Source organism: Paenibacillus sp. NRS-1760, assembly GCF_050467785.1.
Taxonomy (GTDB): domain Bacteria; phylum Bacillota; class Bacilli; order Paenibacillales; family Paenibacillaceae; genus Pristimantibacillus.
Genome location: NZ_JBITPK010000014.1, coordinates 57672 through 519044, shown reverse-complemented (window position 1 = coordinate 519044; position 461373 = coordinate 57672). Strand labels below are relative to the sequence as shown.

Below are 461373 nucleotides of genomic sequence, written 5' to 3'. Positions count from 1 at the left end.
GGTGAATAGGCAGTACAACCTGTGCTCGTTCGGATATTCGAATTTGCGGCTCCGGTACTCCTCGTGCTATCAGCTCATTCCTCTCCCGCAGCAGCACTTCAATATCAAGAGCTGTGCCTGGGCCAATGACGTTCGTAATCTCTGGATAAAAGACGCCAGACGGCAGCATATTCATCGCGAATTTACCGTAGCTGTTAATAATCGTATGCCCAGCATTGCTGCCTCCTTGATAACGTACGACAAATGAGGATTTGGCAGCTAACGCATCTGTCATTTTCCCCTTGCCTTCATCTCCCCAATTCGCTCCCACTATAGCGGTTACCGTCAATTCAATCGCCTCCTAATGTTGTTATTGCCCTTTAAGGTTTATTATAATGAATGATGTGACATTAAAATAATTGATATAACTAATAGTTCATATTAGGTGGGATTATAGCTATGATCGTAAACATGGAGTGGTATCGCGTCTTTTATTGGACGGCTAAGACAGGAAGCTTATCGCGCGCTGCAGAACAGCTTTATATTACACAGCCAGCCGTCACGCATACGATTAAGCAATTAGAGGCAAAGCTAGGCGGCCAGCTTTTTTTTCGTATGGCCAAGGGGGTCAAGCTTACGACTGAAGGCGAGGTCCTCTTTCGATATATCGAGCAAGCGTATAGCTTTATTGAGACAGGGGAAAAAATGCTCGCAGAAATGCACAACCTGCAAAGCGGTGAAATTAGTATCGGTGCGAGCGACACGTTATGCAAGCATTATTTGATGCCGTATTTGGAGCAGTTTCATACGGAATATCCAGAGATTCGCATTCGTGTGACGAATCGAACAACCCCTGAAACTATCCAGCTTCTAAAGGAAGGAAAAATTGATTTTGGCATCGTACATATGCCTGCTTCAGACAGTCAGCTAGACTTTCGGTTAAGCGTGCCCTTGCAGGATATACTCGTCGGTGGTCCTGCTTATTCATCTCTTGGTGATACCGCCATCGAGCTTGAGGATATTAGCAAGTACCCGTTATTGCTTCTAGAAAAAGGGGCGGGCACAAGAGAGTTCCTTGACGAGTATGCCGCAGCGCATGGTACAAAGCTCACGCCAGAGCTTGAGCTTGGCAGCATGGATCTGCTTGCAAAGTTCGCACGAAGTGGCTTTGGGCTGGCCTTCCTCGTTCGTAACTATGCTGCTGATGAGCTTGCTTCAGGCGAGCTCGTCGAAATTCCGCTGATCCCGCCCATCCCGGCACGCAGCATTGGTATCGCAACGCTTCGCGGTGTGCCACAATCCGCAGCATCCAAACGATTTTTGGAGCTGCTGCCTTAGCCGCTTGGCAAAAAACTAAATGCATAAAAAAAACGTCCTATTCTAAATAGGACGTTCTGGTTCTATATCTTTTTTTCTAGCTGGAATCGTAATCGAAATGGATGTGCCCATTCCTCTTTTGCTCACGATCCGCACGCCGTATTCCGCTCCAAAATGAAGCTTGATCCGCTCGTCCACATTCCGAACCCCGTAGCCCACATTCACTCTCTCAATAGGATCGGACATTTGGCGTAAAATCTCAGGATTAATGCCAACGCCGTCATCAATGACTTGGAAGGTTATTAAATCTCCCTCCATCTTGCCTACGATTCGAATGTTAATCTGTGCTCCATACCAAGCATGCTCAAGCGCATTTTCGATAAAGGGCTGTAAAATAAGCTTTACGGTCGTAAATCTTAAAATATCAGGATCAATGTCAAACCAGATTTGCATACCGTCTTCGAATTTCGTCTTCTGAATATTGATATATGCATTAATCTGCTCCAGCTCATTCCGAATCGGAATAACGGTTCTACCTTCATTCAGAGATAAGCGGTAAAATTTCGCTAAATCAAGCACCATTCGCTGCAGCTTATCTACCTGTCCAAACTTAGCCAATCTACTGATCGAAGACAATGTGTTATATAAGAAATGCGGATTGATTTGCGCTTGCAGCGATTCCAGCTCCGCTTCCTTTTTCTTCATATTTGTCATATAGACTTCTTGAATTAATCCGTCAATATTATGACCCATATCGTTTAAAGCGAAGGAAATGCGCGTAAATTCATCCTTCCCTTTAAAATGAATCTTTTTCTTAAAATTCCCTTCTTGAAAGGCATCCAGCACACGAACGATTTTGATAACCTTACGAGAATAAAAGCGAGAAATATACAAGCCAGCAAGTGAAAATACAACAAAGCAAGCCAAGCAAATTAAGAAGGTCCAAAGCTTTACCTTGTCAGTAGCCTTCTCCATAATATCGGTTGGAACGAGTGCGAGCAGCTTCCAATTCAGCTGTGGAATCTTTTCCTCTACGGCCCAATAGTTCGCCATTTCCGCTTCACTCAGCGATTCACCAATTTTAAAATGGGTATCACCGGAGGAGAACATAATTCTTCCATTCTCGTTGAGTGCAAAAATTTTCGTTCCTTTACCAATTTTCTCAGAATCAACGCTCTCGAGCAGATCGGTAAGTCTCAGGCTAATACGAACGAAACCAATTTCCTCAAGCGTAATGGGATCATTCATATTAACAAGTCTTCTGAGCAAGGAAATATGCCCGAATTTCGTATCCCCTTCGACCTGCTTCCACTGCATAGTCTCGCCATACCGCTCCACGGGGTAATCTATATACCATGCCCTGTCCTTAATTCTAGAAATATGGTACAAATCAAATAATGGACCCTCCGCGTTCAGCGGATCGGTATTATTATAATTGTGATAAATTTCCGGCAATGTATTGTTATGTAGATAGACTGCAAGGCGCATTTTATTGCTTGCTGCCTCCACCGTTGTTTGCATTTTTGGAAGGAGCTGCTTCGTCGTGGCTTCGTAGCTAACCCAGCCTTCTTCATAATGACGCAAATAGGATGCAAGATTACTGTCAAAATAAAGCATGCCGGATATACGTGACACATCCTCCATTTTGTACATAATATTGTCCTTCATCTGAGCCAGCGTACCAAGATTAATCTCGCGGGTTCGCTCTTGAATGGAGCTTGTAAAAATAACATTCGCTGCATAGCCAATTAGGATCACCGGCACCATGATAAACAAGCTGTAGGTGAGCATAATTTTAATCCCAAACGGAATATAACGATGCTCCTTCTTATGTTTGGTCATTTTCGTCTAAACTCCAACGGCGTCATACCGTACATTTCTTTAAATTGTTTGCTGAAATATGGCAAGTGACGATAGCCTACTTGATCTGCTATCTCATAAATTTTCATGTTTGTTGTTTTGAGCAGCTCGCACGATTTCTCCATGCGCAGCTGAATAAAATATTCGCTGAAGTTTTTACCTGTCTCCTCTTTAAAAATAAGGCCAAGGTAGTTCGGCGATAATGAAAATTGCTCCGCCAAATCACGTAATGTAATGTTATCATGTGTACGTTCTTTCATATAATCAATCATTTGTTTAATAAGCTTCCAATTTTTTTTGTGCTTGTTTGCCTGCAAAGTTTCGGATATTTCGTAAACCCTGCGTCTCAGCCACACATGAATATCGTTGATCGTCTCAAACTGCATAATGATATCGTAATTATTCAGCTCCATGCCAAGCAGCTGAAAGACATTTTCATTCGTTCTTTGCAAATAATTATCAAGCTTCATTACGATATAAAGCGCATAGTTGCGCAGCGTAAACTTTGACTTTAAGTTTTTGGCAACCTGAAATAAGTCATCCAGCTCATCATGAATGCGAACGAGCTCATAACCCGACATTGCAACAAACAATGCTTCCAGCTTCGCATCGAGATGCTTAACATCCTCTTTCTCTGCCGGCCTTACCTCACCGTGACCAATGACCTTTCCTTTTCCATAAAACATTTTCAAATCCAAAGCTTCAACTGCCTGACGATAGGAGGCCGAGAATTCGTTGATTGAATCACATAATTCACCAACGCCTGCGGTAATGGAGAAGGTATGCTGTTCGTTGACTCTATTAACGATCTTTAGTGGCAAAACATCTTTATCCGATTGCTCAATGAGAATCGCGACCCGGAATTTGCTAATTTTACAAATATGCGAAATGCCAAACTCCTTACAGATCGATACCACTTGCTGAATCTCATCCTGCTCTGCCCGCGTCTCATCGTTCAGTTTCCAAGACAAATCATCCACTTCAATTACGGCTACTAAGCCAGGATAGAAGAATCGATTCATCTCATATTCTTGACTTAATACCTCAATGGTTTTGTCATCGCTCGTTCCTTCAAGCAATTGCAGCATATATTCATTTTTTACGATCGGAACCATTTGGCCATATGTATTTTGCCGCTCTTGCTCATGGTCCAAGACATCTCGAACCTTAAGCAGAGAATCAATCAGCTCCTGATCATCCATCGGCTTTAAAACATAATTGACAGCATTAAGCGACAATGCCTGCTTAACATAGCTAAAATCTTGATATCCGCTTACGAAAATAATTTTAATATCCTTCGACATCTCGAGCGCGCGTCTAGCCAGCTCAAGCCCCGTCATATTAGGCATACGAACATCTGTTACAAGAATATCTATTTTTTCCGTATCCAGCACTTTACAAGCATCAAATCCGTTCATCACACCCGCTACGATTTCCATACCGAGATCTGTCCAAGGAATAAAGGCACGCATACCTTCCAAATCTAGCTTTTCGTCGTCCGCCAGCAATACTTTATACATGATGTTATCAGCTCCAATTAGGCAAAGGCTTTACGTACATCGAACATCTCATCGTTCTATTAAAACGAAAAAACTCGGGTACACTAAATAACTTAGTATACCCGTCGTTTTTAAGAAAAGCTATGGCTTATTCAGCTTTCATTTTTGCAAGGTTCGCTTGCCATTTTTCTGTTTTGAATGCCAGCAATTTATCATAACCAGCAGCTTGAGCATCTTTTTCGCCTTTATCAAGAACAGCTAGTACTTCAGCATCATTTTTCGCGAACAATGCTTTTGCTCTAACTTCTAGGAACAAGTCCTCAATACGTTGACGGATGATACCTTCTTCTGTATCCGGTTGTGGATCGATGTTAATGAATTCTGTTGCATTGGATTGCGTTTTCCACGTAATTTCACGTTGGTAACGAGTAGACCAGTTTTGTTGCTCAACTGGCAACGACTCTTCAAATTTAGCTTTTGTAGTATCTAGGAATACTGTGTTACCAACCCAGTTAAGGTTCGTTGTAATCGCTTGAAGCTTACCAAGACCGCCTGCATCAGAAGTGTATTTTTCTGTGAACTTCGGAGTTTCGCCGTCAGCTTCTACGCCATCCCAATAGATTCCTGGAGGTCCCCACATCAAAGCGCTTTGTCCTTCAGGACCAGTCAACCAGTCATAGAAAGCGAAGATTGCTTCTGGGTTTTTAGCGCTTTTCGTAATAACCGTTACGTTCCAGCCTAACATACCATACGTACCAGGGAATACTTTGTTTTTGTCAACGCCTTCTTTGTGAATCGGCCAGATCATGAAATATCCAGCTTCTGGATCGTTTTTCGTAAGCTCAGCATGTGCTTGCATTGCAATTTCAGTTGGGCTTGCTGATGCAAATACTGCTACACGGCCAGTCATTACTTTTTCAGTAATTTGGTCAACCGTTTGTGTCATTGCATCTTGCGTAATCAATTTTTCACGGAACAGCTTGGAAGTGTATTGCATTGCTTCACGGTACTCAGGGTCAAGGAAGATCGAAGTCAGCTTGTCGCCGTTAGGTACAGCACGCATACCTGGGAACTTCTGATCGTTTTCTTTGAATGCAGAGTACAATACGTCAAGTCCTTGTCCATCTTTTGCTAAATGCGGCTCGTAAGGAACAACATTCGGATATTTTTCTTTAACCAGCTTCAAGTAGCTGTACAGATCGTCTGTTGTTTCAAGCTTAGGTGAACCAAGCTCTGTGTAGATCTTTTTGTTTACAACATAACCAGAGTTGCCGTTAGGTTGTTTTGTATACCAGTTAGGGAATTGATAAAGCTTGCCATCTTCTGAACGAAGCATGTTGATGCCTTCATCGCCCAACCATTTTTTCAAGTTCGGATATTTATCAAGATAGTCGTCGAATGGAACAAGCAGATCAGCTGTGCGCAATTTCTCAACATCAACGCGCTCTAGCCAGATCGCATCAGGAAGCTCGCCAGTCGCGATCATCGTATTCAGCTTTTGTGGAGCCGCACCACCGGAGTGGATTGGTTTTACGTTTACTTTCTTTGTATCTCTAATCCAAGTACTCGTAATGTCGCCGCCCCATGCTGGCATAGTGTACCAGTCATAATGGCCATAAAGGGTGAAATCAAGCTGCTCCTTGCCAAGTTCATAAACCGATGCCGGCTTATTGCCGCTATTTTCCTCCGGCTTGCTTCCTGTTTCTCCGTTTTCTGTTTTACCGGAATTACCGCTACAGCCTGCCATTAAAGAAACGGCCATAAATGCAGAGACGATTGGGACGAGTAGTTTTCTTTTTTTCATCTGTTTATTATCCCCTTTCAAGCTCATTTTTATATGTTCAAAGCTTTCGCTCTAAACCACATGTCTTAAACTGCCTGCTACTCTTTCAATGATCCAACAAGAACACCTTTAACAAAATATTTCTGGACGAATGGATACACCATAATGATAGGAATCGTGGCAACCATCATCGTTGCCATAGACAACGATTTGCTCGTTACCGTTCTCATTTTGGCTAACTGCCCTTGCGCAGCAGAATCTAGCTGTGACATTTGATCCGATACGATATTAGAGTTCAAAATCTGCTTAAGCATCGTTTGTATAGGAAGCAGCTTCTCATTGGTGATGTAGATACTTGGACCAAACCAATCATTCCAATGAAAAACAGCCGTGAAAAGCGACAACGTTGCAATAACGGGACCAGAGAGCGGAACAACAATGCGGAAGAAGATACCCCAGTTGCCGCTTCCATCGATTTTCGCCGATTCCTCAAGCCCTGCAGGCAAGCCTTGGAAGAATGTTCGGAAGATGATCATGTTCCAAACGCTGACTAGTGTTGGAATAATGAATACCCAGAATGTATTCATGAGGTGAAGCTCACGAATGAGCAAGAAAGAAGGAATAAGTCCACCACTGAAGTACATCGTAATGATACACAAGATCATGTAAAACTTGCGGCCCATCAATTCTTTCTTCGAGAGGCCATAGGCGAATAATGCCGTTATAAATATGGATGCGATTGTACCGACAACCGTCCGACTGATCGAAACCAGAAACGCAGTTACCAATCGTTCATCCTTGAATACGATACCATAGTTTTCTAAAGTCCAATCACGCGGCCAAAAGGTTACGCCCCCCATGGAGGTGTCTATTCCGCTGTTGAAGGATATGACAAGTGCATTCCAGAATGGATAAAAGGTCATAAAAGCTAATAACGTTAGTAAGATGTAGATGGTCACCGTCATCACGCGGTCTCCAAAACTGAGCCTGATCACTGCATCATCCGCCTTTCCGGGCTAATTGTATAGTTTACCACAAGCTGCTGCCGGCCCTGCGTGCCAGAAAGTTCGCCATTGTCAAAAGTCCTACGCTGATAACGGCTTTGAACAATCCAACCGCTGTTGCGTATGAGTATCTAGAGCTTTGTATCCCGACTCGATAAACGTACGTATCGATAACATCTGACACGTCCCTGAGTACAGGGTTTACAGCAAGCAATAGAATGTCTTCGAAACCTGCATTGAGTAGATTACCAATCGCCAGAATCATGAAGATAAGGACAACTGGCATGATCGAAGGCAATGTGATCAAAAAGATTTGTTTGAATTTACTCGCACCATCCATAGATGCTGCTTCATACATGCTTGGATCAATACTTGCTATTGCTGCTAGATAGACGATGGAGCCAAATCCAATTTCCTTCCATACCCCAGTCGAAACGAGGATGGACCAGAATAATTCTGGAAGTGATAGAAAGTTGATCGGTTCATCGATAAAGTTCATTTTCTCAAGTACGATGTTAATGCTTCCATTGTCCGTGGACAGCATCGACATAATCAGCCCCGCAACGATTACCCATGACATAAAGTGAGGCAGGTAACTTACCGTTTGAACCAGCCGCTTAAACATTAGGTTTTTCACTTCGTTAAGCATAAGCGCCAGCAAAATCGGTGCCGGGAATCCAATGAAAAATTTCAACAAGCTGATAATAACCGTATTTCGCATGACCTTGAAAAACTCCGGGGAGCTGAAGAACATGTCAAAATGTTTTAATCCAACCCATTCGCTTGCCATAAAACCTTTGAAGATGCTGTAGTCTTGAAATGCCATCAATATACCGTACATTGGGATGTAACTAAACACGATGATTAGTAACAATGCCGGCAATACCATCATTTGAATGTCCCATTGTTTTGCGAAACGCAGAAACGCATTTTTAGTTTTAGGTTTTGGTTTTTTTAATAGTTCTTCATTAACCGATAGTTGCGCCACTACTCAATCCCCCTTGCTCTAGTTGTTCTACTAGTATTCTATCGCGATCATAAACGCACTAATAGCTATCTGAACAACTAAAAATGATACTTTTCAATCATTGGAGTAAGCGCAATCATTAATAAGTATAAAAAAAGCAGATCGAGAAATCGTCTCGATCTGCTTTACATTTTTTTTCATTTTGCATCGCGCCTTCCGTAGCTGGCAGCAAAATGTTTCATTTTTTTATAGGCTGAAGGATCAAGTTTTTTAAGGGGATGAAATTGCGGATGATTGGAATTCACCTCAAGAACCCATAACTGCTGCTTCTGATCATATGCAAAGTCGATGCCAAGCTCGTGCATACCCGATCGTTTTTTACTTAATGTCCGTGATATTCGCAGGGCCACCTTGCTTAGTCTGCTGATCCGCTTATCCGTTGCTTCAATAGAAAGTCCTTGCCTTTCTCCAAGTTTTTTCATCGAATAGATTGCTCCGCCTTGATAATAGTTCGTTACGATTTTATGGCGAGCTCCTACCTTTACCATTAAACCCGTACAAACCCACTTACCTTCCGGCTTCCGCTGAACCATCGCTCGAATATCGTAGGGACATCCATCCACGCGATCCAATGATATTCCTTTTTGAATAATGAGCTTACTCGATTTCATTTTCATTATTTGCGAATAAGCTTCGGAAACGGAATTATAAAAATTTTTTATTTGTTTTTTCTTAACGATTGAATAAAGCTCATAACCCGAATTCACCCGTTTCAGCTTAAATATGCCCAAACCGAGCGAGCCAATATCTGGCTTGACATAAACGGTGTCATGACGGTTTAGCATCATCTGCAAGTGCTCACGGCTGAATGATACCGTATTCGGTACATACCGCTTCAATTTTTTATTCGCACATAAGTATTTGCAGACCCGCAGTTTTCCTCTTATATTGCGACTTGCATACTTTTTCTTATACACAAAAGTTCACCTCAGCTTACTTTATGACAGGATGAACAAGTGCAACTGTACGAACGTTTATAGACAGCAAATATACTAAATCCATTTTTCTTCCAACGGATTGGAACATTTTTCATATGATACACGTTATAATGGAGTTAATATAAGCGAAAGGTGAGCAGCAGAATAAAAACTAGGAATGATAGGAATGGTTGTAACTTGAAAGAACTCGTTTAACCCAAATAGACCCATTAGACACAAAGCTTGAGGTCACATTATTATTTATAAGTGTTATAAATCATGAAAAGCGGGGCAATGAAATGAAAATTTTTCAAAAAGTAGGCAATGAAGCACTTTTATACCGTATTATTTTAGCAGCTGTTGTTGTGTTTTTCATTGCAATAGGAACATTCATAACGTTTCAGCAAGGCAGCGATATGTATTTAGGCAATTTCGAAGAATATAATAACGATGATGTAAAATATATACGAAGTGCCGAGACATTGCTTAATGAAGGTACATTTACTTATCACAAAGTAGAAGATTCGACTGTATTTATTATGCCTGCCCTTACGATGGTGTTGGCATTTTGTATGAAGATATTTGGATATTGGAACGGAATTACCGCATTCCGCATTCTTCAAGTTTTAATGATGGCAGGAACGATGATTCTTCTTTATCAAGTTTGTCGACGATTTTTCCATGAACGAATTGGTGTCATAGCAATCCTACTGTTCGCGCTATATGCACCTAACTATATGGCAGCAAATTTGATTTTAACGGAGGCCTTTGGGCAGTTATTTTTATGGCTGTTTATTTATACCGGAATTGTAGCTGTAGATAAAAAGAAGTTGAGTTGGTTCGCCATTGCAGCAGTATGTTTAAGTATCGGGATATATGCAAGGCCAAACTTTGCACTCCTTCCGGTCGTATTTTTAATCTACATGCTAGTTAGAGGATATAAAATAAAAGAGATTATTAAACCTGCGATTGTAGTATCTGCTGTAATATTAATTTGCATTTCCCCTTGGTGGATAAGAAATGCTATCGTATTTGATAAGTTTATTCCGCTCACGCTCTCGTCCGGCAATCCATCTGTATTAGGAGCTATGATCGATTGGAGATATCCTGCTGGTGCAGAAGAGAAATTCAAAGAGGATTTTACGCGGTTAGGCGAGGCGAAAGATGCCATCGAATCCAATGAAATTCAAGCTGAGCTTGCCAAAAAAATTAGAAATTATGGATTTGAAACGGATCGCAATCGTTATATTAAACATTACACCGTTGATCGGGTAGTCGATATGGTCAAAGTACCTTATTATTGGAAGCCCGTACTTCATATTTCGAAACCCATCGTGGGCGTTTACCACTACGTGCTGCTATTGCTCGGAGTAATTGGATTGCTCATGACCGTTATTTTTAAAAGCAAACGCAAAGAACTATCTATATTGATAATAACCATTTTATATTTCATATTTACTTCGCTGCCATTTATTACATTTGAACGATACGGTTACTTCATTATGGCGTTTATCACGATATATGCAGCCTATCTCATTCATGAGCTAGTTGAAGCTGTGCGTTCGAAGAAGAGAAGTTCTTTGAGACAACCAAACCATTAGAGGGAGGAACCAAACCTTTAGAGGCTTCTACCAAACCTTCAAAGGCTTATCCAAACCTTAAAGGATTACTACCAGACCTTCAAAGGCTTTTTCCGGACCTTCAAAGGACAAACACTTAAAGGATTACTACCAAACCTTCTAAAGCGTTTCGAACCCACCCAACCCCTCCCTTCCAAGGGAGGGCCCCAAGGGCTGCGCCCTCTGGACACCCGCAATTGGACTAACGTTAATGCTAACCATGCGCTCTTTTGCTGCGTTTGCGTTGGAACGCTTTCGTCCCTTTGGGACACGCTTTACTTTGGGTGCTAAACCCGCTGATTACTTGTTAACCAACCTTCAAGGGCGTTTCGAACCCACCCAAACCCTCCCTTCCAAGGGAGGGCCCCAAGGGCTGCGCCCTCTGGACACCCGCGATTGGACTAACGTTAATGCTAACCATGCGCTCGTTTGATCCATTTGTGTTGGAATGCTTTCGTCCCTTTGGGACACGCTTTACTTTGGGTGCATAATTCGCTGATTACTTCTATAAGGAACTGTATGATGCTTATTTTGCTGAAAACTACTTTGCTAAAGTTCTAACGAATCCTAGTGACGTTATCTCATGTTATTTGGGGTGATATGTGTTGCTTTTCCCGAAATAACGATTCTGGGGTTCGTTAGATTGTTAATCGAGTACGAAACGTTTCAATAAGAGCTGCTGGGTTCGTTAGAGTTGGCAATCGCGTCGCTCTGCCTAAACTTCATCCATAAAACACAGAAATACAGAAGGGGCTGTTCCTAGCGTAGATAAATCTACGTTTGGAACAGCCCCTGTTTATTCGTTGGATATGAGTGAGTGCTGCGTTTACTCGATTACTCTTTGACCGAACCCATTACCAGGCCTTTAACAAAAAACTTTTGGAGGAATGGATATACGATAAGTATCGGGAGAGCGCCGATGAAGATTTGGGCTGATTTTACTGTTTTTTGTGAGATTAGCGCTAAATCAGCTGGGTTCATGCTCATCGAGCTCATATCGCGCTGGATGATGACCGTTTGAAGGAATGTGGCCAGCGGATAACGCTTTGGATCTCCGATATAAAGCAAGCCGTCAAACCATGAATTCCAATGAAAGACCATGCTGAACAAAGCGAGCGTTGCAATGGCCGGTAAAGAAACGGGTAGATAGATGCTGAACAATGTACGGAAATGTCCTGCTCCATCAATAAGCGCTGCTTCCTCCAGCTCCTTGGGTACTCCGCGGAAAAAGTTGAGCATGAGGATGGTTAAGAAGACATTAACCGCTCCTGGAAGCACGAGCACCCAAAAGTTGTCCATAAGGCCAATCTTTTGAATGACCATATAAAACGGGACAAGTCCCCCATTAAAGAGCATCGTGAATACGAACAGCCATGCATAAATATTTCTCCCGCGGAATGCGGTGTTTTCTTTGGATAGCGGATAAGCAGCCAAGAAAGCTAACAATAAAGTCAACAGCGTACCGATTACCGTCCTCTGAACGGCGATCCACATCGAGTTTAGAAAGATTGGATTGCTTGTCGTTTTTCGGTAAGCATCCAACGTAAAATCGACCGGCCATAGACCGACGATATTGGCATCCGCTGCCGCCTTTGCACTTAGCGAAACGGCAAGCACATGTAGCAGCGGAATCACACATAGCAGGGCAAGAACGATCAATAGGATCGTATTAAACGTGTTGAAAACGCGATAGGATGGTGATTTATGATACATTCGGCAGGTCCTCCTTTGGCTAGCGTAAACGGCCATCGCGTCCTCAGACGGCTAACTCGTTTCGCGATCTTGCTTATATTTTTTAAAAAATTCTGTAATTGGCTAGTTTGTAAGCAAGGCGATAGGAGATAACGACTAAGACAAAGCTGATCACCGATTTAAACAATCCGATTGCCGTACCAAAGCCCATTTCGCCGCTTAAAATAGCTGTGCGGTATACAAACGTATCAATAATATCGCCCTTCGCGTAAACCAAGGAATTATAAAGGTTGAAAATTTGATCGAAGCCCGCATTCAGCACGTTTCCGAGCGCCAGTGTACCGACTACAATAGCAATCGGAATCATCGACGGAACCGTAATATGAAGCGTCTGCTTCCAGCGGCTTGCGCCATCCACCTCTGCCGCCTCATAAAGCGATGGGTTTACGTTGGCAAGCGCTGCAAGGAATACAACGGTACCAAAACCAAACTCTTTCCACACATCAGAGAGGATAACGGTGAAGCGGAACCAGTCGCCATCGCCTAGGAAGAAGATCGGCTCAATTCCGAATATTCCTATTAGGAGACGGTTCACCAGCCCGCCTTCCGTCGATAGAAGATCTGTAAGAATACCGCCCAAGATAACCCAAGATAAAAAATGCGGCAGATAGACTAACGTCTGTACAAAACGTTTGACAAGCTGTTTTCTAATTTCATTTAAAAGAATAGCGAATACGAATGGAGCAAATAGATTCAGTACCATTTTGAAAATAGCGATGATTAGCGTGTTCCAGATCACCTGCAAGCTGTCTTGCCTCTCGAACAAATAGCGGAACTGATCCAGTCCAACCCATTCCGAGCCTGTCAGGCCTAGCCATGGTTTATAATCCTGAAAAGCCATTACAAGTCCACCCATTGGCAAGTATGCGAAGATGATTAGAAAGACGAGGGATGGAAGCACCATAAGATGGAATGGCCATTGCTTTATGAGGTAATAAAACAGCGGTTTTCCTTTTGATTTGACAACAGATACCGAAATGTCATCTTGTTGAATTGTTTGCTGCTGAGACATGTTTTGTTCCTCCCGCTGGATGAAATGCAGAACGCAATCAGCCTTTCACGGCACGTATGCATCGCGTTCCTTATATAAAAATTATATCAGCGACGGAAAAATTGAAGTAGCTAACAAACCCAACATTCATGGCACAAATGCAACCACTTTTGCGATCCAACATGTGAATTTAGCTTGCTGCATAACACAAAAAAATGCGGCCCCTCAGGGACCGCATTTCGTCAAGCTTATTTCGTTAAACTAGCATACCACTCATTAACTTCTTTCGTCATATCGTCGCCGCCGGATGACTTCCAGCTTTTCACGAATTCATCGAAAGCTTCAGCCGGTTTAGCGCCATAAATGATTTCGTTAAACGTTTGAGCTTCAATTTTTTTCAAATAGTCCATGCGTGATTTCATTGTTTTGGTAGGAGGTCCTACAAACATATCTTTCTTGGAAATCGCATCTTGCTCCATAACGACAGTTGCCGCAAGTGCCGTTTCCGGTCCGTACTGTGCAACAACTTCCTTCTCGCGATAAGTTTTTGCTTCTTTACCTTCAGCTAGGTTAAGCAATGCTTTAAACTGTGCATCAGGCATACGCGCACCGTCGCGTACAATGAAATAACGTAGTGGAGCCGTAATGGCACCGCCTGGAACATCATCCAAGTACAGCGGTTTGCCGCTAGCATCAAGAGCGTAATCATAACCTTCAAAAGCGCCTAGCTCGAACGGGCTTCCTTCTTGCGGGTCAGCTAGGTTGTCGAATAGATAGTTCTCGTAAGTGAAGAAAGCTTCTGGATTTTTCATATCTTTATTGATCAGAATAACGCCATTTACAAAGGAAGTGCCGTGACGCATTGCTTTACCGTCTTCACCAGTTGGAATCGCATAAGGCTTCCATACTGCGCCTTCAGCATTTTTTGCTGTATCCAGCAGCGGCCAGCCGCTCATCCAGTAAGGTCCAGGGATAATGCCTGCTGTTCCAGCTACAGCTGGTTCAGACGTTTTATTCTCATCCCACAGTGCTGCTTCTTTCGGAATATAACCTTTGTCGCGCCATTCTTTAAGCTTAATTAGGCCTTGCTTCATTCCTGCGTTCGTAGAACCGTATTCCAAAGTTCCATCCGCTGCCACATTCCATTGTGCAGGAAGTGTGCCATATGCGCCAAATACCCATGATGGATCACCCATCCAAGTGTTCATCGACGTTTTAAAGCCAACGCTTAGTGGAACAACTTTTTCTGGCGACAATCCTTGTGGATTATTGTTTTTAAAAGCTTCCATTACCGTTTCCAGCTCAGCAATCGTTTTTGGAGCTTTCAAATTAAGCTTATCCATCCAGTCTTGACGAATCCAGAGCACATAGTCGTTGTTGTAAGCATAATCAAGTAAAGGGATACCGATTCGTTTTCCATCACGCATGTAAGCATTCCATACGCTGGTATCAAGATTCATTGCCGCTTTCCATTTCTCGCCGGCATATTTATCGAACAGCTCGCCTGCGTCTTGGAACATGCCGGAGTCAATTAGATCTTGTGCCAGCAGCTTGTCGCCAACGACAGCAACATCCGGCATTTTTTGCCCTGAAGACATCGCAAGGCGCATTTTTGTTGCAAATGCTCCATTTGTATCTGTCACAGACCAAAGGGAATCTACTTTAATACCAAGCGTATCGAGCGCCCATTTTGTTGCCACGTTGTTTTCAATCGTTTCTCCCTCACGGAAGGTTAGCGCAGGGTCGACTCCCCATACAGTGGAAATCGTAACCGGCGGATCGTATTTCTCTTTGTAAGGGTTTTCCTCATTGCCCGCGGTAGTGTTGTCGCTTGGCTTATTTGACGGCTCTGCCTTGTTGCCGCTGTTCGAGCAGCCAATGATGGCTGATACGATTAGAAGCATACAAAGCATGAACGTGAACCGTTTCTTTGTTTTCATATTCATTGTAATCCCCCTCATGATTATGTTCTACATGCTTAATTATAGGCTTAGGGGCAATTTCAGCCTATGACACAAAGCGAACATATCAGCACCTTTTACAACCACTTTACTGTTCGCGAAACTCCTGAGGTGTCATACCATAATATTTTTTGAACGTTTTGCTAAAATATTGCGGATTCTGATAACCAAGCTCACTCGTTATTTCATATATTTTTTTGTTCGTATTTTTCAGCAAATAAAGCGCCCGCTCCATCTTCATTCCGATGATCCATTCACTTAAGCTTTCTCCCGTTTCCGCTTTAAATACTTTCGAGAGATAGACCGGATGAAGAAACACGCGATCAGCAATCGTTTTTACAGTCGTATCTAAGCTAAGGTTGTTCGCAACAATTTCCTGCACCTGCTTAACGATAAAGCTTTTGGAGCTCTCCTCTTTCACTGAGAGCACGCTTTGCAGCTTATGCAATACACCAATTGACCAATCTTCCAGCCGATCAGGCGATAGTACAACCGTTTGATCCAAAATAAAATCAATACCCAGCTCATTGATTTGGGATACGTATTGGCCCTGTCTATGCGTAATATACATAAAAGCATTGGTAAGCGCTAAGTATACCTCGTATAGATGCTCTCTTGAGAATCTTGTATTTTTCAAATCGGCAAAAACATCTTTAATTTTCTGCTCTACCGCATCCCAGCGCTTCGACTCCAGCAAGGTTATCATCGTAGGCGGCTTATATAAGCTTTCCATCGATTTAACAAAAGTGTTGTCCTTGCCCGAGCGATCCTCCAAATAATGAATAGAGTGCTGTTCTTCATTTGCAATCATGAACATCGCCCCTAGACCTGAACGATACGCAGTCGTAATCGCACTTGGAAACTCGAACCAATCCGTAACGACAATGGAGATATCTCCTTTGAGATAGTTGCTCACATTTGTACGAAGCTTCTTGGTTGCTTCGGCAAGTATCGTTTTACGTAAATTGCGGCTTTCCACACTATATTCTGACTTCTCGCCTGCTTCCGTTTTAGGCTGCGCCATAATAAGCAAATATTCATGTGGCGCTTTGCAATGCCATACATGGAAATGCTGAGCAAACGACTCCTCCGCTATATTCCCTACGGCAAACTCCATAAGTGAGGAAGAGCTATAATCCAGATGCGAAAATTGTTTGCCCAGTTGGACGAGCATCATGACGGTTGGACGTTCTATCTCAAGAGAAATTTCGTATTGCGTCAGCTTCTCTTTAATCGTCTTTGGCGAAAGCTGTCTGCCTAATACCAAGTCGACCATAAAATTGGCGCGCAGCACCTTGAAATCAGATTTGCGATCATACAGCAGCTGCTGATATTTCTCAGCCTGTTCCCATTCATCCTTTAGCGCTTCGATTGCTCCCGATATCGTTTTCACAAATTCATCGTCATTTACCGGCTTTAATATATAATCAAATGCTTGAAGCTGAACGGCCTTTTTGGCGTATTGAAAATCAGAATGCCCTGTAAGCAAAATGCATTTGATATTAGGCCAGCGCTGGCTGATCTCTTGAACAAGCTCAAGCCCATTCATTTCCGGCATCGCAATATCGGTAACGACAATATCTATCGAGTTTTCTTCAAGAAGCTCCAACGCTTCAAAGGCAGATGTCGCTTGATACACGCTTTTCACGCCAATCGAAAGCCAGGGAATGGTCTTCTCCAAGCTTCCTGTAACATACGACTCATCATCAATCAATAAAATTTCAATCATTTGAAAACCCCTTTTTTTTATCTAGCTTGGTGACCAAGTAATCGTGACTTTTAGACCTCCAAGATTTGAGGATGAGAAGCTGACTCCTGCTGATCCGCGAAATCTTAAGTGCATGCGCTGATGAACATTCCATAGCCCGCAGCCCATTTGCTCATCCATTTGATTTTGCATTTTGTGCTGAAGAATAAGAATATCCTCCATGCTCATCCCCTTGCCGTCATCCTCTACGACAAGCCGTGCTCCTTCTTCATGCCACTCTCCCGTTATTTGAATAATAGATGCATCCGTCCATGCCTCAATACCATGAATAACTGCATTCTCAACGAGCGGCTGCAGCATCAGCGGCGGTATTTCAAGATGGCGCATATCCGCAGGCAAGCTGATCGAAAACTGCAGTCGCGGCATGCGCATTTTTTGAATTTCCAAATAGCTGGTCACAAAATTAATTTCCTCTGACATCGCAACAAGATCGCGTTCCTGCCTTGTCGTATAACGGTAATAGTTGGACAAATGATGCGACATGGCAACGACTGCTTCATTCTTTTCAAGCTTGGCCATACTCGAGATGAACGAGAAGCAATTATAGAAGAAATGCGGATTAATTTGTGATTGCAGCTGTTTTAAACGTGCTTCCCGCACATGAATTTTTTCCAAATATACCGTTTCGAACAGCTCTTGAATTTGAGCGACCATTAAGTTGAAGCGCGTATAAAGAAAACCAAACTCGCTCCTGCCGCGCGGCTTCATTCGAACCGAATAATCACCATTTTTCAGCTTCTGAAACCCAACGATGAGATGCTTAATAGGAACCTGTACCTGCGCATATAAAAGATAAGCAGCGATGCAGCATAACAGCAATAAGCCTGCCAAAGATACATAAAATAATTGATTAGTTTTTTGAATAGGCCGAATGATTTCGGAAATCGGAATATAATCGATCAAATGCCAACCAATCGTTTCTGACTTCACGATATTGACCAAATATTTTTCCCCGCCCAAATCAATCGTACGGCTTTCCAAGTCCTGAAGCGGCTTTTGCTTCAACAAATGGATCACGTTGTTCGTCAGTTCCTTATCTGCCGAGCGATTATAAATAACGCCGACGCCTTCCAAATAATAAAATGGCTCTCGGCGGCCATCGCTCTTGAACTTGTCCAGCATATCTTTAATGTTCGAGCTGTCGAACTGCACCTCAATGACCAGGTTCGAGCTGCTTGGGTCCAAGTAACTGGAATACGGTGTTACCGCATAACGCGAGAAAACAAATTCATTATTTTCAGCGGCCTTCACTTGCCAGCCAGGCTTTAATCTTTTTTTCAAATCGGCGTCATCATAAAGCACAACGTCATTATCCGAAATATCTCTATGGAGAATCGGTGAATAGATATGAAGGCTGCTTCGCCATTTCGATGAATTTTGCTGAATGGCCAGCTTCGTTTGAATTCGTTTGATCAAAGTAATCATGCCCAGACTCAGCTCCGGCATTTCCGTAAAAATATCGCGAAGCGACGAAATATCTGGGTCCTGTATCAATAAATCAGGCCAAAGGGCCATCGAATCGATGCTTGTATTGACTTGATTCTGAAAGAATAGGAGCTGATTCGTGTTCGACTTGTTAAGCTCCTCGCCAAGAATGTCGGTGCTGGTCTTATTAGAGTAGAAATAGAGCAGCATAATCGGAACCAGCATAATAATGATTAAAGCGACGATTTTAGTAAATAAATTAATTTTAGGCATATTGCTTTGCACCTCTGCTGGATGTCATTTGGGCTGCTGCTTAAAAATCATTTTCTTCCTCTTCACCATACGTGGACATTCCATTCAATTCAACCCGTAAAATCGAAATGTATGTTATGTTTTTACAACCACTTTATTGCACAACATTTCTATTCTTTCAAAAAAAGAACCGGATTATCGGTTTTTACTCCGACATCCCAGTTCTTTCGTTTACGTTAATTGTTATATTTGTACGCAAACATGGAGGGCAGCGCGTTTCCTTCAAAATCAAACAGCGTCGTGTTTATGCTGGGCTTATATACTCCTTAAATAGATTAGGTGCTAGCGAAATCGTTGTAATACCCGTATTGAAGATAATGGATTGCAGGTCCTCTTTGGCTAGATCGGCAATCTGTTTGCTTCAATATTGGCTACAATACCAGTAGCTCCCGCTGTCGGCAGCGCGTTAACCGTGATCGTGTGATCTTTATCGTTCATCGCTCCCTGCTTCAAATCCACCTTTACAACCTGCGTTGTTGGCGTAGGTTGTGGCGTCACTGGCGGAGCCGGCGTCGTTGGTGTTGGCTCTGGCTCAACCTCTTCTGCCAGAACTATCGTCACTCCCGATGTAGTCTGTTTATCGGTCACAACGATCCCAGCTGCTGTATTTGATTGATAACCTGCTTTGCTCGCTTCAATCGCATAACCTGTTCCTTGCGGCATATCTGATAAAGTGAATTCACCTGATGCATTGGTCACTGCCGCATATTTCACTCCGTTAACTACGGTTCTTACGACAGCATTCGCCAGCTTATTGCCCCTTCGCCTTTTACCTCACCGCTTCGCTCCGGTTCCTTCACCTAGGAATCCTAAGGCAACAGCATCAATTAATGCCCAGTTTACAGTATAGGCATCAGCGTAGAAGCCAATAGTAAGCTCTCCATGCTCTGAGGTGAGCTCGTATCTGCTGAATATGGTCCATTATCGTTCAGTTAACCGCACGCATTTGGTCGAGACGCTTACGTTCCTTCTCAGATAGTTCATTCATATTTTGAAAAGACCTGAATGTGGTATCGAATACGACATTGTTTGATTTTGAGGGTAAAGTATTGCCTGCTCATGATGCATACAAGCTGAATACTGAAGGATCTACCGTTAATTTTGAAGGAGCGACAGTCAAAGGTAACTGAAATATTGATTTGGCTGATAAAGTGAAAATGAGCGGTCAAGGTATAGTCGATATTAATGCCATTCAATCCGGAAATTCACAACAAGACGGACATACAAAAGATCAGATTATTTGAATGTTGCAGCAAACCCTGAAGCGACTTTCACGGTCAAATCCTTCGAGAATTTTCCTATGGAATGAAAAGAAGGAACGAAAGCAACCTATACGATGAATGGATCAATTACTTTACGAGGAATATCGAAGTCGTGACTTTTGAAACAGAAGCATTATATAGCGATCACTTAAATTAGAAGGTAAAACGGTAGTGACCTTGAATGATTTCAATATGAAAAATCCACATACCATCGTACTTGATACGGAGAATGATGTAACCGTTCAGTTCCAGCTCAATTTAAAGAATAGAATTTTGACTCCACGCCAGCTGTAATCACAGCTGTTTTTTTTGTGTGATTAAGTTTTCTCACTGGTTCGGCTCAATTTTCGATATTGAAGTGGTGAGATTCCAACCGTACATTTAAATATCCGTCCAAAATGAGTCAAGTTTTCAAATCCTACACGAGTAGCTATGTCTAATACAGATAATTTGGATTCCTGTAGAAGAGAACGAGCTTCTTTCATGCGAATGTTATTTAAGTACTCAATACATGTAAATCCAGTAACTTTCTTAAACGTTCGACTTAAATGAGAAGAACTTATACAAAAGCTTTGAGACAAATCAACTAATGATAAACGCTTATCATAGTTAAGATTAATAAACTCCAAAATCCGATAAATTTTGTTATTTGCTCGATTCGACTCAATCTGGTAGTCGTTTAAACCCATATCTACTTTTCGTTTGAGAAACAGTAGAAGTTCCGTCAATAAGATTTTTTGGTAATAATCATAACCAGGTAATTTATTCTTATCTTCCTGAATCATTTTATTAAAATGATTTTCAATAAAGCTTTGGTCATATCCCCCTAGTTTAATTGCATTGGAATGGGAATGAAAATAGGAGAAAAGATTGCATCCTTCGTTTTCAATAATAAAGGTACTAAGAAAGTCTTTTTTAAAAACTAAAGTTACTCTTTCGAAGGCAGCACCATTTAAATTAACCAGCTTGTGTAAGTCATTCATGTTGATAAACAATAAAACTCCACTCACAATTTGGTAGGTTCTATTTTCGATATAATAGTAAATTTGACCTGAGATTAAATAGATAATTTCATAGGCATCGTGATAATGAGCAGAGGATATGCTGGAGTGAGTTTTCTTCTCACGGCTAATGTAAAACGGTAGAGATTCATAAAAATTGATTGCCATAGACAACCACTCCCTTTTTCAGTTGAGAGTAATATTCGAGGGGAAATCAAGTTTTGAAAACATTACATTTAGATCTACTGTTCATAGTATAACATCTTTCTCATTTCAAAAAAGGTTGTGCAAAGAAAATAGCAGTATACGTAGAAAATTAACTTTTTACGGAAAATAGGAAGAGATTGTATGTTCTATACTGCGATATATTGCAAATGAGACTTTCAAATAAAAATGGAAAAGAGGTAATACGGATGAAAATTAAAATTTTTTTGAAAAGGAGATTACATTACGTCCTATCCGTTCTACTTGTTCTTGTTTTGATGCCATTCCATGCAATAGGAGCTGCAGTCGCATATGAACAACCAGTTGAGATGGGAATATCATCGCTTCCTGAAGTCATTGCGGAGTGGAACTTTACCAGCGCGGGATCACAAGGGATAATACCAGCATCGTCTGGTGTGAAACAACAAGTCTCTACCATTCAGGCAATTGGAGGTCCAACCTTCGAGGCACTTGTATCAACGGACAATAGTATTAAATATCAAGGCTGGAACAATGGTGCAAACACGAAATATTGGTTAGCTACACTATCTACGAAAGATTATGAGAACATTACTTTATCCTCTGAGCAAACGTCATCAGGGTCAGGCCCTCGTGATTTTAAAGTTCAAATGAGTACGGATAAACAATCATGGACGGATGTAACAGGTGGTGGGCTAACTTTAATAACGAGCAGTTTTAACTGTACAACATGTAAACTACAGGATACACCTTTTCAGGCAAGCAATCAGAATTTATTATATATCCGCTGGCTGGTTACTTCTACTCAAGCCACGAACCCAAGTAATCCAGCTGTTGGTGCTTTCGGTTCAAGCTTACTAAAAGGTGTAATTGTTAAAGGTACTCGGATCGATGTCGGTACTGAAACACCAACAAACGATGTAAACAGAACACCTGTAGAAAACGCTAGCGGTCAAACAGAAGATGCGCTCGTCTCAATTAAATTTAACAAAGGCATTAGCCTCAACACAGGATATAACCCAACAATTATCGATAACCAAGGAACGGCATTAAATGGCCTAACGACAGCTGTGACTAATGATACTTTGATCATTAATCATCCTAATTTTGTGAATGGAATGACCTATACCGTAACGGTTCCTAAGGAACTTGTGAAAGGCGTTGATGGTGTAGCCCTTACATCCAACATTACGTGGAACTTTTCAATTAGAAATAATGCTACCAATGAGCCAATTGCTCTAGCAGAATGGATATTTGCAAACGGAGGGACCAACGGTAGTTTTCCAGCTACGAGTGGTCTAAACAAATCAACATCCACATTTACAAACATAGGTGGCGTATTTGAAGCATACGATAGTGTCAATAAAGCGGTCAGCTATCAAGGCTGGAACGGCAGTGGAAGTAAATATTGGCTTGCAGCCGTTTCTACATTGGGTTATGAGAACATCACTTTATCATCCATACAAAACTCTTCAGGAACGGGACCACGCGATTTCAAAGTCCAGACGAGTACAAACAATCAGACATGGCAGGATGTACCAAATGCAAATCTAAAGATGGTAATCTCAAGTTTTGATTGTGGCGGTAATACATGCAAACTATTAAACGTTCCGATTCCAAATGCAGCAAATCAGAATATGTTGTACATTCGTTGGTTAGTAAGTTCAAATGTAAATACCAAAGGTGAAGTGGGTTCTATAGGCAGCTTTGGTTCCAGCAGAATTAAAGATATTCGCGTAAAGGGGAGTCTAATCTCAGGAACTAATCCAGGGACTCCAACCATAGATGAAGTTGTCCAACCTGTAAACGGTGCAGTAAATGTCCCAATTGGTAGTCCAGTTACTGTAAAATTCAATAAACCAATTAGCCTTGTTCAAGGGTACTCGGCAATAATTAAAGACAGTAGCAGCATCCCATTAAGCAACGTAACTTTTGAAATCACAAATAACAACACTCTAAAAATGAATCATCCCAACTTTGCAAGTGGTAAGACATATACAGTATCAGTACCTAAAGAACTTATCAAAGGACAAGATAATTTACCTCTGATTCGAGATGTATCTTGGAGTTTTACCGTTCAGAGTTCGACTACTACACCAGTTATTCCGAAGTTAATCAATATGACATTTAATGGAGATCCGAAAACAAGTGTTGCACTTGCCTGGTATACGGATGTAATGACGGACACGGTCGTTCAAGTGGTGCCAGCTTCTGCAGTACAGGGCGGTGTGTTCCCAGAGGTTGGTGCAACTACTTATCAAGGAAACTCGGAGAAAATTGAAACTTATGTGATCAAAGCAGACAGAACTACAAAGAAGAAAACAAATTATTACGCTCATAAAGCTATCGCAAACAACTTAACCCCAGGAACTGCTTACAAATATCGTGTAGGTAATGGATCTTCGAACAGCTGGAGTCAGATCGGCTCATTCACAACTGATACTTTAGCAAATCAACCCTATCATTTCATAGCAGGCTCAGATTCTCAAGCCTCTAGTCGATCCGGTTTTGAACCATGGGCAGATACTTTCAAGAAAGCGAAATTACAAATAGGCGATCCTAAATTTATTATTAACGCAGGTGATTTGGTAGACAATGGGGATTTGGAGGAGCAATGGCAATGGATGCTCGGTCTAGCACAGAATGAACTTACAACTGTGCCAATAGTTCCAGTGCTCGGAGGCCATGAAGTCGAGGATTATACTGGAGATGAGACCACACCAAACAATAACTTCTATAATCATTTTAACTTACCTAAACAGGTTATTACTGGTACTGACGATGGTTCTGTTTACTCTTTTGAATATGGAGATGCACTATATATCATATTTAATTCACAATATGAAGGAGGACTTAACAGTAACGGAACAGTGAAGTGGGTAGATCAACAATATTTGGATCAAGTGAAATGGATGAAAAATGTCGTTGCAAAAAGTGATAAGAAGTGGAAATTCGTTACATTCCACAAAGGTCCTTATGGAGCAGGAGATAATTCTGGACAATATGAAGACGAAAGGGTTCAATTTTACAAGAAACATCTTGTACCTGCCTTTGATGAGATGGGAATTGATATGGTGTTTGAAGCTCACGATCATATGTATATGAGATCTTTCCAAATGTATAATGATCTAGTTGTTCCACCATCACAAATTACAAAAGATAGTGAAGGAAATGCAATTAATCCTAAAGGCACAATCTATCTGATGTCGAATGCATTTGGAAATAAATTTTACACGAAGTATCCAGGTTATAATGATTATTTCGCAGCCAAAAATTTACAACCTAACAAAAAAATGTTCACCGATGTTTATGTATCCGATCAAGTGCTTAAATTTACAGCTTATACAGCAGCAGTAGCAGATGAAGGATCGGGCAATAATGGCGTAAAGGCATATGATAATTATGGGATTAGAAGAACAGATGTTAAGCCAACGGTCGTTACGAATGCTAGTGTTGTACGAAATGATACTAACGCCGTTATTTCATGGAGCCCTCCTGTAGGAAGTACAGAACCTGTTAGAGGTTTTAGAATCTATGAAAAAAATGACAAGGCGTCCAAACACTGGAGTGAGTATATCCCGGTAATAGCAGGTAGAACGCAGTACAGTTTTACTGTAAACAACGTGAATTCGACTACGAAATACGATTTTATCATTAAAGCAGTGGGTTCGAGATTAAATTCAGATCCTGTCGAGGTAAGCACAAATTAACGAAAGGCAAGGAAAGCTACGATGATTACTTCGAATCGAAATCATACTGATAAATAATTTCTCAAAAAATGGTCGATGGGAAGCATTAAAGCTTACTTTTAGTGAATAAGATTAACTGAGTCACTTTAATATTGAGTGGCTCTTTTTTTCTGTATTATTCATTGATCCAGCAGATGATCAAAAGCTGCCAAAGCAAACTACTATGGGCGAAAATGAGCGCCATGTGTGAAGCAAATTTCAAATAACTTTACTTCACAGAATACAGGTTCTATGAAGTGAAAAAAATAGACCGTAAAGACAACGGTCCTTGCATAACCAAGTATATATCGATGTAACAGAATGTTACAAATCAAATAAGATTCTCATTATTTCTTCATCACATTTTCGTTGCTTTATATCAGGAATATCTGATGTTCCTTCTCTATGTACAAGGTATAAATATACTTTTGTATCATCCAAAGCTTAGCGCCATTCGTCCAGTAATCGCTATAGTGGAAGGACAATTGAATTTGCAGACCTGCAGTTCTAGTGCGCTTCGCAAGCTTCAATATGTCCGATTGATCCATAATGCCTGCTGGGCGATAATAACTCCCGTCGCCGTGCCTTGCGATTCAACATAAGTAAGCTCTGAGACGTCGTCGCCCTTGCCTCTGAGGAACCCATATAACGGGCCAAAAATATAATTGGCACGCTGACCGCCGCTTTTTTTGCGACCATACTGTTAACGTGTAATAACCGTTCTCTAGTCCAGAAATCGTCTGTGAGCTTGTTACCTTATAATCTCGCTCAGAGGCAAGAGCCGATCTCCAGTGTTGGCCCTTCTGTTTGTATGCTCCAATTGCCAATCGCTACTCCAACAGGCTGCAGCTCAACTAACTCCTCTTTAACAAGTGTAATCAGATCGATGCCGAGCCATTTGTCTGCCGCTCGATCTGCGTAGAAACCGATCGTTACCTGATTGTTTTCAATAACGACACGCATGCTAATTTTTGTCCACGAGGATGAGCTGACCGGAATATTAACCTTCGCTTCCGATCTTCCCGATCTTACTCTACTCAAAATCTTCGCCCCTTCATTCCAGTTATTGATCCTTGTGTCATGTACAGCCTAAATAAGGCGCTGTCATTTTCTAAAAGAATTAATCGCTCTACTGAAGGTGCATCTATAACTTTAAAGCAAATGAATCTTTTTAGTAGCAACACAAATGCAATATTTAAGCAAGTTTCATAGCCAATTCGGCATCTTCCAACAAAAAAATCCCCCCTCGCTTCAGCGAAGGGGGATAACTGCTATTGACCTAATAGTATTTTTGCATAAGGTGAATCGATAGGCATCATAATAACTGGCTCGTTTTTCAACGTCGTTGCATAGCTCTCCAACGTCCGATAGAAATTGTAGAACTGCGGGTCGCTGCCGTATGCTTTATTATAAATCACGGCTGCTTCACGCTCGCCTTCAGCGACGATTTTTTTGGCATCAGCCTGCGCTTGCGCTAATAGTTCCGTAGCTGTACGATCCGCTTTGGAAGTAATCTTTCGCGACTCCTCATCACCTTCGGACAAGTAGCGTGCTGCGATCGATTGACGATCTGAAATCATCCGGTTGTAAACGCTTTGCTTGTTTTCTTCCGGCAAATCGGTACGTTTAATGCGAACATCGATAACTTCAATACCATAATTATCACGAGTCAACGCAGACACAACATCCTTCGTAATCTCATCGTTTATATTGCCGCGCGCTGTGTTCTCACTAATGATATTATCGTAGTTGACCTCTGAGAGCTTACGGCGAACAGAGTTGTACACGGCCTCATCGATCCGCTGTATACCGCCGCTGACCGACTGCACCGTTCTTAAAAACTGTGATGCATTTGTAATGCGCCATACCGTATAGTTGTCTACTACGATAGGCTTCTGATCCTTCGTTAGAATCGTCGTCGGCGTGCTTTCATATGTCATTTGATATTTCGGCAGCGTCGATACGTTCTCAATAAACGGAAGCTTAAATTTAAGGCCCGGCTCTGGCACAGCTCTCATCGCTTCACCAAATCGAAGCACAACCTTATATTCGCCTTCCTTCACGATATACATCGAGCCTGAGCCCAATATGACAACAATCAGTACAACTATAATTGTTAACCATTGGTTTCTTTTCATTGTGCGTCACCTCCTTGCGGAGCTTCTGTGACTGGCGGCGTTGTTGCCGGCGGAGTCGTCGTGCTGCCGCTACCGCTGCGCAGCAATTCATTTAGTGGCAAATAATTTACGGTATCGCTGTTCGAATTCGTAATAAAGATTTTCGCGTTCGGCAATATTTTTTCAAGCGTCTCCAGCACCAAACGACTTTGGGTAACATTCGGATTTTTTTTGTACTCGCCGAATATTGCATTAAACTTGGCAACGTCACCCTCGGCATTCAGAATCCGAGATTTCTTCTGTCCTTCGGCATTTTCAAGAAGCGCTTGCGCCTCGCCGCGCGCTTTCGGAATACGGTCATTCTCATACTTCGCAGCGTTATTAATTTTGGTATTTTTCTCCTCGCGTGCATTCGTTACCTCACGGAAGGCCTCAGCCACTTGACCGCTTGGCGGCTCGATATCCTGGAACTTGATATCAATGATTTGTATGCCGGTTTTGTACTTGGACTGCAGCTCAATCAGCTTCTCCCGAACCTTGTCTTGGATCACTGTCTTACCGTCAGTAATGGCGTAATCAAGCTTCTCCGAGCCGATTACTGCACGAATCGAGGAGCTTGCTGCATTTCGCAGAAACTGCTCCGCATCGGAAATATTGTATAAGTAATCATGAATGTTGCTTATCTTCCATTGTACAACTGCATCCGCGGAAACGATGTTTTCATCACCCGTGATCATCATCGCTTCTTCATCATTTGGAATGGCTTCTGAGCCCACTTGTCGATAACCGATATGAATCCGCTGTGTCAGCTCCGCTTTTACAATTTTGACATCTTGAATCGGATAAGGCCATTTAAAATGCAAACCTGCTGAAGTTTCATTCGAATACTTGCCAAAGGTTAAAATGGCTGCCCGTTCCTGCTCCTGTACTGTGTAAAAGGAGGTTGTTCCTAAATAAATGACAATAACTGCGGCGACGATACCGAATACGATTTTTTTAACCGTACTTGGCTTTAGCTCTGGCGGCCTTCGACCGCTCATACTGTGATTCTCGCCTAGGTTCTGATTTTGATCTGTAAAGCTCAAAGAAATCTCCCCTTCCAAGTATCTTTTATATGGCTATAGGGGATAATACGCGAAAACGATGAAAAAGTAACCGATTTTGTCATATTTTTCTTAGCTTTCGTATTAAATAGCTCGTTTCCTGCATTTTACTTGCTATTAATCCATTTTAGTCGCTATTGCGCCTGTACATAGAGCAGCAGCTTAGACTCCGATGGTGCCAGCTCAATGCGATGTCCATCACCCTCTGTCACGGCTTGCCCCTCCTGTCCACTCCACAAATCCCGAACGACTATCCCCTTAGAGGAATCTATGCCCATTCTTGCAAATGATGCGTGCAACAAGCTTTCCTTCTCTACTTCGAAATTAAAAGCAGCGACGTAAGTCCCTTCCTCTGCTCGCAACATGAACAGATTTTCACTTTTGTTCCCGCTGCTGCACTCAACCGGACGGAAGGTTACACCTCTTTTAGCTAACGCCATGATTTCTGGATTTGTCATCCATTCCTTGGCCCGCCGCGCTGCCTCCTCCATTCGGTAATCATCGCCGAGCAGAAGCGAGGTGCCCGCAATTACCGCACTGTTCAAACGGCTTCTCCCTTCATGCTCGCTAATCGCACGATGGTTGTCGCTTTTGTAGAGGACAACATGATCGGGGTCGTTGAAACGATACAAGCTATCGTTAATCCACCAGCCATACGTTAACGCGTTAAGCATATATTCGGTATCATTGATCGTTCCGAATGCATCGCAGGATACACGGCGGCTGTGTGCATAGCCATGCGGAAATAACGGAGCAATAGACAGATTAATTAAGAACGGTCTGCCAATTTTCTCAGGATTCAGTGTCTCACGTACACAAGCCATACCTTTGTTGTACGCCTGTATTCCTGTTCTTATATTCGAATCATAGAAAACGCCTTCCATTGCGCCATGCGTCAGAAAATCCAGCTTAACATAATCAAAGCCCTGCTCTACAAAGCTCTCCAGCCTTTTTCTAATTCGCTCCAGCGCGACTGGATGCGATGGATCTATTGCAAATGCGCCATCCAGCTTCGGCAGCGGCTGTCCAGCTGTATCCTTGATCAAAATCTCACGGTAAAGCACTGCCCCATCTGTTCCTTCAACCGGCGTATCCGGATCGTTGCCCCAGAAAGCGAATGGCGTATAATAAGTGCCCGGCTTTTGACCGTTCGCCTTTACCCGTCTTAGTGCGTCCTTTAGCTGCTCTTCCGATAAATTGTCCCAGAAGGAATCGAAGTTGACGTAAAGGCTTCCCTGATCGTCAGCAAAGCTGTTTTGCTGCAATTGTTTGGAGAAGAAATCAGATGTATACGTATACACATCATAATCAAGCTTGCCCATGACGGCTGACCAGCTGTTCCAGCCCATCGGTACGCCCCCTTCCCAAGGAAGTGCTGGTGTCAATACGGCATTCGCCTTGCCATACACTTCAAGCCCATCGCGGTAATCCGAGAACGCACCGACAAAAATCGTCGGAGAAACAATGCTTTTACCGCGAATTGTTCCGTGTGCAACTGTATCTCTCGTCTGCATATCAGCGGCTCCGCCATAAACGCGCAGCCTGCCCAGATCCTCAGGGAACGTCCCTTCCACAACTACGCCTGTTTTCCAAGTATCATGTGTGACTGATCCAATAACAAATCCGTTTCTGCTTTGTGCACGATAAATGGCGGTTGTCTCATAGCTGTGTACGCTGCAAGGAATAGCATGTGAGGCAAAACGAACCCATTTGTCATTATCGAATGGAATGAATAAGGCCCTGATTTCCTCGCTGGCACCTGCATCTGCCCCAAATTGTGCAATACTTCCATCATTTAAATATGCTGCTAGCGGCGTAATTTCATTCGTCTCCCATTCGAGCTCGCTTTCCACTTCAAGCTCCATCAACAAATAAGGCAGCTGCTCGTACATACGGAAATGCTGACGCATGAATGGCTTGCCAAGCTCTTCATGCTCAAAGCTCCAGTGCAGCCCTTTGCCAAATCCATCCTCAATGGCGTGGATAGACGTTTCATTAACAACATGTTTGCTGTAGAATGTCGAGCGCAGCTGTTCCAAACCATAACGTGCTTCGGCATAAATGCCAACCAGCGCCGCGCCGCTGCTCCACTTCAGCGATACATGCCCATCCGTCAAATGTACGGTTGCCTGAATGACTCCGTTATCAACAACATATTCCTCCATGCGCTGCTCCAGCTCGAATTGTCCCATCTTCATCTCTCATCCGCTCCTCTTTTATAATGGAAGAAGGCCGGCAGCGCCGGCCTCCATCATGCTTGCATTATGTTTATTTCCAAAGCTCAACACGATTTTTGTAATTGGCTGTATAAATAGCTTCAACCTTTGCATCTCCAGCAGCCTTCATGTCACTAAGCATTTTATCAAAAATGCTGTTTGCTTCTTCAGGAGACTTCGCCATAATCGCTTTCGTCAGCCCCTGCTTCACAATATCATTAACCTTCTGCTCATTCAGTGCTTCAGGCGTTCCTCCCTGAGGTCCAAGACCATCGAAGAGTACGGAGTCATACACCGAGTCAGACAAGTTTTTGAGTGCCATCTTATCGACAGCGCCACGTTCGAAGCGGCCCGCTAAGTCATAAGGTGTGCCGTCGGAACCATTGCCGTTTTTGATAAACCAAGTCCATTTGCGAATGCCAGATTCCTTTGTATAGGCATTCCAATCGTCTTTAAAGCTTTGCAGCACTTCTGGACGCGGCGTATGCTTGCCATCCTTCATATCCCAGTGCTGGCCTTCAATTCCCCACATCAGCAAATATTGTCCTTCTTCGCTCGCTAGGAAGTTCATAAACTTCATCGTGCGTTCCGGGTTTTTATTTTTCTTCGTAATCGTAATCGCATCCCAGCCAAGTGAGCTGCGTCCACCGTATGTCGTTTTTGCAGGATCTACACCATCTGCTACAACTTTGTAAGGGAACAGCTGTGATTCTTCACCACGATCCTTCTTCAGAATCGTGTTTGCTCCTCCAGCATCCCAATACGCGCCTGTTGAAGCAAATACAGAACCTGTCGCCAATTTTTGTTCCCAAGCTTGCTTTTTGTTAATCGCCCATTCCTTATCGATCAGGCCCGTGCTGTACAAATCATTCATGTACAAAATCATTTTGCGGTATTGCGGGTCTTTCACATCAAACTTCAGCTCACCATTCTCATCGTAGAAAGGCAGCATACCGAACATACCTTTGAAAGTCCCTAGTGTACCGCCAAAGTTTTCTCCATCCATCGATAGAGCGATTGTTTCTTTACCGTCCATCGTAGGATATTTCGCTTTAAAATCAAGCAATAGCTGCTTGAATTCAGTTTCCGTGAATGGCACTCCGCCTTCTGCTTTATCAGGAGCCAGCTCCTTCAAAATATCTTTACGCATATTGAAGCCAAATACGGGCTCATTCTCAAACCCATACCAGTTGGAAAGGTAATAGTTTTTACCGTCTTTATAGCGCGTTTTGTTAAGCACATCGCCATACATTTTTGCTACATCCGGGCCGTTTTTTTCAATCAAATCATTTAGTGGAATGATAGCACCCGACTCAATGTATTTGTTAACCAAATCACTGCTTCTCTCGAACATGATGAGATCCGGCAGATCATCACTTGCAAGCATCAGATTCAGCTTCTCCGCTGGATTGCCGGTTGGCTGCTGAATTTCTACTGTGATTCCTGTCCGCTTCGTAATTTCTGCCGCTACCGCGTTGCTGAATTTATCTCCCGTATTTTTATCGAAAAAGGTTATGGTCAGTGGTTCGTTAGACTTGTCATTTCCAGCGCTATTCTCGCCAGCACTCGAGTTGCCGTTTTCTTTAGCATTATTGGAGCCGCAAGCTGATAATACGGAAATGACAACGATCATGCTTAAAAATAATACGATCCATTTTTTAGTACGCATAGTATAAATCCCCCTCTTAAGTGATTCTATTATAGTACATTTTTATCCCTATTTAAGCGTGATCGGCATCACCTCCAACAAAGTTCCCGCTTTATTAGCTTTTTACTGCACCAAGGGTCATGCCTTTAACAAAATATTTTTGTAAAAATGGATAAACCATTAATATCGGAAGCGTTGCTACCATAGTTGCCGCCATCCGAATCGTATCCGGAGACACGGCCAGTCGTTTCGAAGCATCAGCGAGCTGCTGCGCATCGCCAACCATGGAGCTGGTTTGATACTGATTCAAGATTTTTACAAGCACGGCCTGAAGCGTCTTAAGATCAGAGTTATACGTGAACACGTAGGAATCGAACCAAGCGTTCCAGTGGCCAATAGCCGTAAACATGCCGATCGTCGCGAGCACTGGTGTCGTTAGCGGCAATATAATTTTGAAGAAAATTTGCATGTAATTAGCGCCGTCTATTTTGGCTGATTCATCCAGCTCCTGCGGAAGCTGCTGCATAAAGGTTCTTACAATAATCATATAAAAGACGTTCATCATACCCGGTAAAATAAACACCATAAAACTGTCAATGAGATGCAAGCTTTTGAGCACCATGTAATATGGAATGAGCCCGCCGCCAAAATACATCGTGAACACAAAATACAGTGACCAGAACCGATTTCCAACGAGCTCACGTTTACTTAGTGAATAGGAAAGCATACTAATGACAATAACCGCGAGTGGCGTTCCGATTAGCGTCCGCAGCACCGTAACTTTAATGGCCGTCCAAATCTCGCTATCGGATAAAATTTGCTTATAGCTGGCTAGGCTGAAATCTCTTGGCCACAAATACAGATTTCCTCGCAGCGTATCTTCAGCACTATTAAACGAAATGATAAATATGTTCCAGAAAGGATAAAAGGTTACGATAAAAACTGCGATGATGAATAAGTAGACGATCGACATAAACAGAAAATCATTTTTAAATTTTGCCATGAAGTGTTCTCCTTTTCTTGTTTGTCCTAGAACAACGACTGTTCATTCATTTTTTTGGCCATCTTATTGACGCTTAGTACAAGGATAAACGCGACGACCGATTTGAATAATCCAACAGCTGCTCCGTAAGAGAACATTCCGTTTTGCAAACCATATTTGTACGTGTACGTGTCAATAACTTCCGAATATTGGAGCACCGTATTATTTTGCATCAAAAATTGCTGATCAAAACCTGCATTCAATATTCCGCCTACCGCTAAAATGGCAAGAATGATAATGGTCGGTTTAATAGACGGCAGCGTGATGTGCAGCATTTGCTTTAATCGGCTTGCCCCGTCTACCTTCGCCACCTCGTACAGCTCCGGGTTAATAGCTGAGATAGCGGCCAAATACATAATGGCGTTAAAGCCCATGTCCTTCCATGTGTTGGAGAAAGCGATAATCCACCAGAACAGCGGACCATTTTGCATAAACTGAATCGGCTCATCGATAATTCCAAGCCCCGTCAACAAATTGTTGATGACACCGCTTGAAGAAAGTACCGTGATAATAATATTTGCAGCAATGACCCACGAAATAAAATGAGGCATGTAAGATACCGTTTGAAACGTCCGTTTGAACCAGCCATTGCGCATTTCATTAATCATTAAGGCAAGAATAATCGGCATTGGGAAACCGAATAACAGAGATAGAAAGCTTTGTGCCAGCGTATTGCGCATTACTCTGACGAAATCGCCATTCGTAAAGAAGTAGTTAAACCACTCCAGCCCTACAAACTCTGTTGTAAAAAACTGTCCAAAAAACGATCCTCCGCCTGGCGAGTAATTAATGAAAGCCATGTATAAGCCAAACATCGGAACGTATGAAAATATGAGTGTGACGATTAAAGCCGGAAGCATGAGCACAAATAACAGCCGCTGTTCCTTCAATCTGCCCCATATATTTGAATTTCCAATGCTGCGCTTCTTTTGGGGTGGAACAGATTTACTTGATTCCGCTTTCATTATGGATTCCATTTAATAACCTCCTGCCAATCTTGCGTTGCTTAGTGACTTCATTATAGGTCGGCCGCCCTGCCCATTCTATACAAGCATTTACCGATTTGTAACGCAAAACGACACACTTCCATATGCTCCATTGTTGAAATGCGGTATTGCAGATAAACTAAATAAACATTCAAAAACAGATACATGATAAAAGGTGGGAACAAGCATGTACAGCATTTTGATAGTGGATGATGAAGCCATCGAGCTCGAAACGATGGAGCATTATGTGCCATGGGACAAAATCGGCATTACGGTCGCGGGAACGGCGCGAAATGGCAAGGAAGCGCTTAGCAAGCTGGCTGAATTAAAGCCTGACATTATTTTGACAGATGTCCGCATGCCCATTATGGACGGGCTTGAATTCGGAAGAAGAGCAAAGCAAATCGATAAGAACGTAAAAATCATATTTTTGAGCGGACATAACGAGTTTCAGTATATTAAGGCAGCGCTGAACATTGAGGCGACTGGCTACTTGTTAAAACCGATAGATATGGAGGAGCTGATCGCGTTAATTGAGAAGGTTAAGAAAAAGTGCGAGGAGGAACAGTTATCAGATCAGGGCGGTGAATGGCTGCGTGAAAAATGGATGACCCGTATTATACGCGAGCCAAATGAAGAGAAGCGAAAGGATTGGATTCGGAAATGGGAGCTTAGCTCATCTGATTTCAGTGCAAGCAGGGAGTTTGCAGCCTTTTATGCAACGATAGATGCGCCGGCAGACTATCCGATTTCGGCGCAGCCAGCAAGCGAAGCCTCTCCCGATAGAGTGGAGCTATTGCGGACTATTGCCCGGCAGTACCTCGATTCCTTTATTGTTGTTGAAAGCGAGCCACATGCTTTATTCGTTCTCTTTCAATGGCGAAATGAGCAGAGAGCCGCACAATCTACAACGGATTTCTGGGAGAAGTTCCGAGAGGAGCTCTCGCTCTCCTTCGGCGCACAAATTACGATAGGATTGTCCGCGCCGCATGCCGGGTTTCATCTTATTTGGGATGCCTACTTGCAGGCGCGAGCTTGCAATGAGGAGAAGTTTTTCAAGCTCGGCGGAGCCGTCATAACGCCGGATGATTTATTGCCTACCAAACAAACGGATGATGATGGCGAGCAGCTTGCAGCTCGGCTTGCTTCCGCCTTGCAGTCAGGAGACGCCAAGCAGGTAACCATGCAGTTAGAAGCGCTCTTCTCAACGATTCGCGTAGAACGTATCCATCGAAATTTTACTATTCGAGCCATTATTAGGCTAATGGCTGCATTAGAGCAGCATTTCTCCATGCTGCTTGCAGGCTCGCTCAAGGACTTGCTGCTTGTGGACCATTGGAAGGAAATCTCGTCGATGAGCTCATCCTCACAGATTCAAGCTTATGTCATGCACTTCTGTGAAGAAATAAGAAAGGCTTTAAGCGAAAGAGATGTTGACCGCAATCAAGCCGTAGCCGACCAAATCGTTAAGCTTATTAGTGAACGGTATCATTTGCCGCTTACGGTCGAGGAGATTGCCAAGGAGGTCTACTTATCACCCAACTATATTCGAAGCATTTTTAAAGAAAAAATGGGTGAGACGATTCTTGATTATATAACGAAGGTTCGTATGAACCGGGCAGCTGACTTGTTAAAGGACAAATCCCTTAAGGTGCGTGAGGTCGCTCACAGCGTCGGGTATGAGAACGTCTCTTATTTTTGCTCCATCTTCCATAGGCACAAAGGCAGTACACCTAATGAGTTTCGGAAAATGTATCTATAGGCTGGAGTGAGAGCGCATGAAAAAGGTAACAGGCTGGCTGACGAGGCCTTTTAACAATTTGCGGCTAAGAGAAAAGCTGTTTGTCATGTTTTTACTCGGGGCCATTATTCCTTTAGTGTTTTTTGTTCTATATTCTTATCAGACGATTAAGAGCGAGCTTTCTGACCAAATGTACACGAACTCCGTTGCGTCTGTTGCTCAAATCAATTCAAATTTAGAAAATAAGCTGGATACGTACACAAAGCTTTCAGCAAATCTTTATTTAAACAATTCGCTGCGCGCTTACTTAACGAATAACTATACAGAGGAGCCATCTCTGTTTGTTGATGCCTATCAATACATTAATAACACTTTTTCGAATATGCTGACTACAAATCCAGATATTCATTCCATGTCTATTTATATTAATAACGATTCGCTACCAGCTGACGGCATTTACATTAAACGAATGGATGATGCGTTCAAACGGTCGACTACGTACCGCTCATTGCTTAACAGCTACGGAAATGTTCGGTTTGTAGCAACGCCCCCTGTTGTTGACCAGCCTTCCATGTTTACGCTGACACGCATGCTTAATATTAGCAATCTAGACAATGCCTATGGAATTTTGACCATCAACATTTTGGAATCGGATATTTTCCGTTTGATGGAGAAAGAGACTTCAGAGAAAACGATATTAATCGTTAATGATAGCGGCCTTATTATGTCCGCTAAGGACAAAAACATGTTGAATCGTCCGCTTAATCAATTTGTGAAGGAGAAATTTCCGAGCGCCAGAGAAGGAAGATTCGACAGCAGCTTTAATGGAGAGAAAATGCTAGTCGTCTACAATACGACCAAATTCGGTTGGAAAAGCATCTCGCTGGTCCCTTACAGCAGCTTCCTTACCAAGGCGAATAAAACAGCTAAGCGGATTTTAATTTTTGCATTAATCAGCTTTGGGCTTATGACGCTGTTCATCTACGCCACAGCCAGACAATTTACGAAACGCGTCGATTATTTAGTCGGCATGATCCGGCGCATCGAAAGAGAGGAGTTCGATCTCTTCGACATGAGGCCGCTTGGACGCGATGAAATTGGCCAAATCGGAAATGTGCTGCGGAAGATGGCTCAGCGGCTCAGCAATTTAATTTCCGACGTATACAAGAAAGAAATCGATAAGCGAGAAGCCGAGATGAATGTGCTGCAAGCGCAAATTAATCCACATTTTTTGTACAATACACTCGCCTCCATATCGTCGCTTGCCATTCGAAATTCAGATCAGCGAATGAACAAAATGGTTACAGATCTAGCAAAGTTTTACCGGATCTCGCTCAACAAAGGGAAAAACAAACTTTCAATCCATGAAGAAATTCAGCTTACCCGCTACTACGTTGCCATCCAGCAGGTAAGATTCGGCGAACTCATTCGCGTGCATTATCAAATCGAGGAATCCGTACTGCCCTGCCCAATCGTAAAGCTAACGCTGCAGCCATTCGTTGAAAACGCGATGAACCATGCCATTTGGGACGACACGCTCGGAATAAACATTATGATAAAAGCTTATCGCGATGGCCATGATATCATTCTCAAAGTTATCGATGATGGCATGGGCATGCATATGCGCGGCCACAGCGGAGAAGAGCTGCCGGTCAGCAGCGACAACTTGTCTGGTTATGGCATTCGCAACGTCGACAATCGAATTAAACTTTTGTACGGCGAATCCTATGGCGTCTCTATTTACAGCAGGCTCGGAATTGGTACAACGGTAACGATAAGAATTCCTGGACGTTAACATGCTAGACAATAAAAAATCCCTCAAGCACTATTGCTTGAGGGATTTTTCGATTTCACAGCCATAGCTGCTTAGTCATGAATCTTGCTGCTGGTTTATTTTACGGTGATTTTGTAAAGCTTCGATTGCGCGCCATTCAAGTCCACCTTAAGTTGACCTGCTGCCTGACTGGATGCATTCGTCCATAGGTCCGTAATTTTTACTTTGGAGGACGATGGAATGCCAACACGCGCAAAATCTACCGTTTTCGACACAGGGGCATTCGTATAGTTAAATACTGCAAGATAATAATCTTTCCCTTCTTGCATGATGAATGTATCCGCAGCCCCTGTACCTGTGTTGCCCTCGACAGGCTTGAACGCCTGACCTTTAAGTGCAACCTCATTCACTTGCTTGTTAGTGAGCAGCTTCTTCATCAATTCTTGTGCTGCCGGATTGCTGACATCGTCTGAGCTTAGAAATACAGTACCGGAAATTGCCGCTGAATTGACCCGAGACTGTGCAGCATCAAACGAACCGCCCTTCACAAGCGTCATATAATCTGGATCGGTATACGGATAGATCGTTCCGTTCTGCCACCAGCCATAGGTAAGATTGTTTAGCTGATATTCCGTACGGCTCAGTGAGCCGTCAATATCACATGAGATCCGTCTAGCGTGGGCGTATTGACTCGGAAATAAAGGAGCAATAGAGGCGCTGATGAACATTTTTCCGTCAAGCACCTTATTGATATGAGCCATGCCTTGATTGTAAGCCTGAATGCCTGTTTGGACATTAGGGTCATAATGTTTGCCCTCGAAGGAGCCATGGCTTAAGAAATCGATTTTAATATACTCATATCCGTAATCAAGAAACCGTTTGAAATAATATTCGATCCGCTGCTTAGAGCCGGGATGAGTCGGATCGATCGCGTAGGCGCCGTCTACTTTCGGCAGCGGGCTTCCGCTTTGATCCCGCAAAATAATATCTCCATACGTGTATTTCCCGTCTGTACCCTCTACGACCTGACTCATGTTATCGCCCCAATAAACAAAAGGGCCATAATAAATGCCGGCTTTTTGCCCGTTTTTGTTAATAACCTTAACTGCTTGCTTCAGCTGCTCCTCGGACAGATTATCCCAATAGGAGTCCAAATTAATATAAACATTGCCTTTGTTCGAGAAGGAATTTTTCTGCAAATTTTTCTTGAAGAAATCAGACACAGCGACTACTTTATCGTAGCTTAAATCACTTTCGTATGCGCCCCAGCTGTTCCAGCCCACAGGCACACCCTTTGGCACACCGTGCTTAAATGCAAGCGGCGGAGCAACTGCAGCGTTCGCTTGACCGAAGCTCTCAAGGCCCTGGCGGTAGTCGGAATAGTAACCAACGAGAATTTGCGGTGAAGTAATCGTCGTTCCCGTTACCTTTCCATGTGGAATCGTATCATGCGTCGAGGTAGGGGAAGAGAAACCGCCGTATACCTTGAGCTTGTTTAAACGATTATCAGAACCGCTCCAATAGATTCCTGTTTTCCATTTATCATGTGTGACTGAACCAATAACCAATCCATTTCGGCTAGTATTATCATAAATAGCTGTCAATTCTGAGCTGACATAATTATTGTTGTTCAGACTTGTATTTATCGTCCGCGCTTGATATCTAGACCACGCGTCATTATCGAACGGAGCCACCAGCACCTTATTATCCGAGTAGCTTCCAAAATCAATTCCACCCTTGGCATTAAGTACAAGAGGAGCCATATCATTTGTGCTGAGTGTGTCTTTCCCCGTAACTTGTTGACTAATTAGAAAATAAGGCAAACGCTCATAAATTTGATAAATTTGCTTCATCGTTGGCAGACCGGACTCACGATTCTCAATCGTTAACCGAATGCCTTTGCCATGACCGTCATTTATTTTTTCAACTTTTTTCATGGAGAACAAATGCTCAGCGTAGTTTTTGCTGTCGAGCTGCTTGTCCAATTGGATACTGCTGTACAACCCTTTGGCGATCGTCTTATTGTTCCATTCGAACGCTGAAAGTCCAGACTCCGTGTTATAAATGATTTTGTAGACGCCGTTTGTTAAAGTGACGCCTGACTTATGCTGCTCCACTTTAATCGAGCCAAATTTACTGGAATCGATTTGCTTGCCAATATTGCCGATCCCATCCACATCACCCGGATTTTCGCCTGGTGCCTGCGAGCTGATGATTTCGATTTTATCAATATCCGGCGACCATCCGCCATTATCGTCAAATAAAATAGTATTGCTGCCCGCTTGCAGCTGTACCTCAATACTGAACACGCCAACCGTATCCCAGTTCGCAGTCGCAGGCGGGGAATAGGTCTCTTTCTCGCTATTGTTCACACGAATGGAAAATGACCGAGGATCGCCGGAAATATAGCTCACCTTCAAGGTATAGATCCCCTCTGCTGGAGCAGCAACCTTCTGGAAAAGCAGCGTTGAGCCGCCCCAAATGTCGCCTACCTTATTTCCACCGGAGCATTCCGTCTCCGCTTTGCAGGAGCGTACGGCAGAATTGCCGGTTAGCTTATTGTCCTGCCCTTCCGCTTCATACACTTGTCCGCTTCCAGCAGGCGGCTCATTCGGATCTGTACCCGGACCTGCATTCAGCAATTTCAGCTCGATCTTGTCAATATCCGGCGCGTATCCGCCTTCATCATCGAAACGAATGACGTTCTCGCCTTGACGGAGCTCCAGCTGGATCTCGTAAGTCCCTCGCGTGCTCCAATCTGCCGTTTTCGGCAAATCATAATGATCGGTTCCGCCGCCGTTCACACTGACGGCTAACGATCTCGGATCGCCCGATATGTAATGCACCGTCATCGTATAGATCCCTTTAGTATCCACATTCACTGCGTTGAATTGCAAAGCAGAGCCGCCCCACAGACTGCCTACCAGCTTATTGCCTGAGCAGCCAACCGCAAGCTCACAGTCCTTAACCTCTGCTTTACCGCTAAGCTGATTAACGGCTGCCTCAGCCTCATAGGATTGGCTGTTTACAGCAGCACCCGGCGTCTGAGCCTCAGCAACTATCGTATTCGCACCGACCGCCGTTTGGAATAACACAAGCAATGCAAAAATAATGGACCAACCTTTCTTGAATTTAAAACTACTCAACATTATTTCCTCCTCTTACTCGTTTAATATAAAGCGCTTTCTTTTTAAGTTTAAGGGTGAATCTCATGTTGAACTATCCAAGAATATTATGATTCGTACTGCAAACCCACTGACTTTAGAAAAATATAATATCGGATATTTACGATTGCAAAAAAATATCCCAAAAGCAGAATACACTGCTCCTGAGACATTTTTTTGCAATCACTATATTTATTTGCTCGCTTTAAGCATTTCCCCAATGGCCCCAATGCTGCCAAGTGTATCGATTGCCCGTGTTGGAATGAACACTTTATTCGCAGCTCCCTGAGCGATATCGGATAATGCCTCGAGTGAGCGGTACGTCAGTACATTCTCATCTAGTCCTGCAGAGCGTATAAGCTCAATTCGATTTTTCTCAGCTTCAGCGATGGATTGAATGGCCTTCGCTTCACCAAGCGCTTCCAGCTCCTGCGCATGGCGTTGACCCTCCGCTTGACGGATTCTAGCTTCCTTATCGCCTTCAGCCTTCAATATTTTACTTTGCTTGTCGCCCTCTGCCCGCAAGATCATATCCTGCTTCGCCGCCTCAGCATCAAGCACCATTGCTCGTTTGCTTCGCTCCGCCTTCATTTGCTTATCCATTGCATCTTGGATGTCCGCTGGCGGCTGAATATCAATAACCTCTACGCGCTCGATGCGCACGCCCCACTTCTCTGTCGCTTCATCAAGGGCGATTCGAATGTCGGTCGATATTTTCTCACGGCCTGATAATGTTTCATCAAGCTCCATTTTACCAATAATTTGCCTCATTGTAGCTGTGCTTATATTTCGCACCCCGTATACATAATCAGATATGCCATATGTAGCCTGTTCTGGGCCGGTCACTTGATAAAAAATAATCGTATCGATTTTGACTTGTACGTTATCCTTCGTTATGACCGTTTGCGGCGGAACGTTCGCCTGCTGAATACGCAAATCATGATACGTTCGTACATGATCAATAATCGGAATTAGAATATTAACCCCCGGCGTAAGCAGCCGATTAAACTTCCCTAGACGCTCGACAACGCCTATCCTTTGCTGCGGTACGATTTTGATCGATAATGATACAAAAACGACAACGATAACCAATAAAATAATCGCAATAATATAACCCATATCTAGTTAGCCTCCCCATTTCTCAACTTGAAGCACTGCACTTCCGCGACTGACAACCCTAACTGTATCACCCTTCAATAACCGTTCATTCGATGCTGCACTCCACGTTTCATTTCCCACCTTGACGATACCGGGTACATCTGCCGCAATATCCTCAAGCACAATTCCTTGTTTGCCGACGAGCTCGTCCACGGCATCCTTAAAACCTTTTGAGGAATGGAAACGACGAGTAATTGGACCTGTGAAGATAGTCAAGATAAGGACAATGATACACCCAGCCACCAGCTCCACGACAAATGAGCCCGGCCAAAACCAATCAATGACGGCAGCGACTATAGCACCAATCGCAAGCCAAAGCAAATAAAATGTAAGCGTCAGCATTTCCACGACGATCAGTATGCCAGCGAGAATAAGCCATATCACCCACAATTCCATCCTTTCACCTCCCCTTCTTCATTAATGTATTCGTATATGACCAGCGTATGATAAGAAAACACTTGTCAAACCCCGCTTCACTATGTAGAATCAACAAGGGTCAAAAATAGACAACCTATTAAATTGAAGGAGCTTATTCTCATGAAAAAAGCAATTGGGGTTCATGAAAGACCGCCTGCCCTGCAAAGCGCACTGCTAAGCTTGCAGCATTTATTTGCTATGTTCGGCTCTACCGTGCTCGTACCGAATATTCTCGGTGTTGATCCGGCAATTTGTTTGCTTATGAACGGAATCGGAACACTTCTTTATCTCTGGATATGCAACAATAAGATTCCAGCATATCTCGGATCCAGCTTTGCATTTCTCGCTCCAGCAGGCGCCGTAATCGGCGATCAAGTGGGCGGAGGCAGCTATGCAGCCGCATTAGGCGGATTTATTATTTCAGGCGTTATCTTTACGATTGTCGCTCTCATCATTCAAGCAGCAGGCACCGGCTGGATCAATGTTGTATTTCCTCCAGCAGCGATGGGGGCAATCGTCGCGATTATAGGTTTAGAGCTCATTCCAGTTGCTGCTCGGATGGCAGGCTGGATTATTCCGACTGATGCCGATCCTGCCGTCGTATGGAGCCCGGATCCAAAGATCGTAATCCTATCTACCGTCACCCTTGCCGTAACGGTGCTAGGTTCCGTCTTATTCCGCGGATTCATGCGCATTATTCCGATTCTGATCGGTATTACTACAGGTTATGTACTCGCTCATTTCATGGGCTTCACTGATTTCAGCAAACTCGCTGAGAATAGCTTTGTTCAATTGCCGCATTTCACTTTCCCTGAGTTCCACTGGTCGGCGATTATTGCGATTGCACCTGCGTCGCTTGTCGTCATTGCCGAGCATATTGGGCATTTGGTTGTTACAGGCAATATCGTAGACAAAGATCTATCGAAGGACCCAGGTCTGCACCGCTCTATGCTGGGCAACGGTATTTCCACCATTCTATCAGGTTTTGTAGGCTCTACGCCGAACACGACCTATGGCGAAAATATTGGTGTGCTAGCGATCACAAAGGTTTACTCCACCTTTGTCATTGGCGGCGCGGCTGTCATTGCGATCGTCCTTTCCTTCTCTGGTAAATTCTCTGCACTTATTTCCGGAATTCCAACGCCAGTTATGGGCGGTGTATCCTTGCTGCTGTTCGGTGTTATTGCTGCTTCCGGCTTCCGGATGCTCGTTGAGTCCAAAGTGGATTACAGCAAACCGACCAACCTGTTTTTGACAACCGTCGTTCTTGTGACTGGACTTAGCGGCGTAAAGCTTACAATCGGGGACTTCTCGCTTACTGGGATGGCGCTTGCAACCGTAGTAGCTATTATACTTAGTCTATTGTTCAAAGTATTTGACGTACTTAAGCTATCCAACGACCACGAATCATCAGGTCACTAAACACGAAAGACGGGGCCTCCTAAGAGGCTCCTTTTTATTTATGGCTCTATTATTTTTCAGAAATTTATTTCTGCTAGAAACTCATTTCCACCAAAAATCCCCCAAGCTGCTCTTCGGATATCACTCTAATGCCGTTTCTTCTAAGCAGGGCGGTCGTAACCCCATTTCCAGTCCTCTTATTGCTTTTAAACTCTCCATTATAAATCATGGCGCTGCCGCAAGAAGGGCTGTATTCCTTAAGTACAATCACTTCCGCATTTACTTCCTTCGCTTTTTTGAGCGTAATGTGTGCACCTTCCACATACATCGCCGTTACGTCCCTGCCCGATTTCTCTACTACTCTAGCTGTACCGTTCAACACATCATCGCCGTCGCCGCCAACAATTTCGGCTGACTCTCTTGGAGTAGAGAAACCGCCCAGCAATTCAGGACATACAGCAACGGCTTTCTTTTGCTGCACCAATTGTTGAATGATTTCATTTACACTATGCGTAGCATTATATCTTACCTCATATCCAGCTAAACAAGAGCTTACTAGGATCATAAACTGCACCTCTTTAAGAAAAATCATGATGTTCATTCATCTATTACTTTTATTGTACCATAGAAGCTGAGCAAGCTAATCTTAAGGAATCGTTACGATCCGCAAAAAAGTGCCTGCTTGCTTCCTTAATAGCATCAAGGTACATTTAACTTCTCTAGCAGATGTAAAACAAGCGCATAAACAATGTGAGGGAAAACGAGGGCGAGGCAGAATATTGCTAGAGTTATTTACTATAAAATAAAATGACCAAAGAGCCCTAGGAGACATCCTTAGGCTCTCTTTTTTTTGGTGCGCCTAAATCCTTTGAAGCAAACCGCTGCCGCTCTACATAACATAGGAGAAAAGGAGTGAGTCCCCCATGCCCGACTACCGTATTATCATCGATCTTTCCGATCGTCAGCTCTATCTGCTGGACGGCGACGTCGTCACTCAAGCTTTTCCCGTTGGCATCGGCAAAATGGTAACTCAAACGCCTACAGGTGAATTTACGATTATTAATAAGCAGCCCAATCCCGGCGGACCGTTCGGCGCCTTTTGGATGGGGCTCTCGAAGCCGCATTATGGCATCCATGGCACAAACGATCCTTCTTCCATCGGACATATCGTCTCACACGGCTGCATCCGAATGTTTAACGATGATGTACTCGCCTTGTCCAAAATAGTGCCTATTGGCACGCGTGTTACCATTCGCCCTTAGCCTAGCAGCCAGCTTTAGCTTTCAGCTTCATCTTGCTTCATCGCTTCGTACTCCGTGAACGGGTCTGCAATATCGATGTAATACGCCTCCGTGTCACTAGCTCCCACATAGAGCTCCGCTCGGTTGTTAGCCTTGCGGACCAGTCCACCACTGAAGATTACATCAACTAAATTCGGGCGTTTAGCCGGGCCCTCAGGGAAGTCGTTTCTTGTTGCTATGATTTTGACCGGTGACTTCTCTCTCGTCCAAGGATTGAGAACAAATGACATCGCATGATAATGAAGATTGGACTCCTCATCCGTATAAGAGATGTGGCCTAATACGCCGAGATACCCATTTTTGAGCAAATGAATTTCATTTGCCCCTCCCCATTCATCCTTTAGAAATTGATCACGAAACAATGGAGCATTAATAATAGCTGTTTCCGACAACTCCTCAAAGGAATCAATGATGCTAAAGCCGATTACAGCTCTCGTGCCTTCAATCCCAAATGGTCTCGAAAAAATACCGATCTTCCCGTCAGATAATTGTGTTAAGCGAATATCCTTCATGTTCCAAGGGCCTGTTGCAGCATGTACAAGCTCATGCAAATTTTCTCCTCGGTAAAGCACGGTTTTCCAGCCTATGATCGACCTCGATGTTTCAGAGTCAAAATAAAGATGGACACCGCCGAAGATCCATTCGCCGTTAATTTTCGTAATAAAGGGATCCTGCAGCTGAAACTTAGGCAAATCCAGCTTCGGAGTCCAGATTCCATCTTTGCATGTAAAAAAGATAATCTCGGATTCCTCCGAATGGCGATCTTCCACACGGCCGGCAATATAAAGCTCCCCCTCATTCAAGAATGGAGCAGTAATATTGTAAACATCGCGGTCCCCAACGCCAGCAAAATAAAGCTTCGTGCCTTGTTTTTGAGCAGGCTCATATTCTAGCAGCAGCTCTTTGCATGTTTTCGTTATCCATTCGAGCTTCATCATGGGGTTCATTTGAATGTGAGCCTTTCTTAGGCGTATTCGTGCATTCCCTTATCCTTCAAAATTCTAACGATTTCCTTTACCTCTTGCGCCTTGTCTTTGGCACATATCAGCAGCGCATCCTTGGTATCCGCAATAATCAGACCATCAATTCCAATTGTAGTGATGAGCCGGTCATCGCCGTAGATGATGGAGTTCTGTGTGTCGATGCCTACGTAATTCGCTTTGACAATGTTTCCATGCTCATCTGGAGGAAATATCGCGCCAAGCGCATCCCAGCTTCCAATATCATTCCATCCAAAATCGCCTTCAATAACGACAACCTCGTCACTGCGTTCTAAAATCCCATAGTCGATTGAAATGTTTTGCAGCAAAGGATAAATCTCATTAATCATTTCCTCTTCGCGCTCCGTGCCCATATACGCAATTAAAGGGAGCATTGTTTTAAAGAGCCTCGGAAGAAACCTTTTAAAATTATCAATGATGCAGGAGGTTTTCCAAATAAACATACCGCTGTTCCACAAATAATGACCGGATTGAAGATAAGATTGCGCTTTTGCAAAATTAGGTTTTTCGACAAATTCGGCTACCTCATAAACGTGACAAGGCTCCTTAATGAAAGAGTCTTTCTTGCAAGAAATATAGCCATAGCCAGTTGAAGGAAAGGTAGGCTTGATGCCAATCGTAACAATCTTGTTTGTCTCCATAGCCACGATGCAAGCATCATTCAATGTTTTCTTAAAGTTATCCGATTCGGTAATATGATGATCGGATGGAAATACGACCATAAGAGAATCACCATGGTTTTTCTCAATAAATAAAGCTGCAAGGAGTATGCTCGCCGCCGTATTTTTGGCAACAGGCTCTACCAGAATGTTAACGTGCTGAACACTCTTATGCATGATTCTCTCGAGCAGCACCGCTTGGGTGCGATTCGTTACTACGATCGTGTTTTCCATCGGAATAACGCCGTTAAAGCGTTCAATCGTATCATTGAGCATAATGTCGGTGCCGCTTATATTGATCAGCTGCTTTGGCAGCTCCTGCCGGGATAAAGGCCAAAAACGTGTTCCGCCTCCGCCTGCGAGAATCGCAGCAAATTTATTCATGATGCATCACCTCATGAGCCATGCAGTATGAAACAATGTTTTCCGAGCCTTGATTTAAATTCAGGCCGCTTGCATGTATGCCATCATAACAGCCGCCGGTCTCTGCATCTATTAGCGATTCATGACGGGAGTTCCGCCCATGAAACCATTCATAGCATAAGGAAGCTTGCTCGCGATAGGCTTCCTTCCCTAACGTCTTGTATGCCTCTAAGCAGGCTAACAGCATCTCGCAAGCTTCTATCGGCTGCTCGTCATATAACGCTGCTTCTCCGCCTCTATCAAGCCAGCCATGACTGCCCACGGGTTTGAAATAACCTTCTTTTGCAAAAGTTATTGAGGCTAGAAAGTCCAAGCTTTCTTTAGCAGTTTGTCTGAATGCTTCTTTATGCGAAAAATGTGATGCTTTGAAAAGCGCCCAAGGCAGCATCGCATTGCCGTAAGCAATACGATCCTCAAACCACTGCCAGCCCTCTCCTTTATTGCTTTGATACTGCGTATGCAGCCTCATCGCTAATTCCTCAATTAACGAAACGATTTGAGCCTCTGGAAGAAAGGCTGGGTCATCGCTTTCCATATTCGGATATGGGAACTTATAACGGAGCGCGTTCTCCGTCTGCATCATTGAAGTTAAGCCGATAATTGCATAAGCCATCGCTCTTGGCGATCTCAAGCTCCGCACATGCGGCAGCGCCTGATTGATCATATATTTACATGTATTTTGCACATTATGCGGGACGGATGTCTCCGAAAGTGTAAATCCGAGCGCCCACAAACAGCGCCCCAGACAATCCTCAGAGCCTGTTTTTTCTATGAACAAACGGTTGTAGTCCATAAAGTTTCGAAAGCTGCCGTCTTCATTTTGAGCATGATGAATAAAGGCCAAATACGTATTTATAAGGTTCAAGGAATCCTTGTCCCTAATGCGCTTATTGAGCATAACTGCAGCAATCAAAGCCCTTGCATTATCATCGGAGGTATAACCTTTGGAACGGTCTGGAATGCCGAATTTAGTATGCTGGAAGATGCCTGTATCATCTGTTAATGAGCGTAAATAATTCATGGATAACGGCTTGATCATACTTACTCCCATTAAACCGCACTCCCTTTTAACACATAATGACGTGCCATCGTTTCACGGAAAAGTACCGCGTAAGATTTGGCGACTTCATTCCACATCATTGTACTGCCTAAAGCGAGCGTCTTGCTCTCCATCTCCGCTTTTAGATTCGGATCGTCCAATATCGTTACAATATGGTTTTCTAATGATGCGGAATTGTGGAAATCTGCGAGCAATCCTCTTCCGTCAGCCAGCATCTCAACAGCGTAGCGATATGGAGTCGAAATAATCACCCTACCGTAACCAATTCCGAATGCTAGCGTTCCACTTACAGCTTGATCCTTGCCAAGATAAGGCGTCATATAAATATCCGACAATACAAGAGATTGAACAACCTCCTCCTGCGTCAGATGCTTATCAACAAACGTAACATGATGCTGAAGGCCAAGCTTCTCTACTAGGTCTGTCAGCTTCTTTCTGTACACTTCTCCAACCTCTTGTTTCACAACAGGATGCGTTTTACCTAAAATCATATAAAGTGCTTCCGGATGCTTCTTCACTACGCCGCTCATGGCCTCTATGGCATATTCAATCCCTTTGCCTGGGCTTAAAAAACCGAATGTTGAAATGATTTGCCGATTCGTATACCCGAACCTTTCTTTAAGCTCATTTCTAGATTCGGTCGCAACGACCGGAACCCCATGATGGAACATCTCTATCTTTTCAAGCGCTATACCGTAAACCTCATGCAAATCATGTATTTTGGTATGGGCCATCGTAATGACCCTATAGCTTAGCTCCGCCAGCTGCTTCATAATTAAACGCTGCTTCTCGCTCGGTTCGGACAATACGGTATGAAAAATAACGATAAACGGGATTTTGAGCTTCGCTGCCAAATCCAAAACATATTCTCCGCTTTCCCCGCCGTAAATACCGAACTCATGCTGAATGACTAACATATCTATATTAGATTGATTAAGATCAATTGCTATTTTGCTATAATCTGTACGATTGTGCTGTCCAATCTGAGCCATCACCTGATTACTGTACGCATAGGACTTATTGTTGTTAACCGCAATCATGCGTGGTGCATTAAAATCTTGAATTTGTTCGATCTCATTCATCAGATCCTGAGAAAAAGTAGCTAATCCGCATTCTCTAGGCAAGCTCGTTCCCAAAAATGCTATATTCCGCTTGATTAAAACTTTTTTCAATGAAATCGCTCCCTTATTTTTAAAATATTTACAAATGAAAATAAAAAAAAGAAATAAAGATGTCTTTATTTCCGAGATTAAACGATATGCTTTTGGTTTTTAGCTATCCCAGTGTTACCACTTAACAGCTTTCAGTTGCTGCCTTTTCTTGCAATTCCGCTCCTATCTGCTGTTTAAACCTTAACACGACCATATTTTCTTGTCAATCGAACGGGATTTGTGCTGATTTGACAAGTAGAGAACTTGTGATAAAATTAACATATGACAAGAAAATATGGTCGTTAGCGGGCTGATTAGACATTCTATTGCTAATCAGTCTTTTTTATTGTCGGTTTGACAGTACCCCATTCGATTAGGAGGCAACAAATGATGAGCAATACTATCCAGTTAAACGAACGGGTCGATTTAAGCAAATCTAAGATTAATCTATTAAGAAAGCAAGGACAGGTACCAGCTATTGTATACGGCAAGGATGTCGGCAGCATTTCTGTTATCGTCGCTGAGAAAGAAATATTATCAGTCATAAAGCACAACCCGCGCGCTATTTTAAATGCAGCTATTCCGGAAAAAGGGAATAAGCCAGTATTAATTCAAAATATACAAAGAGATCCGCTAAGCAATAAAATTGTTCACGTTGATTTCTATCAATTGAATATGAATATGAGTTTAGATTCGAAAGTAACGATTCATTTCTCCGGAGAACCAGCAGGTGTCAAAGAAGGCGGAATGCTTCAAGTTGAGATGTACGAAGTAGAGGTTCGCTGCATGCCAGACAATCTGCTCAGCGCATTCGAGGTAGATATTAGCGGCCTTAAAATAGGAGATCATTTACTAGTGTCTGACCTCTCCTTCCATGAAGGTATCGAGGTTTTGTCCGATCCTGGTGCGATGTTAGTTAAAATCTCGCAAGCACAAGCCGAAGAAGAAGTTGCTTCCGCATAATCGTCATATAAATAATAAAGGGAACCCTATACAAAATGTACAGGGTTCCCTTTTATTTATCTGGATCTATATCTTTATCATCATGAACGACTACAATAAACTGTCCAGGACTTACATCAAAATATTTGCATAACCTCCATAACAGATCCCGCGGATATTGAACCATCTCATCCTTATACATCTTCCGAACAGAATCAAAATGATAGTCAATATCTTTGGCAAGCTGCCTTATCGATAGGTTTGGATCTTTAGCTCTCATGATTTCTTTTAAATTACTATGAACCCCCGGCATTTGTACACCCCCACTTCGATAAATATATAACGGTCAGAATATATAATCAACTATTCCAACCTCTAGTATTCCCACTTTTTAAATATGACGATAAGTAGAGCTTTTTTTTTGTTAGAACACACAAAAAAACGGCTCTATCTCTAGAGCCGTACGATTTATATACTTTGGTGCGGTAGACAGGATTTGAACCTGCACGTCCATTGGACACTACCCCCTCAAGATAGCGTGTCTGCCGTTCCACCACTACCGCACATTGTAAATTGTACGATCCTTCACTCACATCTTCTTACTCTAGAAAATGGTGAGCCATGAAGGACTCGAACCTTCGACACCCTGATTAAAAGTCAGGTGCTCTACCAACTGAGCTAATGGCTCTCGTGTGATTGCAACGAGCTCCATAGAGCTGGTACACTTTGAGGATTAATGGTGACCCGTAGGGGACTCGAACCCCTGTTACCTCCGTGAAAGGGAGGTGTCTTAACCACTTGACCAACGGGCCGTCTGGAACTAAGAGAACAAATATGCTTGAGACAACAAAAATGATTATATCAGCTTATCATCAGAAGTTCAAGCATTTTTTCTCAAGTTTTTAAAATATAATTTTAGCCTTACGATTCAATCGTTTCAGCCTTAAATACATTGTCTAACTTGTCTTCAGGCGTAAGTCTTTTCTTAAGCGGCACCTTAACGTCTCTTCCCAATTCTTTGAAGAAGGTTTCAACGTCACATTCGATTTTGTCCACAAATACGGACAATTTGCCTCTTTCGATAATCGCTTCATTGCCTTCTGCAGGTACAGTTACTTCGATTGAGTATTTTTTCATTAAGGTATTGCTGTACCGTGCGAAAATCTCAAGCAATTCCTCGTTGTTAAATTTGCTAATCGCTGCTTGTCCCTTGTTCGTAAAGTTTAAGTTTATTTTCATGTTTACAGCTCCTCATCTCTAATGATGCATCTGTTTTCACGGCTCGAGCAACTTATAACGAAAAAACCACTCTCTAGTCAGATTTATGATCTGAATATAAAGTGGCATCATCTATCAGAAAAGTGCATGCAAAATGACACCTTCTAAGTTCACCTATATACATCGGCAAAGAGTAAGTTATGGTGCGGTAGACAGGATTTGAACCTGCACGTCCATGGGACACTACCCCCTCAAGATAGCGTGTCTGCCGTTCCACCACTACCGCACATTTATAAGTCGAACGTTCATCGCTCTCATCTTCTTAATCAAGAAAATGGTGAGCCATGAAGGACTCGAACCTTCGACACCCTGATTAAAAGTCAGGTGCTCTACCAACTGAGCTAATGGCTCTCGCTGTAATTGTAAACGAGCTCCGAAGAGCTAGTACATTTTTTTGTGTGAATAATTGGTGACCCGTAGGGGACTCGAACCCCTGTTACCTCCGTGAAAGGGAGGTGTCTTAACCACTTGACCAACGGGCCATACAGAACACTTCAAATGAGATTTCCACGATGCTGCAACCACTGTGGCAAATAAAAAAGACCGGATGAACGGTCTTCCCGTTGCAAACACTTGTGAGAAAAATGTGGCGGAGAGAGAGGGATTCGAACCCTCGCACCACTTACGCAGTCTAACCCCTTAGCAGAGGGTCCCCTTGAGCCACTTGGGTATCTCTCCAAATCTGGCTCCCCGAACAGGACTCGAACCTGTGACAACTCGATTAACAGTCGAGTGCTCTACCAACTGAGCTATCAGGGAAAAGTAAAAGTGACAAGTAATAATATATCATGTACTACTTTGATTGTCAATCACTTTTAACACTAATTTTCCGCGACATTTTCCACAAGCGTATTTAGCCGGATCAATCTTCCTTTTGCGCAGATACTCCATCCCGCATTTGGTACAAATAAGCTTGTACCGAAATGGCTGCTGCTTACGCTGCGCGCGTTCAGGCAAGGACTGACAATAGCGTGAGCCGCCTACCTGAGCCAGCAGCTGTTTGAATTCAATATCGCGATGCTGGTACCCCCGCTTCAATATATGCAAGTGATAATGGCAAAGCTCATGCTTAATAATTTTCTCGGTTTCTTCATGCCCGAAAGCCGAAAGCTGATGAGGACTGATCTCAATATTATGGGACCTTGTGAAGTAGCGTCCTCCTGTTGCTTTAAGTCGGCTGTTGAATGTAGCTTGATGTAAAAACGGACGATTAAAAAAGGTTATCGAAATATGCTCAACCCATTGCTGAAGCGCCTCATTATTCATTCATTATTCTCCCCCAACTACTTGAATTTTAAAGCTGGCATAGGCTACACTGTCAAGTAGGAATTATTAAATGTGCAGAAAATTTACAGTATATCTACGGTAACAAACTAAAGGGGAGATCAATAATTATTATGGCAACTATGCGCTACGTCCTATTGAAACAAAATGACATCATCTTTTTCGTGGAAATGCCTGAATCGCACGCTTATCAGCTAAGCGCGCTTAACCTCCGGCTTCATAAAGAAATTGACAAGCTAACGGCAGAGCATGTTCCAGTATTGCCTTATGCTGTAGCTGAGTGCAACGATGTTGAGCTTCACGACAATTCCATTAATATCGTCTCGGGCCTGGATTACATCAACAGCCTTGAGAAGGATTTTGCCGGCGTTCAAGAGAAGTCCTATCCGCTTATTTCGCTTTTAACAGAAATTCGCGCTCTGCAAGCTCAGCTTGAACAGTGGTACGAAGAGTATGAAGAAGAACAGAGTATATAGGTAGGACCTGCACGGACACACGCCCTTCCCCATATTGTAGTATTACAACAAGTTAGGCCTGGGGAAGGAGAACGATAGGTATGCCACAGTGGCTGTGCAATCAAATGATGCGTGCATTTCAAAAGAAAGATCGCAGACAAATTAAGCTGCTTAATGACTGCTGGTATTTTTACCGCAACAAACAAGGTTCAAAGGAAGAAGGCACCGGAACCGAATTCACCGAATTTCAGTAATGAATCTCTGCCCAACCACATAACCGTATACGGCTGTTGCCATACTTTGAAGGGATTAGCTCGTTTAAACGGTGAATTAAAGCAGAATGCAATGGCGAACTCCTAATTACTTATCGTTAGAATAACAAAAGCGACCCCCATTTTCTAAGGGTCGCTTTTTTGTAATTGTTTAGTTATCGATAAATTAAAATTTGTTGAAAAATGTAACATCATCAACTGATAGACGAGTTGTTTCACGGCCTTCTACTGCTGCTTTGCCGATTGGAAGCATCAATGTCGGCAAATAACGATCCGAAATATTAAACAGTTCCATCACTTGATCACGGTTATATCCGCCCATAGGAACGGAATCATACCCTTTAGCACGAGCTGTCAGCATAAGCTGCATCGCCACTAGGCCTGTGTCAAATACAACGATTTCTTTCAAGCGCTCTGCTGGCAAAGCTGAGTACATTTTCGTAGAATTCGCAATAAAGTTGTTGCCCACTTCTTCAGTCATGAAACCTGCTTCAATCGCAGATCCATAAATTTTTTCGGACAACGTGTACATTTCCAAATCAGCTAGAACAATAACAATCGCTGATGCAGCAGCTACCTGCTTTTGGTTAAATGCGATGGGAAGTAGCTTTTGCTTCAGTTCAGGATCAGTTACAACGAGAAAACGCCAAGGCTGCATATTCGATGAAGATGGCGCTTTGATCGCAGTTGCAAGAATGTCTCTGATTTCTTCCTCAGAAATTACTGCACTGCTGTCGTATTCACGTACAGAACGACGGCTATTTAAAACATCAAAGAAAGTTGCATTCAATTGTTCATTCGTTTGAGTTTCTTGTGAATTGCTTTGAGTTGTTGTCATATGGTTCCCTCCAAAGGAAAATTTTTATCTGTGCAAGATTCTACTCAGTTAATCTCGCGAATATACTGTGCTTCGCAGGGCACAGTTAATGAAAGATGAACTGTATCATTTATATACACAGTATAGGTCGTGTCGATATTTTTGTCAATCGACTAACTTTAGTAAATTAAATTACTTTTTAAGAAGAATTAGGCAATGTTTTTTGAGCAAGCTGCGCAATTGTAAACTGCTGCAGTGTTTCGATCGTATTCTGTTCAATCTCATTTGCAATATCCATGAATGCTGATTTCATATTCAATCCAGCATCATGCAGGCTGATTGTATCCAGCATGCCGCTGCAGAGAGGTTCTCCTACTTTGAGAGCAATGTACACCTCAGCGAGCGATATCGCCTCTGGAGGGCGTTTCAGCCTATAACCTCCATCACGGCCTTCTCTTGTTTCAATTAATTGCCCAGCAGCCAGCTTAGCCAGCACTTTCCGCAATTGTGTTGCTTCCGAGTTCAAGCAGCCGGCAATAGCCGCACTTGGATAACATTCTGATTTGTGCGATAAAATAACGAGTGCCTGCAAAGCGAGTCCAAACCATTTTGAATGGGTCGATCCGCTTGCCTTTTCTGTCTTCATAGTCATCTCACTCCTTTTGTAGGGTAGTAGGCGATGCCCATGCACTTGTTAAATTATAAAGGGCTTGCCTCCTAACAGGCAAGCCCTTTATATATGGAAAGCGTTAGTTAGGCTTGCGCATCGTCAAGCTTACTCGGCCTTTTTTCGAATCAACACTAAGCACCCATACCGTAACCGTGTCACCGACAGATACAACATCCATCGGACGTTTAACGAATTTATCGCTGAGCTGTGAAATATGAACGAGCCCATCATTTTTGATGCCGATATCGACAAACGCACCAAAATCGATGACATTCCGCACTGTCCCGTGAAGTTCCATTCCTGGAGCCAGATCCTCGATATTGAGTACATCAGTATGGAAAATCGGAGGAGGAAGCTCTTCACGCGGGTCGCGACCCGGACGAAGCAAGCTATCCATGATGTCCCGCAAAGTAGGTACGCCCACGCCAAGCGTTGGCGCGATACGATCTACGTCTAGCTCCGCAAGCTTTGTTCTTAGCTCCTCTGAGCCTAACTGCTTAAGGCTAAGGCCCATCTCACTAAACAGCTTGTCTACAACCTCATAAGATTCCGGATGAATCGGCGTGCTGTCTAAAGGATTGACTGGTTCAGCAATTCTCAAGAAACCAATACATTGCTCATATGATTTTGCGCCAAGACGCGGTACCTTCTGCAGCTGGTTTCGTTTAATGAAGCGTCCGTTTTCGTCACGATATTTCACGATATTTTTAGCAATTGTAGCATTAATGCCCGCCACGTAGGATAACAAGGATGCTGATGCTGTGTTCACATCGACGCCAACATGGTTAACCGCTGATTCAACTACACCGCCAAGCGTCTCATCGAGGCGCTTCTGACTAACGTCATGCTGATATTGTCCAACTCCGATTGCTTTAGGCTCGATTTTAACGAGCTCTGCAAGCGGGTCTTGCAATCTGCGGGCAATCGACACTGCGCTGCGCTCTGCGACGTCTAGCGCCGGAAACTCCTCCTGAGCGAGCTTAGAGGCCGAATAAACGCTTGCGCCTGCTTCGTTGACAATTATGTACTTAAGCTCAGCACCGCCCGCTCCGGCCGCCTTGCGCTTGCCTATTAAGTCGGCAATAAATTGCTCCGTCTCACGTGAGGCTGTTCCATTGCCTATAACGATCAATTCTACTTTGTATTTATCAATTAAACCATTGATGAGCTTCTCAGCTTCAGCCACTTTGTTGTTCGGAGGAGTTGGATAAGATACCGCGACCTCCAGCAGCTTGCCAATATCATCAATGACTGCGAGTTTGCAACCGGTGCGGAAAGCCGGATCAACTCCGAGCACGATATTGCCGCGAACGGGCGGTTGAAGCAGCAGATTGCGCAAGTTTTCAGAGAAAATGGAAATGGCATGCTCCTCTGCCTTTTCTGTCAGCTCGCCACGAACCTCGCGCTCAATAGATGGTGAGATAAGACGCTTATACGAGTCTTCAATGACCGATACAAGCACATCGCGTACAGATTGCGCAGTTCCGTTTCTAAGCAGCTTTCTCTGGATATGCTCATGAATGCGTTCCGTAGGAACATCAAAGGCAACACGCAGCACATCCTCGCGTTCAGCACGATTAATCGCAAGAACACGATGTGGAGGAAGCTTTCGAACCGGCTCCTGATAGCTGTAATACATCTCGTATACCGTTTCCTCAGCAGCATTTTTTGCTTCTGTCTTGATTAGCGCTTGATCAAATGTAAATTTGCGAACCCAAGCACGAATAGATGCATCATCGGCAATATTTTCGGCAATGATGTCCGAAGCTCCATTTAAAGCATCCTGAGCAGTCGGTACACCTTTTTCCTCGTTCACATAACGAGCAGCTTCAACAAGCGGATCACCGCTGCGCGGCTGTGACCACAGCCATTCTGATAGCGGCTCCAGTCCTCTTTCCTTCGCGACGCTCGCACGAGTCTTCCGCTTTTGCCGATATGGCCGGTATAGATCTTCTATCTCTTGCAGCTTCACCGATTGGGTAATCGAAGCGCGCAGCTCTTCAGTCAGTTTGCCTTGCTCATCAATTAGACGAATAACCTCGCGTTTGCGCTCTTCCAGGTTCCGCATATATTGCAGCTTCTCTTCGATTGCTCTTAGATCATTTTCATCTAGCTCACCTGTCATCTCTTTGCGATAACGCGCGATAAATGGAATGGTGTTGCCCTCATCAAGCAAGCCTACTGCAGATTTCACTTTTGTTACCGGGATCGATAACTGTGCAGCTATTCCAGTAATGATTCGCTGACTTTCGGCAGCTTTCTGTTCCACTGTCAATTTCGATTTTCCCGCATTTTCTTCTACATCATCTGTAAAATGCTGTACCTTTGTATCCGCCAAACGTCATGCCCCTTCCTCATGCTTCATGCACCCGTATATGGGTTGTTCGCCATTTCAAAACCAATCGTCGTACGTCCGCCATGTCCTGGATATACAATGACTTCTGGGTTTAGTTTGTACAGCTTCAAGCGAATGGAGTCATATAAATCACGTTCACGTCCACCTGGCAGGTCCGTTCGGCCAACTGACATTTTGAATAGCACATCGCCTGAGAACAGATGGTTGCCGTGCAGGAAGCTTACGCTGCCGGGAGAATGCCCCGGTGTATGCATGACTCGGAAAGACAATCCAAGCAGCGATAAGGTTTGACCTTCCGCGAGCGCATATTCAGCGAGATCCGTTGAGAGCGGAGGCGTTACATCCTGCCATCTCATTGAACCATTTTTACGCGGATCCGTTAGCCAGTCTGCCTCCAAGTCATGTATGTACACAGGACAGTCAGCGAGCTTTCGCACTTCATCCACTCCGCCCATATGATCGAAATGAGCGTGAGTCAATAGAATTGCCTCCACCTTCACGCCTTTAAGACGCTCAATCAGCTTGCGTGGATTCATTCCTGGATCAATCACGATGCCGCGTTCCTGCGCCTCTTCACCATTTACCGTTGCAGGCTCCTTCACCGTGATGAGATAAGCATTCGTTTGCAGGGGACCTAATGTAAAAGTTTCAATCTTCATATTCTCACTCATATTCGTTTAAAATGACTCCAACAAAGTGCGGAGCTCTTTCACAATAACGGATTGATATCCAGTTCCTTCTCCATAACGACGGCCAATTTCCTGTCTTGTAATCGCCAGCTTCTCTTGATAGTCGGCTGCTTCACGGTCTGGATTTTCTTTTTTGAACGCAAGCATAGCTTCCTGAACATGAGTAGGACGCGGTCCCCACTTACCTAGCACTGCTCCGCCTGTATCCGCAACAATAACGACAGGTACAGAACGGCCGCCAAGTGTCAAAAATTGATCCATCGTGTCGAGATGCTCTTCCATAATGAGCACGTCAATCGGCACGCCGCTGTTCTCAAGCGCTTTGAATACAACAGGAATATTGCGTACAACATCGCCACACCAATCAGCCATCAGGATCAATACACGAAGATCATCACGATTGTTAAGCGAATCGAAATATTCCTTGTCGCTCTCATCAGTCCAAACGAACTTTTCCGACCAATCCAAAAACTGCTCTTTATTTTTGGTCATGCCGTCAATAAATTGTTGCGGGCTTATTCCTTTGCCCAGTTTATCTGCAATGCTTTTGCTCATATGAATCCCTCTTTCGTCTATTTAATGGTTGCTCATCAGAAAAAAATGCAAGGTTGACTGTTCTATTATACCGATTTGCGGCGTGAGCGTACAAATTTGAAAAGGACATAAATAATAAGGAGTGCAATTGCGATAAGAATAGCAGGCTGTACATAAGGCGCAGCTTTCTCATCGATTTTATCCCAGTTCTCACCAAGTGATTTGCCTAGATAAATAAACAATATAGACCATGGCAGAGATGCAAGTGCAGTCAGCAATGTAAATAATCCAAAATTCATTCTTGCCATACCGGCTGGAATTGAAATAACCTGTCTCATTACTGGGACAAAACGTGCAGTGAACACGATGCCTACGCCATACTTGTTAAACCAATTTTCAGAAATATCTACATGTTTTTGTTTGATCTTTATATATTTACCGTATTTCTCGACGATTGGCCGTCCGCCATATCTGCCAATCCAATATAAAATCCAGTTTTGTCCAATTGCACCTAACGTACCGAACAACACTGCCCCCCAGAAGGAAATATCCCCTTTGTATACGAGATAACCTCCAAAGCCGAGCACAATTTCACTTGGTATAACTTCAATCAATAGTCCGATCAAAATACCAAAGTACCCTAGACTCTCTACCCATTGCAATACATTGTCCAATACTTCATGAATAAAATCCATTCCTGTTCTCAATCCGCCTTCCTGCATAAAATATGGCTTTCGCTTGCTTTTGCTGCGCTGAAGCTATTCTAACATACGATACAGACAACCTTCCACTTTTGTCATGTGCTGACAAGCCCCTGCATAGACTAGCCTTAAATGATACGAATGGATGAGGTGAGCGTTTCATGTCAAAGGTCTTTATTGTAAGTAAACGACAAATTCAACTGTTTATTGTAGTTGCAGTCCTTATCGTTTTCACCGGCGTTTACTTAAGCTGGGACAGATCAAAAGAGGTAGATGGACAACCGTCAGAGCCGCGAATTTTCCAGATTGTTACGGTTGAATACAAGTCACAAACTGCTGACGGCAAAGAGCATGAAATGTATCGCTGGGATCCGGGTCAAATTGTTGTCCAAAAGAATGAACTAACTGAGCTGCATATTAGTGGTGTAAGTGGGGCAAGCCATCCCTTTGTCATTGAAGGTCTTGACATAAAGGGTGAAGTACTAAAAGGCAAAACGACGGTTGTACGATTCACTGCCAAAAAGGAGGGAACTTATCCTATTTTATGCTTGACCCATACTGATATGCGCCACGGCGGACCAATGGTTGGTTATATCACAGTAGATTAGCAGGCAAACAGCTGGAATGAGTGACCTCCTTCTCCCCGGGCGCATACATATGGGGTAGAGAGGAGTCGGTCTATAATGAAAGCTAACGCGCCAAAACATACAGCCGGCTTACCGACTGCGCGTAAAATTCGCAGAGCCTGCAGCAACGAGCTATACCGCACCGTGAAGCGTTTGAAAGTTTGGGTGTCCAAAGAGAAAATGGAGCAAGCAGAAAAACTTTATTTTAAAAAGGTTATTGTCAACCTGATCTGGGTTCACGAAAATAAAGACAATCGGAAGATCCAATGCGACTGGTGGGAAGAGAATGTCAGCGCTGAAATTGCCGAGTTATGGGAAGTCGATCGCAATCAGCTTTGTATCGCGTTTAGAGAAGCTTTTGGCGGTTAAGATGGTTATTGGATAAACAAAAAAGAGGCTTTCCCATATATTATTGGGATTGCCTCTTTTTCTGTGCAGCTGCTTGTTGCTTAGCTTGTAACGATTAACCTTCTTCCTTCAATCGGTCACAGGATACCGTCTTTGTGTTCACAGGATTGTTGCCGACCATAACTGTTGCCATCCCATTCGCCTCGTCGACATTTTCAATCCAGACCGAATCCTCATCCAGATGAACTTTAACTGTCTGTTCTGATTCGTATATTTGCTTCGCGCGTGCTACGTCCATACTGCTTACCCCTCCTTTTTTATAAATTCTTTGAACAATTGTTATCTGGATTCACGTTCCATCGTATCTGTTGTTGACTCGTCAATAAGGCCGTTTTGCAGCGTTACATTGCCGCCGCCCAATCCTTCATTAACCATCCTGTCGATATCCATAAAATAATCCTCTCGACCCTCATGCTTCGGATCTGCCGCCTCTTGTTTTTGCTCGTCGTTTGTATCAGTCATAGTTATACCCTCCCAATTGTTTTGGCGAATACGTATACCGTGTAGGCCTGATTTCGCATTCGCGGCGGTAATAACAAGGTTTATCCACCTTCGAAAAATATGCCCGAAAATGCAGTCAAGCATGCATCGTTCACAGCAGCGGCGATAACATGCGCAGTAATGCTTCTGCTGCCTTTTGTCGATTCGGGCGATTCATAAAGGTCTTTTTGTCCAATTCTCGGCTATGCTTCAAATCCTCCATAAAATCCGTTTCCAGCTTCTTAATCGTCCCTTCGTCAAATAGCACCGCGTTCAGCTCAAAATTACTTAGCAAGCTGCGCATATCTACATTTGCTGTTCCAACAGTGGCCAGCATATGATCTACAATCATCACCTTCGAATGAATAAATCCTTTCTCATAACGATAAACCTTCACTCCCGCATCCAGCATCTCTTGCATATAGGATAGCGTGGCAAGCAGGACGAGCTTGGAGTCCGCAATGCCCGGTATAATCAATCTCACATCTACCCCGCTGAGTGCAGCAGTTCTGAGGCCCATAAGCAGGCTGGAATCAGGGATAAAATAAGGTGACGTTATATATATCCTAGTCAAAGCCGCTGTTATCGCAGCAAACATGACCTCGTCAATCTTATGAGCATGCTGTCCCGGTTTACTTGAGACCATCAGCACCCTTTCATTTCCTAGGCAATGATGCGGCATCATATACGCTTTACCATCCAGCTCTTCTTTTGCCGCGAAAGCCCAGTCGTTCATGAACAGCTCCTGCAGGTAATATACGGAGTCCCCTTTTAAACGCAAATGGGTATCCCGCCAGAAGCCCAGCTTCGGGTCCTTGCCTAAGTATTCATCACCGATATTGATCCCACCGATAAAACCTACGATCCCATCTACTACAACGATTTTGCGATGATTGCGATAATTTAATTTTCTGTCAAAAAAGGCGATGCGCGGCGGTAAAAAGCAGCTTGTCCGTACTCCTGCAAGGTGAAGCTCTTCGATATACTTATCACCTAAATGCAGGCTTCCTATCCCATCATATACGACTCGTACCTGGACTCCTTCCCTCGCCTTACTCGTTAACACCTGCAAGAAACGTTTTCCAATTTCATCATCTCTAATCGTGTAATAATCCATATGTATATGATGGGTCGCTCGCCTCAGCTCTCTCAATATCTCCTCGTATGTATCAACACCGTTGTTCAGAACGAATGCTTCATTATTACCGGTAATCGGAAACGGAGCTAGGCCAGTGAGCATGGCAAACAATTTCTTTTGTGCCTCAACCTGCTCATTTTCCATATCCGCTGCCTCTGTAACCTGCTTGGATAATTGATTCGCATAGCGTATAGTCTCCTGCTTAAATCGTTCCAAACGCCTGCGTCTGACAAAGTCTTTCCCAAGCATAATATAGGCTATAAAACCTATGAACGGGAACATAAATGTAATGAGAAGCCATGCAGTCAACTGTGCTTGACGACGATGCTCCATCACAAAAACCGCAGCTAGCTGAATAATATATACGATTAATATTGCCGAGAGCCAAATGAACCCCATTGTCAAAATACACCTCATTTTCTCCTTACCGTACATAAGCTTACAAGTCCCTCTAGTTTGAACTCATGTTTACATACCTATTCTTATAAAATCTTATAACATGAAAAAAAGCCCGCCGATTATTGGTAATCGGACGAGCTTTAGAATTTAAAGTATTGCAGATTAATGATTAGTTCTGATGATTGGTTGATTGGATTATTGGATGATTGAATTATTGCTTCATTGTCACACCAGCATTATTATTTTCGATATGAGTAAGGATAAGGCGATGCATGCTAAGCCTTCTAGTTACAAACTGCGGCAAAAGGCGATAATTCATGCCCAGCTTATAGCCGATCAGCTTAGCTGCGGATTCAGCGATCAGCTTGGGAATCAAATACCATTTGCGGGTTCGATTGAGCTCATTCAGCTGCAGCTTAACAAGCTTTGAGCCTGCCTTGCCAACTGCGCTGTAAGGCGTGATCCATGTATTGCAGCGCATAGAAATTCCATTATCGAAGTAACGCTTGAATTGCTGCTTTATCGAATAGTCATGGGAATGGAACACTAGAGCCTCTGCGCAGTAAGCAACCTTGTAGCCAGTCAATATGCATTTGGCAGCCATAAACAAGTCCTCATTAAAGATGACAGGTTCCTGAAACCGTCCCATCGTCTCAAACGTCTCACGCCATATCGCTGAGCATACGTTGGAGCAAAAAAATGTTTTAATCCCAAGCTCTTCAATATCCTCATATGCTTTCAATTGCGACTGTGCCGGATAGTTATGCTCCCTTGCCAGTCGTTCCAGCACATTAGCTTCTGGTCTCGGCAGCTGCCTTGCATAGGCATACGCCACATTATTTCCAGATAAAAGTGGGCGAGTCAGCTCTTCTATGAGCTTATCGTTGCAAGGGAGGGCATCCTGCGTCATAAAAAGCAAAATATCGCCTCGCGCTTGCATCGCTGCAACGTTACGAGTGCCGCCGTGATCGAAGTCTCGGCGTTCAACGCGCATCACTTGGGCGCCAGCCTTGAGTGCTCGCTCCTGCGTCCCATCGTCCGAGCAGGAATCCATGATGATGATTTCATATGGAGGAAGCGACTGATGCTTCAATCGCTCTAATAGCTCTTCCAGCTCTGGCCCTGCATTTAATGTAGGAATAATAATCGATACTCGGCATGCTGAATCGCTGTTAGTAAGCATTTTTGTTAATCAAGCCCTTCAGTACCGTTTTGAAAATAATTTTGATATCAAAGAAAAAAGTCCAGTTTTCAATATAAAAAATATCAAACATAATACGGTCTTGTATGGAAGTGTCGCCTCTTAAGCCATTGGTTTGTGCCCAGCCTGTTATCCCAGGTCTAATCTGATGCTTAACCATATATTTTGGAATTTCCTCTTTGAACTGATTCACGAAATAGGGACGTTCTGGCCGCGGACCAACCACGCTCATATGGCCGAGCAGGACGTTGAAAAACTGCGGCAGCTCATCCAGACTCGTGCGACGAAGGAAGCTGCCAAACTTGGTGCGCCTTGGATCGTTCTCTACCGTCCACTGTGTATCTGATACTTTATCTGTTGATACACGCATCGAGCGGAATTTAAACATATGGAACGTTTTGCGATCGAGCCCCATCCGCTCCTGCTTAAACAATACGGGTCCAGGTGATGTCAGCTTAAGCCCTATGATAGCGAACAACATGATTGGAGACGTTATAACAATTGCTACTAATGAGAAGGCGATATCAAACCAGCGCTTTAATATCCGATTGCTCAGCTCATCGAGCGGAATATCCCTTACATTAATAAGCGGGATGCCCGCAAAATTATCAAAAAATGGCCTAGCCGGCAGTAGATCAAAGAAATCAGGAATGATTAGCGTCTTCACGCCCGTCCGTTCACACATTTCAATAATTTCCGCATACTTCGCATGCGCTTCAAGCGGCAGTGCAATGATGACCTCATCAATAGGCATCATATCCAGCTTTTGCTTCAAAGCGTCAAGCCTTCCAATAATCGGCTTCATATACTGATGCTCAGGCGCATGCTCATCTTGATAATCATCCAAAAAGCCGACTACCTCATAACCAAGATCCGGGTGCTGCTGCAGATTCGTATAGAAACTGCGTCCCACGGAACCCGCCCCAACGATAAGTACAAAACGTTTATTAAAGCCTTTGCGACGAAATGAAGCGAGGATCGATTTGACCCAATATCGGTATGACGCAATGGCGATAAAATTCATGAAAAAGAAAATGGCTAGAAATTCACGAGAGATATGTACTTCACGGGTGAAATATAACATGCCTAACAGACCAAGAAAACTAATGGTTTGAATCTGAAAAATCTTCCAAATGTCATAAGAGTATCTTTTTCGACGCTTAGGGGAATAAAACTGCAAATAAAAACCAATTAATACTGCCGAGAAAGAATAAACTGTTCCCCATAGCAAATAAGTAGAAAATGGTAGTGATTTAATATTAGGCAATATATTACTATAAAACTTTAACCAATACGCAAATAAAAATACAAGCAAAGCGCATATAAGATCTGCCATCATGTATAATTGCGTCAGAAACCGTTGGTTTTGTCGAAGCATTTTGCTTAGTTCACCTACGTTTCTTTAAAATTCGATCTAGTAACAGTTTATCAAAATCTTTAATATGTTTAAATACCTCAAAAGACATATATTACATAATATCAGAACTATCATAATAAGAATATAAAAAAGGGGGCCTTGGACAGTGTTTACTCCCTCGACCTCCCCGATATCATTAATTAATATTAACTATTTAAATAATGATTAAGTGCTTCTCTCCATGGTCGAAGCAGTTTTAAACCATTCATTCTTATACCGCTATGTTCCATAACCGAATAAGCTGGTCTTGGAGCTGGACGAGGAAATTCCTCTGTACTACAAGCAGTAACGATTGTTTTATGTCCGCTTTCTTCAAAAATTGCTTTTGCAAAATCAAACCACGAACAAACTCCAGTATTAGACGCATGATAAATTCCAAAATAATCGGTCTGTACCAATTCTATTAAGAATTCTGCTAAATCATACGTATAGGTTGGTGATCCAAGCTGATCCGAGACCACTTTAAGTTCACTTTTTTCTTCAGCCAGCTTTAACATGGTATTAACGAAGTTATTTCCAAACTTACCATAAACCCATGATGTACGCACAATATAATATCGATCATGTAATGTTTGTACTAGATGCTCGCCTGCTAATTTTGACTTACCATATACCGTCTTCGGATTGGTAATGTCATACTCGTGATAAGGGGTGACTCCAAACCCATCAAACACATAGTCTGTACTGATGTAGCAGAGCTTGGCACCTATCTCCCTAACAGCAATAGCAACATTACGTGTACCAACTGCATTTACTCGAAAAGCTTCATCTGATTCGGATTCAGCTTGATCCACTGCCGTATATGCGGCACAATGAATGACGATGTCTGGTCTGTGATGTGAGAATATTTTGCGGCAAGCTGATAAACTCTTAATATCTAGAATATCTCGACTAAGTCCAATAATATCGGCGGATACGTTCGACCACTGTGATAACTCTTTTCCAAGTTGCCCATTAGCACCCGTTACAACTATTTTTAGCCTAGACATTTATTCTTTCGCCTCCAAACGCTCCTTGTATTGAGTATCGTAGTATTGTTGATAGGAGCCTGATGTAATTTGTTCCATCCATTCTTTATTATTAAGGTACCAGTGAATTGTTTCCTTAATTCCGTTCTCATAGTTAAACTTTGGCTGCCAGCCTAGTTCATTGCGGATTTTATCCGCATCAATTGCATAACGAAGGTCATGACCTAAACGATCTTTTACAAATGTAATTAGTGATTCTGGTTTACCTAGTTCTGCGAGAATTGTACGAACAACCTCTAAGTTGTTGCGTTCATTTCGACCCCCGATGTTGTAAACTTCACCACTACGCCCTTTTTGAAGTACCAAATCGATAGCACTGCAGTGGTCTTCAACATATAGCCAGTCACGAACATTCAGTCCATTACCGTAAATAGGCAGGGGTTTGTCTTGTAGAGCGTTTTGAATCATCAAAGGAATAAGCTTCTCAGGGAATTGGTACGGACCATAATTGTTTGAACACCGGGTAATATTTACATTCATTCCAAATGTCTCATGATAAGCTCTTACAAGCAAATCTGCTCCTGCTTTACTTGCTGAGTATGGACTATTAGCTGCAAGAGGAGTCTCTTCCGTAAAGAGACCAGTCTCGCCCAATGTCCCATATACCTCATCTGTAGAGACTTGTACAAATTTATTAACATTATATTGCTTCGTAAGGTCAAGAAGAGTTTGAGTACCAAGTATATTGGTTCGTACAAATACATCTGGCTGCAATATACTCCGATCAACATGAGACTCCGCTGCAAAGTTAATAACTGCATCTATGCCAGACGCAAATAATGGCTCCAACTCTGTTCGTTCAGTAATATTTGCTTTGACAAATTTATAATTCGGAAGATTCTCTACTGAACGTAAGTTTTCTAGGTTGCCAGCATAAGTAAGTGCGTCAACATTAATGATCTCATAGCTTGGATAATTATTAAGCATATATAAAACAAAGTTGCTCCCAATAAAGCCGGCTCCGCCGGTAATGAGTAGTTTCACGAGTCTGACTCACCTTTCGTATACAAAATTAATTTCCGCTTCTGCAAGTAACGGGTGTTTCTTGTCTTTATCAGACAAAATCGGACTCGATATTGGCCAATCTATTGCTAGAGCTGGATCGTTCCAAGCAATACCGCGGTCATTTTCTGGTGAATATAATTCATCTACTTTATATTGCACTTCACAGTTTGTATCAAGTGTACAAAATCCATGGGCAAAACCTTTGGGAACAAGTAACTGCTTTTTATTTGCTGCACTAAGTGTGAAACCTTGCCACTGTCCAAAAGTAGGAGAGCCATGGCGAATATCAACTACAACATCATAAATTGAACCTGCAGTAACACGTAATAATTTTGTTTGTGCTCTCGGATTCAATTGGTAATGCAATCCACGAAGTACACCTACATCAACTGATAGTGAATGATTATCTTGGATAAATACACTTGTTATCCCATTTTCATTTGCAACCTTTTCATTATAGCTTTCCATAAAAAAGCCTCTGTGATCACCAAAAACTGCAGGCTCCAGGAGCTTTACGCCTGGTAGATTCGTATCTATTACCTTCATACGTCACCTACTTTTTATAATTTTAGTTTTCCAAACTCTTCACCAAAAGTCATTTCTTTCGCCAATTCATTAGCTTTTGCAAATGAGTCATGTGTACCTGCATCTGTCCACCAACCTGGTAATATATCAAATGATAATTGCATATCCTTAATATATGCATTATTAACATCAGTGATTTCCAATTCACCACGGCCTGAAGGTTTTAATTTTTTAACAATATCAAATACTTTGGAATCAAACATATAAATCCCAGTGACTGCATAATTGCTTTTTGGTTTCTTCGGTTTTTCTTCAATTGAAATAATATTATTACCTTGAAGCTCAGCCACACCATATCTCTGCGGGTCATGAACCTCTTGAATTATGATTCTAGCACCTTTACTCTGCTGTTTAAAACTACTAACGAATGGCGAAATACCATCTTCAAAGACATTATCACCAAGGATCACAACCATCTGATCACCGTTCACGAAGCTCTCTGCTAGGCCCAGTGCTTGCGCTATTCCACCTGCTTCATCTTGCACTTTATATGTAAAGTTCACCCCGAATTCATAACCACTACCAAGAAGGTTAACAACATCCCCCATATGATCCTTACCAGTAACGATTAATATATCAACTATATCCGCTTCTTTTAGTTTATGTATAGAATGAAAAATCATCGGATATTTACCTACAGGCAATAAATGTTTATTAGTTACTTTTGTAAGGGGAAATAATCTTGAACCCGTTCCCCCGGCTAAAATGATACCCTTCATCTTGTCACGTCCCAATTATGATTTATAAAACTTATTGATGCAGTCTACTACTTTCTCAACATCACTTTTCGATAAATTATAATACATTGGTAGCCTTAATAGCTTTTCGCTTTCCGTTGTTGTAAATCTATCTTCACCATTAAACCTTCCATATTTAATACCAGCTTCAGATGAATGTAATGGTACATAATGAAATACCGATTGGATGTCACATTCCTTCAGATAACTCATTAATCTTGTTCTCTCGTGAAGAGACTTACATTTTAAATAAAACATATGTGCATTATGAGCACACTCATCTGGAATATGAGGTAATTCAATAAACCCATCATTCTTGAGCTGAGACAATCCTAAATAATAGCTATTCCAAGTTTCTAATCGATTATTATTTATTGCCTCAGCATTCTCTAATTGCGCATATAAAAATGCTGCATTGATTTCACTAGGTAAGTAAGAGGAACCTATATCAACCCAAGAATACTTATCTACCTGACCTCTAAAAAACCTTGATCGATTTGTTCCTTTTTCACGAATAATTTCCGACCGCTCTATATATCCATTAAGATTCAATAGTAGAGCTCCGCCCTCACCACAATTATAATTTTTAGTTTCATGAAAACTATAGGCTCCTATATGACCTAAAGTCCCTAGATGCCTACCCTTGTACTGACTCATTACTCCTTGTGCAGCATCCTCAATTACTAATAGATTATACTTCAGAGCCAGTTCCATAATTTTATCCATTTCACAAGATACGCCTGCATAATGAACAGGTACAATTGCTTTTGTTTTTGAGGTAATCGCTTCCTCAATTAATGATTCATCTATATTCATCGTATCTGGACGAATATCCACGAAAACAATTTTGGCACCTCTCAATACAAATGCGTTTGCTGTAGAAACAAATGTATAAGAAGGCATTATAATTTCATCGCCTTCTTTAATGTTAGCTAAAATCGCTGCCATTTCTAGAGCATGCGTACACGATGTTGTTAATAATACTTTGAGAGTATCAAATCTGTTCTCCATCCACTGATTACTTAACTTAGTGTATTCACCATCTCCTGAAAGTTTTCCCCCTAAAATCGCCTTTTGAATATAAGTTTGTTCCTTACCAGTTATTGTAGGGATATTAAACAGTATCATTAATAATCTCTCTCCTTTTAATAACTACTGCTGGGCTTCCAATTGCTATAGAATATGGTGGAATATTTTTTGTTACGATAGAGCCAGCACCAACTACAGCCCCTTCACCAATAACTACACCAGGCAAGATAATAGTGTTCCCACCAACCCATACATTATTGTTAATTATGACAGAACCTGCTGTATCAGGAAGATTTAAATACCGATAATCATGAGAAGCCGAGAATATAATCACATTCGGTCCTAAAGCAATATTATTACCTAGAACAATTTCCGCATCTTTAATATAATAAGAACCGTATAATTGACAACCTCTATTAATCCACACATTATTACCGATTGAGATTTTCGTTGGGTATCTAAAATACGTCTTATAATCAATATTATTATTTGTACCAAAATTTTTAAATACTATCTTGAACATGAGTCCTCGAATAATTGGAGGTAGAACTTCTAATAAAATAAAAAACAAATTGAATAAATACGAATAGAGGCTGAACAAAAACCTTTTTATGTTCATATATTAAAAACAATCACTCCCGCAATAATTAATATTGTTGAAATCACTTTTATCTTGGTGTACTTTTCCTTCAGTATTAAATTGGAAAACACTAATGTACCAACATAATTTAGCGCTATAACTAAAGTTAAACTCTTAAATTCAATAAATTTCAGAAGGTAGACTGATAATAGTGTTGCAATAAAAAACAATAAATATCCAAATATTGTTTCGGGACTGATTCTTAAAAAAAATACTTTCTTACCTACTTTTGTAGCCCCAATTTTTAATAATATTTGAGCAAAACTATTAATCAAAACCAATATGAAAATGAGTGCTAATGTCATTTAGTCACACTCTTTAAGTTCAGAACTACTATCCCTATCATAATTATTATTACTCCTAAAATATTATTAGTAGTGATTTGTTCACCAAATATATAAAAGCTGAATATTAGAATAAAGACATTATTAAAAGCTGTTAATGGGTATGCTACTGATAGTTCAACTTTTCTGAGCGTTAATTGCCAAAATCCTGCTTGTAGGACTAAAAGAAATAAAGACAATAAGTAATAGATATTTAGCATTGTCCCTATGAAATTATTAGATTCCATTTCTAATGAAGCTATTTTTGAAAATATAAAAGAAACTGATTGAAAAAATATACTCAATATCAAAAATAAGTAATTAACCTTTGACTGCATGCTTCTCTTGCCTCCAGCCCCATATTAAATATGCGGATTCAGGACCAGCATGAAACAATAAATCTAGTATTGATACGTAATGATCAAAGGGAGGATGAAACTGTTCATACTCTGGGTAATCCTTATAATCCTTATAGACTAGTTCAATGCCCTCTACATGAAATCGAGATGGATCAATATAATCACTTGCCGCAGGTCCTGAGATATACTCTTTTGCCTCTGTTTTCTTCAAAATATCAATTAATTTATCCAATTTTTTCCCCGTACTAACAAACTCACGCGAGTCTTTAAACTCAGTAGTAATGCCTAAAAATTCCCTTGATATATATTTAATTAAATATTGATTTAATTCTGAGAGATTAGACCACTTCAGTTCTAAATATACGTATTCAAGAAATGGCTTATACAGTTTATAATAAGCTGCTTTTGAGTACAGAGCATTTAATGTTTTGAAGTGCTTGGCTAAAAGATTGGAATTTGACAAAACAACATCACATATCAATAAATCATTTGATGCATTTACAGGTATTGTTATCCACTGAGAGCCTGTAGACGATTTAATTTTGTTACGATTTCTCCAATCATTCTTAGTATATTGAACATCATCATAAAACACAAAAAGGTCAACATCGTTAATAATGTCAAAATAACCTTTCCATGGTATGTAGTTCGATTGAATTATTGCTACTTTTTTCATTCTGTACCTCCTTTCCTGTGATAAACTACCCCAGCTTTAACAAATGAGTTATCTGGAATATTGTTACCATTTACCACAACAGCCGAAGCACCTACAAAACAATGATCTCCTATATTAACAAAACCGCAAATATTAACCTGTGGAGATAAGAAACAATTCGAACCAATATTAGAATCATGGTTCACTATTACTCCAGGCCATATAAAAGTAACTTCTCCAACCTTTGTGTTATAGTCTAAAATTGCTCCTATGGATATTATCGTTCCATTACCAATAATAGACGATTTATGAATATTTGCTTTTGGATGAATTAATGAAATAACTTTATAACCACTCTCCACAACTCTTTCATAGACATCCCATCTTGTTTTCAAATCGGAGTATCCAATTGCAATAACAATATCATAGTCTTCTTTTTTAAAGGTCTCTTTCACTTTGTTAAAAGACCCTAGAATATTTTCACCTTGATCATTAAAATCATCTATAAAGCCGACAAAGCTATGACCACATTCAATTACAAGGTCTCTCACGTATTGCGCAAATTGTTGCGAACCATAAATTATCACATTGCTCATTAAAATTCTCCATCTTCATATTCGTATATTTTTTTTATTACAGTAATAGGTCTATCCTTAGTCTCAGTATAAATTTTCGAAATATAAATTCCTAAAGTCCCAATAGAAAATAAAATAATCCCACTTAGAAACCATACAGAAACCATTAAACTTGTCCAACCACTAATCATGGATATATTGAAAATTTTACGAACAATTAGAAAAAAAGCATATAGAAATGAAATTGAAGAGATCATTAATCCAGTCATCATAATAACCAATAAAGGTTTACTACTAAATGACGTTATTGCATCAGTCATTAACGCAATCTTCTTAAATGTATTATAAGAGGAGCTACCCTTGTAGTTTTTGTTTATCCTAATAGATTTTTGTTTAAAACCCGTCTTCTCAAATAATGCAGCTAAAAAAACATTTTTATCTTTGAAGCCCAATAAACTATCAACGTACCTTTTAGTCATTAATCGCACAGTACATATATTTTCAGAAATTTGAACATCAGATAAATAGTTGAATAACTTGTAGAACATCGCCCCTGCAATACGTCTATAGAAGGTTCCACTTCTATTTTCTTGAATTCCATACATTACATCATACACTTCTTCATTTTCTATCCATTCTTTATAAAATTGTGATAATAATTCAGGTTCCTCTTCTAAATCACAATCTATTAAAAAAACAATATTACCTGATACGTAAGATAGTCCTGTAAGAATAGCTTTATGATGTCCAAAATTCTTTGATAAATCTATAACTTTAACTGAAGTATCAATATTCTGAATTTTAGTAGCTATATCCAATGAATTATCCGGCGAGCCATCGTTAACCATAATAATTTCATGGGTTAGGTTCATAGACTTCAATGTATTTTTTATTCGAGTATAAAATTCCTCTAAATATTTCTCTGATTTGTAGAGTGTTGTCACAATTGAAACTTGCATATAATTCTTCCTTTCAGATAACGGATCTGTAGAAATTCTAGCAATACATCCAAATTCACATTATTACTCATTGTTCTTTTGTATCAATGAGTATTAGATCATACTTTTCTCCAGATAGGACCTGACCATTCTGATTACTGGTTTTCCTAAATTCATCTAAGAGTTTATAAATAGGGTCTTTACTTTCTTCAACTGTATTTGGCAATATAATATATTTAACTTTACTCCAAGTAATATATTCATTTAAACTTTTAAGATCAGAAAATATTTTTGAATTGCCTAAATAATCATTTCCAGAAGCATTAACAGTCTCCATCCCACACGCGAGCTGATTTAATAAATAATCGTCCCCATACCCTATACATCTATCCATGCTTCCTGTATTATTTAAGTATTTTTCAATTTCTGATAAACCGTGATATTCAAACATTTTATTTTTGATTTCTTTTGTATTATTGACATCCTTGTAAGTGAAGTTCACGGGAGACATACCATAACTCCATGATGGATGTGAAACAAACATTACTAATGTCTGGATAGGTATAAATAATAACAAGGAAATCAATAGCATCTTATTATATTGAACTAGTAAAGAATGCATGAACGTCAATAGACCTATCATTCCTAATATTAGAGGAACCATATAGGTATTACCGTCTCCTCCATTTGGAATAATGGTCGCATAATAGATACCAAGGAGACATATTGGAGAAACTAGAAACAGAAAATTGTTTTTTTCTATAGATTTAATTTTAAAACCGAAAATCAATATAAATAATCCCACTAATAAGAAACTCAAATTACCAATCCAAAGCATAATTACATGCCCAAATGGCTGAGGATCAAAGAACATGTGATACCAACGGGTTATGAAACTCCTTATTTCAAAAGAGGCCGCAAATTCACCTACATTTTTTAGAATATGTGGATATTTCCCTTCAAAACCCAGATGTGACCAAAGGTTACCTAGAGTTGGGTAGATTGGAAACCCTGTAATCTTATACGTTCTATAACAAACTCCTAAATATACCAACAATGATAAAACAAAAAGCACAAAAACTCTCAAATTAAAACCAACAATATTAATTAAATTATTATGTTTGAATTCTTTTTTATTAATAATTATATATAACGCTAAACCAAGAATTATAAATGGAACATACACTATACTAGTAGGCTTACCACCAAGTGACAAAACAAATGCTATGGTAGCAAACCACAAATACTCACTTTTTATATTTACGTTCGGTTTAGATGTTTCCAATATCCAATTCCAAATGTAATATACCCCAAGAACCAATAAAAAAGTAGAGGATATATCTGATTTTGCAGTAGAAGCCATGTTTGAAATAACTGGGGTACTTGCTATCAAACACGTATAAAACAAGGAGACTACTTTATTAGTTTTCATTTCTTTGAAAAAATAAATCATTAAATACATCAAAATGGATAATATCATCACATTTACAGATAGAATATACTTATAACTTCCTAAATTGCTCATTGGGAGCAAGAATAACTCGAATAACTTAGGATAAAAATGGACAAAGCTCAAAAAACCTAAATTGTCGAAAAAAGAATCCCCCCCAACTAGCACAGCTTCTGGCCTTAATCCATACCACACTGAATCAAATTCATTTGCTAAAAGTGTGTTTGATTTAGCGAATTGAATTAATATTAATAACAACAAAAATGACGCAGGTAACTTCTCATACTTCGTTAAGGTTTTGTATTTTTTGAAGATATGTACAACGAAAGGTGTATTAAATCCGTTAATAAAACTTATCAATACTAGAATTATTGTTACTATTCTTAAATCATTGATACCCCCAAAACCAAATAAAGAACTCACAATACTTACAAAACTCCATATCAATAAACCAACTAAGAAATAAGATAGATATTCTAAATTTCTTTCTTTCTTTTTAAATAAAAATGATATGCTAGATCTACCAATTGACATGATTGATTCAAAGTAAATTAAGCACAACATAGCAGATAACAAAACTCCGTGAATTTGCAGGAAAATTCCACAAACAATAATAATCAGTAGTGTAGACCATCTAGACTTAATAATAAAAATTATTACGCAAAAAATAATTGCAACAATAAATAATTCTAGCAATCCATTAATTGATTCGGGTTGTGCTAATTGCCATTTATAAACCTTATACAATATGTTCTTCAATGCGGAAAATTGAAATAAAACTGAGCATATTGAAATAATTATTAAGCAGAATATTAAACTTTTCTTTCTCAACTCTAACTTCAATTTCATAATGCCCTCCCGATCCCTATATCATCTAGTGAAATAGTAAGTTAATACTATTTCAGTTTTTTATCTCAATTTTACTTATTAAAGCGCTCAATAATCTTTGATCAACATCATTATCCGCAGGAATGTGTGCTGCATTAAACTCTATAGTCACTACAGTGCTATTACTCTTCGATTTTATCGGGAAATTTAAAAAGAAACCTTCACCTGCTATAAGATTACTCTCTCCAACCATCATATTATCTGAATATATGATAACCTTATTAACCTCAGTAAAGGACTCTGGTACAAATCCATTAATAATCAATACAGAATTAATAGAGGCGTCTAGCTCAACACTAGCCTTATTAGCAATCCATCGATAATTCTCATCTTTATTCTGCGGTAACCAACCATCATAAAAAATATTCTCACCCTTCAAATAAGGAAACTCAATTACATTCGGCTTCGAATTGAAATTTAAAAATAGCAGAACAAATATAATAAAATAAATAGAGAATTTCATCCAACTTATGTTAAGAAGATATTTAAGAAGAGTTTTAAAATCCTCATACATTTTTTTAATAGGTTTAGCAAAACTTTCAGTTTTGAAAGTTTCTCCTACAATCTTGAGCTTTTTCAATTTAAGAAAATTCTTCTCTATTATGAACCATGAAGCTATTGCAAATAAGATTGTCAACGGTGTTGCAATAAGAAAGTTTGCTAACAGGCTTGTCTTACCTCCATACCAATGAGTTATAGCCTGCTGAATAGGAAAGGCATATAAATATATACCATAAGAAAAATCACCGTACTTAGTTATTAATGCAACCTTGGTTTTTGGTAAATATGCAATATAAAGGATAATGTAAGTACCAAAGATAGCGAAAAGTGGCTTGAAGCCTCCATAAAATATTGAAATAAATAAAATAAATATTCCTATCATAACAAGTTTTTTATCTAAGTAAATTTTTTCTTTAAATAAACAGGCTAGAGTTCCCATAAGAAAAAACAATAATAATTCAACTAATGTCTTTATTTCTAATCCAAAAATATGCCCCGCGCCAGCTGGCGATATTTTCTCGTTAAACAAGTAATAATAAAAAAGTCCCGCAGTTACTAACAACACCAAGTACTTGTGTTTTAGTAACCCTAGAAATCCTAACGCACCTATTAGAAGATAACACAAAAATTCAAAAGGTATCGTCCACAATGACCCATTCACAGCGCCTTTATATGCGTTCTCCTCAAATACTCCTGGTAAATTCCACTGCATTGGGAAAAGAAATATAGCTTTTAAATATTGAAGTACACCATAATTAGAAATATATTCACTAACGGAGAAAGAAGTAACCATAGGTCCTAATATGAAAGCAGAAAATAACAATACTCCCAATAATCCCGGAAAAATTCTTAATACTCTATTTTTCAAGAAAGTAATTAAATTATTGGAATACAAAAAACTTTGTGTTATTAGCAAACCACTTATAATAAAAAATATAATTACAGCTAGATTTCCAAAAGTGGTTTGACCATTTGTAATGTGGTACAAAGGTTCCGCTTTTCCTGTTCCTGATAGAGGATAGGCATGAGAAAAGATAACTAGCAAAGCTGCTATCAATCTGATTAAATCAAAATAATTATCTCTTCCCTTTAGTAAATCATTCAAAGATTTAGTATTACTAATCCCATCTATTTCAATTGACTCTTTCATATTAACTCCCTATTTCAGATTATTTCTTTAACCGAACCACATCGTCTTCCTCCACATACTCCCCTGCTTGTACCTCAATTAGATGAAGATCGATTTTCCCTGGATTTTCCACGAAATGTTCATCACCCATTCTAATAAATGTTGATTCATTTGTACGAAGTAAAGACTGCTCACCATTTACGGTAATAAGTGCTGTTCCACTAACGACGATCCAGTGTTCATTCCGATGAAAGTGTTTTTGAATACTTAACTTCTGACCCGGCTTAACAATCACTTTTTTTATTTTGTAATTTTGGGACTTATCTAACACAGTGTGATTGCCCCACGGTCTATATGCTGTTACATGATTGTCGCTTAAATTAGATCTTCTACTCTTTAATTCTTCTACAATTTGTTTAACTTTCTGTGAAGAACCTTGTTTGGAGATCAATAATGCGTCCGCTGTGTCAACGATTACGAGATCATCTACATCTACTGTAGCAACCATCCGCTGGTTGGTGACGATTAAGTTTCGTGATGAATCGATACCAATATGCTGATCAGTAATTGTATTCCCTTCTTTATTTCTCGGAAGCTCTTCATAAAGCGCTTCAAAGCTTCCAAGGTCCGACCATGCGAAATCTGAGGCAACAACCTTCACAATGCTGCTCTTTTCCATCACAGCATAATCAATGCTGTCAGCAGGAATAGATTGCATGTCACTAGCATGTATTCTATAAATTTCATTATATTTATACGCCTTCTCAAATGCAGTAAGTGAAGCAGCGTAAATTTCAGGAGCATGCCTCTGCAATTCTTTCAGAAAAGCCCCCGCTTTAAACATAAAAATACCGCTGTTCCAATAAAAATTGCCTTGTTGTATGTACTTCTCAGCTAGCTTTTGATCTGGCTTTTCCTTAAAGGAAAGCACTGTGCTGCCATTTGCTTCAATATAACCATAACCTGTCTCAGGATAGCCTGGCGTAACGCCAAAAGTAACAAGACTTCCCTCTTCTGCCAACAGCTTTGCTTTTTGTAAACAGGAGTGATATTGTTCATTATTTTTAACGATATGATCAGAAGGTGTAATAAGTAACAATTCTTCTTCATCGACTGATAAGCTCGCAAGAGCTATAGCTGGAGCTGTGTTTCTCCCTATTGGTTCAAGTAAGAACTTAGCTTCTTTCATTTGAAGCTCATCTAAGTGATCTAGAGCTAAGAAATATTGCTCTTCATTCGAAACAATTAATGTATGATCGCAAATTGAATGATTACGTTCTACTGTCATTTGAAATAATGAACGATTAGACATAAATTTATTAAATTGTTTTGGGTAAAGCGTTCTAGAAACGGGCCATAATCTGGTTCCGTTTCCTCCGCACAAAACTACATTTATCATTAGGAATTCTCCTGATTTGTAATGTCTAAAGATAAAATTTCCTTTGCAGCTTCTACCGTGAAATATTTATCAACATAATTTACTGATGCCACGGAATTTGCATCCCATATGGCAGCATCGTTATATAGCCTGATAACAGCATCGGAGAACTCTTGCTCTTGATCTTTGACAGTTAAAACACCATCGACCTCCTGCAAGCCTTCAGCTCCTATCGAGGTTGTTATAACAGGGACCTGATAATACATTGCTTCAACAACTTTCCCTTTGACTCCAGCACCATAACGCAACGGAACAACAACAATTCTAGAAGTAGCATAATATTTTTCTAATTCATTATCTGTAACATATCCTGTAATAATAATATTTTCGGATTGCTTTTGGAGCAGGTCATCAGGAGGATTGGAGCCTACGATATACAACTTAATATCAGGGATCTTTATCTTAATAAGAGGTAGGATATGATCAATGAACCACACAATACCATCATAATTGGGCTTATGATTAAATCCTCCAACAAAAAGCAGATCTTTTCGAATAGCAAACCCAGGAACAAGATTATTAGTAGAATATAAGCAGTCATAAGGAAATAAAGGAATATTCCGAATCGGTTTATCCGAAATTTGCTCCTGAAGCACTTTTTGTTCATAGGAACCTACAACATGAATAACATCTACGGAATGAAATAATTTAAACTCTACTTCTTTCCATTCCATAGATGATTTTAAAAGGCTAGGATTTTTTGTTATTTCGTAATTCCGCATTTCACGAAGATAATGAAGATCGTGACCGAAATAAATAATTTTAGCCTTTGTATGCATTTTAAAGATATCAATATACTTAATTGATATATGAGGTCGATTCAAATAAACATAATCAATGTATTTTCCATTTGTTTTAATCCATTGGTTAATATTTTTCGCGTACCAATTTCCATATATGACTTCTATGCCAATCTGCTGAAGCTCACTCGTATAGGGTTCATGTCTATAAAAATTGTCACCAATAAATATTACATGGTAACCCATTGAAACCATAAGCTTCATATACAAATTAGTGCAGCGGCCTCCCGCATCCTTATCATAATGAGGAACATAATGATCGACTACTACAATTGTCTTTTTGTATCTTGATCTGTCACGGGCTAAAAACACATGCTCTGCATTTGGAAATTGATTTTTCTCCAAATCTGCCTTCCACTTTTGAAGAAACTTTTCTTTGTTAGTAACCTGATAACTTTTTATGCCACTACCTGTATCAGTACCGTGAGAAATACCTTCAAAATGAACAATTACTGACTTAGGCTGCAACATAACTTTATAACCTAGACTTCTTATTGCGAAAGCCAAATCTGTGTCCTCAAAGTATGCAGGAATATATTGTTCATCAAACCCGCCAAGTTTAAGCCATAAATCATGTCTAACCAAAATAGCCGCACCAGAGATATAGTCGACCTCTTTCACATAACTATATTCCGATTTATCTGGATCATCTAATCTTCCGAAATTCCAGCCGCTAGCATCATTCCAAATGATTCCCCCTGCTTCTTGCTGTCTGCCATCTGGATAAATAAGTTTCGACCCCACCATGCCAATGGTATCGTCTGATTCAATTAATCTCAGTAAATAATCTAACCACTGATCTTGAACATTTGTATCATTATTTAGAAAGAAGATATACTTCCCTTTTGCATGTTTTGCAGCATTATTGCAGTTCAGTAGGAAACCGCGATTAACGCCATCCCGAATTACAGTAATATTTTTAATATAGGTCTCTATGTTAATAGTCTCATCTGAAGACATATCATCTGCAATTATGATTTCGTATGATAATCCTTTTGTGTTCTCTAATATAGATGCCAAGCAGGCGTAAGTATAACTAAACTGATTGTAAACTGGAATAATAATTGATACCTCTGGATCTGCTTGAAAATCAAATTCCAGTTTTGAATACTCAGAGTTATTAAACAACTGAATTGGCATTTGTGGTTCACTCGAAATTTGATGCCTATTCATAAAGCTATCAATCCGATGCTCAACTAGACTAGCATCTTCTGAACTTAAGTAATATTTCAGCTTCTTTAAATTTGATTTATTTAAATTATTAATTAACAATTTGGGATTTCTTAAAAACCTCGAAAAAAGTTTTACAGCCAATCTAGCTTTACTATTAGTGGGTATAACTGAGTCCCGAGTTTTATAATATGTTTTTAATAATCGCCAACCACTTGATTTATAAATGTTTTCTAATTCTCGTTCTTGAATAAGCAGTTGTTGGATATGTCCCTCCTTATTAAGAATAGTTTGATTTTTCTCAGTTATGAATAGTTCCAATGCCTTGATTTGGTCTATTTGCTCATCTATTGTTTTCTCAAGTCTTTCGGTTCTTGAACGTATATTTCCAAGTAAAACAAAGCTTTCTTCTAATTCACTATTTTTATGCTCAATATCTTGCTTCAGTTGTAAATTAATATTCTCAAGTTCAGTTATAGAAATAACATTATTTTGCACCTTTGATGCATTTGAGAAATGTCTTGATTCTCCGAATACATAATTTTGAAAACCAATTTCCATCTCCTTAAATTGTTCAATGTGTTCCTCTTTTATGCCCAAATATGTATATATTTCAGATATGCTAATAAAACCAAGTAAATTCCCCTCATACTTGCTCAAAAACTCTGTAACACTTCTAAACATTACGAATTCTACAGGTAAGTAAAATTTGAATACCCACTCATAATCTATTACTGTCAATTTTTCACCGTCAAAAGTTAAGTTATCGAATGTTAAATCAATATTAATAGGCTTAAGACATAACACATTCCGAAGCACAATTTTCTTTTTGAACACATTTTCAAACAATTGATCTGATTCATAGTTTTCGAAAAAGACCGTATCTTGTTTATGAATCATTTGCTTGTAGATGCCAAGATAATTTAAAAATAATTTTTTATTATTATTTAACATTGATTTATATAAATAGCTTTCTAATAATGGAGAATCTGAGTATTCAAAAGTAATGGAGTCTCCATCCAGCTCAGAATTCGCTACCTGAACTGCTTTCATTGTATGTTTTAAAGTATTATAATTATCAAACATTAGGTTAATATGATGAAACGCATCAGGGTTTAATGCTTTTTTACGAGTAAAAAAAACACCTGATTTTCTATAAATAATCGTTTCTGTCTGGAATTCAGGCAAGCGTTCTCTATTATATTTCGTAAACAATATATCCATCATTCATCACCTTGCCTAGAAAAAGTTAAAAAAGAATTTGCGAAAAACGGAAACTGATTATTATCAACAATATTGTTAAATGTGCTTTGTTCATTAAATAATAGATAGCGGTCCCGATCATAGTTAGGTGTCGTTCTTATATCGCCCGGCTTAGGAAGATAGTGATCTGAATATATTTTGTTAGGTAACTTGTAATCAGGTAGCGGATAATAAAACCGATTGCTCAATAAGCCGGATTCATAAAGAAGTTCTTCTAACTCATTTCTACTGAATGTTTTAACACCATCATTTTGTAGATATCCTTCAACACTCTCGAACAGTTTTCCAGAATGATCTTCTCTAGCACCAGCCCAGTATTTTAACCCAAATTTATTTTCGATGGCTACTATTAACGTTCCATTCGGTTTAAGAAAGGATCTAACTAATTCCAGAAATTTTTTGTGTGGCTGTACACCGTCTATATATTTTCCAGCGTATTCTAATACACCTATTAAAGTTATATAATCGAATTTTTTTTCAAAATGTATATCCTCGATATTACCAACTATAATCTCTAGATTCTCTTGTTTTTTACATCTGTGAGAAATGATTTCGGCTCTTTTTTTCGACAATTCTACCGCTGTAACATCATGTACCTGTTGACAAAATAGACCCGTTAAAGCACCGCAGCCTGCTCCAATTTCCAATAAAGAAGACTCTTTTTCAAATGGATACCATTGCAATAAATTCCACCTTAATGGAGATAAGTGATAAAGTATGGGCCATCTCTTATTATCTTGAAGAATACTTTCATATGAATCATATTTTCGAACGATTTCTAGCAATTCATTTTCAACGTCACCATCACTATAATAATCACTGCCACTATAGTATTTTAGGTTTAACTTCACACTATTCTGCTCCATAGTAACCTCTTTCCTAACCCAAACGTTCGATATGAATATTGGTATTTAAATTTGTTATGCCAACAATGGATTTAAATAAAACAACTCTAAAAAAAATAACGTCATATAATCGATGATAAACAACCAGTTCATCCCCAACATATCCTGTACAGCCTAATGACAGCATATAGTCACCATGCTGCAAATTTAATTGATGAACAAAAGTAACGATTACTTCATCACCTTGTCTATAATCTCCAGTTAGAACACTGTCATACCAAGAATTACTACCTGCTATTTCAAGACCTTTTACATCTTTAATCGTATACGCAAAGATTGGGTTTGAGATATCTTGATGAAAATGGATTTTCATTTTAAATGTAGTCATTTCGTCACTTTGTAACGTTGTATTTAATTCATTTGCTTCATTGAATATGCCATAGTCTACAATTTCAATTTGTTTGTCACCGTATTCCAATCGATGAGGATGTATCTCCATCTCACCCTTCCAATTAGAATTGGATTCTTTCGTTGTGTCTTTAACATTATTACGTGTTTTACTTTTAGTTATAATTTTTTTGAAAATATCTACCATTTCTTTAGGTGATCCTTGATTAATTAGTTCACCTTCATTCAAGACAATAGCTGAAGTACAGTACCTTATAATACTGTCTAATGAGTGAGTCACAAATAAAATTGTCTTCCCTTGCTCTTTAAACTCATCAAACTTACGATAACACTTCGCTTGAAAATGAATGTCACCTACTGCTAATGCCTCATCTACAATTAAAATATCAGGATCAACATTTATCGCAACGGCAAAAGCTAATCTGGCAAACATACCGCTTGAATATGATTTGACAGGTTGATTTATAAACTCTCCGATATCGGCGAAAGATAAAATATCATCTAATCTTGCATCCACTTCTTCATTACTAATTCCCATGATTGTTGCATTTAAATAGATATTCTCCAGACCAGTATACTCAGGGTTAAAACCAGCCCCTAGCTCTAATAAGGCCGAAATTCTTCCATTTACATTTACGCTTCCTGAAGTAGGAGTAAGAACACCTGTAATTATCTTCAACAAAGTGGACTTCCCAGATCCGTTTTTACCGATAATTCCAAGCGCTTCTCCTTTTTTTAATGAAAAGCTTACATCTTTTAAAGCTCCAAAGTCTTTATGATATTTTTTCTTCACAGGATTTAATGCTTCTTTTAATCGATCCGAAGGTTTGTCATACAATTTATACTTTTTAGTTAGATTACGGACTTCAATTACAAACTCATCGCTCATTTACATGTTCCTTTCTATTACAAAACATCTGCAAAATGCGGACGAAGTTTTTTAAAGACAACTGTACCTACAACTAAAACAATTAAAGTAAAACACCAATAATATATTGTAAGATTAGGATACTCCCAAAACCATTTATGATAGATAAAAGAATCCCGATATCCTTGTACAATATAATAAAAGGGATTTAACTTAAAAAAGAAATGAAATCTTTCAGGAACCATTTTCAAAGAATAGAAAATGGGAGTTAGCCAAAAACCGAATTGTATCATCACTGATATAATCTGACCTACATCCTTTAGAAATATGACTAATGATGAAGTAATCCATGAGAGTCCTACTACTAGAATAATTGCTGATGCTAAATAATAGATTACCTGTAAAGAATAGATCGAGGGAAAGTAACCGTATAACGCAAACATTACAATCATAAAGATCAAGAAAAATAAATGTATATACAAAGCTGAATATACTTTAACTATGGGAAGAATACTTACTCTAAAGACTACCTTCTTCACCAAATAACTATTATCAACTATCGAATTTGTTGAGTTTTGGATACTATCAGACACAAAGAACCATGGGACCATTGCACTTACTAGCCACAAAATAAATGGAAAATTATCAATTGGCACCGATTTAAATCCAACCTGAAAAATAAACCAATATATAATAATTTGAATGGTTGGTTGTATAAATGCCCAAAGAACTCCTAAAAAAGATCCTAAATATCTAGCTTTAAAATCGCGTATTGAGAATTCCCAGATAAACTTTTGTATATTCTTAAAATCTCTAAGAAAGCTTAAAACCATCCTTAATATCCTCATTTCTTTAAACGAAAATCATGACTAATCTACCCCTGCTATCTTACCAAAATTCCTCCCACATTAACACCTTATTCTACCTTTGCACCGAATATATTGTAGAATTTTTCCGATTTCCTCTCTATTTCGACAAAACCTCATATTCTACAAATTTGTAAACTACATACAAATCACATCTCCTAATATAGTAATCTACTCCCCCATTTGTTAAAATACAAATAAAGCTAATTGTTTCATATCTACATAACGATGGATGAGGAGTACATACGAATGAGTGCACGAAACAAATCAAAAAGGAATACGAACACTTTAAATGCTGATTTTGCGCTTTTGAGGTGGATTGGGGCTATTGGAATCGCTCTATTTCTAGTCATCTTCCCCTATGAGAGAGCATTGTTTAACGGTTACGAATTAAGCTTTGAAGGCCCAATTTATGTAGCACTCATCTTCGCTTACGTGATGCTTGCCTTTACTGCATTTTATGTGTATCGCAACTCACAGATGAACAGTTATCGTGGAATTTTGTCGATTGCCGTCATGCTGCTTCCATTCATTTATTGGTTGTCATCATTACAGGCGGTTTCAACCTATTATGCGAAGTTTATGACTCTCGTATTTTTCCTACTTGCTGCTTTATTCATAGGCGCTCTGTATTTTGCAGAAAATAAGCTAACCCGCAAAACAATTGAATACGCGGTTATGCTCTCTTCTTATTTAATCGTTCTATTTGGTTTACTCAACCTTTTTGGTCAACTCTATTATAAGGATGCGCTATGGCTTGCACATGATGGCTACCGCCTTTCGTCGGTATTCCAATACTCAAACTCATACGCCGGCTTCCTAGTCGCTTTATTTCTAGTTAGTTTGTATTATGCAGTTCACTGCGTGCGTCCATCTGCAAGAATCATTCATGCTGCCATGCTTGTACCGATTTGGATTTCATTCATGCTCACTTATTCACGCGGTGCAATTGTTATTATTCCAGTTATGCTGCTTATTGTGCTGCCTTTCTTACGCTTAACGAAGCAAATTACATACATCGTGTTTATGGGCGTATCTGTAGTGGTTTCCATGGCTGTCCTTGGAAAACTAACAACGATTGCTGATAAAATAGCTACACTAGTTCAACCTACTGAAACGAAAGCGCCAAGTACAATTTCCTTGTTCAGCTCACTGCCTATGCAGGGCTGGGGATTACTTCTGCTCGGCCTGCTCATTGTTACTGGCCTTATTATGCTTTATCATGCCAAAGCTGCTGATTTCCTAGAAACGAAGCTTGCCAAGCTTTCTTCGTACAAATGGTCTTTTGCGGCTGTGCCTGTCATTACAATCGTACTTACTGCTGTAGCAGCGGTCAGCCTTCTTGGCAGCAGCGCTATTCGCGGCTTGCTTCCTGACAAAATTGCTGCACGCTTTGAAAATATTAACCTCCAACAGCACAGCGTTTTGGAACGTTTAACCTTTTACAAAGACGGTCTTCGTGTAGCTGAGGATTACCCGCTGCTTGGAGGCGGTGGCGGCGCTTGGCAAGCCATGTTTGAGCAATATCAGAATAACCCTTATTGGAGCAGACAAGCACATAGCTTCTTTGTACAAGTTCTTGTGGAGAGCGGTTGGCTTGGTCTACTAGCAGTCGTCGGACTGCTCGCGTTTGTATATTTTTTATACATCCGATCCTTTATTCGTTATCCCGAGCTTAGAGGCAGCCATTTTGTCTTTTTCATTTTTTCTTTGGCGCTGCTAGTCCACAGTGTGATCGATTTTGATATGAGCTATATTTATATTATCTCTCTCGTCTTTATTTCTCTCGGTTGTATGCTTGCTCCATATAGCCACAAGCTAATAATCGAACGTATGAATGGCAAGCTTAATAAATCTTGGCCAAAAATCGCATATCCAGCGGTTATGGCGTTATTGTCTATATTCCTTCTTGTCATTGCCATCCGAGAAACAAACGCAACTAGTAACTATAATAAAGCTATCGATTTGGCAGTTGGGCAGCAAACTTCTTTAGAACAACTTCTGCCTATACTTGATCGTGCCATTAAGTCTTCACCAACACAGCCTTATTATAAGCTAACGAAAGCTGACTGGCTGGAGCAGGCTTATAAGCAAACGAACACCGCTACATTCCTTGACCAAGCTCTTAGTACGGTTAAGGAAGGCAGAAAATATGATCCTTATAATCGAAGCCTTCTAATGTCGGAATATCGTTTTCTGCAAGAAAAAGGACTTTTTGAAGAGTCGCTCGCAACGATTAATGAAGGTGTCAAAAAATTCCCTTGGGATATCAATCTATATGAAGCTGCGATAACCTCATACGCTAAAGCAAATCAAACTGCACTTACAGAAAAGGATGAAGCTAAAGCAAAACAATATGCTCAGCAGGTTGTCGATCTCTCTAACGAAGTTAAAAGAAGAATCGGTCAGCTAGCTTCACTTCCAGCCGAGCAGCAGCAAGGACGTACATTTGCAATGACACCAGGTATTGAGGAAGCAGTAGCCCAAATCGAGCTTGCTTCGGCACAATAAAGTGTTGTAATGATCTCGTATTACAAAGACTGCCCGCTTGCACAATTCATGTGCGACGGGCAGTCTTTCTCGTTTCATACAAGTTTCACGCAAGTTTCTTGTATGTTTCACACAAGTTTTATGGCATGTTTTACTTCGTTTAAGAATAAATAGCAATAGAACGTTCTGATCGTTTATAGCCAATCTTAAGTAGGAAGGAGAAGTCTATTGAAACGAGTCCAGAAGCCAAAATGGTCTTTTGTCGTGCTGCGCGGCGCTGACAAAACCGTTAAACAGTTTCACGTTTCAAAGCGATCGGTCTTTGCCGCTCCAACGGCGGTAGTAATAGCGGTTACGGGCTGTATTGCGGGGCTTCAAATAAAGTCAGCCTATGAAATGAACCAATTGGAAGAACAAATGTCACAACAAGACGAACTATTTGCACAAACCGTTTCCGATAAAAACGAAGCCATTGTCTCGCTTCAGCAAGAAATAATCGGATTGTCAGAGCAAGCAAATGAAATGAAAGAGAAAATCGATGATCTGCAGCAGCTCGAACTAAAGCTGAAGCAATTTATCGCAAACTATGGCAGTAAACTTGAAACCTCTACCTATCTGGCGCCAATAGACAAAAGTGAGACAACTGTAAAAACTCTTTCCGATACTTCCTCAACAGGAAATCGGAGCTTTAACGATTCGAAGCAAAGCAAACAGTTTGTTTTACTCGCACAGGAAACAGGACTTCATCTCGCCGATTTGCAGCGGATGGTCGAGACGATGGAGGATTCATTAACGTTGACGCTGCAGCTCGCACAAGCGACGCGAGTCTCCGTTGATGCTTATCCTTCCGGCTGGCCGACACGCTCCAAAATGCTGACCTCTGGATTTGGTTATCGAAGAGATCCTTTTACAGGACGAACGGCTTTCCACGCTGGACTAGACATCACTGGCAAGCTAGGAGATCCCATATTTAGCGCAGCAGACGGCACTGTATCGAACACTGGCTTCAATAACTCACTGGGCAAGTATATTATCATTGATCATCTCGGAGGCCTGCAAAGCGCCTATATGCACTTAAAGGAAATCGAAGCGAAAGAAGGCGACACCGTCGTTCGAGGCGAAAAGATCGGTTTGCTCGGATCGAGCGGCAGAAGCACTGGCCCGCATTTGCATTTTCAAATTATGCAGAAAAACGAGCCTGTTAACCCTTTACCATTTTTGTCATTAATAAAGGAGGATTAATGTTTATGTTCAAGGACCATAAGCGGCTGGCAGCCACTGATACATTAATTGGCCAAGGCACGATAAGCGAGGGCCGGCTAATTTGTGAAGCAAGTCTTCGCATTGAAGGGGAGCACCGAGGAGATATCGAATGCAAAGCTGACGTCATCATTGGAGAATGTGGTCTTGCTCGCTCGAATATTACGGCGCGTGATATTACCATTGCAGGAAAGGTTTTCGGAGATATCGTCACCAAGGGGAGGCTAATCATTACTTCCTCCGGCACGTTAACGGGGGCAATTACAACCCAAACACTTATCATTCAAGATGGCGGCAAGTTGAATGGCAACTGCTACATGGAGCAAGCAGCTGACAGCAAAAATCGTGTGCCAGTAGAATCCGATCCACCACACATCTCCGGTAAAGAAGCAGTAATTAAAGAATCCAAAGAGAAATCTCGCCAAGCAGGATAGTACAGCAAAAAAGCCGTTCTACACGTGCATGTCTTCCGAAGAAGCAGCATGTATAGAAACGGCTTTTTTAATTCATCTAAAGTCTAAGCTGCAACATCGCGTTTCTTAAAGGTATACCATGTAATGGCGATGAAAAGAGCATAATAAACACCGAGCACCACAAGCGAAAAGCCTAAGGTCATGCCCTCTCTCATCGGATTTCCATCCAAGTATTGCGTTAGATTCAAATGAATAAACAATAGATAATCGATCCATTTGTAATCGAGCATTGCAACTAAACCAATAAAGCTGTTCACGCCTAGAAGAAGAAACAATGCCATACCAATCGCTAAACCGCTGCTGCGGAATACAGTAGAGAGCATGAACGCAAGCGTTACGGTAACAACAAGCGAAATTAACGTTAAGCCATAATACTTAAGCATATACGAAAATGGATTCGTTCCTTCATCTCCAACGAAGGTTGGCTTTATATCCGGCGACGCATTAATGCCGAAGCAAATCCAGTTCACAAATATCGTCACAGCAAACAGTACAATAGCAAGCAAAAGAGCGAATATCATGATCGAAATATATTTTGACAACAATATTTTTGAGCGTGACCAAGGTCTGATTAGGAGAAGCTTGATGGTACCGCTCGTAAATTCCTCTGCAACGCCGCCAGCAGCGATTACAACGGTAAAGATCGTAACGAGCAGAAACAAAATGGAGGATTCCATAAAAGCAACATCCCACATCGAAGCATCTCTACCGCCGAATATTACCCATAAAATAGAAATAGCCAAAACTAACAAAACCAATATACCGGTCATCACCCATGTGCGAGGACGACGGTAAATTTTCATATTCTCATTTTGAATAAGCGGCAAAAAATTACCCAATTCGTTCCCCTCCTGTCACTTCTAAAAATTGGTCTTCAAGTGTCTTAACCTGTACGCGAATGCCATAAACCTTGATTCCAGCATGAACGAGAGAAGCATTAATGGCAGCTGTGTTTTCCTTATCCGTTTCAACTGCTATGGCATCTTTGCCTTCAAGCACCGCAGTAAAGCCAGATGTGAACAGCACATCCATCGCTGCCTGCTGACTGTCCACTTCAATAACAACACGGTTATGTACTTTAGCTGCATGCTCGCCCTTAATGGTTCGCACGTCTATGAGCTTGCCATTTTGAATGATCGCGACACGATCACACATAAGCTCCATTTCAGATAATAAGTGGCTCGATACAAATACAGCAATACCTTCTTCTTTGGAAAGCATGCGCAAATAGTCACGTAGCTCTCTTATCCCTGCCGGATCCAAGCCATTTGTAGGTTCATCCAAAATAAGCAGCTGAGGTTTATGCAAAATAGCTTGTGCTACGCCAAGCCGCTGCCGCATGCCGAGCGAATAGGTTTTCACCTTATCCCGAATTCGCCCTTCAAGACCAACGAGCTTAACAACCTCATGAACACGATGCTCTGTAATGCCCGGAATCATTCGTGCATAATGAATTAAATTATCATAGCCGCTCAAGTATTTGTACATTTCAGGATTCTCAACAATCGCTCCAACATGGCGAATTGCCTTTTCGTATTCCTTCGTAATGCTATGTCCTCCAATAGTGATTTCACCATCTGTGAGCGACATTAAGCCAACCATCATTCGGATCGTAGTGGTTTTACCCGAGCCGTTGGGACCAAGGAAACCAAATACTTCCCCAAGTGGGATATCAAGCGTTAAGCGATCAATAATCGTTCTGCCGCCGATTTTTTTGGTTACATTCTTTAATTTAACAATAGGCTGATCCATATTTGTGCTCCTCCTTCAAAAATCCAAATCCTATTCATTATAAACGATTAAGGAAACAATTGGTAGTTTACAAAAAAATACACCTCCACTCTACAGTTAAACTGTAGGGCAGAGGCTCTCATTATCATTTGTGCGATAGGGCTGTATAACATGTTCGGCAACTTTCGCATCTGCACGAAGGAACATTTTATAGTCATAGTTACTGGTCTTACCCGGCGATCCTACTATAGCATCCAGCCTATCCTGCTCCACGCTGCATGTTAAGCAATAACCCATTGGATGTACCACTCGGAAAAATCCTGTTCGAAACAAAATATCTGCTTCAGGACTTAAAAGCATCTCCCCGCAACTAACACAATAAAAACGGTCCTTTGAACATATCATTCGATAGATCGCTCCCTCTCTCTTTCGTAATGATTGTATCAACCTCAACATTAAAAACGGCATTAAGCGTTAAATGGCAGAAGTTCTATCATAACGTCGATTTGCAATCCATCCCAAACATGCTTTAACAGCATATTATACACTATTTAATTGACTAGTGATTTCATCCCATGTCGTTCCAAGCCTTATAATGTCATCCTCATTAATCTGTTTGCCTGTTTGAACCTCAATTAGCTCAACGTCCGTAATTGCCCGTAGGCTGTGCCTCGTTCTCTCTGGAATCGATACGGTATCGCCTGGCTCAACGTGACGGTACAGATCATCCAGAATTAGCACTCCCTCTCCTGAGATAATGGTCCACGCTTCTCTTCGCTTAAAATGCATTTGATAGCTTATATTTTGGCCAGCTGCAACAAAAACCCGCTTTGTAACACAATGAGTTCCTGATGACAAGACAACGGAATCAACAATTTTGGAATGCCCCCATCGGCGCTCCTCATACTTTGGACGCTCATTCATGAGCTTAAGCTTCGCATCGAGCTCATTACTCGCATTTTTGCTAGTAACCAAAATGCCGTCGGGACTTGCCGCAACAATCACATTCGTAAGCCCAATAATGGAGATAGGAATGTCCAGCTCATTGATGAGCTGGGATTGCTCGCTGTCATCCGATATTTCGCCCATGCCTAGTCGTTCAAAGGCCAGCTCCTCGGATAATGTTTTCCATGTGCCAAGATCTTTCCACTCACCGTCGAAGCAAATAACTGAACGAGAGGTTTCTTTTTGCGATACTTCAATTTCGAAACTTGATTTAGGAATTTTCGTATACTGTTTATATAGTTCATCATAATGGATAGGCAGCCTGCGATTCATGAGCAAAGTAATCATATAATCAAGCTTGAAAGCGTAAATACCGCTATTCCATAACGCTCCGCCTTTTATTAATTGATTAGCTTCAGCCTCATACGGTTTCTCTTTGAATGAATGTACTCTACGTTCATAGCTGTCATCCTCATTACTGTGCCGATTGGCTTCTGGAACGATATATCCATATTGCTCTGACGGATAACTTGGCTTAGTCCCAACCATAAGCAGCTCAGATTTGCTTTCTCTGATCAGCTTTGGAAGTCCTCTTATACATGAGAAAAAATCACAGCTTACATAAGCATCAACTGGTATGATAATGACCGTTTCATTTAAAGATACGCCCGCGATTGAATACAAATAAGCAGCAGATAACGCTATCGCAGGAAACGTGTCACGCTGCTCAGGCTCAATGATAAGTGGTGCTTTTACACCAACCTGTCTTTGTAAAATCTCCACCTGCTCACGGCAAGTCGAAATGCGAGTATGCTCCTGCAAATCCGACTCTTCCAGCTGGCGCCATATGCGCTGCAGCATTGATTCCATGCCGCCGTTTGGGCTCTCCAATACAGTTAAATATTGTTTTGCTCGACTACTATTCGACAAAGGCCATAATCTCTTTCCAGATCCGCCTGATAACAAAATAATTTTCAAAGCATGTCCCCCTTCTAAGTTGTTATTGAATTCTACTTCCTACCAGATCGTTAACTACTGTAATACAGCCGTTTTGTATTCAATAATCTGCTGTATAAATAATGAATTTTTTTCTGCTGTGGCTGACTTTCTAATATTTCTTGGTTCATGACACCAATAATAAGAGAGCGAAGTGTATTCGAGCATTCAAATAACACGCCATGAGCGAATTGATTATCTTGTTTCAAATTCCAAACGATCCGACCGCGAATCATAATCTGTACATTCGAAATCGTCATTCGAAATTCAACAAGATAATTGGATTGAATCGGTAATTGCAAGCCGGATAAGAAGCATAAACCATTTTGGCTTAAATTAAGTAGAAGTACTGTAGTCGTAGATGGTGTCAACAATTGTCCATCTTTACTAATTAGCCGCAGCTCTGCCTTAACGCCTTCTGTGAAGCGTAGCCTAATGTGGTTGCGCGAGGCATCATTTGAATTCATCGCCATGCTTAATTCCTCCATCATACCTAATAGCAATAACAATCCTTGTTACAGCTCAAATACTGGACTCCATTTCTATTAATGCCTATTCCTCTAGCAAGAAATCTATTTCAAGTACAGTGACGGCTGCGTCCCAAGCTCCCTCTCCGCTATCCATCTCTACTTTATCTCTTAACCTCTGACCAACTACATATAAATTACTAATAATGATAGATATATTAACATCATTATACCCGAGTCCGCGGATGGAATATGTCGGTTAATGGGCGCGGCTTTCTTCTAATTTGGTGGCATTTTGTCGAAAAACAAAAGGGACTGTCGTCTGAAGTAATGAAGCTACTTCAGGGACAGTCCCTTTACTCGTATATACGATTTATAAAATAAGTCTGAATTACTTGCCGCCTGCGCGTGCAAGCTCTTTCTTGTTCGCTTCGAACGCTGCAAGAAGTGCTGCTTCGCCCACTAAGCCTGTATCTTCAACCTTGCGGATCTGTTCAAGCATACGCTTGTAGTCCTTAGGAATGACTTTAACGAATTTCGAAAGCGATGCTTCCCAATCATTTAATAGACGGGTACCAATCGCACTCTCTGTATACTTAACATGTGATTCAACCAAACCACGAAGTTCAGCAACATCTACAGAGTCTTCTAGGCGCTCCAGCAATACCATCTCCAGATTGCAATGATTGTAGAAATCGCCTTTCTCATCGTAGATATACGCGACTCCGCCAGACATACCTGCCGCAAAGTTACGACCTGTGAGGCCAAGAATAACGACGCGTCCGCCTGTCATATACTCACAACCGTGATCGCCGACACCTTCTACAACTACATTTGCGCCGCTGTTCCGAACAGCGAAACGTTCGCCAGCTGCACCGCGGATATACGCTTGACCGCTAGTAGCACCATACAGCGCTGTGTTACCGATAATAACATTGTCCTCAGCCACAAAAGTTGCCTTTGGTGACGGTGCTACAATGATTTTACCGCCGGATAGCCCTTTTCCTACATAGTCATTCGAATCGCCTTCGATTGACAACGTGATTCCTTTAGGCACGAATGCACCAAAGCTTTGGCCAGCCGTTCCGACAAAATGGTAAGAAATCGTATCTTCCGGCAAACCTGCTGCACCGTATTTACGCGTAACTTCGCTGCCAAGAATCGTACCAACAACACGGTTCGTGTTCAAAATAGGGAATGTGCCGCGTACGCGCTCGCCATTCTCAATCGCAGCCTTTGCAAGTGGAACGAGCTGCTGCATATCAAGCGACAATTCAAGACCATGGTTTTGCTCTTGAACATTGTAGCGAACTGCATCCTGTGGTAGATCAGCTTCGTACAGCAAGCCAGAGAGATCAATACCTTTTGCTTTGTAGTGCTCAAGCAGCTGCTTCGTTTCCAAAATATCGACGCGTCCAACCATTTCTTGAATGGTACGGAAACCGAGCTCTGCCATTATTTCACGCAGCTCTTCAGCAATGAAGCGCAGGTAGTTAACAACATGGCTAGGATCGCCCATAAATTTTTTGCGAAGCTCAGGATTTTGTGTTGCAACGCCTACTGGACAAGTATCCAATTGGCATACACGCATCATGATGCAGCCTAGCACGATAAGCGGAGCCGTCGAGAAGCCATATTCTTCTGCTCCAAGCAGTACCGCAATCGCAACGTCACGGCCATTCATCATTTTGCCATCTGTCTCAAGAACGACACGGTCACGCAATTTGTTTAGCATTAGCGTTTGATGTGTTTCTGCAAGACCAAGCTCCCACGGCAAACCTGCATGACGAATCGAGCCCATTGGTGAAGCACCAGTTCCGCCATCATAACCGCTGACCATAATAACATCTGCGCGGCCTTTCGCAACGCCAGTCGCAATCGTACCAACGCCGACACCAGATACCAGCTTTACATTGATTCTTGCGCGTGGATTAGCATTTTTCAAGTCATGAACAAGCTCTGCCAAATCCTCAATAGAATAAATATCGTGATGCGGCGGCGGCGAGATCAGTCCTACGCCAGGCGTGGAACCACGAACCTCGGCTACCCAAGGATATACTTTAAGGCCAGGCAGTTGACCGCCCTCACCAGGCTTAGCGCCTTGAGCCATTTTAATTTGAATCTCATCTGCATTAACCAAGTAGTTGCTCGTTACGCCAAAACGTCCCGATGCTACTTGTTTAATCGCGCTGCGTCTGGAGTCGCCATTCGCATCTGGTATAAAGCGTGCTGGATCTTCTCCACCTTCGCCCGTATTCGATTTGCCGCCTAGGCGGTTCATCGCAATAGCCAGACTCTCATGGGCTTCTTTACTGATTGAACCAAATGACATCGCACCTGTTTTGAAGCGTTTTACGATGGATTCAAGCGATTCAACTTCCTCAAGCGGAACGGCTTGACGGCCTTCCTTAAACTTGAGCAAAGAACGAAGCGTAAGATGTTTTTTGTCCTCGCCCTGTACAAGCGCAGAGAACTTTTTGTATAGCTTGTAGTCATTCGCACGAGAAGCCATTTGCAGCGTATGAATTGTTTGCGGTGTAAACAAATGGTCTTCGCCATCTTTACGCCACTGGTAATCACCGCCAGAGTCAAGCTCTTTCTCTCCGCCTTCTTGCTCAGCGAATGCGCGGTTATGGTGCTTCAACGTCTCTTCGGCAATAACATCTAGACCGATGCCGCCGATGCGGGACGGTGTCCATGTGAAGTACTCGTTGATCACATCTTCTTTCAAGCCGAGCGCTTCAAAAATTTGAGCACCACGGTAGGATTGAATGGTCGAGATACCCATTTTGGACAATATTTTAATAACGCCTTTAGTGGCTGCTTTAATATAATTTTTCACTGCTTTATCATGCGATACGCCGCGAAGCATGCCTTGCTTAATCATGTCGTCAAGCGATTCAAATGCAAGATAAGGGTTAACTGCGCTTACGCCGTAACCAAGTAGCAATGCATAGTGATGCACTTCACGAGGTTCGCCGGATTCCAGCAAAATAGCAACCTTCGTCCGTGTACCTTGGCGAATAAGATGATGATGCAGTGCTGCTACTGCCAGCAAAGCTGGAATTGCAGCATTTTCCTTGTCGACGCCACGATCGGATAGAATAAGCAGATTATGTCCCTTCGCAATAACACGATCAGCCGCTTCACACATTTGTGTAAGCGCAGCGCGCAAGCCCGTCTCACCCTCATTTGCAGGGAAGAAGATCGGGAGTGTAATGGAACGGAAGCCAGGACGGCGCACATGGCGCAGCTTGGCGAATTGCTCATTAGACAAAATAGGCGTATCCAATTTGATGTGTCGGCAGCTCTCTGGCTCTGGATTAAGCAGATTGCGTTCTGGACCAATCGTTGTACCTGTCGCAGTAATAATCTCCTCACGAATCGCATCAATAGGCGGATTCGTAACTTGTGCAAACAACTGCTTGAAGTAATTGTACAAACGCTGCGGACGCTCTGACAACACCGCCAGCGGTGCATCATAACCCATTGAAGCGATAGGCTCCATGCCGCTGCCAGCCATCGGCTCAAGCACTTTGCGAATGTCCTCAAATGTGTATCCGAACGCTTGCTGTCTCATTTGAACAGTAGCATGGTTTGGTTCTGGCAGCTCAGGAGCTTCCGGCAAATCTTCCAAATCAACAAGATGCTCATTCAGCCATTCGCGATATGGATGCTCGGTCTCGATTTCCGCTTTCACTTCTTCATCAGAAATGATGCGGCCTTGCTCTGTATCTACAAGCAGCATGCGTCCTGGACGCAAGCGGTCTTTGTACAAAATATCCTCTGGCGGAATCTCCACGGTTCCAGCCTCGGAGCCGAGAATAATATGATCGTCCTTCGTTACGTAATAACGAGCTGGACGAAGACCATTGCGGTCAAGCACCGCACCGATTTTTACGCCGTCAGTAAAACCAAGCGCAGCTGGGCCATCCCATGGCTCCATCAATGTGCTGTGGTATTCATAAAATGCTTTGCGCTCGTCGCTCATGCTCTCATGATTGGACCAAGGCTCTGGCACCATCATCATTGCGGCATGTGCCATTGAACGACCGGACAAGAATAGGAACTCCAGCGTGTTGTCGAACATTGCTGTATCCGATCCGTCTGGGTTAATAACAGGTTTGATTTTCTCGATATCATCACCGAACAATTCAGAGGCAAACAAGGTTTGACGGGCATGCATCCAGTTCACATTGCCGCGAAGGGTATTAATTTCTCCGTTATGAATCATATAATGGAAAGGATGAGCGCGTTCCCAGCTTGGGAATGTATTCGTACTAAAACGGGAATGTACAAGCGCCATTGCCGAAACAACGGATTCATCGTTCAGCTCGGTATAGAACGAACGCACCTGCTCTGTCGTAAGCATTCCTTTATATACGATTTTTCTGGAGGATAGGCTAGAGAAGTAAAACATATTGCCGCCTTCTTTGCCGGCATAACGAATCGCAAGCTCAGCGCGCTTACGAATAACATATAATTTGCGTTCAAATGCCATATTGTCCTTCAGGCTGTCGTTCATGCCGATAAACAATTGACGAACATAAGGCTTAACAGCTAATGCGGATTCACCCAGTTTCTTATCATCCGTTGGAACCGTACGCCAACCGATAACCGATTGGTTCTCCTCTTGAACGATCGTTTCCACTTCACGCTCAATTGCACGGCGAGCTTCTTCATCCTGCGGCATAAAAATCATACCTACGGCATAGTGTCCTTCGGCGGGAAGTACAATTTCTTGCTTCTTTAATTCAGCCGCAAAAAATGTATGAGGAATTTGAAGTAAAATACCTGCTCCATCTCCCGTATTCGGTTCGCTGCCTTGACCACCGCGATGCTCCATATTCTCGAGCAGCATCAGCGCTTGGCGAATGACCTTGTGTGACTTGATTCCCTTGATGTTGGCCACAAAGCCCATGCCGCATGCGTCTTTCTCAAACTGCGGATCATAGAGCCCCTGCTTCGGCGGCAATCCCAAAATATGTTCTTTCATTGTGAGCAACCTTTCTATGAGAAGATTTTTGGGTAAGCGTGAACGTGTTGAAATTAAGCACCGATGAATACGCATTACGCTTCATTTTTGGCTTGTTTTATCATAGAATGGTAGTCAGCGAGGCACACCGGCCTGCTCCTTGACATTCCTAAGCTAAACGGAAACGTCTCTTATAGAGCGTTAACGTTTAATTGACCACACCCGGCCTTTACCGCGTCATAGCGATTATCCTGTTATTTTATCATTAGGCCAAAGCGGAATCAATTTAATATTTTCATAATAGTTTGCACTATTTTACTACAAATTCAATTATCGAAGATGGTTTTGGAAGGCGTTAGCTTCGATTCTCTGCGGAGTATCATCATAGCATACCCTGCAGTTTTTATTTCCTTTTATTTTAACAGAGGAGTGTGTACTTATTGTATAGCAAGTTTAGGAAAGCGGCGTTTCGCGCTGCATCGTCAGTATTGATCGCTATCGTGCTTGCAACCGGTATCTCTCCACTAAGTATAAGCACTGCCGGGAATAACGCTCCTGCTGCTCATGCTGCCTCTGTAGTTGACAAAAAGAAAGATGATCACACTTACCGTATCGTCGCGGTTGGTGATTCATTAACTGCCGGCTACGAATATGGCTTTACCGAACAATCCATTCCATATGGCTTCGTAGAGCATGTATACGAACAAGCTCTATTCCATGGACTTCGTGCAGAGTACATCAATTATGGGGTGCTAGGGCTCCAAACATCAGGATTAAAGCGATGGATTGAAGCCGTTGTGAGCGGTGTCAGCGTAAAAAGCTCTGATATTCAGAGCGGGCTGCCCGATCCACGCGCAGAGCGAATATTTGCTGAAACATCGCTGCTCCGATCTGCCTTAAGTGAAGCTGATCTAACCGTAATGACAATAGGCGGCAACGACTTGTATGCTGTTCTCGACAAGCTAAATAAGGGTGCCGATCGTGCCGAGACGACTGCTGTGCTGGACAAGGCTTTGGACACTTACGAGACGGAGCTTGAGCCAGCTCTAAGATTGCTGCTTTCTCAGCAGCCAAATGCCCAAATCATTATCGCAGATCAATATCTGCCAATCCCTCCTCCATTAAAGGTTGGGTCGCTCATCTTTCCTCTTTACCCTGAGGCTGACCGGTTGTTTCTGAAGGATAGCATCAAGCAGCTGCGGGAACGCTTAAATCAGATAATCGAACGGCTTGTAAAAGAAGGATTTAATGTTAAAATCGCAAATGTCTCATCTTCCTTCATAGATAATGAGCTAAGCTATACTTCAATTGCAAAAGGGGACATACATCCTAGCAGGGCGGGTTATGCTGCAATGGGGAAATCCTTTTCGAAGGCCATTTGGGGAGATTATCGTATCGTTAAGCCAAGAGCAAAAGATAATGAGGCTGCTCTTGCTATTGTCGTTAATGGAAAAGAAATGATTAGCGCAAATAAACCAATGGTAGTTCAAAATCGCACCTTCGTACCGCTTCGGAGCATTGCAGACGCATTAGGCGCTGCCACCAAATGGAACGCCGCTGCGCAGACGGCAACTATAAAAGTTGCCGATCGAGCGGTGGATATAACGGTAGGGCAATCCTCTTTCCGTGAAAACGGTACAGTTAAAGCACTAAATGCACCGCCTGCTTTCATCCATACCGTTGGCAAAGCAAGCACGTTATATGTTCCGCTTGCCGCATTATCAGAAGGATTGCAATTCCAAGTGATTTATCGCGATACTCTAAAAACCGTCTTCATTAATAAATAATATAAAGCTATTTATATTCCTTTAAGAGCTGCTGCATTTGCTCCAAGCCTTTGGCCGCCCAGCGCTGCAGTCGATCCAGTGAAGCAATTTCGGCTTCTGCGGCAGCTCTTAAAGAATCGTTATACTCTGGAATAATGCCTGTATGCCGCTTTACGTCACGCAGCAAAACATTTGTTTTTTCTGTAAAGCTTAGTGCACGACGCTCATGAAACATAGGCACGTCTGGATTATAAGGATTATGCAGGTCTCCTTGCTCAGGATGCTTTAACACAGCTAAAACTTTGACGAGAGCACGAGGCCCGTTAATTTCAACAAGCTCACCTAGATAATGACCGGAGCGGATTTCAGTTCTAACGTTATCCCCTATTTTCAAACTATCGTCAACCTGGTTATTTCGTTCCATATCGAACCATCCTCACTTTATTATGTTATATTTGCTTGTAAAATATATGTAAATATAGTTGACTACTTAGTTACATATAATAATAATGTGTACATCTTCATTCTAGGATAATTTATCCACCACATTATTCGCAACCCTAGCGGATAAAACTTGTGTTAGTCGCACTTGCATCGTAATATGGAATTAGAAAAGTAGGTGGAATGAATGCGTAAGAAAAGAGTGCTTCTGCTCTCTGAAGGCTTTGGCTCTGGTCATACCCAAGCTGCCTATGCGCTCGCTGTCGGACTCAAGCAATTAAGTCCGGGGATTCAGACCCGCGTCATCGAGTTAGGAAATTTCCTTAATCCGGTGCTTGGTCCGTGGATTATATCTGCATATCGCAAAACGGTAAGCAAACAACCAAAGATGGTCGGTCTTATGTACCGCAGCAACTATAAGAAGTCGCTTAACCGCTTTACACAGCTTGCGCTTCATCGTGTGTTTTATACCCAAACGTCACAGGTCATATCCCAGCTGAAGCCAGAACTAATCGTATGCACCCATCCTGTACCGAATGCTGTCGTTGCTCGGCTCAAACGTCTAGGACTAGACATACGGTTATATACGCTTATTACAGACTATGATGCACATGGGTCATGGGTAAACCAAGAAGTCAATAAATACCTCGTTTCAAGCGAGCTTGTGAAAGAGCGGCTCATGGAAAAAGGGGTTACAACAGACCGAATTGAAGTAACAGGAATCCCTGTTCACCCCAACTTCTGGCATACATACGAGAAAGAAGAGATTAGAGAGCAATTTGATTTAAAAAACATGCCGACCGTACTTATAATGGGCGGCGGTTGGGGAATTTTATACGAGGACAATGCCCTTGAATATATGACCAAATGGCGGGAAAGCACACAACTCATTTACTGCGTTGGCTCAAACGAGAAGATGAAGGAAAAAATGCTTGCCGATCCCCTTTTTCAGCATCCTAACATTCGTATACTTGGCTTCACTCGCGAGGTGAACAAGCTGATGGATGTCTCCGATCTTCTAATTACGAAGCCTGGCGGCATGACCTGCACAGAAGGAATGAGCAAAGGAATTCCAATGCTGTTTTATGAGCCGATTCCTGGACAAGAAGAAGAGAACTGCGAATATTTTATCAATAACGGATTTGGAGAAATGCTCGATTCGAACGATACTGTCGATAAGTGGTTCAAGCTTATCCATGAGCCCTACGCTTCAGGCCAGTTTAGAGACAGCCTGCTTACCAAACGCAATCAACAATACGACCCCACGAGTTGTCCGAACGCCGTCCTGCGACTGATGCAGTGACGGTTTTCTTTTTAAAATAAGAATGAAGCATAAATTGTATGCCCTTATCCAAATAGTATAACTGATGAAGGGAGCTGTTTATAATGAGTTCGAAGATGACAGACGGAAAAACGATTATTTTGAGGTTGGAAATTGATACGAATCTTGCGCAGTTTGGCCGAGCAGCTACAGCAATCGAACAAGCCAAAGGCGATATTATCGCCATAGACGTCATACATACAGACAAAAACAAAAGCTTGCGCGATTTAACTGTGAAAATATCGGAGCATGGCGCAGCAGAACGGCTTACGACAGCGCTGAAATCATTAGAAGGCATTCGGCTCGTTCATATATCCGACCGTACCTTCCTGCTTCATCTTGGAGGTAAAATTTCAATTCAGCCGAAAACGCCGATCCAAAACCGCGATGACTTGTCCCGTGTCTATACACCGGATGTGGCTAGAGTATGCCAAGCAATCGCCGAAGAACCGTCCAAAGCTTATACGCTCACCATAAAAAGAAATATGGTTGCCGTCGTTTCCGACGGAAGCGCGGTGCTTGGCCTCGGCAATATCGGTCCGTATGCAGCTATGCCTGTCATGGAAGGCAAAGCGATGCTGTTCAAGCAATTTGCCGATGTCGATGCGTTCCCGATCTGCCTCGACACGCAGGATACCGAAACCATCATTGCAACGATCAAAAACATTGCGCCTGCCTTTGGCGGCATTAATTTAGAGGATATTTCCTCCCCTCGCTGCTTTGAAATTGAACAAAGGTTAAAGCAGGAGCTTGATATTCCTGTCTTTCATGATGATCAGCATGGTACTGCGGTCGTATTATACGCAGGGCTGCTAAATGCGCTGAAGCTGACAAATCGAAGCCTCCAAGAGGCTCGCATCGTTATTTGTGGAATCGGGGCAGCAGGAACCGCTTGTACAAAAATGCTGATCGCCGGAGGAGCAAAACATATTATCGGTGTGGACCGGGCTGGGATATTGTCCGCTGACTGTGTTTATGACAACCCTATGTGGCAGTGGTATGCTAATCATACGAATGAAGAGCGAATCACAGGCGGTTTAGCTGAGGCGCTAAGCGGCGCTGATGTTTTTATAGGCGTTTCGGCCGGCGGCATATTGACGCGAGAGCATATTACAACGATGGCAAAAGATCCAATCGTTTTCGCAATGGCGAATCCAGAGCCCGAAATACGCCCTGAACTAGCTGAGGATATCGTCGCTGTTTTTGCTACGGGGAGATCGGATTATCCTAATCAGATTAACAATGTTCTCTGCTTTCCGGGAATTTTCCGTGGAGCGCTCGATAGCCGCGCTGCTACAATTAATGAAGAAATGAAGCTTGCGGCAGCAGAAGCTATTGCCTCCGTTATAAGCGATGAAGAGCTGAGCCCAATGTATATAGTTCCTAGCGTCTTCAACACGAGAGTCGTTGAGGAAGTACGGCGACGCGTCATACAGGCTGCACAGCAAAGCGGTGTCTCTCGCCGTCAAATTCGGGAGTAGCTGCTGCCGCTCTATATTTTGTAGTAATTTCCGCTCGTTTACGGCCCCCGTAACGAGCTTTTTTTTATTTCTAGCAACGTTAATTTTTCTAAATCATCAATAATCATAAGAATTGAAAATGCTTGGGGGGAATATTCTGAAAAAGACGTTGAAACCTGTAAGCAGGTTATCACGTATTCGTTCTTAAGCACTTGGTCTAGAGGAACTAGAGAAGCGGAAATGAAACACATGACAAGTATCATCTTCTTAAGCGAAAAAATTATGCTATAATTAAAATATCAAGCGCTAAAGCGCTTTTTCAACAAGCTGCAGCATATGTTAGCATAAGTGGAATTTACACACGGTATATTTCGTAAAAGCAGGCTTTATGTGCAGGTTAGTTGATGGAAAGGGAGCCTGGTAATGTTTCAAGCCGTAGTCGATTTTTTAAAGGATTTCGGTCCACTCGGATTGTTTATTCATTCGTTTCTAGACGCAGTTATATTTCCCATTCCTGCTTTTTTTCTTCAAGTTTCATTAAGCATACTTAATCCATCTACAGCATTATGGCTGGCCACTGTGGGCTATATCGCCTGCCTCCTAGGTACACCTGTCGGGTATTATTTGGGAAAGATTATGGGCAAATCCGTTCTATATAAATTTCTAAAAAAAGAATGGATCGATGCCGCTACGGATAAGTTTCAGAAAAATGGCGAAGCAGCCATTCTTATCGGCTCTTTCACACCTATTCCATTCAAAGTATTTACAATATTGTCTGGTTGCTTAAATTTCCCTCTTTGGAGATTAATCGGTTACGCAGCAATTGGCCGGGGCCTAAAGTTCTATATTGTTGGATCATTATTTTATTTCTACGGACGCGCTGCGGAAAGCATGGTTAAGGATGTTTCCTTGTATATTTTTTTAGGAGCCGTGCCTATTCTCATTGTTTATCTTTTACTTCGCAAGAGACGTAACAAGAAGAAAGCTCTCGAGGACAAAGAAGCTGAAGCAGTCCAGAACGAACAAATTAAACATAACGATAATGCAAAAATTCAAATAGATTCATAAGCAATTTCATACAGATGTAAAAAAGCCAGTTAGGATTAAATCCTAACTGGCTTTTTGAGGTTACAACGCGCTTCCACCGAACAGAATACGATACTCCCAATGTGTACCTTCAATACTGCTGACGGTAACGCCGCCCCCCTCTTTCGAATACGTATGCAATACTTTGCCGTCTCCCAAATAAATCCCGTCATGAGTAATCGTAGCTTTAGATTTATCAATTCCATTATAGGCTGATGCCTTCGTTCCTTTATAGGACATAAAGAATACGATATCACCGCGTTTCAACTGCTTCCAATTGGTCGTAATCGAACCTTTATCCTTTACGTACTGACCTTGCTGACGAGAGTCAGCCGGGAGCTTCAGAGACACGCCATCAAGAAAGGCTTGTCTCACAAAATCGGAGCAATCAAAAGTTGTCGTCGTGTTGCGATCAGAGCTGTATTCATAAGGGGTGCCTAAATACTTCATCCCTGCAGCTATGATTTTCTCAACCTGCTTATCTTTTGATACATCAGGATTCGTAACTGTTCCGCCGCCATTGCCGCCCGTGTTCCCCCCAGTATTCCCACCAGGAATAGTCCCAGTTACTTTCAAGTAGGAAGAATCTGTGCTTACATAGCCGCGAACACCGTTGCCATCCTTCACTTCATACCAATAGCTGTTTGTCTTTGCTACGATAGTTACCTGCTCGCCTTTCTTCAAATATCGAATGCGTTCACCCGATGTCGATGCCGCCTTTCGGAACGAAACAGAAGATAGAGCGACTGCATTGCCGTCTTGTGCAGGAACCGAGGTTTGAAGCTCAATATACTGTGATGAGGTCGATATGTAACCTTGTTTACCCGAAGAATCCGCTACTTTATACCAATATGAATTAACCTTATCCATCACCTTAATTTGTTCGCCTTTCTTTAAACTGCGAATAATGGATGCTGATGTGGAAGGTGATGTGCGCATATTTACGCTCGATTGTACCTCTGCTGCTTGTGTTGTCTGAGCCGCCAGCGCTGCTGGAACTGAAAGTGAACTAAACAATAATGCTGCCGTTAACGTTGCTGTTGCCATCCTTTTTTTCATGCTGTGTTGCAATCCTTACGCCTCCTTGGTGTGTAAACAGTTTAAGTTTCACGGTTCTGCTTCATTGTAAATTCGATTAGATTAGACAAGTATCGACCAAAAAGCCTATTTAACCCCTCTTTGTAATAGGTTTTAAGAACCACAAAATCGTCGTATGTACACAAAAAAAAGACACCCCAATTAATAGGATGCCTTAGTACCTAGATTCACTTGAAATTTACTCCATCACTGCAACTAAATTGTATGATTCTCATGCAAAGAGTAGGTCTTTTGGCAGAATCAACCTTTCATGCCATTTGAACCATAAGTTTTGATTTTGAACTGATTTGGCAACAATTACCGATTGGATTTAATGATTTTCCGGCTTATTTGCCCCTGTATTCTCTATTAACTCATCAGGCTCAACGTGAACATGTATGCTCATTATGTTATGCTTCCTACTCATTCGACGCTCGATTTCGTCACTTATTTGATGGCTTTCGATCAATGTAAGCTCGGGATCAACCTGAACGATTACATCGACAAGTACATGACTGCCATGTACTCTAGCTTTAATATCCTTAATCGATTTAACGCCTTTCGTTTTGGCAATTGTTGAACTTAGAGAGGACAGCTCATTCTCATCAAAGCCGTCCGTAAGCGCATGCGTGGAGCTATAAAAGATTTCCCAAGCCGTTTTACATATGATAATACCTACAGCTATTGCCGCTACAGGATCAAGCCATGGCAAGCCAAATTGTGATCCTATAATACCGATAGCTGCCCCTATGCTCACAAGAGCATCTGACAAGTTATCCTTAGCCGCCGCTAATAAAGCTTGATTGTTAATTCGGAGGGCCAGCCTTCGATTATATATATAAACCCCGCCCATACATGCCGCAGCAAATAAAGCAATCCATGCTGTCATTAGATTAGGTATATGATGATTAGCAGCAAACAAGGATTTTACCGCACTGATCAATACTTGGATGCCCACCGTCGCCATAATGAACGAAGCGATAAGTGCTGCAATGGTCTCCGCTCGAAAATGTCCGTATGGATGATCCTTATCCGGCGGCTTCTGTGAAATTCGCAATCCAATCAGTACGGCTACTGACGCAACAATATCCGTAAGGTTGTTATAGCCGTCTGCAACGAGTGCTCCAGATACGAACCAGTAGCCTGCTCCGAGTTTGATGGCGGATAATCCCAAATAAGCGCCTATACTGACCCAAGCACCCTTCTCGCCCTGTTTAATCTCATCATACTGATTCAGCTTTAATACCCCCCAAGAAATAAAAGTATGTATTTTAAAACCATCCAACTAACCTATCGGTATCATATTCGAACGATCATATCCTAATTAACTTACCCGTTATTATAAGAAAAAAACAGCCGGTATAAGAACCGACTGCTTTAAAAAGCGACTATTTAGTTAATTTCATAAATCTTATAAATTTCATCAAGCATTAGATTTGCTGCAATGACGCCGCCGGCTGTATTCCAGATCGCATCGCTCACTCTAATCGCTTTATTATTTTTTACAACTTGAAGGCTTTGCCACAATGGATCCTTCAACATCTCTTCTTCCATCTTCGTTCCTTTGCCATCACCCGTTTCATAAGTGAAGTAGAACAACATGTCCGCATCTACTTCCGGCAAACGTTCTTTCGTAATTTCCTCAACGAATGTATCTTTATATTTTTGATTGTCTGGACGTGTAATTCCAAGCTTCGAGAATGCAATCCCTGTAAAAGTATCCTCTAAGTAAATGCGCGTTTTTCCCGCCATAAACCGAACGACTGACACCTTCTGGTTGAGCTTGTCGCCAGCTTTACTTTTAAAGTCTGCTGCACGGTTGTCATAGTCGGCAATGATTTTTTCGCCATCAGCTTTCTTGCCGATCGCATCAGCATATAGCATGAAATTAGACTGCCAAGCACCACGAAGCGTTTCAGAAAACACAGTAGGTGCAATAGCCTTAAGCTGATCATAAACTTTCTCTTGGCGCAATTTATTACCAATAATAAGATCAGGTTTTAGGCTTGCAATCAGCTCGATGTTAGGCTGACTCTCTTCACCAACAACAGTAACACCTTCCATATCCGCTTTTATGTGGTCATACCATGGGTCGCCTGTCCAAGATTTCACCGCGCCTACCGGCTTAATGCCAAGTGCCAGCAACGCTTCTGTTCCTTCGTTAGATAATACGACGATACGAGTTGGATTACCTTCTATTTTGGTCTCGCCCATTGCATGCGTAATGACTCTCGTGTCATCAGTCTTCGACGCGTTCGTTCCTTCTGTCGCCGATGAATTGCCTTCGTTATTTTTTGAACCGGATTGTCCGCATCCCGAAACAATTACGGCTAGTGCAAGCAATAGGGCGGATGCTGTCCAAGTAAATTTCTTCTTTAATGCATAAGACATTTTTTTCTCCCCTTCATGTTGAAAATCATTCTCAGTTTTATTACAAACGAAACTATACCAGCCATATAAAACAAAGTCAATAACTGTTGATAATGATTTTCAACTTCATTGACACTATGTACATGATCCCCTAAAATGTTTTAGTAGTCCTGTATCATGAATACCCTTCACAATTGACATCAAGGAAAGAGGAAATTATGAGTACATTATTACATACACGAGCCCAGAAAATAATAGGGCTGATAACCGGCTTGCTCCTCTTTGCTGCTGGTATCGTTTGCAGCATCGCTTTTGGAGTAACGAATATTAGCTGGCGCACGATTTTAGCTTCATTTACCGCATTTGATGGCTCTCAGGAGCAGCTCATCATTCAAACGGCTAGAGTGCCGCGCGCGTTTATCGCAGCCGCAGTCGGAGCGAGTCTAGCTGTAGCTGGCTCACTCATGCAGGGAATTACCCGCAATCAGCTTGCTTCTCCGAGCATATTTGGCGTGAATTCAGGAGCCGCTTTCTTCATCGTCATCGGCTCTGCCTTTTTCGGAGCTAGCGGCATGACGACTTTTGCAACGCTAGCGTTTGTAGGAGCAGCCTTTACAGTGACTCTCGTTTACTCGCTTGGCTCGATCGGCAACGATGGTTTGACACCGCTGAAGGTTACGCTTGCCGGCGCTGCTATGACTGCTTTCTTCTCTTCGCTCACGCTGGGAGTATTGCTTACAAGCGGCCAAACATTTGATCAGGTGCTTTATTGGTTTGTCGGATCCGTCTCAGGACGCGACATGAACATCTTTACAGCCGCTGCTCCATATATGGGTATTGCCCTGATAGCGGCCATCGTGCTTGCAAGACATATGAACGTGCTGGCGCTTGGAGAAGACGTCGCTGTAGGATTAGGCCAAAAAACCGTCTATATCAAATTAGCAGCTGGAATTATTATCGTTCTGCTCGCAGGCGGCTCGGTCTCTATGGCTGGTCCTATTGCTTTCGTTGGCATTATTATTCCTCATCTAATGCGTTATTTAGTTGGCATTGACTACCGCTGGGTTATTCCATACTGCGCGGTGTTTGGCGGCATATTGCTGCTTGCTGCTGATATCGGATCAAGATATATTTCATTTCCGAAGGAAGTGCCCGTCGGCATTATGACTGCAATTATTGGTGTTCCTTTCTTCGTGTTTATCGCTAGAAGAGGAGGCCAATCCTAATATGAATAAATGGATCACACTCAGGGGCCGCAAACACTCCTTTCAACTTGACCGCCGAACGTTAATGGTGATCGTTATGCTTCTAATTGCCAATTTAGCAGCAGTCGTCATTTGTGTTGGGCTTGGCAGCAAAACCATTAATCCTATCGATGTCTTACTTACTTTTGTGGGACAAGGTGATTCGTCTGATGCGATGATTATTTTTTCACTTCGTCTGCCACGCGTGTTGATTGCTGTAATGGTAGGCTCAGCACTCGCTGTTTCAGGGGCGCTGCTGCAAGGTATTGTGCGCAATCCTTTGACATCTCCCGACATTATCGGCATTACGGGCGGAGCCTCTCTTGGCACCGTTATATTCATTTTGTATTTTTCGCATATAAGCATCCGGTTCATGCCGATCAGTGCTGTTATTGGAGCTTTTGCCGCTTCGTTCCTTATTTATTTATTTGCTTACCGAAAAGGAATCACGCCGCTCAGGCTCGTCCTAATTGGGATCGGAATGGCTACCGCACTAACTGCGGTTACCTACATGCTTATCCTTACGTCATCCTTCACGCCTACTGCGGTAGCCGTCAAAGCCTTTACTTTTATGACTGGCAGCATCTACGGCGTATCATGGGACAGAGACTTTTGGACTTTGCTTCCTTGGCTTGTCGTTTTGTTTCCAATTGCGCTTATCTACGCTCGGCATCTTAATGTCCAAGAGCTTGGCGATGAGGTTGCTGCAAGCGTAGGCAGCTCCGTCCAAATGAAAAGAACGATTCTGCTCATCATCAGCGTTGCGCTCGCAGGTGTTGCGGTTGCTATAGGTGGTGCCATTAATTTCATCGGGCTTATGGCGCCACATATTGCCCGGAAGCTTGTTGGCCCGTCTTATGGAGGCGTAATACCTGTGTCCGCTTTAATAGGGTCGCTCGTATTGCTGCTCTCTGACCTTATCGCAAGAACTGTGTTCCTTCCGCTAGATATTCCAGCAGGTGTCTTCACTGCAGCGATAGGCGCACCGTTCTTTATCTATTTATTGTATCGCCATCGCAACCGATCATAACGCACTGCGCGTATATAATTAAACAATAATAAGCAAAGGGGAGAGATTATCGTGTCCTCCATTCAAGCGAAAAATCTTACGTTATCCTACGGACAAAAAGCGATTTTCAATAATCTTGATTTGCTGATCCCTCCCGGCAAGATCACAGTATTCATTGGCAGCAACGGCTGCGGCAAGTCAACGCTGCTCCGTTCCCTTGCCCGCCTTTTAAAGCCGCAAGAAGGCTCTATTCTTATTGATGGCCATGAGATTGCCAAACTCTCAAGCAAGGAAATCGCAAGGCGCCTAGCGATCTTGCCTCAAGGTCCAATCGCACCGGAAGGCTTAACCGTCCATCAGCTCGTCAAGCAAGGCCGTTATCCTTATCAAAGCTGGCTGCAGCAATGGTCGCATGAAGACGAGAAGATGGTCAAAAAAGCACTTGAAGTGACGCATATGGACGAGCTGTCCTCGCGCTCACTGGACTCGCTATCCGGCGGTCAACGTCAACGTGCTTGGATAGCAATGACGCTAGCCCAGAACACGCCGACTATTTTGCTAGATGAGCCGACAACCTATTTGGATATGGCCCATCAGATCGAAATTCTTGATTTGCTTTTTGATTTAAACGAGCATGAGAATCGGACGATCGTGATGGTGCTGCATGACATTAACCTAGCTTGCCGTTATGCTGACCATATTGTAGCTGTGAAAGACGGCCAAATACATGCGCAGGGCAAACCGGAAGCCATTATGAACGAACAGCTTATACGCACCGTGTTTGATATGGAATGTCAAATCACAGCAGACCCCATATTTGGCACTCCCCTTTGCATCCCTTACGGGAAAGGCCGCAAGCTGCCATTAAAGCAAGAAAGCGTACGTTAAGCGCATAACAAAAAAAATGGTAGGGCAGGGTTTATTCTGCTCCACCATTTTTTTATAATCGCACGCTCACGCGGAGTTAGGTGATTACTTCATAGATTCTCGCTTCAAATGGCCTCAGCTCGATGCTTCGCCCTTCGTCATTCCAAGTGCTTAATGTATTCTCATACGTACCAAGCACCAGCTTCAGCTTCAAAGCTTCCTCTCCAAAAAACGAATCCGAGAACGTAAAGGTTTGGGCTTGTTCTCCGTGATTCAAAAGCACAACCCATTCGGTTCCCTCCAGCTCTCGAACATAAACATAAAGATTCGGATCATCTTCACTTATATCTGTAAAGTCGCCATAAACCATGACTGGATTGCTCTTTCTAAGCGCAATGAGCTTCCGATAAAAAGCTAATACCGAATTTGGATCTTTTTCCGCTTGTTCTACATTAATCTCTTCATAATTTGGATTAACCTTTATCCATGGCTCGGCGCTGCCAAAACCTGCATTCAGCTCCGTATTCCATTGCATTGGCGTTCTGGAGTTATCACGGCTAAGCGCCTGCAATGAACGAAACACTGCGGCAGGATCTTTACCTTTGCCGACTTCCTCCACATATCTGTTAATCATCGCAATATCTTTATAATCGCCGATCGTTTCATACCTTACGCCTGTCATACCGATTTCTTCGCCTTGATAAATGTATGGAATGCCTGGAAGCGTATGGACCATCGTAGCAAGCAGCTTAGCTGATTCCTCTCGGAATTCCTTATCATTCCCATAACGTGATACTTGCCGCGTATGATCATGGTTATTTAGAAACTGCGAGCCAAACCCTCGGCCAGCCAAAGCCTCCGCCCACTGCTTCTGGATGCGCTTGTAACGAACCATATCCCATTCTGGCATTTCATCCGCAACTTCAAAATGGAACAGCGTATTCAGCTCCATACGCTCCTCTTCAACAAACAAAGGACCTGTCTCCGGTGTTGCGAACGCAATTTCGCCAACGGTCATCATATCGTAATGCCGGAAAACCTCACGGTTCATTTCCTGCAAATAATCATGCAGTCCCGGATTATGTGTTAAATACCTGATGTCATGTGGATCTTCTACATCGCTGAAGCTGTTTGGCTTAGCCAGCAATGCCAGAGCGTCGAGCCTCAGCCCGTCTACTCCTTTATCCAGCCAGAAACGCAGCATGTTGTAGATTTCCATTCTCATTTCTTTGTTTGCCCAGTTTAAATCCGGCTGCTCGATCGCAAATGAATGCATATAATATTGCTTTGTCGTCTCATCAAATTCCCAGCTTGAAGGGTTAAAATAAGAACGCCAGTTGGTAGGCGGCTCGCCCTCTCTACCATCCTGCCAAATATACCAATCTCGCTTCGGATTATTGATCGAGGAACGAGATTCGATGAACCAAGGATGATGATTCGATGTATGATTAACGACGACGTCCATCATCAGCTTCATGCCTCTTGCATGCGTCTCCGCAACGAGCTGATCAAAGTCTTCCATCGTACCTGCCTTTTTCATTACCGTATAATAGTCGGACACATCGTAACCATTGTCCTTGTCTGGGGATTCATTAAATGGATTAATCCAGACCATTGTCACACCTAACGATTGAATATAATCCAGCTTTTCAATAACACCTCGAAGATCACCAATACCATCCCCATTTGTATCTTTAAAGCTGCGCCAATAAACCTGATAAACAACTGATTCCTTCCACCAAGCCGGTTTTATCTGCACTCTAATCTCTCCTTCTCTCTATACAAACAAATGGCGCGCGAGGGGACACCGTGTCCAGACGCTGCGCCATTCTTTTGCTGCTGTTAACCTTTGATGGAGCCGCCAAGCATCCCGCGAACAAAGTATTTTTGAAGTGCAAAAAATACGGTGAGCGGCATGAGCATCGAAACAAATGCTGCTGCTGTAAGCAAATGCCAGTCATTTCCTCTGGAGCCTACCATGTTTGCAATATTCATTGACAATACTTGCACTTCAGGCTGGCTTCCGAGAAATATAAGGGATATCAAATAATCATTCCATACCCATAAAAATTGGAATATGCTGATCGATGCTAGCGCAGGGACGGATAGCGGCAGGATGAGCCTGCTGAAAATTGTAAAATTCGTTGCCCCGTCCATAAATGCCGATTCGAACAAATCCTTGGGCAGCTGACTAATTGATGTGTACATAAAATATGTGATCAATGGCAAACCAAACGCCGTATGCGCAAGCCAGATCCCAAAGTATGTGCCGTTCAGTCCAAGCGATGTATAATCGCGCAAAATCGGAATGAGCGCTACCTGTAAAGGCACGACAAGCAAAGCGATAACAATGACAAACAATGTCTTTCTTCCTGGGAACTTTAGCCAAGCAAAAGCATAAGCTGCAAAGGATGCGATGAAAATCGGAATTACGGTAGCTGGTACTGTAACCGCAATCGTATTCCAGAAGGAACGCGACATACCGCTGCCCTTCTCTGTCTTGGTCGTACCATCTGGCATCGTGATGGAATATGTTTTTCCACCCAGCACCGTCTCATAGTTCTGAGTTGTAAAATTTGAAATGATCGTCCACTGCTTATCCTGTACGTTCAGAAGTCTAGCTCTCCGGTTTTCCCAGATCAATCGTTCGCCGTTAAGCTCCACACCCGCACGCAGCTGATCATCGGTAAACGTTGTTCCATTCACCTTAATTGGCTCACGAAGATCGGTGTCCTTGGGCAGCTGAATTTGCTCTGTTGTGCTCCAATCTCGATGAGGCAGTATATTCCACCAGCCAGTAGATAATATATCTGCTGCAGGCCGGAAAGAGGAAACGAGCAGACCGAGCGTCGGGATAGTCCAAATGAGACATATGACAGCTAGCACTGTATTCACGAGCCACTTGGACTTACGGGATTTTTTGTTCCTGCTCATATTAGAACCCTCCTTCTCTACGGAACTGCCGCAGATTGATTATGATGACTGGAATGACTGCAACGAGAAGCACAATGGCTAAGGTTGAACCATAACCTGCATTTTGGTACATAAACAACTGGCGATAGAACTGTGTTGCCACAACGTCCGTCTCATATTGTCCGCCTGTCATGATCATAACAACGTCGAAGATTTTGAGTGTAAACACAATAATCGTTGTTGTAACGGATAACAAAGTTCCCGCAATGTAAGGAATCATGATTTTGAAAAAAATGCGAACCTCGCCTGCGCCATCCATACGAGCGGCCTCCAGCATATCCTCTGGGATGCTCTTAATCGCAGCTGAGAATATAACCATCGCAAAACCTGTTTGCATCCAAATGAGAATAACGATAAGAAACAGGTTATTCCACGGCTGAATCATACTGAGCCATGCCTGCGGTTCCCCGCCAAATTTCACGACGATCGCATTCAGCAGTCCAATTTGCTCCTGGCCTGGCTGATAGTAATAAATAAATTTCCAGATAACACCTGCCGCTACGAACGAAATCGCCATCGGCATAAATATGAGACCCTTAGCCAGCTTCTCGAAGCTGCTTCGATCGGCAAGTATCGCAATAAGAAGACCTAAACCAACACAAGCCAGTGTGCCAAAGAACACCCAAAGCAAGTTGTTGCGCAGCGCCATGATGAGCAGGCGGTCCGTAAATACAGCTACATAGTTGGCGAAACCGACAAAATTGACCGAGCCGGCATCAAAAAAGCTTAAGTATAGCGTCCGCAATGTCGGAAAGACAAGCAGCCAACCAAGCAGCAGCACCGCTGGGCCAACAAATACAAAAGGCAATATTCTCCGCTTCCATTGATCCGGATACTTTTCAACTACCCAGTTAAACGAATAGTAAATCGAATAAATGCCAACTGCTCCCCATATGACTGCAAACACCGCATTGAGGATAGGCGGAAGGTTGGAGTCGCGAAAAAGTATAAATATGCCCCCGTGAATGACAATATTGATAACTGGCACGAGTATGGATAACAACAGTAGCCGCAGAGCATTGCCTTTCCTAGCCTGTAATTCCATATGAATCCTCCTCCAAGGTTTGCGTAGCAAACCTTTCTTCGTAAGCATAAACTTAGGTTTGCAAAGCAAACCTTTCTTCGTAAGCATAAACTTAGGTTTGCGAAGCAAACCTTTCTTCGTAAAAGCCACCATTTACTGTACTGATTATAGAGGGGCCTTTCGCCTTGCGGCGAGAAGCCCCCGAATCACTCAAGCAGCAGTCAATTATTTTTTCCAGCCAGCTTGAATTTCTTTTAGTGCTGTATCCAAATCTACTGTCCCACTTACCCAGTCTGTCATACCTTTCCAGAATGTACCTGCGCCAACTGCGCCTGGCATAAGGTCAGAACCGTCAAAACGAATCGTTTCTGCTGTTTTCACGAATTCTGCCATTCTGCGTTCTTGATCGTTCGGGTACCATGATGGATCAGCATCATTCATAGGAGCTGTTACGCCGCCTGTTTGAATCCAAGCTTTGAGCGACTCGCCCGTTGTGAAGAATTCCATTACAGCGCGAACCTCTGGACGATCATTAAACATAGCATAAATATCTCCTGAGATTAGAGCTGGTTGACCATATTTCTCATCAATGGCTGGAAGTGGGAACCAATCGTAATCATCAGCTGTCAAGCCTTCTGGGAAGAAGCTTGTAATAAAGCCGGCTTGACGGTGAAGCCATGCTTTTGGCGGATTATCGAACAGCGGCTTAACTGCATCACCAAACGATGTTGTAGCGATCGATTTTTTACCACCGTATACATAGTCCTCGTTGAACCAGATTTCAGCCATTTTTTCGGCTGCATTTTTGACTACAGGGTCTGTGAATGGAAGCTCACCCGATACCCATTTGTCATAATTTTCAGGCGTAGTCGTGCGGAGCATAATATCCTCCATCCAGTCTGTAGCCGGCCAGCCAGTCGCTGTACCGCTCTCGATGCCGATGCTCCAAGCTGGATCGCCGTCTTTCGCGATTTGATCAGTCAGCGCCATAAGCTCTGTCCATGTTTTTGGAACGGTATAACCTGCTTCTGCAAATGCTTTTTTGTTGTACCACACTAAGCTTTTTACGCTGCTGCGTGCCCAGATGCCGGACATTACGTCTCCGCTAGTACCTTTCATCGTAGCCATGTCAAGCCAGCTTTGGTTGTATTGTTTCTTCAAATACTCTTCGCTAAGGAATGATTTTACATCAATTACCTTACCAGAGTTCACAAAGCCCTTCAGCAAACCCGGCTGCGGGAAATCCGCAATATCAGGAGCGTTTCCGCCGTTTACACGTACCGAAATCGTTGCTTCGAACTCTTTAGAGCCTTCATACGCGATGTCGATTCCACTCTTATCTTCGAACGCTTTAATGCTTTCGTTAAATTTCACTTCATCCGCATCCGTAAACGGACCGAACATCGTAACCTTTTTACCTTTAAAATCGCCGTTTAATGCTTTAGCCAGCGCGCTGTCGCCCGCCCCTGCTCCTGCATTCGTTCCGCCCTCTGCTGGCTTCTCTGTCGGCTGGTTCGTTGTATTATTATTTTTTCCTCCGCAAGCCGTAATTGTCATCACAAGCGCTAGCGTTAGAATAAAGACAGTCGATGCTTTTTTTGTTTTTCTCGTGTACATAGACCTCATCCTTTCATGTTTAAGTAATCAGTAATTAAATTACACTTACTCGGCCCTTTTGAAACGTTAAATTAACGTCAGATAACAAGTTGTTGCCTCACCTCCTTTAAAGTGCCAATGTAGGTTGTTTTTATGCTCAATAGGTATCGAAAACAAAATCTTCTAAATAGATAACGCTTCCATTGCTCTGAAAAGCTTTTCAGAGATGAGTTAAAGCGAACGACCAAAGCCAAAATGTAGAGGCAAAGCCGTTTCGCTATTAATATTCGAATCTAAGTATTATCGTTTCACGCCTATGATGAATAGGACTTGGTTGACTCCCGTACAATTAAATGATGTGGAAGCTTCTCTCTGAGCACTTCAACTTTCCCAGTTGTAATCAGCTCATGCAGCTTCTCAACGGATCGATACCCAATATCATAGGTTGGCTGGTCTATCGTCGTTAGCTTAGGTATAAACATCTGAGCCATTCGGATATTGTCAAAACCTACGACAGACATTTGCTCAGGTACGGATTTGCCATTGTCGCGCAAATATGAAATCGCACCCATCGCGAATTCATCCGAAGCTGCAAAAACGGCCGTTAAATCGGGACAACGAGTGAACAGTCGTTCAGCTGCATCATAAGCATGCTCAAATCGATGTATAGCAAATTCAATGCAATTCTCGTTTTCTGAGAGGTTATATTCCTGAAGCGCCTTCTTAAAGCCCGTATATCGCGGCTCACCGGAGATTGTGATTCCTAAAGGAAAACCAATCATACCTATGCGGCAATGTCCTGCTTCAATTAAATGTTTGACCGCATCATACGCACCCTGCTCATCATCAATATCAACAGAAGGAATATCATACTCCGGAGCATTGGTAGAAGCTAGAACGAATGGCAGACGATAGCGCTGCATCTCCTCGTAATATTCTTCATGCAATGAATCACTTGTAAATATGATGCCATCTACCTGCTTCTCAAAAAAGCTTTGCACATAAGCGATCGTCCGCTGCTTGTCGCGGTCTGTATTACAGATCATCAGACTATGGTTCAGCATAACAGCCGCATCCTGCATTCCGCGTATTAAGCCGGCATAATACGGATTTTCTATATCCGGAATCATAACGCCAAGCGTGTCTGATTTTTTGTAAATCAACCCTCTGGCAAATCCATTCGGCTGGTATTGAAGCGCCTCAATAGCTTCCAGCACCTTGATACGTTTCTCTTCCACTACGGTTTCCGGCGCATTCATGACCCGGGATACGGTGCTTATGGACACGTTAGCGTATTTTGCTACATCGCGTATGGTCGATTTCATAATGGCACGCCTTTCTTGATGAGTAAGAATGATGTAACATGCGCTAGTTTGAATTTTATTATAATGAGTCATGTTTCACATTTATGAAAGTGCTTACTGAAAAGCTTTTCTGAAAACCTTTTCAAACGTAGTATAACTCCCTTTTACGCATAAATCAACCAAAAAATTTTCAAGTTTGTCCATCTTATTTTATGCCAATAGTTGCACAACTTTAGATAAGGCTGCTCCCGAGCTTAACGGTATTTCCTACTAATGAAAATAATAACGTGGCCATTGAGGCTTCATATCTGTATATTGTGAGCAAATGAAATGACATCTAGACTTGAGAATTTTATTCGGTTCTCCATATAGACAAAAAAAGCGTCAATCAGCGAGACTATCCTCACTAATTGACGCTCTATAGTAAATTAAACAGCGTACATACGTTCACGAAGCGCTTTAACCTCAGCACTTTCAAGGTACTCGTCATAAGTCATCATCCGGTCGATTACACCGTTCGGCGTAATTTCAACGATGCGGTTAGCGATCGTTTGTACGAACTGATGGTCATGCGAAGTGAACAAAATCGTACAATCCGTATCTGTCAGACCATTATTCAAAGCCGTAATGGATTCAAGATCCAAGTGATTCGTTGGCTCATCCAAAATAAATACGTTCGCGCCCTCAAGCATCATCTTGGAGAGCATGCAGCGAACTTTCTCGCCTCCGGACAACACGCTTGCTTTCTTCATTGCATCATCGCCCGAGAAGAGCATACGGCCAAGGAATCCGCGAATAAAGGTTTCATCCGGATCTTTTGAATATTGACGAAGCCATTCCACAAGGTTCAAATCAACACCATCAAAATATGGTGAATTGTCTTTCGGGAAATAAGCCTGTGATGTTGTTACACCCCATGAGTAGCTGCCAGCATCCGCTTCAACTTCACCAACAAGCAATTGGAAAAGCAAAGTCTTAGGCAAGCTGTTCGGTCCAACAAATGCAACTTTATCGCCTTTATTAAGAGCGATCGTCAGATTGTCGATCACTTTCTCGCCGTCGATCGTTTTGGTCAAACCATCAACAAGCAGGAGCTGCTTGCCCGCTTCACGCTCACCTTTGAAGAGGATAAACGGATATTTACGGTTAGATGGACGAATATCATCAAGCGAAATTTTCTCAAGAAGCTTCTGTCTCGAAGTTGCTTGTTTCGCTTTCGATTTGTTCGCACTAAAGCGTTGAATAAAAGCCTGCAATTCCTTGATCTTGTCTTCCTTCTTCTTGTTCTCACCGCGCATCAACTGCAAGGCAAGTTGGCTGGATTCGTACCAGAAGTCATAGTTGCCGACATACATTTGGATTTTGCCAAAGTCGATATCCGCAATATGTGTACATACCGTATTCAAGAAGTGCCTGTCATGGCTGACTACGACAACAGTTCCTTGGTAATCGGCAAGGAAATCTTCCAACCAGCGAATGGACTCAATGTCCAAGTGGTTGGTAGGCTCATCGAGCAATAGAATGTTCGGTGTGCCAAACAATGCTTGAGCTAGCAATACGCGGACTTTCTCATTACCGCTTAGCTCAGCCATTTTCTTATCATGCAGGTCAGGAGTAATACCAAGTCCATTTAGCATCTCTGCTGCTTCAGACTCAGCTTCCCAGCCGTTCATGTCTGCGAAGTCAGCTTCAAGCTCACCTGCACGCATGCCGTCTTCATCAGTGAAGTCTGCTTTTGCATACAAAGCGTCCTTCTCCTTCATTACTTCATAAAGACGCTTGTGACCCATCATTACCGTCTCAAGTACAACGGACTCGTCATATTCATAATGGTTCTGCTTTAGAACGGCTAGCCGTTCACCCGGCGTTATATGCACTTCTCCGTGCGATTGCTCAACTTCACCGGATAATATTTTCAAAAAGGTCGATTTACCCGCGCCGTTAGCGCCGATCAAGCCATAACAGTTGCCTGGCGTGAACTTAATGCTAACATCTTCAAAAAGCGCCCGCTTCCCGTAACGGAGCGTTATGCCACTTGTACTAATCATTCGTTTAATCCCGTCCTTCACTACAAAATCACTTTATCTTGATCTATTATACCACAGTATGCAAGGAAACCGAACCTTCTTTTGCCTTTGCCTTAGCATTTGGATAGACAATCCAGCAACGAGGATTACTTTTAATTCATCGATCTCACGATAAAAAAACCTTCCTCCATGCGACTTTGATACAGTTGTCGCATTAAGGAAGGTTTTTATCAATACACTATGAAGCAGTGATGTCTTTTTTTAAAAGATTAATCCCACTTCAGCTTAACTTCATTGCCCGTGCGGGATGATTCATATATTGCGTCAAGAATACGGTTATTTGTGTAGCCCGAAAGTGCAGACGTAATCGGCTGCCTGCCTTCGCGAATGCAATCGACAAAATGGCGGCTCATTAGAATCCGATCCTCTTCGCCCTCTAGCGGATTGATGTCGCTTTCAACGACTTCATTGTTCTCATGCGTAACATACTTCCCATTATTGCCAATGATCGCTACGCCGCCCTCTGTTCCCATCAAATGAATGAACGGGTCTTCCGGCAGGAAGGCTGAATGTGCTGCCCAGCTTACCTCAAGCGACAAGGTTGCTCCATTATCAAGTTTAATAAGCGCCGAGGCAAGGTCCTCAACGTCATAGTACCCGTCCCAATTTGGCGTACCCCATGTTCCTGTACCAAGACGGTTAGGACCAAATTCTGCATAAGTCGAGCCGTATACGGAAACAGGCTTCGGATTGCCCATGAGATAAAGCGAAAGATCGAGCATATGAACTCCGATGTCAATAAGCGGGCCGCCGCCTGCTTGGTCTTTGCGAGTGAACCATGAGCCCCAGCCGGGAATGCCCTTTTTGCGGAACCAGCCTGCTTTTGCATTATAGATATGGCCTACATCGCCGTTATCAATTCGCTGCTTAAGTGCGCGGCTTAGTCCAGTCCAGCGCATTTGATGCGACATCATTAGTATTTTACCTGATTTCTCAGCTTCCTCTACGATTAGCCGCGCTGCTTCGGAATCAATGGCCATCGGTTTCTCCAGTAGAACATGCTTGCCTTGCTTTAGTGCTTCAATAGCAAGCTCGGCATGAAATTGGTTAGGCACACCAATAACAACTGCATCGATCGATGAGTCTTCAAGCAGCGATTGCGGACTTGGATGAACCGTTTCAATACCGTACTCAGCAGCACGCTGCTCAGCAAGCGGAAGGTAAGCGTCCGTTACAGCAACAACATCGATACCTTCGACTTTATTGAATGTCTGCATATGTATACTACCGATTGCACCTGCACCGATAACGCCTAGACGAATGTTTGCATGAATCATTCCTTGCTCCTCCTTATAGGTACCTTGCTTCGTAAGATAAGCTTAGATTTGCGCAAGCAAACCTAAGCTCCCTAAAATTATTCCACTATGCATACTTATACTTAGCAAGTATAACGGTTTCGTTTACCGTCGTCATTGCTCGAATTTGGCAAACCTTTGTCCTCGTTTGTTATTTCCCGGACATACGCCATGTCTCGCCATGCGGCAGAACTAGAATTCGCTCGTCAGAAATACATCGTTTTCTGCGTTCAGCCTCCAAGCGATCGAGCGCTTCACGAGGCGTATCATCCGCAAGCTTAAACGCACCATAGTGCATAGGAATAAACCACTTGGCATCCAAATCATCGAAGGCTTGGAGCGCTTGCTCCGGCGTAATATGCTGCGGCGCCATGAACCATTCCGGTTCATACGCTCCAATCGGCAATAACGCTACATCAACCGGGAAGCGGCGGCCGATCTCCTTGAAGCCTTGAAAATAACCGCTGTCCCCCGCGAAATAAATAGTCGGAAAATCAGATATGACTGGCCGCTCGACGGAAGCTGTACCGCTAAAAAACGGACAACTCCGAGCAGTTGCCGGCTCGGACGCGCTTGCGATTTGCGCTCGCGACTCTGCAGCTGATTCCATTCCGTCACCGGCCTCAAAAGTATCACGAACATGGCTTACAAGCTTCTCGCTGCGTGATGCTGGACGCTCAATGACAAAGCCTCCCCAATGCGAGCTATTCGTATCCCATGGATTTCGGCGAGTCGAATGCTGTGATGGCACAAAAGTGAATTTCACGCCGTTATACATAACGGATTCCCACCAGTGCAGCTCCTTAATTCTAAGAAAGCCCTTCTTGCGAAGCTTGGCACCTAGTCCTGCAGGCACAAGCAATTGTCTAGCGCCAACCAGTCTGCGCAGCGAATTTATATTTAAATGATCATAATGAGAATGCGATATAAGCACGATATCAATAGGCGGAACGTCCTCTACCTTGATACCCGGCGCTGAAAGTCTTTTTTGAAATGCCATTTGAGTCGACCACACAGGGTCTGTAATAATGTTCAATCCGCCGAACTGAATAAAAAAAGTGGAATGCCCTACCCAAGTAATAGAAGGCCATTTTCGGTTATTCTCCAAGTATGCGATGTCAGGTTCAACATTCGGAACGGTGAATGAATAATCTTTCATTCTCAGCTTGCGAATGCGTTCCTGACGCCATCTTTTGAACTGCTTCATTGAAGTGTGCTGCTCGATAGGATCTATATTAGCAAATCGTTTTAACTTCAACCGTCCATCCCTCCTTCGCATTCATTTCTTGTTTTATTAAGATACCAAGCCAGCGGTACTCAATGCAAATATGTTATTTATGCGAAATCATCCACGCACTCGTATGACAGTCTATCCAGAAATGTGAATTAGAGACAATCTCTCGTTTCATCGTTCGCATCCTAACATAAAATCAGTTACACTTGGTTATAAAGCATTTACACATAAGATTACGCTTTCGACGCAGCATTTGTTACATAAATGAAGCAGATGAGCGTCTAAATATCAATTAGCCCAGGAGGTTTCCTTATGAAACTAATTTCAATAGAACCAACGCCGAGTCCCAATTCCATGAAGCTGAACGTCGATGAGATGCTCCCTCGCGGACGCAGACTCACCTACAAAACGAGTGAAGCAAGCGACGCTCCTGAGCTGCTTCAGCAGCTTTTGCAAATAAACGGAGTGAAAAGCTTATTCCGTACAGCTGACTTTATTGCGCTTGACCGCAAGCCTGGAGCAGATTGGGCAGCTATACTCGCTGAAGCAGGACAATTGCTGCAGAAGGTTGCTGATGGCGACAACGGCGAGAGCAGCGGGAAAGGACCTTCAACTAGCTTTGGCGAAGCGCAGGTGCTCGTTCAAATGTATCGCGGCATTCCGATGCAGGTGCGCGTAAGAATGGGAGACATAGAGGCACGTTCAGCGCTACCGCCACAGTTTGGCGAGGCGGTTAACCTTGCCGCTGGCTCTGGCATGATTCGCGAGCGCAAGCTGGAGGTGTTTGGCGTTCGCTACGGAGAGCCTGAGGAAATTGCAGCTGAAATTGTACGCGAGCTGGAAGCTTCCTATTCGAGTGAGAGATTGGACACTCTTGTGCAAGCAGCTATTGAGCAAGGGAATGCTGGTGCTGAAGGAGAAGCTCCAGCTGTCGTAAGGCCAGCTCCGCTAACTTTTGAACAAGCGCAAGAGCAGTTCGCCTCACCGGATTGGCAGGTTCGTTACGCAGCATTGGAGAGATACGTTTCCGCTATAGAAGGTTTGCCTCTGCTTGCACAAGCGATAAAGGATGAGAACACATCCATTCGTCGTCTTGCCGTTATCTATCTTGGCGATCTGCGAGCGCCTGAAGCGCTGCCGTATTTGTTTATGGCGCTGCGTGATTCCTCAACTTCCGTTAGAAGGACGGCTGGCGACACGCTGTCTGATCTTGGTGATCCCGCTGCGGTTGGACCGATGATTGAATCGCTCCGTGACAAAAACAAGCTTGTCCGCTGGCGCGCGGCACGCTTCCTCTATGAAGCAGGAGATGAATCTGCGATCGATGCGCTGCGCGAAGCTGCTAACGATAATGAATTTGAAATTCAGCTTCAAGCCAAAATGGCGCTTGAACGTATTGAACGCGGTGAAGAAGCAGCCGGCTCTGTATGGCAGCAAATGACCGCGGCGAGAAAAAATGAGCAATAATTGATTTACTCCAATAGGAAAGGGGGTGCAGAGATGCACCCCCTTTCCTATTGGAACAAAATGAGGTGCAGCCCACTGCACCTCATCCTATTATTTCGTATATTCCAGCTGAAGATTAACAAGAAGTGATTGATCGCCAGCATAAGGCTCATAGCTTGCCCGATAACCGACTGCTACGTTTATACGTTTGAAGGCAGCCTTTAAAGCTGCTGGGAATTGATCACCTTGCTCATATCTGAATGACAAGCTCCCTGCCTTGGAATCAAGCGCCGATTGTATAACTTGATTCAGCTGCGCTGAGCTTGATACCGTATATTCTGGTTCTAGCCAGTGCAAGCCAAGTGCGATCTTCAGCCTGCTGAAGCGGCTGCGCTCCGCCTTTCCCCCTTGCTTCTCCAGCTCACGAATCGTATCCGCATAGGAGACGTTTGCAGCAGGATAAGTTCTAGTCCACTGGTGATCAACGCGCAGTTCCTCATCCGTTCTCAAATAATAGTTATAACGAATCGTACTCTCGCTTGGCGAAACTTTTTGTGCCGTGATTTGGCTGCCTGCTGATGCTGCTGCGACCGGATCATCCCAGGTTAGATCCAAATGGTACCAAACACCGTCTACCTGCACCATATTCCATGCATGCTCGCCCGTATTCACAGTACCCTCTGCGATTAAAACTGTCAGTCCCGCTTGTTTCAGCATTTTATAGCCTAGCAATGAGTATCCTTGACACACGGTTTCTCCGAGTGTCACCGCATCATAAGCAGTGTAATGCTTCAATGTTTTATCATACTCCACATTGCTGACGACCCAGTCGTGAATGGCTTTTATTTTCTCATGCTCATTCATACCCGGCTCTATTATAGATTGGAGCGCTTTTGCAACGGTGCGATCTACAACTGCCGTTTGTTCCAGTGTCTCGCGGTATCTGGCTTCCAGAGCAACCGTCGATTTATTTCCCCAGCTGCGAATGGTGTAGATGTAGGATTCAAGAATGTAGGCTGAATAATCATCATGCTTTAAAGCAGCACGAATGACCTCTGTCATTTTCTTCGATAGTTCCTGCTTGTCCCCCGTGTATGTCACTGAAAACCGCTCGGACCTGGCTTTAAAATGTTTAGCAAGCTCGAGCTCCAAGCGCTCTATCTTATTCGTTTCATCCAAGGCGGCCACCTCCTCCGACTCTGCTGCCGCCGGAAATAAATCCAGCTTGAGGTCAAGACAAAATGCAGCTACTACGATAACGACAACCACCAACAATTTAGAAGCTACTCTACGCATTCGAACCTCCTTAACAATAAGTGAAAGAAAGCAACCATTTATCGGAAACTTCTTCACATTTATATTTTCAACTATAAGGGATGCCCGCTTATAAGCTAGCAGCCTTGTAATCAAACTGTAATATTTCTCTCATCTTGGTTTCATCTTATGCTTATATAATAAATTCATGACCCCCCTTTATTATATATTCTCTCTTGAAGCCTGCAGCCTCGTGCCGCGGGCTTCCTTTTTGATAGAAGCATATTCCATGGATTCCAGCAAAAAAGGGATAACCTTCTCCCAAAAGCTAGAATCTTGCTCGGAAGTGCTATGTCCTTTGGTCGATACGAACAGTGTTTTTATCAGATGATCTGGCAATTGCTCTTTCAGCTGCTTCAGATCCTCCGCACTAATAAACTCATCACCATTCGAATGAATCATCATAATCGGTGTACGGCCAATGTCGGAGCTGCCGGCATGTTTAGCTATTACAGCAGGAATGCTGGCCTCTTTAAACTGCGACCACGATATGCGTGAACGAATAAGCCATATCATCGGAATCAGATAGGCTAACGGGAAAAGCGGCAGTTTTTTGCGTCGCAATTCCGATTTCATCATCGTATCAAAATGGACGGGCATTGAATCCGTTACGACCGCTCTCACCTTCATGCCTTGATCAAGCGCAAGCAGCGCTCCAAATCCGCCAAGGGAATGACCTAGTATGGCAATTCGGTCTGGATCCATACCTGGCAAATTTTTGGCTGTATCAAGAGCAGCGAGCACATCATCCCGAAACATGAGCGCGGAAGGCGCAGAAATCGAATCGCTGTTGCCGTGGCTGCGCGCATCATACATCAATATAGCGAACCCTGCTTCATAAATCGGACGCGTATACCTAAGCACTCTCGTCCGATTCGATCCCCAGCCATGCGCTATAATAATAAGAGGCGCAAGTCCGTCCTTTAACAAGTCGTTGGAAGCAGGCTGAAGCAGCCAGCCTTCCAGCTTAGAGCCATGATTAGTGAACGTTAAGGATTGCCACTGCGTGTCGACAATGGGAGTCTCCGCATTCATAATCTTTCGAGGCTTCTGGCTGCGCGCACCCATTTGCCAGATTAGCGCAGCAAGCAGCAAAACAATAATAAAGAAGATGATAACGATCCATAAGACAACGTCCATGAGATAACCTCCTTGCTCTATAACTTGCTTACGATATCTACGAATTGCCGTGCTCGCTCCGTTACTTGAGCGAATTTCCCTTCGCGAACCCATTCCAAATTAACGAGCTTGCTGCCCATTCCAACAGCATTTGCTCCTGCCTTAAAGTAATCTGCAATATTATGTAAATCCACTCCACCAGTAGCAATCATCGGAATATCGTTTAAAGGTCCGCGAATTTCCTGCAAGTAACCTATGCCGAGCGTGCCCATTGGAAAAATTTTCACAGCATCCGCTCCTGCCTTCCAAGCTTTCACAATTTCAGTCGGTGTCATAACACCGGGCCATACAGAGAGGCCGTGCTCGCGGCCATATGCAATAACTTCCTCATCTAGGTTAGGCGATATGAGATATTGGGCACCTGCCGCCACAGCCTCCTTAGCAAGGTCTACATCTGTTACTGTGCCGGCACCTACTGCAGCCTTTCCATCAAACTTCGAACGCCAACGCTCTATCATAGCCGCTGCTCCGCCCGTGTTCATCGTAATTTCCATCATATGAATGCCGCCGTCTATTAAAGCCTGCGCTGTATCGTCTGCATGCCGATCTTCAATTCCTCGTAAAATGGCTACGATTTTGTGCTGCAAGAGCAGCTCCAGCATATTGCTCATTTGCTTCTCCTCCGACTCTTATATTCATTTATTCCCAAAATTTCTTTAAAATGCGCAAAAATAAATTCGGAAACGGCAGCGTGTCCATATCTTCCTTTGAAATCCATCGGTAAGTGCTCGGCTGATCATTATGCTCCTCAGTAGAATCATCTATTGCTGCCGCTTTTTGATTCACTTTATAAGAGGACGCTGCCTCCGCAGCAATAGCTGCGTTGTCCGATGCAGCTGCGATGTCTGCGTCTACAGCTGAATAAGATATTTCACCCAAATCGGCTAAATAAAAACGCATTTTCCAATGAATATGACTAAAAATATGATCAGCATCTGTAAACCAGCTGCGCGGACGAATAAGAAGTCCCGTGTCCTCATCAAGCATGCGGCTGATCATCTCGGCGAGCTCGCCCTGCTCCTTCGGCGCTGTTTCATCCAGCCAGTTCACCTTATCCGGCGGCAGCAGCAAATGAGGAAGCTCCCACATTTGGGCGAGAAGGCCTGTAGCTGGACGCTGCCTTACGAGCACTTTGCCGGCATTTTCCCCGCTGCCAACAACGATCACTGCCGCCCTAAACTCTGGACGAGGAGGCTTAGCCTTTGTCTTAATCGGCAATTCCATCTCTCTGCCTGCTAGTCTCGCCTCACAATGCTCTATTACAGGGCAAGGCAAACAGCTTGGCGATTTTGGCGTACACACGAGAGCACCCAGCTCCATCAGCGCTTGATTGAAGTCGCCAGCGGCGCCTTCTGGAATAAGCGAAGCAGCCAGCTTCTCAATGCCTACTCGCGTAGAAGCTTTTGCGATATCATCCTCCAAGCAAAAATATCGCGAGAGCACACGCATCACATTACCATCAACTGCCGGCTCTGGACGATTAAATGCGATGCTCATAATAGCTCCGCTAGTATAAGGGCCAACGCCCTTCAATCCAGCAACGGACGCTTTATCATCTGGGACGATTCCCCCATATCGCTGAGCGACCTCTTTGGCACCTGCTTGCAAATTGCGGGCACGCGAGTAGTAGCCGAGACCCTCCCAGCTTTTGAGCACTTCCTCCTCAGGAGCTTCAGCAAGCGCTCCCACTGTGGGGAATTTACTCATAAATTGGTTGTAATATGGAATGACAGTGTCTACCCTCGTCTGCTGCAGCATAATTTCGGATACCCATACCCGATAAGGATCTTTATTAATCCTCCATGGCAAATCGCGTTTGATAAGCCGATACCAATTTAGCAGCTCTGTACTAAAATACGTCTTTACATCTATTTCTCCCATTAGCTTTTCTCCTCGTTCATTCTTGTTGTAAGCGTCTTTCGATTGGTTCCGGTATTTTTTCCAATCCGTCTATACTGAACCGGCGTAATGCCTGTATATCTTTTGAACAGCCGAGATAAATAATGATTTTGCATGCCAACCTGCTTCGCAACAACGGCTACAGGAAGCTCCGTTTCCATAAGCAGCTGCTTTGCAATCGCGATGCGGCGATTCGTCACATATTGGATCGGCGAACAGCCCATGATGTTTTTGAAGGATGTAATGAAATAGTTTGGATGGAGAAAAGCAAACTTAGCTAGCTCCTCAATTTGTATATTCTGATGCAAATTTGCTTCAATATAGGCGAGCACTTCATTCCATTTTACCTCAAAATCCGATTGCTGGAATGTTGTTCTCTGCACATGGCTTTCTTCTAAATAATAGGCAAGCAGCTCCAGCAGCACCGACTTTAACCGCAGCTCTCGTGTAATCGATTTACGATGCTGATATTCGTTCATTTTTATAAAAAGGTTCTTCATCATTTCTTTGTCTTTCACATAAACAAATGGCGGAAGCTGCAGCGCATTAATAACTTGAAAATCGCTAAGCTCCAAACGGAAATGGCACCAATAAAGCCCAAGCTTCTCATTTCCCTCTGTACCAAAAGATTGTTTTGTACCGGCCGGCAAAAAATAAAGCGTACCCGGCTGTACGAAATAGGTGTCATTTTGTATGTTAAGCCGGGCTTCTCCCTTGACTGTATAACCGAAACGGAAAAAATCCGGCTCGGTTTTTTGCTCGAACCAGCCCGGTTCAAATTCGTTATAGGCAGTCATAATAACCTCGGCTTGAATGTTGTTCAACTGATTTTGCAAAATACTTTCTATTGTCGGTTTCATGAATTCTCCTATAAGTAAAACTGAGATATAATAGTTATATCTTCTCTCTAGTGGTTAACATCTTCTCTATTATACGAACTAACGATTCAAATTCATATGGAAGTCTTATGAATATCCTAACCAAGACCGAATCTTCCATAATAAAGAATAAACGAAAGGATTGCTATATATGAATCGGAACCGAGGTTTTTCTATTGCAACAACATTCTTTATAGCCGTGTTACTGCTGGCAGGCTGTGGAAGCAAAGAGAACAGCTCTCCTGAGAAAACCAACGCGCTGATTGGGCCGGAAGAAGTTATTTCGGTTTATAAGGCCAATTGCGTCAGCTGTCACGGAACCGGGCTTCAAGGCAGAGTAGGCCCGGCAACAAATCTCCAAAAAGTTGGAGAGCGCATGAGTGCTGCTGATATTACGAAACAGATTGAAGAGGGCGAAGGCTCGATGCCTGCTTTTAAAGAGCGTCTGACTGCTGAAGAAATTGCTGGGCTCTCTAATTGGTTGGCAAGCAAAAAATAACAAAGGCTTAGCGAAAAAAAAGGATGCCTGAGCAGATTATGCTGCTCAAGCATCCTTTTTTTCTTGTTCATGTTCGCTTAATAGCCGATATGATGGCCGTTTATTTTTGGAGAGCTCATGAAATGAAGTGCCGCTTGGCCGGCGTAGGTCCAATGCGTTTCACCCATTTGGGGATGCATCGGAAATAAATCACCCTGTACAAGCACTAGATCTCCGCCCCAATCGTCTGAATACAACCCGTCGAATTCAACCCATTGACCGGTTTTAAACCGACGCTTCGTTTTTTGCAGCCGCTGCTCCTTCATTGTCGACATCCCCTCTCGACTAGCTAACTTGGTATATTACATTCCAAGTATAGGCAAAAGGTTACTCCGATATCCGTTCCGCAACAGCAAAAGCTGAAGCAAGCTTTCGTTCATGTGTAATCGTAACATGAATTCGAACAGCCTCTCTGCTAAAGCCTAGGCGATTCCAAGCTGCCACCGTTAAGCTACACTCGGGTTTGCCGCAGCTTCCTCGCAAAATTTCGATGTCTGTGAATCCTAATATATTCCCTATTCCACAGCCAAAAGCTTTCACAACCGCTTCCTTCGCAGCGAAACGTCCAGCCGTGAACTGATAAAGCCGCTCCCCTGTATACTCCGAAGCCAGCTCTCGCTCGCCCGCAGACAGCACCCGCTCCAAAAACCTTCTGCCTGTGCGGCCATCCACTATTTTCGCGATTCTTGTAATATCTGATAAATCATGTCCGATGCCGATGATCATGCTAACACCCGCCTTTTCCCTGATGGTGAGATTAGCAGAAGCATGAAGCGAAGTCAAGCATGGACATGCCTTTCCCTCTTCATTTTGCCGTAACAACTATTCCGTTAACGAGTCGCCTATCGCTCGCTCATAATGAAAGTTGTTTCCTTTTTCGTCTTTTACATCAACCGTAATTAACCCTTTTTTCTGATCATCGATAAACTCACCTGATGAACGATACGTATATTTCGTAAAGCCTGGAAATTCAAACATCTCTTCCCCCATCGGCTGTAATTCCAACGGAATCACAATTTTGTTTCCTTGCTCGGTTTCCTTTTCCGCTTCCGCTTGATTCGAGTCTATCTTAACAGCTACTTCCGCGGATAAAGGCGTTCCCTGATCTTCAGGAAGCCACAAATCAAGGCGTACAGCCTGATCCCCAGTCTGAACATTCTCCGAAATACGCAAACTCATATGTGCCTGCTCACCCATCACATGCCAATAGATCGGTTCAGCCAGCTTCGACTCCACGCGTGCTTCCGGCGGAGAAGTTGTCGACAACCAGCCTGCCAGCACGAATAGAGCAACAGCAAGCAGCATCTCAATTCGGATGCCAACCAGCAGCCCTCTTGCGGCGCTCGCTTTCGCGATTTGCGGCATGAATACAAGCTTATGAAGTGCTGCAATGACGACGACAAGCAGCATGAGAATGGTTTTGGCGAGGATTAGCTTGCCATACGCTGTAGTGAACAATTGTCCCCATTCTGAGAGCCTAGCAGCCGAAAGCCATATTCCGCTAATCAAAATAACGATCATGCTTGGCAGCGCCCACTTTGCGAAACGCACAGCCGCTTGGTTCAAGCGCTCCACGGCATTTCTATGGAAAGTTAATGATAGCAAACCCGCAAGGCCACCAAACCATATTGCGGCAGCAGACATATGGATTGTATGGGTCACTATTCCAAATACGACATCGGTTAAAGCAGCATTCGCATGGCCTGTGAGCGGGAAGCTCACTATCAATGCCGCTGCAGCTATCCATTTAATCATATTCGCCCATCGTCTCTCCCGAATAGGGGCAAATGCGAGAAGAAGTGCGATTAAAGCAAGCCCAACTCTTAACGTCGCTATCTTTCCAATCATTGTTCCATTAGCTAGTGCATAGATGGATACACCGCCGAATTGGTCTGCAAGCATCGACAAGCGAAGCAAGCCGGAAACCAGCCAAATAAGCGCTGCGGCTCCCATCACTAGTCTCTCGGCTCGGACGGAGAAACCAAAGGGTGCCTTTGATTCTTCATCTCTCCAGATGACATATCGGAAAAACAATATTCCAGCGAGAATAACAGCCGTCAAAATATCGAGTATGCGCATCAGCACCATGAAGCCTTGGCCACCCGCATGATCGTGCTCGGCCTCTCCTGCGCTGCTGTCGCCGCTGTGATTGCTATGGCTGCTGTGATCAGTAGCCGTATCCTGTTCGATCTGCGGAGCAGCATTATCATCTTCCACAGCATCCGCATCAACATCTTTTGTATTTGTATTTGTATTTATATCCGGCTCTGCTGTCTCCACCTCTTCACTGCTTGAAATCGTGGGAGACGGGGGAGCGGCCGTCCCTTCACTGACTTCTATAGACTCAGCAGTCGGAGTGGGCGATGCAGATGGCGTAGGCGTTATATCCGGCTTCTTTGTAGGCTTAGGTTTAATTGTGGGCTCTGGACTCTTTGTAATTACTGGCTTGTCAGTCGCTTTTGCTTCATTTCCAGAGCTGTTCCCTGTATTACCAGCAGAAGCACCATCCAGTGAAACCGTATCATCCGGTTTCACAGCCTCAAGCTTCACGCCTACCGCAAATTTAAAGGAACCGTCTGTTATATGAGAATCAAGCGATAACACCTGCCAGCTTACTTCATAAATGCCCTTATCCAGCTTAGGAATGGTATAAACAAGCGTAAGATCATCATCACTGCTTAACTTGCCAGTTATGTCAGTGCCGCTACTGCTTTTTAGTGAAATATTACTTAGCTTCGTATCGATTTTCTCTGTAAATTTTATTCGAATGGCAGGCGGAGCTTCCGCCAGCTCCGCATCCCCATAAGGTGTCGATTGCGCAATATAGGCATGCGCCGAGACGAAGCTCGGCAGGCATGCCCATATTATTACTATTGCAAATATCAATCTTATTTTTTTCATCTGCAATCCTTATTTCGTGTAAATGGCGACAGCTGCTTGATTACCGCCTACGGCAGGGAAGTATTCAACAGAAGCACCAGCTTCCTCAGCTGCGGAACGAAGGGTTACTGCACCTGTGCCTTTATATGCTGCGTCTACGTATTGCTTAATGAACGCTGCATCTACTTTTGTCGTACCATTTGAAACGGTCAAACTGCTTACAGCTACTATGTTTCCGTTTACGTAAATATGTGGTTTAGCAGACACGGCGCTGCCTGGGAGCTTCACTGATTTATTTTGAACCGTGAAAGTCATTGTAGCTTCGTAATTTGTTGCGCTGTATTCGCCTTCCTTAGCTTCCGTAGTGCTTGGCTTCGCGCGTACTAAGTAATAATCGGCAGCACCCGTCGTAAATGAAACCACGCCCTTATCATCGGTCTTCAGCTCCACTGCTTCAGAATTGCTGCGACGAATAATATCAACGGCTGTATTAGTAAGTTGTTTGCCCTTTAGAAGCAGCTCAATCGACACTTTTTCACCCGGTGTAACTGCAGCAGGATTGAACAAAGGGATGAGCTCCGCTCTATCCGGGCTTACTTCCTTAGAGAAACCTGTAAGTGCTTTAACCCGATCAATAACAGGAATATCGCTAATCGCTACGAATGATTTGGCACTGCGCAGCGTACGAGTAGCAGCGTCTGCACCTTTGTACACGCTGTCTGCTTCGGTTGATATAATATACGCGCCTGGAACATTTGATTTAAAAGACGCAACAAAGTAATTATTTAGCGCTGGCGTTGTTTCCGTAGCCGGCTCTCCAGTGTAGAAACGAGTGCCTGTAATATCTGACTTCTGCCCTGCCGGCGTAGTCACATATACTTTTGAAGTGCTGCCCCACTGCCCTTCCAACCGATAACTCTTGTGATCGTTGGAGTGGTTTCCATACATAAGCTCAACATAGGAAACTTGACCAGGCGCTACGATTGGTGCACTCGTCTGAGACCAACCGTCATGCGCGAATACTGGAGCCGCCGCTCCTAGTGTCAACATAGCTACCAGTGCGACACCTGCGATTTTTTTCTTAAGCTTCATAAAAATACCCCCATCGATTTGGATTCACTGTCCAAATTGTATCAATGGGGGAACTGTATCACATGACTCGTTAGAGCTATATAGTGGTGAACGATATGTGAATCATGACTATGCAATTATGGAAAGTGAAGCTTGCCTTCCGTCTGGAACGATACACAACTCGTTTAAGTTCTATATTCACTAAAATCAACTGAAAGGCCATTGATTAATTTCTCACTGCTGCCTTCTCCATCAACATTTAGCTCAAGTACGCTCTTATCATGGCTCACATACTTCACACTAAGCCTTTCCTCAGCAGACCAAGCTGGCCTATTGTTTTTTGCCTGTTCCACAAATGCCTCATAGCTGCTTATGCCATTCTTCAACGCATCGTTATGGCTGATTACTTCGACAATTACGCCGTTTTCTGAGCCTTTGCTTGTCACGATAGAGCGATCCGAACGATGTTCCAGATCATAAGGCTGCATGACATAAACCGCCAAAAACACATTCTCAGTCTGACCAACAAGCATGCCCGGCTCTTGCAGCCAATCCATACATGGCAATAACCCGATAATCGTATTGTCTTTGTCAGAAGGAATCGGATATAAAGCCATTATTGTGTTTTTGTAATAGAGAACTTCCGTAAACTCGGTTTGATGCCGCAAATCTTCAACCGCATTCGCCTCTGCCGGATGGAAGAAGTAAAGTTGATTCACGCCGTTTTGCAGTCCCAATGGCAAAGAAATATCCCAGCGATGCTGCTCATTGTCAAACTCCGAGAATCGCTCCCACATTCCGCCCGCTGCAAAATCCGATGTAATGTAGGCATAGCTGTGAAGCATGCTTGCTCCTTCATCCGTAAGCTTCGTAATCGCCTTTTTCACCTCAGTTGGCTCACTGCGATTAAGCGCCGTACGACGAGCTGCTTCAGGCGCCTCGTAAAATAAAAATCCTGCATACTCCGTCCGCGGCATTTGCTCTGGAAGCTCGAAATCACCGAATTGCACATAATCATGCAGAACGTTGTTATCAAGCGGGATGTCATGCTTCTGACCGCGGCAATGAGCGCCGACAAAGGCGCCTTTCAAATAGAATGCAGCTCGCTCTTTCCAGAGAAAATCAAGCATATCGGCGAGCTCTTGTTTAATGGCTGCGTCCTGTAATTCGTACCAAGCACAAGTGAACGCCTGCACCCAATGCCAGAACCAAGGCAAGCTGTTGTATTCGGACATGCCATACTTGCGAATATGGGCTAATGTAAGCTGAAGATTGCTGCGACCATCCTCCAGCAAATCAGCATCGGCAAACATTTGTCCAAAAATCAGCTTTGCAGCTGTATATTTTGCATCGTGATGACCAAATACATTTTTATGATGGTAGAAGCCGCTTCGATAAATATGGATAAGAGCAGTATCAAATGCTTGGATTAGCTGTTCATTAAAAAACGTCCTATAGCGTCTCGCAAAAAATGCCATCAAGCTCCCCATCAGCTCCACGGGTAGCGTATTTGGCTTGGAGTCCTTCGGAACATCCTCTAGTCTAAGCGGCCAATGTCCATAAGTATCGCTTTCTACATCCTGATCTTGCAGCGCAAGCACCTCTAGAAGCACCGATTCCGCAGTTCGTTTAGCAGCCTCTCTCTCAAACGGCAGTTGTTCTGAGTTATCAACTGCAGCTGCAAGCAAATAGGAAGCATAATAAAAGTTATCGCGTAAATCGTGGTGGAACCATAAACCGCTGCTTAGTAATGGCTGGTTATGGGCTGCAATTGCTATTTTTTGAATAGTCTCTTTTTGCTTAGCTGTGAAGCTCATTATACGAATCTCCTCAATATTACCTTTTTTCTTCTAATCATATATAATTTGAATAATAAGTGATACCTCTTCATTATTTTTTGAGTTCAAAACTACAATCATTTTTTCGAATAAGGAGGACATTTTATGTTCAGAAAAAAAATCCCTCGTTAATCTCGTGGTCCGCCTCGTCTCCTCTCTTTACATGATGAAGCTTATATAAATGGAGAGGATGATGGCAATGTGGCCAAAAATCGTTGATTGGAAAGAGCTGCGCTTTGGCGTGGAAATTGAGTTTGTAGGCGGAAATCCAGAAAGCTTGGAGCTGCTGCCTGGTTGGGTTATTTCTTTGGATGAGCGGCAAATTGATGCACAAGGTATGGAATCAGGCAGTGAGCTAAAGCCGCCTCCGATCTTGTGGGAAGACCGTGAGCAAATTCAGATCATGTTAAGCAGGCTGAGGGAACAAGGAGCAACAGCTAATTGGAGCTGCGGACTCCATGTTCATATTGGTCTCGAACCATGGGGAGAAGATGCTGTCCTCCCGCTTATAGACGCCGCACTGGAATATCAACAAACGATCCAAGCGTTATTGAATACGAGCGAGCACCGACTGCTGTTTTGCCCGCCCGTTACTCCGGACATGCGTGAGAGCTATATTGCAAATCCAAGCGATGAAGCCGTTCTCCATGAAGGACGTCCGCAATCTCATCGTTGTGGAATAAACACAGCGGCTTGGTTTGATATAGGCACGGTGGAAATTCGTTATGCAAATGGCTCAGTGAATGATGAAGAAATTCTCCGTACCATTGAGCTGTGCTTGCGATTCGTAGCAGCGATAGGTGCCGGCCGTAAGCTTTCAACCGATCCCCTAAAAATGGCTCTTGAGCTTGAAGCACCTATTGATGGTTATCCTTCTGATTTACCACCGCCACAATGGTATCAAGAAAGGTGCTGGCTGGAGGAAGCTCTCATTCCCATCTTGACGCCGCTGGCGGCAGAACTTGTACCGGGTGGAGAAATTCATCATATCGTACCTGTTCAAGATGGTATTATGGTTGCTATTGAGAAATCTGGAGAACACCTATTTAAATTTGTGCTAAAGCCTGCTGCCCAGAGCTGGACAGTTGTACGTCAAGTTGAATCATAAATCAAAAACCCTTCCGCCGCGTTTCGGTGGAAGGGTCTTCTTATTTTTTTAAAATAAAATATCGATCAACAATTATGGCAAACATAATGCCTACGCTGTACCTGATCAAATCCACGGTCAAAAAACCGCTCCCGAGCACTAAAGCTCCAATAAACGTCCTGCGAATCTCATTAATCCAATCCGCCTGGTAGAGCTGACTAAACTCGATGCCAAAACAAAAGATGAGGCTAGCGCCAGCAGCCCAAAACAAGTTTTTGTGCACCCCTATGGTACGGAAGCCATAATAAATCATGCATGCCCAAAGCGCATCGCCAAAATGCTCTGCAACAAACCCAGGCAGCGAATCTGCAAAGCTCCTTGAACTGTAGCCAAGCACCATCGTTATAACAACCGCAATCGCGTATCGTATTCTCGGTTTCATTTGATAATCACCTGCTTAAACGGTTTTGCAGATCGATTTGGATTTGGCTGTGGATCTTGTCCCAGTCCAAGCTGCTTTTATTAAACAGCATTTTATCGATCGGCAACTCGTTTAGTATCGCTAATTCATAGGCCTTTCGCAGCTCAAGCACCTCGAGAAGACCTTGAGTTCCATTAAGCCCTCTACTTTTGCCGTAGCCCTGCTCCGTGTAATACCAAGTAATAAAGTTTAGCCATTCTGTTGGCCGTTCAGCAATTATTGCAGGAAATGCATGTTTAAAGCCATCCTGATACAAATAGAGCAATACCGGATTTAGCTGCTTAATCAAGCGATTCAGTTCATGAATGTAGGTCGATATTTCAACCTCGGAACAATTGTCTCGTACAAGCATGACGGTTAAAGGATTTTGCAAAAAACAGCATTCCAATATGTATACTTCATCCACGTTAATAGCCTGTCTCGAAAAATCGCTCCACTTTTCAATAATGAGCTGCTGATGCCTCTCCAAAGGGAGGTTATATACATCATAATCCCCGAAATATTCACTATTAATCGAATCTGTTTCCTTTAGCACCTTCCCGTAATATACGATATATCCGTCCGCCTTAGCCTCGGAATACTTAATGATTAACTGCTGTTGTTCCGTATATTTTTGCAGCATTTGCTTATATTGTTCTTCTGTAAAATAAGCCGCGGAATCATAATCGGCCGGGTGCTCCAAATCCCCCTCCAAAAACAAGCGATTGGCAATATTCTGTTCATCTAATAGCTGCTTCACAAAACGTGCCGTACTCGTTTTCCCTGATCCGGGCAATCCTTCAACAAGGATTAACTTCGTATTATTCATGGCATTCAGCTCCTTTCACAACTACTATATTCTATCTTCCAGCCGTTTCTCCTCCATCATTGGCGTCCGCTTAGCTAATCAAATGCTGCTCCACTGCAACAAAAAAAGACTGTCCCCTGCCGAATTCTCGGTCCAAGGGACAGTCTTTTTACTGCTCGAAGCTTAAAGCAGCCCATTAAATACCCGGAATCGGGGAGCGCTTATGCTCGGTTTTCAAATATTGCTTTTCAAGCTTCTCGCGAGCCTCGTCGCTAATGGACTTGCCTTCGAGATAGTCGCTGTTATCACCATAAGTGATGCCTAGCTCGCCCTCGTCGGTTTGTCCGTCCCATAGGCCTGCCGTTGGCGCTTTGTCGAGCACGCTTTGCGGTACGCCGATATGGGAGGCCAGCTCACGAACCTGCCGTTTATTAAGCGTACTAAGCGGAGTAACATCAACCGCTCCGTCGCCCCATTTCGTGTAAAAGCCTGTAATCGCTTCAGATGCATGATCTGTACCAACGACTAACAGATTAAGGTCGAATGCAAGCGCGTATTGCATAACCATCCGCGTTCTCGCTTTCACGTTGCCTTTGCCGCCGCGGCTCAAATGACGCGGAATGCCTAACGACTTAAAGCTATGCTCCACTTCAATCGCGATTTCATCCACAGCTTCTTCAATATTCGTCTCCGCGCGGTGCTTTAGCTGGAACGCTTCCGCTACTGCATAACTATCCGCAATATCGGATTGCTCGCCATAAGGCTGAAATACGCCAAGCGTCATATACTCGCGGCCTGTTTCAGCGCTAAGCTCATCTGTTGCCCGCTTGCAAAGACCCGCTGCGACTGCGCTGTCAATTCCGCCGCTAATCGCAATAAGCAAACCCGTTGTTCCCGAGTTCGTTACGTATTCCTTCAAGAAATCAACCCGTTTGCGAATTTCCTGCTCCGGATCGATTTGCGGCTTAACGCCAAGTCTTTGAATAATGGATTGTTGTAAGCTCATAGTTACCTTCCTAATTAGCGGCAAAACCGATCGAAAGCGTCTGTCAGATCGGCTGCAATGTCCGATGCGGAACGATTTTCGATCTGGTGGCGCTCGATAAAGTGTACTAGCTCTCCATCCTTCAACAAAGCGATTGAAGGGGAAGATGGCGGATATGGAGCGAAAAACTCACGAGCTTTTGCTGTTGCTTCTTTATCTTGTCCTGCAAATACAGTGTATAAATGATCAGGAGTAATATCGTGTTGAAGCGCATCAGCCACGCCTGGACGACATTGGCCTGCTGCACATCCGCAAACGGAATTGATAACAACAAGCGCCGTACCTTTTGCATTTGGCAATTTTTCTTCTACTTCTTCAGGTGTGCGAAGCTCCTGAATACCAATTCGAGTAAGATCGTCTCTCATAGGCTGCACCATATCTAACATGTATCGTTCGAATGACATCGACATCGAAACACACTCCTTTAATTACTTTATTTTAGCTACTATTATACCTTCCGTAGTCAAAATAAAGCAACCGGAGCGCTCGCACTCCGGCTGTTCTTTTTCAGCTTAAACAGGAGCGTCTTTCGGCTTGTCCAAACCAAATGCCGCATTTTTGTCAGGATGAGTAAATATGCCTCCTTGCGGCTGAAGGCCCTCCTCAAAAATATCCCGATTTTCAGCGGTTAGAAAACCTACATCCTTAAAAGGATGCACCCATTCATCGCCAGCCATCACAGCTGGATCTGTTTCCTCGCTCCACTGCGACAATGGTGAATCCGGAGACTCATATTCATGATCGCCTATAACGATGCCGTGTGAGTTCACAAACGGCGCACGGCTTCCTCGCCCTTCGCGAAACTGAGGCAGAAATTCGATTTCAAAAGGATCTAATGCGGGATCATCTTTAAGTATTTCATCTTCATTCTTGTGCTCATGATCTGGCATATGAACACCTCCGCGCTAAATTGAAGGACGATTAGGTCCATCAAGCTTTTTGTCAAAACCAGCGGATTCGGGTGATTTGCTGTCAGCAGCCGTATTATTCTTTGCCTGCTTCGCTTGCTCAGCCGAACGATCTTTTTCCTCATTATGCTGCGTCATTGTGAGCGCTCCTCTCGTCATAAAATGTAACCGCAATTGCCGGTTATCTTTCAGAGGTAGTATGCTCAGCTGGCGCTTTCCTTATAAATCCTGAGATAAACGAACCATATCAACAACCTGTATTCCGTTCTCATAAATCGCTTCCGGATAATGTCTAATAAAGAAGTCTCGGTCAATACTCGTCATTCGAAAGCCGCATTTCTGATACAATGCAAGCTGGCTGACCCCTGAATTGCCCGTTCCAATTTCAATCGTTTTGTAGCCTAGAAGCTTTGCATATGAAATCGCATAAAGTACCATTTGCTTTCCAAGCCCTTGGCCTTGCTTTGACTCCGCTACTGCTACATTTACGATCTCGATCGTCTCGGGCCTTGTTGGCAGCAGTACAAGTACTGCAATAATTTCATTGCTTATAACACCTACAAAAACTTCCCCGCGTTTTATGTATTCTTCTACGAGCTTAATCGAAGGATCTGCTAACAAGAGCAGTTCCATTGGGGGTTGTTCGTTTGCTAACAACTTACGCATTTCCATTTCCACTCTAATTTGCTCCTTCATTCAACTCGCGCGTTCCTCCGGCACTGTGAAAGTAACGATAAACGCTGTACCTTCACCTTCCTTCGACTCAACGTCAATCCGGCCATTATGGCGCTCAGCGATGCTTAGGCATAACGGCAGGCCAAGCCCTGTTCCTTGCGTCTTCGTCGAGAAAAAAGGCTCGAACAAATGCTGCATTTGCTCTGGAGGTATACCGACACCCTGATCGGCAATCCGCAGCTCAATTTTATTTCCATTATTACGAGTACTAATATGTAATGAGCCCTTATTGCCCATAGCTTCCATTCCGTTACGGGCAATATTAAGAAATAGCTGCTTAATTTCTCTGTCGTTCATCATAATTAAAGGTATATCTTCGCAAAGGCTCACTTCAATAGATTGGCCTCGCAAATTCGCATCCGCACTAAGCAGAGGTATAAGTTCATTAACAACATCATGCAGGGAAGTCAGCTCCATGGCTAGTTCCCTATTTTGAGCAAGCGATAGAAAATCACTAATAATCATATTCGCACGATCCAGCTCATCGATCACAATCTGAAAGTATTCCTCTTGATTTTTTGGACTGCGCTCCTGAATCAATTGGACAAAGCCGCGAATAACCGCCATCGGATTGCGTATTTCATGAGTGATGCTTGCAGCCATTTGACCTATCAGGCTTAATCGTTCCATTCGCCCAACCTCACTCTGAAGTTGACGAAGCTCCGTTACATCCTGAACGATAAGTGAAGCGCCTGCATTTTCAGCATTAACCGATGTACGCATCGAAATCGTCGACAAGAGCAGCATTTTATCGCCGCTAACGTACGGAACGAGTGTGTTCTTCCTGCCGTTTAACGCCTGAGAAAGCAGCTTTATGCAGACATCCCCATGTCCGTCCTGAAAAATAAGCGGGAAGGAGGCGCCAAGCAAGTCCTTCACTTCCGAATCCTTTGAAGGCAGGCTGAGAACTGTTTTGGCTATATCATTAAAATGTGTGATTTTCCCTTCTCGATCAACAATGACTACCCCAAATGAAGTCTCATCTATAAATTGCTGAAGCTTCTCCACTTCATTGCTATAATTAACCGACATTCGTTTCACTTCATCATAGAGCTGCTGCTTCTCCTTAACATTTTCGATCATAAAGATAGAGAGCCAAGTTGCCATTAAAGATGCACAAACAGAGATCAACTGCACGTAAATCATCACATTCGACCACCAAATACCATTAAATAACATAATTCCAGTAACGGAAATAATGTAGTATAGGATCAAAATGGACATGATCACTAAGCCCCTGCGTTTTTTCTGTTCTTTGCCTAAAACAGAGGTACGCTGGAAAGATGGAATCGCATACAACATCAGCGGGACAAAACCAATGACAAAAATGATAAAGTTAATGACTTCCAAGCTGCCTTCGAGCATAGATACTCTTACTACAATGTAGATGACGGTTAAGACGGCTAATGTTGGCACGCCTCCATAGAGAGATCCTATTACATAAGGAATGAGACGAAAATCGACTTCATAACCTAATAAATCAGGAGCAGTCACCATACACAATACCATCGACCCACCGCAAAAAAGGCTCATAAAAATAGGTATTCCCTTCCATCTTTGGTCTTTGTCATACCAAAGCTGAAAGGCGAAAACAGGCAATAAGGACACAATGAATTGTAAGAGCAATTCCTTTAACACAGACGTCACGTCCGATCCCCCTACTACGCTCTGAATCTATTCCATATTATGTTTTTTACGTGAAATAGCTTACTATTTGAAACAATCTATTAATCCGATTAAAACATAAAATACATCTATTTACAATTGTTCTTCCAGCCAAGAAACTAGCTCTTGAACAGCCTCTTTCCCTTCCACGTCATTGTGCAACTCGTGATACCCGCCATCCCAGCGTCTAAAATAACATTGGTCTCCGATTCGCTCAGCAACAAGCGCGCTTGCTTCAAAGGATGTTACGCGATCAGAAGTGCCATGCATAAGCAGCAGTGGAACCTGCAGACTGGATGCATGAGCGATCGCCCACTCGCCGGCAGCGGTAATCTCCATATACGTTTGGAGAGTAATTTTGGTATGACATAACGGATCTTCCACGATAGGCGCAGCAAGGTCATAGCCAGGACGAAATAAATCGGCAGGATTTAAGCCTGTAGATTGGTGCATCTTCGGGACAACCGCTGCCAATTTGCGTCCAAACCACTCCACAGCTGGATGCGGTTTGAATGCTAGCCGAAGCCAAGGGCTTGTCAGTATGAGTCCACGAATTGGAGGCTGAAGTCGCAGCGCACAATTAAGCGCCACATTGCCGCCCATACTGTGGCCGTATAAGAATATCGGCGTTCCCGGGTGCCGTTTGCCAGCCTCTTCAATCATAAGCGCTGCATCGCTTACAGCTGCGCCAAGTGAATGCAGATGCCCCCGTTTGCCTGAAGAGCGGCCATGGCCTTGCTGATCCAGCGCTATAAGTACAAAGCCAGCAGCAGTAAGCTGAGCAGCTACATGTCCATAACGATCGCCATGCTCCCCCATCCCGTGTACGAGACAGACGACAGCTTTTGTCGCTCTCGTTTCTGACGTCCATTCCCGCAAAAATATTTGCGACCCCTTAGCGCCAGTTATGACCCATTCATCTCGCAGCATTCAAACGCCGCCTTTCTTTTGTGGTATTATAATACTACTAATAATATAGCAGGTGGAAAGCGATGCAATATGATGCAATTGTAATTGGTGGAGGCTCCGCAGGACTAATGGCGGGTATTGCTGCAAGCAAGGAAGGCGCTAAAGTGCTTCTCCTAGACAAAGGCGATAAATTAGGACGCAAACTCGGCATATCCGGCGGCGGCCGATGCAATGTAACGAATAATAAAGAACTGGATGAGCTGATCAAGCATATTCCCGGTAATGGGCGTTTTCTTCACAGTACCTTCTCCAATTTCAATAACAAGGATATTATCGCCTTTTTTGAGAACCTTGGCATTGCTTTAAAGGAAGAGGATAACGGGCGCATGTTCCCCGTATCAGATAGAGCTAAAACGGTCGTAGATACGCTTGTTAACCAGGTACGCAAACAAGGTGTCAAAATCATACTGAACGCTCCTGTCGATCATATCATGTATGACAATGGAAGGGTCACAGGCGTGCGTACAAAAGCTGGTGAAACATTCCGTGCCCGCAGTGTCATTGTAGCTTCCGGCGGCAAGTCCGTGCCCCAAACCGGCTCAACCGGCGACGGTTATGCATGGGCAGAAAAAGCCGGGCATACGATAACTGAGCTTTTTCCAACTGAGGTTCCGCTTACATCAAATGAGCCCTTCATTGTAAGCAAGGAGCTGCAAGGGCTATCTCTGAGAGACGTTGCACTGTCGGTTTGGAACCCGAAAGGGAAGCAGATTATTGAGCATCAAGGCGATATGCTATTTACGCATTTCGGTATTTCCGGACCGATTGTGCTAAGATGCAGTCAATTTGTAGTGAAAGCTCTTAAGCAATTTAAGACGGGCAATATTGAGGTTGCGATTGACTTAGTGCCTGATAAAAGCAAAGACGAGGTCTATAAGGAAACTCTAAGACTTTCCGAGCTTGAACCGAAAAAAACGATTAAAAATGTCCTTAAAGGTTATTTGCCGGAAAAAATGATACCAATCTTGCTTCAAAAGGCAGGTTTGCCGGATAGCCTTACTTATGACAATATTCCAAAACAGGACTGGATAGCCCTTTCGCTGCTGATCAAACATTTTCCGATTAGAGTGTATGGCTCCTTATCCATTGAAGATGCTTTCGTAACCGGCGGTGGCATTCAGTTAAAGGAAATCGATCCAAAGACGATGCAATCCAAGCTCATGAGCGGTTTGTTTTTTTGCGGAGAAATATTGGATATTCATGGCTACACCGGAGGCTACAACATTACTGCGGCTTTCTCCACAGGCTATACGGCAGGACTTCATGCTGTCATTCAGTAAGGATATAAAAAGGCTGTCAAACGTCGTTAAACGTTGAGACAGCCTTTTTTTATTGCAATTATGTACGTGAAGTACGGCTAAATTCGAACATCTCCTGAAAAATGATCATACGTCCCGGGATCAGGAAGAAATTCCTCGGAATAATCCGCAGCTTCATCCCGATTGTGCAGCTCCTCAGCATCATTGCCTTGTCCATCGGTTGCAGCCCAGTCCTCATTCACAAGATGTGCCGGAATTGCAATCGCATCAAGCGAGTATGCAGTGCCGGTAACTGCGTCCGCATCGATACTTGCTTGTTCGACGAGCTGACCGCCATGTGATTGTGCAATTTCGAGTGCTGAAGTGAGATCGCTTCCTTCTAAATGAACATGCATGCTGCTTCCTTCATGAAGAACCGTCTCATATCCGAGCTCCCTCAGCGTCTCGCAAGCAAGAGCCGCACTTTGAGCATCGTTAAAATCAAACAATAAGGCTGAGTTCGTAGACAATAGCGATCATCCTTTCTAACGTTTTGTTTAACATGCCCTATTCATACAAAATCATGTAAAAAAAGAATACGGCAAGGCGTCATGATATATAATTACAAATAACTATTTTATTATGTTATGTTTTGTGACATAATCATTACATAAGTGTGCAGCTAGGCTATTGATAAGGAGGATGTCATCGATGAACCATTTATTTTATTTACTTTCAGATCCTATGCTTATCGTCGAGTGGGACGAATCCCGTTGGTCTATTGTAGACGTCAATCAAGCTTTTGCAGCTTTTTCCGGTTTTAAGAAATCAGATCTTATGCTCCTCGATCCATCTACTATTATATCGACGGATGAGACAACTCTCTCCTTTGATGAGGCCGTACATCAACTTGCTGATGAGCAAGCCCTATCACCGCTACTTGAATGTAAGCTTGTCACGAAGTCATCGACTCCTGCAGATATACGTTTGTCCTGCCGCAAGCTCCAGCTCGAAGACCGCATTGTTTATGTCATCATTTGCAAGGATTTACGGGAAGCCAAATGGATTGACGAATATATTTTGCATCATAAAATAATGGTATCTGCCGTTGTGAATGAGGGCTATAACATTATGAGCTTTAAGCATTATTATGCTCCTGTACAACAGCCCTCCTCTTCCTATTTGAACAAATCCATATTTGAGCTTGTTCCAGACCATGAACGAAGCAAGCTTAAGCGTGTATTAGAATATGCGAAAAACAACCGAACAGCAGAATCCGTGGACTTTCATCTTAAGCTTGGGGATCGATGCTATAATGCTGATGCGGTTGTTCAGCCGTTTTACAATGGCAATCGGACCTTAAAAAACTTTGTTGTCATATTAACCAGCCTTCATATGAATAATCAGGATGAGGACCCCTCCTACAAGCTTCGTATGCTTATGCTCAGTAAAAATATATCCGTCACTTCACTCGCTCAGTCAACGCTTATATCTCTTACGACCATTTCCAAAATTCGCAATGGGAAAATAAAAAAGCCCCAGCGTCTAACGGCAGAATTGATCGCCGGAGAGCTGGGTGTTAGGCCCGAAATGATATGGAGCAGCTATAAACGATAATAGCTGCTCCACGTTTTATTTAAAGCTTGAATTTTTGAGCCACTTCGTTCATTTCCATTGCAATTACACTCAAGCCTTTAGCTGATGATGATATTTCCTCTGCTGACGCATACTGCACTTCCGAGGATGCAGAAACTTCGCCGGCAATTGCGGAGGTTCTAGAGGCAATTCCTGTCATTTGGGAAATGGATGAATTGACCTCCCGTGCACTTGCTGCCAGCTTCTCCGAGGAGGACGCTGCCTCCTGAATTTTTTCAAGCACATCTCTTGAAGCATGTGCGATTTGAATGAATGCATCTCCTGCATCTGTTATGCTCGCCAGTCCTTCTACCGATTCAGCTTCACTCATTCTCATCGCCTTCACGGCAGTTTCTGTATCATTCTGAATTTCATTGATCAAATCCTGAATTTTTACAACAGATTCCGCTGACTGTGTAGAGCGCTTGCGCACTTCTTCCGCTACAACCGCGAAGCCCCTTCCATGCTCTCCCACTCTTACCGCCTCAATCGCAGCAGCAGATTTGTATGCTTTGAAATATTTCCAATCAGCTCAGATATGGTTCCAATATTTCGGGTGTGCGCTGCGAGCTGCTGTACACCGAGAGCCATTTCTTCTGAGGCGCGGCTTAGCATTTCAGCGGAAGCACTGACCATTTCTCCAATTTCATCACGATTTTTCACTTTCGGGACGATAGCGGATAAATTTCCTTGGGCTACCTCTGAAAGGAATTGCGCCGTTTTCTGAATCGGAATGGAGATCGCTCTGCGAACGTACCAGATAAGAAATCCGACAAGTACCGTTGCCGCTGCAAGACCGCTAATGATCTCAATGTTGTTCTGTTTATGTATATCCCCGCTAACGTTTACCGCTCTCTCTGCTCCTTCACGATAGAATGTTAGTTTTAATAAAAGGCATTTTTCTGAATCACTGGTCCAAAAAAAAAAAGAAAGGACCGTCACCCTCAAATCGAGGATAACAGTCCCTTCTATTGTATACGACTAGCCGCGATAAGGCGCTAGCGCCTCATTCAAGCCTTTTGTTTGCTCATAAACCTGCTGGTACACTTTGAAAATGCCTGCATAAGCAGCAACCGCTTCAGGCTGCGGCGAATACGAATCTGCATGCTTAACGAATTTATTCGCACAGGACTCCAAGCTGTCGAACCAGCCTGCACCATATGCAGCAAGCATCGCAGCGCCTAAACCAGGTCCTTGCTCATTCTCTAATGCGACAACCCTTGCATTGAAAATATCAGCCTGCATTTGCAGCCATACTGGGTTTTGCGCGCCGCCGCCGATCGAAATGATCGTATCGACCGTCTTGCCGGCGCTTCTAAACATATCGACTGACTCATTAAGCGAGAAAGTAATGCCTTCCATCACCGCACGAGCAAAATGAATGCGTTCATGTGAGCCGTCAACGCCGATAAAGCTTGCACGAATGAGCGGATCCGCATGTGGGGTGCGTTCGCCAACGAGATATGGCGTGAACACCAATCCGCCAGCTCCCGGCTTCACTGCACCTACACCTTCGAGCAATTGATCAAAGGATTCATTCGGAGCGAATGTTTTCTTAAACCAGCTCAAGCTGTAGCCAGCAGCAAGCGTAACTCCCATTGCATAAAAGGAGTCCTCTTTGCCGTGATTAAAGAAATGCACCTTGCCTGCAAAATCCTTCGTCTTATCATTCTCATAAGAGAGAATAACACCGGAAGTACCAATGCTGCAAAGCGTTAAACCTTCGGATAAAATACCTGAGCCAATCGCCCCGCATGCATTATCCGCTCCACCCGCGAACACCTTCGTCGTGCTTGGCAGCCCTGTGCTGTCAGCATACAGCGGCAGCAGCGTACCTACGAGTCCATGCGACTCAACAAGCGGTGGACAAAATTCGGCCGGGATTCCAAACGCTTCAAGCACTTCTTCGCTCCATGCTTTGCCAGCCACATCAAGAAGAAGCGTTCCCGCCGCATCGGAGTAATCCATATGAAGCTCGCCTGTTAAGCGGTAGCGAAGATAATCCTTCGGCAGAAGGAACAGCTTTGCCTTTGCGAAGGCATCCGGCTCGTTCTCGCGAACCCATAAAATCTTAGGAAGCGTAAAGCCCTCCAAAGCTGGATTGCGAGTAATGCTAAGCAGCTTGTCTCCAAGCGTGCGTTCAATTTCACGGCATTGCGCCGTTGTACGCGTATCATTCCATAAGATAGCGTTGCGAACAGGATTTCCTTCACCGTCCAGCAGTACAAGTCCGTGCATTTGGCCGGAGAAGCTAATCCCTTCAATTGACTGGGCATCGATGCCTGCTGTTGATGTCAATTCACGCAAAGCCTCAACTGTACCTTCTACCCAATCATCTGCCCGCTGCTCGCTCCACCCGGAGTAAGCATGAAACAGCGGGTAGCTGCGGGAGACTTCCCCAGCTACCGTGCCATCACGGTCAACAAGCAGCACTTTAACGGCGCTCGTTCCTAAATCTATACCGATTACATAGCTCATTTGTCAGAGTCCTCCCGACTTAAACGCTGAAAATAACTTCGCTCAAGATAAGGCGGATTCGTTCTTGACGTCCGGACTCATTTTTAATTGGATTGTTTTGAAGCGCATATTGCTCAAGTGAAGCAAGCGTTGCTTTGCCGGAAACGATATCCGCGCCGATGCCTTCTTTAAAGCTGCGGTAACGGTTGTCAACGATGTTGTCGAGAATTTTCTCTTCCGTCAATTTGGCAGCTGCTTTCAAGCCCCAAGCGAAGCTGTCCATACCAGCGATGTGAGCAAGGAACAGATCATCCGTTTCGAATGATGCACGGCGAACCTTCGCATCGAAGTTAACGCCGCCGCGGCCAATGCCGCCAGCTTTCAATACTTCAAACATCGTTAGTGTAGTTGAATATAGATCGGTTGGGAATTCATCTGTATCCCAGCCAAGAAGAAGGTCGCCTTGGTTCGCATCAAGCGATCCAAGCATGCCGTTGATTGCAGCCGTACGAATCTCGTGCTCGAACGTATGGCCTGCAAGCGTAGCATGGTTCGCTTCAAGGTTAAGTTTGAAATGATCCTTCAAGCCGTATTTTTGCAAGAACGAAATCGTTGTTGCTGCGTCATAGTCGTACTGATGTTTAGTTGGCTCTTTTGGTTTCGGCTCGATCAGGAATTGCGCGTCGAAGCCAATTTCCTTCGCGTAAGCGATTGCCATATGATACAAGCGTGCTAGGTTATCAAGCTCAAAGCCCATGTCCGTGTTAAGAAGTGTTTCGTAACCTTCGCGGCCGCCCCAGAAAACATAGTTTTCCGCACCAAGCTCTTTACCCACTTCAAGACCTTTTTTCAGCTGCGCACCAGCATAAGCATAAACGTCAGCATTGCAAGTTGTGCCAGCGCCATGAACAAAGCGCGGATTCGTGAACATATTAACAGTGTTCCAAAGCAGCTTTTTACCGGAGGATTTCATATTGTCCTTCAATAAAGCTACGATAACATCAAGATTTTTGTTCGTTTCTTGCAGCGTTTCGCCTTCAGGTGCAATGTCCACATCGTGGAAAGCAAAGAAAGGAATATTCAATTTAGTCATGAATTCAAAGTTAGCTTCAACACGCGCTTTCGAGCGGTCAAGGCCTGTATATTGATCCCAGCCGCGAACCATAGTAGCTGATCCGAAAGGGTCCGAACCATTCGCATTAAATGTATGCCAGTAAGCAACTGCGAAGCGAAGATGCTCTTCCATCGTTTTGCCCATAATAACTTGGTTTGGATCGTAATGTTTGAATGCAAGCGGATTGTCTGAGCCCTTACCTTCAAATTGGATTGTGTTAATATTTTTAAAATAAGTCATCGTAATCAAAATCCTCCTTCATGGATTAGAAGTTTATGATAGTGCTTACATAAAGAATAACATGCCTCCACTTAGTTTGTCTATTAAACAAACTAAGTTTTTGTGTTAAAATAAATGCAGTACTTATTAGGCTTAGATGTCTCAAAATCCGCATCCCCATCTAGTAGGCTCTAGATTAGGCTTTTCATGATACAATAATAAATATTTTTATTTGGACGGAGGCACTCTTTTTTGAAAAGGAAACCAACAGGCGACTTAGCGCTCATCAAAAAAATAAATACAGCCATCGTGCTTGAAGCGGTGCTTGGTTATGCCCCGCTCTCTCGAGCTCAAATATCGGAGTTGACCGGATTAAACAAGGCGACTGTTTCCAGTCTCGTTCAGGATTTGATCGACACCCATCTCGTCGTTGAGAATGGTCCCGGACTATCCAGCGGCGGGCGCAAACCTGTCATGCTGCTCTTTAATGGTACGGCCGGTTATGCTGTCGGCATCGATCTTGGTGTCAATTATATTCGCGGCCTGCTCGTAGACCTCGAAGGCAATGTGATTGCCGAGCAGCAGCGCAGTCTGAAGCAGCAGGATGCTGATCATGTCATTGGGCAGTTAATTTCATGTATTGAGCTGCTTATTAATGATGCGCCAGAGAGCTCATACGGGATTGTCGGAATCGGCGTCGGCGTACCAGGTATCGTGGATGACAATGGCACGATTCTTTTTGCACCAAACTTAAAATGGCGACAAGTTGAGCTGCAGCGGCAGCTCGAAGAGCGCTTCAATCTTCCCGTTACGATAGACAATGAAGCGAATGCGGGCGCGCAAGGAGAGCAGAAATACGGGGCAGGACGAGGCATCGCCAACCAAATTTATGTCAGCGTCGGGATCGGTATTGGAACAGGCATTATTTTGAACAAGGAATTATATAAGGGCGCTTCAGGATTCTCGGGTGAGCTTGGCCATCTCTCGATTGAGTATGATGGCAAACCTTGCAGCTGCGGCAATCGGGGCTGTTGGGAGCTATATGCTTCGGAGAATGCTTTGCTTGAAAGCACAGCATCGTTAGGCTTTGAGAACTTGGAAGATCTGCTGCTTGCTGCAACAGCTGGAGATGAACGCGTTATCGCGCATATACGCTCGATTGGCGATTATTTAGGCGCAGGCATTGCTAATATCGTCAACGTATTTAATCCTGACGTTGTCATTATTGGCAACCGTATGAGCCGTGCTGCTCAGTGGCTGAAGCCAGCCGTACAAGCTGCCGTCGATCAGCGCACACTTTCGTATCATCGTGAACGTATGCGAATCTTGTTTGCAGAGCTTCAAGAGCAGTCAGCTGTACGCGGCGCGGCATATTACGCGATTAGCACATTTTTCACGAAGATTAAGAGCGGGCAGTAGCATCGTTATGCATTGCTGAACATTGCTAAACATTGCTATACAAATAGTAAGTTTTTTTCTCATGGCTTGCAGCAGATCAACTCTGATGCAGGCTTTTTTAACAGGACAACATTAAAATAATAAATCGCCCAGCTTGATCTGCTCCTTTTCACCCCCTCTTTATTGCTCTTTGCACGATACCTCTCGGAAAATAAAAGTGCTCACATTTAGGTTTAGTACGGCTACTTAGGTTATTGTATGGCTGTAACTTTGATCAGTATTTTTAATCAGTAATGGTACTCAGTAGTATTGATCAGTATTTTTATTAAGTATATTTAATCAGTATTGTTAACCAGTTAATAGCTTCGATTTAATACCATCTTCTTTTAAATTAGTGTTTTAAACAAGTATTTAATGAATTTTTAAGTTAACTATATTATGTTTAAATTAATTATTCATTGACAATTCGGCCTGATATTCATTAAAATCAATAATATAAGAACTTATTATTAACTTTTAAATTAACATAATGGAGGAATGAAAAATGGAACAGCAGCAAATCCCTCGCCCTGAATACCCAAGACCCCAGTTCACTCGAAATTCATGGCTCAATTTAAATGGTGAATGGCAATTCGAAATGGACCCTGGAAAAAGCGGTATCTCGCGCGGATTAAACCAAGACGAGCAAAAGCTAACTCAACGCATCATCGTCCCCTTTTGTCCAGAGAGCCGGCTGTCAGGCATTGGGCATACTGATTTCATTCCAGCCGTTTGGTACAAACGAAGCTTCAAGCTTCCTGACAACTGGAACGGCGGACATACAATATTGCATTTTGGAGCGGTAGACTACGAGGCTCAGGTGTGGGTTAATGGCAAGCATGTAGGCAAGCATCGAGGCGGTTACAGCTCTTTCTCATTCAATATTACAGATGCCCTGCAGCAAGGTGAAAATGTGGTTACCGTATATGCCGAGGATGATACTCGCTCTGGCTTACAACCGCGCGGCAAGCAGAGCGGTACCTACCATTCACAAGGCTGCGACTATACCCGCACGACTGGCATATGGCAAACAGTTTGGCTTGAGCATGTGTCTGAAACATATATAGAATCCTGCCGTTTCGTTCCAGACCCCGAGAACAGCTGCCTGCACGTAACTGCCAAGCTGTCTGGAAACACAAAAGATGTACAGTTCCGCTGTAATGCGCTGCTCGATGGCCTGTCGGTAGGAAAACAAACGGCAAACGCCGGCTCGATGTCCGTTTCATTAACGCTGCCCCTCTCTAAAATCAAATTATGGAACACCGATTCACCTGTTCTTTATGATCTGGAGCTTGAACTCATTCGAGATGGCGAAGTATTGGACTCAGCTTCTTCATATTTCGGTTTGCGTTCCATTCAATTGGATGGCAAGGCGTTCCGTATTAATGGCAAATCCGTATTCCAACGGCTCGTTCTTGATCAAGGCTTCTATCCTGAAGGCATTTATACAGCACCTACTGACGATGATTTAAAACAAGATATTGAAATGTCGCTCGCACTTGGTTTTAACGGTGCAAGATTGCATGAGAAAATGTTCGAGCCTAGATTCCTATATTGGGCAGATAAGCTTGGATATTTGGTATGGGGAGAGCATGCTAACTGGGGTCTCGATATATCAACAGCTGCCAGTCTTGCTCAGTTTCTACCGGAATGGATTGAGGGTGTGGAACGAGACTTCAACCATCCAAGCTTGATCGGATGGTGCCCATTTAATGAAACTTGGGACTCATCGCGCGGCACTCGTCAAGATAATGACGTACTTCGCGTCGTTTATGAGACGACTAAAGCTATTGATCCAACGCGTCCGGTCATCGATACAAGCGGCAACTTCCATGTTGTAACGGACATTTTTGACGTCCACGATTATGATCAGAATCCTGTTACATTCAGGGAACGTTATCAGCCGCTTGCCGAGAAAGGCGAGGCGTGGGTTTCCTTCCCCGATAGACAAAGCTATAACGGCCAACCTTATTTCGTAAGTGAGTATGGCGGAATTTGGTGGAATCCTAACCAGTCCGATGAGAAAAGCTGGGGCTACGGGGATCGTCCACAAAGTGTCGAGCAATTTATTGAAAGATATGACGGCTTGACCAGTACTCTTCTTGAGAATCCTAATATGTTCGGGTTCTGTTATACACAGCTTTATGACGTGGAACAAGAAGTGAATGGGCTTTATACTTACGATCGACAACCGAAGTTTGATGTTGAACGAATTAAAGCGATCAACAGCAAAAAAGCCGCTATCGAGGATTAGTGCTCATTAGTCTCAAACATAAAACAGGCATGCTGCGATGGCAGCATGCCTGTTTTTATTGCTTTTCTACTTACAATTGACCTAATAACCCGCTCCATTATTGAACGCGATGTACGCCAACAATATCTAATGTTTGTCCATCGATCGTTATGTCTACTGATTTCGTTTTCACTGTGCCATTATTGTAGTAAGCAGAAAATGTGAATGTTAAGGTGCCTTTAGCAAGCTTTGTGAATGATGCATCCCAAAGCTCACCCTTCCAGTTGGTTTGCCCTGCGTTTAATGCGGTTAGAGACGTTTCGTAAGTACGCATATGCACCTCTACCCGATCCGCTTTTGTAGCCGTACCTGTAATAGTCGTATCTGCCTCCAGTATAAATTTCTCTCCCGCCCAAAATACCGAATAACCGCGCGGCGAATTCTCATCTCCTGATTGTTTTAAATTAAAAGCCTTACGATGCTGATCCCATAGCTCCGTATGCCGTACATAAGCATTGACATGTAGCGGCAGCACCTGCAACGTTTTGGTTACGCTAACCGGCTCAGCTATACCGTCGCTAACCGTTAGCTTCATACTCCAAAGCCCTACCGTTGTTAACCTCAGTGAAGGCCCTTTTACCGGATAGTTTGGACCATTAACGGTATAGAAATAGCTGTTCTTCACGCCGAGCGGACTTGTCAGCTCATAAGCAATCGTAAGCGTATTGCCATCAGCATCTGTCACATTCGATAGAAACGTTGTCATATCTCCTTCATATACAGGTTTGGGCGTCCAATCAAAGTCAGCCGTCGGAGGTCGATTGGTAACGAAATAAATATATTCATAATGCCCTTCATTGCCGGCAACGTCATAATCGATTACGGTAAGGCGATAGGCTTGTCCAGAAATCAACCCAGCAACTTTGTATGATTGCTTAGAGAGTGCTAAAGGAATGCTGTATTCCGTTTTACCGTCACCATTTAAATCAATATTCGTCACACTGCCGTCAGCGTTCACTTTTTGCAAATAGAAGGTGCGAGCAGCATGTCCCGAGGAAGGCTCGGCATCATAGAAGGTATTGAACTGAACCGTTACGGCCGTAGGTTCAACAGTAAGCTGTTCATTCACATCTGCAGGTTTAACCGTATCGACAAAGAAAAACCCGTTGCTTGAATACGGTCCCCATATATAGCTGTCGTTCGCTCTCGCTCTCCAGTAATGCAGCCCCTCAGCTAACGCAGGTGTTGTGTAATTAGCAGCAGTCAAAGCTGAGTTTGTGTCCACTACCATAACACCGCTCGATGCTTTGAACACCTCATAGTCTATCGCTTTAATGGGGTGGTTCTCTGGATCAATCGTAAACGCGTGCAGCTGTGGACGATTTGAGTTTGTATAAATAGGATTATTAGCATCAAGCCCGTTAAATGAAAGTAAATAGGTTTGCGGCGGGAGATCCAGCACAAAATATTTAATATTACTTAAATTAGACCATACCCCTGCCGAGTAAACCTGCCCTTGCACCTTAACGACGCGACCTGGAACGATGCTTTCCGCAAGCATAGGATACGCAAGTGCATTTCCTTCATGCTCAATATACAAGGCCATTTCATTGTTATCGACATACGTTAGCATTAGTCGATATCGCTCTTGTGGATCGTTCTGAGCATCATAATATGTCCATCGAATCGTCGGTTCTTTAATCAGCACCGTTGGTGTTGTTGGAGTTGTTCCAGCAGGAACGGTAATGGTCATAACAGGCTTCGTTTGGTTAACTGGCGGTATTCCGTCCTTATAAACAATCGATTGCCCCCAATAAGACCATGCTCCGTGTATATCTCGAACTTGCTCCTGTACAATCAGCTCCACACCAGGACGGTTATAGTACTCTCGTTTCCCGACTGTCCATGTGCTTTGATCAGCCCACCGTGTACGGAATAACTTGTCTGATAAAATATGAGCAATATCAGGATCATAAGAGGTATCAAATGTTTCATAATCTAGTGCTTCACCTTCTGCAAAAACCTTGCCTGTAAACCTAACATCCGGCTGTGCGACCGGTCGTCGATGTACATAAAGCAGCTTTTTCACTGGCTCTGACCATTTGCTATAAGCCAAAAGACCAGGATTGTCTTTAGCACGGAAGGTGATTTCATATACCCCAGGTTTCTCTAGCGCGTTTATGGTTGATCCATACGTTTTCCCGCTATAAATGCTCAACCCTTCTGGATTTTCAAAGAAGTTTGGATTATGGCTGTAGCTCCACTCTTCTGCTCCCTTTGGATCTTTTTCAACGTCATTGAATAGTTTCTCATAAGAGATCGGATCATTGACGAGAACAGAATCATAGGTCTGTTCGATGTAAGTGTCACCATAGTTCGTTTTCTTTACATAAGAGAATACAGCGTTGGATTGCCCAAGTGACATTAATCCCGCGTAGCCTCTTGTATACGTACCATCGGCAACCTCTAGTACTTTCGCATAATTCACATATACACGCTGGATGCCATTAACCGATTCTACTTTAATCGGATACGTGTTAAATGCAGTTCGTGTCATAGGTGTAGATTGCAATAACGTTTTCGCACCATTGACTACACGGAATAGCGACAGGGTGTTCTTGCTCCACTCCATTGCATACATATTCTTCTCATTCTGAATCTGAAAAGCAGCTCCGATAACCTTGTCGTTTCTTATATCACTTACATTTGCATGAAATTCTAAGGCGTAGTTTTTCATAGCACTTCCAGCATCATAGAGCAGTCCGCCCCAATCGTCGCTCGTAATTTCTACTGTATTCGGATCTATTTCTTTGATTGATCCACTCGCATTAGCTGAAACAAACGGCATGACATTTCTTTCGTAAAAAACATAAATGGAGCCATCAGGTAAAATAGGGGTTGATGTTCCTGATTGCTTTTGATTATTTCCTGGTTCTGGTCCGGAATATGGCGTCTGGGCAATGACACTATTGGTTGTTGCGTTATACAACGTGGCCCATATTTTTTTAGGTGCATCGGGATCACCCCAAGAGGTTCCCACACCCATAAACACAGGATAAATAATCTGATCGTATTGATTGATAAATATTTTACCAAGGTTTGCACCGTAATCTACACCTTGAAAACCGCCGTGTTGGTCTCCATAGTAATTAAAAAATGCATTATACGATTCGTGCGTTCTGCCTTGGGAATACGTCAATAAATTGGAAAATACGATTGGATTTGCATTGGGTGCTACATCTGAATAACCTAATGGATGTGAACTTTCGTAACTGACAATCCTTCTTCCAAAAGCACTCTTAAATATTTCTTCACCGTAATAGTTAGTACCGCTCTCAATTGCCTCAAACATAGTAGTACCTGTTTTACTGCTACCCATGGACACATAATTTACATAGACAAATCTTTTTGAATCAGATATGGAAGCCGCAGATAGTCCAATTGCACCCCCTACAGTAACGGTACGAGTTACACCATTTTTTTTCACTTGTACAACGTGACCTCTCACTCCTCCTAATCCAGAAGAATAGCGATCTTCAAAGTTATACGTAACGTACGTATCTCCGTTATCATCTTCGGTCAAGTTAATGTTTGAAATAAATCCACGATCCAAGTTCTCCCCTGGTGCTTCCCACACTAAGCTTTTCGTTTTTAAGGAGTATTTGAAAATTCGCAATTGATTATTGTAATTATAATTATATTGCTCTGGTACATCATACGAGAATTTACTAGCCACATACATATATTCGCCATCAGATGATATTTGGACAAGAGCCGGTCCAATTCCGCTGCCTAGTCCGCTAGGTGATGTTAAACTAGATTGCAAATTAATCGAATCAAGATATACACCATTTTTATCGTACCTCGCAATGACCGCTAAATACGGGTTGGCTGCATTTTGTCTTCTATCTGCAAAGTAAAATGTTTCATCTCCGTCAATTTCCATAAGCGTGAAGTTACCTGGGGTATCAAAATTAACCGTCCTCAAAAGCTCACCTGTAATTGAATTTCGTTCATAAAATGTATAGGGATAGTTAGGCAAGCTATAATTCTGACTATAAGAATATAGACGATTCCCACCGAAAACCTTGTTAAATATTATTTCTGAATTTGGCACACTCCAAGTGGGTTTAGCAACAATATCAGCAGCAAGCTGATATTTTGTTCGTGAGTTCGCTCCATTTCCTGAGTTCGGGTATCCAACTGAAAAGTTTGCGTACACTCCATTTTTTGTCGATAGTGTAGTAGCATCCGCTTTCCATGCCGCTTTTTGGGCATTTCCGCCTTTGTATGGCGTCTTAACCGTCCACGAACGGAAAATCGATTGTGTTGAGTAGTTCGTAACTGGTGGGCCGCTGTCTTCTCCCTGTCCTGGCTGCTGTGTAGTTCCAAACACGTTGAAGTTTGCAGACGGCTTGTAGTTCAGAATATCAGTAATGGCAATGCCCGAACTACCTTTTAACCCATAGTCTTCTGTCACGGTAGCACGATACTGCCTCTTCCCTACTTTAGAGTAATTGAGCGAATGCGTTGTTTTAAAAACTCCATTATATAAGGGTTTCCACGCTTCTTCCTCAAAGTTTCCATCACCATCTTGGTCATATCGCTCTTCGAGAAAAAGATGATTTAGAATATCGCCGTCAGGACTCTCTGCATCGATATAAAGCATGAATCCGTTACCTCGATATGATTCTTCAGGTGCTAGCACTTCGACTGTAGGTGGTGCATCAGGAATAACCTCCATAATTAAATCATCCCAATCACTAGCTCTTCCAGTCGTGTCATAAACCTTTCCTTCGATACTATATTCGCCTAAATTAGCAGGCGTTACGGTGAACCAACCATTTGTATAGGCTGCATCTCCTACTTTTTTATAGCGCATCTCCGACTTGCTAAAATCTATTTTTTCGCCTCTATCCTCTAATGGTGTATACGAGTTTAAAAGATTGTAAGGTCGCTCTAAAGGCCTTCCTTGTATCACACGCGTTATTCCCGATACGATGGCTACTGGTTTGGGATCGACAACCCGAAGCAATGCAGTATCCTTTTGCGATCCGCTAAATCCATCGGTTACGGTAATTTCAGCCGTATAAAACCCAGGATTTGAATAAGTCTTGTACAAAAACTCAAAGTCTGTATTATTTGGTAGTACTGCGCTCAAGTTGTTCGTGAATGTCCATGTATAGCCGTTTAATCCTTTTGACCGATTTATAAGCGAGGACTGTTCCCCAGCGATAATACTAGGTGGATTAAATTCTATATCCGCTTTCAAATCAGGTTTAGGTGTAGGTGTTGGCTCAGGAGTTGGCGTAGGGCTTGTGCTTGGATTAGGCGTTGCTTTATTTGCCACGTTTATTATCAGTTGCGCCCACTCCGAAACTTTTTTTGCGCTATTGGTAACACGCAGCTCAATTATGTATTTCCCTTCAGCCGCAAAATCTTTTGCTGTTGGTTTTGTCGCAATCGTTTTACCTGTTGGGTTTTTATATTTCCATTCTCGAATGGTGATTGATTCATTGCCTGGCGAATAGGAGAGTCTGTCATCAAGCATCGGCTCTGTTGCCGGCTTCATGGTTATTTCGGGGGTTGTTCGATGGTCTCCCTCTTTATGAGAGATGATGGCTATTGGAGTAGTGGGTTCGTTCTTTTTGCTATATACAATCTGAAAAGGCATTTTATTGTTATTTTCATTTGATTCGACTACAGCTAATCCAAAATCGGTCATTGCTGTATATTTTATAATTCCAGCTGTGGCCGACGACACCTTAACAGATATTGTTTTGCTTTGCCCCGGAGGTATGTTGGAAATCACTTCTGATTTTATGTTTGTACCTACAATGCCGACAGTGAATGATCCGGTATTGGTTTCTCCTTCGTTTTTAGATGTGATTTTGACGGTAACAATGTCTCCTACCCATGATGCTGCAGCCGCACCTATAGGTTCCGTGACAATGTCTGTAATGACAAGATCGGGAAGTTCTTGATATTTCGGTAGATCCGGCGGCGGAATCGTAAACATCTCATACCACCATGATCCATCTGGCTCCCATATGTTCCACATTTGAACGACGCCAGGACTGAACTCGGTACGTGGCTGCTGGATAATGGCATAGTCTAGCAAGTCGTAACCTGTCCAACTTGTACCTTTTCGTTTGTTATAGCTTTGAAGAAAGGTTTTTGATTCTCCATATGGATCAGCTATGTTTTGTAGCCAAGATGCTGCTAGACTTTCATTTGTAGAATATTTTGTTGGCGAAATACCCTTCTTTTCACCAATATTTGTACTCCACGGTGTTTTAACCCAATTCTTTGCAACGTGCAATGTTGCTCTTGAATCACTTCTAAACTTCCAATTCCGATAAGGATTCCCTTCACTATCCCAGCCGAGATAACGCCATTGTCCTTGATCGAATGTGTTATTTTTCAATTCACTGTGTGTAGGATTCCCATAAACAACAGCAGCCTCTCCTATCCCACACTTATTAAGCAAAAATCCTATATTTAGATTTTTTCCATTACTAATTAGAGGAAGTCCTAATTGTTTCACATAATTTTGTGCTTTTATTTTTTCTGCTTCATCTTTATAACTATAAGGCAAACAATCGGCTGCTCCTGCAGCTGCAACCTGTCCTGAGTAGGCTATAGACGTTATGATTAGGGAAAAAACTAGTATTATAAGAAATGGGATTTTAAAAAAAGAATTCAATAAGGTCACTCCCCAATTCTTATTATAACTGTCTTATTGTCATTCCCTTTTATTGCTTTGAATAAATTCCCATCATATTTCGTTTCAATAATGTTGCTTCCTTCAACGAATTTCATCCCGTCAATTTTTATATAAGTTGCATATGCTTTTTCAGAGGAACTAGGATAATAATTTTTGAAAAGTTCACGTACTAATGCTTTATTAGCTGCATCAGGTTCAAAAATAGTAATAACAGTTAATTTTAAATCCAGATCATACTCAATGGTTAAAGTGTTATCCTCAAATGAATCTGTCCCTTTTTGATTTATTATAACTTTTTGATTTCTTCCAAAAGTCGTAATACCTTTAAAACTAGGCAAGGATCTAATTAGTGCATTCAACTCTTCCTTCGACTTCGGATAAGCCACCGGCTTCCCATTCTTCGCCATCAACGTATTCAGAATCATCACCACTGCCTCAGCACGAGTTGCATTTTTCTCTCCGCCCATCGAACCATCGGGATAACCCTTCATAATCTCCAGTTTCTTTGCCACAGCCAAATAACCCGACTTTACGCCTTCGGCATCTTTGCCTAGCGCACGGATCGTCATACGCGCGATCTCTTCACGCGTAATCATACGATTTGGTTCAAATGTATTTTCTGGATAGTCGCCAACCTTAATAATCGATTGTTTCAAACCCGTAGCAATATAAGTTCGGAACCAACCCGTATCATCAACAAAAGGCGTATCTGTATCTTCCACTTTCACCTTTATCGCCGCCACAATCGATTTCAAAAACTCTGCGCGCGTCATGTTCGCATTTGGCTTAAATGTTATTGCATCATAACCATTAATCCATCCTTGATTAACAGCCGTCGCAATTTCATCCTTTGCCCAATGCGTTTTTGTATCTGTAAAAGCAACTGCTGCCGCAGCTGTCTCCGTATTTATCAGAACTGTCACCAATAACGTAATTGCGAGCATGATTTGTCCTATTTTCCGCATATTTAACCACTCCATTTATTAGGATGATAAAAATTCACCAGTGAACTAAAAAACATTTTTAACACATTTTTTTACAGCAACTTCATTATCATTCTTCTTGCCTGTCTCTTTTCCCTTCTTTTCTTATCCCCTCTCCCTCCACTATTTCCCGTATTTCGACAACATTCCTTCCCCCCATCAGCAGGCCACTCTCCCAAGAAACACTGCTGAAGCAACGCAAAAAAAAGCACGCCCCTCCCTCTACCGAGGGAATAAGCGTGCTTCGCTATCCTACATATCAACTACAGCAAATGTTACTTCACAAGGATGAATCTGTCAATATCCCGAACCCAACTAAGAACTAGACTGAACAACAAGCGGTTTATGCTTGAACAACGGAACAAGGAGCAGCATTCCCAAAAACATAATCGATCCTGCGACGCAATAAATGCCGACGAGCGGAAACAGCGTTTTGAGCTGTCCGGCAACAAGCGTCATAATAACCATCATCCCCATAAACATCGGGGTAAGCACTCCATTGACCCGTCCCGTATAGGACTCCTCCGAATATTGCAAAATCATTGTGCTAATACCGATTTGAATCATCGGGAAGCCTAAACCGCTAATAAATTGCAGCACTAATGTAATGGGTATGCTTGTTGATAAGCCTACACCAATCATACAAAGCGAGCTCATTAATAGGCCAATTGCGAGCAGCTTTTGCGGAGCTACTTTTTTGGCTATAACCATGACAGCCCCGCCGCCAACCAGCATCGCTATCCCGTTAACCATCAGAATATATTGCAAAAACTCCTTAGGCTGACCCAGACGTTCAAGCACGATGAACAAGCCAAGCGTCTGGGCAATTCCTACTGCCGTACCCGCTAGTGCAAACGTACCTCCAAGTGCTTTCAAGACTGGACTGCGCCATACATACTTGAATCCATCCTTGAACTCTTTCCAGAAATGTCTCTCCGATGCAGCGTCTGTTTTCTCCACTTCACGATCACGCGGAATTCTGAACAAAACGACAGCGGAGAGCAAGAACGCTACGCCCATGACTCCAATGGAAACTTCGATGCCGAACTTTTGATACGATATGACACCAAGTGACGGACCAAGCACCATGAATATCGCCATAAGCGATTGGAACATCGCCATCGCCGATTGCAATTGCTCTGCGGGAATATGCTGCTTAAACAGCTTCATAGCAGAGGGCTGTGAAAATTGCGATAGGATTGCCGATACAAACGTTGCAAAATACACCATATGCCACGAACCGTAAAGCAATGTAATCAGTACAACAAACACAGATAACGCTGATAAAAAGTCACACCAAATCATCGTGAGCCGCGGCTTCCAGCGATCTGCAAACGTTCCTCCGATGAACGAGAACACGAAAATCGGTAAAAATTCCACGAAGCCCATCAAACTAATCGCAAACGGGTCCTCGTTCGTCTTGTCTGTCACATACATCAGAATAGCGAAGTTCCTTACCCAAATTCCAATTTGAAGCAATACGTTTGAAAATATAATCGTTTGAAAAAACTTGTTTCGAAGCAAACTTTCTCCCGCTCCTGTTACTTCTTTAGCAGACATTTCAATCAGCACTCTCCCTCAACCAAAAAATGATTTATTTCTCCACCTTCTCGGCAGGGCCATGATAACCCTTTTCACCATAAGGCTGCAGCTTCTCGGCCCATAGCTCCTTTAAATCGTTGACTTCTCTGTTGTATTGCCGCACCATGTCAACGGGTTGACGGCCTTCCGGGTCCAATACGTCCTTATAATCATAACGAATCTTTTGTTCCAATTTAACGGTCTCTAGAACGAGAAAAGAAAAGTTTTCGCCGCCAAATTGCTTCCATTCCTTCTGCAGCTCCTTATTCGCATGACCATTCATATTCAGTACAAACTGCTCTTTTCCCCAAAGGGCTTCTAAATTAGTGGAGCTTCCTAAATAAATTTTTCCGTTCACATTATTTTTGATCTGAAAAACACCCATCTGCCGCTCACGCTCTTGGTATTCAGCTGTCAGCTGCTTCCTCTTTGCCTTATCCATTTTTGGCTCACCCTTTCGTTCTTCCTCTTGCTCTTGCACTTTGGCCTGAGCTTTCTGTTTATCCGTTTTTCCTTGCTTGCCTTTAGCAGATTTCTTTGGAGCTGTCATTTGCTCAACCTGCTCAGCCGACCCACTACTCTGTTCAAGCTCATTTTTCTTAATTCCTGAACCCTTCACCCAATACACTCTGCCATCATCTTTACGATCCAAGTAGCCATAATCGATCAGATAGCGGCGCAGTGTTGCATAATCCTCTTCCCAAAAAGAAATTAACCGCTCATTCACTTCTTTCTCTGTATAGCGGACTCCGCTTTTGAAATAAGAGGCAATATGACGCAGCACTGCTACTTTACGTTTCTCCTTGCGCGGAAATGAGGCGAGTGGACCTTCAGGACCATCCGGAAAATATTGCTTCAAAAGATCTGCGTATTCATCCTCTGTAATCGCATAACGTTCATCGACTTGTGTAGCCGTCCGATGTACAGGCACGAATCGCGGCGCCGCAGTGTTGCCATGGTCCATCATTTCAATAATCGCGAGCAGCAGCTTTGCTTGCTTGGCCTTTTCCTTCAGCACGAAACGATGATTTCGAATGGTCGAAGCGCTGCCTATTCCCGTACGGCTCATCATTTCGTTGTCAGTCAGCTGATCGGCAAAGCCTTGAATAAGCTCCTTCTGCAAGTCAGTCAGACCCGTCTGCCGCTTATCCAGCTCAAGTAAATAATCAAGCATGGAGCCATGCTCCTGCTGCACATGATAGGCTGCATATTTACGCGCCTCATACCAGCGTCCAGACTGCTCATCCCGAAAAATCTCTCCATCCTCAAAGCTCTCTCCGCAAATGAGGCAATAATAAAATCCTTCCGCTTCCTCATATACATAACCTTGCTTCAGTTCTTCTAGCGACGCCGACCAAAACCTTTCCTCAGCAACCATTTTTACAAACACCTCTCAATTACGTCTACTTATTTTATAAACATTATATAATTTTGTTTGGTTTTTATCAAATATTTTTTCCAACAAAAAAGTCGCCTTAAGGAAATATCCTTAAAGCGACTATTCTGTCATTCCTATTCGAGTTACACCGATTCTTTCCTATCCTTTGGCAGCATAAGCGCCAGCAAGCCCATTAGCGGTAACACGCTGCAAGCGACCATAACAAAGCTGAGTGAACGGGCGTCCGCCAAATATCCGAGAACAACCGCACCAAGTCCACCCATTCCAAAAGCAAGACCCGTTATAAGTCCTGAAGCCGTGCCTACCTTGCTGGGCATTAGCTCCTGCGCGTACACGACGCTGACCGAGAAGCCCGATTGCAAAACAAAACCAAGCACTACGATTACTGGATATACCCAGGCTAGAGGCAGATGCGGCAGAATGAGAGCGAATGGTGCTGCACCTAGAATGGAAATCAGCATCATTTTTTTGCGTCCGATCCGATCCGCCAATATGCCACCAAGAAAGGTACCGGCAACACCAGCTGCCATAAATAGAAACAATGGAATCTGTGCTTGCTTAATCGTCAGATGATAGGCTTCCACCACATAAAACTGATAAAAGTTACCGATCGCTGCAGCATACCAGGATCGTGCAAATACGATCACGAACAAGATAGCAAGTGCAAACGCAACAACCTTGGGTGCAAGAGCGGGCTTCGCGCTGCCTGCCGCTTTGCGCTGCATTTTGCCATCATGTACAGCTAACTGCGTCTTATACCAAGGAACGACTTTCGTCAAAATAATAATGGCTGTAGCAGCAAGCAATGTCCCCCATATAGCACCCTTCTGTCCAAACGGCAGGAAGATCAGCATCGTCATCAACGGGCCGAGCATTTGACCAAAATTACCGCCAACCTGATAGATCGACTGGGAGAAAGCTCTGCGATTGCCTGCGGCCAAATGCACAACCCGAGAGCCCTCCGGATGGAACACGGCTGAGCCAAGCCCCACAAACACAACCGCGAGCAGCACCAAGTAGAAGTTCGGTGCGAAGGCTAAGCCAACCATCCCGAACATGCTGGCACACATCCCGACAGGAAGCATCCAAGGCGCGGGTCTCTTATCCGAGATCAAGCCCACAACAGGCTGCATAACGGATGAAGTCATATTGAGCGTAAAAGCAATCCAGCCGATTTGTGCCAAGCTTAACCGTAGAGATTGCTCCAATACGGGAAACAGCGCGGATACAACCGACTGCATCATATCATTCATGAGATGAACGGAGCTGATGCAAATGAGTATCGAGTATACAGTAGCTGATTTTATCGCTTCTTTATTGATTTTTCTCGTTTCTTGCTGTGCAGACATGTTTAGTAGGACCTGCCTTTCTTAACGAAAAACACTCGCTCCCCTCAACGAAACGAGCAGCAAGCATGAACTAAGCTATTGCAAACTTCATGCACACAGGACTAGGCAGCTCTAGCTCCGAATCCAGCTTGGACAGCAGCCCACTTTCCGCATTTACTGAGAATACAGTAATATTGCCTGTCTTCTGATGAGCAACGAGCAAATGATCGCCGCTTGGCGTAAGGACAAAATTTCGCGGTGACTCTCCGCCGCAATCGATATGCTGAATAAGCGAGAGCTGTCCGTTTCCTTGATCCACTTCAAATACAGCAATACTATTATGACCACGGTTAGAGCTGTACAAATAACGTCCCGAAACTCCTAAATGAATATCCGCTGAATCGTTATATCCATTGTAGTCCGCTGGCAATGCTGATATCACCTGGTTTGCTGTTAATGCGCCCAGTTCCGCATCCACATCAAATTGTGTAATCGTCGAATCCAGCTCATTCATCACGTAGCCTGTTTTTAAATGAGGATGGAAAATCAAGTGACGTGGACCAGCACCACGGTGGACCTTGCTAATCCCATGAGGAATAAGCGAGCGCCTTTCCTCATCATAGCGATAAATAACGATCGCATCGATACCCAAATCGACTGCACATACATAAGAAGAACCAAACGGAATGATGCAATGAGCATGCGGTGCATCCTGCCTTGCTGCGTTTGGTCCGAGCTCACCGGCATTTTGCTGGACAGATGTTGCCGCCTCCAGCCCGCCATCAGCCTTAATCGGCAATAATGCAACGTTTCCGCCTGTATAATTGGCAGCTAAGAGCACCTGCCCCGCTTTGTCCGTGCTAATGTAGCAAGGATGAGCGCCATATGTAAGCAAGCGGTTGCCTGTAGGTTTCAGCAAGCCCGTTGCTTTATCAATCTCAAACGAAGCGACTGAGCCACCGCTGGCATCACCGGTTACTTCAGTTTCACTAGCCGCATATAAGCTGCCGCCATTTGGATTTAAAGTCAAATAAGAAGCGTTTTCGAGCCCGCTAAGATGCTGCAATATCGTTAACTCACCTGTCGTTTCGTCAAACGCACACACATGAATCGTTGATTCCTCCGCTGTTCCATATGACCCGATATAAAGGATATTTATGGGTGTCGGTTGTTCCTTTAAATTGCTCATTTTTTACCCTGCCTCTCTGACTTTTTGGCTTTACAGTGACCATAGCATAAGCGGCTTCATCAAACAATGTCTTTTTTTTATAAAAGACTTCACAAATACTATTGTGACATGTTACAATGTAAGCGCTAACAAATTCAGCGATTCACATTTCTAAAGGGGGAATTGAGATGATGAATGTTGTAATGAGCGAACGGAATGTGTATGAGGATTTCGATTTGGAGACGGACGTGCTCTATTTCAAGCTCGGTATGCAAGGACTCGTTAGCTTCCATGGCAGAAACTATAATATAAAGAGACGAATGACTGCCGAACAGATTAGCCAGTTGACTAACGAACGCAGCTTCTATCAAGTCAGCTCTAATTGCTACATCAATATCGGAAAAATCAAGACGATTGATGCTGGTACGATTTATTTTGACTCCGAAATAACAGACTCTAAGCAAGTAACCGTAAATCGCCGCAAGCAATTCGTCATCCAACAGCTGTTTTCACAGCGTGCTTCAAGCAAAGAATATCGGATAACAAAATAGTTGTACATACAACCGCCCCATTTTCCGCTATTATCGGAATAGGGCGGTTGTTTGTTGTCTACTGTCCTGCTATTCTAAAGTTGAATATTATTATATTTTTCGCACAAATGAAGTCAATTATTAATCACTTTTAGGAGGACTACCATGTCTACGCAAGGACAAGCATTTGAAAAATTATTTCATGATGAGCAAGCTGTATGGCTGCAATGGGGCGCATATGAAACAGCTGTATTGCCAGCAGTTGGTGCCAATCTTATTGCGTTTCGCGATAAAGCAAACAACTATACCTTCCTTCGCGAACCATCCCTAGAGGAAATGGATAGCTTCAGAGAGAATCCGGGCATTCACGGCATCCCAGTTCTGTTCCCTCCAAACCGTTATGAAGATGGTACTTTTACATGGAACGGCAGAACGTATAACTTTCCAGTTAACGAAGCAAAAACGGGCAACCATTTGCACGGATTTTTCCATACAGCAGCTTGGAGTGTCGAGGATTTTGGGACAAACAAAACGGAAAGCTACGTATCGCTCAAAATTTCAATCGATGAAAGCCACCCGATCTACACGTATTTGCCGCATCGCTTCACCATTAAACTTCGTTATGCATTAAATGATACTGGTCTACTGCAGCATGTATCGGTACATAACGAAGGAACGGACGCTATGCCTTGCTTGATCGCTTTCCATACAACGATCAATGCTCCGTTCGCAGCGAATAGTACAGCAGATGATTACCGCTTCACGCTTACAACCGGCAAACGCTGGGAGCTTAACGAGCGGATGCTGCCAACAGGCAACTACCAAACGCTAGTTGCAGACGAGGAAGCCATGAAAACAACAGGCATCTCCCCATTCTGGGAGCCGATGGATAATCACTACACAACCGAGCCGCAAAATGGCCGCAACGCGATGGAGCTGACCGATACACGCAATGGCGTAACAGTAGTCTACGATATTGGAACGGCTTACAAGCAGTGGATGATTTGGAACAACAACGCTACGCCAGGCTTCTTCTGTCCGGAGCCGCAGCTGAATCTCGTCAATGCGCCAAATGTGAACTTGCCAGCTGAGCAAATCGGGCTTGTCTCACTTGAGCCGGGCGGCATTTGGGAAGAAACGAGCCGCTTGTACGTTAGAAAATAGGAACTGATCAAAGGATAGCAGCAATTTCGCTGCTATCCTTTTTTTTATGTAGAAATTGATTTTTAACGAAGCCGAATCATTTTTTCCATCCAAATACAGGACAGGAGTGACTATTGTCGAGAAAGGCTGTAAAATGTAAGCATCAGCCCCTCTTATGTCGAAAACTGAAGGGAGAATATGATGCGGCAATCATTATGGAAAGCACTTGTCATTACAAGCTTCTTATCCTTTATTCTCATCATCATTCCACAACCAACTGTCCACGCAGGTTTAATTGATCGAATCAAAGACATTTACAATACACCTGAGAAAATAAGCGAGCTTCAGCAGCAGTATATTGAAGCCACAGAAGCACTTGCTGAGCAGCAGCAGCAGCTTGAGGAATCCGCAAAGGCTGCGGCAGAATATGCGCTTAAGCAAAAGGAACTGCTTGAACAAAACAATCAGCTTATCGCGCAAAATGCCGAGCTTCAAGCCGAGATGGATCGCATGAAGCAGGACAAACAATCGTTTATAAGCAAGCTTATTAATACTGTCATTATAATCGCATCTGTTTTTGTTGCTTATATCGTATCCCTGAGAGTTTGGCGTTATGTCGTATGGCGCAAGCAGCGCAGCACAAGCAGTAGAGACAGCAAAGGCAGCAGAGGAATTAGCGGATGAAAATAACCGTTCCTGCCCAAGTCGGCCATGTGCATCTCACCCTTGATACTGCGGACAAGCTTCATGTTCTGCATCCAAAATCAATCATCGCCTTCCAAGGCGATCCGCAAAATCGCGAGGATCGTTTCATGGATTTGGCTGGCATGTATCGCAAGAAACGCTGGATTCGCTCCCTTATTTCTGGACCGGCCGAATTCATTGTCGGCTTGCCTGCAGGCTGCTCGCTCGAAACGCTGCACATCGATGAGAAAAGCGACTTGCTGTTCGATTTCAGGCATATTATCTTTTTCTCGGACGGCATGAAGCTAAAGTCTGTCGTGCAGAAGCTCAAAAACGCATGGATTACGAAGGAATTTGTGCGAATGCGATTTTCCGGACCAGGCTTGCTCGGAATCATTACCGCTGGAGATGTGAAATCCATTCAGCTCCATCCGGATCGTCCTTTGTATGTTGAGACTGGAGCACTCGTCGCATATCCAGAGCATGCTTCCATCCAGCTGTCCGTTTACGGCAACAAGCTCGCAAGCCAGCATATGAATGTTCAGTGGGAGATTCGCGGCACCGGCCCAGTACTTATCCAAACAGGCTCCCGCGATGCCGAACTGGAGGAGCAGCTGCAAAACGGCGGCTTTATCAAAAGAATTCTTCGCGAAGTGCTGCCGTTTGGCGGCATCTATATCAAATAAAACAGAGGCCAGCCGACCGTCAGCAGACGGAAGACAAGCCTCTTTTTATTTTAAACCCCTTTAATTGAAAACTGATGAGAGTATGCTTGGTTCGCAAACAGGATGTATTCCTTCTCCGGAAGCTGTCCCCAGCTGTCATGTCCGCCCACACCGGTTTGCTTATGGTTGACGCGCACGACTGTTTTGTTGCTTGGTGGCAGCAGATGAATATGATCATGCGCCTCCAGCTCAAATGGCGTATAAGGCAGTACATTTAGTTCGAAATGTGGCGCACCCTTCAGCACGATACCCTCGCCCTTTGCATTCGTAACCGCAGCATGGCGAACGTCCATCTTATTGCCGCATTCCTGTGGCCTGATATACGATACGAGCTGATCCTGAACGCTGCCAGCGTAAAGCCCAAGCTTGCCTCCCGTTTGGCGATCCCAATACGTCTCGTCTGGACCTTTGCCATACCAGCTTACTTGATCAAATGATGCTGGCATCTGGAAGAGCATGCCGATTTCCGGAATTTCCGGTAAATCCGCCCCAGGCTGCAGCTTCTCGTATACATTAATCTCTCCGTCTCCACTTACTGTGTATATAATCGACAGCAATGATTCTGTCGTGGTAGGCAAGCTATACTGCACATGAATTGTTGCACTGCTTGCCTCAAGCTCCCAAGTCATCGCTTGCAGAACGCGCTCTGTCCCCGCTTCTCGCCATGTTGCACAGCGCACATGCTGCTGATTGCCGCGATCATTATCCGTGTAGGCACGCCAGAAGTTCGGAGTCAATCCTTGCAATAACCGCTCTGAGCCATTCCACACGTAGGAAGTAAGGCTGCCATTTGCTAGATCAAATTGCGCAGTGAAGCATTCACCGCTTACAATCACCGCCGCTGCCGACTGTTCAGCATGAACAGCAGGCTTAGCTTGTACAAGACCAATAATCGGCTCAATAGGCGCAGGCAGCACAAATTGCTCAAACGCGATTTCATGACCCGCTTCTGCCCAGAGGGTTTGCTCCTTCAGCAGCAGCTGTACCGTTAATACAGCCTCTTCCGAAATGGAAGAAAGCTTAGGCAGCGTGTAAGGAATCGTTAACGTTTCCTCACTCTCAGGTTGTGCGGCCGCTTCTACCGTGCCTGCTTCCACAGAAACACCATTAATCGCTACTTGCCAAGCAAGTGTAAAGCTATTTAAAGCGCTGAATAAATGACGATTGGTCACCTTAATGGTGCCATTCTTCAGATCAATCGCTTCAAACTTGGCATTTTGGTATACCTTCTTCACCTCTTGAAGCTTAGGTGACACTGTACGATCTGCGAAAATAAGGCCGTTGCCGCAGAAATTGCCATCATGCGGCGATTCGCCAAAGTCGCCTCCATACATCATTTTCACTGTGCCGCTCTCGTCTGTTACTCGGATGGCCTGATCGATCCAATCCCATATGAAGCCGCCCTGCAACACAGGATACTTCTCAAAAACCTCCCAATACACATGCAAGCCCCCGCAGGAATTGCCCATCGCATGACTGTACTCGCATAAAATATAAGGTTTTTTCGGATTGCTTCGCGCATACTGTTCAACGCCCTGAGGACTCGTATACATATGGCTCTCGATATCAGAAGCTGCATCCGATTCGCGGTAGTGAAACACTCCCTCATAATGAACGACGCGCGACGGATCAGCTTCACGTAAAAAATCATGCATTTTTACGAAATTGTCTCCGCCAAACGCTTCATTTCCAAGCGACCAGATGACGATAGACGCATGGTTTTTGTCTCTTTGCAGCATCGAATTGCAGCGATCGAGTACAGCCCCTGTCCATTCCGGTCTGCTTCCAGGCACTGCCCTACCAAGCTCCTTCTGTCCATAAGTCCAAGAACCATGCGTTTCCAGATTCGTCTCATCAATGACATACAGCCCATATTCATCACAAAGTTTGTACCAGAGCGAGTTGTTCGGATAATGTGAAGTGCGGACGGCATTGATATTATATTGCTTCATGAGTTCAATATCTTTGCGCATATCCGCTTCATTAATCGCACGGCCTGTATCGCATGAAAATTCGTGGCGATTTACCCCTTTGAACATGATCCGGCGTCCATTGATTTGCATTAGGCCATCTTTAATCTCAAACTTGCGGAAACCGACCTTGCAGCTTATCGCTTCAAGCAGCGTGCCGTCCTCTGATTTCAAGCTAAGTATCAACGTATATAAATTCGGCTGCTCAGCACTCCATTTGAGCGGATTTGAAACAGCGGCGCGCAGTTGAACAGAAGTAAGATCCTCACCTTCCACCTGCGTTTGGATCGTCAGCGGGCTTGGAAATACGGCAGCTCGATTCACATCATATAGCGCTGCCTCTAGCGTTATTTCGCCAATTGGCCTTAAAAAATAGTTAAGCAGCTTCGCATCAACAATCAGATCTGCGTCAAGGCACTGCTCATCAAGCTCTGTATGTACAAAATAGTCATAGATATGTGCCTCTGGAGTGGAGTACAAGTAGACATCTCGGAAAATACCGCTCATTCGCCAAAAATCTTGATCCTCCAGCCAGCTTGCGTCGCTCCAACGATAAACCTCTACGGCCAGCTTATTCTCACCGACTGCAAGGTAAGGGGTTAGATCGAACTCGGAGGGTGTAAACGTATCTTGGCTAAAACCAACAAGCTCTCCGTTCAGCCATACGTAGAAAGCCGACTCCACGCCTTGGAAGCTGATAAATACAGGTTTACCATCCCACTCGGAAGGTACTGTAAAAGTACGAGCATATGAACCAACTGGATTATATGCAGTAGGGGCAAACGGCGGCTTTATGTCCTCGTTGCCATCCCAAGGATATCTAACATTCGTATATTGCGGATAATCATAGCCCTGCAGCTGCCAATGCGCGGGAACCGTAATGCTGTCCCACTGGCTATGATCATAATCAGCTTCATAAAAGTTGGCGATTCGTGATTCGGCATTCTCTGCAAATGCAAAATTCCACTGGCCGTTCAGCGACAAATAATTCGAAGACTTGTTATGATCGCCATCCCATGCCTCCTCTATCGTATCGAAGGGCATTAACGAAGCATGCGCATCCATACGGTTCAAACGATAAATCTCAGGGTTATTGTTCCACTCCGGGTAACCGTTGGCCGGCGGCGTATATACTAGCTTTTTTCGCATAAAATCACGCACCTCATCACTATTAATGGATATGATATTCACATTATAAGGCATTACTATTTCTCATATCATAAAACAATTTTCATATCTTCTATAAAAATATGAACATTACGATACAAACGGCGCTCGTGATTGGAAGCGTAAAGCCAAAAAAAAGCTGACCGGGGTAAAAACACCCGATCAGCCTTAACCGCCATTTCAGAAGCAGACCTGCCTCTTCTAGAGCTGCAGCTGCTTCAAATTATAAAACTCGCCTTTGCTTGCCATCAGCTCATCGAAAGTGCCGACCTCAACAATACGTCCATGCTTCATGACGACAATACGATCCGCATCACGAATCGTCGACAGGCGGTGAGCGACAATAAATGTCGTGCGGCCTTTAATCAGCTCCTGCATCGCCTTCTGAACATGAAATTCTGACTCGTTGTCGAGTGCTGAGGTGGCTTCATCCAAAATAATAATTTTTGGCTCGCGTACAAGCGCACGTGCAATCGCAATCCGCTGACGCTGGCCGCCAGACAGCTTGCCGCCATGTTCGCCAACCATTGTGTCGAGGCCGTCCGGCAGCTGCCCAATAAACTCGGATAGGTTAGCCATCTCAACAACACGATTCACTTGTTCATCAGTAATTTCGCGAAGGCCATACGTAATATTGTCTCGAATCGTACCTGAGAACAAAATATTCGTTTGCGGCACGACCGCCAAATGCTTGCGATAGCTGCGTAGATCAATGTCCGCCAAATCAATGCCGTCCATCAGCACTTTCCCGCCCGTTGGCTGCAGGAAGCCGATAACTAGATTGAGCACTGTTGATTTGCCTGCGCCGGATGCGCCAACAAATGCAATACATTCCCCTGCTTCAACTTCGAGGGTAACATCCTCAAGCACATGATGTTCACTGCCCGGATATGAAAGCTCTACACCCTCGAAAGAAAATTCGCCTCGTACATCGGCAACTTTTCTTTTACCGCTATTATTTTCAATATCGGTCGATACCAAAATCTCTTTAATGGAATGAATCGATTCAAGACCTTTTGCAATTTGCGGATAAATGTTAATGAGACCAGTAACGGAAGCCAAAATCATCGCAAAAAAACCTTGGTACATAACGACGTCGCCAACCTGAATTTGCCCATTGTAAGCTAAGTATGCCGTGAAAATTAAACAAAGCACCTGGAAAATTTGAAACGTCACCCAGTTTGTTGAGCCAAAATACGCCTCCACCAAATCCAGCCGATACCCTTTGCCTTGAATGTTGTTCAGCGTCTGGTCAATACGTGCGATCTCTACCTTCTCCAAGCCGTGTGCGCGCGTAATCGGAATCATCTCGACCATCTCTGACACGCGAGAGGACATTTGTTCTATTTCTTTACGGAATTCCTTGTTCGATTTACGGATTTTGCGCCTGAAAATCGTTACGATCGTTATGGACATTGGAATGGTCAGTATAAAAAACAACGACACAATCCAGCTGCTGTTCAGCGTTATAATAAACGATACGATAATGTTAACGACAGCCGGCGCCAAAGCAATCATGAACTGCTTTGACATCATCTCAACCGCTTCGACATCGCGCAGCACTTTCGATTGCAGCTTGCCCGCAGGCAGTTCCCTGTGTTGATTAATGGACAACTGCTGCAGCTTGCGCACAAGCGCGCTGCGAAGTCCCGCTTCTACATATCTTACCGCACGGCTCAAAAAAGAAATGTAAGCGGCGTGGGTTGGTATGTTCTGCAGGATAACGATCAAAATAATAACAAAGTTAATCCAAATGCCGCTTAGCGGATATTTTGCTGGATTCGTCGCAATGTTGATAATATTAGCTGTTACAATTGGCAGCACATAAATTGGCGCGCTTTTGATGAACAAAAATAATAATGAAATCAATAGATTGGCAAAGTTGCCTTTGTATAATGACAATAAAAACTTCAACGGGCTGGCATTTTCCTCTAGTGCCGCGTTTTCAAATGTGCTCGCTAGTCCCTTTGCAGCACCAAGCTGAGTTTTTACAACCCTCTCTGACATTTCTCTCTCCATCCTTCTGCAGCTCTGCATGCTGTCCAACCATTCTAAATCCGGCAAGCTACCGCATCATCTTACGCTCATTCCACCTTCCTGTAAATGTGCGATATTGCACTTCTTATATTCAATTTTGCTCTTTAATACTAGTGGTGCTTAGCTTTATAATCCTTAGGCGTTTCACCGACCATTTTCTTAAAAAGCTTGTTAAAGTAAACTGGATCACTATAGCCGACCAGCTGTGATATTTCGTAATTTTTCAAATTTGGATGATCGCTCAAAAACTGCTTTGCCTTCTCTATCCGAATGTCGATCAAATAGTCTGTCAGCGTCATGCCCGTCTCCTGCTTAAATAAGCGGCTCAAATAATTGGCGCTCATGCCGACGGTGTCAGCGATACGCTCCATTTCGAAGTTTTTGCCGTATTCTTGCTCCAAAATCGTTTTCATTTGCTCAATAACATGATGCTCTTTTTCCTTCGAGATCGTCTCTTGTGCTGGAGCAGATAGCGTTGATTCCGATGTTTGCCCGTTTTCGCTGCGCTCCTGCTCAATCTTAACCAGTATGTCGTACAAGTTCGCCTTGTCCACGGGCTTGAGCAAATAATCCCGGACGCCCGAGCGAAGAGCCTTGCGCGCATATTCAAATTCACTAAATCCGCTGAGCACAATCGTATCAATCGACTTATCGCGCAAGTGCTCAATAAGGCGCAAACCGTCCATCATCGGCATCTTTATATCGGTAATCAGCACATCCAGCTCGCCTTCACTGAGCTTCGAAATTTGCGCCCAAGCGTCCATTCCGTTGCTGTAGGAGCCGATAACTTTAATGTCCAAATCCATTTTCGTTAATATTTTTTCTAGACCCAGCCTTATAAATTCTTCATCATCCGCGATCATAATGTTCAACAATCCTGCTCGCTCCTCCCCGCGTGTTCCTCTTCTAGTTTGTGCTAAAATCGGTACATCTGCAATGAAAAGAAAGCGGACGGTTTATTTAACCGCACCGCTTGTCACACCCGCGAAAATATATTTTTGCAAGAACACATAAAGAATTGCGGTAGGAATCATAATGATAAGAATGGCTGAGGATATCATTTGCCAGTCCCCGCTGTTGACCCCGAAGAAGCGCATGAGTGACGTTGATACGACGACATGTTCGGCCCTAGGCAGATACAGGAGCGGAATAAACATGTCATTATAGATGCTGATTGTTTTCAAAATAATGATTGTCGCTGTCGCTGGCGCAAGCAGCGGGAAGATGATGGAGCGGAAAATACGAATCAATGAAGCACCTTCGATCATCGCGCTTTCATCTAATTCATAAGGGATATTTCTAATGAATTGCAGATAAATGTAGATTTGCAAAATATCTGCGCCTACATAGATTAGTACAGGTCCCATCAAATTATTCGTTAGGCCAAGCGCCTGAATCGTTTTGTAGTTGACGACTTGCGTTGTAATCGCTGGAATAATCGTGGCGAATAGGAACAAGCCTACTAACGGGCCTTTAAATTTGAAATTGAAGCGCCCAACGGCATAACAGAACGCCGATCCGATCAATATGTTCAAAATTAGCGTGATCGCGATAATGAACAGCGTATTCCCGAACGCATGGAGCATATCCGCCTGCTTGAAGGCTTGCGCAAAGTTTTTAAAATAAAGAAAGCTATCCGGCATAGCGATCGTCGATTTCGTGTGAAATTCATCCTTCGTCTTAAAGGCATTGACGACGATGATATAAGGCGGGAACAAAATCGCAAACGCAGCCAATAGAAGGCTTAAATACTTGATTGTGTCCCAAAGCTTATTGGATTTATTCATCGATTATTCCCCCTTTCCTTTCAACAAAAACCGCTGAATCGATAATACAATGACAACAAAGAGTAACAAGACGACGCTCATTGCGGATGCCAAACCATAGTTGTTGAACTGAAAGGCGGTCTCAACAATTTTCATAACGAAGGTTTCACTCGATCCTGCCGGCCCGCCCTTGGTTAAAATATAAGGCAGATCAAACACCTCTAAAGCCCCGGTGACCGTTAGGAACAAATTGAGCTCGATAATTTTATAAATGTTCGGCAGCGTGATGCTAATAAATTTTTGCCAGCCGTTTGCCCCGTCAATCGATGCCGCTTCGTAAATATCACTTGGAATCGATTGAAGCGCCGCCAAATAAATGACCATATTGAAGCCCATAAAGCGCCAGAAGCCAATTGAAGCAAGAGTATAGTTTACAAACGATCCACTGCCGAGCCAGCTTGTTTTGGAGAGTGCATCAAAGCCGAGCTGTCCTAGCAAATAGTTTAATGATCCGTTTGTCGTATCGAATACGTAACCGAATAAGTATGCTACAGCAACGCCATTTAGGATGTACGGTAAAAAAAGCAGCAGCCTGAAAAAGTTTTTTCCCTTCAGCTTGCTGTTCAGCACCACTGCGAAATAAATCGCGGCGATATTTTGTACAATTCCAACAGCGAAATAGGCAAAGTTATGTTTAAAGACACCAAAAATAGCTGGATTTGAAAATACTTCCTTGTAGTTCGACCAACCAATCCACGGTTTGTTTTGACTTAAGCCGTCCCAGCTCGTAAAGCTTAATCGAATGAGTTCCATTGCCGGATAATAGGCGAATGTCAGCAGCAGCAGCAGCGGCAATGCGACGAAGCCAATAATGACATAGTTCTTCTGTGTTTTAAAAGGCAATCTGCTAAACATGAGACAACCCCATCCTCCCTGCGTCTTTCTAATCGGAAGGTGCAGGATAGACAACCGTTAAAGGTAATTCATCCTGCACGCAGCCCTTACAATCCTAAATCTTTTTTCGCTTTCGCCCACGCTGTGTTCACTTTATCCAATACCTTTTGCGGGTCTTTAGCTAATACGAATTCTTGTACAACTGCAGCTTGATCAAGCTGAGCTTTGTTTTGAATTTCTGTCGCTGCATCTACTGGTGCAGCTGGCTCGAAAAATTTAGGGGTAAAGCTGTTGAATTCCGAAAGCTGTGGAAGCTTCGATTCTTTGGCTTTCAAAGTTGGAATGAAACCTGCGAAATCATCATAACCGGATTCTTCGATCATCCATTGTACGAATGCTTTGCCTGCTTCAACATTGCCGTTTTTGTTAACTGCATAGAAGAAATCCGGGTTAAGCGGTGCTTTCGCTTCGCCAGTGTTGTCGACCGGGAATGGGAAGAAGCCAATGTCCTCAGCAGGAGCGCCGTTTTCAATTACTTGGTTAATTACCCAGTTGCCAAGCAGATACATACCGAATTTGCCGGTTGCTACGTCTTTTTTCGATTGCTCCCAGTTCGTCGAGTTCACGTCTGTTTCTAGGAAACCTTTTGTGTACAGCTCACGAAGAATTCCCCATGATTTGCCGTAAGCATTGTCAAGCGTGTACGGTGTTTCGGATTCAGCACGTTTGTTTTGGTGATCAGAAGCTCCGCCGATTAGCGTTGGAATATCGTATACCCAAGTATCAAGCGGCCATTTATCTTTGAAGTTTGATGCAAGCGGCACGATGCCTGCGTCTTTAAGCTTTTGCGATGTAGCTAGAAATTCGTCGTATGTTTTTGGAAGAGCTGTAATGCCTGCTTTCTCGAAAGCTTTCTTGTTGTATACGATACCGACTGTCGATCCGCCGGAGGATACACCATACATTTTGCCTTCTTGCGCCTTCAAATCCTTGAAATGAATTTCACCTGAGAATGCAATGTCGTCAAGCGGAGCGAAATAATTAGGCAGCTCTGCGTTTGGAATCGTTGGTACAAATACGACATCAGGGAAGTCTCCGGAAGCGATGCGGATTTTCAACGTTTTATCATAGTCCGTTATGGCTTCAAATTTTAGATCGACACCAGGGTATTTGTCTTCAAAACGTTTTTCGTAGTCGACGTACTGTTTGTCAATCATGTCAGTACGGTTTGTTAAGAATACGACTTCACCTTTAATCGTTGATGTTTCTTCTGTTCCACCGTTTTCCGGTTTGTTTGTTGCGGTGTTATCCGTGCTCGGCTTGTTCGTAGGTGTATTCGTGCTTGCGTTATTCCCACCACATGCAGCTAACGATGTTAGCATAATTACAGAAACAATTGCTAACGAAATGTTTTTTTTCATTTTCTAAATCCCCCTCAGCTTGTTTTGATTCCGCTTACATTTCGATAATACCTCATAAAATGTGGTTCTAAAATGGTTTAAAATATGATTTATAGTCTTCAACTGTCATTTTGTGAAAACGCTTTTTCACGCATATTCACTCATTATTGTGCATATACATGCCGCTTTCCGTGTTATTAAATGAAGCAATTTTATGAAGTTGCCTGCTCTTCAAGAAAGGTATTGCAAACAAGACTAGAATCATGTTTACTTGTTATATAACAAAAATATTATTAGCAATAACAAAAATACCAAAACTAAAGTGAGGCGACCCAATGACAACGAAAGCAGCCTATATAGGCGGAATGACATGGGGCTGGACAGGTATTCGAGGCACATGGACTGGGGAAAAAGCGGATCGTTCGATGGAATTAATGGCCGAGCGGTTAAGCGTGAACTGGACAGCTATTGCACTTGGCGCACTTCAAGATCATGCCCACTCCACCGAAATTAAGTTTCGCGAGGCGCCTACGGTTACCGATGAGGAAGTTCTTAGTGCCATTCACAAAGCGAAAGAACTAGGCCTTAACGTTTGTTTGAAGCCGGTCGTCAATTGTGCGGATGGCACATGGCGTGCTCATATTAATTTCTTTGATCTCGATGTGCCTTGCGAGCCAAAATGGTCTGATTGGTTTGCTTCTTATACCACATTCATTTTGCACTATGCCAAAATTGCCGAAGAAACAGGTTGTGAAATGTTTTGTGTTGGATGCGAAATGGTACAAACCGATCGCAGAGAAACGGAATGGCGTGCGCTCATCGCAGAAGTTCGCAAAGTTTATTCCGGCATCGTTACGTACAACTGCGACAAATATCAAGAAGGCCAAATTAAATGGTGGGATGCTGTTGATGTCATTTCTTCCAGCGGCTACTACCCCATCGATGCTTGGGAAGAGCAGCTGAACCGGATTGAAAAGGTCTTATCCGAATACGACAAGCCTTTTTTCTTCATGGAAGCAGGCTGTCCTAGCCGCGAAGGCTCGCAGTATATTCCGAACGATTGGGGACTTGCAGGCGCGCCAAGCGAAGAGGTTCAGCGTCAGTTCTACGAGACGATGTTCTCCCATACGGACAAACGTGATTGGGTTGGCGGCTTTATGCTTTGGGATTGGCCAGCGAGACTATATGAAGAGGCCGATGCGAGTGCTAACGACGATTATTGTATGTATGGCAAGCAAGCAGAACAAACCGTTCGTCAATATTATGCAGCCAAAATAGCTGAATCGATTGACGGAGGTTTGGGCGAATGAACGTAAATAACGAGCAGTGGCTGGCAAGCATCAAGCAGGAGCTGGAATCTAACATTCTCGGCTTTTGGATGAATCATACGATCGATGAGCAAAAAGGCGGTTTCTACGGCAATATCAGCAGAGATCTAACCGTTAACGATGAAGCTGGCAAAAGCCTGGTGCTTAACACACGTATCTTGTGGACCTTTGCCTCCGCTTATCGCATGACTGGCAATGAAGCTTATCTCGAAATGGCTGACCGTGCCTATCAATATGTAAATAAATACTTTGTAGATCAAGAATACGGCGGATTATACTGGATGGTCGACGCAGCTGGCAGCCCAGCCGAAACGAAAAAGCAAGTATATGGTCAAGCCTTTGCTATTTATGCTTACTCCGAGTATTACCGCGCTACCGGAATTGAAGCTGCGCTTCAGAAAGCGATCTCACTATTTCATACGCTTGAGAAATATAGCTACGACGAGCAATATAAAGGTTATTTCGAGGCTCTTACACGCGAGTGGCAGGAAACCGACGATAATAGCCTGAGTGAAAAGGATTTGAATGAGAAGAAATCCATGAATACTCATCTCCACATCATGGAGGGTTATACGAACCTTTACCGGGTATGGAAGTCGGATGTGCTGCATGCCAAGCTGAGAGAACTAATCGAAATCACGATTAAACATATTATTAATCCAGATAACGCGCACTTTATCCTTTTCTTTGATGAAAAATGGAACGGCAGATCCGAGCACATTTCTTACGGTCACGATATCGAGGGCAGCTGGCTGCTAGTCGAGGCGGCTGAGGTGCTTGGAGATGCAGCATTGCTGGCTGAAGCCAAAGCTATTGCTATTCGAATGGCAGAAGCGACACTGAATGAAGGCGTTGACGAGGACGGCGGTCTTCTTAATGAGGCAGGTCCTGATGGGATCATCGATTCACACAAGGATTGGTGGCCGCAAGCAGAGGCTGTTGTTGGTTTCTATAATGCTTATCAAATGACGGGCGATGAGAAATACGTTGAGGCTGCCTTGAAATCTTGGCAGTTCATTGAAAATTTCATCGTCGACAAACAGTATGGCGAATGGCACTGGAGCGTAACTCGCGATGGAACTCCAAGCGATAATTTACAAAAGGTTAGCCCTTGGAAATGCCCGTATCATAATGGTCGTGCATGCTTTGAAATGATCGAACGCTTGTCTGGTACAGCAACTTCACACTAATGGAGGTATATTCAATGAGTAAATTTAATGAACGCAAGCAAATGCTAACGGACCGTTATGAGGAGCTCGTACAGCGTAAAAACGAGCCTGCAGAAGTTAGCAACGGCGTTTTTGATCGTTACGTACACCCTGTTCTAACAGCAGAACATGCTCCGCTGATTTGGAAATATGATTTTAATCCTGAGACGAACCCTTATTTCATGGAGCGCCTCGGCGTTCATTGCGTATTCAATCCAGGCGCAATCTTCTTAAATGGCAAATTCCATCTCGTAGCACGCGTTGAAGGCAATGATCGCAAATCATTTTTTGCCATTGCAGAGAGTGACAGCCCCGTTGATGGTTTCCGCTTCTGGAACCACCCTATTTTGCTTCCAGAAACAAGCGATCCCGATATTAACGTCTATGATATGCGCCTCGTTCAACATGAGGACGGCTGGATTTATGGTCTGTTCTGCACAGAGAGAAAAGACCCTTCCGCTCCAAAAGGAGATCTGTCGAGCGCGATTGCACAATGCGGTATCGTAAGAACGAAGGATTTGAAGCAATGGGAGCGTCTTGCCGATCTAAAAACAGCGTCCAACCAACAGCGCAACGTCGTGCTTCACCCTGAATTTGTAGACGGAAAATACGCCTTCTATACTCGTCCACAGGACGGCTTCATCGATACGGGTTCAGGCGGCGGCATTGGCTGGGGACTATCCGATACGATCGAGAACGCAGTTGTAGAGCGTGAGATCATTATTGATGAACGCCATTATCATACAATTAAAGAAGTGAAAAACGGTCAAGGTCCCGCTCCAATTAAGACGGACAAAGGCTGGATTCATATTGCTCACGGTGTTCGCAACACTGCGGCTGGCTTGCGTTATGTACTTTATGCATTCCTATCCGACTTGCAGGAGCCTAACAAAGTAACGCATCGTCCAGGCGGCCACTTGCTTGCGCCAGAAGGCATTGAACGTGTCGGCGACGTATCGAACGTAGCTTTCTGCAACGGTGTTATCGCACAAGATAACGGCAACGTCTATATTTACTACGCTTCCTCCGACACACGCTGTCACGTTGCTGCAACTACCGTTGATCAACTGCTCGACTATTGCTTAAACACACCGGAAGATCCGCTTCGCTCCTTCGCATGTGTAGAGCAGCGCATCGCTTTAATTGATCGCAACTTGCAGCTATAATCCGCTTCACCAAGCAAGAAACTTTAAGTCTTTCCAGCCTAAAGGAAAGGGCTTCCCAGAGAGCATTTCTGCTTTTGAGAAGCCCTTTTTCATTTATTGTTTGATACAAATTACTTTTTGATTTCCATAGGAATAGAGATGGTCTTATCGTAGGTTTTAATATAGGAAAATCCGTTAAGCAGCAGCTGTGCCGGTTCCTCTTCCGTGTTAAAAGAAAACGTCTGCTCCCACAAGATGTTGCCATTTTTCAAATCCCACGGGCGTGATGAGGAAATGGATGAGACGGGAACTACACTATGACCCGATTGAACAGATAAGTTTTCCGTTTCCAAGATTGTAAATTGTTTTCTGGCGATAACAATATCATAACCTGTATCGGTTTTTGTAACGCTGCGAATCCATAATTTCTCATTCCCAATTTTTATGGACAGATCTGATGGTGAAGCTAAGGAGATCGGTTCTTCTATTTTCTGATAGCCAGCAAAATTTTCAAGTACGAGCTCGATGGTTTCCAGCTTGTCTGTAGGCAGCACATCAAATTCAAGTTCAAATGCCGCCTTGCCCTTTTCAGCCGAATGATCCGACTGCATTCCCCATGATTTCACTTCTGTTCCATTTACATAAAGCTTTGTTATACCTGAGAACCTCGGGTATCCCCCATCATTCATTTCATAATGTCCCTTTACGATGGTAGAAGTAGGTGAAGCTGTGATGGCGTCATAGTGGACCAATCCCTCATCGACCGAAACGGATTTTGAGATATCCTCTTTAAGCATGCTTTTCATCGCTTTATTCGCTTCAAACTTGAAGGAGATTGGGTAAGATGCCCGTTCCCCATTTTCTAGCCACTCACTAAATGTAACGGTTAAAGTTCTAGAGAATGGACTAACCGGTTCAAATTTATAGATACCCTCATACTGGGTCTCATCTTTGCTATAATTGCCGCTTCCTTCTTTGGGATCGGAATCCGTTAAAAACCCTTCCATTTGACCTACGTTATAACGTAGTGAACTATTGTCAGTAAATACAGAGCCTTCGGGTCTATCAATGCTATAATACATGAGCAAAGCGTTATCGTCAGCAATAACCCCGTTGATGGTAATGACAGTACCGTCCTCAAGCGTTTTGCTTTTGTTGACCGATTGTCCATAGCCTTGCTCCGCCACTTCAGAGAAGCTAAGAGAGTTCAGCTCGATTTTGTTAAACAACTTGCCTCCGTAATAAGCGAATGCAGGATATTGATAAGTTCCGACAATCAGAAGGAGTGCTGCAGCTGATGCTGCAACCCATGTCATCGCTCTATTTAGCTTTCTTTTCTTAGCAGGAACATGCTCAAGAGCATTTCGAAGCCTGTCCTCAAGTCCTGACGGTGCCTGCACGATATTCAAGGTCTGTCTGTGCTCCTGCAATCTCTCCTCGATCGTTTTCATTACGATCCCCTCCGATCATCGCTTTCAGTTTTTGTATGCCTTGCGAAATTCTTGATTTGATGGTTCCAATCGGCGAACAGGTCATGTCCGCAATCGTCTGATACGGAAGATCATGTACATAGCGAAGCTCGATAGCTTCCCGCTGCTGTGCGTTTAGATTCGAGAGCAGCACCTGCATGTTCATCTCAGACTCCGTGTTGCGGTAAGGATTATCTTCAGTTAATCCAGCAAAAGATGATTCACCCTCGTCTCCCAGTGGAACAAATCGTTCTTTTTGGCGGAGCAGTTTTTTGCAACGATTGACGAGAATGGTTTTGCTCCAGCTGTAGAAGGCTTCGCTCTTTTGCAATTGATCCAGCTTTTCATAAAGCGTAACAATCATGTCTGCCATGGCATCCATCGCGTCATGCTCATTTCTCAAATAGCTGTAGGCAAGACGATAATAAGCGTCCTGATCGGCTATGATTAGTTGTAATAAAGCTTCTTTGTTGCCTTTTTGAGCTTGTTTGACAAGACGGCTTACATTCATGTTCTCCCCCCTTTCATAGATAAGAGATCACAGAGGCTATTAAAGTTCATTTTGCGAAAAAAAATCTCAACTACCACGTCACTGCGATGTTATTAGAGGATGTTGACATCAACTAAACCTGCATAATAACATCCATATAAATCTAATTTTACGGAGGCTCGCTATTATGGAGATTTCAAAGAAAATATTGCATCCGTTGTTTGTTATCACGGGGAATTAAGCACCGAAAATGTTAATGATCAATTGTTAAAGCTCAGCCAAGAGTAACTATATATAAAGGGTTCCACATACTAATCAAGCATAATATGTGAAACCCTTTTAAGTTTTATTTTAGAAGCATAACCTATCCATAAAGGGGAGAAAATACCCAAAGATCAGCCACTTTCTAGAAAGTTGTGTGAATGCTTTGGAAATTAAATATGTCAAAGAAACGCGATCCTTTAAGGTTTCAAGAGTATTCCCAACCGATGTAAACAATCACAATACGTTGTTCGGCGGCAAACTTATGTCTTATATCGATGATATTGCTTCGATATCCGCTTCCAAATTATGCAGAGTTACCGCGGTAACCGCTTCGACGGATTCCGTTGATTTCTTGCATCCAATCCGGCCAACAGATTCCGTTTCCCTAGAGTCCTTCGTTACTTGGACGGGCAAAAGTTCAATCGAGGTTTTTGTGAAAGTGATACGAGAAGATTTAAGAAGCGGCGAGCGAAAAATAGCAGCAACCTCTTTTCTTACTTTCGTTGCCCTTGATGAACAAAATAAGACAATACTTGTACCTCGTATTGTCCCTGAAACGGAAGAAGAAATTAAATTATATGAAACAGCCGAGCATAGAACGGCAATGAGGAAGCAGCGCAGAGAAGAGAGCAAAAAGTTTGCAGACTTTTTGCTGACGAAGTTTCCGTGGGAATAATCGTCCCCTTTTATTACTATTTATTTTGACGAACAGCATCCTTGCTATTGCTGCGTGTTCCCTCGCCCAGCAATTTCATCGTAACCATGCCGATTGCCAAGCACCAAACAGGCGCAGAAACGCCGAGAAAGGCGACATTTGCTACCGCAATTGCAAATGTAAAGGCCGTTGAGTAGCGGTAGGCAGATTCCGAAAAAGCTGACTGAAGGCTTTGAATGAATACCCCCATCAATGAAAAACCCGTTAGAAGCCAAATAAATGAAGACGGAAGAATATTAATAAAGGCAATAACCTTCCAAGCAAATAATCCAAACAGCGCCACTAATATACCCGAGACAATCGCTGCATAAGGACGAGATTCCTTTGCACCAGCTTCTTCGCTGCTGCACAGCATACTCATCATTCCGCCAACATTTACACTATGACCGCCAAGAAACGCTACAGCAGTCGTAGCAAAACCAGTTATTGTAATCGTCTTGGAAGCGGATGGCTCATAGCCATTTTTGCGAAGTGCTGCCAAAGCTACAAACAAATCGTTGCTAAGCACGAGTATCGACAAAGGGATAGCTAACGATAACAGCCCATTAATCGAAAACTCAGGGCTCACCACATGCGGCAGCGCAAACGGCAGCACCTCCATTGGAGGCAAATCGTAGCCAATCCATAGAGCAAGCAGCCCCATGCAAACGACGCCGAGCACGGGCGGAAAGCCCTTGAATAAACGGGGAAATAAGAAAAAACCGACCAATGCCATAAACCCGACAAAGGGAGCATCCTTGACCGCGGGAACGATTTTTACAATATGGTTGAATATTAAACCGGCAAGCATCGCATCCATCAGAGGCTTAGGCAGGAAAGCCAGCAGCTTATCGGACAGACCAGATAAACCAAATACAGCGATAATAATCCCGGAAATAATGCTCGCACCAGCTAACTCCTGCACTGTAAATTGTGTCGCAGAAGTGCTTAAGAAAGCAACGGCGGTTATCGAATGCGCGCCGCCAAACGGAATCTTATAAATCAATGTCAAAGCTATGTTCAGCAGTCCGCCAAAAAAGTAAACGGCGAACAGCCACGCGACGAGCTCTAAGGTTGAAAAACCTGCTTTTTCAGCGCTGCTAACGATGAGTACGGCTCCGCCTGTACATGCCAGCATCGCAGATAATATACCAGTAAACACATTTTGCCGATTGAGCTTGGATTGGGTTTTTATCATCAAATCGCTTCCTAATCGTATAATAATATTGCTTCCGAGTTGTTCAAGTGCTTAAGTATAACCGTTTCTATGCGATTTGTACCCATCCACTGCTCAATCTTTTTTCAGCCATTTCAGCGCATAACAAATCAAGGCATTCCAAGACATCCCAAGATCAACTCTCTAACTAACTGCATTATTCTTATTGTGATGAAAACTAGCTTACTTAAGTTTTAACGAATCATATGAACGTTATAGCATGGTAAATTGGGTGTTATAAGCTATTTTTCTCGAAATAACGATTCTGGAGTTCGTTGCACTTTTAATCTATTACTTTTGATTAAAATAAGAGCTACTAGGTTCGTAAGTTATAGGTCCGAAAACGTTCACTCTGTCTGAGCTCCAGCTCCATTTCCTACCTCGATCATACGCCGCAGCTACTCTATAAGCGCATATTTGTGCTTACAGACAACAAACCTAGCTTTTTCTCTCGCTGTAAGAACATATATGTGCTTATTGCTCCATTTCCCACCTCGATCATACGCCGCAGCTACTCTATAAGCGCATATATGTGCTTACAGACAACAAACCTAGCCCTTTCTCTCGCTGTAAGAACATATACGTGCTTATTGCTCAATTTCCCACCTCGATCATACTCCGCAGCTACTCTATAAGCTCATATACGTGCTTACAGACAACAAACCTAGCTTTTTCTCTCGATGTTAGAACATATATGTGCTTATTGCTCAATTTCTTACGTCGATCATAAGCCGCAGCTACTCTATAAGCGCATATACGTGCTTACAGACAACAAACCTAGTCCTTTCTCTCGCTGTAAGAACATATACGTGCTTATTGCTCCATTTCCTACCTCAATCATACGCCGCAGCTACTCTATAAGCGCATATTTGTGCTTACAGACAACAAACCTAGCCCTTTCTCTCGCTGTAAGAACATATACGTGCTTATTGCTCCATTTCTTACCTCGATCATACGCCGCAGCTACTCTATAAGCGCATATTTGTGCTTACAGACAACAAACCTAGCCCTTTCTCTCGCTGTAAGAACATATACGTATACGTGCTTATTGCTCCATTTCCTACCTCAATCATACGCCGCAGCTACTCTATAAGCGCATATATGTGCTTACAGACAACAAACCTAGCCCTTTCTCTCGCTGTAAGAACATATACGTGCTTATTGCTCCATTTCCCACCTCGATCATACGCCAAGATTCGCTTGTCCACCATTTGCTTAAGCAAACATCAATAGACCAAAATAGAAAAATGGCGTCACAGGATTAAGTCTCTGTGACGCCATTTTTTTCAATATTCATATCGAGCTATCTCTCCAGTGAGTTCATCACTGTGGAACAGCCCCTTCAATCGTTCGTTTGTTATCGCATTACCATTCCACGCTTACTGCAATTCCTTCCGGAATGCCTGGATAGCGAAGAAGCACCGTTCCTGACTCTCCATCATACTCGTATGATGCCGCTTGATCACCAGCTGTGACGCTGCTAGGCTCACTTGGTACACGCAGGCGCGTACTAACCGTGATGTCCAGCGGTGCCTCTGAAACAAAGGAAATTCGGTTTTCAGCCGACAGCTCCTCACGAATGCGAGATGAACTAACAAGAATACTTGTTTCCCCCTGCTGTTTATCAGAGTAGTTCAAATCAAACAACAAGCTGTCCTCGCCCGATTTGATTTCCACGGAATGTTTCACAGGCATGCTCGCTTCGAACAAATCAACGAACAATCCTTCAAGAACGATTGAATCATCTGCTTCCCTCTCATCCAGCACATGAGTAATGACATAAGGCCCCCGTCTCATATGCAGCGAGGTGCTTTCCTTATAATCAACCATTTCTCCGCGGATCTCGAGCGACCTTTTTACAGCACTCCGTATAAGAGCTGCACCAGCTTCAGAGCGGGACAATTCCGCCGGATTCTCACGGTAAAATAAAACAGCACCGCTGCCTACCGTAAACTCTCCTTGCTCCGGGTTTCTACCTAAGCCAAGCGACTCGAATAAATGTTCTTCCGGACGCATGTAAGAGCGGCGGCTGTTCTCACGGTTCCACCATTCCCGTACTTCATGATAGGGGTCCGAGCCGTCACCGACATAGATGAGTATGCCGCCCTCCCTTACCCATTGTCCGATAGCTTGGTGAATGCCCGGATGCTCCGGCTTCATAAATTCGTAGCTGAGCAGCAGCACTCGGTAATGATCCAAATATCCTGGGAAGGTCAAAATATTGTCCAGCTGTACCGGTCTAAGCGGAATGCCTACCTTCACGAGCGGAAGCGCGAGTCCGTAAAAGGATGACCAGTCAAGAAGCTCCTTCTGCTCTGCACTCAGCTCTTCAGCTGAACTCGTTCCGTCATATTTGGCAGCTTCGCCTTCCTGCTCGTTTTCACGGATAACGTCCCCGCGTTGATACATCGCAGAGTTGGATAAGCAAAGGCCAATGCCAGCTGTATAGGCGTCGTCTCCAGCAACCTCATCATGGTTATGCATGTCGCGCAGCACATTCATGACCGTCAGAAGCACGGTCGCATAGTCACCCGGGATCATTTCTTTTCCTTTCCCGTCCTCAGTCGGGTAGCTGCCCTCGAATACACGGCGCGGCCATGGGCATACCTCGTATTGCTTCACCTCAGGATGCAGCAGGGAAGCAACAACAGTAGAACGATAGTTTTTACGATAGTCGCTCCAGCTGTATCTAGGGTTATCCTCAATCGGATCGTGAAGGAACCACATTTCACGCCCCGTCCCACGAGTCAGCTCCTGCATAATTCCATATTCCAAATATACCGTCTCGAAGGTTCGCTCTCTGCGCAGCCCCTTATAAACGTTCGGAGTACGAGCCGTTCCCGTCCAGATCTGAGCAATGAAACCGTCACAGCCAGGCATCGACACGAGCAGCGCCTCAGGACTAATAATTCTCCACTGCGTGTAATTGATCAAGCTGTGAGTTGGGACATAGAAACGCACCGTTCTACCGTAGGTTACTAACGAATATTCCTTCATTTGACTGCAAAGCCGGTCAAGCGCACGATAGTACATTGCCGCCTTCAGCTTGGATGCTCTATACTGAGCGTCCGGCGAGGAGTGGGGAGGAATCCAATCCTCCCCGTAATAATTCAGCCACTCCCGCTTGAACGCATCGGAATAACCAGATGCCGCCCAAAATTCCGGCTCCTCCAAATGAATCGCTTCTGCACCAGAGTCGATTGCCCGTTTAATATGAGAAGCCAAATATTCAGCGAAGGCAATGGTCGGAACCATATAAGGAACATCCTTGCCATGAAGCAGATGATTTCCGCTGCGGTCCATTTGAGCTTCATCCCAGTGCTCCCGTCCGTCGAATCGACCGTACAAGTAGTCCTGATACTCCCCCCAAGATACACCTGTCATCAAATGAATCTTATAGCCGGCATTTCTCCAGCCTTCGATCCGCTCAGGCAAATCATCAGATATTCCGTATACCATGACAAAATCGGTCCGCAAATCATACTTCGGGCCATACGGCCTTGATTCCTGAAAACCGGTCCACTCTGCTCGTTGTCCCAAACCCTTCGTCAAAGCGAGAAGCCTCCTTTAGTTTGCCATTCCAAACAAAGCTACTTCCTTGCCTTTCAAGTTGTCATTAGTAAACTGCATTGCTTCTTTATAGCCTGTTTTATTCATCTGACCGCGAAGATCATTAATGATTTTTAGTGCCGCTTCATCCGATTTCGCATAAATCGCTTCTTTCCAGACGTCGCCTATTTTGTCCATGGATGGCTTCAGCATTTCCCACTGTGGAGACTTAATCATAACGTCGCCAGGATTGTATGCCGAAATAACACTAATACCGTTAGGACGTAAAATTTTACGCGCATTATCCATCGCTGCCAGACGATCCTGATCAGACCAGATGTCTCCAGCGCCAACGGAGTTGATGCGGTCTTGGCCAGACATGCTCTCAAGGCCAATGCCCATGCCTTCGTTTTTCTTCATCTTGCCAGTTGTATCCGCTGAGAATTTATCAAACCATTCTTTTTTGGCTACAGGCTTGCCGTTTTCCATATCCCAATGTTCGCCTTGAATGCCGTAACGTACGAGAAGGAAACCTTCATCAGAAGCAAGATAGTCCAGCAGGCGAAGCGCTGCATCTACGTTTTTCGATTTTTTCGGAATAACGGTTACGTTGTTTCCTTGAATAGAAAGGTCAGCAGGACGGTCTGCAGCAGCACCAGCACGCTCAAGCGGGCCGACTGGAATATAATCGCTGCCTGGATGCGCTTTCACATAGTCTTTGGAAGCATCGAGAATCGCTGGATAGTGAGCAGCCAGCACTGCAATACGACCTTGCTTGATTTTCTCATTCGCGATTGGATCGGTTTGCGTAAACGCTTCAAGATCAAGCAGACCTTCGGAGATCAGCTTGCGGTAATACAGCGTATAATCCTCGTATTGTTTCGAGAAGAAGCTGTTTTCCAGCGTTCCATCACCTTTATCTACATAACCAGAGCCATAGAACATCGTATTGCCAATACCAACAGCCCAGCCGTTATGGAAGCCTCCGAGAGGAATAACAGACATGCCATTTTCCTTCAGGTCAGCGTCCTTAATTTTTTTCAGGAAGCTGTAAAGCTCTTCCTTTGTACGTACGGATTGCGGATCTACTCCAACCTTCTCAGCAATATCCTTGCGGACATAGAAGCCATAAAGCCAATCCATTGCATCCTCAGGTGTTGCAGGGTGGTTCTGGTAAAGCAAGAACTGCTTGCCGTCATACACATCAAAAGCTTTCTCATAAAGCGCTGGCGGAACATTGTCTTTCTGAATCGCTTTTGCTAGATTTGGATATTTGTCCAGCTTATCCGAAAGATCGACCAATTGGTCTTCCTTCGCTGCTTTTATAATTCCATCTAGCTCTCCGCCCCAAGCTGGACCTGTGTAAATATCAGGCATATCTTGAGTTGCAAAAATGGTGTTCACTTTCTCAACTTCACTGCCCTTTGTATATTCCCACTCGATCGTAATCCCCGTTTTTTCTTTAATAACCTTCTCGATCGCCGTCGTATCTGTGTCGCTGCCGCTGGAGCCGTTCCAGTTGTGAAGAACTTTGAGTTTCACCTCTTTTTGCTCTGTACCGCTGTTAGTTGTGCCTGCGTTGTCCGAAGGCTTATTGACGGCGCCACCGTTGTTGTTGCTGCAGCCAAACAGCGTAACCGCCATCAGAGTTACTGCGAGTAACAACGAAGTGCTTTTTGCTCTTTTGTTCTTCATAAAAACCCTCCCGTGAACTGTAATGAAATATGATAAAGTCCCGAATGCGGACGATTATCCTTTGACCGAGCCAATCATAACGCCCTTGACGAAGTAACGCTGCAAAAACGGGTAAATACACAAGATCGGAAACACCGTGATAACGAGCAAAGCCATTCGAAGCGATTCCGGTGTTGCCCCAGCCACATTGACGCTGACGGTCTGACCGCCTTGCTGCGCCGCTCTCTGCATGGAGGATGATAGCGCTTCCGCTTCGGTCAGCAATTCTTGCAGCAGCGTTTGAACTGGTATCAGATTTTTATCCGACACATAGTAGGCGCCTGTAAACCAGTCGTTCCAATGCGAAACCCCGATAAACAAAGCGATAGTCGCAAGAACTGGACCCGATAACGGTAGTATGATTTTAAGGAATATTTGAAAGTCACCGTAGCCGTCAATTCGTGCCGATTCCTCTAGCTCCTCCGGTATGCCTTGCAGGAACGTTCGAAGAATGACGATATGCATGAAATTGAACAGCATCGGAATGACATATACCCAAAAACTGTTGATCAGATGCAGCTTCTGCAAAGTGATGAAATACGGAATGAATCCAGCGCTGAATATCGTTGGCAAAAAGATGTAATACGTAAAAAATGTTCTTCCTGGCAGCGTTTTTTTGGAAAGCGCATAAGCCATCAGCGTACAAAGACCTACGTGCAGGAATGTGCCGAGCACCGTTCGAAGCAGCGTAATTTTGTAGGCCTGCCAAATGCGGGCATTATCAAAAACCTCTACGTAATTGTCGAGTGTAAATTTACGAGGGAAGAAATAAAGCGCACCCATCATCGAATCTTTTCCATCGTTGAGCGAGTAGACCAGAATGTAAATAAACGGGTAGATCATCGACAATCCGAACAATGTTAAGAAAATATAATTACAAATGCTAAATATAGAAAATCGGCTTTTCGCCATATCAAACCACTCCTTAAAACAGGGATACGTCGCTAACCTTGCGAGCAATTCGGTTGACAGTCACGATGAGAATGAGTGCAATGACACTCTGGAATAATCCTACAGCAGCCGCATAACTTAATCGGCCTTCACCTATACCGGAGCTGATAACATGCACATCGAGTACGCTGCCGATTGCGGCGGTAGCCGGACCGTTCAGCAGGAGCAGCTGCTCATAACCAGCGCTCATTAAGCTGCCGGCCGAGAGTATGAACAAAATAACGGCAATGTTGCGAATACCAGGAAGCGTTACATGCCACATTTGGCGAGTGCGCCCAGCGCCGTCGATCTTAGCCGCCTCGTAAAGCTGCTGGTCAATGCCGGCGATTGCTGCCATATAGATGATCGAGTTCCACCCGATGTTTTTCCAAATATCTGAGCCTACAACAATTTGATAAAACCATGTTGTATTGTTCAAGAACTGAATCGGTTCTACACCAAACACACCAAGCAATTCATTGATTGGACCTCCAGATGGAGTAAGAAGACGCTGCATCAGCGTAACAACGACAATCCATGAAACGAAATACGGTAAATAAGAAAGCGTTTGCACGGTTTTCTTAAATTTAATGTTGCGAACCTCGTTCAATAGGATTGCGAGACATATAGGCATTGCAAATCCGATAAGAAGCTTCATGAGACTGATGATAATCGTGTTGCGGATCAACTCGAATGACTGATAATAGGAGAAAAACTGCTGGAAGTATTTCAGTCCTGCCCAGGGGCTTCCAGTGAAGCCCCCAGAGAACATGAAATCACGAAATGCCACTTGTACGCCAAAAAGTGGAACGTAGGAAAAGAGGAAAAACCAGATGATGCCGGGCAGCATAAACAAATAAAATAGTTTGTGCCGCCAAATTCGTTTCCACAATACAGACTCTGTCATATGCTCTACCTCCTTGCCAAACGGATCGTTTTTATTTCAAATGGAGTAAAGGCCAGGTGGTATGCCCCTTCCTCCGCATGGATTCTATCGATGGGTGTTTCCATCAAATCAGTAAGCCAAGCATCCGCTTCGTTCATAGCTGCAATGAGTTTTGCCTTAAGATGTGTTCCTGCGGTTTCATATAAACGGATGATCAGATCATCCCCGTCCTCTGCCTGCTTCACCGTTTCAACCATCACATTGGAATGGTCAACGCTGAAAAATGATTTTGCTGCTGGCAAATGCTGTGCCTCGTCGCTTGCTGCCATGCTTACCGAACGCAGTGGTACGTTAAGCTCATATCCACGCTTATAAACCTCTGCCTGAACATGATCCCCTTTATGCGGGTACAAGGAGTACGTAAACTGATGCTCTGCTTGATCGGCTTCTGGATCTGGATACGATGTACTGCGCAAAAGATTCAAATCCAGCACATTCTGCCAAGCACGATGTCCGTATTTGCAATCATTGAGAAGTGCGACGCCATAATCCGACTCTGAAAGATCGATCCATTGATGAGCGCAAATTTCATCCTTCGCATAATCCCACAGTGTATTGCGATGTGTAGGGCGTTTCAAGTAGCCGAACTGAATTTCACAGCTCGCGCTGTCCGATCGAATATTGACAGGGAAGGATGTACGCAGCATCTTCGCTGATTCCTTCCAATCAACGTTCGTAACGAAATCGATGCGGCGGCTGCCTTGAGTCAGGATGACCTTCTGTGTCATTGTTGATTGACCAAACCGATATACAAGCAGCAAGCCTACCATTGGTCCATCTTGGAAAGCTGATGATTCAGCTGGCTCAAGCGGTACTCCTCCCGAGAGGCGATAATCTTGTTTAATATCCCATGCATCGCCCTCATCATGATACAGGCTGAGTTCATTCGCCTTCTGGCCATGCGGGATGATTTCCCGGCCAAGCTCTTTATCAATAATGGATATAATTGTGAAGTCTTCAGCGAACGTAACCGATAACAAATCATTTTCCATTATCCGATCGATAGCTGATGCCCTCATATCAGGAAAGAGGTTATTTGCCGCTGTTTTCTCTTGCGTCCGGGCAGCTGCAATTTCTGCTTCAGCTGCTGCCGTCTCAGCAAGCGCTAGTGAACCATTTGCAACGGCATATCCCATAGCAGGAATACGAACCCGCTGCCATGCGCCATTGTTTTCATACCATTCTTCCCGATCCCATGACAGGGAGTTAAAGATTACCTCAGAGCCTTTCTCAGCAGATACGGATTGTGCAACCGCTTCGTAAGCTTCGGAAATTAATTGCTCGACACGGTCCAGCAGTATAGCGTATCTCTCCAGCGATTCATCATATACGCGTTTAATAGAGGAGCCTGGCAATATATCATGGAATTGATAGAGCAGCACTTCTTTCCATATCGTTTCCAGCTCCTGCGCAGGATAAGGTTTGCCCTTTGTTCTTTCAGCCAAGACAGCTGCATATTCAAGCTCACGCAAAGCTTTCTCAAGCTTACGGTTATACCGTTTATTGCGCGCTTGGCTGGTCAGCGTTCCTTGATGGCGCTCCAGATAAAGCTCCCCGGACCACACTTGATAACGATCAGAACCAACTGCAAGCTTCTCAAAAAATTGTGAAGAATGCTCTTGAACAACTGGGCTAAGGCCAAGTAAATTTTTCTCCCGCTGCAATCTCTCGAGATGCTCCTCGCCAGGACCGCCTCCGCCATCGCCGATTCCGAACAACATGAGACAATTCTCCGATACGTTTTTGTCCATATATTCATTCTCTGCCTTCACAATGGAACGAGGTGCAGCCGGGCTGTTATACGTATCCTCAGGCGGCATATGAGTCAGGACACGCGAGCCGTCGATTCCTTCCCAGTGGAACGTATGGTGGGGATGACGGTTGTAAATGCTCCATGACAGCTTCTGCGTCATCATGTAATCAACGCCTGATTTTTTCAAAATTTGAGGCAGGCTCGCTGTGTATCCAAATACGTCCGGCATCCAAAGCGACTTCATCTCTTGACCAAACTCTGCTTGGAAATACCGTTTTCCGTAAAGGATTTGACGGATCAGCGCTTCTCCGCTAGGTACGTTTGTATCCGATTCAACCCACATCGCGCCTTGCAGCTCCCAGCGCCCTTCTTGCACACGCTCTTTGATGCTTGCATACAGCTTCGGATAATGGATTTTCATCCAATCATAAAGCTGTGGCTGGCTTGCTCCAAAGATGTAGTCGGGGTAACGTTCCATCATCCGCAGCACCGTTGAAAACGTGCGTGCTCCCTTACGGATGGTTTCGCGGATTGGCCATAACCAAGCCAGATCCATATGCGCGTGGCCGACGGCACTAATTGTAAGCACTGGATCTCCGCCGCGTTTATCAAGCTGCTCACGCAGCAGTTTCGATGCCTTAGCTACTCTTTCTTCACTCAAAGATGTAAGGATATGAGAGGCTTCATACAAAGACTGCAAAATGCGTGCTCTGCGTGCTGACCCTTCAGGCAAACGATCCGCCGTCTCCAGAAGCACCTCAGCGTCATAATAAAGCTGATGGATATTCTCGTGGCAGATTGCGACTTGGGCTTCCTTCAAAGTGCCGCTGCGGAAGCGACCGAACAGGTCGTTGCAGCCTGCATCGCCCCACAAATCAATTTCTTCATCCCCCTGCGCGCTTTCACTAATGTGTACAACACGTTTGCCAGGAAGGCCAAGGCTATAATCAAACTCAGAATTTATATTCGTTAAACCCTGAGTAGGTGTTCCCTCTTCATCTACTAAACAAAGCTCACCATTCACATCGATAAGAAGCACAATTTTGGAGCCCTTCGCCTCTTGCGGTACTTTTCCGCTAAAGTGAAACCAAGCGCAGTCCCAAAGATTTCCCCAACGGTCTCCCGCAGCGAGTTCAATCTTCCGGCCTGACTCCCTATCCTCGTAAGAAACCGGCTCCTCAGTAACCCAAGCGGTTACTCTCAAATCCGTAAGCGGCTTGTAGATTTGTTCCTTCAACCGGTCCAACAGCGACTTCAACTGCTCCGTTCTCACTTTTTCGTATGGCATTTGTAGGTCTCCTTTATCATCCAGTTCTATATTTCATACAGGCTTTTTCCCATACATGCCTATCGACTTCAAATTGTTAGCGTTTTCAGATCGTACTCGCGAAACTATTCAAAACTTCGCTATATGACTTTTGCAACCAAGCTTTATAAACATTCGTCTTATTCATAATATAATATATAGATTCAATATATTCAATATATAAATAAAAAAATCTTTTCCTTAGCGGAAAAGATTCTCAATTTTATCGCTTATTCAATTATTGAACTGGTCTTGGTCCAGTCGTTTGGCGGATAACCAGCTCAGGATTAAGCAGCGTTTTGCTATATCTATTGTTTGGGTCTACCCCATTTTCAATAATGTTGATCAGTGTGCTTGCTGCACGATAACCCATATCATGCTCAAACTGATTGATATGTGTAAACAAGCTGAACTCATCTACGATAGATGTCGGGTCATCGAAGCTGATAATAGACAAATCCTCAGGCACGCGAAGCCCCGCTTGCCTAGCCATTTGATAAATTCGAACAGCCAGCCTTCCGTTAAGCGTAATATACGCTGTAGCCATTCGGTTGCGAATATAGCGGTATAACGGGTGCTTCTCCGCATCCTTAAGACTACCAACATTAAAATCGGTAATAATATGAGCCGGATTAATGAGTGCGCCTTTGTTTTTCAAAGCGTCCATATAACCTTCAATCCGCTCCTGTACCGTAACCGTTTGCAGCGGAGAATCTGAGCAAATCGCAATTTCCCGGTGCCCAAGCTCCCACATATATTCGACAGCAAGGCTTGTTCCAAGCCTTCCATCCGCAGCGATATAATTGGTTTCTACGCCAGGCAGGAAACGATCGATAAGTACAAAGGGGTAGCCATTGAACTTCATATTTAATATTTCTTCGTTATAATTCTCTTCATCTACGGGAAATACAAGCAAACCATCCGTACCGAATTCCTTTAGTGTCTTAAACGCTTCTTTCTCTTTATCCACATCGCCCTCAGACAGCAAAATCATGCTTCGGTAGCCCTTTTCTCTTAGCGCCCTCTGCACTCCCTCAACTAAACGGATGGCAAAATAATCATAAATAGATGGCATAACGAGACCAATCATACGCGTTTTATTCTGGGTTGCCGCTCTTTCTAAACCAACTGTCGGCGTAACCGGCACTGTCTCATCCACTTCTACCGGCCCATCATTGCTGACGAAGCTGCCCTTTCCCGGTACCCTTGAAATGATTCCATCGTTCGCAAGTCCGACCATCGCATTCACTACAGTTATTTTACTGACGTTAAACAACTTCATTAGATCTTTTTCGGTCGGAATGCGGTCCCCCGCCTTCAAGCCTTCCGTAGCAATCAACTCGCGGATATAATCCTGGATTTTCTGGTAAAGCGGCGTACGGACTGTTGAATTCATTTGCTATCACCAAGCTCCATATTAATATTTGTAATATATAATATAGGTTAGCCTCTTTTTAGGCAATACCCACATCTTTGTCGAATGAAGTAAATTACCCTTCTTTAGAACTAAGGAAGACGCTAATTCACAGCTTTTTTCCTATACATCGGGCGTTTTCAACCACTTTTCTTGTCGAATATCGCAAATTTTGTATATATAATATATACAATATATATTTTTAATTGTATTCGAAATCGCTATCAATATGACAAATCATAAGCAATTCATCCATTTAAACCTCATTGTTCATACATCAACCTATGTCCTAAGTCATGCTTTCACCTGCGCCGTTGACTCTCGGTACAAGATCTCTCCAGCTACAAGCAGCTTCTCCATCGGCTCCTGCTTGTTCGTTATTCTGCTAATCAGCCTCTCTACCGCACGCTTGCCAAGCGCTTCCTTAGGCACATGCACCGTCGACAAAGAAGGTGTCATGCGATAGGAATCGTCAATGTTGTCATAGCCTGTAATGGACACCTCTTCCGGCACCGCTATACCTAGCTCCTTCATGGCATCAATCGCACCGATACCGATCATGTCATTTGCACATAGAAGCGCCGTTGGCATCGTTTTTGCCTTGAGTCTTTTGATTGCCCACTGTTTTATCGGCTCTTGAAACTGCTCATGCTCAAAACCTTCAACGGGAAGATAACAGTCATTGCTCATTTGGAACCTAGGCTCCACCAGAGCCTGCTCCTCCAGTACACTTCGGAACCCAAGAAACCGATCCTTAAAGCTCCGCGAATAATTCATATCCCCAATAAAGCACAGCTGCGTATGTCCTTTACCAATCAAATGTTTCGTCAAGCGATACATAGAATCATAATTGTTCGTAAACACCGTATCGCTAGGAATTAACATATCCTCATGATCCACGAGCACCATTGGCAAGCCGATGCGATGCACCTCTAACAGCAGCGGAGTTGAAATTTCTCCCACGCCGATAAGCCCCAATATGCCATTCGGGTTCAAGAAATGAAGGAAATGATCAACGCTTTGCTCTGACACAATGACCATGCCATAACCATCTTTCTCCAATCGCGAAGCAATCCCATCGAGGATTCTTCCCCAATACAGCGACTCCTTCGTTTGGAAGCGAATATTAGGCATAAGCACAAGCACCGATTGTTTGTGGGCGGCAGGCGTTTTGGGAAGCTGCTCAAGCTTCATTGTTTTCACATAAGCATTCTTTTGCGTAAAATAACCCAGCTGCGATGCCGCTTGAATAACCCGCTCCTGTGTTGCCTCACTGACGCCGCCTTTGCCAGAGAGCGCCTTCGAGACAACAAACTTTGATACGCTTAAATAATCAGCAATTTGCTGCATGGTAACCTTGTTTGACATCGGTAGTCCACCTTAGCTTTCAGTAATGGTTCGCGCTTCTTTCCAGCGCCTATTGTATTCGGTAAACACCTTCTGCAAATCTGGAGAGGCAATCCACTCTTGAATATAATCGCCGGACCAAAATGCAATTTGAGCTGTATTCGCAATTTCAAGCAAGAGGTCGTCTGGCACTCTTCGCTCCAGAAATTCGATGTTGAACGATAGAAACTGTTGAAATTGCGGCAAGGAAGGCTGCTTATCCTCAATCACAGGCAAGAAGCCCGAATCATCAACATAACCAGATTCGTTTACAAAAAATTTGACCCACGCCTCGGCGAGCTCTTTGTTCTCGCTAAATTTGCTTACACCCACAAACCAATCCGGGCTTAGCGGCGAGAAGCGCTTCTCGCTATTGTCGTAAGGGAATGGGAAAAAGCCGATATCTTCCGATTTCGCACCCGCTGCAATAACTTGATTGATGACCCAGTTACCCATTAAATACATGGCGGCTCTACCGTCAGCAAGCTCTTTTTTGGATGTTTCCCATTGATTCGAAAGCAATTGGTTTTCCACATAACCTTTTGATATTAATGTTTTGACAATGGAAATTGACTGTCCCCATGCATTATCAATAGTCCACGGCTCGTCCGTGTTGACCATATTATTTAAATAGTCGGCATTGCCAGTCATATAGCTGACTAGATCCTCGCCCCAAGTCATAAGCGGCCACTGAGCGCCATAATTCAGATAGACAGGTACAATGCCGGCTTTCTTCAGCTTCTCGCATGCTGCATAGAACTGCTCCAAGGTCGTTGGGATTTGTGTAATGCCTGCCTTTTTGAAAGCTTGCTTATTATATACGATCCCTGTCGTGGAAGCGCCGGTAGCAATACCAAAGCGTTGTCCAGCATGTGCTTTAAAGTCTGCAAAATGAATATGCTCAAACAAGCTGTCGCTTAGCGGCTCAAAATAATCAGGCAAGTCTTCATTTTTAATATTGTTCGGAAGCAGCAGCACATCGCCTAAGCTGCGAGTGGATAAGCGCAGCATAATATCGCTGGCATAATTGGTTATGCCCTCAAACTTGACCGTTACGCCAGGATTCAGCTGTGCAAATTGATCGGCATATTTTTGAAACACGCCATTCTCCATCAGATCAACACGATTGGTCATCACATTAATCGTCACATTTTGACCAACTTGTTCCTCTTTGCTAACGGGCTCCTTTTCCTTTTCGCTGTTGCCTTGTGCCTTCTGGCATCCCGTCAAGCCTATGCTGGACAAAAGAACAATAAGCAGCAGCATACAAATGTATTTGTTCATGCAGCGTCTCTCCCTCTTTATAGTGGAAACTGTAAAATAACCTCGGTGCCTTTACCCCGTTCACTGGTCACCTTCAAGCCATACGCGTTTCCGTAGTGGAGCTTGATACGCTCGTTTACATTTTTCAAGCCGATTCCGCCTGATTTGCGCTTGACGACCGCTTCCTCCGATCCTGTAAGTGAACGGTTTAAGCGATCTAATGTATCCTCATCCATGCCAAGCCCATCATCTTTTATGCGAAGCAGCACACCATGCGGCGTACGCTCGCTGCTCATCACAATTCTCATCGAGGCCTTATTGTCATCCATGCCGTGATAAATCGCATTCTCGACAATGGGCTGCAGCACAAGCTTAATCATAGGATACTTCAGCATGTCATCGGTTATATGCGTTTCTAAATGGAAGCGGTTCGGATAACGATAATTAAGCATTTCCACATAGTTGCGCATATGCAGAACCTCATTCTCCAGCGTTACTTCCTCATGCAAATCGCTTATGCTGTATCGCAGCAGCTTCCCGAGTATGGCAATCATGTCGGCTGCGATCTGATCGTCGTTCAGCTCAGCCGCCATTCGGATCGATTCGAGCGTATTATACATGAAATGCGGATTGATCTGGCTTTGCAGCGCGTGCAATTCAGCTTCCTTCTTCTTTGTCTCCATCAAATAAATATCCTGAATGAGGTGATCAATTCGGACAATCATTCGGTTGAACTGATTGCCTAGCTGTCCTACCTCGTCCCGATATTTCACTTGAAACTGAACGTTAAAGTCACCCTCCTGCACGTTCTTCATCAATCGCATCATTTTGCGTAGCGGATTCGTTAGTGCAAAGGAAAACACAACAGAAATAAAAAGCGCGACGATAATCGTAATAATTGTAGCGATCCAGGTTACGTTGCGAATGACAACGGCATCTTTCGTCAGCTCACTATCCGGAATGGAGGTCATTACCTTCCATTTCGTATTGGGCGAGGTCGTATAAATGTATAAACGATTAACACCGTCACGCTCAAAATAAAAGCTCCCCTTCGTGCCCTTTGCTTGGACTACCGTAGGATCACTCATAATGTTTGTGGCCATTCGCTGCTTGTCGCTGTCATAAACGACATTGCCAAGCTCATCGATAATGACCGATTTTCCATTTGTCACCTTGTCGAGCTCACTCATTTGATCCTCAATGACGCTAATATTCGCATCCACCGCAATCATGCCGATAGGCTTAAGCGATTTATCAATCACCTTGCGAACGACGGTAAATGCATATTTGACGCTCTGCAAATTGCTCGTATATTTTTGCGTGCTGAACAGTCTCGCTTCACCGCCAGAAGTATTAATGAGCTCTCGCCATTTCTCATAGCTCTCCTTCACGTTCAGCCGAATGCCTCCGCCTGCTGTAGAATAATAGCCATTGCCGAACTGATCAAATATATAAACCGAGTTGGCGCCGCGTTTTATCGTATTGATGAACGAAATATTTCCCTCTATGCCTCGCTGGATTAAGAGCAGAAGGTCAAAATCGTCAGGCACCTGATTGCTATTATCGATCGATGTTTGCTGCCTTTTCTCGTAATAGCTGTTCGAGAGAATCAGGTTTTGTTTGATATCGTTCTGGTACGCAGGAATAGAGGAAATACGAATCATATCCTCGATATAATCGTCAACACGAACCATCATGTTCTCAAGCATCTTGGTCGAATAAACAATCGTTTTCTCCTCAATCGAACGCGAGTAATTGCTATATGAGATGTAGCCTATAAACGATAACGGCAGCGTGATTAGAAGCAGGAAAACGATAAACAGCTTCCCCTCCATTCTCATGCTGCCTAAAGCTGCCCATATGCGCCACAATCGTTTTCTGGGGCTCATCCTCTTAACTCTCCCTTATTCTAGATGGCAGGCATAACGTTTCCGCCGTTTACAGGAATGTAAGCGCCAGTTATAAAGCTTGCTAGATCCGATGCTAGAAAAGCGACCGTATTGGCAATCTCTTGGTCCGTTCCTCTGCGTTTTAGCGGAACGTTTTGTGAATAAGCAAGGTTCTCCTCCGTACCGGTGGCACGATCGCGATCACTGATGGTCCACCCTGGCGCCACCTGATTAACCGTAATTTGATGCTCTCCAGCTTCTTTGGCTAACACACGATAGACGCCATCCATCCCGCGTTTGCCAGCTGTATAGGCTGATTGTCCTGCAAAATTTTGCATCGCGCATTCGGTGTTGATGCCAATGACTCTACCGCCGCCCCGCTCGATCATTGCCGGCACAAAAGCTTTCGCTAAAAAGACGCTTTGCAATACGCAGGATTCGAATTGGCTGACATAATCAGCAACAGGCTGTTCTAGTATGCTTGTCCATTGGTACTGAATGACCGCGTTAGCGACAACGATGTCTACATCGCCGAGCTCCTCTGTTACCTTAGCTTTCATTTCATTAATATGCTGCTCACTCGTTACGTCTGCCTGTACGATCATTGCTTTTCTGCCCATAGCTGTAATTTCCGTCTGCAATTCTTTGGCCTTTGCTTCGTTATTATTGTAGTGCAGAACGATGTTAGCGCCGCAGCTTGCCAGTGTACGTGCCATTACCCGTCCTAAATCGCCAGTAGCTCCTGTGATTAACGCTGTTTTATTAGAAAGATCAATGTGCATGAATAAGGTCACCTTTCTTTATGGAAACAGATTTGTTAGATCATTTACTAATAATTATGCTACCAAAAAATATTCATTTTATAAAGCTTATCCAATAAAAATGAATTTGTACACACAAGTAAACGATACGGTGAATTAATTTACAATATGGTTATCTTCTCCATGGCTTGCAGCGGCTATTTCTAGCAATATTCCTTGTGATTTCGACTATTTTCATGTATATTACAGACTATAGCCTACTCTAAACATTCACATATGTATTAATAATAACTCTTATTCGGAGGTAACCCTTGAAAATCGAGCTATCAGAGCAAAGCCTGCCTATATTTGAGGCTATATCGAGTAATGTACGCATTCAAATGATTCACCTGCTCTCCAAAAAATCAATGAACATTCGCGAGCTGGCAGAGGCTTTAGGCTTAAGCAGTGCAATCATGACAATGCACGTAAAAAAGCTGGAGAAGGCCGGAATCATCAAATCCGAAATGACCCCCGGCAAAGGCGGTGCCGCTCAGAAGGTGTGCTCGCTTAGCATGGATGGACTTGAAATAGCATTCCCCCGCAAGGACGTCGTACAGCGCGAGTCAAGAAGAACCGAGGTTTCTATCGGACACTATACCGATCTCAACATCGTTCCTACTTGCGGCATTTGCACGACGGAAAAGGTTATCGGTATTTTCGACGACCCCCGCTACTTTCTTGATCCCGATCGCGTGAACGCCAAAATATTATGGTTCTCGCAAGGCTATATCGAATATAAAATTCCTAACTTCCTATTAACGAGCGAGAGTCCAGACGAGCTCGAAATTTCGATGGAAATTTCGTCTGAAGCGCCTCTCACCAATATGAACTGGCCTTCGGATCTTACGTTTTTCTTTAATGGTGTAAATGTTGGCATGTGGACGAGCCCTGCCGATTATGGCGGAAAAGGCAAGCTTAATCCACCTTGGTGGTTTGATGATGTCAACCAATTCGGTTTATTGAAGCGGTTGATTATTAAGAAGGATGGCACTTACATGGACGGCCTTAGGCTCTCGGATGTCAGTCTCGACCAGATTGATATTAGCAACAGTCACTGGACGTTCCGCATTGCGATTTTGGAGGATGCTGAGCATATTGGCGGCTTTACTTTATTCGGCTCCGGTTTCGGAAACTATAATCAGGATCTCATTTTCAAGCTGTACTATACGAAGCTGGCGCAAGAGGATCGGACAACCGTCTAATCTGCTATATACGAAGAAAAGAAGAGGAGCCCCGCATGGGACTCCTCTTCTTTAGCTTGATTAAGCTGCTTCCTGTCATATTGCCTCGTAATCTATTCTTTCGCTGTTAGCAAATTCAATATTCGGTAAAGAAACACTGCTGTTTCAGCACGGGTAGTATGGCTGCTTGGCTTGATCATGCCGCCATCGCCTTGAATGAGCCCTAGCTCAATCATGCCTGCTATGCTGCTGGCTGCATAATCTGGCACCTTATCTGAATCCTTGAAGCTGCTGAGCGATGCAATATCGCCAGGTAGCTCTAACGCTTCCGCTGCCTTTAATGCCCGCGCTGCCATAACCATCATATCTTGCCTTGTCATCTTTGCCTTCGGCTCGAATCGTCCCCCCTCCATGCCGGTAACGATACCTAGCTTCTTCGCAATAGCCACTGCATCATAATAATAATCCTGTGGCTGAACATCTATGAATGCATCGCTTGCCTCCGCTTTCAAGCCTAACGCTCTTACAAGCATTAGAATAAAGTCTGCTCGGCTTACCTGTACAGCCGGGCTGAAGGTTGCAGCCGATGTTCCTTTTACGATGCCTAAGGCAGCCAACTTCTCAACCGCTTCCTGCGCCCAAGAGTATTTGCCGAGATCTGTAAAGGCTGCTGCGGGCTGTTTATAAAATACTGCATAGGTGCCCATACGGTCTGTTTGGAACCTGATATGTTTATCTGAGTCGGAAAAGGCTGCTGCCGCAATTGCTGATGCTGTGCCTTGTTCATTAATGGACAATATACCGATGCTTGACGCTGTCTCGCTGCCTGTTAACAAATACGGGACCGTAACGGTAATCGGTGCCTTTGCATTGGTCCATGCATAAGCCTTTCCGTCCAATAACGCCGAAAGCTCAACGACTGCTCTTTCACCTACCTGGATTTGTACATCCTGCTTCAACGTTTTAAGGTCCCGCTTGCCGATGATAAGCCGCAGCTCCTTGCCAAGCTCTGCTGACTTCACCAGCATCTGTCCAGAAAGCAAGATCGTTGCTTTAGGCGTCGTTACTTCAATAAGCAAGTTAGGATGCTCAGACAAGAAGGATACAGGAAGATCCAAAGCATACTTCGCTGCCTCGCCGTTTTTCTTAAGCACAATCATTGCTTTCAGCTTTCCGTCTTTATCTGCTTTCGCCCGAGCTATCGCCTTCTGCAGGTCTTGTTCACTGACCACACCGACAGCCATCGTTCCACTTGGATCAAGCTTAGTGCTCATTTCCGCTTTGACAGAACCATCTGATTGCAGCTGGAACAAGTCAGGAGTGGAAATGACCGAGTCCCCGCCTCCTCCGCCAGTCGATGCTTTCTTGTACTCAAAAGTAACCCGTTTAGGCTTGCTCATATCATCCAATGCTAGATATGCCTCATAGGTACCCTCTAATTCACCCGTAAGCGTAAATGCAAATTGGAAGTTTCCAGCTTCTGTACTCGTCGTCTCCGCTGTGTAATGAACCTTGCCTTGCGGATCAAGCACCTTCAAACTTACTTTTGTATGATCGCCATTTACCACTAACCCATCGATCGTTACTTTTTTGGTTGCAGCATCTAGTCCAGCTTTAACTCCTTCTATCGTCTTAATAACCTCGATTTCTTTCTTGTACTCAAAAGTAATCTTCTCAGGTTCACTCATATCATCTGTTGCTAGATATGCCTCATAGATACCCTCTATTTCACCTGTAAGTGTAAAGTCGAATTGGAAGTTTCCGGAAGCTTCACTCATCTTCTTCGCTTCATAATGAACCTTACCTTGTGGATCGATGACTTTCAAACTTACGTTTGCAAGATCGCCGTTCATCACTAGACCGTCTAAAGTTACTTTTTTCGATGCCGCGTCTACCATTGTTTTAATGCCTTCAATGGACTTGACTTGCTCTGCTCCCGATAAGTGATAAACGCCAAATTCATAGAACGAATATCCGTAAAATGTCGCTCTTTCGATCCCTTCAAATTTAATGTATCTTGCCTTTATCGGATCAAAATGAACGGTTTCTTTGCCGTCTTTCGCCGTAATCACGCCGTCATTTTCCTTGATTACACTCTTCCAATTTTGCTTATCATCGGAGACGAGCAATCTGTAGGTTTTCGCGCGAGCGTATTCCCAATCAATGGTTACGGTGTCCATCTCCGTCACTTCACCGAGATCGACCTGGAACCACGTATTGTTGAGCAGTTCGCTTGCCCATCTTGTTGACGGGAATCCATCAACAGCTTTCCCCGGAGCATAATTTGGACTATCGGCTTCTACTGTAGATGCTTCCGCAGCTTTATTCAGCGCCAAATTTCCAAGCAGATAATAGATGTCTTCCTTCAGCGTGTTGTAAGCCCCATTTGTAATCATCTGATCCTTTTTCAGAAGCTCCAGCTTCGCATTAAAGCCTTTCAAGTACATAGTAAACTTCGCCTTATCGCTTCCTTCGAACCGGCTCATCATCTCCAAATAATTGTTCAGCGACCGAGCCGCTTCCTCATTCGTGATTTGTTTGGTTTCCTTATAGCTTTGAATTAAAGTTTTCAAATTGGAAGCGTTAGTTCCAGCCTCAATCACATAAGTTGTTTTCTCCGATTTGCCTGCTGCTACGGTAATGACAAGCTCATGTTTTCCTGGCTTGCCAGCCAGATTAATGACGGTTCCTTCCGTATAAGGCTTGCCGTTAAAGGCAGCCGTTACTTTATTAAGTCCGCTTCCAGCATCATCGATTAATTTCCACGTAAAGGAAACGGGCTCTCTTTCTGAAATAACGACTCCGCTTTGAAGCACTTTGCCATTCATTTGTACTTCTGCCTTTGGAGGGGCAGTGTTGTTCATTTGATACGTTCCATTCACAAACTGATAGAGCCAATCGTATAAAATACGTGTTGCAGGATCAGAGCTTACCGCAGTATCAAACACGGCATTATTACCTTGGTAATAGGCTTTAAAGCCTGATTTCATAAAACCAGCTTTAACACCGCTGTTTAAATAATCAACATACCGCTCCCTAAACACACCATCTGTCAGCATTCGATCATCGAACTCAAGCTCAATGCCCATCCCATACCGCTTCGCTATGTTCGTGGCATCTTCCAGACGATCCTCATCCAATGGCTCGAAAAAGTAGTTTGGCTGGAAGGTTACTGCATCTATCCCAACATCCTTCCACATATGGCTTTTGTAAGCTAAGAAGTGCGGTATCCAGAAAAGCTTCAAGTTCTGATCATGCACTTTGTTACTCGTCGAACGAATTAAATCCGGTCCTGTCGCGCTTGTACTGATTTGTTCCTCCAGCCAATACATGCCGGCAAGCTCAAGATGAGAGTAATGGTTTGATGCCCATTTTTGTTTCGCTTCATTTAACCACCACTGGATCGCTTTCTCTCTGTTTGCATACGCTTTCAATTCTCCGACTTTAGAAGCATTGAAGCTTTCAGATATACCATCGCCGTCAATATCTCCGAAATCGTTCACATACTCACCTGGGTCTGGAATCATTAAAACAACCTTTACCTTATGATCAGGCTGATTCAGCTTGCTTCCAACTTCCATCGCCGCTTCGTTTAGCTGCTGCATATCGCCTGTTTCTGCAAATGTTTTGTTCAGGTACCATTTCCAGTCCTCCAGCGTAGCTCCTCCGCCAAACGCATTTCCGGCTGGCGATGTAAGTCCAAGATAAAGAACGCCGTCAAAAAGCCAATCCACTGGTTCCCCAGCCCGATCTACGTAACTGATATTTGGAATAATCCGATCTTTCGTCCAAGTACCCTTATCATTCGCATATTGTCCGTTATAGAGCAATCCAAGATTACGAATGCCAGCCGTTGCTTCTCCCGGCTCTAAGTAGCTCGGCTGCTCAGCGGCAACTTCTTCCGCTCCTTCCACTTTTCCATCTGCGCCCCATATTTCGATTTCATCAATGAAGGTCCAAGCTCTCGTATGCATCGAGAAGGTTACTTTCACATAACGGGCATAAGCCATCTCCGCATCAGAATTCCCGCTTTTGATGCCATCTCTGCTTCCATTCCAGTCATATACCTCTTCTCTTGGCGGACCATCCCCCCAAAGCAGCTTGGTTGAATTGTGTGAAAGCGTTCCCCAATTTTCTTTGTCGTCGGATACGTACATTGAGACCGTCAACGGCACAAGCATATTGTTGTCAGGCCAATCCTGCAAAAATCGGGCTTTAATGCTCGAGATAGATTTCTTCTCCCCTAAATCAAACACAACCTCGCGTGTCATCTTCTTCACATGTCCTACCCAAGCCGGGTCCAACATATCCAACTTGCCATAAATGCCATCCGTCAGCTTATTATGATCATCCGGGTACTTGGCCTCTGGCGCTTCGGACCATTCATATCCAAGCCCCGCAGCAAGATTACGGAACTCAGGCTGTCCCTGATCCTGTCCTTCTTCCGCTTGTACTGCCGGAACCAGTGTCAACAACAGGGCACTTATCAATGCGATAGCTATCCAGCTTTTACTTCTTTTCATTAATGACAGCTCCCTTTCTATTCTCAAATAAAAAAACTACTAAACATGTAATACAATAGGTTTCATTTCAAGCCTGCTTTAAGTCTTTTGCAGCACTCAATCCCCCTTCCTAAGATTCCATCGCAACCGATGTAGAAGCTTGCAGCCATGTTCTTACTGTTACTTTAAGAAACTTGACCCGACTTTCAAAGAGATAACTTATGACTTTGATATACATTTGTTTACTTGTCTCATTTCACCGCTCAGTTTGCTCTTGTCATGGACAAATAAATGGGCCTATCTCAAAATAAATAGACCCAAATAGGGAATGGCGTCACAGAAATAAATTTCTGTGACGCCATTTTTTTCATCAGCTGCATGATTATTAATGAAATCGAGCTATCTCTCCAGTGAGTTTATCTCTTTTGAGACACACCCTATTTCATCGTGCCTTGTATGGAAGCGATAGGTTTAATTTTGCAACGCATTCTACTTTCGCATTAATGCGTATTCACACAATCCGCCTCAACTGTTGACGCTCAAAATGCTCTGTTGCTAGCGGTCATCGTTAAAGCATATATCGCTAACGAACCTAGCAGCTGTTATTTATGCCATTTCTAATGAATGCAATTTCTAACGAACTCCAGAATCGTTATATCGAGAAAAATGAGGCATAACATCTTATAAAGCATGAAATAACGACATTAAGATTCGTTAAAACTTAAAAAAGGTACTTTTCTGTACAATAAGCTTAATACAGTTCGTTATGGACATGATCTTAGCATGTTGTGCGCCGCTGACGGCGGCACAATGATTAAACACAAAAGGGTACTTATTGCTCCAGCGAGCTGACCACTATTGAGACACCTTATCTCAACCTGTCTGTTTACCTTATGCAGGCAGCTCTTGCTTCTCAAGCATATCCGACATTTTGATCGCAAGCCCCTCATGCAGTCTCGAATGCTCCGACGCAAATGCTATCAGATGGCTTTGCAGCGACGCCGTTGCAGAGGTCAAGCCATGTGAAGGATTGCTGTCAAATTGGCAAACGTTTCTCAGGAACGAGCTGACCATCCGATCATCTCCGCCTCCGTGGCCATCCCCTTGGACACTGCAGCGAATTTCAAGCTGTTCTCCCGTTGCATAACGATACAGCGTAAAAGAACCTTTCTCCATATCGCCAATAATTTCACCCTTTGTGCCCATCATTTGAACACGGCGTGTACCGCTTTGCGTCAATCCTGACATAATGAACGATGCATTCGCTCCATTCTCGAATTGCATATTCACAACCTGATGGTCAACGACATTGTTATCGCAGCGGTATACACAACGTCCAAACGGTCCTTCCTTCAGCGCTTTCAAAATACCTTCTTGTGACAAATCATTCGTCATATATCTCGCCCAAGCGTGATCCGGCGCCTGCATATACATCTTTATCGCTGAGAAAGCACATTCCTTCTCGACGGCGCAGCCATCAATGCAGCGTTCCGCTGAACCATCCGGAGCATTCTCCGATCTGAAATGCAGTAAAGAGCCGTACGAGCTAACGCTTGTACAAGGCTGATCCATAAGCCAGGAGATTATATCCAGATCGTGGCACGATTTGGCCAAAATCATCGGACTAGTCTCCTCTGAATTCCGCCAATTGCCGCGCACATAACTATGCGTCATATGCTGATAACCGACATTCTCCGTTAATTGAATCGTACCCACCGTGCCAAGCTCGCCGTCCTCGATACATTTTTTAATCCCAGACCAAAATGGTGAATACCGAAGCACATGCGTAACAACAAGCAGCCTTTTATGCCGCAGTGATGCCTGCTCAAGCTGAATGCATTCCGTAAGTGAAGGCGACATCGGCTTCTCAAGCAGAACGTGATAACCGAGCTCCATGGCCTTCATCGCCGGAATATAATGCATCCGATCGAGTGTACAGATGATCATGACATCTGCTATACGCCCTTGCTCAAATACTTTTTCCCAGCTGTCATACACATGCTCTTGGTCGATTTGATGGATTTCTGCAAACCGATTTCTGCGTTCTTCATTTGGTTCAGCTACAGCAACCATTTTTAATTCATTCGGAAATTTCTCCGCATACGGCCCGTAAATATATCTCCCTCTGCTGCCTGCGCCTAGTAATACGGCTGTTAATGTTCTCAAATTTTCTCCTCCTCTTGTGCGCTTTCTATACCTCAATTGTAAGGGGAGCGTTCAGGAGGAGACAGAGATCGTTGTTTACAATCCATATACTATTGTTGACCTTGCATTTGCGAATGGCACCTTGCCATGCGGAAATCCTGCGGCGTCGTCTCGTTCTGCTTCTTGAAAAACCGAATAAAGGCAAGCGCGGAATTGTACCCGAGCGCAGCCGCAATTTCATTAACTTTCATGGATGTGTTCAGAAGCATGTCTTTGGCAACCAAATTCCGATAGTCGTTTACGTATTTCGATAAGCCTATGCCCGTTATTTGCTTATAAAGCCTGGACAAATAAGAAGGATTTAAGCTTACGTAATCCGCTAAAGCGGTTAAGGAAATATCGGTGGACAAATTCTCTTCGATATAGCGATGTACTTTATTTACAACCTCAGTCGGTAATTGCGATCCGCGCAGCGTATTCCATTCAAAAAAACAGTCCGCCATTTGCCTATAATACTGAATCAATTCCGTCCATGAGGTAGAGTCCCCGTAGCGGTATAACTTCTCCAAGTCGAGCTGCGTATTCATGTAATCCCGAATGTCCCGGTTTTTGTGTATATAGTAAAGAAACACTGCCGAGAGGGAATGATACATTTCTATTTTGCGCTCATTAGGCGTTCCTGGGACATTCCAAATTGCAGTAAGCTCCATATACAATTTATTGAACTGCTCCCGATTGTTATTTTCTAGACAGCTCATCAGCAATTGCACCCGAGCATGGTAAAAGCTATCATGAATGCTGCCAGCTTTATCGTCTGTCTCTTGATTCTGAATGTCCTTATCGGTCATAATGACCTCATTAAACAATCCATGCCCTTGCACCAAACCATATTTGTTCGCATGAAAACGATCCGATAGATCATTCCATTCCGTCACTTCGCTGCCAAGGAGAAAAGAAACGGTCGTTCCGAGCAGCCTCTTGCATGTGCCTTGAATCGTTTCCAATATGCCGCTCGTATAGCGATAGGCTCTAACAAAATCCATATTGCTGGAACTGGTATCAGCAGATAACTCATCAGAGTTTTTCGGTTGAATCAGCCAGACGATCTTTGACAGCTCAAATACAACGGAATAGCTTCTTACCTGTGCAGACAAATATTCGTCGCCAATATTTTGCAGCGCATAAGTTAACAAAGCTTTATCCGGCGCAGTGAACATTTCCTTCCATACATCGATTCTGGCAATGAGTACATAAACCGGCAGGGCAGCATCGAGCGGAATATTTAGTTCATTGAAGGCCTGCTTTAACTGATTCTCCGCTGCATGCTTGCCCTGCAGAAGCCCCCATATATACTCTTTTTGCAATGAGGGCAATGCCAGTCTCATACTGGTTTGCGCTCTCGTAATCATTTGTACTTGATCTTGCTCCTCTTCTATTTTCTCGATGGCTCGTTCGACAGACTGGATGATTTTCTCGTCGCTTTCTATTTTCAGAATATAATCAAAACCACCGTAAGTAATGGCGTTTCTTGCATATTGAAAATCGTTATATCCCGTTAGAAAAATAACTTTGCAGGCAGGCCACTGTGCCTTTATTTCCTGCAACAGCTCGATTCCTTCAATTCCCGGCATTTTAATGTCGGATACGACGATATCCATGCGATGCTGGGATAATACCTCCAATGCTTCTTCCCCTGAATAAGCTTTCATCACGTCGAGCTGCAAATGCTCTGTCTGCTCGAACAGCTCTACTAAACCATCAACAATAATGGGCAGGTCATCTACAATGAGCAGTCTATACATGGTGATTCCTCCTCTAGCTTGCACTCAGTTTGATGGTGACCATCAATCCGCCTAAATCAGATCGTGACAGCGCAATGCCGTAATCCTCTCCGTAACGCAGTTGAATTCTACGATGCACATTAATAATTCCTGTTGTTTCCTCGATATGATTTGTTGAATGCCGCAGCTTCTTCTGAAGCTGTTCAATCTCTTTATCCGTAATGCTCTGGCCATTATCTTCCACATAAATCGTGAATTCATTTTCCGTTTGGTCACTGTGTACCTTCAATTCGCCGCGCTGTACCATATTGCCTAAAGCATGCTTATAGGCATTCTCAATAATAGGCTGCAAAATCAGCCTTGGTACGTGAATAGCTGGGACATCTCCTGCAAAAGAAACCTGTATCCGTTCTCCGTAACAGATCGATTGCATGTCAACATAAGTACGCGAATGCTCTACCTCAAGCTCGAGAGGGATCTCATCCTCATCATCGCGAGTAATAAACTGAAAGTATTGCCCAATGTATAAACAAAATTGATAGGCCTTATCCTTCTGACTGTCCAATTTAATTAATCGGCACAGAACAAAAAAACAGTTATATAAAAAATGAGGATTAATTTGCGATTGCAGTCGTTTCAGCTCCGAGCGCTGATTCCGAATTTGCTGCTCGTAATTTTCCTTAATTAACGTATTGAGCGATCGTACCGTGTCATTAAAGGCTTTGTACAAATATCCAAATTCATCTCCTCCACGGTCAATCACAATCGGCTCCAGCCTATTCTGCTGAACACGGCGAAAGGCTTGCACCAGCTTCATAAGAGGCCGGTAAATAAAGCGCAATAGGAAATAGGTGAAAAATAAGACGATACCTACCGAAAGAGCACAAGCCCATAAAAATAATGTTCTGTACATTTGCAATGATCCAAGAACCTTCTCTTCGGGAATACAGGTAATCGAATAGGAATTCCAAAGCGTAGAATATTTATATACAGTAAGAAAGCGCTTACCATTGTAGATAACCGTTTCGTAACCTTCATTGGACTTTGATTCTTGTTTTTTAACAGCCAAAGCTTTCATTTGTCCCAGTAAAGCCGGGTCTACCCCGCTTTCAATTTCCCAGCCGCGTTCCAAATTAAGCAGCACGCTGTGTCCGTCTCGCGTTCCGCCAATTTGCGATAACGTGTCCTTTATTTTGCTCGTTGAGAGCTCAACCCCTACAATATACAACGGATTTTTAACTGAAATAATAGGATATTGCATCGTTATAAACAATCGGTTCTCCCAATAAATGAACGGCTCTTCATACAATTTCACATTAGCCTGCATGGCGGTATACTCCGATTCATTCAAAGAGGTCTCAAAATCATTGCTCAGAATCGTGCGCTTGATTAAAGGAATATACGCCTTAGCTTCTTTAATAAACGGACTTGAATTTTTCATAAGCTCAAGCCTTCGCTGGATATCCAATATTTTGCGCGAACGCTCATATGAGCTCATGTCATTGCCCGTTGTAGCAATTTCCATCAAATCTTTGTCCATTACATAGTTCGGCAAGTAACGGCTAATTCGATCCGCTTCCTTGTCGAGAGAGTCCATATAAAACCTAGTCGTATTCAGTATCGATTCTGAGATCTCGCTGCGAATATTTTCCGAGCCCTTCTCTACTATCATCCAAGTAATGGCCATCAGCGGCAGCAAGGCCGCCAAGAAGGCAGCCATAATTTTTTTGAATATGGAGGAATCATGCAAAAAGAATAGGTTTTTCATCGTTTTTACTCCTGCTAGTAGTAGTAGACCATTCCGGCACTATTCTTTTACGCTCCCCATTACGATTCCTTTTATGAAAAACCTCTGTAAAAAAGGATACACAATCAGAATCGGAAATGCTGCGACAAAAATTTGTGCCGCTCGGCTTGTGCGATCAGACAGCTTAAGCATCAATTCGGCATTCTCCGCTTTAATAAAGCGGAAATCCATCTTGATAATGACCGTCTGCAGAAACGTCTGAAGCGGATAATTCTCAGTATGATTCATATACAGCATGCCGTCAAACCAACTATTCCAATGCCCCACCATCGTAAGAAGTCCCGTCGTTGCCAAAGCTGGTAACGATAGCGGTACATATATTTTCCATAATGTAGTGAAATGGCCTGCACCATCTATTCGCGAGGATTCCTCTAGTTCTTTAGGCAAATTACGATAGAAGTTAAGCAATAAAATAACATTAAACACCGGAATAGCCGTTGGCAGGACGAGCGCCCACATCGTATCGATTAAACCTAGCGATTTTACAGTCAAATAAGAAGGAATCAGACCGCCGCTGAACAAAATCGTAAACACGAATAACCAAGCATATAAGGTTCTAAGCCGAAATTGACGGGGATCTTTGGATAATGGATAAGCGGTTATAATCATCAAAACCATACTAATGGAGGTTCCTAGAACAACGCGCTGAATCGATACCCAGAACGCACGCAAATATTCTGGTTTTCCAAATACATTATCATAAGCCGCAGTGGTGAATTCAACCGGCCATAAAATAACCTTCCCAGCAGCCGCGGCAGCTCCAGAGCTGAATGAGATCGCCAAAATATGAATGATAGGCATGAGGCATAAGAAGGATGTAAGCATGAGAAAAGTAAAGTTGCACGCTACAAATAGCCGTCTGCTAAATGATCGGTTTGTAATCACGTAATGTCTCCCTTCTGAATTACGAACGCATCGTTAGAAAATGCGGTAATTCGCTACACGATAAGCTAACAGATAAGATAGAGAAATGAATATAAAAGAGACGATAGATTTCAATAAGCCTACTGCCGTGGCGAAACCAAATTGCGCTTGCTGCACACCCATTCGATAGACAAAGGTGTCAATAATATCTGCGCTTTCATAGACAGGTGGACTATACAAATTAAAGATTTGTTCGAAGCCTGCGTTCAGTACATTCCCGATATTAAGCGTAAACATAAGTACGATAATCGGCATCATTCCAGGCAGTGTGACATGAAAGGTCTGTTTGATACGCCCTGCACCGTCGATTTCGGCTGCTTCATAAAGCGAAGGATTGATGCCCGTCAGCGCAGCCAAATAAACAATTGTACCAAATCCAAACTCCTTCCATACATCCGAGGCGACCATAACATATGGAAACCAATCATTGCTCCCTAAGAAAAAAATAGGCTTTATCCCAAACAAGCCTAATATTTGATTGAAAACGCCTGAGGATGGAGAAAAAACATCAACGATAATTCCGCTTAGCAGTACCCATGATAGAAAATGCGGCAAGTAAACAAGCGTCTGAAACGTCCGTTTTATCCATTCTCTCCGCAGCTCATTAAGCAATATCGCAATCGTGATCGGTACAATGAGACCTACTATGATTTTCATCACGGCTATATAGACCGTATTAAAGAAAATACGCCCGATATCAGGGTAATCAATCAATAGCTGAAAGTTTTTCAGTCCAATGAAGGGGGACCCGAATAATCCTTTGTTTGGTACATATTTCTGAAAAGCCATAATGATGCCGACCATCGGGACATAGCTAAAAATCAAAACCAAAACGATTCCCGGAAGCAGCATCAGATGAAGAGGCCATTCCCTCTTCCACATCCGTGTTAGTACATTCAAGCCATTCACCTCGTTGTTTAAGGTTAATAAAAAGAGGGATTGCTTCAACCAATCCCTCTACTCATTCGTTTTGCAATTATTTCAGAGCAGCGTAAAACTCGTTTACTTCTTTTGTAATTTCATCGCCGCCAAGCTTTTTCCATTCCACGACGAATTTATCGAATTCATCCACCGATACTTGATTCATGATAATTTTGAAGAAAACTTCATCGCGCTTCTTGAGCAAAATTTCTTGTCGGTCTACCATAGTTGGAGTTGGCGCGCCGTAAAATTTATTTTGCAAATATTGCTTATTCTTCTGAATTTCCGGTACATGAGAGAACGCGCCGCCTGGACCTGAGATCAAATACTCCCACCACATGCTCGTATCACCGTCAACATACTTCATTGCCCGCTCATACCGCGTTTTATGATCCTTCGTCACCAAAATGCTAGTGTCTTTATTGGCAATCGCTTTTGGCAGTATTTCGCCGTTGTTATCCAGTTGTTTACCTACGCGCAGCGGACTAAGCAGCCAGTAGTTGTTGCCCTTCTCTTTCAAGTCTTTACCGAATTCGTATACCTTTTGCTCATCGGTTGGATGATTGTCGACGGCAATCCACTGGTTCAGCAGCCTAATAACGCCTTCTGGATGCTTCGCCTTCTTGGAGATGACATAATATTCATCAACACCCAGCCCGATTTGGGATAAAGCAGGGCTGCTGTCTACCGTTGGAATCGGGAATGCTCCCCACTCCTGAACCACTTTTCCATCCTTCACAGCACCTTTCACAAGCTGAGCTGGTGTCCAAGATGCGCCATAAACCATACCAATGCTATTGTTGTAAACGAGTTCTGCCGCTTTCTCCACATCTTTTACAGCGAACTCAGGATCAATCAGCCCTTTTTTGAACATATCCTGCAGTGCAGCAAGCGCATCCTTTACTTGCGGCTGAATGTCGCTATTAACCAAGCCGCCTTTGCCATCTTCGATCCAAATATTTTCATAGGCATGATAGCCATTGAGGAATGCACGTAGTCCCGTTACTCCTGTATCCATACTGAATGGATTTTTACTTACGGCAAGCCCGTATGATGTGCCTGTGCCGCCTGGATCTTTGGCTTTGAAAGCTTCAGCAATCGCCATGAAATCTGCCATCGTCTTCGGCTCAGGCAAATTCAGCTCCTTCAGCCAGTCTGTACGCACATACAAAAACTGATATTGGTACGGATTGTATGAGCTCGGAATACCCATCAGCTTGTTGTCGAACATCGCTGTTTTCATCTGCATGCCGCCATCCATCGTCAAAAACTTTTTCGTTTCCTCTGTGGCATTCTCGTCATACACTTTGGTCAAATCCATAATCATATCCGCTTCAGTCAGCTCTTTCAATTGCGTTGCGTTAACTAGGAGGAAATCGGGAAGATCATCGGATGCGATCGTAATCTTTACCTTTTCCTTGAATTGGCTCGTATCGGCTACCCACTTGTTCGTAATCTTGACGCCAATGTCTTTCTCATAAGCATCGTATACGGAATTTTTCTCGAAACTCTCGCCCTCATCAAACTTCAAATATTGATCGCTTGGCGAAACCGTCGATACTTCAATCACTTCATTTCCTTTTTCAACGGGCGTGTTAGTCGATTTTTCCGGTTCATTCGTGTTTTTGCCACACCCAGCAACGGCCAAGCTAAGAACCAATGCGATACTCAAGAGCGCCTTCCTTTTCTTCTTCATACTACCCCTCCACATGGTCTTCATAATAATAATGCGGCTGCTTTTATGCAGCTTTCCTTCTTAGTTCTAGTATAGAAAGGTGAGCAATGTTGATCCATATACTAGTCTTTACTTTCGTATACACCTCTTGACTCGGGCGAGCTCCTGCCTGTACCAAGCGATGAATTGCTGAAGAGCTAAAGGACAATAAAAAGAGTTGCGCTCCAAATAAAACCGTGATACTATACTAATCATACAATTCCACTAGGAATAATATGGAAAACGACCGGACAGCCGGAGAAATCGCTTTATGCGATAGCTCCGGCTGTTTTTATATTCTCATGCAACTTCAACATCTGCCAAATAAAAAGTTATTTCACGAAGGAGGGCGTACACGATGACGATTAGACGGAGCGATTCAGCTGAAGGCAGCTCGTTCCCTGGCAGAACCTATGCTGAAGCGGTACTTGCGCCAGCCTATGACCAAGCCAAGAAGGAGCTTCTGCTTCCAATGATCTCCGTGCATAAAGCGCATCTCATCATGCTGCTTGAGCAAGGGCTGCTCAGCAAAGAAGAAGGCCATAAAATCGCCAAATCATTATTTTCACTTGATTTGGAGCAGTTAAACAGCGGTACCTATACCGGCCAATTTGAGGATTTGTTTTTTGAAGTGGAACACCAGCTGCTTACATTATCGGATGAAGCCTCCGGCAGCCTTCATCTGGCTCGAAGCCGCAATGACATGGGTATCGCCATATACCGAATCACTTTACGAGAGAAACTGCTTAGAACGATCTCGTCTGCCCTGCAGCTGCATACTGAACTGCTCGCTTTCGCCCAGAAACATACGGAAACGATCTTTATCGCTCATACGCATACCCAGCAAGCACAGCCGACGACAATCGCCCACTACATTGCAGCGGTAACAGACTCGCTCGCAAGGGATATACGCAGATTGCAGGCGGCCTACGCAAATTGTAATTTAAGCAGCATGGGAGCTGCCGCTCTGACAACGTCGGGCTTTGCCATTAGCCGGGAACGCGTTGCCGAGCTGCTTGCTTTTGACGGGTTAATTGAAAACTCTTATGACGCTGTAAGCGGAGCAGATTATGTAGGTGAAATCGCCGCTGGAATCTCGCTCGCAGCGATTAATCTTGGACGATTCACGCAGGAGCTGCTGCTGTGGTGCACACAGGAATTTGGAGTCGTTCAAATAGCCGCCCCATACGTCCAGATCAGCTCCATTATGCCGCAAAAAAGAAATCCAGTTTCCGTTGAGCATATCCGTTCACTCTTATCCAGCATTGCAGGCAATGCTCAGACCGTCCTTACGATGATTCACAATACGCCTTTTGGCGATATTGTGGATACCGAAGACGATATGCAGCCCTATGCTTGGCGCAGCCTAGAGACGCTTGAAGTTGTGTATCGATTGTTGTCCAAGGTCATCTCCACCTTGCAGCTAAACGAGGATGTTCTGAGGCAGCGCACTGCTGCAAGCTTCGCTACTGTTACTGAGCTTGCTGATACGATCGTCAGAGATGAAGGATTATCTTTTCATAAAGCACATTCAATCGTAAGCAAGCTCGTCACGCATGCCGTTCAGCATGGTAACAAGATAACTGACTTGAACCTTCAAGCATTAAACGAAGCTGCGATCCAAACCATTGGCTTCCCGCTTGGGCTAACTGAGGAGCAATTAAAGCAAGCGTTGGAGCCTGTGCATTTTGTAAATATACGCAGTCTGCGGGGCGGTCCTAGCCCTGCCGAGATAAACCGGGCGCTTACCGTTCAGCAAGATAGATTATCTGAGCTTGCGCTATGGCTGGAGGAACGAGAATCCCGATTGGAAGCTGCTGCTGCTGATATTGATTTAATTTTAACTGATTGGATCATCAAGGAATTATGAATGGAGTGAAGCTATGTTTCGCAGCCAATTTAAAGTATTTGATGTACATGGACATCTTCCTTACCGATTAGCGCTAGGAAATAACAAACGACATGAATCCGTTGCTCGCTATGGTGCAGAGAGAAGCGAGCGAATGCGGCTCACTTGGGATTTTCCAGATGCAACGATTGCAGACAACGATAGTGAAAATGAAAACACGCCGTTAATTGACCGATGGGTGAAGGAGCTTGATAAGTACGGGATCGGAGGACTCAACTTCCTCACCGCGCTTGATAATGACAATTTGGCCGATCATCTGGCCAGTCATCCTGATCGTTTTACCGGCTTTGCCCATCACGCCATCGAGGATGCTGGCGCAGAGGAAGAACTTCGAAGGGCAGTTAATGAGTTAGGGCTTAAAGGTTATAAGCTGTTCGGCCCGCTGACTTCCATCCCTTTTGATGATCCGTCCCTCACGCCCGTATGGACCTTTCTCGCAGAGAAGAAGCTTCCTGTGTTGATCCACTTCGGTTTACTCGGCCATGCGGGAGGAATTGCACATCATCCGAATATAAGTCCTCTAGCAATTTTTAACACAGCAAGAGAATTTCCGGACATTCCGTTCATCATTCCTCACTTTGGCGCAGGTTATTTCCAAGAGCTGCTTCATCTGTGCTGGAGCTGCCCGAATGTATATGTCGATACTTCCGGCTCCAATCAATGGATGCGCTGGATGCCTTATGAGCTCACCTTGGAATTCGCCCTTCGCAAAACCTATGAGCTGATCGGGCCTGAACGTATTATTTTTGGAACGGATGCTAGCGGGTTTCCTCGAGGTTACCCTTATCGTTATCTGCAAGATCAAGTTCGTGCCTGCCGCGAGCTGCGATTCGGAGAGGACGATATCGAGAATATATTCGGCAATAACGCTAGGCGCCTGCTCGGTCTTGAGCTGCCGCCAAACACGATTACCAAGAAATCCGACATCGCAAGCCAAGCATAAGCACCGTTTTTTATAAAAAAAGGAGTGGATACCATTGAAGAAAAAAAGCTCAGTTTCTATCGTTACAGGATCACTTATCATCGCACTTGCTCTAGCAGGCTGCGGCAGCAACAATCAAGCAAACAGCACAGAACAAAATAAAGCAACGGAAAAACCAACCGATAAGGCAACAGACAAAGAAACGGATAAAAAAGTGACGATTGAATATTGGCAATATGAATTTCCAGCCAAGGTTGAACTGATCAACGAACTCATAAAAGAATTCCAAACCTTACATCCGAACATTACCGTAAAACAAACCAACTTCCCTTATGATCAATACAATCAGAAGGTTGCTACGCTGGTGCCAGCCGGCAAAGGCCCAGATGTTATTAACCTCTACTATGGCTGGCTGCCGAAATACGTCTCATCCGGCTACTTGCAGCCGCTGCCTGATGATCATTTTCCAACTGCGGAAATTGAAAGCAATTTTTACCCATTAGTCAGCGCCGCAAAAATTAATGGCTCTTATTACGCTATTCCTACTGCCGTACGCACACTCGCCTTGTTCTACAATAAGGATCTATTGTCCAAAGCCAATATTACTGAGCTTCCTACGACATGGGAGCAGCTGGTAGACGTATCCAAGAAACTGACAGAAACAGATGCCAAAGGGCAGTTTGTCACTGAAGGTTTCGCATGGGAGCCCGGCGCGCAGCTGCATCACTGGTATCGAGATGGTCTGCTGCATCAAGCAGGCGGTCAAGACTTAAGCGATGATCGACGCAAAATATTATGGGCAGAAACACCTGCAGGTTTGGAGGCATTTCAATATTTAATCGATTTTGCCGTGAAGCATAAGGTTGGGATTAACGGATTTTATGAGAATGACAGCAATGCCTTTATGACCGGTCATGCAGCTATTAATATCGACGGTTCCTTCCGACTTGGCTCCATTAAGAAGGACTTTCCAGATTTAAACTATGGCGTTGCACCTCTTCCATCCTACAAAACCAAATCAGCTCCGTCCTCCTTCTGGGCGAACGCCATTCCCAAAAATGTTGAAGGCGACAAGCTGAAGGCTGCTTCTGAATTTTTGGAATTTCTAACGAGCAAAGAGGTTCAGGAGAAATGGGTAGAGCAAATTGGAGAGCTTCCAGCACAAAAAGCTGTTGCGACGCAGGATAAATATGTAAACGACGAGAAGCTAGGGCCATTTATTTCCCAATTGGACGATAGCCGCGCGCATTTCTTCATCGACGAAACCCAAGAAAAAACATTGTTTGTTGATGCGACAAATGAAGTGCTCCTCAATAAAGTTCCGGTCGAGAAAGCCTTTCAAGACCTTGTAGCCAAAACGCAAAAGCTCTATGACGACTATTGGGCTGCTGCAGACAAAAAGTAATAATAAGGGCGCTCGGCCTAGAGCGAGCGCCTTTCTTTTGATGAAATGGAGGTGAGTTCCATTATGATTGCACATGCCTTAAAGCTAACCGTACGCAAAAGCCGAGAACTGTTCCTCACACGTTTATCCTACCGCACGCAGCGTTATTTGTTTATTTATATTACGCTTGGAATTCCTCTGCTTTATTTCCTCAGCACGCGGTTGCTCCCCATCCTGTATGCCTTCAATGTGAGCGTTCGTGAATGGGATTTATTGTCCCCGAGCAAACCTTATGTTGGACTGGCGAATTTCAAGGCGCTGTTCACAGATGAAATCTTCCTCAAGTCGATCGCCAATACGTTCAAATTTGTTGTTATTGGTGTTCCCGGACAGCTGATCGTTGGGCTATTTGTCGCACTGCTGCTTCACAATATCAAGCGGCTGCGCGGCTTGTTCCGTACCGTGTACTTCATCCCTTACGTCACAAGCATCGTCGCAGTAAGCTGGGTATTCCGGTGGATTCTCATGCGCAACGGCTGGTTAAACGAGATGTTATTAAATCTCGGTCTCGAACCGCAATTGTTTCTGCAATCGCCGCGTCAAGCGCTTATTCTCATTACATTAACGATGATATGGCAAAGCACCGGCTTTCAAATGCTTATCTTTATGACAGGGCTTGAAGCGATTCCACGCATGTATTATGAAGCGGCAGCTATCGATGGCGCAAGCGCATGGCGGAAATTCCGTCATATTACGCTTCCGCTGCTTAATCCCGTCATCGTTTTTTCGGCTGTCATTGGCGTTATTTCTTATTTACAATCATTCGGACAGGTGCTGAGTATGACAAATGGAGGACCGCTGAACGCGACAACGACGATGGTGCTCCATATTTACAATTTAGCGTTTCAGCAGTTTAAGATGGGCAGCGCCGCAGCTGCTACTGTTATTTTGTTCGTCGTCATTTTGGTGCTTACGCTGCTTCAATTAAAAGTGTTGAACAAAAAAGTAGAATATTGATGGGAGGACGAATCAGTGAGCACACAAAGCGTTTACAAAACACAGAAACACGTAAAGTCCCCCGCAGAGAGGCTTCGCACGCTTGTCATTTATTTGCTGCTAACGCTCGGCGTCGGCATCATGTTGTTTCCGTTTTTATGGATGATCGCTACCTCCTTCAAGCTTCCTCAGGACGTTTACAATCTACGCTTAATTCCTGAGACGATAACCTTTGACAACTACGCTGCCATATTCAAAAAGGCTCCTTTTGCACAATGGATCAAAAATACGCTCATCATCTCTCTAATTGCAACCTCTACTGTTCTAATCTTCGATACAGCGGCAGGGTACGTGCTTGCCAAATTTTCATTCGTCGGCAAACAGCTCATTTTTCTGCTCATAATCAGCACCTTAATGGTTCCAACAGAGATGCTCATCATCCCTTGGTATTTAATTGCGAATGAATTAGGCTGGTCCGATACTTATTGGGGCGTGCTGTTTCCCGGTATTATTACGGCCTTCGGCATCTTTCTTATGAGGCAGTTTATGGACTCCATTCCCTCTGATTTGCTGGATGCGGCTCGCATTGATGGACTTAATGAATGGCGTATTCTGCTGCATATCGCGATCCCACTAGTGAAGCCAGCTATTATCACTTTGATTATTCTTACCTTTATCGGGAACTGGAACCAGTTCATCTGGCCGCTCATCGTGCTGCAAACGGAGGAGAAATTCACACTGCCCGTCGGGATTGTTTATTTTTCCAGCGAGCTGAAGGATACGAGCAATTGGATCTTAATTATGGCAGGAACAACGATTTCAATTGCTCCGCTTATTGTTATTTTTCTTATTTTCCAGAAGCAAATCATTCGTGGAATTGCGCTTAGCGGCATGAAATAAACAGGAGGTGATCCAGATGAGCGAGCCTAATCGCAGAATGATTTTAAATTTGTTTCTACACAATGCGGGCGCTCACAAAGGAGCTTGGCGTCATGCAAGCACGAAGCTGGATGAAATTCATGACGTCAGTCATTTCCTGCGGATCGCCAAAAAAGCGGAAGCCGCCCGGATAGACTCCCTATTTATCGCGGATGGTCTGTCTATTGAAGCAAAAGCAGTCCAGCATGGTCCGATCTTCGGCTTCGAACCACTGACATTGTTATCTGCAATTGCGACCGTAACGGAGCGAATCGGCCTTATTGCTACCGTTTCTACAAGCTTCACCGAGCCCTATAACACAGCTAGAATATTCGCCTCGCTTGATCATATAAGCGGCGGGCGAGCTGGTTGGAACATTGTAACTACTGGCGTAGAACGTACAGCCTTCAACTTTGGGCTGGAGCAATTGCCAGCTCATGCAGAACGTTACGAGCGAGCGCGGGAATTCACAGAGGTCGTGCTCAAATTGTGGAGCAGCTGGGAAGCCGATGCGCTCGTTCAAGACAAAACATCCGGTGTGTATGCCGACGTGAACAAGGTTCATGATATACAGCATCAGGGGGATTATTATTCCGTACGCGGTGCGCTTAATATGATGCGCCCTCCACAGGGAAGGCCTCTGCTTATCCAAGCCGGAGCCTCAGAGGATGGCAGAAATTTAGCTGCTCAATATGCCGAGCTTATATTCACCGTCCAAAACTCATTTGAAGACGCGCAGCTGTTTTATCAAGACATCAAAGAAAGAACAGTCAAAGCCGGACGTTCCCCGCATGATATTAAAGTATTGCCGGGCATTCATGTTATTGTTGGTGAAACGGAGGCTGAAGCTCGTGACATTGCGAGAGAGCTGCAGCAGCTCGGTTCAATAGAACGTTCCGTCATGTCTCTTTCCAATTTGCTTGGCATCGATTTTTCGGGATATGCACTGGATGATCCTTTTCCGAAGCTGCCTGATATGGGCCAAGTTAATGCGTATCAAACCTTCTATCAGATGGTCAAAAAGATTGTTGATAATGAACAGCTGACACTCCGGGAGCTGCTCGAGAAATATTGGGTAGGCAACGGTCAGCTAAGCATTGCTGGAACAGCTAACCAAGTAGCTGATATTATGGAGCATTGGTTCGTAAATGGTGCTGCTGATGGCTTTAGCGTTATGCCTCAGCTGGCATTTGGCGGTATTGATGCCTTTCTCGAACTAGTCGTTCCTGAGCTGCAAAGGCGAGGATTATTTCCTAGCGAGTATGCTGGACAAAATTTGCGTGAAAACCTCGGCTTCAGTCCGTTGTAACTTATTAAGATCTGGAGGGTGCTCACATAACGAATACGAGCGATTTAAATTACCCCAATGAACATCTGCTGTCAGACGCTCATTGGCTTAAAAACTATTACCAAGAGCCGAACATCGTTTTATTAGATGTCAGAGCCAGCGGATATGAAGCAGACCACATTCCAGGGGCGTACTGGCTAGACGCCAAAGCATTAAAGGATAGCTCAAGCTGCACATTTGCTGCCGCGGATGCTCTTGCTTATTTGCTTGAAAATGTTGGCGTCAGCAATGATTCAACTATCATCGTCTATGATGATGGAGGCGGAGTGTTAGCGGCACGCGTCTTTTATGTGCTAGAGTATTATGGTCTGAAGGACCAAGTGAAGCTATTGAATGGCGGCTTCGCTGCGTGGACAGCGGCGAGCTATGAAACAACAATAGATTTGCCGCTACCCTCTAAAGGAGCACTGACGTTATCTGCTCATTCAGAGCTGGTTGTCACAAAAGCATCTATCCAAGCTGGGCTCGATAATTGCCTTCTTGTCGATACACGTTCCGCTTTAGAATACACCGGAGCTGATCAACGCTCGAATCGTAAGGGCGGGCATATTTCTGGCGCAGTTCATCGAGAGTGGAACGATTCCCTAGAAGGGGCAGATCAAGATGGCGTCGTGCGTTTCAAAGCTTGTCGAGATTTAAAGCAGCAATTTGATGCTCTTGGCATTGACCCTGCAAAAACAATCGTGCCTTATTGCCAGACAAATCAACGCGGAGCGCATACTTATTTTACTTTGCGACTAATGGGCTATCCTCATATTCGCCCCTATGAAGGCTCTTGGGATGAATGGGGCAACGACGAGTTTACCGAAGTGAGCCAATCGAACGCCTCATTCTCTAGCTTATCTAACTTGTAGGCTTGCAAGAAAAAGAGCTGTGCAACGGTCATTGCAGACCATGCACAGCTCTTTTTGCCATTGAATAGTTTACTCAGCTTTTTCTTTCTCCTCAGGAGGCAGCAGGATAATCTTGCCGTCTCCAAGCTCTACGCGCAGCTTATTCGAGTTTTTCACACCGATGGATTCCAAATAGTTGGAAGGCACCTGCAATCGGCCCGCTTTATCAAGCACCGCATATTCTACGTGCGTGCCTTCCTCATCCTCCTGCTCAAGCTCCGCCAGCTCTTCCGCATATGAACGTTTGCGCAGCATTTCGGATGAAATCTTGCCGTCTCTTATGGCCGCTACACGATCTACCTTCTTCGCAAGCTCTGGATCATGCGTAACGATAACAACGGTAATGCCAATCGTACGATTCAGTTCACGAAATAAGTCCAAAATCTGATTAGCCATTCGCGAGTCTACCGACCCAGTAGGCTCATCCGCAAGCAGCAGCTTAGGATGATTGGCGAGCGCAATGGCGATTGCCACCCGCTGCTGTTCTCCCCCTGATAATTCATATAGCTTATTTGAAGCACGGTGGCTTAGGCCAACGGCGTCAAGCAGCTCCTTTGCTCTCCAGCGCTTGCGACTGCCTGTTAGCAAAATAGGCAGCTCTACATTTTCAAGCGCGGTTAAATAAGGAATCAAATTTCTCGCATTATTTTGCCAGACGAAACCTACGCTCTCTCGCTTGTACCGAACGAAGTCGCGCTCCTTAAACTTCAGCATATCTCTTCCGTCAACGGTCAGCTTCCCCGCCGTCGGACGGTCAAGCCCGCCAAGCATATTCAGCAGCGTTGATTTGCCGCTGCCGCTGTTGCCAATAATGGCCATCAGCTCGCCGCTTTCAATTTGAAGATCGAGGCCTTGCAGGGCGAATACCTCTAGGTCGGCTGTTTTGTATATTTTGACAAGCCCTTCGCAATGAATCATCCGTCAATCCTCCCCTAGCTTGATCGCTTGATGAATACGCAGCTTCGATAGCATATAAGCTAATATGCCTAGTCCAATGACCAACATAAAGCCGACAAGCACATAGATCCGTATTAAATCCGTTGCATCGAACATGACCTTGAATGGCGGTACAAGGCTGCTTGGATTGAACGCAATTTGGAAGTTAGGCACATATAATCGACTCGCGATATTTCCGACACCTATTCCAATAAAAACGGCAACGCCCGATGTTAACAGCTGCTCAACCCCAAGCATGCCGATAAGCTGTCTCAGCGATAGGCCAATCGCGCGCAAAATACCATTTTGCAAGGTCCGGCCTCGGAGTGATAATACCCAATATAATAGAAACCCGATAAAGCTAACCAGAATCGACAAGACGAAACCTAATGTCAAAATACCGTTTAGTGCCATGAGGAACGGATCGTTTTTGGCAGTTACCAGCTTCTCTCTTGTATTGACAATATTCGTAATCGGAAGCTTCGATTCCTTAAGCCCTTCATAAAACTCGGAAGTGCTCACCTCCGGCTTTAATTTAAGCCAGACGTCGTAAGGCTCAAGTGCAAGCTGAACTTGAATACGCGGCAAATGGCCAACGATCAGCATCGGAGCACGGCCACCCGATGTATCTTTATCTTCACTAACATTTACGCTGCCTACAGCAGGATTCGGATTAAAGGTTGGGAAATAATTAATGATGCCATACACCTTGAACGGTTGTTGCGGTACATCGCTCCAGCCTACCCAAATCGTGTCGCCAGGCTTCACTTTGTTCTGATCGGCTAACGTCCGCGATATGAGAACAGCCTGCGGATCTGCTGCAAGCAGGTTCAAATAATCATTAAGCGGATAGTCAAGCAAGCTGTCACGGAACCACGTTGTTTCACCAAACTCATCGGAATCAATACCAATTAACGTTGCAGGGCCATTGCTTTCATTTACGCTAAAGGCGACTTCTTTCTTAAATACTTTAGCTGCATGCTCTACGCCTTTGAGTGCTTTAAAGGGCTCAAATGCCGGCTCCAAGTAATGGACTGGCGCGAGCATAGCTAAATCCTGCGCTGGCGTTGACGGTGCTCCCGGAGGTGGAGGCGGCGGTGCATCGTTCATCCATTGTGTAGTCAATACGACCTCTGCGCCATTGCCATACCTGATTCGATCCTCTGTGTTATTGTTGATCGTTCTTGCCGCTGAAGCGCTAAATACCCCGGTAGCAATCGTCATAATAAGAAAAATCATTAAAAACTGATATTGCGAACTGGAGCGTCCAACCTGAATTAGTGTTGCATATACGGAAGGCGGCCACCATTTCTTGCCGATCCAATAGATGAGTCTAAGAACCCACGGGTACAAACGAAGCAAGAGCAAACCTGCACCCATAATAAACAAAGCAGGAACAACAAATTGCAGCGGATCGATGTTCAAATCATCTGCATTTAAACCTAAGCTTTGCAAATCAGCAAGCCTTTTCCGGAATGTGTATAAGCCATAAATAGCTAACGCTAATGCAATCACATCAAGGAACATTTTGTGCCATAACGGTGATTTCAAAAGTCTAGCCAGCTGCTGCTTATGACCAACAATAGAAACGCGAGTAGCCATAATGATAGGAATCATCATAATGACAAAACAAACGCCGGAGGCAATCGCTCCATAACGGAAAGACTCGTCCGTAAGTTTGACAGGCAGTCGAACGCGCTGTACAAATTCAAGGAAACCATTGGATGCACCAAGCATCTCGGTTAGGATGACGCCAAGCAAAGGACCCACACCAAAGGCGATGCCGCATAAAATAATGCCTTCCACTGCATAAGAGCTAATAACCTGCCAACGTGCAGCTCCTCTGCTTCGCAGAACAGCAATCTCATTTTTTTGCCGATCCGCAATTAGATTGGATACCATGAACATGTAGAACCCGAGCATAATCAAAACAGGAACATTAAGCGACCACATGAGCGTCTTCAGCTGTTCTGCCCGCACCATGTATTTCGAAATCGTATCCAGAGCCGGTGTTTCCGAGACTGCTTGATACATCGTTACATTATTAAGCATAACGTTGCGAATTTTATTCGTTGTTTGTATGAAGCCATCTACCAAGCTTAGCTCAAGCTTAGAATAATCCAATACAAAAAACCAACCAACGGACGCTACCGGAATCCGGCTTTCCTGCATGAGCTGCTGCTTAGCGAGTTTATCACTAATGACAAAGCTTGAGCTTAGCTCACTTAGATCCGTATCTCTAAAATAGGGGTCGTCATCCTGCTTTTTCTTAAATACCCCTACCGGCTTAAATGCTATTTCCCCGGCAATTTTATCGTCGTTCACATAAAACTTTGAATCCAGTACTGTTTTGAACTGAACTAGGCTTCGTTCTGTAACAAGTACCTCATAAACGCCATCAACTGGCTGCTGCTCAGCCGGCATTCTGCCGTCCGTCAGCGTAATATGCTCTTCAAGATCACTGAAGGAGCGCAGCGACATCGTCTTGAGATTTTTTTTCGTATCTGGCTCTGGATCATTCTCCGGCCTGATCTTCATTGATCTGGATTGAAAATCAACGATAAGCTCCTGCACCGGTATGCCAAAGTTGGATTGTGCTTGCTCACGTATGTAGCGATCTACTTTTGTATAAATCTTATTTACTTGCTCCGGTGTTTCTTTCGTGTAAAAAAGTTTATTGTATTGATTGCCGGGATATATCCCCCGCTCGCTCTGCATAGTCTCTAAATCCTTGACCAGCATCCTCGATAAAATGGCTTCCGAATAAATCGGCATGCTGCTTACCAAGGCTACGGACATGACTAAGCCTATAAACAAGCTCCCGACCAACCACTTATTTTGCACCATTTTACGAATAATCATAATAAACAAAGCCACTTCAAAACCCCCCAAGCGTAAACGGCTCATAACCTTCCTATGATGCTAGTTGATGGTTATCAATCGTTCTATACAGACTCATTATTGAAGTACAACAATCGCGCCTTCTTCCAAGCCCTTCGTAATTTCAATTTCCGTCGAGCCTTTTATGCCCGTTTCGACATCAATCTCACGAATTTTATTGCCATCCTCAAGCGTTCTTACGAAGGTTCTGCCAAGGAAGCTGCGCACGCCGCTGCGTGGAATTTTGAGTACATCATCACGCTGCTGCAAAATAATTTTGACATCAGCAAACGCTCCGATTGTGGCGTTTCCAGGCACTTTCGGCACTTCAATAAATAATGTTTTGGAGTAACGATCTTGAAGCTGCTGGTTCAGCGTTGAAGGAGCCGATGATGGTGTCTGTACAACTTTCCCTTTCACTTCTTCAGACCCGAAGGTAACCATTGCTGGGAAACCAACATCAACGCTGCTAATTTCCGCACCTGATTCAACTCGCAGTGCCAGGCGCAGCTGAGATGGATCGGATATGACAACAAGCGTTTGATAAGCCTCAACAAAATCGCCTTCCTTCAGATCCTCTACGAAAGTTACTTGGCCGTTCATTTCGGCAACAAGCTGCTTGCTGTTAAAGGTCGCCGTCAAACGATCCAGCTTTAACTGCTCAATATCCATTTGCAGCTTAGCGATATCGATCGCATCATTGTCACCGCCTAATTTGGCCTGTTTAAATGAAAGCTTAGCTTTGGCATGGGCGAGCTGCTGTTCCTTTAATTGAATGTCCAGTCCATCTACATTAAGCTGAACCAAGACATCTCCTTTCTTCACCTGCGCTCCCGAGGTTACCATCATCTTCGCAATACGGCCGCCTTGTCCTTTAAACTGTGCAATCTCCGATTGTGTCGACTCCAGGCTTCCGCTTCCTTTAATTTCTTGTGTGATTGTCCCCTTCTCGACCGTTACCGTGCGGTAATTCTCTTGCGCCGGCTTAACAAGAGGAGGTTTCAAGGCAGCCTCCTCGGCAGGAAGCAAGGAGCACCCTGTTAGTGAAGCGCTAAGAAGCAGCGCGAATGACCAGCCGAGTATCGGCTTAAGCTTTTGCGACAATTTGTCCATCCTCCAATTCATAAACATGGTCAACAATTTCCATTATTGCAGGATCATGTGTCGTCATGATGATTGTCATTCCTGCCATTTCTACCAAATCACGAAACACTTTCATAATTTGCAAGCCTGTGCGGCTATCCAGTTCAGCTGTAGGCTCGTCTGCCAAAAGAAGCTTCGGCTTATGGGCAATTGCCCGTGCTATTGCTGTTCGCTGCTGTTCGCCGCCCGATAGCTCGAATGGCCGATGATGCATGCGGCTTTTTAAGCCAACTTGCTCTAAAGCGTTAATCGCTGCTTCCTTGCGGCCGTTTGCGGCCATACCTGAAACTCTTAATATAAACTCCACGTTCTCATAGGCGGACATTAGAGGAATGAGCGCAAAGGATTGAAAAATAAGCCCCATTTCCTTGCGGCGTACCATATCTCTCTCATGATTCGACATCGCCGTCAAATCGCGTCCAGCAAACGTAATATTTCCTTCGGTCGGACGATCCAGTGCGCTTAACAAATTAATAAGCGTCGTTTTTCCAGAACCTGATCTTCCTTTAAACGCAATAAGCTTGCCGGATGGTATCGACAAATCAACACCTTTTAATACGGTAACTGCACCGCTTCCACGTCCAAATGTTCTTTTTAAAGCGCTTGCATGAATAATATCATGCGTGATAGGCAGCATCTAGTAATAGACCTCCATTTCCAATAAATCGATTACCCTTGTATCTTTTTCCATTTTAACCTTGTCCATCTTGTTGCACAAGAAATAAAAAACCTAACAAACTCAAAATTAAGAGGTTGATAGGTTCACTAATTTCTAGATATCAAGATTTAAGAAAAAAATGACTGCAGTAACGGTGATTATGCTTAAAATGGTAGAGACAAAAACAGATTGCGAGGCAAACTCTGGCTCGTTGTCAAACTCTACAGCGAGAAGCACACTGCTGAGTGAAGTGGGGACAGCTGATGAAACGATGAGTGCGGCTGCCGTCAGCTTGTCGAGTCCCATCAGCCAGACGATCAGCCACGCAAGCAAAGGACCGGCAATCAGTCTGAGTATGCCCGATATGCTGACATCGATGAGGAGTGAGCGCTTTATTTTCCACTCCATATTGCCCAACTGTACGCCCAGCGTGATAAGCGCTGTACCGATAAACGCTGCAGATAAGTAACCGATCGGTGTAGCTATAGGCTGCGGGATGGGAACGTCGAATCCTCTGAGCAGGAAGGCAAGTGGGATGACATATATAATCGGCATTGATATAATTGTCCGCCAAATCGCTCGCATATCGGCTTTGTGCGCGTTGACGTTATATATGCCATACGTGTTCGGTATAAGAGATTGCATCATCATAATTAATATCTGAATAGCGAGTGTTTTCTCGTTGCCTGCAAAAGCCAGCTGATTGAGCGGTATGCCGTAATTTGCGCTGTTGTAGAACAATACGCTGTTGCGCATCGCGCTTTTCATGCTTGGCTGATACCCTCTTATTCTAACAACCAGCTCAACGATAATATATTGCGTAACCATAAACAGCACAAAAAACAATAAGATTCTCCCTACCACTTGGGCAGAAATGTCCGTTTTATATAAAAGGTCGAACATAATAGCCGGTGAAAATAAATAAAAATTCAGCTTCGATAACGTTTTAATATCCAGCTTGAACGCTCTTTGAATAATAATGCCAAGCCCAATCATGATGACCATCGGAAGCACGTTTGTCATTAAAATGTGAAAGAAAATATTCATCGCTACATCTGCTTCTTTCTATTATATAGTGTGAAAAATGATAGTGTCGGAAATGGCCATGACTGCGACTAAGATCGCTTCCTCATTTTAATAGGTTCATGCTTGATAAGGCAAGCATTCATGTGGGGCTGGTTGTTGTGACTAAGCGGTTGATCTTCAGTGAGTTGCTGTGAGTTGCTGTGAGTTGCTGTGGTTTGTGTGATTTGCAGTGATTGGCTGTGATTTGCAGTGATTTGCAGTGATTTGCAGTGATTTGTAGTGACTAGCTGTGATTTGTGTGAATCTGCGATTTATGTGACTTGCTGTAATGTCCGATGCTGCAAATCAATTCACATGCTCATCCATTCGGTGAATCAGCCCATATCCCCTCTAAGCCGCGAATCGGCTGAAATAGATCTAGAAACTAGTTCTATTTCCATCAAATTAGCTGGTTTCGTGCGAATAAGTCAAGAAACTAGTCTTATCCGTAAATAAATCGCCCCATATCCTCGCCAAAGTACCAAATCAGCAAAAATAGAACTAAAAAATAGACCTATTTCCATCATATCAGCTTATTTCGTGCAAATAAGACTAGAAACTAGTCTTATCCTAATGTAAATCGCCCCATATCCTCGCCAAAGTACCAAATCAGCAAAAATAAAACTAAAAAATAGACCTATTTCCATCAAATTAGCTTGTTTCGTGCAGATAAGACTAGAAACTAGTCTTATCCATAAATAAATCGACCCAATATACCCGTCCAAGCAACAAATCAGCAAAAATAGAACTAAAAAATATACCTATTTCCATCATATCAGCTTGTTTCGTGCAAATAAGACTAGAAACTAGTCTTATCCGTAAGTAACTCACTCCACTATCCCCACCAAAGTATTAAATCAGCAGAAATAGAACTAGAAAATAGTTCTATTTCCATCATATCAGCTTGTTTCGTGCGAATAAGACTAGAAACTAGACTTATCCATAAATAAATCGACCCAATATACCCACCAAAGTATTAAATCAGCAGAAATAGAACTAGAATCTAGTTCTATTTCCATCAAATTAGCTTATTTCGTGCGAATAAGACTAGAAACTAGTCTTATCCGTAAGTAAATTGCCCCAATATCCTCATCTAATCGGCAAATCAGCAAAAAATAGATCTAGAAACTAAATCTATTCCCACCAAACCAGCCTGATTCGTGCAAATAAGTCTAGAAACCAGACTTAGACCCCATGTGGCGCTCATCCAACAAAGCAACAATCGTTTAGTCAATTAACCAATCATGTTAACCTAACCCCTCACTCCAAAGCAGTCTAAGCCTGTTACTGCCTTACTCTCCCACCATACGCAGCAAATAAAAGACAGCCTTTGGCTATATCGCCTCGGGCTGTCCGTCCTTCTACTATTACCAAAGCTTAAAGCTGCTGTTCCTGTTGATACAGCACCGTTGACAAGTAGCGCTCGCCGTTGCTTGGGATAACAGCAACGATCCGCTTGCCGGTGCCCAGCTTCTGCGCCAATTGAATAGCGGCATATATAGCTGCTCCTGAAGAAATGCCGCCTAAGATTCCTTCCTCCTTGGCCACTCTTCTAGCTGTCTCGAATGCATTATCATTGCTCACTTGAATGATCTCGTTATAAATATCGGCATCCAATATCGAAGGTACAAAACCCGCGCCAATGCCTTGAATTTTGTGCAGGCCAGGCGCTCCTCCCGATAAAACCGGCGATGAGGACGGCTCAACAGCTACAATATGGATATCGGGGAAACGATCGCGCAGTACTTCGCCAGCGCCCGTAATTGTGCCTCCTGTTCCCACACCTGCTACAAAACCGTCCAGCTTACCATCAAGCGACTCCACCGCTCTTACGATTTCAGGGCCCGTCGTTTCCCGGTGAATTTTCACATTTGCCGGATTATCGAATTGCAGCGCTGGAAAATAATCGGGATGTTTCTCTTGCAGCTCCTTCGCGGTGCGAATCGCTCCTTTCATCCCTTCGGCTCCAGGCGTAAGCACTAGTTCCGCACCGTATGCCCGCAGCAGATTGCGGCGCTCCAAGCTCATCGTCTCCGGCATAACAAGCACCGCTTTATAGCCCCTAGCTGCGGCTACCAATGCAATGCCAATACCCGTATTGCCGCTCGTCGCCTCAATAATTGTATCGCCCGGTTTCAGCTTCCCTTCCCGCTCCGCCTCTTCAATAATGCTGATGGCAATTCGATCCTTTACGCTGCTGCCTGGATTAAAAAACTCCAGCTTCAAATAAATTTCTGCACTTCCGTCCGGCACGACCCTGTTCAAACGAACCAAAGGCGTGTTTCCTATCAAATCCGTAATATGATTGACAACATGACTCATCTAATCTGCCTCCTATATGATGAATGGCCTAGCGGCTCGTGCCGAAAAAAGTAAATATGGCGCAAAAAGAGTTTTATACAGCAATATTGCCTTGCGAATGCTCATATAGCTCCTTGTAATGTCCATCATGCTCCAGCAGCTCCTGATGATTGCCTTGCTCCACGATTTCACCGTGGCTCATCACAATAATCCGATCCGCCTGCATGATCGTCGACAAGCGATGCGCAATTACAATGGTTGTTCGATCCTGCGATACGACCTGAAGCGCATTTTGAATCAATTGTTCCGTATGAGAATCCAAGTTAGCGCTCGCTTCATCCAAAATAAGCACCTTAGGCTTGAACACAATAATTCTCGCAAAAGAAATCAGCTGCCGCTCACCAGCGGATAAACCGCTGCCGCGTTCTGACAGCATCGTATCATAGCCATCCCTCAGCTTATGGATAATCGTATCCGCGCCTACAAATTCACAGGCACGAATAACCTCCTCGCGAGAAATGGATTCGTCGAACATTCTTATATTCTCGATAATGCTGCCCGAATACAGATAAGGCTCCTGCTGAACCAAGCCGACTAGTCGATGCAAGGTTGCTTGCGGGATATCCCTTACATCAATCTCATCTATTCTTATGCTGCCTTCCTTCACATCATAGAATCTGCACAATAAGCTGATCAGCGAGCTTTTGCCCGCTCCTGTCGTACCTACGACGCCAATAAGCTCACCCGAATGGATATGCAAATCCAAATCCTTTATGATCGGAATTCCTTCCTCATAGGAGAAGGAGATCCGATTAAAATCGATTTGGCCCTTCACCTGCTCCAAGCTCAAAGTGGATATAGACGCTTGACGTTCATCCGCCTCTTCTTCGCTATCCGTCTTATGCAGCTCAATCGAATCAAGCTCGCGGTCTGTAATGTCCGGCTTATTCGCGAACACGCCCCAAATTCTTGTAATGGCAACGGTAGCAGACTGCAACGTATTCCATTGCTGCGTGATCGTATTAATCGGCTGAAAAAACTGGCGGATATACGTAATAAACGCATACAATACGCCGAATTCCAGCTGGTGGCCAAGAACAGCATTCCCGCCGAGCCATGTCACAAAGGCAATCGATAAATTGCTCAAAATATCAAAGGTTCGGCCAAACACAACATTCGTCCGAATTTCCCGAAGATTTGCTTTAAAATATAAGCTGTTTCTCTCATTGAATTGCTTCTCTTGCTCCTTCTGCTGATGAAACACCTGTACAAGGTTCATCCCCGACAGGTTCTCGGCAACAAACGCTACAAGCCGAGATAGCCTCGTTCTAGCAAGCTGATAGGTCGTGCGCATAAACGAGCGGAAGGCAATTGCAATCGCCCATATGATCGGCAATAAAATCAAGCAATAAAGCGCCAGCTCCGTGTCTAATTGAAACATCATCACCATGATAAAAATGAGTGTAAGTCCGTCCCTAAACAGGCTCAGCAGCACCTGATTAAAAAACTGGTTCAGCGCCTCCGTATCGCTTGAGACATGCGTAATTAAGCTGCCGCTCGACATCCGATCGAAATACCGCATAGACTGCTTCAAAATATGACCAAACAGCTGCTTGCGAATGCGCGACACGATGCTTTGCCCAATATTTTGAAGCAGATTGTTTTGCAAATAGCTAAAAAGCAAACTAGACATGGATAAGCCCAGATATATGAAACAAATGGTTAACAACCCTTTGTAGTCATTTTTGCCGGATAATAAATTGTCATCGATCGCTATTTTCATTAAAAAAGGTTGGAACAAATCAGATAAAATCGCGATTAACGTACAACAAAACACACCAATAAAAGCCCATAGATGAGGTCTCGCATACCCGAACAATGTGCGGAAGGCCGAGACATATTCCGGTTTCTGCTCCGGTTGATTCGGATCAGCCTTCTGATCTGCCTGCCAATTATGAATGGCTTGTGCCGGTCGCATGTTGACTTCCCTCCTCCTGTATCGCATGAAGCGTCGCATAGAGTCCTTGCTGCGAGAGCAGCTCTATATGAGTGCCCCGCTGCACAATCAAGCCGTCATCCATCACAATGATTTCATCCGCATGCTTGATTGCACTAATTCGGTGCGCAATAATGATCGTCGTTTTGCTGTCTCTTTCCGTTTGAATCGCTTCTATAATATCCTTCTCTGTCACCGCATCTACGGCACTGACACTATCGTCCAAAATCATAATCGGAGCATTCTTAATCATTCCGCGGGCTAAGCTTGTGCGCTGACGCTGACCGCCGGATAAAGTTAATCCGCGCTCGCCGAGCCTCGTTTCAAACTGATCAGGCAGCTCAGCAATATTATTATAAATTTGAGCTTGCTTCGCAGCTTGCTCAACCGCTTCAAGCTCAAGCTCTCGGTTAGAGAAAGCAATATTTTCTCTAATTGTGGTACTGAACAAAAAGCCGTCCTGCGGTACGTAGGCAACTTGAGTTCGCAAGCTTTCAAGCGACATTCCTCTTATATCTGTTTCTCCATACCATACCGTCTCTGGAGGCGGGTCATAGGTGCGAAGCAGCAGCTTCATCAATGTTGTCTTGCCGCTCCCTGTTCGCCCGATAATACCAAGTGTTGAGCCTGATTTAACGTTAAGGTTAATATTTTTCAGTACTGGACTAGACAATGGATCGTATGAAAAGGATAGATTACGAATCGTAATGCCCGCGTCTGTCAAATTCACTTCTTTCGCATTAGGAAGCTCCATAATTTCGGTTTGCTGCGACAATAAGCCGTTTAGACGCTCAAGTGAAGCGCGAGAACGTTGAATGGAATTAATGACATTGCCGATCTGCTGGAGTGGATTCATCAGCATTCTAATATAAAGCGTCAATGCAACAAAGTTGCCCAGCGTAATTTGCTTCGTGATCGTCATGTAACCGCCAAAAGCAAGCGCGACGATTAAAGAAATTGCTCCTAGAAACGGAATCAACGCTTGGAAAAAAGAAGAAACGCGCACTAGCCGCAATTGCTTCAGCCTGATCTGGTCGACCGTTTTGCCGAAGCGTTCATTCATAATGTCTTCTACCGCAAATTTTTTCGTTACACGAATGCCGCCGAATTGCTCCTCTGCCGTCTCTGTCATGAGGCCTAGAGATTCCTGCACCTCAAGCGACCGTTTTCTAATAATAGGTCCGAGATATACGACGATAAAAGGGATAAGCAGCAGCGGAAATATCGAAGCCAAAATCAAATAATAAGGAATATGGCTGACAAGCATCATCGTTATGGAAGCCACGAGCAGCATCGACGCATTCGCTGTTGAATTCACCCCCATTGAGATCGATTCCCTTACAGCTGTAACATCGTTCATAAAGTAGCTGAGCAGCTTGCCTACACCATTTTTTGAATAAAACCGTTCGCCCATTTGTATAAAATGCTTGAATAGCCCTCTTCGAACAACAAATTCAAATTTTCTTCCTACATACATAACCAAATACATCGCGATGCCGTTAAACAGCACCTGCCCAACGCCAATAAGCAGCAGCAATAAGCTGTAATCCACAATAAGCTTGCTTGTTAACCCCCCGATTTGCAGCTTATCCGTGAATTGTCCCAGTACCTTTGGAAAAAAAACGTTGATCAGGTTAGAAATCAAATGAAAAAAGAGAGAGAACAGGTAAATATGCCACGTACTCCGAAAAAAATCGGCCAACAGCCTTTTTGATTTCAAGAAGCGACCACTTCCTATTTTTCAAAATTATTGTTCCGAAACATCCTTTTGCGGGAATTGCAGCTCATAGAGCTGACTGTACCGGCCTTGATGATTGAGCAGTTCATCATGCGTTCCATGCTCGACGATTTCACCTTGCTCCAGCACGTAAATTCGATCTGCCTTCTGAATCGTAGACAGACGATGCGCGATGACGAGACAAGTCCGGCCTTGCAATAATTGTGCGAGCGCGTCTTGAATATGCTGCTCTGATTCGGTATCAAGTGATGCAGTAGCTTCATCCAAAATAATAATCCGCGGATTTTTTAGAATCGCCCGCGCAATAGAAAGCCGCTGCTTCTGCCCGCCAGACAGCTTCACGCCTCGCTCGCCAATTTGCGTCTCATAGCCCTGCGGGAACGATTCTATAAAGCCGGCAGCATTTGCCGCTTTTGCCGCTGCCAACACTTCCTGATCTGTCGCTTGCAGATTGCCGTACCGAATATTCTCTTCAATAGAGCCATTGAATAGCACGATATCCTGTGATACGATGCCGATTTGCTCCCTAAGAGACGTGATCGTTATATCCTTTAAGGAGTAACCATCAATCGTGATGTCGCCAGACTGTGGTTCATAAAATCTAGCGATGAGATGTGCAATGGTTGTTTTGCCAGAGCCCGAAGATCCAACAAGCGCTGTCACCTTGCCTGCCGCAAGCTCCAATTGAAAATCGTTTAACACAGTCGAATCCTTTGAATAAGCAAAATCAATATGATCAAAAACAATATGCCCGCTCACTGGCGGAAGCTTCACAGCTCCTTTCTTTTCAATAATTTCAGCCTTCGTGTTCATAACCTCCATAATGCGTTCATAAGCGGCGGCCGATTGCTGAATCGTATTAATAATGCGACTGAAGTGACGAATCGGGTTTTGCAGCAGTCTGAGATAAGCTATAAAAGCAACGATTGTACCCACTGTCATTTGTTCTTTCATCGCAAGCCATGCGCCAAAAACAAGGACGATTGCAAGACCAAGAAAATTAAGAAAATCAATAATAGGTTCATAAGCAGCTCGCAGGCGAGTCACCTGAATATTCGCATCCATATTTTTCTGTGTTCGTTCGGAGAATCGTTCAGACTCGTAATTCTCGGCAGTAAACGCTTTAATAAGGCGGATGCCGGTTAACGTATTTTGCAGATGATCGCTTACATCAGCCACCGATTCCTGTACCGTTCGGAACGAGGAGCGCATTCTTTTACTGAAAAATCTAGTTGTCAAAATCATAAAAGGGAAGGTCGCAAGCAGCATCAGCGTCAGCTTCCAATCGATCCACAGCATATAAACCGCAATGGCCGTAAAGGTGAAAAAATCGGTAAACAACTGCATCATGCTGGAGGAAATCATTTGCTGTAGGATGCTTACATCATTCGTAACCCGAGACATTAAATCACCGGTACGATTGCGATCGAAGAAAGAAATATCAAGGCTTTGCATATGGCGGTACAAGTCGTTTCGCAAATTGTAAAGCACCCTTTGACCGATAGACGCCATAAGGGACGTGCTAATATAGCGCAAAGCACCGAGCGCAACAGCTGCTCCCATGACGCCGCCACCGATAAGCAGAAGTTTATTAAAAAGCTTATTCGGAATGATGTGGTCAATCGTCAGTCTCGTTAGCTGCGGAACGATGAATTCAAGCAGCGATATGGCGATAACGCAAGCAACTGCTGCAATTAATGCGGGCAATTGTGTCCGCGCATGCGCATATATTCGTATAAACATGCTGTAAATGCTGGCAGGCTTTACTTTCTCGCCTGTTCCGAATTTTCTCATGCCGCCCATTCCTGCCCCGCCTCGAAACGCCGGCGCTGAATTGTGCTGCTCTCTCATATCGCGCCGCCTTCTCTGCAGTCACATTCGGATTGTGTTGTGATTTGGCGAAGCGATACTCGAAGGTCATCCAGGATGACGCGCAGCTGCGCAGCTTTGCTCGGATCAGTGACAGCCGCTCGTTCTGCAGCCTTCAGTAAATGCAGCAGCTCCTTGCCAGCAGGCGTTAATCGACGGTTCGGCTTTCTTCTCTCAAAGGGAGCGCCTTCGTCTTCGGATTCACTCTGCTCAGGGCGTTCCATTCCCGTTGCAGCATTATCGTTCTCCTCCAGTAAATAAGCTCTGCCTTCCTCAGTAATCTCAAACACCTTTTTGCCGTCTTGCTTGGAGGACTCTACAAATCCTTGATCCCGCAGCATTTGCAGCGTGGGATAAATGGAGCCAGCACTTGGTTTATAGGTGCCTCCTGATTGCTCCTCAAGCGCCTTCATCATTTGGTAGCCGTGCATGCCCTCCTGTTCAAGCAGTGCCAGCAAAGCATATTTGACTCCGCCGCGGCTGAAAAAACGTCTGCCCGAGCCGTGTCCCTCCCTTTCATTCGCATGATGTAAAAACAACTGTTCCTCTGGCTGCCATTCTTTCGTCATAGTGTAATCTCCTTCGTTAACGATATATCGTATTAATTTACATACTATACGATATATCGTTAACTGGCAATTACTTCTTGCGATTTCATGACAAAGTCCAGTAACGAGATGCTCTTTACTGGACTTTGCTCATTTTCGGCCAGAGATGATTAGAATGAACCTCGTGTAGATACAGGGCCGTTATCGATAACCGCTGCAATACGTTCTAGTGTCTCATGATCAAGCACCACTCCCGATGCCTTCACGTTTTCTTCGACCTGATCGGGACGACTTGCTCCAATCAAAGCGCTGGATACGTTCGGCTGGCGCAAAATCCATGCTAATGACAGTTGACCTACCGTTAGCTCCAATTCTGATGCGATTTCCTTCAGCAGCTCAACCTTCGCCAGCTTTTCCTCCGTTATGCGGTTTTTAAAATTTTCTTGCTTGGCGGCTCGCGACTCTTCTGGTACTTGTTGATTGGAAGAGTACTTCCCTGTGAGCAGCCCCTGCGCAAGCGGCGAGAACACGACCTGCCCGAAGCCTTTTCTAATGCCTAGCGGTATAATCTCCTTCTCGATGTAGCGCTCGAACAGATTATAGATAGGCTGATTCACGACAATACGATCTAGTAAATATTTGTCTGCTATGGCGAACGCTTCAGTTATTTGAGCAGCCGTCCATTCGCTGACACCGACATAGTGCACCTTGCCTTGACGGACCAAATCCTCAAAGGCGCGCAGTGTTTCTTCAAGCGGCGTCTCTTGATCAAAGCGATGGCTGTAGAATACATCTACGTATTCAAGCCCAAGCCTCTTCAAGCTTGCATTTGCCGATTCGATCACATGTTTGCGAGAGAGCCCGCGATCATTCGGTCCATCGCCAATTTTTCCATAGACCTTGGTCGCCAGCACATAGGATTCACGAGGATAAGCACGCAGCGTTTCTCCGACTACTTTCTCGGCTTCGCCCTTCGCATACACATTAGCTGTATCAAAAAAATTAATGCCAAGATCATACGCCGTTTGAATCGACTTCACTGCATTTTCACGCTCGACATAACCGCCATACGTCAGCCAGCTCCCGAGACTAATCTCACTAACCTTTAATCCGCTTGCGCCTAAATTTCGATATTGAATCGCCATATGAAAAACCTCCTCAAATGTATACAAACGTTAGTTTGCTGCTGCAGCAGCGGAATGAGAGCTGCTGCCTCGTTATGGAAATCAGCCGTTTATCTTTTCTGCTTCTCTGCTTAAAGCCCATATCGCTTTATGTTTGTTTTCTGGCTTTTCCAGCCCTAAATTCTCGCGCAGCGTTTTGCCCTCATAGGCCGTTCGGAAGAGTCCGCGATTTTGCAGCTCAGGAATGACCTTATCAACAAATGTCTCCAACCCGCTGTAATAAATATGCGGCAAAATATTAAAGCCGTCCGCGCCGTTATTTCTAATCCAGCTTTCAATGAAATCAGCCGTTTGCAATACAGAACCCGTAAACGATACATGACCATGGCCGGCTGCGCTTCGAGCAAGAAACTGCCGAATCGTCATCTTGTCTCGTACCGCGGCATCCACCACTACCTCCTGCCGGCTTGTAATGCCTGTCGTTATCGTTCCGTACGGCTTTGCTTTATCGACTGGAACAAGACTATCAAGCGGATATTCTGACAAATCGACTGTAAAATAGTTTGAAAGCCGCTTTAACGCTTGCTTCGTATTCAGCAGTCCGTTAAACTCATCCTCGATATCGCGGGCTTCTGCTTCCGTATCGGCCACAATCGGACTAAGCCCTGGCATAATGAGCAGCTGCTCCGGCGTCCTTCCATGCTTCTGCAATCTCCCCTTCACATCCGCATAAAACGCCTGAGCAGCGCCTAATGTTTGCTGTGCTGTAAAAATAACATCCGCTGTTTTGGCAGCCAGCTCCTTGCCGTTTTCCGAGGAGCCCGCTTGCACTAGAAGCGGATATCCCTGTGGTGGCCGAGGGATGTTGAGCGGTCCTTTTACCGTGTGATATTTGCCCTTAAAGTTAATTTCATACACTTTGCTTTTGTCCAATGAGACATCTGCGGCTCTGTCATAGATCAGCGCATCCTCTTCCCAGCTATCCCAAAGCTGCTTCGTCACCTCAACAAATTCATCGCCGATTTCGTAGCGCTTTTGCACGTCTGGGTGCTCCGTTTTATTAAAGTTTTCAGCATCATCTTGCGAATGCCCCGTTACGATATTCCAAGCAGCCCGCCCTTTGCTGATATGATCCAGCGAAGCGAATTTGCGCGCTACATGGTAAGGATCGTTATAGGTTGTACTAACAGTTGCGATAAGTCCAACATGCTTAGTCAGCGCAGCAAGCCCAGAGAGAAGCGTAAATGGCTCCAATCTCCTGCCAAGTCCGGAATAGTTGTCGGCTGTAAACAATGAATCAAACAGCCCTCTTTCCGCAATCTTTGCAATGTTCGCATAATACTCCAAATCCAAATCCTCCTTTGGATTCGAATCCGGGTGTTTCCACGCGGCAGAATGATGACCCGCTCCACGCAAAAACACGTTAAAATGCGCCTTCTTGTCCCGCTTAATCTCGCTCATTTGCCATCCCTCATTTTCGGTTCATTATAAAAACACTTTAAGTTCAATGTTGATTCTCAGGCTTCGTTTCTTTACCACACTTTTCGGTGCCACTTGAGTAATTAACAGGAATTTCTCCTGTTATTTTAGGCATTTTCTGATAAAACCGCTTATTTCCGCCCAATTAACAGGAACTTTTCCTGTTAATTGAGTCCTTTTTGAATAATTCGCAAAATTAGCTGGAGTTTTTCCCGTTAGTTTAAAAAACAAGATAAGATTCCAAATAAAATGAGCCTAACTAATAAAAAAAGAGACTTAGCTTATCGTCTGCTAAATCTCCGGTGGTCCGGTCGTATTATATTTTATTAAACGGGCTCATTTCAGCTTGAACCCTTGACCTACAAGGAAGTCATGCAAATGATCACGCAGCCGATCCGAGTTAAACCTTCTTAACATTTCACGAGACCACCTTGTTTCCTGCTCTCCGCCTTTGCCTCCACCTTTGCGCGTAGCATAATACTCCCGAGTGATCGAATCGTAAGCAATAATTTCATCCTCCAACCCGCTCTGCTTATACGTTTCTTGATGATAGACAGCTGCGAGCGGCAATCTTGGACGAAGATCGGGCTCTTGATCAGGAACGCCAACGCACATGCCAAACACCGGATAGACAAGCTCAGGCAGTTCAAGCAATTCAGCTATTTCTTTAGGATTATTGCGTATTCCACCGATATAAACGATCCCATAACCAAGCGACTCCGCAGCGATTGCCGCATTTTGAGCAGCCAGAGTCGCGTCAATCGTTCCGAGCAGAAACAGCTCCACGTTCTGACGAAGCTCTACATCCTCATGCAGCCTTGCTGCCAATCTGACTTTATTTAGATCGGCACACCAGATGAGAAACACCGGACTTTCAACTATTTGCTGCTGATTGCCGGCAAGCTTCGCAAGCTTTCGTTTCCGCTCAGAGTCCTTTACAGCAATTACGCTGTAAGCTTGGATATTGGATGAGGTGGAGGCTGCTTGCCCTGCCAATATGATTTGTTCCAAATGCTGCTCAGGAATGGGCGAGTCTTTATATTTGCGGATGGAGCGATGGTTTTTTAATAAAGCAATAACTTCGTTCATTGCTATACCTCCTCTACATGAATAAGTGCTCTTGAAACAAAAAAACCGAAGACACAGATCAACTGTTGTCTCCGGTTTTCCGGTAGAACTATAATTCCGATTATTCAAACTGTTTTAGTGCGAAAAATGTACTGAAAATTTATCACGTAATAAATCTTTTGTCAATCATCATTGTTGTTCGCAATACGATCTATCGTACCTTTTAGAAAAAAGTGTATTGCAAAACATATTATTCTTAGTATAATACTCGGCATAAAATCAAAACAACTCAAATGGAGGTGATATCTGTGGTTGATCTCATCATTATTGGCGCCGGCCCCTACGGAATTTCACTTGCCGCTCATGCAGCCGCAAGCAAAATGTCCTATGTCCTTCTGGGCAAACCTATGTTTTTCTGGAAGGAGCAAATGCCGCAAAATATGTTCATTCGCACCCATCCCCGCTACATCAGTCTCTCCGATAAGAATGATGAATTCACCATTGAACGATTTAGCTGCGAAACCGGCATAGAACTGCAGCCCCCCTTTCCTCGTCCTCATTTTGTTGATTATGCCTTATGGTTTGCCAAACAAACCGATATCTCCTTCACTTCGGAGCACGTATCAGAGCTTCATTATTCATCCTCAGGCTTCAGCGTGATCACTCACGAATGTAAGCAATATCAAGCCAAACATGTGGTCATAGCTACAGGTTTGCAGCATTATAGCTACATCCCTCCAGTACTAAGCACATTGCCGCCTCAGCTTATTTCTCACACCTTCGCTCATCGTGATTTTAAGCCCTACGCAAACAAGAAGATAGCTGTTATCGGCAGCGGCCAAAGCGCTTGGGAAGCTGCCGCACTGCTTCATATGGCTGGAAGCGAGGTTGAGCTTTTGTTCCGGCGTGACGCCGTTCAGTATGCAAGCGAGGATAATGTCGAATCTGGCCAGAAGCTCATTGACTCCGCTGAACAGTTCTATCTACAGTCCGACCAGCTCAAGGCGGAGCGGCGAAATACACCGCGTCAAAGCAGTGTTGCTCCTTTCTTAAAGCCCTACGTAGAAGGGAAAGTGACGATGACTGGCGGCGCAGCCATTGCACATGCAGAAGCTACGATTGATGGCAAGGTGCTGCTTCAGCTTGGAAACAATGAAACTCGCATCGTCGATCATGTTATTGCCGCTACCGGCTATCAGATCAATCTTGACCAAGTTCCTTTTCTGCCGCTCCACGTATTGCAGCATATCGAGCGAGAGCCTAATTCTAATGCAAAATTCCCTCTGCTAAACGCTCAATTTGAAAGCAGCATACCTGGACTTTACTTTGCCGGCCCACTAGCGACCTTTACTCATGGTCCCGCTTTCGGCTTCGTTGCAGGCTTGCGCCAAGCATGCCGATCCATTATTCCTCATATCCAGCAGCATACGTAATAAAGCCGGAGCAAATGAATGCAACATTCACTTGCTCCTTCGCTTTCCTTCCTTAACCCATTCCAATCCGCTTAAATGAACAGCACAAAACAAAGGGGCCGCATTTTACGCTGCACCTTTGCTCTGGCTCTCTAATCTACTTTTCTCCTATTGTCGTTCGGAGCGTTTCAACATCTTTATTGATGGCCTCCGTTGCTTTGCGAATTGCAGAGTTCACATCCAACCCGTTGATGGCTAAATCCTCTGCCGCCTCTGTCAATCTTGTCGTTATTTCCAGTTCGTAGGGATGAACGTAATGCTCCTGCAGCGGCTCGCCAATAAACACATTTTGCACCGTTTTACCCTGCAGCACTGGAATGTCCAGCCCATATTCCTTCTCCAGCTCTGGATTAATAACAGCCGGAACCCGGCCATTTCTAGATAATATCCGCTGGCCCTCATCCGATAAAATTTCAGCAATGACTTGGAAAGCTTCATCCTTATGCTTGCTCTGGCTGTTCACCGAAAGCGAATGAATTTGTGCTTCCCTTGTTTTGCCCAGCTGGTCGCTAAAGTTTGGTGCCGGAGCGAAATCCCAATTAAACTCAACACCCTGCTGACGCAGCTCCTCCAGCGGACCGATCATATTTGCCAGCCAAGTCACCCGCATGCCGATAATTTGATCCTTCATAAATTGATCGCGTCCCCAGTTCCATGTATGGTCTGGCGTTACGTAACCAGGAATTTCAAAGATGCGCTTGTTAAGCTCAAACACGCGCAGCCAGTCGGGCGTATCGAGTGCAGCATTTCCGGTATCATGATCGACATACGGCAGTCCCAGCCCTTTGGCTAGCCCCGTTAGGTTATCAACCGATAGACCGATATACTGCACGCCATTCTCCGTACGAGTCAGCTTTGCAGCAATATCCAGCACCTCATCCCAGGTCAGCTGTTTTTCTGTAGGATACGGAACACCAAACTTATCAAAAATATCTTTATTATAGTAGAGGATATGCTGATTGGAGTTAAACGGAATCGCATAGATTTCGCCTCCCTTGTCTTTCGTTATATCTTTGATGTAGTCATACAAAATCGGTTTGATCCGGCTCTCATCAAAATGATGGCGTTTAATCAGCTCTCTCAAATCCTCATAGGCGCCCGTTCGAATAATGCGCTGATGGGACGAAGAGGAGGAATAAATAATGTCTGGAACATGTGTGGAAAGCACTTCTTCATTTGTAGTCGTTGCCGCAGGCGTTATTCTTTCGATTGTTACATTTGGATATTTTTTCTTAATCGGGTCCGCGATGAGCGTATTAAATTCCACGTCTGGAAAAGTACCGCTCGTGCTGAAAAGGGTTAACGTGAGCGGCTCGTCGCCAAGCTTTTTGAAGTCCGCTTCTTCCGCTACGGCTGCGTTCGTTTCTTGCTGCTTATTTGCATTGCTCCCAGCCTTATTGGCCGGTGTATTATCCTTACTGGCACAAGCCCCCAATAAAGCTAACAACATTAAAATAACTACGCCTATTGTAAGTTTTTTCATGATTATACTCTCTCTCCTCTATCATGAGGTACAGCTGTGTCGTTTAATAGCCAACAAGCTCTCACCTAGTCTTTTAAAGTACAGCTTTGCTCTCATAACGAATATTCGCCGGCCGCTTCAATCCAAGTTGCTCTCGCAAGCTCGTTCCCGAATATTCCGTCCGAAACAATCCGCGATTTTGCAGCTCTGGAATCACCTTATCTACAAATTGCGTAAGGCCGCTCGGAAAAATCTGTGGCATAACATTGAACCCATCAGCAGCCCCGTTAACAAACCAATTTTCAATCACATCTGCAAGCTGAAGAGGTGTACCTGTAAACGTAAAATGTCCTCTGGCTCCTGCTAGGCGATTAATCAATTGCTTCAGCGTTAACTGCTCATGGCGAACGAGATCCAGTATGAGCTGATGTCTGCTTTTGTTGCCATTAACCTCATCCGTTTCACGCACACCCTCTAATGACAGCGGCTCATCAAGCGGATACGCGGATAAATCAATGCCTAATCGCTCCGATAGCTGTTTAATTGCACCATCTTTATTTACATAATTGAATAGTTCGCTCTCGATTTCTCTCGCTTCCTCTACCGTGTCTGCCAATATCGGGCTAATACCCGGCAAAATCTTCAGCTGGTCGGCCTCTCTTCCATACTTCGGCAGTCTTGATTTTACATCCTTATAAAACTGCTGAGCACTTTCAATGCTTTGATGCGCGGTAAAAATAACTTCCGCTACCTTTGCCGCAAATTCCTTGCCGCTCTCCGAGGAACCCGCCTGCACCAGCACAGGATAACCCTGCGGCGGCCTTGCGATATTAAGAGGTCCCTTCACCGAATAATATTTTCCTTTAAAATCAATCGTATGGACTTTGTCCTTATGGACGCGAGTTCCTAACGTTTTATCATTAATGACCGCCTCATCCTCCCAGCTGTCCCACAGCTGCTTGGCGATTTCTACGAATTCATCTGCTTCCTCGTAACGCAGTGCATGATCGGGATGATCCTCCCTGCCGAAATTATGTGCGGCTGATCCAGCACCCGTAACGATGTTCCAGCCAGCTCTCCCTTTGCTTATGTGGTCTAGGGAGGCAAACTTCCGCGCCACATGAAAAGGTTCATTATACGTAGTGCCAACCGTAGCAATTAAACCGATATGCTTCGTCCTGCTTGCCAGCGCAGCCAGCTCCGTGAATGGCTCGAGCTTATTGGAGCGTCCGATATATCCATCAGCCAGAAATACGGAATCCATTAGTCCTCTTTCAGCCGTCTGAACAATTTGCAGCACATGCTCGAAATCAAGGTTGCGGCTCGGCTCCGCCTCCGGCAGCCGCCATGAAGCTTCATGATGGCCGGTCCCGAACAAAAAGGCGTTGAGGTTTAATTTGCGCTCCGATTCTCCCATATTTAATCCCCTCTCCATCGTCTGCTTATTGACCGATCGTCGTTTTTAAAGTCTCTACATCTTTATTAATCGCGTCCGTAGCTTTGCGTATAGCCGAGTTAACATCTAGACCATGGATAGCAAGATCCTCTGCTGCTTCGGTAAGCCGTATCGTAATGCTCGACTCATAAGGATGAATGAAATGCTCTTGAATGGGCTTCCCAATAAAAACATTCTGAACGGTTTTGCCTTGTAGAACCGGTATTTCTAAGCCGTACTCCTTCTCCAGTTCCGGATTGATAATAGCTGGAACACGTCCGTTCTTAGCAATAATCCGCTGCCCCTCATCCGATAAAATTTCCGCGATCACTTGAAACGCCTCATCTTGATGCGGGCTTTGGCTGTTGATCGCAATAGAGTGGATTTGCGCTTCTCTTGTATTGCCAAGTTGATCGCTGAAGTTTGGCGCAGGCGCGATATCCCAGTTGAACTCCACACCCTGTTGGCGCAGCTCCTCAAGCGGACCAACCATATTGGCAAGCCAAGATACCCGAATGGCTATGTTTTGATCCTTCATGAAATGGTCACGAGTCCAGTTCCATGTGCCGTCTTGAGCTACATAACCCGGTATTTCAAAAATCTTCTTCTGCAGCTCGAATACACGAAGCCATTCCGGCGTATCGAGCGCAGCCTGCCCCGTCTCGCGGTTCAAGTAAGGAATGCCCAGCGATTTACCCAAACCAGTTAAATTGTCTACAACAAGCCCGATATATTGAATGCCGTTTTCTGTTCTGGTCAGCTTCGTGCCAAGCTCGACCGCTTCGTCCCATGTCAACTGCTTCTCGGTTGGATAAGAAACGCCGAATTTATCAAAAATATCTTTGTTATAATACAAAACATGCTGATTGATATTGAAAGGAAGCGCGAGAACCGCATCTCCTTTGCCCTTCGTTATGTCCTTGATATAGTCGTAGCCAATCGGTTTAAGGCGGCTCTCGTCAAAATGATGTTTTTTGATTAATTCTCTTAAATCCTGATATACACCCGTCCGAATAACCCGCTGCTGCACACTGCCAAATATAATGTCCGGCACATGTGTGGACAGCACCTCCTCCGGAGTCGTCGTCGCTGCTGGCGTTATTCGTTCAATGGTTACGTTCGGATACTTCGCATGAATGGGACCTGCAATCATCGCTTCGAATTCCACGTCCGTAAAGGTAGCGCCAGTGGAATAAAACGATAATTTCAGCGGCTCATCCCCAAGCTTCTTGAAATCAGCCGTTTCGGTCGCACTGTTCGTTGCATCCTTCTTGCCCGATGCATCATTCTGCTTTGCAGGTGCGTTATTGTCTCCCCCGCATGCAGAGATCGATGCAGCAAGTACAAATATGACAATAATAACCCCTAGTTTCTTCATCCTATACCCTCTCATTTCTATTATTTATTTATATTTGCTGAAGATGGCGCGTATTGGCGGGACGCTGTAGCCCTAAGCTATCACGAAGCGTTTGGCCTTCATATTCGGTACGGAAAAGTCCACGGTTTTGCAGCTCTGGAATGACCTTGTCTACAAAGGTCTCAAGTCCCGTTGGGAAAAGCTGCGGCAGCACATTGAAGCCATCAGCCGCATGGTTTTTAAACCATTTTTCAATAAAATCTGCGGTTTGAAGCACAGACCCAGTAAACGTGATATGTCCATGTCCTCCATTGCTGCGATAAAGAAGCTGGCGAATCGTAAAGCTTTCTCTGCGCGCCGCATCGATAATAACCTCCTGCCTGCTGCGAATGCCGTTGAACTCCTCAGCAGGTTTTGCTTTATCAAGCGGTACCGGCGCATCCAGCGGATAATCATTCAAATTCACCGTGAATCGCTCCGATAAGCTATCAAGCGCACGCCTTGTATCTACAAAAGCATGCAACTCCTCCTCAATCTCGCGCGCTTCCGCTTCCGTATCAGCCACAATAGGAGCAAGCCCTGGCAAAATAACGAGCTCATCAACCGTTCTCCCATACTTCGTTAAACGTGATTTCACATCGTAGTAGAAGGCACGCCCTGCATCGAACGTTTGCTGCGCCGTAAAAATAACCTCCGCCGTTTTCGCTGCCAGCTCCTTGCCTTGCTCGGAGGAACCTGCCTGCACGAGCACCGGATATCCTTGCGGCGGACGCGGAATATTGAGCGGTCCCTTCACCGAATAGGTGTGGCCTTTGAAGTTGATCTCGTGCACCTTGTTTGCATCCAGCAATTTACCCGCTTTTTTATCGAAAATAAGGGCGTCGTCCTCCCAGCTGTCCCATAGCTGCTTCACCACTTCCACGAACTCCTCGCCCGTCTCGTAGCGCTGCGCATGCTCTGGATGTTCGTCTCTGCTGAAGTTATGGGCAGCTGAGCCCGCACCCGTCACAATATTCCAGCCAGCCCTTCCGCCACTTATATGATCCAGCGAGGCGAACTGCCTTGCGACATGGAACGGATCGTTATATACGGTCCCGACTGTCGCAATCAAGCCGATATGTTCCGTTACAGAAGCAAGTGCTGCGAGCAGAGTAAACGGCTCCAGCTTGCTGCCGCCGCCTGCATATCCATCTGCTAAAAATACGGAATCCAGCTTGCCACGCTCAGCGATTCGAGCAAGCTGCCCTAAGTAATCAATGTCCAGCTCCAAATCCGGACGCGCATCTGGATGCCGCCAAGCTCCCGCATGATGGCCTGTCGCTCTCAAAAAAACGTTCAAATGAACCTTTCGACTCGCTTCACTCATTAGTAATGCACCTCTTCTTCCGTTTTTTTGGCCTGCCAGCTATTTGCAGGTCTCGCTAAACCTAGATTTCCGCGCAGCGTTTGCTCTTCATAGGAGGTACGGAACAATCCGCGATTTTGCAGCTCAGGGATAACTTTATCGACAAAGCGCTCCAGCCCGCTCGGATACACCTGTGGCATTACATTAAAGCCATCGGCCGCCCCATTCTTAAACCACTTTTCAATGACATCGGCCAGCTGCAGCGGTGTACCCGTAAAAGTAAAATGCCCTCTTGCCCCTGCTAAGCGATTGATCAATTGTCGAAGTGTCGGCTGTTCGCGTTCTACTAAATCCAAAATAAGCTGGTGGCGACTCTTCATGCCGCTTACCTGATCTGTCGATTGTGCGCCATCCAGATTGACAAGGTCATCAAGTGAATGATTAGACAAATCGACGCCTAAGCGACCCGATAACCGATTAATCGCTCCTTCATGATCGATAAGCTCAAACAGCTCATTTTCCAGATCCTGCGCCTCTGCTTCTGTATCCGCCAATATCGGACTAAGTCCAGGCAATATTTTCAACTGATCCGTCGTCCTGCCATACTTCGCCAAACGTAACTTCACGTCTTTATAAAAAGCTGCTGCCTCCTCGAAGGTTAGTTGAGCAGTAAAAATGACCTCCGCCAGCTTAGCGGCAAATTCCTTGCCCGTCTCAGATGAGCCCGCTTGAACGAGTACAGGATAACCTTGCGGCGGCCGCGCGATATTTAGCGGTCCCTTTACTTTGAAATACTTCCCAGCATAATCAATCGTATGAACCTTGGCTTCATCGATCAGGATGCCGCTTATCTTGTCATTTGGCAGCGCATCATCCTCCCAGCTGTCCCATAGCTGCTTGACGATCTCTACAAATTCCTCCGCTGATTCATAACGATCATGATGCTCCGGATGCTGTTCCCTGCTGAACTGCTCTGCAGCAGGTCCCGCTCCCGTCACGATATTCCAGCCTGCGCGACCATTGCTAATATGGTCTAAGGAAGCAAACTTCCTTGCGATATGAAACGGTTGATTATAGGTCGTTTCTACCGTTGCAATTAAGCCGATATGTTTGGTTGCTGCTGCTAATGCTGACAGCATGGTGAACGGTTCAAGCGATCCCGACCCAGCCCAGTAGCCATCCGCCAGAAATACAGAATCGAGCAAGCCGCATTCGGCGATTTGAGCCAGCTTCAAGTAGTGCTTAATATCAACGCCTCGCTCCGGCTGCGTATCCGCATGCCGCCACGATGCTTCATGATGGCCTGATGCGGCCAGAAACGCATTAAGATTTAGTTTTCTCTCCGATCCACTCATCGCACGACTCCCCTTAAGTCATTTTCGAATTAAATAGCGTTGTTCAATTCCCAAAAAAAAATAGCCAGAGCTGCCCTAAGGCAATCTCCGGCTATCCGGTCGATCATTCCCCATTAAATCAATTGGATTTATAAGGATTATGGTAAGTGCTAAGAATTTATCATCTCAACTTCGTAATGTCAATGTTTTTTTGATTTACTATTCTACCAATCCTGTCCGTTCAACCCCTTCAATGAACCACCGCTGAGCGAACAAATACACGACAAGCAGCGGCATAATAATTAGGAACGAGGCCGCCATCTTGATCGCTTCGGCATAAACCGTAATCTCCCCTGCCCCTTCAGCCAGCTTCATCTCGCCAGCCATTCTTGCCAGCGTAATGGAGAGAGGTACGTTCTCCGCAGTAAACATAAAGAGTGACGGAAAGTAAAAATCATTCCAGTTCCAGACGAAGGAAAATAGTACGACCACAACGGTAGCCGACCTCGACAGCGGAAACATGACGCGAAAGAACAGGCGGAAAGGGCCTGCTCCGTCCATACGCGCAGCCTCGTCCAGCTCTTTGGGCAGTGTGGAATAGAAGGATCGATAGATGATTACGAACATCGCTCCTTTCAAGCCATGGCCAAATAAAGCCGGGACAACCATCGGCAAAAACGTGTTCAGCCAGCCGAACTCTTTAAAGAGCATGATCGATGGCAAAATCGTAATTTGCGGCGGCATAATAAACGTAAACAACAGCAAAGCTCCCCATACTTTTTTGAAGGGGAACTCCAGCCTTGCGAACGCATAACCGGCAATTGCACAGGAGAATACCTGCAGCACCGCTACGGAAGAGGCCAGCGAGACGCTGATGAGGAAACTCTTCGTGTAATTCAGCATTTCACTCGCCTGCTGCAGATGCCCCAAAAATATGGACCGCGGCACCCAAATAACGGTTGGGTCAAGAATGTTTCTCGCATCCTTCACCATCGTCGTCACCATGTATAGAATCGGCTTCATATAGATGAAGGCGACATTGATCAGAATAATATAAACAAACAGCTTGAAGAGAATGCCCTTATCTATTTCTGCTCCAAGCAGCCGATACCTAAGACCAATTAAGCTTCTTCGCAGCTTTTCATCGCTATATAGATTAGCCGCAATCTCATTTCCTTTTTTCACAATTTTCATGAACGCTCACCTCTCTTTCCCGCTTATCGTTTTCCTGAAAGCGACTTATCCACTCGGCTGTATAGCAATAAGGTCAAGAGTACGAAGGTTAGGATGATTAAGAAATAGATCCATGCCAAAGCGCTGGAGCTGCCATAATTGCTCGTATTCACTCGGCTGACAATCGGATTGGAAGGGAAGGTGAATAAATCGACTACCGTGTACATTAAGTTCAAGAAGATATAAGGGACAAGTCCGGGCAGCGTTATTTTCCAAAATGTATTCCAAGGCCCCGAGCCGTCAATACGGGAAGCCTCGTACACAGATGCCGGCAGCGTCTGGCGTCCAGCAAGGAAAATAAGGATTTGCACGCCTGAATACCAAAGGACGAGAACAAATGAGCTCATAACCTTTTGAATCGGAGCCGCCCATGATCCCGGAACATATTCACGCAAATAATAGTCGATACGCAGCGTCTCCATAATGCTGAGGGAGCCTTCTCCCTGCGCAATAAACTCCTGCACGATCTGGCCGGATGAGAAAATAACAGGCAAAAAGAAGATGACCCGAAACATCGTTCTGCCTGGAAAACGTAAATTAAGCAAGATCGCGACAAACAGGGAAAAGACAAGAATGATCGGAATCATCATGGCCGACTCCCTTAGAAACGGGAACAGCTCCTCATAGAGCAAGCTTCCGTTCGCGATCAATATTTCCCGGTAATGGCTAAGTCCAATAAACGTATAGTTGACGCTGCTCACCGTAATTTTCACCTGATGAAAGCTCATATACAGCGAATAGCCGAGCGGGAACGCCACAAAAACGAGGAACCCAAACACCCATGGCGCGATAAATAGGGAGCCTTCGAGCTTCCTAACTGTCGTATTTTCCAGCTTGCGACTCCATCTCATGGCTTCGTTCCTCCTTTTATGACGACAAAGTCTTTTGCTGGAACGATAATGCCATCCTTGCTGTAATCGGTCTGATTATAATTGACGATGATACGATAATTGCTGCCATACTCTGTTTCCTTCACATTTGGAGCGAGCGTACGATGTCCCGTAATAAACTGCTCCTGCACAGCTGCAAGCGCCTCATTTGTTTTGGCATATTCAGCTCGTAAATGATCGATCCAATCCTTATAGTTCAAGCTGTAATACCAGTAGGAATAGGAATTTTTCAAATCAGCTGCCTTGTCGCCGCTAAGCACATACGCAGGGTAAGCCCCATATTCAATGCTGCGGAGCAGCTCATCATCGAACTCATCGCGCAAATTAGACCATTCCAGCGAATACGTGCGCAAGCCGTGAAGAACGATTTGGGCAAAAGGAATCGCTTCACTGATGAAGACATCATACGAATAATCAGCGGTTAGGCGATGGACATGGTCGATTTGGGCTAGCGCATAGAAATTCACATTATTCGCCGCAAGCGACCCGAGTGCTTCCTTGCTCTTGTTCAAAATGCTGCGCTGTACATCGACAACCTCTGCCCTGCTCGCCGAGTATCGGCTGTTGAAATCCGTATTGACCTGCTTGCCGATGCCATCCTCAAAATAGATGCCGTCTGCTCCCAAGCTCTTATAGCTGCTCAAATCGGCCGAGACCACCTTCTCATAAAACCTCGGGCTTACAAACTTCGCTGCATCCTGGTCCTCATTTCCCCTTTCCTCCAGCACCGTTCCTGCCAAATTGCGCAAGCCGTCGCGCCTCCACCAGAACTGATCGTCGCCATTCGTATTGAGCGTATAATTCGCCGTCAAATAAACAGGAATATCCAAGGTATGAGCGAAGGAGATAAAGCTTTTCATCCCTTTGTTTCCACCTAAGCGCTTATCTACAGGAAAGTAGCCGCCATGTGTGCTGTAACCGTCCTGCTGCCACCCTGAGAATTGAATTTGCAGATGCTGAATGCCGCTGTCATAAATCGAACGAACAAGCTCGGTCGCCTCTTCTGTCGTAGTTGCTTTTAAATATGAATCTGCAAAAAGCCCCTTCTCGATGTCTGCGCCTACAATATCTACAAACAGCGGAATATCTTTTTTGTTTGTTTCCAGCGGTTTTACACCCTGCTCTTGAATCAAATAATTGCGATAAACCTCCGCCATGCCAGCATAATCACTTTTATTAGGGAGCAGTGGATAATAACGCGTTGCGCGAGCATTCGTTATAAACTTATCGCCGCTGTATGTATAGAAGCCTTCACCCGTGCTCTTGCTTACACTTTGGAAAAACTTCTTCCGATACTGCCATTCGGTCGTCACCCAGTTTGAGCGGCCCACCGCACCTGACGGCGCTGCATAAACATTCGCGAACGACTCCCCTTCGGAGATGATCGCAACAAACGCCTGATCCCCTGACTTTAAGCCGAATACAGGCATCGTAATCCCCTGTCTGCCTGTATTTTCGTTGTAATAGGATAGATCCTGCCCATAAACACTTTCATTATAGGTCAACTGCTGCATCAAGCGATCTGCCTCAAAATGGATCAACGAGCCAGAGCCGTCCGGCAGCAAAAGATAACCCTCCTGGCCAGCAGACGGCTGTGCCCCAAACAAAGGGTATAGCTTAATATTCAATAAGCTTAATGCGCCTTCGACGATTCCCTCATCCAAAATTCTCGTCTCTACATAATCCTTGTGCAGACGCACCTCAATCGGAATTTTCAACTGCACCTTCGGCAGCGCGAAGGTCACTGTGAATCCATTTTCCGTAACCTGAAGGTTTTCCAAGTAACCTTGGTTCTCGATTAATCCGGCAGTTACAGAGGAGGATTTGTAGTTCTTAGCATTTACGTATTCAATAATGACGGGAGAAGTTAAATTATTTTTCCACGTATTCGGTACCGTTTCTTCCTCCCAATACTTCGGCTCTGGATAAGAACGCCATATCTTCCCTGTTGCTTTATTGATGACTTGGAAGTGAGCTGATGCCTTATCTACTAGCAACAGTAATTGGTCTGATTCTGCGATTTGCTCGAAATTTGCTTCAACTGGCAATCCCGCTTTATAGGGAACAGTGCCTTTTGTTTCAAATGGATTTACAGCATCTACGGCCACGGCAGCGGGTTTACCCCATAACCCGACCGCTACAAGAGCAAACCATCCTATACCGGTCAGCAAAACAGCAAAGAGCAGCAGCTTCAAAACGAGCTTTATGTTTATTTTGCGTACAGTCATCGGATGATCACCTCCTGATATAAAGAATTAATAAAGTTGACCAATTCTATGCTTAAGCTAATTAAGATGAAAATTAGAATGACAATAATCGCAAGCGCAAGCAACGATAGTAGAATAATAAAAATAGCTTCAATAAAGGTGTAGTTGTGTATGCCCTGCACCATCCATATGAACAGGAGGACTACCCATAAAACGATAAACAGCTTCAAAAATTTAAAGATCGCCAGCTCGTTTAAGGTCAGTACATTCGAGAGTAGAGTTACAGGTATACCGATGAGAATAATCGGAAATAAGGCATAGCAGCTGCCATAAAATACGTCTCGGAACCGTCCCTCACCTCTAAGAAGCGAGCTGATTAAATAGTTGGAGACGACAAAACCCAGCCATATTCCAACAAATTGAATCGTAATGGGAAACAGGTCAATACCGACATGCACAGCAGGGTTAAAGACAAAGCTTGTGCCCGCCTGTATATATCCGTAAGATGCTAATGCAAATACAAGTATCAATATGCTGCTTAACCATCCTGCTTTGTTTTCGTACCGAATAGCATAGAAGCCGTCTACAGGATGCTTTATTAAATAGAACATATGCTGCAGCTGTTCAAGTATCGGATGCCTAGCACTGCGTTTAGCTGACGATTTGCCTTTTAAGCGAAGCTTTTTGGATAAAACATTCCATAGAAGATACACGACGCCGAGCACGAGCGCCACATTCATGAGGACGCCAAAGTGCTTCTGGAACCACGTCAACCGATTTTGCCAAAAGGATTCTGAATAGCCGCCTACTACGCCTGCCTGATAAAACAGCTGCTCCGATCTTGCGTACTCCTCTTTTTTGTAAGCGGCCTTCGCCAAACCGATCAGTGCCGGTGTATATTGTGCATTTAAACGATGAACCTCGCTCCAGAGCGGCTCGCTTTGCTCGTATCTGCCTTCCTGCGTTAATTGATTCGCTTCGTGGACGAGATGGCCGAACTCAGACAGCCGCAGCACTTGAATGAAATTATTGACGCTGTCCAGCACGAGCAGCTCACCCTTGGAATTGCTCGCAATAGCTGCAGGCGCTTTGACGATTCCTGTCTTGGACGTAGCGGTAATGACATCCCCGCCCCAGAAAAACAACAGATTGCCATTCGAATCATACTGGCTAATCATATTGCCTACAGAGTCAATCACAGTAAAGTTGCCGGCAGCATCCACCGTAATATCATTGAGCTGGGGACTTACACTTTGCTTCGTTCTGTGAAATACCTCTCCGTAAGAACGCACCGGCTGCAGGGCAGCGAATTCACCTTTGCCTACCAGCTGGTCGAGACCCGCGATGTTAAGCTTCTTCACCTGATCCGCGCTAATTTCCTTCGTCACCGTATAAATAAATCCGTTTTTGTCTATCGTTGAGCCCGCAATAGCTCCAGGCAGCTTCTTCAGCTCCCTTTGATACATTTCCCGCGTATATACAAATCGCTTAAATGCGTCAAACAAAGAGAAGCTTACGCGATTCGGCCCAAAAAAACTAATGAAATTGCCCTCTGGATCCAGCTGCACCAAGCCTTGAAAAGCGCCAAGCGTCGTTACATAAATAAAGCCGCGCTTATCTACAATGAGGTTAACCGGATCATACTTGAAAGCCGGCGGCAAATAGCTGGACTCCGGACGGCCAAATGCTTTTAGCAGCTTGCCTTCTTGATCGAGCCTTACGACCCGGTTGTTGCCCGTATCTGCAACGTAAATCTCTCCAGCTTCATCGACATAAATGCCGCTTGGCTTCTTGAGCGGGCTTTCTGTTACTTTGATTTCACGAATATATTGGCCTTGCTCATCCAAGTGTACGATTCGATTATTGCCCGTGTCTGCGATGTAGATATGGTCCTTATCATCCACAAATAGATCCTTGGGCTGATTAAGCTGCAGCTTTGTTTTCCCTTCGGCTCCCGCAGCTTGGTTTGCTTCCGTAATCTCAACATCCGTGCCAATAATGCCAGCAGGAATGTAAGCCGCTTGCGTCTTCACCAGCTGTCCGAATCCATCCTTATAGTAGGTTTCGTACGGTAACTGCGAGGCTGTGGCCGGTGAGATGGGCCAAGCTATGTAAATCGCCGTAATCAGGATTATAATGATCGGACGAATCCGCAGCCTCCTGTTCTTCAAACGATTTCCCCCTTATTTAATACCGGAATGCGCCATTGTCGAAATGACCTTGCTTTGCAAAATAACAAAGAAAATTAAATTCGGAACGAGCATAATAAGCGCTGCTACAGCAGCGGCGCCTTGACGTGCCACATTGTTCGCCAAGTTATTGGTCAATGTCGATAGGAAAAACGGAAAGTTTTTCATTTCATCGTCCTGCATGAACAGCATCGATGTCTCCACGTTGCCCCAAGAGTTCTGAAAGGCGAGTATCGCAACGGTCGCGATGGCCGGCATACACATCGGAATGACGATTCGAGCAAATACGATAAACTCGTTTGCACCGTCTATTCGTGCAGCCTCCAGCAGTGAATCAGGAATCTGATCCACGAATTGCTTGAGCAGGAACACGCCTACCGGTAAAGCAAGTACGGGCAGCAAATGCCCCCAATACGTATTCATAATGCCAAGGTGGCTGACGACCAAATACCTCGGAATTTGAATAACCTCCGGCGTAAACATCAGCATCAGAATAATCGTAGCAAAGATGAATGCACGGCCCGGAAAAGGATGTTTCGACAGCGGATATGCGCAAAGCGCACTCACCGTCGTCACGCCAACAACACTCGCAGCCGAAATGAACAAGCTATTGAACAAATAGCGCGATACCGGAACGATTGAATTGGACGTTACCCAAAAGAGCTCAACAAAATTCTGAATGTTCGGCTCCTTCACAAAGAAGGTCGGCGGATAGACGAACAATTCATGATAAGGCTTGAAGGCATGATTAAAAATATAAATGATCGGCAGGATCATGATGACGGATAGGATGAGCATGAACAGATTAAAGCTTATTTTTATACCTAGGCTTGATTGTTTCAGCTGTTACTCCTCCTTCGTACCGAACAATCCCCAGCTGAGCTTGTTCGCGAAATACATAAATATAAGAAGAAACACCGAAACCGTCGCCGCATAACCCATTTCAAAACGGATGAGACCATAATCGTTAATATGGTTCACGATCAAATGCCCGGCATATTCGGGCGTCGGGTTTTGACCGGAAAGCTCAACACCAATGGATCCGGTCTTAAAGGTCGTAACGATCGCCATTACGGCGCCAAACAGCATTTGCGGCTTCATGGACGGAATCGTAATATACCATAGCTCCTGTATGTTGTTTCTGATGCCGTCGATTCTTCCTGCCTCATAAAGTATCGTATCCACGTTAAGAATACCCGCCAGCATCGCTAGAAAGCCTACACCCATGCTCGACCACAATGTGACGACGATCATCGAGTTCATAAGAAACTCTGGACTTGTCACCCATAACTTTGGCACGTCGATAAGGCCTGCTTTTAATAGAAAGCTGTTCAAATAGCCAATGCGATCGCCCGACAACAAGGGAAGCCAGATAATCGTCATCGCTATGCCAACGGTAAGCGATGGCGTATACATCGCAAGCGCCACCCACTTGCGAACGCCGCCGCGCAGCCGTGAAATAAGCCATGCGAGCAGGAAGGCGGCAGCATAACCGCCGGGACCAACAATGACAGCAAACTTAAATGTATTGGGCAGCGCATATTTTAGGAACAGCAGATCCTGCGCGATCAAATACTGAAAGTTGCTCCAGCCAATAAAGCGAGGAGGCTCAATCCCGTTGTAATAAGTAAAGCTTAAGCCTACGGCGGCAAGAATCGGAATAACGATAAACAGAGAGAAGCATATAAGAAACGGCGCGATAAACAAATACGAAATACGATACGACCATAATCTACTCCACATAACGATCAATCCCTTCCCAAGGCTGATCGACAATAGGAATGTCCAGTTTATTCACCTGTTCGCCTCGCACATTAATGTAGCCAAATTCCTGCTGCTTCCTTAGAAGCTCGCGGTTAATGTCCCGAACGGCTTGCTCCAAGGAGGACATATAATTCGCCGTTCCAACAACGGATCGATTCCATGCATTATGAATCTCGCGTTCCAAGAAATATCCGCCGGGCACATTCGGAATATCCTTATACCATTTCCACTGGTTCAAAATAATTTCAGCATCCTCCTTTTTCCACGGCAGATGCGTGAAGGCTTCCACGTTGGACGTATTCCAGCGGAAAGCGACGCCATTGACCGCTTCCAAGTCAGAGCCGTATTGCTCCTGCACCTCAGCTGACAGCCACCACTTCAAGAATTGCCATGCCTCTGCTTTTTTATTGGACTTGTCAAAAATGACACCCGTACGCTGCCCCCCGCCAGCCCAGCGGCTTATCGATCCGTCCGCTTGCTTCGTACCGGGAATAAGCGCGATGCCCCAGCGGCCATTCAGCTCAGGCGCAGCAGCCGAAAGCTGCACATACATGTTGTAATCCGATATGCCGATTGGCATCGTTCCGCTGCGGAAATGCTGATAGAAGCTCGGCACCTCCCGCTCCACAGCGTATGTATTAAATAGATCCGTCCACTGCTTGAAGGCACGATAAGCTTCTGGACCATCGAGACCTGATTTCACACCGCCGGGTTCATAAAACTCCACGCCGTTTTGATAGAAAAAATGCGTAAACTCCTTCGGATTTACGTAGAAGTTCATAAAGTTTTGCTGCAGCGTTGGCAATAGCTGATATACGTCCTCCCATGTCTCGGGAATTTCAGCTCCAATACGCTTCAAAATATCCTTGCGATAATAGAGAACTTGAAACGACTGCGTTTCCGGCACGCCATAATAACCGCCATCGTAGTGCAGCGGCAGCCATGAACCCGGACTAAACTTCGGATACAGCTGATCAAAATCTTCAAAATCGCTTAAATCCTGCAGCGTACCGCGAATGGCATAATCGACTGGCAAATCCTGCGTCAAGCCAAGGGCAATGTCCGGCTGCACGCCAGCTGCATTAGACATAAGCAAAAGCTCAGCATTTGGAAGCAGGTTCACCTTTACCTCAATGCCTGTTTCTGGCGTGAACGACTCATCAGCAAGCTGCTGCAGCTGATCTACATAATCCCTGCCGCGCTGAACCCAAATGTTCAGCTTCTTGTCATCTAAATCGTTAAGGCTATCCCTCGCATCGAAAGAGTAAATAAAGTTTTGAGCGCTACCCCATATCCGGCCAAAAAAGCCAGCTTCCATTTTCGGAGCATCCGTCTTCTCGGGAATAATATAAACCTCATCCAGCTGCAGCGATTGCTTGAGCAGCGTATCGATAAAAGTGCCGAATTTCTCTCTCATCGAAGAAATCTCCTCGACCTGATAAGGAATTTCTTCAGGCTTCTTAAGCAATGTACGCAAATCCTTCGCTGATGTATCGAGTCCTTGACTGATTGAATCCTTGTTGCCGTTCGCTTTAACTACTCGCTTCGACAGTGACTCCATGACATCCGCTGCCAGCGCCATCTTATCAGTCATCCCTGGGAAGTCCTGCTCCATGTTCCACGTACGATTGCGGTCAATGGTCTTCTTCGAGCTCGAGCCTGTAATCGTACGCAAATCCCAGTCAATCGCATCCAAATGAGCGATCAGCTTCTCGACATCTACAACGATAGACTTAATAGGCGATTGTGTGACGGCTAGCGACAACGTATGTTTGCCCTTCTCAAGCTTAAGCAAATACGGATTCTTTTTTTCATCCTGCAAAATCATTCCGTTCCAACCTGTAGAATAAGGAAAGCCATACGCTAAAAATTGCTTAAACGGTACCTCTCCATCCACTCGAACGACCCGGTAGGAGGTTTTCTGAGCTATCGTATTTTGAAGGGCGCGAAAGCCTATTTTGTACAAGCCGCTCTCCGGCACCTCAAACGACCATGAGATTTCCTGATTTTGTTCAAGCCAGCGTGGACCGCCGACCGTATTGTAAATAATTCTTCCCGTATACCGCGGCAGCGTCCGTGAGTTTTTATCTGAAAATAGCTTTATTGCCGTATCATTTTTGCTCGTAAAATCCTCCGCTTGAATCGTCAATACATCGCCCGCAAGAGAAGGCGTATCGGCATACGCAGCCTTAACTTCAGCATAATCAGGTATTTGCTTGCTCGGAACAAGCTTAATTCGCTCAAGCGCAACGGGGTCAAACCCTTGCAATCGAATGGTATGCGTTCCTTGTTCGAAATGCCATTGCAAAGGCTGCGCATATGCCCCTCCTGAATCCGTTAACGGCTTCTCGCTCCAGCCCGACACATCAATCGAACGCGGGCGGATTTCATCGCCGTCTGAGTTTTTCAGAATAGGGCGCACATCCTCCCATGTCCGATATAAGGATATGGAAGAGGCTTCCCCAAACGGCCTTTGGCCATCTATCGTTACCTCCCACCCGATCGGTCCCTTTCTTCCATCCTTCAGAGGGTTATAAGAAACGTGGATTTCATACAGCGCACTCTCTGCAACGTCAACTTGATATTCAACCCATCCTGTGCTCCTTGTATTCCAAATCAGTATGTTTGATTTACCTTCGTAATCGCCTGCTTTGATCTCCTCTTCATTCGATACACGAGATGGCTTCGCTGCATCCAGCTGAATTGAAGTTGTTGCATTGCTCAGCCCCTTCTCCTGCCATGCTGCCAGCGCATCGCTAAAATAAGGATCAACCTCATAATTAAATGTAGTTACGAGCTTGTCATATTGGACCGTATCGGTTTTGTCTCCAGATTCTGAGTTTACTGCCGCTCCAGCATTAAGCAGCGATACTGCAATGACAATACTGGCACCATAGACAAGCCACTTCCGTTTCTTATTCATAAAGGTTAAGCCGCCTCCCTCCTTCGCAAATACCGATCATTCTGTAAATCTTTCACCCGTATCCTTATGAAAGAAATGAGCCTTCGATAGATCAAGCTCTACCTTCACCTTCTCATTTTCAGCAAAACGATTATCGGGATCGACGCGTGCAATGAGCAGCTTCTCCTGTCCGATGTCCAAATAAAGAAAACGATCAGCGCCCATAAGTTCATTGTCCTTATAGGTTCCGGTAATGATCGTCTCCGAAAACAAGCCTTCCAGCTTCACATTTTCCGGCCTTATACCTAATATTACCGATTTGTTTAGTTGGTTATTTCTGCGTAAAATATCCTCCATCACTTCATTTAACTTCAATTGAAAACGATTCGTATGAAACTCTAATCGCCCCTGCGGATTCTCCTGCACGCGTCCATGAATGAAATTGATTTGAGGAGAACCTATGAAGCTCGCAACAAACGTATTTGAAGGTTTGGAGTAGATCAGCTCCGGCGTATCACATTGTTGAATGACGCCGCCCTTCATCACGACAATACGGTCCGCCATCGTCATCGCTTCCACCTGGTCATGCGTAACGAATATAAAGGTTGTGCCTAATTTTTTGTGCAGCTTCGTTATTTCCATTCGCATCGTAACTCTAAGCTTGGCATCTAAGTTAGACAACGGCTCATCCATCAAAAACAGCTTTGGGTCGCGCACGATAGCTCTGCCAAGCGCCACCCGCTGGCGCTGACCGCCCGACAGCTCCTTTGGCTTGCGATTTAAATACGGCTCAATCTCCAGAATTCGGCTAGCATTTTTTACCGCCAAATCGATCTCATGCTTCGGAAGCTTGCGCATCCTCAGTCCAAACGCAATATTCTCGTATACACTTAGATTGGGGTAGAGGGCATAGTTCTGGAAAACCATCGAAATATCACGGTCCTTCGGAGGTAGCTTATTGACGAGCTGCTCTCCAATATAAATCTCGCCTTCGGAGATCTCTTCAAGCCCCGCAATCATTCTTAATGTCGTCGATTTGCCGCAGCCGGAAGGACCGACGAATACGATAAATTCCTTATCTTTAATTTCCAACTGAAAATCCTGCACAACCGCGTGCTTGTCTTTCCCATATCTTTTGTATAGATGATTAATCGTTACTCCCGCCATGCTTACCGCCTCCCATCCGAACTTGATAAAAAAATGAGGATATCACACACTGCTCTGATATCCTCCATTGATACGGTAGAATGTATTTAATTATAGAATTAGCTCGTAATGGCTTCCTTTGCCGGCTCCAAATTGGAGGTTGCTTCATCAGCCTTCGCCAGTTCCTCAGCGCTTAGTTTAACATCCCAGCTTTTTGCAGCTTCCGTAATATGCTCAAGCTTCGAAGCGCCTAGAATCGCCGAAGTAATGCCAGGTCGGCTCAGTACCCAAGACAATGCGTATTGCGCTTGAGTAAGGCCCTTTTCTTCCGCCAGAGGTCTAATCGCCTCAGCAACTGGAATTGCATTTTTCTTCAAAAGCTCCTCCAGCCTTTGCTCGCCTGCCGCAAGCCGTGATCCTTCAGGCGGCGCTTCTCCAACCCTATACTTGCCAGAGAGTATTCCTCTGCCAAGCGGACTATAAACGATAACGCCAACTTGCTCCGACTGCACAAAAGGTATAATTTCCTTCTCAATTTCACGCGAGATGATGCTGTATTCCGGTTGGAGACTTTCAAAGCGATGCAGGCTATGCAGCGCGCTTATACCGTGAGCCTTCGCAAGCTGCCATGCAGCAAAATTAGAAGCGCCTATGTATCTTACTTTCCCTTGACGCACCAGATCATCTAAAGCTCGAAGCGTTTCTTCAAGGGGGGTATTAGGATCAAATCGATGTACCTGATACAGATCCAAATAATCGGTTTTCAACCGTTTCAAGCTGTCTTCAACAGCCTTGTAAATATGATAGCGGCTTTGCCCCGAATCATTCACCCCTTCGCCTACGCGGCCATGAACTTTCGTTGCCAGCACGATTTGGTGACGCCTTTCCTTTAACAAATTGCCCAGTATACGTTCCGACTCGCCTTCCCCGTATACATTAGCAGTGTCCACAAGGTTAATGCCATGATCCAGCGCCGCATCCAAAATCGTTGCAGATGCTTCCTCATCAATCCATCTTCCAAACGCCATCGTACCTAAGCTCACCTCAGAAACTTTTAGTCCTGTTCTTCCCAATTTACGATATTCCATGTTCGTTATCCTCCTCAAATTTTGTACAAAAAAAAACCGGAGACAGGTTTTGCATTTGCAAAATGTCTCCGGTTTTCCGGTCGAATATATTCATTATTAGTATGCGGCCAATGCTCTTATTACTGGAACTTCGTGTTCAGCAGCAAATTGGCTAAGCTGAGCGACCAAATTTCCTTTGCCAAAAGATAAATACTTTTGGCCTTCTTCCGCCTGCAGCTTGATCATGTGATCTAGAAACTGAATAATCATCTTCCGCCGGCCTTTAATTCCAGCATAACCGTTGTCATACAGCCATTGATCAATGGTATTGTAGACACCACGGTTCAGCCTATACATTTGCAAGCAGTAATGATGAAAGGCAAGATCTGGCCATTCATATAAACTGGAGCTCCTATCGTTCTTCATACGCATCCTCTCCACTTATAAACGGTTATCTTTGCTTGCGAGCAGCAGATGGCAGCTTCTCCACCTCGTAACGGCTGCGCTCCGTCCGATCAATTTGTACAATTTGACCATTATGAATCGTAATTTGAACGATGCCATATTGAACGCCTGCCAATTGATCCTGTATTCGCTTTAACCATTCATCAGCAACCTCAACCGTTCTGGACATATTCAACATCCTCTCCAAATTTATAAGTGTTTTCAAACTAAATGTATAAGTGCCATCAAACCAAATGCATGGTCACACAGGTTTCCAGAAATGCGATTAGCCGTTTAATCTACCTTAATCTCCAATAGACTCTCAGCCAAGGGGCGACGCCCATTCGGAATTTCTTTATCGCGAAACTTTTCATCGAGCGTATCAAGTCCTCCACGATGACCGAGTGCGATGACGGCATGCAGTGCAATATGTTCAGGTACTTCTAAAATCTTGCGTGCTTCCGCTCGGTCAAATCCTCCAACGGCACGAGTCGATAGACCAAGCAGCCTCGCTTGCAGCGCCAAAGTTGCCCAAGCAGCTCCTGTATCGAAAGCATGCGACACATTCGGATTGCCATCTTGCTTAACCGCTTCAGAAGCTAGAAGCAGCAGCACAGGTGCGTGGTCTGTCCACAAGCGGTTGCCAGGCACAATGAACTTGCGGAACTGCTCATGCTCGGCTTCTTCCCTTGCCACGTAAAATCTCCATGGCTGCAAGTTGCTGGACGATGGCGCCCATCTTGCAGCTTCCAAAACCGTATAAAGCTCTTCATCGCTCACAAGCTGCTCCGAGTAGGATCGTGGCGACCATCGATTCAGAATAAGCGGGTGTACAGGATAATCAGGGCTTCTTGCATCGGCAACCTCTTTACTGTATTGCTGCTCAAGTGACTGAGCATTAGCTCCAAAACCAACATGACTCACTATCCCCATCTCCTCTTCCTTTGAATAAAAAGAAGGCGCACGACAACCGATTCGGCATTCGGTTGGCATGCGCCTCCAGTTTTCTAGCGAGCGCGACTTGCAATCAAATACAGCGAAACCATTGCCATGAATGACGATGCAAGTTGTCATTATTCATTTCCGACTAATTCAATAGGATAAATTAAATTTAACATGATGTTTTCCATCCGTCAACACTTATCGGACTAATTTATACGACTCTTTTTTTTCAAAATGGCGCCACGCTTTCGCTGCTGCCAAGGTCAAGCTTGCTTCGCCACTCGTTACTAAGCTCCCTACGCCAACTGAAAATTTTCATACTGAATTCACTAATTTATTACCTAAATCCTTAATTAACTGGATTCTTCTTATGAATTTCCCCATGATACGCAACTCCCTATGCTAACACGATTCTTGACACGGGATTAACTCTCAATTGGTACGAGAATCCCTACGCTAACTCGATTTTTTACGCGGGATTCACGCAAATGTTACCCAGCCCCTTTACTAAATCGATTCTTCACACGTAATTCCCTTCAATTGTTACGAGAATCCCTACACTAACTGGAATTTCTCCTGTTAATTCATCAAAAAGAGTCTAATTTAACTAATTACACGGAAATTCTCCCGTTAATTTTCTTCATATTCCTGAATTAGAGCTAATTTCGCCAAATTAACGGGAGGTTTTCCTGTTAGTTGAGCATTTGACTTATAAAATGAGAAATTAACAGGAGTTTTTCCTGTTAGAAGATACGATTACTCAAAACACGATTAACCTCACATATACTCACTATCAAGCAGCTTTGCTCAATCAAAAAAGCCTCCCCACCCACTTAGAACGTGGATTAGGAAGCTTCTTTATCGTACAATGAACCACCTACAACACCCTAAAAAGATCGTTCGCCAATGCCTCTGTCGTTAATTCTCTGTTTTCTTCATTCATTACGTAAAGCTTGATGCCTGGCAGCTCCTTTATCTTGTCAATTTCGGGATGGCTATCCAAGCAAATCGTGCCTATGATGAGATGCTGCGAGCTTGAAACCATGTCATAGACCATCTTCCGAAAAGGTACCGATAACATTTGCATGTAGCCAATTTCATCAATAACCGTTACCTTCTTCGTCTTCAAGGAATGTCTAATTGAAGTTAGAGCTAAATTCTCAAAAGCTTCTAACTCAACGCCATATCTTCCTATTCTTATGGAACTTGTACTATCTACACTTGCTATTCTTTCGCTTTCTCCATCCAATGTTACGACGTTAAATCCAATACGATCCGTTTCGCTCCGTATTTCTTCCGTATAAAATCCTCCAACATGCTCAGCGCCTATTCGGTTAATAAGCTGTACAATGGCAGTCGATTTGCCTACTCGCGGCTTCCCAGTCAACAAAAAACATGTTTCCATATCATTCCCTCATTCGGCGGTGCAGCATATTTTCTGCTAGGGCATATAACAAACCCACAACCGCAAATATTATAATAGAGCTATTTCTATTCAACTCGTATCCCGAGACAAAATTATCATATAAATAATGAAACATATATACGCCCACCAATCCACCAAACAGGATATAGATTGAAGCCTTAATCATTAGTGATTTCACCAGCTTATGAACAACCAAAGAGATGGGCAGCAATGTAATCGGATAAAAAAGGAAGGCGTAAACAACCATCAGCAAAACGAACGTCAGCCCGATATTACGGAGACCATAATATTCGGTTGTCATAATTTTGCTCCCCTCGAATAATTCCAAGACCACCGCTGCCGCAACAAACAATATAATCATAAAAATCCAAAGAAAAAAATGTTTGACTATCTCCAATTAAACACCGCCTTGTTTGCTTAGATAAGTATTAAACGTTTATTTAATTTACAATGTTTCACAATTGCCTTATCTGTTTTATTATTTTGATGCTTCGCTCCATTCACAAAAAAGCCCGCGCAGCGCACGGACTTCACAACGATCAGCCTTTATGGGACTAATATCATATTTTCACCTTCACTCTCCACTATCCTTCCTCCCTAAAATTGCTGTTCTATCGATTTCCACAGGTTCGATAACGTGGAATAAAAACCGTGTATCGTTTAAATAATCTCTTATATACGCCTGAGCATACGGCTGTTCTGCAATTAAACTGGCTGTTTCTCTTGGGTCTGAGGCATGATGGCAGTAATTCTCTATCATGAACATAACGAAAAAACATTCAAGCCTCTTAACATAATCCGTTTCCAGCTTTCTTACACTCTCGTAGCCTTGAATAAACAGCCAGCGATGCTTCGGATAAAGCTCTAATAGCGAGCCTGCCATATCGTACAGAAAATAACCAAAACCGCATCTGCCAAAATCAATGGGATACGGCAGATCCTCGTTAAAAACGATGTTGCCGCTATGCAAATCCGCATGAATGAGACCATAGTTATCGCCGCTTCGTTCCATTACAGCCAGTTCCGATATGATTTTCTCAGCCGCTGCTTGATACGATCTCCATGCCTCACCCGATAAAAAACATCCATAATACTGTTCCAGCTTAGCCATTTGACGACTAAAGCTCTCTGCTCCCCAAACAGGACGAACAAAATCAGAAGGCGGGACAAAATTTACAGCCGCTTTGTGAAGCCTCCCCATCATGACACCCATAAGATGAACCGTATGATCTGAAAACTCCCCGCTAGCGTGCTCGCCATCTACCCATCGCATCAGAGTAACATACGGACGACGATATCCCGCTTCCGTATCGATCTGCAAAACATACGCGCCGCTGCAGCTTGCCAGCGCTTCTGGCACATGCAAATCCTCCGATTTATTTAAGGCCTGAAGCAAAGTAACCTCAGAACGAATTTCCTCTATGCTAAGTCGATCCGAATGAATTCGAAGCAAATATTTTTCCGCTGTACCTGTCTCAATTTTATAGGTGATCGTGTCGGATAGCTGAACAAATTGAATGCTCGCCCATTCCAAGTCATACTCTTGCAGTGCCGATAACGCAACTTTCCTCGCTCGAGCTAGCAGTGATATCCTATTCTCATCTGTATCAAAACGAAAAAAATCAATCATATATTATCTCCTTCAACGGCTATAACCACCATTTCATTGTTCTTGTAATTATAATGGCTATCATGCCGTGAACCTAAGTAATAAACGTTTAGAAATCATTTAGTACACAAAATCACTCCATTATCTGCTCACCGATAACAGAGGTTTGTGATTCCATATTTGTCCGTTAATTATTCATGCATATTCATATAAAACTAACAAAAAAAAAAACGCCATTTCAGGAGCCGCCAACCCCATTCGAGGTGAGCAGTACTCCTTCTATTGACGTTTTCTATAAAACGAATGATGTTATGATAAATCAGCTTAATGCTTCGCCGCCATTTGCTTAAGCTCTGAAAGCAATTGATCAAGCTGAGCATATTCTTCTACCATCGTATGAATCTTCATATCCTGTGTTTCCATGCTGGCATGAACCTCTTCAACAGAAGCCATATTTTGTTCCGTAGTAGCTGCGATATTGAGCATTTCACTCGACATGCTCGCATAACGCTCATGCAGTTCATTGGCAGAGCTGCCAACTGAATCAGAATGCCTTTTTACAAGCTCCGTATTCTCGTTTATCTGATCAATAAGCTTCTCAACCTGCAAAGATACATCTCTGCTCGTCGTCACTGCTGCTTGACCGCTTTCTACTTGCGCGTGAACAGCACTGATTTGTGAACGAATACCCGTCAAAATTTCAGATATTTCATTCGTCGCCGCTCTCGCATTATCTGCGAGCTTGCGCACCTCGCCTGATACGACAGCAAAACCTCTGCCGTGCTCGCCTGCGCGAGCTGCTTCAATCGCAGCATTAAGTGCAAGTAGATTCGTCTGCTCAGCAATCGTACTAATCGTTTCTACAATTGAGCTTACACGATCATTTTGCTCATTGAGTTCAATCATCATGTCCACGGTATGTGTAATGATAGAGCGAACACTTTCTACCTCTGACGATAACACAGCCATTTTCTCCCGATTATTCTCCGTCAAATCTGCATTAACCGTAGAAAATTGCTTCAGCTGCTCCGTACCTTCCAAAAGCGTTTTAACCGAAGTATCAATGACCTGCGAGGATTCACTAATGTTCATAATAGTCCCTGTCTGCTTCTCGATAGCAGCCGACATTTCGGAGAATGTTGCCGTTACCTCTTTCGATATTTCTCCAGTGGAACGAACCGTCAGCTGCTGGCTGCTGCTGAACTCCGTTAATACAATAATAGAAGAGTTTAGTTTAGCGAGCAGCGCCTCTGCCATATCCTTAGAAGCTAAAGCTTCCCGTTGCTTGTCTGTTACCTGCCGCTGTAATTTGCCGCTGAAGCCCGCTGAGAATGCGAGCGCAACCGTAGCAAATAAGAGATACAAAAACAAATAAACAAGCGATTCGTTTGGGAATAGCTTAGGCTGCAGCACAGGATCAAAAAATAAATATGTGCTTACTGCGGCTCCCAAAACACCTGTCAAAATAATTGGTCTATAGTCTGCGTAAAGAGTAATGATTGCGAGGTTTACATAAACTAAAAAGTATGTGCTCACAATAGGATTCGGATCCGATACGATTAATAAAGTAACGATAATGGTCAATATACAGGGTACAAAAAATTTAATAGATTGTGTAAAAATGCCACGGTATGTCATGAAAGTAGCTGCACCGCACAAAAATATACCGACTCCCGCAAGAAGAAGAACCATCTTTGCATCAAGCCCAATAGCAAGATCTGTAACGATCCCGAGAGCAAGTAAACTCCACAGGATTTTTATTAACAATCGATTCCGTTTGTCTAGTTCTGTTAATTCTTTTTTCATGACATTTCCGCCTTTTCTGAGTTAACTCATGTTTTCATACGTTTAAACGGTACGTCCAGTTCCTCCTGCACCGTTTGCAGCCAAAACCGCTTCTTGCGGATAGACGAGCCATTCATAACTATTTTTGTTGCGATACATCTTTTCCATATCGAACAATACAGGAATGACGTCATCTCCCTTATAGAACACCTTCTCTCCTACTTTTTCTAATGGTACTTGATATGAAATGCGAAGTGCCCTCATAAATTTTGGCTCAAGCAAAGAGACAAAATATTTCAGCTGCAGTTTCTCTGCTATGTAGACTGCCGACGAGAGCAAATCTGAGATATGCCTTCCTCTATAGGATCGGAGCAGTGCAATTTTGTCAATTTCAGCTACAGCGTCGCCTGCTTCAATAATTTTCGGATGCGTTTGAAACGGACCTGCATCGTTAATGGAGCTTGAAGTCAAGCAATAGGGCTTAATTTCAGATGTCCCTACATAATGTCCTTCCTCTGTCACAATGACGAATCTCTCAAGAGTGTGTTCAGAAAATTCAAGTTCAAAACCTTTCTCCATCCAGACGGTTGTCCAAATGCCGTTAAACATAGCCAGCTCCAGCTCATTCTCCACTCGTTTAAACATGATTTCTCTCCTCTATCTCTCTATTTTTGCGAGTTTCTACATAGGTGAAATAGGCAGGCAATTTTTTTATCGGAATAATTAACTCAATAATTAACCAATTTAAGAGAATAAATATATTATTTTTAAAAACTTTTCTAAAGCTTCTTCCAATTTTTCATCTTACTAAATATAAACGCCCTCCTTCTCAATCTTTTTATATAAATTATTCCATGCAATCGATTTACTCAACGTTCATATCACATAATTCCTAGCAAGTAAGTGAGAAATCGAAACAAATCGTAGCATCGTCTCCCTTTAATTGTCAATAGTTTCCTTATTTTTTTGTTTCAAATCGTTTGTTTTCGTTTATATATAACTAAGAAAAACAAACAACGTTGATCAACTTGATCGACAAATACAAATCGAGGAGAGATGACAAATGTCACGAGAAAACTCTAGTAACGGCGTATTGATTGGCGCAATCGTAGGAGGTGCTATCGGTGCTATTTCAGCTCTGCTGTTCGCACCAAAAACAGGTGCAAACCTGCGGGAGGATCTCTCCAACAAGTTCAAGACGATTAGCGAAAAGACAAAGGAAATTGCCACTACGGTGGGAAATAATACAAAGGATTTAGCAGCTGCCGTCGGACAAAACACGAAGGATATAGCAACTAATATCAAAGAGGAAGCTTGCGACTTGGTAGATCACGCCAAAAAATCAAATCAGCATATTATGGATTCCATTTCCTCTGCTAAAGATGATGTCAAGGATGGACTTGCAACAACTGGGAGGTAATGAAATGAAAGACGAGCTTGAATCAACTACAAATTCAATGGCACCTACAGAAGAAGAGATGATTAAGCTTGGCGAGGATATGGAGAACATGGAAACCAATGCACAAGTCATTGAGAATGGCATGGTACCCGATCCGGTTCAATAACAATAAGGCTTATAACAAAAACCCCCTTTCCATCAAGATGGAAAGGGGGTTTTAATATATTAAAAAATAATAAAAGTGCTTTACATTCCAAATTCAGCACTATGATCTGCGAGCAGTACCTTCAGCTTCTCAATCGCCCGCTTTTGTATACGAGAAACGCTCATCTGCGATACGCCAAGCTGATCGGCTATATCACGCTGAGATTGACCATTATGATAAGCAAGAATGAGTACCTTCTTCTCCTCTGCTTTCAGTTGATCCATCGCCTCCTCCAAGTCTAGACGATTATCAACATTCTGATAATCGTCCTTGTCTGAGCCAATTAGATCGCCTATAGTAGCAGCGCTTTCCCCTTCGCTTGATAATGGAGTATCAAGCGATACATAATGATAGGATTCGCGGCAAGAGAGTATCTCTATCGTTTCTTCCACCGAAAGACCCAAATGAACCGCAATTTCTTCCATTTTGGGCGAGTGGCCGAGCTCGACGGTTAAGTGATCGATGGCTTGCTGAATCAGCAAGCCTTTTTCTTTAATCCGTCTCGGCACCTGGATATACCAAGACTTGTCTCGCAAATAGTTTTTCAAATGCCCGATAATGCTCTTCATTGCATATCCCTCAAACGGGATTTCACGCGAGCTGTCATACTGCCTAAATAAACGCAGCATAGACAACTGACCGACTTGGTATAAATCCTCATAAAGATCTGGTCTGCTTCGCGACATCTTTGCAGCTGCCATCTTCACAATGGGCTCAAAATGCTGCAGCAATACGGTTGCAACTTCATTACAATTCGATTGCTGATATAATTTTATTTTTTCAATCATATGTTCTGGATCCAGGAAGGATGAATTTGCGTTCATGCCATCTCCTCTTTCCTACCAAATAGCTTGGTCAAAATTACCTCGGTGCCTCTCTCAGAAAACACTTCCACTTTATCCATCAATGCATGCATCATAAACAGCCCAAGTCCGCCAGCCGTTACTTCACTTAATTCTTTATTGTGCAGAGACTCGGTTTTGCTTGCGGATGGCTCATATTTAAAGCTCGTACCCTCGTCCTTAATGCGAATAGAAAGCCCTTCTTCCTCAAGCTCAAAGCTAATATCCACTACACCAGGCTGGCTATTGCTGTACGCATGGAGTACAACATTCGTACAAGCCTCGGTTACAGCAACCTTCATATCTTCAATTTCCTCATAGGAGAAACCTGCTTTGTTCGCAACGCCAAATAATGTAAGTCTAACAATATCAACAAATTCTGCTCTCGCCGGAATCGATAAACGAATGAATGAGTTCATAGTCGCTTCTGTCCTCTCTTCTATGTTCCTATTATAGCTTATATTTTCTTAACTTTATTCCATATCCTTATTGTGGAAATCGCACCATCATATATCGTACTTATTAAGCTAGGTTCTGACGCTGGTTTCTTCTTGCCTTCACCTTTTATGGAAGCAACTACGCTTGCTGCCGATTCCTTAGCCGCTCCAGTAAATGAGTGCAAGGCGTGACCAAGATCATTGACGGATGCGAACAACACATCGAGCGAGCTTAGTTTCGTTCGTACATCAAGTGTCATTGCATTCGTATTATGAATAGCCTCCTTCACCTCAACACTAATTTGCGTCACTTCGGTTCGCAGCGAGCCAACGGTTTGTCTCATTTCATCAAGCGCACCTCGCAATACTTTCAACGTTTGAATTAGTGAATACAAGAGAACAAGAAAAGCAATCGCTATAACCGCAATACTGATTTGCATAAGTAGATCCATCGGTCATCACTTCCTTTTTTTCATTACATACCCGCTATTTCATTCTTTGAAACAAAATGTGGTTTTTCTCATATAAGAGGCAGGAATATTCTATACTCCCTTTCATGCTATAATAAAGAGAGACTGTTACTAGAATTCTTTCATATAAAGGAGTTTATTCTATTGGGTAATTTACGTTTCAAAATCCGCTCAAAGATTTTACTCGGCTATTTTCTGATCATACTCTGCTTGGGCGTTTCCATCCTTGTCGTCAGCGAGAGAATATCATCCTTGCAAACAGAAATCGAGTCAATTACAAGTCGAGACATCGAAGTGCATAATTTGATTACCAGTATTCGCTATAATGTCGTAAGCATGGAGACTAGCCAGCGTGGTTATGTGATTACGGGCAACGACCTTTATTTGGAGCCCTATATTCGTGGAAAAAGCGAATGGGAAGCCAACTATAACGCACTGTACCAGTATTTGTCCGATAATCCAACTACTCTCAAAAGTATGGAAGAAATAAAACTGACCATACAAAATTGGATCGAAATTGCCGGTGAGCCTACTTTAACCATGCGCAAAAATAACGATACGCAAGGTATTATTGATTTCTATAATGACGATATTGGAAAAGACCAAATTGATTCTCTTCGGATACAGTTAGAAACCTTGCGACAGAATGAAATCACTTCAACTAAAGAGCATATTGCTGAATTGGAAAATAGAAATGACATACTCATTATTAGCTTGTATCTCATGCTGCTTATTGTGTCAGTTATTGCTTTCATCATCGTTTCATTTGTTTCCGGCGCAATCGTCAAAACGATCCAACAGGTTGTGAAGACGATAAACGATATCGCATCCTCCGGAGGGGATTTATCCACTCGTATTAAAGTAAATACAAGAGATGAAATTAAAGATCTCGCTGAAGCTACCAATAGTTTGCTTGATAATATAAACGACCAAGATTGGATCAAAACAAAAGTTGCCGAGGTGGCAACTATGAATCAAGGCATTAATGATACCTCAACGCTAGCAGATTCGTTTCTCACGAAGCTTGCTCCAATTCTAGGTGCAGCCTATGGCTTATTTTATCTCCGCCAAGGTGCAGGCGAGCAGCAGAGACTTGTGAAAATGGCTTCCTATGCAGCCCATGGCGATCAGTCAGGACTAGAAAGCTTCCGATTGGGCGAAGGCCTTATCGGTCAAGCGGCAGTGGAGAAACGTACGTTTTTGTTGAACACGGCTCCAGAGCATCGAATTAACTTAACCTCGGGTCTTGGAACGCTTCAGCCTAAGAGCATCCTAATCGTGCCTTTCGAGTATGAAGGCAAAGTAGTAGCTGTCGTTGAATTTGCTTCCACCGAGTCGTTCACTTCTCAGCACTTAAAGCTGCTTGAGCAAATCGATACTCATTTTGGCGTTGCGATTAACAGCGTTGTTGGCCGAATGGAAATCGAGAGGCTGCTTAGCGAATCGCAAGTGATGACGGAGGAGCTTCAAACGCAAACCGAGGAGCTGCAGACACAATCTGAAGAGCTTCAGATGCAGCAAGAGGAAATGCGCATGACTACCGAGCATTTAGAGGAACAGAATCTATTTGCCGAACAGAAAACAAAGGAATTGGAAAAAGCAAAAGAAGAGCTCGAGGCCTATTCGGAGCAGCTTAAACAAAGCTCGCAGTACAAATCCAATTTCTTGGCTAATATGTCGCATGAGCTTCGTACTCCATTAAACAGCATCTTAATTCTCTCTCAGCTCCTTGCGGAAAATGAGAACCATACGCTTAATTCGGATGAAGAAGGGTATGCTAAAGTCATTAATACATCCGGTAAAGATCTATTAACACTAATAGATGACATTCTTGATTTGTCTAAAGTCGAGGCCGGAAAACTCATCTTGACGATGGATGAAGTAAACGTAAGTGAAATTCCTGAACATATGAAGCTGCTATTCCAACCTGTCGCTGAGCAGAAAGAAATAGCTTTCCATATTAACGTCAATGCTAATGTACCTCAATTGCTTTATACAGATGGTCAGCGGCTGCAGCAAATTTTAAAAAATCTACTGTCCAATGCTTTTAAATTTACGGAAAAAGGATCAGTTACTCTCGACATCCAAAAGGCTGGCTCGCATGAAGTAGAAAAACTTGTACCAGCACATATAAATAAAGACGTTTTGGCCATATCTGTAACCGACACCGGAATAGGCATTCCACTGGATAAACAGCAGCTAATATTTGAAGCGTTCCAGCAGGTCGATGGCGAAACGAATCGTCAATATGGCGGAACAGGTTTAGGTTTATCCATTTGCAATGAATTTACTAAGCTTTTGGGCGGCAGTATCGTCCTTGAAAGCTCGCCAAAAAAAGGGAGTACTTTTACTCTCTACGTACCAAGTCTGCCTGATATGGAGAAAGAACAGCTTGTATCCCTTCATCAAGAGGTTGCAGCAGCTTCAGAAACTGTGGTCATCGATGCCTCACCTGATATTGCCGATGATCATAACATTTCTGACTTATCGGAAGATGAATGCACTCTATTTAAAGGGAAAAAGGTACTGCTCGTCGAGGATGATTCCCGTAATGTATTCGCTCTCGTCAAAGCGCTTGAGAACAAAGCATTTAACGTAACCGTGGCAAGCAATGGTAGACAATGCTTGGACATTATAAAAGAACAATCCGACTTCGATATTGTGCTCATGGACATTATGATGCCAATTATGGATGGTTTTGAAACGATGAAAATCATACGTCAGGATACCGAAATGAAGGATACGCCAATTATTGCGCTTACGGCGAAAGCGATGAAAAGCGATCGCGACAAATGTTTGGAAGCCGGTGCTTCCGATTATATTAGCAAACCTCTAAATATGGACCAGCTTTTCTCGCTGATGCGGGTATGGTTGACGAAGCAGGTGGGCAATTGACCAGTCAAGGAAATGAAGAAGCGGTAGATTATAATGAATTAACGCTCGATGATCTGGAACGAATCGAAATCGATTTGTTATTGGACGGTATTTACCGCGTCTATGGTTATGACTTCCGCAATTACTTGCGTTCATCGCTTCGCAGACGCATTACGCATCGAATGAATCTTGAAGGCTTGCCCACGATCACCTCTCTCCTTGAGAAGGTGCTCCATGAGCCTGGATTTATTCATATATTGCTTAATGATTTCTCCATACGAGTAACGGAAATGTTCCGTGATCCAAATTTTTTTGCTGCGTTCCGCAAGGATGTTATTCCTTTTCTTAGGAACCTTCCTGAAATTCGCATTTGGCATGCGGGCTGTGCGACTGGAGAAGAGGTTTATTCGATGGCTATTCTGCTCCAAGAGGAGGGCTTGCTGGATAAAGCGAAGATTTATGCAACGGATATGAATGAGCATGTTATCGAGAGTGCAAAACAAGGAAAGTTCCCACTCAAACGAATGCAAGGATTCACCAAAAATTACTTGCAGGCTGGCGGTACAAAAGAATTTTCCTCTTATTATACGACTGATTATGAGCATGCCTTATTCCACCCTTATATCAAAGAAAATATGATGTTTGCCCAGCATAACTTGGCAACGGATCGTTCTTTCAATGAGTTTCATGTTATTTTGTGCCGGAACGTTCTCATTTATTTTGACCCAGATCTGCAAAGCCGTGTTCATACTTTGTTTTTTGAAAGCCTCGCTCTACAAGGCTTCTTGGCACTAGGCAATATGGAATCATTAATCTCGGTTCATAAAATCAAATACGAGGATTTTAATCAGTCAGAACGAATTTTCCGCAAAATAAGTAATTAGCTAAAGCTGCTTCAGCTCACGAAACAAATAAGAGCCAAAATCCTTTCCTAAGGATTTTGGCTCTTTCCGTTTTAACGTATGGATGATTTCGTTTGTCTCCTATCGGCTGATCGAAACCGAACCTGCTGCTTTAATCGAGGCGCTAATCGTTAATTTTTTCGCTAGGCATTGCAGCTCCTCCGCCGTTCCTTCGAATGGCTTGAGAGCAAGGCATAATTGCAATAAAGCAGCTTTTGCTGCCTCTTCTGCGAGATATGCATCTTGCAAAATAAAGTGAGCAACCTGATAGGCGTATGGCTCAACTCCTTTTAATTGCTGGAGCTTGCAAGGTGTTAGAATGGCTCTGCTCATAACATTTCCTCATCAATTTATTTTTCCGACGATTTCCAAATTGTTTAAATGTAAATTCTCCTTTAATTCTTCTGGTGTTTGCTTGTCATTACCGATTTCAACAACACGGCCAGTGTAGAGCAACTCCCCTGTTGCAAGATCGAGCACAGATGCTCCGGCAACATCTGTATGTTGGGTCATAACGTATACACGGTTTGAATTAATTAACAGAAATTTGATCTCGTCTACGTTCAACTGTTCTGCGGATAATTTGGCATAAGCTTGCTCGAATTTATTAGTTGATAAATGATACCGCGATATGGTGATGTGTTCAGGTCCACTTTCTGCTACATAATATTCATCGCCCTGCAGACTCGTCCACGCTTCCTTAATAACTAAATTAGTCAATTCAGTCATTAAGCCCGTACGGTAGGAATAGGCAAAATATTTCTCGCTTAGCGTTTCTGGCACCTTGTTCGCTTCTCGATCTTCTTGGCTAATTTTCTCTTCCCTTACAATAAAGAGTACTCTCTCGAGAGGAGTACTGTATTGGCCACTTGAATCCCCCATATGCCCAATTTGGATTTGAACGTCTTTATTTTTACTTGTGGACTTGATGCCCAGTGACTCGATATTCGTATTACGCAGCAGCTTCCCGCTTTTCATATCAATGACAAATATCTCGTATCTGCTGCTCTCGTTGTCGTAATCATATGTACTGACGAGCAAATGAATCTCTTCATCAACCCGCTGAACATCCACTAAATTCATATAATTATTGCTGAAATTGTTCACTCTTGTCGTTTTCACAGCTTTCGGGAGCTCATAAGTCACTTTAAGCTTCGATACTTTGTCTGTTGATTCTTCAAGCAGCTGCAGCTGAAATACCGCCATTGCGGCTTCTGAGCCCTTTTTTTCTGCTTTAACTTCTGCATAGACAACCCACTCCTCGTCTCTGTAAAAGCCTTGTGCATTAAGTTTACCCCGCATAAATGACTTATGGTCTTTTATCATTTGCTTAATGTCAGGCTGCTTATAGAACCATGAGTCTCCGCTAAGCACATTTTTACGCATATTTTCGTTCGACCTGTAATATTCGCTTCCTTTGAAATTAATATTTAGAGCTTCGGAGCGTCTCTCTAAATATTGAGAGCCTGATAATTCGATAACAGCGCCTTCCTTGGCATCGCCTTGTATCGTTTCCAGCTTATAATCAGGCAAGAAATCTAATCTGCCATATGAATAATAAGTGGCTATTCCGCTTACAACGAGCACAACCATTAAGATCGATAACCAATAACGTCTCATGAACATTCTCCTTACACCGTAATCTTTTTGGCCATCAGCCGCATGCCGAGCCACACCGAAATGCCGAGCACAAGAATGCACAGGGTTAGCCCAAGCGCAAATATTTCATAGGGATACAAATAACTATAGTACTGATCCATATACAAAAATAAAAATGGAGCTGCCACAACGAACACACAACCGGCCAAATAAAGCACGCCATACAAAATGCCTAAACGGCGATAGCTTCGCTCCAGCAAAATGGCAGTAAACACAGCGACTACAACGATGGCTCCAAAGCCGTATAAATAAACAAACTGTTCAAACTGCTGCGGAATAAGCCATACAAGTGCTTGATTGCTGATGATCGCTTCAACGATATGGGAGTCTATTCGCTGATCAGCCGGAACGATGAGGTTGAATACGATATGCTGAACCTTGAGCAATAATAATTGAAACGAAATAAACGCAAGAACGAACAGGAGAAATGCCGATATTTTGGCTAAATAAAGATTCCTTCTAGGCGTTGGCAGCATTAGCAATCGATATACAAAAGTAGAACGGCCAAACCAATCACGGTACCAGATAACAAAAACATATAAGGCAAGTACACCTATACAAAGGAACATCGGCAAAATATAACCCATCTGCGAGCTGAAAATGGCCCATTCAAACGATAAATATTGAGGAGAAAAACCACCCAGGAGACTCTTGTCTACGGTCTCTAACAACAGCTTTTCTCGAAATGACAATTCTTTGGTCGTTGCCCAAATGAGCGAAGCAAATTGGGTAATCGCAACAATTGCCATTAGAATAGCGAGCACCCAGCGGAAACGATGTACTTCCATATGAACAAGCTTCAAATAACGGTTCATCCTCGGTACACCTCCCTCATCACATCAATGACTGATTTCCCTTGCTCGCTGCGCATTTCTTCGCAGTAGAACTCTCGGTTAATTTTTCCGTTCTGCAATAATATAGCTTTATCAATGAGCTGCTCCATCTCTCCGATTTCATGCGTTGTGAGCAAAACGCCACGCCCCTCAATCAATTCGCTCGTAAACACGTCCACTATCGTTTCTCTGCTGAACAAGTCAATGCCGGAAAACGGTTCGTCCATTAAGATATAATCAGCATCTTGTCCCAACCCCAGCATGAGATTGAATTTAGCGGCAGTTCCTTTCGAAAGGTTCCCGATTTTTTCCGAATACTCCAGCTTAAAAAACTGCATGAGCTCACTTGCGCGTTTTGGATTCCAGCTTTCATAAAAGTCAGCCATAAACCTGATCGCTTCGGATATTTTCATGCTGGTTGGCATCGTCAAATGGTCGGGCACGAACGCTATTTTCTCATACAAGCTTGGACTTAAAAGTTGTTCATCAATAAGGATCGAGCCTGCCGATATAGGAGTCAGTCCCATGATTGCCTTCAGAATCGTTGACTTACCGGCTCCATTCCCGCCGATAAGGCAAGCGATTTCTCCTTTTTGCACGGTAAAAGAAACGCCACTCAGAACATCACGGCGTCGATACCGCTTATGTATATCTTTTACCTCAATCATGCTCCGGCTCACCTTCCTCATATTTGTTCTTTACCAGCTGCAGCAGTTCTTCGATGGGTACATCAATTTTGCGCACCGACGCCACAAAAGCACCTATCGCCTCGCCAATGAGCTCCGATCTTATTTGATTCAGCAGTTCTTTATCATTCGTAATTCGGCTAGGTGAGTTTCCTTCCGTAATAATCAATTGCTGCTCCTCCATTTCCTTATATGCTTTCTGTACCGTATTGGGATTAATTTTCATAAGCGTGCCCAGCTCCCTTCTGGAGGGAGTTTCCTGGCCAGCGGCAAGCTTGCCCGTAGCGATTCGTTCTTTAAAATGACGGACCACCTGCAAATAAACAGGGTCCCGATTATTGAACGCAACTTCCGTCCAGCCTTCAATCGTGTTCATAGTCATACCTCACATTCATCGCAAATGTGTATTACGCGCGTAATACACTTCATAAGCGTATTATGCATGTAATACACTTGGAAGTCAATGGGAAATTATCCAGCAGCTCTAGATCAGAATCAAAAAAAAAAAAGCGGTGCAGGAATTATTCCTGCACCGCTTTTTTTGATATTTTTGTAACCTTAATCTCACTAATCCTCTGCTGCATCCAAATATTTGGTTAGGACAACTTCCGTTCCATTCTCCAATGGATGGACCTCTACCTCGTCCATCAGCGCCTGTATTAAATAAATGCCCAGGCCTCCAACCCGAAGCCCGCTAACGTCGGCGTCAGGGAGAGGCGCTGCTTTATCGAGTGCATCCGATAAAGGAAAGGTTGATCCACTGTTCTTTACTTTGATCGTTAATCCGGTTTCAGTTGGTTCAAAGGAAACGTCGATAACCTCTTGCTCGGAGTTCTGAACGCCATGAATAACTGCGTTGTTGCAGGCTTCAGAAACAGCCACCTTCATATCTTCCATTTCTTCATATGCATAACTCATCTTTGAGGCAATTCCGAATAGACAGATTCTGACCAGATCGATATAGTCCGCATGGGCCGGTATTTGTAAACGAATGGCATTCATGCTTGGGCCTCTGTCCCTTCTATTAAATATCTTGAAATGCCTGTGATGTCAAACAGACGCTTAACCGCGGAAGGAATATCCCGCACGAAAAACGGTGCTTTTAGCTCATCACGAAGTTTTAGCACCGAAACGATAATGCCGATTCCGGTACTGTCGATATATTTTAAATGTTTAAGATTTAGAATCAATGCTTTATCTTCGCGGTTCATAACCGGCTCCAGAGCTGCCCGCAGCTGCGGCACTACAGATAAGTCCAACTCTCCGCTTACATGAAGAATAATTTGATTTTGTGTCTCTTCTTGCTTGACTTGAAATTGCTCAGCTTTCATTCCATTCACTCCGCTCACTTTTGTTTAATAAATAGTATCAAGATCCTTCTCCTTGTACAAGCTGTACAAGCGATTTATTACATAGAGAAGCTGTGGAAGTAATGAATGGACGTCAGCTTCTGCGTATCCGCATCAATGAAAAGCTTTAATAAGGCTTCATCTCGCTCGAATACGATACCGTCCTCCGTCACATAATCGGGTTCCCCTAACGCATCCTTTACAGCATCTACTGTCGCTGCAACTTCACTTCCATCAATCAGCAGCGTTTTGGTATTCTCCGCCATTTCAACAGATTGTATGAACTCACTGCTAAAGATGACATTCATATTCGGGTATTCATAGGTGATCAGATCGGTTAAATCCGGGTCAGCCGTTTTGCTTTTTGGTTTACCTAGTTTCTGAATCACAAGGCTTGGATCATCATAAAGCGTGATGCCGTTAACCGTTTGAAGCGTAAATTTTGGTTTTTTTGCCTTCACAATCGGTGTTGATTCTGCTGCATAGGTAACTTCGGTTACAGTAGAGGGAGATGCAGAAGCGATTACAATTTCATGAGTTGCTTCCTCAGCCTTTATCGCCTTCACTGGGCTTGAAGCAGTCACTGGCGAATACGTTGCGGTGACCTGTCCAATATCTCCCGTGTATGCGAATATACCTCCGATTAAACAACCAATAAGAATAAACGTCCTCATAATTATCTCCCTCCTATGCGGGATTGTCGAGCTTCCTTTTGCTTATACTTACATATAAACCGTTCGGATTGCTTTGAAACAGGTTAAACATTTATTTTTAAAATATAATGATATCTCCAAGCCGCAAATTTATTTGGTTTCAATCATGACTAAGCATATATCGTCCTTCTGGCTGACACTCGCATGCTCCGATAAAAACGCACTGACCATTTCCGCATGCTCACTCGCATCTTTTTTTACTAGCTGTTCGACAAGCATATTAAGCTTATCCTCTTCTTTATCTCCAAGAGATTCACTTAATCCATCCGTATAAAGAACGATCTTCATATGATCCTCGTAAGAGATGCTGCCCTTTTGGATGTCGATATTTTCAAACAACCCAATCGCACAGCAGCCTGCAGTCAACAAGGTTGTCTCGTCGCCAATTAGCACTTTTCCCGGAGGATGTCCGGCATTTACATATTCAATGACCCGCTTATTCGTATCCAGCACTAAATAAATGGCGGTAAAATAATAATTTAGCAGTTCTTCCTTTTTATACAGCTGGTTCATATACCGATTCAGCTCGCGCATAACAAGACTTGGATCGGTAATATGCGTAATTGTATCCTTAAGAACCGAGGAGATATACATGCAAACCAGTGAAGAAGAAATGCCATGTCCCATCATATCCAGCAAAATAACGCCGTAACGATTCTCATCAATCGGGTACCATGCGTAAAAATCGCCCGCAAGCTCCGAAGAAGGCTGATATACAGCGCTTATCGCCACATGATCATCGTTGATCGGCTGGCTTAATACATTTCTTTGCACCTTCTTGGCTAACTCCAGTTTTGCTTTAATCTGCCTGTCTCTTTCTTTGTGCCAATCAATTTCTCGTTTGAGCCTTAAAGCAGATCGAATCCTAGCGAGCAGCTCCATCTTGTTGATCGGCTTCATCACGTAATCACTGGCACCGGCATCAAGCGCTTCCGCCATCTTGCTGGAATCGCCAAGCGCAGTAACAAAAATTATCGGAACATCCTTATAGCGCTCCACCTGCAATATTCGTTTGCAAGCTTCTAAGCCATCAATCTCCGGCATCATCATATCCATCAAAATCAAATCTACGTTTGATTCAGTCGATAGCGTACAATCAATGTCCAGCATCGTATAAAGCTCTTTTGCCGAGGACGCGATTTTCAAATTTTTATAACCTTCTTTATTTAAAATAGCTTTAATAATAATCTGGTTAGTAGCATTATCATCTACAATTATAATACTCATATGCAGGCTCCTTTAGCTCCAATAACTACTACTTATATTCTGAGCGTAAGCGGTAGTAGAGTCAAATTTTTATAAGTAAAATTACCAAGCTGCATATTAACTTATAAGCTTACTTATAAAATTGAAACTTAGCTTTCTAATAAAGGGCCTACCCTCGCGGATAGGCCCTGATTGAATTCTTGGTAGTTGTGGAGCCTGTTGTTAGCCCATGTATTGAGGGTAGTAGTATACAGCAGGGTCAAATTCTTCACCTGTATATTCTTTACCGCCCCATGCGATGACCAAGATTTTATCCTGATCCATCTCGCGCTCAAGACGCTGTGACTCTTGCTCCGAAATACCAAGTGATCTCATCTTCGCCCGCAGCTCATCTCCGGTCGAACGGAAAATGTTTGCAATCGCCGATCCTAGACCTTCCTCGGAAATGCCGATTTTCTCAGCGTCCGTGTTGTCAGCAATACGATTTGTCCGGTCCTTGTCATGCGTCAGTACAAAAATTTTGTCCTTCGCATAACCTTCCGTTTGAAATTTATAAACCTGCTCTTGTACCTCGACAGCGTTGTTTACCGTGTGTACCTTCGTATTGGATAGTTGATTCATAATAAATTCCTCCTCCGTTTTTGTTTGGAATCGTTTTGTTTAGATTAGTGTTGTTCTACATTGTTAGATGAAGTTAACTGACTCGTCTTCTACCAACGATGAGAGAAACAATAAAGAGAATAACGAATACGACGAATAATATTTTTGCTATCCCGGCTAATGCGGAGGCAATGCCTAGAAATCCGAAAATGCCTGCGACAATGGCAAAAATGAAAAATAATAATGCCCATCCTAACATCGGAATCATCCTTCCTTTGAAGCTTTTTTTGTTAATTGGGTAATTTGTTAACTTGTCATGTTATTAACCAGCCTAGTGACCTTTGAAACAACCCATTCTCAGACTTCCGAATTGTAAATAGGGCTATTAATGAAGAAATAAATAATCCGTTTTTTCAAATGTTTCAGAAGCTCTGGAATAGGTTAAGAGACTACACCAAAACAAATCGATAATAGAAAAGGCTGGTGATGATCGATGGAAAAGCAGCGTATACACGTTAATGGCATCGATTTAGTCTATGAAGAATGTGGCAGTAGTAAAGGAGACGTCATTGTATTGCTCCACGGCTTTTGCGGCTCATCTCAATACTGGCAAAAAATCTGTCCTGTATTAGGTGATCAATATCGCGTCATCATCCCTGATCTCCGCGGTCACGGCGGTTCATCTGCTCCTGAGGGCCCGTATACAATGGAGACTATGGCCGAGGATATTGCAGCACTTTTGGAAGCACTTGCAATTGAGAAGGTTGTTATGTTCGGTCATTCCTTGGGCGGTTATGTAACAGCCGCCTTTGCAGAGAAATATCCGGACAAGCTCGCAGGTTTTGCCCTTATCCATTCGACTGTGCTTCCCGACTCCGAGGTAACAAAGGAGAAACGTGATACAGATATTGAAGCGATTCACGAAAAAGGCATTTCAAAATACTTGTACAGCATCATTCCTAATCTATTTACCGATGATAAAGTCGGAGAAATGCGCGACGAGGTCAATCAGCTAATTGGAGTAGGTCAGGAGATGGAGGCACACGCTGCTATTGCTACATTAGAGGGGATGAAGATGCGTCCCGACCGCAGCCATGTGCTGGCTGAAGCCAAATACCCTATTTTGCTAGTAGCAGGCGCTGAGGATGGTGTCATTAAACCTAATGATACGTTCACGGTTACGAGTCTGGATCAACCAGAAACGACGTTCAAATACCCTCATATTCTGGAGACTACTTTTGAAAATGTCGGACATATGAGTCTTATGGAAGTATCCGATCAGCTAGCGAGAGTGATGTCGACGTATTTGAAAACGCTATTAGAGCGTGAGAAAACGAGAACTGAAGCAAAAACGGAAAATGCCGCAAGCAGCTAATCTATCTTTTTTCACTACAAAATGTTTCATATTATGCTAAGCGGGGTAAATAAGAATAAGCAGGTAACCCCCTATCTACCTGCTACAAAATAACTGGAGGTGCTAGTTACTATGAGTAGTACGAATACTTCTTATCGAACGGGAGAAATTGTTAAGCATGCTGGGAACTACATTTCAGAGTCAGGCAAGAAAGATAAGCTCCAAAAGGGAGAAAAATTCCCTGCTTGTCCTATTAGCGGTAATGAAACAACTTGGAGTAATGCCGATTAGCGCAAAATAAACGTATGGAACCATATTGAAGGGCTGTCTCAGAAGTAGATTATCTACTTTTGGGGCAGCCCTTCTGGCATTTTAAATTTACGCTTACGCACTTGTATACTTGTATGGTAGTATGGTAGTGTGAAGATGAAAGGAATGAGCCGATGGATTACCATGTACGTCAACAGCCCCTATCCACTAGAGACTCCGTTTATATGCAGCTAAGAGAACAGATTTTGAAGCTGGAACTGCCGCCTGGAACAGCTCTTTCAGAGAATGAGACTTCCATTTTGTTCAATGTCAGCCGTACTCCCGTTAGGGAAAGCTTCCTTAGACTCGCACAAGAGGGTCTTGTTCAAGTGCTTCCACAGCGGGGAACACTCGTTTCATTAATCGACACTGCACTCGTAGAGGAAGCAAGATTTATGCGAGAGCATCTAGAGAGGGCTGTCATTCGGTTAGCGTGCAGCCATTTTCCTGCGCCCTACCTTCTCAAGCTTCAGAACAACCTTCACCTTCAGCAGGAAAGCATTCACAACAAAGATAACCAAAGTATGTTTTCGCTTGACGAGGCTTTTCATCGCATCTTATTTGAAGGCTGCAGCAAGAGCAACACCTGGTCGAATATGCAGCAAATGAATGGGCATCTCAATCGAAGCCGTATGCTGCGTCTGGTGGATGATCTCCACTGGGAAAATCTTTATTCGCAGCATCGCATGATGGCAGAAGCTGTAGAGGCTCATGATGCGGATACTGCTGAACGGCTCATGACGGAGCATCTTACTCAGAACATATCCGATCAGGCCGTGCTTAAGGAAAAGTATCCTCATTACTACAAATAAAACGGGAGGATTGATACGCATGAAAATGACTTTTAGATGGTTCGGAGAAGGCAACGATACGGTTCCCCTTAGCTATATTAAACAAATTCCCGGTACAGACGGTATCGTCTGGTCGCTTCATGATGTTGCGGCAGGAGAGGAATGGCCGCTGGAGCGAATTTTGGAGGTAAAGCAGCAAGCAGAGCAATACGGTTTGCATATCGATGTCGTTGAAAGCGTTAACGTGCACGAGGACATTAAGCTTGGTTTGCCGTCGCGTGATTTATACATAGACAATTATAAGAAAACAATTGAGAAGCTAGGCAGCGTTGGCGTTAAAGTTATTTGCTATAACTTCATGCCCATCTTCGATTGGCTGCGCACCGATTTGCACAAGCCGATGGGCAATGGTGCAACCGCTTTATTTTATGAGAATAGCCGAATAGCTGATGCCGATCCATTCCAATTTGTTGAAGAGATTAACGCAAACTCAGCGCTCACTATGCCGGGTTGGGAACCTGAGCGGCTGCAGCATTTGACCAAGCTGTTTGAGGCTTATCAAGGCGTGACCGAAGAGCATCTATGGGAAAATCTTCGTTACTTCTTAAATGAAATTATACCTGTAGCAGCACGCAACGGCATTCGAATGGCCATTCATCCGGATGATCCGCCATGGTCTGTGTTCGGATTGCCGCGTATTATGACAGGCAAGAAAAACTTCAGAACCTTCCTTAAGCTTTATGATAGTCCGTTTAACGGAATTACGCTTTGCAGCGGCTCGCTCGGCGCAAATCCTAGCAATGATATTATTTCTATGATTCATGAGTTTGCAGATCGTATCCCATTTGCCCATATCCGCAACGTCCGCGTGTATGAGAACGGAGATTTTATCGAGACGTCTCACCGTACAGAAGATGGGACGGTTGATATCGCCGGCATTGTGAGAGCTTATCACGAGGTGGGCTACACAGGATATGCAAGGCCTGATCATGGGCGTCATATTTTTGATGAGCAGTGCAGACCGGGATATGGCCTATACGATCGTGCACTCGGCATTATGTATTTATGGGGGCTTTGGGACGCGTATCAGCTTGCAGCCGCTTCGACTGCAGGTTTGGAGGGCAAATCATGACACAGCTGCCTAAGCATGAGTCATTTGAAGGCAAGGTCGCTGTCATCACTGGCGGTGCTGGCGTACTTTGCCGAGTCATGGCGCTTGAGCTTGCTAGACAAGGCGCCAAAATCGCTATTCTCAATCGCACCGCTGAGAAAGGGAATGCTGTCGCTGAGGAGATACAGGCTGCCGGCGGGATCGCCATCGCTGTCGCATGTGACGTCACCAACGCTGAAAGCACGAAAGCAGCAGCAGCCGCTGTGCTCGATAAGCTTGGTTCATGCGATATATTAATTAATGGTGCAGGCGGCAATCATCCTAGCGCGAATACGACGAACGAGACCTTTAAGCCAGAGCATCTTCACGTAGAAAATATAACGACGCTGTTTAATTTGAGCATTGAAGGATTCCGCAGCGTCATGGATCTCAACTTTATCGGCACACTTATTCCAACGCAAATCTTTACAGAACAAATGCTTGGCCGTCAGGGCGCAACGATCATAAATATTTCATCGATGAGCGCTCCATCGCCGATGACCAAAGTACCTGCCTATAGTGCAGCTAAAGCAGCTATCGTCAATTTCACACAGTGGCTGGCCGTTCATCTAGCTGAATCCGGCATTCGAGTTAACGCTATTGCTCCCGGGTTTTTCCTGACTGAGCAAAACAGAAAGCTGCTATTGGACGAGGATGGTCATTTAACCGAACGCTCGGGCAAAATTATTTCCCATACTCCAATGCGCCGTTTCGGCAAACCCGAAGATTTGCTGGGCACTCTATTATGGCTCGCTGACGAGACAACGGCAGGTTTTGTCACTGGTACAACGATTCCAGTGGATGGCGGTTTTTTAGCGTATTCAGGTGTTTAGTTTTTCATAAAAAATAGCAGGCTGCCTAATGGACTTATCGTCTAGTGCAGCCTGCTAACCTTTTTCCATACATTTGATTAGAAAATCCAGCTTAATCAAGGACATAGTCATGCGCTCGTATAAGCAAGGTCAAAAGCTGCTGCTGCTGTAAAATCCAGCTCCGTAAGGCCGCCATCATGCCATGTCGTCATTCGGAGCGTTACCATTTTATAATCGATAGCTATGAATGGATGGTGGTTCAGACGCTCGGATGCTTGCGCTACCTCGTTTACGAAAGCGATAGCGCTTGGAAAAGATTTAAAGCGATATTTTTTGATCATCCATTTACCATCCTCCCGCTTCCACCCTTCACATGCCGCCAAGCTTTTTTCGATTTCGGGCTCCGTTAGCTTCATACATTCCCCACCTTCGTTTCATTATGGCCTTACTCCTGTGTAAGGCCTATCTTATTTCATAATGTTATAGCAAGGAAAAGGATTGAACAAGTTTCGCCACAAGAAAAACGCCGCCCAAGGAGCTGGACAGCGTTATTTTTTTAAGGCTTATGCTGTTTATTGGATGAACGATACTTGTGCCCCTTAACACTACAGCTTCGGGCAGTTGGAGCAGTATTCTTTGTCGCTTGTGACCTCATAGTAGAAGCAGCAGGTTTTGCGAACCCGCATAGGTGTATTAGAAACAGATGAGCAGGTCGGTTCGATATAAAAGCGGCTTAGCGGATTTTGTTTTTCCCCAAATAAAGCACCAGGAGCCTGATGAATCAAATACTGAAAGTCTGCTCGGGCTCGGGATTGCTCTTGCTGTTCACCCGTTAATCCAATTCGTTTCTCGTAGAGCGAGAATATACGAACCGCAACATTTTCCCATAATATCGGTTTTGGCACGTTCGCTGCTCTAGACATGACCGCAACTAATTTTCCTAAGTTCTCAGCAAAAAGAGCTTGCATAACTGTATTACGCCAAACATGCCGCTCGCTGGCTTCAGGCATTGCAGCATCACTATCGGCAAGACTGACATGCTCCAGCCAAGAGTGGCCCGGTGACGATCCAAGAATACAATTACGTGCAGATAAATTCAGTCCCTTGTTGTAAACTGTCATGGCGTACAGCAGCGGTGCTGTAGTTAAGAAGGCGTACCTTTTAAAAAACTGCGATGCTGTGACCATCCTCGATGGGGAGAGTAGAATGACGGTCAGCCTGTCCAAATAGTCGGAGCACCTCTCCATGTCGAGCAAATCCAAAGCGCTCACCGATCCGACTGAGCGGGTTCCATCATATTCACACAAGCCAAAATGTTGGCTCAAATAATCCCTCTCATTCTGCGCGAGCTGCGACTGCTTGTTCATACACAATCCCCCTCTGGCATTTTCGTTCAAAAAGGTTTTAATTGAGCGCCTCCGCGATCTGATCAACAATCAAATTGATGGCAATCGGTCCATAATAACCAATCCACTGCGCTGTGTTTTCCTCATATACCCGATTTTCCTTAACCGCACTCATGCTTTTCCAGATCGATGTATTTTGAAATTCAGTCGTTAGCTCCAAATTCGTTTCATCCTGAAGTAGAAATAAATGATCGGCAGCCAGCTCTGGGATAACTTCAAGAGAAATCATCATGCTTGAGTCCTTGCTGTTAACTGCCATTTTAGGTGGAGTCAGACCTAGATCGTCGTACAAAATCTGTGAAGTTCGATGGGATGTCGTTTGGAGACGAATCATTTCATCTCTAGGCCTAATCAAAGCAACCGTTTGTCCCTTCATTTTATCTGCCAATGCTGCTTTTAGATCGCTTATCTTTTGCTTGTAACCATCAACCAGCGCCTGCGCCTCTTGCGGCTTATTCAAGATTTGCCCAAATTTCAAAAGTACGGTCCGCCAATCCTCATTGCGCTCTAGTGTAATCGTCGGTGCGATTTTAAGTAAATCTTCGTAAATATCATCATGGAATTCTGTTGCAATGATGAGATCCGGCTCAATCGCAATGATTCCTTCCAAATTCGGTTCTACATACGTCCCAAGTAACGGGATATTGCCCATCTTATCGCCCAGATAGGGAGGAAGTCCGTTGTCGGTTTCGGCTATTACGCTGCCCGCCGGCTGAAAGCCCAGCGCCAGCATTTGATCCGCGTACTGGACATCCAACACGACAATTTTCTTAGGTACGCTCTCGAGAGTTAATTCGCCCTTCAAATGTTTGATCGTGACTGGTGCTGCAAAGGCCGGTTCTGTTACGGAGCCGCCTTTTGCGGACTCTCCATTTTGGGCTTGAGGTTGATTCGTCGTACCTCCCCCAGCGTTGCTGCTGCCTTTGTTTGAACTGTCTGAGCATGCGCCCAGAATCATAACCAAACTTACTAACAGGCTAATGGTCCAAATCCATTTGATTTTTGAATACATATGTATAATCTCTCCCCTTTTTCTTGTTGAGAATGACAATCATCTTCACTTACAACACTATAACGACTCTCACTGTTATCTTCAATGGATATTTGCGCCACTGCCCATGGATTGTGGCGACAAAAAAACACCGTTGCTCGAATACGTAGATTCGGATGCAACCGTGTTTATATAAGAAATGGAAATCGAAGCGCTAGTCATGCTTCGCTATTTCCGTTATATCAAATTATTTGGCGTTTAAGAAAACCTCCGCCACTTGATCGACCACCTGGTTCATCGCGATAGGGCCGTAATAGGCAATCCAAATGCTCGATTTAGCGTGGTAAACATGCTGCTGCTGCACGGCACGCAAATTTTTCCATGTCGCAGTGGTCTGAAGCTCTTCCGACCAAGCTTTATATTTGTTGTCGGTCAATACGAAATAATGGTCAACATCCAGCTCCGGCAGCCCTTCCAAAGCTATTAATGAGCTGGTCCTTTTGCGGTCAACCGCTAGCTTCGGCGGTTGAAGCCCCAGATCGCTGTATAGAATGGCTGCCGTACGATGAGCACTTGTGTGCAGCCTAATGATATTATCCCGCGGACGAATCATCATGACTGACTGTCCATGCAGCTTGTTTGCCAGTGCCGATTTTAGCCCGCTGATTTTGTGCCTATACTGCTGTAAGACCTGCTCTGCCTCAAGCTTTTTGCCCATAATTCGCCCGATGGTTCGCAAGGTTTCTCTCCAATCGCGATTTCGCTCTAGCATGATGGTCGGCGCAATATGGGTGAGGCTTCTATAAATGTTTTGCTGGAACTCCGTGCAGATAATCAAATCGGGCTCTAAAGCACGCAAAGCTTCCAGATCGGGTTCAGCCATCGTTCCCAAGGCCTTAACCGAACGCTGCTTGTCTAATAGATACTCAGGAACGCTGCTATGATCTCCGTTTACGATGACGCTGCCCGCCGGCAGCTCACCTAGAGCCAGCATATGGTCCATAAACTGCGGGTCCAGCACAGCAATTTTCTGTGGCTGCCGCTGGAGCAGCAGTTCGCCTTTGAGATGAACAATCGTCCGCCGTGAGCGGCGGATAGCAGCTTCCAGCGGATCTGATGCCGCCTTCTCTTCGCCGCTTTCAAATTCCAGCTTAGGTGCGAATAACTTATCATTCTCCGAATCATCAACTTTGAGATGATGCATCGTTTCTCGGTACATGCTTGGAGAAACGCCCGTATAACGCTTAAATAAACGGCTGAAATAATAGCTGTCCTCATAACCGACTGCTTCAGCAATATTTTTAAGCCCTATATTCGTACGAGACAGCAGCTCCTTGGCCTTGTCTATACGGATTTGCATCAGGTAGTCAATCGGTCCAAGAGACAGCCGCTTATTGAACATCCGCTGCAACGTCCGAGAACTGCAATTCAATAATGCTGCAAGTGTGTCTGCTGTAATCGGTTCGGCATAGTATGCATTCATATATCTAACAGCCTCAAGTACCGTATCTGGAGAAGCTTGCTCCATCCGCCTGTGCTGCAGTTGCCCCATTAGCTCGCAAATAAACTGATAAAATAATGATTTTACCTGCAGCTTCGCCATCGCTCCCGGCTGGTTCCACTCCTGCTCCATACGGGACAAGGACTGGAGCAGCGGAGCAGCAGGACTCGCCGCAAAACCATATTGGATTTCAAATGTTTCCGTGCTAGCCAGCAATTGAAGTAAATCTTGGCTGCATGGCAGCGGAAGAGTAGCTTTATACTGAATCATATAATATTCTAAATGGTCGGTGATATCACAAATTGTAACAACTGCGCCTTTGCCGGCGTGGCATACATACCCACTCTCCAATTGATGCCCAGCCCCGTCCAGAAGGAGCCGAGCACGGCCATTTATCGCGTATAATAGAGTACTCGACGTAAGCTGATTGGTGTGCAAATTATCGCCAATCGTAAGCTCGGCTCGCTGCACATCCAATATTTTCAGCGAAACAAGGTTCCACAGTATAAGGTGATTTTCCACATTCATAATATGATGTCAGCTCCTAAGTTTGTCGCCTCCGCACAATATGTGTGAATTATATCATGAACATTAGAATTTGAGATCAACCCTATCATTCAGACCATACTCCATTCGGCAGTTATTATATAACGTAAATAGCCCGGCAGGTCGTAGAAGACCTACAGGGCTATTTTTCTTTGAATCATTATTCTACTTCGTTGGATGTCCGCAACTCATAGAGTTCGGGCACATCACATTTAATCGTTGCAGCTATCGATATCGCTATCTTGAGCGGCATGATTCGTTTGTTGTCGATATAGTCGCCGATCCTCTCGGGTCTCATCATCAGTGCATCTGCAAGCTGCGCTTGTGATAACCCGCGTTCGCTTAATCGCTGCTCCAGCAGGCAATCGCCCAATTCGTATTTCATCGTATTGCACCTCCATTTAACGGAACGCACAATACAAGTCTACCCAAGCAACCCTCTCTATACCCCCTCAAGACTTGTCATTATCACAATATGAAAGGAAGGACTATTCATTTTAAAATTAATTAGCTGTTCACTTTCACTTTGGTATAGCGATTCGCCGGAATCTGTAAGCCGAGATTGCCGCGCAGCGTATCCGATTCATAATCAGTGCGATAAATGCCGCGCTCTTGGAGAATAGGAACTACAAGCTCAACAAAATCATTCAAGCCGCTTGGAATCGAAGAATGAATAATGAAGCCGTCTGCTGCTCCCTCTTCATGCCACTCCTCAATCAGATCTGCAATTTTCTCAGGCGTACCAATGAATTGCGGACGCGGAGTCGCGGATTGAAGCGCAACCTGGCGCAGCGTAAGATTTTTCTCTTTCGCTACTTTTTTAATTTTGTCCGTGCCGCTGCGGAAGCTGTTTTGACCGAGGTCACCAAGCTCTGGGAACTGCTCATCAAGCGGATATTGAGAGAAGTCATGATGCTCGAAGAAACGCCCTAAATAGTTCAAAGCATTCTCGATCGTCACTAACTCTGCCAGCTCTTGGTACTTGCGCTCAGCTTCCTCTTCCGTGCGTCCAATAATCGGACCAATGCCAGGAAGAATTACGATATCATCCACCGAACGGCCTTCAGCCACCGTACGATCCTTCACGTCTTTATAAAATGCTTTGGCATCTTCGATATTGTCATGGCCTGTGAATACCGCATCTGCTGCTTTGCCAGCCAGCTTCTTGCCGCTCTCAGAAGAGCCTGCTTGAAAAATAACCGGATGCCCTTGCTTCGAGCGAGAAATATTAAGCGGACCTTGAACGGAGAAATACTCGCCTTTATGATCTAGACGGTGCAGCTTAGACGGATCAAAAAACACACCTGACTCTTTGTCTCTGACGAAAGCATCGTCCTCCCAAGAATCCCACAAGCCGCGTGTCACTTCCAAATACTCTTCGGCAATTTTGTAGCGCTCATCATGTGTCGGATGATCCGTTTTGCTGAAATTGCTTGCCGAGCCCTCAAGCGGAGATGTAACGACATTCCATCCAGCACGACCGCCGCTAATATGATCTAAAGAGCCAAATTGTCTTGCAACCGTAAACGGCTCACTATATGAGCTCGATAACGTGCCAACCAATCCAATTTTAGACGTAACAGCTGCCAGCGCGGACAAAATCGTAATCGGCTCAAAGCGGTTTAAAAAATGTGGAATCGATTTTTCATTTATATATAGACCGTCAGCGATAAATACAAGATCGAACTTACCTGCTTCAGCAGTCTGTGCCTGCTCCGTATAAAATTTAAAGTTCACGCTCGCATCGGCCGGCACTTCCGGATGCCGCCATGCCGAGATATTGCCTCCCACACCATGAATCAATGCGCCAAACTTAAGTTGCTTGCGGTTCGCCATAATAAACAGCCTCCTAATAAACATAGTATGATTGATCTTCTGACAGCAAAAGCAGCAGTCCTGCTAAGTTCTAAGTTACCTGCAATAACGATGCTTCCTTTAATTGAAGCCGATAGCTCTTAACGAGCGTTTCCCCGTTCATTAAATCCTTATCGAATGCGCGCTCGAAGCCGAGGCGCTCGTACAGCCTTACAGCTGAATCCATCATGTCTGAAGTATGAAGATGCAGCGTCTCCGCTCCCCATTCCTTTGCAAGCTTTGCACTGGCACGGATAAGCTCCGTCGCTACTCCGAAGCCGCGTGCTGCCTGTGATACAGCGAGCAGGCGAATAATCGGTGAATGAATTTGAAGCTCCGGCCGTCCATAGGCCGCTTCAGAGGAATCAAACAAGAACACACTTCCAACGATTTTCCCGCCCAGCACCGCGACTAAACGCGCCTTCGTTGCTGCTCCTTCAACAGATTCCAGTATGCTTTCTTTATATTGATTCCATGCCGCTTCAGGCAGCACTTGCTCATATTGGCCATAAGCATCAATAAGCACTTCCCGTGTAGCATCTAGATCCTCAAGCTCAGCATTACGAATAATGACAGCTGTATCAGACATGCTTCTTCACCTGCTCTCCCTTTATATGATCACAATGGCTATATCTTTTAAAATGGCATTAATCTAATTGCGAGAGTCCAGCTCTCCCTGCTTGATTCGACGAATTTGACCTAAGTGACCTTGCACGTGCTTCACAAATGCCGGTACGATCACAGCTATTGATACGGGCTCACCTTTAAAGTTAATGCCGGTCTTGCTCCATTCTTCCTCAGTCAAACGATTAAACAACAGGCTGTTATATTGAACAAGTGAACGTGCAGCAAGCAAAATATCTTTAACATCGCCTTCATTTGCCCTTTGGCCAGACACCCAAGCATCCTGTTTAAAGGAAGGCAGCCTGGTCTCGGAGCCAGACAAGATTTCACGAATGCGAAAGGATACGATAATGCTGTGATCAACGAGATGAGCGAGCACCTCGGTCACACTCCATGACTCAGGGGCAGCCTTCCATTTCAGCTGGTGATCCGACAGTCCTTCCAATTCCTGCTCAATTTGATCATATACGTTCACAAATGCATGAATATCGACAATGGGTTCGCTCATTTAAAATCCTCCTCGTGAATAACAAAAGTAAATTGCGTTATGCCCTGCTAAAACGATCAAGCTCAAATAATCTCAGATCATAGCCTGTATTCTTTTTTTGTATTTTGTCAGCCAAAATCTCGCCTACCACGCTCGCAAATTTAAAGCCATGACCGGAAAAACCGCCAGCAAGCAGCACATTATGATGCTCAGGATGAGCATCAATAATGAAATCCTCATCAGGCGTAAACTCGTATTTGCATACTGCACCCCGCAAAAGCTTGCCGGCCGCATCCGGAACAAAAGCGGCAAGCGCGCGGCGAAGATCCTCTTCATCTTCCGGATAAGCACCAAATGGAGCAATCGGCTCACCTGGCTGCCATTCCACGCCTGTATCGTGTCTGCCAATTTTAATTCCTGCGCCGCCAATGCTCGGAAAGCCGTAGTAGCCTCCCATCGCGCCTCCCCAAGTGAAACCGGGAAATACGCCTGCATCAAAAGCGGGTGAACGCGTTTCAAACCACCCAACTACCTTGCGAACTGCACGAATGGGAAGCTTAACATGATTCGCGAGCATGCCAAACCATGCGCCGGCGGTAATAATGATTTGCTGTGCGGTATAAGCAGCTTCTTTCGTATGAACGGTGACGCTTGAAGCACTCGCCTGAATATCTGTAACGAAGCTGTTTATCAGAAGCTCTGCTCCGGCTGCTAAAGCTTGCTGCTTATAAGCAGCTACACATTTTTCACTGTATAAGTAACCCGCATTCGGCTCGTACATCCCTTGGAAGGAGCCAGCTAATTGAACACCTGGAAAACGCCGATTAATTTCTTCCGCACGCAGCAGCTCCACTTGAACGCCATTGGCAATAGCATCGCCTAATCTTCCTTCATAATTGTAAAAGCTCGATTCTGCCATATTGAGCACGCCCGATCGCTCCAGCAGCTTTTCCCCCGTTGCTTTCTCGAGTGCCAGCCACCTCTCATCAGCTCGAAGCGCCATCTTCACATAAGTATCGCCGCCATGATAGGCATGCCGGATTAGACGCGGCTCGCCGTGATGGCTTCCCATATTATGCGGCGGATCAAAAGCATCAATGAGCAGTGTCCTTGCTCCGCGGGCTGCGAGCTCATAACCTGCGCTCATCCCCATGGAGCCCGCCCCAACGATGATCACATCATATGATTTCGGAATGTTGTCGTCCTCCCGGCGCATTCTCGCCCGCCAGCTTGCGCAGAGCATCCACAGCAAGGGAAGCAAAAAAAGAAGCAGCAATCGGCAATGCTTTTTCATCTAAATCAAAGGCTGGATGATGCCATTCTTGTGAGCCGGCTGTGCCAAAAAACACAAACACCCCTTCGGTTACCTTCAAATAAAACGCAAAATCCTCGCCTGCCGGAGAAGGCGTCGGCTTCACCACTGCAAGGCCAAGAGCATTCGCTGTTATCGAAGCTTGATCGGCCCACTTCTGATCATTGACAACTGCCGGCGGCCCTTCCAGCCACTTCACTTTCGCACTCGTTGCAAACGCCGATGCTACACCATTTACGACCTGATCAAAGCGCTCGCGCACTGTCGTGCGGACATGCTCTTCAAACGTACGCAGCGTACCGTCAAATACCGCTTTGTCCGAAATAATATTCCAAGCGGTTCCCGCATGAAGCCTTGTCACACTAACAACCGCACTGTCCAGCGCACTTACGCTGCGGCTTACGATCGATTGCAGCGCCGTAATCATATGCGCCGCGGTTACGATCGGATCAAGACCCGCTTCAGGTACTGCGGCATGACTGCCGCGGCCTTCCACTTCAACGACAAAACCATCAGCTGCCGCCATGATTGGCCCACCTGTAATTCCAATCGTTCCAACTGGGAGATCCGGCTTGTTATGCATGCCGAACACCGCGCTCACGCCTTCCAAAGCTCCGCTTGCAATAAGCTTCTGAGCACCCTTTGCTTTTTCTTCCGCAGGCTGGAACAACAAGCGCACCGTTCCTTGCAGCTCCTGCTCCCGTTCCTTGAGCAAAAGAGCAGTTCCTATAATCGACGCCGTGTGAAAATCATGTCCGCAGGCATGCATTTTACCCGGAATTTTTGAAGCAAATGCAAGTCCCGTATCCTCCTGTATCGGCAGTGCGTCTATATCCGCACGAACCGCGACAATTGGACCGCCATGCAATCCTCCAATCTCTGCAATGACACCGGTTTGAAGTCCATAATCAACAACTCGAATGCCCGCCTCCGTTAACCAGCCCCGTATGGAAGCCGTCGTCTCGAACTCCTCATGAGAAAGCTCAGGATGCTGATGCAGCTGCCTTCGAATGGCTATCAACTTCTCCTCTATGAATTGGGCTGAGAAATCGCTCATACCAATTCTCCTTCAAAGGCTTCCTTAAGCAGCTCGAAGGATCGTACACGCTTGGCGAAATCAGGAATAATCGTCGTAAAAATAAATTCATCCACACCATACTGCTCCCCAATTTCAAGCAGTCGTTTGCGAACCGTCTCCTTGGTGCCCCGAGTAATATCGGCATCCCGTTCCTCCGCTGTAAACGTCTCTCCCGCCTGCCTAGCAAATTCCTTCGCTTGTTCCAGCGTGCCTACGTTTACTGTTTTTCCGCTTGCCAGTGTAACTCTCACATTTTTAAAATGACCTGCCAGCTCATTCGCTTCTTCTTCCGAATCGGACGCTATTACTGACAACGCTAGAATCGCTTTAGGCTCTCCGCCAAAGGATCGATTAAATTTATTCCGATACGTATTTATCGCCTTTTGAGCCGTATCTGGATCGTTATTAATGAATAATGCAAAAGCATACGGATAACCCTTCTCCGCAGCCAGCTCCGCGCTTGATAAGCTTGTGCCAAGCAAAAAAATGTCAGCAGGCTGCTTCGGCAGCGGACTTGCAACAAGCCCAGCCAGCGGATGCTCTTCGCCAGTCTTATCATGGAGCAGCTGCTCCAGCTCTGTCAGCTTCTCAGCTAAAGTATCGGCTTCCGCTACGCCCTTCTGCAAAGCTTTCGTAGAACGCGGCAATCCGCCTGGTGCTCGCCCGATGCCAAGTTCAACTCTTCCTGGCGCGAGTGAAGCAAGCACATTAAAATTTTCTGCTACTTTATAGGGGCTGTAATGCTGGAGCATTACGCCGCCTGAACCAATGCGAATGGATGATGTTTGAGCCAGCAAATAAGCAATAAGCACCTCTGGCGAGGACCCCGCCATCCCGGGAGAATCATGATGCTCGGATACCCAGAAGCGCTCGAAACCAAGCGTTTCTGCCAATTGCGCTAGCCTCACGGTATTCGCCAAAGCTTCAGCAGCAGTTTGACCGGGAAAAATTATACTTTGATCCAGAATGCCAATTTTGAGTGACATATTGATTCGCTCCTCTATGTGTTAGATGGAATAGACACCCTCAGGTGTGATCCGTTTCAAAAATTGTTTGGTTCGTTCTTCTTTTGGATTGGTGAAAATATCGTTAGGCCTACCCTCTTCAACGATCGCTCCGCCATCCATAAAGACAACATGGCTGGCAACATCCTGCGCAAAGCTCATTTCATGGGTCACAATAATCATCGTAATGCCTTCTTTTGCGATTTTGCGAATTACGCTAAGCACCTCGCCAACCAGCTCTGGATCAAGCGCCGAAGTTGGCTCATCGAACAAAATAACTTCTGGATTCAGCGCCAGCGCACGAGCGATGCCTACACGCTGCTGTTGTCCGCCAGACAGCTCGCTCGGATAGGCATGCAGCTTATTGCCAAGACCAACCTTTTCAAGCAGCTCCTCGCTTTTTTGCCGCGCCTCTTCCTTCGGAAGCTTCTTAACGATGAGTAGACCTTCCATTACATTTTCAATTGCCGTCTTATGCTTAAATAAATTATATTGCTGGAAAACCATTGCGCTTTTTTGCCGAAGCGTATGGATTCCTTTTTTATCGGGACGCTTGCAATTAACGGTGAAATCACCAATCGAAATTTGACCGTCGCTAGGCTTCTCTAAATAATTGATGCAGCGCAGCAGCGTTGTTTTCCCGGAGCCGCTTGGCCCGAGTATCGCAACGACCTCGCCTTTTTTGACTGTAAGATCGATTCCTTTGAGCACTTCATTGCGTCCAAAGCTCTTCCTAATTTGCGTCAGCTTAATCATGAGACACCACCTCTGTTGTACAGATTAAAGCGCTTCTCGGCTAACGCGGTCAGTCGCTCGATGAAAAAGGTTAATCCCCAAAAAATAAGAGCTGCGGCAAGGTAAGCCTCAAAAAACTTCCAGTTTGTTGAAGCAACGATTTGCGCTTTAGCATTAATGTCAACGACGGACACTGTAAAAGCCAGCGTTGATCCGTGCAGCATGCCAATTACCGAGTTCGATAAGTTAGGCAAGCTGGCAGCAAAGGCTTGGGGCAAAATAATTCTGCGCATCGCTTGCGGGGTCGTCATTCCGATTGAATACGCTGCTTCCATTTGTCCGCGGTTAACCGCAAGCAGTCCCGATCTGACAACCTCAGACATGTATGCGCCAGCCGTAATCGAGAAAGAAATATAAGCGAACCCTATCATGGGAATCGAGACCGAACGGAACGATAAGCCTAACGCCTCAGCTATACCATCAACGATAATCGGCAAACCGAAATAAATAAGCAATAAATGCGTTAGCATAGGAGTTCCGCGGATGACGGTAACATAGGAAACGGCGATAGGATAAAGGACTGGAATCTTATAAAGTCTAATGACAGCTACAGATGTCCCAATGAGGAAGCCGCAAAAAACAGAAACGAACGTAATCGCCAAAGCCGTTGGCACCGCGCTCAAAAGCTGAACAAACGCCGTCCATATGAATGCGAAATCAAGCTTCATTTTCCCTTCCTCCTCTGCCAAAGCCTATTCCGGCTGCAAACCGCCTTGATTTATCTTTTTTGATAAGTGGTTCTTTGTCTTCTACCGCGATGCGGCGCTCATGCTTCAATAACCTGCGTTCGATCAAATGGAACAGCTTCTCAAGCCCAAAGCTCAAAATAAAGTAGATAATCGCTAGCGAAACATACGTTTCAAGGAAATGCCTGGACATAACAGCCAGTGTCTGTGATTTTCCTGTTAATTCCATAATACCTAATGAAAAGGCGAGTGATGTATCCTTCAAATTTGCAATGACAAGATTAGAGAATACCGGCAATGCAATCGAAACGGCTTGAGGTAGTACAATTCGGGTAAAAGCTTGGAAACCCGTCATTCCTACCGCGTAAGCTGCTTCAACCTGGCCCCGATCCACTGCCCCGACAGCCGCGCGAATCATCTCCGCTATATAGGCTCCGCTGTGCAGCGCATAAGTAAGAATGACAAAATATAATGCCGGCACTTTAGCTACATCCAAATGAAAAAGCTTCAAAACTTCAGGCAAGCCGTAGTAAAACAGAAATAGCTGAATGAGTATAGGCGTCCCTCTAAAAAAAGATAAATACACCTGCGAAAACCGTCTTAGAACCGGAATCTTATAAAGCTGGGGAAAGGCGACAATAAATCCGACGCCAACCCCAAGTACGATGGAACTCACCACAATAAGAAGAGTGACTTTCAAGGTAGGCAGCAGCTTTATTAGATACTCGAACACATAGCTGATATCAAAAGGTTCTCCCACCTTAGCCATCTCACCTTTCAATTGGGTTTATTTTTCTTGGGATGTAAAATCATCGCCCAGCCATTCTGAGCTAAGCTTAGCCAGCGTACCGTCTGCTTTCAGTTCTTTGATTACCACATCAACAGCATCAGAAAGCTTTTGCTGCTCCGGATCGTCCTTGCGGAACATGAACAAGATGTCTGCTTCGCTCAGTGCCGGTCCTACTGCTTTAAGCTCTTTCTTCGGATCAACTAACGATAAAGTAAAGTCAGCAGCGAGGAAGGCATCCACTCGGCCCGAGGTTACTTGCGATACGTTGTCGTTTGCACCGCCATTTTGATACACAAGCTCAAGCGCGTTTCCGTTTTCCTTATTGTAATTCTCAAGAATCGTTGCCGCTGCGCTTGTTGCCGTTGTTAGCACTTTTTTACCTTTTAGATCAGCCAACGTTTGAACTGAATTATTGTCTTTGTCTACAATGATCTTATTTCTCCAGTGCGCATAAGGCTCTTTATTAAAGAGGTACTTTTGTACGCGTTCCGGATTTTGCTCCATCTCATGTGCAATCATGTCAATTTTTTTCGTTTCCAAGCTTAACAGCAGGTTCGTAAATTCAAGCGTTTGAATGTCAAATTCATAATCTGGAAGACGTTTATCAATTTCTCTTACAAGCTCTACATCGAAACCAGTAAGCTTACCATTCTCATCTATAAAGCAAACTTTAGGGAATTGTGTTCCTGTGCCAACAACAATTTTAGTTACGGATTTGGAAGCCTCTCCGCTTCCTGTTTCCGCACTGCCGCCGGTGTTGTTTTTATTGCTTCCGCAGCCAGCAACGGTAAGGGCAAGGACGAGTGCAATCGATAAAACGAAACGTTTTTTCATTTTCTTTTTCCCCCAAATCATCAAATGTTTAAATCCTTATAATTCCTACCTGTTAAGTAAGGATTATGTTGAATTCACTTTACCACCGGACTGCCAGCTTCGTCAATCCTCTAGCTTATAGAGATCTTCTATAAGAAAATTGAATAATCCAATGATACTTTTATCAACAAAAAACGTCCGCTGCTTCAGTAGGAGCAGCGGACGAATGCGATTAAGTGCACTATTCATATCGGCTTAACTGTAATTATGAATGTACCATACCCATCGCTTTTCGAATAATAGAGTTTTTGTATTACAGATTTATATTTGCTGATAAGCTTAGCTCCGCCTCTGCTAATTGCTTGCCTATTTCGGTAATGGCATGTACAAATTCCAGATGCTCTCCATGATGCGAAATGAGGTTCGTCTGTAAAATAATCCCCTCCGTCTCCGGGACGCGTATCGGATAAAGCTTCCCATCCTGCAGCTCCTGCTGGGCGCATAAGCCTGGAAGAAACGCGATGCCAGCTTTCTGAATGACAAGCTTTTTGGCCATCTCAGAATTATCCGTCTGAATTTGAATGTTGGGCGGCAGCTCCAAATTCTCGAATATACGATGAATGCGAAGCCAATCCAATGAGCCGCATTCAAAAAAAACGAGCGGCTGCTCAGCGATTGCCTCAACCGTCAGCTTATCCGTTGTTAAGAACGGATGCCCATGATACACATGCAGCCGTATTGGATCTTCAAAGAACTTGGTCGACTGCAGGTTAGGATGATTCACCTTGCGAACAAAGCCAATATCTACTTCCTTGCTCAGCACTTTATTCACAATCTCATCCGTGGTGCTTGTGACGATTTTATAGTGAGTGTGTGGGAATTTCTTCTTTAAGCGAGGTAATAAGTCAGGAATAATATAATTGGAGACAGACACGGTACAGCCAATTCTGAACTCGTTCGGCAAAGACTTCTTCTGATTAATATGCTGCTTGCCCTTCTGATAGATGAGCAGCAGCTGCTGGGCATAAGGGAGAAATCGTTTACCGTCTTCCGTTATTTGAATCTGTTTGCCATTTCGATCGAACAGCTTGCAGTCGAGCTCCTGCTCAAGGGACTTAATTCTTGCTGTTACAGAAGGCTGAGACAAATACAACGCGTCAGCTGCTTTATTAAAGCTACCACAATGGATGACATAGACAAATGCTTCTATATTCTCAATGTTGATTTGACACACCTCCACTCACTTAAATCCAACTAAACCAATACGAATATATATAATTAAAGTAACAAACTAAAGAGTTCATGTCAATCGAGCAAAAAAAACAGGTTGCCCCAAAAGCAGATAAACCTACTTTTGGAGCAACCCTTATTCCTTACATTCGTTCCGCTCTAACGAGGGATTGTCTTGTTGTCAGCATAGCCGCTATCGCCGCGGTTGCCGAATTTCTTAAATAGTTTACGCAGATAAGGAAGGGCAAAGTAATCAATACCGAATTTGCCTGCGTTCGTGCCACCGATGAATACGATAATTCCGATCAGCAGCATCCAAGGGTTAGTCGATACCGTACCTGCAAACATAAACATGAAGTTCATTAATAATCCGAAGAATGCTGCAGCTGTCGTAAGTGCGCCAACGATAAGTCCAAGCCCTACCAAACATTCACCAACGGGAATGAGAAAGTTAATGATGCCTGCATTCGGAAGAGCAACATGTTCTAGAAATGCAGTAAACGTCGGATAAACTAATTCGTTTGTCGCTTTATCCATTACAGGGTTGCCGATAGCTCCTTTTAAAAATCCGCTGGCATCAAATCCGCCAAGCTTATGCCATCCAGCGCTCAGCCATTGCCATCCCAAGTACACCCGCAGCACAAGCATTAAGCCCGCTGCATATTTGTTTTCGCTTAGCCATTTGGTTACCATGACGATCAGCTCCTCTTATTTTTGTCTAAACCGAGATCGTTTCAATCAGTTCCTTCAATTTGTTCGCCGAACGGTGCAGCAGCGCTTTTTCTTCCTCTGTAATCGGAATGTCCAGCACCTCTCTTACTCCATTGCGATCAACGACGCACGGAACACCCATGTATACATCCGATATGCCGTGGTAGTTTTCAACTAACGTGGATACATTGAGTACAGCCGACTCATTGGACAGTATCGCAGTTACAATGCGATCCAGTGCTAACGCAATAGCGTAATAAGTGGCACCTTTCGCTTCTATGATTTCGTAGGCTGCATCTCTCGTATGCGTAAAGATGTCTGACTTTTCTTCCTCGCTAAGCGAGATGGACGAACCAGCTACGTTTGCCAAGCTCCATAATGGAAGCTCGGAATCCCCATGCTCCCCAATAATATGGGCATGTACGCTGCGCGGGTCAAGCTGCAATCGCTCGCCGATCAGGTAGCGGAAACGAGCACTATCGAGCAATGTGCCTGAACCGATTACACGATGAGTTGGCCAGCCCGACTTTTTCTGGCAGAAGTAACTCATAATATCTACCGGATTCGTCGCGATTAATAGAATGCCGTCATCATTGTATTTCAGTACTTCGGATACGATGCTTTCATAGATGGCAATGTTGCGCTTTAATAGATTCAGCCTTGGCTCCCCAGGCTTCTGTGCTGCTCCAGCTGTAATGATGACGATATCCGCATCCTTACAGTCCTCATAAGTGCCTGCCCATACTTTAGTCTGACCAAGGAATGGCATCCCGTGATTCATATCAAGCGCATCCCCAACTGCTTTGCCTGCATTCGCATCTATTAGCACAAGCTCATCCATCCGGCTGCGAAGCAGCAGCGTATAGGCTGTTGTGGATCCTACTGCTCCTACACCAATAACGACAACTTTTGATTTTTTCATTGTTATTCCACCTCTTCAAATGGTTTGTTTACGAAATAATACATAACGCCCATAAGGACGGAGCCACCAATTAAATTACCAAGTGTAACGGGTACAAGATTATGAATCATGCCTTCGAGTGAAATTGTTCCCGGATGATTCAGCACAAGCGCAATGGCGAAGGTGCAAAGATTAGCGATGCTGTGCTCGTAGCCTGAAATAAAGAAGCAGAATACGAATAGCATCATTGCGAACAACTTTGGCCCATCTCCGCGCAGTGACATCGGAACAAAAAATGCTAAGCAGACCAGCCAGTTACACAATACACCCCGGAAAAACAATTCCCATACCGGAGCGTGAAGCTTCTTCTCTACGACACTGAGTAAAAATCCATTAACGGATGCATCGCTGAACAATCCAGTTGCCCATATGAGAAGGGCGAAAGCAACTGCACCTAGAAAGTTGCCTGCGTAGCTTGCACACCATAGCTTTACAACGTTTAGCCAGCGCATTTTGCCCCTAAGAGCTGCAAAGGTGAAATAGAAGGTGTTTCCTGTAAAAAGATCTCCTCCGCCATATGCGATTAGAATGATTGCTGCTCCAAACGTTATCGCCGCCATTGGATAGGTTAGCGGACTATGTGACTCATAGAAAAAGCTGCCTGTCTTAAACGCTACGATTACGCCAAATCCGATAAACATACTCGCTAACATGGCTCGCAATATATATCTCAGCTTGCTTGTCAGAAACACCTTTTGCTTCTTCAAAGCAAGCTGTTCAACCCTTCTCAAAGGAGCATGCTCCATATGAAATCCTCCTAATGTGTGGTGTTAATCGTTTATGCTGTGCTCGCTTTCGTTTGCTACACCTTTAGTTTAGGGGATTCTCTTCCATTTGTATGTCGGGGAACTCCCTGAACTATAGCTAAGGGTTTCTAAGCGAAAGCTGCTTAGCAAATAGGGAGGTTCCCCGATGTGGCCTCCATGAACATTCTTTTATAATAGAAATAAGTAATCGGCAAATGAGAGGATGGCGGTAAACAAAGTGGACATACAGGCATCTTTAAATGAGGATAACAAGGAGAATACAGAAAACGGAGCACCGCATGATAAAGACAAGGCTGCTGGTCATCGTCATAACGGCAAATGCTGCAATTGCTCAAAAAGCTCATGCCAGGACAAAACTGAAGCAGAATCGCCTCTTGATAAGTAGCAAATAAGCGCCAACACGCAAAAAAGGAGCAGCTCCTTAAGGTTTATGACCTATTGGAGCTGCTCCTTTTTTGTTGTCCTGCTATGCCATGTGGTTATTCCACAACCATTTTAATTTCTTCATACTTCTCGTCAAAAGAAATGCGAAGCGTCTTATTATCCAAATACCACAGATTATCATCTTCTATAAAATAGGTAATACCTTCTACGACATCACGAAGTCCCGCTGTCTTGGGCTCATCCTTCATAATGCCAAGTGAAAGTCCTGGATGAACGCTGCCGCAGCCGCCCAGGCGAACGTAAATACGAATCGCTTCACCATCGGAAAGACCCATTTCTTTTTTGTACCAGCGAGCTGCTGGTTGTTCCACTATTAAATTCATCTTAGGTCAGCTCCTTCCGCTACATGCTCTACTCCATCATCACGAAATCGCTTAGCGGTGTCAACCCTTACGTACCAAACTGCCTTTGCAATTGAGATCTAGCAATAAATTACATAATAAAAAGACTGCCAATTCGGCAGTCACTAACCTAAACTTTTATGTTTATTTTTTTGGCTCCGAGCCGCCAGCATCCATCTCCAGCTTGATTTCCTCAGGCAATTTTTTTGAAGCGCTGGGCACTTGTCTCGTTTTTGCATTAACGTCTTCCGAAGAGCAAATAACGATGCTAACCTGCCCTCCCTGCGCATAAGCACGAATAAGTATAGGCTGATCATATTTATTTTGAAACACAAAATCCGGCCCATACCAGCTTACCGTCGCATCGCGGCCTGACGGAACATATTTGACATGCCGGCTATGTGAGTAGCGCTCAACAATTTTGAGTCCTGCCCGATCTACCGCATTAAAGAGGGTAGATGAAATTTGACAAATACCACCGCCGACGTCTTCCGAAACCTCTCCCCTCACAATGACTGGAGCACGCAAATACCCTTTTTCCCTTGTCCGCATGCCAACAACCTCATTAAAAGAAAACCGTTCATCCGGGAAAACGACATGGTTATTAATTGCTTTCGCAGCTAATTCAACATTATGAGAACGGTTTTTGTTTCGTGAGTTGTAGTATGTAGCATAGAGTCCAATTTTTTTGGTTTTGATGTTTGAGAGCAGCTCGCTGTCTACTTTCGGATAAGTCGTTAGCATAGGAGCCTCAAGCTTTAATAATTCCCCTTCAAAAATAAAGCTGTAAAACAGCTCCTCGAACGCTTTCCGATTAAGCTTACTTCCTGTCTGCTCGGATATGATTCTCCCCGCTCCATCAAGCGCTGCGTTAATAGGATGCTTCTGCACTCGTTTATCAAGCTCATCCATAAATTTATCAAGCTTCTCTTGATTAACGAGCGGAATGCCAGTCATCGAATCGCTATACTGTGCACGTTTCATTTCCGAAATCGCATGGCCTTCATGCTCGATAACTAAAGAATCAGAATATGCTCCTTGCTGGAACAAAAACAATATGGCCAGAATCCACGGCAATCCCATTGTCGTTAATCACCCCTATACGGTAGTATCCGTGCTAGTATGAATCATTTTAGGCAGAAGCATGCATACGCGGTGACCACATAATTAACGGGAAATTGGCTGAATATAAAGATAACGACAATTGGGATTGGAGGAGGACAACTTATGACCCGGATCTTGAGACAAGCAGCTGTTGTTATTTTCGTTCTTATATCGCTGTTAACCTTACAAGCCAACGATGCCGCTGCACAGACGATGATGTTGAAGCCCAAAAAATCAAATGAGGAGCAGCAGCAACATATAATGATTATGACTGTCCGCTCTGGTCAACACTCCTCATTTATGAGCGAGCTGCAAATCGAAAGCCAAGAAATGAATGCCGCTTTGCGTCAATCCAAGCATGTTCCTGAAGCTGAAATAGACTATTACTCCGATATAGACATCACACTAAAGTCTGCTGAAACGGTACATTATCGCTTGGATCGCTCTGGACAGCTCTGGAATGAAGCAAAAGCAGAAAAAATAATTTTGCCTGACAAGCTGGCTAAGAAGCTGGTTCGGTTAGCCGAAGGGTTGCGGACACAGCATTACGGGGAATTGTTGACATGGCAGCAAGCAACGGAGCTTTTGCCTAAAAAAAGCATGTTTTCTGTGACGGAGCTGGAAACGGGATTAACCTTCCATGTACAACGGCGCGCAGGCAGCGATCATGCAGATGTACAGCCGTTAACGAAAGAGGATTCCCGTGTTATGAAGCAAATTTATAATGACAAATGGAGCTGGAAAAGAAAGGCCATACTCGTCCACTCCGGCGACACCTGGATCGCTGCTTCTATGAATGGCATGCCGCATGGCGGTGACGGCATTCCAGAGAACGGCTTCTCTGGACACTTTTGCATTCATTTTCTAGGCAGCTCCACCCATAAATCAGACACTCCAGACCCCGCGCACCAAATGATGGTACATAAGGCTGCTGGACAAATCAAACCTTATTTCGAATCTGTTCAGCCGAGCGTTCTGGCTAGAAGCTTCGTTGAAGCGATGTATCATCAAGACCATGAGTTGTTGCTTCCGCTCGCCAATGAAATGCCAAAGGAAAAGCTCGCTTCCATCTTACATGTTATGGAGTCACTCGTTTCCATACGAGAGCAAATCCCGCCAAAATCCAAAGGCCAGATCCACACCGATGAGCTTGGTGATGCTTTAACGACCGAAATAAGATTGCCTGTATCGATCCATCAGCTGAATAAGCCTCGCCGAAGCAGTGTTTATACCTTCATGTTCAAACGAGAAACCGCTAAGTCCCCATGGCATATTCAAGATATTATTGAATAAAAAATCCCTATAGCTGCGGAATCCGAATCATTCGGCTTTCCTTCGCTATAGGGATCTGCTCAGTTGACGTATTTTATTCGAGCATTCTCATCATCGAATAAATGACTTTTGCTGCTTGTGCTCTTGTACTCCAACCATTTGGCATAAATGTATTACCCGACATGCCGTTCAGAATGCCTGTCGACTGCATTTCCTGAACAGCCTTGGCTGCATAATCGGCAATCTCCTCCTGATTGGTGAAAGCAATTGCGCTTCCACTCACAAGCTTCAAGCCAGCCACCTCAGCTGCACGGTAGGCCATAACGGCCATATCCTGCCGTGAGATAAGCTCGTTGACGCCAAAGGTTCCGTCAGACTTGCCTTTTATTATGCCAAGCTTCTCAGCTGCGGCAATTGAGCTGGCGTACCATGCGCCTGCTTTCACGTCGCTAAAGCTGCTTACTCCTTCCCTGTCTTCTAGCTCTAATGCCAGCATCAGCATTTTCACAAATGCTCCTCGTGTCACCTCGCCACTCGGCTGGAAGCTGCCATCTCCATAGCCATTAACAATGCTGCGCGCTGCCAATGCTTCAATCGGATCGATTGCCCATAAAGCTTGATTCAGATCCGTGAATGCAGATGCTGCGTATAGGCTAGAATAATAGCTGAAATGATTTGTTTTGAAGGTGATCATCCCTGTTTTTGCATCATACTTTCCATTGCGAACGATTTCGAATTTGCCATCGTCTGCGATATAATATACGACCACATTGCCCGGCTTCTCACCTAGCTTAAGCACATAAGGAACACTTATCTCAAGTGTATGCTTGCCGCCCGCGAATTCACTTATTTTCTTATCGCCTACATATAGATTGAAATCATAGACGGTTCCATCGCCAACTTTCTCTCGAATAGCCTCGGAGAGTCCAGAAGTATCCATCCTATCGATTGATAGTTTAAGCGTTTCTGTACCTGCGCCAAGCGCACCCTTAAGTGCTTTGTTCGAAAGGGTTACTTTTGCCGAGCCCGTATCCATTGTTAAAGAAAATGCATCCTTCGTATTCAAGCCCGCAAACGCACCGCCACGAATGCTGATCTCTACTGATTTGGCAGACCCTACCGCATTCACCTTAATGGTGAGCGATTTTGTTGCTGCTTCGATCGCTTTTTGGAGATCCGCAGCTTCTACCACCGCTGTCGCTTTTCCGTTCACTGTCACTGCTTCAACCGTTACTTGATTGCCAGCAGGCGTTGGAGTTGGCGCTGTACCACCAGGCGGTGAATCCGGTGTTGGACTTGGAGTTGGTGTCGGTGTTGGGCTAGGTGAAACGACTGGATCTGCAAGCAGGGTAATTTTTTTCTCCCCTTTTACACCCGATCCATCCGCAGCCGTCGCTACGACGGTTACCTTTCCTTCCGCTGTCGCATGAAGCAGGCCATCTGTTCCGATTGCTGCCAGAGTAGTAGAGCTGCCATCCTCATTCACAACTGACCAAACTACATTTTTGTTAGCCGCAGTATCCATATGAACCTCTGCATTCATCTGGAGCGTGCTGCCCACCTTAACAGAATCGGCTTGCCCTGCCGCTGTTACCGTTATCGAGGTAACTAGCGCTTGAATATATTGAATATTTGGAGCTGCTGGCATCGCCATTCCGTCTCCTAAATAGAAGCTTGGATGCGGCGGCTGGTTATAAGCAACATTTTGCCAAGCTACTCCTAAACGATAGTTCGGATCATGCATCAGCGTGCGAATACGATATTCGGTTTCATCCACAGTAGAGTAGATTCTAAATTCGCTGCTGTCTTCTGAACGCCACATGATCTCCTCACGCCAGTCGCCGAACAAGTCAGCCTGCAAGCTAGAGTTCGCTTTCGTCGAGTTATTTGTAGCGGAGCCAACTGCCGTCAATAAATTAACCGTTTTTGCATTCATATAATCCCATTTATCGATGCGATTATAATCCTGCAGCTCGCGCAGCAGATCGCCATCCCACCATACGCCAAAGTTTGTCGAGCTTGGGATGCTCGTCGTTATTTTCTCGCCTTTGGCGCTGTACAATCCTGTAACCGGGATATGCTCGCTACTTACAATATTGGCGCTCCACATCTCTTCACCCAAATATCTTGGATCGAGATCCGCTGACATCCCGCGGCCCGTATCTACGCCGGTATGAATACCCCAAATAATTTCGCCTGTACGCGCATCCTTCAAATCCATCCCGTATGGGGAGTCGCTATGCTCTTGTACAGCGAATATTTCCAGTCCCGGACGTTCAGGGTCAAGGTCGCCAAAATGCATCGCATCACCGTGGCCAAGTCCCGTATTGTAGAGCGGCTTGCCATCGTCATCAATACCCATCGCGCCAAAATGAATTTCGTCTTTGCCGTCGCCGTCTGAATCGCCTATCGATAAATTGTGATTCCCTTGGCCTGCAAAGGAGCCGTTTCCTTCATCGTTAGAGTCAAATACCCACCGCTTCGTCAGCTGACCATTGCGATAGTCATAAGCAGCAAGCACCGTACGTGTGTAATACCCTCTGCTAAAAACTAAGCTCGGCTTCTCGCCGTCAAGATACGCGACCGCTGCTAGAAAACGGTCCACCCGATTGCCGTAAGCATCTCCCCACGCTGCAACATCACCGCGAGGCGGATCATACTCTGTTGTGGCAAGCGCTTTTCCAGTTAAGCCCTCGAATACGGTTAAATATTCATTGCCTAACAATACATATCCGCTGCTGTTGCGATAATCCTTACTAGGATCACCGATGGCTTTGCCCGTTCCGTCAATCGTACCATCCGCTGTCTTGAACGTGACTTCCGCACGTCCATCACCGTCCAAGTCATAAACCATAAACTGTGTATAATGCGCTCCTGCTCGAATATTTGGTCCGAGATTAATGCGCCATAGCCGCGTGCCGTCAAACTTATAAGCGTCCATATACACAATGCCCGTATAACCGGCTTGTGAATTGTCTTTGCTGTTTGATGGCAACCATAACATGACAATCTCATATTTACCGTCACCGTCGAGATCCCCTACGCTAGCGTCACCCGCTGAATACGTGTACGGCTGTCCGTCCTTCGTATAATCATCGGCTGGCTTCTGCAGCGGCACTGATTTGTACTGCTTTTGCCAAACACCGAAGCTGCTGGTCGCAGCCTGCTCAACACCGCTCAGCACCGATGTAATATGGTACAAGGATGTGTCTGTACCCGCCGCATCCACATAGTTCGTGCTCTTCGTGATTAGCTCATTGTTAAGCTTGATGCCGTCACGATAAACATTGAAACCGATTGACTCTGGATCAAGTCCTAACATACGCCATCCCAAATAGTTGCCGTTCTCCGTCTTAATGGCGACAGGCGAACGATCCAGATACTCCATTGCGCGAACAAGCGTTGTAATTGCCTGTGTCTCCAAAGCATCCGACAGCTCAGAAATGCCGCCCTCATTGACAGAAGCCACTTTATAGTAATAAGGAATCGTCGTCAAAACGGTGTTGTCGGTATAAGATGCCGTAGATGACTTTCCAATCAACGTATAAGGGCCATTCGCTTCTTTGGCGCGATACACATTGTACATTCTTGCCTGTGGAACGGCATCCCAAGTGAAGCTAATATCGTTTTTGTGAATGGAAGCAAGTGCAAGGCCTGTTGGAATCGCTGCTTTCTCCACATTCGGATCAATCATGGACACCTGTAGGAAATTAGATGTCACCGACTCAAATCCGGTATTGTCTATTGCCGACACCGAATATACGTACTCAAGGCCAACATCCGCGCTAGTATCAATAAACGTTGGTTGCGTCGTCACGCCTAGCAGCTCAGCGCTGCTTGCGACAGTAGCCTTGCGATAAACATGATATTTTACAGCATCTGCTACTCCTGTCCATGAAAGCTCCGCCTTAATTGGATTGCTGCTCAAATCAAGATCGTTTAGCTCTAGCTTCGTAGGCGCTAGAAGCAGCGGCGTTATTTCAACCCCATTCAAATGAGCAGTCTGACCGCTGAGGATCATGTTCAGCTGTCCGTCCTTAACGGCAATCATGTTGAACACCCGTTCAGCAATATTTTCCTTGCCAGATGATACCGTGCCATAATCCTTATTTTCAATATTAATATTCGTTTTCGTTGACCCGATCCAGTCCCCCGTATAGGTCTTGACTGAATAATAACCGTTTGGCTGGTCTACTTTGAATTCATAGCTATTGCCAAAATAAGCAACAAAGTCTCGTCTGAGCGCATCCGTACCCGCTCCGCGGTCGCGATCTATCATACCTGTGCTATCCGTTATGCCATATCCGCGTTCAGCGGTGTAGATCGTATTGCGAGTAACCTCGGTATAACCAGCCTCAACTACTCCGCCAATCGTTCCGAAATCATATTTGTACAATGCCGATTTCGTTTGAATAAAGATGGGATCGGATGGCGCAGACTCTCCTTTGCCATTCACTGCTGTCACATAAACATGATAGCTGTTCCCTTCAACAAGTCCGCCCATATTCAGCGTCGGAAGTGTAGAAGTACCAATCATGGCATACGCGCTATCCGGCTCTGAGGAAAGCTTGCGATAGATTTTGTAAATATCCGCCGTTGCTGTTTTGTCCCATTTGAGCAATGCTCCTGCATTGCTTATGCTTCCAGCGATAAGGCTGGTCGGCTTAGCTGGCACGTTTGCTGGCAATTCAATTTCTTTTACGGATTGAGCCAGTGGCAAATCCAGCTGCTTGATCGCTGCCGAAAGCATACGCGCGAGCTGAATGGCGCCATATTCTTGGAAATGCGTATCATCAGCGGACCCATTCGGGAATGCTCCGTATACTCCAGCTGGCGTATGAAGGAACACGGATAACGTTGCTGCTGGACCGATTGAATCGTAATACGCAATACTCAGCGTGCTCAAATCGACCACATTAACATCAAGCTCCTGCCCAACTTCCTTCATCGCTTGCACGTATTCTGGGAAGCTGACGTTAAACTTTCCAGTCTCGGCGTTGAAGCTGCGCCTGCCCATCGGCGTCACAAGAATTGGCGTTGCTCCGCGCTGCTTCGCGCCGTTTACATACGTTTTCAAATAGTTTTTGTAATCTGCTGGAGATGCATAACGATCCGGAACGCTAATCGTTGCATCATTATGACCAAATTGCACGAGGAAATAATCGCCCGGCTTAATAGCTCTCAGCACCTCGTCCAAGCGGCCTTCGGATATAAAGTTTTTGGTGCTACGACCGCCGATCGCATGATTTTTGAAAATAACATTTTCAGAGAAAAAGCTTGGAATCATTTGTCCCCAGCCCGCTTGTGGAAGCCAGTACGGATCGTACGTTTGTACAGTAGAATCACCTGCTAGATAAATAGTAGGCAGCTCGCTTGGTGTACGCTCCGCTTTTTTCGTAATGACGAGCGCGTTGATTTTTGGAGCAGTACCCGCAAACTCGAAGTTCAGCTGCCCGTCTACCAACGCAATATCAAAGCTCATTTCAAGAAATTGACCTGCTGGCCTAACCGCATTGCCGTCCAGTCGTTTTACCTTTTCCATGTTCTCGACTGTAATTGAAATATCCGTTACGTCATTCAGATCCCCTGCAATAAGAGACACTGTGTAATCTGCATTCGGCAGATCTACAATGAAGGATGTGTCCTTTACGATGCTGAAGTCCGAGCGCAGCGCATCCGCTGTGCCGCGGTCGACGAAGCTTACCTTTGCCGGATCACCAAACCCGTATTTTCGCTCCGCGGAATAAGCAGCAGCAGAGGAAACGGAAACATAACCATCAGCTGCCCAACCTTTTCCAAAATCAAAACGTTTTACATCTCCATCCGGCAATACAACCGGCGGCACATACACGGTGCTTGCCGCGTAAGCCGAGTAGTCGGACAAGACTTGTCCATTCCGTGCTTTTATTTTGTAATATTGTACGATAGCGGTATTCGCAGTTTGATCGATATACGACAATGCAGCTGATTGGCCAATCTCACCATACGTCCCATCCACTGCATCCGAACGATATACGACATAGTCCGCCGCTCCGACAGAAGCTCCCCAAGCAAGCCGAATAGAGGCGGCATTCACTTCGGTAACTGCTAGATTGATGGGGACAACAGGAGACTGCGGCATCGGAATCAAGGCAGCCTCGCTAGCTGTGCTTAAAGGCGATTGCTGGCCAAAGGCATTGACGGACGAAACATAATACGTATAGCTATCCCCCACACTTACATTAGCATCGGAATAGCTCGTTTCTTTGATTTGCTCAGCAATCGGCGCACTTGGCTCACTGCCGCCAGTCGTACGGTATATATGGTAGTAAACCGCATCTGTGACAGCTGTCCATTTCATTGAAACGCCATTTGCGCTTATACTCGTCAGCATGAGTCCTTCAGGCGCTGAAGGAAGTACTTGCTCGATGATAACAGCGTTCAAAACACTGAATGTTCCATCGCCTGTCAGTTGAATATTTAATTGTCCATCTGCGACTGATGCATTATAAACCTTGCTCTCTACAGCTCTACGAGAGTTGATAGAATCCCCGGCTACTTCCTCAATCGTTACCTTCGTTTTGTAGGTAGAAGTCGTTTGAAGAAGATCACCGGAATAAAGCGTGACCTTATAGTTGCCATTAGGTATGTCCGCTTTGAATACAAAAGGAACATTGGTTCCTCCCAAAACAAAATCGTTAATTACGTTATCCGGTGACTCTGCCCCTCGAAAACGAGAAGCAAGATTCATATCCAAACCATAGCCCTTCTCAGGTGTATAAAGCGTCGTTCCAGTAATACCGATATAACCATCCGCGACAGGACCACCTGTACTTCCAGCAGGTGCTGGCGCTGAACCAAAATCAAACTTCCACATCTGCGGCTGTGCAGTTTGCGCGGCCTCTGCTTGCTCATTTGTAAATCCAGCAAAAACCGTGCAGAAAACCATAACTACTGCCAACACTAACGACATGCTCCGTTTCAATCGCTTACTCATTCAGCATTTGTTCCCCTTTCATAAATGGGCTAAAATAAGCTGTAAACGTTTCTAGCAATCACGCAAAATTTTTGGCAAGAAATATTTACCTCTTAATAGTACTCTTATAAAGAATGCGCTTTCATTAGAAAAAACCATAATGATTGTTCAAATATCCGTTTATTTAGGCAGCTTTTGCAAAAACGACAGACTTTGGCGGCGGCATACAGGGCTGTTGATTAGTGAAGGTGACTGTAGGCAAGTCGGTGTTCTAAAAGCCTTAAAGTTATGTTAGTTTGGTAGCTGTAGGTACATATATGCGCTTATAGAGTTAGGTGGGCCGTTGGAGTGGGGATTTATGGTGGCTGTTAGCACGTATATGTTCTTAGAGCCTTGAAGTATCATGAGTTTGGTGGTTATAAGCACATAGATGTGCTTAAGGAGTCAATTCGCAGTCGGAGCGGAACTTTTTGGCGGCTGTAAGGTTGCTTACAACAAGCTAGTGTTCGGATTTGTACATGCAATTGGAAAACATGATATAATTATGTGTGCATTTACCTTGCAAGCAATATGATCATTTAAAATAGACATTATGACGTTGGAGAGGGGGATATTGATGTTTGCGAAGCGCCTTAAACAGCTGCGTAAATCGAGGAAATTAACGATGCAGGAAGTTGCTGATTATTTAGGAGTTGCGAAAAGCACCTATGCAGGCTATGAATCCGGCTATCGACAGCCGACTCTTGAATCCATTCAAACCATTTCACGCAAGCTGCGCACTTCCGCTGATTATCTTCTTGGGCTTACTGATTATCCTGAGCCGCCAATTGAGCTCAATCATAATGCGAAGGAATATTTGAATTATGATCAGCTGCACTGGGATGGGGTTCCTTTGGAAAAGGACGACCTGGATTTAATTCGCAACTTGCTCGAACGTGTACTCCGCGATCGCACCTTGCCAAAGGATGAATGATCTATCCACTATATCTATATTTGATTAAAATAAGGAACTCCAAACGTTCTTAGCTTCAACCGCCCATCAATTGCAGCAGCTTCGCCTCGAATTGCCCTTGAAGCTGCAGCATGAGATCGCTGAACGTTTGCTCCCACTTATCCGTAATTTCTGCCTCCACATTATCCTTTTCTGCTTGTGCAATAATTCCCTGCATTTTCGTACTGCATGTCGCTTCCACCTTCGAAAGCCCGTCCATCCATTTCTGGCTTAACTCCTGAAACGCGTAAGGGTCAGACATATCCAATTGCGCAACACTTGTTTCCGCTCCTGCCAATACATCATTCATATCCTGCGTACACTTAGCTTGAATCTGGACAATCTGCTGCTCATACTTTTCCGTTGACGTAATTGGAGCTTCCGTTTCCGGCACATTTGGCTGATCAGGCGAAGGCGTTGGCTTTGGTTTTGTCGTTGGCGTTGACGTTGAACCATCATTCGGCTTCGTCTCCGTCCCTTTGTTCGGTTTAGTTGTACTTGATGGCTTCGTCGTCTGAACGGGCAAAGGATTTTCATTTTCCCCAGCCGGCTTATCCGCCTCTTTCTCCGGCAGTACAGCTTCCCCTCCACTTCCAGCAGGCTTACCCGCCACCTGTTTCACTGGTTTTCCGGTTTTGTCAGTCGTTGGCGGTACGCCATCTACAGTTGGACTCGTTTTCTCAGGCGCTGTCCCATACAGTTCTTCCTCACTCAGCTGTGCTTGCTCGTTTAATGCTGCGCCATTCGCATTCACAATAAGTGATTGTTGTGAGGATTCATTCCAATAGAGACCGCCCCACACAAATAATAGAATAAGCGTTAACGAGCCTAAAATAATATTAATCGTATCCGGCTTCTGAAGCCGCGGACGCCGTTTCTTCCTTGCATGATGCTTGCTCATATTATGCTCATACCACCTTCCGTTTTGAATAGAAAGAAGCCAGTCTCCTTTCTCTTAGACGAGAAAGAAGACTGGCTGCTTTTTGTTAAGATCGCATGATTTCCGTAATAATAGTAGTAAGCAATTTGTTGACCTTGCTTTTCGTTTCGTTTATCGCCTTATTTTTCAGCGCGTTCGTTGTTTTTACTTTATTGATCTCATCAACAGCTACATTTCTTGCCTGTACAACATCCATGATCAGTTGTGCCTTCTGCTCATCGTTGGTCGCTGCTTTCAGCTTTTTCTTAACCTCGTTCAGCTTGCTATCCAATTCTTCAGCTATTCTCTTAAACTCTGCCTTAGGATCAATTTCCACATCTTCATTAACGAGCGTCACCTCTTGCTGGAAAATCACTTTAGCAGAGCCGCCGTATGGATTCACTAAAGTCGCTTGAATAACAGCCGTACCATTAGCAACCTTTTTCGGAATCGTTACTTTCCCTCGCGAATCGACCGTGACATCTTTGCTTCCCGATACTTTCTTCCATTTCAAGAACGAGGATGGCAAAACAGTGCCAAGCAGCTTCAAACTGTATTCATGCTGCCTTCCGCTAGCCGTAATCTTCACCGCCGAAATAACTTCTGAACGGATATAAGCAACTGTTAATGCGTTAAGGGCCCGCTCATCATATTTCAGCTTTAGTTGGAATTTAAAAACAGATAGTCGTACATCAGCCGATTTAACACCTAAGTTGTTCAGCGCCTCGCTTAATGCATAATCATCCTTTTTGGATAAAATTTCACCCATGGCTTCCATAATAACCGCATTTATTTTTTCCTTGTTGCCGAGCAGCTGAGCGATCTCCTGCGGCTTCATATCCGAGATAATGTTGCGAACGGTCCCTTCAACACCCGGACGGTCAGCTCCATCACCGAACAACAAAACGAGGAAATCATCCATGCTGAGGCTTGTTACCCCGCCTGCAGCGGCAATCGTCTTCAGTGCAGCACGGAATTCTGGATTCGTTCGAATCGCTTCAAGTCCCTTCGCTTCTGGATCATATTGCAGGGAGCCTACAGACTGAATGATCTGGAACACAGTCTTCTTCAGCTCCGCTTGGTTAACCGATGCGGGAAGCTTAGGAGCAATTTTGACCCAGACTGGATCAATAAGTGATTGATCCTTGGCAAAATCAAGCTTGGCGATCTCATCGCGCAAATTGCGTACATCCTGCACATCCGAAGGATCTCCAGCAAGCAGTGCCGCGTGAAGCTTATTCATTCTCTCAAGGAATTCTTCAGCCGGGAAGTGTTCTCCCTCTCCATTTGTAGCTGTTAACGTAACCTCTTTCTCAAAAATAACTTTAGCTTGTCCACCATATGGGTTAATCAATGTCGCTTGAACAACCGCCGATCCGCTGGCAACGCCTCGCGGAAGCGTAACCGTACCACCAGAAGATACTTTCACATCTTTGCTTCCAGATACTTTGCTCCACCGCAGCGCAAGCGGCGGAACATCCACACCGAACACCTTCAAGCTGAATTTTTGCTCACGGCCATCTTCACTGACTTTAACAGCCTCGACAGCTTCAGAGCGCATATGAGCAATAATTAGCGCTTGAATTGCTGACTCATCCATCTTCAATCGAGCTTGGAAGTTAAGCATGGTTGCAGCAGACTCCTCCGCCGTTACACCCAACTGGCTTAAAACGGAGCTGAACTTATAATTGCCGGTTTCACTTAGCAGCTCCTCTGTCTTCTGGAGCAGCAGTGCGGAAATCGCTTGCTTATCTCCAATCAACTGCAGCAGCTGAGTCGGTGACAGGCTGGCAAGCTTCTGCCTTATAGCGCCATCTACACCTGGGTTAACGCCACCATCGCCAAATAAAAACATGAGAATATCGTCTATTACAAAGCTAGTTTCACCGCCTCCGGCTGCTCCAAGCTCAGCTAACACAGCACGATATTCAGGATTTTTGCGAATCTCCTCTAAACTTGCAGCCTGCGGGTCATATGGAATCAAGCTAATCTCCTTAACCATATTGAATAAAACAGCCTTCAGCTTTGCTTGGTCTGCTTCTGCGGGCAGCTTAGCTGCAATCTTCTTCCAAATCGGATCAATTAAATTGTGATCCTTAGCGAAGTCCAGCCCAGCAAGCTCATCACGCAAATTGCGAACGGCTCCAACATCTGCTGGATCTCCTGCTTCTAGAGCAGAATACAGCTTATTCATCCGCGCAAGGAATGACTCCACAGGAAACTCGGTCTCATGCGAAATTGCAGCGTTTAAGGTAACCTCTTGCTCAAATATGACTTTCGCCGAGCCACCGTATGGATTGATCAGCTTAGCCTGAATAACAGCTGTACCGGTTTTCGCAGCATCCGGTATAGTAACGACACCCGTAGGCAATACCTTTACATTAGAATCGCCGGATACCTTTGACCACTGCAGAACTTGTGGGAAAAGATATACGCCGAATACATTTAAGCTATACGAATGTACACGACCAGTGTAGTCTATTTTCACGCTTGACTTCACGCTTGAACGAATATACGCCACAGTCATCGCGCTGATCGCAGGCTCGTCCTTCTGAAGCTTCACCTGGAAGTTTTGTACGGTCGCTCTTACATCCTTCGGCGTCACGCCTAAATTTTTCAAAATAGAGCTGAACTTGTACTCATTCGTCTCACCCATCAGCTTCTCCATCGCCTGAAGAAGAACCGTTACAATGCCCTGCTTATTGCCAAGCAGCAAAATCAGCTCCTCCGGAGACTTCTCCCCGATCAGGCTGCCAATCGTTCCTTCAACGCCTTTACGGCTGCTGCCATCGCCAAACATAAAGACGAGAAAGTCTTCCAATCTAATGTTCTCGTCACCGCCTGCAGCTGCAATCGTCTTCAAGGTTGCTCGAAATTCTGGATTCGTGCGAATAGCCTCCAAATCAGAGGCTTCAGGGTCGTAACGGAAGGAGCCTACAGCCTTGATCAACCGGAACAGGCTCGCTTTAAGTTCCGCTTTGTCGGCAGACTCAGGAAGCTTCTCGCTAATTTTTGTCCAAATCGGATCGATCAGCTGCTGGTTTGTTGCTTCATCCAGACCGGCAATTTCATCTCGCAAATTTTTAACCTCTTGCATGTCCGTCTTGTCCCCAGCTGCTAGTGCAGCATATAGAGCCTGCATACGCTCCAAAAACACGCTTGAAGGCAGCGCAGCTTCTGCAGCACTCGCCGCTTGAACAAATCCCAGCTTCTCGGTCAGCCCTTTCTGGCTGAGCGGTAATCCGCCTAGCGATGCTGTAAGCATGGAGATCGCCAGCGCGGATAAGGTTACTTTTTTTCGAAACGTCATTTCATTCACCTCTGGTCATTAGTTTGGTTTAAAATTGCAATACAGGTATTTGCTGCTTTACGCCTTGATTAAGGCTAGGGCGGCCTACGGAGTAATAAACAAATTCAGTACCAACCAAATGCTCCTCTTCGAAAACATTGCGGCCGTCAATCAGAATCGGACTTTTTAATACTTGTTGAAGCAGTCCAAGGTCAACATGTGAGAACTCCTCCCACTCTGTCAGCAAGCAAAGCGCATCCGCATCTTTTGCCGCTTCCATCGCGTCCTCACACCATTCAACACCGCTAATTTCATATAAAGTACGGAAGTTGTCAGTCGCAATAGGGTCATAAGCCTTGACCTTAACGCCGTTGTCCACCAAATGTTGAATAATTTCCGATGCTGGCGAATCGCGCACATCATCGGTATTCGGCTTGAATGCAAGCCCCCATACTGCAATCGTCTTACCTGAAAGCTCACCTTGAAATATCGTCTCCAGCTTGCGAATGACGTTAAAGCGTTGATCCTGATTGACCTCTACTACCGAGCGCAGCAGCTTGAACTCATAATCAACATGTCCGGCAATTTGAATTAAGGCGCTTGTATCTTTAGGAAAACAAGAGCCCCCGTAGCCGATTCCCGCTTTTAGGAACGATGGGCCAATTCGCTTGTCATAACCCATTCCTTCAGCTACCTTCGTTACATCTGCGCCTACCTTCTCGCAAATATTAGCGATCTCATTGATAAATGATATTTTGGTAGCTAGAAATGCATTGGACGCATATTTAATCATTTCAGCGCTGCGAATATCTGTAATAACGATTTGTTCCGTTAAAGGAATATGAAGCAGCTTCATAATTTCTGCTGCGCTTTGTGAGCTGGCTCCAATAATAATGCGATCGGGATGCAGCGTATCTTGTATCGCCGAGCCCTCGCGCAAAAACTCTGGCAGCGAGATACTGTCAAACAACTCACTCGTGTGGGAGGCGATGACGGTTGCTAGACGTTCATTCGTTCCAACGGGTACAGTGCTTTTTACCGCTATGATTTTATAACCGTTCATCGCCTTTGCAATCTCTATGGCTGCTTGGTCAATGTAAGATAGATTAGCCTCGCCATTTGGCAGCGGAGGTGTTCCTACCGCCAAAATAATAATGTCCGATTGCTGTACCGCGCTTCGCAAATCAGTCGTGAAGGTGAGCATTCCTGCTGCTCGGTTCGACGCTGCTAGCTCCTTGAGGCCTGGCTCATAGATCGGAATGCCGCCAGCGTTTAGTGTCTCAATTTTGCGCGGGTCCTTGTCTACGCAAATGACGCGATTGCCAAGCTCCGCATAACAAATGCCCGACACGAGCCCCACGTAGCCAGTTCCAATAACCGTGATGTTCATGCTATTCGCTCCTTCATTGAATGATTTATTTATACGGTGCATAGTTGCATAATCTCATTCCAATCGAAGGCAAGCCGGACGATGTCCTCTTCTATAAGCTCCGTCCCTGTCTGAATTTCGATAATGTCCATTTCTGTTTCTGCGCGCAGGCTATGAAGGCTTTCTTTCGATATCGTTAGCACATCGCCCGATTTCACTTCAAAGCTTCGACCATTCAGCACCATGACGCCATGTCCGGCAACAATCGTCCATACCTCGTCTCTCAGCAGATGATATTGATAGCTTAAGTTCCGTCCTGGCGCAACGCATATTCGTTTAGTCAGCACTTCCTTGCCGTCGGGATATTTCAAATAATCAAGCACACGATAGCGGCCCCAACGACGCTCCTCATACATCGGACGCTGGTCGGAATGCTTCATGACCTCCTTGATCATAGGACTAGCCGCTTTATCCGATACCAAAATTCCATCCGGACTCGCCGCTACAATGACATTCGATACATTCAGCAGAGTAATCGGGATGTCGAGCTCATTAATGACATGCGTGTTCGTTGAATCTCCCGAAATAATCCCTTTTCCAATAAGCGGCGTTTCAATTTCCTCGGTCAAGGTGTTCCAAGTTCCAAGGTCTTTCCAATCGCCCTCATATGGCAATGCCACGATATGATTGGACTTTTCTACGATTTCATAGTCAAAGCTATTTTTCGGCATCTTCCCGTATTGCTTCAGCATCTCGTCGTATTGAATCGGCAGTTCATTAGCAATCAGAATGTTAATGAGAAAATCAAGCTTGAATGCAAAAACCCCGCAGTTCCAAAGTGCAGCCTGCTCAATCATGGCTGCCGCTTCTTCTTCGCGGGGTTTTTCTCTAAAGCTGTTTACATTGACATAATTGTTCGCCTCAGCTGCAAGCTCAGGAACGATATAACCGTATTTTTCCGAAGGATACGTTGGCTTCACGCCCATAAGCGCTAAATCTGCTCCCGATTCATTCAAAACCAGCTCAAGCTCCTTCGTCTTATGGAAAAACGATTGCTCCACGTAGGGATCAACTGGCATGACAACGACTGTTTCATTCAAGCTTACACCTTGCACCGAATATAAATAGGTTGCTGCGAGCGCGATAGCGGGGAAGGTGTCCCTTCTTTCCGGCTCGACGATCACTTCAATCTCGCTTCCAAGCTGACTATGGATCATATCTACCTGCGGCTTGCTTGTTGCGATATAAGCATGCTCGCGTAAACCCGCCTTCGTGATTTGTCCCCATACGCGCTGAACCATCGATTCACGCTCGCCGCTCTCGTCTTTTAGCACCTTCAAAAACTGCTTGGATCTCGATTCGTTCGACAACGGCCACAGCCGCTTGCCCGAGCCTCCGGATAGAAGAACAATCTTCATGTTGATTCCTCCTAATCGTTTTTATGATACGGTGATTCGATTCGCACTTACTCTCTTCGATATGCCAAGATCATTATGCTTCGTTCTTCACCACCAGCTGCGCTGACTTGATCCCGCTGGTCCATGTATTGTAGTAGTTCGAGTTTTTGCCATATGAGTTATCGAGCAGCGTGTTAGGCTTGTCCATCAAGCAGGATAATATATGCCCGTGCAGCCTAGAGGTTTGCACGATGCGATAGCCGCTGAAGCGCTTGACCGCTTTGTCTACGAGATAGTCGGAGTACTTGCCCCATATCGCCTGCATCGGCAGAGGGACACCGCTTTTCGTCATCATTTGCCCGATCATCTTAATTGATTTTTTCTCGACGCGATTGTATAGGGAAGCCCAGTCCAAATAATCGCCTCTCCCTGCCAGTTCAAAGCTCGCCTGCTCGCTTGTCTTCTCGATGTCGGTACGGAAGAAGCAGAGCAGCTCCTTGCCGGGGCTGCTTTTGGGCAAAATCGGCCACAGCTGATGTGCCATATCCGGCGATAAGTATACGCAGCATTTATCAAATTTTTGAGCTGCTATCCCATAGGACAGCGTATCCCGCACAAAAAGATGAACATCCTTATGCGCGTTAAAAATACGCGCCGTGCGATCATACTCCGCTTCCTTCTCGAAGAAAATCGTCTGCGGCAGCAGTACAATTCGGTGATTAGGATAATCCTTTACGATTTTCTCCCGCAGCTTCTGATGAACCGGGTACAAATCACCAAAGTTGCCTCCGCCTTGAAGCACGATAATTTGATCATTCGGAATGGTCAGCTTGTCTGGAAAATCAAGAACGCTATAACGCGCAGCCACGCGGATATGATTGTCTTTAAAAAACGCCTCTGCACCCTTCATAATGAGCAAATCGCCGCCATTGTTGTAAACGGGATAATCGATATAATAAATGCTTGAACCCGGTGGTATCACCTTCGTAATTCGGAGAAGCATCTTTTTGAGGCCCTCCATCGGATGTACCTGTGTTTCAACTTGCATATCAACGCGCTCCTTTACGTTGTTTTTTGTCTTTCAAACGCTCGATTAAAAAACGGAAATCATTTTTATCAAACAACATCCCTGATAGCTTTACTTGGAAAATAATTCTCATCGAGGCCAACGTCACTACTAAACGAATGACCGCGCCGATTAATAAAGCAAGTGCAATTCCATTTAGCCCATACAGGGGTGTAAACAGAAAAAACAATCCAATGGTTGCCGCTAAGGCTATAAGCTGACGGACAAGCACCAACCCAGGTCGGCCCATTGCATTAAACGAGGATGCCAAAATCCATGAGCCGCCACCGAGAATGCATTCGAACGACAGCAGATAGAAGGCCCCGCTTGCTTCAAGGAACGGCGCTCCGAACAGGATGCCCATCAGATACCGCCCGATGAACATGCTCGGGATGACTACAATCGTCATCAGCAGCATCGATAACCGAAAAGCCCTGCCTACCGTTGCGATGATGGCTGACTTCTCCATGCCGGTAACCTTCGGGAACACAACATTCGTAATCGCCATCTGTACGACATTGAATACGCGGGACAGCGCATAAACGACCGTGTACAGCCCTAGCTCTCTAGCAGTCAGCATCGATAGAATGACAAGCTTGTCAAACTGTGTGTACAGCGTACCGAGAAGCTCCACTCCGAACACTTTGCTGCCATAGCCGAATAATGCTTTCGCTGCCAGCCGATTGCCGAGTCCCTTCAACCAGTTCATCTGAAGCGTTTCTCTTAAACTATAGAGTGACCATGAAACTACAAGCACGCTGGTTACGAGAAATACAAGCGAAGCATTATGCAGGCTTAAATCACCTATTGCCCATAACCCCAAGAGCCCAACCAGATTGCACAGCGGAACCAATAAACGCAAACCGTTATAAATGTTAAACTTGCCAGTACTTTGCGCCAGCGCAGATATTAAATTGATAGCGAGCAGAATCGGCAGCATGAGTACCGTATACCATCTCGTAATTTGAATGATGTCAGCAGGATAGTTGCCAAGCCATACCGGCAGCCATACCCACGCGACCACGCCAATGATGATGCTGACTGGAATTTGAAATAGAAAACCAGCTCTAACAAAATCGCTGCCGCTGCCTTTGTTTTGCTTCATATTATAAATAAGAGAGGTCGGCAGGCCGAAGCCAACAAGACCCGCGAGAAGCGTTGGCCAAAACAAAATGGCTGAAAATTCGCCCTTGCCAACAACGCCGAACATACGCGCCGTCACGATGGACGTCAGCGTGCTGATAACCATGACTAGCAGGTTCGTTGCACTCGTGCGCATAATCGTTTGAACGAGGCCGTTGCCTCTCCACGCTTTAGAAATAGCAAGCTGTGCCATAGCTTTCCGTCAACCCCTACCGTTATAGCGCAGAATGCCGACTAATGACCCGTTGCGATAACATATTTTCACGACTTGACTGATGAATTTCTTAAAATGAAAAATCGATAGCAAGGATGTTCCAATCGCCTGAATCATTCGGATCACATGTTTTACGATAGCAAAGAGGCTTCGATCCTGCCGCTTAACCGCATCGCTCACGCCTTGCCAGAAAATCCGCTTCAAAAACCATTTTTTTGTCGTTCTCTCCTTGGCAATTTTGTGTTGAACAGATCCATATGGCGTATAAAATACTTTGTAGCTTTCACGAATCCGTGCGATGAGCTCGCTTTCCTCACTTGAGAGCAGGTTTGTGCCTACCCGTCCAAGATCCTCTCGGAACGGCTTATACTTATGAAAGACGCTTGACCGAAATGCGACGTTTGCGCCATATGGAATGGACGGTGCAGGCATTTCCTTCACATCGTTTGCATAATCAAGAATCGTGAATACCGATCGATGCTCCTCTGGAATCCAGTCCGGCTCAGCCGCTTCCCAGATCGGATCAATTTTGCCGCCTACGCAGCCTATCGCCGGATCGCTTTCGAACACGTTCACAATATGCTGCACCCAGTCCCGCGAAGCCAACGCATCATCATCCAAAAATAAAATGAATTCACCGTTTGCTTCCTTAATCGCTCGATTGCGGGCTACCGACAAACCAAGCTTGTTCTCAAAAATATACCGAATGCTTGGACCATACCGATACGCAAGCTTGCCTACCACTTCAGCCGTATTGTCTGTTGATCTGTTGTCGATTACAACAATCTCGATTTGTTCCCGCTCAAAGCTTTGGGCAATTACGCTCTCTATTGCCTCTCCCGTATCCTTCGCCCGGTTATGGGTGCAGATGGCCACCGTTACCTTCATCCTTTATCCCCATCCTTGGTAAACATTTTTTATCCTCTGTGCGATCGCGCTCCAGTCGAGTTCCTTAAGCACTTCTTCGTACTTAGGCGTCTTATGCTCTCTCTTCACATTTAACGCGGCTTTCATTGCATTTTCGAGACCGTTATAATCGCTTGGGTTGTAGCTCACGACCATATCCTCCATAAAATACTCATCGATAAAATCATTGTCCGGCATGACGATCAGCTTCCTGAACGAGAGGCCAAGTATCGCAGAGCCGGAGGTCGTAATTTCCTTGTACGGCATCACCATCACATCAACGGCGCTAATCAAGTCAGCGACTGCTTCATTTGGAATGAAGCGCAGGTCCAAAATAATGTTTTCCTTATCCTCTACCCGCTTCAAATAGGATTCCATTTGCTTGTCCGCTTTGCCCGCAATGATCAGATAGGTATTTCGAGTTTTGAATGCATTGAACGCTTCAATTAAATCCTCGACACCCTTATACGCTTTGATTGCCCCTAAAAACAAATAAACATCAGCTTCTTCGCTGATGCCATAAGACGCTCTGAAGTTGAAGCCTGCAGGCTTATACACGCCAAGATAATGACCATGCTTTACAACAAAAAGCTTGCTAGCCGGTACTCCGAATTCCATCATAACCTTACGTTTAATCGACTCCGAAGCAACCAGCAGCTTGCTGCAAAATTTGCAAATGATCGTTCGCATGTAACGCTCCAGCCGCTTAAACTTCACCTGATGCGGATACAGGTTATGAATCGTCCAAACCAGCTGCACTTTTCGCAGCTTCAAATAAATCATCGTCATTATAAATATGATCGATTTCACCATGAACAACAGCAGATTATCATTCTGATAGGCATGATGCATCCAGTGAATATGGACGATGTCGCCAGCTTTCGCTTGCCCGACCTGAAGCGCTAGCTTGCCATGCTGCAAATCCTTCACTTCCATGCCTGCACTGCTGAGTGAATCGGTCAATAAATCATTGTAAAAGTTCAATTCGCTTGATTTTGGCCACATCCATACTTTCATCGCCGTACGCTCCCTTTAGTTATATCTGCGAACCCATTCCTTCGTAATCTGGAGCTCGCGAATAATCTTTGCGGGTGCACCGCCTGCCAGCACATTATTCGGAATATCCCGCGTTACGATGCTGCCTGCAGCAATGACTGAACCGCTGCCAATCGTTACGCCAGGCAAAATAACAGCTCCGCGTCCAATCCACACATTGTCCGAGATGACGATGTCCTTGCTGCCAGCTCGGTCTTCCATATCTACGGGGTGGAAGTTCGTATCGATAATGTTCACCATCGGACCGATAATCGTGTTGCTGCCAATTCGGATCGACTTCGTGCAGCCAATGTCGAGGCCATAATTAAAAAACACATTATCCCCTACCCAAAGCTCCGCCTGCTTCTCTACGGTAACTGAAGAAGGCAGCGGCTTCGCATGGAAAGAAACGTTTTTCCCAACGATGAACCGCCCTTTGTTTCGTAAGGTCAGCTTTCCAGAAATACGGCCAAGCCTGCCAGCTGAACTCGCCTTAATTGGCAGTATGGCAGCCCCCTTTAATACAGCCAGGAGCTTGCCGAAGCTTAATCGATTATATACGGTGCTCATCTGACCATCCCGCCTGCCGCTTCCGATTTTAAGTTTGGCGCAAGCAGCTCACGATATGTCGACTCCACCTTCTTCGCAATGGAGCTCATGTTAAAGTCGCTCATTACGCTTGCATAACCTTGGCTTGATAGTTCCTCATAATCAACTTCCCCATCGTAAACGCTTCTCATCGTCTGATACAGCTCTTCTACATCGCCGTCCTTCACGATGAAGCCGCCTCTCGTATGATGGATAATTTCTGGCGCTCCGCCCGAATCTGCAACGATAACTGGCGTTTCAACGAGCATCGATTCAATAATAACTCTGCCAAACGGCTCGTTAAGGGAGAAGTTTATCGTTAAATCACATTCCTTCATCACATCTAGCGGTTTTTTGCTGTAGCCATAGAAGACCACATGATGCTCCAAGCCGTAGGACAGCACCTTTTGGATCATGTCATTGTAATAGTCATCCGACCCGTCAACGGATGCATCGCCCACGATGAGCAGCTTCCAATTGTTCCGATTGCTGTCGCTCAGTTTCTTCACTGCCTCGATCATGAGATGGTATCTTTTCCATTCCACAATCCGCCCGAATGTGCCGATGATGAGTGTATCATCCTCCATAAAGGCTCTGCTCTTTCTCGTCAAAGCAAGCTCTGGATCAACACCGTTATAAATGATCGTCTTGTTGCTGCCCTGAATCGAATTGGCTACAAAATGCGAAATGCATATTACCTGATCAAAAAATTTCGGCAGCACTTGGTTGAACATACGCAAATGGGTATAGTCGCGATGATGCCAGATCAGCTTTGACTTCGTCATAAACTTTAGCGGAGCTGTGTACCAAGGTGCGCGCCAGCCGTTGGCATGAACGATGTCGATGCGATTTTTACGAACAAAGGACTGAATCTTAAGCACCGTTTCGATATAACCTAAGCCTAGTTTTTTCTTAATGCTGCCCAGCTGCAGCGGAAAATGAACATAATCCGATCTAATTTCATTTAGATATGTCGCATCGCGAGGACTTAACAAAAAAATCCGATATTTTGACGTGTCCAAATAATTGATGAGATGGATCAGGCTTTGCTCAGCGCCGCCCTTCTTATCCGCGTGGGTAACAAACAACACATTCGTTTTACTTCGACTCATATTAGAGCACCTGCTTTACTGGATAACTGACGTTCAAGGATTGCATATATGTCTTCAATACTTCTTTGTGATTGTAATGGGTGCGCAAGAAGCTTTGCGATGACTCCAGCAATGATTTTGCCCTTTGAGGATCATCGAATAGCTGCTTGATTTTCCCATAAAATTGCTCCGGCCGATCAGCGACCATGATATGCTCGTTATCTACAAGTCCTGTTCCCTCGTAGCCGATGGAGGTGGAAATAACCGGCAAGCCGTTCTGAATCGCTTCAATCGTCTTCAGCTTGACGCCTGCTCCGTTCTGCATCGGGTTAACGAATAAATAGCCGCTTCGGTATATTTCATCCAAACTCTTTGGCGTATCATGTACAATGACATTCTTTAGGTTGTAGCTCTCGAGCCAGCTAAGGCTCTGTTTTCTGCTGTTTCCTGCTATGATGAACTTATAGTCCGGCTCCTTCAGCATCAGCGGGTGGATATGCTCCAGATACCACTGAATTGCTTCTCGGTTGTTCGGCATAAATAGGGAACCAATGAACACGACATGCTTGCTGCGAAAATCACTAGCTTCGAAGTTGACCTTCGTAACCGGAGGCGGAAGGAACAAGCTTTTTGCAGCAGGATGCTGTTTGCGGAAGCTTTCAAATTCCTTGCTCGATATAAACAAGTATTTATCCACCTTCTCCAGCATTTTTTTTTGCAAAATCGTGAATTTGCGGCTCTCCATGTGGTAATACATTTTGTGAACGACGTTTTTAGTGCTATTGGCTAGCGCCTTGAAATAGACCGCTTCATCGTTATGCACTCGTAGGATAACCGTATCATGTTTGATTTTTGGATTTTGCAAAACCGGATACACATAGTCGCCTTCAAGAAGTACATAATCATAATCTCCTGCCAGCTCTACATTACTTAGTTCACTGCGCGACTGCACCTGCATCGGAATAACATGCAGCAGATCAGCCAGCTTGCTTCTTCGATCACATAACGTAATCTCTTCCACGTAATTATATACTGTGTCCATTTCTTCCTTAGATGGCATCTGCTTGCCGCAAACGAGCAAGTGGATTTTCCAGCCAAGCTCAGCGAGCACCTTGATTCTTCCCCATGTGTCTACCCTTCCGCCATGATCGGCGGGATAGGGAAAATCACTGCACACCACAAGCATCTTCATTTGGATACCCCCGACCTTTTTGGTTGATCTATATCGTTTTTTCCTAAAAAAAGGCTAATAAAAGCAAATAGCAGCCATATCTCATATTTAATCTCCAAGGAAACAAGAAGCATTGAAAATAAGATAAAAACTAAAGCAAGAAATAATATAGAGCTGGATTTCACTTTGACGATCAGGTTTTTGGCAAGCAGATAAAAGAACACAACTGCGAAGAGCCCGCCAAACATAATCCATTGGAAAAAGCCCGATTTGACGCCTAAGTTTTTGTCCGAGCCCGAATATTGCAACAGCTCCCCCGCATTAATTTGGCTGATGCCAAATGTATTGTAATAGAAATGGGACATCATGCTGATCGAATCATTCACATACTTATCGAAATACATGAGATATGCTCCTGTGCCAACCCCGAGCGGATTGTGAAACACCGTAATCAGCGCGATGATGATCGTTCCCATACGCGTGTAGGAAGATGTGTAGTTTTCGATGTCATTACTGAACGAGCTGACCAGCCCCGCAGAAAAATTAGTGATGAACATATACATGGCCAGAACGACTGAGATGAGCAAAACAAAATTTTTCTTTTTTCGAAAATCCAAAAACTTAATCATCGTCACGACTAACGTGAACAAGCTGATAATCATAAACCCTTTGGAGCCTGTAATAAATAAGTAAAACAGAAAAAAACCTGAAGCATAAACGATCGTTAGCGTCTTGCCGAAACTGTTCAAATACTTTGTCAGATATACCAAAATGGATGCATATACGACCACGATGGAGCCAGTCGTGCTGCTCTCCGAGGTCAGCATCCGAACCCTCCAATAAGGGCTGCTCCCTGCATGCAAATACGTGAAGGCGTTCGGCATACTCATAAGCTCCAAGATCATAATGACCGTCAGCAGCGTAACGATTGCTAGGAAGCAGCCATACAGCGTCTTAAAGCTTGTAATTTTGGAAAAAATGAGCTGCATATGCCTGATATAAAGCAGGATGAGCACAAAATAAATAAGTACCTTTATCGCTTTGCCAAGCAGACTCTCTGATCCGAAGCTGTAGCTGCCTTGAATGAATTGAATTAGCAAATAGGCAATGCTGATAAAGCACAAATATAAAATAAATCCGAATATATACTTCTGCAGCATGCTGCCATGCATCACCCGCTTATGCTTCGCCAGCAGCCCAATTTCGCATAACACAAACAGCGGAACCAGCAAAATAATGGGTGACCTGCCAATCTCGCCGATTATGTTGACTAACGGGAAATCCTGGTAGACGGTCAGCACCAGCAAGAAGCATAAATAAATCGCCAAAAAGATTTGCTGCTTCTCTTCTTTTTTGGCTAATTTAGCTTTAATCACTAGATTGCTTTGCAAGATTTGGCTCATCTTCTCTCCATCCCCGTAAATCTAGACGTATTTTTTGACGGCGGAGGATAACGGTTTGCTTGATTTCTGCAAGGCTTCCTCGTAAAGCCGCTCGATTTGGTTGTTCATTTTATCCGAATGGAATTTCTCTTGGAAAATGTCCCATCCCGCTAAGCCAAGCGCTCTCAGCTTCGGCTTGTCCAGCTCATGAATGATGTCTGCCAGCTCCTGCTTATTATCGAAGTCGAATACATAACCGTTAACGCCATCGCTAATAATTTCCGGCAGAGCACCTCGATTGCTCGCAATAACCGGTTTCTTATTCCGCAGCGCTTCAATGGCGACGATGCCAAAGCCTTCCCAGCGAGATGGAATAATGACCGCATCACAGGATTGCATATAACGATCGATCTGAGAATTGTCCACCCAGCCGATCTTAATTGTGTTCTCAGGAAACTTGTATTCAACTTCCTTCAGCACAGTATCGCCAACCAAATATAGGCGAACGTTTGTAAACTGATGCTTGTTGAACACCTCAAGCAGCAGATCAAACCCCTTCTGCCGATCGAAGCGTCCTACATAAAGTAGATGAATCATGTCAGGATCAGTCTCGAAAGGCGGCGTGCTTAATTCCGACGTATCCGAAACGCCGTTATAGACGACTCCCGACTTGGCTGCTGGCAGTCCATAATGCATGGCCTTCTCATATTCATGCCTCGAAATATTGATAATGAAATCAGTCCGAAGTGCGAGCGTCTTCTCAACTAAGGCGAATATCCGCTGCTTCCACGGCTTTATATCCATCAGAAAAGCCCAGCCATGCGCATTATAGATGACGATCGGGCGCTTGCTCTTGAAAAAAAACAACGTCCGCAGGAAAACACCTGCGAACGTTCCGTGTACATGTACAATATCAGGCTTGAAGTCCTTTACCTTACGATGAATAGCTTTCATGGCTTTCACAAAATAAGCCGGCTTCCTCTTGTAAGGGTACAAGCACAGTCGATCTTGGCTAATTTGAAGCGACTCAGGGCTCGAATTCTGCTCAGAAGCCATAAGAAAAATATCATGTCTGCTCGCTTGGTAGCTCAGCACCTCGTTCAAGTGCGTCTCGATACCGCCCTTCGTAAACTCCGAAATATGCAGGATTCTTGCCATTTTTATCAACTCCTCAAAGTTTTGCGAAGCAAAACTGACTTCGTAAGCATAAGCTAAGTTTTGCGTAGCAAAACTTACTTCGAAAGCATTAGCTTAGTTTTGCGTAGCAAAACTTTCTTCGTAAGCCTTGACACTCTAAAAAGCATCCTGAGAGCCGACTAACGTTTTCACCGTTCTCAGCATAATTTTGAAATCGAACCAAATGCATCGCTTCTGAATATAAGTTAGGTCAAGCTCAACCATTTGCTTAAAGCATAGATTGTTTCTGCCGCTTACCTGCCAAAGTCCCGTGCAGCCTGGCGTTACGGACAAGCGCTGCTTGTCGTACTCCGTATATTCCGCTACCTCCCTTGAAAGAGGCGGCCTTGGACCAACCAAGGACATTTCGCCCCTCAGCACGTTCAGCAGCTGAGGCAGCTCATCGATGCTCGTTTTGCGAATGATTTTACCGATCTTTGTAATGCGCGGATCATCCTTCATCTTGAACATTGCACCGCTAATTTCGTTCTTATCCAGCAGATCCTTCAGCTTGTCCTCGGCACCCGTCAGCATCGAGCGAAATTTGTACATGCGAAACGGCTTTTCATCCTTGCCGATCCTTGTTTGATAGAAGAAGACAGAACCTTTAGGGTCCTCCCACTTAATAAGGATAGCGATGATGATAAACAGCGGGCTTAACAGGATTAAACCGACTAGCGAACCAACAATGTCAATCGTGCGTTTGATAATCGAATACATGCTTACCGTTTGCTGAGCGCTGCGCCTATTCGAATAGTAATCAGAAACGCCGATTACCGCTTCATCCTGATATTGTGGAGGTGTCATCTTCTATCACTCCTTCCAGCTAATAACTGCTTGCTAAGCTCCCGTTCCATTAATTCCTCAAGCTCAGTCATCAACTGATACTTAATTTCATTATTTCTTAGGGCAAAGTCAAGCGTCGTCATAATGAAGCCAAGCTTCTCTCCGACATCATAACGAATGCCTTGGAAATCAAAGGCGTAAACACCTTTTTCTACGTTAAGCTTTTGAATCGCATCGGTAAGCTGAATTTCGCCTCCAGCTCCGCGCTCATGGCGTCCTAAATATTCGAATATATCGGGGGTGAGCACATAACGGCCCATGATGGCTAGATTGGAAGGCGCTTGTCCTTGCGGCGGCTTCTCTACAAAACGATTAACCTCATAAAGATTGTCTACCCGCTGCCCTGGGTCAACGATACCGTACCGATGCGTCTGATCAACGCCAACCGTCTGTACGCCAATGACCGAGCGGCCGGTTTTCTCATATTGCTCAATAAGCTGCCTTGTGCAAGGGACTTCTGCTTCTACAATGTCATCCCCAAGAAGCACTGCAAACGGCTCGTCCCCAATGAAGTTGCGAGCGCACCATACCGCATGCCCAAGCCCCTTGGCTTCTTTTTGCCTTATGTAGTGAAGATTCACATTTGATGATTTTCTTACCTTTTCCAAAATATCAAGCTTGCCTTTTTCTTCTAATATATGCTCAAGCTCAAATGCGATATCGAAGTGATCTTCAATCGCCCGCTTTCCTTTACCCGTTACGACGATGATATCCTCAACGCCTGATTCAATGGCTTCCTCTACAATGTATTGAATGGTCGGTTTATCGACGATCGGAAGCATTTCTTTTGGCATCGCTTTGGTTGCCGGTAAAAACCGTGTTCCAAGTCCTGCGGCGGGGATAATGGCTTTTCTCACTTTTTTCATTTGATTTCACCCTATCCTAATATTTTTTTTTTGGTTGTTAAGGGGCATCTAACCCCTCCTCACGTCACACCCTTGACGATTAACGTCTAAGGTCGGCTGACCCACAGCATGACCGAGTGCCTCCGGTGATAGAGGTGCAGGAGACATTACCTATCTATTTCTTGCTTCTATGAGCTGGAGCAAAGACGATTAAGCTTCTGTCTTTTCTCCGTAGTAGTAAGAGTAGATATCTGAATGATTTCGATTGATCTTATTCAGCACGACACCGATAAGATTTGCTTTCACATGTTCAAGTGACGCTTTTGCTTTAAGGGCAACATCTTTTTTCACTTTTCCCGAGTCGATCACAAGAACGACCCCATCGCTTTGCGTTGCTACAATTTGAGCATCCGTTACAGACATGATCGGCGGCGTGTCGATAATGACGACATCGTACCGCTCTCTAGCTGTCTTAAGCAGCTCCGCCATTTGCTCCGACGAGAGCAGCTCGGAAGGATTGGGAGGCGTTGGCCCCGCTTGGATAATGGACAGATTGTCCGTATTCGTAAACTGAATGATGTCCTCAAGCTTCAGTTGGTTCAATAAAGCCGTCGTTAAGCCGCTGCGGTTGGACTTCCCAAAGATATGATGCTGCGAAGGCTTGCGGAGATCCGCATCAATCAGAAGCACCTTTTTGTTTGCTTGTGCAAACGCGACTGCCATATTGGCGCATGTCGTGCTTTTGCCCTCGCTTGGCTTGGAAGAGGTGACCATAATAATTTGCAGCTTTTGATTAATTGTCGAGAACTCAATGTTTGTCCGCAGCATCCTGTACCCTTCAGAAATGGGCGATTTGGGATTCAGCTCCGTTATCAAGTTCCACTTAGGAATCAAACGAGACATTTTGTTCCCTCCCTGCATTCGTCTTTAACGTGGCGTTGCCGCTGTGTTCTGTCGCATCCCGCTCTTCGAACTTCGGAATCGATGTTAATACAGGTACTTCCAGCAGTGCCTCGATGTCCTCTTCGGTCTTAACCGTGTCATCCAAGTAATCCAGCAGGAAGGATATGCCTACACCTACCATCAATGCCATCATGAATGTGACTGCAATGTTCATCTTAGGATTCGGAGCAACGGGTCCGTGTTGTTCATGCGGATCAGCTTGGTCCAGCACGGAAACATTATCTACCTTCATCAGCTCTGGAACCGATTTTTGAAAAACGATGGCAATCGCATTCGCGATTTTTGCTGCTTGCTCATAAGAGTCATCACGTACCGATATGGACATGACCTGTGTTTCATTCACTGAGCTTACGCTTACCTTGCCGATGAGCTCGCCGTATGTCACACCGAGATCCGGGTATTGCTTGACAACTCGCTTCATCATTCGCGGCGTTCGCAAAATCTCTTTATAGGTTTTGATAAGTCCGATCGTGGAGTTAATCGATCCAACATCTATGCTCGGAATGAGCGAGCTGCTGTCCTTATACTGGTTAACGATTAACTTAGCGGATGCTTCATACTGTGGTTTGATAAAGTAGCTGGAGTAAATGCCGATGGTTAGACAGCTCACTGAAATAATTAAAGCTATCATCAATAGCCTTCTTTTCACGATGATCCAATACTGTTTTAATTCCAAATCATTTCCTCCATTGCTTTAAAATCATCCGTTGCCGAACTTCACGAAAGTTGTTCTTAATGAATATTAAAATTCTCTCATTATTCGAAACGCGAACTTTTGGGCATCGTTTGTTTACAGGAATAGGTTTATCCATGGATTCCTGCTTAGACATAAAATGTTATCATCTCGTGTTATTAATGAACTCATCCACGGTCCCGCCATTCATTACATGCTCCATCATATCGTCAGAGCAGGCTTGCAGGCCGATCTTACCGAGCAGCTGAGATATCAGCTTCGCCATGTCAATCGGTTCATTATGGATTAGGCAGCCAGTTGCCATAAGCAGCTCAGGCAGCGACCTCGCTTCCGATTGACCGTCTTTCTGTAATAGAGAAGGATCCTCGGATAGTATTTTCAAAAACTGCTTCAGCTTCATCTGCTTCTGCTCCTGATTTGAAACATTCATCTCTGAAACCTCCATTCATCAGCTCGCTCATACATTTTGAGTTTTGGAAAGCTTCTTGTCTCTCTTTGCACTCTAGTATGACACAGATGATAATAATTCTTGAGGGAATAAAGACATGGTCACACTTAGACAATCTTGCTCATTTTCATTATGGTTTTCATAAGTACGGACTCCTAATTGATGCGAATAGTGGGATATGTCATGTCATGTTTTTTATCGCCAAATTGATAATTCTGACTATTGAAAGCGCTTAATAAATAATGGGTGAAAGTCCCACTTGGGACTCATGTTTTCCCGCATGCTTTTTCCCTCTAACCCATGTGAAATAAAGGTTTTTTTCCTGTTTGCCACTTTCCAACGAACGAAGAATCCAATTAAAATTCCACTAATTCATCGAAAAAATAAGGGACTATTGACCAGCATCCTACCTAAGCAGCAGTAAAACACCATTCGACATATTTCGCATTCCTCTTTTTCCTGTACGTTTTAACCCCTAACTGCTGCAAATTTACACTTAAAAAACAAAAAAAAGCGGGGTTTGAATTGAAAAAGGGACTATTCGGAGCCTAAAAAGCGGATATTCCATCGTTCTCAGCTAATCGATCATACGTTTCAGCAATCTATATTTTGCACCCTGTCAGGATAAACCAACATCATTCGGGATAAATATAAAGCTTCTAAAGCACTGAAATCATAGAGCATTCCCTATCTTTTTGTCCCAAAATAACGTTTGGCGCTCTTCTACTAACGTCCTACTTCATTGTCTTTCTGACAAGTTTAGTCATCAAAAAAAAGAAGAGCATCGATGTCATCGCCGCTCTTCTTCGCATTTTTTCTACCTATTGTATATTAACTAGAAATCTTACTCCATGACATAAGCCAGAAGCAAAGCAGACGTGCCAACGATGGCATCTGCGTGTGTGCGTTCCATGCCATGGGAAGCGTGAACGCCCGGTCCGATTAATGCCGCACGAATATTGCTTCCGCCGCGCAGCGCAGCCGATGCATCGGAGCCGTAGTGCGGGTAAATATCTACAGCATAAGCTAGGTTCTCACGCTTCGCTAATTCAATTAACTTAGTCGTCATATTATAATCGTATGGTCCAGTCGAATCCTTGGCGCAAATGGATATATCCTGCTCTGTCGCAGAAAGATCATCTCCCAGCGCTCCCATATCCACCGCAATCATCTCCGTTATATCCTCAGGAATATAAGAACTTCCGTGTCCCACCTCTTCGTAGGTCGAGAAGATCAGCTTGAGTGTATGTGCAGGTGTGTTCCCTTCGCGCTTGAACCATTCCATTAATCCAAGCAGTGCTGCTACGCTTGCTTTATCGTCCAAATGCCGTGACTTCACCCAGCCATTCGGAAAGATGCGCACTCGCGGCTCCCACGAAATGATATCGCCTACGGAAATGCCCAGCCCCTCTGTATCTGCTTTGGTTTTCACCAGCTCATCTATGCGAATTTCCATATTCGCTTCTTCGCGCTTCCACTCCCGCGAATCGGAGTATACATGTACAGAGGCTTTCGTAGACAACACCGTTCCCTCATATTTCCGGCCGTCACGCGTGTGAATAACGCAATACTCCCCTTCGACCGTTTGCATATTGTAGCCCCCGATCGACGTGAAGCGAAGCTTCCCATCCGACTTGATCGAACGAACCATCGCTCCAAGCGTATCCAAATGCGCGGTTATGCCGATCACTTTCTCTGAATTGACGCCTGGAATGGTTATCATTCCGTTGCCTTTTGGCGTTATTTCGAGCGAATAGCCAAGCTTCTCTGCTTCCACTCCAAGATGCTTCACAATGTCCATACAGTACCCGCTAGGGCTTGGAATGTTCAGTAAAGCTTCGAGCTGGCTAAGAATAAAATCCCGATTAAGCTGTTTCGAAAGTGGCAATGACATGATAATGTGCTCCTTTTAAAGCTATATTTTTTATAACCTCTCATTACTTCAATGCAATATACAAATCAATTTCATTATCGGGACTTTCGGGTTGATATCGTTCATCCCAAATTTCAAAATCATAGTTTTTGGGTTCATTTCCCGTTTCACTCATCCAATCGCCATAGACATAGCCGTACGAACGACTTAGCTCGGATTCAAGTCCTTTGTGCTTGTATGTAACATACTTACTTTCAGTCACGGTATGACTAGTCATATCTACTGGAACATCAGCTTGTTCACTTACCTCGTAACAGATCAGATTCGTAAACCGATCGACCTGTGGGTCAAAATCATCATTCATGGGGTAGATTTGCATTAAAATCACATTTTCATTTTTTCTATTCATAATTTCCGCTTTTCTTTCAACGAGTAATCGATAAATATTCTTGCCAAGACCAGACTCAAACTCTGTTATGTTAGATTCAATACGATAACCTACAACATGTAATAAAGGTAATGTTATTACTTTAGCTTCCATAAGCTCTCCTCCATTAGCAGCATTGATCCTTCTATTTTACGCGATTGCGCGTCAGGATCAAAGTATACCCTCTATTCATCCCGCTTTCGTTATCTTGCTTTTACATTCTAAAATACGTACATACGTTCACTTTCGAGGTTATACTAATGATGGAGGTGAGCAAAATGGTGAAACAACACTCAGAAACATTGACCGAGGAACGGTGGCATGCCATCTTAAGCAACAATGCTGCTTATGACGGGATCTTCTTTTACGCGGTGAAAACGACAGGAATATTTTGCAGGCCATCCTGCAAATCCAAACCGCCCAACAAAGAAAATATTGCTATCTACTCTACGGCCGAGCAAGCTTTATCTGCCCGCTTTCGCCCATGCAAACGATGCAAGCCTACCGGGATGCGCCTGCCTGATGATGAATGGATTCATTTGGCTGCCGAATATATCGACAAAAACTATATGAACAACTTAACTTTACAAGTCGTTGCCGATCAATGCCACGGCAGCCCCTATCACCTGCATCGGACCTTCAAAAAAATCAAACACATGACACCCGTTGAATATATACAGCAATTACGAGTCGATAAAGCGAAGGAGCAGCTGACATCATCCGATTTGTCCATTTCAGAGATCGGTTCAAGCGTCGGCATGCATAACACGCCGTATTTTGTAACGTTGTTTAAAAAGAAGACGGGCTGCACACCCGCAGCCTATCGGCAATTGCACAAACAGGAGGCTGATTCGAATGACCAAACACAGTAAACCGCCCATTTATTGGACATTGCTCACGCACGAGGCTTGGAGCCTATACGTTGCAGCCACAACGGAGGGACTATGTTTTATCGGCTCTCAGAATGAACCGATAGACGAGCTGCTCCAATGGGCAAATACCCGCTATCCAGGCAACCCTTTACTAGAGAATATTGAGCTGCTCCAGCCTTATACAATTGAAATAGCTGAATACCTTCAAGGTTTCCGCAAGCAATTCAGCATCTCCTTCCACTATCAAGGAACAGCCTTCCAACAGGAAGTATGGAAAGCACTTTGCGATATTCCTTATGGGGAAACGAAGTCTTATTCCGATATTGCCCATCAAATCCAGCGGCCCGCAGCTGTTCGCGCTGTGGGCACGGCGATTGGCGCTAATCCGATCTTAATTACAATTCCCTGCCATCGCGTCATTGGAAAGAACGGATCGCTGACTGGATACCGCGGCGGCATAGAAATGAAAACAAAGCTGCTTCAGCTGGAAAAACACTAATATGACGATCGAATATTTATATACACAGCCCAAAACCTTATTGAATAAAGGAACCGGCTTTCTTACCGGCTACAGCCACTCCTTAAATCCTTATACAGGGTGTACGTTTGGCTGTTCCTACTGCTATGTGCGGAAAATGCCTGTTTCTTTATTTCGAGGCGCCGAGTGGGGAACATGGGTCGATATTAAGAAAAATGCTGCTGAAGTTTTTCGCAAACAATTTTTAAGAGAAAAGTCTAAAGGTCCGGTTACTATTTTTATGTCATCCAGCACTGATCCCTATCAGCCGATTGAATATAAGGAACAAATTACTCGCTCCTTGCTCGAGGTGATGGTTGATGACCCGCCTGATTTTTTGTTCGTGCAAACGCGAAGCCCGCTTGTTCAGCGGGATATTGATCTGCTCTTGCGACTTGGAGAGAAGGTTCGCGTCAGTATGACAGTCGAAACAGATCGCGAGGACATTCGAAAACATTTTTCACCGAATGCCCCACCGATTAAGGCTAGGCTAAAGACGCTTCAACTGCTAGCTGATGCGGGCGTTCCCACTCAAGCGACGATTGCCCCCATGCTGCCAAGCAGTGAGCAATTCGCCGAAATACTGCGCCCACTCGTTGAACGCATCTGCATAGACGATTATTTTATGGGTGACGGAAGCAGTGGAAAACGAACGCGACAACTAGGCATCAATGCTTTGTATGAGCAGCTAGGTCTTGAGGAATGGTATCATCCGGCTGCTTATCGCGTCGTTTACGAGCGGTTCAAGCAGGTTTTTTCGGAGGATCGCATTTATGTAAGCCAGGAAGGCTTTGAGCCTTAGCTTTTTTTTCGTTTCATACCGCGTATTATGATTTTGGTTTCTTGATCGACGCGGTATGATTCTATTATTTTTTGCAGAGCTTTGTTGTAGGTGAATTCATCTAAAGAATTAGCACCGCTTTTCAAATAATTCATAGTAGCCTCTGGCTGCTTAATATAACAAATCGACAATGCCCATGCTACCGCCATCTTGACGTAATACGTCTCTCGTTTCGTCTGATCAAGCAGCTGCAAGAGGCGCTCGATATAAGTTTCTTCAATATAATAGCCAAGCAGCATAACCACGCCAAAGCGTATCTCATACTCTTTGTCAGATACCAAATACGGCTGTATGAAATCCCATACCGCTGACTTATTGTCCGTTGTAAATTTCAGCCCATTGCAAAAGCTGTCACAGACTGACCAATTGTCTATCTTCGGAACAAATTCAGCGACAATGTTTAAACGTTCTGTGATATCCGCTTGGGCATAACCAATGACCATCCCCTGCAGCATCACTTCCTCAAAGTACTCGCTATCCGCATCCTTTAAATAGGTACGCCAGTCATCACTTGCTATCGTTTTGGCCAGCTGGCGCAGCTTCGGCAGCCGAACGCCCAATACATTATTAATTGTAGGAATAAGCGCAGCCGTAAATTTCTGAAAATCGTCTTCCTTCAATGCTATGAGCTGTTCTTTTATTGTTTTCTCCATGTTGTTGCTCCTTTTAGCTTACTCCATTGACAAGGTCCACAAATAAATCGAAGCCACTGAACCATAGGGCGAATACCTTAGCCGGTAGGTATCGAACTGTTCTTTGGTTAAATCTTGAAGACCATACAGCTTCATCATCCCGCGGCGAATGGCAATATCTCCCCAGCTCACCACATCTGGGCGCTCCATCGCATGAATGAGCAGCATTTCAGCCGTCCACTTGCCAACTCCCTTTAAGGACATCAGCTGCTTGATTACCTCTGCATCCGATAAGCGGTTCAACTCTTCCAGCCGGATTTCACCTTGCATAATCGATTCCGCAATGCTTTTTATGCAAACGGCCTTCTTCATCGTTATCCCGCAGCTTTGAATCTGATCTGCCTTTTGATTAGCTATGTTCGAAGGGGATATTTCTCCAAGCCGCACCTGCATTCGCTCCCATATGGTGTGCACTGCTTTAGCTGAAATCAGCTGGCCTACAATCGCATAAACGAGTGAAGTGAATAAGTCCGGCATGATGATGCGTTCGACTTTTCCGAGCCGAGACATGGCAGCACCAAGCGCTTCATCTACGCTTTTCAAATAATCGATCTCTGCTTGCCCATAGTCAAAAAGCTTTGTTTGTATCGTTTGCAGACGGCTCGCCCCCTGTAAATCGAAATAAATAGCTGTATATTCTTACTATACCTCATCGGGCTTTGTATGTTTTAATTACCGAATATAATCGCAAGATAACGAAATCGGCGACGATAAAAATAACGGACATCAGATGCCTTATTTGCTTTGAATTCCTCTTTTTTCAAAAGTAACGGACATAGAGTACGCTATTAGGCTCCAAGCGTTATGATTTAACACGATTTCGACTAAATAGTGGAATCTATGTCCGTTAGATGCAAATTAAGCCCAAATTATGAAGAATAGCGGATTCTATGTCCGTTAGCATCAAGCCTGAGTCACAAATGTATAGGTATGCTTAGAAGGAAAACGACCATTTCATAAAACAGCGGCAGTTTTGGACTGTTTCATCTCGTCCATCGCTGCCGCTGTATTTTAAATGGGATAGGTTTAATCGTTCTACTCTACTTTTATTTCTACTGCAGCAAGTGATAGTTGTTTTTGATGTAGTTAGCTCCGGATAGGATGGTCAACGCCAAGGCAACATACATCAGAATTTGATCGACAGGAATCGCTGTCAAAAAGCTGAGCTGACGATGGTTTAACAACACCGCTGAAATCGCAACAACTTGAAAGACCATCTTAATTTTGCCGAATTGGTCGGCTTGCAGGGCAATTTTTTGAGATGAGGCGACAATTCGAATGCCCGTTATAATAATCTCTCTTCCGATAATCACAACTGCGATCCAGCTGTAAATCATCTGCTCGCCTACCATTAATATTAACGCGGCGGATATTAGCAGCTTGTCTGCCAGCGGATCGAGCAGCTTGCCAAGATTCGTAATCTGATTATATTTTCTTGCGATATGTCCATCTAATTTATCCGTCGCTGAAGCGAGTATAAATAATGCTGCGGCATAATAAATGCCATAGGTATCTATATGTAGAAAAAATTCTGATTTGCTGATTAACCACTCGGGGTATATCGGAAAAAATAAAATAAACACAGGTATTAATAAAATACGAGCAATCGTTATTTTATTCGCTAGATTCATATGGTTCCTCCTTCGCATTATGCTAGTCATTATACCATATGTTGGTAGGCTTCTGAAGAAGCTGCCTGCGCGCCTCCATAACCTCTCCTTATTCTCTTTTTAAAGACTGATCAAGCATATCCCAATCGGCAAGTGAGGCGTCAAACAGCATTAGCCCGTCTGTGTACCGGAAAGCCGAACGGAATACCTCACCCTGCCGCTTGGCGCTATTCATCTGATTAAGGGAAATGCCCGCATATACCGGAACTTCTCCACCTGTGGCAATATTGCCAAGGGCCATATATTTCTCCACCTCGGCCAGCGTATCCTGATACGTACCAATCATGAGGAAATCCAAGTGCCGAACATAGCCAGTGCCTCGGTAGTCCTTGGTATAGACGGAGCCCTCCTGAAATTGAAGGCGGCTGTCATATTGAAAATCCGGGCTGGCCCAGTTTGCACCGTTGACATAATAGGTATCAAACCAAGACCCCACGTAGGCAGATAACAAAACATCGCTTCCCGTTTGTCGCTTATGACCGTCCACCATCTCCTTGACCTCCGCAACAAAAGAGGTAATGACGCCTGCACGGAAAGCCCACCAGTCCAAAATCAACGGACCATCTATTCTCGTATTGCCTTGATAATCGAATATGTCCTCTGGCCAACGATGAAGCCGTTTGCCCCTTTCCGCCAAATAAGCCTCAAAGCGGCTTCGTGTCAAAGGACTGAAGTCCGCCGTTTCATTGTCGTATCTGCCCCGGTCCAAAATAATGCCGTCCACCTGATAGCCGGCAATCACTTCCCGGAAAGCAGCCAATTGATGCTCGCGCACCTTCTCATGAAGCGGGTTGGCAAACGCAACCAAGCCCGGAGCCGAGCTGTCTCTCTGCCGTTTGATCACGCCTTCATCTTGATGCTTGTAAACCATTTCCTCCCATTCAGGATGTTCATTTAGAATCGCATATTGACCACGTACAATAGAGCCTTCTGCAAATACATTCATGGATGCATGAATAGCTAGACCAAGCTGATGCCCCTCCTCTATAAAAATCTGCAGCAAATCCAGCTTTGGATAAGGAGTACCCTGCTTAGCGTTTACGAATTCACTCATGTGGGGACGGCTCGTCAGCGGATTTTTGAAGTAAGAAACGTACCCCTCCACCCCTTTAACGTCAAGCGCAATATCCGTAACGCCTGCATGTTTTGCACGCTCCAGCAGTTTTCTTACAGCGTCCGCAGACTGCAGCTTCCCACTGTTGGCTCTCTGATCTATCCAAAGGATGACCCTCTGCTTCCTCTCAGCACGGCTCTTAGAAAAAATGGCTAAGCTTCGAGCAACTGGGGTTTCGTTCCCCGCTTTGATCTCCACATCAACAAAGTTGACGCCAAGCGCCAGTTTCAGTTTATGGGCAAAAATACCCTGCTCGTCAACCACAGCCGCTTCACCATTAATCGTTAGCGCCGGAAACTCGCCCGCATTGCCGCCGCTCACATTACCGCTAACTGTGGTAACGGTCTGCGTTTCCGTATAAACGGATGGATGATTCAAATAAAGGCTGAATTCATGATCAGCAGCGCCTGCCAGCCCGTGATGATCAGTCACCGCACCATCCTTGCGCAGCTTGATACGGTCTCCTTTTCTAAAGCAGGTAGACAAAAAGAAGCGGCTGCTTTCCGGAGCATACAAAGGATCAATGGCAACAAGCGCATAACCATCCTCAGGGATGTCTAGTATCGTTGGGCCCGACCAGGCCGGGGCAAAGCCGACAGGCGCTTCATTAACGACGCGTAAAACCAAGCCGCCTGCTCCCGCCTGCACCGCAACGCCATTCTCAGGAACAGTGACCGATTCCCCCCATGCGCTTGTAAACAAGACAAGCCACTCTTCGGCCGACGGAATGGTGTTGACAGCCGTAATAGCGTGCCGCTGCCCTTCTAATGTAATCGTAATATCCTCTGGCGCAGCTTCCACTTGGGCATGGATAGCAAGCATATCAACCTCACTGCCTTTATGCGGCTTAAATGGTTCGTTCATTTCTGTTCCCCCTCAGTCAATTATGCTAGGCATTTCGCCTGGGCGACAAAGAGGCACCTGCGATTCGCAGCTGCCCCTTTGCCATCAAGCCTACGTCTATAGGCAAGCCATTATTTTGAAATGGTTTGATACCACTCGTTCGCTTCCTTGACGGATTCTGCGCCGCCTTCTGCCATCCATTGCGAAAGGAAGGTATCGTAGTTGTCTCTAGATTGCGCTCCTGCGATATACATTAGCACCGTGTCGTCCAGCAGCTTCGTCAGCTTTTGCTTGTTTTTGGATACCGCATCGATTGGCGGCGCAATCGACATCGGATCAACGACAATATTGCCTTTCGCCGCGTTTTCCTGAAACGCCTCATAGTAGCTTTGCAGCACAGGGTCCTTCCGAACGCGCGCCTGCCAGTAAGCCGGATAATCATATTCATTAACCCCGGTCATGTAGGAGCTTGCATTGGTTAAGTCATCATTGAATTTAGGCAAAATGGGATAATATTTGCCATCCTTCACTTCGTGATGAACGCCTTCCTCGCCAATGGCGAGCTTTATGAAGATATCCTTCTTCAGCTTGGTATCGAGCAGCTTGATCGCATGCTCCTTTTGCTTGGATATCTTCGGTATCGCAATAAACCAAGTCGTTGCCAGGTTAACGCCAATCGATGATTTGCCATCCTTGCCAACTAAGTAAGGAATAATGCCGATTTTGGCTTCAGGGAAGTTTTTGACAAGGGCAGCTTCTGCGCTAGAAGCACTCCACCAAGCCAGCTTGATCATTGCGGCATTGCCGCTGGAAAACTTCTCAATCGCTTTCGCACTCGTATTGATCGGCATTTCCGAATCCAGCAGCCCTTCGCTGTACAGCTTGTTCATATAAGCCAAAAATTCCTTCATCTGTGGAAGCTCTGCTTTATGCAGAAGCTTGCCATCCACATCGTTCCAGTCGTTCAGCACGCCGAATGCTGCTGCAATATCTCCATAGATAGAATCCTTTGAGCCCGTTAATGGAACAATATTTTTGGCCTTCTTGATCGCTTTCAACACCTCATACAGCTCATCCGGCGTTGTCGGGTTTTTCAAGCTCAGTTCTTCCATCCAATCCTGACGGACAACGAGCTCCTCGCCTACGCTAATGCCAGAGCCCGTCTCCGGTATAGCATAGATTTTGCCGTCGATCGTAACGCTTTCCCATGAATCTTCCTTAATCGCCGCTTTGATGTTAGGGCCATGGCTTTCGATCAGATCATTCAGCGGCTCCAGCGCGCCCGCTGTTGCCAGCTTGTAGAACTGGGCAGAACCCAGCTTCATGATATCGAAGTTTTGCTTGTTCGCAACCATTAGGTTCAGCTTCTCGTCGGCACTTTCCGCCGGAAGCATTTCATAGGTAACCTTGTAGCCGGTCGCATCTTCTATGTTTTTAGCAACCGGGTCTGCGTTCGGATCGAACAGGCTGTACTGCATCAGCATCGTGAGGTTAGGATTGCCTTCGCCATCTCCCCCTGAGCCGCTGCCCGGAGCTGGAGTGGAATTGTTGCCGCATGCGGCAAGAGCAAGAGCAAATACAAGGACTATGGCCAACCAAGAACCTTTTTTCATAGAGTACCCTCCCGAATATGTGTTTTAAAGTCAAACTGCATTACCCTTCCATTGCCCGCTATCATGACAAGCTGACAGCATCACCGCCTTTCATGCCGATAGGTTTAACCCTTAACCGAACCTACCAGCACACCTTTGACAAAATATTTTTGCAAGAACGGATAAACCATCAGGATCGGCAGCGTAGCTAGCAATATTGAAGCTGCCTGAATGGACTGGGGCGTTGTGTTCAGCGCCGCGTCCACGTTATCCTTCAAAAACTCGCTGCTGGAGGATACCAACAGTTCCTTCAGATACAGCTGCAGCGGCTTGAAATCCTGATTGGTAATGTAGATCATTGATGTAAAATAGTCGTTCCAGAACGCCACCGCGAAAAATAGCGCAATGGTTGCCAGCACAGGAAGCGACAGCGGCAAAACAATGGAGAATAAAATTCGGATGTTGCTTGCTCCGTCCAGCTTGGCGGACTCCTCCAGCCCGTCCGGCAGCCCTTCAAAGTAATTTTTGATAATCAGCATGTTGAACACGTTGATGGCCGCCGGCAGGAATAGAACAGGAAACTGATTAACCAGTCCAAGATTATGCATGAGCAGGTAGGTAGGAATCAGGCCACCGCTGAACAGCATTGTGAAAATAAACATCAGCAGAAACCATTTTCTTCCTCGAAGCTGAACGCGAGATAATGGATACGCCGTAATGGTCGTGAGGAACAATCCTAACGCCGTCCCCACAATGGCCAAAAGAATCGAATTTTTTAAAGAGTTAAGGAACATGGAATCCTTGAGCACATACATGTACGTTCCGGTCTGAAAGCCAATGGGCAGCAAATTGACCTTGCCGGAGATGACCGCCGCTTCGCTGCTGAACGATTTGGCGATCAAGTTAACGAAGGGCAGCAGCGTCGTCAGACCTACCAGTATGAAAAATAAATAGTTGCAGAAATTGAACAGCTTCTCTGAAAACGATGTTTTCACGGTCACAGCAATCTCCCCTTTCAGTTACCAAATCCCGCGTTGCAGGTATTTGCGGCTAAGCGCGTTGCCCGCCAAGACGAGCGTGAAGGCAATAACGGATTCAAATACGCCAACAGCAGTAGTGAAGCTGTAGTCCTGATTGCCGAGACCCATTCGGTACACGTAGGTGCCGATGACATCTGACACCTTGTATACAGTGGGATTGTACATGACGAGAATTTGCTCTGTGCCAGCCTCCAGAATGCTGCCCAGCCTTAGAATAAACATCAGCAGTATAATGGGCGCGATGCCAGGCAGCGTAATGTGCCACAGCTGCTTCATCCGCCCCGCTCCGTCAATCTTGGCCGCTTCGTACAAGCCAGGATCGATCGTGGCGAAGGCCGCAAGATACACGATGGTACTCCACCCCGTCTCCTTCCAGCCCGCTGAGGTAATCAGAACACCCCGGAACACGCTATTGTCCAGGAAAAACGAGATCGGCTCCATGCCGATCATACCCATTGCCTTGTTGACCAAACCGCCATTACTGGACAGCATGTCGATAAATAGACCGCTTACGATAACCCAGGACAGAAAATGCGGCAAATAGATAACGGTCTGAATCGCGCGCTTGAACAGCATCCGCCTGATCTCATTCAACAGCAGGACAATGAGAATCGGCAGCGGGAACAAGATACCGATCTTCAGAAAACTGATAATAACGGTGTTTTGAAAAACATGCAGAAAATCGGGAGAGTTGAACAGTTTGGCAAAATGCTTCCATCCCACCCACGGGCTAGCGTCATAGCCATCAAAGATATTGAAATCCTTAAAGGCGATGGTAATGCCATACATCGGGGCATATTTGAAGAGCAAAAGAAACAAAATTCCAGGGACAAGAAGTGCATATAAATCCCAATCCCGTTTGACATCGGCAGCAAGCCGTTTGACATAATTGTTTTTAGCCTGGGGCTTATCCAGTGGTGCCGTTGCGCTTTTCATCGTATTCCCCCTCGATTTGATGCTTTCTACCTAAAATTGTAGTATCCAGCGCTCAGGGTTGGTAGAGTAATGCCATTACTATTTCTGGTACTTTGATGTTTGATTTCTTCACAAAGGAACGTAATCGGCATTAAAAAAGACAAAACCGCTTTCTACAACTGAAAGCGGTTTTGTCTTATATTTTTTTTGGTTATTGCACGCCAGCATAATTAGGCGCAGCTTTCACGCTTTAACTCCGCCTGGGTTGACGCCCCAATATTTGCGGAACACCTTGGTGAAATAGCTCACATCCCGGTAGCCCACGAGACGAGCGGCATCGTACACCTTGCCCCCATTCTGCAGAACGGATTTGGCCCGTTCCATCTTGCGCTCCAGCACATAGGTTGAAAAAGGTACTCCTGTCTCCTGCTTAAACAGCCGGCTCAAGTAAGATGAATTGATAAAAAGGCGGTCTGCTACCGTATGCAGCGTAATATCCTGATCGATTTCCTGATTGACGATAGACAGAATGGAGCGGACCACTCCGTTGCTCGTCGTTTTCCGCTGCTGCTGCAGGTAATCGCAGATGCGGCCAGTCAAGCGGACCAGCCAGGCCCGAATCTGCTCCTTCGTCGCCAGCAGCCTGATGTTCTCGAAATAAATCATATCCTCTCCTGCCACGCACCCAATTCGCCAGCCCTGCTTCTGAATCATACGGATATACAGGCTGCTCAAATAAAGGACGGCCTCATGAACCTCTTCTGCCGTCTCCACGGACTCTAGGCTTTTGTCCCACAATCCTTGCAGCGCCTCCAGCGCCTTGGCCTCGTCAGCGGTTTCCATGGCGATCTCCAGCGCTTTCTCTAATCCTTGCTGTACCTGAACCCCCTGTTCCTTACGGCCAATCTCGCGGTAAGGAATGGCTATGTCGCAGCCGTATACAATACGTTCCTGCAAGGCACGGCAAGCTTCGGCATACAGCGCACTCATGCTGCCAATCCCTCCGGCCGCAGCGCAAATGCCTGCGCTTGCTGTCAGACCAAGCGTCTCCCGGGTGCGCGACAGCAATTGAACGACCGATGCCTGTACGCGCAAAGCGCTGTCTCCTGGCTCCTCCTCGCGCCGCAGCACAAAAACAAGGAGCGTATACCCTTGATGATCAGGGCACACCCAACAGGAGGCGGGCAGCATTTCTCTCGCCAGGCATTGCAATGAGAAACGCCACATTGGAGCATCCTCCGCGCGAAAGCAGCCATCCCCTTGCGGAAGCGGGTCAATATCCACCACCGCAACTGCGATCCGGTCGGACTCCTCAAGCTCAATCTGATATTCCGCACCTCTTCGCAGCACCTCGCTATCGTCGTAGTCGCCTGCTGCCCACTGCCGAATAAAACTGCTTTGCAAATGGGGAAGATGCTCACGCCACTTTACCTTCAGCTCTGCCTGCTCGCGCCACTGCTCCATCTCGTCTCGCAGCTGCTTTGCCGCTTCCAGTACGGCGCCCAGTATTTCCTCTTCAGCCGCGGGCTTCAGCAAATACTGGGAAACCCCTAAAGCGATAGCATCCTGAGCGAAGCCAAAGTTGTCATGTCCGCTTAAGATTATCAGTTTCAGCTGAACGCCGTTGTCTGGATATTCCCTAAGCTTCCTCACCAGTGTCAGCCCATCCATCTCCGGCATCTGGACATCAATCAGCATGATATCGGGTCGCTTCCGCTCGATCAACGCCAGCGCTTCTACCCCGCTGGCAGCCAGTCCGACGACCTCAATGCCATGCTCCTCCCATGGAATATTATTAGCCAATCCCAACCTAAGCCGCAGTTCATCCTCAACGATCATTAAATTCATGCGGATCGCTCCCCTTTTTCCAGAGTATGGTGAGTTACAGCACGAAAACTTTCCTTGCATTGATCCAGCGGCAGCGAAATGGTGACCGAGGTTCCATGTCCTTGCACACTTTCGACAATCAATTCAGCTTCCTTGCCGTAATAAAGCTTAATGCGAGTCATTACATTGCGCAGGCCGAACAGGTCACCCGTCTCCTCGTCCTCCAGCGAAAACAGATTCGCTTCGCGCTGTCCCAGCCGCTTCATTTCTTCTTGAATATAGGCTAGTCGCTGCGAACTCATCCCTGAACCATTATCGCTTACGGTGACCTGAACGGCCTCTCCATCTTTTATTCGGCCGGAAATAACAAGTTTTCCGCCTTCCGTTTTCCCTTCCATCCCATGCAGGATAGCATTCTCCACAAGCGGCTGCAGCAGCAGCTTCAGAATCGGGATGGGGCGGCAATCCTCCTGAATGTCGTATTCCACCTCAAAGCTGTCCAAGTAACGGATTTGCTGAATGCGAATGTAATAATGCAGATGCGACAAGCTTTCGTCAATCGTAAATACATCCTTGCCCTTGTTCAGGCTTAGACGGAAAAAACGCGACAAATTCAGCACCATCTCGCTAATTTCATCCGCCTCGTAATTTTTAGCTGTCCAGTTAATTGAATCCAGCGTATTATACAAAAAATGAGGGTTAATCTGGGTTTGCAAAAATTGAAGCTCCGTCTTGGCCAGCCTCAGCTGCTGCTCGTAATGATCTTCAATTAGCCGCTTCTGGTCTACGACCATCCGATTAAACGCTTCCGTCAAATAACCCAGCTCGTCGTGCCGTGTATTCTCCAGATGCACATTCATATTTCCCGTACCCAGACGCTTCATGCCCTTGAACAGCTTATCTACCGGAGAAGCGATACCGATATAAACGAGCCAGGATATGCCCAGCGCCAGAAGGACGCTTACGAAAATAATAGCTAACGTATACAATCGAAGCTGATCTGTTTTGGCGTACAGTTCTTTTTTGGGCTGTATCAACGTCAGCCGCCATTTGGAATACTCCGAATCGATAGAAACGGTCATCTCCGCATCCGTCGTGCGGGGAAGGCCAGGCATGCCCACGCCCTCCGCAAGCGTATGCTCTGCGCCGTCGAGCTTGCCTGTCCCGGCAATCAATTTGCCGGTATCGCTGTGCAAATAAATGGTAGCCGAAGGCGATGGGAGCAGCGACTTCATCAGATTGATCAGCTTGCTTTTGTCCACTGTAATAATGACTACATCCGCTCTGCGATTGTTGTTGTACAAATCCATGGTTCGCAGCAGCGATACGCTATCGGTATTAATTAAGCTGCCGAAGGTCGCGTTGCCGGCAATCGGCTCCTCCGCCAGCAGATAAGTGATTTCCGTCCCGCTAGTAATGGCGGTATTCTCAAGCCATTGCTGCTGCTCAGGGCTACTCAGCCTTCTCCCTCCATAATTCGTCGAAATCATCATATGGGAGGGCTGATGATACAGGGATATTTGCGATACGATATGATTAATAGAGTTTACATTCGACAGCTGCTTCAGCAGCATCGAAAAATCGACGATGGAGAGCGGCGACAATTCCGCTCCGTTATCTGCAAGCAGCTTGATAAACACAGGGTCTGTAGCAATCAGCGTCGAAATCTCCTCCACATTTTGCAAAGTCAAATCAATATAGTCCATAGCTGAATTCAGTACCGTACTGGACCGCTCCACCGCTTGGTCATGCAGAATGCTGCGGGAGCGATCAACGGCAAATAGGCTTACCAAGACGAGCGGCAGCAAAATCAACATAAAATAGCAGGTTAGCCGAAACTGGATTTTGCGGGAAAAGCGATCCCGAAACCATTTGACGGGATTTCTCATGCTTATCTCCCCCCTCCGGCGCTCAAGCGGGCTTCGTACCATTGATTAACTTCCGCTGTAACCTCTGCGCCACCCTCGCGGTACCACTCCTCCACAAAGCTGTCGAACTCATCCAGCGAAACGATGCCCATCACGATTTGTGTAAAAATGCTCTCAAGCTCCTCTAAATGTCCGGCATACTTGCTCATCGCCGGTGTCGGAATTCCGAAAAATTCGTTTTTTATTAAATTTTGTTCAATCATCTGCAAATTATCGTATAAGTGAAAGTCGCCGAGCGAATCCAACCGAGCCTTAGCCATAACAGGATCAATGACATCGACGAGCGACTGGTAGATGCCCCTGTACAAATGCTTGTCATGCTCTACAAAATCGGTGACCATTTTCCCATTTTTCATCGACCAAATCTTGCCTTCAAAACCAAGCTTCAACGTCTCCCTGCCCTCTCCCACGATGAAATTAAGCAGCTTTACCACTTCTTCGGGATGTTTCTTACCGACCGGCACTACGTTGTAACCGCGGATTAAATCCTTGTTATATACGCCGCTGTGCCCCTCAGGTCCGACGGGATACTGAAGCGGAATCCATTCCGCCTTGGGATCTTTCTTTTTGCTTGCCGCGATGGGTCCGCGCGTATCGTACCAAGTCGCGGAAAACATGCCGACCTTTCCGTTCTCGATTTTTTCGATAAAAGCATTGTTGCGGTTAAGCGGGAATTCCGGATCAATCAGCCCTTCCCGGTAAAGCTTTGCCAGAAAAGCGAGCGCTTGCTTGGTCTCCGGCAGCGTACTGCCATTAACCAGCTTTCCATCACGCGCCACCCAAGAATTCAATTGAACACCAAAAGCGCCAAAAAACGGCGCTGTCCGCCCCATGTCCTCGAGCAAAATAAGGCCCATCGTATCATTGAGCCCGTTCCGGTCAGGGTCTTCCTTAGCAAAGGCGCGCATGACTTCATAATATTCGTCCAGCGTCTTAGGCGGCTGCAGCCCTAGATTATCGAGCCAATCCTTCCGCACATACATCAACTCGATGCCCTGCACGTCTGTTAAACTTGGAATGCCGTAAATTTTTCCGTCGTAGCGCATTCGATCCCAAGCCTCTTCAGGAATAAACTTCTTCAGATCTTGTCCATATTCGTTAATATAGTCGTCAAGCGGCGTAAAAGCCCCTTTTTTGACATATTCGTCAAACCAAACCGGGTTGAACGTGTGAATGAGATCTGGGAGATTTCCGGAAGCCATAATGACGTTTAGTTTCTCTTCATAAACTTCCTGAGGGGGAATATTGACCCGCAAATCCAGTCCTGTACGTTCCTTTATATAGTTTATATAAGGATTATCGTTTTCGTCTGAACCATCCGGGAATGTCATGCCCAAATCGTTAATGACCATCGAAATCGCGACGCGGCTCTGCGATGTGGGTAGCGGCTGGCCAAGCTTCTCCCACTCGCTGCAGCTTGGCACCGTCGCAGCTACCATTAACAACGCTATTATCCGAACAATCAAACGACAGTTGAACCTTTTGCGCTCCATAGCTCCCCCTCCATCTTTTCCGGAATGCATCCGGCATTACTCCCTATTCAACTTCTCCTTCAAGCAAGCGCTAGACTGCGGTACATAACCAGCAAAAGCAGCCTCCTTCCCACCTACTCACTGTTATCTATCTAAATTATGTTAACTATAATAACACGAAATACAACTAATATGAGTATAAAGGCATAATGCATCAGGCCAAGCTTCTTTTCATGTCATTAAAGCGAACATACATTAAAGCGGTTGCATAAATAACAAGGTAATACGGATATCGCTATAGAATATACTTCCTATATTTAGAATAAATAGAAGCGGCTGCCCTTACGGCTATTCGAACTTTGCAGGCTGTTGAGCCCATCCTATTCCAATAGCCGTTCCAGCAACCGCTTTACGTCCAATCCAGCAAATGTGAATAAATCTGTTATTTCCATTGTACTTCCAACAAGCGCCCGCTTAAATCTTAGATTCAATAACTGGGGCTAGCGGAAACTCTTAATAAATTGAACCGCTTTGCGTATATCGGTCTCCGGCTGATCTCCAACTTCGCGTTCGATCGTCAGATAGCCATTATATCCAATCTCCTTTAACGCCGTAAAGTATCTGTCGAAATCAACATTCCCTTCGCCGAGCGGCAGCTCACGGAAAAATTGTCCCGTGCTCACCATCTCCGCAATTTTGGCATGATCCATCGGCTCATAGCCAAGCGCACCATATACCATGCGAGGATCTACCACCTTGCGGCGTATGCCGTCCTTGACATGGGTGTGAACGACGTAATCCTTAAGCAGGCGAACCCCTTCCGCTGGATCATCCCCCGTCACCATCACCATATTGGCAGGGTCAAAGTTGACAGATACCCCTCTGCCACCTAGCGTATCCAGAAAACCTTTCAGATGGGCCGCCGTCTCAGGGCCGGTCTCGATAGCAAAATAGGCCTTCATGCTATTGGCATATTCATTCAGCTCGCGGCAAGCCTCCTGCATAACAGCGAACACCTCTCCATCTTGATCCTCCGGCACGATTCCGATATGAGTCGTTACAATGGTCGTGCCGAGGTCCAGCGCCAAATCGAGAATCCGCTTTGATTTCTCTACTTTTTCCTCGTTAACGGATTTATCCTGGAAGCCATGGCCACCCAGGTCGCCGCATAACGCGCTGATTTCCAGCCCTAATGAATCGATATAAGCCTTCAGCTCCCTGCGGGCGGCAGCGCCGAGATTAACCGGGTCCATCTCGCCTGAAACGGCATAGATTTGCACCCCCTCCGCACCAACCTCCTTCGCCTTCTTCAGCCCTTCCTTAACGCCGACGCCAAAGCTGTCTACAATGACGCCTATGGGATTTCCGATATTTACAGACATGCCGATTCCACGCCTCCCCTAGTCGAAATGGATTTCCTTGCCTAGAGTCGCCGACTCGTACACGCCGCAAAGTATTTTCATGATTTCAACGCCGTCCTGCACTGGACTGATCGTGTTTTTCTTCCCTTGGCAAACTTCAACAAAGTAATTTATTTCGTCTTGGAAGCCCTGCACAAATTCGAATGAGAGATTGTCAATTTGTGGCGTGGCGTTCAGAATCGTGTCATACTTCTCTGTAATTAAAGTCAGCTCTGGCTCCAGCTCGACACCGCCTTTCTCGCCATAGAGCTTTACCGTCAGCTCATCCTGCTTCGCATGCAGCGTAAAGCTGACATCAACCAGCAGCGACGCCCCGTTCTCAAAGCGTACCAGCGCATTGGCCATGTCCTCAACCGTGTTCAGTGCTGCATCATAATCGGCTGCCTTGTAGAACTTCAAGTTTTTCACATTGGAGCGGTTGCCTAAACGGTTGTAGGTGTTGCCGCTAATGGATTTAACTTTGGGCTTGCCCATCAAATACCAGCAAAGATCGATGACGTGAACGCCGATATCGATCAGCGGACCGCCGCCGGAGCGCTCCACATCAGCGAACCAGCCTCCAGGGTTGCCCAGCTTGCGTATGCATGAAGCTTTGGCGTAATAAATCGGGCCGATTTCACCATTGTCCAAAAATGCTTTTACAATCCGCGTATTGGAGGCATAGCGGCGGACAAATCCTACCTGCAGCGTCTTACCGGATTCCTTGACAGCCGCTTCAACCGCTCGTGCCTCCTCCACCGTTTTGCTGAGCGGCTTCTCGCAAAGCACATGCTTTCCTGCCTTCAGAGCGGCGATACTGATCTCCGCATGGGTGTTGTTCCAAGTACAGATGCTGACCGCATCAATATCGGGGTTCGCCAGCAGCTCGTTGTAGTCGGTGTAAACGTTAGGAATGTTATATTTCTCCGCCTTTGCCTTCGCCCGTTCTTCCTTCAAGTCGCAGACAGCGACCAGCACGGCATCCACGTTTTTGCTGTAGGAGCCAAAGTGCATTTCTGATATGGAGCCAGCTCCGATTACGCCAATTCGAATAGGATTGCTCATTGCGATTTTCACCTCATAAGTTAATTTAGTTTAAACTGCGCGCAGCGAAGGCCATTCCAGCTCGATGCCCTCTGCAGCCAGAAACCTCTGGTAAGCGGCAAGCTCTGTCTCCGAAGAACGGACATCGCTTGGCGACAAGCCGCGATCCAAGCAGAAGCTGGCACAATAGCCCGCTGCCTCGCCAATATTCCATTCCACCGGATGAAGCCGGTAGCAGCCGTTTGTAATATGAGTGGTTCCGATATTTTTACAAGCAGCAAGCAGATTGTTCACTCTTACCGGGATGAGACTGCCCAAAGGAATCTGGAACGGCAGCGACGATATATCTATATAGGGCTGATTTTCCGTGCTGGGATGCAGATCAATGCGGTAACAGCCGATGCCCACTGAATCCGAGAAATATTCCGCACGGCCGTCAGGACGGCTTTCCGTTGCAACATGCTGCTCCAAAATCGTAAACTCCGCCTTGATTCGGCGCGACTCCCGAACATACGGATACATGGCAAGCCCATCCTCTGTCCCCACCACATCGGGACGAAGCCTTAGCCCAGGGTAACCTTTCCCCCCATCCGAGCGAGGAGCCTCTGTCTGCATCCAATAAAGCAGCGACAGGCTGAGCTGCTTCGCCTCGCTTAAGTGACGCTCCCTATCTTCCGGCTTCACATCGATAATAGAGCCCAGCCAATAATCGTTCTGCGGCCAGTTGACCAGCGAAATAGAACTGTTGTAAGTCCCTTGAACGTAGTGCTCCTTCTCAGCGATTTGACGATATTTGAACAGCGAAAAAGCGCCTTCGCCAGGGAAAAGACCGTACTGAACCGGCTGCATCGTTGCCGGCTTGACGCCGGTCCAGCTTAGCAGGCGATCCGGCCAGAAATCCGCCTTGTATTCCTTCCAGAAATCATAGAGCTCTGGCTTTGGAATCGTATGATCCTCGCCTTCCAGATAATCGATGGCGAAGCAATAGGTAAAGCCCTGCATATCTTGGGGCAGCGCCTCTCCTTCTACAGCATGAGGCTCCCCGGTCTCTTCACGTGCTTCCGCACCTGTAACGTATTCAACGCCGGCCAGCGGAAGCAGGTCGCCGCATTCCGTAGCGTCGAGAAAATATGGAGCTTTTAGCAGCACGGAATTTCCGCTGTCCAAGCTTTTAACCGTCACCGAGACGATGGCATCGCCATCGCAATGGGCGTTTACTGGAACATGGCGGCGCAATATCGTCAGTTGCCCGCTATGTACATAAGGAGCAAGCTGACGCTCCAAAACAGCCAGCGCCGCGCGTGGCTCGTGACATAAACGGCTGACTGTACCGCCTCCTGGGTTTAGCTGTTCGTTCTCCCGCGCCGCTGTCGTGAGTGGAAAAGCATCCCGGTAATAAGCGCGGATATCCTCGCGAAAGCGGCGATAGCTTTGGGTGCAGCCGAAGGACTCGATCCAAGGATGCTCGTCAGGCGGAACCGCCTGACTCGTTAATTGACCGCCGATCCAATCCGTCTCCTCGGTCATGATAACTGTTTTGCCCGACTTCGCCGCTGCCAGCGCCGCCGCAACTCCTCCCGTGCTTCCTCCTACAACTACGATGTCGACCATTGCTTCTCGTTCCATGCGCTTATCTCCTTTGGGGTTAAATAATGGTTGTAAAATAGTCATAGCTGCGCCGAATGCCTTCCGCCTCGCTGCCTACACCTTCATATTCAAGAACAAACGCTCCGCGGTATCCATTCTCCACCAGCTTGTTCACGATTTTCTCCAATTCAACATCGCCGTCTCCTAGGTTGATTCCTTCAAAAGATTTGCCTCCGAGAGACTTGTAGCGACCGTCTTCACGCATTTCAAAATCCTTGAAATGAACATGCGAGACATAGGGGAGCAGCGTCTCAAGCGCAGCTGTCGGATGCTCGTCTACGAGCAGAAAATTGCCTGTGTCAAACGTAGATCGCAGAGCCGGAGAACCAACCCGATCGATGATCGTTTTGACCTGCTCGCCGCTTCCCGCTAACTTTCCGTGGTTTTCCAAACAGAGAACCAAGCCTTCCTTCTCAGCGACCGCAGCAGCTTCTTTCAGTCCATCCACAATCCAGTCCAGCGCTTCTTCGTAGGTTGCAATGTCGCTAAGGTTGCCGGAGAACACGCGGATGACGTTTGTTCCCAGTATCTTCGCAACAGGGTAGGCATCCGTAATCTCCTTCAGCGCCCCTGCTCTTTCCTCCTCGGTTGCCTTGACGAAATCATTGGCTACCGCGTAGCTGGAAACCTTGATGCCATTATCTCTCACAAATGCAAGCACGTTTGGCAGTTCCTCCAGAACGTCCTTCCAGAACACATTCAACAGCTCGACATCCTCAATCCCTTCATCCTTGCAAAAGGATAGAAAATCCAGCACCTTCCATCCGTTTTCTCTCACGGTTCTGTGCATGCTCCACATGCTAAGTGACAGCTTCATTTTGCAACTCCCTCCATGCTCTGTTATGGCCTCGCTTTGTTGAAAGGCAACGCTATTGCTTACTGCGTACCACCATTGTAAAAGCTGCCATCCGGCATAAATAGAGTAGACCGATGACCATTTTTGGTAACTTGATGCGATTATCTCTCCATTCACTAAAAACAGGATGGCTATAACCTTCTTTGTAGGGCACGAATGTCTTTCCAGGTTATAAATTGAATGGTTTCATAACCCGTGGATAGCAAATAGGGACGCAAAATGTGTTTGCAGCCTTAATTGTTCGTAGTCGGCTTGTGCTATCCTGTACTTTTACAGGCTACGCGCTGATTTTGTCCGAGCCTGTACACCTATGTTGTATAACGTACATGGTAGATGTCTGATTAGGCCCTGATGAAGCTGATAACCATTCACTACAGATCATCCGTGCAATATAGCAACATCTCGATAGGAAAAAATCATAAAATTATTGCAATAGTGCAGGATAGCTTGGCTAGATTACGATGGTGGGCATATCTCCGGTCGGCAAAACGGCCTGTTGTATGGTCGAGCACTCGAGCTAGGAGTTCCATCTGCTTACTGCTATTGCGCTGAAGAGTGGCGTCTGCCAATAGGCTCACTTTTACACTGCGAAAGTTGAATAATTTAGATCTTATATAAATAAAATAGGGCTGCTCCGAAAGTAGTTATCTACTTTCGGAGCAGCCCCATTCAGCTTCTGCCTATTTTTTAGCTGCCGCCCAAGCGTCCAGCTGTTTTTGTTTCTCTGCGATAATCTTATCTATTCCCGCTGCTTTCAGCTGTTTATTGAATTCAGGCAGCTTCGAAACAGGATCGACCGTTCCGGTCTCCAATGCAATTTTGTACTGGTTTTGCACATTCGTTACTGCCGCAATTTCTGTTTTGACGGCATCTGCATTAAAAGTAAAGCCAAGCGCTTTTGATTTCACGGCGTTTCTATTAAATTCAGCCAGCTGATTCCAAAGCTCTGGATCATCGCCATTCCAAATGTGTGAAAGCGATTGGTTGCCAAACATCCAGCCCATTTGCAGGTTGTAGCCTGAGTTTGTGGCATCCACGCCTTGCGGGTAATCAATGACATTGTCGGAAATCTTCACGTAATGTTTGTTCTCAATCCCGTAATCCAGCAGGTTGATGAAGTCTTTATCGGTATACATCATATTCAGCAGCATCATCGCTCTCTCAGGGTCCTTCGAGTTTCTTGCAATACTCCACATGATCGATATGATATTAGTCGTCGCTGTTGCCGCAGGTTTGAAATGTACAGATACCATCTCTTTGCCTGTAGATCTTGATTCCTGCGTCTCAATACCCGGCTTCATATGGGATATGAACGAGAATGCTTTGCCTGATTTCACTAAGTTATATTGCGTTTCTGTGCTTGTAGCTGCATCCTTGGCAATATAACCTGCTTGATTCCATCTTCTTACTGTGTTCAGCATTTCGGCATATTCCGGCGTCTCATACATATTAACAACCTTCAGGTTATTGTCATAGCCTGGAAGCACGCCAAAGCCTTCGCCCAAGTTATCAAAGTAGCTAAGAACGTAAATATCGAGAATAGATGTTCCATACTTAACTGTCGGAATCATATCCGGTTCATTATCTTTAATTGTTTTGAATACAGCGTCCAAATCATCCAATGATTTAATTGCGGCAGTATCAATGTTATATTTTTCAACCAAATCCTTACGCATCGTAATGCCATAATCTGCTGCCAAATCCCTGATGCTTGGTACAGCATATATTTTCCCATCAATTCTCGTCGCATTTAAGAAAGCCGGATCAAGGGAATCTAGCGCTTCCGTTACCCCTTGTCCTTTATCAGCCAAATATCCATCAAGCTCAAGCAACTGCCCTTTAGCTACATCTTGGCTGTAGGTTCCAAGTCCACTTACGATCAAATCCACCTGTTCATTACCCGACATCATTAGTGTCTTCTGCTGAGCCCATGCGCCAAAGCCGATAGGTACCAGCTTTACTGTCGCATTGATTTTTGCCTTCGTCATTTTGTTGATTTCATCCTGAACCAGCTTTAAATCCTTAGGCTCGCCCCCGACTGGAAATACCATAACTAGCTCAACAGGCTTAAGCTCCCCGCTGCCGTTGCCGCTTTTTCCTTCTGCTGTTTTCCCGTCGTTGCCTGCATTAGTGCCCTTGTTGTCTCCATTGCCGCATGCACTGATCACCATTGCGAAAGCTAGTACGATTAAGAGAAGCGTTTTTGCCACAAACTTGTTTTTTCTCATTGCTGTGACCTCCCTATTTTTATTTGTGATCCGATTCTATCTATAAATGCATGATTCATGCCGTTATAGCGTCTATGAAAGATTTATCCTTTAACAGCACCAATCGTCAGACCTTTAACGAAATACTTTTGGAAAAACGGATAGGCGATCAACAGTGGAATGACCCCAATTGCGGCCATTGCCATCCGCATTGGCGCAAGTGGAATATTCGCTCCAATATCTGCATTACGGCTGCCTGCCTGCGTAGAAGATTGTAAAAACTGTACGTCCAGCAATATCCGATTGAGAAGGTTTTGAAGGCTATAGTAGTGACTGTCTGTAAGATAGATTAAGCCATTAAACCAGTCATTCCAATATAAAATGGTGTAAAATAATCCTACTGTAGCAAGCACCGGCGTCGAGAGCGGCAATACGATCCGGTAAAATATTTTCCATTCCCTTGCCCCGTCGATATAGGCGGATTCAATAATCGCTGTCGGAATTGAGCTTGCAAAAAAGGTTCTCATCAATATGATAAAAAATCCGTTCATCAAAAGGCCCGGTATAATTAAGGCCAGCATCGTATTTTTTAAATCAAAATAGTTGGTGTATAGCAAGTACGTCGGTACAAGGCCTCCGTTAAACAACATCGTAAAAAATACATAAAATGCGAGCGTATTGCGAAACGGCATTTCTAGACGCGAAAGCGGATAAGCGACCATCGCAGTAAGCGTAAGTCCAAGCGTCGTACCAATTATAGTCGTTAAAACCGTAATGCTGTATGCCCTTATAATGTCAGAAGAGCTGTTCCACAAATAGTGGTATGCGGAGAAGCTTATTTTATCAGGGAAAAATGCATAACCGCTGCGAACAAGCTCCATATCATCGGTAAGGGAGGCGGAGAACAGCAGCCAGAACGGCATGATGCAGAAAAAAGTGAACACTAGCATAACGATGTTAATGATCCATTGATAGAGCTTCCCCGATGCTTGCATGATACATCTCCCTTTCTAAAACAACGCGTTGTCTTTGTTGTATTTTCGTACGACCGCATTCGATAAAATGACCAAAATGAAACCGACAAATGCTTGGTACAAACCTGCGGCCGAGGACATCCCGATGTCGCCGAGGTTAATCAATGCTCGATAAACATAGGTATCAATCGTATTCGTAACCGGCATCAGCGCGCCTGTGTTAAGAGGAACCTGGAAGAATAAGCCGAAATCGGAGTAGAAAATGCGTCCAATGGCGAGCAAGGTCATAATCGTAATAACCGGCGATACGAGCGGAAGCGTAATCTTCGTAATTTGCTGCCACCGGTTAGCTCCGTCGATCGTTGCTGCCTCGTAATACTCATTATCGATGCCGATGATTGCTGCCAAATAAATGATGCACAAATTGCCCACGCCTTTCCACACGCTTACGAGCGTTAAAATCCATGGCCAATACTTGGTCTCACTGTACCAAGAGATAGGATCAAGCCCCATCGTCGGAAGCAAGGTTTTGTTCATGAATCCGTTCTCAACATCGAGGAAGCCGAGCACCAGATAGCCGACAATAACCATTGAGATTAGAAAGGGAAGCAGGATTAGCGTCTGATACAGCCTTGATAAGAAACGTTTGCGAATTTCATTAAGCATTATCGCAAGCGCTAATGCAATCCCCGTATTCAGCAGGATAAAGGTAATATTATAAAGCAGCGTATTTCTTGTAATGATGTAAGCGTCCGTTGTTTTGAACAAATACTCAAAGTTTTTAAAGCCAATCCAGTCACTTCCCATAATTCCTTTGGCAAAATTGATGTCCTTAAATGCGATCACGATTCCGAACATCGGCAAATAGTTGTTAATCAGCAGGTACAAAAGGCCGGGCAGCGCCATCAGTACGAGGGCGCGATATTTCTTAACCTTTCTCAACTCCGATGCGAATGCTGCTTTCTTCTTCGTCTTCAATGAGACCTGCTTCATATTAGAGGGTGACGTCTCAGGATTTGCTTGCACGGGTCTCAACCACCTTTGGCTTTATTTAATATGTTGCTTAACTAATAGTAGCGCATACAAAATAGAGCCACTACTAATAATCCGACATCCGACTTTCGAGTTTCCGACATCATAAACGGGAAAAGAAAAATGCCGTTAGAGGGTCTCTAATCCTCTAACGGCATCGTTTATTTGGACGGACAGCCTTTGCGATAATACTGGGGTGTCATCGATACTTCTTTTTTAAACAAAGTAGAAAAATACGAAAAATTCGAGAAGCCAACCGCGAGTGCGACGTTGCTGATCGTGGTATCGGTTCTTGCGAGCAGCTCCTTTGCAAGATTGATTCTTTCTTTCAAAATATAATCGGATATCGAGAGTCCCGTCTCTTTCTTAAACAGTTTAACGATGTAATCTGGGCTTAACCCAATATAATCGGCGATATATTGTCTGGACAGCTCCTCATCGATGTGAAGCGCAATGTAGCGCTTGATCTTCTCGACCACCGTCTCCGTCGAATCCAGCTTTTCCATATGGACGAGCGCCTTCTCAAGCACATCCCGCACCCAATTCTGAAGGTTCGTCACGCTTCGTGTCGCTGACAAAATACGCTCTGGCGTCAAATGATCCGAAAAGATTTCATCCGCGCGCAGTCCCTGCTCATGCAGCGTATGCAGAACCATTTGCAGAAAGCTTTGATAAAATTGCTGCAGCCTTTTGGCGCCTAAGCACTCAATTCGTTTCCATGAGTCCAAAAACTGCTGCGATTCATCGAGTACCTTTTTCTTATTCCCTTGCTTAATGAGCTCCGACCATACATTCATGGGCGGCATTGGAATCTGCGATTCCTTCTTTATTGGATCATCGATGAACATCACACAGTCTGCCATATTAACTTGATTCTTTTTAAAAGCGATCAAGCCTTCCACCATATCCCGCACTTCATGGACTTGTGCCGATTTGCCAATATAGCAGGACACGTGACAATATAAATAATGATTGCTCATCTCAATAAAAGACTGACAGCGCCTTTTGATTTCTTTGCTAAAAAGCTTGCCATCTTCTGTTTGCATAACATCCTGTGCAAACACAATGAGCATGTAATCAGCGTTCATCCGGACGATTTGTGCACTAGCAGCACGCTGAATAACGACCTCCTCAAGGGCGTTGTGGAGCGCATACTCCATAATTTGCAGATCACGGGCGGTTAATGATTTCTCCCAATGCTCGATACTAATAAGAACCGGCAGAAATGTCATAGATCTCGTGTATGGAAGCTTCTGCTTACCGATAACCTCCAACATTTTATCCTGATTAGACGGAATGGCTTGCTTCAGTACATCCTGCCAAAAACGCTCGGCCACCATCGTTGCCGATTCCCGCTCCTTCCTGATTTTCTCGATTAGCTTCGTCATTACAAGCTTCAATTCATCATGCGGAACGGGCTTCAACAAATACTCGAAGCTGCCAAGCTGAAGAGCTTTTTTCGCATATTGAAAATCAGCGTGACAGGTAAGGAAAACACATTCGGTTTGGGGATACTGTTCACGCACCCATTCAAAGAGCTCCAGCCCGCTGCCCTGCGGCATTTCTATATCACAAATCATCATATCAAATGGCTGAAGACTAAATTCCTCCTTCGCTTGCCGAAGATTATGTGCGAGAGTGACACTTATAATGCCGAGCTCTCTCCATTTCACACTCGATTTAATGCCATTTGCGATAAAGATCTCATCATCAACGATTAATAAACGGTACATATTCACGACCTCATTTCTTTCGTTAAAGGCATCGTTATTTCAACTGCTGCACCATCTTCGTTATAAAAAGCCATGCTCGCCTTGTCCCCGTATAACAGCCGCAATCTGCGTCTTACATTCCAAATGCCAATATGCTCCCCATCTTCATTCATTAAATTAATTTCCTGCTGCAGCTTCTGTAAGACCTCCTCGGAGAAGCCCCGGCCTGTATCATGAATTTGAATTCGTAACCTCTCTTCTGGCATCAATTCGCATCTTCCAATCGTTATCGCAATATGAGTCGGCTCATCCGTGTTAATTGCGTGTTTTATCGTATTCTCGGCAAAGCTCTGGATAATTAACGGAGGAATATAACATTCCCTCAGCTCGCCTTCAACAGCGATGTCGTACGTAAAGCTTCCGGGAAAGCGGAAGGTCTGGATTTTCAAATAGTTTTCACTATGATTTAGCTCATCCTGCAGAAGCACGTAATCCGTCTGGCTGCGGAACATAAACCTGAAATAGCGGATCAAGGAGAGGGACAGCTCCTGTATTAATTCGTACTTCTTCTCTTGCGCCAAGTAATATACGATGTTTAAGCTATTCAAAAAGAAGTGAGGGTTAATCTGCAGCTGCAGCTGTTTCAGCTCTGCTTTCTGATTAATCAATTGCTCCTCATATACGTCAATTTTTAATTGTTGAATATCGCAGACCATGCTGTTGAACGTTTCATTCATCATTTCGAATTCATTGGAGGTCGGTTTATTCGGTATTCTTGCCTCCATATAACCTTCTTTGATTTTGCGCATGGCGACAATAATTCGATTGATCGGCAGCAGGACCACTTTACGCAGAAAATACAAAGCAATCACAAGAATGAGAATCGAGCCTGTCGCAATAAGCACAATGATTCTTTGCAGATAAGGAAGCTTCTCCAAAATATTTTGCTCAGGTACGACAGCTACTAATCCAAATTCACCTTTGCCTGACTTTTCGCCCATGACGAGGTAATTGTTGTCTGCGCCGGAAAGCTGATACGTCTTAGAGATATAGGATAAATCGATTTTATTTTTTTCGAAAAAGTCCTCGTCCTGTAGCGGCCTATTGCTCTCATCAACAAGCAGCGACCTGCCTTCCGATCCGAGGTCTAGAAAGTCGAGCGGGTCCATAACTCCGTCCACATTTACCCCTGCCCCAATGTACAGGTTGCCAGCCTTAATCATATGCAGCAAATAATTTTGTTCTTTCAAATTCAGCACAGACCATTTATCGTACTGATAGCTTTTCATCGCTTGTTCATCGTTCAGAAGTGCAACAATTCCTTCCTTGATGAAATCATTGTTGGTATAAGCAGAGCCCGTCAGCTTAGGCGCGAACAACAAATCCTGATTCAAGGGTGAATAAATAAAAAAATAGTCCAATGCTTTATAATAAGTCGCATTGTCTCTTAACTCTGTAAATAGCCAAATTCGCTGCAAATTGTATAAATCCACATCTGCTTCTGGGAGACTATCGAGAATATTCAATCCGGATTCTTCCGCAGTAAATTTGAGCATGTAGCTATCTATATCCTCAAGCGTCATGTCAATCAAACCCATGTATAGATTAAGCATATTGCTGTTGGACTGCGCCACTTGATTACGAACGACATCAATGGAATACAAATTGTTATAAATAAGAAAGGAAACCATCGGAATCATAATAAGCATAAGCCCTGTTACCAGCTTAAATCGAAGCGAATTAAAGAGAGAACGATTAAGTAATTTCAAGATCTGCTAAGCCCCCATTTGCCTCTTAAATAAAAAATAGAGCTATATACAACTATTAGCCGGGGATTAATCCCCGGCCGCACGTTATCAAACTATTTTTTCTTGCCGTAGCGTTTCGTCCTATCATCCACGATAATCCCGCTCCAGTTTAAGCCATATGCAAAATCATAGGCGTTCCCCTCGGAATCAACATGTACTTCCATATCGTGTGCAACATCTTCCAGCTGCTCCTCAACGGTCTTCATATTAGCAGGCATCTGCATCGGCAGCAGCCCTGAAGGCTCTGCTTCACCTGTAATAATATCTAGAATCGCTTGATCCTGTACCCCAAATGCAGCAATGATTGCATCGGCCTCTGCTTCAAATTCTGCAACGATAGAAGGCTTCGATAATTGCAGCGACACAATGACAGGTTTGCCTTTCATAACCTCTTTCGTTCTCAGTACAGCCTCCAAGTCCGAAGCATTTGTGGTCGTTACCGTTTTCCCCTTATAGGAGCGGTTTAACACATCTCTATCATCGCCGGCTATACTAATTTCCCTAGCATGCTCTGCGGTATAAGGGGCGTATTGCAAGCTTATCGGAACATAACCGTTTCCACCTGCTTCAGCATCTGCCTTGCTGTATCCGCTGCCGGAATCTGCCCCCGTAATGAACACCATTGCAAAATCAGCTTTCTCCGGGTCATCCGTTACCTTCAAATATTTCTGTATAACATCCATATTGACGGGATATCCGTCAAATGCAGCAGTCGGGAATCCGATCCAATTGGTACCTGCTGGTCTGAAGCGTTTAGGAATATAGACCGTCTTCAGTTTCTGTATCGGGAGAACGTTTCCTTTGTTTTTAAGCAATACGAGTGATTTGAGCTGCGCTTCGTAGCCTGCTGTCATAAATTCAGCATTACCGACAATGCGAGTCGTTTGTTCGGGATCGCAATACGGGTTCTCGAATAAGCCGACGCGGAACATGTTCTTCAAGAGCCTTACCGCTGACTGCTCAAACCTTGCTCGCATATAAGCTTCACCGTGCTCTGCCACACCGATATGGTAAGCTTCAATGACAGGACCCGCATCATTATTTCCACCGAATTGATCTACTCCGGCCATAAGTGCTTTGTAATGACGCTCCGAGACGGTATAACCTTCCTCAACTCCCCATGCACGTCCTCCTGGAAATAATCGTGTAATATCAGTGCCTTCATCGTCCGTAATTCCCCAGTCCGTGCACACGACACCATCGTAGCCATATTTATCACGAAGCAGGTTTCCGATGATGTGAGCGTTGTAAGCATTGCCGACATTCTCGCCATTCACCTGATCTTGATTATAGGAAATCGTATAATAAGGCATGATGGCCGATGCTTTCTCCGTCCCTCCTGAGAGCTTGAATGCTCCGTCCAAGAACGGGATCAGATGCTCCTCGAAGTTGTTGCCTGGATATACAGCAAATTTGCCGTATCCAAAATGAGCATCTCTGCCGCCTTCGCCCGAACCGCCGCCCGGCCAATGCTTGACCATCGCATTTACGCTTCCTGATCCCCAGCCGTCTGATGGAGACTCTTCTTCAAACGAGGTCTGAAATCCGTCGACATAGGCTTTTGCCAAATCGGCTGACAGTCTTGAATCCTCTCCGAACGTGCCGTCGAAGCGTGACCACCTTGGATCGGTCGCGATATCGATTTGGGGAGAAAGAGCGGTTGCAATGCCAAGCGCCCTGTATTCCTTAGCAGCGATCTTTCCAAACTGATGAACAAGCTCAGGATCAAAAGCTGCTGCAAGCCCCAGCGTTTCGGGCCACATGGAAATTGCGCCTCCCGCCCCTGCATTATATTCCTTGCTCGCATCGGACCCATGGCGCGGATCGCTGCTGTTATTCGCCGGGATGCCCAAACCTGTACTTTCGGCCAAGGCTTGTACTTTATTGTTCCAATGAGCAGCAATCTCCGGACTTTCAACAAAAGTAAGGAGCACATGCCGCAGATGGTCTTGGGTTAAAAACTTTATTTGTTCATCGGATAAATCATGCGGCTTCGCACCGCTCTCCGAATAAGGCTTGCCATTATAAGAGGCGGTGAAAAAGCCATGTGAAGCTGGAACAGCCTGATGCGCGCTGTACAACATCAAACCGGCAATTTGCTCGATGGACATTTTTGAGGCTAAATCCTTTGCTCGCTCTTCTGCCGGCAAGCGCCAGTCCTCGTATTTATCCAGCTTCCCATCCTTATTGAGGTCTTTAAATGCAAAACCATCTTCCACTATAATATTTACGCCTGAATTAGCTGAATATCCGAGTGTTGGGCCGCCTTCATTTTTTACATATGTAATCGTTTCCAATTTTGTTTCAGTCCAATTATCACTCATGTCATTACTGCCTCCTAGGACGATTATCATATTCAGACATTAACGTATTCCCTCTCACTAGCGGAAAAACCTTCCCACTGATGGAAAGGCTCCCTTTTATATTGTTACTCCGTTAAATTAATTGGAACTTTATTCAAATTCTACAACTTTGCCCGTTTCAGCTGATTTATAGATCGCCTCTAAAATTTGCGTGACCACATAAGCTTGCTCTGGTTTTACGAGAGGCTCGGTATCATTAATAATACTATCCAGCCATTGTCTTGCCTCTTTCACCCCATCATCCTCAGCCCCTGGACCGAAGTAAGCAATGCCCCCGCTAAAGGAAGGTTTCGTCTCTACAAGCTGTCCGTGTTTGGCGCTATTAAAGATGACATCGCTTTTCCCAAATGTTGAGCTAGCTTTCATTTCTGCTCCGCCTTCTGTCCCGCAAAGCGTAGTCATCGCCTCTTTAGCATCGGTTGTATTTAATATCCATGACGCCTCCAAGAAAATCGTAGCGCCGTTTTCCATTTTAATAAATCCAAAAGCCGAGTCTTCTACATCATATCTTTCCGGGTCCCATGCACCCATCATATTGCCTTCGAACTTATCCGCCATTTTATGATAGACAGAACCACTCACCGATTTCGGCTTATAGTTATCCATGAACCATAATGCCAAGTCCAGCGCATGCGTGCCTAAATCGATTAACGGTCCGCCGCCCTGCTGCTCTTTATCCAGAAAGACACCCCATGTCGGCACTCCGCGTCTGCGCACGGCATGAGCTTTAGTCATATAAATGTCTCCTAAATCACCTTCACGGCATGCCTTATGCAAAATTTGAGAGTCATTTCTAAATCTATTCTGATAGCCAATAGTCAGTTTCTTGCCTGTCCGCTTAGCCGCATCTACCATTTTTTTGGCTTCAATTGAGTTGATCGCCATTGGCTTCTCACACATGACATGTTTGCCCGCTTCTAGTGCATCAACTGTTATATAAGAATGCTGCAGGTTCGGTGTTAATACATGAACAACATCAATAGATTCGTCTTCGAGCAGCTTTTTGTAATCGACATAAACTTTAGCGCCCTCGCTTCCAAAATCCTGAGCTGCCTTTTGCGCTTTCTCTTCAATAACATCACAGAAGGCAACCATTTCACCCATATGTGAAAGCTTGGCTAACGATGGCATATGCTTCTGGCTCGCAATACCACCGCAGCCGATGATACCGATCTTAAGTTTTCCTTTGTTCATTGAACATTCTCCTCCTTATGGGCTATACATATTGTTGAAGCACGGTTAGATCCTTGCGAATGCTGCCAAACTTGTCTTCCGACTCGCCCTCATTCTCCACAAGCGCATAACGGACATGCCCCATTGCGCGGATTTGCTCGTACACAGCTGCAAAATCAAACCTGCCTGTGCCAAGGTCAACGAAGTCTCCAGGGCCAATATGCTTCTGATAGATTTGAAATGGTTCAAGCCCTTCTTCACTGCCTAGCTGCATAGCTTCCATAATATTGAGCTGGCCGGATAGGTTTTTGCTTATGTCCTTCTGGTGGACAATATCACAACGATCTCCAAGCTTCTCTAACACATGAATCGGATCTATGCCTGCACGTACGACCCATGCCATATCGATTTCAAATTTCACATAGGATGGATCTGTATTTTCCAAAATCAAGTCGAACAGCGTTTGATCACCGACCGCTTTAAACTCATGCGCGTGATTATGCAGATAGAACTTAAACCCGCCATCCTTCATTTTTTTGCCGACACTGTTCATTTGCTCCGCAGCTTTCAGCGTATCCTCACGATCTTTGATCCACACGGATGGGAGCACGATTCGTTGGCAGCCGATACCCGCGTAATACTTCATAAGCGAATCCCAGTCATGCGAAATCAATTCTTGCCCTGGCATCGTGCCTTCATGAACCGCAACTGCATTTAGACCAAGCTCACGAAACTTATCTCGAACCGCTTCCATAGGAATTTCATCGATATATCGTGTAAAGGACTTCATATTGAATCCAATAAGCTCAATATTTACATACCCTGCAGCAGCAACCTTCTCCAGCGTTCCAAAGTAATCCTCACCAAGCTCCCTGTATACGGAAAAAATATTAATGCCTGCTTCAATAGTCATTCGGCGAAATACCCCCATCTCGATTGGTTGATTGTGTTCTTATTTATTATGATAGAATACCGGAGACTTTCTTTCTTTCACGTATCCGTCATTCTATTATTGAATTTCCGCACTGCGGCTGTCGGAATGAAAGATTTGCCGCCAACTTTTTGGATGAAAAAAAGGGACTGACTCAAAAGTAGAATGACCTCCACTTGAAACAGACCCTGTTTTTTTTTGATAGAGCTTAGGCAAAACGATGTCCTTCCCTCATCCTATTTATAGCTTGCGAACCGAATAACCCTTATTTAAAACATTCATCATGGCTTATATTTGTAACGAACTCTAGAATCGTTATTTCGAGAAAAGTTGCTCATAACCACTTATAAAGCATGCAATAACGTTAATAAGGTTCGTTAAAATTAAAGAAAGGACGTTTTCTGCGTAATAAGCATAATACAGTTCGTTAGTGAAATAATCTTGAGATGTTATCCGCTGGACGAGCCCGTTTATAGCCAACCGCATGTCATTCTTTAATAATAAAAAAAGAAAGCCTCAATGAAACAGGCTTTCTCCACTCGCTGATCTATGCTGTTTACTGAACTTCCTCTACAAACCGATTCGTCAGCGAACCCAGCTTCTCGATTTCGATCGTAACCGTATCGCCAGCCTTCAGCCATACCCGCTTCTCTTCTGGGTAGCCGAGTACAACACCCTCAGGCGTTCCAGTAAGAATAATATCGCCTGGCGACAATGTCATATGCTGTGAGACATAGCTTACAATTTCGTCACAGCTAAAAACCATATCCGAAGTATTGGACTGCTGACGTACTTCACCGTTAACCGTGCAGCCAATGGACAGATTGTTAGGGTCTGCAATTTCATCTGCAGTGACCAAATAAGGGCCGAGCGGGCTGAACTTGTCCAGTGATTTGCCAAGCAGCCACTGCTGCGTGCGCATTTGCAGATCCCTTGCGGACAAGTCGTTGACGCAGCAATAACCAAATACATGCTCCAGCGCCTGCTCCTTCTCGACATACTTTGTTTTCTTGCCGATGACGATAACCAGTTCAGCTTCATAATCAACCTGACTTGTCACCTTTGTTGGAAGCGGAATATCTTCTCCATGAGCAGCCACGGTGTTATCGAATTTGTTGAACAAAATCGGATACGCAGGAATTGGAGCGTTGGTCTCATGCGCGTGTTTGCGGTAGTTCAGTCCGATGCAAATAATTTTGCCCGGCTCGGTTACACATGGGCCGAATGTAATATCCTCTTCGCGGTATAGGGCAGCAGAATATTGTTCTGAAGCTGCGGAGACTTCCTCCACAAACTGACTTAACGCACCAAGCGCGTCCGAGCCACCTTCGATCACTTCCATAACTGCTGTCGGTACATTCGGCTTATTGTTGATTTTCAGTGCCTCAACAATATCCAAGACGCCACTCGCTAATTTAACTCCTAAATGAGAGCCATTTTCTTTTTGAATGACAAGCAATTTCATAGTTATCTTCCTCTCTTTTGTGGATGATCCATACTGCAGCGTCAGGCATTTTTGCCGAACACAACGCCTCCATCAATATAAAGCGGTGAGCCCATCATAAAGCTCGACTCATCGGATGCAAGAAACAGTGCTGCCTTCGCTACATCTTCCGGACGGCCTAATTCATTGCTGAGCTGCCGTGATTTTAGCGATGCGATGGCAGCCTCTGGGTCCTCGTAAGAAGTGCGTAAATAGTTTTCAACAAACGGCGTCATAATTGTACCCGGCAAAAGTGCATTTACACGAATATTGTACTTAGCATAATCTACCTGCATCGATTTGGTAAGTGCCAGTACCGCTCCTTTGGTAGCTGCATAAGACGCGCGGTTTGCAAGACCCATCTCTGCAATACAGGAAGACATGTTAATAATCGTGCCGCTCGCTCGTTCCATCATATGAGGCAGGACATACTTGGAAGGCAAGTAAACCCCGCGAATATTGACCCGGATCACGCGATCCCAGTCATCCGGCTCCACCTCATGAAGCGCCCCTACACCGCTAATGCCGGCATTATTGAACAGGACGTCAATTCGGCCGTGCGCAGCAAGCGTTTCGCTTACCATGGATTGAACGGAATCTGGATCAGTAACATCCGCATAAACAAACGAAGCCCGCCCCCCTAGGGAGTTGATCTCTTCTACCGTTTCATTTCCTTTATCTGCGTTCAGATCGTTAACAACAACAAACGCGCCTTCCTTGGCGAATAGCAGCGCCGAGCTCCTGCCAATGCCTGAACCTGAACCGGTAATGAGGACAATCTTATCCGCTAGTCTCATATACTAAGCTCCCTTCTATATTCGAATTCATGCCCCAAAACTAACCACGTGGCTCACAAAATGTTTCTATAGGCTAGGTCCGATACGGTTAATGCTGAATTCTTGATGGCCCAGCGTTTCTGCCTTCGTCCATTTCCCATCCGCTACATCTATGATTTCTTGCCATATTTTCTCTCCTGCCGACTCCAAACTCAGCATGCCGCCCAGCATATCGCTGACGTCGACGTCCATATTATCTTCCATCCGCTCAAACATCCGTTTATTCCCTGTAATTTTGATAACTGGCACGACTGCTGCCCCCGTTGGCGTTCCTCTCCCCGTCGTAAAACAAACGATATGAACGCCCCCCGCTGCCATGCCCGATACACATTCGATATCATTGCCCGGCGAGTCCATGAAGTAGAGTCCGCCCTCCGGTATTTGTTCTGCGTATTCGATAACTCCTTTAATGGGTGCTTTCCCGCATTTGCTAATGCAGCCTAATGATTTCTCTTCAATCGTAGAAAGACCGCCTTCAATATTGCCGGGACTCGGATTGCCGCCCCGCATGTCAGCGCCCATCCGCTCTACCTCTTTCTCGAAACGGCCGACAATATGATAAAGCATATCCGCTGTTTCCGGCGTGACACAGCGCTGTGCCAGCACATGCTCGGCGCCGATAATTTCGGTCGTCTCGCCGATAACGATTGTTCCGCCTGCTGCGATTAAAGAGTCCGCGGCTTCACCAAGTGCCGGATTCGACGACAAGCCGGAAGTGGCATCGGAGCCGCCGCATTTCACGGCTACCTTGAGCTTTGACAGCGGAACAGGTACTTTCGGCTGACGCTCAAGCTCCGCCATCATTTGTTTGGCTAGTTCCGTTCCATGCTGGATCGCTTTCACCGAGCCGCCAACCGACTGGATATCAAATACTTCCACCAGTTTGCCGGTTTTACGAATATCCTCTGCAAGCGCGTAGGGATCCACTACCTCACACCCTAGACTGATGATGATCACTCCGCCTACATTTGGATTTTTCCCAGTTCCCGACAGCACCTCGAAAGTACGTTCCTTGTCCGCTCCGATCTGGCTGCAGCCATGCTGATGAGGAATGGCCACCGTACCCGGTACTAGCTGCATGATTCGGTTGCAAACCTGATTGGAACAGATGACTGTTGGAATGATGAGCAGATGATTGCGGATGCCAATATCTCCGTTCGCTCTTTCGTACCCCATAAATGTGCTCATGCTTCCACCTTCCCGGCTATATCGCCTCTGCCGCGTATTCCTTCAATATTGTGGACATGAACATGCTGCCCCACCAAAATGGCAATGCTCGCTCGCCCGATGGTTTCGCCGTATTTCCGCACTTCCTGTCCTTCACTAAGCGCCTTAATCGCCAGTTTATGTCCGAATGGGATAACATCAAGTGCTTTTATTTCATGAATTTGCTCACCATCTCTGTAGCGAATGGTTTCTTCAGCTTCAACATCACGCAGCGCCATCACAACATGATCTCGGTCATCCATAATTAATGCATCGACGCCATCTGTCATTTGTTGTTTCATTCAGCCACTCCTCCATCTTTTGTTCGTTTATGACTAATCGGTTTACTATCCAATTTTTAATCGTTATCCTTCATAATAATCGAGCATTTAAGATATGAAAATTGCGAGAAAACGCTTAAACATACCCTATTTTGACTATTATTCGGTTAGCCATTACACTAGTACCGAACAGCATATTTTATATCTTCCTCATCAAGGAGGTACCGCCAAAATGAAGCCGATTCGCAAGCAATTTGATGCTGCTGCTTCTTTTCCATTTGAATTCAGCTATCGTGCGGTAAAGGATTCACATAATGAGCTGCCCAACCACCTGCATGATTGGCATGAAATCGTCTATGTCCATTCGGGAAAAGGCGTGTTTTTTATTGATGGCTCCTTCTATGCCATAGAACCCGGTGATTTATTTCTGCTCCCTGGCAACACCGTCCATCGTGCATTGCCGGATGAAGAAGCTCCGTTGACGGTGAGCGCCATTTATTTTCACGGACGTATCGTGCAATGGGACTCCTTAGGCGATACCTTTTCTTTTGTTCAATGCTTTGAGGAGGCTAACAAGCGGAAGAGCCAGAAGCTCAGTCTGGATACATCCGACCAGCACTTAATAGAAACGATGCTGATTCATATTAACGACGAGTTGACGATGGATAAACCAGGACGCCGCCATGCTGCCGTCCTTCATCTGCTTCAGCTGCTGCTTCTGCTGAATCGCCAAATACCCGCTCCAACAGCCGAACGGAAACATACAGGTGCACCGGAGTGGATGAGGCTAACGCTTCGTACAATCGACGAACATCCTTTTGGTGACGTCAGCTTATCCACGCTAACCGCCAAAGCGGCAGTGAATCCATCACATTTTACGCGTGTCTTTAAGCTTCTTACTGGTATGACGCTAACTGAATATGTCACGGCAAAACGGATCAGTCACGCCAAGGAACTCCTTCTATCCTCGGATGCACCAATCCATGCGATCGCGAGTGAATGCGGGTTTGAGAGCCTGCCACATTTCCATCGCACATTCAAAAAACTAACAGGAACGACGCCAGCCGGCTACAAACGCAGCAGCCTATCGTCAGACTTTAAATAGGCGCAGCAGGGACTTCATGTTAAGCAGGTTAGCGGATGTATTGATAAATCATCGTACTGTTATCTAAATACAGCTTCAGCTCCTATTTGGTACGATGGGTTCAATTGTTGATAACGAATAGGAGGAAATAAAACATGACAAGTCCATCTAAATTCGGTAGTTTAACGAATGAACAAATTGATTTTTATAATGAGCAGGGCTATCTTGTGCTTCCAAATCTGCTGTCGGAACAGGATTTAGCGCCCGCCAAAGAAGCGATGAATAAGAAAGTATCCATGATTGCAGATGAGTTAATGCATGCAGGACTTATTAGCGATAAACTGGAGCATCGGCCCTTCAAATATAGGCTCGCGGAGTTGTTTGCGGATTTGACCTCAGAGGAATTTCTGAACTACGGTAGAAGCTGGCGTGATAGACTGCCTGGCTACTTCGATTTAATGAGCAATCCAAAAATTTTGGACGCTGTGGAATCTTTAATCGGGGGTGAGCTTTTTTCCAATCCGGTCTACAACACAAGACCCAAAATTCCGAAAGTTGCTGCTGGAGCAGTGCCTTGGCATCAAGATAAATCATATTGGCCCGATGCCAATTCTAATCCTGTCATAACCGTTTGGATTCCTCTTGTCGATGCGAACGAAGTTAATGGCTGCTTGCATATCAAGCCTAAGACTCATCGCACAAAGCTATTGGAATGGCATAGCGAAAACCATACAGGTACAGGCTACACGGCGCTGCATGAAAGCCAGCTGGGGAAAACAAAAACTGTCGTCTTGCCCGTTCCAGCTGGAAGCGCGATTCTATTTAATGACCGTTGTCTGCATATGTCCACCCCCAATGAATCAGACGAGGTGCGCTGGAGCGTAGATTTGCGATATCAACCAACGGATCAAGATCCCATGCCATCCCATGGCGCAGGTTTTTTAGCAAGAAGCTATCTTCACCCAGAAAGAGTGGCCACTCTGGAAGATTGGCTTGCAGAAAAGCCCGAACACAACACATAAAATATATGGGAACTTAGCATTTGTTCAGCCAGAAGAGCGAGATATGCTCTTCTGGCTGTTTATTTTATAAGCTGCAGAACTTCAGGAATGGCAAAAGCTTCGCCTTATTTTAAAGTTGAAGAACTTGGCCTGCACTAATTTTGATAGGCTCATTGTCAACACTTATCCAGACGTCGAGCGCAGAAGGATTATGGACAATGCTTCTATCGACTGAGAATCTAAGTCTCTCGATTGCTTGCATATAGGCTATGATCTCTGCATTCGTAGCATGCCAGATGGTATCGTTATCCTTTAGCAGCTCCCCCGCTTGATCAATAATTTCCCAGTTATCGTCATTGTCAAACTCATAGCTATGACCCCAAACATAAAGCAAAGACATTCTACTAAACCATTCCTTAAAGTCTTTGAAAATTTCAACTTGTTCTAGCAATTGTTTATGATGACATGTTGGATGCCAGCGAAGCGGATCAGCTGGCATATCGAATCTGCCATGGCTGTTCACCGTTCTAGCATATTCAATTCCAAGCGCTGGAAGCATCGCAACGACTTTGTCATTATAAGTTCCAAATGGATAACTCATTCCACGTACCGGATATTGCACAAGACTCTCCAGCGTCCGCCGATCTTCCAAAATTTCATGTGCTACTTGATCTGGTGGAGAGATTTCTAGAAAAGGGTGACTAACCGTGTGCGCAGATACTTCATGGCCTTGAAAGAGCGTTCTAACCTCTTCCGCTGTAATATATCCCTCGCGCCCAAGAAAACCAGAGTTAAGATGAAAGGTACCTTTGAAACCATACTGATTTAATTTCGCTACGAGCTGTCGGTCTTGAGTGCGCCCATCATCATAGCTGAAGGTCATAGCCTTCGTTCGTCCTTCTGGAAATAACGTGTACTGAACTTTCATCACATTTCGTCCTCTCTTATTCTGTTTGCTCAGCTGGACTATACACACTGCTAAAAGAAAAACCCATCAGTTCGATGGGTCAAGCTTTGTGGATAATTACAGCATACTAGGCTTCAACTGCAAAGTAAGCGCTATATCCTCATTATTCCAGCTTGCACTAATAGTTGCAAGCTCTTTTGTACGTTCGATTTGCGGCTTGAAGCTATCAACTCCTTGTCCTATGCAAAGAGAGAAAAGAAATGCAGCCTCGTTCATTTTTTGAAAATCAATAACCTTCTTTTCACCGGTATAAAGTACAAGGTCGATGCCGAGCAAGTCACCCTCCCTAGTTACTTCCCAGCTCCAGTCTCTGGCTGCCTCACCTGCACTCTGATCATCAAAGGCTGCAAACCAGCTGCGCAGCAATACCAGCGTCTCCCCTATTCGCAGGCTAACACTGCCTTTCTCCACTACGGTACTGACCTGATCCAAAGCGCCGCCAATTTCCAGACGGAATCGCAAATCTGACGCTTCGATTGAGCCATGAATCATATCCAAATTCGGGTGGGTATCACCGCCATTGACGACAAAATTCACTCCAAACAACAGATGGTTCTCCCGCTGCTCCCCATGAAAAATAGCAGAACAATAATCATAACCATCGTGCAGCGCACGCAGATGCAAGTAAGTCGCCTCGCCACCATTATCAACATAGGCGAGCAAAGTCCTTGTCTGGTTCCACATAATCTCTTTGTTGAAGCTGCCAAGTGTATAGGTCGGCGTCATATAAGTAGTTGCCCACTTCTCTTTACCGTTCCCATTGATCCCGAAGCATTCCCTTATCGTCCGCTGACCGAGCGCAAGGAAACTTTCTACATATTGCTCTGGACATACAGCGCCGCATTTATACCAATCTTCATAATAAGGAAGTTCATCCTCCGTATAAAAAGCCAGCTTTCCTTTGGTTGCTAATTGTAGAAAAGCTTTGCTTTGAGGGGTAAGCAGCGTTTTGTAACAACGGCTGTGCGGACCGGACCACTGCCTTGTACCGGCATGAAAATGATCCGCTACACTTTTCCATGCGATGTTCAGCAAGTCGTTTCCAAGCTGCTTTGCATAATCATTGCTCGTTTCCGTTACAATAGCAGACAGCTCCAAAATAGCAACATAAGTGTACGTCGGACTATTATATTCTTGGAACGCCTGCCGAGGCATTGTATAGCTATGCAGCTTTTCCAGTCGTTCCAAACCGTATTTTGCATAATCCTGCCGCTCGAACAATTCACCAGCGATGAGCGTAACGAATGCGCCCATAATCGCAATGTTAGTGTAATGCGGTCCAACATTCCGAATGATAATCGCGTCACAGGCATTACAAATAGCTTGTTTCACCGACTGCCGCAGCGTCTCTGGCAGCCTTGCGTCGTGCCTTGAAATGATCAGCACAAGCAGCTTGCCGCAAAAGTCAGCCCAGTTCCAATCAGGAGGGGCCATTTGATCAAGCGGCTCCTCATAAAACCAAGACCAGATACCGAACGTATTGCGGCTCCGATCTGTATCCTGCAAGGAAACGATTTGCTCAATGATATCGAAAGCACGCTGCTCATAATGTTCTTTCCCTGTATCCAGCAGACCCAGCGCATAGCTGAGCGAACTCCGTGTTGAATGGATAAAATCAGCCTGTTTAATGGTCGTATGATAGCCGGGACTACTGAAGGGTGACCTAAGTAAACGGTTTTCTGAATTGTACTGGGAGTCTAGGGAATCAATCAGCTCAATCAACTTGTTTCTGTTATCGAATGAATTATTGGAATAGTCCACTATGTTCATTTCATCCCTCACCTGTAATCAAGTTATCTTCGTTTGCTTGCTCAGAAGTCAGCAAAAGCTTAAATTCTGTCAACAGCTGTAAAGTTAAGCCTTGCCCATAAAGTGTCGGATAGATCGGAATCTGATTATAAGCGTCCACGGATGGCATAATAGGTGTTCCGCCCGAGACACCTGCAACTTCACCATTAGAATTAATTAGCGACAACACTTCAGATAGCGTTCGCTCAGCCGGCTCCAGAAATGAGGCGTCAAGCATACCTGTGTCGACCCCTCTGAGAAAACCGCATGCAATTCCAGCACTTGCCGAGGTTTCTTTATACGTATCCGTGCGATCCAGCACCGTATGCCACAGCCCGTCTGCAGCCTGACAAGAGCGTAGTGCAGCGGCAAGAGTGGAATATCGTTTATTAAGCTCTGTTGGTATGGCTGCTAACCCGCTGATTTCACTCACAATCTCGGGTATGCTCATAACGATCCATGCATTGGCGCGAGCCCAACGAACCGCTGATAAATGGTTGCCTGCCTCACAGTTCCAGCCGTGAAATAACAATCCCGAATTTGAATCCTGCAGCAGCTGCAAGTGAAGCATGGTCTGCTCTAGTGCCTCTGTAGCCAACTGCTTATCACCCGTCGTTTTCGCCAGCCTAGCTAGAAATAAGACAGCCATAAATACCGTATCTGCCCAAACCTGTTCACGGAACTCGACATCCTCCGTAACGGTGTGCTCGAAAGCCCGCTCGCGTGTGCGCGGCGCTTCATTCATCATCCACTGTGCAATTTCCTGCGACTTGGCGAGCAGCCAAGCATCTCCGGAGCGGCGATATAAGGAAGGATATACGGCAAAAGGCGCCATTGCATTAATTACTTTCAGAGCATCGCCCTTATGCTTATTCTGCTCTACCCATTTTTCTACGTACTGGATCGTTTCTTCTTGCCCTGACTTCTCACCATAATCCAGAATTGAGATGATACCGACACCAGGAACCCAGTCCCACTGATTCATATCCATGCCCCAATTCCCCTGATGATCATCGGTCATATAACTGTAGATTTTGCTCATCGCCTCTGCAATCTGCCCTGTCATATCAGTTCTCCTCAGTTAATTGATCAATGTCAATGATGCCAATCCATAAGTGCTGATCCTCATCTGCAAAAGTAAACGACACCTTTTTACTATCGGGACTGAACATGGGGTGGGGATGTCCGGGATGATCTCTCCATAGAGGCAGCTCGCACAGCAGCTTGGAGGTTCGCTTCTCCAAATTGATGAGGACGATTTTGCTTACCTTCATTCCCTCTTCAAACGTATCCGCAACGGCAAAACGCCCATCTGGACTCGGCGCTACATGCCAGTACCTGTAGTCGCCATTGATAAGTTCATGATCTTTGCCCGTTTTTTCAACCCGATATACTCCTGTTGGTTTTAGCGGGCTTTGCGGATACTTGACGAAATACAGATACTCCCCATCTGCTGCCCACATCTCGTGCCCCACATATTCCACATGCTCACCTGTATCCAGCCGCTGCTGGCGAAAAATATTACGTATCTCACGCGTCGTTGTATCAGCAACGTAGATACGATCTGCAATATGGTCTGTCCTGCCCTCATGGGCAAAAAAAACAAGCTGATCATAACGAGGATTAATCATCGAATGATTCGCAATAGGGTAGGGCTCTTTAAACCCCGGTGCAGCAACAACAGAGACCTCACCTGTGAGGACCTCAACAATCCCGACTACCCATTCCTCGCCGTGTTTCCAGTAAGTTCCTATTTTCTTTCCGTCATTTGTGATGGAGAGCGGACCATACACCTCAGTCCCAACCTCCATTCTGCATATGTTGCGAGACAGCATCGTATGCAGATTAAACTCATAAATCGCAGATCCGACATAATAATAGAAATAATCATTTGACGATACAACACCGCATCCCCAGCTGAGGTTTTCTATCATTGTTTCAACCGCACCCGTCTCTATATCAAAAAGAACATAACGCCCTTTAAAGCTCTCATCTATGTCTGTACAGACCATAATATTGCGGCTGTCTGCCATCCAGGTTTGTGCTGTAAAATAGTTTTGGCCGGTATCCGTACCAGGGTTTCCAACAGCCTGAATAGTGATATTCGTTAAAGGATCCTTCAACTTGCGAATGATCATGCTGCACCCTTCCTCTCCTCTATAGTTCAAACCTCTCCATCTTGTTCTCTCCGCGCCCGCTCTCTGAATTCCGTAGGCGTTAGCCCTGTTATTTTCTTGAATAATCTCACAAAGCTATTCACATTTGTATAGCCTACGCCTTCCGCAATATCGCGTATTTTCTCTTCCGTATCCTTCAGCAGCTGCTTAGCCTTGTTCATGCGCGTCTCCATCAAATAATCGATAAAATTGCATTCCTGCTGTTCTTTAAACAGCTTGCTGAGATGAGATACGCTCAAATGAAATTCGCTCGCGAGCAAATTAAGCGACAGGTCGCTGCGCATATAATGTTTTTGAATATAGAGCATCACATTGTCAATGACATCATTTCGTTCCCTGCTGCTTCGCTTTTCCTTAATTCGTTCGATGAAGCTCGAGAGTGATTGTATCGTAAAGGCCTCAAGATGGTGCAGCTGCTCATACTGGTTCAACATTTCAACCATGTACTGCTCCGGCAAAATCCCCTCGGGGTCAACGCCAATTTCAACAGTGGCTGTCGCGGCCTTCATCAGGCATTGTACAATCAGCTGCATAATCATTTCCGGCGGCACGACATGCTCGGTGAACGATTCGAACCATCTGTGTACTTGCAGCTTCATCTTGTCTGTATCTGATACCTTAACCGAAGCGACAATCCCATCTGTCATCGCAAATAATCGGTAAAATTGCGGGGATTGCTCACTGAACACATCCTCTTTCGTAATAATTGAATTGCTCCCCATTACGAGCTTATAGCTCAGCGCCTCAAGCGATTGCTTATATGAGCGATGAATTTCGTTCACCGTTTCAACAATATCTCCAATGCCAATCGTAATCGTGCGGTTAAAATACTCCTGAACGAAATCCTTCATTAAATCAGCTACTGCGACCGCCCGCATCATATGGCGCTGCGGATCATCTTGATCACCGAAGCTCATAATGACAGCGCATTTGCCAATGCTCACTTCCACTGCAATGCCGCGGCTCTCTGCATTCATCAGCTCCTCTGCTACATTGCAGAGCGCATAGGCATAAAGCTGCAAATCCCGCGGCGAAGCAATTTCATGCTTGTTGTCAAATTCAATGCTCATGACGACATAATGCTCTAGATACAAACTAATGCCAAGCATATCCATATAAGGCTGTAGCACTGCAATATTTTTGCGTTTCTCAGAAAGCAATTCAGTGAGCAGCTGCCATTTGATAAGCGGCTTGCTCTCAATCACCTGCTTATGCAACTCTTCCCGATCTTGCAAAATATGCTGTACCGTCGATTCAAAATATTGAAATTCATCCGTGTATTTCCTTGTTGTTCCTTCCTTCGGATGAATTGTCAAATGCCGAGTCATCGCCTGAATAAAACGATTAACTGGCTTGAAAATCCAGCGGCCTACCATCGCTGCCGATGCCGTCGCCACCACAAACAATACAATGGCAAGAATAAGCAGGCCATTGCGAATGGCATAAAGCGGCTTTAGAAACTGCGCTTCTGGCACTACCCGAACAATATTCCATCCCGTATAGTCTGACTTCACATAAAAAACGGAGGATGCAGTCCGTTCAACCTGCTCAGAGAAATGGCCGCTCGTTTCCGAGGCATTCAATATTTGGTTAATATACGGAAATTCACTAATGTCCTTGCCCAGCTTGCTCTGGTCTGCATGCAGCACCACAACGCCTTCACTATCCATAATAAAGGTCTGTCCTTTATCCATCGCAGCCGTATTGCGAATCAAGCCGTACAGCAGATCCTCCTTAATATTTACGGCGATCGCACCTTCCCGCGTACCTGACGAATGAATAAGCGGATAAGAGCGTACCAGCGTTACAACATTGCGGTATACCGGATATTGCGAGTGATTAAGCTGTACCTTGCGAGTCGACATCCAATTGAAATATCCATCATACTGCTGAAATTCTGGAATCCATGAGAAATCCAGCTTATAATCCTGTTCAGTCAATACATTTCCTGAAACGAGCCGCTGCGTGCCATAGGAATAAAGATCGATGGAAAAGAGATAATCAATACTATTAATCGCATTCGTAATTAGAGTGGATACGCGGAAAGCATTGTTCTTACTCTCCAAATCGGTCAGCTCATCATTGAAGAACCGTCCCACCTCAGACGTCTTCAGCAGCTGAATTGCCGATTTATCAATATGCTTAAGCGACAGCTCCAGCTTCTGATCCAGCTGTCCTAGCAGTTCCATGTTCGTACTGGTCAACTGCCGCTCCAGCTGTCGGTTGAATACGGAATATGTCAAAAATGCAGAAGAAAAAACGAGGAAGAACAGCAGCATAGATAGTACTGCAACCGCTTTTACAAGCCGCCGATTTTGTACGAGCTTCATTTCTGTTCCTCCTCCATTTTTATCTTATCGCGCAAATGCTTCGAATCTAAAAGAATCTAGAAGCTGGCTTTATTGTCTTCATACCACTTCTGGGCAATCTCTTCTGCTTTCTCACCGCCAAGGCGTTTCCATTCCTTGCGAATCTGATCCAGTGCCCATTGACCTGTATATTTGTCTCCTTGGGTTACGGCATTAGCACGTGTTTCCCTAATGAAGGTATCCAGTGTTGAACGGATTTCATTAATTTCATCAAAGCTTGGCTGATATGGAATATCGCGGCGGAACTCATTTTTCAACGCAATATCGAGCGATTCCATATCAAGCTTAGCAATGCGCTGTGACAAATCATCGCTGGCCGCTTGAACAAGCAAATTCTCGACTTTAAAACCGCTCTCGTCACGCAATACAGCGTATTCCCCTGCATAAATAACTTCTTTTGTAAATTTATCCGGATCAAGACGTTTCGCAACGTCACCTACCATTTCATGATGGACGCCTTCCTCTCCATTCACGAGTGTGAACCAGCCCTTCTCCAAAATCCAATCCAAATACTCCATAGCGGCCTTCGGATTTTTCATATCCTTATTGAAAGTGACATAAAATAGCGGCGAAGCCTCCTGATACGTACCATATTTGCCATGCGAAGTAGCAACCGCTTCCAATGGCTCAGGCTTGGCGTCCGGCACATTAATGAGTAGATCCTTCGTTAAAATATCGGTATTACCGAGTCCCCATTGCCCCATATAGATTCCAGCTTTACCTGTTGTCCACAACTGGGTTGCACGCTGATTATTGCTATCCGTTAAATATTCACGATCAACAAGTCCCAAATCATACAGCTGCTTCTCCAGTTCAATCGTTTCACCAAAACGATCTAGAGTTGCACCATATACCATTTTCCCATCTTCCACATACCATTGATTGTTCATTGCCGCATAGAGAGCAGAGTAAATATCGAATGTCGTATGACCGACTATTGGCGTGCTGTCTGGGTAGCGTTCTTTCATCGCTTTGGCTACAGCAACAAGCTCTTCAACTGTCGTCGGCCTCTCAAGCTTCAATTCGTCGAGCCAATCCTGTCTTATCCACATGCCATGGTTTACAATGCCGGTAATCGCACGTTTCGTCACTGCCGCATAAACTTCTCCATTGAAAGTAATATAGGGCAACAAATCCGGATTTTCTTCCAAATACTTTTTGTAGGTCGTGCTGTATTTCTCAATATAATCACCGATCGGTTGAATAACTCCTTGGGTGACCAGCTTGCCAATATATGTCCTGTCGTATTCCCACAGCAGGTCCGGCGCTTGTTTCGATGCAATCAATACGTTAAGCGCATCCTGTGCTTGGTTGCGCGGTACAGGTACGATCGTTACATCAATACCCGATTGCTCACGAATCCATTTTACCCAGCGATTTTCCTCATAGGTACCCTCATCGCTTGACACTGCTCCTCTATCAAACGTGGAAATGCTGACCTTCTTAGGCATCCCATCATAGGGATCTTTCTCGCCTGTAGAAGACTCGTTGCCAGGTTTGTCAGTGGCCTTGTTCGTTGTATTCGTAGAGCTGCTGTTTTCCCCACTGTTGGAACACGCCGTTGCCAAGAGTGCCATGATCATAACCAGCATAAGCAACATTTTTCCTTTTTGTATTCTCTTCTGTTTCATACTTGACCTCCTACAAAATAATTTTTTTATATCAAAATGTGCATTCTTGGCACCCTTGATATTCAGCTCATGCCGTGCATTATCCTTTAATCGAACCAAGCAGCACGCCTTTAATAAAATGCTTTTGCAAAAATGGATACACACACAGAATCGGCACGATAGCAAATACGACTGCTGCAGCCCGAATGCCTTCCGGCGTAATCGAGATTTGCGACACACCTTCACCGCTTCCACGCAGCAGTTCTGGACTTACCAAATCGATCATCTGGTACAGCTTCACCATCAATGACACTTTATCCGTACTTCGAATGTAGATTAAGACATTCATATAGGAATTCCACCAGCCCACGGCATAAAACAATGTTAATGCAGCGATGACCGGTTTGGAGAGAGGCAATATGATTCGCCATAAAATAGTGAAATCACCAGCACCGTCAATCGCAGCGGATTCTTCCATCTCGTCAGGCAGCCCTTCCAGAAACGACTTCATTACAAACATATTGTAAGCGCTTATAAGTGCTGGCAGCCAAAGTGCCCAATACGTATTGGTAAGTCCAATGCTATTGATTAGCAGAAAATTAGGAATCAATCCGCCGCTGAACAGCATCGTAAATAAAATAGCCATCAGCATAACATTTCTGCCTTTTAATCTCGCTTTAGAGAGCGGATAGGCAGCAATGATCGTAAAAATCATATTCAACGCGGTGCCGATGACTGTAATGATGATGGTGTTCTTCATCGCTACGATTAATTGCCCATCTTTCAGCAGCTTTAGATAGGCTTCCACATTGAAATCAACCGGCCACATAAAAATTTCCGCCGCATTGATTGCCCTGCTGCTGCTGAATGATACAGCAATCACGTTAATAAACGGAAATAACGCCATGTAAGCAAGCAGCGCCAGCAAGATGTAGTTAAGCCAGCGAAATATGACCGAAAAAACGCTTTGTTTTCCAAGCTTCAGGTTGCATCACTCCTTTCATCCCTTACCACAATCCTCGTTCTCCCAGCGCCTTAATGATTCGGTTCACAGATACAATAAGTATGAGCGCAATCAGTGATTGGAATAAGCCTAATGCAGTTGTGTAACTGTACTGCAGGTTGACTATCCCCCTTGTGTACACGAAGGTACTGATAACCTCAGCCACACTCGTTACCGCCGGATTCCGCAGTGCATAGACCTGCTCGAAACCAACGTCCATCATTTTGCCTACTTGCAAAATAAGAAGAATCGCAATCGTACTGCGAATGCCTGGCAGTGTCACATGCCAGATCTGTCTTATTTTATTGGCGCCGTCAATTTTGGCCGCTTCATACAATGTTGGATCAATTGAGGCCATCGCAGCTAAGTAAAGAATCGTCCCAAATCCGGCTTCTTTCCAAATGCCCGACACAATGAACGTCACCGGCCACCATAGCTTATCTGCCATAAAATAGATTGGCTCTATTCCAAATGCCTGCAATAAATAATTCACTATGCCTGTAGATGGCGATAACAGTGCAATAATGATGCTTCCGAGGACAATCCACGAAATAAAATGAGGAATGTACAGCAAGTTTTGCAATGTTCGTTTGTACCACTCCACCCGAACTTCATTGAGCATGATTGCGAGCAGAATCGGAGCAGGAAACGCAAAGAGCAAGCTGTACAGGTTAAGCAGCAGCGTATTTTTCAATACGATATAAAACTCGCGACTAGCAAACAACTTCTCAAACTGCTGGAATCCTACCCAAGAGCTTCCCCAAATCCCATCGGATAATCGATAATTTTTGAAAGCAATGATTTCTCCAGCCATCGGTGCGTATTTAAATAGCAATAAATAGATGGCTACTGGCACTAGCAGCATATAAAGAAATCGATTGCGTTTTAATTCCTTCCGCATGGATCTTATCCATCTCGAGCCTGCTCCTGCTTTCGGCATTTTAGGCATGGGAGCTAGATCCGCTGACTGCGAATGTTGCTTCAAAGTAATCCCCCTTTCTTTTGGCATGTTATCATTCTGTTCAGCAACGCCTTGCCAACTTAACGTAACATGTACAGCTGAATGCGGAAATCTCCACTTTTTGTGCTGCTATTCCTTCACTCTGAAAGCGCACCCTCCATTTTTGTGATGCTATCCCTTTTTCATTATCTATCGGCTGAAATCCCTTTATTTACTTGAGATCTGGGATTTCGGAATACAAAGTCGAAGTAAGAGAGGCAAGCTTGTGAAGCGCCTGAAATTGTTGCCTACATGGTTTTCATATGAACAACATCTCGCTAATAATAAAAAAAGATCACCCGTATTAGGTGATCTTTTTGTTTCAACTATAAACGTTGCCCACATTTTATGATTTGAAAAATTCGCTCGTATTTATTAATCCTTTTATATAGTCGATCACTTCATTAAGACTTACTCAAATGATTAATTATTATTAGAATGAACTGTGCTGCCTCTGCTCTCGTAGCATTAGATCTCGGATGGAACATATTATTCCCTTTTCCCTGCACGAGGCCCGCTTCATTTAGTGCTGCCACAGAAGGCATTGCCCAAATAGGTATGTCCTTGGAGTCCGCAAACTGAGCGTTCAGGTTTGTATCCTTATTCATGTCTAGCGCTCTTGCGACTAGTACGGTCATCTCCGCACGAGTTATAGGCGCATTCGGAGCAAATAAATCGAGACTGATGCCAGAAACAAAGCCCGCTTTCACAGCGGCTTGCACGCTTGCTGCATACCATGCATCCTCTTTTACATCCTTAAACATCTGCTCATCCTGAGAGGCTTCGAGGTTTAAAGCACGAACTAAGAGAGAAACAAATTCCGCACGTGTCGTATTGCCTGAAGGCATGAACATGGAATCATTCACACCGTTCACAATATGCTTAGCCGACAACACTTGAATCGTTCTTGAAGCCCAATGAGTAGTGAGCATATCGCTAAACGTCTTTTTGAATTCCAAAACTGCATATTTGCTCAAATGCTGAAGTTTAACTGTTAATGTTTTGGCACTGCTGTTTACCTTCCCACCTACATACTCCCAAACCTTAGTCAGCTCGTTATAGTAGTAAATCCCAAGAAGCTCCTCATCAACACCATTGGCATCATAGGGTAAAGTAATCTCTACACCGCCTTTTGCCCCTTTAACTTCAACCACGCTGCCGTCTTTCTTTTTTAACTTCATGCTAATTTCATATACCTGACCTGCAATCGTTATTTGTGCAGCTGCATTTAGGGAGGCGGTCCGAATGTCTCCCGATTCGGTCACTGGCTTAACCTCGACTTCAATTGCTGCCCCTGCCTCATTATTGATCTGCCCTTTCCAAGTAGTAAGCAGTTCTCGATCAACAGTAACAATTACCGAACCCGCCACTACGGATAAAGGATGATCTCCAATTTGCGCTAATGGAATCGATACGACGGATAGGTTATTGCCTAGCTTTACTATCGCTTTACCATTTTCTACTGACACTATGCTTCTAGCCGTATTTCCATTGCTTCCGCTAGAACCATTATTACCGCCATTACTGCTGTCTGTTGAAAAGTCTAATTGATCTAAATATTTGATTTGCCCTTTGGGTTCATTCCCATTAAAGCTCTGAATCCAATTCGGATCCGTAATAATCCAAAGCTTACCATCCCTAATTCCCCAAGCCTTTCCATCCGCCGAACTATAAAGCACCTGTGTCGTACTTGTCGCATTTGGATTAAGTACCTGTACCATTGTTCCATTCTCCAATACCGTAAATTCATTCGTAAAATAGGCATCAATCTCCGGCAACGCTCCCAGGTTTTTACGGTAGCCCATATAGACGGTATTTCGTTTGCCAGCCTTTAGGCTTCCCTGAGCCATTAAATCTTCGCCGTACAGGGTTGTCGCTGGATCGTCCTCTAAGCTGACGACTAATACATTCGTAGCTATATTAGGATCAAAAGTAGGCACAACCCATTTATTATCAAAGGTTTGAAGCGTGGCTCCGCCCCGATAATCATTACCTGGTAGCACGACATTCCGTCTATTCAACATCCACCAAGTCTCGCCAGCAGGATATACATAATAGACTTCTGGCAGATAGGTTTCAATATGTGCTAGCGAATCAGGAGCTAGAATCGCATCCTTGTATTCTTTGAGCCAATCGAACTGGATCGGTTTCGCTGTATAATAAGCGTAAGATTCTTGGCATGATGTAAAGTAATCGCAATTAAAGAGAAAATCATAAATGCCTTTGCTCCCTGCCTCCAATACCGAATCAAAATGATTAAACATCGTTTCTTTGTCCGGATAGCCCTTCTCGCCGGATTGATATTTACGTTCCATATTTTCGTCCAGCTGCGTTTCCGTCGTTAAAAACCATAAGGTTTGTGCCGATTGCTCGATTAGCGAAAAGGTATACCCGGATCGTTCTCTCACCAAGTATTCCGTATCGCCGTAAATTTCTCCCCCAACGCCCGCGAACCCTCCGGTCTGCTTGTCATTAATAAAGTATTTCCTTGTGGTGCCAGCGTGTTTGAACACGACGGGCACGTCAACGACACTATTTATCGCATCTGCAAATTTCATTAAATAATCGTTATAGGAGCCCTCTCTGAAATCGACAAAATCATCCCATAAAATGCCGTGATAAGCATCCGCCGCATACGTGGAACCCGGGTTACCCTTGTCAACCAAATACAATTGGTTGTTCCACACAGCCGATCCTTCTCCCCGAACTATGGGCACTAAACGCGCCGCCGTTTCATAAGATTCAACGGGACTGCTCATTTTCCAAGCCTCATTTAGAGCATTCAATGTGGCGTATTTCTGCTTTAACCAATCCACAAATTGAGCACTGTAGATGGGAGAGTCGAACAGGTAACCCTCGTCGCTGTTGTATATTCCTGATTCGTTCGTAACCGGATCGACAAACAATCTAAAATTGGGGCCCAAGGTCACCTTGCCAAGCGTGTCTACCATACTATTGATAATTGAATCTCCTGCATCCCAGATATTCCTCAGAGTATGGCCAGAATACTTAACCTTAGGGGTAAAATAAACCGTATAGGACGCATTATTCGTACTCGGAAGAACAACATCTGCGTGAAGCTCAAGCGTAGCGGAATTCACCTTGCGAATAGCCTCTTCGCCGGATTGAATAACTTCGCCCGTAGCCGGATTCATGACCACATACAGCGCTGACAAAGCATCCACATAACCTGGAATTTGAAACGTTGGTACCGTTAAGGTCACTTCTCCGCTATCCACGATATTCTCTTTCTTTAATACACCCGCTCCTTCATAGGCTCTCGGCATATAAGCAGAAAGGGTCAAACCTTGGGCTCCTTGAACCTGCAGACCGTAAGTAAATCCTTCCTGGTCTAAGTAATCCAGCATTTTCTGCCATGCCCATGCCGGAACCTCCATGACAGCCGTGTTGATATACATATCCATTGCGCCATGTGCCTTCATATATTGCAGTACTTCTACATCCTTATCCCAATTAGCTTTATTGGCTGCAGCATCTGTTTTGGAGTAAAAGAGCAAATAATCCGAAGTAAACATACCGCCGATCGGCACGAACGGTTTGCCATCCCAAATCATCGTATGCGACTGGTTAGCATACCAGAAATGAGATTGCCCCAGCTTCCCATCGGTAAAAGCACCGTGCGTTAAGGGCTTGTAATTCGTACTGGACGCAGCGACTGTTACTTCAACTTGCCCTGCTGTCACCTGCTCTGCTTTTAATTTGTGGAGTCCCCATTCCACGGTATAGCTGTCGGCTGGCATTCCTTCCGGCAACGTAAAACTAAACTGTGCCTGGGTTTCCACATTGGCTTGGAGGGCCGACGTATTTATAGCACCTAGCTCGGCAACATACCAAAGCACTTCTCCTTTATAAAAGCTTAGATACCCCGTCGTATCGAAATCTACAGCTTGATTTAGTCGATAAGCAACCGTCCCGGCAAATGATCTTGTACTTGTATGGGTCGGCTGCAGCTGTAGGTTAAAGATCGTTGCCCCTAACACAGGTACCGCAGTGTTCGCATCTTCTTGTTCAATGTTCAAATTGCCTACTTTAACCGATTTCTCTCCATTAACTGCATTATCGTAATGACTATCGACAATGCCGGTACGGATTTCATTTTTTCCTTTTGGAGCATTAAACGGGACCGTTAACTGGATCGTTTCCGTATGCTCCTCGCCAGCCGCCCAAGATGTTTTATTAAACTCTTTAACCGCTCGTGATACAACTTCTCCCTCATAAACTAATTCAACGAAGAAGCTTAAGGTTGCATTGACTCGCGCTATGGCTTTATTCGTAACCGTAACTCCTACTTGCTCTTCACGATTCGCCAACGATTTATCTAGCGTGCCTGTTACGTATTCATATTTAACGGCTGCCTTATCAAAAGGTTTAGTTATACCATTCGGCTGCCATCCCCAACCGACAGGTACAACGGCGATTGCATCGATACCTTGATTATATAAGCCATCGCTTGCTCCTTGCCTTGGCGTATTGGTTAAAAACGCTAGGTTATGCTGTCCTTTGCTCAGCTCTGCGCTGCTTAATTTATGCCAGTAGAAGGGCATACCTTCAGCCACAAATATGGAACCCTCCGTCATAACAGGCGGGGTTGCATTGGAACCTTCGTCCAGCTTCCAGCTCCAAGGGGACATCCAAATGCTTATGCCAGTTGCTAACACCCAGATGTCGTAGCTTCCTGTTTGAGGTATATCCACTTGATACTCCGCAGTTGCCGCGGTAGCCGGCGTATTGGTTTGAAGCAAGAGATAGGTGCCACCGCTTGCCAGTGAATCAGCCGTTCCATGATAACCTCCCTGTACAGAATCAGTATTTTCTCCTTCTGTCCATGAGTACCCTTCTTCCACTGGCTGTTCAGGTATAACGGGAGCTGCCGGTTTATTCAAACCATTCGGATGCCATTCCCAGTCAACAGGTACGATGGCAATGGCATCGATCCCTTGATTATATAAACTATCGTTTGCCCCTTGCCGAGGAGCGTTCGTTAAAAATGCTAGATTATGCTGTCCTTGAGTCAGTTCGGTACTATCTAGTTTATGCCAATAAAAGGGCATGCCCTCTGAAACGAAGATCGCCCCTTCCGTAACTACGGGAGGTGCATTATACGAGCCCTCGTCCAGCTTCCAGCTATACGCAGACATCCAAAGACTCATGCCGGTCGCCAGCACCCATATATCGTAGTTTCCTGTTTCAGGGATATCTACTTCATACTCTGCAGTCGCAGATGTGCCTGGCGTATTCGTATGCAAGGCGAGGAACTTTCCTCCGCTTGCTTGCGATTCATCGTTCCGATAATATCCCCCTGGAGAAACAGATAAATAGTCTTCCCCTTCTGTCCACAAGTAAGCGTCTGCCTCTGAGGTACCATCCCTTAAAGTGTTCTCGTCAGATGCTGCCCCATTCGATATAACCGGTAAGCTTGAAAATAATAAGAGGAAGACAATCGTCCATGTCATCCCCTTTTTTAAAGCTTTAAACCTCTTGCTCCTCATGATTAAAACCCCTCTCCTTATATTAAAGCGCTTACATTAATGATGATATGATGTCGAGTCAATACGGTAAATGGAGTATTCGAAAGTCGCAGGGGGAATATTTCACATTCGGAGCGCTTGGCAAAACCACTCCATTGCTCTATCGTTTATGTCCAGCTCATGAGCTCCATCAAATACTTCTCTCGACAATCGGTGCATGATATTCAACTGCCCATAAAGCTCAGCTAGTTTGTCCAGCTCTTTACGCGCATGCGCATAGTGGAACAGTTCATCCTTTTTGCCCACCTCAATATGCAGAAATCGTGGACAAATTAATCCAGCTACTTCTGCATCTAGAAACGTATTGCCAGCATTAAACCAAGTAAAATCAAACCAATCATACTTAAAGCGATCGTTGAAAAAACACGATGAGTACACTGCCTTAATACGAGTATCCGCTGCTGCTGTAAAGAGGGTATAAAACCCGCCATAAGATAAACCGATCATACCGACTTGGTCAGCGGCGATATCATTCCGTGATAATAAATAATCCAGGCTCCGCTGAATTTTATAGATTTCCACCGCAGCAATCGAGCTGCCTACCTGCTTTAATTGTCTATCGATAGACAGTCTGTCATACGGAGAACCATATTCCCCTTCCTTCCAGAGCAGGAGCTGTGGCGCAAATACAGCGATGCTCCTTTGGAGTACTCTCCGCGTCATATCATGATAGTTCGTGGGACCATATAAACCGGAACATAACTCCGGCGTGCCTTCTCCTCCATGCTGTGAGATCACGAGAGGAAAAGGCCCCTCCGACAGCGGCAGAAATAACAGGCCATACGTCGTCAGACCATATCCCCCTTCAACGATAACCCTATAAATTTTGCTTAAACGATCCTGGGCAACAAATTCAACCCGAGCATTAGGAATGGATGAATCAAGTGCGGGATCACTCAGCGGCCAACCTAGCATCGCTTTGAATTTCTCTCGATAGGGTTCTAGCTCCGCTTCAAATGCATCTATCGATGAGGTGTCCGGACGAAAGAACTCCGCCCGATTCTGATCCCCGGCTGCACGCATACGCTCGATGAAGAGCTCGTATTCAAGCTTTTGTTCCTCACGATACCGGTTGCCGATATTTGGAGCTTCTACATATAAGTCGTCCATAGAATCACTCACCCCAGTTCAAAACCACACCCAAACAGGGTTGATTTTTATCCAGGATGAGCTTCCATGCTTCTACTGCTTGATCCGCCGGAAACTGATGCGTAATGAGTGTTTCTGTCTGAAGCCAGCCCTCTTCTATCCCGCGAATCGTCTCATTCATTCTTTGATTATCCCAGCCCGAGGGATTGTGAAGAGTAACTTCCTTCTCCCGTAGAGATTGTATATCAATTCTGCCATCCGTCCCTAGGAACCCCGCTGAAACCAGATGTCCATTATGACGCAGGTAGGGAAGACATTCGTAGACCGCCGTGAGCGAGCCTACCGTATCAACAATAATGGAGAGATCGGGATACAGCGAAGAAAGCTGCTCGCTTACGTCGTTCTTGGAAGTGTTCATCGCGACTGCTTCATCCGGAAGCAGCGCTAACCGATTCTCATGTCGACCCAGCACGGTAACCTTTGCCCCCCTGTGGATTAAGGTTTGAGCTGCCCATTGGCCGACAAGACCGTCGCCAATGACAATGGCCTTATCCCCTTCCTTCACCGGTGGCCGAGAGCCACAATTATAGCCAACTTGTGTAAGCACAAGCCCGGCAAACGCCACAGGGCTCATCCCATCTGGAATTTTCCATACTTGGCTAACATCCGTTACTGCAGGGCTGACATGGCCTCCCTCGTTGAATGCCATCCCCTTTACTTTGCTTACCGTGGCAAATACGCGCTCACCTGCTTGAAAGCCCTCCACCTGATCACCCAACGCTCTAATTTTACCGACCTTTTGATAGCCGTTGATCTGTGGAAAAGGCAAAGCATCACCTTCTATGTAAGGGACTTCTCCCGCAATTCGCTCACCCTTAAGGAAGGAAGATTCCGTTCCAATACTAATCCAAGAATGCTCCACGTCGATGACGATATCACGACTCCCTAGCTCAGGAACGGTTACCTCTTGATATTCAACCTTGCCTTTATCAACGAATACAACACCATAGCCTTTCATTGCCAGATCCCCTCCGCCTTGTATATTGGACTTAAATATCGAAATCGGTTTGTGGATAAAAATATACCTTAATCGCTTCCTGCTTATTTAATAAATCAACGGCTTCCTGATACCGATCAAACGTATAATGATGAGTTTGCAAACATTCCATGTTTAATTTCTTATTTCCCACCAGGTCGATTAGCAGCTCATGATCCCTTGGACCAACATTGCGGTATTTATAAGATTCCAGCTTCATTCCCTTGTACCATAGATGTTCCGGATACTTCACTTCTCCGCGAAGAACACCAAATATAACGATATGTTCATCTACGTACTCAATCAGATTTTGCACAGAAGCGGCCGCCCCGACACAATCGTAGCCTAAATCGAATTGTTGACCCTGCAGCTCATCGACAAGGCAAGTCTCGCCAAGTCCAAGCTCTCGAACCTGTCGTACTCGCGTTTCATTAATATCTACTCCGATAACACGTGAAGCCCCCCATAGGCGCGCCACCTGAATGGCCAGCATTCCCGCAGGTCCAAGACCGGACACGACGATAGATTTGCCCCGCAGATCGCCAAATTGCATGATTCCAATTACTACACATTTCAATAGTTCAAGCGATACTGCTTGTTTATCAGAGATATGATCTGGCAGTTTGATGAGCTCCTCTTCACGGAAGCATAAATACTGCGCATAAGCCCCGTTACCATCCAAATGCTCAAGGGCAGCCACACGGTCCCCCACATTCAGCGTACGCACGCTTTTTCCCACCGATTTGACTACACCAGCCAGCTCATGTCCCGGAAACCCCGGGGGTAATGGGTAATCCGGAGATTCATTATAATTAAACATATTGCGGCCAGCCATCATGTTCATATCCCAGCGAGGACAAGTCGACACCAGCCTTATCTCTACCAATACCTGATCATCAAAAGGTACCGGAATTTCATATTCTAAGATGGTATACGTATTCGCACCTGTAATTTGCAAAGCTTTCATAAGACAGCATCACCCTTCTATTAGATGTTCGAATGCCTGATAATAAAGCCAATGCCCATAATCATTCGGATGATTAATATTGTTGAGCAGAAGGCTCTCTGGCGTTTTTCCTGCTCGTAATTCTTGTTTCCAAATCTCATTCACATCTGCAACGCCGATATCATATTCCTTCCCCAAGCGACGAAGAACTTCAGCGTATCCATCCATCAGCCCACTCGTATATTTCCACAAGGGATTTGGCTCGCAAGGCGTAACAAGCACAATATCTGTTTCACAGCTCCGCATCGTAGATTCTATAATCGTTCGAATATTACTCTCGTAAATAGCATAAGGTACTGCCACTTCTCCCTCGAATAGATTCTGATCATTCATCCCGTACCCTATCGTTAGAAGATCGGGTTGATTAGACACAATATCCTGCTCTATGCGGGCTGCGCCTCCCGTGCTTGTTTCTCCTCCTATTGCTTTATTAACAACACGAAGGTTTCCACCCGAGCTTATAGCAGATAGCCGATGCGCAAAACGTTGATAAAAAGTATAGCTATCCTCACTTGCCTCTCCGCCTTCGCTAATGCTGTCACCAAAAACCACATAAACAGCTTCTTGTCCGGCATTAAGCTTTTTCATCGTGTTTTTTAATAAACGACTAGCCCCTATGCTCAATCCGGCATTTAATTGATGTTGATGTTGCTCCCTCTCATATTCGTAGTCTATAAATACAGTGAAACTGCGATTACTGTATTCCTCAAACAACTGATGATCGAAGTTCAGGTTTTGAAAGAATACATGGTCAGCCCAATCCCGTATGCTGCTTGCCACCGTTCTTGCAATCAACCCAGTTTCATAATCAACAATAAAATCCTTTCCTTCTTTATAACTAACCGACTCCACATGCTCGGAATTCGTATGTGTTCTTAAGCTCAAGCTTCCTTTGACGATCGGGTGGAATCGCAGCTGCTGCTGTTCTTGCCCCACAAAAACGAGTGACTCCGCTGTTTGTTTCACGTTATGCACTGACATTTAGCAAACCTCACTCTCCCATTTAACTTTTCACTGCCCCTGCCGTTAAGCCTTCAACGATGTACTTTTGCAAGAATAGATACAATAGAATGACCGGCACGGATACCATAACCAAGTCAGCAAAAACCAGATTCCAATCCGAGGAATGCTGACCAAAGAAAAAGTATACGGTCAAGCTTAAGGTGAAGCGGCTCGCCGTATTTAAGAAATAAAACGGGGTAGTGAAGTCATTCCATACCGACATAAATGCAATAATTAGGACGCTGGCGCTTACCGGCTTCAGCAATGGGAAAATAATCTTCCAAAACAAGCCGTAAGGGCTAACTCCGTCAATCATTGCGGCTTCATCCAATTCTCTTGGAATGCTATGAAAAAAACCGATGTATACGTAGGTTAGAAAAGCATAATTCCCAGCAATATAAAGCAAAATCACCCCTAAATAAGTACGAACCAGATGCAAATCAAACATCAGCATATACGTCGTAATAATGGAGGAAGGCAATATTAAGCCGGCAATAATAACCGTTTGCAGCAGCCTGCTCACCCGGTTATCTCTCCGTTGAATGAAATAAGCGGACAGTGAACAGAAAATAACGATAAAGAATACACTAATGACGGTTAAAATCGTTGTATTCCATAATGCCTGTGGAATCTTGGCATTTACGAACACATCTGAATAGTTATGCCATAGGTTCCATTTCGTCGGGAAGGATAATCCTAAATCTGAAGCCTCCGCCTGTGTTTTGAAGGAGTTCACAACGACCAAGTAGATAGGAATGGCGATGATACAGCTAATGAACACAGATAGAGCTTCCCATAATGTTTTACGCAATACTCGCATTCCACTCACCCTCTGTTGTCTTTATTTAGATATTTGTTCGTTATGGATACAAGGACGAGAATGATCACAAACAATAACAAGCTAGCGGCAGTCGCTTCCCCATTTCTTCCTTGCGAGAAACTTTTGTAGATCATTGTGTTAATTACGCTAGAAGCATTCCCTGGACCGCCTCCAGTAAGCGCATAAACAATATCGAATACTTTTAATCCGCCAATGAGCGAAATAATAATGTTGGTATTCACAACGGGGAGAATCATTGGGAATATAATATGCCTCTTCTGCTCCCAATTTGATGCTCCGTCAATCTTGGCGGCTTCAATCATCTCTTTCGGAATGGTCTGAAGTGCTGCCAGAAACAAGATGACCGTTAATCCCGTCCACTTCCATATTTCAACAAAGGAAATGGAATACATCACGATATGGCTATTTGTAAGCCATTGTTGGGTTAGAAAACCAAGCTGAAGTTTCTCCAATAACACATTGATAAATCCGCGGCTTGGATGATATAGAGCTGTAAATGCCAGTGATACAGCAATCGGGCTTAAGATAACGGGAAAGAAAAGGGCAGAGCGCAAGAAGTTTGTCGTTTTTAACTTTTGATTTACAAAGTTAGCTAATATAAATCCAAGTCCGACTTTACCGACTGTGGTGACCACTGTGAATATAAACGTATTTTTGAATGCAATGGAATTGCTCGAATCATCAAATAGGGAAATGAAATTTTCAAACCCAACGAGCCGCGTGTAATGAAAGGTAGCGTCTAAATTGGTGAAGGCATAGAAAAAATTAGAAATGGCTGGCCACACGAAAAAGATTAAAAAGATACAAAGACCTGGAGCTAACATAGAGTACCTGTAGTAATGACGCTTCAGCATTTAGTTGCCCTCCAAAAAAGAGAGAGGGTTTCTTTATTTCAGAAACACTCTCCAAATTTGCTTTTCCTATCGACTATTTCTAGCAAGCTTTACTTGAAGTTTGGATCATCCTTGGCTTTGGCGTTCTTCACTAATTCTTTCTGTTCCGCTTCTTGCACCTGCTCAGGAGTTTTCGCGCCTGCTACTAAATCCTGAAGGAAGGCTGGATAATCCCCGTAGCCATACGCTGGAATGCCATTGCTAGGATTAACGCCGGTTGGACCCGCTTTTCCTTCCTCGCTAAACTTCTGTGCATCCAGCTCGGCAGGTGTCAGAAGTGTATTGGTAACTCCCTTGATGGCTGGTATGCCGCCCTCTGCACCGAAATAAATATTTTGAGTCTCAACGGATTCAAAGTAGTTGACGAACTTTTGAGCCGCCTCTTGATTGCTTCCTTTCACGACATACATGGCGTTTGGCGGATATACTCCTGCAACATCCTTGCCCTCGCCATTGAAAGGAATAAGGAACGCTCCAATATCCTTCGTTTGCTCAGGGTATTTGGCCGCAATATCGGTCATGACCCATGTAGCCATTGGATACATAGCTGCATCCCCATTGGCCAATGCTTTCTGTGCATTATCGTAAGTATCCGATAAATAATCTTTGTTAACATACTTCTTATTTACAACTTCTTCCAGAAAGGTCATACCCTGTCTTTGGGCATCAAAATTAGCAAATGTAGCTTTATTAGAAAACACTTTGTTTGTTATTTCTTGAAGATCAACCTGCGCCGCACCGGACTGATGGGTTGGAATTTGCAAAGTCCAAGCATCTTTGGCGGACAAGTACACCGGCACTTTGCCTGCCTTGCTTATCACTTCAGAAGCAGCCCAGAACTCATCCATCGTCGTTGGAATTTGCAAGTTCAAGCCCTCAAACACCTTTTTGTTATACAGCATGACAGCCAAATTAGATCCACCGTAAGGAGCCGCGTAAAAGGTTCCAGCCGAGTCGAATGCACCTGTCCAAACCTTCTTGTCGAAGTTAGCCATCCAAGGCTGATCCTCCTGCGAGACGAACTGCTCTTCCGGTTTTCCTAACCCGTAGCCCTCATTCACGCCTCCATAGAAGAACAACAAATCTGGCTTATCGTTTGTTGCAAACCGCGTTTTGATTAAATTATCCCCATCTGCACCCTCAGGAAGTTTCTCAATCTCCAAAGTGATTCCGGCTTTCTCTGCAGAGTCCTTCAGAACCGCTTCCATTCCGCCTTTCAACCAACTCGTGTGCATAAGTGCCTTTAAAGTAATCTTTTCTATCGGTGCTGATGGTGATGCACTTTCTGTAGTTGGAGCAGCAGTGCTCTCCGATGGCGTATTCGTTGCATTACCGTTATTCTTCGCTCCTGCACAAGCTGCTAAAACAAGCATGGTAAGAACCATTACCATCCATAACAGCGTTCTCTTTGTGGTGAGACCCCTCATGTTCATTCCTCCAAGTTTGTGATGTAAATGCTTACAAAACCAATGTTATGTTTTTTGCTTCTTATCGTAAATGGCGAATTTGAAAGTACTAGGGGAAATATTTCACACTGGGCAAGGCTGCATTTTTAATGTGTTATACTGAACGGGGAGGTCGTCTATGCTGTCTTTCAAAAATTTACAAACGAAATTATATGTGACTTATTCGCTTGTCCTCATCGTCATTGCACTCATTATCAGCACTCCGATGTATGTATATTTGAAAAATAATATTGAAACCAATTTAAAAGAAAATGTGGACAAGCTTGTAAGCGGTTACTCCAATGCTCTAGATGTTTATTCCACCATTAATAACAACGTAACCACCCAGCTATATATTAATCGTGACAATTCCAGCTATACTGCCGTCCAATATTTAAGCTCTATCGCCTATCTCAAAAATACGAGTCCCACCGAAACGTTACAGTCCGAAAAGGCCATTCAAAACTCCCTTTACTTGAATGCTGCCGTCTATCAAACGATTCATAGGATTAATTTGTTTACGTCAAAAGGTGATTTCTACTCAACTAACGAAGCTGACGTAGATATTATGCAAACCATCCTTGCGAATGATGGATTTAAGAATGTTCAAGCTGCGAAGGGCTCTTCCTTATTGAATTTTTCGGAGAAGGACAGATGGCTATCCCGAGATTCCGAAGCCGTCTTTTCATTTCTGCGTCAGATCAGCTGGGACTCGCATCCCGTTGGTTTTCTTGAAATCCAATTCAAAGCCTCCGATTTATTGCATGTAGAGGAATTAGATTCGAAGCAGGATAAACAAATTATGATTGTACAAGCGGGCCAGGTTCTTTATTCGTCTACACCTCCCTCATCCAACAAACTAGCCTCTATCCTTAAGCTGGTTGGCAATGGGAATGCAGGGAACGGGTTCATGACTAATGAACAGGGAATAGATGATTTTTTCATGTACCAGACCTCTGAGAAAACAGGCATAACGATTGTAGCCATTATTCCAAAGTCGCAACTTTTTGCGCCATTGCTCTTATTTCGTAATGTCACGATCATAAGCGTTCTACTCCTTATTGCGATCTCGGTTTTTGTTTACTTTATTCTCGCCAAAATTTTAACGCATCCTCTTAAAAAGCTAAAAAAAGCGATTGATTCTATTAATTTAGGTGAGACCAATCAAGCCTTTATTGAAAATAAATTTCATATGGGTGAAATCGAAATTATTAACCGTTCCTTTCTAGCCTTGAACCAGCGTTTACAAGATAGTCTTGAGGAGACTGTTCAATTCCGAACCTTGCAAATGCAAGCTAAATTCGATGTGCTTCAAGCTCATATCAATCCTCATTTTTTATTTAATATGTTAGGTGTCATTACCGTTTTATCAGATAGAGGCCAGCAAAAGGCTGTATCGGACACAAGTAGAAAACTTTCTCAATTCTTACGATATTCGATTTCTTCCGGCTCGTCGATCACAACCGTAAGTGAGGAGCTAGAATTCGCACAGCATTATTTGGATCTATTAAAATCTCGCTATCAACACCGGCTACATTATGATATAGAAGTTCCTGAATGGCTTCTAAATATTCAAATTCCCAAATTAATGATTCAGCCTATTATAGAAAACGCCATTCATCATGGTTTATCGGATAGCGATAAGCAATTGAAAATTCAAATTATCGGTAAAATAATCGGAAATAAGTGGGAGATACGAATCAGTGATAATGGTGTCGGGTTTGACCCTGCTTCTTTGGAAACGTTGAAGCACAACATTCAAGGCTATCTTGAACGCATTCAAAATAATCAAACATTAAACGAGCCTATTTCAATTGGAGGAATGGGCCTAGTGAATACGATTGCTAGACTTCAGCTCATGTTCAAGGAGCAATATCAATTCTCCTTCGGCAATAACGAGGATTGCGGAGCCTATGTATGTTTCCATGGCTACATCAAACTTTAACATTAGTTCCCTAACGTATCATGTAATGGAGGCGGCTGCCATGAGGATTATGATTGTTGATGATGAACCCTTCTACATGGATCATCTTAAAGAAGTAATTGAAAACAGCGACTTTAGCAAAAGAGAGCAGACCCAGATTGTCGCCCAATGTATTAGCGCTAGTCAGGCACTGGAAGCCATACCGACCGTTCAACCCCATTTAATCTTTACCGACATCAAGATGCAGCTCATGAACGGGATCGAGTTTGCAGCCATCATTCGGCAAAATTGGCCTCATATCATCGTCGTAATCGTGAGCGGTTACTCTTCCTTTGAATATGCCCGGGATGCCATTCGGGCCAATGTGGAGGACTACCTCGTCAAGCCGGTTGATCCTACAATCATTGAACAATTATTAGATAAGACGAATACACGCATTAGCTTGGATACCTATCTTCAGCAGCAATCTTTATTAAATGAATTGCTCGAAAACAAGAGTATAGAGGGAAGTATCCAAACCACTTTACATAAGTGCTTTCCATTCTCTAGCTATTATGTGTTTTGCTTTAATAAGCCTACATTTTCACAAGATAAAGCTCGTTGTCCCACTCTGACGGAGCAAGAAATCCAAAACAAACTATCTTCGAATCCTTTATTGCTAAAGAACGAGAAGGCTTGGATCGTTTCAAGAAATGATTTCAAAAGGGGATTTATTATCCTCGGATTATATCAATGCGGCGACCAGCGGATTAAACAACTTGCTGAGGAAATTGTTCTGATGATCGGCGGTTCAGGCAGTCACCCTTCCATCGCCGTTAGCCAAAGCTTTAACGATATTAGACAGTTTCACCAGGTTGCAAACCATCTTCACGATGAGCTGTACCATCAACTGGTCATTGGACAATCCAAGACAATCTTTTTATCTGAGCAACAACCCGCTTTAGAAAAACTCAATCTGCTCCTAAGCAGCATCGATGAGAAGAAAATTGTTATTGCGGTGGATAAAAAGGATTGGAAGCTGTTAAAAAAAATGATCTTCCATTGGTTTGAGCAGTGGGAAGAGCACTCCTGTCCGAACCTCTATTTACAAAGAAATGGCAAGCAAATGGTTCAATGGTTAGAAAAGCATTTCCGCACATTAGAACCCCTCACAAGTATTTCAACGGAGAAAGAAATGGAGGAAATCATTAAATCCGCCTACTCCTATTCAAATGCTGCTGAGGATATCTGGAACTTGCTATCGCATATTTTCCGATTTGAAGACCATGACCCCGCCAGTAACAAAGGAGTCCGATTAATTGAACAAATCTCCGACTATTTATCCGCAAATTTGAGCGAAACGATTTCAATGACTCATATTATGGATCGATTTCAAATTTCGAGCACCCATTTAGGAAATCTATTTCGCAAGCATCATGGAGAAACCTTTGTCGAATATTTAACTACTCTCCGCATTAACAAAGCGAAGGAGCTCATGCGAATTCATCCTGAGATGCCTCTAAAAGAAATTTCTGAAATTACAGGTTATACAGATCGGCACTATTTCACCAAAGTATTTAAGCTCGTTACAGGTAAATCCCCGACAGATTATAAAGATCAGCTCCTTCAGGAATAGGAGTTCGAGATTTAGGGATTATCCTCCTAATCAGATTTTATAAGTATTAAGACAGACTAAAGCGCCAGTGTTCCATTTCAAACCTAGAAAAAAGAAAAGAACTTCTTACACCCGCTCCCAGCGGAGCGTGTAAGAAGTTCCGATCTATACAACATGGTTCTTGCTACCTTCCTTCATCACCTGCGATAACCTGAACATTAGTGAATATTGCCTTATTATTACTTGTACTAGCTGGATTGCTTAGAGCCAAGCCTATATAGACATCATCATTCATAATCGTTTCAAAACTGCTGACTACCGTCCAGTCCACTCCATTATTTGAAATTGAACCGGTTAATACATTGCCGCTGCGATTCAGCTTAAGCCACAATGGCGGACTACCAGCCATCGTCTGATCGACGGTGCCTCCCCCTTCATTTTCCCGATATTGAAAGGTGGCTCCATTAACTGGCGTAACCATCATGTCTACATGCTTAGCGTCCACGTCCAGCGTCTCACGAATCATCAAGCCTGCTTTGGCCCACTCACTCATTTCTTCCATCACAGTCACTTGCGCTATAATCTCCCCATCCCCATGCCATGGCTTATAAATATAATTTAATAGATCATTATTTCCCCAAATATCGGTTGAACTTCCTGTTAACGTGAATGTCTCGTCCGCCGCATTATAGGATGCATCGCCAGACTTCAACCCGATATTTCTAGCTTTCCAAGGCTGTGGAAGAACAGCATCATAATCATGCTCCACAGGCGGCTCCCAGCCTGCAGTTGGCCAAGCTCTTCTCGCATCGATTGCTTTAAGCACATTCCAATCCCAAGCGCCATAATTAAAGTAAGAGAGATGTGTAATAGCAGGAAAGTTCTCTCGAATTCCGCCATACACCGCTTGATATTCGTCATCCGTCCAATTGTCATCGAGCGTCGGCACGATCGCTACTCCAGAACCAACAAGGAACGATGTATCGGATAAAATTCCGTTCTCGTCATAGACCCATTCCTCATCGAATCCCCAATCATCGAAATAAGCCATCGGAGCGACAAAATTTACTGCATCCTTGAACTTCGCAGCATTCTGGCCAACCTCAACGAATTCAGGAGGCAAAATGAAAACGCCCAGCTCCATACCCGCTTTAATCTGGTCGATATCCTCACGAACATCCTGCACATAGCCGCCGATTTGATCCGTTCTCCATTCATTCCATTGATTCCTGCGAGTAGAATCTTCATCAAAGTTAATATCCAGCGGCGAATATCCGTATATGCTCTCGTACAGGTTAACCGTGTAGCTGCTTACATCCATATTGTAATTATCGAATCTCAACCAATCGAGAACTACGCCATCTATATCATAATTGCTTACGACCTCTTCAATAATCGAGCGCTCATAAGCTTGAACATCGGGATGGATCGGGTTGACGAAATACTCGCTGCCATTCGATCCAGTATAAGGAACTGCATTACCATCTACTAAAGCGTGCATCTGCCAGCTAGGATCCTTATGAAAGGCTGCCTGATCATGGAACTGAGGAATCCATGCACGAACCTCGATACCCTTCTGATGCGCCTGCGTAATCACTTGCGAAAGAGCATCAAAGCTCTCATAGCCATAGGCTATAGGGGCGATCGCACTGTTGTAGAATACATGGCCTGAAGGCACTTCATCGTCTTCGTCCTGCTTGACACTCATATTAATGATATCCACATTGTTCTTAACGGCTTGCTCAACAAAGTCCGCTACATCACTTGCACTCCGAAACTGGTTAACTGTTCGTACCGTAATCTCGGTTTTGAAAGGCATGTTCTCTTCTTCAACTGGCGAGGTTCCTCCCCCATTGCCGTTCCCACCAACATTCCCGTTTTCCGGTTTGATGGGAAGTTGGCTTAATTTAACTTGCAGCGAACGGTCCAGGATAACCACCAACTCCGCACGTGTCAATGGATTCAAAGGTTTAAACGTGTTTGCAGAATTATAACCGCGCATTATACCTTGAATGACCACATTACTAATAGCTTCCTTGGCCCATTCAGCAAATTGTTCACTATCCGAAAACTCCATCATCGCTGCATTTTTGTCCACTTGCAATTGAAGCAGCCGATTTATGACGACAGCCGCTTGCTGCCTTGTAATGAACTCTCTCGGCGCGAATTGCTTTGCACTCTTGCCGCTGATATAGCCCGCTGCGACAGCCTTTGCAACATCTTGATAAAACCAACTATGCTTAGGCACATCCTGGAAGGTCAGCTCCGATTCATTCGTGAATTGAAAGGATCGATTAACAAGCGCCACAAATTCGGCTCTCGTTAAAAACTGATCCGGCTGAATTGAACCATCCCCGTAGCCTTTCAACCAACCCTTATCCATCCATTCTGTTAATTCCTTATTAGCCCAATGATCGACAATATCCCGTTCCGATTCTGCCTCCGCTGCAAAGCTAAATGAAGTGAATAACATACTAAAGATGAGCATTAATGCAGCGATCCTATATGATTTCAAATGACTCATGCTCCGGCCCCCCTATTGTAGATCTGGGTTACACCTTGCTCCACTCAATATTCGGCATTAATTTTCTTAACATTCGCCTGCCATTTCTCCGTTTTAAATTCGAGCAGCCGCTCCAGCCCTGCTTTTTCTGCGTCATTTGCTGTTTTCTCTAAGATGGATGCGACCTCATCATCAGATTTAGCAAACACCATATTCGCAAAGGCTACTGTGAAAATATCAGATATTTGCTGTGAGATAATGCCGAGCTCTGAATCAGGCAGCGGATCCACATTGACGAATTCGGTAATGTCCTTCGATGTCGCCCAAGTGACAGAGCTTTGCGCTATCGTCTCCCATGATCTTAGCTTCTCCGACAAGGCCATCTCCAAGCTTACCTTGGCTTTATCGATAAAGGTCGTGTTGCCCGCCCAGTTGAAATCTTCGAATTTTCTCATCGTTTCCGACCGCTTATTGACGTCCCCATTTTTATAGTTTTCATTCGGAATTGGCGATCCATCCTCATTTTGCTCATCCCAATAAAGGCCTTGCGGTCCGAAGAATAGAACCTTCTGTCCTTCAGGCCCTGTAAGCCAGTCATAATAAGCGAAGATTGCTTCGGGATCCTTGGCTTCGGTCGTAATTACGTTGACATTCCATCCTAAGCTCTCGAATCCACTCACAAAAATATTCTTTTTGTCCAATCCAGCTTTATGAATCGGCCAAATAATTTCGTATCCACCGTCTGGTTTGACCTTAGTCAATTCACGATGCCCTTCTGCTCCGTAAGTTGTAATATTCGATTCGATCATAACAGCCACTCGGCCAGTGTTTACTTTTTCTTTGACTGCATCCTGGGTTTGTGTAATAGCATCTTGGGTAATCAGTCTCTCTCGGAATAGCTTGCTAATATACTTCATCGATTCCTGAAATGCAGAATCCTCATAGATCGAGACTAGCTTGTCGCCTTCCGGATAACCTCTCATGCCGATGAATTTGCTAGTTACACCTTCTTTGAAGCCTCCGTACAACAATTCCAAGCCGGCGCCTTTCTCCCCAACTTCAAGCGGTACAACATCTGGGTACGTGTCTCTGACTTTAATTAAGTAATTGTATAGATCATCGAATGTTTCCAGCTTCGGTCTGCCAAGTTCATTATAAATTTCTATGTTTACCATCCATCCGCCGTTCCCAAAGGTTCCCGATGTATACCAATTTGGAATTTGATAGATCTTTCCATCCTCGGAACGAAGTAGATTGAGCGTAGATTCCTTCACATACTTTTTGAAATTGGGATACTTATCGTAATACTCATCAAGCGCCACAAGCTTTCGTGCTTGAACCAAGCGGTCGACTGTCGCACCGCGATCCGTAAATATGACATCTGGCAAATCGTCAGAGACAATCATCGTGTTCAGCTTCTCTACCGATGCGCCGCCAGATTGAATCGGCTTAACGGTAACTTTCTTGTTGTCCAAAATCCATTTGGTCGCTTCGTTATCCGCCCAAGGTGCCGTCGTTAACCAATCATAATGACCATAAAATGAAAACGTTACCGGCTTTGGACCGTCGTTTCCTCCGGAATTATCCGGGTTGTTCGATACTTTCGCCCCATTGTTGTTGTTTGAACAAGCAGCCAGAAAAACCATTAGGACAATCAATAACGACACCCATCTCAATCTTGTATTCATTTTTTCCCCTACCTTCTTTTTTTTATTGGGACTATCCCTTTATCGAACCGATCAATACCCCTTTGACAAAATATTTCTGCAGGAAAGGGTAGGTCAGAATTATGGGAATAGTAGCAACCATCATCGTAGCCATCAAAAGAGACTTTGTCGTTATGCTTCGGTTTCTGTTGATATGTTCCATTGCGATTGCATTGCCGGACGACATTTCTGTCATAATATTCGAATTCATAATTTGCCTTAATAAGGTCTGAATGGGCAATAGCTCATCCTTGGAAATATAAATGGCTCCGGTAAACCAATCATTCCAATGACCCACCGCCGTAAATAATCCGATGGTAGCTATAATTGGACCCGATATAGGCACAACAATTCGAAAGAAGATTCCGTAATTGCTGCATCCATCGATCTTCGCTGATTCTTCCAGACCATCGGGAAGCGCGGAGAAAAAGGTACGGAAAATGATCATATGATACACACTGATCAATCCCGGAATAATCATGACCCAGAACGTGTTCATCAATCCAAGGTTTCGCACCAGCAGGAAGGTAGGGATTAATCCGCCGCTGAAAAACATCGTTACAATGAAGAAAATCATATAGTAGTTCCGTAGCTGTAAATCTCTCTTAGACATCCCGTATGCCAGCAGTGACGTAACGAATACGGACAGAATCGTGCCGATCACTGTACGCATCACCGAGATCCAGAAGGAATTCAACAATCGAGTATCCTTGAATACAACATTATAATTTTCAAGTGTAAATGCCCTCGGCCAGATTGTAACTCCGCCAAGTGCCGTATCTCTTCCTTCATTAAAGGAAATAACTAGAGAGTTCCAGAAAGGATAGAACATCACGATTCCCAAAATGACCAGGCTTGCATATATCAAAGTCTGAAATACTTTATCGCCCGTGCTAAGCCTCATGCTTGCATTCCCCCCTTTATATTGCAAAATGAATTACCAAAGACTAACTCCCGCCCTGCGTGCCACTCTATTGGCTATTAGCAGTAAAACTACACTAATAATAGATTTGAACAAACCAACAGCTGTCGCGTAAGAGAATCTTGAATTTTGAATGCCTACTCGATAAACATAGGTATCTATGACATCTGAATATTCTCTGAGAATTGGATTGGAGGCTAGCAATAGAATATCTTCAAATCCAGCACTAAGGATCCCGCCAATGGCCAAAATCATGAAGATGATAATAACCGGGGTTATACATGGAAGTGTCACTAAATACATTTGCTTAAATCGGCTTGCTCCATCAATAGATGCAGCTTCATACAGCGTCGGATCTACTCCTGCAATGGCGGCTAGGTATACAATGCTTGCAAACCCAACCTCCTTCCACACGTTGACGCTTACTAGAATCGACCAGAAGTACTCAGGGATGGATAGAAAATTTATGGGACGCTCTATGAGATCCAGTTTTGCGAGAAGAATGTTCACTGTACCGTTATCAACCGATAACAATGAGACGACGAAGCCTGATACGATGACCCAGGATAAAAAATAAGGCAGGTAACTGACCGTTTGAATGATGCGCTTAAACGCCATATTTCGAATCTCATTAAGCATGAGAGCCAAAATAATCGGTGCTGGAAAAGAAATGAGCAGCTTTAAAAAACTGATAGCTATCGTGTTGCGCAGCACATTAAAAAATTCCGGAGCATTAAAAAATAGCCGAAAATTAGTCCATCCCACCCACCGACTATCCCAAATCCCAGCGAAAATGTCATATTGCTGAAAAGCCATTAACACCCCATACATCGGAATATAACTGAATACAAATACGAAAATGATTCCGGGTAAAACCATAGATTGAAGATCCCATTGTTTCATAAATAGGCTGCGTCTAGTTGGCTTTGAGTTGATTTTCATTCGCCTTTTGCTCCTTTGCCAAGATTAAATAAATCAGATAACATAGGTATTTAATATCTCTTGTATTGCTAATTCGAACCACTGCTACCTGCTGCTGTAGCAGCTCATCCTTCCGATAGGAATAGTTCTAACAATGCAATGGAACCGCTTTCAGTATACGAAAAATTCAATGGCATCAATCCTGATAAGGAGCATAGTTGGCATGATACGATTACAGATAATTCCCACTCACTATGATTATTTTTTACTTCGTTTTTTGAACATTTTGAATATTTCGAATACTTTTTAGCTTAAATTCGGTTAAGTTATTCATAATATCGGGTGAAACCTCCTCACCACTGCTCTCCATGGCTAGAATGAGAGCGCCAACCGCCGGCTCCGTATTTAAAAGGGTAATCGAACAACGCGGCGCTGCTTGCTTAGCCTTTCTTTCAATAATACTCCGCAGCAGCCCGTCCTGGTCGCCGCGTGTCAATATACTGCCTGCCAAGACAATATCGAATTTCTCCTCGTTCATGGCTAATCGATTGATGGTTGCTGCGGCCGCTAAGCCCAATTCTTCGCCCTGCTTTATCAAGATACGCCTAGCTACTTCATCCCCTTGCTGCACGGCATCGAACAACAATTTTGCAACTTCGACAGGCAAATAGTTGGAGTAATCAAGGAAATTATCCCTTAACGCCTCAACGCTTCCATACCCTAATTTATTTATTAGCAAATTCGATAAGCTCGTTTCTTCCTCTCTTCCCTCCCAGGCACGCATTACGCTGCGGAATACCTCTATACTCAAATCTTGCCCTCCGCCAAAGTCACCGAACATATAGCCGAATCCCCCGCATTGAAAGGATTCGCCTTTTCTGTTCATTCCCGAGCAATTCACCCCTGTTCCACAGATAAGAACAACACCAAATGGCTGATTCGTTCCTGCTCGAAGCGCTATTGTTGTATCACACGAAATATTTGTATTCGGAAGATTCATCTTCTGAATGATTGGCCTTAAGATGCGATAGTCGCTTTCTCTGTCCGCACCAGCTAAGCCAAACCAAGCAAATTCGATTTGATCAACGGTTAATTGGGCTTGCCTTAATGCATCTGAGACTGCACTACGCAGGCTATCTTCCGCTTGATCACGATTTGTTTGGTGATTGCCGTTTCCCCCTCTTCCTACACTCAGAATGGTTCCTTCAGAATTAGCGACGAGGGCATAGGTTTTACTTCCCCCTGCATCAATACCCATATAATATTTCAAGTAAATCGTCACTCCTATTTATATTGAGTTATTTTTTCTCAAGTAGGCCGTTGATTCTCTAATTAATAATTGGGGTGTAAGCTTGGTGATCGTCGTTTCCTGAATCGTGCCGTTAATATGCTTCAGGAGCAGTTCAACACCGATAGTGCCTAATTGTGCTTCAGGTTGCCTGACAGTCGTTAATCTTGGGAAAAACCCAGCAGCCAGCACCTGATCATCATAACCTACGACTGAAATATCATGAGGAACACTTAGCCCTTCTTCGCTTAGAGCATGGATAACCCCAAGTGCAATGAAGTCATCTGCTGCGAATATGGCCGTCGGCAGGCTGTCATCTCTGATCCATTTCTTAGCTACCTTGTAACCATCACTTACCGTAAACTGACTATACTCAATAGCAAATGGGGTTAGGCCTGCTTCGGACAAGGCTTGCAAGTACCCCCTTCTTCGCTCCTTAACACTCAAGAACAGCGTTGGTCCCCCAATATGGGCAATCTCCGTATGACCTAGATCTATCAAGTGCTTCGTAGCCTCATAACCACCTAAATAATTGTCTACAACCACACTCGATACATCCTCATGCTCTTCTTGATTATCCAGTAGAACGAAAGGAATATTCTTTCTTTTCAACTCGGCGATATAGCTTTCTTCTTCAATCGGGGAGAGGACAATAATGCCATCCACCCTGTCCTTCTGAAATAAGAAATTGCTGGTGTCCCCTTCCCCCTCATTTTCCGAAATAGACAAGGTTAGAAAGTATCCTTGCTCTGCTAATTTCCGATTAGCAGCCTTAATCACTCTATCGTAAAAAGAATCGTTAAGATTCATAATGGTCATGCCAATAATTCCGGTCTTTCCTCGAATTAGGCTTTGGGCAGCGGAATTGGGCTGATAATTCAATTCCTCCATCGCCTTTAATACCTTCTCCCTGTTCTTTTCACGAACAGACGGTGCATTATTGATGACTCGAGAAACCGTTACAACAGATAAACCGGATTTTTTTGCCACATCATGTATATTCACTGTAATGTTGTTCTCCTTTTATTAAGTATTAAAGTTAAATCCTTTTAATTTCAATGTGATGCTAGCATCCATCCAGCATTGTGTCAATCCTGGATGGATGCTAAGCGTTGTGTACCCTATAAATAGCTGCTTAACGCACAATCTTGACCTCATTAAACAATGCCTGATTGGAGGTAGAACTGCCTGGATTGCTTAGAGCGAGCCCAATGTAAGCTCCGCTGTTCATGGTCAACGTGCGTCTGCCAACCTCAGTCCAGCTGACCCCGTTGGAGGAGATATAGCCAATGAATTGATTGTTTATTCGCTCCAGCTTAACCCAGCGCGGCAAAGATGCGGCAGTTACGGTGTCCGTTGTTATGCCTCCAGCTGCCTGCCTGTATTGAAACGATGCTCCATTGCTAGGGGTGATAAGCATGTCGACATGCTTTGCATTGGCACCCAAAGTCTCACGAATCATAACTCCCGCTTTTGCCCATCCGTTCATATTTGTCATATTGGAAACCTTAGCGATAATCGATCCATTACCGGTTAACGGAAGATAAGCATATCGCATTTTGTCTGCGGTTCCCCATATATCAGTGTCTCTGCTCGATAAAGTATAAGTTCCTGACTGAAAATGGGCAGCTCCTGTAGTCGAGTTAATATCCGTGGTTTTCCACAGTACAGGCAAAGCGCCGCTAAGCGAGACATGATCGATTATCGCTTGACTATTGGCCGAGCTGCTCGAATTGCTCAGTGCCAAACCTATATACACATTACTGCCCATTGCGATTGATGCGCTGCTCACTGCGGTCCAGTTTTCCCCGTCTGTAGATATCGAGCCTGTGAACTGATTGCCGCTGCGCTCCAGCATTAACCAAGATGGAGGAGCTTCAGCTATAATATGATCGACTGTGTTCCCTTGGTTAGCTGCGCGGTATTGAAATGCGGCTCCATTCACAGGAGTTACGATCATGTCCGCATGTTTAGCATCCACAGCAAGCGATTCACGGATCATTAAGCCTGCTTTCGCCCAGCCATCCATATTATTCATTCCTGCAACCCGAGCAACAATCGCTCCATCCCCTTGCAGAGATTGATAGATGTAGTTTAATTGATCCTCATTGCCCCATATATCCGATGCATTACCTGACAATGTGAAGACTCCGCCGCTATAGTTAGCACTACCTGGCTTAAAGCCAATATTTCTTGCCTTCCATTCCGTTGGAATATTCGCCGCATAGTCTTGTGCAACAGGCCAGGTCCTTCGCGAATTAATATCGCTTAGCACGTTCTCATCCCAAGCTCCATAGGAGAAGAAGGAGAGATGAGTCACTTGTGGAAAGTGATCTCTAATACCGCCATATACCTCCTGATATTCGTTCACTGTCCAATCGTTATCCAGTGTTGGAACAATCGTTACTCCAGAACCAGCAAGCGACGATGTATCTGACAAAATCCCATTGTCGCCATAGACCCATTCCGTATCAAATTCCCAATCATCAAAATAAGCCATTGGTGCAACAAAATCAATCGCATCCTTGAACTTCGCAACATTCTGACCAACCTCTGTGAATTCCGGCGGCAAAATATAAACACCGAGCTCCATATCTGCTTTTATCTGATCGATGTCTTCACGAACGTCCTGCACATAGCCGCCGATTTGATCCGTTCTCCATTCATTCCATTCATTCCTGCGATTAGAATCCACATTAAAGTTAATATCGAGCGGAGAATATCCGTAAATACTCTCGTATAGGTTAACCGTGTAGCTGCTTACATCCATGTTGTAATCGTCAAATCTCAACCAATCGAGTACCACGCCATCTATATCATAGTTGCTTACAACCTCTTCAATTATCGAGCGCTCATAGGCTTGAACATCGGGATGGATCGGGTTGACGAAATATTCACTGCCATTCGAGCCTGTAAAAGGGACTACATTACCGTCAACGAAAGCGTGCATTTGCCAGCTTGGATCCTTAACAAATGCTGCCTGATCATGGAACTGAGGAATCCATGCACGAACCTCGATACCCTGCTGATGCGCCTGCGTGATCACATGCGAAAGCGCGTCGAAATTCTCATAGCCGGCGGCAATCGGGGCAATCGCACTGTCATAGAATACATGACCAGAAGGCACCTCATCGTCTTCATCCTGCTTTACGTTCATACTAATAATATCGACATTGTACTGAACAGCTTTTTGAATGAATGCCGTTACGTCAGCGACATTTCTAAATTGGTTAACGGTCCGCACAATGATCTCGGTCCCAAACGGTGCTTGTTGGCTTGCTTGAACTCCCAATGAATGAGTAGGAAATAGGACACTGACAAATAACACAAACACCAGCAATTTCAAACCTTTTGTTTTACTCACCCTAACATCTCCACCTTTTTCGTTAAAAGTTTAAAGCATTTAACTTTCAGGCTAAAAAAAATGCTAAAACCGTGAGATTACATATTGAGCGACTAACTGTTTGATGATTAAGTCCTAATAATGGTTTGTTTTTTCAAGTGGTTATTCAATCCATTGCAAGCATTTCAAAAGTTTAAAGCTTTTAACTTTAGCTAGATATTATCACTCAATTGGAAATACGTCAATAACTGGAAGAAAAAATATTGTTCTTCAGTGCTAAGTGATTCAGTGCTGTACTGACCCACATTCAGGAGGTAAATCAGGTGCCTCGCGTTTATCCGATCACGTTTTCAGAGGACAGAAAGGGAATAAAAGGGGGAAGAAAAAGGAAAAGAACTCCTTACACCCGTCCCTAGCGGAGCGTGCAAGAAGTTCCTATCAAAATATTGGAGTTAAAGCATCTACTTGTTCTACCTAAGCTTCTTCGACATACTCCCAATCTGAATAAAAACTATATTATTTAACGACGCCATGGGGATCTATAACAAATTTCCGGGAAACGCCGCGATCAAAATCTTGATACGCTTTTGGAGCGTCATTTAATGAGATAAGTGTGGCATTCACGGCTTTAGCAATTTGTGCACGTCCGCTCATGATCGCCATCATTAATTCTCTGTTGTATTTCATAACTGGCGTTTGGCCTGTCACAAACGTATGGGACTTCGCCCAACCGAGACCAAAACGAATTTTCAATGTTCCAATTTTCGAATCCTCATCCACAGCACCTGGATCCCCTGTAACATAAAGTCCCGGAATTCCTAAGCTGCCGCCTGCACGAGTAACTTCCATAATGGAGTTCAATACCGTTGCTGGCGCTTCGCCATGCCCCTCCCCATGCCCATGCGCTTCAAAACCAACACAATCTATCGCCGAATCTACTTCAGGAGATCCCAAAATTTGATCAATTTGTCCAGCCAAATCACCATTCTCACGCAGATTAATCGTCTCACAACCAAAGCTTTTCGCTTGGGCAAGACGCTCTGCATTTAAATCACCGACGATAACAACCGCTGCCCCTAGCAATTGAGCAGAATGCGCTGCAGCAAGACCTACCGGACCTGCACCGGCAACATATACCGTTGAACCCGGACGAACTCCAGCACTAACCGCACCATGATAACCTGTTGGGAAAATATCAGAGAGCATCGTTAAATCCAGAATTTTTTCCATTGCTTTCTCTTTATCTGGGAACTTCAATAACTGAAAGTCTGCGTATGGAACCATGACATATTCGGATTGCCCGCCAACCCATCCACCCATATCCACATAACCATAAGCAGAACCAGGACGATCTGGATTGACATTTAAACATATATTTGTATTACGTTCTTTACAACTTCGACAACGGCCACAAGCAATATTAAAAGGAACAGAGACCAAGTCACCCTTTTTTATAAACTCGACATCACGACCTACTTCAATAACTTCACCTGTTATCTCATGGCCTAAGATAAGACCAGATGGAGCCGTTGTCCTTCCTCTAACCATGTGCTGATCGCTTCCGCAAATATTCGTTGTAATCACTTTCAGAATAACCCCATGCTCACATTTACGTCCTACATTCAATGGATTGACACCCGGTCCATCCTTCAATACCAAGTCTGGATAAGCGGTGTCTCGTACCTCAACACTTCCCGGCTTACTATAAACAACTGCCTTATTTCCAGACATGTTCTCATCTCCATTTACTAGATTATTTAATTACAGTTTAGATGCTTTATCAGCCTGTATGCCTAAATAATGAAGATTCTTTACCACGAAATTATGCAAGTGTAAGCTTAGTTATACGTCCATCGAAAATCCATTCCGCAACATAGACAGAACCCTTGGAATCCACACAAATACCATGTGGTGAACTAAATTTATTATCCCTGTAGTAAGACTTAGGCAAATTCGGCCAGCCTGCTTGTTTGTAAGCCTGCTGATCTTCACCTAAATGACAGATCAACCGATCATTTTTGTCGAAGATCGTAATCCGACTGTTTAAGTCTGGGAAGAAGAGATCGTCCCCGTGATAATAGAAGCTGCAGGGCTGATCCATGTCATCGACGATGGCTCTTTTGAAATCGCCCTGTAGAGTGAAGACTTGAATCCGATGATTGCCACGATCAGCTACATAAACTTCTTCTATCCCACTACGAATATCAATCGAAATACCATGCGGGCAGTTTAACTGTCCTAATTCCGTACCTTTCCCACCCCAGGAACGGATATATTCTCCTGCTGCTGTATATTGATGAATCCAGCTTTGTCCATAACCATCGGATACATAAATATCACCATTTGCCGAAACGGCTACATCTGTAGGGACATATTTAAGCTCCTCGTTATAAATATCAGGACGATCAGGTGTTCCCAATGTCAATAAGTGTTTTCCGCTCAAATCCATTTTCACAACATTACCGCGAGCTGTGTCTGTGATATAAAGGTATTCGCTATTTTGCTCCTTATGAAGATAAAATCCGTGTGCGCCACCCTCGAACTCTTCGCCCCAAGCCGCTTGAAACTCCCCGTTCTGATCAAATTTGAAAATGGAGGGCTTTCCTGTATGAAAGACATAAACATTATCCTGTTGGTCTACGACGATTCCATGTGTATAGCCAAACTCCAAGTGAGAAGGAAGCTTTGCCCAGCCTTGAACAAGATCGTAGCTGCGTGCCGTATTTCCTAATTGCGGTGTTTTGTTTGTGATCATATTTAAATCCTCTTTTCCTTAGTTGAGTGATTAACTTTTTTGTTAGCAAACGCTATCATGAATTGGCTCATCATTTGATTTAAGATCAGCTTCTACCCGTCACGAATCAACAAATGATAGTGTTGTCTGATATGATAAACTCCCAAACTAAATTAGTCTTTGAACTGACGAGACTTAATTTTGCACTATGTGGACATTTTGATAAAAAAACGGAGATTTTGATCATTGGCTTCTTCATTAAAAGAAGAAGGGAAGGCTTTTCTGCAAACACGGCTTTCGGAGACAAGCAGGACACACACAGGAACAAAGCCAGACTGAAAGTCACAATCAGTTACTATTCTTTAATTCATTAATATATTCTTCCATCAAAATAACTCGGCTTTCCAAACGCGATTTTTCAGCGGCGAAAGCAATCAGATGACTCTTTACAGAAACACCTGCACCTGTAAGCCCTTCTTCCTTCCCATCACTCCGAACAAGACGTACAAAATCTCTCATTATACCTGTATCACCGCCGCCATGACCTGCCAAGTCCGTATCCAAAGTGATAGTCTCCGTCTCCCGAGTAACAAAGCTCGTCACTTCAATTACATTCTTCTCCATATCGCCTCTGATCTGACCATGAGTGCCCATTAGCTTCACCGAGCGTCCGCCTTCATAAGTAAATGCGCTCATTGTGAACGCAACCGTCACTTCATTTGCAAATTCCATGTTCACTACCTGATGATCGACCACATTGTTATCGCAATGATACACGCATCTTCCATATTGCCCATTTTTCAGTGCTCGAAGCACTCCCTCATCACTTGTATCGTTGCTAACAACCGTGCGCAGCACTTCACCCACCCAATCATCTCGTTCAATATACATTTTAGGTGCATAATAAGGGCAACTGTCCTGCACGGAGCAACCGTCTAAGCAGTACTTAGGCGCGCCTTCCGGCGCACTTTCTTTGCGGAAATGAGTTAATGAGCCGAAAGATGAAACTTTAGTACAATCTGCATCAACAAGCCATTGTAATATATCCATGTCATGGCAGCTTTTCGCCAGAATCATTGGACTCGAAACCTCTGAATCACTCCAGTTTCCTCTTACAAAGCTATGTGCTTGGTGACGATGTTCTACATTTTCAGTATGTTGAATTGAAACGAGTTTGCCGATTTTTCCCTCCGTAATAATCTGCTTGATCGTTGAAAAAAAGTCCGTATACCTAAGTACATGACATATCGAAAATACCCGATTATATTTCTCAGCATATTCCCCCATGACAATACATTCTCTTGGATCGGGTGACATCGGCTTTTCCATTAGCACATGGTACCCTTTCTCCAATGCTTTCAACGCAGGCTCATAGTGCATTTTATCCTGAGTACAGATGAGAATCGCATCGGCTAGCTTCGGCCCTGCAAGCAGATCCTCCCAGTTCGAGTAACAATTCTCATTCAGAACACCATGGTCTTTTTGGAATCGCTCTCTTCGCTCAGGATCGATATCCGCAACGGCAACGAATTGAATGTCGTCTGGATGTTGCAAGGCATATGGAGCGTAAGCACCTCCCCCTCTTTGTCCAGCTCCAATTAATACAGCAGTAATTTTTTTCATTCCTGTGCTCCACTCCATCTCTATTGTTAGTTAATATCAGCTTAAATAGGTTCGTCCATTTTGAAAATAATAAAAAGTTTGTATTTCTTCGAAAAGTAATATAAATCGACTACTATTTAATATCATTTCTCTGAATTCAATCTGATAACTTTCAAGTTAATAAAAAAAAGCCCAATATCCGCAATGGAATCAGGCTCTTCAGAACGATGCTAATATTGAAATGGCATATCATTTTCATGATCTATCTCTTGCCCAAGCTGCAGTCTGTAATCACTCAAGGACATGCCAAAATGCTTTTTAAATCGCGTGTAAAAATAATTATTCCTCTCTAGTCCCACCTTTTCAATAATGGATGTTAAAGGAAGCTGCGTATTGCGCATATATTCGTCCAGTTTTTGCATTCGCGTGTCGAAAATATACTGCGCAATAGACTGCCCATGTGCAGTTTTGAATATATGGCCAACATAGTTAGATGATAACCGTAATTTTTCGGCGATAGAGCTCAGGCATAATTCTGTGTTGGAATATTCTTGCTCGACAATTGCGACAATACGTTGGATCAGATGGTCATTACTATTGGAAGTGTTCCTGAGAACCTCCACTTTATTACACAGCTTCTGTAAAAATGAATCCATTACACTGTCCATATCTGTACTCACTTCTGCATTTTGAATCCCGCGCAAAAACTTTTGTAGAGTTAAATCCTGGCTATCCTTTACTGCAGGCATCTTGCTTAGCACACTGGAGTAAACACTGTAAATCAAATGAACAATGCAATACAAAATTTCGTCGTAAGTGTATTGATATAACTTTGGACTAATACTTTGATAGATTGCGGCAGCAGATTCATAATTGCCCTCGAGTACTTTCTCAACCAACTGCTCTTCTTTCTTGATGGGTATATGAAAATTATCCGTGTTGATTTCATCCATCATGTAAGGAGTAATAATACAACCATGTCCATAGCGCATCTTCAACAGAATGGAGCCCTTCATATTATTGTACATGCTAGGTAAATGCTCAATCCCCTGAAACATCGTGCTATACGCCATAGATAAAGAAATACGAAGATACTTAAGTGTATTACTGTGTACCTCGAGCAAGTAACGCTCTATTTTCTCCTGCAGCACTTTATATTGGGTTACTGTGGAACAATCCATAATCACTACGAATTTATCGGGCTCACTGCTGAAAATTTCGCACACACCATAGTCCGCTGCCAGTTCTGTTGCAATATTCACAATAGCATAGCGTAGTGCCCATCGTTCCTTCTGGCTATTCACTGATACAAATTGGCTGTAATTATCGATTTTAATGAGACACATGCACAACTGACTGGTGGCGATATAATCCAGTTTGATGTCATGTAGTTTCTCCTGCACTTGGTCTATAGAGTGTGTAGTACTATCACTTAATAGTGCATTAAGAAAGTCTTGTTTGACCGCATAGCCTGCTTCATGGATTATTTTATCAAGCTGTTGATTTCTCTCTTTCATAGACTCGAATACAGACAAAATAAATTGAAATTCTTCCATTCTCGAAATGACTACATCGTTTTTCTCAGAAGCTTCGCCGTTAATAATTTTCGTAATTGTTTGAATCGGATGATTCAGTCTGCGAGCCAAGTACAGACAAATTATTGCGCAAATGATAAATACAACAATTACGATACCCGCAGACACCATTGATGCTTTAATTACATCCTTAAACGTTTCTTTTACAGGAGTAAGGCCCATAATGTACCAATTGTTTGCGTTGCTTTTACTGCTGGATACCAAATAGCTGATACCCCCAATTTCTCGGATCTGATTATTGCTTCCAACTAGTTCATTTGCTTGCTGGCTTAATCCGCCTACTTCACTCATATTATGCTCAAACTCCGGTGTGAGCGTCTTACTTAGAATAGAGCCGTTTGAATCAACGACTAAAAAAGAAGATTTCGTTTCAGGGTTATTGCCATTGATCGCTTGAATAGATTCCGTAAGCGCTTTCGTGCGAATGTTGACGACAATAGCGTTTTTCAAGCCCGATAAAGTCTCCCCCGGTTCAAATAATATATAGGAACATGTATCGGCCGATTGCGTTGCTTCTTCTACAGATGTCACAATAGGCCGACCACGATACGCCGCTATAAAATTTTTATCGGTTAGCAGCGCTACAATCGCTTGATCTGAGAAGGTAGAGGCTGATTGGCGTTCACCGCTCCTTGAAGAATAAAACAAATCCGCCCCCGCATTGTAAAGATAAACGCTATCGATATCTTTTAGTGTCAGAAAGTGCTTGTCAATGACCTTGCTTGCTAAAATCGCCACGATCTCATCATTTTTCTTCATATTAATAAATTGGATGATATCTTTATCGCTGTACAGTGCATTTCCTAATTTTTTCGCAGTCTCATCTAGGTAGGTAATACTGTAATTGTAATGTTCAATCAGCTCATAATTGAAGCGGTTAATCATCGAGATACTCGTGCGTAAATAAGTAATGGTCAAGAAAACAGTAAGCAATACAGTGATGAGGATCGTAATAATCAGAAAGGAGAAGAATGATTTGCGAAAAAAGCTCGTACTGTTTTTTTCCAATATCCTCGGTAGCTTCATTGTGATCCCCCAGTTCATACGACTTCGATTTTCTATGTATTTACAATTATCATCATAATAGCATAAGTATCCATTTAGCATCACAACGATTAAAGCTCTTTGTAGATTTCATTATTTTTTAGAGATGCCTTCTGTCGAAAAACTAAGAGAATGATGGTTTTGATTGTTGTGGATAAAAGTACCACTAAATACAATGAGGGAAGTAAAAGATTAATTGCAAGGAAGGGGGTGAACTCAATGAAACTAACTACAAGACCAATTCATAACAGAACATTGCGCAGCGTACGTAAACAGTTTCCTTTCTATTTAATGATGTCACCTGGTCTACTATTCATTGCAATCATGTGTTATATCCCAATGGGCGGTGTCATAATCGCCTTCAAAGATTACAATGCACGCGATGGCATATTCGGAAGCGTATGGATGGATCCGCTGTTCAAAAACTTCGAATTTTTCTTTAAATCCGAAACAGCGAAAATTGTTACGTTCAATACACTTTTCTACAATATCATAGAGATGGTTACCGTTACGCTCGGTGCACTAATATTGGCCATTCTATTGAGCGAAGTGAAAAATAAAAAGCTCTCAGCCACCTATAAAGGTGCTTTATTGCTGCCAGTTTTCCTTTCATGGATTGTAGTTCAGTATATTGTGTTCGGTATGCTTAGTGTAGACCGAGGTATTGTCAACAACGTTATCGAATCAAATGGTGGAGAAGCTATTTACTGGTACAGTGAGCCTTCACATTGGCACTATATTCTTCCCTTAGCCTATCTGTGGAAGAATATCGGTTACTATTCGGTATTGTATGTAGCAGCGATCGCGGGGATTAATACGGACTATTATGAAGCTGCTCAATTGGATGGCGCTTCGAAGTGGCAGCAAGTCAAATATGTTACACTGCCGCTGCTGAAACCAATAATTATCGTCCTCATGTTGTTATGGGTAGGTAAGTTGTTCAATGGCGGATTGGGCGACTGGAATGGATTCTATACCCTTTCCAATGATTCAGGAGCACTATATGGTGCAACAGATGTTATAGACACCCTTGTATTCCGCTCTCTGAAAAAGCTGAACGACTATGGCATGTCGTCTGCAATTGGTCTATATCAGGCAGTGATCGGTCTCGTTCTTGTCCTGATTTCTAACTATATTATTAAAAAAACAGACCCCGACAGCGCCTTATTTTAATCGATCAGCGTAGAGAAAGGGAGGGATTTTCATTTTAGCAAGAAACTTTCACGTGTCAAAGATCGTGATTCATCTCATATTCATTGTATCAGCACTAGCCTGTATCATTCCGCTGCTATTAGTTGTATCGATATCGTTTACAGCTGAAAAGTCGCTTATGGTCGACGGATATAATTTTTGGCCCAAAGTGTTTGATATTTCAGCTTATCGATACGTATTTAGCGGAGCAGGCTCGATTGCCAATGCATACGCAGTAACGATCTTTGTAACCGTTGTTGGTACGCTGCTGCATTTACTTGTTACTTCGATGCTGTCCTATTCGTTGACGCGACCTGAAGTTACCTATCGAAATGCACTCACTTTATTCGTGTACCTTCCCGTGCTGTTCAATGGTGGACTTGTTCCATCCTACATTTTAATAACACGATATTTGCATCTTAAGAATACCATCTGGGTTCTCATTGTCGTCTTCCTTGTGTCAGCGATCAATGTGCTCATTATGAAAAACTTTTTCAAATCGATTCCTAGTTCCTTGTTCGAGTCTGCACGTATAGACGGCTCAGGTGAAATTCGTACTTTTTTCAGTATTGCACTTCCACTTTCAAAACCGTCACTGGCGACTATCGGTCTGTTCACAGCGATTTCCTACTGGAATGACTGGACGACCACTGCCTTGTATATCGAAAAGCCGAAGCTGTACACATTGCAATATTTACTGCAATCTTTAATGAACAATATCGGCTATTTGCAAGCCAATGAAGCAGCATCTAAATCTATGGAAGCCGCTATCGGCATGCTTCCTAGTGAAGGAGCACGGATGGCGACCTGTGTACTTGCCATCGGTCCGATTATATTACTGTATCCTTTTCTACAGAAGTATTTCGAAAAAGGCTTAACAATAGGTGCTGTAAAAGAGTAATTTTACAAGAATCTAGTTGAGAATAAAATTAGATTTTAGGGGGATATCAATGAAAAGAATTTCTATGTTGTTGATCAGCGTAACTCTGCTTCTCACCATGATCCTGTCTGGCTGCTCGAAGGTTTCACCAAACGCTAACGGCGATTCTACGACTCCAGCACCTGATACTAAAAATGCTGAAAAAGAAAAAGAAAAAGAAGAACTCGTTACCCTTAACTTCTATATGTCGAACAGCCCTGTCAATGACTTTGACCGCATCATGAACAAAGCTAATAAAATTATTGCTGAAAAAATCAATGCCAAATTGAATTTAGTACTTGTAGACGGCAGTACTTATGCAGATAAAATGAATCTGATGATCAATTCGGGCGACGACTGGGATCTTGCTTTCACTGCATTCTGGGGTGGAATTAATTACTTTGGAAACGCTTCAAAGGGAGCGTATGCTGACTTAACTGACCTTCTTCCTGTACATGCGCCTGAAACGTTTTCCCGCATCCCTCAAGGTCTATGGGATGGTGTGAAAATAAATGATCGTATTTATGCAGTTGTCAATTATCAGCAATGGGGCGTTGCCAAGCGCAGTGGCTTTATCTTCCGCGAAGATGTTCTTAAAGAAACGGGGTTTGACTGGAAAGCTGTTAAAGGCAAGCCAACCATAGAAGCTCTCGAAATGGTAGGACCTTTCCTTGGCGAAGCGTTAGCTAAGCATCCTGACATGATCGGATTTGAAACTAGCGCTAATCATAGTTTTTTTGCCAATGAGCCGCTTTACTGGGATATGGAGCCTGTAGGTGATTTGCTAACTCCTGGCTGGGTCAATCTCAATGCGCCAGACAAAGTTATCAACCAGTTTGAAACTCCTGAGTTCGCTAAATACGCAGAAATTATGCGTGACTGGTTCAATAAAGGCTATGTGCGCAAAGATGGTGCAACGGTAAAAGATACAACTCCTGATCGTAAAGCTGGTAAAATTGTTTTTGCGATGCACTATGGCTGGCCTGACAGCATCGATCTTCCAGGTCAAGAGCAAGCTATGTCCATGACAGAATACAAAGATTACCCTGCTCTATCCGTATCTACTACTCGTACATTGATTTCAGCTGGAGCTGCCTCCAATGCAGCTATTGCTATCAATTCAGGTTCAAAAAACGTTGAAAAGGCTTTGCAATTAATTGAGTTGCTAAACACTGATGATGATCTATACAAACTCATTACATTAGGAGAAAAAGACGTTGACTACACCTACAACGAAAAAGGTGACTTCACTCAAATTGAAGGCAAATATAATTTCAACTGGAATGAATGGCAAATCGGTCAATCCTTCAGCCCAACATTCAACCGTGCTGATCATGCCGAAAATGCAGCTGGCGAAATGAAGAGAAAAGCTCAGTCAATCGTTTTTGAAAATGATCAAACAGCAGATGTTTCGCCATTATCAGGCTTTGTATTTGACCCAACTCCTGTAAAAACGCAAGTTGCCAACGTAGCTTCCGTTATGACTGAGATGATCCCGGCTATCAGCTCTGGTTCGATTGACCCGACTACAGCCGTGCCTAAATTCCTCGAGCGTTTGAAAACTGCTGGCGTAGATGACATCATCAAAGAAAAACAAGCTCAATATGACACTTGGAAAAGATAAAAATCTCTCACTCAGTAATGAAATCCGGTGTATCGCTTACACCGGATTTCTATTTTAATGAGTCAAGTAGAAGGGAATACGCTATTCGTTATTCATTTATGTGTAAATCTTTTTCACACTATTCTTTCGATCGATTCAACATGTAATGCCCTTACATTTTCTAATGCCAACAGCCACTCTTTAGTTTTTTGTTCTAATACCTCACAACAACCATTAAAAAAACGATCAAACTGAGCGCCATACAGCCGGCGAACTTGTAATTCGGTGCAGCTATCTCAAACACTGATTTCTTTAGTAAACCGGACAGCAAGTTGTTTACAGCCGAAGCCGGCGAGATAGGATTAGACAAAGCCCAGCTTCCAAGCAGCAGCACCGCAAAATAAGTTGGGCTGATTTGCACGCTCAAGGGATCAATGGCTCCAGCGAGCATAGTCACTGGCACGATCGGATGGAGACCAATTATTGAAGTGCTTGCAATCAATAGAACGGTTAATATCGTGAATGTGAAGGAAATCGGCATTGGAACAAATTCAAGCAAATTCGGAACCTTTGAGCCGAAGTTCGTAATCCCAATTGCTCCACTGAAAAAGCCGGCGGCCAGAAAAAGCGTAATCTCTTTCTGCAAAGCCGGCAAAGTGATTGTTATATGATTTATAATTCCTTCTCTGTATATATTCATGGTCCCCTTTATAATGCACCAGAACAAAGGGAAAGCTACTGCAGCCATACAGATTAATAAGACCATTGGCAGCTTGATCATATGTTCCATGGTTAAGATGACAATAATGGCGCCTATTAAATACATGCCGAGTCCAACTGGAAAATTCGAGTTCTCCTTTTTGTCTACTGCCTCTTCAAATTCATCTAGACTAGCGTCACGCAATTCCCGAAAATCGACTGCCCAGCTTATGCCGAGGCTAAGAATGGCGAGTCCAAGCATATAGGGCAGGACGGACGACCAGGACAGTCCTAACGTTGAAGTCACTAGTGTCATGGCAGCGAAATAAGGTGACCAGAGAATCGCTCCTGCAAAACCTCGGTTGAGCGCATTTGCAAGCAAACGGCTCATCCCTGGCTGCGGTTTAATAAAGACCATTTGATAAACAACCGGTATCGAACCCACGTTGATAAATACGCCCATAATTTGAGTGAGCAGCTGCGTTCCCAAGAATAGAGCGGCCTTGCTGTGCAGGTTAGCTTCGTAAAACCGCTTCAAGGCTTTAACGTATTCAGGAATACGAACTGGAATTCCGAACAACGGGGCGAATAGGAAAAGCGTTACAATGGTCACGTTTATACCAGCCGACTCGAACCAAATCCTAGCATTTGCTTTCTGAAGCGCAAGAAGTACAACTCCAATAGTCACAAAGAAAATCGTAAGCCAAAACGTCATCCCCTTCAGTTTTGGCAACAGCAAGGCGATTGCAGTAAACACCAATCCACCGAGCAGAAAGACCAGCATCTCAAGCTGCGCCGCTTGCAACGCAATATACACAGCGGCAATGGAAAATATTATTATTCTCTCCGCTGCCGTCTTAATTGCGGATGTCATCCGATCCGCCCTCTTTCATTTCATCTTAATTGAATTGCCAGCAGCTTAAGCTTAGGTTACCGTATTGGTAGCTGCGGTGAAGAAGTTTTGCGTTGCGGTTGACGTCACCTGCTCCCATGGCGAGAAGAAGCGGAATGAAGTGCTCATTCGTCGGTACGGCCTCTTGGGCATGGGGAGCGAGCTCACGGTATTGAAACAGAGCTTCGGTATCCCATGACTCCAGCTTACTTTGAATCCAGTTGTCGAATTGTTCCCCCCACTCTTCAATTCCCTCCGACCGCCAGTTCAATTTCCGTAAATTATGAACGGTCCCACCGCTTCCGATGATAAGAACATCCTGCTCGCGGAGTTCCGCTAACGCCTTGCCGATTTGATACTGCCTTTCATTAGATAAATAACGATTTACGGATAGCGCTACGACCGGAATATCTGCATCCGGATACAGTAGTTTTAGAACAGCCCATGCCCCGTGGTCTAAACCTCTTTTTTCATTTTGAACGTTCTCAACACCATGCTTTGTAAACAAGTTTTGAATCTGATCTACTAACGATCGGTCACTTTGTGCCGGATAAGTCATCTGGTAAAGCTCATCTTGGAACCCGCCAAAATCATAAATGGTTTCATAAGTTTCTGCGGCGCTAACCGTCTGTATCGATTCCTCCCAATGAGCGGAGAAGAGAACGATAGCTTTTGGGCTTGGCGTGTGCTCTTTAAATTGCTTAAGCAACTTTGTATATTCGTTATCATCGAGTACGATTGAAGGTGCACCGTGCGCGAAAAAATAGGATGGCATCATATCATCTCACTCCTTATTTATGTTTAGTTCGGCATCCTTCTTCATCCACTTCATAAAATCAAGCTGGTTCTCTTCGGATACGCCGTGGTCGGTCGGATATAGTTTGAAAGTTAAGCGCTCCGTCTGGTCTTTTAAATAGTCAGCTGTCTCGTGCCCGATACGAACCGGGAATACGGAGTCGAATTCTCCATGCGAGACAAATATGGAAACATCCTTAGCACTTCGAAGTGAATACTCCGTTTTTACAAACTCAGGAATATATCCGTTCAACGCTACGATTCCCTTTAATTGATCTCCCATTGTAAGTGCAAGCGTCATGGACAGGATTGCGCCTTGGCTAAAGCCGAGCAAATAACGTTTGTCAGGATCGATTGGATACTCCTCAGTCGCATATTGAATGAATGCTTCGAGATCTGTAACCGCTTGGTCATACATCTCTCGAATTGGGTTTCCTAGGCTTTTCAAATCGTAATATTGGAATCCCGTACCAAGCGGCAAATTACCGCGAATCCCAATGATGATGAAATCTTCAGCCAATGGAGCAACCAAACTGAACATATTTCGTTCATTCGATCCTTTGCCATGGAAAGTGAAGATCGTCGGATATTTCTTTCCTTGCTCTAGTTTAACCGGTAAGTGAACGTCATATTGATATTTCGGATTCATCTTAGTTTCCTCCATGCTGTAAGTTATTCACTGCGCTTGCTCATAATAAAACGGTCAACAGAGAACGGTGATCGATCGGCAACAACCAGATACAACGAGACCAAGATGAATCCAAGATCCAGCTCATAACCAGCCATTTGACCGTTACCAAGAAGTCCAGCCGATAACTTCGCGGTTATAATTGCACCGATGAGTATGATGACAAACAATCCTGCTACATAACGAGTAAACAACCCCAAGATCAACAATATACCGCCGATAAGTTCAATCGCTGCAACAACATAAGCTAAAACTCCCGGAATGCCTATGGAACTGAACCAAGCTTCTACATTGCTTATTCCCTGAAACTTATCCACTCCGTGAAATATAAATATGATGCCCAACACCACTCGCATGATAATGGAAACAAAAGCTGTTTTATTCATTCTTTTTACCTCCAAAATATTAGTAATAGAAATATATTTTCTATAGGTGTAATTTAAAACGATTTACATTGACTTGTCAACACAAATATTGATAATATAAAATTAAATTTAGTATTACAAATATTCTAGAGGTGTGATTAGATGGATATTGGCTCCACTATACGAGCGATCCGGAAGCGAAAGAATATCACAATCGCTCAAATATGCGAAACAACCGGACTGTCTCAAGGATTTATGAGTCAGGTTGAAACGAATAAGACCTCACCGTCCATCTCAACATTAGAAAGTATAGCTCAAGCACTTAAAGTGCCACTTGCCTACTTGCTTCTAAAGAAAGAAGAGCGAATGAGAATTGTTCGGAAAGACGAACGGACAATCACAACAAGCGGTTCAGAAAATCTAAAAGTCGAACACTTGAGTTCCACAAAAAACGTACGGATGATGATTATAGAGTTTCCTCCTGGTTCTGCGACTGGCAATACTCCTCATGCACATGAAGGCGAGGAGGTCCATATAGTCATTAAAGGGAGAATTTACGCGGAGCAAGGGGAAGATAAGGCTGAATTTGGAGAAGGTGATTCCTTTAGTTGGAATGCTTGTACACCACATTTAGTAAGAAATATAGGTGAAGATAAGGCAATCGTGTTGATCTCCATCTATAAAGAGAATGAAAATGAAAATGAGATTGGATAGGACCTCATCTAACTAAGCAAAAAACCCACAATCGAGCCAGATAGGCCGAATGTGGGTTTTTTCAATAACTTTTGAATACCGTAATGAGGTAAATTCAAAGCAGATGGAATTTCCAACGATTTTAGGCAGCCGCAATCAGATGGAACCAAGAACTACTTCTAAATCTTATACGCCTTCATAGCCTTGCGGATTTCTTTCAAGCTAGGGCGCTTGCCGTACATAAGTACGCCGGTGCGATAGATCTTAGCGGAGATGTAGACAGCCGCGTAGATCGAGACGAGCAAGATGCCGAAAGAAAGAAGCGTCTGCCACATCGGTACTTCCGTCAGCCCAAGGCGGAGCAGCATGACGAATGGCGAGAAGACCGGAATGTACGACGTCACTTTCACGAGCATGCTGTCCGGCGCGCTTATGCTGAAGATTGCGATGTAGAAGCCCGCCAGAGAGACGAATGTCAGCGGCATGACCGCTTGACCCAGGTCTTCCGTCCGGCTTACAATCGAACCGACCGCCGCGTACAGCGTCGCGAACAGGAAGAAGCCCGTCAGGAAGAACAGCAGCGCGTAGATGAGCAGAATCGGATCGACGAGCGACAAGTCGATGTCGAGATTGCCTAATGCCCCTTTGTTATGCGGCATGGATATGTTCGTCAAAATGACGGCTAAGTAGAATGTGACCTGCACGATGACGACGACGAACATGCCGAATATTTTGCCGAACATTTGCTTCAGCGGCGATACGCTCGTAATGAGGATTTCCATGACACGCGAGCTTTTCTCCGCCGTAATCTCCGACGCGATCATGTTGCCGGAGGTCATGATTGCCATGAACAGGAAGATAATCATGACATAGATGACGCCCATGTTGACGCCTTGCTCCGCCGGTGTTCTGCCCGTGTTGCCACTGCCCGAACCTTCGCCGGTATAAATCTGAACGGTGCCGATCTTGATCGGAGCCGATAGCTGCGCCATTTGCTCGGCGGAAAGGCCCGCATCCTGGAGCACGTTCGTTTGGCGAATTTGCAAAAGCGCTCCCTGCAGTGATTCCGTCATGCCGAATTCCATCAGCTTCTCGGACTTGTAAGTCATTTCCGGGAAACCGCTGTCCGTCATATCGCCGAACTCAAGGTAGCCTTTGATTTCCCCTTCATCGATTGCTTTTTTCAACTGCTTCTCGTTTGCCGAGGCATCGCCTTTGTCCTCAAAAGGAACCATCACGATGTTCGAATTTTCTTGTTTCTCGTAGTATGCCTTCAAGCTGTCGCCTGTTGTCGTGCCGCTCGCCGCTTGTTCGCTCTGCGACTGGATATAGCCGATATTTGTTACTTTGTCGCCTTTATCAAACTGTGCAATGATATAAGGAAGATTAATGCCGATGCTGATAATTAACGCGATAATCAACGTAGTAATGACGAAAGCTTTGCCTTTGACCTTATTCCGGATCGTAAACCCTACTACCGTCCAGAAACTATTCATGACGATCACCCACCATTCGGATAAAGATTTCATTTAGCGTCGGTTCCTTGATTTCGAAATGATTCACGTTCGCCTGCTCCATCGCCAAACGAAGAATGTCTGCGCCCGCCGCTTCGTAGGAGATGGCAATGTCGTAGCCGCGCTCCGTGCGCGTGACTCCGGTTACGCCGGCCAGCCGATCGAGTCCACTAATTTCTTTGTCAGCGCCAAGGATGACACGTTCTCTCGGGAATTGTTTTTTAATTTCCTTCAAACTGCCCTTCAAGACCGTGTTCGATCGATGCAAAATCGTAATGTTGCGGCACAGCTCCTCGACATGCTCCATCCGGTGCGTCGAGAATAGGATGCTCGAGCCGGAGTCGCGCAGCTCCTTCACCGTCGACTTCAATAATTCGACGTTGACGGGGTCAAGTCCGCTGAACGCTTCGTCCATGACGACGATGCGTGGTTTGTGGTTGACAGCCGCGATGAACTGAATCTTCTGCTGGTTCCCCTTCGACAACTCTTCGACCTTCTTGTTGTAATATTCCGGCACCTCGAACCTCTCCAGCCACTGCTTCAGGTTGCGGTCGGCATCCGCTTTCGACATTCCTCTGAGCTGCGACAGATAGATGATCTGATCGCTGACCTTCACCTTCGGATAGAGCCCGCGCTCCTCCGGCAAATACCCGAGCAGGCTAAGCTGCTCATTGCTGTAAGGCTTTCCGTTGTAGAGAATCCGCCCTTCGTCCGGATAGATCAAGCCGAGCACCATCCGCATCGTCGTTGTTTTGCCGGCGCCGTTGGCACCGAGCAGGCCGTAAATCTCGCCCTCGCTTACCTCCAAGCTAATTTCGTTAACTGCTGTTTTATCCCCGTATTGCTTAACTACCTTTTCTACTATTAATGGATTCATTTCATTACTCCCCTCTATTAGTTCATTCTTGTATTTAATCTATCTTGTGTAAGCAAGGCATTCATAATCTCATCCAGCTCTAGTGCCTGCCTGCTTACAATCTGATAGCCTTCCTCAGCACACCATGCTTCAGCTTCTGCAGCCTGATTTGTCGCAATTCGATAGGTTGCTCCGCCTGCATGCTCAACAACGGTTTGACCTGGGATTAACGCTGCTTTCTTCGGAGTCAGATCCGCTCCACTTACAAATAACGTAAACCAACTGCTGAATAGCTCATCCTTCTCGTACATGCCAAGCACTCTGCCTTGAGCCATAAAGATGATAAAATCAGCAAGTCGTTTCACCTCTTCGATGATATGGGAGGTCATAAGAATGGTACGGTCTCCTCGATCCATGTACCGATGAAGCACCTCAATCATCGTTTTCCATGCAAGCGGATCAAGCCCCGAGGAAGGCTCGTCGAGCAGGAGCAGCTCCGGATTATGTGTTAGGGCTAGTGCAAATTCAAATTTGCGACGCATCCCCTTCGACATTTTGCCAAGCAGCTGATTATCATCGACCTCAAGAATGCGAAGCAGCTCCCGATAACGATTCACATCCCATTTGTCATACCAGAAGCGATGAAACTCAGCTTTCTCCGTCCCCTTCATGTTGTCCTCATGCGAGGAGGATTGATCATGCAAGTAACCAATTCGTTTTTTAACCTCTGTGCTGAGCCCATTCTCCACTTGCTCTCCAAGCAGCTGAATGGTGCCCTCATCCGCTTTATCCAAATCAAGCATTAAGCGAAAGGTGGAGCTCTTACCGCATCCGTTCGGCCCAACAATGGCAGTAATGTAACCCTGTGGAATACTCATATGAACCGGCCCTAGTTTGAAGCTCGCACGATTTTGCACAACGCCGTCTAATTGTATCGCCATCGTCTCATTCATCATATGTCCCATCCTTTAATCAAAATGCTTGCTCATCGCTTCTTTAAACATCGTCTGCAGCTCTTCCTCTGTGCACTGAACCCGCTTGCCGGCCACTACTGCCAGCTCTAGCGCTTCAATAACAGCAGCAAGACGATGCCGGTCACGTTCCTGATCACCAACCTGTGCCACATAGGTGCCGGTTCCTTGCCTTGTTCGAAGCAGCCCTTCCGCTTCCAAATCGTTATATACTCTTTTTACTGTAATTACGCTGCACTTAACGGTTTGGGCAAGCTCGCGAATCGATGGCAGCAGCATCCCTTCCGAAAGTTGGCCGCTGACGATTAAGGCTCGCAATTGTACTTCGATCTGATGATAAAGCGGCTCTGCACTTTGTTCATTAATTTGGATCGGCAGCCGCATGAGGTTCACCTTCTTCCATTCTCAAATATCTATGCTCTGTAGGTTCTTTTCTCCAGCCGATTTTCAATTCGTTTAACGCCGAGGAACGCAGCAGCAACACCAATAGTTACGGTTATGATTGGCAGCCACCAACTGCCGTTCTCGATTGCATGCAGCGAACTTGAAACAATATTTCCAATATCCAAAAAGGCTAGACTGATTGAAAAGATAAGCAGAAAAGCGAGATAAGTGATGTTGAAGAAAAAATATGTTTTTCCTGAATGCCCCAATTCCCAGTATACATAACCAATCCCCATTGTCAGTGAATAGCCAAACCAGCTTGCTCCATATAACACGAAGCTTAAGGCTGAAATATCAACGCCCATATTCCTTGCAATGATAAATTGCAATAGGAAGAAAACAAGTTGAGCAGCAAACAATACGATACCCAGCTGAATGATTCTCCCTAGTGCAATTTGTTTCGATGAAATCGGCAGCGTTCTCCATTGTGCGATCTTCCGCGTATAGGAATTCTCTTTCCAGGAACGCATCATTGTCTTATTAGCAATGAACCCTAGAACAGGCAGAATCGAAAGGTAAATGAAATCGAGTGACCAGTTTCCGAATGGGCCATTTTCCCCTATGAAGCCATCCCGCATTAAAGGAACGGTAAATAACAATAGATATCCGATAAAAAATAATGTAAAAAGACTTTTCCATCGATCTTTAGCCAGCTCATGCTTCGCTAAATACCATGCACCCTTCCATAACCCCACAGCATTTGCTCCCTTCAATCGCTTAGCGAATATACTGTATATATCCTTATACACAGTATATTCAGTGTATACACAGTTGTCAAGTACTCCCATAAAAAGATTTTCGGAGGAGAATTCCCTTCTACGGTAAATACTCCTGCACAATGGCAATCCCCTTATTTGCAAGCCAATCACTTCTGCATAAACATAAAAAAGCCATGTTCTCAAAAGAGTAGTCTCTTTCGAAAACATGGCTTATACATTGTCGTTCTATCCGAAAATAGCATCAATAACGGGTTTCGTATGGCCGCCTGGATACATAAGATACAGCAATACGTAAACCGCTGTGCCTGTAATAGCTGTAATAAACCAAACCACTGAAGTTATTTTACCCCATTTGCGATGCTTGGCAAATTTCTTCTTATAACCAAGCGTTAGTGTTGTAATTCCGAATGCGCCGCCAACTGTAGCAAGCACGATATGAAACAATAAGAAGACAAAATAGTAAGGCTTTAAGCTGTCTGGGCCGCCCCAGATTGTATTTCCTACGAATATCGAACGCGATACATATACGATAAAGAAGATCGTTGCTGACACTGCTGCATAGAACATAACCTTCTGATGCTCTGCCAGCCTGCGCTTAATCGCGAGCCTCCAGCCTACGGCTACCAGCACCGCACTAAGCACGATGAAGAAAGTACTGATTGTCGGTACAATATTATATTTGTCCACTTTTACCCCACCTAATATTCGTTAAATAATTGGTATTAAGCTGTTCCTGTATTCGTATTCGGCAATTCATCGTCCTTATGCTCACGCTTGAACCATTGCTTGAATATATACGCCAATATAATGCCGTACATAATTTCCTGCACGAACTTCATGACGATTCCGCCAAGCTGCTGGTCTTCAACAACGTCCATAATATTAAAAAATTGCGGACCGCTAAAGCTCTCCAGCAAACGGCTCGGATCACCCGATACACAGTACCCCATCGCTGTAACCCAAACATTAGGATCGCTATAAATCGCATACATAGACGTTTTGGCAAAAATAATTAAAGCACAAGCTGGTGTCAGAAGCATGCCGTTCGCAAACACATAAGCCATTCTCTTCACATCGCTAAGTCTGCTCCACTCCGGAACAGGTGAGGCAATCTGCCACCACATCATAAACGACGTTACAAGCAAAATAAAATAATAAAGACGATGCACAGAGAAGTGCGTCATCACATAGTCATGGACAATTGGGACATGATAAACCGAGAACAAAATATTAAACAACAAAAGACAAATAATAGGATGCATCATGAAGCTCAGTTTTTTCCAAAACGGAGCGGAGAACATTTTTCGCCATAAGAAGCTTGGTACTCCAAGCAATACTAGCGGCGGTACAACTAAATAAGATACTGACATATTGACCATATGAAATGTAAACATAAGGTGACCTAATAGATTTAAAGGTCCTCCGTGAACCATATAAAACATAATAGCAGCCGAAACAAACATAAACTTCTGAAGCTTTGTCGCTACATCAGCCTCAGGAGCATTCTTCTCACGCCATGGTCCAATTAAGTAGTAATATAGAATGACGATTGCGGCCATTCCGAATAGAAACATGGGGGTCCACAATTCCTCGAAGCGAAAATATTGTAAGCCAAGCATCGTGGAAACTCCTTTCAATTACGCTAGCTTTTTTACAAAAGAGGAGGGACCCAAGCCTCGGGACCCTCCTCTCCTCCAATAGTTAAATCGGTTACCACCAAGCCCAGTATTCAGCCATAATGACACATGTGAAGACGATGAATACACCAGTCAAAATCCCAATAATTGCGAAAGTATGACCACGGTCTTTCATGTGCATCCAGAATGCCATTTGTACGAACACTTGCAATACCGCTAAGCCGATCAAAATGATGTAGATAAAATCTTTGTTGATTTCTCCGCTTATTACAGTCGCGAATGCGATGAACGTAAGCAAGATCGAGAAAATAAACGCGATAATATGCTTTTTAGGTCCTTCGACCTTATGACGCTTGGGGCTTTCCTCAGTGGCTGTATGATTGCTTGCCATGGATTAAACCACCTTTCCCATCAAGTAAACGACGGTGAAAATGAATACCCATACAACATCGATAAAGTGCCAGTACATACCAGCTACATAAACCTTAGGTGCTGTTACTACAGTCAATCCTTTTCTTGCTAATTGAATAATAATCAATGTGATCCATGTAATACCGAAAGCAACGTGTGCTCCGTGGAAGCCTACCAGCGTATAGAACGAGGAGCTGAATGCGCTCGTTGTAAAGCCGTGGCCTTCATGTACATAGTGCCAGAACTCGTAAATTTCAAGAGCAAGGAAACCTGCGCCAAGAATGACCGTAATAATCAGCCAGTTAATTAACGCCTTCACTCTGTTTGTATGCAGCGCATGAACAGCGAACACGCTTGTTAAGCTTGACGTAAGCAAGAGTGCTGTCGCAAGCGCAACGAGTGGAAGCTGGAACAATTCATGTGCTGGCGGTCCATCAAGGACTTGATTCCGTAGTGCTAGGAACGCTGAGAACAACGTTCCGAACAATACAGTTTCTCCGCCAAGGAAAAGCCAAAAGCCTAATACTTTATTGCGTCCCTCGAGGGTCGCCTTTTCGGGCTCATGAGGCAATTGCCCCTCTACATGCGAATGCGCACTCATGCTTTACCCCCCATATCTCTAAGGATTTCTTCTTCTTCAATGTGGAAGCCGTGATCATCGATTACGGAACGAAGGAACATGCAACCGAACAAGATCAGCAAACCAACAATACCGAGAGCATAACCTGATTTGAATGATCCAAACAAGTTGCCCCAATCTTTAGCGTACATGAAACCTAAACCTGCGATAAACAATCCAAATCCCATGAAGAAAGGCAGGATCGAAGGAGAAGGCATATGAATTGGACCAATTGGCTCCGCAGGCGTCATGCCCTTGTGACCGTCCGTTTTTTCTTTCCAGTATGCATCATAGCCGCGTACAAGCGGTGTTTGAGCAAAGTTGTATTCAGGAGGTGGAGATGGAATCGTCCACTCTAGAGTACGACCGTCTTCCCATGGATCAGCTGGTGCATTTTGTGGTTTGAAAGCTGTGATAACAACGTTCAGCAAGAAGAAAATTGTACCAAAGCCCATCAAGAATGCGCCTACTGTACTGATCATGTTCATTTCGTTGAAACCAAGACCGTCGAGATATGTCCAAATACGACGTGGCATACCTAGCAAGCCAAGGAAATGTTGAATAAAGAATGTTAAGTGGAAGCCAATAAAGAATGTCCAGAACGTCAATTTACCAAGTGTTTCATTCAGCATACGTCCGAACATTTTTGGCCACCAGTAGTGAAGGCCTGAGAAAATACCCAGTACCAAACCACCTACGATAACATAGTGGAAATGTGCTACGACAAAATAAGAATCATGATATTGGAAGTCAGCAGGTGCTGCTGCCAGCATGACGCCGGTAACACCGCCCATTACGAAGGTTGGTATAAATCCGACAGCGAACAAGTTAGCTGTCGTGAATTTAATGGAACCGCCCCACATCGTAAATAGCCAGTTGAAAATTTTGATACCTGTTGGAACCGCGATAAGCATCGTTGCAATGGAGAACAGCGCATTCGCAACTGGTCCAAGACCAACCGTGAACATGTGATGCGCCCAAACCATGAAGCCCAAGAAGCCGATCAGGATTGTAGCGAATACCATCGAGCTGTAACCGAACAAACGCTTGCGTGAGAATGTACTTATTACCTCGGAAATAACGCCGAAGGCCGGCAAGATGAGGATATAAACCTCAGGATGCCCGAATATCCAGAAAATATGCTCCCATAGGACCGCGTTACCGCCGCCAGAAGGATCAAAGAAATTTGCATCAAACAATCTGTCGAACATGAGTGCCGCTAGACCAACTGCCAAAGCAGGGAATGCGAACAGGATTAGCGCCGAAGTAATGAACGCAGCCCATGTGAACATCGGCATACGCATGAACGTCATGCCTGGTGCACGCATGTTAATAATCGTTACGAGGAAGTTAATACCCCCGATAAGTGTTCCGATACCAGCTATTTGCAAACCTAGTACATAATAGTCAACGCCGTGATCGCCGTTATAAGTCGTCCCCGCGAGCGGTGCATATGATGTCCAGCCTGCATCTGGAGCGCCGCCAGTAAACCAGCTCACGTTAAGCAAAATACCGCCGAACAAGAATGTCCAGAAGCCTAATGAGTTAACGAAAGGGAAAGCTACGTCGCGCGCGCCGATTTGAAGCGGTATAACCGCATTCATTAAGGCGAATAAAAGCGGCATCGCTGCAAGGAAGATCATCGTCGTTCCGTGCATGGTTAAAAGCTCATTATATGTATCCGCGCTAACAAAGTTATTTAGCGGCTTCCACAATTGAACTCGAATCAAAATCGCTTCCAAACCACCGACAAGGAAGAAAAAACCGCCGGCAATCATATACAATATTCCGATTTTTTTATGGTCAACCGTAGTCAGCCAGTCCATCAGACCGCTGTAACGTTTGACCTTATGCGTATGCGCATGAGCCAAAGTAGGTACCTCCTTCAATCACCGATAAATTATTGTTCGTAGTTAAGCTTCAATTCAGATAAGTATTTAGCAATACCTTCAATCTCTTGTTCAGTCAAATCTTCGATTTTACCCATTTGGTTGCCCGGTTTAACTTCGTCCGGGTTTTTGATCCAACGGTGCAAGTTGTCGTATACTGAACCTTCATTGGAATATTGCGGATCATCGGTGTTAACAAGTATACCCCCGACAGTCTCACGGCTTCCGATACCTGTCAAGTTAGGATAAGCAGGTCCGCCCAAATCACCCACTGCGTGGCAAGATAGACATTTGCTTTCAAATGCTTTAGCAATTGCCGGATCGCTTGGAAGCGCTACAGGTTCTTTAAGTGCAGCTACCCAACGATCAAATGACGACTCGTCCACTGATTTAACTTTAAAGTCCATCAAACCATGTGAAGGTCCGCAAAGCTCAGCACATTTACCCAGGTAAACGCCTTCTTTTGGTGCAGAGAAGTACATTTTATTTACGTTAGCACCAGGGTTGGTATCGATTTTCCCAGCAAGCGATGGAATCCAGAATGAGTGAAGCACATCTGCGGATTTCGCTGTGATGGAGATCGTCTTACCTTTTGGAATAATAAGCTCTTGTGCTGTCTTGATTCCGTAAGCTGGGTATTCAAACTCCCACCAGTATTGGTGTGAAGTAACGATGACCTGAACCGCTTCCGGATCTTTGCTGTAGTCTTTAGCAAGATTAAATACGGACTGAACGGTTGGAACACCCAAAATGATAAGCATGATGATTGGAATTACTGTCCAAATAATCTCAAGCTTATGATTTCCTTCCACCTGCTTAGGAATTGTTTTGTCTCCCGGACGTCTGCGGAAACGAATAATTACAAACAAAGAAATCGCAAATACGGCAACAATCACGATCAACATGATTCCAATTGCCAGCTTCATCAGCCCGAATTGTTCTTCCGCTACAGGTCCCTGAGGATTCAGCGTCGACAAATCGCTCCGCCCGCAAGCCGCTAGTACTAGCACCATCATGGCCATAAGCGGCGCAAGCCGTTTTACAAATCGCCACCGTTTCATCATTAATCAACCCCACTTTTGACGTTTTCGCAGCTGCCTAATTTTCACGTGGCATACGGCTGGCTGCGTGTTTCACAGATGTTATTACAACTCCTGCAACTTAAATCACTTTATTAAATATAAAGTTGAAGCCCCTATTTGTCAATGTTCCACAGAGAGTTCACAAATTGTTCTCAAAGCTGTCAAATTCGCATCATTACTGCGTTTTTTCGCATGATAAACTGTCTTGTTTAGCCCGTCTGCATGGCATTCTCTCTATCCTACATTGTGCACCAAACCCATGGTCAATTATGTATGCTTGCAAAAACGTATATTTATGGAGCCGCGGCAAAAACTAAAGCCATTATCGTATGAATGGGGGTCCGTTCTTTATGGTTAAACGAATTGCCGCATTGCTGCTGTCGGCAGTCATGATAACAACTTCAGCCGGCTGTGCCTACAAACAGTATGCTCAGCAAAGCGACACCGATTATGGAAGCCGTCAAGCTAACGATCCGAAGATGCTCGGCGGCAGAGCTTATGGGCCGACTACGAACAATGCTGACCAGCATAATAATTCATTTTTTGAATACAGCTCCGTCATCTCACGCAAAGTAACTGATCTAAACGGCGTGGCTTCCGCAATCGTTATGCTCACAGACAAAAATGCTTATGTCGGTTTAATGCTTGATTGGACCGCAGTTGGCACTCGCAATTCCGGCGGTAAAAGCGAGCAAGACAATACAGGCACTAGTGATGGCGTATATAACCATGATACGGGCAGTCCGTATGGCAACAGTAAGATCCTTGTGTCACCGTACAACTCCTATTTCTCAGTAAATGATGTTAATGATTTGTCGGATGAACTTAAGCAGACTGTCGCTCTTAGAGTTCGCGAGCTGGCTCCAGCTGTACAAGAAGTTCATATTTCAGCCAATATGGAGTTCGTAAATTACTTCAACGATTTTGCCAAGGAAGCTTGGGGAGGTCGATCCTTAATGCCACATATCGATAAATTCAATACCGTAGTGAAATATCATTTTGCCGGAGGAAAGGATATGCCTTCTCCAATTACACAACCAGGCACCTACAGCCCATCCGAGACTCAAATGAATCATTAAAAAAAAAATCGCTTCTATTATATATATAGCAAAAAGGCACTTCTCACGGAGAGCCTTTTTGTTATTTCTATCATTTTGCTTTTTAACGCATCGGAGCAAAGCCGCTGATTTCTGCCAAGATTGCTTCAGTTTGTGATAGCAGCTCATCTGACAGTTCAATGTCTACTGACTTTATGTTTTCTTCGATTTGAGCCGGTCGGCTCGAACCGATAATAGCTGAGCTCACATTCGGCTGGCGAAGCACCCATGCTAATGCAAATTGTGACAATGATGCTCCAATCGTTGCAGCCAGCTGCTCCAGTTTCTCTGCAACCTGCAGTACATCTTCTCGCAAATAACTGTTAATGATGCCATTTGTCTTATCATTTGCAGCACGACTGCCTGCCGGCACGGCTTGGCCTGGCTTGTACTTACCTGTTAAAATCCCTTGTGCAAGCGGTGAGAAAACAACCTGCCCCATGCCTTCTTGCTCACAAACTTCGATAACGCCCCGTTCAATATACCGCTCAAACATATTGTAAATCGGTTGATTCGAAATAAGCTTCCGGAGGTTAAGACGTTTCCCTATCGCTGCAGCATCCGTAATTTGCGCAGCTGTCCACTCGCTGACCCCTGCATAAAGCACCTTCCCTTGTGCCGTCAAATCATCGAGTGCCCGCAAAGTCTCCTCAACCGGCGTTTCCGAATCAAAGCGGTGGCATTGATAAAGATCTATATAATCAGTACCCAAACGCTTCAAGCTCGCATCACATTGCTCGACGATATGTTTTCTAGAAAGTCCGCGATCATTTGGTCCTGAACCCATTGGGAAAAACAGCTTGGTTGCGAGAACATAACTGCTGCGTGTATACCCTTTTAAGGCATCTCCCATAACTTTTTCGGCTTCCCCATTATTGTAAGCGTTAGCAGTATCAAAAAAATTAATGCCAGCGTCATAAGCTTTATGTATACATTCCTTAGCGGTTTCCGCTTCTGTTGCCGTGCCGTAAGTGAGCCAGCTTCCAAGTCCAATTTCACTTACTTTTAAACCGCTGTTGCCAAGTCTTCTATACTTCATCCCAAAACACCCCTCTTAATCGATTTACTCCGCTCTTCATCTGTAGTCTATAGTACAACGTTCTATTATTAAAGTAGTGAATGTTTTTTCACTTTATTATCTTATATATACATACTATACTATTGGTAGCAGATAGAAGAGAGGGGAAATGTCGATGAGTGCACATAATTACATTCCGAAGGAACCGCTCCATATCGAATGTAATATTGAGAAGACATTAGATGTGATCGGCGGCAAATGGGCTTTTTTAGTGCTGAGAGAACTGTTTTGCGGCACCAAAAGATTCGGAGAAATACAGAGGCTAATTCCGGCGGTTAGTCCTCGTGCATTAACAAGCACGCTCCGTCATCTCGAGGATAAGGGCGTGCTTGAACGCAAGGTTTTTCCAACCGTGCCCGTTACCGTCGAATACACACTGACACCTAAGGGCGAGGACTTGCATCATATTTTAAAAGAAATGAAGCTTTGGTCGGCTAGATGGACATAGGCTAATGTTTCAACAGCTGATCAGGCAGAGACTTTGTGCTTGCTTGAAAGCGATCAATTGCAGTCTGATAAACGCGTCGATCGCTTTCATTACGAGACAATCGTTCAAGTCGAATCAACTCCGCCTCAAACTGCTCAATCAACATAATAACACGATCCTTGGGTTTGGATTGTTGACTATTTTGCGGCTGCTTGCTTTCTTCGCCGGTATCGATAAGCAGCTCGCCATTGCTGTCAATTTGGGCAAAAAACACTTCTGATTCCTTCACATTTCGCTTTTCCAGCTCATGCAGCAACCATTGCCGGTCATGTCCTAAATTCGCAAGCACCTCATCCTGAATATCCCCATCCATCAAAACGGTCATTGCCTCTCGCTCATTCGGCACCTGCCAGCCAAGCGTATCCGGAGTTAAAGGCTGATAGGCTTTCTTCAACAGGACATTGACTTCACCGCTTGATTCCATAACAGCAAACTCCACGTCGGCTACACGGTATACATCCTTTTTGCGCAATTGCTCGAGCATCTCATCCAAGGTCAACCGTTCCTTGTGCAAACTTTCTTTGAGCAGCTGGCCATCTTTAATTAGCACAGTACCTTTTCCGTCAATAAAGTCACGGGCTTTCTTGCTTTTCATGGTTAAAAATTCCATTCCAACCGACACACTAACCCAGACTCCTAATGATACCAGTCCCAAAAACCATAAATTGTCGAGATCAAGCGAGATATATGCGGCTATATTACCGATGGATATACCTGTTATGTACTCGAACAGCGACAGCTGGGAAATTTGGCGTTTTCCCAAAACCTTCGTAAGCGCAAATAAAATAGTGATGGCCGCTAACGTTCGCAATACAATTTCAATCCAACTTGGCATTTTACTTCCCCCTTCCATTTCTAGAGTATCCAGAAAGGAAAAAGTCATTCGCTGTAATTTGTTGTTGCATTTAAATATAATATGTAGTATGATAATGTGAATGTATAATATTTAACCCCATAACATCCCCAGTAAGATTCAATGTTTTCCTCAGATTTTGATTTCTTTGCTGTTAATTCCAAACCTGTTACGTGATGTATTTCTGATTCACACTGGCGCGGTCATCGGAGCCGCGAGGACGGAAGAGAGGTAGGGCTTTCGTTGTTTTAGGATGCGAGTTTAAGACAACTTGGTACACATGCTGTTTGCTGTTAACAAGGGGACCCAATACGGCCTTTCTTATAAGAAGAAGAGGTCCGGTTAAATATATGATACAAACAAGGGCTGTCCGGCTAGCGCATTTATGTGCTATTGGGGCAGCCCTATCCAATTTTCCAACCTTTAGTTATTCATTAGGACAACCGCTTGCTGCAAAATGACCCGAACGATTTACTTTTGTCGCGAGGTACCTCTCATTATGCTCCGATCGATCTCCCCACAGCGGAATACGATTTTTCACATCAAGCCCCGCCGCCTGCAATGCATCCAGCTTCTTCGGATTATTCGTAATGAGTGACACTGGTTTCTCACGAAGTGCTTTCAATACGAGTATCGCATCACTATAACTGCGAGCGTCATCAACAAAGCCAAGCTCCTCATTTGCCTCTACGGTGTCATAACCCTTCTCTTGCAGTAAATAAGCCATCGCTTTGCTGAACAAACCGATTCCTCTTCCTTCATGATTGGCCAAATAAAACAATGCGCCTGTACCCTTTTCCACAATCATATGCATTGATTCATGCAGCTGATAACCGCAATCACAACGTTTGCTGCCAAAAATATCGCCCGTATGACAAATGCTGTGCATTCGAATCCACGCCTCATCTGCCTGTTCGAAATCGCCATACACCAGCACGCTTGATTGCTGCATTTCTGCTAAATTAATCGACGAAAGCTTCTTGATGATTTGCTCCGCATCGTCCAGCTGCTCTTTGCAGAGCAGCCAGCAATACCATTGAAAAATTGCCTCGCCTTCATCAAGCTTCACCGGAAGTTGAATGGGACCGACTAAATAAATAGTGCCATGATCGCTTTCAATCACTTTTACCTTCTGATCAACTATAGATACTGCTTCTTTAAACATATCGCAATGCTCCTGACCTGTTCATAGTCTTTGTTTCGACTATTATGTTCGGTAAGTACATTAGCTATGCTAAGTGCAGTTCGCAGAATTGGAAAGCCGCTTATAGAACCGGGACCATTCCTTTGTTTAACTCTCGATAGGTTTCAATAGGAAGCTTCGGTTCACGCTCGAAGGACAGCAAGCCATTTTTCTCCTGCTCAACATCCGTTAACTGCGTATAACAATAACCTTGCAGTCCGCCAGCCGCTATAATCGGACGCATCACGGCAACTAAACGGTTCAAGAAATCCTGATCGTCTCTAGCCGAAGAATACCCCCAACCTACTTCATTATCCTTAATATACGAAATACCGCCGAACTCCGATAGCTGCACCGGCTCGCCATTATAAGTGAACCCAGGCACAAGTATTTTTCTGCCTTGAGGATCACATTTGACGGACATTTCAGGCGTTGCATATCTACTTGCCAGTATCTCTTCTTGGCTCTCATAATCATGAACCGTGTAAATATCAGATTTCACATGCTCCCAACCATCGTTTGAGATAACAGGTCTTGTATCGTCGAGAGATTTGGTCAAATAATAAAGAGTAGAGGCATGGTGCTGCTGCCTTTTGTCTATTAATATATTTGGCGTTCCCCAGCTTTCATTAAGTGGAACCCACACGACGATACAAGGATGATTGTAATCACGGTGAACAGCCTCCTGCCATTCATTCATGATACGAGTCACGTATTGTTCGGAGTATTGATACGCATTGGCCATCTCGCCCCAAACGAGCAGTCCAAGCTTATCGCACCAATACAAATAACGCGGGTCTTCTATTTTTTGATGTTTTCTCGCCCCATTGAATCCCATTTGCTTGGTCAGCTCGACATCCGTACGGAGCATTTCATCGCTTGGAGCTGTTAGCACACCACCTGGAAAATAACCTTGATCCAAAATTAGCTTCATATAATAAGGACGATTGTTTAAGCAAATAACGCCATCCTCAATCGATATCTTTCGCATGCCGAAATAGCTTTTGACATGATCCAATTCTCGTTCTCCATCAAGCAGCATAAATTCAACGTCATACAAGTTTGGCTTCTCCGGCGACCACCAGCGCCCAAGCCCATGATCATTAAAATCATGAAGCTTGATAGAGACCTCCTCTTCCTGCTCCATAACACGAATAACATCCTCAGCGATTAATTCACCTTCAAACGATATTTTAATGCTGAGTCGCAAGCCATTATATAATTCCGTTCCCTTAATAAAGCTGCGAATATGAATTTTATTATGATCGATATCCGGCGTCAATCTCACTCGGCTCACATGCGCTTGATTAACAGCCTCCATCCAAACCGTTTGCCAAATCCCAGTCGTTCGCGTATAGAAAACTTGCTCTGACTGCTCCTTCCAATACTGCTTCCCTCTAGGCAGCGTGACGTCTTTACTATAATCTTGTGCACGCACGACTATGCTATTGGGGCCTATTGCATTCAACACTGCAGTAATATCCGCATGAAATGGGGTGTGGCCGCCCTCATGACTTGCTACTAAATGTCCATTTACCCATACCTTTGCTTCATAATCAACAGCACCGAAATGGAGAATGATTCGTTTCCCTGCATACTCCGTTGGAACCTCAATACTTTTACGATACCATACGATATCGTGAAACGATTTTTCATTAATGCCGCTTAACTCGCTTTGGTAACAAAACGGCACCTGAATCTTGCGATCAAACTGTTTTCTCTCGAACCATTTATTATCACAACCTGCATTTGAGTCGTCATACTCAAATTCCCATTCCCCGTTCAGGTTTAACCAGGATGATCGCTCAAATTGCGGTCTTGGATATTCATTTCGTATTGCATCCATCATGTTCCCACTCCAGTCCTATTGCTTATGCTTATATATTATTTTTTTAGCGGATTTATCATTAAATGGTTGAACAACATTGTTGAACGTTCTGACCGAATGCCCACCTTGCCATGCAAAAATGGATAAGGGTCCGTATAATTAATAACTGGAGTTGAGCCATCCCCCAGAAATACTTTTATGTTCCCGTCTTTTGCAACAACTCTGAACGAATAGGCTTTACCGGTTTCCAGTTCTGCGCTTTCACTAGCTACTAAATTGGAATCATAGTTCATCCGATTCAAAGTCAGCTGCGAAGAAGAAATACCGATGTAATAGCCCATGACTGCATCCCTAACCTGAGCCGGATGGTAGGATTCATTGGAAGCTCGAACAAAAACGCCTCCGATATCCGTTTCTGCATTCAACTGCACATCAAACGCCAGCTCATAATTGTCCCAATTGTCACTGCCCGCAAACAACATGTCATCATCTATGCCGCTGCCGCTATAATCATCCTCCGATTGTCCAAACAGCCCCATTCCCGTTTGAGAGGATAATGAATGGAACGGCTGCTCCTTATCCAGCAGGTCTGTAGCGAACAGCTCAAATGAATGCATTTCCACTGGTCCAGCTTTCAGCTCTATCTTAAGCTCATAAAAACCTGCCGCAATTTCGATTGTTCCAATTCGAAGCTTCGCTGTGCCTTCTCCAAAGGCTGGGTCATCGGCTTTGATCTTCGTCTTCACGGCTTCGCCGCCGTTAATTGACCACTCCAAGACAACATCCTTCTCCGGCTTTTTAAGCGTTAGGCCGATCCCGTATTTCGCATGATCCTTCACATTCAGCTTGTATTTCAACCAGTCACCGCCTTGCAGCAGGCTCACGGAATAACTGCCGTCATCCAGCTTGCGAATCGGTACACCGTCTGCTTTCCTAAAATCACTGGTCTCGGATGGCTCCTGCTCCAAATGAAAGCCGCGATCAGCTTCCTTCAAATAATGAACCGACTCAATTGCCCCAGGCACAGGCTTATAGGCCTCAAAATCACTGCTGCCGCCTGCTTCATTCGTAAAGGCTGTATATTCATAAATTGGCTGCAACTGATTGGCGATATAGCCAATTTTCCCGCTGCTCGGCTTAGCTGTATGCTCCTCTATCTTTTTCATTCCGTCGAAGAAGACAAGAACAGTGTCATCACGCTGCTCGACACGAATCGTATGCAGCTTCGAGTAATCAAATTCATTAGGAAGCAGTGCTTGTGCAAGCTGTTTCTCTGATCCATTTTGAACCGTTACATATCCAATCTCATGTTTGCCTGGCCACAGCTTGATTGCTGAATAATTAGCTTCATCTGTATATGAGAATACAGCTGCAATCGTACCGCTATCCACTGCACTGTCCGAAAGATTCAATCGGAAGTTATATTCCGCAATAAACGCATCTTCCGTCGAAAGTTTACTCAGTACCTTTTGTTCAGCCGCGGATGATGATTCATCCCATTGTTCTGAAGAAACGCCGTCTGTGAGCCAGTTATATAATGAAGGCATTGCTGGCGCAGGCTGCATATGATCATGAGATGGACCAAAAACAACCAGCTTATCACCGTTATAGGCAAGTCGATCAATGTTCAATTCACGTACTGGCGGGCCTTCAGAAGAATGTCCAACCAGATTATGATAAGTCAAATAATAAGAGTCCATATCCGGCCCAAGCACTGTTGCACTATGGCCAAGCCCTTTAAATTCATCCTTTACGCTGATGACAATCGGATTGTTTGCAGGAATCGTATAATCACCGAAAGGCCCGTCCTTGGATACTGCGTAGTTCACCCGATAACCGTTGCTAAATACGTGATTGCCCGTATACGTCATATAGTAAAGGCCATTTCTCTTCCAGATCATTGAACCTTCTGTCCAATGTCCAAGAAATGCATTAGTCGTTACGCCAACATCAATCGTTAATGGATCTGGCATTTCATGCGCAACGATGCCTTGCGTGCCTGCATTCGTAAAATACCATTTCCCGTCATCGTCAATAAAAACAGAGCCATCGATAGAATTTCCGAGATTTTCGGTTTTGACGACGAAAGGGCCCGTTGGGCTGTCGCTTTGCAGCACATAATGCCCTTGGCCTGCCGGGGATGTATATAGGTAGAAGCTGCCATTCCAGTAAAAGACCTCAGGTGCATAAGCCCCAGTCGTAATGGGGTCTTCAGTGACTAGTCCTTCATATTTCCAATCCACTAAATTTTCGGAGCTCCAAGCTTTAATGCCCGGACGAAAGTCCTTTGTACTGCAATACAAATAAAACCTACCGTTGTAACGCATGATGAAAGGATCTCCGATCCCGTAATCCTCCCACTCTTGCTCCAGCTTCAACGAATTTGTATACAATTTAGCATCCTCCTTCAACAGTACGACTGCTTTTTCTTCTGGTGTGGACTTGCAGCCACTTAACATGACTACCATGCATACAACGAGGAAGGCGACAAGCTTCGTCGCCCTCATTTGTGTAAGGTTAAAATATCTCATGCGCTAACCTTTTAAGCCGCTAATCGCCATAGACTCGATAAAGTAGCGTTGGCAGAAAAAGAATACAAGAATGACTGGAACCATCGATATAATCGATGCCGCCAAGATTACCGGATAGTTAGAAGATCCCATATATTGTGATTGCATAGAAGCAATGAGAACTTGAATGGTTTGTTTCTGCGGGGAGCTTAAATAAATAAGCGGTCCCATAAAATCATTCCAAATGCCCATGAAGCTAAGCGCTGCTTGAGCTGCAATCGCAGGTTTTGCAACCGGCAGTGCAATGGTCCAGAAGGTACGGAAGAAACCGCTGCCGTCCAGCTTCGCTGCTTCCACCAGCTCATTCGGCAAACCTCCCGCCAAGTATTGGCGCAGGAAGAAAATAACGACGATATTGCCAAATAACCCGGGTACGATAAGCGGCAAAAGCGTATCCGTCCAATTAATTGACGAGAAGCCAATAAACTGAGGAATCATAACGACGGAAAAAGGAATCATCATCGTGCCAAGCAAGGATAGAAAAATAGCATCTTTAAACGGAAATTCAATCTTAGCGAATGCATATGCCGCCATTGTTGAAACGAAGATTCCAATGACAAGTACAAAGGCGACAATAATCATGCTATTCATAAAACCGCTTAGCAACGGAGAATCATTCCAAGCCGTTACATAGTTTTTGAATGTAGCCGGGTCTGGAATCCATTTAGGCGGAATTTCAAAAACGTTGCGTTGATCTTTTAATGAAGTGGATATCGTCCAAACGAACGGCGCCAGCATAATAATAGAGCCGATACATAGAATTAATGCCACCCAAAGGTTTGTTAGTCGTTTCTGTTGCATTTGAAATCAAACTCCCCTCGCAAACTGTAACGGTAAAAGATTAATCGTTGTACACCCATTTTTTCGATAAACGGAACTGAAGGAGTGTAACGATGAAAATAATAATGCCAAGAACCCAAGCCACTGAGCTGGCATAACCCATATTAAAATACTTGAACGCATTTTCGAAAATATAAAATACTACGGTTGCCGCACTATACTCCGGCCCTCCGTCGCCTGCCAATACGTAAATTTGGCTAAACGATTGGAACGCGCCGATAACGCCCATGACAATAACGAAAAAATGAATGTTCGTCAGCAGTGGAATGGTAATTAACCGCAGTTTCTGGAATGCACTCGCGCCATCCACTTCAGCTGCCTCGTAATAGGACGACGAAATTGATTGCAGCCCGGCTAAATAAAGAACCATCGTACCGCCAACGCCGCCCCATACTCCCATCAAAATCATGGAAGGTTTAATCCAATTTGCGTCACCTAACCAGTTAGGCCCTTCGATGCCGAACCAACTCCACATCGTTTGGTTGAGCAAACCAAAATCTTGATTCAAGATCCATTGCCATAACAACGACACCGCAATAATGGGTGAAATGACTGGCAAGTAATAGATTGTCCGTAAAAACGAGATTCCTTTGAGCGGACGGTTCATCATAATAGCAAGCAAGAGTGCCACAATCATGCCAATGGGTATGCCAAGCATCATAAATACAGTGTTAAAAAGTGATTTGTACACCTTCTCATCGTGAAAAACTTCTATATAGTTATCAAAACCTACAAACTCAGGCGGCGTAACCAAATCCCAAGACGTGAAGCTTAACCACGCGGAGTAAAGAAGCGGTGCGACTCCAAAAATGAGAAAGCCAAGCACTGGGGCCGCGACAAACAGGTAGGCCCATGCATATTCTTTGCGGATATAACTAGGTTTACTTTTCCTCATGCGTACACATCCTCGCACTAGCTATTCGTTATTTATGTTTATCATTCGAAACTTTAGTTTACTTATTTCCCTTGTCATACAGCTCTTGAAGCTTCGGCTGCAATTCCTTCGCCCAATCCGCAGCAGTCATCTTGCCATCCCATACTTTGCCGGCCTCTTGCCACATCGTATCGATCCATTTTGTATCCTTTGAACCAAACTCAATTGGCGGATGACCGTAATCTTCAATAATATCAAGGAAAACTTGACGATTTGCTGGTGCTTTGTCATAAGCTACAAACTCGCCTTTTGCCATATCAATCAAGTTCGGAACTGCTTGCCCAAGCTCATAGTTTTGCTTCTGTCCTTCTTTATCCAGCGCAAGGAATGCTGCTAAGTTAAACGCTTCTTGTGCATGCTTCGATTTGCTGGATACTGAGTAACCCATTGAGCCAACCCATGTTCCTGCTTTGCCTGTCTCCGGATTCACCGGCCATGCCGCAATATCCCATTCAAACGGCAAATCCCAAAATCCCGGTTGATCCCATGGTCCCATTGGGAACATGCCTACTTTGCCGGCTACAAATCGCGAGTACGAATTCATCGCTTTCTCATCCTCCGGCGACGGCGATACATTGTGCTTGATGCGCAGATCTGCTACCCATTGCATTGCTTTTGCGAATTCCGGTGTATCAATCGTTACTTTGCCTGTTGTATAGTCGATGAAATCGCCTCCGCTTGCCCATACCGCGCCTTCCAGCGTAAAGTTGGCTCCGCCATAAATGTCGACTTTGCCATCGCCATTCTCATCCTTCGTCAGCTTCTTCGCTGCATCTAACCAGTTGTCCCATGTCCATTTGCCAACCTCTGCCGGCGGCAATTCGAGCCCAGCTTCAGTAAACATCGTTTTGTTGTATGCCATTGCCCATGGACCTACGTCCTTCGGCAATCCGTACAAATCCCCTTGCCCCAGCTGCTTGCCGTCAAAACGGTAACGATCTAGCGCTTGTTTCCATACGTTATCGGCTTGGAACAGCTCTGTCGTTTCTAGAAACGGCTGCAGGTTTTGAATCGTGCCTGCTTCGGCAAATTTGTAAAACTGCGGGCCCGATACGTAAAATACATCCGGTGTTTTGCCCGATGCAACGAGCGTAGACAGCTTCTGATTGTATTCAGCAGGCGGCACGCTTGTGTACTCTACCTTTACGTTCGGATATTTCGTTTCGTATGATTTAATCAGCTTGGCGAATATATCTTTCTCCTGCGGACTGCCATGACCCATAAACGAAATCTTCACTTTTTCTTGCGGTGCGTTTGTTGCTGCATCACCTTTATTCCCCGTATCTCCGTTTGTAGCAGAGCTGTTGCCATTTCCACCTGATGAACATGCCGATAGCAGCATTCCAAAGCATAATAACATTACAAGTCCAAGCTTTGCGGATAATTTGCTCTTCATTGCGGTTGTCGCCCCCTATGTTGTGTGAATACTTATAGCGCCCTGTAAGCGCTTAATCCAATGAATTCATTATAAATTATATTGTTATATGTTTATATACTGAATATAATATAAAAAATACCATGCGCTAAAAATCAGCACACGGTATTTGTATGTTCTATTGATTACATTTCGCAAAATTTTACGGGTACAACAATACGCTGCGGCTCGTACTCCCCTTGTAGCTGCGCATGAAGCAACTCAACGGTAACCTTGCAAATCTCGTCTTCATTTTGCTGCAAATACGATACATCCTGAAAATCAGGTCGGTCAAAACAAACAAGCTCGAGATTGTCAGGCACTAATTTCTTCAGCCTCTTCGCTGCGTAATAGGTATAGTTGGTCAACTCCACATTGACAACGAATGCTGCTGAAACCTCAGGACGCTCACTCATAAAGGATTCAATAATGTGCTGCGCATTGCCGCTCGATATATCCTCAATTTTGAGAATACACCACAAATCCTTGTTAATCGGAAGCTTTTTGGCTAAATACGCTTTTTCGAATCCGATCACTCTTTCTTCGGTCGCTGTATTCGTAATTTCAGGCGTGATAAGGGCAATATGCTCATGGCCGCTGTCGAGCAAATGAGTGATAGCCTGTTCCGTCCCATTTACATTATCCGAGCTGACGCTGTATGTGCGAATCTCTTTCAAAAAACGATCAATTAGCACATGCGGAAATTTATCGAGCGACAAGCGTAAAATGCTATCATTGTATCGCTCCTCCTCCGTCGGAAATACAATTAATCCGCGTACGCTTGCAGCGACCATCGATTCAATAGCTGCGCTTTCTTCAAGCTGCGACTCTCTCGTAATCCTTACCTGTAGGTTGTAGCCGCTGGCTGTTACGTACTTTTCGATTGAGTCCAGTATTTTCTGATCCACCTTCGTCTTCATGCACGGTAAAATAAGTCCGATGACGTCCCGCACATGGCTTGAAACATCTAAATCCTCAGCCGTTTCGCCATCCTGTCTTACAAACGTTCCTTTGCCTTGTACTCGAACGAGTACGCCTTCATCCGCTAAACCAATCAATGCGTTTTTACTCGTGATTTGGCTTACTCTATATTTGTCCGCAAGCTCCTTCTCGGAAGGGACGCGATCTCCAGGACGCAATTTCCCAGCTTTGATTTGCCCTAAAATATCGACTTGAATTTGCTTATATAAAGGGAAATTTTTCATAACGACGTCCTCTCATTATATTAATATATTAATTATACTAAATTAATTTTATTTTGTCTGCAATGGAATAATTGATGTTCTTTATAAAGATGAGCGAGATCTCCTAGAAGATACAAGAAGGCATAAACTTAAACCCCGGTCATCTCAGTGAAAATTGATCTACGTTATCTAGGAGGGCTGTTCCTCTCAGATCCAATTGTTGATCTCATCGGCTATACATAATATCCTCGAATTATATCTCTAATGAACTGTATGATGCTTATTATGTAGAAAACTTCTCTTATTTCATTTTAACGAACCTGATTAACGTTATATCATGATTTTTAGGGTGCCATAAGCTGTTTTTCTCGAAATAACGATTATAGAGTTCGTTACGTTTTTAATCCAGAATATAAGATATAAATAAGACCTACTGGGTTCGTAAGCTATATAAATGATGCGGGAAGGACAGCATTCTCCCTAAGCTCCATCAAAAAAAACAGGGCTGTTCCAAAAGTAGAATGATCTACTTTAGAAACAACCCTTTAACCTCAATATTGTATAATCCTATTATTTATTGCCCTTGTCATACAGCTCTTGAAGCTTCGGCTGCAATTCCTTCGCCCAGTCTGCAGCAGTCATCTTGCCATCCCATACTTTGCCGGCCTCTTGCCACATCGTATCGATCCATTTTGTATCCTTTGAACCAAACTCAATTGGCGGATGACCGTAATCTTCAATAATATCAAGGAAAACTTGACGATTTGCTGGTGCTTTGTCATAAGCTACAAACTCGCCTTTTGCCATATCAATCAAGTTCGGAACTGCTTGCCCAAGCTCGTAGTTTTGCTTCTGTCCTTCTTTATCCAGCGCAAGGAATGCTGCTAAGTTAAACGCTTCTTGTGCATGCTTCGATTTGCTGGATACCGAGTAACCCATTGAGCCAACCCATGTTCCTGCTTTGCCTGTCTCCGGATTCACCGGCCATGCCGCAATATCCCATTCAAACGGCAAATCCCAAAATCCCGGTTGATCCCATGGTCCCATTGGGAACATGCCTACTTTGCCAGCTACAAATCGCGAGTACGAATTCATTGCTTTCTCATCCTCCGGCGATGGCGATACATTATGCTTGATGCGCAGATCTGCTACCCATTGCATTGCTTTTGCGAATTCCGGTGTATCAATCGTTACTTTGCCTGTTGTATAGTCGATGAAGTCTCCTCCGCTTGCCCATACCGCGCCTTCCAGCGTAAAGTTGGCTCCGCCATAAATGTCGACTTTGCCATCGCCATTCTCATCCTTCGTCAGCTTCTTCGCTGCATCTAACCAGTTTTCCCATGTCCATTTGCCAACCTCTGCCGGCGGCAATTCGAGCCCAGCTTCAGTAAACATCGTTTTGTTGTATGCCATTGCCCATGGACCTACGTCCTTCGGCAATCCGTACAAATCCCCTTGCCCCAGCTGTTTGCCGTCAAAACGGTAACGATCTAGCGCTTGTTTCCATACGTTATCGGCTTGAAACAGCTCTGTCGTTTCTAGAAACGGCTGCAGGTTTTGAATCGTGCCTGCTTCGGCAAACTTGTAAAACTGCGGGCCCGATACATAGAATACGTCCGGTGTTTTGCCCGATGCAACGAGCGTAGACAGCTTCTGATTGTATTCAGCAGGCGGCACGCTTGTGTACTCTACCTTTACGTTCGGATATTTCGTTTCGTACGATTTGATCAGCTTCGTAAATATATCTTTCTCCTGCGGACTGCCATGACCCATAAACGAAATCTTCACTTTTTCTTGCGGTGCGTTTGTTGCTGCATCGCCTTTATTCCCCGTGTTTCCATTTGTAGCAGAGCTGTTGCCATTTCCACCTGATGAACAAGCCGATAGCAGCATTCCAAAGCATAATAGCATTACAAGTCCAAGCTTCGCGGATAATTTTCTGTTCATTTCGTTTGACGCCTCCCTTTTTTTGCAAGCGCTTCCTTGATGAACTCATTCTAGATTATATTGTTATACTTTTAAATACTCTATTTAGTATAAAAAATGAGAAATTATCTTCTTTCAACTAATGCTTCACCTTAAAAAGCAGTCAATAACCCCATTTTCTAACGAAAACTTCTGCATTTTCATTCAACTTCTATCATTCCAGCGTTTTTAAAGTACAGGATATACTAACTTTAGTATATATTTAAATACTAATATATTCTATAATCCGTTTTGAAGCGCTTACAAAACAATAAGAGGAGATGGTTTCACATGTTTGTCCAAAGCAAGGTTAGAATAACCGCTTTATGGATTGGCTTGCTTCTTATAATCAGTATTCTGCTCCCTGGTTTTCAAGCTTTTGCAGCTCCTGGATTAGCTTGGCCCTCAAATACCGCAACTGTATTCACCCCTCAAAATGGCGGAGTATGGTATCCACGGCTGCTAAAGCTGAACAATAACGATATTTTAGCCTCTTTCGATACGAATGCAGGCGGGGGCAATACAAGAGTCATGCTTTCTCGCAGCACGGACGGCGGTCATACCTGGTCTCCTGCCATACAAGCTGCAGCTGATTCCAGCGGTAATGTAGGTAATGGCCAAATGCTTCAGTTGCCG

375 protein-coding genes and 8 tRNA genes (2 of these 383 running past the window's edge) are annotated in these 461373 nt (G+C 44.4%); 71 read left to right on the top strand and 312 right to left on the bottom strand.

Features of this window, described 5'->3' with window-relative positions:
• On the bottom strand, window positions 1-328 hold the 5' end (the start) of the coding sequence (locus ACIFSR_RS21525; protein ID WP_339204527.1) for an adenylosuccinate synthase. The gene continues 953 nt to the left of window position 1, outside the view; only the first 328 of its 1281 coding nucleotides appear in the window; its start codon is at window positions 326-328; the stop codon falls past the left edge of the window.
• Between the two features lie 110 nt (window positions 329-438).
• Here ACIFSR_RS21525 and ACIFSR_RS21520 point away from each other — a divergent pair, with 110 nt between their 5' ends.
• The gene (locus tag ACIFSR_RS21520) at window positions 439-1317 is read left to right on the top strand and encodes a LysR family transcriptional regulator (protein ID WP_430059833.1); all 879 of its coding nucleotides are present in this window, start codon (window positions 439-441) and stop codon (window positions 1315-1317) included.
• A gap of 42 nt (window positions 1318-1359) precedes the next feature.
• Here the strand turns inward: ACIFSR_RS21520 and ACIFSR_RS21515 are convergent, their stop codons facing one another.
• The 6 genes from ACIFSR_RS21515 to ACIFSR_RS21490 form a co-directional block, all read right to left on the bottom strand.
• Entirely contained in the window at window positions 1360-3138 is a 1779-nt protein-coding gene (locus ACIFSR_RS21515; protein ID WP_430059831.1) for a sensor histidine kinase, read from the bottom strand.
• The gene (locus ACIFSR_RS21510) at window positions 3135-4676 is read right to left on the bottom strand and encodes a response regulator (RefSeq protein ID WP_430059829.1); all 1542 of its coding nucleotides are present in this window, start codon (window positions 4674-4676) and stop codon (window positions 3135-3137) included. Before ACIFSR_RS21510 ends, ACIFSR_RS21515 begins: the two co-directional genes overlap by 4 nt.
• A gap of 127 nt (window positions 4677-4803) precedes the next feature.
• On the bottom strand, window positions 4804-6459 hold the full coding sequence (locus ACIFSR_RS21505) for an extracellular solute-binding protein (protein WP_339204532.1): 1656 nt from the start codon (window positions 6457-6459) through the stop codon (window positions 4804-4806).
• Between the two features lie 77 nt (window positions 6460-6536).
• Window positions 6537-7433 carry a carbohydrate ABC transporter permease gene (locus ACIFSR_RS21500; protein WP_076267455.1) on the bottom strand — a complete coding sequence of 299 codons (897 nt, stop codon included), beginning with the start codon at window positions 7431-7433 and terminating at the stop codon, window positions 6537-6539.
• 34 nt (window positions 7434-7467) lie between these two features.
• Window positions 7468-8430, bottom strand: a complete 963-nt coding sequence (locus tag ACIFSR_RS21495; protein WP_076267454.1) for an ABC transporter permease — start codon at window positions 8428-8430, stop codon at window positions 7468-7470.
• Between the two features lie 176 nt (window positions 8431-8606).
• Window positions 8607-9386 carry a YheC/YheD family protein gene (locus ACIFSR_RS21490; RefSeq protein ID WP_430059827.1) on the bottom strand — a complete coding sequence of 260 codons (780 nt, stop codon included), beginning with the start codon at window positions 9384-9386 and terminating at the stop codon, window positions 8607-8609.
• 299 nt (window positions 9387-9685) lie between these two features.
• Here ACIFSR_RS21490 and ACIFSR_RS21485 point away from each other — a divergent pair, with 299 nt between their 5' ends.
• Window positions 9686-10987 carry a glycosyltransferase family 39 protein gene (locus ACIFSR_RS21485; RefSeq protein WP_339204537.1) on the top strand — a complete coding sequence of 434 codons (1302 nt, stop codon included), beginning with the start codon at window positions 9686-9688 and terminating at the stop codon, window positions 10985-10987.
• Window positions 10988-11839: 852 nt separating this feature from the next.
• Here ACIFSR_RS21485 and ACIFSR_RS21480 read toward each other — a convergent pair.
• The 7 genes from ACIFSR_RS21480 to ACIFSR_RS21450 form a co-directional block, all read right to left on the bottom strand.
• Window positions 11840-12718, bottom strand: a complete 879-nt coding sequence (locus ACIFSR_RS21480; RefSeq protein ID WP_076267451.1) for a carbohydrate ABC transporter permease — start codon at window positions 12716-12718, stop codon at window positions 11840-11842.
• Between the two features lie 82 nt (window positions 12719-12800).
• Entirely contained in the window at window positions 12801-13661 is an 861-nt protein-coding gene (locus ACIFSR_RS21475) for an ABC transporter permease (RefSeq protein WP_430060423.1), read from the bottom strand.
• A 335-nt stretch (window positions 13662-13996) separates the two neighbouring features.
• Window positions 13997-15694 carry a sugar ABC transporter gene (locus ACIFSR_RS21470; protein WP_430059825.1) on the bottom strand — a complete coding sequence of 566 codons (1698 nt, stop codon included), beginning with the start codon at window positions 15692-15694 and terminating at the stop codon, window positions 13997-13999.
• 103 nt (window positions 15695-15797) lie between these two features.
• Window positions 15798-17438 (bottom strand): response regulator transcription factor, encoded by a 1641-nt coding sequence (locus ACIFSR_RS21465; protein ID WP_339204541.1) that lies wholly within the window; start codon window positions 17436-17438, stop codon window positions 15798-15800.
• Window positions 17439-17459: 21 nt separating this feature from the next.
• The gene (locus ACIFSR_RS21460) at window positions 17460-19175 is read right to left on the bottom strand and encodes a sensor histidine kinase (protein WP_430059823.1); all 1716 of its coding nucleotides are present in this window, start codon (window positions 19173-19175) and stop codon (window positions 17460-17462) included.
• Window positions 19176-19553: 378 nt separating this feature from the next.
• On the bottom strand, window positions 19554-19964 hold the full coding sequence (locus ACIFSR_RS21455) for a carboxypeptidase-like regulatory domain-containing protein (RefSeq protein ID WP_430060420.1): 411 nt from the start codon (window positions 19962-19964) through the stop codon (window positions 19554-19556).
• A gap of 829 nt (window positions 19965-20793) precedes the next feature.
• Window positions 20794-21645 (bottom strand): AraC family transcriptional regulator, encoded by an 852-nt coding sequence (locus ACIFSR_RS21450; protein WP_339204543.1) that lies wholly within the window; start codon window positions 21643-21645, stop codon window positions 20794-20796.
• Between the two features lie 245 nt (window positions 21646-21890).
• On the opposite strand from ACIFSR_RS21450, the gene ACIFSR_RS21445 reads away from it, so the two are divergent.
• Window positions 21891-25370: an Ig-like domain-containing protein gene (locus tag ACIFSR_RS21445; protein ID WP_430059821.1), complete on the top strand. Its 3480-nt coding sequence runs from the start codon at window positions 21891-21893 to the stop codon at window positions 25368-25370.
• 392 nt (window positions 25371-25762) lie between these two features.
• Here ACIFSR_RS21445 and ACIFSR_RS21440 read toward each other — a convergent pair whose 3' ends face one another.
• From ACIFSR_RS21440 to ACIFSR_RS21405, 8 genes are all read right to left on the bottom strand, one after another.
• The gene (locus ACIFSR_RS21440) at window positions 25763-25936 is read right to left on the bottom strand and encodes a glycosyl hydrolase 53 family protein (protein ID WP_339204545.1); all 174 of its coding nucleotides are present in this window, start codon (window positions 25934-25936) and stop codon (window positions 25763-25765) included.
• A gap of 220 nt (window positions 25937-26156) precedes the next feature.
• Window positions 26157-26429 carry a hypothetical protein gene (locus tag ACIFSR_RS21435; protein WP_430059819.1) on the bottom strand — a complete coding sequence of 91 codons (273 nt, stop codon included), beginning with the start codon at window positions 26427-26429 and terminating at the stop codon, window positions 26157-26159.
• A 230-nt stretch (window positions 26430-26659) separates the two neighbouring features.
• Window positions 26660-27526, bottom strand: a complete 867-nt coding sequence (locus tag ACIFSR_RS21430) for a protease modulator HflC (protein ID WP_339204548.1) — start codon at window positions 27524-27526, stop codon at window positions 26660-26662.
• Window positions 27523-28590 (bottom strand): FtsH protease activity modulator HflK, encoded by a 1068-nt coding sequence (gene hflK / locus ACIFSR_RS21425; RefSeq protein ID WP_430059817.1) that lies wholly within the window; start codon window positions 28588-28590, stop codon window positions 27523-27525. The genes ACIFSR_RS21430 and hflK overlap by 4 nt, the downstream gene beginning before the upstream one ends.
• Window positions 28591-28742: 152 nt before the next feature.
• Entirely contained in the window at window positions 28743-30806 is a 2064-nt protein-coding gene (locus ACIFSR_RS21420; protein ID WP_430059815.1) for an alpha-galactosidase, read from the bottom strand.
• A gap of 70 nt (window positions 30807-30876) precedes the next feature.
• Window positions 30877-32493: an ABC transporter substrate-binding protein gene (locus ACIFSR_RS21415; protein ID WP_430059813.1), complete on the bottom strand. Its 1617-nt coding sequence runs from the start codon at window positions 32491-32493 to the stop codon at window positions 30877-30879.
• 94 nt (window positions 32494-32587) lie between these two features.
• Window positions 32588-33475, bottom strand: coding sequence for a carbohydrate ABC transporter permease (locus ACIFSR_RS21410; RefSeq protein WP_076267442.1), 888 nt, complete (start codon window positions 33473-33475; stop codon window positions 32588-32590).
• 26 nt (window positions 33476-33501) lie between these two features.
• Window positions 33502-34491, bottom strand: a complete 990-nt coding sequence (locus ACIFSR_RS21405; RefSeq protein ID WP_430059811.1) for an ABC transporter permease — start codon at window positions 34489-34491, stop codon at window positions 33502-33504.
• 196 nt (window positions 34492-34687) lie between these two features.
• Between ACIFSR_RS21405 and ACIFSR_RS21400 the strand changes: the two genes are divergently transcribed.
• Both ACIFSR_RS21400 and ACIFSR_RS21395 read left to right on the top strand, forming a co-directional pair.
• Window positions 34688-36262: a response regulator transcription factor gene (locus ACIFSR_RS21400; protein WP_430059809.1), complete on the top strand. Its 1575-nt coding sequence runs from the start codon at window positions 34688-34690 to the stop codon at window positions 36260-36262.
• Between the two features lie 16 nt (window positions 36263-36278).
• Entirely contained in the window at window positions 36279-38036 is a 1758-nt protein-coding gene (locus ACIFSR_RS21395; protein ID WP_430059808.1) for a sensor histidine kinase, read from the top strand.
• 95 nt (window positions 38037-38131) lie between these two features.
• Here the strand turns inward: ACIFSR_RS21395 and ACIFSR_RS21390 are convergent, their stop codons facing one another.
• From ACIFSR_RS21390 to ACIFSR_RS21380, 3 genes are all read right to left on the bottom strand, one after another.
• Window positions 38132-41164, bottom strand: coding sequence for a carbohydrate-binding protein (locus tag ACIFSR_RS21390; RefSeq protein ID WP_430059806.1), 3033 nt, complete (start codon window positions 41162-41164; stop codon window positions 38132-38134).
• A gap of 207 nt (window positions 41165-41371) precedes the next feature.
• Window positions 41372-42298 carry an SPFH domain-containing protein gene (locus tag ACIFSR_RS21385; RefSeq protein ID WP_339204557.1) on the bottom strand — a complete coding sequence of 309 codons (927 nt, stop codon included), beginning with the start codon at window positions 42296-42298 and terminating at the stop codon, window positions 41372-41374.
• A gap of 6 nt (window positions 42299-42304) precedes the next feature.
• Window positions 42305-42733: an NfeD family protein gene (locus ACIFSR_RS21380; protein ID WP_339204558.1), complete on the bottom strand. Its 429-nt coding sequence runs from the start codon at window positions 42731-42733 to the stop codon at window positions 42305-42307.
• 141 nt (window positions 42734-42874) lie between these two features.
• On the opposite strand from ACIFSR_RS21380, the gene uraA reads away from it, so the two are divergent.
• Window positions 42875-44176 (top strand): uracil permease, encoded by a 1302-nt coding sequence (gene uraA / locus ACIFSR_RS21375; protein WP_339204559.1) that lies wholly within the window; start codon window positions 42875-42877, stop codon window positions 44174-44176.
• Between the two features lie 73 nt (window positions 44177-44249).
• On the opposite strand, the gene ACIFSR_RS21370 is transcribed toward uraA, so the two are convergent.
• Entirely contained in the window at window positions 44250-44720 is a 471-nt protein-coding gene (locus tag ACIFSR_RS21370; RefSeq protein WP_430059803.1) for a DUF523 domain-containing protein, read from the bottom strand.
• Window positions 44721-45078: 358 nt separating this feature from the next.
• On the opposite strand from ACIFSR_RS21370, the gene ACIFSR_RS21365 reads away from it, so the two are divergent.
• Window positions 45079-45417 carry a L,D-transpeptidase gene (locus ACIFSR_RS21365; protein ID WP_076267434.1) on the top strand — a complete coding sequence of 113 codons (339 nt, stop codon included), beginning with the start codon at window positions 45079-45081 and terminating at the stop codon, window positions 45415-45417.
• Between the two features lie 14 nt (window positions 45418-45431).
• Here ACIFSR_RS21365 and ACIFSR_RS21360 read toward each other — a convergent pair whose 3' ends face one another.
• From ACIFSR_RS21360 to ACIFSR_RS21345, 4 genes are read right to left on the bottom strand one after another with little or no spacing between them, the layout of a single operon-like run.
• The gene (locus ACIFSR_RS21360; RefSeq protein ID WP_430060417.1) at window positions 45432-46394 is read right to left on the bottom strand and encodes a DUF1861 family protein; all 963 of its coding nucleotides are present in this window, start codon (window positions 46392-46394) and stop codon (window positions 45432-45434) included.
• Window positions 46395-46420: 26 nt separating this feature from the next.
• Window positions 46421-47500, bottom strand: coding sequence for a mannose-1-phosphate guanylyltransferase (locus ACIFSR_RS21355; RefSeq protein WP_430059801.1), 1080 nt, complete (start codon window positions 47498-47500; stop codon window positions 46421-46423).
• On the bottom strand, window positions 47493-48590 hold the full coding sequence (locus ACIFSR_RS21350) for a glycosyltransferase (protein WP_430059799.1): 1098 nt from the start codon (window positions 48588-48590) through the stop codon (window positions 47493-47495). Before ACIFSR_RS21350 ends, ACIFSR_RS21355 begins: the two co-directional genes overlap by 8 nt.
• On the bottom strand, window positions 48590-49771 hold the full coding sequence (locus tag ACIFSR_RS21345; protein ID WP_430059797.1) for a glycosyltransferase family 4 protein: 1182 nt from the start codon (window positions 49769-49771) through the stop codon (window positions 48590-48592). The genes ACIFSR_RS21350 and ACIFSR_RS21345 overlap by 1 nt, the downstream gene beginning before the upstream one ends.
• A 366-nt stretch (window positions 49772-50137) precedes the next feature.
• On the opposite strand from ACIFSR_RS21345, the gene ACIFSR_RS21340 reads away from it, so the two are divergent.
• On the top strand, window positions 50138-50713 hold the full coding sequence (locus tag ACIFSR_RS21340; RefSeq protein ID WP_430059795.1) for a 50S ribosomal protein L25: 576 nt from the start codon (window positions 50138-50140) through the stop codon (window positions 50711-50713).
• Window positions 50714-50765: 52 nt separating this feature from the next.
• On the opposite strand, the gene ACIFSR_RS21335 is transcribed toward ACIFSR_RS21340, so the two are convergent.
• From ACIFSR_RS21335 to ACIFSR_RS21285, 11 genes are all read right to left on the bottom strand, one after another.
• A complete protein-coding gene (locus ACIFSR_RS21335) occupies window positions 50766-51005 on the bottom strand; it encodes a helix-turn-helix domain-containing protein (RefSeq protein ID WP_339204567.1) in 240 nt (79 codons plus the stop codon).
• A 165-nt stretch (window positions 51006-51170) separates the two neighbouring features.
• Window positions 51171-51255, bottom strand: a tRNA-Leu gene (locus ACIFSR_RS21330).
• A gap of 49 nt (window positions 51256-51304) precedes the next feature.
• A tRNA-Lys gene (locus ACIFSR_RS21325) sits at window positions 51305-51380 on the bottom strand.
• Window positions 51381-51429: 49 nt separating this feature from the next.
• Window positions 51430-51504: transfer RNA gene (locus tag ACIFSR_RS21320), tRNA-Glu, on the bottom strand.
• A gap of 109 nt (window positions 51505-51613) precedes the next feature.
• Window positions 51614-51931, bottom strand: coding sequence for a hypothetical protein (locus tag ACIFSR_RS21315; RefSeq protein ID WP_076267429.1), 318 nt, complete (start codon window positions 51929-51931; stop codon window positions 51614-51616).
• 180 nt (window positions 51932-52111) lie between these two features.
• Window positions 52112-52196, bottom strand: a tRNA-Leu gene (locus ACIFSR_RS21310).
• 49 nt (window positions 52197-52245) lie between these two features.
• Window positions 52246-52321: transfer RNA gene (locus ACIFSR_RS21305), tRNA-Lys, on the bottom strand.
• A 56-nt stretch (window positions 52322-52377) separates the two neighbouring features.
• Window positions 52378-52452: transfer RNA gene (locus ACIFSR_RS21300), tRNA-Glu, on the bottom strand.
• 105 nt (window positions 52453-52557) lie between these two features.
• Window positions 52558-52648 (bottom strand) — tRNA-Ser (locus ACIFSR_RS21295).
• Window positions 52649-52653: 5 nt separating this feature from the next.
• Window positions 52654-52729: transfer RNA gene (locus tag ACIFSR_RS21290), tRNA-Asn, on the bottom strand.
• Between the two features lie 27 nt (window positions 52730-52756).
• Window positions 52757-53236, bottom strand: a complete 480-nt coding sequence (locus tag ACIFSR_RS21285) for a SprT family protein (RefSeq protein WP_076271832.1) — start codon at window positions 53234-53236, stop codon at window positions 52757-52759.
• A gap of 131 nt (window positions 53237-53367) precedes the next feature.
• On the opposite strand from ACIFSR_RS21285, the gene ACIFSR_RS21280 reads away from it, so the two are divergent.
• Window positions 53368-53730 carry a hydrolase/acyltransferase gene (locus ACIFSR_RS21280; protein ID WP_339204568.1) on the top strand — a complete coding sequence of 121 codons (363 nt, stop codon included), beginning with the start codon at window positions 53368-53370 and terminating at the stop codon, window positions 53728-53730.
• A gap of 80 nt (window positions 53731-53810) precedes the next feature.
• Window positions 53811-53963, top strand: a complete 153-nt coding sequence (gene cmpA, locus ACIFSR_RS21275; protein ID WP_339204569.1) for a cortex morphogenetic protein CmpA — start codon at window positions 53811-53813, stop codon at window positions 53961-53963.
• Window positions 53964-54147: 184 nt separating this feature from the next.
• Here the strand turns inward: cmpA and ACIFSR_RS21270 are convergent, their stop codons facing one another.
• From ACIFSR_RS21270 to ACIFSR_RS21245, 6 genes are all read right to left on the bottom strand, one after another.
• Window positions 54148-54819, bottom strand: a complete 672-nt coding sequence (locus ACIFSR_RS21270) for a nitroreductase family protein (RefSeq protein WP_076271830.1) — start codon at window positions 54817-54819, stop codon at window positions 54148-54150.
• A gap of 178 nt (window positions 54820-54997) precedes the next feature.
• The gene (locus ACIFSR_RS21265; protein WP_339204571.1) at window positions 54998-55444 is read right to left on the bottom strand and encodes an RrF2 family transcriptional regulator; all 447 of its coding nucleotides are present in this window, start codon (window positions 55442-55444) and stop codon (window positions 54998-55000) included.
• A 103-nt stretch (window positions 55445-55547) separates the two neighbouring features.
• The gene (locus ACIFSR_RS21260) at window positions 55548-57806 is read right to left on the bottom strand and encodes a Tex family protein (protein ID WP_430059791.1); all 2259 of its coding nucleotides are present in this window, start codon (window positions 57804-57806) and stop codon (window positions 55548-55550) included.
• 23 nt (window positions 57807-57829) lie between these two features.
• Window positions 57830-58483 carry an MBL fold metallo-hydrolase gene (locus ACIFSR_RS21255; RefSeq protein ID WP_339209736.1) on the bottom strand — a complete coding sequence of 218 codons (654 nt, stop codon included), beginning with the start codon at window positions 58481-58483 and terminating at the stop codon, window positions 57830-57832.
• A gap of 18 nt (window positions 58484-58501) precedes the next feature.
• Window positions 58502-59068, bottom strand: coding sequence for a thioredoxin family protein (locus ACIFSR_RS21250; RefSeq protein WP_430059789.1), 567 nt, complete (start codon window positions 59066-59068; stop codon window positions 58502-58504).
• Between the two features lie 65 nt (window positions 59069-59133).
• Window positions 59134-59742 (bottom strand): DedA family protein, encoded by a 609-nt coding sequence (locus ACIFSR_RS21245; protein ID WP_076271826.1) that lies wholly within the window; start codon window positions 59740-59742, stop codon window positions 59134-59136.
• 167 nt (window positions 59743-59909) lie between these two features.
• Between ACIFSR_RS21245 and ACIFSR_RS21240 the strand changes: the two genes are divergently transcribed.
• Window positions 59910-60356 carry a cupredoxin domain-containing protein gene (locus ACIFSR_RS21240; RefSeq protein WP_430059788.1) on the top strand — a complete coding sequence of 149 codons (447 nt, stop codon included), beginning with the start codon at window positions 59910-59912 and terminating at the stop codon, window positions 60354-60356.
• A 75-nt stretch (window positions 60357-60431) separates the two neighbouring features.
• Window positions 60432-60743, top strand: coding sequence for a dehydrogenase (locus ACIFSR_RS21235; protein ID WP_339204575.1), 312 nt, complete (start codon window positions 60432-60434; stop codon window positions 60741-60743).
• Window positions 60744-60837: 94 nt separating this feature from the next.
• Here ACIFSR_RS21235 and ACIFSR_RS21230 read toward each other — a convergent pair whose 3' ends face one another.
• The 23 genes from ACIFSR_RS21230 to ACIFSR_RS21120 all read right to left on the bottom strand — a co-directional run bounded on the left by ACIFSR_RS21230 (window position 60838) and on the right by ACIFSR_RS21120 (window position 84884).
• Window positions 60838-61020 carry an H-type small acid-soluble spore protein gene (locus tag ACIFSR_RS21230; RefSeq protein WP_339204576.1) on the bottom strand — a complete coding sequence of 61 codons (183 nt, stop codon included), beginning with the start codon at window positions 61018-61020 and terminating at the stop codon, window positions 60838-60840.
• A 41-nt stretch (window positions 61021-61061) separates the two neighbouring features.
• Window positions 61062-61244 carry a hypothetical protein gene (locus ACIFSR_RS21225; RefSeq protein WP_076271822.1) on the bottom strand — a complete coding sequence of 61 codons (183 nt, stop codon included), beginning with the start codon at window positions 61242-61244 and terminating at the stop codon, window positions 61062-61064.
• 130 nt (window positions 61245-61374) lie between these two features.
• Window positions 61375-62799, bottom strand: a complete 1425-nt coding sequence (cls, locus tag ACIFSR_RS21220; RefSeq protein WP_430059786.1) for a cardiolipin synthase — start codon at window positions 62797-62799, stop codon at window positions 61375-61377.
• Window positions 62800-63010: 211 nt separating this feature from the next.
• Window positions 63011-63982 carry a glycosyltransferase family 2 protein gene (locus tag ACIFSR_RS21215; RefSeq protein ID WP_430059784.1) on the bottom strand — a complete coding sequence of 324 codons (972 nt, stop codon included), beginning with the start codon at window positions 63980-63982 and terminating at the stop codon, window positions 63011-63013.
• Window positions 63972-65378: an undecaprenyl-phosphate glucose phosphotransferase gene (locus ACIFSR_RS21210; protein WP_430059782.1), complete on the bottom strand. Its 1407-nt coding sequence runs from the start codon at window positions 65376-65378 to the stop codon at window positions 63972-63974. The genes ACIFSR_RS21215 and ACIFSR_RS21210 overlap by 11 nt, the downstream gene beginning before the upstream one ends.
• Before the next feature lie 185 nt (window positions 65379-65563).
• A complete protein-coding gene (rfbD, locus tag ACIFSR_RS21205) occupies window positions 65564-66406 on the bottom strand; it encodes a dTDP-4-dehydrorhamnose reductase (RefSeq protein WP_430059780.1) in 843 nt (280 codons plus the stop codon).
• Complete coding sequence (gene rfbB / locus ACIFSR_RS21200; RefSeq protein WP_430059778.1) at window positions 66407-67429, bottom strand: dTDP-glucose 4,6-dehydratase; 1023 nt, start codon at window positions 67427-67429, stop codon at window positions 66407-66409.
• A gap of 9 nt (window positions 67430-67438) precedes the next feature.
• Window positions 67439-67996, bottom strand: a complete 558-nt coding sequence (gene rfbC / locus ACIFSR_RS21195) for a dTDP-4-dehydrorhamnose 3,5-epimerase (protein ID WP_430059776.1) — start codon at window positions 67994-67996, stop codon at window positions 67439-67441.
• A 14-nt stretch (window positions 67997-68010) separates the two neighbouring features.
• Entirely contained in the window at window positions 68011-68754 is a 744-nt protein-coding gene (locus tag ACIFSR_RS21190; protein WP_430059774.1) for a sugar phosphate nucleotidyltransferase, read from the bottom strand.
• Between the two features lie 15 nt (window positions 68755-68769).
• Window positions 68770-69900: a dTDP-4-amino-4,6-dideoxygalactose transaminase gene (rffA, locus tag ACIFSR_RS21185; protein WP_430059773.1), complete on the bottom strand. Its 1131-nt coding sequence runs from the start codon at window positions 69898-69900 to the stop codon at window positions 68770-68772.
• A complete protein-coding gene (locus ACIFSR_RS21180) occupies window positions 69887-70324 on the bottom strand; it encodes an acyltransferase (protein WP_430059771.1) in 438 nt (145 codons plus the stop codon). Before ACIFSR_RS21180 ends, rffA begins: the two co-directional genes overlap by 14 nt.
• A gap of 92 nt (window positions 70325-70416) precedes the next feature.
• Window positions 70417-70746: an EamA family transporter gene (locus tag ACIFSR_RS21175; protein ID WP_430059769.1), complete on the bottom strand. Its 330-nt coding sequence runs from the start codon at window positions 70744-70746 to the stop codon at window positions 70417-70419.
• Window positions 70743-71102 (bottom strand): EamA family transporter, encoded by a 360-nt coding sequence (locus ACIFSR_RS21170; RefSeq protein ID WP_430059767.1) that lies wholly within the window; start codon window positions 71100-71102, stop codon window positions 70743-70745. The genes ACIFSR_RS21175 and ACIFSR_RS21170 overlap by 4 nt, the downstream gene beginning before the upstream one ends.
• Complete coding sequence (locus ACIFSR_RS21165; RefSeq protein ID WP_430059765.1) at window positions 71086-71799, bottom strand: WbqC family protein; 714 nt, start codon at window positions 71797-71799, stop codon at window positions 71086-71088. The genes ACIFSR_RS21170 and ACIFSR_RS21165 overlap by 17 nt, the downstream gene beginning before the upstream one ends.
• Entirely contained in the window at window positions 71796-72374 is a 579-nt protein-coding gene (locus ACIFSR_RS21160; RefSeq protein ID WP_430059763.1) for a DapH/DapD/GlmU-related protein, read from the bottom strand. Before ACIFSR_RS21160 ends, ACIFSR_RS21165 begins: the two co-directional genes overlap by 4 nt.
• Window positions 72374-73312 (bottom strand): glycosyltransferase family 2 protein, encoded by a 939-nt coding sequence (locus ACIFSR_RS21155; RefSeq protein ID WP_430059761.1) that lies wholly within the window; start codon window positions 73310-73312, stop codon window positions 72374-72376. Before ACIFSR_RS21155 ends, ACIFSR_RS21160 begins: the two co-directional genes overlap by 1 nt.
• A 67-nt stretch (window positions 73313-73379) precedes the next feature.
• Window positions 73380-75590: a hypothetical protein gene (locus ACIFSR_RS21150; RefSeq protein WP_430059759.1), complete on the bottom strand. Its 2211-nt coding sequence runs from the start codon at window positions 75588-75590 to the stop codon at window positions 73380-73382.
• A 52-nt stretch (window positions 75591-75642) separates the two neighbouring features.
• On the bottom strand, window positions 75643-77280 hold the full coding sequence (locus tag ACIFSR_RS21145) for an acyltransferase family protein (RefSeq protein ID WP_430059757.1): 1638 nt from the start codon (window positions 77278-77280) through the stop codon (window positions 75643-75645).
• Between the two features lie 19 nt (window positions 77281-77299).
• Window positions 77300-78658 (bottom strand): mannose-1-phosphate guanylyltransferase/mannose-6-phosphate isomerase, encoded by a 1359-nt coding sequence (locus tag ACIFSR_RS21140; protein WP_430059755.1) that lies wholly within the window; start codon window positions 78656-78658, stop codon window positions 77300-77302.
• A complete protein-coding gene (locus ACIFSR_RS21135; protein WP_430059753.1) occupies window positions 78658-81894 on the bottom strand; it encodes a glycosyltransferase in 3237 nt (1078 codons plus the stop codon). Before ACIFSR_RS21135 ends, ACIFSR_RS21140 begins: the two co-directional genes overlap by 1 nt.
• On the bottom strand, window positions 81891-82796 hold the full coding sequence (locus ACIFSR_RS21130) for a class I SAM-dependent methyltransferase (protein ID WP_430059751.1): 906 nt from the start codon (window positions 82794-82796) through the stop codon (window positions 81891-81893). Before ACIFSR_RS21130 ends, ACIFSR_RS21135 begins: the two co-directional genes overlap by 4 nt.
• 13 nt (window positions 82797-82809) lie before the next feature.
• A complete protein-coding gene (locus ACIFSR_RS21125; RefSeq protein ID WP_430059749.1) occupies window positions 82810-84072 on the bottom strand; it encodes an ABC transporter ATP-binding protein in 1263 nt (420 codons plus the stop codon).
• 17 nt (window positions 84073-84089) lie between these two features.
• Window positions 84090-84884 (bottom strand): ABC transporter permease, encoded by a 795-nt coding sequence (locus tag ACIFSR_RS21120; RefSeq protein WP_430059747.1) that lies wholly within the window; start codon window positions 84882-84884, stop codon window positions 84090-84092.
• Between the two features lie 282 nt (window positions 84885-85166).
• Between ACIFSR_RS21120 and ACIFSR_RS21115 the strand changes: the two genes are divergently transcribed.
• From ACIFSR_RS21115 to ACIFSR_RS21105, 3 genes are all read left to right on the top strand, one after another.
• Window positions 85167-87428 carry an O-antigen ligase family protein gene (locus ACIFSR_RS21115; protein ID WP_339204594.1) on the top strand — a complete coding sequence of 754 codons (2262 nt, stop codon included), beginning with the start codon at window positions 85167-85169 and terminating at the stop codon, window positions 87426-87428.
• A 207-nt stretch (window positions 87429-87635) separates the two neighbouring features.
• On the top strand, window positions 87636-88649 hold the full coding sequence (locus ACIFSR_RS21110; protein ID WP_430059745.1) for a peptidoglycan DD-metalloendopeptidase family protein: 1014 nt from the start codon (window positions 87636-87638) through the stop codon (window positions 88647-88649).
• Between the two features lie 5 nt (window positions 88650-88654).
• Complete coding sequence (locus tag ACIFSR_RS21105) at window positions 88655-89101, top strand: bactofilin family protein (RefSeq protein ID WP_430059743.1); 447 nt, start codon at window positions 88655-88657, stop codon at window positions 89099-89101.
• An 83-nt stretch (window positions 89102-89184) separates the two neighbouring features.
• Here the strand turns inward: ACIFSR_RS21105 and ACIFSR_RS21100 are convergent, their stop codons facing one another.
• From ACIFSR_RS21100 to gltB, 5 genes are all read right to left on the bottom strand, one after another.
• Window positions 89185-89979, bottom strand: coding sequence for an ABC transporter permease (locus ACIFSR_RS21100; protein WP_430059741.1), 795 nt, complete (start codon window positions 89977-89979; stop codon window positions 89185-89187).
• On the bottom strand, window positions 89972-90892 hold the full coding sequence (locus ACIFSR_RS21095) for an ABC transporter ATP-binding protein (RefSeq protein ID WP_076268919.1): 921 nt from the start codon (window positions 90890-90892) through the stop codon (window positions 89972-89974). Before ACIFSR_RS21095 ends, ACIFSR_RS21100 begins: the two co-directional genes overlap by 8 nt.
• Window positions 90893-91411: 519 nt before the next feature.
• On the bottom strand, window positions 91412-92794 hold the full coding sequence (locus ACIFSR_RS21090; RefSeq protein ID WP_430059738.1) for a sugar phosphate nucleotidyltransferase: 1383 nt from the start codon (window positions 92792-92794) through the stop codon (window positions 91412-91414).
• A gap of 50 nt (window positions 92795-92844) precedes the next feature.
• Window positions 92845-93285, bottom strand: coding sequence for a PilZ domain-containing protein (locus ACIFSR_RS21085; RefSeq protein WP_076268921.1), 441 nt, complete (start codon window positions 93283-93285; stop codon window positions 92845-92847).
• A 385-nt stretch (window positions 93286-93670) separates the two neighbouring features.
• Window positions 93671-98275, bottom strand: a complete 4605-nt coding sequence (gene gltB, locus ACIFSR_RS21080) for a glutamate synthase large subunit (RefSeq protein WP_430059736.1) — start codon at window positions 98273-98275, stop codon at window positions 93671-93673.
• Between the two features lie 419 nt (window positions 98276-98694).
• On the opposite strand from gltB, the gene ACIFSR_RS21075 reads away from it, so the two are divergent.
• Complete coding sequence (locus ACIFSR_RS21075; RefSeq protein WP_430059734.1) at window positions 98695-100041, top strand: stalk domain-containing protein; 1347 nt, start codon at window positions 98695-98697, stop codon at window positions 100039-100041.
• A 7-nt stretch (window positions 100042-100048) separates the two neighbouring features.
• Here the strand turns inward: ACIFSR_RS21075 and kapB are convergent, their stop codons facing one another.
• Window positions 100049-100444 (bottom strand): sporulation phosphorelay system protein KapB, encoded by a 396-nt coding sequence (kapB, locus tag ACIFSR_RS21070; protein ID WP_430059732.1) that lies wholly within the window; start codon window positions 100442-100444, stop codon window positions 100049-100051.
• A 204-nt stretch (window positions 100445-100648) separates the two neighbouring features.
• Between kapB and ACIFSR_RS21065 the strand changes: the two genes are divergently transcribed.
• The 3 genes from ACIFSR_RS21065 (at window position 100649) to ACIFSR_RS21055 (ending at window position 104310) form a co-directional block, all read left to right on the top strand.
• Window positions 100649-101764 (top strand): MGDG synthase family glycosyltransferase, encoded by a 1116-nt coding sequence (locus tag ACIFSR_RS21065; protein WP_076268925.1) that lies wholly within the window; start codon window positions 100649-100651, stop codon window positions 101762-101764.
• Window positions 101765-101847: 83 nt separating this feature from the next.
• Window positions 101848-103263, top strand: a complete 1416-nt coding sequence (locus ACIFSR_RS21060) for an NAD-dependent malic enzyme (RefSeq protein ID WP_339204602.1) — start codon at window positions 101848-101850, stop codon at window positions 103261-103263.
• Between the two features lie 402 nt (window positions 103264-103665).
• On the top strand, window positions 103666-104310 hold the full coding sequence (locus ACIFSR_RS21055) for a YqaA family protein (RefSeq protein WP_076268927.1): 645 nt from the start codon (window positions 103666-103668) through the stop codon (window positions 104308-104310).
• Window positions 104311-104370: 60 nt separating this feature from the next.
• On the opposite strand, the gene ACIFSR_RS21050 is transcribed toward ACIFSR_RS21055, so the two are convergent.
• The 3 genes from ACIFSR_RS21050 to ACIFSR_RS21040 all read right to left on the bottom strand — a co-directional run bounded on the left by ACIFSR_RS21050 (window position 104371) and on the right by ACIFSR_RS21040 (window position 107796).
• Window positions 104371-105399: an SH3 domain-containing protein gene (locus ACIFSR_RS21050; protein ID WP_430059729.1), complete on the bottom strand. Its 1029-nt coding sequence runs from the start codon at window positions 105397-105399 to the stop codon at window positions 104371-104373.
• Between the two features lie 337 nt (window positions 105400-105736).
• Window positions 105737-106642 (bottom strand): cation diffusion facilitator family transporter, encoded by a 906-nt coding sequence (locus ACIFSR_RS21045; protein ID WP_339209737.1) that lies wholly within the window; start codon window positions 106640-106642, stop codon window positions 105737-105739.
• A 155-nt stretch (window positions 106643-106797) separates the two neighbouring features.
• Complete coding sequence (locus ACIFSR_RS21040) at window positions 106798-107796, bottom strand: ABC transporter substrate-binding protein (RefSeq protein WP_430059727.1); 999 nt, start codon at window positions 107794-107796, stop codon at window positions 106798-106800.
• Window positions 107797-107993: 197 nt separating this feature from the next.
• On the opposite strand from ACIFSR_RS21040, the gene ACIFSR_RS21035 reads away from it, so the two are divergent.
• Genes ACIFSR_RS21035 through ACIFSR_RS21025 form a run of 3 tightly spaced genes read left to right on the top strand, consistent with a single transcriptional unit; the run spans window position 107994 to window position 110916 of the window.
• Entirely contained in the window at window positions 107994-109001 is a 1008-nt protein-coding gene (locus ACIFSR_RS21035) for a FecCD family ABC transporter permease (RefSeq protein WP_339204605.1), read from the top strand.
• A gap of 1 nt (window position 109002) precedes the next feature.
• Window positions 109003-110049: a FecCD family ABC transporter permease gene (locus tag ACIFSR_RS21030; RefSeq protein WP_430059725.1), complete on the top strand. Its 1047-nt coding sequence runs from the start codon at window positions 109003-109005 to the stop codon at window positions 110047-110049.
• Window positions 110050-110100: 51 nt separating this feature from the next.
• Complete coding sequence (locus ACIFSR_RS21025) at window positions 110101-110916, top strand: ABC transporter ATP-binding protein (protein ID WP_430059724.1); 816 nt, start codon at window positions 110101-110103, stop codon at window positions 110914-110916.
• Window positions 110917-110992: 76 nt separating this feature from the next.
• Here the strand turns inward: ACIFSR_RS21025 and ACIFSR_RS21020 are convergent, their stop codons facing one another.
• The 8 genes from ACIFSR_RS21020 to ACIFSR_RS20985 form a co-directional block, all read right to left on the bottom strand.
• Complete coding sequence (locus ACIFSR_RS21020) at window positions 110993-112648, bottom strand: glycoside hydrolase family 13 protein (protein WP_430060414.1); 1656 nt, start codon at window positions 112646-112648, stop codon at window positions 110993-110995.
• 89 nt (window positions 112649-112737) lie between these two features.
• Window positions 112738-113829: a carbohydrate ABC transporter permease gene (locus ACIFSR_RS21015; RefSeq protein WP_430059722.1), complete on the bottom strand. Its 1092-nt coding sequence runs from the start codon at window positions 113827-113829 to the stop codon at window positions 112738-112740.
• A 1-nt stretch (window position 113830) separates the two neighbouring features.
• A complete protein-coding gene (locus ACIFSR_RS21010; RefSeq protein ID WP_076268933.1) occupies window positions 113831-114913 on the bottom strand; it encodes a carbohydrate ABC transporter permease in 1083 nt (360 codons plus the stop codon).
• Window positions 114914-115117: 204 nt separating this feature from the next.
• Complete coding sequence (locus ACIFSR_RS21005; protein WP_430059720.1) at window positions 115118-116509, bottom strand: ABC transporter substrate-binding protein; 1392 nt, start codon at window positions 116507-116509, stop codon at window positions 115118-115120.
• A 293-nt stretch (window positions 116510-116802) separates the two neighbouring features.
• Window positions 116803-117813, bottom strand: a complete 1011-nt coding sequence (locus ACIFSR_RS21000) for a LacI family DNA-binding transcriptional regulator (RefSeq protein ID WP_430059718.1) — start codon at window positions 117811-117813, stop codon at window positions 116803-116805.
• Window positions 117814-118220: 407 nt separating this feature from the next.
• Window positions 118221-119840, bottom strand: coding sequence for an ABC-F family ATP-binding cassette domain-containing protein (locus ACIFSR_RS20995; RefSeq protein ID WP_076268936.1), 1620 nt, complete (start codon window positions 119838-119840; stop codon window positions 118221-118223).
• A gap of 248 nt (window positions 119841-120088) precedes the next feature.
• The gene (locus ACIFSR_RS20990) at window positions 120089-121156 is read right to left on the bottom strand and encodes a Gfo/Idh/MocA family protein (protein ID WP_339204612.1); all 1068 of its coding nucleotides are present in this window, start codon (window positions 121154-121156) and stop codon (window positions 120089-120091) included.
• Between the two features lie 169 nt (window positions 121157-121325).
• The gene (locus tag ACIFSR_RS20985) at window positions 121326-122453 is read right to left on the bottom strand and encodes an MBL fold metallo-hydrolase (protein ID WP_430059715.1); all 1128 of its coding nucleotides are present in this window, start codon (window positions 122451-122453) and stop codon (window positions 121326-121328) included.
• A 267-nt stretch (window positions 122454-122720) separates the two neighbouring features.
• Here ACIFSR_RS20985 and ACIFSR_RS20980 point away from each other — a divergent pair, with 267 nt between their 5' ends.
• Window positions 122721-123875 carry a virulence factor gene (locus ACIFSR_RS20980; protein WP_339204614.1) on the top strand — a complete coding sequence of 385 codons (1155 nt, stop codon included), beginning with the start codon at window positions 122721-122723 and terminating at the stop codon, window positions 123873-123875.
• Window positions 123876-123965: 90 nt separating this feature from the next.
• Here the strand turns inward: ACIFSR_RS20980 and ACIFSR_RS20975 are convergent, their stop codons facing one another.
• From ACIFSR_RS20975 to ACIFSR_RS20955, 5 genes are all read right to left on the bottom strand, one after another.
• Window positions 123966-125150, bottom strand: a complete 1185-nt coding sequence (locus tag ACIFSR_RS20975) for a transglutaminase domain-containing protein (RefSeq protein ID WP_339204615.1) — start codon at window positions 125148-125150, stop codon at window positions 123966-123968.
• A 180-nt stretch (window positions 125151-125330) separates the two neighbouring features.
• A complete protein-coding gene (locus ACIFSR_RS20970; protein ID WP_339204616.1) occupies window positions 125331-126308 on the bottom strand; it encodes an alpha/beta hydrolase in 978 nt (325 codons plus the stop codon).
• 17 nt (window positions 126309-126325) lie between these two features.
• The gene (locus tag ACIFSR_RS20965) at window positions 126326-126958 is read right to left on the bottom strand and encodes a bifunctional 4-hydroxy-2-oxoglutarate aldolase/2-dehydro-3-deoxy-phosphogluconate aldolase (RefSeq protein ID WP_076268942.1); all 633 of its coding nucleotides are present in this window, start codon (window positions 126956-126958) and stop codon (window positions 126326-126328) included.
• A gap of 28 nt (window positions 126959-126986) precedes the next feature.
• Window positions 126987-128228: an A/G-specific adenine glycosylase gene (gene mutY, locus ACIFSR_RS20960; RefSeq protein ID WP_430059713.1), complete on the bottom strand. Its 1242-nt coding sequence runs from the start codon at window positions 128226-128228 to the stop codon at window positions 126987-126989.
• On the bottom strand, window positions 128228-129106 hold the full coding sequence (locus tag ACIFSR_RS20955) for an AraC family transcriptional regulator (protein ID WP_076268944.1): 879 nt from the start codon (window positions 129104-129106) through the stop codon (window positions 128228-128230). Before ACIFSR_RS20955 ends, mutY begins: the two co-directional genes overlap by 1 nt.
• A 169-nt stretch (window positions 129107-129275) precedes the next feature.
• On the opposite strand from ACIFSR_RS20955, the gene ACIFSR_RS20950 reads away from it, so the two are divergent.
• On the top strand, window positions 129276-129623 hold the full coding sequence (locus tag ACIFSR_RS20950) for a c-type cytochrome (protein ID WP_339204619.1): 348 nt from the start codon (window positions 129276-129278) through the stop codon (window positions 129621-129623).
• Between the two features lie 77 nt (window positions 129624-129700).
• Here the strand turns inward: ACIFSR_RS20950 and ACIFSR_RS20945 are convergent, their stop codons facing one another.
• From ACIFSR_RS20945 to ACIFSR_RS20925, 5 genes are all read right to left on the bottom strand, one after another.
• Entirely contained in the window at window positions 129701-129928 is a 228-nt protein-coding gene (locus ACIFSR_RS20945; RefSeq protein WP_076268946.1) for a hypothetical protein, read from the bottom strand.
• A gap of 61 nt (window positions 129929-129989) precedes the next feature.
• Window positions 129990-130388, bottom strand: a complete 399-nt coding sequence (gene acpS / locus ACIFSR_RS20940; RefSeq protein WP_430059712.1) for a holo-ACP synthase — start codon at window positions 130386-130388, stop codon at window positions 129990-129992.
• 96 nt (window positions 130389-130484) lie between these two features.
• Window positions 130485-132563, bottom strand: a complete 2079-nt coding sequence (locus ACIFSR_RS20935; RefSeq protein WP_430059710.1) for a CopD family protein — start codon at window positions 132561-132563, stop codon at window positions 130485-130487.
• 9 nt (window positions 132564-132572) lie between these two features.
• Window positions 132573-133634, bottom strand: a complete 1062-nt coding sequence (locus ACIFSR_RS20930; protein WP_430059709.1) for a DUF4198 domain-containing protein — start codon at window positions 133632-133634, stop codon at window positions 132573-132575.
• 164 nt (window positions 133635-133798) lie between these two features.
• Complete coding sequence (locus tag ACIFSR_RS20925) at window positions 133799-135430, bottom strand: hypothetical protein (RefSeq protein ID WP_430059707.1); 1632 nt, start codon at window positions 135428-135430, stop codon at window positions 133799-133801.
• Between the two features lie 220 nt (window positions 135431-135650).
• Here ACIFSR_RS20925 and ACIFSR_RS20920 point away from each other — a divergent pair, with 220 nt between their 5' ends.
• Window positions 135651-136559: an amidoligase family protein gene (locus ACIFSR_RS20920; RefSeq protein ID WP_430059705.1), complete on the top strand. Its 909-nt coding sequence runs from the start codon at window positions 135651-135653 to the stop codon at window positions 136557-136559.
• Between the two features lie 40 nt (window positions 136560-136599).
• Here the strand turns inward: ACIFSR_RS20920 and ACIFSR_RS20915 are convergent, their stop codons facing one another.
• The 9 genes from ACIFSR_RS20915 to ACIFSR_RS20875 form a co-directional block, all read right to left on the bottom strand.
• Window positions 136600-136980, bottom strand: coding sequence for a DUF2809 domain-containing protein (locus tag ACIFSR_RS20915; RefSeq protein WP_430059704.1), 381 nt, complete (start codon window positions 136978-136980; stop codon window positions 136600-136602).
• 7 nt (window positions 136981-136987) lie between these two features.
• Window positions 136988-137827: a hypothetical protein gene (locus ACIFSR_RS20910; protein WP_430059703.1), complete on the bottom strand. Its 840-nt coding sequence runs from the start codon at window positions 137825-137827 to the stop codon at window positions 136988-136990.
• Between the two features lie 175 nt (window positions 137828-138002).
• Complete coding sequence (gene nadE / locus ACIFSR_RS20905) at window positions 138003-138812, bottom strand: ammonia-dependent NAD(+) synthetase (RefSeq protein WP_339204629.1); 810 nt, start codon at window positions 138810-138812, stop codon at window positions 138003-138005.
• A gap of 14 nt (window positions 138813-138826) precedes the next feature.
• Window positions 138827-139261, bottom strand: coding sequence for a BrxA/BrxB family bacilliredoxin (locus tag ACIFSR_RS20900; protein ID WP_076268955.1), 435 nt, complete (start codon window positions 139259-139261; stop codon window positions 138827-138829).
• Between the two features lie 102 nt (window positions 139262-139363).
• Window positions 139364-139741, bottom strand: a complete 378-nt coding sequence (locus tag ACIFSR_RS20895) for a DUF3905 domain-containing protein (RefSeq protein WP_430059701.1) — start codon at window positions 139739-139741, stop codon at window positions 139364-139366.
• Between the two features lie 15 nt (window positions 139742-139756).
• Complete coding sequence (locus ACIFSR_RS20890; RefSeq protein ID WP_339204631.1) at window positions 139757-139897, bottom strand: hypothetical protein; 141 nt, start codon at window positions 139895-139897, stop codon at window positions 139757-139759.
• Between the two features lie 81 nt (window positions 139898-139978).
• Window positions 139979-140431: a GNAT family N-acetyltransferase gene (locus tag ACIFSR_RS20885; RefSeq protein ID WP_430060411.1), complete on the bottom strand. Its 453-nt coding sequence runs from the start codon at window positions 140429-140431 to the stop codon at window positions 139979-139981.
• 24 nt (window positions 140432-140455) lie between these two features.
• A complete protein-coding gene (locus ACIFSR_RS20880) occupies window positions 140456-142141 on the bottom strand; it encodes an ATP-binding protein (protein ID WP_430059699.1) in 1686 nt (561 codons plus the stop codon).
• A 111-nt stretch (window positions 142142-142252) separates the two neighbouring features.
• A complete protein-coding gene (locus ACIFSR_RS20875) occupies window positions 142253-143089 on the bottom strand; it encodes a lysophospholipase (protein ID WP_430059697.1) in 837 nt (278 codons plus the stop codon).
• A 62-nt stretch (window positions 143090-143151) separates the two neighbouring features.
• On the opposite strand from ACIFSR_RS20875, the gene ACIFSR_RS20870 reads away from it, so the two are divergent.
• On the top strand, window positions 143152-144408 hold the full coding sequence (locus ACIFSR_RS20870; RefSeq protein ID WP_430059695.1) for an NAD(P)/FAD-dependent oxidoreductase: 1257 nt from the start codon (window positions 143152-143154) through the stop codon (window positions 144406-144408).
• Between the two features lie 77 nt (window positions 144409-144485).
• On the opposite strand, the gene ACIFSR_RS20865 is transcribed toward ACIFSR_RS20870, so the two are convergent.
• Complete coding sequence (locus ACIFSR_RS20865) at window positions 144486-144896, bottom strand: hypothetical protein (protein ID WP_430059693.1); 411 nt, start codon at window positions 144894-144896, stop codon at window positions 144486-144488.
• A gap of 181 nt (window positions 144897-145077) precedes the next feature.
• Here ACIFSR_RS20865 and ACIFSR_RS20860 point away from each other — a divergent pair, with 181 nt between their 5' ends.
• The gene (locus ACIFSR_RS20860) at window positions 145078-145983 is read left to right on the top strand and encodes a helix-turn-helix domain-containing protein (protein WP_430059691.1); all 906 of its coding nucleotides are present in this window, start codon (window positions 145078-145080) and stop codon (window positions 145981-145983) included.
• Window positions 145984-146002: 19 nt separating this feature from the next.
• Here ACIFSR_RS20860 and ACIFSR_RS20855 read toward each other — a convergent pair whose 3' ends face one another.
• The 4 genes from ACIFSR_RS20855 to xylA are packed head-to-tail and all read right to left on the bottom strand — an operon-like array spanning window position 146003 to window position 149812.
• Window positions 146003-146476 carry a methyl-accepting chemotaxis protein gene (locus ACIFSR_RS20855; protein ID WP_430059690.1) on the bottom strand — a complete coding sequence of 158 codons (474 nt, stop codon included), beginning with the start codon at window positions 146474-146476 and terminating at the stop codon, window positions 146003-146005.
• A 2-nt stretch (window positions 146477-146478) separates the two neighbouring features.
• Complete coding sequence (locus ACIFSR_RS20850; protein ID WP_430059688.1) at window positions 146479-146943, bottom strand: hypothetical protein; 465 nt, start codon at window positions 146941-146943, stop codon at window positions 146479-146481.
• Between the two features lie 39 nt (window positions 146944-146982).
• Window positions 146983-148479, bottom strand: coding sequence for a xylulokinase (gene xylB, locus ACIFSR_RS20845; RefSeq protein ID WP_430059687.1), 1497 nt, complete (start codon window positions 148477-148479; stop codon window positions 146983-146985).
• Between the two features lie 19 nt (window positions 148480-148498).
• Window positions 148499-149812 (bottom strand): xylose isomerase, encoded by a 1314-nt coding sequence (xylA, locus tag ACIFSR_RS20840; RefSeq protein WP_076268964.1) that lies wholly within the window; start codon window positions 149810-149812, stop codon window positions 148499-148501.
• 231 nt (window positions 149813-150043) lie between these two features.
• Between xylA and ACIFSR_RS20835 the strand changes: the two genes are divergently transcribed.
• Both ACIFSR_RS20835 and ACIFSR_RS20830 read left to right on the top strand, forming a co-directional pair.
• Window positions 150044-151210, top strand: a complete 1167-nt coding sequence (locus ACIFSR_RS20835) for an ROK family protein (protein WP_430059686.1) — start codon at window positions 150044-150046, stop codon at window positions 151208-151210.
• Window positions 151211-151733: 523 nt separating this feature from the next.
• Window positions 151734-153482 (top strand): glycoside hydrolase family 2 protein, encoded by a 1749-nt coding sequence (locus ACIFSR_RS20830; RefSeq protein WP_430059684.1) that lies wholly within the window; start codon window positions 151734-151736, stop codon window positions 153480-153482.
• 97 nt (window positions 153483-153579) lie between these two features.
• On the opposite strand, the gene ACIFSR_RS20825 is transcribed toward ACIFSR_RS20830, so the two are convergent.
• The 6 genes from ACIFSR_RS20825 to ACIFSR_RS20800 form a co-directional block, all read right to left on the bottom strand.
• On the bottom strand, window positions 153580-160059 hold the full coding sequence (locus ACIFSR_RS20825; protein ID WP_430059683.1) for an Athe_2463 domain-containing protein: 6480 nt from the start codon (window positions 160057-160059) through the stop codon (window positions 153580-153582).
• Window positions 160060-160172: 113 nt separating this feature from the next.
• Window positions 160173-161153 carry an S-layer homology domain-containing protein gene (locus ACIFSR_RS20820; RefSeq protein WP_430059681.1) on the bottom strand — a complete coding sequence of 327 codons (981 nt, stop codon included), beginning with the start codon at window positions 161151-161153 and terminating at the stop codon, window positions 160173-160175.
• A gap of 333 nt (window positions 161154-161486) precedes the next feature.
• On the bottom strand, window positions 161487-162731 hold the full coding sequence (locus ACIFSR_RS20815) for an MFS transporter (protein ID WP_430059680.1): 1245 nt from the start codon (window positions 162729-162731) through the stop codon (window positions 161487-161489).
• 34 nt (window positions 162732-162765) lie between these two features.
• A complete protein-coding gene (locus tag ACIFSR_RS20810; RefSeq protein ID WP_430059678.1) occupies window positions 162766-164130 on the bottom strand; it encodes a DUF2087 domain-containing protein in 1365 nt (454 codons plus the stop codon).
• Window positions 164131-164273: 143 nt separating this feature from the next.
• Window positions 164274-165500, bottom strand: a complete 1227-nt coding sequence (locus ACIFSR_RS20805; RefSeq protein WP_430059676.1) for an MFS transporter — start codon at window positions 165498-165500, stop codon at window positions 164274-164276.
• A 70-nt stretch (window positions 165501-165570) separates the two neighbouring features.
• Window positions 165571-166668 carry a lactonase family protein gene (locus ACIFSR_RS20800; RefSeq protein ID WP_430059674.1) on the bottom strand — a complete coding sequence of 366 codons (1098 nt, stop codon included), beginning with the start codon at window positions 166666-166668 and terminating at the stop codon, window positions 165571-165573.
• A 167-nt stretch (window positions 166669-166835) separates the two neighbouring features.
• Between ACIFSR_RS20800 and ACIFSR_RS20795 the strand changes: the two genes are divergently transcribed.
• The 4 genes from ACIFSR_RS20795 (at window position 166836) to ACIFSR_RS20780 (ending at window position 169690) form a co-directional block, all read left to right on the top strand.
• Complete coding sequence (locus ACIFSR_RS20795; RefSeq protein ID WP_430059672.1) at window positions 166836-167198, top strand: LytTR family transcriptional regulator DNA-binding domain-containing protein; 363 nt, start codon at window positions 166836-166838, stop codon at window positions 167196-167198.
• Between the two features lie 144 nt (window positions 167199-167342).
• Window positions 167343-168341, top strand: coding sequence for an aldose 1-epimerase (locus ACIFSR_RS20790; protein ID WP_430059671.1), 999 nt, complete (start codon window positions 167343-167345; stop codon window positions 168339-168341).
• Window positions 168342-168518: 177 nt separating this feature from the next.
• Complete coding sequence (locus ACIFSR_RS20785) at window positions 168519-169004, top strand: hypothetical protein (RefSeq protein WP_430059669.1); 486 nt, start codon at window positions 168519-168521, stop codon at window positions 169002-169004.
• Entirely contained in the window at window positions 169001-169690 is a 690-nt protein-coding gene (locus tag ACIFSR_RS20780) for an AIM24 family protein (protein WP_076268977.1), read from the top strand. The genes ACIFSR_RS20785 and ACIFSR_RS20780 overlap by 4 nt, the downstream gene beginning before the upstream one ends.
• A gap of 50 nt (window positions 169691-169740) precedes the next feature.
• On the opposite strand, the gene ACIFSR_RS20775 is transcribed toward ACIFSR_RS20780, so the two are convergent.
• The 6 genes from ACIFSR_RS20775 to ACIFSR_RS20750 form a co-directional block, all read right to left on the bottom strand.
• Window positions 169741-172848, bottom strand: a complete 3108-nt coding sequence (locus tag ACIFSR_RS20775) for a glycoside hydrolase family 2 TIM barrel-domain containing protein (RefSeq protein ID WP_430059667.1) — start codon at window positions 172846-172848, stop codon at window positions 169741-169743.
• Between the two features lie 219 nt (window positions 172849-173067).
• A complete protein-coding gene (locus ACIFSR_RS20770; protein ID WP_430059666.1) occupies window positions 173068-174873 on the bottom strand; it encodes an ABC transporter ATP-binding protein in 1806 nt (601 codons plus the stop codon).
• A gap of 140 nt (window positions 174874-175013) precedes the next feature.
• Complete coding sequence (locus tag ACIFSR_RS20765) at window positions 175014-175778, bottom strand: response regulator transcription factor (RefSeq protein ID WP_430059664.1); 765 nt, start codon at window positions 175776-175778, stop codon at window positions 175014-175016.
• Between the two features lie 81 nt (window positions 175779-175859).
• The gene (locus ACIFSR_RS20760; protein WP_076268980.1) at window positions 175860-176690 is read right to left on the bottom strand and encodes a carbohydrate ABC transporter permease; all 831 of its coding nucleotides are present in this window, start codon (window positions 176688-176690) and stop codon (window positions 175860-175862) included.
• A 3-nt stretch (window positions 176691-176693) separates the two neighbouring features.
• Complete coding sequence (locus tag ACIFSR_RS20755) at window positions 176694-177584, bottom strand: carbohydrate ABC transporter permease (protein ID WP_076268981.1); 891 nt, start codon at window positions 177582-177584, stop codon at window positions 176694-176696.
• Between the two features lie 86 nt (window positions 177585-177670).
• A complete protein-coding gene (locus ACIFSR_RS20750; protein ID WP_430059661.1) occupies window positions 177671-178984 on the bottom strand; it encodes an ABC transporter substrate-binding protein in 1314 nt (437 codons plus the stop codon).
• Window positions 178985-179298: 314 nt separating this feature from the next.
• Between ACIFSR_RS20750 and ACIFSR_RS20745 the strand changes: the two genes are divergently transcribed.
• From ACIFSR_RS20745 to ACIFSR_RS20735, 3 genes are read left to right on the top strand one after another with little or no spacing between them, the layout of a single operon-like run.
• The gene (locus ACIFSR_RS20745; protein WP_430059659.1) at window positions 179299-180273 is read left to right on the top strand and encodes a glycoside hydrolase family 113; all 975 of its coding nucleotides are present in this window, start codon (window positions 179299-179301) and stop codon (window positions 180271-180273) included.
• The gene (locus tag ACIFSR_RS20740; RefSeq protein ID WP_430059657.1) at window positions 180270-181481 is read left to right on the top strand and encodes an AGE family epimerase/isomerase; all 1212 of its coding nucleotides are present in this window, start codon (window positions 180270-180272) and stop codon (window positions 181479-181481) included. The genes ACIFSR_RS20745 and ACIFSR_RS20740 overlap by 4 nt, the downstream gene beginning before the upstream one ends.
• 14 nt (window positions 181482-181495) lie before the next feature.
• Window positions 181496-182665 carry a glycoside hydrolase family 130 protein gene (locus tag ACIFSR_RS20735; RefSeq protein ID WP_430059655.1) on the top strand — a complete coding sequence of 390 codons (1170 nt, stop codon included), beginning with the start codon at window positions 181496-181498 and terminating at the stop codon, window positions 182663-182665.
• A 110-nt stretch (window positions 182666-182775) separates the two neighbouring features.
• On the opposite strand, the gene ACIFSR_RS20730 is transcribed toward ACIFSR_RS20735, so the two are convergent.
• Window positions 182776-184095, bottom strand: coding sequence for a DUF4179 domain-containing protein (locus ACIFSR_RS20730; RefSeq protein ID WP_430059653.1), 1320 nt, complete (start codon window positions 184093-184095; stop codon window positions 182776-182778).
• A complete protein-coding gene (locus tag ACIFSR_RS20725) occupies window positions 184022-184624 on the bottom strand; it encodes an RNA polymerase sigma factor (RefSeq protein WP_430059651.1) in 603 nt (200 codons plus the stop codon). The genes ACIFSR_RS20730 and ACIFSR_RS20725 overlap by 74 nt, the downstream gene beginning before the upstream one ends.
• Before the next feature lie 406 nt (window positions 184625-185030).
• Between ACIFSR_RS20725 and ACIFSR_RS20720 the strand changes: the two genes are divergently transcribed.
• Window positions 185031-185543 carry an acyl-CoA thioesterase gene (locus ACIFSR_RS20720; protein ID WP_430059649.1) on the top strand — a complete coding sequence of 171 codons (513 nt, stop codon included), beginning with the start codon at window positions 185031-185033 and terminating at the stop codon, window positions 185541-185543.
• A 16-nt stretch (window positions 185544-185559) separates the two neighbouring features.
• On the opposite strand, the gene ACIFSR_RS20715 is transcribed toward ACIFSR_RS20720, so the two are convergent.
• The 11 genes from ACIFSR_RS20715 to ACIFSR_RS20665 form a co-directional block, all read right to left on the bottom strand.
• The gene (locus tag ACIFSR_RS20715; protein WP_430059647.1) at window positions 185560-186759 is read right to left on the bottom strand and encodes a benzoate/H(+) symporter BenE family transporter; all 1200 of its coding nucleotides are present in this window, start codon (window positions 186757-186759) and stop codon (window positions 185560-185562) included.
• Between the two features lie 1383 nt (window positions 186760-188142).
• The gene (locus tag ACIFSR_RS20710) at window positions 188143-190329 is read right to left on the bottom strand and encodes a hypothetical protein (RefSeq protein ID WP_430059645.1); all 2187 of its coding nucleotides are present in this window, start codon (window positions 190327-190329) and stop codon (window positions 188143-188145) included.
• Between the two features lie 15 nt (window positions 190330-190344).
• Window positions 190345-192021: an extracellular solute-binding protein gene (locus tag ACIFSR_RS20705; protein ID WP_339204669.1), complete on the bottom strand. Its 1677-nt coding sequence runs from the start codon at window positions 192019-192021 to the stop codon at window positions 190345-190347.
• A gap of 54 nt (window positions 192022-192075) precedes the next feature.
• A complete protein-coding gene (locus ACIFSR_RS20700) occupies window positions 192076-192972 on the bottom strand; it encodes a carbohydrate ABC transporter permease (protein WP_339204670.1) in 897 nt (298 codons plus the stop codon).
• Between the two features lie 13 nt (window positions 192973-192985).
• Window positions 192986-193897, bottom strand: coding sequence for an ABC transporter permease (locus ACIFSR_RS20695; RefSeq protein ID WP_076268992.1), 912 nt, complete (start codon window positions 193895-193897; stop codon window positions 192986-192988).
• A gap of 5 nt (window positions 193898-193902) precedes the next feature.
• Window positions 193903-196977 carry an alpha-mannosidase gene (locus ACIFSR_RS20690; protein WP_430059642.1) on the bottom strand — a complete coding sequence of 1025 codons (3075 nt, stop codon included), beginning with the start codon at window positions 196975-196977 and terminating at the stop codon, window positions 193903-193905.
• 256 nt (window positions 196978-197233) lie between these two features.
• The gene (locus ACIFSR_RS20685; protein ID WP_339204672.1) at window positions 197234-198391 is read right to left on the bottom strand and encodes a GntR family transcriptional regulator; all 1158 of its coding nucleotides are present in this window, start codon (window positions 198389-198391) and stop codon (window positions 197234-197236) included.
• Between the two features lie 312 nt (window positions 198392-198703).
• Window positions 198704-199777, bottom strand: coding sequence for a LacI family DNA-binding transcriptional regulator (locus ACIFSR_RS20680; protein WP_430059640.1), 1074 nt, complete (start codon window positions 199775-199777; stop codon window positions 198704-198706).
• A 12-nt stretch (window positions 199778-199789) separates the two neighbouring features.
• A complete protein-coding gene (locus tag ACIFSR_RS20675) occupies window positions 199790-201079 on the bottom strand; it encodes an ABC transporter substrate-binding protein (RefSeq protein WP_339204674.1) in 1290 nt (429 codons plus the stop codon).
• A 17-nt stretch (window positions 201080-201096) separates the two neighbouring features.
• Complete coding sequence (locus ACIFSR_RS20670) at window positions 201097-202947, bottom strand: cache domain-containing sensor histidine kinase (protein WP_339204675.1); 1851 nt, start codon at window positions 202945-202947, stop codon at window positions 201097-201099.
• 20 nt (window positions 202948-202967) lie between these two features.
• On the bottom strand, window positions 202968-203729 hold the full coding sequence (locus ACIFSR_RS20665; RefSeq protein WP_430059637.1) for an SDR family NAD(P)-dependent oxidoreductase: 762 nt from the start codon (window positions 203727-203729) through the stop codon (window positions 202968-202970).
• Window positions 203730-204019: 290 nt separating this feature from the next.
• Between ACIFSR_RS20665 and ACIFSR_RS20660 the strand changes: the two genes are divergently transcribed.
• Entirely contained in the window at window positions 204020-204952 is a 933-nt protein-coding gene (locus ACIFSR_RS20660; protein ID WP_076268999.1) for an ArsR/SmtB family transcription factor, read from the top strand.
• 92 nt (window positions 204953-205044) lie between these two features.
• On the opposite strand, the gene ACIFSR_RS20655 is transcribed toward ACIFSR_RS20660, so the two are convergent.
• From ACIFSR_RS20655 to ACIFSR_RS20625, 7 genes are all read right to left on the bottom strand, one after another.
• The gene (locus ACIFSR_RS20655) at window positions 205045-209454 is read right to left on the bottom strand and encodes a DUF4855 domain-containing protein (RefSeq protein ID WP_430059635.1); all 4410 of its coding nucleotides are present in this window, start codon (window positions 209452-209454) and stop codon (window positions 205045-205047) included.
• A gap of 870 nt (window positions 209455-210324) precedes the next feature.
• The gene (locus tag ACIFSR_RS20650) at window positions 210325-211599 is read right to left on the bottom strand and encodes a Gfo/Idh/MocA family protein (protein ID WP_430059633.1); all 1275 of its coding nucleotides are present in this window, start codon (window positions 211597-211599) and stop codon (window positions 210325-210327) included.
• 89 nt (window positions 211600-211688) lie between these two features.
• A complete protein-coding gene (locus ACIFSR_RS20645) occupies window positions 211689-213380 on the bottom strand; it encodes a response regulator transcription factor (protein WP_430059631.1) in 1692 nt (563 codons plus the stop codon).
• Between the two features lie 13 nt (window positions 213381-213393).
• Window positions 213394-215127: a sensor histidine kinase gene (locus ACIFSR_RS20640; RefSeq protein ID WP_339204682.1), complete on the bottom strand. Its 1734-nt coding sequence runs from the start codon at window positions 215125-215127 to the stop codon at window positions 213394-213396.
• Between the two features lie 39 nt (window positions 215128-215166).
• On the bottom strand, window positions 215167-215991 hold the full coding sequence (locus ACIFSR_RS20635) for a carbohydrate ABC transporter permease (protein WP_372239007.1): 825 nt from the start codon (window positions 215989-215991) through the stop codon (window positions 215167-215169).
• A gap of 93 nt (window positions 215992-216084) precedes the next feature.
• Window positions 216085-216972 (bottom strand): ABC transporter permease, encoded by an 888-nt coding sequence (locus ACIFSR_RS20630; protein WP_430060408.1) that lies wholly within the window; start codon window positions 216970-216972, stop codon window positions 216085-216087.
• 94 nt (window positions 216973-217066) lie between these two features.
• A complete protein-coding gene (locus tag ACIFSR_RS20625) occupies window positions 217067-218707 on the bottom strand; it encodes an extracellular solute-binding protein (RefSeq protein ID WP_339204686.1) in 1641 nt (546 codons plus the stop codon).
• Window positions 218708-219083: 376 nt separating this feature from the next.
• Between ACIFSR_RS20625 and argH the strand changes: the two genes are divergently transcribed.
• From argH to ACIFSR_RS20590, 7 genes are all read left to right on the top strand, one after another.
• Complete coding sequence (gene argH / locus ACIFSR_RS20620; RefSeq protein WP_430059628.1) at window positions 219084-220595, top strand: argininosuccinate lyase; 1512 nt, start codon at window positions 219084-219086, stop codon at window positions 220593-220595.
• Window positions 220596-220608: 13 nt separating this feature from the next.
• Entirely contained in the window at window positions 220609-221577 is a 969-nt protein-coding gene (locus ACIFSR_RS20615; RefSeq protein WP_339204689.1) for an amidohydrolase family protein, read from the top strand.
• A 34-nt stretch (window positions 221578-221611) separates the two neighbouring features.
• A complete protein-coding gene (locus ACIFSR_RS20610) occupies window positions 221612-222961 on the top strand; it encodes an extracellular solute-binding protein (RefSeq protein WP_430059626.1) in 1350 nt (449 codons plus the stop codon).
• 63 nt (window positions 222962-223024) lie between these two features.
• Window positions 223025-223957: a carbohydrate ABC transporter permease gene (locus ACIFSR_RS20605; protein WP_339204690.1), complete on the top strand. Its 933-nt coding sequence runs from the start codon at window positions 223025-223027 to the stop codon at window positions 223955-223957.
• A gap of 15 nt (window positions 223958-223972) precedes the next feature.
• Window positions 223973-224836: a carbohydrate ABC transporter permease gene (locus tag ACIFSR_RS20600; protein ID WP_430059624.1), complete on the top strand. Its 864-nt coding sequence runs from the start codon at window positions 223973-223975 to the stop codon at window positions 224834-224836.
• 16 nt (window positions 224837-224852) lie between these two features.
• Complete coding sequence (locus tag ACIFSR_RS20595) at window positions 224853-226163, top strand: LLM class flavin-dependent oxidoreductase (RefSeq protein ID WP_430059623.1); 1311 nt, start codon at window positions 224853-224855, stop codon at window positions 226161-226163.
• Between the two features lie 11 nt (window positions 226164-226174).
• Entirely contained in the window at window positions 226175-227056 is an 882-nt protein-coding gene (locus ACIFSR_RS20590) for a sulfurtransferase (RefSeq protein WP_430060405.1), read from the top strand.
• Between the two features lie 69 nt (window positions 227057-227125).
• Here ACIFSR_RS20590 and ACIFSR_RS20585 read toward each other — a convergent pair whose 3' ends face one another.
• The 13 genes from ACIFSR_RS20585 to nfsA all read right to left on the bottom strand — a co-directional run bounded on the left by ACIFSR_RS20585 (window position 227126) and on the right by nfsA (window position 245921).
• On the bottom strand, window positions 227126-228013 hold the full coding sequence (locus ACIFSR_RS20585) for an ABC transporter ATP-binding protein (RefSeq protein WP_430059621.1): 888 nt from the start codon (window positions 228011-228013) through the stop codon (window positions 227126-227128).
• 3 nt (window positions 228014-228016) lie between these two features.
• A complete protein-coding gene (locus tag ACIFSR_RS20580) occupies window positions 228017-230908 on the bottom strand; it encodes an FtsX-like permease family protein (RefSeq protein ID WP_430059619.1) in 2892 nt (963 codons plus the stop codon).
• An 81-nt stretch (window positions 230909-230989) separates the two neighbouring features.
• The gene (locus tag ACIFSR_RS20575) at window positions 230990-232015 is read right to left on the bottom strand and encodes an efflux RND transporter periplasmic adaptor subunit (protein ID WP_339204697.1); all 1026 of its coding nucleotides are present in this window, start codon (window positions 232013-232015) and stop codon (window positions 230990-230992) included.
• The gene (locus ACIFSR_RS20570) at window positions 231999-232691 is read right to left on the bottom strand and encodes an ABC transporter ATP-binding protein (RefSeq protein WP_339204699.1); all 693 of its coding nucleotides are present in this window, start codon (window positions 232689-232691) and stop codon (window positions 231999-232001) included. The genes ACIFSR_RS20575 and ACIFSR_RS20570 overlap by 17 nt, the downstream gene beginning before the upstream one ends.
• A gap of 135 nt (window positions 232692-232826) precedes the next feature.
• Complete coding sequence (locus ACIFSR_RS20565) at window positions 232827-233759, bottom strand: AEC family transporter (RefSeq protein ID WP_339204700.1); 933 nt, start codon at window positions 233757-233759, stop codon at window positions 232827-232829.
• A gap of 1395 nt (window positions 233760-235154) precedes the next feature.
• Window positions 235155-236099 (bottom strand): cysteine synthase A, encoded by a 945-nt coding sequence (gene cysK / locus ACIFSR_RS20560; RefSeq protein WP_430059617.1) that lies wholly within the window; start codon window positions 236097-236099, stop codon window positions 235155-235157.
• Window positions 236100-236172: 73 nt separating this feature from the next.
• Window positions 236173-238056, bottom strand: coding sequence for an ABC transporter ATP-binding protein (locus ACIFSR_RS20555; protein WP_339204703.1), 1884 nt, complete (start codon window positions 238054-238056; stop codon window positions 236173-236175).
• The gene (locus ACIFSR_RS20550) at window positions 238031-239794 is read right to left on the bottom strand and encodes an ABC transporter ATP-binding protein (protein WP_430059615.1); all 1764 of its coding nucleotides are present in this window, start codon (window positions 239792-239794) and stop codon (window positions 238031-238033) included. Before ACIFSR_RS20550 ends, ACIFSR_RS20555 begins: the two co-directional genes overlap by 26 nt.
• A gap of 27 nt (window positions 239795-239821) precedes the next feature.
• Window positions 239822-241663 carry an ABC transporter ATP-binding protein gene (locus tag ACIFSR_RS20545; RefSeq protein ID WP_430059613.1) on the bottom strand — a complete coding sequence of 614 codons (1842 nt, stop codon included), beginning with the start codon at window positions 241661-241663 and terminating at the stop codon, window positions 239822-239824.
• On the bottom strand, window positions 241660-242250 hold the full coding sequence (locus tag ACIFSR_RS20540; RefSeq protein ID WP_339204706.1) for a PadR family transcriptional regulator: 591 nt from the start codon (window positions 242248-242250) through the stop codon (window positions 241660-241662). The genes ACIFSR_RS20545 and ACIFSR_RS20540 overlap by 4 nt, the downstream gene beginning before the upstream one ends.
• A 149-nt stretch (window positions 242251-242399) precedes the next feature.
• Window positions 242400-243374, bottom strand: coding sequence for an aldo/keto reductase family protein (locus ACIFSR_RS20535; protein ID WP_430059611.1), 975 nt, complete (start codon window positions 243372-243374; stop codon window positions 242400-242402).
• 81 nt (window positions 243375-243455) lie between these two features.
• Window positions 243456-244814 carry an LLM class flavin-dependent oxidoreductase gene (locus tag ACIFSR_RS20530; protein ID WP_430059609.1) on the bottom strand — a complete coding sequence of 453 codons (1359 nt, stop codon included), beginning with the start codon at window positions 244812-244814 and terminating at the stop codon, window positions 243456-243458.
• 354 nt (window positions 244815-245168) lie between these two features.
• Complete coding sequence (gene nfsA, locus ACIFSR_RS20525; RefSeq protein WP_430059607.1) at window positions 245169-245921, bottom strand: oxygen-insensitive NADPH nitroreductase; 753 nt, start codon at window positions 245919-245921, stop codon at window positions 245169-245171.
• A gap of 287 nt (window positions 245922-246208) precedes the next feature.
• Here nfsA and ACIFSR_RS20520 point away from each other — a divergent pair, with 287 nt between their 5' ends.
• On the top strand, window positions 246209-247333 hold the full coding sequence (locus ACIFSR_RS20520) for an NAD(P)-binding domain-containing protein (protein WP_430059605.1): 1125 nt from the start codon (window positions 246209-246211) through the stop codon (window positions 247331-247333).
• 136 nt (window positions 247334-247469) lie between these two features.
• Here ACIFSR_RS20520 and ACIFSR_RS20515 read toward each other — a convergent pair whose 3' ends face one another.
• From ACIFSR_RS20515 to ACIFSR_RS20410, 22 genes are all read right to left on the bottom strand, one after another.
• Window positions 247470-248855 (bottom strand): ABC transporter substrate-binding protein, encoded by a 1386-nt coding sequence (locus tag ACIFSR_RS20515; protein ID WP_339204712.1) that lies wholly within the window; start codon window positions 248853-248855, stop codon window positions 247470-247472.
• 73 nt (window positions 248856-248928) lie between these two features.
• Window positions 248929-250251, bottom strand: a complete 1323-nt coding sequence (locus ACIFSR_RS20510) for an LLM class flavin-dependent oxidoreductase (protein ID WP_430059604.1) — start codon at window positions 250249-250251, stop codon at window positions 248929-248931.
• Window positions 250252-250276: 25 nt separating this feature from the next.
• On the bottom strand, window positions 250277-251647 hold the full coding sequence (locus ACIFSR_RS20505) for an ABC transporter substrate-binding protein (RefSeq protein ID WP_430059602.1): 1371 nt from the start codon (window positions 251645-251647) through the stop codon (window positions 250277-250279).
• A 28-nt stretch (window positions 251648-251675) separates the two neighbouring features.
• Window positions 251676-252992 (bottom strand): LLM class flavin-dependent oxidoreductase, encoded by a 1317-nt coding sequence (locus ACIFSR_RS20500; protein ID WP_430059600.1) that lies wholly within the window; start codon window positions 252990-252992, stop codon window positions 251676-251678.
• Window positions 252992-254326 carry an LLM class flavin-dependent oxidoreductase gene (locus ACIFSR_RS20495; protein WP_430059598.1) on the bottom strand — a complete coding sequence of 445 codons (1335 nt, stop codon included), beginning with the start codon at window positions 254324-254326 and terminating at the stop codon, window positions 252992-252994. The genes ACIFSR_RS20500 and ACIFSR_RS20495 overlap by 1 nt, the downstream gene beginning before the upstream one ends.
• A 198-nt stretch (window positions 254327-254524) precedes the next feature.
• On the bottom strand, window positions 254525-255499 hold the full coding sequence (locus tag ACIFSR_RS20490; RefSeq protein ID WP_339204716.1) for a carbohydrate ABC transporter permease: 975 nt from the start codon (window positions 255497-255499) through the stop codon (window positions 254525-254527).
• A gap of 23 nt (window positions 255500-255522) precedes the next feature.
• Complete coding sequence (locus ACIFSR_RS20485) at window positions 255523-256389, bottom strand: carbohydrate ABC transporter permease (protein ID WP_430059596.1); 867 nt, start codon at window positions 256387-256389, stop codon at window positions 255523-255525.
• Window positions 256386-258656, bottom strand: coding sequence for a DUF5696 domain-containing protein (locus tag ACIFSR_RS20480; protein WP_430059594.1), 2271 nt, complete (start codon window positions 258654-258656; stop codon window positions 256386-256388). The genes ACIFSR_RS20485 and ACIFSR_RS20480 overlap by 4 nt, the downstream gene beginning before the upstream one ends.
• Window positions 258653-260806 carry an SMP-30/gluconolactonase/LRE family protein gene (locus tag ACIFSR_RS20475; RefSeq protein WP_430059592.1) on the bottom strand — a complete coding sequence of 718 codons (2154 nt, stop codon included), beginning with the start codon at window positions 260804-260806 and terminating at the stop codon, window positions 258653-258655. The genes ACIFSR_RS20480 and ACIFSR_RS20475 overlap by 4 nt, the downstream gene beginning before the upstream one ends.
• A gap of 12 nt (window positions 260807-260818) precedes the next feature.
• On the bottom strand, window positions 260819-261622 hold the full coding sequence (locus ACIFSR_RS20470; protein ID WP_430059590.1) for a carbohydrate ABC transporter permease: 804 nt from the start codon (window positions 261620-261622) through the stop codon (window positions 260819-260821).
• Between the two features lie 48 nt (window positions 261623-261670).
• Entirely contained in the window at window positions 261671-262567 is an 897-nt protein-coding gene (locus ACIFSR_RS20465) for a carbohydrate ABC transporter permease (protein WP_430059588.1), read from the bottom strand.
• Window positions 262557-265511, bottom strand: a complete 2955-nt coding sequence (locus ACIFSR_RS20460) for an extracellular solute-binding protein (protein WP_430059586.1) — start codon at window positions 265509-265511, stop codon at window positions 262557-262559. The genes ACIFSR_RS20465 and ACIFSR_RS20460 overlap by 11 nt, the downstream gene beginning before the upstream one ends.
• A gap of 36 nt (window positions 265512-265547) precedes the next feature.
• A complete protein-coding gene (locus tag ACIFSR_RS20455) occupies window positions 265548-266657 on the bottom strand; it encodes an ABC transporter ATP-binding protein (RefSeq protein WP_339204722.1) in 1110 nt (369 codons plus the stop codon).
• A gap of 98 nt (window positions 266658-266755) precedes the next feature.
• Entirely contained in the window at window positions 266756-267724 is a 969-nt protein-coding gene (locus ACIFSR_RS20450; protein ID WP_430059584.1) for an aldo/keto reductase, read from the bottom strand.
• 96 nt (window positions 267725-267820) lie between these two features.
• Window positions 267821-268129, bottom strand: coding sequence for a hypothetical protein (locus tag ACIFSR_RS20445; protein WP_430059582.1), 309 nt, complete (start codon window positions 268127-268129; stop codon window positions 267821-267823).
• Window positions 268130-268154: 25 nt separating this feature from the next.
• Window positions 268155-268337 carry a YezD family protein gene (locus ACIFSR_RS20440; protein WP_076269036.1) on the bottom strand — a complete coding sequence of 61 codons (183 nt, stop codon included), beginning with the start codon at window positions 268335-268337 and terminating at the stop codon, window positions 268155-268157.
• A gap of 104 nt (window positions 268338-268441) precedes the next feature.
• Complete coding sequence (locus ACIFSR_RS20435; RefSeq protein ID WP_430059580.1) at window positions 268442-269221, bottom strand: nitroreductase family protein; 780 nt, start codon at window positions 269219-269221, stop codon at window positions 268442-268444.
• Window positions 269222-269966: 745 nt separating this feature from the next.
• Entirely contained in the window at window positions 269967-270494 is a 528-nt protein-coding gene (locus tag ACIFSR_RS20430) for a nucleoside-triphosphatase (protein WP_430059578.1), read from the bottom strand.
• A 1-nt stretch (window position 270495) separates the two neighbouring features.
• The gene (locus tag ACIFSR_RS20425; protein ID WP_076269040.1) at window positions 270496-270912 is read right to left on the bottom strand and encodes a hypothetical protein; all 417 of its coding nucleotides are present in this window, start codon (window positions 270910-270912) and stop codon (window positions 270496-270498) included.
• 177 nt (window positions 270913-271089) lie between these two features.
• Window positions 271090-272145 (bottom strand): phosphotransferase enzyme family protein, encoded by a 1056-nt coding sequence (locus ACIFSR_RS20420; protein WP_430059576.1) that lies wholly within the window; start codon window positions 272143-272145, stop codon window positions 271090-271092.
• 303 nt (window positions 272146-272448) lie between these two features.
• A complete protein-coding gene (locus ACIFSR_RS20415) occupies window positions 272449-273930 on the bottom strand; it encodes a methyl-accepting chemotaxis protein (protein ID WP_430059574.1) in 1482 nt (493 codons plus the stop codon).
• A gap of 42 nt (window positions 273931-273972) precedes the next feature.
• Window positions 273973-274554, bottom strand: a complete 582-nt coding sequence (locus ACIFSR_RS20410) for a GNAT family N-acetyltransferase (protein ID WP_430059573.1) — start codon at window positions 274552-274554, stop codon at window positions 273973-273975.
• A 418-nt stretch (window positions 274555-274972) separates the two neighbouring features.
• On the opposite strand from ACIFSR_RS20410, the gene ACIFSR_RS20405 reads away from it, so the two are divergent.
• Window positions 274973-275329 (top strand): YtxH domain-containing protein, encoded by a 357-nt coding sequence (locus tag ACIFSR_RS20405; RefSeq protein WP_430059571.1) that lies wholly within the window; start codon window positions 274973-274975, stop codon window positions 275327-275329.
• A gap of 4 nt (window positions 275330-275333) precedes the next feature.
• On the top strand, window positions 275334-275474 hold the full coding sequence (locus ACIFSR_RS20400; RefSeq protein ID WP_339204731.1) for a hypothetical protein: 141 nt from the start codon (window positions 275334-275336) through the stop codon (window positions 275472-275474).
• 80 nt (window positions 275475-275554) lie between these two features.
• Here ACIFSR_RS20400 and ACIFSR_RS20395 read toward each other — a convergent pair whose 3' ends face one another.
• The 3 genes from ACIFSR_RS20395 to ACIFSR_RS20385 are packed head-to-tail and all read right to left on the bottom strand — an operon-like array spanning window position 275555 to window position 277244.
• On the bottom strand, window positions 275555-276337 hold the full coding sequence (locus ACIFSR_RS20395) for a sigma-70 family RNA polymerase sigma factor (protein WP_339204732.1): 783 nt from the start codon (window positions 276335-276337) through the stop codon (window positions 275555-275557).
• Window positions 276334-276774: an anti-sigma B factor RsbW gene (gene rsbW / locus ACIFSR_RS20390; protein ID WP_339204733.1), complete on the bottom strand. Its 441-nt coding sequence runs from the start codon at window positions 276772-276774 to the stop codon at window positions 276334-276336. Before rsbW (ACIFSR_RS20390) ends, ACIFSR_RS20395 begins: the two co-directional genes overlap by 4 nt.
• 38 nt (window positions 276775-276812) lie before the next feature.
• Window positions 276813-277244, bottom strand: coding sequence for a DUF948 domain-containing protein (locus tag ACIFSR_RS20385; protein ID WP_076269047.1), 432 nt, complete (start codon window positions 277242-277244; stop codon window positions 276813-276815).
• A gap of 162 nt (window positions 277245-277406) precedes the next feature.
• Between ACIFSR_RS20385 and ACIFSR_RS20380 the strand changes: the two genes are divergently transcribed.
• Both ACIFSR_RS20380 and ACIFSR_RS20375 read left to right on the top strand, forming a co-directional pair.
• Complete coding sequence (locus ACIFSR_RS20380; protein WP_430059568.1) at window positions 277407-280157, top strand: response regulator; 2751 nt, start codon at window positions 277407-277409, stop codon at window positions 280155-280157.
• Entirely contained in the window at window positions 280130-281020 is an 891-nt protein-coding gene (locus ACIFSR_RS20375; RefSeq protein WP_430059566.1) for a CheR family methyltransferase, read from the top strand. Before ACIFSR_RS20380 ends, ACIFSR_RS20375 begins: the two co-directional genes overlap by 28 nt.
• 99 nt (window positions 281021-281119) lie before the next feature.
• Here ACIFSR_RS20375 and ACIFSR_RS20370 read toward each other — a convergent pair whose 3' ends face one another.
• The 11 genes from ACIFSR_RS20370 to ACIFSR_RS20320 form a co-directional block, all read right to left on the bottom strand.
• A complete protein-coding gene (locus tag ACIFSR_RS20370) occupies window positions 281120-281371 on the bottom strand; it encodes a hypothetical protein (protein ID WP_430059564.1) in 252 nt (83 codons plus the stop codon).
• Between the two features lie 12 nt (window positions 281372-281383).
• Entirely contained in the window at window positions 281384-282658 is a 1275-nt protein-coding gene (locus ACIFSR_RS20365) for a hypothetical protein (RefSeq protein WP_430059562.1), read from the bottom strand.
• Between the two features lie 11 nt (window positions 282659-282669).
• Window positions 282670-283512 carry a hypothetical protein gene (locus tag ACIFSR_RS20360; RefSeq protein WP_430059560.1) on the bottom strand — a complete coding sequence of 281 codons (843 nt, stop codon included), beginning with the start codon at window positions 283510-283512 and terminating at the stop codon, window positions 282670-282672.
• Window positions 283509-284198 carry an ABC transporter ATP-binding protein gene (locus ACIFSR_RS20355; RefSeq protein WP_430059558.1) on the bottom strand — a complete coding sequence of 230 codons (690 nt, stop codon included), beginning with the start codon at window positions 284196-284198 and terminating at the stop codon, window positions 283509-283511. Before ACIFSR_RS20355 ends, ACIFSR_RS20360 begins: the two co-directional genes overlap by 4 nt.
• On the bottom strand, window positions 284191-284592 hold the full coding sequence (locus ACIFSR_RS20350) for a GntR family transcriptional regulator (protein WP_430059556.1): 402 nt from the start codon (window positions 284590-284592) through the stop codon (window positions 284191-284193). The genes ACIFSR_RS20355 and ACIFSR_RS20350 overlap by 8 nt, the downstream gene beginning before the upstream one ends.
• Before the next feature lie 191 nt (window positions 284593-284783).
• Window positions 284784-285218 carry an anti-sigma B factor RsbW gene (gene rsbW / locus ACIFSR_RS20345; protein WP_430059555.1) on the bottom strand — a complete coding sequence of 145 codons (435 nt, stop codon included), beginning with the start codon at window positions 285216-285218 and terminating at the stop codon, window positions 284784-284786.
• Window positions 285215-285547: an STAS domain-containing protein gene (locus tag ACIFSR_RS20340; RefSeq protein WP_076269057.1), complete on the bottom strand. Its 333-nt coding sequence runs from the start codon at window positions 285545-285547 to the stop codon at window positions 285215-285217. Before ACIFSR_RS20340 ends, rsbW (ACIFSR_RS20345) begins: the two co-directional genes overlap by 4 nt.
• Window positions 285548-285624: 77 nt before the next feature.
• Window positions 285625-286239 (bottom strand): hypothetical protein, encoded by a 615-nt coding sequence (locus ACIFSR_RS20335; protein WP_430059553.1) that lies wholly within the window; start codon window positions 286237-286239, stop codon window positions 285625-285627.
• A 129-nt stretch (window positions 286240-286368) separates the two neighbouring features.
• Window positions 286369-287505: a SpoIIE family protein phosphatase gene (locus tag ACIFSR_RS20330; protein WP_430059551.1), complete on the bottom strand. Its 1137-nt coding sequence runs from the start codon at window positions 287503-287505 to the stop codon at window positions 286369-286371.
• 201 nt (window positions 287506-287706) lie between these two features.
• On the bottom strand, window positions 287707-288105 hold the full coding sequence (locus tag ACIFSR_RS20325; protein ID WP_339204744.1) for a general stress protein: 399 nt from the start codon (window positions 288103-288105) through the stop codon (window positions 287707-287709).
• A gap of 73 nt (window positions 288106-288178) precedes the next feature.
• A complete protein-coding gene (locus tag ACIFSR_RS20320) occupies window positions 288179-288343 on the bottom strand; it encodes a DUF1328 domain-containing protein (RefSeq protein WP_076269061.1) in 165 nt (54 codons plus the stop codon).
• A gap of 234 nt (window positions 288344-288577) precedes the next feature.
• Between ACIFSR_RS20320 and ACIFSR_RS20315 the strand changes: the two genes are divergently transcribed.
• From ACIFSR_RS20315 to ACIFSR_RS20295, 5 genes are all read left to right on the top strand, one after another.
• Window positions 288578-289459, top strand: coding sequence for an alpha/beta fold hydrolase (locus ACIFSR_RS20315; RefSeq protein WP_430059548.1), 882 nt, complete (start codon window positions 288578-288580; stop codon window positions 289457-289459).
• A 111-nt stretch (window positions 289460-289570) separates the two neighbouring features.
• A complete protein-coding gene (locus ACIFSR_RS20310) occupies window positions 289571-289729 on the top strand; it encodes a hypothetical protein (protein ID WP_179089827.1) in 159 nt (52 codons plus the stop codon).
• A gap of 152 nt (window positions 289730-289881) precedes the next feature.
• Window positions 289882-290559 (top strand): GntR family transcriptional regulator, encoded by a 678-nt coding sequence (locus ACIFSR_RS20305; RefSeq protein ID WP_430059546.1) that lies wholly within the window; start codon window positions 289882-289884, stop codon window positions 290557-290559.
• Between the two features lie 19 nt (window positions 290560-290578).
• Window positions 290579-291670, top strand: a complete 1092-nt coding sequence (gene uxuA, locus ACIFSR_RS20300; protein ID WP_430059545.1) for a mannonate dehydratase — start codon at window positions 290579-290581, stop codon at window positions 291668-291670.
• Window positions 291667-292521, top strand: coding sequence for an SDR family oxidoreductase (locus ACIFSR_RS20295; RefSeq protein WP_430059543.1), 855 nt, complete (start codon window positions 291667-291669; stop codon window positions 292519-292521). Before uxuA ends, ACIFSR_RS20295 begins: the two co-directional genes overlap by 4 nt.
• Window positions 292522-292628: 107 nt before the next feature.
• Here ACIFSR_RS20295 and ACIFSR_RS20290 read toward each other — a convergent pair whose 3' ends face one another.
• The 21 genes from ACIFSR_RS20290 to ACIFSR_RS20190 form a co-directional block, all read right to left on the bottom strand.
• Window positions 292629-292916 carry a 4a-hydroxytetrahydrobiopterin dehydratase gene (locus ACIFSR_RS20290; protein ID WP_430059541.1) on the bottom strand — a complete coding sequence of 96 codons (288 nt, stop codon included), beginning with the start codon at window positions 292914-292916 and terminating at the stop codon, window positions 292629-292631.
• Window positions 292917-293105: 189 nt separating this feature from the next.
• On the bottom strand, window positions 293106-293867 hold the full coding sequence (locus ACIFSR_RS20285) for an IucA/IucC family C-terminal-domain containing protein (RefSeq protein WP_430059539.1): 762 nt from the start codon (window positions 293865-293867) through the stop codon (window positions 293106-293108).
• Window positions 293868-293904: 37 nt separating this feature from the next.
• Window positions 293905-294918: an ABC transporter substrate-binding protein gene (locus ACIFSR_RS20280; protein WP_339204752.1), complete on the bottom strand. Its 1014-nt coding sequence runs from the start codon at window positions 294916-294918 to the stop codon at window positions 293905-293907.
• A 226-nt stretch (window positions 294919-295144) separates the two neighbouring features.
• Window positions 295145-296926, bottom strand: a complete 1782-nt coding sequence (locus ACIFSR_RS20275) for an ABC transporter substrate-binding protein (RefSeq protein ID WP_430059537.1) — start codon at window positions 296924-296926, stop codon at window positions 295145-295147.
• A gap of 178 nt (window positions 296927-297104) precedes the next feature.
• On the bottom strand, window positions 297105-297329 hold the full coding sequence (locus tag ACIFSR_RS20270) for a helix-turn-helix domain-containing protein (protein ID WP_430059535.1): 225 nt from the start codon (window positions 297327-297329) through the stop codon (window positions 297105-297107).
• Between the two features lie 122 nt (window positions 297330-297451).
• On the bottom strand, window positions 297452-298780 hold the full coding sequence (locus ACIFSR_RS20265; protein WP_430059533.1) for an LLM class flavin-dependent oxidoreductase: 1329 nt from the start codon (window positions 298778-298780) through the stop codon (window positions 297452-297454).
• 70 nt (window positions 298781-298850) lie between these two features.
• Window positions 298851-299387: a GNAT family N-acetyltransferase gene (locus ACIFSR_RS20260; RefSeq protein WP_339204756.1), complete on the bottom strand. Its 537-nt coding sequence runs from the start codon at window positions 299385-299387 to the stop codon at window positions 298851-298853.
• A gap of 63 nt (window positions 299388-299450) precedes the next feature.
• The gene (locus ACIFSR_RS20255) at window positions 299451-299930 is read right to left on the bottom strand and encodes a DinB family protein (RefSeq protein WP_076269073.1); all 480 of its coding nucleotides are present in this window, start codon (window positions 299928-299930) and stop codon (window positions 299451-299453) included.
• A 37-nt stretch (window positions 299931-299967) separates the two neighbouring features.
• Entirely contained in the window at window positions 299968-301125 is a 1158-nt protein-coding gene (solA, locus tag ACIFSR_RS20250) for an N-methyl-L-tryptophan oxidase (RefSeq protein WP_430059531.1), read from the bottom strand.
• Window positions 301088-302278 carry an amidohydrolase gene (locus ACIFSR_RS20245; protein ID WP_430059529.1) on the bottom strand — a complete coding sequence of 397 codons (1191 nt, stop codon included), beginning with the start codon at window positions 302276-302278 and terminating at the stop codon, window positions 301088-301090. Before ACIFSR_RS20245 ends, solA begins: the two co-directional genes overlap by 38 nt.
• On the bottom strand, window positions 302275-303285 hold the full coding sequence (locus ACIFSR_RS20240) for an LLM class flavin-dependent oxidoreductase (RefSeq protein ID WP_076269075.1): 1011 nt from the start codon (window positions 303283-303285) through the stop codon (window positions 302275-302277). Before ACIFSR_RS20240 ends, ACIFSR_RS20245 begins: the two co-directional genes overlap by 4 nt.
• Before the next feature lie 21 nt (window positions 303286-303306).
• A complete protein-coding gene (locus ACIFSR_RS20235; RefSeq protein WP_076269076.1) occupies window positions 303307-304059 on the bottom strand; it encodes an amino acid ABC transporter ATP-binding protein in 753 nt (250 codons plus the stop codon).
• Complete coding sequence (locus tag ACIFSR_RS20230) at window positions 304056-304766, bottom strand: amino acid ABC transporter permease (protein WP_339204759.1); 711 nt, start codon at window positions 304764-304766, stop codon at window positions 304056-304058. Before ACIFSR_RS20230 ends, ACIFSR_RS20235 begins: the two co-directional genes overlap by 4 nt.
• Window positions 304756-305544 carry an amino acid ABC transporter permease gene (locus ACIFSR_RS20225; RefSeq protein WP_076269078.1) on the bottom strand — a complete coding sequence of 263 codons (789 nt, stop codon included), beginning with the start codon at window positions 305542-305544 and terminating at the stop codon, window positions 304756-304758. The genes ACIFSR_RS20230 and ACIFSR_RS20225 overlap by 11 nt, the downstream gene beginning before the upstream one ends.
• A 27-nt stretch (window positions 305545-305571) precedes the next feature.
• A complete protein-coding gene (locus ACIFSR_RS20220) occupies window positions 305572-306408 on the bottom strand; it encodes a transporter substrate-binding domain-containing protein (protein ID WP_076269079.1) in 837 nt (278 codons plus the stop codon).
• A gap of 292 nt (window positions 306409-306700) precedes the next feature.
• On the bottom strand, window positions 306701-307612 hold the full coding sequence (locus ACIFSR_RS20215; RefSeq protein WP_430060402.1) for a LysR family transcriptional regulator: 912 nt from the start codon (window positions 307610-307612) through the stop codon (window positions 306701-306703).
• A gap of 164 nt (window positions 307613-307776) precedes the next feature.
• Window positions 307777-308310 (bottom strand): DoxX family protein, encoded by a 534-nt coding sequence (locus tag ACIFSR_RS20210; RefSeq protein ID WP_339204762.1) that lies wholly within the window; start codon window positions 308308-308310, stop codon window positions 307777-307779.
• 25 nt (window positions 308311-308335) lie between these two features.
• Window positions 308336-309250 carry an L-lactate dehydrogenase gene (locus ACIFSR_RS20205; RefSeq protein WP_430059526.1) on the bottom strand — a complete coding sequence of 305 codons (915 nt, stop codon included), beginning with the start codon at window positions 309248-309250 and terminating at the stop codon, window positions 308336-308338.
• Between the two features lie 2 nt (window positions 309251-309252).
• Window positions 309253-310035 (bottom strand): formate/nitrite transporter family protein, encoded by a 783-nt coding sequence (locus tag ACIFSR_RS20200; protein WP_076269082.1) that lies wholly within the window; start codon window positions 310033-310035, stop codon window positions 309253-309255.
• 500 nt (window positions 310036-310535) lie between these two features.
• Entirely contained in the window at window positions 310536-310823 is a 288-nt protein-coding gene (locus ACIFSR_RS20195) for a HesB/YadR/YfhF family protein (protein WP_076269083.1), read from the bottom strand.
• A 162-nt stretch (window positions 310824-310985) separates the two neighbouring features.
• Complete coding sequence (locus ACIFSR_RS20190; RefSeq protein ID WP_430059523.1) at window positions 310986-311924, bottom strand: VanW family protein; 939 nt, start codon at window positions 311922-311924, stop codon at window positions 310986-310988.
• 144 nt (window positions 311925-312068) lie between these two features.
• Here ACIFSR_RS20190 and ACIFSR_RS20185 point away from each other — a divergent pair, with 144 nt between their 5' ends.
• Window positions 312069-313238: a hypothetical protein gene (locus tag ACIFSR_RS20185; protein ID WP_339204766.1), complete on the top strand. Its 1170-nt coding sequence runs from the start codon at window positions 312069-312071 to the stop codon at window positions 313236-313238.
• 73 nt (window positions 313239-313311) lie between these two features.
• On the opposite strand, the gene ACIFSR_RS20180 is transcribed toward ACIFSR_RS20185, so the two are convergent.
• Entirely contained in the window at window positions 313312-320193 is a 6882-nt protein-coding gene (locus ACIFSR_RS20180) for an S-layer homology domain-containing protein (RefSeq protein WP_430059521.1), read from the bottom strand.
• A 595-nt stretch (window positions 320194-320788) separates the two neighbouring features.
• Here ACIFSR_RS20180 and ACIFSR_RS20175 point away from each other — a divergent pair.
• The gene (locus ACIFSR_RS20175; RefSeq protein ID WP_076269086.1) at window positions 320789-321145 is read left to right on the top strand and encodes a helix-turn-helix domain-containing protein; all 357 of its coding nucleotides are present in this window, start codon (window positions 320789-320791) and stop codon (window positions 321143-321145) included.
• A 55-nt stretch (window positions 321146-321200) separates the two neighbouring features.
• Here ACIFSR_RS20175 and ACIFSR_RS20170 read toward each other — a convergent pair whose 3' ends face one another.
• The 20 genes from ACIFSR_RS20170 to ACIFSR_RS20075 form a co-directional block, all read right to left on the bottom strand.
• Entirely contained in the window at window positions 321201-322064 is an 864-nt protein-coding gene (locus ACIFSR_RS20170) for a hypothetical protein (RefSeq protein ID WP_430059519.1), read from the bottom strand.
• Window positions 322065-322149: 85 nt separating this feature from the next.
• Window positions 322150-325392: a hypothetical protein gene (locus ACIFSR_RS20165; protein WP_430059517.1), complete on the bottom strand. Its 3243-nt coding sequence runs from the start codon at window positions 325390-325392 to the stop codon at window positions 322150-322152.
• A 28-nt stretch (window positions 325393-325420) separates the two neighbouring features.
• On the bottom strand, window positions 325421-326761 hold the full coding sequence (locus tag ACIFSR_RS20160) for a UDP-glucose dehydrogenase family protein (protein ID WP_076269089.1): 1341 nt from the start codon (window positions 326759-326761) through the stop codon (window positions 325421-325423).
• A gap of 29 nt (window positions 326762-326790) precedes the next feature.
• Window positions 326791-328158, bottom strand: coding sequence for a sugar phosphate nucleotidyltransferase (locus ACIFSR_RS20155; protein ID WP_430059515.1), 1368 nt, complete (start codon window positions 328156-328158; stop codon window positions 326791-326793).
• Window positions 328159-328231: 73 nt separating this feature from the next.
• Complete coding sequence (locus tag ACIFSR_RS20150; RefSeq protein WP_430059514.1) at window positions 328232-329185, bottom strand: polysaccharide pyruvyl transferase family protein; 954 nt, start codon at window positions 329183-329185, stop codon at window positions 328232-328234.
• Between the two features lies 1 nt (window position 329186).
• Window positions 329187-330539, bottom strand: a complete 1353-nt coding sequence (locus tag ACIFSR_RS20145; RefSeq protein WP_430059512.1) for a lipopolysaccharide biosynthesis protein — start codon at window positions 330537-330539, stop codon at window positions 329187-329189.
• A 9-nt stretch (window positions 330540-330548) separates the two neighbouring features.
• Window positions 330549-331448, bottom strand: coding sequence for a glycosyltransferase (locus tag ACIFSR_RS20140; protein ID WP_430059510.1), 900 nt, complete (start codon window positions 331446-331448; stop codon window positions 330549-330551).
• A gap of 3 nt (window positions 331449-331451) precedes the next feature.
• The gene (locus ACIFSR_RS20135; protein ID WP_430059508.1) at window positions 331452-332483 is read right to left on the bottom strand and encodes a glycosyltransferase family 4 protein; all 1032 of its coding nucleotides are present in this window, start codon (window positions 332481-332483) and stop codon (window positions 331452-331454) included.
• Between the two features lie 15 nt (window positions 332484-332498).
• Window positions 332499-333071 (bottom strand): DapH/DapD/GlmU-related protein, encoded by a 573-nt coding sequence (locus tag ACIFSR_RS20130; RefSeq protein WP_339204775.1) that lies wholly within the window; start codon window positions 333069-333071, stop codon window positions 332499-332501.
• Window positions 333068-334201 (bottom strand): glycosyltransferase, encoded by a 1134-nt coding sequence (locus ACIFSR_RS20125; protein WP_339204776.1) that lies wholly within the window; start codon window positions 334199-334201, stop codon window positions 333068-333070. Before ACIFSR_RS20125 ends, ACIFSR_RS20130 begins: the two co-directional genes overlap by 4 nt.
• Before the next feature lies 1 nt (window position 334202).
• Entirely contained in the window at window positions 334203-335372 is a 1170-nt protein-coding gene (locus tag ACIFSR_RS20120; protein ID WP_339204777.1) for a glycosyltransferase family 4 protein, read from the bottom strand.
• Window positions 335369-336754, bottom strand: coding sequence for a hypothetical protein (locus tag ACIFSR_RS20115; protein ID WP_339204778.1), 1386 nt, complete (start codon window positions 336752-336754; stop codon window positions 335369-335371). Before ACIFSR_RS20115 ends, ACIFSR_RS20120 begins: the two co-directional genes overlap by 4 nt.
• 21 nt (window positions 336755-336775) lie before the next feature.
• A complete protein-coding gene (locus ACIFSR_RS20110; protein WP_430059505.1) occupies window positions 336776-337891 on the bottom strand; it encodes a glycosyltransferase family 4 protein in 1116 nt (371 codons plus the stop codon).
• 135 nt (window positions 337892-338026) lie between these two features.
• On the bottom strand, window positions 338027-338716 hold the full coding sequence (locus ACIFSR_RS20105; RefSeq protein WP_076269100.1) for a sugar transferase: 690 nt from the start codon (window positions 338714-338716) through the stop codon (window positions 338027-338029).
• The gene (gene galU / locus ACIFSR_RS20100) at window positions 338713-339621 is read right to left on the bottom strand and encodes a UTP--glucose-1-phosphate uridylyltransferase GalU (protein ID WP_076269101.1); all 909 of its coding nucleotides are present in this window, start codon (window positions 339619-339621) and stop codon (window positions 338713-338715) included. Before galU ends, ACIFSR_RS20105 begins: the two co-directional genes overlap by 4 nt.
• A gap of 189 nt (window positions 339622-339810) precedes the next feature.
• Entirely contained in the window at window positions 339811-340503 is a 693-nt protein-coding gene (locus ACIFSR_RS20095; protein WP_339204780.1) for a CpsD/CapB family tyrosine-protein kinase, read from the bottom strand.
• The gene (locus tag ACIFSR_RS20090; RefSeq protein WP_339204781.1) at window positions 340484-341239 is read right to left on the bottom strand and encodes a YveK family protein; all 756 of its coding nucleotides are present in this window, start codon (window positions 341237-341239) and stop codon (window positions 340484-340486) included. Before ACIFSR_RS20090 ends, ACIFSR_RS20095 begins: the two co-directional genes overlap by 20 nt.
• A 163-nt stretch (window positions 341240-341402) precedes the next feature.
• Window positions 341403-341687 (bottom strand): hypothetical protein, encoded by a 285-nt coding sequence (locus tag ACIFSR_RS20085; RefSeq protein ID WP_430059502.1) that lies wholly within the window; start codon window positions 341685-341687, stop codon window positions 341403-341405.
• An 862-nt stretch (window positions 341688-342549) separates the two neighbouring features.
• Window positions 342550-343599 (bottom strand): M42 family metallopeptidase, encoded by a 1050-nt coding sequence (locus tag ACIFSR_RS20080; RefSeq protein WP_076269105.1) that lies wholly within the window; start codon window positions 343597-343599, stop codon window positions 342550-342552.
• Between the two features lie 43 nt (window positions 343600-343642).
• Window positions 343643-344119 (bottom strand): GyrI-like domain-containing protein, encoded by a 477-nt coding sequence (locus ACIFSR_RS20075; protein WP_430059500.1) that lies wholly within the window; start codon window positions 344117-344119, stop codon window positions 343643-343645.
• 164 nt (window positions 344120-344283) lie between these two features.
• Here ACIFSR_RS20075 and ACIFSR_RS20070 point away from each other — a divergent pair, with 164 nt between their 5' ends.
• The 3 genes from ACIFSR_RS20070 to ACIFSR_RS20060 are packed head-to-tail and all read left to right on the top strand — an operon-like array spanning window position 344284 to window position 346196.
• Window positions 344284-344877 (top strand): bifunctional transcriptional activator/DNA repair enzyme AdaA, encoded by a 594-nt coding sequence (locus ACIFSR_RS20070; RefSeq protein WP_430059498.1) that lies wholly within the window; start codon window positions 344284-344286, stop codon window positions 344875-344877.
• Window positions 344861-345376 (top strand): methylated-DNA--[protein]-cysteine S-methyltransferase, encoded by a 516-nt coding sequence (locus ACIFSR_RS20065; protein ID WP_430059496.1) that lies wholly within the window; start codon window positions 344861-344863, stop codon window positions 345374-345376. Before ACIFSR_RS20070 ends, ACIFSR_RS20065 begins: the two co-directional genes overlap by 17 nt.
• A 1-nt stretch (window position 345377) precedes the next feature.
• Entirely contained in the window at window positions 345378-346196 is an 819-nt protein-coding gene (locus ACIFSR_RS20060) for an SPL family radical SAM protein (RefSeq protein ID WP_430059494.1), read from the top strand.
• Here the strand turns inward: ACIFSR_RS20060 and ACIFSR_RS20055 are convergent.
• The 26 genes from ACIFSR_RS20055 to ACIFSR_RS19930 form a co-directional block, all read right to left on the bottom strand.
• Entirely contained in the window at window positions 346193-346888 is a 696-nt protein-coding gene (locus tag ACIFSR_RS20055; RefSeq protein WP_430059492.1) for a DNA alkylation repair protein, read from the bottom strand. The two genes, ACIFSR_RS20060 and ACIFSR_RS20055, sit on opposite strands and share 4 nt — an antisense overlap.
• An 18-nt stretch (window positions 346889-346906) precedes the next feature.
• The gene (locus ACIFSR_RS20050) at window positions 346907-347524 is read right to left on the bottom strand and encodes a DNA-3-methyladenine glycosylase family protein (protein ID WP_339209742.1); all 618 of its coding nucleotides are present in this window, start codon (window positions 347522-347524) and stop codon (window positions 346907-346909) included.
• A gap of 455 nt (window positions 347525-347979) precedes the next feature.
• A complete protein-coding gene (gene pgsA, locus ACIFSR_RS20045; RefSeq protein WP_339204789.1) occupies window positions 347980-348558 on the bottom strand; it encodes a CDP-diacylglycerol--glycerol-3-phosphate 3-phosphatidyltransferase in 579 nt (192 codons plus the stop codon).
• Between the two features lie 88 nt (window positions 348559-348646).
• Complete coding sequence (locus tag ACIFSR_RS20040) at window positions 348647-350575, bottom strand: family 10 glycosylhydrolase (RefSeq protein ID WP_430059490.1); 1929 nt, start codon at window positions 350573-350575, stop codon at window positions 348647-348649.
• 110 nt (window positions 350576-350685) lie between these two features.
• Window positions 350686-352167, bottom strand: a complete 1482-nt coding sequence (locus tag ACIFSR_RS20035) for an extracellular solute-binding protein (RefSeq protein WP_430059488.1) — start codon at window positions 352165-352167, stop codon at window positions 350686-350688.
• A gap of 104 nt (window positions 352168-352271) precedes the next feature.
• A complete protein-coding gene (locus tag ACIFSR_RS20030; protein ID WP_430059486.1) occupies window positions 352272-353141 on the bottom strand; it encodes a carbohydrate ABC transporter permease in 870 nt (289 codons plus the stop codon).
• 24 nt (window positions 353142-353165) lie between these two features.
• The gene (locus ACIFSR_RS20025; protein ID WP_430059484.1) at window positions 353166-354122 is read right to left on the bottom strand and encodes an ABC transporter permease; all 957 of its coding nucleotides are present in this window, start codon (window positions 354120-354122) and stop codon (window positions 353166-353168) included.
• 222 nt (window positions 354123-354344) lie between these two features.
• Window positions 354345-355949 carry a response regulator transcription factor gene (locus ACIFSR_RS20020; RefSeq protein ID WP_339204794.1) on the bottom strand — a complete coding sequence of 535 codons (1605 nt, stop codon included), beginning with the start codon at window positions 355947-355949 and terminating at the stop codon, window positions 354345-354347.
• On the bottom strand, window positions 355946-357817 hold the full coding sequence (locus ACIFSR_RS20015) for a cache domain-containing sensor histidine kinase (protein WP_339204795.1): 1872 nt from the start codon (window positions 357815-357817) through the stop codon (window positions 355946-355948). Before ACIFSR_RS20015 ends, ACIFSR_RS20020 begins: the two co-directional genes overlap by 4 nt.
• A gap of 2 nt (window positions 357818-357819) precedes the next feature.
• On the bottom strand, window positions 357820-359349 hold the full coding sequence (locus ACIFSR_RS20010; RefSeq protein ID WP_339204796.1) for an extracellular solute-binding protein: 1530 nt from the start codon (window positions 359347-359349) through the stop codon (window positions 357820-357822).
• A 479-nt stretch (window positions 359350-359828) separates the two neighbouring features.
• Window positions 359829-360710 (bottom strand): sugar phosphate isomerase/epimerase family protein, encoded by an 882-nt coding sequence (locus ACIFSR_RS20005; protein ID WP_339204797.1) that lies wholly within the window; start codon window positions 360708-360710, stop codon window positions 359829-359831.
• An 18-nt stretch (window positions 360711-360728) separates the two neighbouring features.
• Window positions 360729-361793, bottom strand: coding sequence for a Gfo/Idh/MocA family protein (locus ACIFSR_RS20000; protein ID WP_339204799.1), 1065 nt, complete (start codon window positions 361791-361793; stop codon window positions 360729-360731).
• Window positions 361794-361823: 30 nt separating this feature from the next.
• The gene (locus ACIFSR_RS19995) at window positions 361824-363398 is read right to left on the bottom strand and encodes an FAD-dependent oxidoreductase (RefSeq protein WP_430059482.1); all 1575 of its coding nucleotides are present in this window, start codon (window positions 363396-363398) and stop codon (window positions 361824-361826) included.
• 19 nt (window positions 363399-363417) lie between these two features.
• Window positions 363418-364236: a sugar phosphate isomerase/epimerase family protein gene (locus ACIFSR_RS19990; RefSeq protein WP_430059481.1), complete on the bottom strand. Its 819-nt coding sequence runs from the start codon at window positions 364234-364236 to the stop codon at window positions 363418-363420.
• A 719-nt stretch (window positions 364237-364955) separates the two neighbouring features.
• Window positions 364956-366503: an ABC transporter substrate-binding protein gene (locus ACIFSR_RS19985; protein WP_430059480.1), complete on the bottom strand. Its 1548-nt coding sequence runs from the start codon at window positions 366501-366503 to the stop codon at window positions 364956-364958.
• An 83-nt stretch (window positions 366504-366586) separates the two neighbouring features.
• A complete protein-coding gene (locus ACIFSR_RS19980) occupies window positions 366587-367477 on the bottom strand; it encodes a carbohydrate ABC transporter permease (protein WP_076267076.1) in 891 nt (296 codons plus the stop codon).
• Between the two features lie 15 nt (window positions 367478-367492).
• Window positions 367493-368449, bottom strand: coding sequence for an ABC transporter permease (locus ACIFSR_RS19975; protein ID WP_430060399.1), 957 nt, complete (start codon window positions 368447-368449; stop codon window positions 367493-367495).
• 200 nt (window positions 368450-368649) lie between these two features.
• Window positions 368650-370221: a response regulator transcription factor gene (locus ACIFSR_RS19970; protein WP_430059478.1), complete on the bottom strand. Its 1572-nt coding sequence runs from the start codon at window positions 370219-370221 to the stop codon at window positions 368650-368652.
• A 2-nt stretch (window positions 370222-370223) separates the two neighbouring features.
• Window positions 370224-371969 (bottom strand): sensor histidine kinase, encoded by a 1746-nt coding sequence (locus ACIFSR_RS19965; RefSeq protein ID WP_430059476.1) that lies wholly within the window; start codon window positions 371967-371969, stop codon window positions 370224-370226.
• A 92-nt stretch (window positions 371970-372061) separates the two neighbouring features.
• Window positions 372062-374332: a glycoside hydrolase family 3 N-terminal domain-containing protein gene (locus ACIFSR_RS19960; RefSeq protein ID WP_430059474.1), complete on the bottom strand. Its 2271-nt coding sequence runs from the start codon at window positions 374330-374332 to the stop codon at window positions 372062-372064.
• A 129-nt stretch (window positions 374333-374461) separates the two neighbouring features.
• Complete coding sequence (locus ACIFSR_RS19955) at window positions 374462-375565, bottom strand: Gfo/Idh/MocA family protein (protein WP_430059472.1); 1104 nt, start codon at window positions 375563-375565, stop codon at window positions 374462-374464.
• Between the two features lie 22 nt (window positions 375566-375587).
• Window positions 375588-376457 carry a sugar phosphate isomerase/epimerase family protein gene (locus ACIFSR_RS19950; protein ID WP_339204808.1) on the bottom strand — a complete coding sequence of 290 codons (870 nt, stop codon included), beginning with the start codon at window positions 376455-376457 and terminating at the stop codon, window positions 375588-375590.
• 574 nt (window positions 376458-377031) lie between these two features.
• Window positions 377032-377940 (bottom strand): fumarylacetoacetate hydrolase family protein, encoded by a 909-nt coding sequence (locus tag ACIFSR_RS19945; protein ID WP_430059470.1) that lies wholly within the window; start codon window positions 377938-377940, stop codon window positions 377032-377034.
• Window positions 377941-377981: 41 nt separating this feature from the next.
• On the bottom strand, window positions 377982-378755 hold the full coding sequence (locus ACIFSR_RS19940; protein ID WP_339204810.1) for an SDR family NAD(P)-dependent oxidoreductase: 774 nt from the start codon (window positions 378753-378755) through the stop codon (window positions 377982-377984).
• A 66-nt stretch (window positions 378756-378821) separates the two neighbouring features.
• Window positions 378822-379982, bottom strand: a complete 1161-nt coding sequence (locus ACIFSR_RS19935) for a UxaA family hydrolase (protein ID WP_430059468.1) — start codon at window positions 379980-379982, stop codon at window positions 378822-378824.
• Window positions 379979-380302, bottom strand: coding sequence for a UxaA family hydrolase (locus tag ACIFSR_RS19930; RefSeq protein WP_339204813.1), 324 nt, complete (start codon window positions 380300-380302; stop codon window positions 379979-379981). The genes ACIFSR_RS19935 and ACIFSR_RS19930 overlap by 4 nt, the downstream gene beginning before the upstream one ends.
• A gap of 211 nt (window positions 380303-380513) precedes the next feature.
• Here ACIFSR_RS19930 and ACIFSR_RS19925 point away from each other — a divergent pair, with 211 nt between their 5' ends.
• The gene (locus tag ACIFSR_RS19925) at window positions 380514-381386 is read left to right on the top strand and encodes an AraC family transcriptional regulator (RefSeq protein ID WP_339204815.1); all 873 of its coding nucleotides are present in this window, start codon (window positions 380514-380516) and stop codon (window positions 381384-381386) included.
• Window positions 381387-381520: 134 nt separating this feature from the next.
• Window positions 381521-382387, top strand: a complete 867-nt coding sequence (locus tag ACIFSR_RS19920) for a phytanoyl-CoA dioxygenase family protein (RefSeq protein WP_339204816.1) — start codon at window positions 381521-381523, stop codon at window positions 382385-382387.
• 109 nt (window positions 382388-382496) lie between these two features.
• On the opposite strand, the gene ACIFSR_RS19915 is transcribed toward ACIFSR_RS19920, so the two are convergent.
• The 16 genes from ACIFSR_RS19915 to ACIFSR_RS19840 all read right to left on the bottom strand — a co-directional run bounded on the left by ACIFSR_RS19915 (window position 382497) and on the right by ACIFSR_RS19840 (window position 406123).
• Entirely contained in the window at window positions 382497-383294 is a 798-nt protein-coding gene (locus tag ACIFSR_RS19915; RefSeq protein ID WP_430060396.1) for a polysaccharide deacetylase family protein, read from the bottom strand.
• A gap of 96 nt (window positions 383295-383390) precedes the next feature.
• Complete coding sequence (locus ACIFSR_RS19910) at window positions 383391-385103, bottom strand: hypothetical protein (protein WP_430059466.1); 1713 nt, start codon at window positions 385101-385103, stop codon at window positions 383391-383393.
• Window position 385104: 1 nt separating this feature from the next.
• The gene (locus ACIFSR_RS19905) at window positions 385105-386187 is read right to left on the bottom strand and encodes a glycoside hydrolase family 88/105 protein (RefSeq protein WP_430059464.1); all 1083 of its coding nucleotides are present in this window, start codon (window positions 386185-386187) and stop codon (window positions 385105-385107) included.
• A gap of 1 nt (window position 386188) precedes the next feature.
• A complete protein-coding gene (locus tag ACIFSR_RS19900) occupies window positions 386189-387259 on the bottom strand; it encodes a TolB family protein (protein ID WP_430059462.1) in 1071 nt (356 codons plus the stop codon).
• 26 nt (window positions 387260-387285) lie between these two features.
• A complete protein-coding gene (locus ACIFSR_RS19895) occupies window positions 387286-389628 on the bottom strand; it encodes a helix-turn-helix domain-containing protein (protein ID WP_430059460.1) in 2343 nt (780 codons plus the stop codon).
• A 56-nt stretch (window positions 389629-389684) separates the two neighbouring features.
• Window positions 389685-391298 (bottom strand): extracellular solute-binding protein, encoded by a 1614-nt coding sequence (locus ACIFSR_RS19890; protein WP_430059458.1) that lies wholly within the window; start codon window positions 391296-391298, stop codon window positions 389685-389687.
• Window positions 391299-391377: 79 nt separating this feature from the next.
• Window positions 391378-392184, bottom strand: a complete 807-nt coding sequence (locus tag ACIFSR_RS19885) for a carbohydrate ABC transporter permease (RefSeq protein WP_083681751.1) — start codon at window positions 392182-392184, stop codon at window positions 391378-391380.
• 100 nt (window positions 392185-392284) lie between these two features.
• Complete coding sequence (locus tag ACIFSR_RS19880) at window positions 392285-393265, bottom strand: ABC transporter permease (protein ID WP_339204824.1); 981 nt, start codon at window positions 393263-393265, stop codon at window positions 392285-392287.
• 419 nt (window positions 393266-393684) lie between these two features.
• On the bottom strand, window positions 393685-398790 hold the full coding sequence (locus ACIFSR_RS19875; RefSeq protein ID WP_339204825.1) for an S-layer homology domain-containing protein: 5106 nt from the start codon (window positions 398788-398790) through the stop codon (window positions 393685-393687).
• A 102-nt stretch (window positions 398791-398892) separates the two neighbouring features.
• Complete coding sequence (locus ACIFSR_RS19870) at window positions 398893-399939, bottom strand: alpha/beta hydrolase family protein (protein WP_339204826.1); 1047 nt, start codon at window positions 399937-399939, stop codon at window positions 398893-398895.
• 4 nt (window positions 399940-399943) lie between these two features.
• Window positions 399944-400936, bottom strand: coding sequence for a zinc-binding dehydrogenase (locus ACIFSR_RS19865; protein ID WP_430059456.1), 993 nt, complete (start codon window positions 400934-400936; stop codon window positions 399944-399946).
• Between the two features lie 31 nt (window positions 400937-400967).
• Window positions 400968-401921, bottom strand: coding sequence for a zinc-dependent alcohol dehydrogenase (locus tag ACIFSR_RS19860; RefSeq protein ID WP_430059454.1), 954 nt, complete (start codon window positions 401919-401921; stop codon window positions 400968-400970).
• Between the two features lie 9 nt (window positions 401922-401930).
• Complete coding sequence (locus ACIFSR_RS19855; protein ID WP_430059452.1) at window positions 401931-402941, bottom strand: SGNH/GDSL hydrolase family protein; 1011 nt, start codon at window positions 402939-402941, stop codon at window positions 401931-401933.
• Between the two features lie 22 nt (window positions 402942-402963).
• The gene (locus ACIFSR_RS19850) at window positions 402964-403782 is read right to left on the bottom strand and encodes a carbohydrate ABC transporter permease (protein WP_076267100.1); all 819 of its coding nucleotides are present in this window, start codon (window positions 403780-403782) and stop codon (window positions 402964-402966) included.
• Between the two features lie 5 nt (window positions 403783-403787).
• Entirely contained in the window at window positions 403788-404657 is an 870-nt protein-coding gene (locus ACIFSR_RS19845; protein WP_430059450.1) for a carbohydrate ABC transporter permease, read from the bottom strand.
• Between the two features lie 89 nt (window positions 404658-404746).
• On the bottom strand, window positions 404747-406123 hold the full coding sequence (locus tag ACIFSR_RS19840) for an extracellular solute-binding protein (RefSeq protein ID WP_430059449.1): 1377 nt from the start codon (window positions 406121-406123) through the stop codon (window positions 404747-404749).
• A 157-nt stretch (window positions 406124-406280) separates the two neighbouring features.
• Here ACIFSR_RS19840 and ACIFSR_RS19835 point away from each other — a divergent pair, with 157 nt between their 5' ends.
• Both ACIFSR_RS19835 and ACIFSR_RS19830 read left to right on the top strand, forming a co-directional pair.
• A complete protein-coding gene (locus ACIFSR_RS19835; protein ID WP_339204832.1) occupies window positions 406281-408086 on the top strand; it encodes a sensor histidine kinase in 1806 nt (601 codons plus the stop codon).
• 40 nt (window positions 408087-408126) lie between these two features.
• Entirely contained in the window at window positions 408127-409680 is a 1554-nt protein-coding gene (locus ACIFSR_RS19830) for a response regulator (RefSeq protein ID WP_430059447.1), read from the top strand.
• A gap of 163 nt (window positions 409681-409843) precedes the next feature.
• Here ACIFSR_RS19830 and ACIFSR_RS19825 read toward each other — a convergent pair whose 3' ends face one another.
• The 11 genes from ACIFSR_RS19825 to ACIFSR_RS19775 all read right to left on the bottom strand — a co-directional run bounded on the left by ACIFSR_RS19825 (window position 409844) and on the right by ACIFSR_RS19775 (window position 427299).
• Complete coding sequence (locus tag ACIFSR_RS19825) at window positions 409844-412183, bottom strand: S-layer homology domain-containing protein (RefSeq protein ID WP_430059445.1); 2340 nt, start codon at window positions 412181-412183, stop codon at window positions 409844-409846.
• A 44-nt stretch (window positions 412184-412227) separates the two neighbouring features.
• A complete protein-coding gene (locus tag ACIFSR_RS19820; RefSeq protein WP_430059443.1) occupies window positions 412228-413850 on the bottom strand; it encodes an extracellular solute-binding protein in 1623 nt (540 codons plus the stop codon).
• Window positions 413851-413881: 31 nt separating this feature from the next.
• Window positions 413882-414772 (bottom strand): carbohydrate ABC transporter permease, encoded by an 891-nt coding sequence (locus ACIFSR_RS19815; protein ID WP_339204837.1) that lies wholly within the window; start codon window positions 414770-414772, stop codon window positions 413882-413884.
• Between the two features lie 33 nt (window positions 414773-414805).
• The gene (locus ACIFSR_RS19810; RefSeq protein WP_430059441.1) at window positions 414806-415732 is read right to left on the bottom strand and encodes an ABC transporter permease; all 927 of its coding nucleotides are present in this window, start codon (window positions 415730-415732) and stop codon (window positions 414806-414808) included.
• Between the two features lie 244 nt (window positions 415733-415976).
• A complete protein-coding gene (locus tag ACIFSR_RS19805) occupies window positions 415977-416981 on the bottom strand; it encodes an N-acetylglucosamine kinase (protein WP_430059439.1) in 1005 nt (334 codons plus the stop codon).
• An 18-nt stretch (window positions 416982-416999) separates the two neighbouring features.
• Window positions 417000-418004: a LacI family DNA-binding transcriptional regulator gene (locus tag ACIFSR_RS19800; RefSeq protein WP_339204840.1), complete on the bottom strand. Its 1005-nt coding sequence runs from the start codon at window positions 418002-418004 to the stop codon at window positions 417000-417002.
• Between the two features lie 130 nt (window positions 418005-418134).
• Window positions 418135-420363: a family 10 glycosylhydrolase gene (locus ACIFSR_RS19795; protein ID WP_430059437.1), complete on the bottom strand. Its 2229-nt coding sequence runs from the start codon at window positions 420361-420363 to the stop codon at window positions 418135-418137.
• A gap of 495 nt (window positions 420364-420858) precedes the next feature.
• Entirely contained in the window at window positions 420859-422073 is a 1215-nt protein-coding gene (gene fdhA / locus ACIFSR_RS19790; RefSeq protein ID WP_339204842.1) for a formaldehyde dehydrogenase, glutathione-independent, read from the bottom strand.
• A gap of 91 nt (window positions 422074-422164) precedes the next feature.
• Window positions 422165-423097 carry a hypothetical protein gene (locus ACIFSR_RS19785; protein ID WP_339204843.1) on the bottom strand — a complete coding sequence of 311 codons (933 nt, stop codon included), beginning with the start codon at window positions 423095-423097 and terminating at the stop codon, window positions 422165-422167.
• Between the two features lie 327 nt (window positions 423098-423424).
• Complete coding sequence (locus ACIFSR_RS19780; RefSeq protein ID WP_339204844.1) at window positions 423425-424699, bottom strand: Gfo/Idh/MocA family protein; 1275 nt, start codon at window positions 424697-424699, stop codon at window positions 423425-423427.
• Between the two features lie 209 nt (window positions 424700-424908).
• Window positions 424909-427299, bottom strand: a complete 2391-nt coding sequence (locus tag ACIFSR_RS19775) for an AraC family transcriptional regulator (RefSeq protein WP_430059434.1) — start codon at window positions 427297-427299, stop codon at window positions 424909-424911.
• A gap of 237 nt (window positions 427300-427536) precedes the next feature.
• Between ACIFSR_RS19775 and ACIFSR_RS19770 the strand changes: the two genes are divergently transcribed.
• From ACIFSR_RS19770 to ACIFSR_RS19760, 3 genes are read left to right on the top strand one after another with little or no spacing between them, the layout of a single operon-like run.
• Entirely contained in the window at window positions 427537-428490 is a 954-nt protein-coding gene (locus ACIFSR_RS19770) for an ABC transporter permease (RefSeq protein WP_430059432.1), read from the top strand.
• Window positions 428491-428542: 52 nt separating this feature from the next.
• Window positions 428543-429409, top strand: coding sequence for a carbohydrate ABC transporter permease (locus tag ACIFSR_RS19765; RefSeq protein WP_256710832.1), 867 nt, complete (start codon window positions 428543-428545; stop codon window positions 429407-429409).
• A gap of 49 nt (window positions 429410-429458) precedes the next feature.
• Window positions 429459-431051, top strand: a complete 1593-nt coding sequence (locus tag ACIFSR_RS19760; RefSeq protein WP_339204848.1) for an ABC transporter substrate-binding protein — start codon at window positions 429459-429461, stop codon at window positions 431049-431051.
• A 193-nt stretch (window positions 431052-431244) separates the two neighbouring features.
• On the opposite strand, the gene ACIFSR_RS19755 is transcribed toward ACIFSR_RS19760, so the two are convergent.
• The 4 genes from ACIFSR_RS19755 to ACIFSR_RS19740 are packed head-to-tail and all read right to left on the bottom strand — an operon-like array spanning window position 431245 to window position 434490.
• Window positions 431245-432603, bottom strand: a complete 1359-nt coding sequence (locus ACIFSR_RS19755; protein ID WP_339204849.1) for a hypothetical protein — start codon at window positions 432601-432603, stop codon at window positions 431245-431247.
• A 25-nt stretch (window positions 432604-432628) separates the two neighbouring features.
• On the bottom strand, window positions 432629-433399 hold the full coding sequence (locus tag ACIFSR_RS19750; protein ID WP_430059429.1) for a DODA-type extradiol aromatic ring-opening family dioxygenase: 771 nt from the start codon (window positions 433397-433399) through the stop codon (window positions 432629-432631).
• Between the two features lie 6 nt (window positions 433400-433405).
• Window positions 433406-434065, bottom strand: a complete 660-nt coding sequence (locus ACIFSR_RS19745) for an alpha/beta hydrolase (protein WP_430059427.1) — start codon at window positions 434063-434065, stop codon at window positions 433406-433408.
• A 23-nt stretch (window positions 434066-434088) separates the two neighbouring features.
• Entirely contained in the window at window positions 434089-434490 is a 402-nt protein-coding gene (locus tag ACIFSR_RS19740) for a DoxX family protein (protein WP_339204852.1), read from the bottom strand.
• A 141-nt stretch (window positions 434491-434631) separates the two neighbouring features.
• Here ACIFSR_RS19740 and ACIFSR_RS19735 point away from each other — a divergent pair, with 141 nt between their 5' ends.
• Window positions 434632-435183, top strand: a complete 552-nt coding sequence (locus tag ACIFSR_RS19735) for a helix-turn-helix domain-containing protein (protein WP_339204853.1) — start codon at window positions 434632-434634, stop codon at window positions 435181-435183.
• Window positions 435184-435341: 158 nt separating this feature from the next.
• On the opposite strand, the gene ACIFSR_RS19730 is transcribed toward ACIFSR_RS19735, so the two are convergent.
• From ACIFSR_RS19730 to coxB, 11 genes are all read right to left on the bottom strand, one after another.
• A complete protein-coding gene (locus ACIFSR_RS19730) occupies window positions 435342-436658 on the bottom strand; it encodes an ABC transporter permease (protein ID WP_430059424.1) in 1317 nt (438 codons plus the stop codon).
• A complete protein-coding gene (locus tag ACIFSR_RS19725) occupies window positions 436651-437553 on the bottom strand; it encodes an ABC transporter ATP-binding protein (protein ID WP_339204855.1) in 903 nt (300 codons plus the stop codon). Before ACIFSR_RS19725 ends, ACIFSR_RS19730 begins: the two co-directional genes overlap by 8 nt.
• A gap of 17 nt (window positions 437554-437570) precedes the next feature.
• Window positions 437571-438488, bottom strand: coding sequence for an ABC transporter ATP-binding protein (locus tag ACIFSR_RS19720; RefSeq protein ID WP_430059422.1), 918 nt, complete (start codon window positions 438486-438488; stop codon window positions 437571-437573).
• 12 nt (window positions 438489-438500) lie between these two features.
• The gene (locus tag ACIFSR_RS19715) at window positions 438501-438887 is read right to left on the bottom strand and encodes a GntR family transcriptional regulator (RefSeq protein WP_339204857.1); all 387 of its coding nucleotides are present in this window, start codon (window positions 438885-438887) and stop codon (window positions 438501-438503) included.
• Between the two features lie 29 nt (window positions 438888-438916).
• Window positions 438917-439642: a hypothetical protein gene (locus tag ACIFSR_RS19710; protein ID WP_339204858.1), complete on the bottom strand. Its 726-nt coding sequence runs from the start codon at window positions 439640-439642 to the stop codon at window positions 438917-438919.
• A 249-nt stretch (window positions 439643-439891) separates the two neighbouring features.
• Window positions 439892-440353 (bottom strand): DUF420 domain-containing protein, encoded by a 462-nt coding sequence (locus ACIFSR_RS19705; RefSeq protein ID WP_430059420.1) that lies wholly within the window; start codon window positions 440351-440353, stop codon window positions 439892-439894.
• Window positions 440354-440388: 35 nt separating this feature from the next.
• Window positions 440389-441285, bottom strand: a complete 897-nt coding sequence (ctaG, locus tag ACIFSR_RS19700; protein WP_430059418.1) for a cytochrome c oxidase assembly factor CtaG — start codon at window positions 441283-441285, stop codon at window positions 440389-440391.
• Between the two features lie 91 nt (window positions 441286-441376).
• Window positions 441377-441694 carry a cytochrome C oxidase subunit IV family protein gene (locus ACIFSR_RS19695; protein WP_076267149.1) on the bottom strand — a complete coding sequence of 106 codons (318 nt, stop codon included), beginning with the start codon at window positions 441692-441694 and terminating at the stop codon, window positions 441377-441379.
• A gap of 3 nt (window positions 441695-441697) precedes the next feature.
• A complete protein-coding gene (locus ACIFSR_RS19690; RefSeq protein ID WP_076267150.1) occupies window positions 441698-442315 on the bottom strand; it encodes a cytochrome c oxidase subunit 3 in 618 nt (205 codons plus the stop codon).
• A complete protein-coding gene (ctaD, locus tag ACIFSR_RS19685; RefSeq protein WP_076267396.1) occupies window positions 442312-444159 on the bottom strand; it encodes a cytochrome c oxidase subunit I in 1848 nt (615 codons plus the stop codon). Before ctaD ends, ACIFSR_RS19690 begins: the two co-directional genes overlap by 4 nt.
• 74 nt (window positions 444160-444233) lie before the next feature.
• Window positions 444234-445286 carry a cytochrome c oxidase subunit II gene (gene coxB / locus ACIFSR_RS19680; RefSeq protein WP_076267151.1) on the bottom strand — a complete coding sequence of 351 codons (1053 nt, stop codon included), beginning with the start codon at window positions 445284-445286 and terminating at the stop codon, window positions 444234-444236.
• Between the two features lie 368 nt (window positions 445287-445654).
• Between coxB and ACIFSR_RS19675 the strand changes: the two genes are divergently transcribed.
• Complete coding sequence (locus ACIFSR_RS19675; RefSeq protein ID WP_339204861.1) at window positions 445655-446383, top strand: YhcN/YlaJ family sporulation lipoprotein; 729 nt, start codon at window positions 445655-445657, stop codon at window positions 446381-446383.
• A gap of 82 nt (window positions 446384-446465) precedes the next feature.
• Here the strand turns inward: ACIFSR_RS19675 and ACIFSR_RS19670 are convergent, their stop codons facing one another.
• Window positions 446466-447440 (bottom strand): aldo/keto reductase family protein, encoded by a 975-nt coding sequence (locus ACIFSR_RS19670; protein WP_339204862.1) that lies wholly within the window; start codon window positions 447438-447440, stop codon window positions 446466-446468.
• Between the two features lie 148 nt (window positions 447441-447588).
• On the opposite strand from ACIFSR_RS19670, the gene ACIFSR_RS19665 reads away from it, so the two are divergent.
• On the top strand, window positions 447589-447927 hold the full coding sequence (locus tag ACIFSR_RS19665; RefSeq protein WP_144376717.1) for a winged helix-turn-helix transcriptional regulator: 339 nt from the start codon (window positions 447589-447591) through the stop codon (window positions 447925-447927).
• A gap of 1 nt (window position 447928) precedes the next feature.
• On the opposite strand, the gene ACIFSR_RS19660 is transcribed toward ACIFSR_RS19665, so the two are convergent.
• From ACIFSR_RS19660 to ACIFSR_RS19620, 9 genes are all read right to left on the bottom strand, one after another.
• Window positions 447929-448801: a DUF421 domain-containing protein gene (locus ACIFSR_RS19660; protein ID WP_430059414.1), complete on the bottom strand. Its 873-nt coding sequence runs from the start codon at window positions 448799-448801 to the stop codon at window positions 447929-447931.
• A 445-nt stretch (window positions 448802-449246) separates the two neighbouring features.
• Window positions 449247-449984 carry a GTP cyclohydrolase II gene (locus tag ACIFSR_RS19655; RefSeq protein WP_339204864.1) on the bottom strand — a complete coding sequence of 246 codons (738 nt, stop codon included), beginning with the start codon at window positions 449982-449984 and terminating at the stop codon, window positions 449247-449249.
• A gap of 100 nt (window positions 449985-450084) precedes the next feature.
• Window positions 450085-451848, bottom strand: a complete 1764-nt coding sequence (locus ACIFSR_RS19650; protein ID WP_339209745.1) for a glycoside hydrolase family 2 protein — start codon at window positions 451846-451848, stop codon at window positions 450085-450087.
• Window positions 451849-451886: 38 nt separating this feature from the next.
• Window positions 451887-454361: a family 43 glycosylhydrolase gene (locus ACIFSR_RS19645; RefSeq protein WP_430059412.1), complete on the bottom strand. Its 2475-nt coding sequence runs from the start codon at window positions 454359-454361 to the stop codon at window positions 451887-451889.
• Window positions 454362-454364: 3 nt separating this feature from the next.
• Entirely contained in the window at window positions 454365-455201 is an 837-nt protein-coding gene (locus ACIFSR_RS19640) for a carbohydrate ABC transporter permease (protein ID WP_430059411.1), read from the bottom strand.
• 40 nt (window positions 455202-455241) lie between these two features.
• Window positions 455242-456135, bottom strand: coding sequence for a carbohydrate ABC transporter permease (locus ACIFSR_RS19635; protein WP_076267158.1), 894 nt, complete (start codon window positions 456133-456135; stop codon window positions 455242-455244).
• Between the two features lie 58 nt (window positions 456136-456193).
• Entirely contained in the window at window positions 456194-457570 is a 1377-nt protein-coding gene (locus ACIFSR_RS19630) for an ABC transporter substrate-binding protein (RefSeq protein WP_430059409.1), read from the bottom strand.
• Between the two features lie 164 nt (window positions 457571-457734).
• Window positions 457735-458793 (bottom strand): GntR family transcriptional regulator, encoded by a 1059-nt coding sequence (locus tag ACIFSR_RS19625; protein ID WP_339204868.1) that lies wholly within the window; start codon window positions 458791-458793, stop codon window positions 457735-457737.
• A gap of 549 nt (window positions 458794-459342) precedes the next feature.
• Window positions 459343-460719, bottom strand: coding sequence for an ABC transporter substrate-binding protein (locus ACIFSR_RS19620; RefSeq protein WP_430059407.1), 1377 nt, complete (start codon window positions 460717-460719; stop codon window positions 459343-459345).
• Between the two features lie 309 nt (window positions 460720-461028).
• Here ACIFSR_RS19620 and ACIFSR_RS19615 point away from each other — a divergent pair, with 309 nt between their 5' ends.
• A protein-coding gene (locus ACIFSR_RS19615; protein ID WP_430059406.1) for an RICIN domain-containing protein crosses the window boundary here: on the top strand, window positions 461029-461373 show its beginning. 1701 nt of this gene lie beyond the right edge of the window; only the first 345 of its 2046 coding nucleotides appear in the window; it begins with the start codon at window positions 461029-461031; its stop codon lies beyond the right edge, outside the window.

Excerpts from the sequence above, each read along its gene's own strand:
- ACIFSR_RS21520 (WP_430059833.1), top strand. The coding sequence starts at position 439 with ATGATCGTAAACATGGAGTGGTATCGCGTCTTTTATTGGACGGCTAAG.
- ACIFSR_RS21515 (WP_430059831.1), bottom strand. The coding sequence starts at position 3,138 with ATGACCAAACATAAGAAGGAGCATCGTTATATTCCGTTTGGGATTAAA.
- ACIFSR_RS21510 (WP_430059829.1), bottom strand. The coding sequence starts at position 4,676 with ATGTATAAAGTATTGCTGGCGGACGACGAAAAGCTAGATTTGGAAGGT.
- ACIFSR_RS21505 (WP_339204532.1), bottom strand. The coding sequence starts at position 6,459 with ATGAAAAAAAGAAAACTACTCGTCCCAATCGTCTCTGCATTTATGGCC.
- ACIFSR_RS21485 (WP_339204537.1), top strand. The coding sequence starts at position 9,686 with ATGAAAATTTTTCAAAAAGTAGGCAATGAAGCACTTTTATACCGTATT.
- ACIFSR_RS21480 (WP_076267451.1), bottom strand. The coding sequence starts at position 12,718 with ATGTATCATAAATCACCATCCTATCGCGTTTTCAACACGTTTAATACG.
- ACIFSR_RS21475 (WP_430060423.1), bottom strand. The coding sequence starts at position 13,661 with ATGGTGCTTCCATCCCTCGTCTTTCTAATCATCTTCGCATACTTGCCA.
- ACIFSR_RS21470 (WP_430059825.1), bottom strand. The coding sequence starts at position 15,694 with ATGAATATGAAAACAAAGAAACGGTTCACGTTCATGCTTTGTATGCTT.
- ACIFSR_RS21465 (WP_339204541.1), bottom strand. The coding sequence starts at position 17,438 with ATGATTGAAATTTTATTGATTGATGATGAGTCGTATGTTACAGGAAGC.
- ACIFSR_RS21460 (WP_430059823.1), bottom strand. The coding sequence starts at position 19,175 with ATGCCTAAAATTAATTTATTTACTAAAATCGTCGCTTTAATCATTATT.
- ACIFSR_RS21450 (WP_339204543.1), bottom strand. The coding sequence starts at position 21,645 with ATGGCAATCAATTTTTATGAATCTCTACCGTTTTACATTAGCCGTGAG.
- ACIFSR_RS21445 (WP_430059821.1), top strand. The coding sequence starts at position 21,891 with ATGAAAATTAAAATTTTTTTGAAAAGGAGATTACATTACGTCCTATCC.
- ACIFSR_RS21440 (WP_339204545.1), bottom strand. The coding sequence starts at position 25,936 with ATGGATCAATCGGACATATTGAAGCTTGCGAAGCGCACTAGAACTGCA.
- ACIFSR_RS21430 (WP_339204548.1), bottom strand. The coding sequence starts at position 27,526 with ATGAAAAGAAACCAATGGTTAACAATTATAGTTGTACTGATTGTTGTC.
- ACIFSR_RS21420 (WP_430059815.1), bottom strand. The coding sequence starts at position 30,806 with ATGAAGATGGGACAATTCGAGCTGGAGCAGCGCATGGAGGAATATGTT.
- ACIFSR_RS21415 (WP_430059813.1), bottom strand. The coding sequence starts at position 32,493 with ATGCGTACTAAAAAATGGATCGTATTATTTTTAAGCATGATCGTTGTC.
- ACIFSR_RS21410 (WP_076267442.1), bottom strand. The coding sequence starts at position 33,475 with ATGGCAAAATTTAAAAATGATTTTCTGTTTATGTCGATCGTCTACTTA.
- ACIFSR_RS21405 (WP_430059811.1), bottom strand. The coding sequence starts at position 34,491 with ATGGAATCCATAATGAAAGCGGAATCAAGTAAATCTGTTCCACCCCAA.
- ACIFSR_RS21400 (WP_430059809.1), top strand. The coding sequence starts at position 34,688 with ATGTACAGCATTTTGATAGTGGATGATGAAGCCATCGAGCTCGAAACG.
- ACIFSR_RS21395 (WP_430059808.1), top strand. The coding sequence starts at position 36,279 with ATGAAAAAGGTAACAGGCTGGCTGACGAGGCCTTTTAACAATTTGCGG.
- ACIFSR_RS21390 (WP_430059806.1), bottom strand. The coding sequence starts at position 41,164 with ATGTTGAGTAGTTTTAAATTCAAGAAAGGTTGGTCCATTATTTTTGCA.
- ACIFSR_RS21385 (WP_339204557.1), bottom strand. The coding sequence starts at position 42,298 with ATGGGTTATATTATTGCGATTATTTTATTGGTTATCGTTGTCGTTTTT.
- ACIFSR_RS21380 (WP_339204558.1), bottom strand. The coding sequence starts at position 42,733 with ATGGAATTGTGGGTGATATGGCTTATTCTCGCTGGCATACTGATCGTC.
- uraA (WP_339204559.1), top strand. The coding sequence starts at position 42,875 with ATGAAAAAAGCAATTGGGGTTCATGAAAGACCGCCTGCCCTGCAAAGC.
- ACIFSR_RS21370 (WP_430059803.1), bottom strand. The coding sequence starts at position 44,720 with ATGATCCTAGTAAGCTCTTGTTTAGCTGGATATGAGGTAAGATATAAT.
- ACIFSR_RS21365 (WP_076267434.1), top strand. The coding sequence starts at position 45,079 with ATGCCCGACTACCGTATTATCATCGATCTTTCCGATCGTCAGCTCTAT.
- ACIFSR_RS21360 (WP_430060417.1), bottom strand. The coding sequence starts at position 46,394 with ATGATGAAGCTCGAATGGATAACGAAAACATGCAAAGAGCTGCTGCTA.
- ACIFSR_RS21355 (WP_430059801.1), bottom strand. The coding sequence starts at position 47,500 with ATGAATAAATTTGCTGCGATTCTCGCAGGCGGAGGCGGAACACGTTTT.
- ACIFSR_RS21350 (WP_430059799.1), bottom strand. The coding sequence starts at position 48,590 with ATGGGAGTAAGTATGATCAAGCCGTTATCCATGAATTATTTACGCTCA.
- ACIFSR_RS21340 (WP_430059795.1), top strand. The coding sequence starts at position 50,138 with ATGATGAGCAATACTATCCAGTTAAACGAACGGGTCGATTTAAGCAAA.
- ACIFSR_RS21335 (WP_339204567.1), bottom strand. The coding sequence starts at position 51,005 with ATGCCGGGGGTTCATAGTAATTTAAAAGAAATCATGAGAGCTAAAGAT.
- ACIFSR_RS21315 (WP_076267429.1), bottom strand. The coding sequence starts at position 51,931 with ATGAAAATAAACTTAAACTTTACGAACAAGGGACAAGCAGCGATTAGC.
- ACIFSR_RS21285 (WP_076271832.1), bottom strand. The coding sequence starts at position 53,236 with ATGAATAATGAGGCGCTTCAGCAATGGGTTGAGCATATTTCGATAACC.
- ACIFSR_RS21280 (WP_339204568.1), top strand. The coding sequence starts at position 53,368 with ATGGCAACTATGCGCTACGTCCTATTGAAACAAAATGACATCATCTTT.
- cmpA (WP_339204569.1), top strand. The coding sequence starts at position 53,811 with ATGCCACAGTGGCTGTGCAATCAAATGATGCGTGCATTTCAAAAGAAA.
- ACIFSR_RS21270 (WP_076271830.1), bottom strand. The coding sequence starts at position 54,819 with ATGACAACAACTCAAAGCAATTCACAAGAAACTCAAACGAATGAACAA.
- ACIFSR_RS21265 (WP_339204571.1), bottom strand. The coding sequence starts at position 55,444 with ATGAAGACAGAAAAGGCAAGCGGATCGACCCATTCAAAATGGTTTGGA.
- ACIFSR_RS21255 (WP_339209736.1), bottom strand. The coding sequence starts at position 58,483 with ATGAAGATTGAAACTTTTACATTAGGTCCCCTGCAAACGAATGCTTAT.
- ACIFSR_RS21250 (WP_430059789.1), bottom strand. The coding sequence starts at position 59,068 with ATGAGCAAAAGCATTGCAGATAAACTGGGCAAAGGAATAAGCCCGCAA.
- ACIFSR_RS21245 (WP_076271826.1), bottom strand. The coding sequence starts at position 59,742 with ATGGATTTTATTCATGAAGTATTGGACAATGTATTGCAATGGGTAGAG.
- ACIFSR_RS21240 (WP_430059788.1), top strand. The coding sequence starts at position 59,910 with ATGTCAAAGGTCTTTATTGTAAGTAAACGACAAATTCAACTGTTTATT.
- ACIFSR_RS21235 (WP_339204575.1), top strand. The coding sequence starts at position 60,432 with ATGAAAGCTAACGCGCCAAAACATACAGCCGGCTTACCGACTGCGCGT.
- ACIFSR_RS21230 (WP_339204576.1), bottom strand. The coding sequence starts at position 61,020 with ATGGACGTAGCACGCGCGAAGCAAATATACGAATCAGAACAGACAGTT.
- ACIFSR_RS21225 (WP_076271822.1), bottom strand. The coding sequence starts at position 61,244 with ATGACTGATACAAACGACGAGCAAAAACAAGAGGCGGCAGATCCGAAG.
- cls (WP_430059786.1), bottom strand. The coding sequence starts at position 62,799 with ATGGGGTTCATTTGGCTCTCGGCAATATTAATCGTATATATTATTCAG.
- ACIFSR_RS21215 (WP_430059784.1), bottom strand. The coding sequence starts at position 63,982 with ATGCTTACTAACAGCGATTCAGCATGCCGAGTATCGATTATTATTCCT.
- ACIFSR_RS21210 (WP_430059782.1), bottom strand. The coding sequence starts at position 65,378 with ATGCTTCGACAAAACCAACGGTTTCTGACGCAATTATACATGATGGCA.
- rfbD (WP_430059780.1), bottom strand. The coding sequence starts at position 66,406 with ATGTCTAGGCTAAAAATAGTTGTAACGGGTGCTAATGGGCAACTTGGA.
- rfbC (WP_430059776.1), bottom strand. The coding sequence starts at position 67,996 with ATGAAGGTAATAGATACGAATCTACCAGGCGTAAAGCTCCTGGAGCCT.
- ACIFSR_RS21190 (WP_430059774.1), bottom strand. The coding sequence starts at position 68,754 with ATGAAGGGTATCATTTTAGCCGGGGGAACGGGTTCAAGATTATTTCCC.
- rffA (WP_430059773.1), bottom strand. The coding sequence starts at position 69,900 with ATGATACTGTTTAATATCCCTACAATAACTGGTAAGGAACAAACTTAT.
- ACIFSR_RS21180 (WP_430059771.1), bottom strand. The coding sequence starts at position 70,324 with ATGTTCAAGATAGTATTTAAAAATTTTGGTACAAATAATAATATTGAT.
- ACIFSR_RS21175 (WP_430059769.1), bottom strand. The coding sequence starts at position 70,746 with ATGACATTAGCACTCATTTTCATATTGGTTTTGATTAATAGTTTTGCT.
- ACIFSR_RS21170 (WP_430059767.1), bottom strand. The coding sequence starts at position 71,102 with ATGCAGTCAAAGGTTAATTACTTATTTTTGATATTGAGTATATTTTTT.
- ACIFSR_RS21165 (WP_430059765.1), bottom strand. The coding sequence starts at position 71,799 with ATGAAAAAAGTAGCAATAATTCAATCGAACTACATACCATGGAAAGGT.
- ACIFSR_RS21160 (WP_430059763.1), bottom strand. The coding sequence starts at position 72,374 with ATGAGCAATGTGATAATTTATGGTTCGCAACAATTTGCGCAATACGTG.
- ACIFSR_RS21155 (WP_430059761.1), bottom strand. The coding sequence starts at position 73,312 with ATGCAAGTTTCAATTGTGACAACACTCTACAAATCAGAGAAATATTTA.
- ACIFSR_RS21150 (WP_430059759.1), bottom strand. The coding sequence starts at position 75,590 with ATGAAATTGAAGTTAGAGTTGAGAAAGAAAAGTTTAATATTCTGCTTA.
- ACIFSR_RS21145 (WP_430059757.1), bottom strand. The coding sequence starts at position 77,280 with ATGAAAGAGTCAATTGAAATAGATGGGATTAGTAATACTAAATCTTTG.
- ACIFSR_RS21140 (WP_430059755.1), bottom strand. The coding sequence starts at position 78,658 with ATGATAAATGTAGTTTTGTGCGGAGGAAACGGAACCAGATTATGGCCC.
- ACIFSR_RS21135 (WP_430059753.1), bottom strand. The coding sequence starts at position 81,894 with ATGATGGATATATTGTTTACGAAATATAATAGAGAACGCTTGCCTGAA.
- ACIFSR_RS21130 (WP_430059751.1), bottom strand. The coding sequence starts at position 82,796 with ATGGAGCAGAATAGTGTGAAGTTAAACCTAAAATACTATAGTGGCAGT.
- ACIFSR_RS21125 (WP_430059749.1), bottom strand. The coding sequence starts at position 84,072 with ATGAGCGATGAGTTTGTAATTGAAGTCCGTAATCTAACTAAAAAGTAT.
- ACIFSR_RS21120 (WP_430059747.1), bottom strand. The coding sequence starts at position 84,884 with ATGGTTTTAAGCTTTCTTAGAGATTTTAAGAATATACAAAAGTTTATC.
- ACIFSR_RS21115 (WP_339204594.1), top strand. The coding sequence starts at position 85,167 with ATGAGTGCACGAAACAAATCAAAAAGGAATACGAACACTTTAAATGCT.
- ACIFSR_RS21105 (WP_430059743.1), top strand. The coding sequence starts at position 88,655 with ATGTTCAAGGACCATAAGCGGCTGGCAGCCACTGATACATTAATTGGC.
- ACIFSR_RS21095 (WP_076268919.1), bottom strand. The coding sequence starts at position 90,892 with ATGGATCAGCCTATTGTTAAATTAAAGAATGTAACCAAAAAAATCGGC.
- ACIFSR_RS21085 (WP_076268921.1), bottom strand. The coding sequence starts at position 93,285 with ATGGCGATGAATTCAAATGATGCCTCGCGCAACCACATTAGGCTACGC.
- gltB (WP_430059736.1), bottom strand. The coding sequence starts at position 98,275 with ATGAAAGAACATATTTTGGGATTGCCGCCGAAGCAGGGGCTCTATGAT.
- kapB (WP_430059732.1), bottom strand. The coding sequence starts at position 100,444 with ATGGAACGAAATAACCAGGTTGACGATAGTTTGAAAATAGGGGATAAC.
- ACIFSR_RS21065 (WP_076268925.1), top strand. The coding sequence starts at position 100,649 with ATGCGTAAGAAAAGAGTGCTTCTGCTCTCTGAAGGCTTTGGCTCTGGT.
- ACIFSR_RS21060 (WP_339204602.1), top strand. The coding sequence starts at position 101,848 with ATGAGTTCGAAGATGACAGACGGAAAAACGATTATTTTGAGGTTGGAA.
- ACIFSR_RS21055 (WP_076268927.1), top strand. The coding sequence starts at position 103,666 with ATGTTTCAAGCCGTAGTCGATTTTTTAAAGGATTTCGGTCCACTCGGA.
- ACIFSR_RS21040 (WP_430059727.1), bottom strand. The coding sequence starts at position 107,796 with ATGTCTTATGCATTAAAGAAGAAATTTACTTGGACAGCATCCGCCCTA.
- ACIFSR_RS21035 (WP_339204605.1), top strand. The coding sequence starts at position 107,994 with ATGAGTACATTATTACATACACGAGCCCAGAAAATAATAGGGCTGATA.
- ACIFSR_RS21030 (WP_430059725.1), top strand. The coding sequence starts at position 109,003 with ATGAATAAATGGATCACACTCAGGGGCCGCAAACACTCCTTTCAACTT.
- ACIFSR_RS21015 (WP_430059722.1), bottom strand. The coding sequence starts at position 113,829 with ATGAGCAGGAACAAAAAATCCCGTAAGTCCAAGTGGCTCGTGAATACA.
- ACIFSR_RS21010 (WP_076268933.1), bottom strand. The coding sequence starts at position 114,913 with ATGGAATTACAGGCTAGGAAAGGCAATGCTCTGCGGCTACTGTTGTTA.
- ACIFSR_RS21005 (WP_430059720.1), bottom strand. The coding sequence starts at position 116,509 with ATGTACACGAGAAAAACAAAAAAAGCATCGACTGTCTTTATTCTAACG.
- ACIFSR_RS21000 (WP_430059718.1), bottom strand. The coding sequence starts at position 117,813 with ATGAAATCGACCATACGCGATGTAGCAAAATACGCTAACGTGTCCATA.
- ACIFSR_RS20995 (WP_076268936.1), bottom strand. The coding sequence starts at position 119,840 with ATGATTAGTACAAGTGGCATAACGCTCCGTTACGGGAAGCGGGCGCTT.
- ACIFSR_RS20990 (WP_339204612.1), bottom strand. The coding sequence starts at position 121,156 with ATGATTCATGCAAACATTCGTCTAGGCGTTATCGGTGCAGGTGCAATC.
- ACIFSR_RS20985 (WP_430059715.1), bottom strand. The coding sequence starts at position 122,453 with ATGCGAAGGAGGGATGGACGGTTGAAGTTAAAACGATTTGCTAATATA.
- ACIFSR_RS20980 (WP_339204614.1), top strand. The coding sequence starts at position 122,721 with ATGAAACTAATTTCAATAGAACCAACGCCGAGTCCCAATTCCATGAAG.
- ACIFSR_RS20975 (WP_339204615.1), bottom strand. The coding sequence starts at position 125,150 with ATGCGTAGAGTAGCTTCTAAATTGTTGGTGGTTGTCGTTATCGTAGTA.
- ACIFSR_RS20970 (WP_339204616.1), bottom strand. The coding sequence starts at position 126,308 with ATGGACGTTGTCTTATGGATCGTTATCATCTTCTTTATTATTGTTTTG.
- ACIFSR_RS20965 (WP_076268942.1), bottom strand. The coding sequence starts at position 126,958 with ATGAGCAATATGCTGGAGCTGCTCTTGCAGCACAAAATCGTAGCCATT.
- mutY (WP_430059713.1), bottom strand. The coding sequence starts at position 128,228 with ATGGGAGAAATAGATGTAAAGACGTATTTTAGTACAGAGCTGCTAAAT.
- ACIFSR_RS20955 (WP_076268944.1), bottom strand. The coding sequence starts at position 129,106 with ATGAAACCGACAATAGAAAGTATTTTGCAAAATCAGTTGAACAACATT.
- ACIFSR_RS20950 (WP_339204619.1), top strand. The coding sequence starts at position 129,276 with ATGAATCGGAACCGAGGTTTTTCTATTGCAACAACATTCTTTATAGCC.
- ACIFSR_RS20945 (WP_076268946.1), bottom strand. The coding sequence starts at position 129,928 with ATGAAGGAGCAGCGGCTGCAAAAAACGAAGCGTCGGTTTAAAACCGGT.
- acpS (WP_430059712.1), bottom strand. The coding sequence starts at position 130,388 with ATGATCATCGGCATCGGACATGATTTATCAGATATTACAAGAATCGCG.
- ACIFSR_RS20935 (WP_430059710.1), bottom strand. The coding sequence starts at position 132,563 with ATGAAAAAAATAAGATTGATATTTGCAATAGTAATAATATGGGCATGC.
- ACIFSR_RS20930 (WP_430059709.1), bottom strand. The coding sequence starts at position 133,634 with ATGAAGCTTAAGAAAAAAATCGCAGGTGTCGCACTGGTAGCTATGTTG.
- ACIFSR_RS20925 (WP_430059707.1), bottom strand. The coding sequence starts at position 135,430 with ATGAGCTTCACAGCTAAGCAAAAAGAGACTATTCAAAAAATAGCAATT.
- ACIFSR_RS20920 (WP_430059705.1), top strand. The coding sequence starts at position 135,651 with ATGTGGCCAAAAATCGTTGATTGGAAAGAGCTGCGCTTTGGCGTGGAA.
- ACIFSR_RS20915 (WP_430059704.1), bottom strand. The coding sequence starts at position 136,980 with ATGAAACCGAGAATACGATACGCGATTGCGGTTGTTATAACGATGGTG.
- ACIFSR_RS20910 (WP_430059703.1), bottom strand. The coding sequence starts at position 137,827 with ATGAATAATACGAAGTTAATCCTTGTTGAAGGATTGCCCGGATCAGGG.
- nadE (WP_339204629.1), bottom strand. The coding sequence starts at position 138,812 with ATGAGCTTACAACAATCCATTATTCAAAGACTTGGCGTTAAGCCGCAA.
- ACIFSR_RS20900 (WP_076268955.1), bottom strand. The coding sequence starts at position 139,261 with ATGTCGATGTCATTCGAACGATACATGTTAGATATGGTGCAGCCTATG.
- ACIFSR_RS20895 (WP_430059701.1), bottom strand. The coding sequence starts at position 139,741 with ATGCCAGATCATGAGCACAAGAATGAAGATGAAATACTTAAAGATGAT.
- ACIFSR_RS20890 (WP_339204631.1), bottom strand. The coding sequence starts at position 139,897 with ATGACGCAGCATAATGAGGAAAAAGATCGTTCGGCTGAGCAAGCGAAG.
- ACIFSR_RS20885 (WP_430060411.1), bottom strand. The coding sequence starts at position 140,431 with ATGGAAATGCGTAAGTTGTTAGCAAACGAACAACCCCCAATGGAACTG.
- ACIFSR_RS20875 (WP_430059697.1), bottom strand. The coding sequence starts at position 143,089 with ATGCTGCGAGATGAATGGGTCATAACTGGCGCTAAGGGGTCGCAAATA.
- ACIFSR_RS20870 (WP_430059695.1), top strand. The coding sequence starts at position 143,152 with ATGCAATATGATGCAATTGTAATTGGTGGAGGCTCCGCAGGACTAATG.
- ACIFSR_RS20860 (WP_430059691.1), top strand. The coding sequence starts at position 145,078 with ATGAACCATTTATTTTATTTACTTTCAGATCCTATGCTTATCGTCGAG.
- xylB (WP_430059687.1), bottom strand. The coding sequence starts at position 148,479 with ATGAGCTATGTAATCGGTATAGATTTAGGAACGAGCGCCGTTAAAGTG.
- xylA (WP_076268964.1), bottom strand. The coding sequence starts at position 149,812 with ATGACTTATTTTAAAAATATTAACACAATCCAATTTGAAGGTAAGGGC.
- ACIFSR_RS20830 (WP_430059684.1), top strand. The coding sequence starts at position 151,734 with ATGGAACAGCAGCAAATCCCTCGCCCTGAATACCCAAGACCCCAGTTC.
- ACIFSR_RS20820 (WP_430059681.1), bottom strand. The coding sequence starts at position 161,153 with ATGCGGAAAATAGGACAAATCATGCTCGCAATTACGTTATTGGTGACA.
- ACIFSR_RS20815 (WP_430059680.1), bottom strand. The coding sequence starts at position 162,731 with ATGTCTGCTAAAGAAGTAACAGGAGCGGGAGAAAGTTTGCTTCGAAAC.
- ACIFSR_RS20810 (WP_430059678.1), bottom strand. The coding sequence starts at position 164,130 with ATGGTTGCTGAGGAAAGGTTTTGGTCGGCGTCGCTAGAAGAACTGAAG.
- ACIFSR_RS20805 (WP_430059676.1), bottom strand. The coding sequence starts at position 165,500 with ATGTCTGCACAGCAAGAAACGAGAAAAATCAATAAAGAAGCGATAAAA.
- ACIFSR_RS20800 (WP_430059674.1), bottom strand. The coding sequence starts at position 166,668 with ATGAGCAATTTAAAGGAACAACCGACACCCATAAATATCCTTTATATC.
- ACIFSR_RS20795 (WP_430059672.1), top strand. The coding sequence starts at position 166,836 with ATGATGAATGTTGTAATGAGCGAACGGAATGTGTATGAGGATTTCGAT.
- ACIFSR_RS20790 (WP_430059671.1), top strand. The coding sequence starts at position 167,343 with ATGTCTACGCAAGGACAAGCATTTGAAAAATTATTTCATGATGAGCAA.
- ACIFSR_RS20785 (WP_430059669.1), top strand. The coding sequence starts at position 168,519 with ATGATGCGGCAATCATTATGGAAAGCACTTGTCATTACAAGCTTCTTA.
- ACIFSR_RS20780 (WP_076268977.1), top strand. The coding sequence starts at position 169,001 with ATGAAAATAACCGTTCCTGCCCAAGTCGGCCATGTGCATCTCACCCTT.
- ACIFSR_RS20775 (WP_430059667.1), bottom strand. The coding sequence starts at position 172,848 with ATGCGAAAAAAGCTAGTATATACGCCGCCGGCCAACGGTTACCCGGAG.
- ACIFSR_RS20770 (WP_430059666.1), bottom strand. The coding sequence starts at position 174,873 with ATGTCAGAGAGGGTTGTAAAAACTCAGCTTGGTGCTGCAAAGGGACTA.
- ACIFSR_RS20760 (WP_076268980.1), bottom strand. The coding sequence starts at position 176,690 with ATGAATAAATCCAATAAGCTTTGGGACACAATCAAGTATTTAAGCCTT.
- ACIFSR_RS20755 (WP_076268981.1), bottom strand. The coding sequence starts at position 177,584 with ATGTTTAGCAGATTGCCTTTTAAAACACAGAAGAACTATGTCATTATT.
- ACIFSR_RS20750 (WP_430059661.1), bottom strand. The coding sequence starts at position 178,984 with ATGAAAAAAAACATTTCGTTAGCAATTGTTTCTGTAATTATGCTAACA.
- ACIFSR_RS20745 (WP_430059659.1), top strand. The coding sequence starts at position 179,299 with ATGACAACGAAAGCAGCCTATATAGGCGGAATGACATGGGGCTGGACA.
- ACIFSR_RS20740 (WP_430059657.1), top strand. The coding sequence starts at position 180,270 with ATGAACGTAAATAACGAGCAGTGGCTGGCAAGCATCAAGCAGGAGCTG.
- ACIFSR_RS20735 (WP_430059655.1), top strand. The coding sequence starts at position 181,496 with ATGAGTAAATTTAATGAACGCAAGCAAATGCTAACGGACCGTTATGAG.
- ACIFSR_RS20730 (WP_430059653.1), bottom strand. The coding sequence starts at position 184,095 with ATGAAAACGATCGAGGAGAGATTGCAGGAGCACAGACAGACCTTGAAT.
- ACIFSR_RS20725 (WP_430059651.1), bottom strand. The coding sequence starts at position 184,624 with ATGAATGTAAGCCGTCTTGTCAAACAAGCTCAAAAAGGCAACAAAGAA.
- ACIFSR_RS20715 (WP_430059647.1), bottom strand. The coding sequence starts at position 186,759 with ATGATAAAAACCCAATCCAAGCTCAATCGGCAAAATGTGTTTACTGGT.
- ACIFSR_RS20705 (WP_339204669.1), bottom strand. The coding sequence starts at position 192,021 with ATGAAGAACAAAAGAGCAAAAAGCACTTCGTTGTTACTCGCAGTAACT.
- ACIFSR_RS20700 (WP_339204670.1), bottom strand. The coding sequence starts at position 192,972 with ATGGCGAAAAGCCGATTTTCTATATTTAGCATTTGTAATTATATTTTC.
- ACIFSR_RS20695 (WP_076268992.1), bottom strand. The coding sequence starts at position 193,897 with ATGACAGAGTCTGTATTGTGGAAACGAATTTGGCGGCACAAACTATTT.
- ACIFSR_RS20690 (WP_430059642.1), bottom strand. The coding sequence starts at position 196,977 with ATGCCATACGAAAAAGTGAGAACGGAGCAGTTGAAGTCGCTGTTGGAC.
- ACIFSR_RS20685 (WP_339204672.1), bottom strand. The coding sequence starts at position 198,391 with ATGAATTCAACAGTCCGTACGCCGCTTTACCAGAAAATCCAGGATTAT.
- ACIFSR_RS20680 (WP_430059640.1), bottom strand. The coding sequence starts at position 199,777 with ATGTCAAACAAGGTTACCATGCAGCAAATTGCTGATTATTTAAGCGTA.
- ACIFSR_RS20675 (WP_339204674.1), bottom strand. The coding sequence starts at position 201,079 with ATGAACAAATACATTTGTATGCTGCTGCTTATTGTTCTTTTGTCCAGC.
- ACIFSR_RS20670 (WP_339204675.1), bottom strand. The coding sequence starts at position 202,947 with ATGAGCCCCAGAAAACGATTGTGGCGCATATGGGCAGCTTTAGGCAGC.
- ACIFSR_RS20665 (WP_430059637.1), bottom strand. The coding sequence starts at position 203,729 with ATGCACATTGATCTTTCTAATAAAACAGCGTTAATCACAGGAGCTACT.
- ACIFSR_RS20655 (WP_430059635.1), bottom strand. The coding sequence starts at position 209,454 with ATGAAAAGAAGTAAAAGCTGGATAGCTATCGCATTGATAAGTGCCCTG.
- ACIFSR_RS20645 (WP_430059631.1), bottom strand. The coding sequence starts at position 213,380 with ATGTATAGACTGCTCATTGTAGATGACCTGCCCATTATTGTTGATGGT.
- ACIFSR_RS20640 (WP_339204682.1), bottom strand. The coding sequence starts at position 215,127 with ATGAAAAACCTATTCTTTTTGCATGATTCCTCCATATTCAAAAAAATT.
- ACIFSR_RS20635 (WP_372239007.1), bottom strand. The coding sequence starts at position 215,991 with ATGCTTACATCCTTCTTATGCCTCATGCCTATCATTCATATTTTGGCG.
- ACIFSR_RS20630 (WP_430060408.1), bottom strand. The coding sequence starts at position 216,972 with ATGTGGAAGAGGGAATGGCCTCTTCATCTGATGCTGCTTCCGGGAATC.
- ACIFSR_RS20625 (WP_339204686.1), bottom strand. The coding sequence starts at position 218,707 with ATGAAGAAGAAAAGGAAGGCGCTCTTGAGTATCGCATTGGTTCTTAGC.
- argH (WP_430059628.1), top strand. The coding sequence starts at position 219,084 with ATGACGATTAGACGGAGCGATTCAGCTGAAGGCAGCTCGTTCCCTGGC.
- ACIFSR_RS20615 (WP_339204689.1), top strand. The coding sequence starts at position 220,609 with ATGTTTCGCAGCCAATTTAAAGTATTTGATGTACATGGACATCTTCCT.
- ACIFSR_RS20605 (WP_339204690.1), top strand. The coding sequence starts at position 223,025 with ATGATTGCACATGCCTTAAAGCTAACCGTACGCAAAAGCCGAGAACTG.
- ACIFSR_RS20595 (WP_430059623.1), top strand. The coding sequence starts at position 224,853 with ATGAGCGAGCCTAATCGCAGAATGATTTTAAATTTGTTTCTACACAAT.
- ACIFSR_RS20585 (WP_430059621.1), bottom strand. The coding sequence starts at position 228,013 with ATGATTCATTGCGAAGGGCTTGTCAAAATATACAAAACAGCCGACCTA.
- ACIFSR_RS20570 (WP_339204699.1), bottom strand. The coding sequence starts at position 232,691 with ATGCTGCCTATCACGCATGATATTATTCATGCAAGCGCTTTAAAAAGA.
- ACIFSR_RS20565 (WP_339204700.1), bottom strand. The coding sequence starts at position 233,759 with ATGAATATTTTCTTTCACATTTTAATGACAAACGTGCTTCCGATGGTC.
- cysK (WP_430059617.1), bottom strand. The coding sequence starts at position 236,099 with ATGAGTCATGTTGTCAATCATATTACGGATTTGATAGGAAACACGCCT.
- ACIFSR_RS20555 (WP_339204703.1), bottom strand. The coding sequence starts at position 238,056 with ATGCGACCGGCACAAGCCATTCATAATTGGCAGGCAGATCAGAAGGCT.
- ACIFSR_RS20545 (WP_430059613.1), bottom strand. The coding sequence starts at position 241,663 with ATGAGAGAGCAGCACAATTCAGCGCCGGCGTTTCGAGGCGGGGCAGGA.
- ACIFSR_RS20540 (WP_339204706.1), bottom strand. The coding sequence starts at position 242,250 with ATGACGAAAGAATGGCAGCCAGAGGAACAGTTGTTTTTACATCATGCG.
- ACIFSR_RS20535 (WP_430059611.1), bottom strand. The coding sequence starts at position 243,374 with ATGGCGATTCAATATCGAAATTTAGGCGCAAGCGGATTAAAGGTTAGT.
- ACIFSR_RS20530 (WP_430059609.1), bottom strand. The coding sequence starts at position 244,814 with ATGAGCGAGATTAAGCGGGACAAGAAGGCGCATTTTAACGTGTTTTTG.
- nfsA (WP_430059607.1), bottom strand. The coding sequence starts at position 245,921 with ATGAACGAAGTTATTGCTTTATTAAAAAACCATCGCTCCATCCGCAAA.
- ACIFSR_RS20515 (WP_339204712.1), bottom strand. The coding sequence starts at position 248,855 with ATGAAAAAACTTACAATAGGCGTAGTTATTTTAATGTTGTTAGCTTTA.
- ACIFSR_RS20510 (WP_430059604.1), bottom strand. The coding sequence starts at position 250,251 with ATGGGAGAATCGGAGCGCAAATTAAACCTCAACGCCTTTTTGTTCGGG.
- ACIFSR_RS20505 (WP_430059602.1), bottom strand. The coding sequence starts at position 251,647 with ATGAAGAAACTAGGGGTTATTATTGTCATATTTGTACTTGCTGCATCG.
- ACIFSR_RS20500 (WP_430059600.1), bottom strand. The coding sequence starts at position 252,992 with ATGAGTGAAGCGAGTCGAAAGGTTCATTTGAACGTTTTTTTGAGAGCG.
- ACIFSR_RS20495 (WP_430059598.1), bottom strand. The coding sequence starts at position 254,326 with ATGAGTGGATCGGAGAGAAAACTAAATCTTAATGCGTTTCTGGCCGCA.
- ACIFSR_RS20490 (WP_339204716.1), bottom strand. The coding sequence starts at position 255,499 with ATGAAAATTGTGAAAAAAGGAAATGAGATTGCGGCTAATCTATATAGC.
- ACIFSR_RS20485 (WP_430059596.1), bottom strand. The coding sequence starts at position 256,389 with ATGAGATGGAGTCGCAAGCTGGAAAATACGACAGTTAGGAAGCTCGAA.
- ACIFSR_RS20480 (WP_430059594.1), bottom strand. The coding sequence starts at position 258,656 with ATGACTGTACGCAAAATAAACATAAAGCTCGTTTTGAAGCTGCTGCTC.
- ACIFSR_RS20470 (WP_430059590.1), bottom strand. The coding sequence starts at position 261,622 with ATGCTCATCCTATCCGTCATCATGATCCTGCCGATCATTTATATTTTT.
- ACIFSR_RS20465 (WP_430059588.1), bottom strand. The coding sequence starts at position 262,567 with ATGTGGAGTAGATTATGGTCGTATCGTATTTCGTATTTGTTTATCGCG.
- ACIFSR_RS20460 (WP_430059586.1), bottom strand. The coding sequence starts at position 265,511 with ATGAATAAGAAACGGAAGTGGCTTGTCTATGGTGCCAGTATTGTCATT.
- ACIFSR_RS20455 (WP_339204722.1), bottom strand. The coding sequence starts at position 266,657 with ATGGCGGGAGTAACGATTAATCATCTATACAAAAGATATGGGAAAGAC.
- ACIFSR_RS20450 (WP_430059584.1), bottom strand. The coding sequence starts at position 267,724 with ATGGAATATCGTAAATTGGGAAGAACAGGACTAAAAGTTTCTGAGGTG.
- ACIFSR_RS20445 (WP_430059582.1), bottom strand. The coding sequence starts at position 268,129 with ATGAAGAACGATAGGAGCTCCAGTTTATATGAATGGCCAGATCTTGCC.
- ACIFSR_RS20440 (WP_076269036.1), bottom strand. The coding sequence starts at position 268,337 with ATGTCCAGAACGGTTGAGGTTGCTGATGAATGGTTAAAGCGAATACAG.
- ACIFSR_RS20435 (WP_430059580.1), bottom strand. The coding sequence starts at position 269,221 with ATGACAACTTGCATCGTCATTCATGGCAATGGTTTCGCTGTATTTGAT.
- ACIFSR_RS20430 (WP_430059578.1), bottom strand. The coding sequence starts at position 270,494 with ATGGAAACATGTTTTTTGTTGACTGGGAAGCCGCGAGTAGGCAAATCG.
- ACIFSR_RS20420 (WP_430059576.1), bottom strand. The coding sequence starts at position 272,145 with ATGATTGATTTTTTTCGTTTTGATACAGATGAGAATAGGATATCACTG.
- ACIFSR_RS20415 (WP_430059574.1), bottom strand. The coding sequence starts at position 273,930 with ATGAAAAAAGAATTAACAGAACTAGACAAACGGAATCGATTGTTAATA.
- ACIFSR_RS20410 (WP_430059573.1), bottom strand. The coding sequence starts at position 274,554 with ATGTTTAAACGAGTGGAGAATGAGCTGGAGCTGGCTATGTTTAACGGC.
- ACIFSR_RS20405 (WP_430059571.1), top strand. The coding sequence starts at position 274,973 with ATGTCACGAGAAAACTCTAGTAACGGCGTATTGATTGGCGCAATCGTA.
- ACIFSR_RS20400 (WP_339204731.1), top strand. The coding sequence starts at position 275,334 with ATGAAAGACGAGCTTGAATCAACTACAAATTCAATGGCACCTACAGAA.
- ACIFSR_RS20395 (WP_339204732.1), bottom strand. The coding sequence starts at position 276,337 with ATGAACGCAAATTCATCCTTCCTGGATCCAGAACATATGATTGAAAAA.
- rsbW (WP_339204733.1), bottom strand. The coding sequence starts at position 276,774 with ATGAACTCATTCATTCGTTTATCGATTCCGGCGAGAGCAGAATTTGTT.
- ACIFSR_RS20385 (WP_076269047.1), bottom strand. The coding sequence starts at position 277,244 with ATGGATCTACTTATGCAAATCAGTATTGCGGTTATAGCGATTGCTTTT.
- ACIFSR_RS20375 (WP_430059566.1), top strand. The coding sequence starts at position 280,130 with ATGGTTGACGAAGCAGGTGGGCAATTGACCAGTCAAGGAAATGAAGAA.
- ACIFSR_RS20370 (WP_430059564.1), bottom strand. The coding sequence starts at position 281,371 with ATGAGCAGAGCCATTCTAACACCTTGCAAGCTCCAGCAATTAAAAGGA.
- ACIFSR_RS20365 (WP_430059562.1), bottom strand. The coding sequence starts at position 282,658 with ATGAGACGTTATTGGTTATCGATCTTAATGGTTGTGCTCGTTGTAAGC.
- ACIFSR_RS20360 (WP_430059560.1), bottom strand. The coding sequence starts at position 283,512 with ATGAACCGTTATTTGAAGCTTGTTCATATGGAAGTACATCGTTTCCGC.
- ACIFSR_RS20355 (WP_430059558.1), bottom strand. The coding sequence starts at position 284,198 with ATGATTGAGGTAAAAGATATACATAAGCGGTATCGACGCCGTGATGTT.
- ACIFSR_RS20350 (WP_430059556.1), bottom strand. The coding sequence starts at position 284,592 with ATGAACACGATTGAAGGCTGGACGGAAGTTGCGTTCAATAATCGGGAC.
- rsbW (WP_430059555.1), bottom strand. The coding sequence starts at position 285,218 with ATGAATGCCATTCGTTTACAAATACCGGCCCATGCGGACTATATCGAT.
- ACIFSR_RS20340 (WP_076269057.1), bottom strand. The coding sequence starts at position 285,547 with ATGAAAGCTGAGCAATTTCAAGTCAAGCAAGAAGAGACACAAAATCAA.
- ACIFSR_RS20335 (WP_430059553.1), bottom strand. The coding sequence starts at position 286,239 with ATGAGGACGTTTATTCTTATTGGTTGTTTAATCGGAGGTATATTCGCA.
- ACIFSR_RS20330 (WP_430059551.1), bottom strand. The coding sequence starts at position 287,505 with ATGAGTATTATAATTGTAGATGATAATGCTACTAACCAGATTATTATT.
- ACIFSR_RS20325 (WP_339204744.1), bottom strand. The coding sequence starts at position 288,105 with ATGAATCAACTATCCAATACGAAGGTACACACGGTAAACAACGCTGTC.
- ACIFSR_RS20320 (WP_076269061.1), bottom strand. The coding sequence starts at position 288,343 with ATGTTAGGATGGGCATTATTATTTTTCATTTTTGCCATTGTCGCAGGC.
- ACIFSR_RS20315 (WP_430059548.1), top strand. The coding sequence starts at position 288,578 with ATGGAAAAGCAGCGTATACACGTTAATGGCATCGATTTAGTCTATGAA.
- ACIFSR_RS20310 (WP_179089827.1), top strand. The coding sequence starts at position 289,571 with ATGAGTAGTACGAATACTTCTTATCGAACGGGAGAAATTGTTAAGCAT.
- ACIFSR_RS20305 (WP_430059546.1), top strand. The coding sequence starts at position 289,882 with ATGGATTACCATGTACGTCAACAGCCCCTATCCACTAGAGACTCCGTT.
- uxuA (WP_430059545.1), top strand. The coding sequence starts at position 290,579 with ATGAAAATGACTTTTAGATGGTTCGGAGAAGGCAACGATACGGTTCCC.
- ACIFSR_RS20295 (WP_430059543.1), top strand. The coding sequence starts at position 291,667 with ATGACACAGCTGCCTAAGCATGAGTCATTTGAAGGCAAGGTCGCTGTC.
- ACIFSR_RS20290 (WP_430059541.1), bottom strand. The coding sequence starts at position 292,916 with ATGAAGCTAACGGAGCCCGAAATCGAAAAAAGCTTGGCGGCATGTGAA.
- ACIFSR_RS20285 (WP_430059539.1), bottom strand. The coding sequence starts at position 293,867 with ATGAACAAGCAGTCGCAGCTCGCGCAGAATGAGAGGGATTATTTGAGC.
- ACIFSR_RS20280 (WP_339204752.1), bottom strand. The coding sequence starts at position 294,918 with ATGTATTCAAAAATCAAATGGATTTGGACCATTAGCCTGTTAGTAAGT.
- ACIFSR_RS20275 (WP_430059537.1), bottom strand. The coding sequence starts at position 296,926 with ATGAATGTGGAAAATCACCTTATACTGTGGAACCTTGTTTCGCTGAAA.
- ACIFSR_RS20270 (WP_430059535.1), bottom strand. The coding sequence starts at position 297,329 with ATGAAATACGAATTGGGCGATTGCCTGCTGGAGCAGCGATTAAGCGAA.
- ACIFSR_RS20265 (WP_430059533.1), bottom strand. The coding sequence starts at position 298,780 with ATGGCGAACCGCAAGCAACTTAAGTTTGGCGCATTGATTCATGGTGTG.
- ACIFSR_RS20260 (WP_339204756.1), bottom strand. The coding sequence starts at position 299,387 with ATGTCTGATACAGCTGTCATTATTCGTAATGCTGAGCTTGAGGATCTA.
- ACIFSR_RS20255 (WP_076269073.1), bottom strand. The coding sequence starts at position 299,930 with ATGAGCGAACCCATTGTCGATATTCATGCATTTGTGAACGTATATGAT.
- solA (WP_430059531.1), bottom strand. The coding sequence starts at position 301,125 with ATGCGCCGGGAGGACGACAACATTCCGAAATCATATGATGTGATCATC.
- ACIFSR_RS20245 (WP_430059529.1), bottom strand. The coding sequence starts at position 302,278 with ATGAGCGATTTCTCAGCCCAATTCATAGAGGAGAAGTTGATAGCCATT.
- ACIFSR_RS20240 (WP_076269075.1), bottom strand. The coding sequence starts at position 303,285 with ATGTCACTCAAAATTGGCATTCTGGATCAAAGTATAATTTTTCCCGGT.
- ACIFSR_RS20235 (WP_076269076.1), bottom strand. The coding sequence starts at position 304,059 with ATGATTAAGCTGACGCAAATTAGGAAGAGCTTTGGACGCAATGAAGTG.
- ACIFSR_RS20230 (WP_339204759.1), bottom strand. The coding sequence starts at position 304,766 with ATGAAGCTTGATTTCGCATTCATATGGACGGCGTTTGTTCAGCTTTTG.
- ACIFSR_RS20220 (WP_076269079.1), bottom strand. The coding sequence starts at position 306,408 with ATGAAAAAACGTTTCGTTTTATCGATTGCACTCGTCCTTGCCCTTACC.
- ACIFSR_RS20210 (WP_339204762.1), bottom strand. The coding sequence starts at position 308,310 with ATGGTAACCAAATGGCTAAGCGAAAACAAATATGCAGCGGGCTTAATG.
- ACIFSR_RS20205 (WP_430059526.1), bottom strand. The coding sequence starts at position 309,250 with ATGAAAAAATCAAAAGTTGTCGTTATTGGTGTAGGAGCAGTAGGATCC.
- ACIFSR_RS20200 (WP_076269082.1), bottom strand. The coding sequence starts at position 310,035 with ATGGAGCATGCTCCTTTGAGAAGGGTTGAACAGCTTGCTTTGAAGAAG.
- ACIFSR_RS20195 (WP_076269083.1), bottom strand. The coding sequence starts at position 310,823 with ATGAATTTAATAGTGGAACAACCAGCAGCTCGCTGGTACAAAAAAGAA.
- ACIFSR_RS20190 (WP_430059523.1), bottom strand. The coding sequence starts at position 311,924 with ATGGGATTGCCGTGGATTCTGGCCATATTGTTTTTGTTCCAGCAAGGA.
- ACIFSR_RS20185 (WP_339204766.1), top strand. The coding sequence starts at position 312,069 with ATGACCCGGATCTTGAGACAAGCAGCTGTTGTTATTTTCGTTCTTATA.
- ACIFSR_RS20180 (WP_430059521.1), bottom strand. The coding sequence starts at position 320,193 with ATGAGTAAGCGATTGAAACGGAGCATGTCGTTAGTGTTGGCAGTAGTT.
- ACIFSR_RS20175 (WP_076269086.1), top strand. The coding sequence starts at position 320,789 with ATGTTTGCGAAGCGCCTTAAACAGCTGCGTAAATCGAGGAAATTAACG.
- ACIFSR_RS20170 (WP_430059519.1), bottom strand. The coding sequence starts at position 322,064 with ATGAGCAAGCATCATGCAAGGAAGAAACGGCGTCCGCGGCTTCAGAAG.
- ACIFSR_RS20165 (WP_430059517.1), bottom strand. The coding sequence starts at position 325,392 with ATGACGTTTCGAAAAAAAGTAACCTTATCCGCGCTGGCGATCTCCATG.
- ACIFSR_RS20160 (WP_076269089.1), bottom strand. The coding sequence starts at position 326,761 with ATGAACATCACGGTTATTGGAACTGGCTACGTGGGGCTCGTGTCGGGC.
- ACIFSR_RS20155 (WP_430059515.1), bottom strand. The coding sequence starts at position 328,158 with ATGAAGATTGTTCTTCTATCCGGAGGCTCGGGCAAGCGGCTGTGGCCG.
- ACIFSR_RS20150 (WP_430059514.1), bottom strand. The coding sequence starts at position 329,185 with ATGCAAGTTGAAACACAGGTACATCCGATGGAGGGCCTCAAAAAGATG.
- ACIFSR_RS20145 (WP_430059512.1), bottom strand. The coding sequence starts at position 330,539 with ATGGCACAGCTTGCTATTTCTAAAGCGTGGAGAGGCAACGGCCTCGTT.
- ACIFSR_RS20140 (WP_430059510.1), bottom strand. The coding sequence starts at position 331,448 with ATGAAGGTAACGGTGGCCATCTGCACCCATAACCGGGCGAAGGATACG.
- ACIFSR_RS20135 (WP_430059508.1), bottom strand. The coding sequence starts at position 332,483 with ATGAAAGTATGGATGTGGCCAAAATCAAGCGAATTGAACTTTTACAAT.
- ACIFSR_RS20130 (WP_339204775.1), bottom strand. The coding sequence starts at position 333,071 with ATGAGCACCGTATATAATCGATTAAGCTTCGGCAAGCTCCTGGCTGTA.
- ACIFSR_RS20125 (WP_339204776.1), bottom strand. The coding sequence starts at position 334,201 with ATGAGTCGAAGTAAAACGAATGTGTTGTTTGTTACCCACGCGGATAAG.
- ACIFSR_RS20120 (WP_339204777.1), bottom strand. The coding sequence starts at position 335,372 with ATGAAGATGCTTGTGGTGTGCAGTGATTTTCCCTATCCCGCCGATCAT.
- ACIFSR_RS20115 (WP_339204778.1), bottom strand. The coding sequence starts at position 336,754 with ATGAGCCAAATCTTGCAAAGCAATCTAGTGATTAAAGCTAAATTAGCC.
- ACIFSR_RS20110 (WP_430059505.1), bottom strand. The coding sequence starts at position 337,891 with ATGGCAAGAATCCTGCATATTTCGGAGTTTACGAAGGGCGGTATCGAG.
- ACIFSR_RS20105 (WP_076269100.1), bottom strand. The coding sequence starts at position 338,716 with ATGACACCTCCACAATATCAGGATGAAGCGGTAATCGGCGTTTCTGAT.
- galU (WP_076269101.1), bottom strand. The coding sequence starts at position 339,621 with ATGAAAAAAGTGAGAAAAGCCATTATCCCCGCCGCAGGACTTGGAACA.
- ACIFSR_RS20095 (WP_339204780.1), bottom strand. The coding sequence starts at position 340,503 with ATGTCTCGTTTGATTCCTAAGTGGAACTTGATAACGGAGCTGAATCCC.
- ACIFSR_RS20085 (WP_430059502.1), bottom strand. The coding sequence starts at position 341,687 with ATGAATGTTTCAAATCAGGAGCAGAAGCAGATGAAGCTGAAGCAGTTT.
- ACIFSR_RS20080 (WP_076269105.1), bottom strand. The coding sequence starts at position 343,599 with ATGTCATTGCCACTTTCGAAACAGCTTAATCGGGATTTTATTCTTAGC.
- ACIFSR_RS20075 (WP_430059500.1), bottom strand. The coding sequence starts at position 344,119 with ATGGAAGCTAAAGTAATAACATTACCTTTATTACATGTTGTAGGTTAT.
- ACIFSR_RS20070 (WP_430059498.1), top strand. The coding sequence starts at position 344,284 with ATGGTGAAACAACACTCAGAAACATTGACCGAGGAACGGTGGCATGCC.
- ACIFSR_RS20065 (WP_430059496.1), top strand. The coding sequence starts at position 344,861 with ATGACCAAACACAGTAAACCGCCCATTTATTGGACATTGCTCACGCAC.
- ACIFSR_RS20060 (WP_430059494.1), top strand. The coding sequence starts at position 345,378 with ATGACGATCGAATATTTATATACACAGCCCAAAACCTTATTGAATAAA.
- ACIFSR_RS20055 (WP_430059492.1), bottom strand. The coding sequence starts at position 346,888 with ATGGAGAAAACAATAAAAGAACAGCTCATAGCATTGAAGGAAGACGAT.
- pgsA (WP_339204789.1), bottom strand. The coding sequence starts at position 348,558 with ATGAATCTAGCGAATAAAATAACGATTGCTCGTATTTTATTAATACCT.
- ACIFSR_RS20040 (WP_430059490.1), bottom strand. The coding sequence starts at position 350,575 with ATGAACGAACCATTTAAGCCGCATAAAGGCAGTGAGGTTGATATGCTT.
- ACIFSR_RS20035 (WP_430059488.1), bottom strand. The coding sequence starts at position 352,167 with ATGAAAAAAGGTTCTTGGTTGGCCATAGTCCTTGTATTTGCTCTTGCT.
- ACIFSR_RS20025 (WP_430059484.1), bottom strand. The coding sequence starts at position 354,122 with ATGAAAAGCGCAACGGCACCACTGGATAAGCCCCAGGCTAAAAACAAT.
- ACIFSR_RS20020 (WP_339204794.1), bottom strand. The coding sequence starts at position 355,949 with ATGAATTTAATGATCGTTGAGGATGAACTGCGGCTTAGGTTGGGATTG.
- ACIFSR_RS20015 (WP_339204795.1), bottom strand. The coding sequence starts at position 357,817 with ATGAGAAATCCCGTCAAATGGTTTCGGGATCGCTTTTCCCGCAAAATC.
- ACIFSR_RS20010 (WP_339204796.1), bottom strand. The coding sequence starts at position 359,349 with ATGGAGCGCAAAAGGTTCAACTGTCGTTTGATTGTTCGGATAATAGCG.
- ACIFSR_RS20005 (WP_339204797.1), bottom strand. The coding sequence starts at position 360,710 with ATGTCTGTAAATATCGGAAATCCCATAGGCGTCATTGTAGACAGCTTT.
- ACIFSR_RS20000 (WP_339204799.1), bottom strand. The coding sequence starts at position 361,793 with ATGAGCAATCCTATTCGAATTGGCGTAATCGGAGCTGGCTCCATATCA.
- ACIFSR_RS19995 (WP_430059482.1), bottom strand. The coding sequence starts at position 363,398 with ATGGAACGAGAAGCAATGGTCGACATCGTAGTTGTAGGAGGAAGCACG.
- ACIFSR_RS19990 (WP_430059481.1), bottom strand. The coding sequence starts at position 364,236 with ATGAAGCTGTCACTTAGCATGTGGAGCATGCACAGAACCGTGAGAGAA.
- ACIFSR_RS19985 (WP_430059480.1), bottom strand. The coding sequence starts at position 366,503 with ATGAGAAAAAACAAGTTTGTGGCAAAAACGCTTCTCTTAATCGTACTA.
- ACIFSR_RS19980 (WP_076267076.1), bottom strand. The coding sequence starts at position 367,477 with ATGCAAGCATCGGGGAAGCTCTATCAATGGATCATTAACATCGTTATG.
- ACIFSR_RS19975 (WP_430060399.1), bottom strand. The coding sequence starts at position 368,449 with ATGAAGCAGGTCTCATTGAAGACGAAGAAGAAAGCAGCATTCGCATCG.
- ACIFSR_RS19970 (WP_430059478.1), bottom strand. The coding sequence starts at position 370,221 with ATGTACCGTTTATTAATCGTTGATGATGAGATCTTTATCGCAAATGGC.
- ACIFSR_RS19960 (WP_430059474.1), bottom strand. The coding sequence starts at position 374,332 with ATGAGTGATAATTGGACTGAAACAAAATTGGAAACGATTACATATGTA.
- ACIFSR_RS19955 (WP_430059472.1), bottom strand. The coding sequence starts at position 375,565 with ATGAACAAAGGAAAACTTAAGATCGGTATCATCGGCTGCGGTGGTATT.
- ACIFSR_RS19950 (WP_339204808.1), bottom strand. The coding sequence starts at position 376,457 with ATGACTATTGAAGCAGGCATTAATATTTTTTCCGTATACAGGGAGCTT.
- ACIFSR_RS19945 (WP_430059470.1), bottom strand. The coding sequence starts at position 377,940 with ATGAAATTGCTTGTCATTCAAAAAGAAAATGGCTCTCATTTAGGAGTT.
- ACIFSR_RS19940 (WP_339204810.1), bottom strand. The coding sequence starts at position 378,755 with ATGAGACTAGCGGATAAGATTGTCCTCATTACCGGTTCAGGTTCAGGC.
- ACIFSR_RS19935 (WP_430059468.1), bottom strand. The coding sequence starts at position 379,982 with ATGAGCACATTTATGGGGTACGAAAGAGCGAACGGAGATATTGGCATC.
- ACIFSR_RS19930 (WP_339204813.1), bottom strand. The coding sequence starts at position 380,302 with ATGAAACAACAAATGACAGATGGCGTCGATGCATTAATTATGGATGAC.
- ACIFSR_RS19925 (WP_339204815.1), top strand. The coding sequence starts at position 380,514 with ATGAAGCCGATTCGCAAGCAATTTGATGCTGCTGCTTCTTTTCCATTT.
- ACIFSR_RS19920 (WP_339204816.1), top strand. The coding sequence starts at position 381,521 with ATGACAAGTCCATCTAAATTCGGTAGTTTAACGAATGAACAAATTGAT.
- ACIFSR_RS19915 (WP_430060396.1), bottom strand. The coding sequence starts at position 383,294 with ATGAAAGTTCAGTACACGTTATTTCCAGAAGGACGAACGAAGGCTATG.
- ACIFSR_RS19910 (WP_430059466.1), bottom strand. The coding sequence starts at position 385,103 with ATGAACATAGTGGACTATTCCAATAATTCATTCGATAACAGAAACAAG.
- ACIFSR_RS19905 (WP_430059464.1), bottom strand. The coding sequence starts at position 386,187 with ATGACAGGGCAGATTGCAGAGGCGATGAGCAAAATCTACAGTTATATG.
- ACIFSR_RS19900 (WP_430059462.1), bottom strand. The coding sequence starts at position 387,259 with ATGATCATTCGCAAGTTGAAGGATCCTTTAACGAATATCACTATTCAG.
- ACIFSR_RS19895 (WP_430059460.1), bottom strand. The coding sequence starts at position 389,628 with ATGAAGCTCGTACAAAATCGGCGGCTTGTAAAAGCGGTTGCAGTACTA.
- ACIFSR_RS19890 (WP_430059458.1), bottom strand. The coding sequence starts at position 391,298 with ATGAAACAGAAGAGAATACAAAAAGGAAAAATGTTGCTTATGCTGGTT.
- ACIFSR_RS19885 (WP_083681751.1), bottom strand. The coding sequence starts at position 392,184 with ATGGCGTTATTTCCGTTTATTAACGTGATTGCTGTATCATTCAGCAGC.
- ACIFSR_RS19875 (WP_339204825.1), bottom strand. The coding sequence starts at position 398,790 with ATGAGGAGCAAGAGGTTTAAAGCTTTAAAAAAGGGGATGACATGGACG.
- ACIFSR_RS19870 (WP_339204826.1), bottom strand. The coding sequence starts at position 399,939 with ATGGACGACTTATATGTAGAAGCTCCAAATATCGGCAACCGGTATCGT.
- ACIFSR_RS19865 (WP_430059456.1), bottom strand. The coding sequence starts at position 400,936 with ATGAAAGGCTATGGTGTTGTATTCGTTGATAAAGGCAAGGTTGAATAT.
- ACIFSR_RS19860 (WP_430059454.1), bottom strand. The coding sequence starts at position 401,921 with ATGAAAGCTTTGCAAATTACAGGTGCGAATACGTATACCATCTTAGAA.
- ACIFSR_RS19855 (WP_430059452.1), bottom strand. The coding sequence starts at position 402,941 with ATGTCAGTGCATAACGTGAAACAAACAGCGGAGTCACTCGTTTTTGTG.
- ACIFSR_RS19850 (WP_076267100.1), bottom strand. The coding sequence starts at position 403,782 with ATGCGAGTATTGCGTAAAACATTATGGGAAGCTCTATCTGTGTTCATT.
- ACIFSR_RS19845 (WP_430059450.1), bottom strand. The coding sequence starts at position 404,657 with ATGCTGAAGCGTCATTACTACAGGTACTCTATGTTAGCTCCAGGTCTT.
- ACIFSR_RS19840 (WP_430059449.1), bottom strand. The coding sequence starts at position 406,123 with ATGAGGGGTCTCACCACAAAGAGAACGCTGTTATGGATGGTAATGGTT.
- ACIFSR_RS19835 (WP_339204832.1), top strand. The coding sequence starts at position 406,281 with ATGCTGTCTTTCAAAAATTTACAAACGAAATTATATGTGACTTATTCG.
- ACIFSR_RS19830 (WP_430059447.1), top strand. The coding sequence starts at position 408,127 with ATGAGGATTATGATTGTTGATGATGAACCCTTCTACATGGATCATCTT.
- ACIFSR_RS19825 (WP_430059445.1), bottom strand. The coding sequence starts at position 412,183 with ATGAGTCATTTGAAATCATATAGGATCGCTGCATTAATGCTCATCTTT.
- ACIFSR_RS19820 (WP_430059443.1), bottom strand. The coding sequence starts at position 413,850 with ATGAATACAAGATTGAGATGGGTGTCGTTATTGATTGTCCTAATGGTT.
- ACIFSR_RS19815 (WP_339204837.1), bottom strand. The coding sequence starts at position 414,772 with ATGAGGCTTAGCACGGGCGATAAAGTATTTCAGACTTTGATATATGCA.
- ACIFSR_RS19810 (WP_430059441.1), bottom strand. The coding sequence starts at position 415,732 with ATGAAAATCAACTCAAAGCCAACTAGACGCAGCCTATTTATGAAACAA.
- fdhA (WP_339204842.1), bottom strand. The coding sequence starts at position 422,073 with ATGTCTGGAAATAAGGCAGTTGTTTATAGTAAGCCGGGAAGTGTTGAG.
- ACIFSR_RS19785 (WP_339204843.1), bottom strand. The coding sequence starts at position 423,097 with ATGATCACAAACAAAACACCGCAATTAGGAAATACGGCACGCAGCTAC.
- ACIFSR_RS19780 (WP_339204844.1), bottom strand. The coding sequence starts at position 424,699 with ATGAAAAAAATTACTGCTGTATTAATTGGAGCTGGACAAAGAGGGGGA.
- ACIFSR_RS19775 (WP_430059434.1), bottom strand. The coding sequence starts at position 427,299 with ATGAAGCTACCGAGGATATTGGAAAAAAACAGTACGAGCTTTTTTCGC.
- ACIFSR_RS19770 (WP_430059432.1), top strand. The coding sequence starts at position 427,537 with ATGAAACTAACTACAAGACCAATTCATAACAGAACATTGCGCAGCGTA.
- ACIFSR_RS19760 (WP_339204848.1), top strand. The coding sequence starts at position 429,459 with ATGAAAAGAATTTCTATGTTGTTGATCAGCGTAACTCTGCTTCTCACC.
- ACIFSR_RS19755 (WP_339204849.1), bottom strand. The coding sequence starts at position 432,603 with ATGACATCCGCAATTAAGACGGCAGCGGAGAGAATAATAATATTTTCC.
- ACIFSR_RS19750 (WP_430059429.1), bottom strand. The coding sequence starts at position 433,399 with ATGATGCCATCCTATTTTTTCGCGCACGGTGCACCTTCAATCGTACTC.
- ACIFSR_RS19745 (WP_430059427.1), bottom strand. The coding sequence starts at position 434,065 with ATGAATCCGAAATATCAATATGACGTTCACTTACCGGTTAAACTAGAG.
- ACIFSR_RS19740 (WP_339204852.1), bottom strand. The coding sequence starts at position 434,490 with ATGAATAAAACAGCTTTTGTTTCCATTATCATGCGAGTGGTGTTGGGC.
- ACIFSR_RS19735 (WP_339204853.1), top strand. The coding sequence starts at position 434,632 with ATGGATATTGGCTCCACTATACGAGCGATCCGGAAGCGAAAGAATATC.
- ACIFSR_RS19730 (WP_430059424.1), bottom strand. The coding sequence starts at position 436,658 with ATGAATAGTTTCTGGACGGTAGTAGGGTTTACGATCCGGAATAAGGTC.
- ACIFSR_RS19725 (WP_339204855.1), bottom strand. The coding sequence starts at position 437,553 with ATGAATCCATTAATAGTAGAAAAGGTAGTTAAGCAATACGGGGATAAA.
- ACIFSR_RS19720 (WP_430059422.1), bottom strand. The coding sequence starts at position 438,488 with ATGATGAATGAGACGATGGCGATACAATTAGACGGCGTTGTGCAAAAT.
- ACIFSR_RS19715 (WP_339204857.1), bottom strand. The coding sequence starts at position 438,887 with ATGCGGCTGCCGATCCAAATTAATGAACAAAGTGCAGAGCCGCTTTAT.
- ctaG (WP_430059418.1), bottom strand. The coding sequence starts at position 441,285 with ATGCTTGGCTTACAATATTTTCGCTTCGAGGAATTGTGGACCCCCATG.
- ACIFSR_RS19695 (WP_076267149.1), bottom strand. The coding sequence starts at position 441,694 with ATGGCAAGCAATCATACAGCCACTGAGGAAAGCCCCAAGCGTCATAAG.
- ACIFSR_RS19690 (WP_076267150.1), bottom strand. The coding sequence starts at position 442,315 with ATGAGTGCGCATTCGCATGTAGAGGGGCAATTGCCTCATGAGCCCGAA.
- ctaD (WP_076267396.1), bottom strand. The coding sequence starts at position 444,159 with ATGGACTGGCTGACTACGGTTGACCATAAAAAAATCGGAATATTGTAT.
- coxB (WP_076267151.1), bottom strand. The coding sequence starts at position 445,286 with ATGATGAAACGGTGGCGATTTGTAAAACGGCTTGCGCCGCTTATGGCC.
- ACIFSR_RS19675 (WP_339204861.1), top strand. The coding sequence starts at position 445,655 with ATGGTTAAACGAATTGCCGCATTGCTGCTGTCGGCAGTCATGATAACA.
- ACIFSR_RS19670 (WP_339204862.1), bottom strand. The coding sequence starts at position 447,440 with ATGAAGTATAGAAGACTTGGCAACAGCGGTTTAAAAGTAAGTGAAATT.
- ACIFSR_RS19665 (WP_144376717.1), top strand. The coding sequence starts at position 447,589 with ATGTCGATGAGTGCACATAATTACATTCCGAAGGAACCGCTCCATATC.
- ACIFSR_RS19660 (WP_430059414.1), bottom strand. The coding sequence starts at position 448,801 with ATGCCAAGTTGGATTGAAATTGTATTGCGAACGTTAGCGGCCATCACT.
- ACIFSR_RS19655 (WP_339204864.1), bottom strand. The coding sequence starts at position 449,984 with ATGTTTAAAGAAGCAGTATCTATAGTTGATCAGAAGGTAAAAGTGATT.
- ACIFSR_RS19650 (WP_339209745.1), bottom strand. The coding sequence starts at position 451,848 with ATGGATGCAATACGAAATGAATATCCAAGACCGCAATTTGAGCGATCA.
- ACIFSR_RS19645 (WP_430059412.1), bottom strand. The coding sequence starts at position 454,361 with ATGAGATATTTTAACCTTACACAAATGAGGGCGACGAAGCTTGTCGCC.
- ACIFSR_RS19640 (WP_430059411.1), bottom strand. The coding sequence starts at position 455,201 with ATGCAACAGAAACGACTAACAAACCTTTGGGTGGCATTAATTCTATGT.
- ACIFSR_RS19635 (WP_076267158.1), bottom strand. The coding sequence starts at position 456,135 with ATGAGGAAAAGTAAACCTAGTTATATCCGCAAAGAATATGCATGGGCC.
- ACIFSR_RS19630 (WP_430059409.1), bottom strand. The coding sequence starts at position 457,570 with ATGAAGAGCAAATTATCCGCAAAGCTTGGACTTGTAATGTTATTATGC.
- ACIFSR_RS19625 (WP_339204868.1), bottom strand. The coding sequence starts at position 458,793 with ATGAAAAATTTCCCTTTATATAAGCAAATTCAAGTCGATATTTTAGGG.
- ACIFSR_RS19620 (WP_430059407.1), bottom strand. The coding sequence starts at position 460,719 with ATGAACAGAAAATTATCCGCGAAGCTTGGACTTGTAATGCTATTATGC.